The sequence below is a fragment of the Kitasatospora mediocidica KCTC 9733 genome, from assembly GCF_000744225.1.
Lineage (GTDB): Bacteria > Actinomycetota > Actinomycetes > Streptomycetales > Streptomycetaceae > Kitasatospora > Kitasatospora mediocidica.
In genome coordinates this window covers 628,197-1,089,569 of record NZ_JQLN01000007.1, presented here as the reverse complement: position 1 = coordinate 1,089,569, position 461,373 = coordinate 628,197, and the positions used below count along the sequence as shown (strand labels likewise).

399 protein-coding genes, 1 tRNA gene, 8 pseudogenes and 4 riboswitches (2 of these 412 running past the window's edge) are annotated in these 461,373 nt (G+C 72.0%); of the genes and pseudogenes, 239 read left to right on the top strand and 169 right to left on the bottom strand.

Annotated features, from left to right (window positions below; translation table 11 throughout):
- Positions 1–413 carry the 3' portion of a pyridoxal phosphate-dependent decarboxylase family protein gene (locus BS80_RS35085; protein WP_035805622.1) on the top strand. It extends 934 nt beyond the left edge of the window, so 413 of the gene's 1,347 nt are visible here — the last part of the coding sequence; its start codon lies off the left edge, out of view; it ends in the stop codon at positions 411–413.
- Between the two features lie 19 nt (positions 414–432).
- Here the strand turns inward: BS80_RS35085 and BS80_RS35080 are convergent, their stop codons facing one another.
- Positions 433–1,305 carry a GNAT family N-acetyltransferase gene (locus BS80_RS35080; RefSeq protein WP_035805620.1) on the bottom strand — a complete coding sequence of 291 codons (873 nt, stop codon included), beginning with the start codon at positions 1,303–1,305 and terminating at the stop codon, positions 433–435.
- A 238-nt stretch (positions 1,306–1,543) separates the two neighbouring features.
- Between BS80_RS35080 and BS80_RS35075 the strand changes: the two genes are divergently transcribed.
- Positions 1,544–1,897, top strand: a complete 354-nt coding sequence (locus BS80_RS35075; protein ID WP_035805618.1) for a HesB/IscA family protein — start codon at positions 1,544–1,546, stop codon at positions 1,895–1,897.
- Between the two features lie 73 nt (positions 1,898–1,970).
- On the opposite strand, the gene BS80_RS35070 is transcribed toward BS80_RS35075, so the two are convergent.
- Together BS80_RS35070 and BS80_RS35065 are read right to left on the bottom strand one after the other, a co-directional pair.
- Positions 1,971–2,657: a hypothetical protein gene (locus tag BS80_RS35070; protein ID WP_035805616.1), complete on the bottom strand. Its 687-nt coding sequence runs from the start codon at positions 2,655–2,657 to the stop codon at positions 1,971–1,973.
- A 106-nt stretch (positions 2,658–2,763) separates the two neighbouring features.
- On the bottom strand, positions 2,764–2,982 hold the full coding sequence (locus BS80_RS35065; protein WP_035805614.1) for a hypothetical protein: 219 nt from the start codon (positions 2,980–2,982) through the stop codon (positions 2,764–2,766).
- Between the two features lie 223 nt (positions 2,983–3,205).
- On the opposite strand from BS80_RS35065, the gene BS80_RS35060 reads away from it, so the two are divergent.
- A complete protein-coding gene (locus BS80_RS35060) occupies positions 3,206–4,180 on the top strand; it encodes a carbohydrate kinase family protein (RefSeq protein WP_035805611.1) in 975 nt (324 codons plus the stop codon).
- Here the strand turns inward: BS80_RS35060 and BS80_RS35055 are convergent.
- Positions 4,173–5,576 (bottom strand): cysteine desulfurase/sulfurtransferase TusA family protein, encoded by a 1,404-nt coding sequence (locus BS80_RS35055; RefSeq protein WP_035806839.1) that lies wholly within the window; start codon positions 5,574–5,576, stop codon positions 4,173–4,175. The genes BS80_RS35060 and BS80_RS35055 overlap by 8 nt on opposite strands.
- Before the next feature lie 337 nt (positions 5,577–5,913).
- On the opposite strand from BS80_RS35055, the gene ctaC reads away from it, so the two are divergent.
- The 4 genes from ctaC to BS80_RS35035 all read left to right on the top strand — a co-directional run bounded on the left by ctaC (position 5,914) and on the right by BS80_RS35035 (position 10,479).
- The gene (ctaC, locus tag BS80_RS35050; RefSeq protein WP_035805608.1) at positions 5,914–6,762 is read left to right on the top strand and encodes an aa3-type cytochrome oxidase subunit II; all 849 of its coding nucleotides are present in this window, start codon (positions 5,914–5,916) and stop codon (positions 6,760–6,762) included.
- A gap of 56 nt (positions 6,763–6,818) precedes the next feature.
- A complete protein-coding gene (gene ctaD, locus BS80_RS35045) occupies positions 6,819–8,549 on the top strand; it encodes an aa3-type cytochrome oxidase subunit I (protein WP_408607473.1) in 1,731 nt (576 codons plus the stop codon).
- On the top strand, positions 8,549–8,965 hold the full coding sequence (locus tag BS80_RS35040; RefSeq protein ID WP_035805605.1) for a cytochrome c oxidase subunit 4: 417 nt from the start codon (positions 8,549–8,551) through the stop codon (positions 8,963–8,965). The genes ctaD and BS80_RS35040 overlap by 1 nt, the downstream gene beginning before the upstream one ends.
- Positions 8,966–9,183: 218 nt before the next feature.
- Positions 9,184–10,479: a L,D-transpeptidase gene (locus BS80_RS35035; protein WP_232246760.1), complete on the top strand. Its 1,296-nt coding sequence runs from the start codon at positions 9,184–9,186 to the stop codon at positions 10,477–10,479.
- Here the strand turns inward: BS80_RS35035 and BS80_RS35030 are convergent, their stop codons facing one another.
- From BS80_RS35030 to ctaE, 5 genes are all read right to left on the bottom strand, one after another.
- On the bottom strand, positions 10,480–10,908 hold the full coding sequence (locus tag BS80_RS35030; protein ID WP_051967597.1) for a GntR family transcriptional regulator: 429 nt from the start codon (positions 10,906–10,908) through the stop codon (positions 10,480–10,482).
- Positions 10,909–11,000: 92 nt separating this feature from the next.
- Positions 11,001–12,656: a cytochrome bc1 complex cytochrome b subunit gene (gene qcrB / locus BS80_RS35025; RefSeq protein WP_035805604.1), complete on the bottom strand. Its 1,656-nt coding sequence runs from the start codon at positions 12,654–12,656 to the stop codon at positions 11,001–11,003.
- Positions 12,653–13,750 (bottom strand): cytochrome bc1 complex Rieske iron-sulfur subunit, encoded by a 1,098-nt coding sequence (qcrA, locus tag BS80_RS35020; protein WP_035805603.1) that lies wholly within the window; start codon positions 13,748–13,750, stop codon positions 12,653–12,655. Before qcrA ends, qcrB begins: the two co-directional genes overlap by 4 nt.
- Positions 13,747–14,556, bottom strand: a complete 810-nt coding sequence (qcrC, locus tag BS80_RS35015) for a cytochrome bc1 complex diheme cytochrome c subunit (protein WP_035805601.1) — start codon at positions 14,554–14,556, stop codon at positions 13,747–13,749. The genes qcrA and qcrC overlap by 4 nt, the downstream gene beginning before the upstream one ends.
- A 140-nt stretch (positions 14,557–14,696) precedes the next feature.
- The gene (ctaE, locus tag BS80_RS35010) at positions 14,697–15,317 is read right to left on the bottom strand and encodes an aa3-type cytochrome oxidase subunit III (RefSeq protein WP_035805599.1); all 621 of its coding nucleotides are present in this window, start codon (positions 15,315–15,317) and stop codon (positions 14,697–14,699) included.
- A gap of 481 nt (positions 15,318–15,798) precedes the next feature.
- Here ctaE and BS80_RS35005 point away from each other — a divergent pair, with 481 nt between their 5' ends.
- From BS80_RS35005 to BS80_RS34995, 3 genes are all read left to right on the top strand, one after another.
- On the top strand, positions 15,799–16,221 hold the full coding sequence (locus BS80_RS35005; RefSeq protein ID WP_035805596.1) for a hypothetical protein: 423 nt from the start codon (positions 15,799–15,801) through the stop codon (positions 16,219–16,221).
- Between the two features lie 169 nt (positions 16,222–16,390).
- The gene (gene trpD, locus BS80_RS35000) at positions 16,391–17,467 is read left to right on the top strand and encodes an anthranilate phosphoribosyltransferase (protein ID WP_051967596.1); all 1,077 of its coding nucleotides are present in this window, start codon (positions 16,391–16,393) and stop codon (positions 17,465–17,467) included.
- Between the two features lie 119 nt (positions 17,468–17,586).
- Positions 17,587–17,706, top strand: a riboswitch (SAM riboswitch).
- Between the two features lie 47 nt (positions 17,707–17,753).
- A complete protein-coding gene (locus BS80_RS34995) occupies positions 17,754–19,130 on the top strand; it encodes an aminotransferase class V-fold PLP-dependent enzyme (protein WP_035805593.1) in 1,377 nt (458 codons plus the stop codon).
- 19 nt (positions 19,131–19,149) lie between these two features.
- On the opposite strand, the gene BS80_RS34990 is transcribed toward BS80_RS34995, so the two are convergent.
- Positions 19,150–19,428 carry an Lrp/AsnC family transcriptional regulator gene (locus BS80_RS34990; protein ID WP_035805591.1) on the bottom strand — a complete coding sequence of 93 codons (279 nt, stop codon included), beginning with the start codon at positions 19,426–19,428 and terminating at the stop codon, positions 19,150–19,152.
- Complete coding sequence (locus BS80_RS34985) at positions 19,425–20,231, bottom strand: rhomboid family intramembrane serine protease (RefSeq protein WP_083975704.1); 807 nt, start codon at positions 20,229–20,231, stop codon at positions 19,425–19,427. Before BS80_RS34985 ends, BS80_RS34990 begins: the two co-directional genes overlap by 4 nt.
- Before the next feature lie 196 nt (positions 20,232–20,427).
- Here BS80_RS34985 and BS80_RS34980 point away from each other — a divergent pair, with 196 nt between their 5' ends.
- From BS80_RS34980 to BS80_RS34955, 6 genes are all read left to right on the top strand, one after another.
- Complete coding sequence (locus BS80_RS34980; protein ID WP_035805589.1) at positions 20,428–20,667, top strand: hypothetical protein; 240 nt, start codon at positions 20,428–20,430, stop codon at positions 20,665–20,667.
- Between the two features lie 146 nt (positions 20,668–20,813).
- Positions 20,814–22,217: an NYN domain-containing protein gene (locus BS80_RS34975; RefSeq protein WP_083975702.1), complete on the top strand. Its 1,404-nt coding sequence runs from the start codon at positions 20,814–20,816 to the stop codon at positions 22,215–22,217.
- Between the two features lie 174 nt (positions 22,218–22,391).
- Positions 22,392–23,426, top strand: a complete 1,035-nt coding sequence (locus BS80_RS34970) for a C40 family peptidase (RefSeq protein WP_035805588.1) — start codon at positions 22,392–22,394, stop codon at positions 23,424–23,426.
- Positions 23,427–23,827: 401 nt separating this feature from the next.
- A riboswitch (cyclic di-AMP (ydaO/yuaA leader) is annotated at positions 23,828–23,978 on the top strand.
- An 85-nt stretch (positions 23,979–24,063) separates the two neighbouring features.
- Positions 24,064–25,077, top strand: a complete 1,014-nt coding sequence (locus BS80_RS34965) for a C40 family peptidase (RefSeq protein WP_332262222.1) — start codon at positions 24,064–24,066, stop codon at positions 25,075–25,077.
- A 190-nt stretch (positions 25,078–25,267) separates the two neighbouring features.
- Entirely contained in the window at positions 25,268–26,347 is a 1,080-nt protein-coding gene (locus BS80_RS34960; RefSeq protein WP_232246759.1) for a C40 family peptidase, read from the top strand.
- A gap of 122 nt (positions 26,348–26,469) precedes the next feature.
- Complete coding sequence (locus BS80_RS34955) at positions 26,470–27,528, top strand: hypothetical protein (RefSeq protein ID WP_157536763.1); 1,059 nt, start codon at positions 26,470–26,472, stop codon at positions 27,526–27,528.
- Positions 27,529–27,544: 16 nt separating this feature from the next.
- On the opposite strand, the gene BS80_RS34950 is transcribed toward BS80_RS34955, so the two are convergent.
- The gene (locus tag BS80_RS34950) at positions 27,545–28,924 is read right to left on the bottom strand and encodes a glycosyltransferase 87 family protein (protein WP_232246758.1); all 1,380 of its coding nucleotides are present in this window, start codon (positions 28,922–28,924) and stop codon (positions 27,545–27,547) included.
- Positions 28,925–29,121: 197 nt separating this feature from the next.
- On the opposite strand from BS80_RS34950, the gene BS80_RS34945 reads away from it, so the two are divergent.
- Positions 29,122–30,276 (top strand): glycosyltransferase family 4 protein, encoded by a 1,155-nt coding sequence (locus tag BS80_RS34945; RefSeq protein ID WP_035805583.1) that lies wholly within the window; start codon positions 29,122–29,124, stop codon positions 30,274–30,276.
- Positions 30,277–30,294: 18 nt separating this feature from the next.
- Here BS80_RS34945 and BS80_RS34940 read toward each other — a convergent pair whose 3' ends face one another.
- The gene (locus BS80_RS34940) at positions 30,295–32,085 is read right to left on the bottom strand and encodes an AMP-dependent synthetase/ligase (protein ID WP_035805581.1); all 1,791 of its coding nucleotides are present in this window, start codon (positions 32,083–32,085) and stop codon (positions 30,295–30,297) included.
- A 278-nt stretch (positions 32,086–32,363) separates the two neighbouring features.
- Between BS80_RS34940 and BS80_RS34935 the strand changes: the two genes are divergently transcribed.
- From BS80_RS34935 to BS80_RS34915, 5 genes are all read left to right on the top strand, one after another.
- Entirely contained in the window at positions 32,364–32,795 is a 432-nt protein-coding gene (locus tag BS80_RS34935; protein ID WP_035805580.1) for an SRPBCC family protein, read from the top strand.
- Positions 32,796–32,802: 7 nt separating this feature from the next.
- Complete coding sequence (locus BS80_RS34930; RefSeq protein ID WP_332262221.1) at positions 32,803–33,996, top strand: ArsA family ATPase; 1,194 nt, start codon at positions 32,803–32,805, stop codon at positions 33,994–33,996.
- Positions 33,997–34,082: 86 nt separating this feature from the next.
- Positions 34,083–34,337 carry a DUF5304 family protein gene (locus BS80_RS34925; protein ID WP_051967594.1) on the top strand — a complete coding sequence of 85 codons (255 nt, stop codon included), beginning with the start codon at positions 34,083–34,085 and terminating at the stop codon, positions 34,335–34,337.
- A 182-nt stretch (positions 34,338–34,519) separates the two neighbouring features.
- The gene (locus BS80_RS34920) at positions 34,520–35,464 is read left to right on the top strand and encodes an ROK family glucokinase (RefSeq protein ID WP_035805576.1); all 945 of its coding nucleotides are present in this window, start codon (positions 34,520–34,522) and stop codon (positions 35,462–35,464) included.
- 43 nt (positions 35,465–35,507) lie between these two features.
- Positions 35,508–36,254: an endonuclease/exonuclease/phosphatase family protein gene (locus BS80_RS34915; protein ID WP_035805574.1), complete on the top strand. Its 747-nt coding sequence runs from the start codon at positions 35,508–35,510 to the stop codon at positions 36,252–36,254.
- Positions 36,255–36,267: 13 nt separating this feature from the next.
- On the opposite strand, the gene BS80_RS34910 is transcribed toward BS80_RS34915, so the two are convergent.
- Both BS80_RS34910 and BS80_RS34905 read right to left on the bottom strand, forming a co-directional pair.
- Entirely contained in the window at positions 36,268–36,801 is a 534-nt protein-coding gene (locus BS80_RS34910; RefSeq protein ID WP_035805573.1) for a hypothetical protein, read from the bottom strand.
- A 46-nt stretch (positions 36,802–36,847) separates the two neighbouring features.
- Entirely contained in the window at positions 36,848–37,621 is a 774-nt protein-coding gene (locus BS80_RS34905; RefSeq protein ID WP_035805571.1) for an alpha/beta hydrolase, read from the bottom strand.
- Between the two features lie 187 nt (positions 37,622–37,808).
- Between BS80_RS34905 and BS80_RS34900 the strand changes: the two genes are divergently transcribed.
- The 3 genes from BS80_RS34900 to BS80_RS34890 all read left to right on the top strand — a co-directional run bounded on the left by BS80_RS34900 (position 37,809) and on the right by BS80_RS34890 (position 40,538).
- Entirely contained in the window at positions 37,809–38,636 is an 828-nt protein-coding gene (locus tag BS80_RS34900) for a 1-acyl-sn-glycerol-3-phosphate acyltransferase (RefSeq protein WP_198045717.1), read from the top strand.
- A 106-nt stretch (positions 38,637–38,742) separates the two neighbouring features.
- Positions 38,743–39,858 (top strand): MacS family sensor histidine kinase, encoded by a 1,116-nt coding sequence (gene macS / locus BS80_RS34895; RefSeq protein ID WP_035805567.1) that lies wholly within the window; start codon positions 38,743–38,745, stop codon positions 39,856–39,858.
- A 20-nt stretch (positions 39,859–39,878) separates the two neighbouring features.
- Positions 39,879–40,538: a response regulator gene (locus tag BS80_RS34890; protein WP_051967731.1), complete on the top strand. Its 660-nt coding sequence runs from the start codon at positions 39,879–39,881 to the stop codon at positions 40,536–40,538.
- Between the two features lie 32 nt (positions 40,539–40,570).
- On the opposite strand, the gene BS80_RS34885 is transcribed toward BS80_RS34890, so the two are convergent.
- On the bottom strand, positions 40,571–42,526 hold the full coding sequence (locus tag BS80_RS34885; protein WP_035805564.1) for an anthranilate synthase family protein: 1,956 nt from the start codon (positions 42,524–42,526) through the stop codon (positions 40,571–40,573).
- A gap of 303 nt (positions 42,527–42,829) precedes the next feature.
- Between BS80_RS34885 and BS80_RS34880 the strand changes: the two genes are divergently transcribed.
- The gene (locus BS80_RS34880; protein WP_035805563.1) at positions 42,830–44,164 is read left to right on the top strand and encodes a class II 3-deoxy-7-phosphoheptulonate synthase; all 1,335 of its coding nucleotides are present in this window, start codon (positions 42,830–42,832) and stop codon (positions 44,162–44,164) included.
- Between the two features lie 141 nt (positions 44,165–44,305).
- Entirely contained in the window at positions 44,306–44,557 is a 252-nt protein-coding gene (locus BS80_RS34875) for a (2Fe-2S)-binding protein (protein WP_408607462.1), read from the top strand.
- Positions 44,558–44,569: 12 nt separating this feature from the next.
- Here BS80_RS34875 and bfr read toward each other — a convergent pair whose 3' ends face one another.
- Positions 44,570–45,049 carry a bacterioferritin gene (bfr, locus tag BS80_RS34870; protein ID WP_035805559.1) on the bottom strand — a complete coding sequence of 160 codons (480 nt, stop codon included), beginning with the start codon at positions 45,047–45,049 and terminating at the stop codon, positions 44,570–44,572.
- A 202-nt stretch (positions 45,050–45,251) separates the two neighbouring features.
- Between bfr and BS80_RS34865 the strand changes: the two genes are divergently transcribed.
- Positions 45,252–45,878: a sulfite oxidase-like oxidoreductase gene (locus BS80_RS34865; protein ID WP_035805557.1), complete on the top strand. Its 627-nt coding sequence runs from the start codon at positions 45,252–45,254 to the stop codon at positions 45,876–45,878.
- Here BS80_RS34865 and pknB read toward each other — a convergent pair.
- From pknB to thiO, 4 genes are all read right to left on the bottom strand, one after another.
- Positions 45,875–47,872, bottom strand: a complete 1,998-nt coding sequence (gene pknB, locus BS80_RS34860; RefSeq protein WP_035805555.1) for a Stk1 family PASTA domain-containing Ser/Thr kinase — start codon at positions 47,870–47,872, stop codon at positions 45,875–45,877. The genes BS80_RS34865 and pknB overlap by 4 nt on opposite strands.
- A 78-nt stretch (positions 47,873–47,950) precedes the next feature.
- The gene (locus tag BS80_RS34855) at positions 47,951–48,748 is read right to left on the bottom strand and encodes a thiazole synthase (protein WP_035805552.1); all 798 of its coding nucleotides are present in this window, start codon (positions 48,746–48,748) and stop codon (positions 47,951–47,953) included.
- Between the two features lie 5 nt (positions 48,749–48,753).
- A complete protein-coding gene (gene thiS, locus BS80_RS34850; RefSeq protein WP_035805550.1) occupies positions 48,754–48,963 on the bottom strand; it encodes a sulfur carrier protein ThiS in 210 nt (69 codons plus the stop codon).
- A complete protein-coding gene (thiO, locus tag BS80_RS34845; protein WP_035806817.1) occupies positions 48,963–50,096 on the bottom strand; it encodes a glycine oxidase ThiO in 1,134 nt (377 codons plus the stop codon). Before thiO ends, thiS begins: the two co-directional genes overlap by 1 nt.
- Positions 50,097–50,152: 56 nt before the next feature.
- Positions 50,153–50,266, bottom strand: a riboswitch (TPP riboswitch).
- Between the two features lie 75 nt (positions 50,267–50,341).
- Here thiO and BS80_RS34840 point away from each other — a divergent pair.
- Genes BS80_RS34840 through thiE form a run of 3 tightly spaced genes read left to right on the top strand, consistent with a single transcriptional unit; the run spans position 50,342 to position 52,572 of the window.
- On the top strand, positions 50,342–51,535 hold the full coding sequence (locus tag BS80_RS34840; RefSeq protein ID WP_035805548.1) for an NAD(P)/FAD-dependent oxidoreductase: 1,194 nt from the start codon (positions 50,342–50,344) through the stop codon (positions 51,533–51,535).
- A 60-nt stretch (positions 51,536–51,595) separates the two neighbouring features.
- A complete protein-coding gene (locus BS80_RS34835) occupies positions 51,596–51,916 on the top strand; it encodes an Rv2175c family DNA-binding protein (protein WP_051967593.1) in 321 nt (106 codons plus the stop codon).
- Entirely contained in the window at positions 51,916–52,572 is a 657-nt protein-coding gene (thiE, locus tag BS80_RS34830) for a thiamine phosphate synthase (RefSeq protein ID WP_035805544.1), read from the top strand. The genes BS80_RS34835 and thiE overlap by 1 nt, the downstream gene beginning before the upstream one ends.
- Positions 52,573–52,592: 20 nt before the next feature.
- Here the strand turns inward: thiE and BS80_RS34825 are convergent, their stop codons facing one another.
- A complete protein-coding gene (locus BS80_RS34825) occupies positions 52,593–53,699 on the bottom strand; it encodes a polyprenyl synthetase family protein (protein WP_035805541.1) in 1,107 nt (368 codons plus the stop codon).
- Positions 53,700–53,847: 148 nt separating this feature from the next.
- Here BS80_RS34825 and metF point away from each other — a divergent pair, with 148 nt between their 5' ends.
- Together metF and BS80_RS38375 are read left to right on the top strand one after the other, a co-directional pair.
- Positions 53,848–54,762: a methylenetetrahydrofolate reductase [NAD(P)H] gene (gene metF / locus BS80_RS34820; RefSeq protein ID WP_035805539.1), complete on the top strand. Its 915-nt coding sequence runs from the start codon at positions 53,848–53,850 to the stop codon at positions 54,760–54,762.
- Positions 54,763–54,855: 93 nt separating this feature from the next.
- Positions 54,856–55,650 (top strand): hypothetical protein, encoded by a 795-nt coding sequence (locus BS80_RS38375; RefSeq protein WP_051967592.1) that lies wholly within the window; start codon positions 54,856–54,858, stop codon positions 55,648–55,650.
- 15 nt (positions 55,651–55,665) lie between these two features.
- On the opposite strand, the gene BS80_RS34810 is transcribed toward BS80_RS38375, so the two are convergent.
- Both BS80_RS34810 and BS80_RS34805 read right to left on the bottom strand, forming a co-directional pair.
- Positions 55,666–57,048 (bottom strand): phytoene desaturase family protein, encoded by a 1,383-nt coding sequence (locus BS80_RS34810; RefSeq protein WP_035805537.1) that lies wholly within the window; start codon positions 57,046–57,048, stop codon positions 55,666–55,668.
- Between the two features lie 3 nt (positions 57,049–57,051).
- Positions 57,052–57,672 (bottom strand): DUF4126 domain-containing protein, encoded by a 621-nt coding sequence (locus tag BS80_RS34805; protein ID WP_035805535.1) that lies wholly within the window; start codon positions 57,670–57,672, stop codon positions 57,052–57,054.
- A gap of 170 nt (positions 57,673–57,842) precedes the next feature.
- Between BS80_RS34805 and BS80_RS34800 the strand changes: the two genes are divergently transcribed.
- From BS80_RS34800 to BS80_RS34790, 3 genes are all read left to right on the top strand, one after another.
- Complete coding sequence (locus BS80_RS34800) at positions 57,843–58,364, top strand: SAV_6107 family HEPN domain-containing protein (RefSeq protein WP_198045694.1); 522 nt, start codon at positions 57,843–57,845, stop codon at positions 58,362–58,364.
- A gap of 43 nt (positions 58,365–58,407) precedes the next feature.
- Positions 58,408–59,160, top strand: coding sequence for a methyltransferase domain-containing protein (locus BS80_RS34795; RefSeq protein WP_035805532.1), 753 nt, complete (start codon positions 58,408–58,410; stop codon positions 59,158–59,160).
- 233 nt (positions 59,161–59,393) lie between these two features.
- Complete coding sequence (locus BS80_RS34790) at positions 59,394–59,780, top strand: DUF3040 domain-containing protein (protein ID WP_035805528.1); 387 nt, start codon at positions 59,394–59,396, stop codon at positions 59,778–59,780.
- A 96-nt stretch (positions 59,781–59,876) separates the two neighbouring features.
- Here the strand turns inward: BS80_RS34790 and BS80_RS34785 are convergent, their stop codons facing one another.
- The 4 genes from BS80_RS34785 to BS80_RS34770 all read right to left on the bottom strand — a co-directional run bounded on the left by BS80_RS34785 (position 59,877) and on the right by BS80_RS34770 (position 65,523).
- Positions 59,877–62,312 (bottom strand): transglutaminase family protein, encoded by a 2,436-nt coding sequence (locus tag BS80_RS34785; protein WP_063772144.1) that lies wholly within the window; start codon positions 62,310–62,312, stop codon positions 59,877–59,879.
- The gene (locus BS80_RS34780) at positions 62,309–63,655 is read right to left on the bottom strand and encodes a DUF58 domain-containing protein (protein WP_035805526.1); all 1,347 of its coding nucleotides are present in this window, start codon (positions 63,653–63,655) and stop codon (positions 62,309–62,311) included. The genes BS80_RS34785 and BS80_RS34780 overlap by 4 nt, the downstream gene beginning before the upstream one ends.
- Position 63,656: 1 nt before the next feature.
- Complete coding sequence (locus BS80_RS34775) at positions 63,657–64,622, bottom strand: AAA family ATPase (protein ID WP_035806809.1); 966 nt, start codon at positions 64,620–64,622, stop codon at positions 63,657–63,659.
- Between the two features lie 340 nt (positions 64,623–64,962).
- Positions 64,963–65,523 (bottom strand): beta-class carbonic anhydrase, encoded by a 561-nt coding sequence (locus BS80_RS34770; RefSeq protein ID WP_051967590.1) that lies wholly within the window; start codon positions 65,521–65,523, stop codon positions 64,963–64,965.
- A gap of 539 nt (positions 65,524–66,062) precedes the next feature.
- Between BS80_RS34770 and rsmH the strand changes: the two genes are divergently transcribed.
- The 15 genes from rsmH to BS80_RS34695 all read left to right on the top strand — a co-directional run bounded on the left by rsmH (position 66,063) and on the right by BS80_RS34695 (position 83,926).
- The gene (gene rsmH / locus BS80_RS34765) at positions 66,063–67,058 is read left to right on the top strand and encodes a 16S rRNA (cytosine(1402)-N(4))-methyltransferase RsmH (protein WP_035805524.1); all 996 of its coding nucleotides are present in this window, start codon (positions 66,063–66,065) and stop codon (positions 67,056–67,058) included.
- 42 nt (positions 67,059–67,100) lie between these two features.
- Positions 67,101–67,730: a septum formation initiator family protein gene (locus tag BS80_RS34760; protein ID WP_063772143.1), complete on the top strand. Its 630-nt coding sequence runs from the start codon at positions 67,101–67,103 to the stop codon at positions 67,728–67,730.
- Positions 67,727–69,865, top strand: a complete 2,139-nt coding sequence (locus BS80_RS34755) for a peptidoglycan D,D-transpeptidase FtsI family protein (protein ID WP_083975699.1) — start codon at positions 67,727–67,729, stop codon at positions 69,863–69,865. Before BS80_RS34760 ends, BS80_RS34755 begins: the two co-directional genes overlap by 4 nt.
- A 26-nt stretch (positions 69,866–69,891) precedes the next feature.
- A complete protein-coding gene (locus tag BS80_RS34750) occupies positions 69,892–71,577 on the top strand; it encodes a UDP-N-acetylmuramoyl-L-alanyl-D-glutamate--2,6-diaminopimelate ligase (protein ID WP_408607461.1) in 1,686 nt (561 codons plus the stop codon).
- Complete coding sequence (locus tag BS80_RS34745; protein ID WP_035805522.1) at positions 71,574–72,980, top strand: UDP-N-acetylmuramoyl-tripeptide--D-alanyl-D-alanine ligase; 1,407 nt, start codon at positions 71,574–71,576, stop codon at positions 72,978–72,980. The genes BS80_RS34750 and BS80_RS34745 overlap by 4 nt, the downstream gene beginning before the upstream one ends.
- Positions 72,977–74,038: a phospho-N-acetylmuramoyl-pentapeptide-transferase gene (mraY, locus tag BS80_RS34740; protein WP_035805519.1), complete on the top strand. Its 1,062-nt coding sequence runs from the start codon at positions 72,977–72,979 to the stop codon at positions 74,036–74,038. Before BS80_RS34745 ends, mraY begins: the two co-directional genes overlap by 4 nt.
- The gene (murD, locus tag BS80_RS34735) at positions 74,035–75,474 is read left to right on the top strand and encodes a UDP-N-acetylmuramoyl-L-alanine--D-glutamate ligase (RefSeq protein ID WP_035805517.1); all 1,440 of its coding nucleotides are present in this window, start codon (positions 74,035–74,037) and stop codon (positions 75,472–75,474) included. Before mraY ends, murD begins: the two co-directional genes overlap by 4 nt.
- A gap of 26 nt (positions 75,475–75,500) precedes the next feature.
- The gene (gene ftsW / locus BS80_RS34730) at positions 75,501–76,871 is read left to right on the top strand and encodes a putative lipid II flippase FtsW (RefSeq protein ID WP_157536761.1); all 1,371 of its coding nucleotides are present in this window, start codon (positions 75,501–75,503) and stop codon (positions 76,869–76,871) included.
- A gap of 6 nt (positions 76,872–76,877) precedes the next feature.
- Entirely contained in the window at positions 76,878–77,984 is a 1,107-nt protein-coding gene (gene murG / locus BS80_RS34725) for an undecaprenyldiphospho-muramoylpentapeptide beta-N-acetylglucosaminyltransferase (RefSeq protein ID WP_035805515.1), read from the top strand.
- Entirely contained in the window at positions 77,977–78,732 is a 756-nt protein-coding gene (locus BS80_RS34720; RefSeq protein ID WP_051967588.1) for a cell division protein FtsQ/DivIB, read from the top strand. Before murG ends, BS80_RS34720 begins: the two co-directional genes overlap by 8 nt.
- Before the next feature lie 387 nt (positions 78,733–79,119).
- A complete protein-coding gene (ftsZ, locus tag BS80_RS34715; RefSeq protein WP_035805512.1) occupies positions 79,120–80,319 on the top strand; it encodes a cell division protein FtsZ in 1,200 nt (399 codons plus the stop codon).
- 150 nt (positions 80,320–80,469) lie between these two features.
- Positions 80,470–81,222 (top strand): YggS family pyridoxal phosphate-dependent enzyme, encoded by a 753-nt coding sequence (locus BS80_RS34710; RefSeq protein ID WP_035805509.1) that lies wholly within the window; start codon positions 80,470–80,472, stop codon positions 81,220–81,222.
- Between the two features lie 256 nt (positions 81,223–81,478).
- The gene (locus BS80_RS34705) at positions 81,479–82,075 is read left to right on the top strand and encodes a cell division protein SepF (protein ID WP_035805507.1); all 597 of its coding nucleotides are present in this window, start codon (positions 81,479–81,481) and stop codon (positions 82,073–82,075) included.
- Between the two features lie 86 nt (positions 82,076–82,161).
- Positions 82,162–82,452: a YggT family protein gene (locus tag BS80_RS34700; RefSeq protein WP_035805505.1), complete on the top strand. Its 291-nt coding sequence runs from the start codon at positions 82,162–82,164 to the stop codon at positions 82,450–82,452.
- 49 nt (positions 82,453–82,501) lie between these two features.
- On the top strand, positions 82,502–83,926 hold the full coding sequence (locus BS80_RS34695) for a DivIVA domain-containing protein (protein ID WP_035805503.1): 1,425 nt from the start codon (positions 82,502–82,504) through the stop codon (positions 83,924–83,926).
- 128 nt (positions 83,927–84,054) lie between these two features.
- Here the strand turns inward: BS80_RS34695 and ileS are convergent, their stop codons facing one another.
- Positions 84,055–87,183, bottom strand: a complete 3,129-nt coding sequence (gene ileS / locus BS80_RS34690) for an isoleucine--tRNA ligase (RefSeq protein ID WP_035805500.1) — start codon at positions 87,181–87,183, stop codon at positions 84,055–84,057.
- A 610-nt stretch (positions 87,184–87,793) separates the two neighbouring features.
- Here ileS and BS80_RS34685 point away from each other — a divergent pair.
- The 5 genes from BS80_RS34685 to BS80_RS34665 all read left to right on the top strand — a co-directional run bounded on the left by BS80_RS34685 (position 87,794) and on the right by BS80_RS34665 (position 91,086).
- The gene (locus BS80_RS34685) at positions 87,794–88,309 is read left to right on the top strand and encodes a TraR/DksA family transcriptional regulator (RefSeq protein WP_332262219.1); all 516 of its coding nucleotides are present in this window, start codon (positions 87,794–87,796) and stop codon (positions 88,307–88,309) included.
- A 75-nt stretch (positions 88,310–88,384) separates the two neighbouring features.
- Positions 88,385–89,086: a signal peptidase II gene (lspA, locus tag BS80_RS34680; protein WP_083975696.1), complete on the top strand. Its 702-nt coding sequence runs from the start codon at positions 88,385–88,387 to the stop codon at positions 89,084–89,086.
- Positions 89,087–89,109: 23 nt separating this feature from the next.
- Positions 89,110–90,048: an RluA family pseudouridine synthase gene (locus BS80_RS34675; RefSeq protein WP_035805498.1), complete on the top strand. Its 939-nt coding sequence runs from the start codon at positions 89,110–89,112 to the stop codon at positions 90,046–90,048.
- Positions 90,048–90,500, top strand: coding sequence for a GNAT family N-acetyltransferase (locus BS80_RS34670; protein WP_035805496.1), 453 nt, complete (start codon positions 90,048–90,050; stop codon positions 90,498–90,500). Before BS80_RS34675 ends, BS80_RS34670 begins: the two co-directional genes overlap by 1 nt.
- 82 nt (positions 90,501–90,582) lie before the next feature.
- On the top strand, positions 90,583–91,086 hold the full coding sequence (locus BS80_RS34665) for an LURP-one-related/scramblase family protein (protein WP_035805494.1): 504 nt from the start codon (positions 90,583–90,585) through the stop codon (positions 91,084–91,086).
- 6 nt (positions 91,087–91,092) lie between these two features.
- Here the strand turns inward: BS80_RS34665 and BS80_RS34660 are convergent, their stop codons facing one another.
- Positions 91,093–92,112 (bottom strand): mechanosensitive ion channel family protein, encoded by a 1,020-nt coding sequence (locus BS80_RS34660; RefSeq protein WP_051967587.1) that lies wholly within the window; start codon positions 92,110–92,112, stop codon positions 91,093–91,095.
- 99 nt (positions 92,113–92,211) lie between these two features.
- Here BS80_RS34660 and BS80_RS34655 point away from each other — a divergent pair, with 99 nt between their 5' ends.
- The 4 genes and pseudogenes from BS80_RS34655 to BS80_RS34640 all read left to right on the top strand — a co-directional run bounded on the left by BS80_RS34655 (position 92,212) and on the right by BS80_RS34640 (position 96,906).
- Positions 92,212–94,995 carry an alpha/beta fold hydrolase gene (locus tag BS80_RS34655; RefSeq protein WP_035805489.1) on the top strand — a complete coding sequence of 928 codons (2,784 nt, stop codon included), beginning with the start codon at positions 92,212–92,214 and terminating at the stop codon, positions 94,993–94,995.
- On the top strand, positions 94,992–95,852 hold the full coding sequence (locus BS80_RS34650; RefSeq protein WP_035805486.1) for an ABC transporter permease: 861 nt from the start codon (positions 94,992–94,994) through the stop codon (positions 95,850–95,852). The genes BS80_RS34655 and BS80_RS34650 overlap by 4 nt, the downstream gene beginning before the upstream one ends.
- A 58-nt stretch (positions 95,853–95,910) precedes the next feature.
- A pseudogene (locus BS80_RS34645) lies at positions 95,911–96,492 on the top strand (dienelactone hydrolase family protein); the annotation flags it as partial.
- A 138-nt stretch (positions 96,493–96,630) separates the two neighbouring features.
- Positions 96,631–96,906 (top strand): hypothetical protein, encoded by a 276-nt coding sequence (locus BS80_RS34640; protein ID WP_157536760.1) that lies wholly within the window; start codon positions 96,631–96,633, stop codon positions 96,904–96,906.
- Positions 96,907–97,409: 503 nt separating this feature from the next.
- Here the strand turns inward: BS80_RS34640 and dnaE are convergent.
- The 3 genes from dnaE to BS80_RS34625 all read right to left on the bottom strand — a co-directional run bounded on the left by dnaE (position 97,410) and on the right by BS80_RS34625 (position 102,850).
- Positions 97,410–100,973 carry a DNA polymerase III subunit alpha gene (gene dnaE, locus BS80_RS34635; protein WP_035805477.1) on the bottom strand — a complete coding sequence of 1,188 codons (3,564 nt, stop codon included), beginning with the start codon at positions 100,971–100,973 and terminating at the stop codon, positions 97,410–97,412.
- A 149-nt stretch (positions 100,974–101,122) separates the two neighbouring features.
- Positions 101,123–101,851, bottom strand: a complete 729-nt coding sequence (locus BS80_RS34630) for an RDD family protein (protein WP_035805474.1) — start codon at positions 101,849–101,851, stop codon at positions 101,123–101,125.
- A 111-nt stretch (positions 101,852–101,962) separates the two neighbouring features.
- Positions 101,963–102,850, bottom strand: coding sequence for a LysR family transcriptional regulator (locus BS80_RS34625; protein ID WP_035805472.1), 888 nt, complete (start codon positions 102,848–102,850; stop codon positions 101,963–101,965).
- 70 nt (positions 102,851–102,920) lie between these two features.
- Between BS80_RS34625 and BS80_RS34620 the strand changes: the two genes are divergently transcribed.
- From BS80_RS34620 to BS80_RS34595, 6 genes are all read left to right on the top strand, one after another.
- Entirely contained in the window at positions 102,921–103,823 is a 903-nt protein-coding gene (locus BS80_RS34620) for a dihydrodipicolinate synthase family protein (protein ID WP_035805470.1), read from the top strand.
- Between the two features lie 43 nt (positions 103,824–103,866).
- Complete coding sequence (locus BS80_RS34615) at positions 103,867–104,892, top strand: aspartate-semialdehyde dehydrogenase (RefSeq protein WP_035805468.1); 1,026 nt, start codon at positions 103,867–103,869, stop codon at positions 104,890–104,892.
- Between the two features lie 281 nt (positions 104,893–105,173).
- Positions 105,174–106,388, top strand: coding sequence for an NYN domain-containing protein (locus BS80_RS34610; protein WP_035805466.1), 1,215 nt, complete (start codon positions 105,174–105,176; stop codon positions 106,386–106,388).
- A 75-nt stretch (positions 106,389–106,463) separates the two neighbouring features.
- On the top strand, positions 106,464–107,420 hold the full coding sequence (locus BS80_RS34605; protein WP_035805464.1) for an ABC transporter ATP-binding protein: 957 nt from the start codon (positions 106,464–106,466) through the stop codon (positions 107,418–107,420).
- Positions 107,417–108,220: an ABC transporter permease gene (locus BS80_RS34600; protein ID WP_035805462.1), complete on the top strand. Its 804-nt coding sequence runs from the start codon at positions 107,417–107,419 to the stop codon at positions 108,218–108,220. The genes BS80_RS34605 and BS80_RS34600 overlap by 4 nt, the downstream gene beginning before the upstream one ends.
- A gap of 35 nt (positions 108,221–108,255) precedes the next feature.
- On the top strand, positions 108,256–108,990 hold the full coding sequence (locus BS80_RS34595) for a hypothetical protein (RefSeq protein WP_198045693.1): 735 nt from the start codon (positions 108,256–108,258) through the stop codon (positions 108,988–108,990).
- Positions 108,991–109,004: 14 nt separating this feature from the next.
- Here the strand turns inward: BS80_RS34595 and ybaK are convergent, their stop codons facing one another.
- The 3 genes from ybaK to BS80_RS34580 all read right to left on the bottom strand — a co-directional run bounded on the left by ybaK (position 109,005) and on the right by BS80_RS34580 (position 111,871).
- Positions 109,005–109,499, bottom strand: coding sequence for a Cys-tRNA(Pro) deacylase (gene ybaK, locus BS80_RS34590; RefSeq protein WP_035805461.1), 495 nt, complete (start codon positions 109,497–109,499; stop codon positions 109,005–109,007).
- An 8-nt stretch (positions 109,500–109,507) separates the two neighbouring features.
- Positions 109,508–110,236, bottom strand: a complete 729-nt coding sequence (locus BS80_RS34585; RefSeq protein ID WP_035805459.1) for an LON peptidase substrate-binding domain-containing protein — start codon at positions 110,234–110,236, stop codon at positions 109,508–109,510.
- Positions 110,237–110,302: 66 nt separating this feature from the next.
- Entirely contained in the window at positions 110,303–111,871 is a 1,569-nt protein-coding gene (locus BS80_RS34580; protein ID WP_035805456.1) for a hypothetical protein, read from the bottom strand.
- Between the two features lie 143 nt (positions 111,872–112,014).
- Between BS80_RS34580 and hisD the strand changes: the two genes are divergently transcribed.
- The 13 genes from hisD (at position 112,015) to BS80_RS34515 (ending at position 122,026) form a co-directional block, all read left to right on the top strand.
- Positions 112,015–113,322: a histidinol dehydrogenase gene (hisD, locus tag BS80_RS34575; protein ID WP_035805453.1), complete on the top strand. Its 1,308-nt coding sequence runs from the start codon at positions 112,015–112,017 to the stop codon at positions 113,320–113,322.
- Positions 113,319–114,416, top strand: coding sequence for a histidinol-phosphate transaminase (locus BS80_RS34570; protein WP_083975694.1), 1,098 nt, complete (start codon positions 113,319–113,321; stop codon positions 114,414–114,416). The genes hisD and BS80_RS34570 overlap by 4 nt, the downstream gene beginning before the upstream one ends.
- A gap of 7 nt (positions 114,417–114,423) precedes the next feature.
- Positions 114,424–115,017, top strand: coding sequence for an imidazoleglycerol-phosphate dehydratase HisB (gene hisB, locus BS80_RS34565; RefSeq protein WP_035805452.1), 594 nt, complete (start codon positions 114,424–114,426; stop codon positions 115,015–115,017).
- Positions 115,014–115,163: a hypothetical protein gene (locus BS80_RS42170; RefSeq protein WP_035805450.1), complete on the top strand. Its 150-nt coding sequence runs from the start codon at positions 115,014–115,016 to the stop codon at positions 115,161–115,163. Before hisB ends, BS80_RS42170 begins: the two co-directional genes overlap by 4 nt.
- Positions 115,164–115,181: 18 nt before the next feature.
- On the top strand, positions 115,182–115,817 hold the full coding sequence (gene hisH, locus BS80_RS34555; protein ID WP_035805448.1) for an imidazole glycerol phosphate synthase subunit HisH: 636 nt from the start codon (positions 115,182–115,184) through the stop codon (positions 115,815–115,817).
- A gap of 20 nt (positions 115,818–115,837) precedes the next feature.
- The gene (gene priA / locus BS80_RS34550; RefSeq protein ID WP_232246757.1) at positions 115,838–116,569 is read left to right on the top strand and encodes a bifunctional 1-(5-phosphoribosyl)-5-((5-phosphoribosylamino)methylideneamino)imidazole-4-carboxamide isomerase/phosphoribosylanthranilate isomerase PriA; all 732 of its coding nucleotides are present in this window, start codon (positions 115,838–115,840) and stop codon (positions 116,567–116,569) included.
- Positions 116,566–117,009, top strand: coding sequence for a RidA family protein (locus BS80_RS34545; protein ID WP_051967586.1), 444 nt, complete (start codon positions 116,566–116,568; stop codon positions 117,007–117,009). The genes priA and BS80_RS34545 overlap by 4 nt, the downstream gene beginning before the upstream one ends.
- Positions 117,006–117,776 (top strand): imidazole glycerol phosphate synthase subunit HisF, encoded by a 771-nt coding sequence (hisF, locus tag BS80_RS34540; protein ID WP_035805447.1) that lies wholly within the window; start codon positions 117,006–117,008, stop codon positions 117,774–117,776. Before BS80_RS34545 ends, hisF begins: the two co-directional genes overlap by 4 nt.
- Before the next feature lie 135 nt (positions 117,777–117,911).
- The gene (locus tag BS80_RS34535; RefSeq protein WP_083975693.1) at positions 117,912–118,415 is read left to right on the top strand and encodes an RNA polymerase sigma factor; all 504 of its coding nucleotides are present in this window, start codon (positions 117,912–117,914) and stop codon (positions 118,413–118,415) included.
- The gene (locus tag BS80_RS34530) at positions 118,412–119,227 is read left to right on the top strand and encodes a zf-HC2 domain-containing protein (RefSeq protein WP_035805443.1); all 816 of its coding nucleotides are present in this window, start codon (positions 118,412–118,414) and stop codon (positions 119,225–119,227) included. Before BS80_RS34535 ends, BS80_RS34530 begins: the two co-directional genes overlap by 4 nt.
- A gap of 32 nt (positions 119,228–119,259) precedes the next feature.
- The gene (locus BS80_RS34525) at positions 119,260–120,069 is read left to right on the top strand and encodes an ABC transporter ATP-binding protein (RefSeq protein ID WP_157536759.1); all 810 of its coding nucleotides are present in this window, start codon (positions 119,260–119,262) and stop codon (positions 120,067–120,069) included.
- A complete protein-coding gene (locus BS80_RS34520; RefSeq protein WP_035805439.1) occupies positions 120,066–121,457 on the top strand; it encodes a hypothetical protein in 1,392 nt (463 codons plus the stop codon). The genes BS80_RS34525 and BS80_RS34520 overlap by 4 nt, the downstream gene beginning before the upstream one ends.
- On the top strand, positions 121,454–122,026 hold the full coding sequence (locus BS80_RS34515; RefSeq protein WP_035805437.1) for a hypothetical protein: 573 nt from the start codon (positions 121,454–121,456) through the stop codon (positions 122,024–122,026). The genes BS80_RS34520 and BS80_RS34515 overlap by 4 nt, the downstream gene beginning before the upstream one ends.
- A gap of 51 nt (positions 122,027–122,077) precedes the next feature.
- Here BS80_RS34515 and BS80_RS34510 read toward each other — a convergent pair whose 3' ends face one another.
- Together BS80_RS34510 and BS80_RS34505 are read right to left on the bottom strand one after the other, a co-directional pair.
- Positions 122,078–123,103 (bottom strand): serine/threonine-protein kinase, encoded by a 1,026-nt coding sequence (locus tag BS80_RS34510; RefSeq protein ID WP_035805434.1) that lies wholly within the window; start codon positions 123,101–123,103, stop codon positions 122,078–122,080.
- Complete coding sequence (locus BS80_RS34505) at positions 123,100–123,621, bottom strand: SigE family RNA polymerase sigma factor (protein ID WP_035805433.1); 522 nt, start codon at positions 123,619–123,621, stop codon at positions 123,100–123,102. The genes BS80_RS34510 and BS80_RS34505 overlap by 4 nt, the downstream gene beginning before the upstream one ends.
- 152 nt (positions 123,622–123,773) lie before the next feature.
- On the opposite strand from BS80_RS34505, the gene BS80_RS38370 reads away from it, so the two are divergent.
- A complete protein-coding gene (locus BS80_RS38370) occupies positions 123,774–124,238 on the top strand; it encodes a GNAT family N-acetyltransferase (RefSeq protein ID WP_051967585.1) in 465 nt (154 codons plus the stop codon).
- 2 nt (positions 124,239–124,240) lie between these two features.
- Here the strand turns inward: BS80_RS38370 and BS80_RS34495 are convergent, their stop codons facing one another.
- Positions 124,241–125,740, bottom strand: a complete 1,500-nt coding sequence (locus tag BS80_RS34495) for a hypothetical protein (RefSeq protein WP_035805431.1) — start codon at positions 125,738–125,740, stop codon at positions 124,241–124,243.
- 241 nt (positions 125,741–125,981) lie between these two features.
- On the opposite strand from BS80_RS34495, the gene BS80_RS34490 reads away from it, so the two are divergent.
- The 4 genes from BS80_RS34490 (at position 125,982) to BS80_RS34475 (ending at position 129,964) form a co-directional block, all read left to right on the top strand.
- Positions 125,982–127,031, top strand: coding sequence for a substrate-binding domain-containing protein (locus BS80_RS34490; protein ID WP_035805430.1), 1,050 nt, complete (start codon positions 125,982–125,984; stop codon positions 127,029–127,031).
- A 78-nt stretch (positions 127,032–127,109) separates the two neighbouring features.
- Positions 127,110–128,705, top strand: a complete 1,596-nt coding sequence (locus tag BS80_RS43700) for a serine/threonine-protein kinase (RefSeq protein WP_035805427.1) — start codon at positions 127,110–127,112, stop codon at positions 128,703–128,705.
- Positions 128,702–129,475, top strand: a complete 774-nt coding sequence (locus tag BS80_RS34480; protein ID WP_035805425.1) for a hypothetical protein — start codon at positions 128,702–128,704, stop codon at positions 129,473–129,475. Before BS80_RS43700 ends, BS80_RS34480 begins: the two co-directional genes overlap by 4 nt.
- 111 nt (positions 129,476–129,586) lie before the next feature.
- A complete protein-coding gene (locus BS80_RS34475) occupies positions 129,587–129,964 on the top strand; it encodes a hypothetical protein (protein ID WP_035805424.1) in 378 nt (125 codons plus the stop codon).
- 6 nt (positions 129,965–129,970) lie between these two features.
- On the opposite strand, the gene BS80_RS34470 is transcribed toward BS80_RS34475, so the two are convergent.
- Together BS80_RS34470 and BS80_RS34465 are read right to left on the bottom strand one after the other, a co-directional pair.
- A complete protein-coding gene (locus BS80_RS34470; RefSeq protein WP_035805423.1) occupies positions 129,971–130,624 on the bottom strand; it encodes a TIGR03085 family metal-binding protein in 654 nt (217 codons plus the stop codon).
- A gap of 26 nt (positions 130,625–130,650) precedes the next feature.
- Positions 130,651–130,893 (bottom strand): hypothetical protein, encoded by a 243-nt coding sequence (locus BS80_RS34465; protein WP_035805421.1) that lies wholly within the window; start codon positions 130,891–130,893, stop codon positions 130,651–130,653.
- 424 nt (positions 130,894–131,317) lie between these two features.
- Here BS80_RS34465 and hisI point away from each other — a divergent pair, with 424 nt between their 5' ends.
- The 21 genes from hisI (at position 131,318) to BS80_RS34370 (ending at position 152,705) form a co-directional block, all read left to right on the top strand.
- Complete coding sequence (gene hisI, locus BS80_RS34460) at positions 131,318–131,701, top strand: phosphoribosyl-AMP cyclohydrolase (RefSeq protein WP_035805418.1); 384 nt, start codon at positions 131,318–131,320, stop codon at positions 131,699–131,701.
- A 33-nt stretch (positions 131,702–131,734) separates the two neighbouring features.
- The gene (locus BS80_RS34455) at positions 131,735–133,255 is read left to right on the top strand and encodes an anthranilate synthase component I (protein ID WP_035805415.1); all 1,521 of its coding nucleotides are present in this window, start codon (positions 131,735–131,737) and stop codon (positions 133,253–133,255) included.
- A gap of 50 nt (positions 133,256–133,305) precedes the next feature.
- On the top strand, positions 133,306–133,446 hold the full coding sequence (locus tag BS80_RS41385) for a hypothetical protein (RefSeq protein ID WP_157536758.1): 141 nt from the start codon (positions 133,306–133,308) through the stop codon (positions 133,444–133,446).
- A 45-nt stretch (positions 133,447–133,491) separates the two neighbouring features.
- The gene (locus tag BS80_RS34450; RefSeq protein ID WP_035805412.1) at positions 133,492–133,863 is read left to right on the top strand and encodes a Uma2 family endonuclease; all 372 of its coding nucleotides are present in this window, start codon (positions 133,492–133,494) and stop codon (positions 133,861–133,863) included.
- A gap of 43 nt (positions 133,864–133,906) precedes the next feature.
- Positions 133,907–134,527 (top strand): TIGR02234 family membrane protein, encoded by a 621-nt coding sequence (locus BS80_RS34445; RefSeq protein ID WP_035805409.1) that lies wholly within the window; start codon positions 133,907–133,909, stop codon positions 134,525–134,527.
- A 158-nt stretch (positions 134,528–134,685) separates the two neighbouring features.
- Positions 134,686–134,955, top strand: a complete 270-nt coding sequence (locus BS80_RS34440; protein WP_051967584.1) for an HGxxPAAW family protein — start codon at positions 134,686–134,688, stop codon at positions 134,953–134,955.
- A gap of 161 nt (positions 134,956–135,116) precedes the next feature.
- Positions 135,117–135,557: a DUF2752 domain-containing protein gene (locus BS80_RS34435; RefSeq protein ID WP_051967583.1), complete on the top strand. Its 441-nt coding sequence runs from the start codon at positions 135,117–135,119 to the stop codon at positions 135,555–135,557.
- Positions 135,558–135,875: 318 nt separating this feature from the next.
- Positions 135,876–136,688 (top strand): indole-3-glycerol phosphate synthase TrpC, encoded by an 813-nt coding sequence (trpC, locus tag BS80_RS34430; RefSeq protein ID WP_035805405.1) that lies wholly within the window; start codon positions 135,876–135,878, stop codon positions 136,686–136,688.
- A 7-nt stretch (positions 136,689–136,695) separates the two neighbouring features.
- Positions 136,696–136,839: a tryptophan biosynthesis modulator TrpM gene (trpM, locus tag BS80_RS44210; protein ID WP_408607460.1), complete on the top strand. Its 144-nt coding sequence runs from the start codon at positions 136,696–136,698 to the stop codon at positions 136,837–136,839.
- A 55-nt stretch (positions 136,840–136,894) separates the two neighbouring features.
- Positions 136,895–138,124, top strand: a complete 1,230-nt coding sequence (trpB, locus tag BS80_RS34425) for a tryptophan synthase subunit beta (RefSeq protein ID WP_035805403.1) — start codon at positions 136,895–136,897, stop codon at positions 138,122–138,124.
- 2 nt (positions 138,125–138,126) lie between these two features.
- A complete protein-coding gene (trpA, locus tag BS80_RS34420) occupies positions 138,127–138,936 on the top strand; it encodes a tryptophan synthase subunit alpha (protein ID WP_035805400.1) in 810 nt (269 codons plus the stop codon).
- Between the two features lie 207 nt (positions 138,937–139,143).
- The gene (locus BS80_RS34415; RefSeq protein WP_035805399.1) at positions 139,144–139,413 is read left to right on the top strand and encodes a hypothetical protein; all 270 of its coding nucleotides are present in this window, start codon (positions 139,144–139,146) and stop codon (positions 139,411–139,413) included.
- Between the two features lie 125 nt (positions 139,414–139,538).
- Positions 139,539–140,087, top strand: a complete 549-nt coding sequence (locus tag BS80_RS34410) for a MauE/DoxX family redox-associated membrane protein (RefSeq protein WP_083975688.1) — start codon at positions 139,539–139,541, stop codon at positions 140,085–140,087.
- A gap of 107 nt (positions 140,088–140,194) precedes the next feature.
- Positions 140,195–141,067, top strand: coding sequence for a DsbA family protein (locus BS80_RS34405; protein ID WP_035805398.1), 873 nt, complete (start codon positions 140,195–140,197; stop codon positions 141,065–141,067).
- 118 nt (positions 141,068–141,185) lie between these two features.
- Positions 141,186–142,187 (top strand): prolipoprotein diacylglyceryl transferase, encoded by a 1,002-nt coding sequence (gene lgt / locus BS80_RS34400; protein ID WP_035805397.1) that lies wholly within the window; start codon positions 141,186–141,188, stop codon positions 142,185–142,187.
- 248 nt (positions 142,188–142,435) lie between these two features.
- Positions 142,436–143,161: a VIT1/CCC1 transporter family protein gene (locus BS80_RS34395; protein ID WP_035806781.1), complete on the top strand. Its 726-nt coding sequence runs from the start codon at positions 142,436–142,438 to the stop codon at positions 143,159–143,161.
- Positions 143,162–143,634: 473 nt separating this feature from the next.
- Positions 143,635–148,239 (top strand): glutamate synthase large subunit, encoded by a 4,605-nt coding sequence (gene gltB / locus BS80_RS34390; protein ID WP_232246756.1) that lies wholly within the window; start codon positions 143,635–143,637, stop codon positions 148,237–148,239.
- Positions 148,232–149,692 (top strand): glutamate synthase subunit beta, encoded by a 1,461-nt coding sequence (locus BS80_RS34385; protein WP_035805394.1) that lies wholly within the window; start codon positions 148,232–148,234, stop codon positions 149,690–149,692. Before gltB ends, BS80_RS34385 begins: the two co-directional genes overlap by 8 nt.
- A gap of 252 nt (positions 149,693–149,944) precedes the next feature.
- Positions 149,945–150,814: a helix-turn-helix domain-containing protein gene (locus tag BS80_RS34380; RefSeq protein ID WP_035805392.1), complete on the top strand. Its 870-nt coding sequence runs from the start codon at positions 149,945–149,947 to the stop codon at positions 150,812–150,814.
- A 47-nt stretch (positions 150,815–150,861) separates the two neighbouring features.
- Complete coding sequence (locus BS80_RS34375) at positions 150,862–152,319, top strand: aldehyde dehydrogenase family protein (RefSeq protein WP_035805391.1); 1,458 nt, start codon at positions 150,862–150,864, stop codon at positions 152,317–152,319.
- 74 nt (positions 152,320–152,393) lie between these two features.
- Positions 152,394–152,705 carry a hypothetical protein gene (locus tag BS80_RS34370; protein WP_157536757.1) on the top strand — a complete coding sequence of 104 codons (312 nt, stop codon included), beginning with the start codon at positions 152,394–152,396 and terminating at the stop codon, positions 152,703–152,705.
- 46 nt (positions 152,706–152,751) lie between these two features.
- Here BS80_RS34370 and BS80_RS34365 read toward each other — a convergent pair whose 3' ends face one another.
- The 3 genes from BS80_RS34365 to BS80_RS34355 are packed head-to-tail and all read right to left on the bottom strand — an operon-like array spanning position 152,752 to position 156,132.
- Positions 152,752–153,267 (bottom strand): hypothetical protein, encoded by a 516-nt coding sequence (locus BS80_RS34365; RefSeq protein WP_035805389.1) that lies wholly within the window; start codon positions 153,265–153,267, stop codon positions 152,752–152,754.
- Positions 153,254–155,041: a vWA domain-containing protein gene (locus BS80_RS34360; protein WP_232246755.1), complete on the bottom strand. Its 1,788-nt coding sequence runs from the start codon at positions 155,039–155,041 to the stop codon at positions 153,254–153,256. Before BS80_RS34360 ends, BS80_RS34365 begins: the two co-directional genes overlap by 14 nt.
- Complete coding sequence (locus tag BS80_RS34355; protein ID WP_035805386.1) at positions 155,041–156,132, bottom strand: hypothetical protein; 1,092 nt, start codon at positions 156,130–156,132, stop codon at positions 155,041–155,043. Before BS80_RS34355 ends, BS80_RS34360 begins: the two co-directional genes overlap by 1 nt.
- Positions 156,133–156,437: 305 nt before the next feature.
- On the opposite strand from BS80_RS34355, the gene pyk reads away from it, so the two are divergent.
- The 4 genes from pyk to BS80_RS34335 all read left to right on the top strand — a co-directional run bounded on the left by pyk (position 156,438) and on the right by BS80_RS34335 (position 161,724).
- On the top strand, positions 156,438–157,865 hold the full coding sequence (gene pyk / locus BS80_RS34350; protein WP_035805384.1) for a pyruvate kinase: 1,428 nt from the start codon (positions 156,438–156,440) through the stop codon (positions 157,863–157,865).
- A 430-nt stretch (positions 157,866–158,295) separates the two neighbouring features.
- Positions 158,296–159,732, top strand: a complete 1,437-nt coding sequence (locus tag BS80_RS34345; RefSeq protein ID WP_051967581.1) for an APC family permease — start codon at positions 158,296–158,298, stop codon at positions 159,730–159,732.
- A 183-nt stretch (positions 159,733–159,915) separates the two neighbouring features.
- Entirely contained in the window at positions 159,916–160,266 is a 351-nt protein-coding gene (locus BS80_RS34340; RefSeq protein WP_035805381.1) for a cupin domain-containing protein, read from the top strand.
- 63 nt (positions 160,267–160,329) lie between these two features.
- Positions 160,330–161,724 carry an NAD(P)/FAD-dependent oxidoreductase gene (locus tag BS80_RS34335; protein ID WP_035805379.1) on the top strand — a complete coding sequence of 465 codons (1,395 nt, stop codon included), beginning with the start codon at positions 160,330–160,332 and terminating at the stop codon, positions 161,722–161,724.
- 53 nt (positions 161,725–161,777) lie between these two features.
- Here the strand turns inward: BS80_RS34335 and BS80_RS43955 are convergent, their stop codons facing one another.
- Both BS80_RS43955 and BS80_RS34325 read right to left on the bottom strand, forming a co-directional pair.
- Positions 161,778–162,164, bottom strand: a complete 387-nt coding sequence (locus tag BS80_RS43955; protein ID WP_332262218.1) for a hypothetical protein — start codon at positions 162,162–162,164, stop codon at positions 161,778–161,780.
- A gap of 504 nt (positions 162,165–162,668) precedes the next feature.
- Positions 162,669–162,741 (bottom strand) — tRNA-Leu (locus BS80_RS34325).
- 100 nt (positions 162,742–162,841) lie between these two features.
- Here BS80_RS34325 and BS80_RS34320 point away from each other — a divergent pair.
- The gene (locus BS80_RS34320) at positions 162,842–163,495 is read left to right on the top strand and encodes an ANTAR domain-containing response regulator (protein WP_035805374.1); all 654 of its coding nucleotides are present in this window, start codon (positions 162,842–162,844) and stop codon (positions 163,493–163,495) included.
- 60 nt (positions 163,496–163,555) lie between these two features.
- Here the strand turns inward: BS80_RS34320 and BS80_RS34315 are convergent, their stop codons facing one another.
- From BS80_RS34315 to BS80_RS34290, 6 genes are all read right to left on the bottom strand, one after another.
- Entirely contained in the window at positions 163,556–164,275 is a 720-nt protein-coding gene (locus BS80_RS34315; RefSeq protein ID WP_035805372.1) for an ABC transporter ATP-binding protein, read from the bottom strand.
- Positions 164,272–165,201 carry an ABC transporter ATP-binding protein gene (locus BS80_RS34310; protein ID WP_051967580.1) on the bottom strand — a complete coding sequence of 310 codons (930 nt, stop codon included), beginning with the start codon at positions 165,199–165,201 and terminating at the stop codon, positions 164,272–164,274. The genes BS80_RS34315 and BS80_RS34310 overlap by 4 nt, the downstream gene beginning before the upstream one ends.
- A gap of 2 nt (positions 165,202–165,203) precedes the next feature.
- Positions 165,204–166,952, bottom strand: coding sequence for a branched-chain amino acid ABC transporter permease (locus tag BS80_RS34305; protein ID WP_083975683.1), 1,749 nt, complete (start codon positions 166,950–166,952; stop codon positions 165,204–165,206).
- Between the two features lie 19 nt (positions 166,953–166,971).
- Positions 166,972–167,901, bottom strand: a complete 930-nt coding sequence (locus BS80_RS34300; RefSeq protein WP_035805370.1) for a branched-chain amino acid ABC transporter permease — start codon at positions 167,899–167,901, stop codon at positions 166,972–166,974.
- A 132-nt stretch (positions 167,902–168,033) separates the two neighbouring features.
- Complete coding sequence (locus BS80_RS34295) at positions 168,034–169,263, bottom strand: branched-chain amino acid ABC transporter substrate-binding protein (protein WP_051967579.1); 1,230 nt, start codon at positions 169,261–169,263, stop codon at positions 168,034–168,036.
- A 617-nt stretch (positions 169,264–169,880) separates the two neighbouring features.
- Entirely contained in the window at positions 169,881–170,378 is a 498-nt protein-coding gene (locus BS80_RS34290) for a PaaI family thioesterase (RefSeq protein ID WP_083975681.1), read from the bottom strand.
- A 235-nt stretch (positions 170,379–170,613) separates the two neighbouring features.
- On the opposite strand from BS80_RS34290, the gene polA reads away from it, so the two are divergent.
- Positions 170,614–173,289: a DNA polymerase I gene (gene polA / locus BS80_RS34285; RefSeq protein WP_083975679.1), complete on the top strand. Its 2,676-nt coding sequence runs from the start codon at positions 170,614–170,616 to the stop codon at positions 173,287–173,289.
- Positions 173,290–173,347: 58 nt separating this feature from the next.
- The gene (locus BS80_RS41380) at positions 173,348–173,485 is read left to right on the top strand and encodes a hypothetical protein (RefSeq protein WP_157536756.1); all 138 of its coding nucleotides are present in this window, start codon (positions 173,348–173,350) and stop codon (positions 173,483–173,485) included.
- Positions 173,486–173,689: 204 nt separating this feature from the next.
- Here the strand turns inward: BS80_RS41380 and hrpB are convergent, their stop codons facing one another.
- Together hrpB and BS80_RS34275 are read right to left on the bottom strand one after the other, a co-directional pair.
- A complete protein-coding gene (hrpB, locus tag BS80_RS34280) occupies positions 173,690–176,215 on the bottom strand; it encodes an ATP-dependent helicase HrpB (protein ID WP_035806769.1) in 2,526 nt (841 codons plus the stop codon).
- Positions 176,216–176,226: 11 nt separating this feature from the next.
- On the bottom strand, positions 176,227–177,072 hold the full coding sequence (locus tag BS80_RS34275; RefSeq protein WP_035805364.1) for a class I SAM-dependent methyltransferase: 846 nt from the start codon (positions 177,070–177,072) through the stop codon (positions 176,227–176,229).
- Positions 177,073–177,519: 447 nt separating this feature from the next.
- Between BS80_RS34275 and rpsA the strand changes: the two genes are divergently transcribed.
- Together rpsA and BS80_RS34265 are read left to right on the top strand one after the other, a co-directional pair.
- Positions 177,520–179,010, top strand: a complete 1,491-nt coding sequence (gene rpsA, locus BS80_RS34270; RefSeq protein WP_035805361.1) for a 30S ribosomal protein S1 — start codon at positions 177,520–177,522, stop codon at positions 179,008–179,010.
- A 215-nt stretch (positions 179,011–179,225) separates the two neighbouring features.
- A complete protein-coding gene (locus BS80_RS34265; protein ID WP_083975677.1) occupies positions 179,226–181,436 on the top strand; it encodes an MMPL family transporter in 2,211 nt (736 codons plus the stop codon).
- On the opposite strand, the gene BS80_RS41375 is transcribed toward BS80_RS34265, so the two are convergent.
- Positions 181,423–181,572, bottom strand: a complete 150-nt coding sequence (locus BS80_RS41375; RefSeq protein WP_157536755.1) for a hypothetical protein — start codon at positions 181,570–181,572, stop codon at positions 181,423–181,425. The two genes, BS80_RS34265 and BS80_RS41375, sit on opposite strands and share 14 nt — an antisense overlap.
- Before the next feature lie 102 nt (positions 181,573–181,674).
- On the bottom strand, positions 181,675–182,100 hold the full coding sequence (locus BS80_RS34260) for a MarR family winged helix-turn-helix transcriptional regulator (RefSeq protein ID WP_035805358.1): 426 nt from the start codon (positions 182,098–182,100) through the stop codon (positions 181,675–181,677).
- 88 nt (positions 182,101–182,188) lie between these two features.
- Here BS80_RS34260 and BS80_RS34255 point away from each other — a divergent pair, with 88 nt between their 5' ends.
- Together BS80_RS34255 and coaE are read left to right on the top strand one after the other, a co-directional pair.
- Complete coding sequence (locus BS80_RS34255) at positions 182,189–182,836, top strand: MBL fold metallo-hydrolase (protein WP_035805357.1); 648 nt, start codon at positions 182,189–182,191, stop codon at positions 182,834–182,836.
- Positions 182,837–182,845: 9 nt separating this feature from the next.
- A complete protein-coding gene (gene coaE / locus BS80_RS34250) occupies positions 182,846–183,433 on the top strand; it encodes a dephospho-CoA kinase (protein WP_035805355.1) in 588 nt (195 codons plus the stop codon).
- Here coaE and BS80_RS34245 read toward each other — a convergent pair.
- Complete coding sequence (locus BS80_RS34245) at positions 183,402–183,812, bottom strand: VOC family protein (RefSeq protein ID WP_035805354.1); 411 nt, start codon at positions 183,810–183,812, stop codon at positions 183,402–183,404. The two genes, coaE and BS80_RS34245, sit on opposite strands and share 32 nt — an antisense overlap.
- Before the next feature lie 28 nt (positions 183,813–183,840).
- Entirely contained in the window at positions 183,841–184,293 is a 453-nt protein-coding gene (gene soxR, locus BS80_RS34240) for a redox-sensitive transcriptional activator SoxR (RefSeq protein WP_035805352.1), read from the bottom strand.
- 55 nt (positions 184,294–184,348) lie between these two features.
- Between soxR and BS80_RS34235 the strand changes: the two genes are divergently transcribed.
- Together BS80_RS34235 and BS80_RS34230 are read left to right on the top strand one after the other, a co-directional pair.
- A complete protein-coding gene (locus tag BS80_RS34235; protein WP_035805350.1) occupies positions 184,349–185,047 on the top strand; it encodes a thiamine pyrophosphate-dependent enzyme in 699 nt (232 codons plus the stop codon).
- A 23-nt stretch (positions 185,048–185,070) separates the two neighbouring features.
- The gene (locus BS80_RS34230) at positions 185,071–185,964 is read left to right on the top strand and encodes a transketolase family protein (protein WP_035805348.1); all 894 of its coding nucleotides are present in this window, start codon (positions 185,071–185,073) and stop codon (positions 185,962–185,964) included.
- Here BS80_RS34230 and treZ read toward each other — a convergent pair.
- The 3 genes from treZ to glgX form a co-directional block, all read right to left on the bottom strand.
- The gene (treZ, locus tag BS80_RS34225; protein WP_035805345.1) at positions 185,945–187,645 is read right to left on the bottom strand and encodes a malto-oligosyltrehalose trehalohydrolase; all 1,701 of its coding nucleotides are present in this window, start codon (positions 187,643–187,645) and stop codon (positions 185,945–185,947) included. The genes BS80_RS34230 and treZ overlap by 20 nt on opposite strands.
- The gene (gene treY / locus BS80_RS34220; protein WP_051967577.1) at positions 187,642–189,891 is read right to left on the bottom strand and encodes a malto-oligosyltrehalose synthase; all 2,250 of its coding nucleotides are present in this window, start codon (positions 189,889–189,891) and stop codon (positions 187,642–187,644) included. Before treY ends, treZ begins: the two co-directional genes overlap by 4 nt.
- Positions 189,892–189,968: 77 nt before the next feature.
- On the bottom strand, positions 189,969–192,074 hold the full coding sequence (glgX, locus tag BS80_RS34215) for a glycogen debranching protein GlgX (protein WP_035805343.1): 2,106 nt from the start codon (positions 192,072–192,074) through the stop codon (positions 189,969–189,971).
- A 349-nt stretch (positions 192,075–192,423) separates the two neighbouring features.
- On the opposite strand from glgX, the gene BS80_RS34210 reads away from it, so the two are divergent.
- The 3 genes from BS80_RS34210 to efeB all read left to right on the top strand — a co-directional run bounded on the left by BS80_RS34210 (position 192,424) and on the right by efeB (position 197,308).
- A complete protein-coding gene (locus tag BS80_RS34210; RefSeq protein WP_035805341.1) occupies positions 192,424–193,701 on the top strand; it encodes an SAV2148 family HEPN domain-containing protein in 1,278 nt (425 codons plus the stop codon).
- Positions 193,702–193,880: 179 nt separating this feature from the next.
- Positions 193,881–195,962, top strand: a complete 2,082-nt coding sequence (gene efeU, locus BS80_RS34205; protein ID WP_035805339.1) for an iron uptake transporter permease EfeU — start codon at positions 193,881–193,883, stop codon at positions 195,960–195,962.
- Positions 195,962–197,308, top strand: coding sequence for an iron uptake transporter deferrochelatase/peroxidase subunit (gene efeB / locus BS80_RS34200; RefSeq protein WP_035805337.1), 1,347 nt, complete (start codon positions 195,962–195,964; stop codon positions 197,306–197,308). Before efeU ends, efeB begins: the two co-directional genes overlap by 1 nt.
- A 45-nt stretch (positions 197,309–197,353) precedes the next feature.
- Here efeB and BS80_RS34195 read toward each other — a convergent pair whose 3' ends face one another.
- On the bottom strand, positions 197,354–198,151 hold the full coding sequence (locus tag BS80_RS34195) for a hypothetical protein (protein ID WP_035805335.1): 798 nt from the start codon (positions 198,149–198,151) through the stop codon (positions 197,354–197,356).
- Positions 198,152–198,268: 117 nt separating this feature from the next.
- On the opposite strand from BS80_RS34195, the gene BS80_RS34190 reads away from it, so the two are divergent.
- Positions 198,269–198,994: an exonuclease domain-containing protein gene (locus BS80_RS34190; RefSeq protein ID WP_051967576.1), complete on the top strand. Its 726-nt coding sequence runs from the start codon at positions 198,269–198,271 to the stop codon at positions 198,992–198,994.
- A 5-nt stretch (positions 198,995–198,999) separates the two neighbouring features.
- On the opposite strand, the gene BS80_RS34185 is transcribed toward BS80_RS34190, so the two are convergent.
- On the bottom strand, positions 199,000–200,175 hold the full coding sequence (locus tag BS80_RS34185) for an MFS transporter (protein ID WP_051967575.1): 1,176 nt from the start codon (positions 200,173–200,175) through the stop codon (positions 199,000–199,002).
- 322 nt (positions 200,176–200,497) lie between these two features.
- Between BS80_RS34185 and BS80_RS41370 the strand changes: the two genes are divergently transcribed.
- Positions 200,498–200,926, top strand: a complete 429-nt coding sequence (locus tag BS80_RS41370) for a hypothetical protein (RefSeq protein WP_051967574.1) — start codon at positions 200,498–200,500, stop codon at positions 200,924–200,926.
- A 46-nt stretch (positions 200,927–200,972) separates the two neighbouring features.
- Here BS80_RS41370 and BS80_RS34175 read toward each other — a convergent pair whose 3' ends face one another.
- On the bottom strand, positions 200,973–201,191 hold the full coding sequence (locus BS80_RS34175) for a DUF397 domain-containing protein (RefSeq protein ID WP_035805332.1): 219 nt from the start codon (positions 201,189–201,191) through the stop codon (positions 200,973–200,975).
- Complete coding sequence (locus BS80_RS34170) at positions 201,184–202,134, bottom strand: helix-turn-helix domain-containing protein (protein WP_332262217.1); 951 nt, start codon at positions 202,132–202,134, stop codon at positions 201,184–201,186. Before BS80_RS34170 ends, BS80_RS34175 begins: the two co-directional genes overlap by 8 nt.
- A 33-nt stretch (positions 202,135–202,167) precedes the next feature.
- Between BS80_RS34170 and BS80_RS34165 the strand changes: the two genes are divergently transcribed.
- Positions 202,168–202,641 carry an ATP-binding protein gene (locus BS80_RS34165; RefSeq protein ID WP_083975673.1) on the top strand — a complete coding sequence of 158 codons (474 nt, stop codon included), beginning with the start codon at positions 202,168–202,170 and terminating at the stop codon, positions 202,639–202,641.
- Here the strand turns inward: BS80_RS34165 and BS80_RS34160 are convergent.
- The 3 genes from BS80_RS34160 to BS80_RS34150 form a co-directional block, all read right to left on the bottom strand.
- Entirely contained in the window at positions 202,638–203,522 is an 885-nt protein-coding gene (locus tag BS80_RS34160; protein ID WP_083975671.1) for a polysaccharide deacetylase family protein, read from the bottom strand. The two genes, BS80_RS34165 and BS80_RS34160, sit on opposite strands and share 4 nt — an antisense overlap.
- A gap of 143 nt (positions 203,523–203,665) precedes the next feature.
- Positions 203,666–204,556, bottom strand: coding sequence for a phosphotransferase enzyme family protein (locus BS80_RS34155; protein ID WP_035806757.1), 891 nt, complete (start codon positions 204,554–204,556; stop codon positions 203,666–203,668).
- A gap of 70 nt (positions 204,557–204,626) precedes the next feature.
- Entirely contained in the window at positions 204,627–206,849 is a 2,223-nt protein-coding gene (locus BS80_RS34150; RefSeq protein WP_051967573.1) for an MMPL family transporter, read from the bottom strand.
- A 492-nt stretch (positions 206,850–207,341) separates the two neighbouring features.
- Between BS80_RS34150 and BS80_RS34145 the strand changes: the two genes are divergently transcribed.
- From BS80_RS34145 to BS80_RS34115, 8 genes are all read left to right on the top strand, one after another.
- A complete protein-coding gene (locus tag BS80_RS34145) occupies positions 207,342–209,579 on the top strand; it encodes an MMPL family transporter (RefSeq protein WP_035805326.1) in 2,238 nt (745 codons plus the stop codon).
- 352 nt (positions 209,580–209,931) lie between these two features.
- A complete protein-coding gene (locus BS80_RS34140; protein WP_035805324.1) occupies positions 209,932–210,135 on the top strand; it encodes a cold-shock protein in 204 nt (67 codons plus the stop codon).
- Positions 210,136–210,299: 164 nt separating this feature from the next.
- The gene (locus BS80_RS34135) at positions 210,300–212,009 is read left to right on the top strand and encodes a DEAD/DEAH box helicase (RefSeq protein ID WP_083975669.1); all 1,710 of its coding nucleotides are present in this window, start codon (positions 210,300–210,302) and stop codon (positions 212,007–212,009) included.
- 304 nt (positions 212,010–212,313) lie between these two features.
- On the top strand, positions 212,314–220,398 hold the full coding sequence (locus BS80_RS34130; protein ID WP_198045691.1) for a DNRLRE domain-containing protein: 8,085 nt from the start codon (positions 212,314–212,316) through the stop codon (positions 220,396–220,398).
- Positions 220,399–220,535: 137 nt separating this feature from the next.
- Entirely contained in the window at positions 220,536–220,994 is a 459-nt protein-coding gene (locus BS80_RS34125) for a hypothetical protein (RefSeq protein WP_035805320.1), read from the top strand.
- A 21-nt stretch (positions 220,995–221,015) separates the two neighbouring features.
- Positions 221,016–221,168, top strand: a complete 153-nt coding sequence (locus BS80_RS41365; protein ID WP_157536753.1) for a hypothetical protein — start codon at positions 221,016–221,018, stop codon at positions 221,166–221,168.
- Between the two features lie 125 nt (positions 221,169–221,293).
- Positions 221,294–222,214, top strand: coding sequence for a CAP domain-containing protein (locus BS80_RS43280; protein ID WP_232246754.1), 921 nt, complete (start codon positions 221,294–221,296; stop codon positions 222,212–222,214).
- A gap of 224 nt (positions 222,215–222,438) precedes the next feature.
- Positions 222,439–223,962: a sigma-70 family RNA polymerase sigma factor gene (locus BS80_RS34115; RefSeq protein WP_035805317.1), complete on the top strand. Its 1,524-nt coding sequence runs from the start codon at positions 222,439–222,441 to the stop codon at positions 223,960–223,962.
- Positions 223,963–223,974: 12 nt separating this feature from the next.
- Here BS80_RS34115 and BS80_RS34110 read toward each other — a convergent pair whose 3' ends face one another.
- The 11 genes from BS80_RS34110 to BS80_RS43950 all read right to left on the bottom strand — a co-directional run bounded on the left by BS80_RS34110 (position 223,975) and on the right by BS80_RS43950 (position 233,711).
- Positions 223,975–224,709: a sirohydrochlorin chelatase gene (locus tag BS80_RS34110; protein ID WP_035805315.1), complete on the bottom strand. Its 735-nt coding sequence runs from the start codon at positions 224,707–224,709 to the stop codon at positions 223,975–223,977.
- 4 nt (positions 224,710–224,713) lie between these two features.
- Positions 224,714–225,604, bottom strand: coding sequence for an ABC transporter permease (locus tag BS80_RS34105; protein WP_035805314.1), 891 nt, complete (start codon positions 225,602–225,604; stop codon positions 224,714–224,716).
- Positions 225,591–226,394 carry an ABC transporter ATP-binding protein gene (locus tag BS80_RS34100; RefSeq protein WP_035805312.1) on the bottom strand — a complete coding sequence of 268 codons (804 nt, stop codon included), beginning with the start codon at positions 226,392–226,394 and terminating at the stop codon, positions 225,591–225,593. The genes BS80_RS34105 and BS80_RS34100 overlap by 14 nt, the downstream gene beginning before the upstream one ends.
- A gap of 148 nt (positions 226,395–226,542) precedes the next feature.
- On the bottom strand, positions 226,543–227,691 hold the full coding sequence (locus tag BS80_RS34095; protein ID WP_083975667.1) for an aliphatic sulfonate ABC transporter substrate-binding protein: 1,149 nt from the start codon (positions 227,689–227,691) through the stop codon (positions 226,543–226,545).
- 212 nt (positions 227,692–227,903) lie between these two features.
- Positions 227,904–229,229, bottom strand: a complete 1,326-nt coding sequence (locus tag BS80_RS34085) for a sulfate adenylyltransferase subunit 1 (RefSeq protein ID WP_035805306.1) — start codon at positions 229,227–229,229, stop codon at positions 227,904–227,906.
- 2 nt (positions 229,230–229,231) lie between these two features.
- Complete coding sequence (cysD, locus tag BS80_RS34080) at positions 229,232–230,173, bottom strand: sulfate adenylyltransferase subunit CysD (RefSeq protein WP_035804519.1); 942 nt, start codon at positions 230,171–230,173, stop codon at positions 229,232–229,234.
- Entirely contained in the window at positions 230,170–230,751 is a 582-nt protein-coding gene (cysC, locus tag BS80_RS34075; protein WP_051967726.1) for an adenylyl-sulfate kinase, read from the bottom strand. Before cysC ends, cysD begins: the two co-directional genes overlap by 4 nt.
- Positions 230,752–230,837: 86 nt before the next feature.
- Positions 230,838–231,539, bottom strand: coding sequence for a phosphoadenylyl-sulfate reductase (locus BS80_RS34070; protein WP_035805304.1), 702 nt, complete (start codon positions 231,537–231,539; stop codon positions 230,838–230,840).
- Positions 231,520–231,720, bottom strand: coding sequence for a hypothetical protein (locus BS80_RS34065; protein WP_035805303.1), 201 nt, complete (start codon positions 231,718–231,720; stop codon positions 231,520–231,522). The genes BS80_RS34070 and BS80_RS34065 overlap by 20 nt, the downstream gene beginning before the upstream one ends.
- Positions 231,717–233,441, bottom strand: a complete 1,725-nt coding sequence (locus BS80_RS34060) for a nitrite/sulfite reductase (RefSeq protein WP_035805302.1) — start codon at positions 233,439–233,441, stop codon at positions 231,717–231,719. Before BS80_RS34060 ends, BS80_RS34065 begins: the two co-directional genes overlap by 4 nt.
- Positions 233,442–233,627: 186 nt before the next feature.
- Positions 233,628–233,711 (bottom strand): putative leader peptide, encoded by an 84-nt coding sequence (locus tag BS80_RS43950; protein ID WP_310593185.1) that lies wholly within the window; start codon positions 233,709–233,711, stop codon positions 233,628–233,630.
- A gap of 162 nt (positions 233,712–233,873) precedes the next feature.
- On the opposite strand from BS80_RS43950, the gene BS80_RS34055 reads away from it, so the two are divergent.
- Positions 233,874–235,283 carry a YihY/virulence factor BrkB family protein gene (locus tag BS80_RS34055; RefSeq protein WP_408607459.1) on the top strand — a complete coding sequence of 470 codons (1,410 nt, stop codon included), beginning with the start codon at positions 233,874–233,876 and terminating at the stop codon, positions 235,281–235,283.
- Between the two features lie 315 nt (positions 235,284–235,598).
- Positions 235,599–236,693, top strand: coding sequence for a ribosome small subunit-dependent GTPase A (gene rsgA, locus BS80_RS34050; protein ID WP_035805301.1), 1,095 nt, complete (start codon positions 235,599–235,601; stop codon positions 236,691–236,693).
- A gap of 11 nt (positions 236,694–236,704) precedes the next feature.
- On the opposite strand, the gene BS80_RS34045 is transcribed toward rsgA, so the two are convergent.
- The gene (locus tag BS80_RS34045; protein WP_051967572.1) at positions 236,705–237,955 is read right to left on the bottom strand and encodes a serine hydrolase domain-containing protein; all 1,251 of its coding nucleotides are present in this window, start codon (positions 237,953–237,955) and stop codon (positions 236,705–236,707) included.
- 260 nt (positions 237,956–238,215) lie between these two features.
- On the opposite strand from BS80_RS34045, the gene BS80_RS34040 reads away from it, so the two are divergent.
- Positions 238,216–239,745: a DNA-3-methyladenine glycosylase 2 family protein gene (locus tag BS80_RS34040; protein WP_408607472.1), complete on the top strand. Its 1,530-nt coding sequence runs from the start codon at positions 238,216–238,218 to the stop codon at positions 239,743–239,745.
- 17 nt (positions 239,746–239,762) lie between these two features.
- Here BS80_RS34040 and BS80_RS34035 read toward each other — a convergent pair whose 3' ends face one another.
- The 4 genes from BS80_RS34035 to BS80_RS34020 form a co-directional block, all read right to left on the bottom strand.
- Positions 239,763–240,425, bottom strand: coding sequence for a MarR family winged helix-turn-helix transcriptional regulator (locus tag BS80_RS34035; RefSeq protein ID WP_157536752.1), 663 nt, complete (start codon positions 240,423–240,425; stop codon positions 239,763–239,765).
- A gap of 186 nt (positions 240,426–240,611) precedes the next feature.
- Positions 240,612–241,268: a DUF305 domain-containing protein gene (locus BS80_RS34030; RefSeq protein ID WP_035806740.1), complete on the bottom strand. Its 657-nt coding sequence runs from the start codon at positions 241,266–241,268 to the stop codon at positions 240,612–240,614.
- 8 nt (positions 241,269–241,276) lie between these two features.
- Complete coding sequence (locus tag BS80_RS34025) at positions 241,277–241,933, bottom strand: DUF3105 domain-containing protein (protein ID WP_035806738.1); 657 nt, start codon at positions 241,931–241,933, stop codon at positions 241,277–241,279.
- Between the two features lie 234 nt (positions 241,934–242,167).
- Positions 242,168–242,746, bottom strand: a complete 579-nt coding sequence (locus BS80_RS34020; protein WP_157536751.1) for a hypothetical protein — start codon at positions 242,744–242,746, stop codon at positions 242,168–242,170.
- 309 nt (positions 242,747–243,055) lie between these two features.
- Between BS80_RS34020 and BS80_RS34015 the strand changes: the two genes are divergently transcribed.
- The gene (locus BS80_RS34015; RefSeq protein WP_051967571.1) at positions 243,056–244,369 is read left to right on the top strand and encodes a protein phosphatase 2C domain-containing protein; all 1,314 of its coding nucleotides are present in this window, start codon (positions 243,056–243,058) and stop codon (positions 244,367–244,369) included.
- Positions 244,370–244,406: 37 nt separating this feature from the next.
- Here the strand turns inward: BS80_RS34015 and BS80_RS34010 are convergent, their stop codons facing one another.
- Positions 244,407–245,300, bottom strand: a complete 894-nt coding sequence (locus BS80_RS34010; protein WP_035805297.1) for an NADP-dependent oxidoreductase — start codon at positions 245,298–245,300, stop codon at positions 244,407–244,409.
- 70 nt (positions 245,301–245,370) lie between these two features.
- Between BS80_RS34010 and BS80_RS34005 the strand changes: the two genes are divergently transcribed.
- Positions 245,371–245,946, top strand: a complete 576-nt coding sequence (locus tag BS80_RS34005; protein WP_035805295.1) for a TetR/AcrR family transcriptional regulator — start codon at positions 245,371–245,373, stop codon at positions 245,944–245,946.
- A 40-nt stretch (positions 245,947–245,986) separates the two neighbouring features.
- On the opposite strand, the gene BS80_RS34000 is transcribed toward BS80_RS34005, so the two are convergent.
- Complete coding sequence (locus tag BS80_RS34000) at positions 245,987–246,619, bottom strand: TetR/AcrR family transcriptional regulator (protein ID WP_035805293.1); 633 nt, start codon at positions 246,617–246,619, stop codon at positions 245,987–245,989.
- Positions 246,620–246,804: 185 nt separating this feature from the next.
- Here BS80_RS34000 and BS80_RS33995 point away from each other — a divergent pair, with 185 nt between their 5' ends.
- Positions 246,805–247,461, top strand: coding sequence for a histidine phosphatase family protein (locus BS80_RS33995; RefSeq protein WP_035805291.1), 657 nt, complete (start codon positions 246,805–246,807; stop codon positions 247,459–247,461).
- A 27-nt stretch (positions 247,462–247,488) separates the two neighbouring features.
- Here the strand turns inward: BS80_RS33995 and BS80_RS41360 are convergent, their stop codons facing one another.
- Positions 247,489–248,223: a DUF4232 domain-containing protein gene (locus BS80_RS41360; protein ID WP_157536750.1), complete on the bottom strand. Its 735-nt coding sequence runs from the start codon at positions 248,221–248,223 to the stop codon at positions 247,489–247,491.
- Between the two features lie 478 nt (positions 248,224–248,701).
- On the opposite strand from BS80_RS41360, the gene BS80_RS42165 reads away from it, so the two are divergent.
- A complete protein-coding gene (locus tag BS80_RS42165; protein ID WP_232246753.1) occupies positions 248,702–250,789 on the top strand; it encodes a putative Ig domain-containing protein in 2,088 nt (695 codons plus the stop codon).
- 19 nt (positions 250,790–250,808) lie between these two features.
- On the opposite strand, the gene BS80_RS41355 is transcribed toward BS80_RS42165, so the two are convergent.
- The 5 genes from BS80_RS41355 to BS80_RS33965 form a co-directional block, all read right to left on the bottom strand.
- Positions 250,809–250,970, bottom strand: coding sequence for a hypothetical protein (locus BS80_RS41355; RefSeq protein ID WP_157536749.1), 162 nt, complete (start codon positions 250,968–250,970; stop codon positions 250,809–250,811).
- A gap of 191 nt (positions 250,971–251,161) precedes the next feature.
- Positions 251,162–251,704, bottom strand: coding sequence for an RICIN domain-containing protein (locus BS80_RS38365; protein WP_051967569.1), 543 nt, complete (start codon positions 251,702–251,704; stop codon positions 251,162–251,164).
- A gap of 406 nt (positions 251,705–252,110) precedes the next feature.
- Positions 252,111–253,157, bottom strand: coding sequence for an agmatine deiminase family protein (locus BS80_RS33975; protein ID WP_035805286.1), 1,047 nt, complete (start codon positions 253,155–253,157; stop codon positions 252,111–252,113).
- 63 nt (positions 253,158–253,220) lie between these two features.
- Complete coding sequence (locus tag BS80_RS33970) at positions 253,221–254,945, bottom strand: urease subunit alpha (protein ID WP_035805284.1); 1,725 nt, start codon at positions 254,943–254,945, stop codon at positions 253,221–253,223.
- Positions 254,942–255,652, bottom strand: coding sequence for an urease subunit gamma (locus BS80_RS33965; RefSeq protein WP_035805281.1), 711 nt, complete (start codon positions 255,650–255,652; stop codon positions 254,942–254,944). The genes BS80_RS33970 and BS80_RS33965 overlap by 4 nt, the downstream gene beginning before the upstream one ends.
- Before the next feature lie 345 nt (positions 255,653–255,997).
- On the opposite strand from BS80_RS33965, the gene BS80_RS33960 reads away from it, so the two are divergent.
- A complete protein-coding gene (locus tag BS80_RS33960) occupies positions 255,998–256,402 on the top strand; it encodes an ATP-binding protein (protein WP_232246752.1) in 405 nt (134 codons plus the stop codon).
- Between the two features lie 363 nt (positions 256,403–256,765).
- Positions 256,766–258,952 (top strand): ATP-binding SpoIIE family protein phosphatase, encoded by a 2,187-nt coding sequence (locus BS80_RS33955; RefSeq protein WP_198045690.1) that lies wholly within the window; start codon positions 256,766–256,768, stop codon positions 258,950–258,952.
- Positions 258,953–258,970: 18 nt separating this feature from the next.
- On the opposite strand, the gene BS80_RS33950 is transcribed toward BS80_RS33955, so the two are convergent.
- The 5 genes from BS80_RS33950 to BS80_RS33930 all read right to left on the bottom strand — a co-directional run bounded on the left by BS80_RS33950 (position 258,971) and on the right by BS80_RS33930 (position 263,864).
- Positions 258,971–259,972: a DUF2637 domain-containing protein gene (locus tag BS80_RS33950; protein WP_035805275.1), complete on the bottom strand. Its 1,002-nt coding sequence runs from the start codon at positions 259,970–259,972 to the stop codon at positions 258,971–258,973.
- Between the two features lie 156 nt (positions 259,973–260,128).
- Positions 260,129–260,944: a (2Fe-2S)-binding protein gene (locus BS80_RS33945; protein ID WP_035805274.1), complete on the bottom strand. Its 816-nt coding sequence runs from the start codon at positions 260,942–260,944 to the stop codon at positions 260,129–260,131.
- 106 nt (positions 260,945–261,050) lie between these two features.
- Positions 261,051–261,956 (bottom strand): hypothetical protein, encoded by a 906-nt coding sequence (locus BS80_RS33940; RefSeq protein ID WP_408607458.1) that lies wholly within the window; start codon positions 261,954–261,956, stop codon positions 261,051–261,053.
- Positions 261,957–262,182: 226 nt separating this feature from the next.
- Positions 262,183–263,112 carry a hypothetical protein gene (locus BS80_RS33935; protein ID WP_083975658.1) on the bottom strand — a complete coding sequence of 310 codons (930 nt, stop codon included), beginning with the start codon at positions 263,110–263,112 and terminating at the stop codon, positions 262,183–262,185.
- Positions 263,113–263,252: 140 nt separating this feature from the next.
- Positions 263,253–263,864: a nucleotidyltransferase family protein gene (locus BS80_RS33930; RefSeq protein WP_035805272.1), complete on the bottom strand. Its 612-nt coding sequence runs from the start codon at positions 263,862–263,864 to the stop codon at positions 263,253–263,255.
- Positions 263,865–263,995: 131 nt separating this feature from the next.
- Between BS80_RS33930 and moaA the strand changes: the two genes are divergently transcribed.
- Entirely contained in the window at positions 263,996–265,021 is a 1,026-nt protein-coding gene (gene moaA / locus BS80_RS33925) for a GTP 3',8-cyclase MoaA (RefSeq protein WP_035805270.1), read from the top strand.
- A 113-nt stretch (positions 265,022–265,134) separates the two neighbouring features.
- Here moaA and BS80_RS33920 read toward each other — a convergent pair whose 3' ends face one another.
- Entirely contained in the window at positions 265,135–265,320 is a 186-nt protein-coding gene (locus tag BS80_RS33920; RefSeq protein WP_035805268.1) for an antitoxin, read from the bottom strand.
- 76 nt (positions 265,321–265,396) lie between these two features.
- On the bottom strand, positions 265,397–266,515 hold the full coding sequence (locus tag BS80_RS33915) for an alpha/beta hydrolase (RefSeq protein WP_035805266.1): 1,119 nt from the start codon (positions 266,513–266,515) through the stop codon (positions 265,397–265,399).
- Positions 266,516–266,673: 158 nt separating this feature from the next.
- Here BS80_RS33915 and BS80_RS38360 point away from each other — a divergent pair, with 158 nt between their 5' ends.
- Positions 266,674–267,654, top strand: coding sequence for a hypothetical protein (locus tag BS80_RS38360; protein WP_051967567.1), 981 nt, complete (start codon positions 266,674–266,676; stop codon positions 267,652–267,654).
- Between the two features lie 24 nt (positions 267,655–267,678).
- Here BS80_RS38360 and BS80_RS33905 read toward each other — a convergent pair whose 3' ends face one another.
- A complete protein-coding gene (locus tag BS80_RS33905; protein ID WP_035805263.1) occupies positions 267,679–269,727 on the bottom strand; it encodes a CocE/NonD family hydrolase in 2,049 nt (682 codons plus the stop codon).
- Between the two features lie 214 nt (positions 269,728–269,941).
- On the opposite strand from BS80_RS33905, the gene nicT reads away from it, so the two are divergent.
- A complete protein-coding gene (gene nicT, locus BS80_RS33900; protein ID WP_051967566.1) occupies positions 269,942–271,096 on the top strand; it encodes a Nickel transporter NicT in 1,155 nt (384 codons plus the stop codon).
- A gap of 176 nt (positions 271,097–271,272) precedes the next feature.
- Positions 271,273–273,135: an endonuclease/exonuclease/phosphatase family protein gene (locus BS80_RS33895; RefSeq protein ID WP_232246751.1), complete on the top strand. Its 1,863-nt coding sequence runs from the start codon at positions 271,273–271,275 to the stop codon at positions 273,133–273,135.
- 71 nt (positions 273,136–273,206) lie between these two features.
- On the opposite strand, the gene BS80_RS33890 is transcribed toward BS80_RS33895, so the two are convergent.
- Positions 273,207–274,154 carry an SGNH/GDSL hydrolase family protein gene (locus tag BS80_RS33890; RefSeq protein ID WP_035805260.1) on the bottom strand — a complete coding sequence of 316 codons (948 nt, stop codon included), beginning with the start codon at positions 274,152–274,154 and terminating at the stop codon, positions 273,207–273,209.
- Positions 274,155–274,430: 276 nt separating this feature from the next.
- Positions 274,431–276,641 (bottom strand): alpha-galactosidase, encoded by a 2,211-nt coding sequence (locus tag BS80_RS38735; RefSeq protein WP_063772139.1) that lies wholly within the window; start codon positions 276,639–276,641, stop codon positions 274,431–274,433.
- Between the two features lie 248 nt (positions 276,642–276,889).
- Between BS80_RS38735 and BS80_RS33880 the strand changes: the two genes are divergently transcribed.
- The 6 genes from BS80_RS33880 to BS80_RS33855 all read left to right on the top strand — a co-directional run bounded on the left by BS80_RS33880 (position 276,890) and on the right by BS80_RS33855 (position 282,829).
- Complete coding sequence (locus tag BS80_RS33880; RefSeq protein ID WP_035805259.1) at positions 276,890–277,288, top strand: hypothetical protein; 399 nt, start codon at positions 276,890–276,892, stop codon at positions 277,286–277,288.
- Between the two features lie 115 nt (positions 277,289–277,403).
- A complete protein-coding gene (locus BS80_RS33875) occupies positions 277,404–279,062 on the top strand; it encodes a purple acid phosphatase family protein (RefSeq protein WP_083975654.1) in 1,659 nt (552 codons plus the stop codon).
- 105 nt (positions 279,063–279,167) lie between these two features.
- On the top strand, positions 279,168–280,253 hold the full coding sequence (locus BS80_RS33870; protein WP_035805258.1) for an S-(hydroxymethyl)mycothiol dehydrogenase: 1,086 nt from the start codon (positions 279,168–279,170) through the stop codon (positions 280,251–280,253).
- An 8-nt stretch (positions 280,254–280,261) separates the two neighbouring features.
- Entirely contained in the window at positions 280,262–280,897 is a 636-nt protein-coding gene (locus tag BS80_RS33865) for an MBL fold metallo-hydrolase (protein WP_035806714.1), read from the top strand.
- A gap of 463 nt (positions 280,898–281,360) precedes the next feature.
- Positions 281,361–281,774 carry a hypothetical protein gene (locus BS80_RS33860; protein ID WP_035805257.1) on the top strand — a complete coding sequence of 138 codons (414 nt, stop codon included), beginning with the start codon at positions 281,361–281,363 and terminating at the stop codon, positions 281,772–281,774.
- Positions 281,775–281,863: 89 nt separating this feature from the next.
- A complete protein-coding gene (locus BS80_RS33855; protein WP_035805256.1) occupies positions 281,864–282,829 on the top strand; it encodes a hypothetical protein in 966 nt (321 codons plus the stop codon).
- A 44-nt stretch (positions 282,830–282,873) separates the two neighbouring features.
- Here the strand turns inward: BS80_RS33855 and BS80_RS38355 are convergent, their stop codons facing one another.
- Entirely contained in the window at positions 282,874–283,866 is a 993-nt protein-coding gene (locus BS80_RS38355; protein WP_157536748.1) for a hypothetical protein, read from the bottom strand.
- A gap of 185 nt (positions 283,867–284,051) precedes the next feature.
- Between BS80_RS38355 and BS80_RS40025 the strand changes: the two genes are divergently transcribed.
- Entirely contained in the window at positions 284,052–284,438 is a 387-nt protein-coding gene (locus tag BS80_RS40025; RefSeq protein WP_083975652.1) for a transposase, read from the top strand.
- A 68-nt stretch (positions 284,439–284,506) separates the two neighbouring features.
- Here the strand turns inward: BS80_RS40025 and BS80_RS33840 are convergent, their stop codons facing one another.
- The 4 genes from BS80_RS33840 to BS80_RS33825 form a co-directional block, all read right to left on the bottom strand.
- Positions 284,507–284,986 (bottom strand): peroxiredoxin, encoded by a 480-nt coding sequence (locus BS80_RS33840; RefSeq protein ID WP_035805253.1) that lies wholly within the window; start codon positions 284,984–284,986, stop codon positions 284,507–284,509.
- Positions 284,987–285,105: 119 nt separating this feature from the next.
- On the bottom strand, positions 285,106–285,438 hold the full coding sequence (locus BS80_RS33835) for a YnfA family protein (RefSeq protein ID WP_035805250.1): 333 nt from the start codon (positions 285,436–285,438) through the stop codon (positions 285,106–285,108).
- A gap of 61 nt (positions 285,439–285,499) precedes the next feature.
- Entirely contained in the window at positions 285,500–287,824 is a 2,325-nt protein-coding gene (locus tag BS80_RS33830; protein ID WP_035805248.1) for a terpene synthase family protein, read from the bottom strand.
- Between the two features lie 174 nt (positions 287,825–287,998).
- Positions 287,999–289,210 (bottom strand): pyridoxal phosphate-dependent aminotransferase, encoded by a 1,212-nt coding sequence (locus BS80_RS33825; RefSeq protein ID WP_035805245.1) that lies wholly within the window; start codon positions 289,208–289,210, stop codon positions 287,999–288,001.
- 89 nt (positions 289,211–289,299) lie between these two features.
- On the opposite strand from BS80_RS33825, the gene BS80_RS33820 reads away from it, so the two are divergent.
- On the top strand, positions 289,300–289,668 hold the full coding sequence (locus tag BS80_RS33820; protein WP_035806709.1) for a winged helix-turn-helix transcriptional regulator: 369 nt from the start codon (positions 289,300–289,302) through the stop codon (positions 289,666–289,668).
- A 161-nt stretch (positions 289,669–289,829) separates the two neighbouring features.
- On the opposite strand, the gene BS80_RS33815 is transcribed toward BS80_RS33820, so the two are convergent.
- Positions 289,830–290,744, bottom strand: a complete 915-nt coding sequence (locus tag BS80_RS33815; protein ID WP_035805243.1) for a MerR family transcriptional regulator — start codon at positions 290,742–290,744, stop codon at positions 289,830–289,832.
- Positions 290,745–290,825: 81 nt separating this feature from the next.
- Here BS80_RS33815 and BS80_RS33810 point away from each other — a divergent pair, with 81 nt between their 5' ends.
- On the top strand, positions 290,826–291,623 hold the full coding sequence (locus BS80_RS33810) for an SGNH/GDSL hydrolase family protein (protein WP_035805241.1): 798 nt from the start codon (positions 290,826–290,828) through the stop codon (positions 291,621–291,623).
- A gap of 7 nt (positions 291,624–291,630) precedes the next feature.
- Here the strand turns inward: BS80_RS33810 and BS80_RS33805 are convergent, their stop codons facing one another.
- Positions 291,631–292,005 (bottom strand): cupin domain-containing protein, encoded by a 375-nt coding sequence (locus BS80_RS33805; protein WP_035805239.1) that lies wholly within the window; start codon positions 292,003–292,005, stop codon positions 291,631–291,633.
- 91 nt (positions 292,006–292,096) lie between these two features.
- On the opposite strand from BS80_RS33805, the gene BS80_RS33800 reads away from it, so the two are divergent.
- Positions 292,097–292,543: a MarR family winged helix-turn-helix transcriptional regulator gene (locus BS80_RS33800; protein WP_035805237.1), complete on the top strand. Its 447-nt coding sequence runs from the start codon at positions 292,097–292,099 to the stop codon at positions 292,541–292,543.
- A gap of 30 nt (positions 292,544–292,573) precedes the next feature.
- On the opposite strand, the gene BS80_RS33795 is transcribed toward BS80_RS33800, so the two are convergent.
- Positions 292,574–292,957, bottom strand: a complete 384-nt coding sequence (locus tag BS80_RS33795) for a PPOX class F420-dependent oxidoreductase (RefSeq protein WP_035805235.1) — start codon at positions 292,955–292,957, stop codon at positions 292,574–292,576.
- A gap of 167 nt (positions 292,958–293,124) precedes the next feature.
- On the opposite strand from BS80_RS33795, the gene BS80_RS33790 reads away from it, so the two are divergent.
- Complete coding sequence (locus BS80_RS33790; RefSeq protein ID WP_035806707.1) at positions 293,125–295,455, top strand: Tex family protein; 2,331 nt, start codon at positions 293,125–293,127, stop codon at positions 295,453–295,455.
- Between the two features lie 54 nt (positions 295,456–295,509).
- Here the strand turns inward: BS80_RS33790 and BS80_RS33785 are convergent, their stop codons facing one another.
- On the bottom strand, positions 295,510–296,085 hold the full coding sequence (locus BS80_RS33785; protein ID WP_051967562.1) for an NUDIX hydrolase: 576 nt from the start codon (positions 296,083–296,085) through the stop codon (positions 295,510–295,512).
- Positions 296,086–296,184: 99 nt separating this feature from the next.
- Between BS80_RS33785 and BS80_RS33780 the strand changes: the two genes are divergently transcribed.
- Entirely contained in the window at positions 296,185–297,825 is a 1,641-nt protein-coding gene (locus BS80_RS33780) for an acyl-CoA dehydrogenase family protein (protein WP_035805234.1), read from the top strand.
- A gap of 66 nt (positions 297,826–297,891) precedes the next feature.
- On the top strand, positions 297,892–299,919 hold the full coding sequence (ligA, locus tag BS80_RS33775; protein ID WP_035805233.1) for an NAD-dependent DNA ligase LigA: 2,028 nt from the start codon (positions 297,892–297,894) through the stop codon (positions 299,917–299,919).
- Here ligA and BS80_RS33770 read toward each other — a convergent pair.
- The 12 genes from BS80_RS33770 to BS80_RS33715 all read right to left on the bottom strand — a co-directional run bounded on the left by BS80_RS33770 (position 299,916) and on the right by BS80_RS33715 (position 312,608).
- Positions 299,916–300,713, bottom strand: a complete 798-nt coding sequence (locus BS80_RS33770; RefSeq protein WP_198045689.1) for a carbon-nitrogen hydrolase family protein — start codon at positions 300,711–300,713, stop codon at positions 299,916–299,918. The genes ligA and BS80_RS33770 overlap by 4 nt on opposite strands.
- A gap of 42 nt (positions 300,714–300,755) precedes the next feature.
- Positions 300,756–301,637 carry a fumarylacetoacetate hydrolase gene (locus BS80_RS33765; RefSeq protein ID WP_035805230.1) on the bottom strand — a complete coding sequence of 294 codons (882 nt, stop codon included), beginning with the start codon at positions 301,635–301,637 and terminating at the stop codon, positions 300,756–300,758.
- Positions 301,638–301,699: 62 nt separating this feature from the next.
- Positions 301,700–302,872 carry an enolase C-terminal domain-like protein gene (locus tag BS80_RS33760; RefSeq protein ID WP_051967561.1) on the bottom strand — a complete coding sequence of 391 codons (1,173 nt, stop codon included), beginning with the start codon at positions 302,870–302,872 and terminating at the stop codon, positions 301,700–301,702.
- Entirely contained in the window at positions 302,865–303,743 is an 879-nt protein-coding gene (locus BS80_RS33755) for an alpha/beta hydrolase (RefSeq protein WP_035805228.1), read from the bottom strand. The genes BS80_RS33760 and BS80_RS33755 overlap by 8 nt, the downstream gene beginning before the upstream one ends.
- 10 nt (positions 303,744–303,753) lie before the next feature.
- Complete coding sequence (locus BS80_RS33750) at positions 303,754–305,418, bottom strand: GH3 family domain-containing protein (protein ID WP_035805226.1); 1,665 nt, start codon at positions 305,416–305,418, stop codon at positions 303,754–303,756.
- A 105-nt stretch (positions 305,419–305,523) separates the two neighbouring features.
- A complete protein-coding gene (locus BS80_RS33745; RefSeq protein WP_035805224.1) occupies positions 305,524–305,997 on the bottom strand; it encodes a flavin reductase family protein in 474 nt (157 codons plus the stop codon).
- A gap of 91 nt (positions 305,998–306,088) precedes the next feature.
- Positions 306,089–307,195 (bottom strand): LLM class flavin-dependent oxidoreductase, encoded by a 1,107-nt coding sequence (locus BS80_RS33740; protein ID WP_035805223.1) that lies wholly within the window; start codon positions 307,193–307,195, stop codon positions 306,089–306,091.
- Between the two features lie 40 nt (positions 307,196–307,235).
- On the bottom strand, positions 307,236–308,495 hold the full coding sequence (locus BS80_RS33735; protein ID WP_035805221.1) for an ATP-grasp domain-containing protein: 1,260 nt from the start codon (positions 308,493–308,495) through the stop codon (positions 307,236–307,238).
- A 56-nt stretch (positions 308,496–308,551) separates the two neighbouring features.
- Positions 308,552–309,790: an aminotransferase-like domain-containing protein gene (locus BS80_RS33730; RefSeq protein WP_232246750.1), complete on the bottom strand. Its 1,239-nt coding sequence runs from the start codon at positions 309,788–309,790 to the stop codon at positions 308,552–308,554.
- Between the two features lie 91 nt (positions 309,791–309,881).
- The gene (locus BS80_RS33725) at positions 309,882–310,208 is read right to left on the bottom strand and encodes a YciI family protein (protein ID WP_035805219.1); all 327 of its coding nucleotides are present in this window, start codon (positions 310,206–310,208) and stop codon (positions 309,882–309,884) included.
- A 35-nt stretch (positions 310,209–310,243) separates the two neighbouring features.
- Positions 310,244–310,990 carry an SDR family NAD(P)-dependent oxidoreductase gene (locus tag BS80_RS33720; protein WP_035805217.1) on the bottom strand — a complete coding sequence of 249 codons (747 nt, stop codon included), beginning with the start codon at positions 310,988–310,990 and terminating at the stop codon, positions 310,244–310,246.
- Between the two features lie 406 nt (positions 310,991–311,396).
- Positions 311,397–312,608, bottom strand: a complete 1,212-nt coding sequence (locus BS80_RS33715) for an IS4 family transposase (RefSeq protein ID WP_198045688.1) — start codon at positions 312,606–312,608, stop codon at positions 311,397–311,399.
- A 743-nt stretch (positions 312,609–313,351) separates the two neighbouring features.
- Between BS80_RS33715 and BS80_RS33710 the strand changes: the two genes are divergently transcribed.
- Together BS80_RS33710 and BS80_RS33705 are read left to right on the top strand one after the other, a co-directional pair.
- Positions 313,352–314,626 (top strand): MFS transporter, encoded by a 1,275-nt coding sequence (locus tag BS80_RS33710; RefSeq protein ID WP_051967559.1) that lies wholly within the window; start codon positions 313,352–313,354, stop codon positions 314,624–314,626.
- A 104-nt stretch (positions 314,627–314,730) separates the two neighbouring features.
- Positions 314,731–316,011, top strand: coding sequence for an ATP-grasp domain-containing protein (locus tag BS80_RS33705; RefSeq protein WP_051967558.1), 1,281 nt, complete (start codon positions 314,731–314,733; stop codon positions 316,009–316,011).
- A gap of 82 nt (positions 316,012–316,093) precedes the next feature.
- On the opposite strand, the gene BS80_RS41350 is transcribed toward BS80_RS33705, so the two are convergent.
- From BS80_RS41350 to BS80_RS33680, 5 genes are all read right to left on the bottom strand, one after another.
- Positions 316,094–316,999 (bottom strand): chitinase, encoded by a 906-nt coding sequence (locus tag BS80_RS41350; RefSeq protein ID WP_051967557.1) that lies wholly within the window; start codon positions 316,997–316,999, stop codon positions 316,094–316,096.
- Positions 316,996–317,682 (bottom strand): carbohydrate binding domain-containing protein, encoded by a 687-nt coding sequence (locus tag BS80_RS41345; protein WP_051967556.1) that lies wholly within the window; start codon positions 317,680–317,682, stop codon positions 316,996–316,998. Before BS80_RS41345 ends, BS80_RS41350 begins: the two co-directional genes overlap by 4 nt.
- 159 nt (positions 317,683–317,841) lie before the next feature.
- Positions 317,842–318,444, bottom strand: a complete 603-nt coding sequence (locus tag BS80_RS33690) for a GNAT family N-acetyltransferase (protein WP_035805216.1) — start codon at positions 318,442–318,444, stop codon at positions 317,842–317,844.
- 65 nt (positions 318,445–318,509) lie between these two features.
- A complete protein-coding gene (locus tag BS80_RS33685) occupies positions 318,510–319,184 on the bottom strand; it encodes a nitroreductase family protein (protein ID WP_035806691.1) in 675 nt (224 codons plus the stop codon).
- 137 nt (positions 319,185–319,321) lie between these two features.
- Complete coding sequence (locus BS80_RS33680) at positions 319,322–320,959, bottom strand: ABC-F family ATP-binding cassette domain-containing protein (protein ID WP_035805215.1); 1,638 nt, start codon at positions 320,957–320,959, stop codon at positions 319,322–319,324.
- 344 nt (positions 320,960–321,303) lie between these two features.
- Here BS80_RS33680 and BS80_RS33675 point away from each other — a divergent pair, with 344 nt between their 5' ends.
- On the top strand, positions 321,304–322,917 hold the full coding sequence (locus BS80_RS33675) for an ABC-F family ATP-binding cassette domain-containing protein (RefSeq protein WP_035805214.1): 1,614 nt from the start codon (positions 321,304–321,306) through the stop codon (positions 322,915–322,917).
- A 61-nt stretch (positions 322,918–322,978) separates the two neighbouring features.
- Here the strand turns inward: BS80_RS33675 and BS80_RS33670 are convergent, their stop codons facing one another.
- On the bottom strand, positions 322,979–324,316 hold the full coding sequence (locus BS80_RS33670) for a hypothetical protein (protein WP_035805212.1): 1,338 nt from the start codon (positions 324,314–324,316) through the stop codon (positions 322,979–322,981).
- Between the two features lie 57 nt (positions 324,317–324,373).
- The gene (locus BS80_RS33665; protein ID WP_051967555.1) at positions 324,374–324,904 is read right to left on the bottom strand and encodes a SigE family RNA polymerase sigma factor; all 531 of its coding nucleotides are present in this window, start codon (positions 324,902–324,904) and stop codon (positions 324,374–324,376) included.
- 110 nt (positions 324,905–325,014) lie between these two features.
- On the opposite strand from BS80_RS33665, the gene BS80_RS33660 reads away from it, so the two are divergent.
- Together BS80_RS33660 and BS80_RS33655 are read left to right on the top strand one after the other, a co-directional pair.
- The gene (locus BS80_RS33660; RefSeq protein WP_035805211.1) at positions 325,015–325,242 is read left to right on the top strand and encodes a hypothetical protein; all 228 of its coding nucleotides are present in this window, start codon (positions 325,015–325,017) and stop codon (positions 325,240–325,242) included.
- Positions 325,242–325,613: a hypothetical protein gene (locus tag BS80_RS33655; RefSeq protein WP_035805209.1), complete on the top strand. Its 372-nt coding sequence runs from the start codon at positions 325,242–325,244 to the stop codon at positions 325,611–325,613. Before BS80_RS33660 ends, BS80_RS33655 begins: the two co-directional genes overlap by 1 nt.
- Before the next feature lie 15 nt (positions 325,614–325,628).
- On the opposite strand, the gene BS80_RS33650 is transcribed toward BS80_RS33655, so the two are convergent.
- Complete coding sequence (locus BS80_RS33650; RefSeq protein ID WP_035805207.1) at positions 325,629–326,282, bottom strand: Pr6Pr family membrane protein; 654 nt, start codon at positions 326,280–326,282, stop codon at positions 325,629–325,631.
- A gap of 290 nt (positions 326,283–326,572) precedes the next feature.
- On the opposite strand from BS80_RS33650, the gene BS80_RS33645 reads away from it, so the two are divergent.
- From BS80_RS33645 to BS80_RS33630, 4 genes and pseudogenes are all read left to right on the top strand, one after another.
- On the top strand, positions 326,573–327,718 hold the full coding sequence (locus BS80_RS33645) for a CaiB/BaiF CoA transferase family protein (RefSeq protein WP_269676423.1): 1,146 nt from the start codon (positions 326,573–326,575) through the stop codon (positions 327,716–327,718).
- Complete coding sequence (locus BS80_RS33640) at positions 327,715–328,929, top strand: acetyl-CoA C-acetyltransferase (RefSeq protein WP_035805205.1); 1,215 nt, start codon at positions 327,715–327,717, stop codon at positions 328,927–328,929. Before BS80_RS33645 ends, BS80_RS33640 begins: the two co-directional genes overlap by 4 nt.
- A gap of 36 nt (positions 328,930–328,965) precedes the next feature.
- Entirely contained in the window at positions 328,966–331,134 is a 2,169-nt protein-coding gene (locus BS80_RS33635; protein WP_035805197.1) for a 3-hydroxyacyl-CoA dehydrogenase NAD-binding domain-containing protein, read from the top strand.
- 180 nt (positions 331,135–331,314) lie between these two features.
- Positions 331,315–331,603, top strand: a pseudogene (locus BS80_RS33630) (IS630 family transposase); the annotation flags it as partial.
- A gap of 11 nt (positions 331,604–331,614) precedes the next feature.
- On the opposite strand, the gene BS80_RS33625 reads toward BS80_RS33630, so the two are convergent.
- Both BS80_RS33625 and BS80_RS33620 read right to left on the bottom strand, forming a co-directional pair.
- Positions 331,615–332,166, bottom strand: a complete 552-nt coding sequence (locus BS80_RS33625) for a hypothetical protein (RefSeq protein ID WP_035805192.1) — start codon at positions 332,164–332,166, stop codon at positions 331,615–331,617.
- Positions 332,167–332,266: 100 nt separating this feature from the next.
- A pseudogene (locus tag BS80_RS33620) lies at positions 332,267–332,485 on the bottom strand (MBL fold metallo-hydrolase); the annotation flags it as partial.
- A gap of 13 nt (positions 332,486–332,498) precedes the next feature.
- Here BS80_RS33620 and BS80_RS33615 point away from each other — a divergent pair.
- A pseudogene (locus BS80_RS33615) lies at positions 332,499–332,687 on the top strand (hypothetical protein); the annotation flags it as partial.
- Between the two features lie 127 nt (positions 332,688–332,814).
- On the opposite strand, the gene BS80_RS33610 reads toward BS80_RS33615, so the two are convergent.
- Positions 332,815–333,372, bottom strand: coding sequence for a CGNR zinc finger domain-containing protein (locus tag BS80_RS33610; RefSeq protein ID WP_035805189.1), 558 nt, complete (start codon positions 333,370–333,372; stop codon positions 332,815–332,817).
- Positions 333,373–333,511: 139 nt separating this feature from the next.
- On the opposite strand from BS80_RS33610, the gene BS80_RS33605 reads away from it, so the two are divergent.
- From BS80_RS33605 to BS80_RS33570, 9 genes and pseudogenes are all read left to right on the top strand, one after another.
- Positions 333,512–333,982 carry a VOC family protein gene (locus BS80_RS33605; RefSeq protein ID WP_035805187.1) on the top strand — a complete coding sequence of 157 codons (471 nt, stop codon included), beginning with the start codon at positions 333,512–333,514 and terminating at the stop codon, positions 333,980–333,982.
- Positions 333,983–334,006: 24 nt separating this feature from the next.
- The gene (locus tag BS80_RS33600) at positions 334,007–335,041 is read left to right on the top strand and encodes a pyridoxamine 5'-phosphate oxidase family protein (protein ID WP_083975646.1); all 1,035 of its coding nucleotides are present in this window, start codon (positions 334,007–334,009) and stop codon (positions 335,039–335,041) included.
- A gap of 631 nt (positions 335,042–335,672) precedes the next feature.
- Entirely contained in the window at positions 335,673–336,053 is a 381-nt protein-coding gene (locus tag BS80_RS38345; protein ID WP_332262215.1) for a putative T7SS-secreted protein, read from the top strand.
- Entirely contained in the window at positions 336,054–336,725 is a 672-nt protein-coding gene (locus BS80_RS38340) for a hypothetical protein (protein ID WP_051967552.1), read from the top strand.
- 54 nt (positions 336,726–336,779) lie between these two features.
- On the top strand, positions 336,780–336,959 hold the full coding sequence (locus BS80_RS33590; RefSeq protein WP_035805183.1) for a hypothetical protein: 180 nt from the start codon (positions 336,780–336,782) through the stop codon (positions 336,957–336,959).
- Between the two features lie 198 nt (positions 336,960–337,157).
- A pseudogene (locus tag BS80_RS33585) lies at positions 337,158–337,688 on the top strand (aminoglycoside phosphotransferase family protein); the annotation flags it as partial.
- A gap of 211 nt (positions 337,689–337,899) precedes the next feature.
- Complete coding sequence (locus BS80_RS33580) at positions 337,900–338,232, top strand: WXG100 family type VII secretion target (protein ID WP_035805181.1); 333 nt, start codon at positions 337,900–337,902, stop codon at positions 338,230–338,232.
- Between the two features lies 1 nt (position 338,233).
- On the top strand, positions 338,234–339,544 hold the full coding sequence (locus BS80_RS33575; RefSeq protein WP_035805180.1) for an amidase domain-containing protein: 1,311 nt from the start codon (positions 338,234–338,236) through the stop codon (positions 339,542–339,544).
- 21 nt (positions 339,545–339,565) lie between these two features.
- Complete coding sequence (locus BS80_RS33570) at positions 339,566–339,970, top strand: hypothetical protein (protein ID WP_035805175.1); 405 nt, start codon at positions 339,566–339,568, stop codon at positions 339,968–339,970.
- A gap of 27 nt (positions 339,971–339,997) precedes the next feature.
- Here BS80_RS33570 and BS80_RS33565 read toward each other — a convergent pair whose 3' ends face one another.
- A complete protein-coding gene (locus BS80_RS33565; protein ID WP_051967551.1) occupies positions 339,998–340,573 on the bottom strand; it encodes a hypothetical protein in 576 nt (191 codons plus the stop codon).
- Positions 340,574–340,710: 137 nt separating this feature from the next.
- Between BS80_RS33565 and BS80_RS41340 the strand changes: the two genes are divergently transcribed.
- Positions 340,711–340,881, top strand: coding sequence for a hypothetical protein (locus tag BS80_RS41340; protein ID WP_157536746.1), 171 nt, complete (start codon positions 340,711–340,713; stop codon positions 340,879–340,881).
- 8 nt (positions 340,882–340,889) lie between these two features.
- Here the strand turns inward: BS80_RS41340 and BS80_RS33560 are convergent, their stop codons facing one another.
- The 10 genes from BS80_RS33560 to BS80_RS33515 all read right to left on the bottom strand — a co-directional run bounded on the left by BS80_RS33560 (position 340,890) and on the right by BS80_RS33515 (position 355,425).
- Complete coding sequence (locus tag BS80_RS33560) at positions 340,890–342,992, bottom strand: tetratricopeptide repeat protein (protein WP_051967550.1); 2,103 nt, start codon at positions 342,990–342,992, stop codon at positions 340,890–340,892.
- A 1-nt stretch (position 342,993) separates the two neighbouring features.
- The gene (locus tag BS80_RS33555; protein WP_157536745.1) at positions 342,994–344,199 is read right to left on the bottom strand and encodes a hypothetical protein; all 1,206 of its coding nucleotides are present in this window, start codon (positions 344,197–344,199) and stop codon (positions 342,994–342,996) included.
- Between the two features lie 479 nt (positions 344,200–344,678).
- Positions 344,679–345,401, bottom strand: a complete 723-nt coding sequence (locus BS80_RS33550) for a WXG100-like domain-containing protein (RefSeq protein WP_035805173.1) — start codon at positions 345,399–345,401, stop codon at positions 344,679–344,681.
- A gap of 20 nt (positions 345,402–345,421) precedes the next feature.
- The gene (locus BS80_RS33545; RefSeq protein ID WP_051967548.1) at positions 345,422–346,168 is read right to left on the bottom strand and encodes a hypothetical protein; all 747 of its coding nucleotides are present in this window, start codon (positions 346,166–346,168) and stop codon (positions 345,422–345,424) included.
- Positions 346,169–346,215: 47 nt separating this feature from the next.
- The gene (locus tag BS80_RS33540) at positions 346,216–350,175 is read right to left on the bottom strand and encodes an RHS repeat-associated core domain-containing protein (protein ID WP_051967547.1); all 3,960 of its coding nucleotides are present in this window, start codon (positions 350,173–350,175) and stop codon (positions 346,216–346,218) included.
- Positions 350,176–350,339: 164 nt separating this feature from the next.
- Positions 350,340–351,050, bottom strand: a complete 711-nt coding sequence (locus tag BS80_RS33535; RefSeq protein ID WP_035805171.1) for a MerR family transcriptional regulator — start codon at positions 351,048–351,050, stop codon at positions 350,340–350,342.
- Positions 351,051–351,134: 84 nt separating this feature from the next.
- Positions 351,135–352,160, bottom strand: a complete 1,026-nt coding sequence (locus tag BS80_RS33530; RefSeq protein WP_198045687.1) for an isopenicillin N synthase family dioxygenase — start codon at positions 352,158–352,160, stop codon at positions 351,135–351,137.
- 378 nt (positions 352,161–352,538) lie between these two features.
- A complete protein-coding gene (gene trxA, locus BS80_RS33525) occupies positions 352,539–352,901 on the bottom strand; it encodes a thioredoxin (protein ID WP_035805170.1) in 363 nt (120 codons plus the stop codon).
- Between the two features lie 29 nt (positions 352,902–352,930).
- A complete protein-coding gene (locus BS80_RS33520; protein WP_035805168.1) occupies positions 352,931–354,370 on the bottom strand; it encodes a dihydrolipoyl dehydrogenase family protein in 1,440 nt (479 codons plus the stop codon).
- Positions 354,371–354,435: 65 nt separating this feature from the next.
- Entirely contained in the window at positions 354,436–355,425 is a 990-nt protein-coding gene (locus BS80_RS33515) for a lysylphosphatidylglycerol synthase transmembrane domain-containing protein (RefSeq protein ID WP_198045686.1), read from the bottom strand.
- Positions 355,426–355,609: 184 nt separating this feature from the next.
- On the opposite strand from BS80_RS33515, the gene BS80_RS33510 reads away from it, so the two are divergent.
- The 8 genes and pseudogenes from BS80_RS33510 (at position 355,610) to BS80_RS33480 (ending at position 360,277) form a co-directional block, all read left to right on the top strand.
- Complete coding sequence (locus tag BS80_RS33510; RefSeq protein WP_083975641.1) at positions 355,610–356,251, top strand: hypothetical protein; 642 nt, start codon at positions 355,610–355,612, stop codon at positions 356,249–356,251.
- 85 nt (positions 356,252–356,336) lie between these two features.
- The gene (locus BS80_RS33505; protein WP_035805164.1) at positions 356,337–357,170 is read left to right on the top strand and encodes a DsbA family protein; all 834 of its coding nucleotides are present in this window, start codon (positions 356,337–356,339) and stop codon (positions 357,168–357,170) included.
- 2 nt (positions 357,171–357,172) lie between these two features.
- On the top strand, positions 357,173–357,823 hold the full coding sequence (locus tag BS80_RS33500) for a vitamin K epoxide reductase family protein (protein ID WP_035805159.1): 651 nt from the start codon (positions 357,173–357,175) through the stop codon (positions 357,821–357,823).
- 39 nt (positions 357,824–357,862) lie between these two features.
- Positions 357,863–357,982: pseudogene (locus BS80_RS43270) on the top strand (DUF5990 family protein); the annotation flags it as partial.
- A 32-nt stretch (positions 357,983–358,014) separates the two neighbouring features.
- Positions 358,015–358,173 (top strand): annotated as a pseudogene (locus BS80_RS33495) (GNAT family N-acetyltransferase); the annotation flags it as partial.
- A 140-nt stretch (positions 358,174–358,313) separates the two neighbouring features.
- Positions 358,314–358,892 carry a hypothetical protein gene (locus BS80_RS33490; protein WP_051967544.1) on the top strand — a complete coding sequence of 193 codons (579 nt, stop codon included), beginning with the start codon at positions 358,314–358,316 and terminating at the stop codon, positions 358,890–358,892.
- A 99-nt stretch (positions 358,893–358,991) separates the two neighbouring features.
- The gene (locus tag BS80_RS33485; protein ID WP_035805158.1) at positions 358,992–359,549 is read left to right on the top strand and encodes a sigma-70 family RNA polymerase sigma factor; all 558 of its coding nucleotides are present in this window, start codon (positions 358,992–358,994) and stop codon (positions 359,547–359,549) included.
- Positions 359,546–360,277: a zf-HC2 domain-containing protein gene (locus tag BS80_RS33480; protein WP_051967543.1), complete on the top strand. Its 732-nt coding sequence runs from the start codon at positions 359,546–359,548 to the stop codon at positions 360,275–360,277. Before BS80_RS33485 ends, BS80_RS33480 begins: the two co-directional genes overlap by 4 nt.
- A gap of 19 nt (positions 360,278–360,296) precedes the next feature.
- Here the strand turns inward: BS80_RS33480 and BS80_RS33475 are convergent, their stop codons facing one another.
- Positions 360,297–361,436 (bottom strand): nucleotide disphospho-sugar-binding domain-containing protein, encoded by a 1,140-nt coding sequence (locus tag BS80_RS33475; RefSeq protein WP_035805157.1) that lies wholly within the window; start codon positions 361,434–361,436, stop codon positions 360,297–360,299.
- 233 nt (positions 361,437–361,669) lie between these two features.
- Positions 361,670–365,299, bottom strand: a complete 3,630-nt coding sequence (gene cobN / locus BS80_RS33470; protein ID WP_035805155.1) for a cobaltochelatase subunit CobN — start codon at positions 365,297–365,299, stop codon at positions 361,670–361,672.
- Positions 365,300–365,426: 127 nt separating this feature from the next.
- A riboswitch (cobalamin riboswitch) is annotated at positions 365,427–365,500 on the bottom strand.
- A 104-nt stretch (positions 365,501–365,604) separates the two neighbouring features.
- On the opposite strand from cobN, the gene BS80_RS33465 reads away from it, so the two are divergent.
- The 3 genes from BS80_RS33465 to BS80_RS33455 are packed head-to-tail and all read left to right on the top strand — an operon-like array spanning position 365,605 to position 368,962.
- A complete protein-coding gene (locus BS80_RS33465; RefSeq protein WP_035805152.1) occupies positions 365,605–366,822 on the top strand; it encodes a hypothetical protein in 1,218 nt (405 codons plus the stop codon).
- Positions 366,819–367,445: a precorrin-8X methylmutase gene (locus BS80_RS33460; RefSeq protein ID WP_035805151.1), complete on the top strand. Its 627-nt coding sequence runs from the start codon at positions 366,819–366,821 to the stop codon at positions 367,443–367,445. Before BS80_RS33465 ends, BS80_RS33460 begins: the two co-directional genes overlap by 4 nt.
- Positions 367,442–368,962, top strand: coding sequence for a precorrin-2 C(20)-methyltransferase (locus tag BS80_RS33455; protein WP_035805150.1), 1,521 nt, complete (start codon positions 367,442–367,444; stop codon positions 368,960–368,962). The genes BS80_RS33460 and BS80_RS33455 overlap by 4 nt, the downstream gene beginning before the upstream one ends.
- Before the next feature lie 563 nt (positions 368,963–369,525).
- Here BS80_RS33455 and BS80_RS33450 read toward each other — a convergent pair.
- A complete protein-coding gene (locus BS80_RS33450) occupies positions 369,526–370,464 on the bottom strand; it encodes an SDR family oxidoreductase (RefSeq protein ID WP_035805149.1) in 939 nt (312 codons plus the stop codon).
- A gap of 44 nt (positions 370,465–370,508) precedes the next feature.
- A complete protein-coding gene (locus BS80_RS33445) occupies positions 370,509–371,261 on the bottom strand; it encodes a cobalt-precorrin-6A reductase (protein ID WP_035805148.1) in 753 nt (250 codons plus the stop codon).
- 44 nt (positions 371,262–371,305) lie between these two features.
- Between BS80_RS33445 and BS80_RS33440 the strand changes: the two genes are divergently transcribed.
- Positions 371,306–372,439, top strand: coding sequence for a cobalt-precorrin-5B (C(1))-methyltransferase (locus tag BS80_RS33440; RefSeq protein WP_157536743.1), 1,134 nt, complete (start codon positions 371,306–371,308; stop codon positions 372,437–372,439).
- On the opposite strand, the gene cobM is transcribed toward BS80_RS33440, so the two are convergent.
- The 4 genes from cobM to BS80_RS33420 all read right to left on the bottom strand — a co-directional run bounded on the left by cobM (position 372,430) and on the right by BS80_RS33420 (position 375,968).
- Entirely contained in the window at positions 372,430–373,182 is a 753-nt protein-coding gene (gene cobM / locus BS80_RS33435) for a precorrin-4 C(11)-methyltransferase (RefSeq protein ID WP_035805144.1), read from the bottom strand. The genes BS80_RS33440 and cobM overlap by 10 nt on opposite strands.
- On the bottom strand, positions 373,179–374,447 hold the full coding sequence (locus tag BS80_RS33430; protein WP_035805143.1) for a bifunctional cobalt-precorrin-7 (C(5))-methyltransferase/cobalt-precorrin-6B (C(15))-methyltransferase: 1,269 nt from the start codon (positions 374,445–374,447) through the stop codon (positions 373,179–373,181). Before BS80_RS33430 ends, cobM begins: the two co-directional genes overlap by 4 nt.
- Before the next feature lie 80 nt (positions 374,448–374,527).
- On the bottom strand, positions 374,528–375,529 hold the full coding sequence (locus BS80_RS33425; protein WP_035805142.1) for a zinc-binding dehydrogenase: 1,002 nt from the start codon (positions 375,527–375,529) through the stop codon (positions 374,528–374,530).
- A gap of 40 nt (positions 375,530–375,569) precedes the next feature.
- Positions 375,570–375,968, bottom strand: coding sequence for a RidA family protein (locus BS80_RS33420; protein WP_035805141.1), 399 nt, complete (start codon positions 375,966–375,968; stop codon positions 375,570–375,572).
- Between the two features lie 295 nt (positions 375,969–376,263).
- On the opposite strand from BS80_RS33420, the gene BS80_RS33415 reads away from it, so the two are divergent.
- The 13 genes from BS80_RS33415 (at position 376,264) to BS80_RS33350 (ending at position 405,034) form a co-directional block, all read left to right on the top strand.
- Positions 376,264–377,295, top strand: coding sequence for a TauD/TfdA family dioxygenase (locus tag BS80_RS33415; protein WP_035805138.1), 1,032 nt, complete (start codon positions 376,264–376,266; stop codon positions 377,293–377,295).
- Positions 377,292–379,121 (top strand): non-ribosomal peptide synthetase, encoded by a 1,830-nt coding sequence (locus tag BS80_RS33410; RefSeq protein ID WP_035805136.1) that lies wholly within the window; start codon positions 377,292–377,294, stop codon positions 379,119–379,121. The genes BS80_RS33415 and BS80_RS33410 overlap by 4 nt, the downstream gene beginning before the upstream one ends.
- Positions 379,118–379,897 carry a thioesterase II family protein gene (locus BS80_RS33405; RefSeq protein ID WP_232246748.1) on the top strand — a complete coding sequence of 260 codons (780 nt, stop codon included), beginning with the start codon at positions 379,118–379,120 and terminating at the stop codon, positions 379,895–379,897. Before BS80_RS33410 ends, BS80_RS33405 begins: the two co-directional genes overlap by 4 nt.
- Positions 379,894–380,409 (top strand): cobalamin B12-binding domain-containing protein, encoded by a 516-nt coding sequence (locus tag BS80_RS33400; RefSeq protein ID WP_051967542.1) that lies wholly within the window; start codon positions 379,894–379,896, stop codon positions 380,407–380,409. Before BS80_RS33405 ends, BS80_RS33400 begins: the two co-directional genes overlap by 4 nt.
- Complete coding sequence (locus BS80_RS33395) at positions 380,406–381,746, top strand: methylaspartate mutase (protein WP_051967541.1); 1,341 nt, start codon at positions 380,406–380,408, stop codon at positions 381,744–381,746. Before BS80_RS33400 ends, BS80_RS33395 begins: the two co-directional genes overlap by 4 nt.
- 34 nt (positions 381,747–381,780) lie before the next feature.
- Positions 381,781–382,782 (top strand): asparagine synthetase A, encoded by a 1,002-nt coding sequence (locus BS80_RS33390; RefSeq protein WP_035805135.1) that lies wholly within the window; start codon positions 381,781–381,783, stop codon positions 382,780–382,782.
- Positions 382,779–384,065 carry a glutamate synthase-related protein gene (locus BS80_RS33385; protein ID WP_035805134.1) on the top strand — a complete coding sequence of 429 codons (1,287 nt, stop codon included), beginning with the start codon at positions 382,779–382,781 and terminating at the stop codon, positions 384,063–384,065. The genes BS80_RS33390 and BS80_RS33385 overlap by 4 nt, the downstream gene beginning before the upstream one ends.
- Positions 384,066–384,113: 48 nt before the next feature.
- Complete coding sequence (locus BS80_RS33380) at positions 384,114–384,314, top strand: MbtH family protein (RefSeq protein WP_035805130.1); 201 nt, start codon at positions 384,114–384,116, stop codon at positions 384,312–384,314.
- Between the two features lie 179 nt (positions 384,315–384,493).
- Positions 384,494–388,321 carry a non-ribosomal peptide synthetase gene (locus BS80_RS43695; protein ID WP_083975637.1) on the top strand — a complete coding sequence of 1,276 codons (3,828 nt, stop codon included), beginning with the start codon at positions 384,494–384,496 and terminating at the stop codon, positions 388,319–388,321.
- Between the two features lie 8 nt (positions 388,322–388,329).
- Positions 388,330–401,496: a non-ribosomal peptide synthetase gene (locus tag BS80_RS43690; protein ID WP_157536742.1), complete on the top strand. Its 13,167-nt coding sequence runs from the start codon at positions 388,330–388,332 to the stop codon at positions 401,494–401,496.
- A 130-nt stretch (positions 401,497–401,626) separates the two neighbouring features.
- A complete protein-coding gene (locus BS80_RS33360; RefSeq protein WP_035805126.1) occupies positions 401,627–402,952 on the top strand; it encodes a condensation domain-containing protein in 1,326 nt (441 codons plus the stop codon).
- Positions 402,949–404,247, top strand: a complete 1,299-nt coding sequence (locus tag BS80_RS33355; RefSeq protein WP_035805124.1) for an MFS transporter — start codon at positions 402,949–402,951, stop codon at positions 404,245–404,247. Before BS80_RS33360 ends, BS80_RS33355 begins: the two co-directional genes overlap by 4 nt.
- A gap of 181 nt (positions 404,248–404,428) precedes the next feature.
- Positions 404,429–405,034, top strand: coding sequence for a hypothetical protein (locus BS80_RS33350; protein ID WP_035805123.1), 606 nt, complete (start codon positions 404,429–404,431; stop codon positions 405,032–405,034).
- Between the two features lie 53 nt (positions 405,035–405,087).
- On the opposite strand, the gene BS80_RS38330 is transcribed toward BS80_RS33350, so the two are convergent.
- Positions 405,088–405,933, bottom strand: coding sequence for a class I SAM-dependent methyltransferase (locus BS80_RS38330; RefSeq protein ID WP_083975635.1), 846 nt, complete (start codon positions 405,931–405,933; stop codon positions 405,088–405,090).
- Positions 405,934–406,348: 415 nt separating this feature from the next.
- On the opposite strand from BS80_RS38330, the gene BS80_RS33340 reads away from it, so the two are divergent.
- The 5 genes from BS80_RS33340 (at position 406,349) to BS80_RS33320 (ending at position 411,647) form a co-directional block, all read left to right on the top strand.
- Positions 406,349–407,209, top strand: a complete 861-nt coding sequence (locus BS80_RS33340; protein ID WP_051967538.1) for a carbohydrate ABC transporter permease — start codon at positions 406,349–406,351, stop codon at positions 407,207–407,209.
- A 149-nt stretch (positions 407,210–407,358) separates the two neighbouring features.
- Positions 407,359–408,693 carry an extracellular solute-binding protein gene (locus tag BS80_RS33335; RefSeq protein WP_035805118.1) on the top strand — a complete coding sequence of 445 codons (1,335 nt, stop codon included), beginning with the start codon at positions 407,359–407,361 and terminating at the stop codon, positions 408,691–408,693.
- Positions 408,690–409,598 carry a carbohydrate ABC transporter permease gene (locus BS80_RS33330; RefSeq protein ID WP_083975632.1) on the top strand — a complete coding sequence of 303 codons (909 nt, stop codon included), beginning with the start codon at positions 408,690–408,692 and terminating at the stop codon, positions 409,596–409,598. Before BS80_RS33335 ends, BS80_RS33330 begins: the two co-directional genes overlap by 4 nt.
- Positions 409,591–410,373: an HAD family hydrolase gene (locus BS80_RS33325; RefSeq protein ID WP_035805115.1), complete on the top strand. Its 783-nt coding sequence runs from the start codon at positions 409,591–409,593 to the stop codon at positions 410,371–410,373. Before BS80_RS33330 ends, BS80_RS33325 begins: the two co-directional genes overlap by 8 nt.
- Positions 410,374–410,375: 2 nt before the next feature.
- Positions 410,376–411,647, top strand: coding sequence for an MBL fold metallo-hydrolase (locus BS80_RS33320; protein WP_035805112.1), 1,272 nt, complete (start codon positions 410,376–410,378; stop codon positions 411,645–411,647).
- 53 nt (positions 411,648–411,700) lie between these two features.
- Here the strand turns inward: BS80_RS33320 and BS80_RS33315 are convergent, their stop codons facing one another.
- Positions 411,701–412,945 carry a glycosyl hydrolase family 8 gene (locus BS80_RS33315; RefSeq protein WP_051967536.1) on the bottom strand — a complete coding sequence of 415 codons (1,245 nt, stop codon included), beginning with the start codon at positions 412,943–412,945 and terminating at the stop codon, positions 411,701–411,703.
- Positions 412,946–413,092: 147 nt separating this feature from the next.
- Between BS80_RS33315 and BS80_RS33310 the strand changes: the two genes are divergently transcribed.
- Positions 413,093–414,457, top strand: a complete 1,365-nt coding sequence (locus BS80_RS33310) for an FAD-dependent oxidoreductase (RefSeq protein WP_035805109.1) — start codon at positions 413,093–413,095, stop codon at positions 414,455–414,457.
- A 31-nt stretch (positions 414,458–414,488) separates the two neighbouring features.
- On the opposite strand, the gene BS80_RS33305 is transcribed toward BS80_RS33310, so the two are convergent.
- Both BS80_RS33305 and BS80_RS33300 read right to left on the bottom strand, forming a co-directional pair.
- Positions 414,489–415,163: a hypothetical protein gene (locus BS80_RS33305; protein WP_035805106.1), complete on the bottom strand. Its 675-nt coding sequence runs from the start codon at positions 415,161–415,163 to the stop codon at positions 414,489–414,491.
- A 58-nt stretch (positions 415,164–415,221) separates the two neighbouring features.
- Positions 415,222–416,136 (bottom strand): hypothetical protein, encoded by a 915-nt coding sequence (locus BS80_RS33300; protein WP_157536740.1) that lies wholly within the window; start codon positions 416,134–416,136, stop codon positions 415,222–415,224.
- 317 nt (positions 416,137–416,453) lie between these two features.
- Here BS80_RS33300 and BS80_RS33295 point away from each other — a divergent pair, with 317 nt between their 5' ends.
- From BS80_RS33295 to BS80_RS33280, 4 genes are all read left to right on the top strand, one after another.
- The gene (locus tag BS80_RS33295) at positions 416,454–417,323 is read left to right on the top strand and encodes a TetR/AcrR family transcriptional regulator (protein WP_063772138.1); all 870 of its coding nucleotides are present in this window, start codon (positions 416,454–416,456) and stop codon (positions 417,321–417,323) included.
- 138 nt (positions 417,324–417,461) lie between these two features.
- Positions 417,462–418,088 (top strand): DUF6230 family protein, encoded by a 627-nt coding sequence (locus tag BS80_RS33290; RefSeq protein WP_035805105.1) that lies wholly within the window; start codon positions 417,462–417,464, stop codon positions 418,086–418,088.
- Positions 418,089–418,090: 2 nt separating this feature from the next.
- Entirely contained in the window at positions 418,091–418,612 is a 522-nt protein-coding gene (locus BS80_RS33285; protein WP_232246747.1) for a DUF6114 domain-containing protein, read from the top strand.
- A gap of 33 nt (positions 418,613–418,645) precedes the next feature.
- Positions 418,646–419,143, top strand: a complete 498-nt coding sequence (locus BS80_RS33280) for an NUDIX hydrolase (protein ID WP_035805101.1) — start codon at positions 418,646–418,648, stop codon at positions 419,141–419,143.
- A gap of 53 nt (positions 419,144–419,196) precedes the next feature.
- Here BS80_RS33280 and BS80_RS33275 read toward each other — a convergent pair whose 3' ends face one another.
- Entirely contained in the window at positions 419,197–419,952 is a 756-nt protein-coding gene (locus BS80_RS33275) for a GntR family transcriptional regulator (protein ID WP_035805099.1), read from the bottom strand.
- A gap of 246 nt (positions 419,953–420,198) precedes the next feature.
- On the opposite strand from BS80_RS33275, the gene BS80_RS33270 reads away from it, so the two are divergent.
- The 3 genes from BS80_RS33270 to BS80_RS33260 all read left to right on the top strand — a co-directional run bounded on the left by BS80_RS33270 (position 420,199) and on the right by BS80_RS33260 (position 423,337).
- Complete coding sequence (locus BS80_RS33270) at positions 420,199–420,477, top strand: hypothetical protein (protein WP_035805097.1); 279 nt, start codon at positions 420,199–420,201, stop codon at positions 420,475–420,477.
- A 39-nt stretch (positions 420,478–420,516) separates the two neighbouring features.
- Entirely contained in the window at positions 420,517–422,343 is a 1,827-nt protein-coding gene (gene glmS / locus BS80_RS33265) for a glutamine--fructose-6-phosphate transaminase (isomerizing) (protein ID WP_035805096.1), read from the top strand.
- A 151-nt stretch (positions 422,344–422,494) separates the two neighbouring features.
- The gene (locus BS80_RS33260; protein ID WP_035805095.1) at positions 422,495–423,337 is read left to right on the top strand and encodes a PIG-L family deacetylase; all 843 of its coding nucleotides are present in this window, start codon (positions 422,495–422,497) and stop codon (positions 423,335–423,337) included.
- 87 nt (positions 423,338–423,424) lie between these two features.
- Here the strand turns inward: BS80_RS33260 and BS80_RS33255 are convergent, their stop codons facing one another.
- The gene (locus BS80_RS33255; protein ID WP_035805092.1) at positions 423,425–425,203 is read right to left on the bottom strand and encodes a glycoside hydrolase family 15 protein; all 1,779 of its coding nucleotides are present in this window, start codon (positions 425,201–425,203) and stop codon (positions 423,425–423,427) included.
- 121 nt (positions 425,204–425,324) lie between these two features.
- Between BS80_RS33255 and BS80_RS33250 the strand changes: the two genes are divergently transcribed.
- The 8 genes from BS80_RS33250 to BS80_RS33215 all read left to right on the top strand — a co-directional run bounded on the left by BS80_RS33250 (position 425,325) and on the right by BS80_RS33215 (position 435,976).
- Positions 425,325–426,134 (top strand): SAM-dependent methyltransferase, encoded by an 810-nt coding sequence (locus tag BS80_RS33250; RefSeq protein ID WP_035805089.1) that lies wholly within the window; start codon positions 425,325–425,327, stop codon positions 426,132–426,134.
- A complete protein-coding gene (locus BS80_RS33245) occupies positions 426,131–428,296 on the top strand; it encodes a putative bifunctional diguanylate cyclase/phosphodiesterase (protein WP_051967535.1) in 2,166 nt (721 codons plus the stop codon). Before BS80_RS33250 ends, BS80_RS33245 begins: the two co-directional genes overlap by 4 nt.
- Positions 428,297–428,668: 372 nt before the next feature.
- Positions 428,669–429,469, top strand: a complete 801-nt coding sequence (locus tag BS80_RS33240; RefSeq protein WP_035805088.1) for a glycosyltransferase family 2 protein — start codon at positions 428,669–428,671, stop codon at positions 429,467–429,469.
- Positions 429,466–430,803, top strand: coding sequence for a glycosyltransferase family 2 protein (locus BS80_RS33235; protein ID WP_083975630.1), 1,338 nt, complete (start codon positions 429,466–429,468; stop codon positions 430,801–430,803). The genes BS80_RS33240 and BS80_RS33235 overlap by 4 nt, the downstream gene beginning before the upstream one ends.
- Positions 430,804–430,810: 7 nt before the next feature.
- Positions 430,811–432,133, top strand: coding sequence for a polysaccharide biosynthesis protein (locus BS80_RS33230; protein WP_051967534.1), 1,323 nt, complete (start codon positions 430,811–430,813; stop codon positions 432,131–432,133).
- Positions 432,130–434,820 (top strand): glycosyltransferase family 2 protein, encoded by a 2,691-nt coding sequence (locus tag BS80_RS42160; RefSeq protein ID WP_051967533.1) that lies wholly within the window; start codon positions 432,130–432,132, stop codon positions 434,818–434,820. Before BS80_RS33230 ends, BS80_RS42160 begins: the two co-directional genes overlap by 4 nt.
- On the top strand, positions 434,817–435,161 hold the full coding sequence (locus BS80_RS33220) for a hypothetical protein (RefSeq protein ID WP_035805087.1): 345 nt from the start codon (positions 434,817–434,819) through the stop codon (positions 435,159–435,161). Before BS80_RS42160 ends, BS80_RS33220 begins: the two co-directional genes overlap by 4 nt.
- A complete protein-coding gene (locus tag BS80_RS33215; protein ID WP_035805085.1) occupies positions 435,158–435,976 on the top strand; it encodes a polysaccharide deacetylase family protein in 819 nt (272 codons plus the stop codon). Before BS80_RS33220 ends, BS80_RS33215 begins: the two co-directional genes overlap by 4 nt.
- A 13-nt stretch (positions 435,977–435,989) precedes the next feature.
- On the opposite strand, the gene BS80_RS33210 is transcribed toward BS80_RS33215, so the two are convergent.
- Together BS80_RS33210 and BS80_RS33205 are read right to left on the bottom strand one after the other, a co-directional pair.
- Positions 435,990–436,853, bottom strand: a complete 864-nt coding sequence (locus BS80_RS33210) for a glycoside hydrolase family 16 protein (protein ID WP_035805083.1) — start codon at positions 436,851–436,853, stop codon at positions 435,990–435,992.
- A gap of 1 nt (position 436,854) precedes the next feature.
- Positions 436,855–438,078, bottom strand: a complete 1,224-nt coding sequence (locus BS80_RS33205; protein WP_035805081.1) for an NAD(P)-binding domain-containing protein — start codon at positions 438,076–438,078, stop codon at positions 436,855–436,857.
- A 157-nt stretch (positions 438,079–438,235) separates the two neighbouring features.
- Between BS80_RS33205 and BS80_RS33200 the strand changes: the two genes are divergently transcribed.
- Together BS80_RS33200 and BS80_RS33195 are read left to right on the top strand one after the other, a co-directional pair.
- Positions 438,236–439,465, top strand: coding sequence for a carboxylate--amine ligase (locus tag BS80_RS33200; protein WP_051967532.1), 1,230 nt, complete (start codon positions 438,236–438,238; stop codon positions 439,463–439,465).
- A 98-nt stretch (positions 439,466–439,563) separates the two neighbouring features.
- Positions 439,564–440,427, top strand: coding sequence for a S1 family peptidase (locus BS80_RS33195; protein WP_035805077.1), 864 nt, complete (start codon positions 439,564–439,566; stop codon positions 440,425–440,427).
- A 56-nt stretch (positions 440,428–440,483) separates the two neighbouring features.
- Here the strand turns inward: BS80_RS33195 and BS80_RS33190 are convergent, their stop codons facing one another.
- Both BS80_RS33190 and BS80_RS33185 read right to left on the bottom strand, forming a co-directional pair.
- Positions 440,484–441,530 carry an alpha/beta hydrolase gene (locus tag BS80_RS33190; RefSeq protein WP_157536739.1) on the bottom strand — a complete coding sequence of 349 codons (1,047 nt, stop codon included), beginning with the start codon at positions 441,528–441,530 and terminating at the stop codon, positions 440,484–440,486.
- A gap of 269 nt (positions 441,531–441,799) precedes the next feature.
- Complete coding sequence (locus BS80_RS33185; protein ID WP_035805076.1) at positions 441,800–442,405, bottom strand: TetR/AcrR family transcriptional regulator; 606 nt, start codon at positions 442,403–442,405, stop codon at positions 441,800–441,802.
- 143 nt (positions 442,406–442,548) lie between these two features.
- On the opposite strand from BS80_RS33185, the gene BS80_RS33180 reads away from it, so the two are divergent.
- From BS80_RS33180 to BS80_RS33165, 4 genes are all read left to right on the top strand, one after another.
- The gene (locus tag BS80_RS33180) at positions 442,549–443,304 is read left to right on the top strand and encodes an SDR family oxidoreductase (RefSeq protein WP_035805073.1); all 756 of its coding nucleotides are present in this window, start codon (positions 442,549–442,551) and stop codon (positions 443,302–443,304) included.
- The gene (locus tag BS80_RS33175; RefSeq protein ID WP_035805072.1) at positions 443,301–444,083 is read left to right on the top strand and encodes an SDR family oxidoreductase; all 783 of its coding nucleotides are present in this window, start codon (positions 443,301–443,303) and stop codon (positions 444,081–444,083) included. Before BS80_RS33180 ends, BS80_RS33175 begins: the two co-directional genes overlap by 4 nt.
- The gene (locus BS80_RS33170) at positions 444,080–445,036 is read left to right on the top strand and encodes an NADPH:quinone oxidoreductase family protein (protein WP_035805070.1); all 957 of its coding nucleotides are present in this window, start codon (positions 444,080–444,082) and stop codon (positions 445,034–445,036) included. The genes BS80_RS33175 and BS80_RS33170 overlap by 4 nt, the downstream gene beginning before the upstream one ends.
- Positions 445,037–445,182: 146 nt before the next feature.
- Positions 445,183–447,570 (top strand): immune inhibitor A domain-containing protein, encoded by a 2,388-nt coding sequence (locus BS80_RS33165; protein ID WP_035805068.1) that lies wholly within the window; start codon positions 445,183–445,185, stop codon positions 447,568–447,570.
- Positions 447,571–447,643: 73 nt separating this feature from the next.
- On the opposite strand, the gene BS80_RS33160 is transcribed toward BS80_RS33165, so the two are convergent.
- The 5 genes from BS80_RS33160 to BS80_RS33140 all read right to left on the bottom strand — a co-directional run bounded on the left by BS80_RS33160 (position 447,644) and on the right by BS80_RS33140 (position 453,967).
- Positions 447,644–448,738, bottom strand: coding sequence for an acyl-CoA dehydrogenase family protein (locus BS80_RS33160; protein WP_035805067.1), 1,095 nt, complete (start codon positions 448,736–448,738; stop codon positions 447,644–447,646).
- Positions 448,735–449,925: an acyl-CoA dehydrogenase family protein gene (locus BS80_RS33155; RefSeq protein WP_035805064.1), complete on the bottom strand. Its 1,191-nt coding sequence runs from the start codon at positions 449,923–449,925 to the stop codon at positions 448,735–448,737. Before BS80_RS33155 ends, BS80_RS33160 begins: the two co-directional genes overlap by 4 nt.
- A 2-nt stretch (positions 449,926–449,927) precedes the next feature.
- Positions 449,928–451,145, bottom strand: coding sequence for an acyl-CoA dehydrogenase family protein (locus BS80_RS33150; protein WP_035805063.1), 1,218 nt, complete (start codon positions 451,143–451,145; stop codon positions 449,928–449,930).
- Position 451,146: 1 nt separating this feature from the next.
- Positions 451,147–452,145 (bottom strand): phosphotransferase family protein, encoded by a 999-nt coding sequence (locus BS80_RS33145; RefSeq protein WP_035805061.1) that lies wholly within the window; start codon positions 452,143–452,145, stop codon positions 451,147–451,149.
- Positions 452,146–452,299: 154 nt separating this feature from the next.
- Entirely contained in the window at positions 452,300–453,967 is a 1,668-nt protein-coding gene (locus BS80_RS33140) for a purple acid phosphatase family protein (RefSeq protein ID WP_232246746.1), read from the bottom strand.
- A gap of 252 nt (positions 453,968–454,219) precedes the next feature.
- Here BS80_RS33140 and trpS point away from each other — a divergent pair, with 252 nt between their 5' ends.
- Positions 454,220–455,236, top strand: coding sequence for a tryptophan--tRNA ligase (trpS, locus tag BS80_RS33135; RefSeq protein WP_051967530.1), 1,017 nt, complete (start codon positions 454,220–454,222; stop codon positions 455,234–455,236).
- Positions 455,237–455,693: 457 nt separating this feature from the next.
- Positions 455,694–457,109: a nucleobase:cation symporter-2 family protein gene (locus BS80_RS33130; protein ID WP_051967529.1), complete on the top strand. Its 1,416-nt coding sequence runs from the start codon at positions 455,694–455,696 to the stop codon at positions 457,107–457,109.
- On the opposite strand, the gene BS80_RS33125 is transcribed toward BS80_RS33130, so the two are convergent.
- Entirely contained in the window at positions 457,106–457,741 is a 636-nt protein-coding gene (locus BS80_RS33125; protein WP_035805058.1) for an MBL fold metallo-hydrolase, read from the bottom strand. The genes BS80_RS33130 and BS80_RS33125 overlap by 4 nt on opposite strands.
- Positions 457,742–457,811: 70 nt before the next feature.
- Here BS80_RS33125 and BS80_RS33120 point away from each other — a divergent pair, with 70 nt between their 5' ends.
- The 7 genes and pseudogenes from BS80_RS33120 to BS80_RS33095 form a co-directional block, all read left to right on the top strand.
- Positions 457,812–458,507 (top strand): hypothetical protein, encoded by a 696-nt coding sequence (locus BS80_RS33120; protein ID WP_035805056.1) that lies wholly within the window; start codon positions 457,812–457,814, stop codon positions 458,505–458,507.
- A 187-nt stretch (positions 458,508–458,694) separates the two neighbouring features.
- Positions 458,695–458,829 (top strand): annotated as a pseudogene (locus BS80_RS43940) (helix-turn-helix transcriptional regulator); the annotation flags it as partial.
- Between the two features lie 118 nt (positions 458,830–458,947).
- Complete coding sequence (locus tag BS80_RS33115) at positions 458,948–459,478, top strand: DUF5753 domain-containing protein (protein ID WP_332262214.1); 531 nt, start codon at positions 458,948–458,950, stop codon at positions 459,476–459,478.
- Positions 459,475–459,675, top strand: coding sequence for a DUF397 domain-containing protein (locus BS80_RS33110; RefSeq protein ID WP_035805053.1), 201 nt, complete (start codon positions 459,475–459,477; stop codon positions 459,673–459,675). Before BS80_RS33115 ends, BS80_RS33110 begins: the two co-directional genes overlap by 4 nt.
- An 8-nt stretch (positions 459,676–459,683) precedes the next feature.
- The gene (locus BS80_RS41335; protein ID WP_157536738.1) at positions 459,684–459,830 is read left to right on the top strand and encodes an MOSC N-terminal beta barrel domain-containing protein; all 147 of its coding nucleotides are present in this window, start codon (positions 459,684–459,686) and stop codon (positions 459,828–459,830) included.
- A gap of 592 nt (positions 459,831–460,422) precedes the next feature.
- Positions 460,423–460,983: an acyl carrier protein gene (locus BS80_RS33100; protein ID WP_157536737.1), complete on the top strand. Its 561-nt coding sequence runs from the start codon at positions 460,423–460,425 to the stop codon at positions 460,981–460,983.
- 80 nt (positions 460,984–461,063) lie between these two features.
- Positions 461,064–461,373: the 5' end (the start) of a non-ribosomal peptide synthetase gene (locus BS80_RS33095; protein WP_035805047.1), read on the top strand. Its footprint extends 2,696 nt past the window's final position; only the first 310 of its 3,006 coding nucleotides appear in the window; it begins with the start codon at positions 461,064–461,066; its stop codon lies beyond the right edge, outside the window.

Sequence of the window (461,373 nt, the reverse complement as noted above, 5' to 3'; positions counted from 1 at the left end):
ACCTGGACGTCCTGCACCACGAGGGCGACGAGTGGAACCCCACCGACTACGCCTACCACCTCACCCGCCGGGCCCGCGGCCTGCCGCTCTGGTTCTCGCTCGCGGTGCACGGCACCCAGGCCTACACCGACGCGATCGAGGAGGGCCTGGCGCTGGCCCGGGAGACCGCCCAGCTGGTGCGCGAGACCGAGCACCTGGAGCTGCTCCAGGACCCGCAGCTCTCCGCCGTCTGCTTCCGCCGCACCGGCTGGACCGACCAGGACTACTACGCCTGGTCGCAGAAGCTGCTGGCCGACCAGATCGGTTTCGTCACCCCGACCGGCTGGGACGGCGAGACGGTCGCCCGCTTCGCCTTCCTGCACCCGGGCACCACCATGGACATGGTCCGCGAGATCCTCGACACGATGGTCTGAGCCGCTCATCCGAGTCCGCTCAGAGGAAGCCGCCGCTCGGCAGGTACGGGGCTGGCGGCTTCATCCCGCGCAGCGCCAGGTAGCCGCTGCTCTCCAGGGTCAGGCCCAGCTCCAGGCCGACGTCCACCGCCCACTCCTGCTCGGCGGTCAGGTGCTCGACCCTGGTGTCGGTGCCGTCCGGCACCCGGGCCAGCGCCTCGCGCAGCAGCCGGACGGCCAGCCGCTTGGAGGTGGCGGCGACCAGCTTGACGGCACCGCCGACGCGGTAGCAGTAGCCGCTGCCGGCCAGGGTGTCGGCGATCAGCAGCTCGTCGTAGTGGGCCAGCATGAAGTCGTGCTCGGGCCCGTGCGCGGCCCCGCGCAGCCGCCGGTCCACCGAGTCCAGCAGGTGCTTGTGGGTGGCGTTGCCGGGGTGCACGGGGATGTCGCCGGCGTCCAGCAGACCGGCCCGGTCCACCCGCCCGGAGAGCTTCATGGTGGGGTGCAGGGTGAACCCGGCCAGCCGGTAGCGGCGGGCGGCGCCCGGGTCGGGGGAGGCGCAGATCATCCCGCGCAGACAGCCCCGGCCGTGCGCGGCGGCCCGTTCCAGCAGCAGCCGCCCGATGCCCTTGCCCTGGGCCTGCGGCAGGACCGCGAACAGGCTCAGCATCCACAGGCCCTCGCGCCGCATCGACAGCGCGAACCCGACCGTCCGGCCGCCCTCCTCGGCCAGCCAGCAGCCCTCCGGGTCGGTGACCGCCAGATGCCTCGTCCGGGCGAGGTGCGCGGTGATCTCCGCCGGGCTCTGCGGAGGCAGGTCACCGGCCCCGGGAAGGGCCCGGAAGGCGGCATTGGCGATCTCCCGGACGGCTGCGGCGTCGGCGGGGGTGTCACGGACCTGGCGCAGGATCATGGGCCCATCCTGGCGCCCGGCACGGGCCCGTGCGGCCGGTTGCGCGAATCGCGAGGTGATCGGCGGCACTGGTCCGCACGGTCGCCGAACCGTGACCGCGGTCCTGCGGTGTGCGAGCATGGACGGGTGGGGCCGCGTGGACAATCGTCCGCGCACAGAATCACCGCCCGGAATCAATCCGGGCAACCGTTGGTTGGCACCGGCGGCAGAACTGTCGTCACAGACCGGGAGTAACGAGATGACCGTCCAGGACGAGACCACCGTCGAGAGTGGTCTGCTCCTTACCGACTCAGCCGCGGCCAAGGTGAAGGGCCTGCTGGAGCAGGAGGGTCGCGACGACCTCGCGCTGCGCGTGGCCGTGCAGCCCGGCGGTTGCTCGGGCCTGCGCTACCAGCTCTTCTTCGACGAGCGCTCGCTCGACGGCGACGTCCTGAAGGACTTCGGCGGCGTCAAGGTCGTCACCGACCGGATGAGCGCCCCGTACCTCGGCGGCGCCACGGTCGACTTCGTCGACACCATCGAGAAGCAGGGCTTCACGATCGACAACCCGAACGCGACCGGCTCGTGCGCCTGCGGCGACTCGTTCAGCTAGTCGCTCGCAGCACATACGCCGAAGGCGGCCCCCGGAGACTTCCGGGGGCCGCCTTCGGCGTATCGCGGGTGGGTCAGTTCGCGGCGCTGACCGGGCCGCCGTTCGGCACCGACTCCAGCGGGACGTTCGCGCCGGTGTCCAGGTCGACCACGGCCCGGCCCTGGAGCGGGTGGGAGAGGGTGGCCTCGACGCCCTGCTGCTTGACCAGCGCCGGGCAGACCTGGCCGGCCGGGGCCTTCTCGGTGATCACGACGCTGACGCCGACCTGGCCGGCCTTGCTCTCGTCGGTCTTCAGCCCGTACTTGTCGCACACACCGCCGAAGAAGAAGACCGTCAGCTGGTTGCCGGTGGTCAGGTAGTTGTTCGGCTTGAGGTGGCTCGGCAGGTCGGGCGCCGTCCCGGTGCCGGCCGGCGGCGGCGAGCTCGGCTTGGCCGGCCGGGTGGGCGCGGCGGGGGTGGACGACGTGCCCGTCCCGCCGCCGCCCGCGGCGGGCGGGGCTGTGGTCGGCGCCCCGGCCGCGGTGGACGGCGCGGTCGTCGGCGACCCCGCGGGGGTGCTGGGCGCGGCCGGGGCGGACGGCGTGGGGCTACCGGCGGCGGACGTGCTCGTCTTGGCGTTGCAGCCGGTGACAGCCGCCGCGACCGCCAGCAGCAGTGCACCGGCCGCCAGCGCACGCCGTCGGCGTCCGCGCGGTCCGCCCGCCGCGGCACCGGTGACGGCGGGGTGGGCGAGCGGCTCGGCTGCGGTCTTGTCGTCCATGGTGCGACGTCCTCCAGAGTCTGCGGATTCCTGACGGGCAGCTGTGGCTGCGCGGATGTGACGTGTCACGGAGGAATCCGGTTCCCCGGGGTCTGCGGGGAGCGCCTCAGAGGCCGAACTCGGCCATGCCGGCCACCAGGTCCCGGGTGCGGGCGGGCACCGAGATGCCACCGCTGGGCCGGCTGGCGGGCTGCGGCCCGGTGGCCAGCGGCGGCCAGAACGCGCCGAGCCGACGGGAGGAGTCGAGCAGGGCGTCCAGGGTGTCCGGGTCGGCCTCGCCCTTGAGGGCGCTGGGGACCTGGACGGGGGTGTGGCTGGGCAGCATGGCATGGGCTCCGATCGCCGCCGCGGCCTCGTCGCCGCGGGCCTGGGGGCTACGACGAGCCCCTCTGATCGCGACCCTAGGCCGCCTTCCGGGACCGGGCCAGGCCTACCCGCAGGTAGTCGTCAATTCGGACATCTTTCGATCACGGTGCCTTGACAGCGGGGGCGACGGCTACCGTAGGGGGGTTGTCCCCATGGCCTGCCATCCCTACCGAGGAGCCTTCGTGCGCATCGCCGTCGCCGGTTCGATCGCCTCCGACCATCTGATGACCTTCCCCGGCCGCTTCACCGACCAGCTGGTCGCCGAGCAGCTGCACACGGTTTCCCTGTCGTTCCTGGTCGACACGCTGGACATCCGCCGCGGCGGGGTCGCGCCGAACATCACCTTCGGCATGGGCGTGCTGGGCCTGCGCCCGGTCCTGGTGGGCGCGGCCGGCGGCGACTTCGAGGAGTACCGGAGCTGGCTGGAGCGCCACAACGTGGACACCGAGTCGGTCCACATCTCGGAGACCCGGCACACCGCCCGCTTCATGTGCACCACGGACGAGGAGCACAACCAGATCGCGTCGTTCTACACCGGTGCGATGGCCGAGGCCCGCTACATCGAGCTGAAGCCGATCGCCGACCGGCTGGGCGGCCTGGACCTGGTGCTGATCGGCGCCGACGACCCGCAGGCGATGGTCCGGCACACCGAGGAGGCCCGCACCCGCGGCTACGCCTTCGCCGCCGACCCCTCGCAGCAGCTGGCCCGCCTGGACGGTGACGCGATCCGCGAGATCGTCGACGGCGCCGCGTACCTCTTCACCAACGAGTACGAGGCCGCGCTGATCGAGAGCAAGACCGGCTGGGCCGCGGCCGAGATCCTGGAGCGGGTCGGCACCCGGATCACCACCCTGGGCAGCAAGGGCGTGCGGATCTCGCGCAAGGGCGAGGAGGACATCCTGGTGGCCTGCGCCCAGGAGAAGCAGAAGGCCGACCCGACCGGCGTCGGCGACGGCTTCCGGGCCGGGTTCCTGGCGGGCCTGTCCTGGGACCTCGGCCTGGAGCGCGCCGCCCAGATCGGCTGCATGATGGCCACCCTGGTGATCGAGACCGTCGGCACCCAGGAGTACGAGCTGCGCGCCGCGACCTTCGTCGAGCGCTTCGCCGCCGCCTACGGCGAGGACGCTGCCGCCGAGGTCCGCGCCCAGCTCAGCTGAGCCTGCGGACCCGGTAGGCGAAGCCCCGGTCGGCGCCGTAGCCGGCGGCCGGGGCCTCGCCCAGGTACTCCTGCTCGCGCATCGCGCACCAGGCGGGGATGTCCAGCCGGGCCGCCTCGTCGTCGGCGAGGACGACCAGCTCGCCGCCCGGCGCCACCTCGCCGAGCCGCTTGGCCAGCTCGATCACCGGCAGCGGGCAGCGCTTGCCCAGCGCGTCGATCACCAGGACGCCCTCCTGCGCGGCCCCGGCCGCCACACCGGCCCCCGCAGGCGCCGGCAGGTCCAGGCCCAGCGGGGCGCGGACCGCGGCGACCAGGTCGGGCAGCACCGCGAGGAAGCGGTCCACCTCCTCGGCCGGGGTGCCCTGCGGCAGCGAGACCCGGACGTTCCCCTCGGTCAGCACGCCCATCGCGGCCAGCACATGGCTCGGCGTCAGGGTGCTGGACGTGCAGGAGGAGCCCGAGGAGACCGCGAAGCCGGCCCGGTCGAGTTCGGTCAGCAGCACCTCCCCGTCGACGTAGAGGCAGGAGAAGGTGACCAGGTGCGGCAGCCGGCGGACCGGGTCGCCCACCACCTCCACCTCGGGCACCAGCTGCGGCACCCGGGTCCGGATCCGCTCCACCAGCGCGTGCAGCCGGGCGTTCTCCTGCTCGGCCTGCGCCCGCACCGCCCGCAGTGAGGCGGCGGCTGCCACGATCGCGGGCACGTTGACGTAGCCGGGCACCCGGCCGCTCTCCCGCTCGTCGGCGGGCAGCACCGACGAGAAGCGGACGCCCTTGCGGACGGCCAGCACCCCGACCCCGGGCGGCCCGCCCCACTTGTGCGCACTGGCCGTCAGCAGCGACCAGCCGTCCGGCACCGGCAGCCGCCCGACGCTCTGCGCCGCGTCCACCAGCAGCGGCACCGTGCCGCAGCGCTCGGCCGCCTCGGCCACCGGCTGCACCGTGCCGACCTCGTGGTTGGCGGACTGCAGGACGGCCAGCGCGGTGTCCGGCCGGACCGCGAAGCGCTCGACCAGGACCCGGCCCGAGCGGTCCACCGGCACCACGTCCACGGACCCGCCGTCCGCCTCGTGCAGCTCGGCGGTGTGCAGCACGCTCGAGTGCTCGACCGCAGAATGCAGCAGGTGGCGCCCGGTGCGGCGGCGCCCGCGCAGTGCGCCGAGCATCCCCAGCTGGACGGCCTGGGTGCCGCTGGTGGTGAACGACACCTCGTCGGCCCGCGCGCCGAGCACCTCGGCCACCGTCTCGCGGGCCGCGTCCAGCAGCATCCGGGCCTGCCGGCCGGAGCGGTAGAGCCGGGCCGGGTCCGCCCAGCCCTCGTCCAGGGCGGCGTTCAGCGCCTGGCGCGCGACCGGGTGCAGGGGAGCGGTGGAGGCCGCGTCGAAGTAGGGCACGACGACACCGTAGCCGGGTCTCACTGCGCGTCAGCTGAGCACCTGATTTGTCCGCTTCGTCCGCACCCGACGATCCGTCACCCAGACGCCTCGCTGCCGTCCCCTGATCGGGTGAATGGACCCCGAATGCCTGCCGTGACCTGCGAGTCCACGCCTGCCGGGGCTGATCGGGTAGGCGGACGGCGCGTTACCGGGACCTGCTCGTCAGGTCCGCATAAGGCTGGAGTAGGGTTTGGCCCGCATAAGCATTCAAACCGTGCCCGTGGGCGGGTCGCCGGGGAGGCGAAGCACTCCTCGGGACGACGCGATCGCGGGCGAGACTTCGGGAAGGCGCTACGTGAGTCCCAACGGCTCCGACCGCTCGCCGCGGCGCACGATGCGGCGGAAGCTGCCTCAGGCGCTGGCACTGGGCCTCGTCATCGCGACCGCTACCGGCTGCTCGGCCAACGACCTGCCCAGGCTTGGCCTCCCCAGCCCCGTCACCACGGACGGACATCTCGTCCTCCAGATGTGGCAGGGTTCCTGGATCGCGGCGCTGGTGGTCGGCGTACTGATGTGGGGTCTGATCATCTGGAGTGTGATCTTCCACCGGCGCAGCCGCACCGGTATCCAGATCCCTCCGCAGACCCGGTACAACGTGCCCATCGAGGCGCTCTACACCGCGGTCCCCATCGTCATCGTCTCGGTGCTGTTCTACTTCGTCGCTCGCGACGAGTCGCGCCTGACGCATGTGTCGGCCAAGCCGCAGCACTTCGTCAACGTGGTCGGCTTCCAGTGGAGCTGGGCGTTCAACTACGAGAACACCGAGACCCCGGACCCGACCAGCACGACCGCGGCCTACGACGTCGGCACTCCCCAGGACATGCCGACGCTCTGGCTGCCGGTCAACGAGTCGGTCCAGTTCCGGCTGACGTCGCGTGACGTGATCCACGACTTCTGGCCCATCAACTTCATGATGAAGATGGACGTCGTGCCGGGCGTGGTGAACAAGTTCGAGGTCACCCCGACCGTGCTGGGCACCTACGACGGCAAGTGCGCGGAACTCTGCGGCGTGAACCACGACAAGATGCTCTTCAAGGTCAAGGTCGTCACCCACGACGAGTACATGAACCACCTGCAGCAGCTCCGGGCCAGTGGCCAGGCAGGCGCGGTGCCTTCGGGCATCACGACCATGGGAAGTGAATAGTGACCATCCTCAATGAGCCCGCCGCTGCCGGCGGGGCATCCGGGGGCGCCGTCAGGGTGGGCGGGGGCGTTCAGCGCACCCGCAAGCCGGGTTCCACCATCATCAAGTGGCTGACCACCACCGACCACAAGACGATCGGCACGATGTACCTCGGTACGTCGTTCGCGTTCTTCCTGATCGGTGGCATCCTCGCCCTCGTCATGCGCGCCCAGCTGGCCCAGCCCAACGGCCAGATCCTGACGAACGAGCAGTTCAACCAGGCATTCACGATGCACGGCACGATCATGCTGCTGATGTTCGCGACGCCGCTCTTCGCCGGCTTCGCGAACTGGATCATGCCGCTCCAGATCGGCGCTCCCGACGTGGCCTTCCCGCGTCTGAACATGTTCGCCTACTGGCTCTACCTGTTCGGCTCCACCATCGCGGTGGGCGGCTTCCTCACCCCGCAGGGCGCGGCCGACTTCGGCTGGTTCGCCTACTCGCCGCTGTCCGACGCCGTCCGCTCGCCGGGTGTCGGCGCCGACATGTGGATCATGGGTCTGGCCTTCTCCGGCTTCGGCACGATCCTGGGTGCGGTCAACTTCATCACGACCATCATCTGCATGCGCGCTCCCGGCATGACGATGTTCCGGATGTCGATCTTCGTCTGGAACGTCCTGCTGACCGCCGTGCTGGTGCTGCTGGCCTTCCCCGTGCTCGCCGCCGCGCTCTTCGCGCTGGAGGCGGATCGGAAATTCGGGGCACATATCTTCGACCCGGCCAACGGCGGGGCGTTGCTCTGGCAACACCTCTTCTGGTTCTTCGGTCACCCCGAGGTGTACATCATCGCGCTGCCGTTCTTCGGCATCATCTCGGAGATCATCCCGGTCTTCAGCCGCAAGCCGATGTTCGGTTACTCCGGCCTGATCGCCGCCACCATCGCGATCGCCGGCCTCTCCGTGACGGTGTGGGCGCACCACATGTACGTCACCGGACAGGTGCTGCTGCCGTTCTTCTCCTTCATGACCTTCCTGATCGCGGTCCCGACCGGTGTGAAGTTCTTCAACTGGGTCGGCACCATGTGGAAGGGCTCGCTGAGCTTCGAGACCCCGATGCTCTGGACGGTCGGCTTCCTGGTGACCTTCCTCTTCGGTGGTCTGACGGGCGTCCTGCTCGCCTCCCCGCCGATCGACTTCCACGTCTCGGACTCGTACTTCGTCGTCGCCCACTTCCACTACGTGGTCTTCGGCACCGTCGTCTTCGCGATGTTCGCCGGCTTCCACTTCTGGTGGCCGAAGATGACCGGCAAGATGCTCGACGAGCGCCTTGGCAAGATCACCTTCTGGACGCTGTTCATCGGCTTCCACACCACCTTCCTGGTGCAGCACTGGCTCGGCGCCGAGGGCATGCCCCGCCGCTACGCCAGCTACCTGCCCTCGGACGGCTTCACCACCCTGAACACCGTCTCGTCCATCGGCTCCTTCCTGCTCGGCCTGTCGATCCTGCCGTTCCTCTACAACGTCTGGAAGACCGCCAAGTACGGGGAGAAGGTGGAGGTCGACGACCCGTGGGGCTACGGCCGTTCGCTGGAGTGGGCGACCTCCTGCCCGCCGCCGCGGCACAACTTCCTCACGCTGCCCCGGATCCGTTCGGAATCCCCGGCGTTCGACCTGCACCACCCGGACATCGCCGCGCTGGACTACCTGGAGTTCCACGGCCACCCGGCCAAGCACTTCGAGGGCGTCACGCCGGCCGTCTACGACACCCCTGAGCTGACCACCAAGGGCAAGAAGGAGGGCGACGCCTGATGAAGGAACAGGGCAAGATCTTCGCGGGCTTCGCCATCTTCATCCTGGCCTGCGCCATCACCTACGGCGTGTGGACCACCCACAGTTCGCACGGCACGGAGGCCGCCGGTACCACGGCGCTCTTCCTGGCCTTCGGCCTGTGCGCCTTCATCGCGTTCTACCTGGGCTTCACGGCCCGCCGGGTGGACCTCGGTGCCGGTGACAACCCCGAGGCCGAGGTCTCCGACGACGCCGGCGAGCAGGGCTTCTTCGCCCCGCACAGCTGGCAGCCGCTCTCGCTCGCCTGTGGCGGTGCGCTGGCCTTCCTCGGCGTGGTCTTCGGCTGGTGGCTGATGTTCTGGTCGATCCCGGTCATCCTGATCGGCCTGTTCGGCTGGACCTTCGAGTTCTACCGCGGCGAGAACCAGAACCAGTAGGTACGGTTCGCCCGCTTGACGGCAGGACCCCTCTTCGGAGGGGTCCTGCCATTTTTGTTGGGCTCACCGGGTGGGGCGTTCACTCGGCCGGGCGCTGCGGCGTGCGTCCGGCCGGTCGGGATGCGCTGATGTTCCTACGATCGAGAGCCAGTGTCGGGGACCCGACGCGAACTCAGGACCAGCTCTCGGACAGGCCCGAAACCCCCCAGGAGGCTCCGGTGGCCGGCACACGCGCAGCAGGTCGAGAGAACGGGACGGGGCGGCACCGCACGCTGCCGGCCTGGCTGGCGCTGGCGCCACTCGTGTTGAGCCCACTCGCGGGCTGCTCGGACGGCGGGGGGCAGGACGGCAGCGGCAAGCCGCCGCGCGCCGTCAACGCGGCCACCCTGGTGAACACCTCCGACGTCGCGAACGCCGACCCCGCCAAGCCGTTCACGGTCACCGCCAAGCCGGGCGACAAGATCACCGACGTCACCCTGAAGGGTCCCAGCGGCACCGTGGTGGCCGGGGCACTCGACAGCGACGGGCACGGCTGGCACAGCACCGCACCCCTCGCCCCCGCCACCCACTACACCGCCCGGATCGCCGCCGCCGACGACAAGGGCGCCCGAGGCGAGACCACCGCCGACGTCAGCACCAAGCCCGCCGACCGGCTGCTCACCGCGGCACTGGGCCCCGACCTCGGCCGCGACGTCTACGGCGTGGGCGAGCCGCTCACCGTCCAGCTCTCCCAGCCGGTCACCGACCCCGCCGCGCGCCGGCAGGTGGAGCAGGGCCTGACGGTCTTCTCGCAGCCCGCGGTGACGGGTGCCTGGCACTGGGTGGACGACAAGAACCTGCACTTCCGGCCGCAGCAGTACTGGCCGGCCAATGCCTCGGTGCGGCTGACCTTCGACACCCAGGGCCGCCAGATCGGCACGGACGGGACGTACGGCGGCGCGCCGAGCCGGGTCGCCTTCCACACCGGGGACCGGGTGGAGGCGCTGGTCGACGCGTCGACCGACGAGCTGACCTTCAAGCGCAACGGCGAGGTGGTCAACACCATCCCGGTGACCACCGGCAAGCCCGGCTTCGACACCCGCAACGGCATCAAGGTGGTGCTCGGTCAGGAGCGCGAGGTGCAGATGAGCAGCGAGACCATCGGCATCGCCAAGGGCAGCAGCGAGGCGTACGACCTCAAGGTGGAGTGGGCCACCCGGGTGACCTGGAGCGGCGAGTACGTGCACGCGGCGCCCTGGTCGGTGAACTCGCAGGGCGTGGAGAACGTCAGCCACGGCTGTACCGGGATGAGCACCGACAACGCCGAGTGGTTCTTCCAGCAGACCCGGGTGGGCGACATCGTCCAGGTGGTCAACAGCAAGGGCCACACCATGGAGCCGTTCGGCAACGGCTTCGGCGACTGGAACCTCGACTGGGCGGACTGGGTCAAGGGCAGCGCGCTGGGCAAGGAGATCAGCACCACCAGCCCCACGCCCGTCGCCGCGGCCACCGCCACGCTCCGGCCGCAGGTCTGATCAGCCCCGCCCGCTCCGCCCGTAGACGAGGTCCAGCGCGCCGCTCACGGCCGCCAGGGCCTCGTCGCGCGTGACACCCAGCCGCTCGGCCCGTTCGGCGAACTCGGTGGCGGCGGCGGCCGCCAGGCGGTGTGCGCTGTCGCCGGCGGCGGCGATCAGGGTGCCGCGCCGGCCGTGGGTCTCCACCACGCCGTCGGCCTCCAGCTCCCGGTAGGCGCGGGCCACCGTGTTGGCGGCCAGCCCCAGTTGCTCGGCCAGCGCCCGGACGGTGGGCAGCTTCAGTCCGGCCGGCAGCACGCCCGAACGGGCCTGCTCGGCGATCTGCGAGCGGAGCTGCTCGTACGGGGGAGTGGCGGCGGAGTGGTCCATGCTCAGCTGCACGGTGGGGAGCCTCCTCAAGGGGTCGGCGACGAGATCTGATCGGGTCATTCTCGCGCGGTCCGCGCCGGTGAAACGCCAAGGGCCCCCGTCCGGCAGTGCCGGACGGGGGCCCTCAGGTGGCGAGTAGTCAGCTCAGGGGATCAGTGGTGGCCGTGGCCGCTGGTGATCTCCTGGTGCTCCTCGACAGTCGGCTTCGGGATCTGGCCACCCTCGCCGAAGTAGCCCTCGGAGAGCTTGGCGCGGGTCTTGGTGAGCAGGCCGACCTTGCGGGCGACACCGTTCTCGTCGACCTCGGACGGGAGCTCCAGCGGCTGCGGCTGCTCGTGCGAGGTGAGCGAGTGCAGCGTCGCCTGCGGCAGCTGGGCGTGCACCTCGATGAACTCACCGTGCGGCAGGCGCTTGATGACGCCGGTCTCGCGACCGTGCAGCACCTTCTCCTTGTCACGGCGCTGAAGGCCGAGGCACCAGCGCTTGGTGATGTAGAAGACGGCGATCGGGAGCACGAACGAACCCACCCGTACGAAGTACGTGATGTCGTTGAGCGACAGGTGGAAGTGCGTCGCGATCAGGTCGTTGCCGCCGCCGATCAGCAGCACCACGTAGAGCGTGATCCAGGCCGCGCCCAGACCGGTGCGGACCGGGACGTTGCGCGGGCGGTCCAGGATGTGGTGCTCGCGCTTGTCACCGATGATCCAGCCCTCGATGAACGGGTAGGCCGCGATCAGGGCCAGCACCAGCGGGAAGAGCATCAGCGGGATGAACACACCCAGGTTCAGGGTGTGGCCCCAGGCGCGGACCTCCCAGCCCGGCATGACACGGATCAGACCCTCGGCGAAGCCCATGTACCAGTCGGGCTGCGCGTCGGTGGAGACCTGGTCGGGACGGTACGGGCCGTACGCCCAGACCGGGTTGACCGAGGCGATCGCGGACATCGCCGCGATGATGCCGAACACCAGGAAGAAGAAGCCACCGGCCTTGGCCATGTAGACCGGCATGAGCGGCATGCCCACGACGTTCTTCTCGGTCTTGCCCGGGCCGCCCCACTGGGTGTGCTTGTGGTAGAAGACCAGGATCAGGTGGGCCACCAGCAGGCCCAGCATGACGCCGGGGATCAGCAGCACGTGGATCGTGAAGAACCGCGGAATGATGTCCGTGCCGGGGAACTCGCCCCCGAAGAGGAACATCTGGATGTAGGTGCCCACCAGCGGGACCGCGAGGACCGCGCCCTCCATGAACCGGATACCGGTGCCGGAGAGCAGGTCGTCGGGGAGCGAGTAGCCCATGAACCCGTCGAAGAAGCCGAGGCAGAGCAGCAGGAACCCGAAGACCCAGTTGATCTCGCGCGGCTTGCGGAACGCACCGGTGAAGAAGACGCGCATCATGTGCACGAACATCGCGGCGACGAAGACGATCGCCGCCCAGTGGTGGATCTGACGGATCAGCAGGCCACCGCGGACCTCGAAGCTGATGTTGATCGTGGAGGCGTAGGCCTCCGACATCCTGATGCCGTCCAGCGGCGCGTACGAGCCGTTGTAGACGACCTCGCCCATGCTGGGCTTGAAGAACAGGGTGAGGTAGACACCCGTCAGGATGATGATGACGAAGGTGTAGAGGCAGATCTCACCGAGCATGAAGGACCAGTGGTCCGGGAAGATCTTCCGCAGGTTGGCCTTGGCCAGGGAGTAGATCCCCAGCCGGCCGTCCAGGTAGTCGGCCGCGGCCTCGCCCTTGTTGGCGGGCTTGGCACGGGTGCTGGCCGGGGTGGCCGGCGGCGTGGTGCTGGGCGAGGAACTCATGCGCTGCGCTCCCAGAAGCTCGGGCCCACGGGCACGGTGAAGTCCTGCGTGGCCACCAGGTAGCCCTCGGTGTCAGTAGTGATCTTCAGCTGGGGCAGCGGGTGGCCGGCCGGGCCGAAGATGACGCGGGCGCCGTCCGACAGGTCGAAGGTCGACTGGTGGCAGGGGCAGAGCGCGTGGTGGGTCTGCTGCTCGTAGAGGCTGATCGGACAGCCGACGTGCGTGCAGATCTTCGAGTAGGCGAGTACGCCCTCGAAGCCCAGGGCCGACGACTTCTCGTCCTTCAGGTCCTGCGGCTGGATGCGGACCAGCATCAGCGCGTCCTTGGCGATCGCCTGCTGGAAGTCCTCGTCGGAGTCCTGCAGACCGTTCGGACGGCTGGCCGACGGGCCCGGCTTGGCGAACGTCAGCGAACCGATGGCGAGGTCCTCGGCCTTCATCGGCTCGTCGGTGTTCATGTTGACGAGACGGATCGGCGCCGTGGGGGTGGCCTCGATCCAACCGGTGTGGTCGAGCTTCTTCTCCGGCAGCGGGCCGAGGTCGCGCAGCAGCACGACACCGGCGAGCGGCACCATGGCCATCGAGCCGATCATGGTGTTGCGGATCATCTTGCGACGGCCGAAGCCGGACTCCGCGGCACCGGTCTTGAACTGCTGGATGACGTCGGCACGGACCTCGTCGTCAGCCTCGATCGGGTGACGCTCGGCCGGCATCTCGACGTCGGACATCAGGGTGCGGGCCCAGTGGACCGCACCCGCGCCGATGCAGAAGAGCGCCACCGCGAGCGTCATGCCGAGCGCGAAGTTGAGCGCGCTGACGTGACCGAGCGGGAAGATGAAGACGAGCTTGTCGGGCTTGATCGCGACGTAGGACGCGATGAAGCCGACGGTCGCCAGCATGGAGGTGACGAAGAGCAGCGACACCTGACGCTCGGCCCGCTGGGCGGCCCGCTCGTCGATGTCGGTGCGCCGCGGCTCGTGGGCCGGCAGGCCGGGGTCCGCGAACGGGTCGTCGGCTACGGCGGGGAGGCCGTGCCCTTCGGAAGCGGCGTGCGCATCCGGCAGCTTGTCATCTGAGATGTTGTCGTGGCTCATGACTTCTTGGCCTTGGTGGTGTGGGCAGCGACCCAGATCGCGACCGCGATGAGAACGCCGAGACCGAAGATCCACCCGAACAGGCCCTCGGTCACCGGACCGAGACTGCCGAGGGTCAGACCACCGGGGTTGGGGGCCTCGTTCGCCTGGTAGCGGACGAACGCCACGATCTCCTGCTTCTGCTTCTCCGGCATGGTGCCCTCCGGGAAGACCGGCATGCTCTGCGGGCCCGTCTGCATCGCCTCGTAGATGTGCTTGGCGCTCACGCCCTCCAGCGAGGGGGCGTACTTGCCCTGCGTCAGGGCACCACCCGCACCGGCGAAGTTGTGGCACTGCGCGCAGTTGGTACGGAACAGGTCGCCGCCCTTGGAGATGGCGTCCGTCTCCGTGGAGGTGTACTGCTCGGAGGTCGGCGTCACCGGGCCCGGGCCCAGCGAGGCGACGAAGGCGGCCATCTGGTCGATGTCCGACTGCGAGTAGATGTTCCTCTTGGCAGGGATCTGTGCGCCGGGCTGCTGCGCCGGCATCCGGCCGGTGCCGACCTGGAAGTCGACCGCGGCGGAACCAACGCCCACCAGACTCGGACCGTCAGCGCTGCCTTCGCCGTTGAGGCCGTGGCAGGAGGAGCAGCCCACGGCGAAGAGCCGCTTGCCCTCGTCGATCGCGAGCGACTGCGCCGAGCTGTCGGCCTGTGCCTTCTCGGCGGGCGCGAACGCGGCGTACAGCCCCCCGGTGATCGCCAGGGCGAAGAGTAGAACGACCAGCGCCGCCAGTGGGTGGCGCCGTCGTGCGGAGAGCTTTTTCACGGAATAACCCCGGTGTCAGGATCTGGTCGGCTGGTGGTGGGCCCGGCGCGCGGTCGGCGTCGGCAGGGCATCGGCACGGGCAGAAGGACCCGTAGCCGGTGAGGGCAGCGGGTCCGGCCGGCGGCCAGCGACCTGATCGGCTACTTGATCAGGTAGATGGTCGCGAACAGGCCGATCCAGACCACGTCGACGAAGTGCCAGTAGTACGACACGACGATCGCCGCAGTGGCCTGCTCGTGCGTGAACCGCTTGGCTGCATACGTCCGTCCCAGGACCAGCAGGAAGGCGATCAGACCACCCGTCACATGCATCCCGTGGAAGCCGGTGGTCAGGTAGAACACCGAGCCGTACGGGTCGGAGGACAGCGAGAGGCCGTCCTTCTTCACCAGCTCGGTGTACTCGAAGATCTGGCCGCCGATGAAGGTCGCGCCCATGATGAAGGTGATCGTGAACCACGAGCGGAGCTTCTTCACGTCACCGCGCTCGGCGGCGAAGACGCCGAGCTGGCAGGTGAGCGAGGAGAGCACCAGGATCGTGGTGTTCACGGAGGAGAAGGGGACGTTGAGGGCATGTGCCTTCTCGGCCCAGAAGTCTGGTCCCTTCACGGAGCGAGCCGTGAAGTACATCGCGAAGAGGGCCGCGAAGAACATCAGCTCGGAACTCAGCCAGACGATGGTTCCGACGCTGGTCATGTTCGGTCGGTTGACCGATCCATGTGCGTGCCCGGTTTCTGTTGCTGTTGCTGTCGCCACGACCGACATTATGTCGGTCCCTTATTCCGTCTTCACGTCGGGGGGTCTCCCTCGGAGTGTCCGGTGCGTGCGGTATGCCCGGATGGCGGTGTCCGGGTCGCCCGGGACGCGGCGAGCCGTGCGGGGCGGATGAGATTCGTCGTCCGATGCGACTTTTCTGACGGTTCGTCCGGCCGGACCACCCCTTCGCCCTGCGTGTCCTGACGCCTGGGGAGGCTGCGAGCCGGTAGCGCGTGGGCCGTTCGGGTGATCTGTAGGGGTGGGGGTGACGGCGGTTCGCCCGGTTGGGTGACACCCCGCCGCAGCCGGTCCGCAAGAGATCACGCCGGACGCTCACCGGGGCGGGTGATGCGGAGTAGCATCCGGGAGTGGTGGACGTGGTACGGATCACACCCGTGGCGCGTTGTACCGGCGATACCAGGCGACGTACGAGGCACCCTTCGAGGCACCTCTTCGAGGCACCTTTTTCTGAGCACCCGGGAGCAGGGCCATGACGCACACCAGCGACGAGAAGCTGACGGTTCTCGTCTACAGCGACGACCGCAACACCCGTGAGCAGGTCACCATCGCACTCGGCCGGCGGCCCGCCGCCGACCTTCCGGAGCTGGCCTACCTGGAGTGCGCCACCACCCCGGCGGTGCTGCGTGCTCTGGAGAAGGGGGGCGTGGACCTCTGCGTCCTGGACGGCGAGGCCGTTCCGGCCGGCGGACTCGGGCTGGCCCGCCAGGTCAAGGACGAGATCTACGGCTGCCCGCCGGTGCTGGTGCTGATCGGCCGTCCGCAGGACTCCTGGCTCGCGGCCTGGAGCCGGGCGGACGCCGCGATCTCCCACCCGGTGGACCCGGTGGCGCTGGCCGAGGCCGCCGCCACGCTGCTGCGGGCCCGGCTCGGCGCGCGGAGCCTCTCCAGCTGACGTGGGCCGGTCCCGGTGGCCGAGACGTCGCGGCCGCCCCACCCGCGCGAGACGTCTCAACAGGAGAGAAGCGGCCGCCGTCCACCCGACGGCGGCCGTCTCGGCTGCCCCGCTCGATAGGCTGGCGGCATCCCTTTTCGAGCACGTCGGATGCGAGCTGGAGTCAGCCATGGTGAATGTGAACCCTGCGAACGGCGGCCAGGACCCCGTGCAGGTGGTCCACACCTGGCCGGACGTCCTGAGCACGCTGCTGAACGGCGCGAACCTCGCCCGGGTGGACGCCGCCTGGGCGATGGACCGGATCATGAGCGGCGAGGCGAGCCCGGCGCAGGTGGCCGGCTTCGTGGTCGCGCTGCGGGCCAAGGGCGAGACCGTCGACGAGATCGCCGGACTGGTCGACGCGATGTACGCGCACGCCGAGCCGCTGCACATCCCCGGCCCCGCGGTGGACATCGTGGGGACCGGCGGTGACCGGGCGAAGACCGTCAACATCTCGACCATGTCGGCGATCGTCGCGGCGGCCGCCGGTGCCAAGGTGGTCAAGCACGGCAACCGGGCGGCCTCCTCGTCGAGCGGGTCCTCGGACGTCCTGGAGCGGCTCGGCATCCGGCTGGACCTCAGCGCCCGGCGGGTGGCCGAGGTCGCCGAGGAGGTCGGCCTCACCTTCTGTTTCGCGGCGAAGTTCCATCCGGCGATGCGCCACGCCGCCCCGGCCCGCCGCGATCTCGGGGTGCCGACGGCCTTCAACATCCTCGGCCCGCTGACCAACCCGGCCAAGGTGACCGCGCACGCGGTGGGCTGCTTCGACACCCGGCTGGCCGGCCTGATCGCCGGGGTGCTGGCCCGGCGCGGGTCCAGCGCGCTGGTCTTCCGGGGTGACGACGGCCTGGACGAGCTGACCGTCTGCACCACCTCGCGGGTCTGGATCGTGCGCGGCGGCGAGGTGACCGAGACCGTCTTCGACCCGCGCGAGGTGGGCCTGGAGCTGGCCGGCGTGGAGAGCCTGCGCGGCGCGGACCCCGAGTACAACGCGGACGTCGCCCGCCGGGTGCTGGCCGGGCAGCGCGGGCCGGTACGTGACGCCGTGGTGCTGAACTCCGCCGCGGCACTGGTCGCGCTGGACCTGACCGGCGCTCCGCTGGCCGAGCAGCTCAAGGCCGCCATGGTGCGCACCGCGGCCGCCATCGACTCGGGTGCGGCGCAGGCCGTCCTGAAGAGCTGGGCCGAGGCGACCGCGCGGGTCTGAGCGCAGTCCCATCCGGATATTCGTGAGACCCGCAGGGCGCTGACCTGCGGGTCTCACTGCTGTCCGGATGGTGGAACGGTGTTTGACCATCCTCCGGTCGCTGGATAAAGTCTTCGTCAGGTCATGAGTGACAGCGCGACTAGCCCCAGCTTGCTGTCCGGCAACCCTCCGTCCGTGGCGGGGTGCCCTGGGTGAAGACCAGGCCAGGCGGCGACAGGTCCGCGTGGCAAGCGCGGACCACCGGTGTATCCACCTCCCGGGGTCCAGACCCTGGAGGAGTGCACCCATGTCTGCATACTCGTCGCCCGTCACCTCGGCCGTCCGCCCCCCGCTCGCCGTGCTCGGCTCCGCCGTGGAGGTCCCGCTCGTCGGCGGCGAGAAGGTCAGCTACGCCGCGCTCGACTACGCCGCCAGCGCCCCGGCGCTCCAGCGGGTCTGGGACGACGTCGCCGCCTACGCCCCCTACTACGGCAGCGTGCACCGCGGTGCCGGCTACCTCTCGCAGCTCTCCACCGACCTCTACGAGCAGAGCCGGCGCACCGTCGAGGAGTTCCTCGACCTGCGCGAGGGCGACCAGCTGGTCTTCACCCGCGCCACCACCGACTCGCTGAACCTGCTGGCCGCCGTGGTGCCCGCCGGCACCCGGGTCTTTGCCTTCGAGACCGAGCACCACGCCTCGCTGCTGCCCTGGCGCCGGCAGGGTCTGGCGGTCAGCTTCCTGCCCGCGCCGCGCTCGCACGCCGAGGCCGTCGCCGCACTGGACGCCGCGCTGGCCGCCCAGCCCGCCGAGCACCGGCTCTTCTGCGTCACCGGCGCCTCCAACGTCACCGGCGAGTTGTGGCCGGTCGCCGAGCTGACCGAGGTGGCGCACCGGCACGGCGCCCGGGTGGTGCTGGACGCCGCGCAGCTGGCGCCGCACCACCGGGTCTCGGTGCGCGAGCTGGGCGTCGACTGGGTCGCCTTCTCCGGGCACAAGCTGTACGCGCCGTTCGGCGCCGGTGTGCTGGCCGGGCGCGCGGACTGGCTGGAGGCGGCGGAGCCGTACCTGGCCGGCGGTGGCGCGAGCCGGACCGTGGCGCGCCAGGAGGACGGCTCGGTGGCCGTCGAGTGGCACCAGGGACCGGCCCGGCACGAGGCGGGCTCGCCCAACGTGATCGGCGCCTACGCGATCGCCTCCGCCTGCCGGGCGTTGACCGAGGCCGGCTTCGACGCGCTGCAGGAGCGTGAGGAGCAGCTGTTGGAGCGGCTCAAGACCGGGCTGGCCGAGATCCCCGAGGTCACCGTGCTCAACCTGTTCGGCGGCGAGGCCCCGCAGGTGGGCGTGCTCTCGTTCGTGGTGCGGGATTGGAACAGCTCGCACTTCTCGGCCGCGCTGTCGGCCGAGTACGGCATCGGGGTGCGCGACGGGCTGTTCTGCGCGCACCCGCTGGTCCGCACCCTGCTGGCCGGGGACGCTGCGGCGCCGGCCTCCAGCTGTGGCGCGCCGGACGCCTCGCTGCCGGGGGAGCGCAGCCTGAACGCGATCCGGGTCAGCTTCGGCGTCGGCACCCCCGAGGAGCACCTGGAGCGCTTCCTCGGCGCGGTCCGCGAGCTGGTCTCGGACGGCGCGCGCTGGACCTACCGCAACGAGGGCGGCCGCTGCGTGGCGGACACCCGCCGCTGACCGTGGACCTTAGGCCGAGTTACTCCAGGCCGAGCGCGAAGGCGGTTTCCAGGTCGTGCTGCGAGTAGGTGCGGAAGGCGATCTGGGTCTCGGTGTGCTCGACGCCGGGGACCTTGTTGAGCCGCCCGGGGATCACCTCGGCCAGGTCCTCGTGGTGGCGCACCCGCACCATCGCCACCAGGTCGTAGCCGCCGGTCACCGAGTAGACCTCGCTGACGCCCTCGATGGCGGCGATCGCCTCGGCGATCTCGGGGATCCGGTCGACGCTGGTCTTGATGAGCACGATGGCGGTGATCACGAGGGGGCTCCTGGGGGACGAGAGGTGCGGCCAGCGTATCCGGCACGCCGATGGGCCACCCACACGGCGAGGAAGCCCGCGCTGAAGCCGATCACATGCGCGAGGTAGGCGACACCGGGGACGGCGTCGCGGGCCGACCACCACTGGACGCCGAACCACAGCCCGAGCACCAGCCAGGCGGGGAAGCGCAGTGGCAGGAAGAACAGCAGCGGGACGAGCGCGGTGACCCGGGCCCTGGGGTAGAGCCGCAGGTAGCCGCCGAGCACTCCGGCGATCGCGCCCGAGGCGCCGACCAGCGGCCGCAGCGACTCGGCGCCGCCTCCGGTCAGGGCGTAGCCGTACGCCGCCAGGGCCCCGGCGGCCAGGTAGAAGAGGAGGAAGCGCAGCCGGCCCAGGCGCTCCTCCACCCCCGGGCCGAAGACGAAGAGAAAGAGCATGTTGCCCAGCAGGTGCAGCCAGCCGCCGTGCACGAAGAGCGAGCTGAGCAGCGAGAGTGCCGGGCTCTTGCCGGGCGTGGCGGTCGGCGGACAGCCGGGCAGCGGCGGCGTGGTCCCGGCCAGCTGAGCCGCGGTCAGTGGACGGTCGCTCAGCAGCTCGGCGGGGATCGCGCCCCAGCGCTGCTGGTAGTGCTGGGCGGCGCAGGCCCGGTCGGGGGCGGTCGCGCCGTACAGCGGGTTGAGGCCGCTGGGCCCGAGCAGGAAGACCACGCAGTTCAGCGCGATCAGCAGGTAGCTGACGAGCGGGGCCGGGCCGGTCGGCCCGTCCTCGTGGCGGCCGACCTCGTCGCGTACCGGGAGCACCATGCGGGGATGCATTCCGCGCCGGGCCGTCGCCGACACCGCCGTGTGCTGCGACCGGGTTACCGCGAGGTCCGCGCGGGCCGTCCGGGCGCTGGTGGGAACCGGTATCCGGTGCCGGGTGCTTCAGGGCCAGGGCCTAGGCTTGGAGCCTGGGCAGAGCACCGGCCCGGACCATGGACCAGCCGAGAGGACCCCGCCCATGACTGTCCCCGCGCCCACTGCCGAAACCCGCTGGCGCTGCACGCTGTGCGGCAACCTGACCCGCTTCGACGTGACGCGCTCGTCCCGGGTGGTCGAGTACGTCCACCTCGACCTGGCCGGCGAACCGAAGGTCGAGGAGCGCGAGGTGCTGAGCGAGTCGCTGGAGTCGGTCCGCTGCCGTTGGTGCAACGCGGTCGACCAGATCGAGCTGGTCGCCCGCCCGGGTTCCGAAGAGTAGCGGGTCCGATCGGCCGGGGGGCGCGATGTGTGGCGTGGTGTCCGCTGAGGCGCGGTTCACGCGACAATTGCCCACAGTGGTGAGTTCAGGGCGTCGGGCACCCGGCCGGACGGCCCCGCAGACCAGGATCGGAGCCGAGGAACGCGATGGACGCAGCGAGGGAGGCCGCTGAGCCGCAGGAGCAGCTGTCTGCTGCTCCCGGCCCGGAGGCGCAGACCCCTGAGGAGGCGTCCGGCGTTGCCGAGCAGTTGGACCGGCCGCTTCCCGAGGGCGTCCGCCGCCGGGTGGTCGGGCTGGCCGCCGACGCGCTCGGTGGGCTGCCCGCCGCGGAGTTGCCCGCCTCGCTCCGTCCGTACGCGAAGTTCACCCCGGCCCGCCGGGCCAAGTACGCCGGCACGGCCCTGGCGGCCGCGCTGGAGGCCGAACCGGTCTTCCGGCTGCGGATAGCGGACCGGCTGCGGCTGGGCCAGCCCGACCTGGTCAAGGCGCTGGAGGCGGGGAGCGTGCCCGGCGCGGCCGAGCCGCTGGACGTGGCCGCCGCCGCGTACCTGCTGCGGCCGCGCGGCTGGGTGCAGCTGGTGATGGACGTCAGCGAGCTGGTGGAGCGGGCCGGTGCCGACGACGCCGTCGCGGAGTCCGCGCGGATGGTGGAGAAGCTCCAGGAGGAGCTGTCCTCCCTGCGGTCCTCGGCCCGGGCCGACCTGGACCGCCAGCGGGCCGAGTCCGAGGGCACCCGCCGGGAGCTGGAGTCGCTGCGCAAGAAGCAGCGGAGCCTGGAGAGCGACACCCGCCGCGCCCAGGCCGAGGTGAAGAAGCTTCAGGCCGAACTGGCCGCCGCGGCCTCGGCCGCCACCGTCGAGCGCGGCGCGGCGGAGAGCGAGAGCCGGCGGCTCAAGCACCGGATCACCGAGCTGGAGAGCGCGCTGGAGACCGGCCGCCGCTCGGCCCGGGAGGGGCGCAGCGTCGAGGACATGCGGTTGCGGCTGCTGCTGGACACCGTGCTGCAGTCGGCCCAGGGCCTCCAGCGCGAGCTGGCGCTGCCGGTCACCCAGCTGCACCCGGCCGACCTGGTGGACGCGGTGGTGCCGGCCTCGGCCTCGCCGCACGACGTCGCCCGCCGGGCGCTGGCGGAGGACGACCCGGCGCTGCTCGACCAGCTGTTGGCGATTCCTCAGGTCCACCTGGTGGTGGACGGCTACAACGTGACCAAGACCGGCTATCCGACGCTGCCGCTGGAGCAGCAGCGGATGCGCCTGCTGGGCGGCCTGGCCATGCTGGCGCAGCGCACCCAGGCCGAGGTGACCTGCGTCTTCGACGGCCAGGACCTGGACGTTCCGGTCATCATGGCGCCTCCGCGCGGGGTGCGGGTGCGGTTCAGTCGGACCGGGCAGACCGCGGACGAGCTGATCCGTCAGCTGGTGCGGGCCGAGCCCCAGGGGCGGCCGGTCGTGGTGGTCTCCACCGACAAGGAGGTCGCGGACGGCGTGCGCAAGGCGGGCGCCCGTCCGGTCGCCTCGGTGCTGCTGCTGAACCGGCTCTCCCGAGCCTGAGTGACTCGGTGGTTGCCCGGGTGTGGAGGTTCGGTGAGGGCCCTTGGTGGGACGGTAGTTCGTGCCACGAGGAGAGTGGCGCAAAGATGTGATCTTCACTAGGGTCTGCCGTCAAACCTATTTTTCCGGCCACTCGCCCGATCGGGTGAGACCGCAGGAAGAAGGAGCCGTCCAGTGGCGTCCCATCGCCGTCCCAAGCAGCCGAGCCGTGCACGGATCGTCGTGCTCACCGCAGCTGCGGCGACCGCTGTCGCGCTGTCCGCGCAGAGCGGCGCCTGGGCTGATCCCAAGCCCTCGCTGGACGACGTCAAGGCGCAGATCGACGGCCTCAACACGCAGCAGGAAGCGGCCTCCGAGAAGTACGACGGAGCCAAGGAGCGCGGCGACCAGCTGCGCCAGCAGGCCTCCGACCTGCAGGACCAGGTGGCCCGTCAGCAGGCCGAGGTGACGCAGCTGCAGTCCGGCCTCGCCGGGGTGGCCGCGGACCAGTACCGCAGCGGCGGTATCGACCCGTCGGTGCAGCTGATGCTCAACTCCAACCCGACGGCCTATCTGGACCAGGCCTCCAGCATGGCGGAGGCCACCTCCACCGAGACCGAGGCGCTGAAGTCCCTGCAGTCCGACCAGCGCAAGCTGGACCAGGAGAAGCAGGAGGCCGCCGCCACGCTGGCCGAGCTGGACCGCTCCACGCAGGAGCTGAACCAGGCCAAGGCGGACGTCCAGGCCAAGCTCGCCGCGGCGCAGAAGCTGATGAACTCGCTCAGCGCCGCCGACCGGGCCTCCCTGGCCCAGGCCGACCGCGCCTCGCGCGACAGTGCCCGCACCGACCTCAGCAGCCTCAACCTGCCGCCGGCCTCCGGCTATGCGGCGACCGCCGTGCAGGTCGCGCTGAGCGAGCTGGGCAAGGCGTACGTCTGGGGCGCGACCGGTCCGAACAACTTCGACTGCTCGGGCCTGATGGTCTACTCCTACCTCCAGGCCGGCGTCTCGCTGCCGCGCACCTCGCAGGAGCAGGGCGTCTACGGCACCCGGGTGCCGAGCCTGGCCCAGGCCGAGCCGGGCGACCTGGTCATCTACGGCGGCGACATGCACCACGTGGGCATGTACATCGGCAACGGCAAGGTGGTGCACGCTCCGCACACCGGCGACGTGGTCCGGATCGCCGACGCCACCTCGATCGGTCCGATCAACACCATCCGCCGGGTCTGACCTGGCGGCGGTCGCCGACCGCCGCCGGCTTCACCCCGCCTGCTCCACTCCCGCCCGGCTCCCACCGTTCGCCGACGCCGAACGACGCGTCGGCGCGAGCGGGCGCGCCGAGCTCTGACGTTCAGTCGCTCCGACGGTCGTCGAGCGCAACTGACGCCCCGCCACCGGTTTTTGTGAGCTGTGCCACTCGGCGCTCCCGCCATGATCGACGACCCGTGACCCCCATATCACCCACAGTCAAAGTTGGACCTTTTTTCTGACAAGGATTTGAACGGATCACGGTTCTGTTACTAGGGTCCTGCTGTGAGCCGCCGCGATGGAGATCACCCGACCCGGGTGACAGCGGGGGCTACCGCCGAGTCTGGAATGCAGCCGGGCAGTTGACTGCCCGACGGGGATCCCCCGTGAGGGTGCTGCGGACCGGAGCCGGGGAACCACGTTCCTCGGGGTGAATCGGCGCCAGGTCGACCGAGAGGTCGGTGAGGCGTCGTAGGGCATCTCTTCCAGCCCGAACCCGTCAGCTCACCCGGTAGGCGGACGTAGGAAGAAGGAGCCCGCCTTCGTGGCGTCCCATCGTCGTCCCAAGCCCGCCGGTCGAACTCGCGCGTCGATCCTGACCGCAGCCGCCGCAACCGCCATGGCCTTGTCCTCCCAGGCCGGAGCGCACGCAGACCCGGCGCCCACGCTCGACCAGGTCAAGTCTCAGGTCGATGCCCTGAACGCGCAGGCCGAGACCGCCAGTCAGCAGCTGGACGGTGCCCAGGAGAAGCAGGCGGACCTCACCAAGCAGGTCGGCCAGCTCCAGGACCAGGTGGCCCGCCAGCAGGACCAGGTGACCAACCTGCAGGGCGGCCTGGCCGAGGTGGCCGCCAACCAGTACGCCTCGGGCGGTATATCCCCGACCGTGCAGCTGATGCTCAGTGCCAGCCCGGACACGTTCCTCACGCAGGCCGGCTCGGTCAGCCAGATGAACAGCACGCAGTCCGAGACGCTGAAGGACCTCCAGCAGCAGCAGCAGAAGCTCGACCAGGACAAGGCCGACGCGCAGAGCAAGCTCGCCGACCTGGCCGCCACCACGCAGACCCTGCAGGCCGCCAAGACCGACGTGCAGGCCAAGTTGGCGAAGGCCCAGGACCTGCTGAACTCGCTCACCGAGCAGCAGCGCCAGCAGATGGCCGCCGCCGAGGCCAAGGCCGCCGCCGACTCCGCGGCGAAGGCATCGGCCGCCGCCCAGGCCGCCGGTGGTCAGGCCGCCTCGCGCGGTGCGACTCGCACCGACCTGACCTCCACGGCGGGCGCCAACCCGCAGGCCGCCGCCGCGGTCGCGGCCGCCGAGAGCAAGCTCGGTGCGCCCTACGTCTACGGCGCCACCGGCCCGGGCTCGTTCGACTGCTCCGGTCTGACCCAGTGGGCCTACGCGCAGGCCGGCGTCTCGCTGCCGCGCACCTCGCAGGAGCAGGAGGCGTACGGCACCAACCTGGGCACCAACCTGGCCAACGCCCAGATCGGCGACCTGATCATCTTCTACGGCGGTGACCACGTCGGCATCTACGTGGGTGGCGGCAATGTGATCCACGCCCCGCACACCGGCTCGGTGGTCCGTTACGAGGCTGCCTCGAACATGCCGATCACGGCCATCGTGCGCCCCTGATCGCAGGGCCTCGCGGCCGACTGCGGCCCGGTCTCCCTTGGGAGGCCGGGCTGTTGGCGTTTCCGGGATCGGACGAATGTCCGATTGATGGTCAAATATTCGTCTTGGCAAGGGTTTGGAGTCATTCGCCGTACCCGCTAACGTCGGCGCTCGGAGTTCCGCTTTCCACGTCGATTGGAGCCGTCGCCTCATGGTGATGCCGCACCGTCCGACCCACCCCGGCCGCGCTGCCCTCCCGGGCACCGCACGGCGGTTCGCCCGCGCCCTGGCGGTCACGGCCGCCGCGACCACCGCCCTGGCGATAGCCGCCGCAGGCGGCGCCCAGGCCGTCCCCACCGCGCCGACCCCCGACAAGAAGGACGTCAAGGCGCAGGTCGACCAGCTCTACTCGGAGGCCGAGCAGGCCTCGGAGAAGTCCAACGCGGCGGAGGAGGCGCAGAAGCGTCTGCAGAGCGAGTCGGGGGTGCTTCAGGCGCAGGTCGCCGAGGGGCAGGACGCGCTGAACCGGATGCGCGGCCAGCTGTCGACGGTCGCGGCGGCCGAGTACCGGTCGGGCGGCATGGACCCCTCCGTGCAGCTGATGCTCTCCTCGGACCCGGAGCGCTATCTCGACCGGGCCCGTAACCTCGCCCAGGCCGCCGAGCAGCGCGCCGCCTCGCTGCGCGAGGTGGTCGAGCAGCAGCGCCGGCTCGACCAGCGGCGTGCCGAGGCCACCAGCAAGCTCGCCGAACTCGACGGCGTGCGCAAGTCGTTGGTGGACTGCAAGCAGCAGGTCCAGCAGCGGCTGAAGAGCGCCCAGGTGCTGCTGAACACGCTGGACGCCCACGACCGCGCCCAACTCGCGGCCCAGGACGCCCGGGACGCCCACGACCGGGCCGCCCGCGGCACCGACCGGGTCGACCTGGGCACCCAGTCGCCGTCCTCGGACCGGGCGGCTGCCGCGCTCGCGGCGGCGATCGGCAAGATCGGCTCCCCGTACGTCTACGGGTCCACCGGCCCCGGTTCCTTCGACTGCTCGGGTCTGATGTACTGGGCCTGGCGGCAGGCCGGAGTGACCCTGCCGCGCACCTCGCAGGCACAGGCGTTCGGGGGGCAGCGGATCAGCCTGGCCGAGGCGCGACCGGGAGACCTGGTGATCTTCTTCAGGGACATGCACCACGTCGGCATGTACGCCGGCGGTGGTGTCGTCGTACACGCGCCCTACCCCGGCGCCCGGGTGCGTTACGAGAGCGTCTCGGCGATGCCGGTCGCGGCGGTGGTGCGGCCCTGAACAGCGACGAGCGGCTGCGGTCCGCCCCGGCGGCCGCAGCGGCCCTGGGGCCTGCACGGCTGTCCCGGCGGGCCGCGCTGCTGCTCGCGGTCGGCGGGCTCGCCCAGCTGTCGTTGCCCCGGGTGGTGGCCCCCGCCCGGGCGGTGACGAGCGGGCCGACGGCTGCGGCGGTCGAGCGGCTGCTCGCCGCGCACGCCCTGGAGCTGCGCGCGGGCCCGCTGGCCGCGCTGCCGCTGGTCGGCCTCGACTACCGGGTGACCGCGCTGCGGGACTCCGAGGTCTTGGCTGAACTCTCCTACCAGATCAAGGACTTCGACGACTACCCGGCCGTCCTGCAGCGCCGCCTGACGCTCGGCGCGGACGGTCGGCCGAGCGCCGAGACGCCGGCCCCCGACAGTCCGGCCGCGCCGTGGGACCCGGGCCCGCTCGGCGTGGTCACCGGCGATCGCTGCCTGGTGATGGGCGCGGCCGCCCGCGACGAGCTGACCGTGCTGGCCGCCGTCGCCGACGCCGCCGTGCCGGCCGTCGAGGATCTCTGGGGGACCGGCTGGGCGGATCGCCTGGTCCTGCAGCTCCCGGACACCGAAGCCCAGTTCGCGAACCTGTTGGCCGTCCCCGCGGGCAGCTACCAGGACATAGCCGCGGTCACCAGCGCGGCCGCCGGGGCACCCGTGCACACCCCCGCCGACCGGGTGCTGGTCAACCCGGAGGCGTACCGCCAACTCAGCGCACTGGGCCGGCGGGTGGTCATCACGCACGAGTGCACCCATGTGGCGACCCGCGCCGACACCCACCCCTGGACCCCGCTCTGGCTCTCCGAGGGGGCCGCCGACTACACCGGCTACCTCGGCACCGGCCGCACCGCCCGGGAGATCGCACCGGAGCTGGCCGGGGACGTCGCGGCCGGCCGACTCCCGACCGCCCTGCCACTGGACACCGACTTCGCGGCCGGCGCCCCGGCGATCGCGCAGGCCTACGAGCTCGCCTGGCTGGCCTGTGACCTGATCGCCCGGCGGCACGGCCGGCCCGCGTTGGTCGAGCTCTACCGGGCGGTCGGCGCGGCCGGGCCGGGCTCCGGCCGGGAGCAGCAGCTGGACCAGGTCTTCCAGGCCCGGCTCGGCTACGGCCTGGCGAAGTTCACCCAGGACTGGGTGGCCGAGACGGTCAGCCAGCTGAGCTGAGCTGAGGCGCGGCCGCTCAGTCGTCCAGCAGGCTCTGCTCGTAGGCGATGCCGGGCCGGACCGGGTAGTTGGTCTCCGGCTCCGCCACCACCGTGCTGACGGCCTGCGGAGCCGTCCCCTTGGTGGACTTCCAGAGCCGGTAGCAGGAGATCAGGGTCGCGGCCAGCAGCAGCAGGTTGCGGCTGGAGAGCACCACCACACCCCACGGCAGGCTGTTCACGACCTGGCCGAACATCAGCGGGAACTCCGCCGTGGTCAGCGCGGTGGCCAGCAGGATCAGCGCCGCCACCGGCTTCTGGCTGGTCCCGCGCACCGTCAGGCAGACCGCCGCGAGGCCGACCAGCCAGACCATGTACTGCGGGCTGATCACCCGGCTGGTCACGGTGAAGATCAGCAGCGCGGCCAGCGCCGCGTCGAAGGTGGTGGAGGGCTGCCAGCGACGCGCCCGCAGCCGCCAGACCAGCAGCCAGCCGAAGCCCGCCACGGTGGCCAGCACCGCGACCTTGGAGATCACCGGCACCCAGGGCCCGAGCATCTCCACCGAGCCGTAGTTCATCATCACCTGGCCGTGCCAGGCGCCGGCCAGCCGGGCGAAGTGCAGCGGCAGCGCGCCCAGTGACTCCACCTCGATGCCGCGGTCGGCCTGGAAGGTCAGGAACTGGAAGGCGCCGTTCATCCCGGCGGCCAGCAGGAAGGCCAGCGCCGCCAGGGTGGCCGCCGCCGCCGTCCAGGACTGCCGGGTCCGCCGGCCGCGCGGGGTGCCCGCCAGGGCGATCAGCGGCCAGAGCTTGATCAGGCCGCCCAGGCCCAGCAGGAAGCCGCCCAGCACCGGCCGGCGCAGCAGCACCAGCAGCCCGGCGACGGCCAGCGTGGTGACCAGGATGTCGTAGCGGCAGTAGACCGTCGGGCCGAGCAGCGGCACGCCGACCACCCAGACCCAGCTGCCCGCGAAGCTGCGCCCCTTGCGCATGCCGTTGCGCACCAGCATCGTCATGGCCACCGCGTCGAAGACGCCGCACAGCACGAAGAACGAGGTCATGTACGTCCAGGGCAGCATCCCGGGCAGCAGCATCACCAGGGCCGCGCCGGGCGGGTACTGCCAGGTCACGTCGTCCATCGGGAAGGTGCCGGTCTGCAGCACCTCGTACCAGCCGTGGTAGATCACCGACACGTCGGTGGTCACGTCCAGCTGGCTGATCCTGATGATCCCGAAGACCAGCAGCAGGATCAGGACGCGGGTGGCTGTCCAGGACGCGCCGAGCGTCCAGAGGGCCCCTCGCGCCGCGGTCGGGGGAGCCGGGGTGAGCGCGGTGGCGCCCTGTGCCCGGTGCTCGGCCACGGCGAGACCGCCACTGCCGCTGCCAGCCTGGCCGGCTGGGCCGTCCTGCGCCAACACCACTGAGCTCCCTCGTCAACGTCTCCGCATGCCGGCCTCTCCGCATGCCGTTCTGAACCTGTGCCGACTAGGACAGGCTCAGCGGAGAAACGGTTCCGGTCGGGTCATCCGTTCCCAGCATTCGGGCATGGTGTCCTATGGTACGGATCAGTGAGCGGTGAACCGTGCACCCCCCGACCGAGCGAGCCGTGGACAGTATGCGCAAGACCCTCATCGTCACCAACGACTTTCCCCCGCGCCCAGGCGGAATTCAGGCCTTCGTCCACAACATGGCGGTGCGCCAGCCGGCGGGCAGCATTGTGGTGTACGCCTCATCGTGGGGCCCCCGAAGCGACGCCCACCGGCGCGAGACGGAGCGTTTCGACGCCGAGCAGCCCTTCCCGGTGATCCGCGACCGGACCACCATGATGGTCCCGACCCCGCGGGTGACCCGGCGGGCCGCGGAGATCCTTCGGGCCGAGGGCTGCGACGCCGTCTGGTTCGGCGCCGCCGCGCCGCTGGGTCTGATGGCCCCCGCGCTGCGCCGGGCGGGCGCCGCGCGGCTGCTGGGGATGACGCACGGCCACGAGGCCGCCTGGGCTCAGCTGCCCGCCTCGCGGCAGCTGCTGCGCCGGATCGGCGAGGGCACCGACACGCTGACCTACCTCGGCGAGTACACCCGCTCGCGGATCGCCCGGGCCGTCGGTCCCGGCCCGGCCGCGCGGATGGTCCAGCTGCCGCCGGGTGTGGACGAGAAGACCTTCCACCCCGACTCGGGCGGCGCCGAGGTGCGCGCGCGGCTCGGGCTGACCGACCGGCCGGTGGTGGTCTGCGTCTCCCGGCTGGTGCCGCGCAAGGGGCAGGACACCCTGATCACGGCGATGCCGCGGATCCTGGCCGTCGAGCCGGACACCGTGCTGCTGATCGTCGGCGGCGGGCCGTACCTCGCGGACCTGCGCAGGCTGGCGGAGGCGACCGGGGTCGCCGACTCCGTGCGGTTCACCGGGTCGGTGCCGTGGGCGGAGCTGCCGGCGCACTACGGCGCCGGGGACGTCTTCGCGATGCCCTGCCGGACCCGGCGGGGCGGGCTGGACGTCGAGGGCCTGGGGATCGTCTACCTGGAGGCCTCGGCCACCGGGCTGCCGGTGGTCGCGGGCGACTCCGGCGGGGCGCCGGACGCCGTCCTGGAGGGCCGGACCGGGTACGTGGTGCCCGGCGGGGCGCCGGGTGCGGCGGCCGAGCGGATCGTGCGCCTGCTGGGCGACGAGGGGCTGCGCCGCGAGCTGGGCGCGGCGGGCCGGCGCTGGGTCGAGGAGGCCTGGCGCTGGGACCTGCTGGCCGGCCGGCTGGGCGCCCTGCTCGCGGGGGAGTAGGGCGCCCAGCGGGCTGTTCTACTTCTGGTAGAGCGCCTCGACCTCGGCCGCGTAGTCCTTCAGCACGACGCCGCGCTTGAGCTTGAGCGAGGGCGTCAGGTAGCCGTTGGCCTCGGAGAAGACGGTGTCCAGGATCCGGAACTTCTTGACCGCCTCGGCGTGCGAGACCGCCTTGTTGCCCTCGTCCACGGCCTCCTGGACGGCGGCCAGCAGCGCCGGGTCGTCGCGCAGTTCGGACAGCGGCGCGGCCGGGCGGCCGTTCGCCTCCAGCCAGCGGGGCAGGAACTCCTCGTCGACGGTGACCAGGCAGGCGATGAACGGCTTGCGGTCGCCGACCACCATCACCTCGCCGATCAGCGCGTGCGCCCGGATCCGGTCCTCGATCACGGCCGGGGCGACGTTCTTGCCGCCGGCGGTGACGATGATCTCCTTCTTGCGGCCGGTGATCGAGAGGTAGCCCTCGTCGTCCAGGCTGCCCAGGTCGCCGGTGGCGAACCAGCCGTCGCGCAGCGCCTCGGCGGTGGCGGTCGGGTTGTTCCAGTAGCCGGTGAACACCTGCGGGCCCTTGAGCAGCACCTCGCCGTCCTCGGCGATCCGCACCGAGGAGCCCGGCAGCGGCTGGCCGACCGTGCCGATCTTCGGCTTGTCGGCGGGGTTGAACGCGGTGGCCGCGCAGGTCTCGGTCAGGCCGTAGCCCTCCAGGACGGTGAAGCCGATGCCCCGGTAGAAGTGGCCGAGCCGCTCGCCCAGCGGGGCGCCGCCGGAGATCGCGTGGGTGGCCCGGCCGCCCAGCGCGGCGCGCAGCTTGCTGTAGACCAGCTTGTCGAAGACCTTGTGCTTGAGCCGCAGGGCCAGGCTCGCGCCGCCCTGGTCCAGCGCCCGGCTGTAGGCGATGGCGGTGTCGGCGGCCTGGTCGAAGATCTTGCCCTTGCCGTCCGCCTGGGCCTTGGAGCGCGCGGTGTTGTAGACCTTCTCGAAGACCCGCGGCACGCCCAGGATCAGGGTCGGGCGGAACGAGGCCAGCTCGGCGGTCACGTCCTTGATGTCCGAGACGTGGCCCAGCTTGCAGCCGGAGATCGCCGCGGCGATCTCGGCGATCCGGCCCAGCACGTGGGCCAGCGGCAGGAAGAGCAGCACCGAGCTCTCGTCGGGGCGGAACAGCTGCGGCATCCGGGCCGTCACGTTGCCCAGCTCGGACAGGAAGTTGCCGTGCGTGAGCTGACAGCCCTTCGGGCGGCCGGTGGTGCCGGAGGTGTAGACGATGGTGGCGATCGAGTCCTCGGTGGGCACCGAGCGGCGCTCGGCCACCACCGCGTCGGCCACCGCGCTGCCGGCCTCGGCCAGCTCGGCGATGGCGCCCCGCTCGATCTGCCAGCTGTGCTTCAGCTCGGTGAGCCCCGCACGGACCTCGGCCAGCACGGCGGCGTGCGCGTCGGTCTCGGTGATGACCGCGACCGCGCCGGAGTCGCCGAGGATCCACTGCACCTGCTCGGCGGACGAACTCTCGTACACCGGCACGGTGATCGCGCCCGCGCACCAGATGGCGAAGTCCAGCAGCGTCCACTCGTAGCGGGTCCGCGACATCACCCCCACCCGGTCGCCGGGCAGCACGCCGGAGGCGATCAGGCCCTTGGCGGTGCGGTGCACCTCGGTCAGGAACGCGGCTGCGGTGATGTCCTCCCAGCGGCCGTCCACCTTGCGGCTGAGCACCGCGGTGCCGGGGCGCGCGGCGGCGTTCTGGTGGACCAGATCGGAGAGGTTGCCACCACTCGGAACCTGGTAGAGGGCCGGAAGGCTGAACTCGAGCACTGCTGCTCCTGTCTGCGACGCTGCGGGACGGCAGGACGTTACTGCCCGGTAGGGAGATTCGGGTAGGGGGTCGGGCAGGGTGTTCGCAGTGTCACACCGGCGGCCCGCCGGGGTTCGTTCCGATCCGCACCTTACGGCAGGCCGTCGGTGACCCGTGGGTAGGCCCGTCTGCCGGACCCACAGCGGTGGGACCCGTGGGCCGGGCGGTGTCCCCGGTCGCGATAGCCTTCGGGCGCGCACACCTGACGACTCGCACGGGACAACGCGGAGGCCCACTCATGGCGGAACACACCAGGTCGAGCATCGTCATCGCGGCGACCCCGGCCGAGGTGATGGCGGTGATCGCCGACTTCGAGGCCTACCCGCTGTGGACGGGCGAGGTCAAGGAGGTCGAGGTCCTCGGCCGTACCGACGCCGGACGGGCCACCGAGGTGCGCCTGGTGCTCGACGCCGGGGCGATCCGCGACGAGCACGTGCTGGCCTACACCTGGGACGGCGACCGCGAGGTCTCCTGGACCCTGGTGAAGAGCCAGATGCTCCGCGCACTGGACGGCTCGTACGCGCTGGCCCCCGCGCAGGGCGGCACCGAGGTCACCTACCAGCTGGCGGTCGACGTCAAGATCCCGATGCTCGGGATGATCAAGCGCAAGGCCGAGAAGGTCATCATCGACCGGGCGCTGGCCGGTCTCAAGAAGCGCGTCGAGGGCTGATCGCCCGATGCCGGGAGAGGGCGCGGCGGGCGTGATGCGGACCGTCCTGGTCACGGGCGAGAACGGCGGGGTGCCCGAGGTGGCCGCCGCCACCGCCCTGCACGCCGCCGGGCGCGGGCGCCGCACGCTGCTGCTGGCCGCCGACGACCCGCACCGCCGGATCGACGACCTGCTCGGCCACCGCCTCACCACCACCCCCGAAGAGGTCGCCGACGGCCTCTGGGCCGCCCGGATCGACGAGCAGCAGGCCTTCCGGCACGCCGTCGCCGCGCTCGACGGGCGGCTGCGCACCGGCTACGACCTGCTCGGCGTCGACCCGCTGGACGACGACGAGCTCACCGCCCTGCCCGGCACCCGCCAACTCGCCCTGCTCCGCGCGCTGCGGCAGCCGCCCGGCCAGTGGGACGTCCTGGTGGCCGCCGCCCCGCCGCCCGCCGAGCTGACCGCCGCCCTCGCGCTGCCCGAGCAGCTCGACCGCTACCTCGCCCGGTTGCTGCCCGAGCAGCGCCAGGCCGCCCGCTCGCTGCGCCCGATGCTGGCGGCGCTGGTCGGCATGCCGATGCCGGCCGACTGGATCTACCAGGCCCGCGGCTGGGCCGAGAGCCAACTCGCCGCCGCCCGCGAGGTGGTGGAGTCCCCGGCCACCACGGTCCGGCTGGTGGCCGACGCCGGTGGCAGCACCGCCGCCGGGCTGCGCCGGGCCCGGGCCGGCCTCGCGCTGTTCGGGCACCGGGTGGACGCCGTCGTCGCCCACCGCGCGCTGCCCGCCGCCGCACTCACCTCCGCCGACCCCTGGCTCGCCGCGCTGGCCGCCCGCGAGCGCGAGCGGCTGGCGGGGCTGGCCCTCGACGTCCCGCTGCTGGTCGGGGACCAGCTGGCCGAGCAGCCGTCCGAGCTGGCCCGCCAGCTGTACGGCGAGGGCCCCGGGCCGGAGCCCGTCGAGAACTGGCCCTGGACGGCCGAGGACCGGCTCGCCGAGGACGGGGTGCTGCTCTGGCGGCTCACCGTGCCCGGCGCCGACCGCGCCGACCTGGAGCTGATGCGGCGGGGCGACGAGCTGGTGGTGGGGCTCGGCCCGTACCGCCGGATTCTCTCCCTGCCGTCCGCGCTGCGCCGCTGCACGGTGGCGGGCGCGGGCCTGCGGGACGGCGAGCTGACGGTGCGCTTCGCGCCCGATCCGGAGCTCTGGCCCCGCTCCTGAGCGGGCTCCGCCGGGGCTCCGGCGGGCTCCGGTAGCGTCGGTGCAGGGGCCGCGGTCGCGGTCGCCGGCACGAGGAGGCGCCCGTCATGAACAGTTCAGATCCTGTCGACAACCCGCTCGGCTCGCTCGTCGAGGAGACGCGCAAGCTCGCGTGTGCCGTCGGCGAGAAGGCGCAGCAGGCCGCCGACCAGCTCCGTGACCAGTATCCGGACGTCTACGGGCACCTCGCCGCAGCCGGTACCGAGCTGTTGGCCGCCTACCGCGCGGCCGTGGCCGGCCACGAGCGCCGCTGGTCGGCTCCGGAATCCACCGATACCGAACACATCGACGTCGATGGCTGAGTTCGGTTACCCAGGGATCCCGACGCGCTACGGATCGATTTGAATCGTACGACTATTGAAGCCTCTCGGCGGGGTTCGCTAGCTGTTGTCTTCGGATAATGTATGGCACGGTGTGTTAGGGGAGCACGGACCGGGCGAGCACCGGTCCTCCCATCGGGCACGAGCGAATGACTGAGGGACACATGGCTCTGACCATCGGCGTCGACGTCGGCGGGACCAAGATCGCGGCCGGGGTGGTCGACGAGGCCGGCGAGATCCTGGCCCGCACCCGGGTACCCACTCCGGCCGACCCGCAGTGGGCCGTCGACGCCATCGCCCAGGCGGTGCGCGAACTCAAGGAGCAGTACCCCGACGTGGCCTCGGTGGGCGTGGGTGCCCCCGGCTTCGTCGACCGGGACCGCTCGACGGTGATCTTCGCGCCGAACATCGACTGGGAGAACGAGCCGCTGCGCAGCCGGATCGAGGAGCTCACCGGCCTCGACACGGTGGTCGAGAACGACGCCAACTGCGCGGCCTGGGCCGAGTTCCGCTTCGGCGCCGCGGCCGAGCACAGCGACATGGTGCTGATCACCGTCGGCACCGGGATCGGCGGCGGCCTGGTGCTGGACGGCCGGCTGCACCGCGGCCGGTTCGGCGTGGCCGGCGAGATCGGCCACCTCAACATGGTCCCCGACGGCCTGCTCTGCGGCTGCGGCGGCCACGGCTGCTGGGAGCAGTACGCCTCGGGCCGGGCGCTGCGCCGCTACGGCCGGGAGAAGGCGGCCGCCGACCCGATCGCCGGCAAGCGGATGCTGGAGCTCAACGACGGTGTCGCCGACACCATCCGGGGCATCCACATCACGCAGGCGGCCGAGGACGGCGACCCGCTCGCCCTGGAGTGCTACGCCGAGGTGGCCGACTGGCTCGGCCGCGGCATGGCCGACCTGGCCGCGCTCTTCGACCCGGGCGTCTTCGTGCTCGGCGGCGGCGTCTCCGACTCCGGCCGGCTGCTGCTCGACCCGGTCGCCAAGGCCTTCGGCACGTACCTGAACGGTGGCGTGCACCGCCCGCGCGCCGAGGTCGTGCTGGCCTCGATGGGCTCGGCGGCCGGCATCGTCGGCGCAGCCGACCTGGCCCGTACGCGCTGAGGATCCGTCACGCTACCGGTCTCGCAGCGGCGGAACCGGTAGCGTGACGAGGGTGACCCTCGACCTCCCGCCCTCCGGCCCGGAACCCGACGGCGCCGAACGGGTCCGCGTGCTCAGTTACAACGTCCGCTCGCAGCGCGACGACCGGCGTGCCCTGGTCCGGGTCATCCGGGCCTGCGAGCCCGACCTGATCTGCATTCAGGAGTCGCCCCGCTACTGGCGCCCCGAGGCCCAGGCCGCCTGGCTCGCCCGCGAGACCGGCACCGTCGTGCTCTCCGGCGGCGGCCGGGCAGCCGCCGGCCCGCTGCTGCTCGGCACCCCGCGCGCCACCGTGCTGCGCCGCGCCGACCTGCTGCTCCCCAAGGCCCGCGGACTGCACGCGCGCGGCTTCGCCACCGCCGTCGTGCGGCTGGGCCGTGCGGCCCCCTTCGCGCTGACCAGCTGCCACCTGAGCCTGGACCCGGCCGAGCGGCTGAGCCAGTTCCAGCTGCTCCCCGGACAGCTCGCGGGCGCCGAACAGGGCGTCATCGGCGGCGACTTCAACGAACACCCCGAGGACCCCGGCTGGCAGTGGCTGGCCGCCCGCTACCAGGACGCCCACGCCACCGCCCCCTGGGGCGGCGAGTACACCTCCCGCCCCGGCGACCCCTACCAGCGCCTGGACGCCGTCTTCACCACCCCCGCCATCCACCCCCTCGCCTGCGGCGTCCCCCCACTGCCGCACACCGACGTGATGGCCGCCACCGACCACCTCCCGGTGGTCGCGGTCCTACGCGTCCCGCCGGCCTGAGCCGAAGGTCGCCTCAGACGACCGCGCCGCCGTGGGGGTCCGGGGGCTCGTCGTCGTCGCGGTCCTTCATGCGGATGACGAGGGTGGCGAAGCCGCCGAGGAAGGCGGTGAGGCCGACCCAGGCGGGCCAGCCGGCGATCTCGCGCCAGAAGAAGGCGTCGAAGAGGAGCAGGGCCGGGCCGCCGAGGACGGCGATCCAGGCGAACTTGGCGGTGGTGTCGCCCTGGGGGAGGGGCGGGGGCTCCGGTGGGACGTAGTGGCCCTCGTCGGGGTCCTCGGCCGGTGTCCAGCTGCGCGGGGGGTCGGCCGGGGTGGCGGGGGTGCTGGGACGGGGGCGGGGCTGGGGGGAGAACCCGGCCAGGTCGTTCTTGGCGCGCAGGTTCTCGATCTCCGGCCAGTCCGGCCGGTTGAGATCCACCGGGTCGTCGAACTGCGCCACCAGGGCGGCGAAGATCGCGTCCTGTTCGGCCTGGCTGCCGGGGGCCGGGGCAGGAGTGTTCTCGCTCTCCTGGGGACGGTCCTCGTCGGCGCCCGGCGCCCCGCTCATCGGTACTGCCTCATCTGCTCTGCCGGCCCTTCAGCCCTGGTTGGCCCTAGCCCTGACGATCTTCGGCCCTCACGACATTGGTCAAACGCTCGACGAACGCGAGGGATTCCTCGAAGATCAGTCCGGCGTCGTGATCCAGCGTCGCCACATGGAAGCTGCGCTCGCACAGCCGCTCCGTCACATCGACCGAGGATATCCGGGCGAGTACCAGAGCGGAGTTCGCCGGGGACACCACGTGGTCCTGCGGACTGCGCAGCAGCAGGACCGGCTGGGTCACCCGCGGCAGGTCGCGCTGGACCTCGCGCCAGAGCCGGGACAGCGACCAGGCGGCGTGCAGCGGCGTGCGGTGGTAGCCGACCTCCGAGGCGCCGTCGAGGGCGATGTCGCCCGCCACCCCGGGGATGCTGGGGACCAGGTGCCGCAGGGCGGGGAGCAGGACGCCGGCGGGGGTGTCGGAGCGTACCGACGGGTTGACGACCACCACGCCGGAGATCAGTTCGCTGTGCTCGGCGGCCAGCCGCAGGGCCAGCGCGCCGCCCATCGACAGGCCCGCCACGAAGACCTGCTCGCATTCCTCCGAGAGGAGCAGCAGCTCGCGCGCGACCTCGGCGTACCAGTCCTCCCAACGGGTCACCTGGAGGTCCTGCCAGCGGGTGCCGTGGCCGGGGAGCAGCGGGAGCGAGACGGTGAGCCCGGCGGTGACCAGCCGGTCGGCCCAGGGACGCATCGACTGCGGGGAGCCGGTGAAGCCGTGGCAGAGCAGGACCCCGACCGGGCCGCCGCGGTGGCGGTACGGTTCGGCACCGGGCAGCAGCGGCATGCGCAGGCTCCTTCGCGGAGGTGGGGAAGCGCCGGGAGCGAATCGTCCCACGGGCGAGGCGGCCAGTACACCCCGCGGAGCAGCCTCCGAGCGGTGCGCCCGGGCGGTCGGGTGTCAGGACGGGCACTTCGGGGCATTAGGATCGACCGGTCTGCAACACAGGAGGCCCCGGTTGTTCTACCGACTGATGAAGATGATCGTCGCACCGCTGCTACGGATCTTCTTCCGGCCGTGGATGGAGGGTGCGGAGAACATCCCCGACGAGGGAGCCGCGATCATCGCGAGCAACCACCTCTCCTTTTCGGACTCCTTCTTCCTGCCCGCGCTGATGAAGCGTCGCGTGACCTTCATCGCGAAGGCTGAGTACTTCAACACGCCCGGACTCAAGGGCAAGCTGACCGCGGCCTTCTTCAAGGGCGTCGGCCAGCTGCCGGTGGACCGCTCCGGCGTCCGCGGCGCGGGCGAGGCGGCGATCCGCAGCGCGATCTCGGTGATCGACCGCGGCGAGCTCTTCGGCGTCTACCCGGAGGGCACCCGTTCGCCGGACGGCAAGCTCTACCGCGGCAAGGTCGGCGGGCTGGCCCGGGTCGCGCTGGCCACCGGTGCGCCGGTGATCCCGGTCGCGATGATCGACACCGAGAAGGTGCAGCCGCCCGGCCAGGTGCTGCCCACCTTCGGCATCCGGCCCGGCATCCGGATCGGACGGCCGCTGGACTTCTCCCGCTACCAGGGCATGGAGAACGACCGCTTCATCCTGCGCTCGGTCACCGACGAGGTGATGTACGAGATCATGCGGCTCTCCGGCCAGGAGTACGTGGATATCTACGCGACCGCCGCCAAGCGGCAGATCGCGGACGACAAGAAGCGGGCCGACGCCGAGCGCCGGGCCGAGCAGCGCGCCGCGCACGCCGAGCAGAAGGCGGCGCTGAAGGCGCAGCAGGAGGCCGAGAAGGCCCAGCAGGAGGCGGACGCCAAGTCCGAGGCACAGGCGAAGAAGCAGGAGCCGGACGCCTAGAACGCTTGTCCGGCACAGGTCGACGGGGGACGACGTGGCGGGGACGGACGCACTGGCTCGGGCGCAGTTGCGCAGCGGGCCCGGCGGAGCGGTGGCGAACGGCGGGATGTCGGTGGAGCTGCCGCTCTGGCGGGCCATCTCGTGGTTCCGGGTGCTGGCGCTGGGCTATGCGCTGATCCGCTTCGCCCTCGCCTACCAGCACTTCCGGCACCCCGTCGCGGGCTGGATCTACCTGGGCGCGCTGGTGCTGTGGACGCTGGCCAGCCTGCGCGCCTTCACCGGCCCGACCCGTTGCACCTGGCCGGTGCTGGCCTGGGACCTCACCATGACGGTCACCGGGGTGGTGATGAGCGGGGTGATCGACACGCCCGCCCGGGTGGCGGCCGGCGCCGCCACGCTGCCCACCATCTGGGCGGCGGGCACGGTGCTGGGCTGCGCGGGCAAGGGCGGCTGGCGGCCGGCCGCCGTGGCCGGCCTGGTGATCGGGATCGCGAACATCGCCCGGCACGGCGGCTTCACCACGGACAACGTGCACGACATCGTGCTGCTGCTGATAGCCGGCTGCGCGATCGGGTACGTGATCGAGCTGGCCCGGGCCAGTGAGGCGACGCTGACCCAGGCCCTCCAGGTGGAGGCGGCCAACCGGGAGCGCGAGCGGCTGTCCCGCGACATCCACGACGGGGTGCTCCAGGTGCTCGCGTTGGTGGCCCGCCAGGGCGCCGAGCGCGCCGACGGCTTCGCCGAGCTCGGCCGGCTGGCCGCCGAGCAGGAGCGGGCGCTGCGCGCGCTGATGACGGGTGGCCCGCTGCCTGGGCAGGTCCGCGGGGAGCAGCAGGACCTGGGCGCACTGCTCGCACCGTACGCGGGCGAGCGGGTGACGGTGTCCGCGCCGGGGGAGCCGGTGCTGTTGCCGGGACCGGTGGCCGCCGAGCTGCTGGCCGCGGTGGCGGCGGCGATGGACAACGTCCGTCGGCACGCCGGGCCGGACGCCCGGGCCTGGATCCTGCTGGAGGACGAGGTGGACCAGGTGACCCTGACCGTCCGCGACGACGGCGCCGGCTGCGCGCCGGACCGTCCGGCCCAGGCGCGGCGCGACGGACGGCTCGGGGTGGCGCAGTCCATCCAGGGCCGGTTGCTCGACCTCGGCGGCACCGCCGAGTTCAGCTCGGCGCCGGGCGAGGGCGTGGAGATCGAGATGTGCATACCGCGGAAGGGGGCGTGACAGTGGAGCAGTTGCGGGTGATGGTGGTGGACGACCACCCGATGTGGCGGGAGGCGGTCTCCCGCGACCTGACCGACGCGGGGTTCGCGGTGGTGGCCACCGCGGGGGACGGCGCCGAGGCGGTCCGGCGGGCCCGGGCCTGTCTGCCGCAGGTGATCGTGCTGGACCTCAACCTGCCCGCGCTGCCCGGCGTCGAGGTCTGCCGCCAGGTGGTGGCGCACGATCCGGCCGTCCGGGTGCTGGTGCTCTCGGCCAGTGGGGAGCAGGCGGACGTGCTGGAGGCGGTGAAGTCCGGGGCGACCGGTTATCTGGTCAAGTCGGCGGGCCGCGAGGAGCTGTTGGCGGCGGTCCGGCGGACGGCGGCCGGCGATCCGGTCTTCACCCCGGGCCTGGCGGGCCTGGTGCTGGGGGAGTTCCGCCGGCTGGCCGGCCGGCCGGCTGCCCCGCCGAGCGCGGGGCAGCCGGCCGTCCCGCAGTTGACGGCGCGGGAGACCGAGGTGCTGCGGATGGTGGCCAAGGGCCTGTCGTATCGGCAGATCGCCGACCGGCTGGTGCTCTCGCACCGCACGGTGCAGAACCACGTCCAGAACACCCTGGGCAAGCTCCAGTTGCACAACCGGGTCGAGCTGGTCCGCTACGCGATCGAGACCGGCCTGGACACCCCGGAGCCTCGCGCCTGACAGGGCGTCAGACATGAGGCCCGGGCATCCGGTCAGCGCCGGAGGAGCGGCACGCCGGTCGTGACGGGCAGCAGGGCGGCCACGATGTCCACGCCGTCCCTGGTCAGCACCGACTCGGGGTGGAACTGCAGGCTCGCGAAGCCGGGCCCGCGCAACGCGTGTACGTCGCCGGTGAGTTCGTCGCGGGCGACGCGGATCCCGCTCGCGCTGAGCCGCTCGGCCTCCGCGTCCGTGCAGCGCGCGGTGAAGGTGTTGTAGAAGCCCACCGTCCGGCGCTCGCCGAACAGGTCGATGCTCTCCTGCGCGCCCTGGAACGGCACGGCCTTGCGGCCCAGCGACAGGCCCAGTTCGCGGCAGAGCAGCTGGTGGCTGAGGCAGACGGCGAGCACCGGCGCCGTGCGGGTCAGCGACCGGACCCCCTCCAGCGCGTCGGCGGTGATCTGCCGCAGCAGCGCCATCTTGGGGTCGGCGAGGTCGGCCGGGTCGCCGGGGCCGGGGCCGAGCACCAGCGGCCCGGTGTGCGCGGCCACCCTGGCCCGCAGGCCGGGGACGTCGTAGCGGACCACGTCGACCCGGTGGCCGAGCGAGGTCAGCAGGTGGGCCAGCATCGAGGTGAAGGTGTCCTCGCCGTCCACCACCAGGGTCTGCGCCTCCTGGGAGGCCGGGGCGGGCTGCTGCATCCGCAGCCAGAACGGCGCCAGATTGGTGCGGCGGGCGTCCAGCGCGTTCTGCACCCGGTGGTCGTCGGCCAGGCGCGGGCCGGAGCCGCGCGCCGAGGGGCGGGCGGCGGCGGGGCGGGCGCCGATCGCGGTCAGCACCCCGGCCGCCTTGGCGTGCGTCTCGGCCACCTCGGACTCCGGGTCGGAGTGCCGGACGAGGGTGGCGCCCACCCGGACCACCAGCCGGCCGGTGGCCGGCTCGATGTCCGCCGTGCGGATGCAGATCGGCGAGTCCAGCTGCTGGCCGCCGCTGGAGGAGCGGCCGATCAGGGCGAGCGCGCCCGAGTAGTAGCCGCGCCCGCTGCCCTCGTAGCGGCGGATCACCCGGGTCGCGTTCTGCACCGGGCTGCCGGTGACGGTGGCCGCGAACATGGTCTCCTTCAGCACCTCCCGGACGTCCAGCGAGGTACGGCCGCGCAGCTCGTACTCGGTGTGCGCGAGGTGGGCCATCTCCTTGAGGCGCGGGCCGAGCACCTGGCCGCCCAGGTCGCCGACGGTGCACATCATCTTCAGCTCCTCGTCGACCACCATGGTGAGCTCCTCCAGCTCCTTGGGGTCGTGCAGGAAGTCGAGCAGCGAGCCGAGGTCGGGCCCGGCGGCCGGATAGCGGTACGTCCCGGAGATCGGGTTCATCACCACCGTGCCGCCGCTCTGCCGGACGTGGACCTCCGGCGACGCGCCGACCAGCACGCGGTCCCCGGTGTGCACCAGGAACGTCCAGTACGCGCCACGCTCCTGCTCCAGCAGGCGGCGGAAGAGCGTCAGCGCCAGGGCGGGGGAGAAGTCCTCCAGGGTGGCGCTGAAGTCGCGCCGGATGACGAAGTTCGCCCCCTCGCCGTTGCCGATCTCGTCCTGGATGACCTGTCGGACGATCGCGGCGTAGCGCGCGTCGTCGATGTCGAAGCCGCCGCCGGTCAGCGCGACCGGCCGGACGGGCAGCGCGGGCAGCACCTCGGCCAGCGGGAACGCGTACTGCTCGGTCACCGAGAGGGCCTGCAGCGGCGTGCCGTCGTCGTGCGCCTCGAACCCGCGCTCGCGGATCTGCCGGTAGGGGACGAGGGCGAGCAGGTCGTGCCGCGGCGCGCCGTCCGCCGGACGCCCGAACCGCACCGGCAGCTCGGCCAGCGTCTCGTACGAGCCGACCTCGCCCAGCAGGATCTCGACGGTGTCCGGGGCGAGCCGGGGAGCACGACGGTGCAGCAGGGCGAAGGCGGGCGCGCCGGGGGCGCTGAGGCGGTCGAGCAGAGTGGCAGCTGTGGGGCTGGTCACGTTCGGCGTTCCTTCCGGAGGTGTTCTCGGGTGCGGGATGCGGACCGCTGTGCCGGGAAGGCCGTCTGCCGGTGAAACGCCGACGGCCGCCCCGAGGGGCGGCCGTCGTGTCGTCAGGGACGCGCGATCAGTGGGCCACCTCGGGGATGGTCCACCACCAGGAGAAGGTGTGCGGCGCGTTCATGGAAGCGACAGTAGCCGATGGGCCGCCGGGGTGAGACGGATCCGTGAATTGTCCGCGAGCCGTCTCACCCAGCGGGCAGTGGGCACAATTCGGTTGTGGCACCCCGTAGCCTTGGCTGCGTGACCGTGACAAATCATCACTCCTGGCAGTCCCTGCCCGCGGCGCAGCAGCCTGAATGGCCGGATCCTGAGGCGCTGCGCACCGCTCTTGCGGACCTCGCCTCGTATCCGCCCCTCGTCTTCGCCGGCGAGTGTGACCAGCTGCGCGCCCGGCTCGCTGCCGTAGCGCGTGGTGAGGCCTTCCTGCTCCAGGGCGGCGACTGCGCCGAGGCCTTCGACGGCGTCTCGGCGGAGCACATCCGCAACAAGCTGAAGACCCTGCTGCAGATGGCCGCGGTGCTGACCTACGCGGCCTCCGTCCCGGTCGTCAAGATCGGCCGGATCGCCGGGCAGTACTCCAAGCCGCGCTCCAAGTCGACCGAGACCCGGGACGGCGTCACCCTTCCGGTCTACCGCGGCGACTCGGTGAACGGCTTCGAGTTCACCCCCGAGTCCCGCCGCCCCGACCCCGAGCGCCTCAAGCGGATGTACAACGCCTCCGCGGCGACGCTCAACCTGGTGCGCGCCTTCACCACCGGCGGGTACGCCGACCTGCGCCAGGTGCACGCCTGGAACCAGGACTTCGTGCGCAACTCGCCGGCGGGCCAGCGTTACGAGCGCCTCGCCAAGGAGATCGACAACGCGCTGAGCTTCATGCAGGCGTGCGGTGTCGCGCCCGAGGAGTTCAAGACCGTCGAGTTCTACTCCTCGCACGAGGCCCTGGTGCTCGACTACGAGACCGCCCTGACCCGGGTGGACTCGCGCACCGGTGACCTCTACGACGTGTCGGGCCACATGGTCTGGATCGGCGAGCGCACCCGCCAGCTGGACGGGGCGCACATCGAGTTCGCGTCCAAGATCCGCAACCCGATCGGCGTCAAGCTCGGCCCGACCACCTCGGTGGACGAGGCGCTCACCCTGATCGAGCGGCTCGACCCCGACCGCGAGCCCGGTCGGCTCACCTTCATCACCCGGATGGGTGCGGGCAAGGTCCGCGACAACCTGCCCGCCCTGGTGGAGAAGGTCACCGCCTCGGGCGCGCAGCCGGTCTGGATCTGTGACCCGATGCACGGCAACACCTACGAGGCCGAGACCGGCCACAAGACCCGCCGCTTCGACGACGTGCTCGACGAGGTCAAGGGCTTCTTCGAGGTGCACCGTGCGCTCGGCACCCACCCGGGCGGCATCCACGTGGAGCTGACCGGCGACGACGTCACCGAGTGTGTCGGCGGCGGCGACGAGGTGTCGGAGGACGACCTGCACCAGCGCTACGAGACGGCGTGCGACCCGCGGCTCAACCGCAGCCAGTCGCTCGACCTGGCGTTCCTGGTCGCCGAGATGTACCGCGGGCACTGACCGCGCCCGGTGTGACGAAGGCCCCTTCGGTCCTGGAGCGAATCCAGGCCGAGGGGGCTTTTTCGTTCCCCGAACGCCAGGTAAGGTAAGGCTTAGCTCAAAGACGCTGAGACCCCGGGAGATACCGCGATGTACGTGTGCATGTGTCATGCGGTCACCGAGGACCAGGTGAAGCAGGCCATCGACAGTGGTGCCAACTCCCCGCGCCAGATAGCCCAGGGCTGCAAGGCCGGCACCGACTGCGGATCCTGCGTGCGGCGCATCCAGGCGATGCTCGGCGAGCACGGCGCGCGGCCGTGCCCGACCGCGCGGCTGGCCGCCAAGCTGGGGCTGGCCGACCCGGAGGTCAACCTGCCGGCCCTGGCGGAGTCACCCGTACGCCGCGTCGCGTGAGGCTCTAGGGACTCAGGACTCCGGCTGCTCGATCAGCTGCGCCAGGTAGAGCGCCTCGCCGAGCTTCTCCAGCAGTTCGAGCTGGGTGTCCAGGTAGTCGATGTGGTGTTCCTCGTCGGCCAGGATGGATTCGAAGATGTTGGCCGAGGTGACGTCGTTCTTGGCGCGCATCACCACGATGCCCCGGCGCAGCCGGTCGATCGCCTCGACCTCGACCTGCCGGTCCGCCTCGAACATCTCCTTGACCGTCTGGCCGACCCGGACGTGGAAGAGCCGCTGGTAGTTCGGCAGGCCGTCCAGGAAGAGGATCCGGTCGGTGAGCAGCTCGGCGTGCTTCATCTCGTCGAACGACTCGTGCCGGGTGTACTTGGCGAGCTTCGTCCAGCCGAAGTTCTCCTGCATCTTGGCATGCAGGAAGTACTGGTTGATGGCGGTCAGCTCGGCGGTGAGCTGCTCGTTGAGGAACTCGATGACCTCGGGGTCGCCCTTCATGGCGTGCCTTCCTGCCTGCGGGTGGAACAGCGGCTTTCGACCGGAATCCTGACAGCAGCGGCGACGATATTTCCAGTAAGTTCACACTTACCCGCAGATGGGTTGGATTGTCCGATTGGGGGACGTTCTTCCGATTGGGGGGAGTGCGGCTCCGCCGAGGGGCGCGCGGCGAGCATCGCCCGCCGTCTGTCACCATGGACGCATGGGTCAGTCCGAACAAGAAACTCAGCAGTCTGACCCGAGCCTCCCGCCCGGCCAGCGCCTGCAGCGCGGCTGGCCGGTCCTGCACTACGGTCCGGTTCCCCGCTTCAAGCCGCTGACCTGGGATTTCCAGGTCTTCGGGGCGACCGCGTCGGCCGAGAAGCACAGCTGGGACCACGAGGGCTTCCACGGCCTGCCGCGGCACACCGTCCGCGCCGACTTCCACTGCGTGACCCGCTTCTCGATGCTCGGCAGCGAGTGGAGCGGCGTGTCGGGCGCCACCATCCTGGAACTCGCCCCGCCGGACCCCGACGTCACCCATGTGATGGTCTGGGCGGAGTACGGCTACAGCTCCAACCTGCGGCTGGACGACTTCGCCGACCCCCGGACGCTCTTCGCCACCCACCGCAACGGCGAGCCGCTGACCGTCGAGCACGGCTTCCCGGTGCGCCTGGTCGTCCCGCAGCTGTACGCCTGGAAGGGCCCCAAATGGGTCCGCGCCGTGGAGTACATGCGCGCCGACCGCCGGGGCTTCTGGGAGGAGCGCGGCTATCACAACCGCGCCGACCCCTGGTCCGAGCAGCGCTACTCCTACCAGGAGGAGCCCGGCGACGGGCCGCTGCGCTAGAACTTGATGGTCACGGTCGAGCCCCTGGGGGCCGACTGGCCGGCGTTCGGGCTCTGCGAGCTGACGTTGAGCAGCCCCAGGAGGCTCAGCCCGCTCTCCTTCACCTTGAAACCGGCCGCCGTCAGCGCGTTGGTCGCCGCCGACTCGCTCATGCCGGTCACGTTCGGCACCACCACCGGCTGCGGCCCCTTGGAGAGCGTCAGCGTCACGGTCGAGCCCGGTACGGCGGTGCCGGTGACGTCCTGCGCGGTGACCGACCCGGCCGGCACGGTGTCCGAGTAGGCCTGGTCGCCGCCGAGCGCCGCCTTGAAGCCCGCACCCGTCAGCGCGCTCTGCGCCTGGGTCACTGGCTGGCCGACCACGTTCGGGACGCTGACCGGGGCCGGACCCTGGCTGACCACCAGCGAGACCGGGGCGTTCACCGGCAGCGGCTGGCCGGCGGCCGGCGAGGTGCTGATCACCGAGCCCTGCGGCACGGAGGGGCTGTAGTCCTGGCTGGTCGTGCCGGGGGTCAGCCGGGCGGCGGTGAGCTGCTGCTTCGCCTGGTCCAGCGGCTTGCCGGTGAGATCCGGGACGTTGATCCGCTCGGGCCCCCGGGAGAGCGTCACCTTGACCCCGTCGCTCTTGCGGGCCCGCGCGCCGACCCCGGGATCGGTGCTGATCACCTGGCCGGCCGGCACGGTCTCGCTGAACGCCTGGACGAAGCGCCCCTGCAGTCCGGCGCCGTTCAGGGTGGTGACGGCCTGCGCCTGGGTCTGGCCGAGCACGCTGGGCACCGCCGCGTACACCGCGCCGGACAGGAAGTAGCTGACCACCGCGACGACCAGCAGGACGGCGCCGAGCACCGAACCCCAGACCAGCCCGCGCCGCGAGCGCCCGCCGCCGCTACCGTTCCCGCCCGCGTTCCCGCGCCGGCGGGGTGCCCGGGCGGGCGTCGGCTCGTTGTACGGCCGGGGCGGGGTGAGCAGCTGCTGCTCCGGGGGGAAGGCGAAGACGCTGGTGCGCTCGGGCGGCGGCGCGGCGATCACCGAGGTCGCCTCGTTGGTGGCGAACCGCGGGGTGGGCCGGGTGGAGGCGGGCGGCTCGGCGTCCAGCTGCTCCGGCGTCAGGGCGCGGCGCACCCGCTGCAACGCGGCCAGCAGTTCCACCGCGTCCCACGGGCGGTACTGCGGATCGCGGGCGGTGGCCGCCGCGACTATCGCGTCCAGCTCGGGCGGGACGCCGGGGACGGCGAGCGAGGGAGCCGGGACGGACTCGTGCAGGTGACGGTAGATCACCTGCATCGGGTTCTCGGCGGTGTACGGCTTCTGACCGGTCAGCAGCTCGTAGAGCACGATGCCGGCCGCGTAGACGTCCACCCGCTGGTCGGTCGGCTCGGTCTGCATGATCTGCTCGGGCGCCAGGTACGAGACGGTCCCCATGATCATGCCGGGCGTCGTGGCGCTGCCGCTGTCCGCGGGGCCGGCGGCGTCCGCAGGGCCGGCGGCGCTGCCGGAGAGCAGCCGGACCAGGCCGAAGTCGGCGACCTTGACCATGCCGCCGTCGGTGATCAGCACGTTCTCCGGCTTGACGTCCCGGTGCACCAGACCGGCCCGGTGCGCGGCGCCGAGCGCGGCCAGCACCGGCTCCAGCACGTCCAGCGCGGCCCGGATGCTCAGCGCCCCGCGGTCGGTCAGCACGTCGCGCAGGGTCCGCCCGGGGACGTACTCCATGGCGAGGAAGACCGCGGTGCCGTCGGCGCCCTGGTCGAAGACGTTGACCACGTTGGGGTGCGAGAGCCGGGCGACGGCCTTCGCCTCCCGGATGAACCGCTCGGTGAACCCCGCGTCGCCGGCCAGCCCGGGGTGCATCACCTTGAGCGCCAGCACGCGGTCCAGCCGGGTGTCGGTGCCCCGGTAGACCGTGGCCATGCCGCCCACCGCGATGCGCTGCTCGACCCGGTACCGGCCGTCCAGCAGCGCTCCGAGCAGGGGGTCGTTCAGCGTCATGTCCACCGGAGCAGTGTAGGGGCGGGCACAACACGAAGTGGTGACCGCGCTGTCATGGTTCGGCACGGCCGGCGCGACGCGGGGTCAGAACGCCGGGCGCTCGCGGTGGTCGAGCTCGGCCCGGCCGGCCATGGTGGAGGAGGCCTCGGCGTGGAAGCGGCGCGGGATCCGGCCGGCCCGGTGGGCCAGCCGGCCGGCCTCGGCGGCCCTGCGCATCGCGTCGGCCATCAGCACCGGCTCCTGAGCCCGCGTCACGGCCGAGGCCAACATCACCGCCGCGCAGCCCAGTTCCATGGCCAGCGCGACATCCGAGGCGGTGCCCGCACCCGCGTCCAGGATCACCGGGACGTTCGCGCTCTCCACGATCAGCTGGAAGTTGTGCGGGTTGCGGATGCCCAGGCCCGAGCCGATCGGCGAGCCCAGCGGCATGATCGCCGCGCAGCCGACGTCCTCCAGCTTGCGGGCCAGCACCGGGTCGTCGTTGGTGTACGGCAGCACGACGAAGCCGTCGTCCACCAGGGTCTCGGCGGCGTCCAGGGTCTCGATCGGGTCGGGCAGCAGGGTCCGCTCGTCGGCGATGACCTCCAGCTTGACCCAGTTGGTGCCGAGCGCCTCGCGGGCCAGCCGGGCCGTCAGGACGGCCTCGCCGGCGGTGAAACAGCCGGCGGTGTTCGGCAGGATCCGGATGCCGTTGCGGGTCAGCACGTCGAGCACCGAGCCCTGGGTGGTGGTGTTCACCCGGCGCATGGCGACCGTGGTCAGCTCGGTGCCGGAGATCACCAGCGCCTGCTCCAGCACCTCCAGGCTGGGGGCGCCGCCGGTGCCCATGATCAGGCGGGAGGCGAAGGTGGTGTCGGCGATGGTCAGCAGGTCGTCGGCCACGGTGGTCAGCCTCCCTGGACGGCGGTGAGGATCTCGACCCGGTCGCCCGTGCTGAGCACGGTCCGCTCCCAGGCGCCGCGCGGCACGACGGTCTCGTTGAGCGCGGCGGCCACCCCGGTGGGCGCGCTGCTCAGGGTGCCGACCACCTCGGCGAGGGTGACGGACTCCGCGAGCTCGCGGGGTTCGCCGTTGACGGTGAGCGCAATGGGGTTCATCAGGCGGCCTTCACGGTGAAGCGGGTGGGCGAGAACGGGAGGGCCGGCCCGGGGGTGACCCCGGTGGCCAGGTACTCGGCGAGCAGGTCGCCGGTGACGGCGCTGAGCAGCACGCCGTTGCGGTAGTGGCCGGTGGCGGCGACCAGGCCGGGCAGGTCGGTGGGGCCGAGCAGCGGCGCGTTGTCGGGCGAGCCCGGACGCAGGCCGGCGCTGGTCTCCACCAGCGGCAGTTCGGTGATCCCGGGGACCAGGTCGTGCGCGTCGCGCAGCAGTTCGTAGACGCCGCCCGCGGTGACGGTGGTGTCGTACCCCTGCTCCTCGCTGGTCGCGCCGATCACCAACTCACCCTCGGCGCGCGGCACCAGGTAGAGGTGCCGGCCGCGGACCACCGCGCGGACGTTGCGGGAGAGGAAGGGCCCGTGCGCCTGCGGCATCCGCAGGCGCAGGATCTGTCCCTTGACCGGCCGGATCGCGGGCAGCACGCCGTCCGGCAGGCCGGGCAGCAGGTGGCTCTGCGGGCCGGCGGCGAGGACCAGTTGAGGAGCGCTCAACGGTTCGCAGCCGTCCAGCTGGACACCGCTGGCGCGGCCGTCCTCGACCAGCAGCGCGGTCGCCCGGGTGCGCCGCAGTACCACGCCGGCCTGCTCGCAGGCCGCCACGAGGGCGGCACTGAGCCGACGGCCGTCCACCTGGTGGTCGTCGCCGACGAGCAGCCCGCCGCGCACCGTGGGGGAGAGCATCGGTTCGAGCCGACGGCACTCGCGGCCGTTCAGCCAGTGCGAGTCCAGGCCCAGCCGCTGGTGGAACGCGTGCAGCTCGCGCAGCTCCTCGCGGTCGTCGGAGTCCAGCGCGACGGCCAGCGTGCCGGTGGCGCGGTAGCCGGTGGAGAGGCCGGTCAGCTTCTCCAGCTCGGCGGTGAACGCGGCGTAGCGCTCGTTGGAGGCCATCCCCAGCCGCAGCAGCGGCTCCTCGCCGTACTGCAGCTCGGTGACCGGGGCCAGCATCCCGGCCGCCACCTGGACCGCGCCGCCGCCCGGATCCGGGTCGACCACGGTGACCGCGAGCCCGCGCTGGGCGGCCCGCCAGGCGACCGAGAGTCCGATGACGCCGCCGCCGATGACGAGGACGTCGATCGGCCCGTCCGCCCGGTCCGGTCGTGCGTCGCGCGGGTCTGTTCCGGTATCGGTGCAAGCCAAGGCGCTGATGCTCCCTTCGCCGGAATGACCCGGATCAGGTTCGGACGGTCGCAGGCTGCCTCGGCCCGCCTCTCAGCCCGGTGCACCGGGCTCCCGTGATGAGGATGCCCCCACCATAACGCCGGGCGTCGCCCGCGCCGAAGGCCTGTCCGCTCCCCAATACGCCTCGATAGGGTGAGCGGGTGGCTGAACTGGAGAGCGCTGAACAGGTGGTCGTGGTCGGTTCCGGCATGGCGGGGGCGCAGTGCGCGCTCGCGCTGCGCCAGGGCGGCTGGCGAGGGGGGATCAGTCTGCTGGGGGCGGAACCGCACCCGCCGTACGACCGGCCGCCGCTCTCCAAGGACGTGCTGCTCGCGAAGTCCGACAGCACGGTCTTCGACCTGGACTACGCGCAGCTGGGCATCGAGCTGCTGCCCGGCCGCCGCGCCACCGCCGTGCGGCCGGGGGTGCTGCACACCGACGCCGGGGAGCTGCCGTACGGGCGGCTGGTGCTGGCCACCGGCGCCGACCCGCTGCGGCTGCCGGCCTCGGACGGGGCCCGGGTGCTGCGCACCGTCGACGACGCCCTCGCGCTGCGGGCCGCGCTGCGGCCGGGGGCGCGGCTGGTGCTGGTCGGTGCGGGCTGGATCGGCGCCGAGACGGCCACCGCTGCCCGCCAACTGGGCTGCGAGGTCACCGTCCTGGAAGCGGCCGCCGAGCCGCTGGCGGGCGTGCTGCCGCGTGAGCTGACCGCGCCGATGGAGCGCTGGTACGCCGAGGCCGGGGTGGAGCTGCGGCTGGGCGCCAGGGTCGCCGCGGTGGAGCCGGGCGAGGTGGTGCTCGCGGACGGCGACCGGGTGGCCGCCGACGAGGTGGTGATCGGCATCGGCGCGCGGCCGGCCACCGGTTGGCTGGCCGACTCCGGGATCGAGCTGGACGCGGCCGGCGCGATCGTCGCCGACGCCTCGCTGCGCACCAGCCTGCCGCTGGTCTGGGCGGCCGGGGACTGCGTGAGCTACCCGTCGGCCCGGTTCGGCGAGCGGATCAACGTCCAGCACTGGGACCACGCGATGCACTCCGGCCGCGCGGTGGCCGCGGCCCTGCTGGGCTCCGACGAGCCCTACGACCCGGTGCCGTACTTCTGGTCCGAGCAGTTCGGACGGATGGTCCAGTACGCGGGCCGGCACACGGCCGGCGACCGGCTGCTGCTGCGCGGCTCGACCGAGGAGCAGGCCTGGAGCGCGGTCTGGCTGCGCGAGGGCGTGCTGGTGGCGGCCATGGCGGTCGACCGGCCGCGCGACCTGGTGCAGGCCCGCCGACTGATCGCGACGTCCGCGACACTCGATCCCCAGCGGGCGGCCGACCCCTCGGTGGCCCTGAAGGCCGCCGTCGTCTGAGACCCTTGTGCTGTGAGTAGCGATACGGATGCCAAGATCGAAGCCCTCGTGAGCGAGTGGATGTACCTGCCCGACATCTCCGAACAGTGGGGTGTACTGGTCACCGAAGTGCGTCAGATGGTCAAGGACCAGAAGCTGATCGCGTTCCGCCGCGGCGAGAACCGCTCGCTCCAGGTGCCGGCCGCCTTCATCGACGGTCCGGGCCTGACCAAGCACCTGGCGCCGACGCTGACCCTGCTGCGCGACGCCAAGTTCACCGACGAAGAGATCATCGAGTGGCTCTTCACCGAGGACCCGTCGCTGCCGGGCAGCCCGATCCAGGCGCTGCAGGAGAACCGCGGGACCGAGGTCAAGCGCCGCGCCCAGGCGATGCTGATCTGATGGGCGGCGCGGACCACCGGGCGAAGCTCGCCGACGCCCGGCTCTACCTGTGCACCGACGCCCGGCGCGAGCAGGGCGATCTGCCGCAGTTCCTGGACGCGGTGCTGGCCGGCGGCGTGGACATCGTCCAGCTGCGGGACAAGGGCCTGGAGGCCAGGCAGGAGCTGGAGTACCTGGAGGTCTTCGCGGACGCCGCCCGGCGGCACGGGAAGCTCTTCTCGGTCAACGACCGTGCCGACGTCGCGCACGCCGCCCGCCCCCAGGTGCTGCACCTGGGACAGGACGACCTGCCGGTCCCGCACGCCCGGGCGATCCTGGGCGAGGACGTGGTGATCGGGCGCTCCTGCCACGCCGAGTCCGAGGTGGACGGGGCGATCGCCGAGGCCGGCGTGGACTACTTCTGCACCGGGCCGGTCTGGCCCACGCCCACCAAGCCGGGCCGCTTCGCACCGGGCCTCGGCCTGGTGGAGTACGCGGCGCGGCAGTCGACGGACCGTCCGTGGTTCGCGATCGGCGGGATCGACCTGGGCAACCTGGACGAGGTGCTGGCCGCCGGTGCCCGCCGGGTCGTGGTGGTCCGGGCGATCACCGCGGCCGAGGACCCGGGCGCGGCCGCCGCGGAGCTGGCCCGCCGGGTGCGCGCGGTCGCCCTGTAACTCAGAAGCGGCGGAGTAGCTCAGTAGCGGCGGACGGTGGCGGCCCGGGCGAGCGCGAGCAGCGTGGCCCGGGCCGCCTCGTCCGCCAGCGGAGCGGCGTCCAGGGCGGCCAGCGACTGCCCCATCAGCACGTCGATCCGCTCCTCGACCCGCTCGGCCGCGCCGCTGCGGGCCACCAAAGCGCCGAGCTCGGCGATCTCCTCGACGGTCAGGCCCGGCGCGCCGAGGCGCGCGTCCAGCCGGCCCGCCTCGGCGGGCGCCAGCGCGCGCAGGGCGAGGGCGATCAGCAGGGTGCGCTTGCCCTCGCGCAGGTCGTCCCCGGCGGGCTTGCCGGTCACGGCCGGGTCGCCGAAGACCCCGAGCAGGTCGTCGCGGAGCTGGAAGGCCTCGCCCAGCGGCAGCCCGAAGGCCGAGTAGGCCTCGACCAGCGCGTCCGACGCGCCCGCGAGCCGGGCGCCGACCTGCAGCGGCCGCTCGATGGTGTACTTCGCCGACTTGTAGTGCAGGACGGTCTGCGCGCGGTCCAGCGCGAGCGCGTCGGTCGAGTCGCCGGCCACCGGCTCCAGCACGTCCAGGTACTGCCCGGCCATCACCTCGGTGCGCATCAGGTCGAAGACCGGCTTGGCGGCCAGCACCGCGGCGGGCGTCAGGCCGCAGCGGACGAACAGCTCGTCGCACCAGATCAGCAGCAGGTCGCCGAGCAGCACCGCGGCCGCCGCGCCGTACTGCTCGCGGTCGCCGCGCCAGCCGCTGTCCCGGTGCAGCGCCTCGAATCGGCGGTGGATGGAGGGCAGTCCGCGCCGGGTGTCGCTGCGGTCCATCAGGTCGTCGTGCACCAGCGCGCTGGCCTGGAGCAGCTCCAGCGCCGCCGCGGCGTGCGCGATGCCGTCGCTGTCGGCGGCCCCGCCGGCGCCGCGCCAGCCCCAGTAGCAGAACGCCGGGCGCAGCCGCTTGCCGCCGTCCAGCAGGAAGTCCCGCAGCGCCTCGGCGGCCGGCACCAGTCCGGGGGAGATCTTGCCGAGCAGGGCGCCCTGCTCGTCCATGAACGCCGCGAGGGCGGCGTTCACGCGCTCGCGGACCGCCTCCACATCAAGGGGCTGGACGGGCGAGGGGCTGGGCGAGGTCACGACGGTCTCCGCAATCACTGGGGTACCGCCAGACTAGCCCGGGCCGCCGGGCGCGGGCGTCCGCGCCGCTGCCGGGTCGTGTGGACATTGTGTCTCGTACTTTGGACTTCGCCTGTCCGCCACCCCCGTCCGACGATAATCTGCGGACATGGCTCTAGGTATCCCCTCCACCAGAACCGACCGCGCGCTCACGGTCCGCGAACTCCTGGCGGCTGGGAAGCGGTCCTTCTCCTTCGAGTTCATGCCCCCGCGCAGCGAAGCCGCCGAGCACAAGCTCTGGGACGCGATCCGCCGCCTGGAGACGCTCAACCCGAACTTCGTCTGCATGACCTACGGCGCGGGCGGCTCCTCACGCGGGCGCACCGTCAACATGGTCGGCCGGATCGCCACCGAGACCACCCTGACGCCCGTCGCGCACCTGACCGCCGTCGACCACTCGGTGGCGGAGCTGCGCAACATCATCGGCCAGTACGCGGACGAGGGCGTCCGCAACGTCCTCGCGGTCCGCGGCGACCCGCCCGGCGACCCGCTCGGGGACTGGGTGCGCCACCCCGAGGGTGTCACCTACGCCTACGAGCTGGTCGAGCTGATCAAGGGCATCGGCGACTTCTGCGTCGGTGTGGCGGCCTTCCCGCAGATGCACCCGCGCTCGGCCGGCTGGGACGAGGACATCCGGCACTTCGTCGCCAAGGTGCGGGCCGGCGCCGACTACGCGATCACCCAGATGTTCTTCGAGGTCGAGGACTACCTGCGGCTGCGCGACAAGGTCGCCGCGGCCGGCTGCGCGGTGCCGATCATCCCGGAGATCATGCCGGTCACCAACGCCAAGCAGCTGGAGCGCTTCCCGCAGCTGAGCGGCTCGGCCTTCCCCGCCGAGCTGGAGACCCGGCTGCGCGCCGTCGTGGACGACCCGCAGGCGCTGCGCGAGGTCGGCATCGAGCACGCCACCACGATGTCGGAGCGGCTGCTCGCGGAGGGCGTGCCCGGGCTGCACTTCATCACCCTCAACGGCTCGTTGGCCACCCTGCAGATCTACGAGAACCTCGGCCTGCACCGGGGCTGATCCCGGGCACGGGCGGATGTGGGCCCGGGAGGGCGAACCCGGTACAGTCGCCGCACGCGCGCGCCGCGCGCCGGGCTGTGGTGGAGGTCGCAGATGAGCATCGGATTGCTGGTGTTGTACGCGGCCCTCGCGGTGGTCGCCCTGTGGCTGGTCGCCGAGCTGCTGCTGCAGAACCGGGCGCCGCTGCACTGGCGCGGCGTCGCGCTCGGCGGGTTCCTGCTGGTGGTCGCCGGGATGGCGATCCGTTCCGTGCCGGTGATCGGGGCGGGCGCGGTGGCCTTCGCGACCGGCCAGGTCTTCGTGACGCTCGCGGTCAAGCGCGGGACCACCCACAGCTGGTCGCTGCGCTCGACGGACGGCGCGCTGCCCGGCCCGCTCGCGAAGGTGCCGCTGCTCAGCGCGGCCACCGGCGGCGAGGCGGCGGTGGCCGCGGTGGCGGTGCCGGTGGTGGGCGAGGTCGGCCCGATCGAGGAGCCCGAGCACGCGGTCCTGCCGGAGCCGGTCGACGAGGACGACTTCGGCGTCTACGAGCCCGGGACCGGCTACCGCCAGCAGGAGTCCCCCGAGCAGCAGGTGTACCCGCAGTACGGCGAGCAGCAGCAGTGGCAGCAGCAGCCGGCCTCCGGATACGAGCACGAGCAGCAGGGCGGCTACCAGAACGCCGGCTACCAGCAGCAGGGCTGGGACGACCAGGGCTACCCGCAGCAGCAGCCCCAGCAGCCGTACCAGGACCCGTACTGGCAGCAGCAGGAGCACCAGCAGCACCAGCAGCAGGCGTACGACCAGGCCCAGTACCAGCCGGAGTACGGCATCCCGCAGCAGCCGAACCACCAGCAGCAGGGCTACGAGTACTACCAGCAGCCGCAGACCTGGACCCAGCAGCAGTAGGCCGGTCCAGGCGGCTCAGGCCGGGCCGATCAGCCCCGCCGTGATGCAGGCCGACATGCCCGCGCGGGCCAGCCCGCCGCCCGGGTGCGCGGCGCCGCCGATGACGTACCGGCCCGCCGTCGCCTCCTCGTTGGGTGTCCGCAGGAACGCCCCGCCCGCGCCCGCCAGGGCCGGCCGGGGGACGGCGCCGCCCGGGGCCGAGGTCTCCCGCTCGGTGTCCGCCGGGGTGCGCACCACCCGCCACAGCAGCCGCTCGCGCAGGCCGAGCCCGGCCGCGTCCGCGTGCTCCAGCAACCGGTCGGCGAAGCGGTCGGCGACGCCGGGTGCGGTCCAGTCCAGCCGGGCCTGCGAGGGGACGGTGACGGTGAGCACGACGCTCTCGTGGTCGTCGTCCGGGCGCAGCGAGGGGTCGTCGGGGCGCAGCACCTGCACGGTCGGGCGCTCGCAGAGCCGGGCGGTGGGGCCGAACAGCGCGTCCAGCTCGTCGGTCCGGTCGGCCGCGTGCAGGACGGTGCGGTGCGGTGTGCCGGCCGGCCGCGCTCCGCGCAGCGCGAGCAGCACGCTGACCCGGCCGGGCAGCTGCGGGTCGCCGGGCGCCGGGCGCAGCGACACGCCGTCCGGCGGCTCCTCGACCCGGGTGTCGAAGCGGAACTCGACGCCGCGCTGCTCGCAGCGCCGGTAGACCGCCTCGGCCAGCGCCCGCATGCCGCCGCGGACGTACCAGACGCCGAAGCTCTGCTCCATGTACGGGATCACGGTCGCGCCGGCCGGGACGGTCCGCGGGTCGAAGCCGAACCGCACGGCGTACTCCTCCAGCAGCGCGGTCAGCGCCGGGTGGCCGCCGAGTTCGCGTCGCGCGACCTGGGCGAGGGTCGGCGCGCCGCCGAGCAGGCGGCCCAGGCCCCGGCGCGGTGCGGCGGGGTACGGGTCGTTGCCCAGCGGCCCGGGGTCGGCGGGCAGCGGTTCCTCCAGCAGCGGGCGCCGGGTGGCCTCCCAGACCGTGCGGCCGCGGTTGGTCACCTGTCCCCAGCCCGCGCCCGCCCCGGCGCCGAAGGCCGCGTCCAGGGCCTGGGCGACCCCGCCGCGCGAGGCGTTGGGCAGCAGGACGGACGAGCCGTCGGCGAAGACGTGCCGGCTCTCCGGGTCCACCGGGGAGAGCTCGACCAGCTGCTCCAGCGGCTCCCGGCCGGTCTTCAGCGCGAGGTCGCGGTAGACCGCGGGGAGGGTGAGCAGGGTGGGGCCGGTGTCGAAGGCGAAGCCGTCGCGGCGGTACTGCCCGAGCATCCCGCCGTAGGTCGAGCCCGCCTCACAGACCGTCACGCGGTGCCCGACGGTGGTCAGCCGGGCCGCCGCCGCCAGTCCGCTGATCCCCGCTCCGACGATGGTGATCCGTGCCATGGTTCAGGATCCCACGGGGCTGGCCAGCGGTGTCCGGGCCGCCCGGCGTTCGCGGCGCTCGCGGCGGTTGGCCAGGAAGCGCCGGATCCGGGAGAAGGCGAACCAGACCAGCAGCAGGCCCACGGTCAGCAGGGTCGCGGCGATCGAGGCGGCCACCCAGGGGTGGAAGATCGCCAGCGTGACCAGGCCGGCCACCGCGAGGTCCTCCAGCAGGCTGATCACGATGTTGCTGAAGGGCTCGGGAGAGGTGTTGACCGCCATCCGCAGCGAGGCCTTCACCAGATGGCTGGCCAGCGCGGTGCCGCCGCCGATCGCGCCCGCCGCCACCTCGCCGAGCGAACCGGGGTGCTGGCTCGCCAGCAGGGCGGCCACCACGGCGCCGGCGATCGGACGGATCACGGTGTGCACGGCGTCCCAGACCGTGTCCACGTACGGGATCTTGTCGGCCACCGCCTCGCAGACGAAGAGCACGATCGCGGCGATCAGTACGTCGGTGCGCTCCAGGACCGGCGGCACCGAGTCGGCTCCGGCGAAGCGGCCCAGCAGGCCGAGCAGCATGACAACGGCGTACGCGTTGATTCCGCTCGCCCAGCCGCTGGTGAAGATCAGTGGTAGGACCGTCAAGGTTCTCTCCCCCGTGTGGAACAGGTCGGCGGTCACCGTATCGCGAGCCGCCCCGGGCAGGCCCACGACCTGGGCGGTAGACGGGAGACGGGCTCGTTGTCAGTGGCGGGGGACAGCATGGGCAGTGCGGGTCGACCGATCCGTGCCGCTGCTCAGGACCGGGGGAGTACATGAACGTCACCGACCTCCCGAACGAGATCCCCGACCGCACGTCCGCCCGGACGTCCGACCAGATCCCGCTGCGCTCCGTCGACGTCCACCCGGTGCTGCTCAGGGCGGGGGCGCCGCCGGCCGCCCTGGACCTGCTGGCGCAGGCCCACCGCACGCTGGTCCGGGCCGGCGGCGCGCAGGACCCGCTGGAGCGGTACGCCACCGCGCACCTCGCCGCGCTGCGCACCACCGCCGCCGTGCTCGCCGTGCGCGGGCGCCCCGAGACCAACCCGCGCCGGCGCAAGGCGATCCGCAGCGCGTGGGAGGTGCTTCCCGAGATAGCCCCCGAACTGGCCGAGTGGGCGGTCTACTTCGCGGCCGGGGCGGCCAAGCGCGCGGCGGCCGAGGCCGGCCTGCAGGGCGCCGCCAGCGCGCGCGACGCCGACGACCTGGTCCGCAACACCGCGGTCTTCCTACGCCTGGTCGAACGCGTCCTGCGGCTCGGCCCTCCGCCCGGCGTGCCGGGGCAGGCCGCCGACTAAGGTGGAGTCGTCCGGCCCGCCGCCCTCCTGAGGAGACCTCACCTTGTACCCGACGCGTCCCCGCAGCGCCCTGCGTACCGCCGTGGTCTGGGAGGTGGTGCGGACGGCCCTGGAGCGCCGGGCGGCCGAACTGGACCAGCCGGTGCTCGACGTGTTGGACACCGGCGGCGGCACCGGCAACTTCGCCGTGCCGGTGGCCCGGCTCGGCCACCGGGTGACCGTGGTCGACCCGAGCCCGGACGCGCTCTTCGCGCTGGAGCGCCGCGCCGCCGAGGCGGGCGTGACCGACCTGGTCCGCGCCGTCCAGGGGGACACCCAGACGCTGCCCGAGCTGATCGCCCCCTCCTCGGTGGACGCGGTGCTCTGCCACGGCGTCCTGGAGATGGTCGACGACCCCGCCGACGCGCTCGCCAACCTGACCGGGACGCTGCACCGGGGCGGCCTGGTCAGCCTGCTGGCCGCGAACCGCAACGGCGCCGTGCTGGCCCGGGCGCTGGCCGGCCACTTCGAGGAGTCGCGGACGGTCCTCACCGCGCCGGACGGCCGCTGGGGCGCCGGCGACCCGATGCCGCGCCGCTTCACCGCCGACGAACTCGGTGAGCTGGCCGCCGCGGCCGGCCTGCGGGTGGAGTCCGTGCACGGCGTCCGGGTCTTCGCCGACCTGGTCCCCGGGGTCCTCGTCGACACCGAGCCGGGAGCCATGGAGGCACTGCTCAAGCTGGAGGAAGCCGCCTCCCAGCAGCCCGCTTTTCACTCGGTCGCCACCCAGCTGCACGTGCTCGCCGCACTCGGCTGAGTTACCCTGCGCGCCGCGGGCACTCCGGCGCGTTCTGGTGCGTTGGCCACGGTGCGGGGTGCTCGCAGATGTGTCGGACACGACGGATCGTCGCCCGCCCCGAAGGGCACCCGTGGACCGTATGATCTGGGTAAAGCCAGAACGCATGACGGCCAGGCGCATGGGGCATATGGACCACAACGAAGCCAGGTGGCGGACCGGTCGCCCCCGCGACCGACGAGTAGGAGGACTCCGTGCCGCTCTCGGAGCACGAGCAGCGACTGCTCGATCAGATGGAGCGAGCGCTGTACGCCGAAGATCCCAAGTTCGCGACAGCGCTTGAGGGAACCGGGCTGCGGATGTACACCCGTCGGCGGGTGTACCAGGCCGCGGCGGGGTTCGTGGTGGGAGTCGCCCTCCTGATGGGCGGCATGGTCGCTCAGCTCATCTGGGTGAGCGTCGTCGGATTCCTGGTCATGCTGGGTTGTGCGGTCCTCGCGGTCACCGGCTGGCGCCGTCGTACACCGGCCGGGCAGGGGCCCGGTCCGCGTACCGCGCCCGCGCCGCGCCGCAAGGCCGGCGTGATGGACCGGATGGAACAGCGCTGGCAGCGCCGCCGGGACGAACACGACGGCATGTAGTCGTCACCACGACGCCGACGTACGCAGCGGGAAGACCCGCGAGAAGCACGGTGGGCGGGCAGTCCGAAGACTGCCCGCCCACCGTGCTTCTCGGCGTTACGGCTGCCCGCCGTCACCCTCCCCGGCGCGTTCGCGCCGGCGCAGGACCCGCCCCAGCGGAGCGCCCACCCGGGCCGCCGCGGCCCGGGTGCGCAGCCGTGCGGTCAGCAGCCGGTCGGAGGCCTGCCAGGCCAGCCGGGCAGCGGACGGCGGCAGCAGCAGCGCCCGCAGTCGCCGACCCCGTCCGGCCGAGGCCAGCAGGCCCTGGCGGGCGGTGCGGACGTCCGCACCGAGCGGGGTCGGGTGTCCGGCGTCGCGGGCGTACAGCACCCGCTCGGCGGCCAGCGCCACCCGCCCGACGGCGGCCTGTCCGGCCTCGTCCAGCGCGCCCTGTTCGGTGAGCCGCTGCATGGTGTGCCGCGGGCTGCGGGCCTCGTCCGGCGCGATGCCGAGGTCCCACGCCGAGTCGATCAGCTCGGTCCAGGCGGCCAGCACCTGGGCCTCGCTCAGTCCGCCCGGGTCGGCCCCGGTCCGGCGTCGGCCGCCGCCCAGGCGGCGCCGGCGCAGCCGGGCCCGCCAGACCATCGGCGAGAGCAGCAGAAGCAGCACCACGACGCCGCCCGACAGCAGCCCCAGCGCCTGCGGGGAGGCCCCGGAGGAGCCCGTCGCGCCGGTCGTCGAGGTCGACGCGTGCTGCGCGGGGCATTCACCCAGACGGCGCAGCGTGCTCGTGCAGTCGGAGCTGGACGTCGGAGCCGCGCTCGGCTGGACGGTCGGGGTGCTGGTCGGCGCCTGGGCGCTCTGCGACGGCGCGGGAGCGCTCTGCGCGGTGGTGTAGTCCGGCGCGGTGCCGCGGCTGGGGGTCGGCTCGAACCGCAGCCACCCCGCGCCCTGGAAGTACAGCTCCGGCCACGCGTGGTAGTCCTTGCTGCCCACCACGTAGGTGTCGCTGCCCTGAGCGGTGCCGGGCGCGAAGCCGACCGCGACCCGGGCCGGGATGCCCAGGGTGCGCGCCATCGCCGCCATGGTGGCGGAGAAGTGCACGCAGAACCCCTTCTTGTCCTGGAGGAACTTCACGATGGCGTCCGGGCCGGTGCCGGCGTCCACCGAGGAGCTGTAGGTGAAGAGGCCCGAGGTGGCGAACCAGTTCTGCAGCGCCACCGCCTTGTCGTATGCGGTGTCCCGGCCCTGGGTGACCTGCAGCGCGGTCTGCTTGACCACCGGCGGCAGGTTGTCGGGCAGCCCCAGGTCGGCGGTGCGGATCGCCTGCGGGGCGTCGGGGGCCGCGCGCAGCTGGTCGGCGGTGGGCTCGAGGTCCAGCGAGGTGACGGTGTACTTCAGCCCGGTGGCCTTCTGCCCGCGGTCGCCGATCAGCGAGCGGGTCTGCGGCTCGTAGCGCCAGTTGCCCGGCGGGTTCGCCTGGATCATCGGGTACGGCGCCGGCAGCCACTCGGTGCTCAGCTGCGGGGAGACGGTGACCTGGGTCTCGATCGGCTGTTCCGTCACGTCGCCCAGCAGCCCCTCCGGGGTGGGCAGCACGCCGGGCACCGACTGGGCCTGCTGCTGGCTGGGCTTCCACTCGACCCCGGTGAAGTCGTCCAGCGCGGTGATCCGCAGGTAGGCGGTCGCGAGAGCGGGGTCGCCGCCGCGGTAGGTGATCAGGTTCTGGTTGCTCGGACTGCGCAGCCCGTCGGCCAGCGAGACCACCGGGTTCAGCGCGTTGATGTTGCCGCCGTGCCCGTCGGACCCGCCGTCGGCCAGCCCGCTGCCGATCAGGCTGAGGTCCCAGTTGGGGGCCAGGAAGGGCAGCAGCAGGGCGACCGCCAGGGCCACCAGGCCGATCTGGTGGCCGCCGATGGAGAGCGGGTTGCCGCTGCGCTCGGGGCCGTTGCCCGCGCCGCGGAAGACCCGGCCCCAGCGGGAGAGCCGGTCGCGGCCCTCCGCGAAGAGCAGCATGAGGTAGCCGCCGCCCGAGAACAGGAACCAGAGCACCGGTGAGGCGTCGCTGCCCGCGAGCCCGGTGCCGACCGAGTAGAGCGCCAGCAGCGGAAGCCCGGCCAGCGCGGCCCGTCGGTAGGTGACCGCCAGCGCGTCCACCAGGACGGCGATCAGCGCCACCGAAGCGGTCAGCAGCAGGGTCAGCCCGTCGGAGGCCGGGGCGGGGATCGCATACTGCTGGATCTCGTTGCCGGCGGCCGAGAGCAGGGTGCCGACCGCCCGGGCGGCGTCGGGTCCCGGCAGCACGCCCATCGTCATCCGGCCGGGGACGTTGAGCAGCAGCACCAACCAGAGGGCCAGCACCAGCTGGCCGAGCGCCACCATCGGGCGGGCCACCGAGAGCCGGCGCAGGCCCGCCCCGGCCAGCGCGTTCACCAGGATCAGCAGGAGACCGGTGAGCAGCCAGCCGGCCGGATTGATCAGTGGACTCAGGCACAGCGTGGCCATGCCGGTGGCCAGGGCCGCGTAGACCGTCAACCTCGCACGCGTGGTCATGCGCTCGCCCCCTTCCGGGCCTGGCCGCTGTCAGCCGCGGAGGCTGCGGCGTGTGCGGCGTTGCGGTCCGCCTGCCGCCAGATGTCGGGGAGCGACTCGCCCGCCCGGACCGGCAGGACCGTCCAGCCGGCCTCGCGCAGGACGTGCAGCTGGCGTTCGGCCGAGCTGTCGGAGCTCTCGGGGAAGATCGCGCGCAGGCCGGTCCAGGTGCCGGTGTCCAGCACGAGGGCGACGGCCGCGCCGGCCCGGCGGCGCAGCGGGCCCAGGCGCGCCAGCTGGTCGTCGTCGAGTGCGCCGACGATCGCCACGAGCAGGCCCTCGCCGCCCAGCCGCAGCACGTCCTCGGCGTGGCCCAGCCCGCCGCCGTGGGAGTGTTCCAGGACGGCCAGCGTGTCCAGCAGCAGGCCGATCGACTCGGTGACCGAGCCGGAGCCGCCGGTGGTCGAGCTCGGCACCGAGACGCCGGTGTCGGTCAGCAGCCGGGTCCGGTAGCCGCGCTCCATCAGGTGCACGCCGATCGAGGCCGCGCAGCTCACCGCCCACTCGAAGGAGGAGGCCGGGCCGTTGCCCCGGTGCCCGATCTCGCGGGTGTCCAGCAGCACGGTGGCGCGGGCGCGCAGCGGCTGTTCCTCACGGCGGACCATCAGCTCGCCGTACTTGGCGGTGGACTTCCAGTGCACGCGCCGCAGGTCGTCGCCGTGCCGGTACTCGCGCGGCACGGCGTCGTCGTCGCCGGCCAGCGCGACCGCCCGGGACATGCTGTCGCCGTAGCCGGCCCACTCGCCGGCCAGCTTGACCTCGGGCAGCTTCTGCACCTGCGGGACCACGGTGAGCACGTCCGAGGCGGTGAACGCCCGGGTCAGCTCGCACATCCCGAACGGGTCGGTCAGCCGCAGCTGCAACGGGCCCAGCAGGTAGCGCCCGCGCAGGTCGGAGCGGACCCGGTAGGAGACCTCGCGGAAACCGCGCGGTTCGACCCGGTCCAGCACGAACCGCGGGCGCGGCCCGAGCACGTACGGGACCTTGTCCTCCAGCATCAGCAGGCCGGTGGGCACCCGGGAGATGTTGTCCACCCGCAGGTGCACCCGGGCCTCCTGGCCGGCCGGCGCCCGGTGCGGGGTGAGCCGGCGGCCGCTGGCCACCCGGTAGCGGGTGCGCACCAGCAGCACCGCGGCGGCCAGTGGCAGGGCCATCAGCAGCACGCCGACCCGCAGCAGGGCGCTCTGGCCCAGCAGGTACGAGCAGAGCACCGCGGTGCCGCCCGCGGCGAGGAAGGAGCGGCCCCGGGTGGTCAGACCGCGCAGGCCCGCCCGGACGCCGGAGGCGTCGTCCTGTGCCGGCACCTCAGATCCTCCGCGCCGGGCCCTGCGCGTGCGGGATCGGCAGACGCTGCACCAGGTCGCGGACGATCTGCTCGGCGCTGCGGCGGCTCAGCTGGGCCTCCGAGGTCGGCAGCAGGCGGTGCGCGAGGACGGGGACGGCCAGCGCCTGGATGTCGTCGGGCAGCACGTACTCGCGGCCGTCCAGCGCGGCGGCCGCGCGGGCCGCCCGGATCAGGTGCAGGGTCGCGCGCGGGGAGGCGCCGAGCCGCAGCTCGGTGCTGGTGCGGGTGGCGGTGACCAGGTCGACGGTGTAGCGCCGGACGCTGTCCGCGACGTGCACCGTGCGGACCAGCGCGATCAGCTTGAGGATGTCGGACGCGTGCGCGACCGGCGTGAGGTCGTCCAGCGGCGAGGCGCCGGAGTGCGAGTCGAGCATCGCCAGCTCGGCCTCGGGACTGGGGTAGCCGATCGAGACGCGGGCCATGAAGCGGTCGCGCTGGGCCTCGGGGAGGGGGTAGGTGCCCTCCATCTCCACCGGGTTCTGGGTGGCCACCACCATGAACGGCGAGGGCAGCTCGTAGGTGGTGCCGTCGATGGTGACCTGGCGCTCGGCCATCGACTCCAGCAGCGCCGACTGGGTCTTGGGCGAGGCGCGGTTGATCTCGTCGCCCACCACGATCTGGGCGAAGATCGCCCCCGGGCGGAACTCGAAGTCCATCCGCTGCTGGTCGAAGACGTTGGTGCCGGTGACGTCCGAGGGCAGCAGGTCGGGGGTGAACTGGATCCGGCGCACCGTGCAGTCCACCGACCGGGCCAGCGCCTTGGCCAGCATGGTCTTGCCGACGCCGGGGACGTCCTCCAGCAGCAGGTGACCCTCCGCCAGCATCACGGTCAGGGCCAGTCGGACGGCCTCCGGCTTGCCCTCGATGACGCTCTCGATCGAGGCCCGGACCCGGTCGATCACCGCGTTCAGCTCGGGCAGACCCATCGGTCCCACCGGCACCGCCGGCCTGGCCGGGAAGGAACCGGGCTCCGACCGCGGACCGGGCCCGCGCCCGTCGAGACCGGCTTCTTCGTTGTAGGTCGTCACCCGTGAACTCCTCGCCCCACTCATGCCGGTCCTGCTGGTTCGGAACCGGCCCCCACCCGTTACTACGCGGCCGGCCCCGGGTTCGGATCAGCTGGGATCGACCAGGGGTGGCGGCTCGCGGTCAGACCGCCCCAGGTGGTGCGGGGCGCAGGCCTGCAGGCGCATTCTTCCCTGTGAGGTGGGCAGAAGTCACCCTTCCCCCCGCGTGGAACCGCCGGGGGGAAGGGTGGCGTCCGGATCAGTGGATTTCGCGGAGCAGTCCGGTGTGGACGTCGAAGACGAAGCCCCGGACGTCGTCGGTGTGCAGCAGGAACGGCGAGGTGCGCACCCGCTGCATGGACTGGCGGACGTCGCTGTCCAGGTCGACGAAGGACTCCACGGCCCACTGCGGGCGCTGGCCGACCTCCAGCTCCAGCTCGCGCCGGAAGTCCTCGGTGAGGCCGAGCAGGCCGCAGCCGGTGTGGTGGATCAGCGCGATCGAACGGGTGCCCAGGGCGCGCTGGCTGATGGTGAGCGAGCGGATCGTGTCGTCGGTCACCACGCCGCCCGCGTTGCGGATGACGTGGGCGTCGCCGAGCTCCAGGCCCAGCGCGGCGAACAGGTCGAGCCGGGCGTCCATGCACGCCACCACGGTCACCTTCTGCACCGGGCGGGCGTCCATGCCACCGTCCCGGAAGGTGACCGCGTACGCGCGGTTGGCGCTGACGAAGCGGTCGACGATCGTTTCGGCGTCAGGGGTGCCGGAGGTGGCCCGGATAGGGGGACCGTCATGGGCCGGCCGGTCAGGGGTCACTGTCATGGGGACGACGTTAGTAGGATTTTCCTGGTCCTGGTGAGACCTGGCCCAGGTCAGGGGGCCGGTGTGATGGAGCACATAGGGGGCTTGCGGCAGCACGAACAGCCGTGCACCCGCCGTCGCCGAGCGCGCCGGATCGACACGCCCGTCCGCGTGAACCGGCTCTGGCCTGCGATGATTCGTTCGGCCGCGCGGGTGGCACCCGGGCCGGGACGATTGACTGGGAGGGGCTGCGCGGTAGGCTGGCCGCGCAGTGGAGCACAAGCCTCACGCGTCGTCAACTGCGCGCCGGGGGCGCCTCGGGGCACATGCGGCGGCGCACTCCGAGGATCCGTACGCATCCCGCGGCCTCCCCCCGCTCCGTGCCACCTGGCGCACCTTCCCCGGTGCCGGGCGGTCACAGCCTTCCCCGCGAGCGGGTGGGGACCACGGGCGGCGTGCGCTCCGCGCTCGCGCGGTGGTCCAAAATGGTCGGATCACAGCTCCCCGGCGCCGTACGCGACTCTCGGGCGGCTCCGCACCGAGGAAAGGCGCCACCGCGCATGACCATGGGCAGTCCCGATCCCAAGCACGTCCCGGTGATGCTGCAACGCTGCATGGACGCCCTGGCGCCGGCGATCGGCGCTCCCGGCGCGGTCGTGCTGGACGCGACGCTGGGCCTGGGCGGTCACAGCGAGGCGCTGCTCACCCAGTTCCCCGAGGTCCGGTTGATCGCCGTGGACCGGGACCCGGCGGCGCTCAAGCTCTCCGCCGAGCGGCTGGCGCCGTTCGGCGAGCGCGCCACCCTGGTGCACGCCGTCTACGACGAGATCCCCGAGGTCCTCGCGGACCTGGGCATCCCCGCGATCCAGGGCATCCTCTTCGACCTCGGCGTCTCCTCGATGCAGCTGGACGAGGCCGAGCGCGGTTTCGCCTACGCCCAGGACGCGCCGCTGGACATGCGGATGGACCAGACCCGCGGGCTGAGCGCCGCCGAGGTGCTCAACACCTACAGCCACGGCGACCTGGCCCGGATCCTCAAGGTCTACGGTGAGGAGCGGTTCGCGGGCAAGATCGCCTCGGTGATCCTGCGCGAGCGCGTCAAGGAACCGTTCACCAACAGCGCGCGTCTCGTGGAGTTGGTGCGCAACGCCATCCCGGCCGCCACCCGGCGCACCGGCGGCAACCCGGCCAAGCGCACCTTCCAGGCGCTGCGGATCGAGGTCAACGGTGAGCTGGAGGTGCTCGACCGGGCCATCCCGGCCGCGCTGGACGCCCTCGCGGTGGGCGGCCGGATCGCCGTGATGTCCTACCAGTCGCTGGAGGACCGCCTGGTGAAGCAGTACTTCGTCGCGGCCGCCACCAACACCGCCCCGCCCGGGCTGCCGATCATCCCCGAGGAGCACCAGCCCTGGCTGAAGCTGCTCACCCGAGGGGCCGAACTGGCCACCGAGGAGGAGATCGAGGAGAACCGGCGCGCCGCCCCCGTGCGGCTGCGGGTGGCGGAGAGGATCAGGCCCAGCCAGTCGAAAGCGCGGGGCTCGAGCCGCCGGGGCTGATCCGGGCGGGGGGCGACAGTGTCGAACGCGAGGGAGAGCGCAGTGCCGGTGCCGGCCGCCAGCGATGGCATCCAGGAGGGCGGGCGGCTGCCCGGGCAGCCGGGCCGGGCCCGGATCACCGTACGGCCGGGCAGACCGCCGAAGGGCAGCGGCCGGGGGCGGGCGCCGTTCGCGATCCTCATGGTGCTGCTGCTCACGCTCGGGCTGCTCGGGCTGCTGATGCTCAACACCGCCCTCAACGAGGGCTCCTTCGAGCTGACGAAGCTGCAGAAGCAGACCCAGCAGCTGACCGACCAGCAGCAGAACCTCCAGCAGCAGATCGGCCAGAACTCCGCACCGGACGCGCTGGAGCGCAACGCCCGCCAGCTCGGCATGGTCCCCGGCGGGGACCCGGCCTTCCTGCAGGACGACGGCAAGGTGCTCGGCTCGCCCAGCCAGGCGGTGGACAGCCCGCCGGTCAAGCGCACCGGCGCCGACCTGTGGCCCTCGACGGCCCAGCCCGCACCGTCCTCCTCGCAGTCCGCCACGCCGGTCGCGGCGGCTCCGCCCGCCGCCGCACCGCCGGTGCCCGACCCGGTGGCCACCGGTGAGGGCAGCCTGCGGGTGGACCCGGTCAGCCCGTCGCCCGCCGCACCCGCGCCGGCCAACCCGAGCGGAGCAGCCGCGCGATGACCACCCCACGCCGCCCCCGCGAGCCCGGTGACCGTCCGCGTCGTCCGGCCGCCCCCCAGCAGCGTCACGAGGGCGCCCGGACATCCCCGCGGCCCGTCGCCAAGCCGGGCCGGCCCGCCGCCAAGCCGCGCGCGGGCGAACAGCCGCGCCGCCCCGCGCAGGGCGGCGGCGCCCGCCCGGGCACCCGTCGGCCCGCGGGCCCGGCCGGGCAGCGGCCGATGGCCAAGCGCCCGGTGGCCCGCCCGCAGCCGCGCCCGCTGCGGCTGGCCGACCCCCGGCGCCGGCTGCGCACGGTACTGGTCGCACTCGCCGTGGTCTTCTCGGTCTTCGCCGGCCGGTTGGTGCAGATCCAGCTGTTCGACTCCAGCGCGCTGGCCGCCGACGCCGGCGCCTTCCGCTACGTCGACGTCCCGCTGAGGGCGGAGCGCGGCGCGATAACGTCCTCCGACGGCGTGGCGCTGGCGACCACCGTGGACGCCTACGACATCAAGGCCGACCCGACGCTCTTCACCCAGGACGCGCTGCGCGTCGCCGACGGCCCCGAGCAGGCCGCTGCCCTGCTGGCGCCGATCCTGAACCTCCCCAAGGACAAGCTGGCCGCCAAGCTGCGCACGCCCAAGACCCGCAACGTCACGCTGGCCCTGCGGCAGACCCCGCAGACCCGCAACCAGATCATGGACCTGCGCGCCGCGCTCACCAAGAAGACCGACAGCAAGACCTGCCGCGCCGAGCGGAACCTGCTGGCCAAGCCGGCCGACCAGGGCGGCCGGACCACCCTGGACGACGACTGCGTCAACCCGCTGGGCGGCATCGTCCCCTTCGAGACCGCCGCCCGCGTCTACCCGGCCGACGGTGTGGCGTCCAACCTGGTCGGCTTCGTCAACGGCTCGGGTGTCGGCGCCGGAGGCCTGGAGCTGCAGTTCCAGAAGGAGCTCGCCGGCCAGGACGGCCACCGCATCTCCGCGGTCTCCAACGGCCAGCCGATCCCCACCGGCGGCGGCAGCCAGCAGGCCGCGGTGCCGGGCCAGGACATCCGGCTGAGCATCAACCGGGACATCCAGTGGGAGGCCCAGCGCGCCATCACCGACCAGGTGACCACGGCCGGCGCGGAGAAGGGCTATGTGATCGTCCAGGACGTGAAGACCGGCCAGATCCTGGCCATGGCGACCTCGCCCGGCTTCGACCCCAACGACCTGAACAGCGCCAAGCCCGACCAGCTCGGCAACCCGGCCCTCCAGGACGCCTACGAGCCCGGCAGCACGGCCAAGCTGATGACCATGGCGGCCGTCCTGGACACCGGCTCGGCGACCTGGGACAGCCATGTGACCGTCCCCGGCACGCTGACCCGGGCCGGCCAGGTGTTCCACGACGACGTCGAGCACGACACCTGGTACCTCACGCTCAACGGGGTGCTCGCCAAGTCCTCCAACATCGGCACGATCGAGGCCGCCGGCCACCTGGGCACCACCCAGGAGCAGGCGAACCAGGTGCTCGGCGGCTACCTGCAGAAGTTCGGCATCGGGCAGCCCAGCGGCCTCGGCTTCCCCGGCGAGACCCGCGGCATCCTGGCCAACCCGGGGGACTGGAAGGGCACCCAACAGTTCACCATCCCGTTCGGCCAGGGCCTGTCGGTCAACGCGCTGCAGGCCACCTCGGTCTACTCGACGATCGCCAACGGCGGCGTCCGGGTCGCGCCCAGCCTGGTCGAGGGCACCACCGGACCGGACGGCCGCTACACCCCGGCCCCGGCCGGCGCCGAGACCCGGGTGGTCAGCGAGCAGACCGCCAAGACCCTGGGACAGATGCTGGAGTCGGTGGTCACCGACGACCAGGGCACCGGCAACACCGCGCAGATCCCGGGCTACCGGGTGGCCGGCAAGACCGGCACCGCCAACCGGGTGGACCCGGCCACCGGCAAGTACTCCGGCTACACCGCCTCCTTCATCGGCTTCGCCCCGGCCGACAAGCCGGAGCTGACCGTCTCCTGCGTCATCCAGAACCCGGTCAACGGCCACTTCGGCGGCCCGCTCTGCGGCCCGGTGTTCAAGCAGGTCATGGAGTTCGCCCTGAAGACCCTCCAAGTGCCGCCGAGCGGCAGCCAGGCCCCCAACCTGCCCGTCGAGTGGAAGCCCTGAACATGAGCGCGCACCCCGCTGTGCCTGTGAACCCCCTCACACCGAAGGGCGTCTCTCCCCAGCAGCCCCAGGGGGGCGCCGAGGGCTCACTTGGCCCCGACCGCCTCCGGGCCGATAGCCTGCCCGCCGTGCCGAAATCAGACCAAACCAGTGTGAGCCCGCCCCGCCCGGTCGCGGGGGAGCCGACCCCGCTCGCCGAGATCGCCCGGATCCTCGGTGTGGAGCCGGTCGAGGGCGCCCCGGCGGGCGGCATCACCCACGACTCCCGCGCGGTCCGCCCGGGGGACGTCTACGTGGCCTTCGCCGGTGCCAACCACCACGGCGCGGCCTTCGCCGGCGCGGCGGTCGAGCGCGGCGCGGTCGCCGTGCTCACCGACCCGGCGGGCGCGCAGCAGGCGGCGACGCTCGGCGTCCCGCTGCTGGTGGTCGAGCAGCCGCGGGCCTGGATGGGCGCGCTGGCGGCCCGGATCTACGGAAACCCGTCGCAGGCGCTGCTGACCATCGGCATCACCGGCACCAACGGCAAGACCACCTCCTCCTACCTGGTCGAGGGCGGCCTCAAGGGCGCCGGCCGGGTCCCGGGTGTGATCGGCACCGTGGAGATGCGGGTCGGTACCGAGCGGATCAAGAGCGAGCGCACCACCCCCGAGGCCACCGACCTGCACGCGATCCTCGCCGTGATGCGCGAGCGCGGCGCGGACGCGGTGGTGATGGAGGTCTCCAGCCACGCCCTGGTCTACGGGCGGGCGGACGGGGTGCACTACGACGTCGCGGTCTTCAACAACCTGACGCCGGAGCACCTGGACTTCCACCCGGACATGGAGGACTACTACCGCGCCAAGGCACGGCTCTTCGAGCCCGCCCGCAGCCGCGCCGGCGTGGTCAACCTGGACGACCCGTACGGCCGCCGGCTGGCCGGCGAGGCCGTGATCCCGGTGACCACGTTCTCGGCCACGGGCGATCCGGACGCCGACTGGCGCGCGCTGGACGTCCAGCTCGGCCCGACCGGTTCCACCTTCCGGGCGGTGGGTCCGGGCGGGCAGTCGGTCGACGCCGCCGTCCCGCTGCCGGGCCCGTTCAACGTCGCCAACGCGCTGGCCGCGATCACCGCCCTGGTCACCGCCGGGCTGACGCCCGAGGACGCGGCCGCGGGCATCGCCGCCGTGCCGGGCGTACCGGGGCGCCTGGAGCGGGTGGACGCCGGGCAGGACTTCGTCGCGGTGGTCGACTACGCGCACAAGCCGGACGCCCTGCGGGCCGTCCTGGAGTCGCTGCGCGAGGTGACCAAGGGCCGGCTGCACGTGGTGGTCGGCTGTGGTGGCGACCGCGACCCGCACAAGCGCGCTCCGATGGGCGCGATCGCCGCCTCGCTGGCCGACACCGCCGTGCTGACCAGCGACAACCCCCGTTCGGAGGACGGCCTGGCCATCCTGGCCAGCATGCTGACCGGGGCCGCCGACGTCCCCGAGGCCGAGCGCGGCGCCGTCCTGGTGGTGCCCGACCGGGCCGAGGCGATCGCCTCGGCGGTGGCCCGCGCGCACGCCGGGGACACCGTGCTGGTCGCCGGCAAGGGCCACGAACTGGGCCAGTACGTACGGGACGAGATCCGCCCGTTCGACGACCGGGAGGTGCTGCGCGAAGCCATCGGGCACGCCTCTCCCCAGCCTTCGGCTGGGGAGACCCCAAGCGACCGAGGAGTAGAGCAGCAGTGATCGCACTGACCCTCGCCGAGGTGGCCGCCGCGACCGGCGGCCGACTGGCCGATGTGACGGACCCGCAGGCCCCGGTCACCGCACCGGTGGTGATCGACTCCCGTCAGGTGCAGCCCGGCGGCCTCTTCGCCGCCTTCGCCGGCGAGCACGTGGACGGCCACGACTACGCCGAGCGCGCGATCGCCGCGGGCGCCGTCGCGGTGCTGGCGGAGCGGCCGGTCGGGGTGCCCGCGATCGTGGTCGGGGACGCCCAGGTGGCGATGGGCCTGCTGGCCCGCGCGGTGGCCGAACGCGCCAAGGCGGTCCGGACGGTGGCGCTGACCGGCTCGGCCGGCAAGACCAGCACCAAGGACCTGATCGCCCAGGTGCTGCAGAAGCTCGGCCCGACCGTGTGGACCGAGGGTTCGCTCAACAACGAGCTCGGCCTGCCGCAGACCGTCAGCCGGGTCGAGGAGTCCACCCGGCACCTGGTGCTGGAGATGGGCGCCCGCCACCGGGGCGACATCGCCTACCTGACCGGCCTGGTGCGCCCGACGATCGGCCTGGTGCTCAACGTCGGCACGGCGCACCTGGGCGAGTTCGGCTCGAAGGAGGCGATCGCGCAGGCCAAGGGCGAGATGGTCGAGTCGCTGGCCGAGGACGGCGTCGCGGTGCTGAACGCGGACGACCCGCTGGTGCGGGCGATGTGCACGCGCACCAAGGCCCGCGTGGTGCTCTTCGGCGAGAGCCGGGACGCCGACGTCCGGGCCACCGATGTTCGCCTGGACGCCACCGGCAAGCCTTCGTTCACGCTGACCACCCCAGCCGGTTCCGCACCCGTACGGCTGCGCCTGTACGGTGAGCACCACGTCTCGAACGCACTCGCCGCCGCCGCGGTGGCGATGGAGCTCGGGCTGTCCGTCGACGACACCGCCGCCGCCCTGGGCGAGGCGGGTGCGCTGTCCCGCTGGCGCATGGAGGTCGTCGACCGTGCCGACGGTGTGACCGTCGTCAACGACGCCTACAACGCGAACCCGGAGTCCATGCGGGCCGCGCTGCGGGCCCTGGTGACGATGGGCGGCCGCGGCCCGGAGCGCCGCCGTACCTGGGCGGTGCTCGGCGAGATGCGGGAGCTCGGCGAGGAGAGCCTCGACGAGCACGACGCCATCGGGCGGCTCGCCGTTCGACTCGACGTCACCAAGCTGGTGGCGGTGGGCGGGCGCGAGGCGGCCTGTATGGAACTCGGCGCGAGGAACGAAGGTTCGTGGGGTGAGGAGTCGGTGCTGGTGTCCGACGCGGACGCGGCGGTCGAACTGCTGCGCGGTCAACTGCTGCCTGGGGATGTGGTCCTGGTGAAGGCCAGCCGCTCGGTGGGCCTGGAGAGGGTCGCCGAAGCGCTGCTCGCCGATGGGGCCGCCCAGTGAAGCAGATCCTCTACTCCGGCATGATCGGCCTGGTGCTGTCGCTGTTCGGCACCCCGGCGCTGATCCGGCTCCTGGCCAAGAACGGCTACGGGCAGATGATCCGGGACGACGGCCCCAAGGCGCACCACAGCAAGCGCGGTACGCCCACGATGGGTGGCATCGCCTTCATCCTGGCGACGCTGGTGGCCTACGCCGCGACCAAGGTGATAACGGGTGAACAGCCCCGGGCCTCCGGCCTGCTGGTGCTGTTCCTGATGACCGGTCTGGGCCTCGTCGGCTTCCTGGACGACTACATCAAGGTCGTCAAGCAGCGCTCGCTGGGCCTGCGGGCCAAGGCCAAGCTGCTCGGACAGTCCTTCGTCGGCCTCGCCTTCGCGATCCTGTCGCTGCAGTTCCACGACACCCGCGGGCTGACCCCGGCCTCCACCAGCCTGTCGTTCATCCAGGACTTCAGCTGGAAGATCGGCCCCGTGCTGTTCGTCATGTGGGCCTATTTCATGATCGCCGGTATGTCCAACGGTGTGAACCTGACGGACGGTCTGGACGGCCTGGCCACCGGCGCGTCGGTGATGGTCTTCGGTGCCTACGTCTTCATCGGCGTCTGGCAGTACGGCCAGAGCTGCTCGATCGCCGCCCGCGCCACCGCCAACTGCTTCGAGGTCCGCGATCCGCTGGACCTGGCGGTGGTCGCCTCCGCGCTGATGGGCTCCTGCTTCGGCTTCCTGTGGTGGAACACCTCGCCCGCGAAGATCTTCATGGGTGACACCGGCTCGCTGGCCCTGGGCGGCGCGCTGGCCGGTCTGGCGATCTGCTCGCGCACCGAGCTGCTGCTCCCGCTGCTCGGCGGCCTCTTCGTGATCATCACCCTCTCGGTGATCATCCAGGTCGGCTCGTTCCGGATGACCGGCAAGCGGGTCTTCAAGATGGCACCACTGCAACACCACTTCGAACTCAAGGGCTGGAGCGAAGTCCTGATCGTCGTCCGGTTCTGGATCATCCAGGGCCTGTGCGTCGCGGTCGGCCTCGGCCTCTTCTACGCGGGATGGGTGAACGGATGACCTCCCCGGACTGGACCGGTCTGCCGGTCGCGGTGGCCGGCCTCGGCATCTCCGGGATCAGCGCGGCCCGGGTGCTGCGCGACCTGGGCGCCGACGTCACCGTGGTGGACGGCGGCGACAGCCCCGTCCTGCGGGACCGGGCCGCCGCGCTGACCGGCATCCGGGTCAGGCTCGGCGACGGAGCGACGCTGCCCGAGGGCACCCGACTCGTCGTCACCTCGCCCGGCTGGCCGCCGAGCAGCCCGCTCTTCGCGGCCGCCGCCGCGGCGGGCGTCGAGATCTGGGGCGACGTCGAACTCGCCTGGCGGCTGCGCAAGCCGTTGCCCGCCACCGGCGAGCCGGCCCCCTGGCTGGCCGTCACCGGCACCAACGGCAAGACCACGACCGTCCAGATGCTTGCCTCGATCCTCACCGCGGCCGGTCGGCGCACCGCCGCCGTCGGCAACGTGGGCGTCTCGGTCCTGGACGCGGTGCTCGCCGGCTTCGACGATGACGGTGAACCGTACGACGTGCTGGCCGTCGAGCTCTCCAGCTACCAGCTGCACTGGGCGCCCAGCCTGCGCCCGCACTCGGCGGCGGTGCTGAACCTGGCCGCCGACCACCTGGACTGGCACGGCTCGATGGAGGCCTACGCCGCCGACAAGGGCCGGATCTACCAGGGCAACCAGGTGGCCTGTGTCTACAACCTGGCCGACCCGGCCACCGAGGAACTGGTCCGCGAGGCCGACGTCGAGGAGGGCTGCCGGGCGATCGGCTTCGGCCTCGGCGCCCCCGGGCTCTCCCAGCTCGGCGTGGTGGACGGCCTGTTGGTGGACCGCGCCTTCGTGCCGGACCGCCAGAAGAACGCCGCCGAGCTCGGCGCGATCGAGGACGTCAACCCGCCGGCCCCGCACAACATCGCCAACGCGCTGGCGGCGGCCGCGCTGGCCCGCGCCTACGGGGTGGACACCAAGGCCGTCCGGGACGGCCTGCGGGCCTTCCGCCCGGAGGCGCACCGGATCCAGCACGTCGCCGAGGTGGGCGAGGTGGTCTGGATCGACGACTCCAAGGCGACCAACCCGCACGCCGCGGCCGCCTCGCTGGCCGCGTACCGGCCGGTGGTCTGGATCGCCGGCGGCCTCGCCAAGGGGGCCGAGTTCGACGAGCTGGTCAGAGCGGCCGCGGGCCGTCTGCGGGCCGCCGTGCTGATCGGCCGGGACCGCGAGCTGATCCGCGCCGCGCTGGCGCGACACGCCCCGGATGTACCAGTGATCGAAGCGGCCGCGGGCCAGACTGGCGCGGTGGCGATGGCCGAGGTGGTGCGGGTGGCCGCCGGACTGGCCCAGCCGGGCGACACCGTCCTGCTCGCCCCGGCCTGTGCGTCGATGGACATGTTCACCCACTACGGCGAACGGGGCGACCTCTTCGCCGAGGCGGTACGGGAACTGACGAGCTGACGACTGACAGGGGAAGGGGCGGCGCCGTGGCGGGTCAGAGCAAGGCGGAAACCACCGCCCCGCCGGAGCGCGGCCCCTCCCGGCTGCCGTTCATCTCGGCGACCACCACCACCTTCAAGTCCGAGGGTCCGGTCGGCCGGCTGCGCGCGCTGCGTGGCCGGATCCGCTACACCCTGAACCGTCCGCTGACGCCGTACTACCTGATTCTCGGGTCGATGGCGCTGCTGGTGGTGCTCGGGCTGGTGATGGTCTTCTCCTCCTCGAACATCACCGCGATCCGGCAGGGCCTGCCCGGGCTCTTCTACTTCCGCAAGCAGCTGGTCGCGGTGCTGCTGGGCTCGCTGCTGATGGTCGCGGCGGCCCGGGTGCCGGTCGCGGTGCACCGGGTGCTGGCCTACCCCGTGATGCTGGGCGCGATGGCCGCGATGGTGCTGGTCGCCATCCCGGGCATCGGCATGGAGGTCAACGGCAACCAGAACTGGCTGAACTTCGGCTTCTTCCAGGTGCAGCCCTCGGAGTTCGCCAAACTCGCCCTGGTGCTCTGGGGGGCCGACCTGCTGGCCCGCAAGGAGAAGGCCGGGACCCTCAACCAGTGGAAGCACCTGCTGATCCCGCTGGTGCCCGGGGTGCTGCTGCTGCTCCTGCTGATCATGATCGGCGGCGACATGGGCACCTCCATGATCCTCGTCGGCATGGTCTTCGCGCTGCTCTGGATGGTCGGGGCGCCGCTGCGGCTCTTCGTCGCCACGCTAGGCATCGCGGTGGTCGCCTGCACCGCGTTGATCATCACGGTTCCGCACCGGCTGGACCGCCTCGCCTGTATCGGCACCACCAAACCGGTGCCGGGACACGACTGTTTCCAGGCCCTGCACGGCCTCTACGCCTTCGGCCTGGGCGGACCGTTCGGGTCCGGACTGGGCGCCGGCTTCGAGAAGTGGGGCCAGTTGCCGGAGGCGCACACCGACTTCATCTTCGCCGCGACCGGTGAGGAACTGGGTCTGGTGGGGACGCTGTCGGTGATCGGTCTCTTCGCGGCACTAGGGTATGCGGGTATCCGAGTGGCCATCGGCACGAAGGACGCCTTCGTCAGGTATGCCGCGGGAGCCGCCACCACGTGGATCATGGCGCAGGCCATGATCAACCTGGGGTCGGCACTGGGTCTGCTGCCCATCGCGGGCGTACCCCTCCCGCTGTTCTCCTACGGGGGATCCGCCATGCTGTCGGCCATGTGCGCCCTGGGAATGCTGCTCTGCTTCGCACGCAGCATGCCCGGGGCAAAGGCGGCCCTGGCCGCGAGGAGCTCGAAGTCCCGGTTCAGGACAGGTCTGCGCCGGGTGCTGCCACGACGACGAACCACAGCGCGCCCGGCCGGCCGGCCGCCGCGCAGGGAGCGGTGAATTTCGGTGCATGTCGTACTCGCCGGCGGAGGCACCGCCGGACACATCGAGCCTGCAATGGCGCTGGCGGACGCGCTGCGCAGGCACGACCCCAGCATCGGCATCACCGCGCTCGGCACCGAGCGCGGCCTGGAGACCCGGCTGGTGCCCGAACGCGGTTACCACCTGGAGCTCATCCCGGCCGTGCCGCTGCCCCGCAAGCCCACCCCCGAGCTGATCACCGTCCCGGGCCGGCTGCGCGGCACCGTCCGGGCCGCCCAGGAGATCATCGAGCGGGTCAAGGCGGACGCCGTGGTCGGCTTCGGCGGCTACGTCGCGATGCCCGCCTACCTGGCCGCCAAGCGCGCCGGGGTCCCGATCGTGGTGCACGAGGCCAACGCCCGTCCGGGCCTCGCCAACAAGATCGGCGCCCGGTACAGCGACTTCGTCGCGGTCTCCACCCCGGACAGCAAGCTGCGCGACTCGCGCTACATCGGCATCCCGCTGCGCCGCACCATCGCGACGCTGGACCGCAACGCGGTCCGTCCCGAGGCCCGGGCCTACTTCGGCCTCGACCAGCGCCTGCCCACCCTGCTGGTCTCCGGCGGCTCCCAGGGCGCCCGGCGGCTGAACGAGACGATCCAGGCGATCGCCCCCCGGCTCCAGCAGTACGGCGTGCAGATCCTGCACGCGGTCGGCCCCAAGAACGAGCTGCCGCAGATCGACGACATCCCCGGGATGCCGCCGTACCGCGCGCTGCCCTACGTGGACCGGATGGACCTCGCCTACGCCGCGGCCGACCTGATGCTCTGCCGGGCCGGTGCGATGACCGTCGCCGAGCTGGCCGCGGTCGGCCTGCCGGCCGCCTTCGTGCCGCTGCCGATCGGCAACGGCGAGCAGCGGCTGAACGCCCAGCCGATGGTGAAGGCCGGCGGCGGGCTGCTGGTGGACGACGCCGAGCTGACCACCGACTGGGTGCTGCACAACGTGCTGCCGGTGCTGACCGACCCGCAGCGGCTCTGGGACATGAGCCGGGCGGCCGCCGAGTTCGGCCGCCGGGACGCCGACGACCTGCTGGTCGGCATGGTCTACGAGGCGATCGAAGCCGCCAGGGGCGGCCGTCGTCGTGGTTGACGACGCACTGGAGGACGAGGAGGACTACCGGCCCCGGCTGCGTCTGTCGCGGCGCGGGATCCTGGTGCTCAGCGGTCTGGGTGCGGCCGTTCTCGGCCTGCTCGGCTGGGTGGTCTTCTTCTCCTCCGTCCTGGATGTCCGGATTGTGGCCATCCAGGGACTCAACGACGACAAGTTGACGGTCGACCAGGTGCGCGACGCCATAGGGGCCGTCCAGCACGGACCGCTGGCCCAGGTGGATCTGGACGCGGTCCAGCGCCGCGTCCAGGGCATTCCCCGGGTGGCCAAGGTGGAGGTCTGGCGGGGCTGGCCGCACACCCTTCGGGTGAAAGTCATCGAGCGTCAACCGGTCGCCGCGGTCAAGGAGGCGGACGGACGGTTCACCGAGGTGGACGCCGGCGGGGTGAGCTTCGCCACCGATCCGACCCCGCCGTCCGGCGTTCCGGTGGTCCAGCTCCAGCTCAGCCCCTCCGCCCAGGACGCCGCGACGGTCTTCTCGCAGGCCGATCTGGTCAAGGGCGCGGTCCAGGTGGCCGCCGGACTGCCGGCCGAGGTGGCCGGTCGGGCCGGTTCGCTCCAGGTTCGTTCGTATGACGACATCGAACTCCAGCTCACCGGTGGGGGACTGGTGCGCTGGGGGAGCCCGGAACTGACCGCGCGCAAGGCGAAGGTGCTGGTCGCCCTGCTGCACCAGAAGGCCGCCACCTACGACGTGAGCGCCCCTGATGCGCCGGCGATCTCGGGCTGATCCGAAATCAGGTAGGTTTTGCTCCTTGGGGGAACCATTGACTAGCCGTCGGTGATTCCCCGACCCTGGGTGGCTACCCCGGTTCTTGTCGCCGGTTGATGATCACATAGGCTCAAAAGAAAAAAGGGAAGCTCGGGCGTGTTCGTTGAACACGGGCCCGCCGCGACTTAGTGTCCTGTCACCAGGCTGTGTCCGGCAGTGATCTGATGTGTCTTCAGTGATCTTGTATCGATGCAGTGTGAACCCTCAACGTCAAGTTTAGGGTTCGGGTCGGCGGTCTCCATTTCGGACATTCAGTCAGGAACCGGGCTCCCCACCCATCGACATCCGTCGGTTTCCATGACCCCTGGGAGCCGACCCGGAAATTCGAGGCGAGAGGCCTTCGACGTGGCAGCACCGCAGAACTACCTCGCAGTCATCAAGGTCGTCGGTATCGGCGGCGGTGGTGTCAACGCCATCAACCGGATGATCGAGGTCGGTCTCAAGGGCGTCGAGTTCATCGCGATCAACACCGATGCGCAGGCCCTCCTGATGAGCGACGCCGACGTCAAGCTCGACGTGGGCCGTGAACTCACCCGGGGCCTCGGCGCCGGAGCCAACCCCGAGGTCGGCCGCAAGGCCGCCGAGGACCACCGCGAGGAGATCGAGGAGGTCCTCAAGGGGGCCGACATGGTCTTCGTGACGGCCGGCGAGGGCGGCGGCACCGGAACCGGTGGCGCTCCCGTCGTGGCCAACATCGCCCGTTCGCTCGGCGCGCTCACCATCGGCGTGGTCACCCGCCCCTTCACCTTCGAGGGCCGCCGCCGGGCGAACCAGGCCGAGGACGGCATCGCCGGACTGCGCGAGGAGGTGGACACCCTCATCGTCATTCCGAACGACCGGCTGCTGTCCATCTCGGACCGCCAGGTCAGCGTGCTGGACGCGTTCCGCTCCGCCGACCAGGTGCTGCTCTCGGGCGTCCAGGGCATCACCGACCTGATCACCACGCCCGGTCTGATCAACCTCGACTTCGCCGACGTGAAGTCGGTCATGTCGGACGCCGGCTCGGCCCTGATGGGGATCGGCTCGGCCAGGGGCGAGGACCGCGCGAAGGCGGCGGCCATCATGGCCATCTCCTCGCCGCTCCTGGAGGCCTCGATCGACGGCGCACGCGGCGTGCTGCTCTCCATCTCCGGCGGCTCCGACCTCGGTCTCTTCGAGATCAACGAGTCGGCGCAGCTGGTCAGCGAGGCCGCGCACCCCGAGGCCAACATCATCTTCGGCGCGGTCATCGACGACGCGCTCGGCGACGAGGTGCGGGTCACCGTGATCGCCGCCGGCTTCGACGGCGGCCAGCCGCCGGCCATCGTCCGCGACCCGGTGGTCAAGTCGACCCCGGCCGCGGCGGCCACCCCCGAGCGCCCGGAGCGCCCGGCCACCCGGCCGTACGGCGGCATGGGCTCGGTGACGGGCCGTTCGGAGGAGAACAACTCCTCCGCGAAGGCCGAGAGCGCCCCGACCCCGGTCCCGCCGCAGGCGCAGCCGGCCCGGCCGCTCTACGTGGAGAGCGCGGCCGAGGAGCTCGACGTGCCGGACTTCCTCAAGTAGCAGTCCGGCTCGACGGAGCGCGGCTCGCGGTCATAAGAAATACTTTTGCAGGGCCAAGGTGCCCGCCGTTCGACACTGAAGGTGTCGGAGGGCGGGCACCTTGGCGTGATGCGCGCGCCGGTACGAGTAGTGAGTTGGGAACCGAACAAGATGACGAACCACCAGGACCGGGAGTTCCCGGCGGCGGGCCGGCTGGCCGAGCTGCGCTCCGGGCTCGACGCCGTGGAGCGCCGGATCGACGCGGCCTGCGCGGCTGCCGGACGGCCGCGCTCGGAGGTGACCCTGGTCGTGGTCACCAAGACCTACCCGGCCTCCGACACCCGGCTGCTGGCCTCCCTCGGAGTCCGCGAGGTGGCCGAGAACCGCGACCAGGACGCCGCCCCCAAGGCGGCTGACTGTGCTGACCTGCCGCTGACCTGGCACTTCGTCGGCCAGCTGCAGACCAACAAGGTGCGCTCGGTGGTCGGCTACGCGGACCACGTGCACTCGGTGGACCGGCTGCGGCTGGTCGAGGCACTCTCCGGCGCCGTACTCCGGGCCGAACGCCCGGAGCTGGGCTGCCTGGTCCAGGTGGCACTGGACAAGGAGGCGGGCGAGGGCGAGGGCCGGGCCGGGGTCGCCCCCGAGGACGTGCTCGCGCTGGCCGACGCCATCGCCGACACGCCCGGGCTGCGCCTGGACGGTGTGATGACGGTCGCTCCGCTCGCCGGTCCGTTGGCCGGCGATCCCGCGGCCGCGTTTACGCGCCTGGCGGAAATCTCAACCGCCGTACGCGCGACCCATCCTGCTGCCACGATGGTTTCCGCAGGGATGAGTGGTGACCTTGAGCAGGCCGTGGCCGCCGGAGCGACACATGTACGCGTCGGTACGGCGGTGCTCGGAGTGCGGTCACCGCTCGGGTAACGTCACCGGGTAGTAGATCAGACTGCAGGACAAATCAGGACAAAACAATGATTCGTCCTGAGGATGCCAACCAATCGTGGATCGTATGTCCGCGGCCACGCGCACGGATTGACAGATTGTCGGCTGAACGTAGCTGCGGCCTGACAGACCGTGAGCGGACCGCGGTCCCGCAGCTCCCACCGTACTCGAAGGAGTACCGGTACTGCGGGGTCTGGCCGGTGACGGGCTGATCCACCACAGAGCGGAGGACAGGAGCATGGCCGGCGCAATGCGCAAGATGGCGGTCTACCTCGGCCTCGTGGAGGACGAGACGTACGACGGTCAGGGTTACGACCCGGACGACGACTACGACACGGACCCCGAGCCGATCCGGACCGGGCGTACCGAGGACATCCCGCGACCAGCGGCTCCCCCGGCGCAGGTTGCCTCGATCGCGCCCCAGCCGGTGCCGGCGGCGGTGCCGATCCGGCAGGAGCCGAGGATGGCCCCCGTGTCGTCCATCACACCCGAACGCCGTCAGAACCTGGAGAAGAGCGCGCCGGTGATCATGCCCAAGGTCGTGAACGAGCGAGAGTCCTACCGCATCACCACGCTGCACCCTCGGACCTACAACGAGGCCCGTACCATCGGGGAACAGTTCCGCGGCGGGACCCCGGTGATCATGAATCTGACCGAGATGGACGACACCGACGCGAAGCGGCTCGTAGACTTCGCGGCTGGACTCGTCTTCGGTCTGCACGGCAGCATTGAACGAGTGACGCAGAAGGTGTTCCTGCTGTCGCCTGCTAACGTCGATGTCACGGCGGAGGACAAGGCACGGATCGCCGAGGGTGGGTTCTTCAACCAGAGCTGACCCGGCCACGACGTCATGTGTGGAACGTCTGACAGTGAGTGACCAAGCGGCAAGCAGCACCGGATGAACCTGGAGAGGGATACCCGATGGGGATCGTGGGGGCAGTGCTCTACTACGCACTGACCGTCTTCCTGGTGATTCTGCTGTTCCGCCTGGTCATGGACTGGGTCTTCCAGTTTGCCCGTTCGTGGCATCCCGGGAAGGCCGTGGTCGTGGTCCTGGAGGCCACGTACACTGTCACGGATCCACCACTGAAGCTTCTTCGGCGGTTCATTCCGCCGTTGCGTCTCGGGGGCGTGGCGCTCGACCTGTCCTTCTTCGTACTGATGATCATTGTGTATGTCCTGATCTCGCTCGTGCAGCGTCTGCCGTGGTGAGCGATGCGGCAGGATGCCAGTGTGCCGACGATCACGTTGAGGTGAAGAGATGCCGTTGACCCCCGAGGACGTTCGGAACAAGCAGTTCACGACCGTCCGGTTGCGTGAAGGCTATGACGAGGACGAGGTCGATGCCTTCCTCGACGAGGTCGAAGCCGAGCTGACCCGACTGCTCCGCGAGAACGAGGACCTGCGCGCCAAGCTGGCCGCCGCGACTCGTGCCGCAGCGCAGAACCAGGCGAACATGCGCAAGGAGCAGCCCCAGGACCAGCGTCCCGGTGCTCCCGTTCCCGCTGCCATATCCGGCCCGCCGGTCCCCGGCCAGCAGGGCCCGGGACAGCAGATGGGCAACCAGCAGCAGATGGGCGGCCAGCCGCTCGGCCTGCCGTCCGGTGCCCCGCAGCTTCCGCCCGGCCAGGGCAACCCCATGCAGCAGCAGGGCCAGATGCCTGGTCAGGGCGGCCCGATGCAGGGCCAGATGCCCGGCCAGGGCAACCCGATGCAGCAGCAGATGCCCGGCCAGGGCAACCAGATGCAGCAGCACCAGGGCAACCCGATGCAGCAGCAGCACCAGACCATGGGCGGCCAGCAGCAGCTGGTGCAGCCGATGGGCGGCCAGATGCTGCAGCCGATGGGCGGCCCGATGCAGGGCCAGATGCCCGGCCAGGGTGGCCCGATGCAGGGTCAGATGGGCCAGCAGCAGATGGGCACCATGGGCGGCCAGCAGCAGCTCGCCCCGATGGGCGGCCCGATGGGTCAGCAGCTCGGCGGCCCGCTCGGCGGCGGCCCCATGCAGCAGCAGGGTCCCGGTGGCGACAGTGCCGCCCGCGTCCTCGCACTCGCGCAGCAGACCGCCGACCAGGCGATCTCCGAGGCCCGTTCCGAGGCCAACAAGATCGTCGGTGAGGCGCGCAGCCGCGCCGAGGGTCTGGAGCGCGACGCCCGTGCCAAGGCCGACGCCCTGGAGCGGGACGCGCAGGAGAAGCACCGCGTGGCGATGGGCTCCCTGGAGTCCGCCCGCGCCACGCTGGAGCGCAAGGTCGAGGACCTGCGCGCCTTCGAGCGCGAGTACCGCACCCGCCTGAAGTCCTACCTGGAGACCCAGCTGCGCCAGCTGGAGTCGCAGGCGGACGACTCGCTCGCCCCGCCGCGGATCCCCGCCACCGCTTCGCTGCCGCCGGCCGCGTCGTCGATGTCGCAGTCCGGTGCCGGCTCGATGAGCAGCCCGTCGTTCGGTGGTGGCCAGCCCTCCTTCGGTGGCAACCAGTCCTTCGGTGGGAACCAGTCCTTCGGCGGCGGCAACGGTCAGGGCGGCTTCGGCAGCCAGGGCAACGGTGCTCCGCAGATGGCCCCGGCCGGGATGACCCAGCCGATGGCCTCGGTCCGCCCGCAGCCGCCGCAGCCCATGCAGCCGATGCAGCAGGCCCCGGCCCCGATGCGCGGCTTCCTCATCGACGAGGACGGCGACAACTAGTCTCCGCACGCAGCACGAAGTGCGCCCCCACCGCTGAGCGGTGGGGGCGCACTGCTGTTCGCCTCCGGGGAGCACACGGCGAAAGGCCGCCCCTCGCGCGCTGCGAGGGGCGGCCCTAGCCGTACCGGTTACGCCTTGCGAAGCTGGAAGGTCAGGGCCAGGCCCTCGTCCGTGAAGGTCTCGGACTCCCACTCGGCCGGGCCGGTGGCGAAGTCCAGGGCGAGGACCTCGTCGGCGACCAGGGCGGCGTGCTCGGTGACCGCGGCGGCGGTCTCCTCGGTGGCCGACTGCCAGCGCAGCACGATCCGGTCGGAGACGTCCAGGCCGGAGTTCTTCCGGGCCTCCTGGATCTGCCGGATGGCGTCGCGGGCGATGCCCAGGCGCTTGAGCTCGGGGGTGATGTGCAGGTCGAGCGCGACGGTGGCGCCGGACTCGTTGGCCACCGCCCAGCCCTCGCGCGGGGTCTCGGTGATGACGACCTCGTCGGGGGAGAGCGCGATCCGCTCGCCGTCGAACTCCACCGAGGTGGCGCCGGTGGCGCGCAGCTCGGCCGCGAGCACCGCGGCGTCGGCGGCGGCGACGGCCTTCGCCACGTCCTGCACGCCCTTGCCGTAGCGCTTGCCCAGCGCGCGGAAGTTCGCCTTGGCGGTGGTGTCCACCAGCGAGCCGCCCACGGTCGCCAGCGACTCCAGCGCGACGACGTTGAGCTCCTCGGCGATCTGCGCCCGCAGGTCGTCCGGCAGTTCCTCCCAGCCCTGGGCGGCGATCAGCGCCCGGGAGAGCGGCTGGCGGGTCTTGACGCCGGACTCGGCGCGGGTGGCCCGGCCGAGCTCGACCAGCCGGCGCACCAGGGCCATGTGCCGGGAGAGGTCGGTGTCGATCAGCGTCTCGTCCGCCACCGGCCAGGAGGCCAGGTGGACGGAGGCAGGCGCGTCGGCGACCACCGGGACGACCAGGTCCTGCCAGACCCGCTCGGTGATGAACGGGGTCAGCGGGGCCATCAGCCGGGTGACCGTCTCCAGCGCCTCGTGCAGGGTGGCCAGCGCGGCCGCGTCGCCCTGCCAGAAGCGCCGGCGCCCGCGCCGGACGTACCAGTTGGAGAGGTCGTCGACGAAGCCGGAGAGCAGCTTGCCGGCGCGCTGGGTGTCGTAGGCCTCCAGCGCCGCGTCCGTCTCGCGGACCAGGGTGTTCAGCTCGGAGAGCACCCAGCGGTCCAGCTGCGGCCGGTCGGCCGGGCGCGGGTCGGTCGCGGACGGCGCCCAGTTCGCGGTGCGGGCGTACAGGGCCTGGAAGGCGACGGTGTTCCAGTAGGTGAGCAGCGTCTTGCGCACCACCTCCTGGATCGTGCCGTGCCCGACCCGGCGCGCGGACCAGGGCGAGCCGCCGGCCGCCATGAACCAGCGCACCGCGTCGGCGCCGTGCTGGTCCATCAGCGGGATCGGCTGCAGGATGTTGCCCAGGTGCTTGGACATCTTGCGGCCGTCCTCGGCCAGGATGTGGCCCAGGCAGACGACGTTCTCGTAGGAGGACTTGTCGAACACCAGGGTCCCGACCGCCATCAGCGTGTAGAACCAGCCGCGGGTCTGGTCGATCGCCTCGGAGATGAACTGGGCCGGGTAGCGGCTCTCGAACAGCTCCTTGTTCTGGTACGGGTAGCCGTACTGCGCGAACGGCATCGAGCCGGCGTCGTACCAGGCGTCGATCACCTCGGGCACCCGGACGGCGGTCGCCGAGCAGCTGGGGCAGCCGAAGGTGACGTCGTCGATGTACGGGCGGTGCGGGTCCAGACCGCTCTGGTCGGTGCCGGTCAGCTCGCTCAGCTCGGCCAGCGAGCCCACGCAGGTGAGGTGGTTCTCCTCGCAGCGCCAGATCGGCAGCGGGGTGCCCCAGTAGCGGTTACGCGAGAGCGCCCAGTCGATGTTGTTGTTCAGCCAGTCGCCGAACCGGCCGTGCTTGACGTTGTCCGGGAACCAGTTGGTGGCCTCGTTCTCCCGGATCATCGCGTCCTTGACCTGGGTGGTCCGCAGGTACCAGGACGGCTGCGCGTAGTAGAGCAGCGCGGTGTGGCAGCGCCAGCAGTGCGGGTAGCTGTGCTCGTACGGGACGTGCCGGAAGAGCAGGCCGCGGGCCTGCAGGTCGGCCACCAGCTGCTCGTCGGCCTTCTTGAAGAAGACGCCGCCGACCATCGGGACGTCCGGCGAGAAGGTGCCGTCGGCCTCGACCGGGTTGACCACCGGCAGGCCGTACTTGCGGCAGGTGGCGAGGTCGTCGGCGCCGAAGGCGGGCGCCTGGTGGACGATGCCGGTGCCGTCCTCGGTGGTGACGTAGTCGGCGTTCAGGACGAAGTGCGCGTCCTCGATGGCGACCAGGTCGAACGGGCGCCGGTAGGTCCAGCGCTCCATCTCGGCGCCGGTGAACGACTCGCCGGTGGTCTCCCAGCCCTCGCCGAGCGCCTTGCCGACCAGCGGCTCGGCGACGACCAGGCGCTCGGTGCCGTCGGTGGCGACCACGTAGGTGACGTCCGGGTGGACCGCGGCGGCGGTGTTGGACACCAGGGTCCACGGGGTGGTCGTCCAGACCAGGAGTGCCGCGTTGCCCGCCAGCGGTCCGCCGGTCAGCGGGAAGCGGACGAAGACGGACGGGTCGACGACGGTCTCGTAGCCCTGCGCCAGCTCGTGGTCGGAGAGGCCGGTGCCACAGCGCGGGCACCAGGGGGCGACCCGGTGGTCCTGGACCAGCAGGCCCTTCTCGAAGATCTGCTTGAGCGACCACCAGACGGACTCGATGTAGGACGGGTCCATGGTCCGGTAGGCCTGGTCGAGGTCGACCCAGTAGCCCATCCGCTGGGTCAGCTCGGTGAAGGCGTCGGTGTGCCGGGTGACCGACTCGCGGCACTTGGCGTTGAACTCGGCGATGCCGTAGTTCTCGATCTCCGGCTTGCCGGAGAAGCCCAGCTCCTTCTCGACGGCCAGCTCGACCGGCAGGCCGTGGCAGTCCCAGCCGGCCTTGCGGGCGACGTGGTAGCCCTTCATCGTCCGGTAGCGCGGGAAGACGTCCTTGAAGACGCGGGCCTCGATGTGGTGGGCGCCGGGCATCCCGTTGGCGGTCGGCGGGCCCTCGTAGAAGACCCACTCCGGGCGGCCCTGGGACTGCTCCAGGCTGCGCTGGAAGACCTTCTGGTCCTCCCAGAAGCTGAGGATCTGGTACTCCATGGCCGGCAGGTCTACCTGGGCCGGTACGGCGTTGTAGCTGTTCATGCGGGGCGTCAACCTCCGACGGATGCGTGGACTGGCTTCCGACGGAGGGACGAGACGGCTTGCCGTCCCGCGGTACCACCCTCCTTGGCCGTCCAACCTCGGACGGCCCACTCCTTGGGTTTGCTGCCGGGTCTACTGGGCCGGGGGGCCGTTCTTCCGGCGGCTCCGGGTGATCTTCCCGCCGCGCACACCCCCGGGCTCGCACCATCCCCGGGTCGCTGCTGGCTGCGTACGTCGGTACTCGTCCCATCTGCGCCTTGCGGGCTCAGTCTACAGACCGGTGGCAACCCGATTGTGCCGCCGGCGCCCGGCCACGCCGGGGGGTTAGGGAGTGACGATCTGGGCACAACCCTGTCAATGTCGGTTTGTCAATGCCCGGGCACCCGCCACCGTCGGCGGCTGCCCGGGTGTCATCACTGCGAGGCGTCGGTATGTCCCGTTGTGACCGGATTCGATCAGGATTATCGTTCCGGCACCAGAGGCCGACGGGAACCGTTGGCCGGAGTCATTCGTAGATGGGGTCGAAGCCATGGCTGAGAAAGCAACGGGCGCGGGTATCGCCACCAGGCGGCCCCGGAAGGCCGTGGCAGGCGACTCAGGGGAGGGTTCCGTGACCACGACACGGCGGAAGACCAGCACCACTACCGGACGCGGCGCGGGCACCAGCCGGCATCACACCCCCGCGGGCAGCGGCGCGCGGGCGGCGGCGGGCGGCGCGGAGTCGGTGGACCCGGCCGAGCTGCCGGTCCGCCCGGGCGAGGAGTCCTGGACCGCCCCGGAGGTCGCCGAGCTGCACGCCGAGCTCAACAGCGAGCTGGTCCGGCTGCGGGACGAGATCGACGCCTCCGAGGCCGCGCTGACCGGCCTGATGCGCGACTCCAACGACGGCGCCGGCGACGACCAGGTGGACGCCGGGACGAAGAACATCAGCCGGGAGAGCGAGCTCTCGCTCGCCAACAACGCCCGCGACATGCTGAGCCAGACCGAGCGCGCGCTGGTCCGGCTGGAGGGCATCGGCTTCGGTGTCTGCGAGTCCTGCGGGCAGGCGGTCGGCAAGGCCCGGCTGCAGGCGTTCCCGCGGGCCACCCTGTGCATCTCCTGCAAGGCCAAGCAGGAGCGCCGCTGACGGTTCCAACGGGACGGGGCTGGGTGGCCCGGCACACCGCGTGCCGTACGCTCGACCCCGTAACGTCGGCCCCAGATGGCAGCGGAGCGGATCATCAGTACCCCAGGTTCCCCCCAGACCCAGGACGAGCCGGCCCCGGCCGAGGCAGCAGGAGCGACCGCCGCGGACGGCGCGCGGGCCGCGCTGCGCCGACGCCGGGTCGGCGTGCTCTTCGCGGTCGCGTTCTGTGCCTATCTGATCGACCTGGTCAGCAAGCTGACCGTGGTGGCCAAGCTGGAGGGCCGCTCGCCGATCAGGATCGTCAGCGACGTGGTCACCCTGCAGGTGATCCGCAACCCCGGTGCCGCCTTCGGCATGGGCCAGACCATGACGGTGGTCTTCACGCTGATCGCCGCCGCCGTGATCGTGGTCATCTGGCGGATCTCCCGCCGGCTCTACAGCCTGCCCTGGGCGATCGCCCTGGGCCTGCTGCTGGGCGGGGCGCTGGGCAACCTCACCGACCGGCTGTTCCGCGCGCCTGGGGTCTTCCGCGGGCACGTGGTGGACTTCATCTCGGTCCAGCACTTCGCGGTCTTCAACCTCGCGGACTCCGCGATCGTCTGCGGCGGCATCCTGGTGGTGCTGCTCTCGTTCCGCGGCAGCAACCCGGACGGCTCCACGCACCAGCAGTCGGCCGCCCGGTCGACGGCGCAGCCCGCCGAGCCGGCGGAGCCGACCCAGCCGACCCAGCCCACTGAGGCCGCCGAGCTGTCCGAGCCGTCGGCCAAGACCGACTAGCTCGTTGCGGCATACTCGTACGGGTGAGTACCGCAGCGCAGATCCGCACCCTTCCCGTACCGGACGGCCTTGAGGGCGAGCGTCTCGACGCCGCCCTCGCCCGCATGTTCGGCTTCTCCCGCACCAAGGCCGCGGAGCTGGCCGCCGAGGGCAAGGTCCGGATCGACGGCGACCTGGCCGGCAAGTCCGACCGTGTGATGGCCGGCTCCTGGATGGAGGTCGAGCTCCCGGCGCCCGCCGCGCCGGTGCAGATCGTCCCCGAATTCGTCGAGGGCATGCGCATCGTCCACGACGACCAGGACATCGTGCTGGTCGACAAGCCGGTCGGCGTCGCCGCGCACCCCAGCCCCGGCTGGACCGGCCCCACCGTGATCGGCCACCTGGCGGCCGCCGGCTACCGGATCTCCACCTCGGGCGCCGCAGAGCGCCAGGGCATCGTGCACCGCCTGGACGTCGGCACCTCGGGCCTGATGGTCGTCGCCAAGTCGGAGCGCGCCTACACCGACCTCAAGCGCCAGTTCCACGACCGGGTGACCGAGAAGAAGTACCACACCCTGGTCCAGGGCCACCCGGACCCGATGAGCGGCACCGTGGACGCCCCGATCGGCCGCCACCCCAGCTCCGACTGGAAGTGGGCGGTCACCCAGGCCGGAAAGCCGTCGGTCACCCACTACGACCTGATCGAGGCCTACCGGGCCGCCTCGCTGCTGGACGTCAAGCTGGAGACCGGCCGCACCCACCAGATCCGGGTGCACATGTCGGCGCTGCGCCACCCCTGCGTCGGTGACCTCACCTACGGCGCCGACCCGACGCTCGCCAAGCGCCTGGGCCTGACCCGGCAGTGGCTGCACGCGGTCTCGCTGGCCTTCGAGCACCCGGCGGACGGTGAGTGGGTGCAGTTCACCAGCGACTACGCGGCCGACCTGCAGAAGGCCCTCGACGTGATCTCCGCGGAGAGCTGATGCCGATCGCGGTCGTCTCCACCGAGGCGGAGCTCGAGCTGGCCCGCCGGGTGCGGCTGGAGGTCTTCGTCGAGGAGCAGGGCGTGCCGGCCGAGCTCGAGTACGACGATCTCGACGCCACCTCGCTGCACCTGCTGGCGCTCGGCGAGGACGGCGTGCCGCTCGGCACGGCCCGGTTGATCAGCGGCGCCGAGGCGCTGGCGCTCACCGGCGTCGAGGGACGGGTGCTGCTCGGGCGGCTCGCGGTCGTCAAGCGCGCCCGGGGCACCGGGCTGGGCGCGGACCTGGTGCGGGCCGTCGAGCGGGCCGGCCGCGAGCGCGGCGCCCGTCAGTGCGAGCTGCACGCCCAGGTGCAGGCACTGGGCTTCTACGAACGACTCGGCTACGCGGCCGAGGGCCCGGTCTACCAGGACGCGGGCATCCCCCACCGCACCATGGTGAAGAGCTTCTGAGCAGGTCCCCCCGTCCGGTCCGTCGGCCGTCCCCACTACGCTCTGGGGCGGCACGACGCCACTGACCTGGACGGGGGACCCCATGCGCTACCTGGTGCGCGACCGGATGTTCGCGTTTCACGAGGAAGCCTGGATCGAGAGCGAGCACCGCGAGAAGCTCTACCGGGTCAACAAGAAGCTCTTCCGGCTGCGGACCACCTTCGCCTTCGTGGACGGCCGGGGCACGGTGGTGGCCGGCATCGTGAAGAAGGCCTTCACCTTCCACCACACCATCCTGATCAAGCACGACGGTCAGGTGCTGGCCAAGTTCAGCAAGAAGAACTTCAAGCTGTTCGGCGACCGCTTCAAGGTCAAGCTCAGCGACGGGCGCCGGCTGCGGATAGCCGGCAACTTCTGGGACCGCGAGTTCGACATCCAGCACGAGGGCAGCACGCTCGCGCACATATCCCGGCGCTGGTTCAGCCTCCGGGACTGCTACGCGGTCGACGTGATGAGCCAGCAGGACGCCCTGTTGCTGGTGATCCTGGCGGTCTGCGTGGACCACACCCTGCAGGACCGCAAGGGCGAGCGGCTCACCAACTTCTGACCGCGCTCAACGGCCCTCGCCGGTGCGGATCCGGGGGAGCGCGCCCGGATGCTCGTCCCGCAGGAAGGCCAGCAGGTCCTCGCGGACCTGGCAGCGCAGCAGGAAGGTCTCCTGGGGACTGCGGGCGGTCATCGTCGCCCGCACCACGACCGTGCTCGGCGTGCTGTCGACGACCCGCAGCGCCCATTCGTCGCCGTCCCAGTGCGCGCTGCCCGCCAGGGACTCGTGCAGCCGTTCGCGCAGTTCGGGCATCGGCGTGGTGTGGTCCAGGTGCAGCAGGACGACCGCCAGCAGGCCGGGGTCCTTGCGGGTCCAGTTCTCGAACGGCTTGCTGACGAAGTACGAGACCGGCACGATCAGCCGCCGGTAGTCCCAGAGCCGCACCACCAGGTAGGTGAGGGTGATCTCCTCCACCTCGCCCTGCTGCCCCTCGACGACCACGGTGTCGCCGATCCGCACCGTGTCGCCGAAGGCGATCTGCAGCCCGGCGAAGAAGTTGCCCAGCGTGCTCTGCGCGGCGATGCCCGCGACCACGCCGATCAGCCCGGCCGAGGCCAGCAGGCTGGCGCCGACCGTGCGCATCGCCTCGAAGGTGAGCAGCATGACCGCCAGCGTGACCACCACGATCAGCGCACTGGTCATCCGGCGCAGCATGCTGATCCGGGTGTGCACGCGTTGCAGGCGGGCAGGATCGCCGGCCGTCGTCTCGTAGCGGCTGAGCACCGCCTCCAGCAGTGCGGCGGTGATCCTGACGGCCAGCCAGCCGAGCGCGGCGATCAGCACCAGCAGCAGAGCGTGCTGGAAGTCCCGGTCGGGCAGGTCCAGCAGCCGGGACGGCAGCCGGGCGGCCATCAGCAGGGCGACGGCGACCACCAGTTGCAGCGGCACCCGGCAGCGCCGCAGCAGCGCCCAGACGCGCGCGTCGGGGCGCCGGGCCGCGGCCCGCTGCAAGGCCTGATCGACCAGCCAGCCGACGGCCAGCGTGACGGCGACGACGGCGAGCAGGGTGAGCAGCGGCCAGAGCACGGGATCACGATAGGGGGACAGCCGACGGTTTCGGGTGATTGGTGATGCTTCGTCCGGGGCTTGGCGTGTACTCAGGTTCGACGGGTAGGGTCGCTATCCATGAACCTGGGTGGCCCTTGGCGTCGTTGGCGTGAGTGCGGCAGGCCGACGCGCCGGCGGGTGGTGGCGGCGTTGGTCGCGCTACTGGTGGTCGTTGGGCTGGGCACGGCGGTGGCCGTGGCGGGCCAGCCGGCGCCGGTGCGCGAGGAGGACCGGTTCCTGTCGATGCCCGAGACCCCCGGCAGCGCGGCCCAGGTGTCCATCGACACCTCGTTCTTCACCACTGGCAGCACCCCGCGCCCGGCGATCCTGCTCGCGCACGGCTTCGGCGGGAGCAAGGCGGACGAGGCCGGGGAGGCGCGCAGTCTCGCGCGGTCCGGGTACGCGGTGCTGACTTGGTCGGCGCGCGGCTTCGGGCACTCCACCGGGCAGATCGGGCTCAACGCGCCGGACCGCGAGGTTCAGGACGTCAGGCACCTGGTCGACTGGCTGGCCCAGCGCCCGGAGGTCCAGCTGGACGGACCCGGCGACCCCCGGGTCGGCATCACCGGCGCCTCGTACGGCGGGGCCATCTCGCTGCTGGCCGCCGCGGCCGACCCGCGGATCGACGCCGTCGCCACCCGGATCACCTGGTGGAACCTGGCGGACGCGCTCTTCCCGCAGGGCGTCCAGGGCGGCTCGGCCGAGGACGGGGTGTTCAAGAAACTCTGGGCCGGAATCTTCTTCACCACCGGTTCGGCCGGCGACCTGACCGCCTCCACCACCGGCAAGCCGGCGCCAGCGGTGACCACCGGGACCGGCCCGGTGGGCTGCGGGAGCTTCACCGCCGAACTCTGCGCCATGTACAACCGGGTGGCCACCTCCGGACACGCCGACCCGGCGGCGATCGCGCTGCTGGAGCAGTCGAGCCCGTCCTCGGTGGCGGCGAAGCTGAAGGTGCCGACCCTGGTGGTCCAGGGTGAACAGGACTCGCTCTTCCCGCTGGACCAGGGCGACGACATCGCCAAGGCGGTCGCCGCCAACGGCGCGCCGGTCGCCGTCGACTGGTTCGCCGGCGGGCACGACGGCGGGACCGAGACCAGCGACCGGGTGGACGCCCGCGTCGGGGCCTGGTTCGACCACTACCTGAAGAAGCAGGACACCGGCACCGGACCGGCCTTCCGGGTCACCCGGACCGGGGGAGTGGACTCCACCGGCTTCCAGGCCGTGCTGCGCGGCGCCGACGCGAACAGCTACCCCGGACTGAACGGCACCGGGTCGCGCTCGGTCGACCTGACGGGCGGCCGGCAGACCTTCGCCAACCCGCCCGGCGGCGCCCCGCCGGCCATCTCCACGGTGCCCGGCCTCGGCGCGCTCTCGCAGGCCGCCACGCTGGGCGTCGGCCTCTCGCTCGACTTCCCCGGCCAGTACGCCGAGTTCGACTCCGCGCCGCTGGCCACCCCGCTGCAACTGACCGGCAGCCCGCAGATCTCCGTCCAGGTGCACGCCGACCAGCCGGACGCCGTGCTCTTCGGCAAGCTCTACGACCTGGGGCCGGACGGCAAGCGCACCCTGCCGCAGCAACTCGCCGCGCCGCTGCGGGTCACCGGCGCTGACGTGCCGGGCGGCCGGACGGTGCGGATCTCGCTGCCCGCCGTCGACCACTCCTTCGCCGCCGGGCACCGGCTGGGCCTGGTGCTGGCCAGCACCGACCTCGCCTACGCCTCGCCCGTGCAGCCCGCGACCTACCAGGCCGCGGTGGCCGGGCCGCTCACCGTGCCGACGGTGGCCGAGCTGCACACCGAGGCCACCCCGCTGCCCGCGCGGACCTGGGTGCTGCCGCTGGTCGCCCTGGTGGCCGCCGCGCTGCTGCTGCTCCCGCTGCTGCGCCCGCTCGGCCGGCGCCGCCGGGACCTCGCCGCCGACCCGGAGCTGCTCGGCGTGCCCCTGCAGATCACCGGCCTGAGCAAGCGCTACAAGGGCGCCACCGACCGCTACGCCGTCCGGGAGCTGGGCTTCCGGGTGGAGGCGGGCCAGGTGCTCGGACTGCTCGGGCCCAACGGCGCCGGCAAGACCACCACGCTGCGGATGCTGATGGGCCTGATCCGGCCGGACGCCGGGGAGGTGCGGATCTTCGGCCACCCGGTGCGGGCCGGTGCGCCGGTGCTCTCCCGGGTCGGCGCGTTCGTCGAGGGCGCCGGCTTCCTGCCGCACCTGACCGGACGGGCCAACCTCAAGCTCTACTGGCAGGCCACCGGCCGCCCGGCCGAGGACGCCCACCTGGACGAGGCGCTGGTGATCGCCGACCTCGGCGAGGCGCTGGACCGGGCCGTGCGCACCTACTCGCAGGGCATGCGCCAGCGCCTCGCGATCGCCCAGGCGATGCTGGGCCTGCCCGACCTGCTGATCCTGGACGAGCCGACCAACGGGCTCGACCCACCGCAGATCCGCGAGATGCGCGAGGTGCTGATCCGCTACGCGGCGGCCGGCCGGACCGTCATCGTCTCCAGCCACCTGCTCTCCGAGGTCGAGCAGAGCTGCACCCATCTGGTGGTGATGGACCGCGGGCGGCTGGTCAGCGCGGGCGCGGTCGAGGAGATCGTCGGCGCGGGCGAACTGCTGCTGGTCGGCACACCCGCCTCGTACGGCCTGGAGGAGCTGACGGCCGCGGCCGGCAAGGCCGCGACGCTGCCCGGGGTCGGCGCCGCCGAGGTGGCCGGGCACGGGCTGCTGATCCGGCTGGACGGCATGGCGGCCAGCGAGCTGGTGGCCGAACTCGTCCGGCTCGGCATCCCCGTGGAGCGGGCCGGTCCGCACCGCCGCCTGGAGGACGCCTTCCTCTCCCTGATCGGAGGCTCAGCGTGAGCGTTCCCGTTGTCGAGACCGACCGCGCGGCCGGCTACAGCCCGCACCGCACGCTGCCGCTGCGCACCGAGGCGCTGCGCCAGCTGCGGCGGCGCCGGACGCTGATCATCCTGGCGGTGCTGCTCGCCCTGCCGTTCGTGGTGCTGGTGGCGTTCCAGATCGGCGGGACCCCGAGCCGGCCGGGCCAGACCACCTTCATCGACCTGGCGACCGCCTCGGGGCCCAACTTCGCGGCCACCATGCTCTTCATGGGCACCGGGTTCCTGCTGGTCATCCCGGTCGCGCTGTTCTGCGGGGACACCGTGGCGGCGGAGGCCAGCTGGTCCTCGCTGCGCTACCTGCTGGCCGCGCCCGTGCCGCGTACCAGGCTGCTGATCCGCAAGTTCACCGTCGGACTGCTCTTCTCGGCCGCCGCGATCGTGCTGCTGCCGCTGGTCGGCCTGGCGGTGGGCACGGCGGCGTACGGCTGGGGCGACCTGCGGCTGCCCACCGGCGACAGCCTGCCCGCCGCCACCGCGCTGCCGCGCCTGGCGATCGCCGTCGCATTCGTCTTCCTGGGCGAGCTGGTGGTGGGCGCGCTGGCGTTCTACCTCTCGACGGCGACCGACGCGCCGCTCGGCGCGGTGGGCGGGGCGGTCTTCATCTCGATCGTCACCGGGGTGCTGGACGCCATCACGGCGCTGGGCGGCCTGCGCGAGTGGCTGCCGGCGCACTGGCAGTACGCCTGGGCGGACGCGCTGCAGCCGCACCTGGAGTGGGGCGGCATGATCCAGGGCGTGACGCTCTCGCTCTCGTACTCGGTGATCCTTCTGGCGCTGGCGGTCCGGGGCTTCGCCCGCAAGGACGTCGTCTCCTGAGATCAGCCGTCTCCTGAGATCATGAGGGGGTACACGTCGTTGAACACCCCAGGAGCACCCGGTGGCCCAGATCGTCCTCTTCCACTCCGCCTACGGCCTGCGCCCGGCGGTGCACGCCGCAGCCGACCGGCTGCGGGCGGCCGGCCACCAGGTGAAGGTGCCGGATGTCTACTACGGCCGGGTCTACGACGACCTCGACGAGGGCATGGCCTACCACGATGAGGTCGGCACCGACGAGCTGCTGCGCCGGGCCGTCACCGAGGTCGGTCCGCTGCTGGCCGACGGCGGGCGGCTGGTCTACGCGGGCTTCTCGCTCGGAGGCGCGCTGGCGCAGAACCTGGCGCTCGCGGACGAGAACGCCCAGGGCCTGCTGCTCCTGCACGGCACCTCGGACGTGCGGGAGGACGCGACCACCTCGGTGCCGGTCCAGCTGCACGTGGCCGAGCCGGACCTGTACGAGAGCGAGGACTGGCTGAACACCTGGTACCTGCAGCTGCGCAGGGCCGGTGCGGACGTGGAGGTGCACCGCTACCGCGGCGCGGGCCACCTCTTCACCGACCCCGAGCTGCCGGACTACGACGCCGAGGCGGCCGAGCTGACCTGGGCCGCGGCGCTCGACTTCCTGGCGGAGCTGGACTGAGAGCGGTCTAAGGCGCCGGCGGGGCGTCGGTGGGGGCGGCCGGGTAGCCGTAGCCGGGCTGCTGCTGCTGCGGCTGCTGCTGCGGGGGTGCCGAGGGGGCGGCGGCGGGGCGTAGCCGGGCTGCGGCGGCTGGGGCGGTTGCTGCGGGAAGGCAGCGGGCTGCTGTTGCTGCTGCGGGGTGGGGTAGCCGACGGGCGGTTGCGGCTGCTGCTGCTGCTGCGGGGCGGGGTAGCCGACCGGCTGCTGCTGCGGGGTCGCGCCGAACTGCGGCTGCTGCCAGCCCTGGTAGGCGCCCGGCTGGCCGGGGACGAAGGCCGGCCGGGCGGTGCGGGCCGGGCCGCGGGTCGCGGCGACCACGATCACGAAGGCCAGCGCCAGCAGCATCTGGGCGATCACGTCCAGGTTGAGCAGTAGGTTGCTGGTCGGCTTGGTGAAGGACTCCTCGGTGTGGGCGTAGCCGGTGAACTGAGCGCTGATCACCTGGACCATCCCGTAGGCGTTCACCGACAGCAGCAGCGCCCCGGCGGGCCGGATCCAGCCGCGCCCGCCGAACCCCGCGATGATCATGGTGATCAGTGCCACGCAGGCCGCGAAGTCGGAGCCGAAGAAGCCCACCGGCCCGTTCGCGAAGGTCGAGTAGGTGAAGCCGGCCGCCGTGGTCAGGTAGGCCGCGCCCTTCTGGTTCAGGTCGTAGCCGAGGATGGCCAGTTCGAGGACCAGGTCCGCGATCAGCAGCACCGACAGGCCCGGCAGGCCGCCGGGGCGGGTCTTGGCGGGCGGTTCGGCGAAGCCGCCGGCGGGTGGCGGGTAGCTCATGGTGTCCCCCTCTGGACGGCGCGGCCCGCGGCGTCTCCACGGCTCGTCGCGCGCTGAGACTAGCGTGCGACGAGCCGTGGTCAGAACGGGGGAGGAACCAGTTATTCGATCGCCCAGGCGCCCGGGCCCAGCAGGGTCTTGATCTCGCTGGCGAAGGCCCCGTTGTCGGGGTTCACCATGAAGCCCAGCTCGAACAGGACGCTCTTCTGCGAGCCCTTCATCAGCAACCGCACCGGGACGTCCCCCGGGTGGGCGCGCAGCGAGCGCTTGAGCTCGGAGGTGAGCTGCGGGGTGATCCGCTTCTCCTGGATGGTCAGCTTGATCGGGGGCTTGCCGCCGTGCTCGGCCGAGGAGATGTCCAGGGTGGTGATCTCCTGGCCGAAGATGCTCAGCGAACCGTCGCGCTCGTTGAGCCGGCCGCGGGCCGAGATCACGTTGTCCTCGACCATCTGCTCGGCCATCAGGTTGTACGTGGCGGGGAAGAACAGCACCTCCACCGAGCCGTCCCGGTCGGCCAGGGTGATGATCGCCCAGGGGTTGCCGGCCTTGTTGATCCGGCGGTCCACCGAGGTGATCAGCCCGGCGAGTTTGACCTCGCCCTCGGTGCGGCCCGAGCCCATCAGCTCGGCGATCGAGGTGTCGCGGTTGCGCGAGAGGATGTGCTCGGCGCCGTCCAGCGGGTGACTGGAGACGTACAGGCCGAGCATCTCCCGTTCCAGGCTGAGCAGTTGGCGGCGCGGCCACTCGCGGTCGGTGAGTTCGAAGTCCAGCCCGATGGCCGGCACGTCCTCGCCGGTGTCGAGCGCGCCGAACAGGTCGTCCTGGCCGATCGCCTGCTGCTTCTTGACGCCGGTCACGGCGTCGATCGCGTTCTCGTGCACGGAGGTCAGCGACAGCCGGGTGTGCCCGAGGGAGTCGAAGGCGCCGGCCTTGATCAGCGAGTCGATGGTGCGCTTGTTGCAGACCACCAGCTCGACCTTGTCCAGGAAGTCCGCGAAGGAGGAGTACTTGCCCTTGGACTTGCGGGTGGCGACCAGCGAGTCGATGACGTTGACGCCGACGTTGCGCACGGCCTTGAGCCCGAACCGGACGTCGCTGCCGACGGCGGTGAAGTCGACCACGGACTCGTTGACGTCCGGCGAGAGGATCTTGATGCCCATCTGGCGGCACTCCGCCAGGTAGATGGCCATCTTGTCCTTGTCGTCCGCCACCGAGGTCAGCAGGGCGGCCATGTACTCGGCCGGGTAGTTGGCCTTGAGGTAGGCCGTCTGGTACGAGACCAGGCCGTACGCGGCGGAGTGCGATTTGTTGAACGCGTAGCCGGCGAACGGGACCAGGACGTCCCAGACCGCCTGGATCGCCTCGTCCGAGTAGCCGCGCTCCTTGCAGCCCGCGTGGAAGGGGACGAACTCTTTCTCCAGGACCTCCTTCTTCTTCTTGCCCATCGCGCGGCGCAGCAGGTCTGCCTGTCCCAGGCTGTAGCCGGCCAGCACCTGGGCGGCTCGCTGCACCTGCTCCTGGTAGACGATCAGACCGTAGGTCGGGCCGAGGACCTCGGAGAGCGGTGCCTCCAGCTCGGGGTGGATCGGGATGATGTCCTGCTGGCCGTTCTTGCGCAGGGCGTAGTTGGTGTGCGAGTTCATGCCCATCGGGCCCGGCCGGTACAGCGCGGAGACGGCGGAGATGTCGGCGAACTCGGTGGGCTTCATCAGCTTGAGCAGGGCGCGCATGGGCCCGCCGTCGAGCTGGAAGACGCCCAGGGTGTCGCCCCGGGACAGCAGTTGGTAGGTGGTCGGGTCGTCCAGCGCGATCTTCTCGATGTCGACGTCGACACCGCGGTTGGCCTTCACGATCTTGATGCAGTGGTCGATGATGCCCAGGTTCCGCAGACCCAGGAAGTCCATCTTGATCAGGCCCATGGCTTCGCACGACGGGTAGTCGAAGCCGGTGATGATCACGCCGTCCTTGTCCCGCTTGTGCAGCGGGACGAGTTCGAGCAGCGGGGTGGAGGAGAGGATGACGGCGGCGGCGTGCACGCCGGTGCCGCGGATCAGGCCCTCGATGCCGAGACCGGTGTCGATGATCTTCTTGACATCGGGCTCGTTCGCGTACAGCGAGCGGATCTCGGCGCCCTCGTTGTAGCGCGGGTGCTTCTCGTCGAACAGGTCGGCCAGCGGCACGCCCTTGCCCATCACGTCCGGCGGCATCGCCTTGGTGATCCGGTCGCCCATCGCGAAGGGGTAGCCGAGGATCCGGTTGGCGTCCTTGACGGCTGCCTTGGCCTTGATGGTGCCGAAGGTGTTCACCTGGGCGGTGTACGCCTCGCCGTACTTGTCGGTGACATAGCGCACCATCTGGTCGCGCTGGCGGTCGTCGAAGTCGATGTCGACGTCGGGCGGGTTGATGCGCTCGGGGTTCAGGAACCGCTCGAACAGGAGATCGTGCTCCAGTGGGTCCAGCTCGGTGATCCGGGTCAGGTAGGAGACCATCGAGCCGGCCGCCGAACCGCGGCCCGGGCCGACCGGGATGCCGTTGTCGCGGGCGTACTGGCAGATGTCGGCGACCACGAGGAAGTAGGCGTCGAAACCCATCGGGGAGATGACGCCCATCTCCAACTCGATCCGGTCCAGCACCTCCTGGCTCGGGTTGTCGCCGTAGCGGTGCTGGAGGCCGGCGGCGATCTTCTGGCGCAGGTACGAGGCCTGCGTCTCGCCCTCGGGCACGTCGAACTGCGGCATCCGGTCGACGTAGTTGAAGACCTCGTCGTAGGGCTGGATGCGCTCGGCGATCGCGAGGGTGTTGGCGCAGGCCTCCGGGAGCTCGCTGAAGAGCGCCTGCATCTCCTCGGGGGTCTTGATGTAGTAGCCGCTGCCGTTGAACTTGAAGCGGTTCGGGTCGTCCTTGTTCTTGCCCACGCCGACGCAGAGCAGGCTGTCGTGCGCGTCCGCCTGGTCGGCGGTGACGTAGTGCGAGTCGTTGGTGGCCAGCAGCGGGATGTTCAGCTCCTTGGCCACCCGCAGCAGGTCCAGCCGGACGTCCCGCTCGATGGACAGGTCGTGGTCCATCAGCTCCAGGAAGTAGTTCTCCTTGCCGAAGATGTCCTGGTATGCGCTGGCGGCCTTGAGTGCCTCCTCGTACTGGCCCAGGCGCAGGCGGGTCTGCACCTCGCCCGAGGGGCAGCCGGTGGTGGCGATGATCCCGGTGGCGTTCGCGGCGATCAGCTCGCGGTCCATCCGGGGCTTCATGTAGTACCCCTCCATGGACGCCAGGGAGGAGAGCTTGAAGAGGTTCCGCAGCCCGGTGGCGTTCTCGGCCCACATGGTCATGTGGGTGTAGCGGCCGCCGCCGGAGACGTCCTTGCCGCCCTCGCCGCCGTCGGCGCCGCTGGCCCGCTGGCCGCCGGGGGCCCAGAAGGTCTGCTTCTTGTGGAAGCGCGAGCCCGGTGCGACGTACGCCTCGATGCCGATGATCGGCTTCACGGCACCGTCGAGCTTCTTGGCGCTCTGGAAGAACTCGTAGGCACCGAACATGTTGCCGTGGTCGCTCATCGCGATGGCGGGCATCGCCTGGCGGTGGGCCTCCGCGAACAGCTTCCCGTTCTTCGCTGCCCCGTCCAGCATCGAATACTCGGTGTGGACATGCAGATGCACAAAGCTGTCGGCCACGTGGGGAGGGCTCCTCGGACGTCGATCTCCGGATGGGGACCTCCCACCCTAACGCGATCCGGCCCCTGTGAGCTGCGCCACTCCCGTGCGTCGCACGAACGACGGCCGGCCCCCCAGGGGACCGGCCGTCACACTCAACTCCTGGGCTCTCAGCCCTCCTTGACCACCACGGTCTTGGCGGCCTTGTCGTGCAGGCACTGCTGGAACGGCTTGTCCCAGAGCAGCCACAGGCTGTCGAGCAGGGCGAACAGGCTGCCCAGGCAGTAGACCGCCGAGGGCAGGCCGTAGACGGCTGCGCGGACCCACAGCTCGTTGTCCACCGGGCGGCCGCCGTGGGCCAGCGACACCACCCGGATCTTCATGACCTTCTTGCCGACCGTCTGCTGGTTCTGCGTGAGCATCATCGCAGCCTCGTAGCCGAACACCAGCAGGGCGCCGATGATGCCCGAGACGATGGAGCCCAGACCGCTGGCGATCACGAACTCGATCAGGAACAGCGGGACGATCAGCACGCCCAAGTCGATCAGCCGGGCCAGGAAGCGGTCACCGGCGGTGGCCATCGTCCGGGGCGGGCCGCCGTACTGGCCGGGGGTCGCCAGCCAGGGCGGACCGCCGGCGCCGAACAGCGGCTGGCCGTAGGGCGCCTGGCCCGGGCCGGGCTGCGGGTACGCGTAGGGCTGCTGCGCCTGCTGCGGGTCGTAGCCGGGCGGCGGGGTGCCGTACCCGGGTGCGGCCGGGGGCTGCTGCGGGTAGCCGTACGGCTGCTGCGGCGGCTGGTCGTAGGGATTCTGCGGCGGCACGCCCTGCGGGGCCTGCTGGCCGTACGGGTTCTGCGGGTCCGACGGATAGCCGTACCCCGGAGGTTGGTTGTCGCTCATACTCCCGCTCGTCTCAAGATGACCTGCCCTCAGTTGTTGTATACGGGGATGTGCCCGGCCGGGAAGGGTCCGGTGTGAACCGTTACGCGAACAGCACCGTAAGTCGGGGGGTCAGGGTCCCTGCAGGCCGGCCGGGAGGGCGGTGCGGACGGCTGCCACGAAGGCCGCCACGGCCGGGTGGTCGGCGGCGCCCTCGCGGAACGCCACGGCGGTGCGCCGGGACATCGCCAGCCGCCGCAGGGTCACCTCGGCGGGAGGGTCCGTCGCCCCCAACTCCGGTACCAGCGCCACGCCCTGGCCGGCCGCCACGAGGGCGAGCACGGTGGCGAAGTCGTCCACCCGGTGCCGGATCCGCGGGGTGAAGCCGGCCGCCTGGCAGGCCCGCACCGCCATCGCGTGGCAGAGCGTGCCGTGCGTGGCCATGATCCACGGGGCGTCCTGGAGCTCGGCGAGTGCGGCGCGGCCCGGGGGTGGGGTGGCGAGGTACATCGCCTCGGCGAAGAGCGGTGCGCTCTGCACCCCGGGCTCGGGCGGCGAGGGGACGAAGTCGTAGTCGTGGACCAGGGCGACGTCCAGTTCGCCGGCCCGCAGCAGGTCCGCCACGCCGGCCGGGTCCACCTCGGCGACCATCGGCTCCAGGCCGGGGTGGAGCGCGGCCAGGGCGGCCAGTGCCGGGGGGATCACCACCCGGGCGGCGGAGGGGAAGGTGCCGATCCGCAGCGGGCCGGACGGGCCCTGGCGGGCGTCCGCGAGCTCGGCGGAGGCCAGCTCCAGGCGGGCCAGCACGGCTTCGGCGTGCGCGACCAGGTTGTGCGCGGCGGGTGTCAGCGCCACCCGCCGCCCGGTGCGCTCCAGCAGCGGCACCCCGGCCTCCCGTTCCAGGACGGTGAGCTGCTGGGAGACCGCGGACGGGCTGAAGGAGAGCGCCTCGGCGACGGCGGCGATCGTGCCGCGGTGGGCGAGTTCGCGCAGGAGCCGCAGGCGGCGGACGTCAAGCATCGGCCCAGCTTACGGGTTGCACCGGAAAAGCGAACTGGATCCGCAGGGTTCGGTGCGGCAGGCTCGCAGCATGAGCTACCTCCTGAGCGGCATCCACATCCCGCTGATCACGCCCTTCACCGAGGCCGGCGAACTCGCCGCGGACGCCCTCGAAGCGCTGGCGCACTCCGTCCTGGACGAGGGCGCCGCGGGCCTGGTCGCGCTCGGCACCACCGGCGAGCCGGCCACCCTGGACGAGGCGGAGAAGCGGGCGGTGACCGAGATCTGTGCCCGGGTCTGCCGCGAGCGCGGCGCCGCGCTGACCGTCGGCGCCGGCGGCAACGACACCCGGGCCAGCGTCCGGGCGCTGCGCGAGCTGGCGGGCCTGCCCGAGGCGACGGCCGCGCTGGCGCTCGTCCCGTCCTTCACCAGGCCCTCGCCGGCGGGCGTCCTCGCGCACTTCACCGAGCTCGCGGCGCACAGCCCGGTGCCGTTGATCGTCTACCACATCCCCTACCGCACCGGTCAGGAGCTCGACCCGGACACCCTGCGCCGGATCGCCGAGCTGCCCGGGGTCGCCGGCATCAAGTACGCGCCCGGGGTGCTCGACCAGGACGCGATCGCCTTCCTCGGCGACCTGCCGGACGACTTCGCCGTGCTGGTCGGGGAGGACGCGCTGCTCTCGCCGCTACTGGGGCTCGGCGCCGCCGGTGCCGTCCTCGCCTCGGCGCACCTGTGCACCGGGCGCTTCGTCGAGCTGTACGAGGCCTGGCAGGCCGGGGACCTGGCGCACGCCAGGGCGCTGGGGCACCGGCTGGCCGCGCTGTCGGCCGCCGCCTTCGCGGAGCCCAACCCGACCGTGATCAAGGGCGTGCTGCACGCGCTGGGCCGGATCCCGAGCGCCGCCGTCCGGCTGCCGCTGCTGCCCGCGGGCCCGGCCGCCGTGGACAGGGGAGTCCACCAGGTGAAAAGCATCGGGGGCTCGGAGCGGTGACAAGGCAGGATGAAGCCGACAGGACCAGCGGAGGAGGAGTCGGATGAAGATCGGCATCGTAGGGGCCACCGGACAGGTCGGCGCGGTGGTGCGCGCGATCCTGGCGGAGCGGCAGTTCCCGGTGGAGCAGCTCAGGCTCTTCGCCTCGGCCCGCTCGGCCGGCAAGCAGCTGCCCTGGCAGGACGGCACGGTCACCGTGGAGGACGCGGCCACCGCCGACTACCGCGGCCTGGACGTGGTGATCTTCTCGGCCGGCGGCGCGACCTCGCGCGAGCTCGCGCCCAAGGTGGCCGCGGCCGGCGCCGTGGTGATCGACAACTCCTCCGCCTGGCGGCGCGACCCCGAGGTCCCGCTGGTGGTCAGCGAGGTCAACCCGGAGGCGATCGCCGACCTGCCCAAGGGCATCATCGCCAACCCGAACTGCACCACGATGGCGGCCATGCCGGTGCTCCGCCCGCTGCACGAGGAGGCCGGGCTCACCGCGCTCGTCGTCGCCACCTACCAGGCGGTCTCCGGCAGCGGCCTGGCCGGTGTCGCCGAGCTGCACGGCCAGGCGGCCAAGGTGGTCGAGGGCGCGGCGGCACTGACCCACGACGGCTCGGCGGTGGACTTCCCCGAGCCGCAGATCTACGCCCGCCCGATCGCCTTCAACGTGCTGCCGCTGGCCGGCTCGATCGTCGACGACGGCCTGAACGAGACCGACGAGGAGCAGAAGCTGCGCCACGAGAGCCGCAAGATCCTCGGGATCCCGGACCTCAAGGTCTCCGGCACCTGCGTGCGGGTGCCGGTCTTCAGCGGCCACTCGCTCCAGGTCAACGCCCGTTTCGCGCGCCCGATCACCCCCGAGCGGGCCCGCGAGCTGCTGGCCGACGCGCCCGGCGTCGAGCTGAGCGAGATCCCGACCCCGCTCCAGGCGGCCGGCCAGGACCCGACCTTCGTGGGCCGGATCCGGGCGGACGAGACGGTCGAGCACGGCCTGTCGCTCTTCCTCTCCAGCGACAACCTGCGCAAGGGCGCAGCGCTGAACGCCGTCCAGATCGCGGAGCTGGTCGCCGCCCGGCTGGGCTGAGCCGGCGAGGACGGCTGCCCGCACCGGCGGGCAGCCGTCCTGCCGTCTTCCGGCAGGCCCGCCGGGCCCGGCACGCCCGCATGGCCCAGCGCGGTGCGGGGGCAGCCGGGTGATTCACGGCGCCGTCGGAGGGTAAAGAAGACCGCAACGGTCGGGCGGGCCGCTCCTGGGGCCACCGCTCGGGCAGACTGCTCCGTACCGCACGCCACAGAGGTGATCGGACAAGGGTCAAGGGTGGGGGTCCGGCCGCCACCGGGCCGACCGGGAGAAGAGGTGCGGAAGTGGACCGCTGCGTCGTCCTCGTGGACGCGGGATACCTGCTGGGTGCCGCCGCCAGCCTGCTCGCCGGAGAGTCCTCCCGGTCCAGGGTGACGGTGGACCACACCGCTCTGATCGCCTCGCTGCGCGAGCGGGCCGAGGAGGAGACCGGGCTGCCGCTGCTGCGGATCTACTGGTTCGACGCGGCCCCCGAGCGCCGTCCGATGCCCGAGCACCGGCGGCTGCGGGTGCTGCCGCGGGTGACCGTCCGGCTCGGCGCGCTGACTCGGGCCGAGGGCCGCTGGGTGCAGAAGGGCGTGGACGCCGCGATGCACGCCGAGCTCTCCGAACTCGCCCGCAACCGGGCCTGCGCCGACGTGGTGCTGGTCACCGGGGACGGCGATCTGCTGCCGGGCATGATGTCCGCCAAGGAGCACGGCGTCGCCGTCCACCTGTGGGCGCTGCAGGCCGCCGACGGCGACTTCAACCAGTCCGAGGACCTGGTCGGCGAGGCCGACGAGCGCCGGGTGCTGGACCGCGAGTGGATCACCCGCTCGGTACGCCTGCGGGAGCCCGCCATGGCGTTCCCGCCCGCCGGGCCGCCGCCGGAGATCGCCAAGATCCTGGCCGCGCCGCCCTCGCACAGCCTGCGCCCGACCGGCTCGGCGCCCGGCGCGGCCGCCGCCGAGCTGCCGGAGCCGGCCGCCGAGCCCGTCCAGGCGCCCGCCGCGCTCAAGGTCGTCCCCACCCCGAAGGACCTGGCCGGGCGGGTCGCGAGCCCGGCCCACCCGCCGGTGGCCGTGGCCGCCACCAACGGGCCGGTGCTGCGCTGGTCCTCCGACCGCGGCTGGGTGGACCGGCCGTCCGGCGAGATCAGCACCCCCGGCGACACGCTGCCGACCCTCGCCCAGCTGACCACCGCCGAGCAGCGCTGGGCCGACCGCGAGGAGGACATCACCGCGATCGGCGGCGATCCGCACGAGGTCGGCCAGGTCTTCGCGCGCCGCTGGACCGACCGGCTCGGCGACCGCGAGCGGCTGACCACGCTCTGGGGCGACTACCCGCGGATCCCGCACCGGGTCGACGGCGAGTTGCTGCGCTACGCCGCCCGGTTCGGCCTGCTCGCCCACAAGGACGACCAGATCGACGAGCACGACCGCTACGCGATCCGGGCCGGCTTCTGGAAGGAACTCGCCGTGCGGGTGCCGGGCGGCGAACTGGTGGTCGTGGACGACTAGCGCCTGACGCGGCACTAGGTCGCCTCCGGGACCTGTGGTCGGGATCCTCATGGTCAGCGCGTAGAGTCTTCGCTCGTGAGCGAGACCCCCCTGCTGCCCTGTTGCTCCGTCCGGGGCCTCACCAAGAACCACGGTGAGATCCGGGCCACCGACGGGGTCGACCTGGAGATCCGCCAGGGCGAGGTCTTCGGCCTGCTCGGACCCAACGGCGCCGGAAAGTCCACGCTGGTGCGCCAGCTGACCGGACTGCTGCGCCCCGACGCCGGCAGCATCGAGATCCTCGGCCACGACGTGGTCCGCCACCCCGACCGGGCCGCCCGGCTGCTCGGCTACCTCGGCCAGGAGTCCACCGCGCTGGACGAGCTGACCGTCGCGCTGGCCGCCGAGACCACCGGACGGCTGCGCGGCCTCACCCGGGCGCAGGCCCGTGCGCAGAGCGCCGAGGTTCTGACCGAACTCGGCCTGGAGCCCCTCGCCGCCCGCCCGCTGGCCAAGCTGTCCGGCGGCCAGCGCCGGCTGGCCTGCTTCGCCGCCACGCTGGTCGGCGAGCGCCCGCTGCTGGTCCTGGACGAGCCCACCACCGGTATGGACCCGGTGGCCCGCCGCGCGGTCTGGGCCGCGCTGGACCGCCGCCGGGCCGAGCGCGGCACCACCGTGCTGCTGGTCACCCACAACGTGATCGAGGCCGAGACCGTGCTCGACCGGGTCGCCGTCATGGACGAGGGCCGGGTGATCGCCTGCGACACCCCCGGCGGCCTCAAGGCGCTGGTCGACGGGGACGTCCGGCTGGACCTCGTCTGGCGGCACGACGCACCGCTGGAGGTCCCGGCCGTCGCCCTGCTGGCCGACCGGGCCGAACGCACCGGGCGCCGCTGGACCCTGCGCACCACCCCCGAGGAGGCCAGGGAGCTGGTCGCCGCCGTGACCACCGGGCCGGCCTTCGCCGCCCTGGACGACTTCACCCTGGCCACCCCGAGCCTGGAGGACGCCTACCTCCGGCTCGGCGGGCGTCATGGAGGACTGGCGAAGTGACTCTGCTCTCCGCTCCCGTCGCCCTGCCGTCGGCCCAGGCCGCGCCGCTGGCCCCTGCGGCCAGGCTGCTGCCGGCGCTGGCGGCCGTCTACCGGGCCCAGCTGGCCCGGGCCAGGGTGGCCCGGATCCCGCTGATGTTCGTCGCCTCGTTCCAGTCGATCGGCATCCTGGTGATGATGCGCGGGGTGGTCGACCCGGGCGACAACCCCTCCGCGCGGGCGGTGGTGGCCGGCTCCAGTGTGCTGGTGGTGGCCTTCGTGGCGCTCAACCTGCTCGCCCAGTACTTCGGACGGCTGCGCGCCACCGGCGGCCTGGACCACTACGCGACGCTGCCGGTGCCGGCCGCCTCGGTGGTGCTCGGCGCGGCCGGCGCGTTCGCCTCCTTCACGCTGCCCGGCTCGCTGCTGACGGCGGGGATCGGCGCCTGGCTCTTCGGCCTCTCCTGGGCGCACCTGTGGGTGCTGCTGGCGGTGGTGCCGCTGGCCGGGGCGGCGCTGTCCGGTCTCGGCGCGGCCTGCGGGCTGCTGGCGCCCAAGCAGGAGATCGCCACCATGCTCGGCCAGCTGGGCATGTCGGCCGCGCTGCTGCTCGGCGTGCTGCCGGCCGGCCGCCTGCCGGTGGCCGTCCAGTGGCTGCGCGACGCGCTGCCCTCGACGTACGGGGTGGAGGCCTTCGCGCGGACCTTCGCGGCCCGTCCCGACTGGGCGGCGGTCGGCGCCGACCTGGCGGTCTGCGCCGGTGTCGGGGTGCTCTCGCTGACCGTGGCGACCTGGGCCTATCGCCGCGCCACTACCCGTTAACCAGAACTGCCGGGTTGACGTGAAACGATGTCCCGGTGACCGTACCGAACACTCCTTTGGACGCCGGGCCGCTCGATGCCCGGCCGCAGGCCTCCGCCGTCAGCAGGGCTGTCGGTGAACTGAAGATCGGTGCGCCGGTCGCGGCCGCCTGCGCGCTGCTTGGACTGGTCATGGGCCTGCTCTGGGTCTGGCTCGCGCCCGAGGTGCCGCTCGTCGTGCACGGGCAGCAGGTGCTCTACGTGGACCCCGAGGGCGAGCAGCGGGCGGGCGCGGACAGTGTCTTCGCGCTGCTGGGCGCCGGGATCGGCATCCTGACCGCGGCGGCGGCCTTCCTGGCCACCCGTCGGCGTGGCGGCGGCATCGCGGTCGCGGTGGGCCTGGCCGTCGGTGCGCTGGCCGGCTCGGTGGTGGCCTGGAAGCTCGGCGTGGCGCTCGGCCCGACCACCGACGTGGTGGGGCACGCCAAGCAGGTCGGCGACGGTCACGGCTTCAACGAGGCGCTGGCGCTGGGCGCCAAGGGCGCGCTGCTGGTCTGGCCGATGAGCGCCATGGTGGTGCTGCTCGGGCTGTCGGCGGCGTTCGGCCGGCGCGAGGAGGACCCGCCGCCGTACTACGCCGAGCCGCAGTGGTCGCAGCCCGGTGACCCGGACGCGGCCGCCGACGAGCAGATCGAGGCGCCGACGAAGCCGTCCGTCGAGCAGATCGAGGCGCCGACGAAGCCGTCCGTCGAGGAGAACGCCGACGCGGACGGTACCCGGCAGCCGAAGTAGCGGGCGGCCTCGCCTCAGGTCCGGCCGATGGCGGCCGTGACGGCGCCGGTGAGGGCCACCAGGTCGGCCGGCGCCAGCTCGACCTCCAGGCCGCGCCGGCCCGCCGAGACGTAGACCGTCGGGTGCTCCAGCGCGCTGGCGTCCAGCACCGTGCGCAGCGCCCGGCGCTGTCCCAGCGGGGAGATCCCGCCCAGCACGTACCCGCTGCTGCGCTCGGCGGCGGCCGGCTGCGCCATCGCCGCCCGCTTGCCGCCCACCGCGGCGGCCAGCGCCTTGAGGTCCAGCTGCCCGGCCACCGGGACCACGCCGACGGTGAGGGTGCCGTCGACCTCGGCCACCAGCGTCTTGAAGACCCGCTCCGGCGCCACGCCGAGCGCCTGGGCCGCCTCGCCCCCGTAGGAGGCGGCGGCCGGGTCGTGATCGTACGCGTGGACGGTGAAGGGGACCTCGGCGGCCGCCAGGGCGACGGTCGCGGGGGTGCCGCCCTGGCCGGACTGCTTCTTGGGCACGGGGGCTCCTAGTTGGGGCTGAACGCCTGGCGGGTCAGGTCGGCGGCCGGCAGCGACGGCAGCCAGGCCAGCAGCGCGGTCTCGCGGCGCAGCAGTTCCAGTTCGGCGGTGAGCCGGCTCGCGGTGTCCGGGCAGGCCAGCAGCCGCTGGCGGGTCGGGACGTCCAGGACGGAGGCGGCCGCCACCAGGTAGGAGAGCACCTGCGGGTCGTCCGGCAGCTCCTGCTCCCCGCTCAGGCTGGCCTTGCGCGCGCCCGCCAGCCGCTTCTGGTACGCCCGGAAGGCCCGCGCGACGCCGCCGGCCAGGGTGCCCGCGCCGTGGCCGAGCTCCTCCTCGATCGGCTCGGCCACGCCGACCAGGTAGGCGCCGCCGGTCTCCATCGAGCGCAGCCGGAACCGGGTGGTGCCGGTGATCAGCAGCTCGTACCCGCCGTTCGGCTGGGACTCCACCGAGGCGATGTCCGCCACGCAGCCGATGTGGTGCAGCGCCTCCAGCGGGTTGCCGGTGCCGGTGCCCAGGCCGCTCAGCGGGCCGGCCGGCGCCTCGCTCTCGCCGACCGGGGCGACCTCGCGGCCGTCCTTGATGGCCAGCACCCCGAACCGCCGTGGTTTGTCCTCGGGTTGGGCGACCAGATCGGCGATCAGCCGCCGGTAGCGTTCCTCGAAGACGTGCAGGGGCAGCACGAGACCGGGGTAGAGCACCGCGTTGAGCGGGAAGATCGGGAGCCGTTCTGTCACGGCGCACAGCGTAGTTGGCCCGGGGCCTCGCGCGCGCCGTCGTTTTGCGGCGGGAGCGGGCGCCGGTCAGCCGCGCTGGAGCAGCCGGCTGGCGCCCGCGGCGGCCGTGGTGGCCAGCACCCAGCCGGTGAGCACCAGCGCGGCGCTCACCAACTGCCCGGTGCCACCCGGGTTCCAGCCGTCCTGGCCGAGGTCGACGATCGGCAGCACCTTGCTCAGCGTGTACAGCGCGGCGTTCCAGTGCGGGATCTCGTCGGCCTTCAGCGGGGACGGCTTGTGCAGCTGGAAGTAGAGCGTGCCGACCGCCCAGGCGGCGACCAGCCAGAGCGCGGCGCGGCCGGGACGGTAGCCGTAGCCGACCGTGATGTCCTGCAGCCGGCCCCAGACCCGTCCCGGCAGCGACTGGGTCTGCCGGCGGCGGCGCTGTTTGGCGTAGAGCACCTCGCGGGCGTCCTCGTCGGAGCCGTCGCGGCGCAGTGCGGCGGCCAGCTGTTCGTACGGCTCCGGCTGGAATTCGCTCAGCGCGCCGTCCAGCCAGGCTATCCGCTGGTGCACGGTGAACGGCCCGGCCGGGCGCAGGCATTCGTACGTGAAGCCGGTCAGCCCGAGGTCGCCGCTCGGCCAGGCCTCCGGGATGTCGACCAGGTTGCCGACCCGGGCGCGCGAGAGCGAGACGTGCCCGCTGGGCGCGACCGGGCAGGTGACCCGCAGCTCGGGGGTCTGGATCCGGCGCAGCGAGAGCTCGCGGCCGGGCCCGAGGTGGAACTCGGCGCCGACGATCAGGCAGGCGCTCTCGAACCGGCTGTCGTTCAGCCGCACCCCGCCCCAGGCGCGGAACGGGATGCTGGCGCCGCCGGTCGGCGCGGCCTCGCCGTAGCCGGTGCCGTACATCTGGCCGAGCTGGCTGCCGGGCAGCCAGCCGCTCAGGTAGAAGGTGTTGCCCACCGAGAGCCGGGGCGCGTTGAGGCAGTCGCGCTGTCCGCTCCTGGCGCGCAGCTCGGCGCCGCGCAGCGAGAGCCGGCCGCCGACCCGGGCGCTGCGGAGGCTGAACTCGCCGTAGCTGACGACCCGGTCGGCCTCGAAGTCCTGGCTGACCGTGAGGCCGTCGGCCGAGAACGAGCGGTCGTACATGTCGCTGCCGACCAGCAGGTGGTTGACGATCAGGTCGGTGCCGATCTGGGCGTCGGTGAGGCGCAGTCCGGCGGCCACCACGCAGCGGGCGAAGACCAGGTCGCCGGAGGTGGCCAGGCGCGAGGCGTCCACCCGGGGGAACCAGCAGCCGTCGAAGCGGATCGTCCCGGCGCGGGCCTCGGAGAGCAGCATGTTGGTGTCGAAGCGGCAGCCGCGGACGTCGATGAAATCCTCGATCCGGCCGCCCGCCAGGTCGAGCTGCCCGGTGACGAGCGCGCCGGTGAGCTTGAGGGCGCGCACCGAGCCCGGCACGGCGCTGGGCCCCGCCAGCAGCAGCCGGGCCAGCACGGCGGCCCGGATGATCCGCTCGGGCCCCCACGGGGTGGCGTCGGTCGGGTCGTTCTCGGCCGGGTCGGCGGACTGCAGGTCGTAGACCCGGCCCTCCCGGAAGGCCGCCCAGAGGCCCTTCTCCACCGGACTCCAGTCGCGCGGCGCGTGCTCCACCTGTCTCCCCCTGCTGGTGACGACGGTTCCCGGCCCAGGCCGTGTCCACCGGCAGGCCTCCCTGTGGGTCTTCCCGTCTCGGCAGTCGTATCACGGACTGAAATGCGGGACCGGCGGTTCCGGCCACTCCTTACACTTGACCCGTGATCTCTCGAATCGACCTGCGCGGCGCCACCGGCGACCCGCGCGACCTGCTGCCCCGTGCCGAGTTCGACGTGGAAGCCGCCCTGGAGAAGGTGCGGCCGATCTGCGAGGACGTACGCCATCGCGGGGTCACGGCGCTGATCGAGATCACCGAACGCTTCGACGGCGTGACGTTGGCCACCACCCGGGTCCCCGAGGCGGAGATCACCGCTGCCCTGGAGACGCTGGACCCCAAGGTGCGCGCGGCCCTGGAGGAGTCGATCCGCCGGGCCCGCCTGGTGCACAGCGCGCAGCGCCGCAGCGACCACACCACCCAGGTGGTGCCGGGTGGCACGGTGACCGAGCGCTGGGTGCCGGTCGACCGGGTCGGGCTGTACGTGCCGGGCGGCCTGGCCGTGTACCCGTCCTCCGTGGTGATGAACGTGGTCCCGGCCCAGGAGGCCGGCGTCCAGGGCATCGCGGTCACCTCGCCGCCGCAGAAGGACTTCGGCGGCGGCGTCCACCCGGCGATCCTGGCGGCCTGCGCGCTGCTGGGCGTCACCGAGGTGTACTCGGTCGGCGGCGCCCAGGCGGTCGCGATGTTCGCCTACGGCACCGCCGAGTGCGCGCCCGTCAACCTGGTGACCGGCCCCGGCAACATCTACGTGGCCGCCGCCAAGCGCCTGCTCAAGGGCCGGATCGGGATCGACGCCGAGGCCGGGCCGACCGAGATCGCCGTCCTGGCGGACGACAGCGCCTCGCCGCGCGACGTCGCCGCCGACCTGATCAGCCAGGCCGAGCACGACCCGATGGCCGCCTCCGTGCTGGTCACCGACTCGCTCGCGCTGGCCGAGGCGGTGGAGGCCGAGCTGGCCGCGCAGGTGGCGAACACCAAGCACCGCGAGCGGGTCACCGAGGCGCTCGGCGGCCGGCAGTCCGGCATCGTGCTGGTGGACGACGTCGAGCAGGGCCTGGCCGTGGTCAACGCCTACGCCGCCGAGCACCTGGAGATCCAGACCCGGGACGCGCACGCGGTGGCCGCCCGGGTGCGCAACGCCGGCGCCGTCTTCATCGGCCCGTACGCGCCGGTCTCGCTCGGCGACTACGTGGCCGGCTCCAACCACGTGCTGCCCACCGGCGGCTGCGCCTGTCACTCGTCCGGCCTGTCGGTGCAGTCCTTCCTGCGCGGCATCCACGTGATCGACTACAGCCGCGAGGCGCTGGCGGACGTCGCCGCGCACGTGGTCAACCTCGCCAACGCCGAGGACCTGCCCGGTCACGGCGACGCGATCCGCGCCCGCTTCGACTGGACGGTTCCCGGCTCTTGAACATCGACGACCTCCCGGTCCGCGACGAACTGCGCGGACAGTCGCCCTACGGCGCCCCGCAGCTGGATGTCCCGGTCCAGCTCAACACCAACGAGAACCCCTATCCGCTGCCCGAGCCGCTGGTGGCCCGGATCGCCGAGCGGGTCGCCGAGGCCGCCCGCACGCTCAACCGCTACCCCGACCGGGACGCGGTCGAGCTGCGCGAGGGCCTGGCGCGCTACCTCACCACCACCACCGGTTTCGCCCGGACCCGCGAGCAGGTGTGGGCGGCGAACGGCTCCAACGAGGTCATCCAGCAGCTGCTGCAGACCTTCGGCGGCCCCGGCCGCAGCGCGCTCGGCTTCGAGCCCTCCTACCAGATGCACGAGCTGATCTCGCGCGGCACCGGCACCCGCTGGATCGCCGGCCCGCGCCGGGCCGACTTCACCATCGACCTGGACGCGGCGATCGCCGCGCTGGCCGAGCACCGCCCGGACGTGCTCTTCGTCTGCTCGCCGAACAACCCGACCGGCACCGCCGTCGAGGCCGACACCGTGCGCGCGCTCTACGACGCCGCCCAGGCCGTCAAGCCGACGATGGTCATCGTCGACGAGGCGTACGTCGAGTTCTCGCACCGCGACTCGCTGCTGCCGCTGCTGGCGGGCCGCCCGCTGATGGTGGTCACCCGGACGATGTCCAAGGCCTTCGGCGCGGCCGGCCTGCGGCTGGGCTACCTCGCCGCCGACCGGGCCGTGGTGGACGCGGTGCAGCTGGTCCGGCTGCCGTACCACCTGTCCGCCGTCACCCAGGCCACCGCGCTGGCCTGCCTGGAGCACACCGAGACCCTGCTCGGGTACGTCGAGCTGCTCAAGGGCGAGCGTGACCGGGTGGTCGGGGCGCTGCGCGCGCTCGGCCTGGAGGTCACCGCCTCCGACTCGAACTTCATCCAGTTCGGGACCTTCGAGGACCCGCACGCCGTCTGGCAGGCGATCCTCGACCGCGGCGTCCTGATCCGCGACAACGGCGTCCCCGGGCGGCTGCGGGTCACCGCCGGCACGCCCGCGGAGAACGACGCCTTCCTGGACGCCGTCACCACTGTGATCAAGGAGCTGTAACCCCGCTATGTCCCGCATCGGGCGCATCGAGCGCACCACCAAGGAGACCTCGGTCCTGGTCGAGATCGATCTCGACGGCACCGGCAAGACCGACATCTCCACGGGCGTGGGGTTCTACGACCACATGCTCGACCAGCTGGGCCGCCACGGCCTCTTCGACCTCACCGTCAAGACCGAGGGCGACCTGCACATCGACACCCACCACACGATCGAGGACACCGCCCTCGCGCTCGGTGGCGCGTTCAAGCAGGCGCTCGGCGACAAGGTCGGGATCTACCGCTTCGGCAACTGCACGGTGCCGCTGGACGAGTCGCTCGCCCAGGTCACCGTGGACCTCTCCGGCCGCCCGTACCTGGTGCACACCGAGCCGGAGTCGATGGCGCCGATGATCGGCAGCTACGACACCACGATGACCCGGCACATCCTGGAGTCCTTCGTGGCCCAGGCGCAGATAGCGCTGCACGTGCACGTCCCGTACGGCCGCAACGCGCACCACATCGTGGAGTGCCAGTTCAAGGCCCTCGCCCGCGCGCTGCGCTACGCCGCGGAGTTCGACCCGCGCGCGGCCGGCATCCTCCCCTCGACCAAGGGTGCGCTGTGACCGCCTCCACGATCCTGATCGCCGGCGGGCTCTTCCTGGGCGCCGGTGTGTACTCCTTCTGGAAGCAGGGTCTGCCCAAGGGTGTCACCGCCGTGCTGGCGATCGGCTCGGCGCTCTGCCTGGCCGCCGGTCTGATGCGCCTCTAGTCACGGGAGTTGATTGCTGTGGGCAAGAATGTGGTCGTCTTCGACTACGGGTCGGGAAACCTGCGCTCGGCCCAGCGCGCGGTCGAGCGCACCGGCGCGACGGTGACGGTGACCTCCGACTTCCAGCAGGCGCTGGACGCGGACGGGCTGCTGGTCCCCGGCGTCGGCGCCTTCGAGGCGTGCATGCGCGGCCTGCGGGCCGTGCGCGGCGAGCAGATCATCGGGCGGCGGCTGGCCGGCGGCCGTCCGGTGCTCGGCATCTGCGTCGGCATGCAGATCCTCTTCGAGCGCGGCGTCGAGCACGGCGTCGAGACGGCGGGCTGCGACGAGTGGCCCGGCACGGTCGAGCCGCTGGACGCGCCGGTCGTCCCGCACATGGGCTGGAACACCGTCTCCGCGCCCGAGGGCAGCCGGCTCTTCGCCGGGATGGACCCGCAGACGCGTTTCTACTTCGTGCACTCCTACGGCGTGCGCCACTGGGAGCTGGAGTCCAACAACGAGCGGCTGCACGCGCCGCTCGTCACCTGGGCCACCCATGGGCAGCCGTTCGTCGCGGCCGTCGAGAACGGCCCGCTGTGGGCCACCCAGTTCCACCCCGAGAAGTCCGGCGACGCCGGCGCCGCCCTGCTGACCAACTGGGTCAACACCCTCTGATGTCTGGAAAGTTGTCTCCCATGAGCCGCCTGAGCCGTCTTGAACTCCTGCCCGCCGTCGACGTCCGGGACGGCCAGGCCGTGCGTCTGGTCAAGGGCGCCTCCGGCACCGAGACCTCCTTCGGCGAGCCGCTCGCGGCCGCCCTGGCCTGGCAGAACGCCGGCGCCGAGTGGCTGCACCTGGTCGACCTGGACGCCGCGTTCGGCACCGGCAGCAACCGGGACCTGCTGCGCGAGGTCACCGGCCGCCTCGACATCAAGGTCGAGCTCTCCGGCGGCATCCGCGACGACGAGTCGCTGGCCGCCGCGCTGGCCACCGGCTGCACCCGGGTCAACCTCGGCACCGCCGCGCTGGAGAGCCCGGAGTGGGTCGCCAAGGTGATCGCCGAGCACGGCGAGCAGATCGCGGTCGGCCTGGACGTCGTCGGCACCACCCTGCGCGGCCGGGGCTGGACCCGCGACGGCGGCGACCTGTTCGAGGTGCTGGCCCGGCTCGACTCCGAGGGCTGCGCCCGCTACGTGGTCACCGACGTCAACCGCGACGGCACCCTGACCGGCCCGAACCTCCAGCTGCTGCGCGACGTCTGCGCCGCCACCGACCGTCCCGTGGTCGCCTCCGGCGGGGTCTCCTCGCTCGACGACCTGCGCGCCATCGCCACTCTGGTGCCGGAAGGTGTCGAGGGTTCGATTGTGGGCAAGGCCCTCTACGAGCAGAAGTTCACCCTCGAAGAGGCCCTGGAGGCCATGTCGTGACAGACCCTCGGATCGTGCGTGGCCGGGTCGCCGGATTCTCCCCCTGGGAGGACCAGTTCGGATACTCGCGGGCGGTCGCCGCGGGCGACTACGTCCATGTGGCCGGCTCCACGGCGTGGGTCGACGGGAGGATCGAGCACGAGGGCGACCCGTACCGGCAGACGCTGGCCGCCTTCGGCGTCGGCCTCAGCGCCCTGGCCACGTACGGTCTGACCGCGGCGGACGTGATCCGCACGCGGATGTACATCACCCACGTCCGGGACGCCGACGAGGTGGGCCGGGCCCACAAGGTGCTCTTCGACGCCAGCCGTCCGGCCGCGACCATGGTCGTGGTGGAGGGCCTGATCGACTCCCGGATGATGGTCGAGATCGAGCTGGACGCGCACCGCGTCGGACTCGCGAACTCGTTGGCGAATTCCTCGGAAGGTAGCAGTACATGACCCTCGCGGTCCGAGTCATCCCCTGCCTGGACGTCGACGCGGGCCGGGTGGTCAAGGGCGTCAACTTCCAGAACCTGCGCGACGCCGGAGACCCGGTCGAGATGGCCAAGCTCTACGACGCCGAGGGCGCCGACGAGTTGACCTTCCTCGACATCACCGCCTCGTCCGGCTCCCGGGAGACCACCTACGACGTGGTGCGCCGCACCGCCGAGCAGGTCTTCATCCCGCTGACGGTGGGCGGCGGGATCCGCGCCGTCGAGGACGTCAACAGGCTGCTGCGGGCCGGCGCCGACAAGGTCGGCGTCAACACCGCGGCGATCGCCCGCCCCGAGCTGATCCGCGAGATCGCCCAGCGCTTCGGCCGCCAGGTGCTGGTGCTGTCGGTGGACGCCCGCCGCTGCCCGCCCGGCACCGAGACCGCCTCCGGCTACGAGGTCACCACCCACGGCGGACGCCGGGGTACCGGCCTGGACGCCGTCGAATGGGCGGGCCGGGCAGCCGAGTTGGGGGCCGGCGAGATCCTGCTCAACTCGATGGACGCGGACGGCACCAAGGACGGCTACGACCTGGAGATGATCCGCTCGGTGCGGGCGTCGGTCTCCGTCCCGGTCATCGCCTCCGGCGGCGCGGGCCGCCTCGCCGACTTCGCCCCGGCCGTGGAGGCGGGCGCGGACGCGGTGCTCGCGGCGTCGGTCTTCCACTTCGGCGACCTGCGCATCGGCGAGGTCAAGACCGCCCTGCGGGAGGCCGGCCACCCGGTGCGCTAGAAGCCGGGGCCGGCTGACGCTGTGACGCAGCTCACAGTGGACGCAGAACCCGAACGCCGCGGCGGGCGTCTGGCTGGTGTGAGATCACGCAGGAGAGCACCCGACGAGCTGGACGAGGAACACCTCCTCCGGCTGGTGGCCAGAGGTGACCGCGAGGCGTTCGACGAGTTGTACCGGCGCACGTCGCCGTGGCTGGCGGTACGGTTGCGCCGCCGCTGCGCGGACCCGCAGATCGTCGCCGAGGTCATGCAGGAGACGTATCTGGCGGTGTGGCGCGCGGCCGGCGCGTTCGCCGGGAGCGCGGTCGGCGGGACGGCCGTCGGCTGGCTGTGGACGATCGCGGCGCGCCGCCTCGTCGACGCGTTCCGGCGCCGCGCCCACCACGCCGAGCCGCCGGTCGCCGCCGCCGAGCGGGCGGTGGTGCCCGCGGCGGAGGACGAGGCACTCGCCGGGACCGTCGGCGGCGACGTCGGCGACGCCCTGCGGCAACTGGCGCCGGAACTGCGCCAGGTCCTGCAGGCCACGGTCCTTGACGGGCTTTCCGTCCGGGAGACCGCCGTCCTGCTCAGACTCCCCGAGGGCACGGTCAAGACCCGCGCCCGCCGGGCCCGGATCGCGATGCGGGAGGCGCTGGCATGAGCGCGGAACACGCGTCGATGCGACTGATCGACGACTATGCCCGGGGTGACACGCAGTTGCCCGCCGACACGCTCTGGGCGCTGGAGTCCCATCTGGAGACCTGCGCGAGCTGTCGCAGCCGCCTGGCGGACTCCGTGACCAATGAGGCGCCCGGCCTCGCCGCGCTCGTCGACACCGTACGCGCCGGTCTGGAACCGCAGTTGGACGCGGCCGTGCAGATGCCGTCGCGGCTGCGGCGCCCGAGGTGGGTGTCGGCCTGGCTGACCCCGGCGATGACCCCGTGGCTGCTCATGACGGTCGCCGTCACCCTGATCGCGCTGCTGCTGGACGCGGCCGGGCTGTCGGGGAACTTCGGCGGCGCCTCGCCCCTGCTGCTGATCGCACCCGTGCTGCCGCTGTGCGCGGTCGCCGCGTCCTGGTCGCGCGGCCTGGACCCGGCGTACGAACTGATGGCCTCGACCGCCCGGGCCGGCCTGCCGCTGCTCCTGCGGCGCACCACCTCGGTGCTCGCCGTGGTGCTGCCCGTACTCCTGCTGGAGGGCTGGTTGACCGGAGCTATGACGGCCGCACAGTGGTTGCTTCCCTCGCTGGCCTTCACCTCAACGGCCCTGGCACTGGGCAGCGTTGTGGGTGTGACCCGGGCCGCCATCGGGCTGGCGGCTGCCTGGGGCGTCTTCGTGGTGGCCCCCGCGTGGGCCGGCGGGCCGTCTCCCCTGGCCCTGCGGTTGGACCAACTGCCCCTGTGGGGGCTGCTCCTGGCACTTGGAACGGGCGTCGTGATCGCCCGCAGAAAGGCGTACTCAGCGCTGTGAAACCATCGTTGACCCTCGGAAGGGACCACCGCATGACGCCCGCCCTGAGCGCGGCCGACGCCGCGCCGAAGACCTACGCCTGGGAGATCCGGGCCACCGGCCTGAGCGTCCGAGCCGGACGGAAGAAGATCGCCGTCGACGGGCTCGACCTCTCCCTGGGCACCGGCGCCCACGGCCTGCTGGGACCCAACGGCGCGGGAAAGACCACCCTGATCCGGGCGCTGGCCACCGTGCTGCGCCCCGCAGCGGGTGAACTCGACCTGTTCGGCAGCTCCGTGGGCGCGCTGGCCGACCTGCGGGCCGTGCGCCGCCGGATCGGCTACCTGCCCCAGGAGTTCGGCTACTACAAGCGCTTCACCGTGCGCGAGTTCGTCGAGTACATGGCCTGGCTGAAGGAGGTGCCGAAGGCCGACGTCCCCGCGGCCGTCCAACGGGCCGTGGAGCGGGTGGGCCTGGCCGACCAGGCCGACCAGCGGATGAAGACCCTGTCCGGAGGCATGCTGCGGCGGGCAGGCATCGCCCAGGCCATCGTCAACGACCCCGCGGTGCTGCTGCTGGACGAGCCGACGGCGGGCCTGGACCCGGCGCAGCGGCTGCGCTTTCGCGAGCTGTTGCAGGAACTGGGCCGCGAGGCCTGCGTGGTCGTCTCCACCCACCTGGTCGAGGACGTCGCGGCCGCCTGCTCGGACGTGGTGCTCTTCGCGGACGGCAAGCTCGTCTTCCAGGGCACACCGCAGGACCTGGCGGCGGCGGGCAGCCCCGAACATCCGGGCGACAGCCCGCTGGAGCGCGGCTACTCGGCGCTGCTCCACAACTCCGAGCAGCAGAAGGGCGCCTGGTGAACGGACGCGTGCTGGGTATCGAGCTGAGGCGTTCCGTCGCCCCGTGGGCCGGCGTTGTCGTGCTGGGCGGCAGCCTGGCGTTCCTCTACCTGATCAACGGACTCTGGTGGCAGGGCGCCTCGGCATGGACCGCGCAGTGGACGTCGATGGCGCTGACGACCCGCTGCCTGCTGGCCTACCTGTGGCCGCTCGCGGTGGGCCTGGGGGCGGTGCACGGGTTGCGTGACTCCCGCTCGCGGATGGCCGAACTGCTGACGACCACGCCGCGGCCGGCCTGGCGGCGTGCGGCACTGCCGGCCGGGGCGACGGCGATCGCGGTGGCGTCGGGCTTCAGCCTGCTCGTTCTGTGGGGCGCGGTCCAGGTGGCCCTCGGCCCCACCACCTACCTGCCGCTCGGCTGGCCGGTGATCTCGCTGGTGGCGGTGCTGGCCCTGGTCGCGGGGGCCGTGTTCGGCATGGGTGTCGCGCGGGCCTTGCCCTCCCCGCTCACCCCGCCGCTCCTGGTCGTGGTCTTCCTGGCGGCGACCGTGGTGCTGCGGCAGACCACCGACGGGGCCGTGCCCTCCGGCATGGCGCCGAACCGGCTTTCCCAGCTGTCGCCGGCGACCGACATGCCCCGGCAGATGCTGCTGACCCTGTCCGGTTCCGTGGACCTCGGCCAGACGCTCTGGCTGCTCGGCCTGCTCGCCACCGGGTTCGCCCTGCTGGTGGCCGCGACCGTGCGGACGCGGCTGCTCGCGCTGACGCCCGTCCTGGTCGGCGCGGCCCTGGCGCTGCTGATCATCCCGGCCGATCCGCGCGACACCTTCGTCGTCGACCGGGCCGCCGCGGCCATGGTCTGCGACGGCCCGGTGTGCGTGACGCAGGCTCACCGGGAGCGGCTGCCCGCACTCGCGTCGCAGGGCCGGGAGGCGCTGCGCGTGCTGCACGACGCCCTGGGTGACCAGGCGCCGGACTCGGTGCGGGAGGAGACGACGCTGCGCGCGATCGCCGACCCGCGCCAACTCTCCTCCGGCGTGGTGCTGGTGAACTTCGACGACCCGCTGATCGGCCCGGCGTCGGGGCAGCGACTGACCCGTCTCCTGGTCGCCCAGGGCCTGCTGCCGAACTGCCGGCCGCACACACCCTGGGAGGGCGGAGGGCAGCTCGACATCCCCGCGCAGAGCATCGCCGCGAGCTGGGCCCTCGGCGATCAGCACCTCGTGCCTCTGCAGACGCCCGAGACCGACCAGTACGCGAGTGCGGCGTGGGCGCAGGCCGAAGCCGCCTGGACGAAGCTGACGGCGCTGTCGCCGGCCGAGCAGCGCGCGCGGATCGCCGGGGCACGCGCCGCCGCGCTCTCCTGCACGGACCAGCCGAACCCGCTGGCGGGGCAGGTGTCCTCGTGAACTGGCTGGTGCTGTACGCCCGTTCGCGGCAGATGCCGGCCTCGGCGGCGGTCATCGCACTCGCCGCGTTGGTCGTGTGGGCCCTCACCCGGGGCGGCCACGGCTCGCCGGACCCGGCGATCGTGCTCCTCGTGCTCACCACGAATGTCGCGGTGGCCGCCGTCGGGCTCGGCGGGCAGGACACCGCGCTCGACGCGACGGCCGCGATCCGCTGGGCGCCCCGCCGGGCGGCGCACGTGCTGCTGATCGGCGCGGTCGCCTGCGTGGCGGTCCAGGCGGTCCAGGCGGTGGGATCGCAGCCCACCGCCGCCGCGCTCGTCGTCCGGGACAGCGCGGGCCTGGCCGGCCTGGCCGCGCTCGGCGCGACGCTGTGCGGGGCGTCCTACGCCTGGACCCCGCCGACCGCCTGGCTCGCGTTCACCCTCCTCTCCTCGCCCCCGGGCGGCATCGCGGGACAGGTGGCCGGCTGGATGATCCTTCCCCCCGGCACACCGGCGGCCACCTGGACGGCGTTGGTCCTGCTGGCGACCGGCACCGTGTCGTATGCCGTGGTGGGACCGAGGCGGTAGCGGGCGGCCTCGGTCCGAGCCGCTGCTCAGGGGGCGCGCCGCCCGAGCGGTTCAGTCGATGACCTGTGTCGTCCAGGTGTGCTCGTCGGTCCCGAACAGGGTGATGTGCCGGAGCAGGCCCGGCAGTCCGCCCAGGGCGACCAGGGAGGGCGGCGCGGGGGCGTCGGCCTCGAACACACAGACGGTCAGTTCGCCCTGTGTGGAGCACAGTTGGCCGTTGGTCGGAGCGAGGACGACGCTGGCGAAGTTGACGCCGACGCCGATGAACGCTCCGTCGGGTGTGGTGAAGCCCCCGCTGACGTTCCACGGGGCGCGGCCGTTCGCTCCGGGGCGGTTGATGGCGAAGCCGGCGAGGGTGAAGTCCTTGGGGACACCGGTGATCCGCAGGGGCAGCGGGATGGCGGTGTCGCCGAAGCGGACGTCGGTCGCGACATGGGTCAGGGTGCCCCTGGGGTCGGCCTCGCGCAGGTCCGAGCTGGAGACCTCGGCCCAGCGGCCGGTGGGCGTCTGCCAGCGCAGGAGGGTGTCGACCGGTCCGCCGCCCCGGCTGGCGTCCTCGATCAGCCAGGAGGAGGCGCCGCCGTTGATCGGCGGGCCGGCGAACGTCGACTGGGTCACTCCGGCGGCGGGTTTGCCCACGCTCGGTGTGACGCCGGCGGGGTAGATGCGGAGATGGATGTGTTCGGCCGCTTTGGCGTCACCGGCTCCACTAGCGGTCAGCGCCGTCTCCGGCGCGCCCAGGTCGGGGACCGTGCCGTACCCCACCCCCGCATCAGCCCCCGGCGGCAGCCAGCCGAACGCGGCGGGGGCGACCAGCGGGTCGGTCTGCGTGGGCTTCTCGGCCTGACGGCCGGACGCGGGCGGGGTGGCGGCTCTGCCGTGTCCGGGCAGAGCGGCCGTGCCGATGCCGAGCGCCAGGACGAGTGCGCCCGATCCGGCGGCCAGCAGCAGTCGTCGGCCGCGCAGTTGCTTGCGGCCGGCGGTGAGCGCGGCGTCGATGTCGACGGTGCTGCGCGGCGCCGGGACGAGGGACAGCTCGTCGAGGCGCGCGGTCAGCCTCGACAGGTCGTCGGTCATGAGTGAGCTCCGTCCGGGGTTGTCGGCACGGGGTCCGTGGCGAGGAAGCGGCGTAGTGAGTCGATACCGCGCGAGGTCTGGCTCTTGACGTTGCCGGGCGAGCAGGCGAGTGCCTCGGCGGTCTGTTCCACGCTGAAGTCGCAGAAGTAGCGCAGGACCACGGTCGCGCGCTGGCGGGGCGGCAGGGCCGCCAGCGCCTCCCGGAGGTCGAGTGCGGCGTCGAGGTCCGGCAGGTCGGACGGTTGGTCGCCGCCGTCGGGGCCGAGGACGACCCGGCGCCCCCAGGGTGAGCGCTGCTCGGCGAGGTAGGTGTTGACGAGTACCGTGCGCGCGTAGCCGTCGATGTTCTCGACCCGGCCGGCGCGGCTCCAGTTGACGTACAGCTTGGTGATCGTCGTCTGGACGAGGTCGTCGGCCCGGTGCCAGTCGCCGCTGAGCAGGAAGGCGACCCGTCGCAGCCAGGATTCCCGTGCGGTGACGTACGCGGTGAACTCGGCGTCGCGTCTGCGCTCCGCCATGGGTGTGTCCCCCCTCTCGGTTGTCGTGGTGTTTCGCTCCTCTAATGCGCGTGACCGGCGAACGGTTGCACGACCTGCGCGAACCGGTCGGCGGGTGGCTGCCTGCGGTTAATCGCAGCGGGCCGGCGGGTGCGTTGGGTACGGTCAAGCACATGGCAGAGGTGGACAGTTCGGGCTGGATCGTGCGGCGGGCCGGTACGCGGGACCTGCGCGGGCTGGTGCGGCTGTCCAGAGTGGACCCGGCGGCCGAGTCGGTGGCGTCGGTGGCGGCGCGGGTGGCCGGGCTGCTCGCGGACTCGCGGCGTTGCATCGTCGTCGCGGAGGCCGGCGAGGAGCTGGTCGGGGTGGCGGAGGCGCAGTTCTACGGGGTGGCCATCCGGCGGGCCAGTGGCTCCGCGCGGTTGCACGACCTGTTCGTCGAGCCGTCGTGGCGCCGACGCGGCATCGCGGGGGCGCTGTTCGCCGAAGTCAGGGCGTGGGCACGGGCGTTGCCGCAGTGCCGGCACCTGGAGTGGCAGTCCTCGCCCGGCGCGCTGGCGTTCTACGAGCAGATGGGCCTGGTCGGGAACGAGGCCGACGATTCGGGGGAGTACCCGTTCTTCGAGATCCCGGTCTGAGGTCAGTCCTGGTCCCGCCGCAGGACCGTGACGCCGTCGACGACCGCGGCCGGACGGTAGTGGCGGTCCAGGATGCCCTGGAGGCGGCCCGAGGGGTCCAGTGAGCTGGGCGGGGCGTAGCGGACGATCCAGCGGGGTGCGAGCGGGCCGTCGAGCCAGCCGGCCAGCTGGGGTTCGGCCGACGGGATGGCCTGGAACGCCGAGTTCCACAGGTAGGGAAAGCCCGTCGAGCGGTCCGCGAGCAGGTAGAGGTCGGCGGAGGCGGTGAACGCGAAGACGGTGTCGGAGGGCGCGGTGTGGGTCCGCAGCCAGGTCGACATCTGCCCGTTCACCAGCTGGCGTTGGTCGTCGATGACGGCGGCGGCCCGCTGCTGCGGCGGCTTCGTCGCCAGGTCGAGCTGGACGACGAGCGGGCCGGCGACGGCGGCCGTCAGCAGGGCGGCGGAGGTCAGGACGCGGCCGCCGACCGGACGCGGCCGGGTGACCGCCACGGCGGCGAGGACGGCGAGGGGGGCGACGGCCTGGACCCAGTAGTGCGGGTGCGCGAACGGCCCGCCCAGCACGGCCAGCAGGGCCACCGCGAGCCACAGCAGCAGCGGCAGCCGACGGACCGGGCCGCGCGGCAGCGCCGCGCAGCCGAGCAGGCCGACGACGGCCAGGCCCAGCAGGTCCGGGGTGACGTGCAGGAAGGTCCGGTAGTCCGAGGCCAGCCGCGCGCCGGTCCCACCGCTGGTCGCGGCGACCGCCGACTGGAAGCCGACGACCGCGAAGTACCAGGACGACCAGCCGGTGACGGCGCCGTGGACGGCCGCCGCGGCGAGCGGAACCGCCGCGCCGCCGAGAGCGGCGAGTAGGGCTCGGCGCCTGCGGCCGGTGCTGGTCAGCGCGACCGCGAGCAGCACGACCAGGCCGTCCACCGCGGACTGCTTCACCAGCGGCGCGCAGCCGCACAGCACCCCGGCCGGTACGAGCCAGCCGGCCGCCGCCGCGCCGCGCTGCCACCAGAGGGCCGCCGCGATGCCCGCCGTGCCAACCGCGGCGGCGATCAACTCGCCATTGAACTCGTACCCTTCGACGTACGGTCCCGCGCTGACCACCGCGACCAGCAGCCCCGCGACGACGGCCGCGCGCCGGCCCGCCAGCGCCCAGGCCGCGCTCGCGGTGGCCAGCGTCAGCACGGCGGCGGCGGCCATCGCGCCCACCCGCAGCGCCGTGGCGGTGTACGACAGGTCGGTCACCAGGCGGAAGACCAGCATCAGCCCCTGCGGCCGGTCGACCCAGGCGGCGGGTGAGTAGAGGCGCGCGCCGCCTGCCCACTTCGCCGCCAGGTAGGCGTAGCCACCCTCGTCCGGATCCAGCGGCAGGCGCAGCAGCGGGAGGCGGACGGCGACGGCCAGCAGGGCGGCCAGGGCGATCGCGGTGAGCGCCGCGCCGCGTCCGTCACGCGAGATCGGTGCAGGTGGGGGCGGTGTCGGCCGCCCGCGCGCGCCGGTGCTCTTCATCCGTGGATGGTAACCGGCGTGTCCTGTGAGGCCGGTGCGGCCCGGGGGACCGGCCTGTCGGTGGGAGCGGGTCGAGGGTTGACCGCCTGTTGTCAACAGATTCCAACATGACAAAACCCTTGACGCTTGGGCATTGGCAGAGTCTTCTGTTCCCCAGCAACGTTTGAAACTGGCGGATTATGAGCGGTCATGAGGTCTTTCCGTGATTGGCTCGGGCCGTCCCACCCTCTGGAGTCCCGTCATGTCCACCCTCACGCACGGGCGCCGCCGCACGGCCGCCTCCGTCGGCCTGGCGCTCCTCCTCGCGCTGTCGGCCTGCTCCACCGGCCACGCGTCCGACGGGAGCGGGGGAGGCCTTGCCACCGTGCACGGGAAGATCCTGCTCACCTATCTGCAGAAGCAGGGCGACCAGCAGTACTTCGTCGACGAGGCGGCCGGCGCCAAAGCCAGGGCGGCCCAACTCGGTGTCGACCTCACGGTGGTGAACCTCGGCAACGACGCCGGGAAGGCGGTCGCCGAGGCGAAGTCCGCGCTGGCGGCCGGGAGCAACGGACTGGTCGTCGTCGTCCCGGACCCGGCGGTCGGCCCGCAACTCGCCCAGCTCACCGGTGACGCCAAGGTCCCGCTGCTCGCCACGGACGACCAGATCTGCGCCACCAGCCCCTACCCGTCGAACTGCGACGCGAGCCAGCTGGTGCCGCGGATCGGCTTCAGCGGCACCCAGCTGGGCATGGCGGTCGGCAAGCGGGCCGCCGAGGAGTACGGCAAGGCCGGCTGGGACGAGGGCACCACCCGGATCGTCTCCGCCTGGGAGCCGGACGTCACGGTCTGCTCGGACCGGGTGGCCGCGGCCAAGGACGCCTTCCTGGCCGCTGCGGGTGCCAGCATCCAGAAGATCGACCTGCCGACCGACAACTCCGTCGCCGGCGCCCAGAGCAGGACGGCCGCGACGATCGCCGCCAACCCCGGGGTCAGGCACTGGATCGTCTGGGGCTGCAACGACGAGAACGTCCAGGGCGCCGTCACCGCACTGCAGAACGCCGGCTTCGGCGCCGGGGACGTGATCGGGGTCGGCCTGGGCGGCTACCTCGCCTGCAAGGACTGGGGGTCCGGGCAGGCGTCCGGGATGCGGGCCGCGCTGTTCATCAACGGTAAGGACGTCGGAGCCCTGGCCGTCCAGAGCACGGTCGACCGGCTCCGCACCGGCAAGGCGTTCCCGGCCGAGGTGTTCGCCCCGACCACCATGGTCGACGCGAGCGACTGGCGGAACTCGGGCCTCCAGTGCGACTGACGCCGTAGGCGTCCGACGGCCTCCCTGCGAGCTACCATGGCGTCACGGACAGTGAGCAGTGGTGGTGGGAGTGGGGAGATGAGCGGGCGGACCGGCGGCGGTGACGGCGGGTGGCCGGTCCGGGTCCCGGTCGGCTACCGGGTCGGGCGGTATGAGGTGGTGGCGCCGCTCGCGCACGGGAGTTGGGGGAGCGTGTACGCCGGGCGGCGGCTCGACGCCGACCGGGCCGTGGACGTCGCGCTGAAGTTCCTGCCCGCGCAGCGCGGCACGCCCGGCCAGTGGGGCGCGCTGGCGGACGTGGTCGGGCGCGAGTTGGCCGCCGCCGGGCGCTGGGAGCACCCCAACCTGATCCGCACGCACGAGGCGCTGACCGTGCGGGACCCGGCCGAGCCCGCGCTGGACGGCAGCCTGGCCGTCGTGATGGACCTGGCGGCGGGCAGCCTCGCCGACCGGCTGCGCGCCGCCGAGCCCGGACGGCCGCTGGCCGGCGCCGGGCGGATTCTGTCCGACGTGCTCGCCGGGCTGGCTCATCTGCACCGGGCCGGCTGGCTGCACGGCGACCTGAAGCCCGCCAACGTGCTGCTCGCCGCCGACGGGACGGCCCGGCTGGCCGACTTCGGGCTCGCCGCCGAACTGGACGGCACCCACGCCTATCTCCCGCAGTTCGGCAGCACCGACTACCTGCCGCCCGAACGCTGGACCGAGCAGTGCACCGCGGCCGGCAGCCCGGTCCGCACCACCGCGGACCTGTGGGCCTTCGGGATCACCGCCCACCTGGTCCTCACCGGCGGCCGCTACCCCTTCCCCGGCGCCACCCACCAGACCCGGCTGGCCGCCGTGCTGGCCTACGCGCGGGGCGCCGAGTCGCTCCGGCTCGTGGAGCAACTGCCGGACGGCTGGCGGGAGATCGTCGCCGACTGCCTGGCGCCCGAGCACGCCCTGCGGGCCCGGCACCCGGCCGAGGCGCTGCGGGTCCGGGCCGCCGCGCTGCCGGCGGTGGCCGCCGGACCGCGTGCCGCACCCCAGCCGCCGCCGTCCCCGCCGCTTCCGCCGTCCCCGCGACCGCCGGCGCCGTGGCGCGCGCGTGCCGTGCGGGCCGCCCGGGCCGGTGCCGCTCTCGCCCTGGTCGCCGCGCTGGCCGCCGCCTCCGGTCCGCCGTACGGCAGTTGGGTCAGTGGCGGTGAGCTCCGGGCGGACGCCGCCGTCCCCGCCGAGTACCGCCCGGTCATCGAGAACGCCGCACACTCCTTCGACCGCAGGGCCGTCAGCCCGGCCCTGATCGCCGCGATCCTGGCGACCGAGAGCGGCTTCGACCCCAACGCCCGGGGCGTCGGCGTCGACGGCACGCCCGAGTACGGCATCGCCGGCTGGACGCCCCGGGTCTACGCGGGCTACGCGCTCGACGCCCGGGGCGACGGCCACCCCAGCTACCTGGACCCGGTCGATGCCATCTACGCGCTGGCCAATCAACTGAGCTGGGAGGATCAGCAATTGGGGACACTGCCGGGTGACCGCGCCCTGCTGCTCGCGGCCGGTTACCACACCAGCCTCTGGTACGTCCGCAGCACCGGCTGCCGCGGTCCGAAGAACGCCGACTACATCGCCCGAGTCCTCGACCACCTCCAGCAGTTCACCGATCCACGCGACGGCCGACCACCGGGAGCCCCACCATGACGGACCACGCGGCGCACACCGTGCTCGTCCAGCCGCCCGAGCTGCCCGGCCGCCCGCGAGCGGCGCTGCTCGAACTCGGCCCGGGCCAACTCGCCTCCTTCGGGCGGACGGTGGCGGGCGGGCCGACCGGCATCGCGATCGCCGACCCGGCCGTCTCCCGGCTGGCCGGCGAGATCCGGGCGACCGCCGACCACTGGCTGCTCTCCAACCTCAGCCGCGACACCACCTACGTCGTGGAGAACCCCGAGGGCGGCGGCGAGTACCTCAAGGTCGCCCCGCGCCGGCTCGGCGCGCCGGTGCCGTTCGAGTTCGCCCGCCTCCTGGTGCCCGCCTCGGACGGCTTCGTCGCCCTCAACGTCTATGCGCCGCAACACCGTTACGCCGACCAGCAGGACCAGGGCGGTGGCGAGCCGACCTGCCGGCTGTTCGCGCTCGACGAGAGCGCCAAGTACTTCCTGGTGCTGGTCGCGCTCTGCGAGCCCCGGCTGCGGGACCTGCCGAGCCCGGCCGCGGTGCCCACCGCGACGCAGATCGCGGTGCGGCTGCGCCCACTGCCGCAGTGCGCCGATCTCACCCGGTCGGCGGTCAACTTCCACCTGGACTACCTGGCCGGGCCCAAGCTCCGGCTGCGCCCCGGGCACGCCGAGCCGGCCCAGCGGATGGAGTGGAAGCGGGAGGCACTGGCCGCCCTGGCGCTGCGGATCGACCTGGTGCGCGAGGAACACCTCGCGCTGCTCCCGGCCCTGCGGACCGCGGTCCCGCCACCCTGACGCCCGTCAGGTTACCGGCCCGCCCGCCCGGCGGCAGAGTGGAGCTCGTCCCCGCCGGTCCCGACCGGCCGGCGGGGACGGCACCGACCACACACCGAACGGGAGTGAACGATGGGCACGTTGAACAGGCGGCTGGCGGGACTGGGGATCAGCGCGGTGCTGGGGGTGGCCACGCTGCTGCTGCCGGCCGCCGCCGCGCAGGCGTCCGACGGCTGCACCGCACGCGGCGACGGGACGTACAACTGCAATGTCTGGACCTACGCGCCGTCCTTCTACGAGAACAACGTCGCCACGGGCGGCGGCGTGCACGCCGGGACGAACTACTTCTACTGCCAGGCCACCGGATCGGAGGTGAACCTCAACGGCTACCACAACAACTGGTGGGCCAAGACGGACGACGACAACGGGCACAAGAACGTCTGGGTCAACGTCGTCTACCTCTCCGGCGGCGCCAACGACCAGGCCGAGCCGGGGCTGCCTCTGTGCTGAAGCGGTTCAGTCGCCCTGGGAGTCCGCCGGCAGCGGAAGGCGGGCCCCCAGAGCGGTGACCGCCTCGGCCGACCCCTGGACGGTGAGCCGGGCCTGCGCTCCGCGCCCGAACGCGAAGAGCAGCAACTCGCTCGGCTCACCACTCACCTGTACGGTCAGCGGCTCGCGCGGCCGGACCGTCAGGAACCGTCCGTCCGGGCGGCGCAGCAGCAGGCGCACGGGGGTGCGCCGCCCGGCCTCGAAGCGGGCGAGCAGCGGCAGCCGCTTCCACAGCGCCTCCTCGAACTCCGCTGCCAGTGGCCGTGGTTCCCAGTCGCCCGCGCGCCGGACGTCCTCGGCGTGCACGAAGTACTCGACCGTGTTCGCCGCCTCGTCCGCGCCCGGCAGCGCGAAGAACGACAGGCGCGGCGGCCCGGCCCGGAAGTCGCGCACCAGCTGCTCGTACGGCCGCCGCGCGTAGCCGTCCTGGACCCGCTTGGTCCACCCGGCGAACTGCCGCAGCTGGATGCCCGGCCCGGCGTCCGGCCGGCGCTCGCGCAGCAGCAGGTGGGCCGCCAGCTCCCGGGTGCGCCAGCCGGCGCAGAGCGTCGGTGCCTGCGGCCCGGCCGCGGCCAGCAGGTCGGCCAGACGGTGCCGTTCGGTGCGGGCGTGGTTCGACATGGCGTCAGGGTAGCGCCGTACTGCTCCTAAGGAGCCTGGTAGCCCTTGAGGTGTCCGGTGAGTTTGGCGCCGCCCTGCGCGGCGGAGTCGGTCAGCACGCAGGTCGCGTCCCGCAGGCCCTGGTGGTAGAAGGCCAGGTCGGGCCCGATCGGGAAGCTGTACCACCGGCCGCCGCCCTGCCGCGCCGTCCAGTCGTCGACGAACGGCTGACAGGCCTTCAGCAGCGCCTGGCCGATCTGGCTGTCCTTGGCCAGTCCCTCGGGCAGCACCGGATTGGCGATCGCCTCCCCGTCGTGCGACTGCTCGCACGGGCGCGCCTCGGCCTTGGTGATCCCCTTGCTGAGCTGCGGGTGGTCGATGCACGTCCCGGCCGGGAAGTAGGGGTAGGGAAGCTGCTTGACCGGGCTGGCGGAGGGCGTCGGCGAGGCGTGCGGGGACGGCGGCGGGGCGCGGCGGCGGCGGGGTGGTGTGCGGCCGGGCGCAGCAGCACGGCCGCCACACCGCCCGCGGCCACCAGGACGACGACGAGCGCGACCAGGCGGCCGCGGCGCCTGGGGTGGCCGGTCCGGTCGGGCGGCTGGGGCAACTCGGTGGTCATGCCGACCAGAATCGCGCAGCGGCGCTCCCGCCGTGCCGCTTTCCACCAGATCACCGGGTTTCCGCCGGATCACCCGCGGCTGCCACAATGTCGGCATGTCTTCCGCACCGTCGTCCGTGCCCGCCGCCCCCGGCAGCACCGCCCTCGACCCCGCCGTCGCCGCCCGTCTCAAGCGCACCGAGGACGGGCTGCTGCCCGCCGTGGCGCAGCAGTACGACACCGGCGAGGTGCTGATGCTCGGCTGGATGGACGACGAGGCGCTGCATCGCACGCTGACCACCGGCCGCTGCACGTACTGGAGTCGCAGCCGCAACGAGTACTGGGTCAAGGGCGACACCTCCGGCCACCTCCAGCACGTCAAGTCGGTGGCGCTGGACTGCGACGGGGACACCCTGCTGGTGCAGGTGGACCAGGTCGGCGCGGCCTGCCACACCGGCGCCCGGACCTGCTTCGACGAAGACGTTCTGCTGCCCCGCTGACACCTCCATCAACCAGAGATCGGTGCCCCTTCCATGGACCTTGAGGCCTTCCGCAAGCTCGCCGTCGACACGCGGGTCATCCCGGTCACCCGCCGGCTCCTGGCGGACGGCCTCACACCGATCGGGCTCTACCGCAGCCTCGCGGCCGAGCGCCCCGGCACCTTCCTGCTCGAATCGGCCGAGCAGGGCCGCAGTTGGTCGCGCTACTCGTTCGTCGGGGTGCGCTGCGCGGCCACCCTGACGGCCGACCCGGACGGCAACGCCCGCTGGCACGGCACCCCGCCGGTCGGCATCCCGACCACCGGCGACCCGCTGCAGGTGCTGCGCGCCACCGTCGAGGCGCTGCACACGCCGCGCCACGACGACGACGGCCTGCCGCCGCTCACCGGCGGCCTGGTCGGCTACCTCGGCTACGACATCGTCCGCCGGCTGGAGAAGCTGCCGAACCTCACCCCGGACGACCTGAAGCTGCCCGAGCTGACCATGCTGCTCGCCACCGACCTGGCCGTGCTCGACCACGTCGACGGCACCGTGCTGCTGATCGCCAACGCGGTCAACCACAACGACCTCGCCAGCGGCGTGGACGAGGCCCACGCGGACGCCGTCGCCCGGCTGGACGCGATGGAGGCCGAGCTGCGCAAGCCCGTCGACCCGGGCCTGGCCACCTTCACCCCGACCGCCGCCGCCGACGCCCGTTCGCCCTTCGGTGGGGCGCCCTACCAGGCCGCCGTCGAGCTGGTGAAGGAGCGGATCCGGGCCGGCGAGGCGTTCCAGGTGGTCCCCTCGCAGCGCTTCGAGACGCCCTGCCCCGCCTCCGCGCTGGACGTCTACCGGGTGCTGCGCACCACCAACCCCAGCCCGTACATGTACCTCTTCCGGTTCCCCGGCCCGGACGGCACCGCCGAGGGCGGCTTCGACGTGGTCGGCTCCAGCCCCGAGGCGCTGGTGAAGGTGACCGGACGCCAGGCGATGGTGCATCCGATCGCCGGCACCCGGCACCGCGGCGCCACCCCGCAGGAGGACGCCGACCTCGCCGCCGAGCTGCTCGCCGACCCCAAGGAGCGCGCCGAGCACCTGATGCTGGTCGACCTCGGCCGCAACGACCTGGGCCGGGTCTGCACGCCGGGCAGCGTCGAGGTGGTCGACTTCATGTCCGTCGAGCGCTACAGCCACGTGATGCACATCGTCTCGACGGTGACCGGCGAGGTCGCGGCCGACCGCACCGCCTTCGACGTGCTGACCGCCTGCTTCCCGGCCGGCACCCTCTCCGGCGCCCCCAAGCCCCGCGCGATGCGGATCATCGAAGAACTCGAACCCACCCGCCGCGGCCTCTACGGCGGCTGCGTCGGCTACCTGGACTTCGCCGGAGACTCCGACACCGCGATCGCCATCCGCACCGCCGTCCTGCGCGACAACATCGCCTACGTCCAGGCCGGCGCGGGCGTCGTCGCCGACTCCGACCCGGTCAGCGAGGACACCGAGTGCCGCAACAAGGCCGCTGCCGTCCTACGCGCCGTCGCCACCGCCAACACCCTGCGCCCGCCAGTATCCTGAGGGTCACAAGGACGTCGAAGTCGCACGGAGAGGCGCCGAGGATGACCGCGATGAGCACCGAGAGCGCCTGGGACCTGGTGGGGGATCCGCAATTCCCGCGCGGCTACCGGGTGGAGATCACGGACGGGAAGATCATCCTGACCCCTCAGGGGGAGAGGCAGTGGAATGTCATCCTTGAGGCTGCCCCGTAGATCGAGGCACAGCTCGCAGGGCATGGTGACATCCTCTCGAACGTCATGGTCGACTTCCCGTCCAGCCTCTACGGCTACGCCCCCGACCTCGCGATCGTCGCCCCCGGCGCCGAGCACAACAGCCGTGGCCGCTACGAATGGCACGACCTCGAAGCCGTCCTGGAGATCGTCTCCAAGTCCAACCAGGACAACGACTTCGTCAAGAAGCTGAGGCTCTACGCCGAGTGCGGTATCCCGGTCTACGTGGTCATCGACCCGGCCGGGGCGGTCTGCACGGTCCACAGCGCTCCGCAGAGCACCGGCAGCTACCGGAAGACCGGGGCGGTGCCCTTCGGTGAGGACCTGGTGGTCCCGCTCGACGGTCGCGAGATCGTGATCCGCACCGGTCAGTTCCCCCGGGACGACGCCGCGCGATAGGGCCGGTGCGGGGTGGTGAGCGGGGGCGGGGGATAGTGGACGGGTGACCGTGATTCCCCCGCCCCGTGCCTCGTCCGTCCCCGCCGCCGCCGGTTCCTCCCGGCGGAGCCTGGCGCTGATGCTGCTGCTGACCGTCCTGGGGGCCGTGCTGGTGCTCACCGCGGTGAGCAGGACCTGGGCGCAGGGGCGGGTCAGCGGGCAGCTGGCGGTCAGTGCGACCGGGAGCGAGATCTCCGGGCTGCCGGGGGCGCTGGCGCTGGTGGGGCTGGCTTCGGCGGTGGCGGTGTTCGCCGTCCGCGGGGCGGGCCGGATCGCGGTCGGCGCGCTGGTCGCGCTGGCGGGGCTGGGCGCCGCGGTGGCCGCCGCGCTGGGGGCCGGCGACACCTCGACGGTGGACGCCACCGCCGCCACCAAGCTCGGGCTGGTGGGGACCACGGCCGACCACGTGACGCACAGCGCCTGGCCGTGGGTCGCGCTGGCCGGCGCGCTGCTGCTGGCCGGGGCGGGCCTGCTGACCGTCCTGCGCGGGGGCGGCTGGCCGACCATGGGCACCCGCTACGACGCCCCCGCCGCCGCGAAGGCTCGCCCGGCGGCCGGGCCCGCGGACACCCCCGCCGACTTCTGGAAGGCCCTGGACCGCGGCGAGGACCCCACCGCGGGCTGAGACCGACCGTGACCGCTGTCACCCCGACCCCGCTTTGGGGCGGACGTAAGAGTCCGCAACAATGGAGGGTGACAATCCGCCGGGGCCCGGTCGGGGCGAGAGCCCGCGCCCACCTGGCCGGAACCCGGTAGGACCGTAGAGCCAAGGAGCACCCTCACATGTCGGCAGCATCGCACGGACACACCGTCGCCGCCTGGACCGGTTCGGCCATCGCCTTCGTCGGCTTCTGCATCAGCGGCGCGGCCATGATCATGGCCTCGGTGCCGCTCTTCTGGGGCGGCATGGTCGTGGTCGTCGCGGCCGGCGTGGTCGGCAAGGCCATGGCGATGGCGGGCATGGGCAAGCAGCCCAACCCGGCCGTGGAGGCCCTCAAGGCGGAGGCGCGCGAGACGCGTCAGGCCGAGGCCCGTCAGGCCGCGACCGCCTGACCCAGCCGGTGAGCGGGCCCGGTGCGGCCCGTACCAGCTGGTGAGTTCTCCCCGGACCGGGGCGTGAGTCGAGCGACTCGCGCCCCGGTCCGCGTGTGTGCGCCCGGCAGTGTCCGCGCGGCGGGTCCGATCGGGTGACGCGGCGGTGCAGAATCAACCCCGTGACCGCCTCCCGCACCTCGGCCGGTGAGCTTTCCGCGCTGCGCCGCCTCGCCCGTCCGTTCGGCGCACTCGCTGCCGTCGCCCTGCCCACCCTGTACGTCTCGGCCGTCGACCCGAACGCCCCGGGCCACTACCCGACCTGCCCGTTCCTCCAGGCCACCGGCTGGTGGTGTCCCGGCTGCGGCGGGCTGCGCTGCGTCCACGCGCTCAGCCACGGCGACCTGACGGCCGCCTGCCACGACAACCTGCTCGCGGTCGCGCTCTTCGGCGTGCTGGGCGTGCTGTGGGTGCGCTGGGCCTGGGCGGCGCTGACCAACGGCGCGCCGCCGCGGATCGCCTTCGGGCTGCGCGGCACGGTGGCGCTGCTCGCCCTGCTGGTGGCGTTCACGGTCTTCCGCAACCTCCCGGGCGGCGCCGGCCTGGCGCCCCCGCTGGTCTGACGGCGGCCCGCCGCCGGTCTGACCTGCGAGACGACCGTCGGCCCTCACCGCCGCCGTCCGGTCCGCTCCGCGAGACGCGCGCCGGGCGGATGCGCCCCGTGCGCCCCGGTGCCGATACCATCGAGGTGCCAACGGGGGCGCTTCACCATCGGATCCCCGCCGGTCCGAGCGACTCGCGACCGTGGCCTCGACGTGCATGGTGACGTGCGTGTCCTGACGTGATGTGTCCGGACGTACGCGGTCGGAGTCGGCACTGTCGACCCGGGCGTGGCGCCACCGGTCGCATCTTCCGGCTAGCAGATTGATGGGGGCGCCAGCGTGAGCGTGCTCGACGAGATCATTGACGGGGTCCGCGAGGACCTCGCCGAGCGGCAGGCCCGGGTCTCCCTGGACGAACTCAAGGAGCTGGCCGCCAAGGCCCCCGACGCGAAGGACGGCGTGGCCGCCCTGCGCGGCGAGGGCGTCCGGGTGATCTGCGAGGTCAAGCGCTCCAGCCCCTCCAAGGGCGCGCTCGCCGCGATCGCCGACCCGGCCGCGCTGGCGGTCGACTACGCGGCCGGCGGCGCCGCCGCGATCAGCGTGCTGACCGAGCAGCGCCGCTTCGGCGGCTCGCTCGCCGATCTGGACGCGGTCCGGGCGGCGGTGGACACCCCGCTGCTGCGCAAGGACTTCATCGTCACCGCCTACCAGCTCTGGGAGGCCCGCGCCCACGGCGCCGACCTCGCGCTGCTGATCGTGGCCGCGCTGGAGCAGGAAGCCCTGGTCTCGCTGATCGAGCGGGCCGAGTCGATCGGCCTGACCCCGCTGGTCGAGGTGCACGACGAGGAGGAGATCGCCCGCGCGGTCGACGCCGGGGCGCGGATCATCGGCGTGAACGCGCGCAACCTCAAGACCCTCGAGGTGGACCGCAACACCTTCGGCAACGTGGTGGACGCGATCCCGTCGCACATCGTCAAGATCGCCGAGTCGGGCGTGCGCGGCCCGCACGACCTGATCGCCTACGCCAACCTGGGCGCGGACGCCGTCCTGGTCGGCGAGTCGCTGGTGACCGGCAAGGACCCGAAGGCCGCGGTCGCGGACCTGGTGGCGGCCGGCGCCCATCCGGCGCTGCGCAACAACGGACGGGGCTGACCCTCCGATGAGTGCCCGTCTCGCCCCCGGCTGCCGCCCGCGCGGCTGCCGCGCGCCCGCGCGCCGGGTGCTGGGGCGGCGGGTCAGGTACGTGATCGGCTGTGAGCCGGGTCAGGTGCCGGGACGCCGATGGCGCGGGACAGCCGGCTGACGCCGTTCCCGCCCCACGTCATCGCATGCCCGACATCTCAGCCAAGGACTCTGTCATGTCCGAGAACGACTACCTGCCCGGTGCCCAGGTCCCCGACGCCCGGGGCTACTTCGGCGCGTACGGCGGCCGCTTCATCCCGGAGGCGCTGATCGCCGCCGTGGAACAGGTCGCCGACGAGTACGAGAAGGCCAAGAACGACCCGGCCTTCCTCGCCGAACTCGACCTGCTCCTGAAGGACTACACCGGCCGCCCGAGCCCGCTCACCGACGTCGACCGCTTCTCCGCGGAGGCGGGCGGCGCGCGGGTGCTGCTCAAGCGCGAGGACCTGAACCACACCGGTTCGCACAAGATCAACAACGTGCTGGGCCAGGCACTGCTCACCCGGCGGATGGGCAAGACCCGGATCATCGCCGAGACCGGCGCCGGCCAGCACGGCGTGGCCACCGCCACCGCCTGCGCGCTCTTCGGCTTCGAGTGCACCATCTACATGGGCGAGGTCGACACCGAGCGCCAGGCGCTCAACGTGGCCCGGATGCGGATGCTGGGCGCCGAGGTCATCGCGGTGAAGTCCGGCAGCCGCACGCTCAAGGACGCCATCAACGAGGCGTTCCGCGACTGGGTCGCCAACGTGGACTCCACCCACTACCTCTTCGGCACGGTGGCGGGACCGCACCCGTTCCCGGCGATGGTCCGCGACTTCCACCGGGTGATCGGCATCGAGGCCCGCGCCCAGGTCCTGGAGCGCACCGGCCGGCTCCCCGACGCCGTGGTCGCCTGCGTCGGCGGCGGCTCCAACGCGATGGGCATCTTCCACGAGTTCATCCCGGACGCGGGGGTGCGCCTGATCGGCTGCGAGGCGGCCGGCGAGGGCGCCGAGACGCCGCGCCACGCGGCCACCCTGACCAAGGGCGACCCGGGCGTGCTGCACGGCGCCCGCACCTACGTCCTGCAGGACGAGGACGGCCAGACCATCGAGAGCCACTCCATCTCGGCCGGTCTGGACTACCCGGGCGTCGGCCCGGAGCACGCCTGGCTGAAGGACACCGGACGGGCCGAGTACCGCCCGGTGACCGACGACGACGCCATGCAGGCACTGCGCCTGCTGTCCCGCACCGAGGGCATCATCCCGGCGATCGAGAGCGCCCACGCGCTGGCCGGCGCCCTGGTGCTGGGCCGCGAGCTCGGCCCGCAGGCCACCATCCTGGTCAGCCTCTCCGGCCGTGGCGACAAGGACATGCACACCGCCGCGCAGTACTTCGGCCTCTACGACAGCGAGGGCAAGTAACCATGAACTCGAAGTTGAGTGAGGTCCTCGCCGCCGCCAAGGCGGAGAACCGCGCGGCCCTGATCGGCTACCTCCCGGCCGGCTTCCCGAGCGTCGAGGGCGGGATCCGGGCGGTCCGCGCGCTGATCGAGGGCGGCTGCGACATCGTCGAGGTCGGCCTGCCGCACTCCGACCCGGTGCTGGACGGCCCGACCATCCAGACCGCGGACGACATCGCGCTGCGCGGCGGCGTCCGGATCAAGGACGTGCTGCGCACGGTCCAGGAGGTGGCCGGGTCCGCCCCGGAGGCGGCCGTGCTGGTCATGACGTACTGGAACCCGGTGGACCGCTACGGCGTCGCCCGGTTCGCCGCCGACCTGGCCGCGGCCGGGGGAGCGGGCGTCATCCTGCCGGACCTCCCGGTCGAGGAGTCCGAGGAGTGGCGCAAGGCGGCCGGCGAGCACGGGCTCGACACCGTCTTCGTGGTCGCGCCCAGCAGCAAGGACAAGCGGCTCGCCGAGGTGACCTCGGCCGGCAGCGGGTTCGTCTACGCGGCCGCCGTGATGGGCGTGACCGGCAGCCGGGCCCAGGTCGGCACCATGGCGCACGACCTGGTCGACCGCACCCGGGCCACCACCGACCTGCCGGTCTGCGTCGGCCTCGGCGTCTCCACCGCCGCGCAGGCCACCGAGGTGGCCGGCTTCGCCGACGGTGTGATCGTCGGCTCGGCGTTCGTCCAGCGGATCCTGGACGCGGGCGAGGACGAGGAGGCCGCGCTGGCGGCCGTCCGCTCGCTGGCGGCCGAGCTCGCCGAGGGCGTCCGCCGCCGCTGAGCCACCGCCGGATCGCCGGCCCGACGGCCCGTCACCCCCGCCCGGGGGTGACGGGCCGTCGGCGTGTTCCCCGTACGAGTGAACTATCGGGCCGTGACGTGTCATCGGCACCAGCCGGGCGTTGGACGGGCAGCGGCTTGGGGACTCTTCCCTGTCGTCACTGTTCGTACACTTCTCAACAATCCCAGCCGCTCCGAAGGGATCGCCGTGGCCTGTCTCCAGCGTGCTGTACTCCTGCGGGCGGCTGCCGCCGCCCTGGTGCTGGGCGTGGCCTTCGGGGGTGAGCACGTGGTGGGGGCGGCGCTGGCCAGGCGAGGGGCGGAGCAGGCGGCCCGGCAGGCGTACCCGCGGCACGGCGAGGACCAGGCGCAGGCGGCCCTGCGGGCGGCCCGGTCCGGCGCGCGGGGGCAGCGCCCGACGCTCCCCGCGTCGGGTGGCGGCGTGAGTGCGGAGCCGATCGTCAACCAGGGCAGATAGGGCATGCACCCTCATTCGGGTGAATGGGGCAATGTGCGGGAACCGGGTGATATCCCCTACGGTTCGTCAAGTAGCCCCGGCGGCAGGCCTGCCCGGGCAGATGGCGTTCCCGAGGGGGTCTTCCGATGGCCAGTCAGCAGCACAGTCCGCCCAGCCGGGCGGGTGGGGCGCACGGCTCCACGGCCGGTGAGCGGTCACCGCTGCGCCGGGTGACCGACGGGCCGGCCGCCGAGTGGATCAGCACCGCCGCCCGGCTCGGCCTGGCGGTCGTCTGGGCGTGGGCCGGGCTGGCCAAGGTCTCCGACCCGGCGGTGGCCGCGCAGGCCGTCCGGGCCTACCGGCTGCTGCCCGAGGGGCTGGTCAAACCGGTCGGCTACGGGCTGCCGTTCCTGGAGATCGCGCTGGCCGTGCTGCTGGTGATCGGCCTGGGCGTGCGGATCGCCGCGGTGATCTCCGCGGTGCTCCTGCTGACCTTCATCGCGGGGATCAGCTCGGCCTGGGCGCGCGGCATCTCGATCGACTGCGGCTGCTTTGGCGGCGGCGGCGCGGTGGACGCCTCGCAGACCGAGTACCTGCAGGAGATCCTGCGCGACATCGGCTTCCTGCTGCTGGCGCTCTGGCTGGTCTTCCGGCCCCGCACCAAGGTGTCCGTGGACGCCTGGCTGGCCGCCTAGTGACGCGGCACTAGCCCGTCCGTCGGCGCAGCCGCCCAGCCGGCTGTGACCTCCCACCCGTCTGTGACCTCCCACCGAACCCGCCGAGTCTGCTGAGAGCTAAGTCAATGAGTGAGAAGAACCGAGAAGGCAAGCGCACGGCCCGTGAGCGGATGCGGGAGGACCGGGCCGCTCAGGAGGCCAGGGACAGCCGCAAGAAGAAGATGATCGTCCTGGGTTCGGTCATCGCGGTACTGGCGGTCGCGGTCGGCGTCGGCGTCGTCGTGCAGAACCAGCGCTCCAAGCCGGACACCCCTACCGCCTCCCCGGCCGGCGCGATCGGCAACAAGAACCTGGTGATCCCGGACGGCCCGGCCAACGCGCCCTCCACGCTGACCGTCTACGAGGACCCGCGCTGCCCGGCCTGCGGCCAGTTCGAGCGCCAGTTCGCGCCCACCATCGACCAGTTGCAGGACCAGGGCAAGCTCTACGGCAACTACCACATCGTGTCGTTCATCGACCGGCACGACAACGGCAAGGGCTCCAAGAACGGCGCCAACGCGCTCGCCTGCGCTCAGGACGCCGGGTACTTCCGGGCCTACCACGACGTGCTGTACCGCAACCAGCCGGACGAGACGGTCGACAGCTGGAAGGACAAGTCCCAGCTGATCGCGCTCGCCAAGCAGGTGCCGGGCCTGGACACGCCCGCCTTCGAGAGCTGTGTCAACAGCAACAAGTTCGGCAGCTGGGTCTCCGCGGTGGAGCAGGACTTCGACAAGTCCGGCTACACCTCGACGCCGACCATCCTGCTCAACGGCAAGCCGATCTACCCCAAGAACGGCAACGACGAGATCACCCCGGACAACCTGGTGAAGTGGGTCAACGAGGCCAACGCCGGCAAGACGCCGGGCACCACCGGCTCGGCCTCGGCCAGCCCCGCGCCGACCAGCACGGCCGCCGAGACCGACCCCAACCAGCCCGTTCCCCCCGCGGCGGGCTGAGCCCGGGGACCCCGCGTCCACGGCGCCGCTCCGCACGACGCGGAGCGGCGCCGTTTCCGAACCGGTACCCCGGTCGGTACCGGAAGCAAGGTCACGACACGGTAGCGTCGACCCTGCCATGGATATCGCTTACATTCCGAGCCCGTCGCGGGGCGTCCTCTATCTCGGACCCGTCCCGCTTCGCGCGTACGCCTTCTGCATCATCATCGGTGTCGCCGTCGCCGTCTGGCTCGGCAGCAAGCGCTGGGTCGCCCGCGGCGGCGCCAAGCACACGGTCGGTGACATCGCCGTCTGGGCGGTGCCGTTCGGTCTGGTGGGCGGCCGCCTCTACCACGTGATCACCGACAACCAGCTCTACTTCGGCCCGGGGATGGACCCCTGGAACGCCCTGCGGATCTGGGAGGGCGGCCTCGGCATCTGGGGGGCGATCGCGCTGGGCGCGGTGGGCGCCTGGATCGGCTGCCGCCGCCGGGGCGTACCGCTGCCCGCCTACGCGGACGCCATCGCGCCGGGCATCGCGCTCGCGCAGGCCTGCGGACGCTGGGGCAACTGGTTCAACCAGGAGCTGTACGGCAAGGCCACCACGATGCCCTGGGGCCTGGAGATCCACAAGACCAACCCCGACGGCAGCGTGGTCAACGGCGTCTTCCAGCCGACCTTCCTCTACGAGTCGCTCTGGTGCGTCGGGGTCGCGCTGCTGGTGCTCTGGGCCGACCGCCGCTTCACGCTGGGCCACGGCCGGGCGTTCGCGCTCTACGTCGCCGCCTACACCGTGGGGCGCGCCTGGATCGAGTATCTGCGGATCGACGAGGCCCACCACATCCTGGGCCTGCGGCTCAACGACTGGACCTGCCTGGTCGTCTTCGTCGGCGCGGTCGCCTATCTGGTGATCGTCGGCCGCAAGCGGCCCGGGCGGGAGGCCCCGGACTCCATCGACCCGGAGGCCGGCGCCAAGCCGGAGAGTGAGCCGCAGAGCGCCGAGCTGGACGCGGTGGACGCGCTCAAGGCGGTGGACGAGGCCGACGAGAAGCCGGCGCAGGAGTCGGCGGACGTCGCGGACGCTGCGGACGCCGCAGAGGAGAAGGCCGCCGTCACCGCCGACGGCGCGGCCGCTTCCTGACCCGTTGTGACATCGGACCCCGGAGCCCGGCTCCGGGGTCCGACCCATGTCCGGGTAAAACCGCAGGTCAGGGAGGTTAGCCAGGGCTTGCTTGCTGGAAACCGTCAGACGATCGGACTAGTTTCATCGCATGAGAGCCCTTGGGCAGCCCCTTTTCTCACGGCCGTTTCGCCGTGCCCGGCTGCGCTGAAGGGGGGACGCCCGACCGAAGGACCAGCGCCGTGACCGTGACCATCGCAGAATCGACCATCACCGCGGAGGTCACCGAGCCGCTCGCCGCGGAGGCGCACCAGCACAGCCACCGCGACGTCAACGGCGGCTGGCTGCGCCCGGCCGTCTTCGGCGCGATGGACGGCCTGGTCTCCAACTTCGCCCTGATGACCGGCGTGGTCGGCGGCGCCGCGAGCAGCAGCGTCGTGATCATCACCGGTCTGGCCGGGCTCGCCGCCGGCGCCTGCTCGATGGCGGCGGGGGAGTACACCTCGGTCGCCTCGCAGCGCGAACTGGTCCAGGCCGAGCTGGAGATCGAGCGCCGGGAGCTGGCCCGCAACCCGCAGGACGAGCTGGCCGAGCTGACCAACCTCTACATCTCCCGCGGTGTGCAGCCCGAGCTCGCCCGCGAGGTGGCGATCCAGCTCTCCGCCGACCCCGAGCAGGCGCTGGAGATCCATGCGCGGGAGGAACTCGGGATCGACCCGCACGACCTCCCCTCCCCGCTGGTCGCCGCCGTCTCCTCGTTCGGCTGCTTCGCGCTCGGCGCTCTGCTGCCGCTGCTGCCGTACCTGCTGGGCGCGACCTCGCTGTTGCCCGCCCTGGTGCTGGCCGTGCTGGGACTGTTCCTCTGCGGCGCGGTGGTGGCCCGGGTGACCGCGCGCAGCTGGTGGTTCAGCGGTCTGCGCCAGCTGGTGCTGGGCGGCGCGGCGGCCGGTGTGACGTACCTGCTGGGGTCGCTGATCGGCGGCCACCTCGGCTGACGCGGTCGGTGGCGGGGAACGCCCCCGCCACCCGAACGCACTTGTCCGAAACCACAGCGCTCTGCATGTTTATACCTCCCGCCGCGTGACGTTCCGCACATAGGTCGAGGTGGCCGGGTCGCTCTACCATCGCCGAGAGGCGCACCGGACCCGCAGGTCCAGCGCCTGAGGCCGCCCCTGAGGGGTGGAATCACAGGCGCTCTCCGAGGCGCTGCGCCGGTGCTCGTTTCCGCCTTGTTTCGGGCCGCGGGACACCGGGCACACTTGGGGGAGCGTGAGGATGAGAAGTTGTCTCTCCCCGTTGCCATTACCGGCCGGTAACAGCCTCTGACCTGGGGTTGTGTCCGCCATGTGGACGACAGATTCCACTTTCCGGGATGTGCGGCATCATGTAACCTGCACGAAATCGCAGAGGGCCAACGTCGTCCCTGTTGCACATGCACCTCTTGCCAAAGACGACGACGGGAGAGCCGATGCTGTCCGCATCCATGCACTCCGCCAACGAGCCCGAGCAGGCCGGCGCCGCGCGCCGCCCGTATGCGCTCGTTCCGGATGCCCGACCTGCTGCTCAGGGCCTGTACGACCCGCGAAACGAGCACGACGCCTGTGGCGTCGGCTTCGTTGCCACGCTGACCGGCATCGCCGATCACAAGATCGTCGAGCAGGCGCTCACCGTCCTGCGCAACCTGGAGCACCGCGGCGCCACCGGCGCCGAGCCGGACTCCGGTGACGGCGCGGGCATCCTGACGCAGGTCCCGGACGCATTCCTGCGCTCCCAGGTCGCCTTCGAACTCCCCGCCGCCGGCGCCTACGCCGTCGGCATCGCCTTCCTCCCCGACGACGACGCGGCCGACGCGGCCGCCGTGGCGCAGATCGAGGCCATCGCCGCCGAGGAGGACGTCACCGTCCTGGGCTGGCGCGACGTCCCGGTCGCCCCCGACCTGCTCGGCGCCACCGCCCGCTCGGTGATGCCGCGCTTCCGTCAGGTGTTCCTCAGCCACGCGACGCGCACCGGCATCGAGCTGGACCGGATCGGCTTCGTCGTGCGCAAGCGCGCCGAGCGTGAGGCCGGGGTGTACTTCCCCTCGCTCTCCGCCCGGACCATCGTCTACAAGGGCATGCTCACCACCGGGCAGCTGGAGCCGTTCTTCCCTGACCTGTCGGACCGGCTCTACGCCTCCGCGATCGGGCTGATCCACTCCCGCTTCTCCACCAACACCTTCCCGAGCTGGCCGCTCGCCCACCCGTACCGCTTCGTCGCGCACAACGGCGAGATCAACACGGTCAAGGGCAACCGGAACTGGATGACCGCCCGGGAGTCCCAGCTCGCCACCGACCTGATCCCCGGTGACCTCTCCCGGATCTTCCCGGTCTGCACCCCGGACCACTCCGACTCGGCCTCCTTCGACGAGGTCCTGGAGCTGCTGCACCTCGGTGGGCGCTCGCTGCCGCACTCGGTGCTGATGATGATCCCGGAGGCCTGGGAGAACCACGCCACCATGGACCCGGCCCGGCGGGCCTTCTACCAGTACCACTCCAACCTGATGGAGCCCTGGGACGGCCCGGCCTGCGTCACCTTCACCGACGGCACCCAGATCGGCGCGGTCCTGGACCGCAACGGCCTGCGCCCGGCCCGTTACTGGGTCACCGAGGACGGCCTGGTCGTGCTCTCCTCCGAGGTCGGCGTGCTCGACATCGACCAGGAGAAGGTCGTCAAGAAGGGCCGCCTGCAGCCCGGCAAGATGTTCCTCATCGACACCGAGCAGCAGCGGATCGTCGAGGACGAGGAGGTCAAGGCCGCCCTCGCCGCCGAGTACCCGTACGAGGAGTGGGTGGCCGCCGGGCAGATCCAGCTCTCCAAGCTGCCCGAGCGCGAGCACATCGCGCACACCCACGCCTCGGTGACGCGCCGTCAGCAGACCTTCGGTTACACCGAGGAGGAGCTGCGGGTCATCCTGGCGCCGATGGCCAAGACCGGCGGCGAACCGCTCGGCTCGATGGGCACCGACAGCCCGATCGCCGCGCTCTCCGAGAAGCCCCGGCTGCTCTTCGACTACTTCATCCAGCTCTTCGCGCAGGTCACCAACCCGCCGCTGGACGCCATCCGCGAGGAGCTCGTCACCTCGCTGCTGAGCAACCTCGGTCCGGAGGGCAACCTGCTGGCCGCCGAATCGGCCGCCTGCCGCTCGGTCGGCATGCCGTTCCCGGTGATCGACAACGACGAGCTGGCCAAGCTCATCCACATCAACGCCGACGGCGACCAGCCGGGCCTGAAGGCCGTCACGCTCTCCGGCCTCTACCGGGTCTCCGGTGGCGGCGAGGCGCTGGCCGCCCGCCTGAAGGCCATAGCGGACGAGGCGGACGCCGCGATCGCGGACGGCACCCGCATCATCGTCCTGTCCGACCGTCACTCGGACGCCGAGCACGCGCCGATCCCCTCGCTGCTGCTCACCTCCGCCGTGCACCACCACCTGATCCGCACCAAGCAGCGCACCAGGGTCTCGCTGCTGGTCGAGGCCGGCGACGTCCGCGAGGTCCACCACGTGGCCCTGCTGGTCGGCTACGGCGCGGGCGCGATCAACCCCTACCTGGCGATGGAGACGGTCGAGGACCTGGTCGCCCAGGGCACCTTCCTGACCGGCGTCGACCCGCAGAAGGCGATCCGCAACCTGATCAAGGCGCTCGGCAAGGGCGTCCTGAAGGTGATGTCCAAGATGGGCATCTCCACCGTCGCCTCCTACCGCGGCGCGCAGGTCTTCGAGGTCATCGGCCTCTCCCAGGAGACGGTCGACAGCTACTTCTCCGGCACCACCACCAAGCTCGGCGGCATCGGCCTGGAGGAGATCGCCAAGGAGGTCGCCGCCCGGCACGCCAAGGCCTACCCGGCCTCCGGCATCTCCGCGGCGCACCGCGCGCTGGACATCGGCGGCGAGTACCAGTGGCGCCGCGAGGGCGAGCCGCACCTGTTCGACCCGGACACGGTCTTCCGGCTGCAGCACTCCACCCGCACCCGGCGCTACGACATCTTCAAGCAGTACACCGAGCGGGTGAACGAGCAGTCCGAGCGCCTGATGACGCTGCGCGGCCTGTTCAAGCTGGACGCCGGCGCCCGCACCCCGATCTCCGTCGACGAGGTCGAGCCGGTCTCCGAGATCGTCAAGCGCTTCTCCACCGGCGCGATGTCCTACGGCTCCATCTCGATGGAGGCGCACGAGACGCTGGCCATCGCGATGAACCGCCTGGGCGGCAAGTCCAACACCGGTGAGGGCGGCGAGGACCCGGAGCGCCTGTACGACCCCGAGCGCCGCTCGGCGATCAAGCAGGTCGCCTCCGGCCGGTTCGGCGTCACCTCCGAGTACCTGGTCAACGCGGACGACATCCAGATCAAGATGGCCCAGGGCGCCAAGCCCGGCGAGGGCGGCCAGCTGCCCGGCCACAAGGTCTACCCGTGGGTCGCCAAGACCCGGCACTCCACCCCGGGCGTCGGCCTGATCTCCCCGCCGCCGCACCACGACATCTACTCCATCGAGGACCTGGCTCAGCTGATCCACGACCTCAAGAACGCCAACCCGGCGGCCCGCATCCACGTGAAGCTGGTTTCCGAGGTCGGCGTGGGCACGGTCGCGGCCGGCGTCTCCAAGGCGCACGCGGACGTGGTGCTGGTCTCCGGCCACGACGGCGGCACCGGCGCCTCCCCGCTCACCAGCCTCAAGCACGCGGGCGGCCCCTGGGAGCTCGGCCTCGCCGAGACCCAGCAGACCCTGCTGCTGAACGGCCTGCGCGACCGGATCGTGGTGCAGACCGACGGCCAGCTCAAGACCGGCCGCGACGTCGTGATCGCCGCGCTGCTCGGCGCCGAGGAGTTCGGCTTCGCCACCGCGCCGCTGGTGGTCTCCGGCTGCATCATGATGCGGGTCTGCCACCTGGACACCTGCCCGGTCGGAGTCGCCACCCAGAACCCGGTGCTGCGCGAACGCTTCTCCGGCAAGCCCGAGTTCGTGGTGAACTTCTTCGAGTTCATCGCCGAGGAGGTCCGCGAGATCCTCGCCGAGCTGGGCTTCCGCAGCATCGAGGAGGCCGTCGGCCACGCCGAGCACATCGACGCGGCCGCCGCCATCTCGCACTGGAAGGCCGCGGGCCTGGACCTGGCCCCGCTGCTGCACGTCCCCGAGCTGCCCGAGGGCGCGTCCCTGCACAACACCACCGGGCAGGACCACTCGCTGGACAAGGCGCTCGACAACCAGCTGATCGAGCTGGCCGAGGACGCCCTGGAGCGCGGCGACGCGGTCCGCATCCAGCTGCCGATCCGCAACGTCAACCGCACGGTCGGCACCATGCTCGGCCACCAGGTGACCAAGCGCTACCGCGGCGAGGGCCTGCCCGAGGGGACCATCGACGTCACCTTCACCGGCAGCGCCGGCCAGTCCTTCGGCGCCTTCGTGCCGCGCGGCGTCACGCTGCGGCTGGAGGGCGACGCGAACGACTACGTCGGCAAGGGCCTGTCCGGCGGCGTGATCGTGGTCCGCCCGGCCCGCGACGCGGCCGCGATCGGCGCCGACGCCCAGCACCACGTGATCGCCGGCAACACCATCGGCTACGGCGCCACCGGCGGCCGGATCCACCTGCGCGGCAAGGCCGGCGAGCGCTTCGCCGTCCGCAACTCCGGTGCCACCCTGGTCGTCGAGGGCGTGGGCGACCACGCCCTGGAGTACATGACCGGCGGACGGGTCGTCATCCTCGGCGAGACCGGCCGCAACCTGGCCGCGGGGATGTCCGGCGGTATCGCGTACGTGCTGGACCTGCGTCCGGCCAACGTCAACGACGGCATGGTGGGCATCGAGGCCCCCAGCGCCGACGACCGGGCGTGGCTGCGCGAGACCGTCCAGCAGCACTACGAGGAGACCGGCTCCACCGCGGCCGCCGAGCTCCTGGCCGACTGGGGCAGTGGGGTCTCCCGCTTCTCCAAGATCATGCCGACCGACTACAAGGCCGTGCTCGCCGCCAAGGACGCCGCTGAGCGAGACGGACTCTCCGAGTCCGAGACCACCCGCAAGATGATGGAGGCGGCACATGGCTGACCCCAAGGGCTTCCTGACGACCCCGAAGCAGCTGGCCGAGCGCCGCCCGGTCGACGTGCGACTGCGGGACTGGAACGAGGTCTACGTCGAGCGCAGCCTGCTGCCGATCATCACCAAGCAGGCCGGCCGCTGCATGGACTGTGGCATCCCGTTCTGCCACAACGGCTGCCCGCTGGGCAACCTGATCCCCGAGTGGAACGACCTCTCCTACCGGGAGGACTGGACCGGGGCGATCGAGCGGCTGCACGCGACCAACAACTTCCCGGAGTTCACCGGGCGGCTGTGCCCGGCGCCGTGCGAGTCGGCCTGCGTGCTGGGGATCAACCAGGACGCGGTGACCATCAAGAACGTCGAGGTCACCATCATCGACAAGGCCTGGGACAACGGCGGGGTCACCCCGCAGGTCCCGGAGCGGCTCTCGGGCAAGACGGTCGCGGTCGTCGGCTCGGGCCCGGCCGGCCTCGCGGTGGCCCAGCAGCTCACCCGGGCCGGGCACACCGTGGTGGTGTACGAGCGCGCCGACCGGATCGGCGGCCTGCTGCGCTACGGCATCCCCGAGTTCAAGATGGAGAAGCGCCACATCAACCGCCGCATCGAGCAGATGCGCGCGGAGGGCACCCGCTTCCGCACCGGCGTCAGCGTCGGCGAGGACATCACCGGCCAGCAGCTGCGCGAGCGCTTCGACGCCGTCGTGGTCGCCGCCGGTGCCACCACCGCCCGTGACCTGCCCGTCCCCGGACGGGAGTTGAAGGGCATCCACCAGGCGATGGAGTACCTGCCGCTGGCCAACAAGGTGCAGGAGGGCGACTTCGTCGAGCCGCCGATCAGCGCCAAGGGCAAGCACGTCATCGTCATCGGCGGCGGCGACACCGGCGCGGACTGCCTGGGCACCGCCCTGCGCCAGGGCGCGGCCTCGGTCACCCAGCTGGAGATCATGCCCCGCCCCGGCGACGACCGCCCGACCGGCCAGCCCTGGCCGACCATGCCGATGCTCTACAAGGTCACCTCCGCCCACGAGGAGGGCGGTGAGCGCGTGTACAGCGTGAACACCACCCACTTCAGCGGTGACGAGGACGGCAACGTGGCCGAACTCCACCTGGTGGAGGTCGAGTTCAAGGACGGCCGGTTCCAGTCGATCGAGGGCACCGAGCGGTCGATCCCGGCCCAGCTGGTCACCCTGGCGATGGGCTTCACCGGCACCGACACCGGCAACGGCCTGGTGGAGCAGCTGGGCGTCGACCTCGACGCCCGCGGCAACATCAACCGCGACCGCGTTTTCGCGACCAACGTGCCGGGCGTGTACGTTTGTGGTGACGCGGGCCGTGGCCAGTCGCTGATCGTGTGGGCGATCGCGGAGGGCCGCTCGGCCGCTGCGGCCGTTGACACCTACCTGGGCGGCAAGACCGCGCTGCCCGCCCCGATCCGCCCGACCGACCGCCCCCTGGTGGTCTGAGAAGGCTCCCGAAAAAAACCCTCCCGCACACCGCCCGGTTCGCCGGGCAGCACCAACCGCCACCCGTCAGCGCTGCCGGACGCGGTCATACGGCGCCTGTTCCCTCCCCGACCAAGCTGGGGGCAGGCGCCGTTTCGTGTGCCCACCGCCGAGCGCAGGAGCCGGGAGAACTCTCAGGCCGCTCCCGATTCCCGGCGCCATCCGGGCATGGCAGACTGCGGCCTTGAACGGTTCCAGGGGAGGAGACCGGCATTGAGTGGCACGGCGCAGACCGGAGGCGGGGTGACGGTACGTCGGCTGCTCCTGGGGTCCCAGCTGCGACGCCTGCGAGAGGCCAAGGGCGTCAGCCGCGAGGACGCGGGGTACGAGATCAGGGCCTCGGAGTCCAAGATCGGACGGATGGAGCTGGGCCGGGTCAGCTTCAAGGAGCGCGACGTCGCGGACCTGCTGACGCTCTACGGCGTCGGGGACGCGCACCGGCGCGACGAGCTGCTCGGCATGGTCCGCTCGGCCAACGCCGTCCCCTGGTGGCACGAGTACGCCGACGTGGTGCCGTCCTGGTTCCAGACCTACCTGGGCTTCGAGGAGGCGGCCGGCGCCGTCTCCTCCTACGAGGTGCAGCACGTGCCCGGCCTGCTGCAGACCGAGGAGTACGCCCGCGCGGTGATCCGGCTCGGTTCGCACAGCGCCCCCGCCGAGGAGATCGAGCGCCGGGTGGAGGTGCGGATGCGCCGCCAGCGGCTGCTGGCCGATGACGCCGGGCCCCGGCTGCTGACCGTGATCGACGAGGCCGCGCTGCGCCGGCCCCGCGGCGGGCCCGAGGTCATGCGCGGTCAGCTGGCCCGCTTGCTGGAACTGGCCGAAACGCCCCGGATCGAGCTGCAGGTGATGCCGCTGGGCTTCGACGGGCTGTCGGCCGAGAGCGGCGCGTTCTCGGTGCTGAGCTTCCCCGAGCCGGACCTGGGCGACGTCGTCTACCTGGAGCAGTTCACCACCGCGCTCTACCTGGACAGGCCGCGCGAGGTCGCCGAGTACGTGGCCACCCTGGAGCGCCTGCGGGTGGACAGCCTGAGTCCGGAGCGAAGCTGGGAGCTTCTTGAAGGTTTGCTCCAAGAAGCCTGACAGATCAGTAGGATGATTATTGGTCAGGTCTTGCGAAGGGGAGCCCCATGTCCTATTTTTCGGAACTCGCGCTGCAGTACATCGACGGCGAGTGGCGCCCGGGCAACGGCTCCTGGGACGTCGTGGACATCAACCCCTTCAACGGCGAGAAGCTGGCGGCGATCACCGTCGCCACCGTCGCCGAGGTGGACCAGGCCTACCGGGCTGCCGAGCGCGCGCAGAAGTCCTGGGCCCAGCTGAACCCCTACGCCCGCCGGCTCGTCTTCGAGCGCGCGCTGCGGGTGATCGAGGAGCGCGAGCAGGAGATCACCGAGCTCATCATCGCCGAGCTCGGTGGCACACACCTCAAGGCCGCCTTCGAACTCTCGCTCTCCAGGGACATGCTGCGCGAGTGCCTGCAGCTGTCGCTGCGCGCCGAGGGCCGGATCCTGCCCTCGCCGGTGGACGGCAAGGAGAACCGGCTCTACCGCCTGCCGGTCGGCGTGGTCGGGGTGATCAGCCCCTTCAACTTCCCGCTCCTCCTCTCGCTGAAGTCCGTCGCGCCCGCCCTCGCGCTCGGCAACGGCGTTGTCCTCAAGCCGCACCAGGACGCCCCGATCACCGGTGGCACGCTGATCGCGAAGATCTTCGAGGAGGCCGGCCTGCCGCCGGGCCTGCTCAACGTGGTGGTCACCGACATCGCCGAGATCGGCGACGCGCTGATCGAGCACCCCGTCCCCAAGGTGATCGCCTTCACCGGCTCGGACAAGGTCGGCCGGCACGTCGCGACCGTTGCCGCCTCGCACTTCAAGCGCTCGATCCTCGAACTCGGCGGCAACAGCGCGCTGATCGTCCTGGACGACGCCGACCTCGACTACGCGGTGGACGCCGCCGTCTTCAGCCGCTTCGCCCACCAGGGCCAGGTCTGCATGGCCGCCAACCGGGTGCTGGTCGACCGCAGCGTGCTGGCCGACTTCACCGAGCGCTTCGTGCGCAAGGTCGCCTCGCTCACGGTCGGCGACCCGAGCGACCCGCGCACCCAGCTCGGTCCGCTGATCAACATCACCCAGGCCGAGTCGCTCACCGCCCAGGTCGACCAGGCCGTCGCCGACGGCGCCACGGTGCTGCTGCGCGGCACCACGACGGGCACCCTGATGGAGCCGGTGGTGCTCACCGGGATCGCCGCCGGCGCACCGATCCTGCAGCGCGAGCTCTTCGGCCCGGTCGTCCTGCTGGTCCCCTTCGACGGCGAGGAGGAGGCGGTGGCGCTCGCCAACGACACGCCGTTCGGCCTCAGCGGCGCCGTGCACACCGGCGACGTCGAGCGCGGCGTGCGGGTGGCGCAGCGGATCGAGACCGGCATGATCCACGTCAACGACGGGACCATCCACGACGAGCCGGTGGTGCCGTTCGGCGGGGAGAAGAACTCCGGGCTGGGGCGGCTGAACGGCGAGTCCACCGTGGACGCCTTCACCACGCTGAAGTGGATCTCGATCCAGCACGGGCGCAGCCGCTTCCCGTTCTGAGCCGCGGCGACCTGATAGGAAATGCCGGAAAACCGGGCATACCATCGCAGAAGGACGTCGATGGGAGGCCAGGAATGACCAAGCGACCGACGGGAAAGATGACCAGGCTCCGCCGCGGAACCCAGGAGCTGCTGGAGGGCCGCGGTCTGATGACCGCGGCGGGCGGCGGCAAACCAGGGGACTTCGGGCCGCTGCTGCACGGCGGCCCGCACGGCGCCGGGAGCACACCGGCCTACGGCGGCTACGCCGCGCTGAGCGGCGGCGCCACCTTCGGCCACGGCGGCCGCCGGATGCCCGCCACCCCGGCGATGACGGGCGCGCTGCCCGCGCACGCCGAGCTGAAGGGCCACCGGCACCGCGGGGCCGAGCACCACTCCGCGCACTGAGGAGGCACCCGCGCCGAGCGGGTCCGGCCGCTGCCGGACGGGCGGCCTACGGCAGCTTGTCCAGCACCAGCCGGACCCGCTCGGAGAACTCCGCCCCCGGCGGCGTTCCGTCCGGCTCCAGACGCCACCACGAGCCGGCGCGCTCGTAGCGGTCCAACTCGGCCGGCACCACCGCGCCCACCACGCCGCGCAGCCGCTCCGCGGTGTCCGGACCGATCCGCGCGCCCACCCCCTCCACCAGCAGCCGGGCGGTCCGCTCGTCCGGCTCCGGCCAGCCTGACGCCAGCACGCGGGCGTGCTGCTCCGCCAGCTCCCGGCGCAGCTGCGCCGCCAGGCCCACCCCGGCGCCCTGCACGGGCCCGCGGTCGCCGGTGGCCTCGGACCCCGAGAAGGTCAGCCCCAGCACCGCGCCCGCCGCGTACAGCCCGACCACCACCACCGGCGCCCAGACACCGGCGTGGCCCACCAGCGCCGCCACCAGCCCCAGCGCGCCGCCCCCGGCGCCCAGGTAGTGCGGCCGCGAGCCGAACCAGGCCGGCCAGCCGCGTCTACTGGTACCCACGGATCTCCTCGAACACGCTGCTCAGGTCGCCCGAAGCACCGTCGAACAGCTGGCCGCCGGTGGTGTCCGCGATGCCCTGCAACTGCGGCTTCGCAGCGTCGCCGAAGAGGATCGGGAACACCGGCACCGCCTGGCCCGAGGGCGGCAGCGCCTTGTAGAACGTCGCGAAGTCCGAATCCGAGGCCCCCTCGTTGCTCTCGCCGTCCGTCATCAGCACGATCGACGTGAAGCGGTCGTCCTGCGCGGCGGCCTGCTGCTGCGCGACGAGCTTGTAGGCCTCCTCCAGCGTGCTGTAGATCGCCGTGCCACCACCCGCCGACAGGCTCTGCACGTCCGAGCGGATCGCCGCCAGCGCCGCGTCCGGCGCCTGGTCCGGCACGTCGTGGGTGTGCTCCCACTTCACCGCGTCGGCGAAGGAGATCAGCGTGACCTGCTCCCGGTCGCGGAACGGCACCACCGCCCCCGAGGCGCCGGTGCCCGTCAGCCGGGTCAGCGCCGCCTGTAGGTCGGCCAGCCGCGCCCCGGCCATCGAACCCGAGGTGTCCAGCACGTAGACCGTCCGAGACGGGCGCCGCAGCTGGTTCTGGTACGCCGACAGCAGCGCGTCCGCCACCGCCCGGCTGCCCGGGAACGGCAGCTCCGGCCGGACGTCCGTCGCCAGCCCCGCACCCGGCGCGACGCCCGCGGCCACCGGCCGGCGCTCGGTCTCGTCCGAGATCCTGCGCTGCACGTCGTCCCGCAGCAGATAGGCGGTCAATCGCTGGAACGCGTCCTTGGCCGGCTGGCTCGCCGAATTCAGCAGCGTCAGCGGGTAGTTCGCCGAGACCACGCCGTCCGAGGGCCGGATCACGGTCAGCTGGGCGGCGGCCGGCAGCGTCCGGTTCAGCTCCAGCAGCACCGACTCGTAGTTCACCAGCGCCCCCACCTGCACCCCCGAGCCGCCCTGCGCCGTGCGCTGGTAGGCCTGCGCCAGCCAGCCCGAGGAGCCCGAGGTCAGCTGCTGGCCGGCGAAGAACTGCCGCAGCGCGGGCGACGCCTTGGTGACGTCGGCCTGGGTCAGCGCGGACTGCGCCCCGGAGAACGCGGAGGCCAGCCCCACCAGCGCGGAGAGGCCCGAGTTGGAGCGCGAGGGGTCCGTCATGCCGAAGGTCAGCTTCTGCGCCGCCACCGCCTGGCCGATCTGCGACCAGGTCACCTTGGCCGGGTCCCAGCCCAGCGAAGCCAGCTCCGAGCTGCGCACCCCCAGCGCCACCGGCGAGACCATCACGGGTGTCTCCGACAGCAGGTTGGCGCCGCCCGCCGGATCCAGCCGCAGGTAGCGGTTGGACGCGAACCAGAGCGCGTCGTAACTGCCGGTGGCCTTGCCCGAGGTGACGGTGTCCGCGCCGTCCAGGGTGCCGGTGTAGGTGAACTGGACGTTCACCCCCGTCGCCTTGCGCGCATCGTCCAGGATCGGCTGCATGTCCTGCAGCTCGCTGCCCGCCAGCACCCGCAGCGTCACCGCCGAGCCGGAGGCCGGCGGCGCGGCCGAACCGCTGCCCGCGGCCGAGGCGCTCGCCCCGCCCGAGCCGCCCGTGCCGCCGGAGGGGCCCGGGGCCGGCTTCGGCGAGGGCGAGTCGCACCCGGCGACCGCCGCCAGCACCAGCGCCAGCACGCCGACCAGCCCGCGCCGCCACAGGCCGCCCCAGCCCGGTGCTCCCCGCGTGCCCCGCGTTCTCGGTATCGCCGCCGCCGGCATCGCCGCTCCCCGTATCGGTCCCACTGTCGCCGTCATCAGCCCGTCCCCTCGGCGGCAGCCACCAGTTGCCGCATCACCGGCGTCGCGGGGATCGCCACCTGTGCCACCCCGGCCTGCGCCAGGTCCGGCGCGAACCCCTTGGTCTTCACCGTCGCCATCGCCCGCCCGAACGCCGTGGGATCGCCCGACGGACGGAACCCCAGCCTGGCCTCCAGGCTCTGGAGCTTCGGATCGTCCCGCAGCGCGACCGCCAGGGCGCTCGCCGCCGGCGTCAACTCGACCAGCGTGTGGTCACTCAGGAAGGTGGTGTCCGGGTAGAGCAGCACCGTGTCGTCCGGCAGCGTCCCCTTCGATGCCTCGGCCGCCACCTGCGATTCGTACACCCAGACCAGCGGATTGCCCACCCCCGAGATGAAGTTGCGGAACGGGCCGTCAGTGCTGGGGAGTTGGGCGCCCTGGATCTCGGTGAGATGCCGCAACAGCGGGGCGGTGCGCGTCACCCCGGCCTGGTCCGACACCACGTTGCCGCCGTTCGCCAGGTAGGACATCACCGCCAGGTGCAGCGCACCCGAGGACGAGGAGGCCGGATCGGTGGTGGTGATGTACACCAGCCCGCTCAGCGACGGGTCGCTCGCCGCGCCCGGCAGGCTCTGCCAGGTCACGTTGGACTCCAGCGCCTTCAGGTAGGCGCCCATCCTGAACGTCCAGACGTCCGAGGGGGACTTGACGGCCATCTGGTCCGCCAGGAGCAGCTGCGCGGTCGACCGGCGCGCCACGATCACCAGCGGCGAGTAGAACGGCCGTACCGGCACCGGGTTGAGGCCCTTGATGTCGTTGGCCACCACCGAACTGGCCGGGAACGCGAAGTCGTCGCCGTGCAGGCTCTGGCCGTTCATCTCCAACGACCCCGCCGAGGCCGCGTCCACCACCAACCCCTTGGCGCGCAGGGCCTTCTGCACGTCCGCGTCGCGGAAGAAGTCGGCCTTCTCCGAGCCGATCACCCCGTGCAGGGTGGCCGGTGAAACCGGCGGTCCGCCGCCCGGTCCGGCGCAACAGCTGCGCCAGACCACCACAGCCACGCCGGCGACCAGCGCCAGCGCGACGAACACCCCCAGCAGACGCCTCATTGGCACGCTCTTCCCCCTGGTCGAGTCATCCCGGGACCCGGCGCCTGCCGCCCCCACGCCGGCCGGAACCAGAGCCTCCCGCCGCGGCCCGAGCAGCGGCCGACGCCGGCGTGAACCAGGGGTGAACAGGCCTTCACGAAATCGCATCAGCGTCACGTCGGCTGTCCGAACTCCAGCACCAACTCAGGTAAAGCGCAACAGATGTCACCTGTCGTCAGGAAGTTGGGCCAAGCTTCCGGCAACCGTCATCCGGCCGTCCGCGAGCGGGTCGTTGTTACGCGCCGGTAATGCGTACGCTCAGTCCCATGCGCCGAGCAAAAATCGTCTGTACTCTCGGGCCCGCCACCGACTCGTACGACCAGATCAAGGCCCTGGTCGACGCCGGAATGGACATCGCCCGCTTCAATCTGAGCCACGGCTCCCACATCGAGCACGAGGAGCGCTACCGCCGGGTCCGCAAGGCCGCGGACGAGACCGGCCGCAGCGTCGGCATCCTGGTCGATCTCCAAGGCCCGAAGATTCGCCTGGACAAATTCGCCGAGGGGCCGGTACTCCTTGAACGCGGCGACGAGTTCACCATCACGGTGGAGGACGTCCCCGGCGACAAGGAGATCTGCGGCACCACCTACAAGGGACTCGCCGGGGACGTCTCGCGCGGCGAGCGCATCCTCGTCGACGACGGCCGGGTCTGCCTGGAGGTCACCCACGTCGACGGACCCCGGGTGCACTGCATCGTCATCGAAGGGGGCCTGGTCTCCGACCACAAGGGCCTCAACCTCCCCGGAGTCGCCGTCTCGGTGCCCGCGCTCAGCGACAAAGACGTCGCCGACCTGCGCTGGGCCCTGCGGATCGGCGCCGACCTGATCGCCCTCTCCTTCGTCCGCAGCGGCAAGGACATCGAGGACGTGCACACCGTGATGCGCGAGGAGGGACGTTTCCTCCCCGTCATCGCCAAGGTGGAGAAGCCGCAGGCGGTCGACAACCTCGAATCGATCGTCGACGCCTTCGACGCCATCATGGTCGCCCGCGGCGACCTGGGCGTGGAGATGCCGCTGGAGCAGGTGCCGCTGGTCCAGAAGCGCGCCATCAAGCTGGCCAAGCGCAACGCCAAGCCGGTCATCGTCGCCACCCAGATGCTGGACTCGATGATCAACGCCTCGCGGCCGACCCGCGCCGAGGCCTCGGACGTCGCCAACGCGGTGCTGGACGGCACCGACGCGGTGATGCTCTCCGGGGAGACCTCGGTCGGCAAGTACCCGGTCGAGACGGTCAAGACCATGGGCCGGATCATCGAGGCAGCGGAGGAGGAGGTCCTGGCAGCCGGCCTGCCGCCGCTGACCGTCCGCAACAAGCCCCGCACCCAGGGCGGCGCGGTGGCCCGCGCGGCGGCCGAGATCGGCGACTTCCTCAACGCCAAGTACCTGATCGCCTTCACCCAGAGCGGCGACACCGCGCGCCGGCTGACCCGCTACCGCTCGCCGATCCCAGTCCTCGCCTTCACCTACGAGCCGTCGGTGCGCAGTCAGTTGGCCCTCACCTGGGGTGTCGAGACGTTCCTCGGCCCGTTCGTGCCGACCACCGACGAGATGGTCGCCCAGGTGGACGCCCAACTGCTCAGCCTGGGCCGCTGCCAGCGTGGCGACATCGTCATCATCACCGCCGGCTCCCCGCCCGGACTGGCCGGCTCCACCAACCTGGTGCGGGTGCACCACGTGGGTGAGCTCGACAACTGATCCACCCCGCACGGCCCCTGCCGGCGGCGCCCTCCCGACCTGGGAGGACGCCGCCGGCTGCTGTTTGCGCGCCGCCGGCTGCTGTTTGCGCGACGACCGGATCCGTTTGCGCGACGACCGCTTCCGTTTGTGCGACGATCTCCGTCCCGGCGTAGGCATCGTGTCAAAGTCGCAACACGACCCTTGACACTTTGCTTGATTGCCCCCACTGGGGGCAGGGCCGAAACTCTAGGGACACCGGCGGGTCGAGCGCCGGTCGGGCTTCCACCGCTGCCACCACTCACCACGCCGGCCTGCCCCCACGGGCCGCAGCCTCCGCCCGCGACCCCACCCAGGGACCCGCCGGCCGATCTACCAGAGGTGACCATTGACCGCCATATCCGTGGATCAGTCCGTGAAGCGCCTGCCGTCCCCCAGGCGGGTACGCCTCATGCCACTGGTCGCGCTGATCTTCTTCAGCGTCTCCGGAGGCGCTTACGGTATCGAGCAGCTCTTCTCCACCTCCGGGCCCGGAATGGCCATCCTGCTGATCGTCGTCACCCCGCTCGTGTACAGCGTCCCCAACGCGCTGATCTGCGCCGAGCTCGGTACCGCCATCCCCGTCGAGGGCGGCTACTACCACTGGGTGAAGAAGGGCCTCGGCAAGTTCTGGGGATTCCAGCAGGGCATCCTGCAGTGGATCTGCAGCTTCGTGGACATGGCGCTCTACCCCGTCCTGTTCACCAGCTACCTGCAGAGCCTGGTCTCCGCCGTCGCACCCGGCAAGCACGTGCTCTTCAGCGTCGGGCACTTCCAGTTCGACCTGAACTGGTTCATCTGCCTCGCGGTCATCGCCGTCTTCACCGGGGTGAACCTGCTCGGCGCCGGCTGGGTCGGCGAGTCCTCGGTGGTCTTCGCGCTGATCTGCCTGACCCCGATGCTGATCCTCACCGTCGTCGGCGTCGCCCACCTGGCCAGCCACGGCATCAACCCGGTCAGCTCGCTGACGAGTTCGTCCGACCAGTCCACCTTCAACGCCTTCGGCTCCGGCCTGTTCATCGTGATGTGGAACTACTCCGGCTGGGACAGCGTCTCGAACGTCGCCGGCGAGATGGAGAACCCGCGCAAGCACCTGCCCCGGGCGCTCTCCATCGCGATGGTCCTGATCATGGTCGGCTACCTGCTGCCCTCGATCGCCTCCCTCGCCACCGGCTCGGACGGTGACGCCGGCTGGAAGAGCTGGCAGGCCGGCTCGTTCTCCGACGTCGCCAAGCAGCTGGCCGGCCCCTGGCTCCAGGTCACCGTCACCGTCGGCGGGATGTTCGCGGCCGTCGCCATGTTCTCGGCGCTGCTCGCCTCCAACTCCCGCCTCCCGCTGGTCCTCGCCCAGGACGGCTACTTCCCGCGCTGGGTGGCCAAGGAGTCCCGCCGCTACCGGATGCCGATCGTCTCGATCATCGGCTCCTCGGCGATCTACGCACTGTTCTGCCTCAGCAGCTTCACCAACCTGGTCATCTTCGACGTCTTCCTGACCAACATCGGCATCCTGCTGGAGGTCGCCGCGCTGATCGCGCTGCGGATCAAGGAGCCCGACATGGAGCGCCCGTACAAGATCCCGGGCGGCTGGCTCAGCATCGGTGGCATCGTGCTCTGCCTGGGCAGCATCTGCGGCTGGGCGGCCTGGGAGCAGTACTCGCAGAACGGGACCCAGGCGGTCACCTACTGCCTGATCATCGTCGTCGGCTCCTGCCTGCTCTACCTCCCGCTGGAGCGCTGGCGGGCCCGCAAGGCCCGGCACGACCCCTCGCTCGACCTCAGCCCCGGCACCCCCGCGTACGCGCAGTGGCTGACCGAGGCGACGGCCCACGCGCTGGTCGGACGCAACTGACCTGTCACGTCCGCTGCTCCGAGATCCCCCGACCGCCCCCACGCGGCCGGGGGATCTCGGCGTGGCGCCTTCCGCGGCGCGTTCCGGGCTCCGACCTCGGGCTTACGAGCTGTCATTCCGTTCGACCGGAACGACACATCCTGCATCCTGCTCCGGGCCGGTATGAGCGGATAGCGTCCAGTTATGACCAACAGTTTCGCTCTGCACATTCCCGACGCCGTTCTGGAACCCGAGCCGCTGGACCCCTCGCAGATCGTCTCCGGCACCCCCGAGGTCACCGGAAAGGTGCTCTGGGAGTCCGAGGACGGCCGGCAGGCACGCGGAATCTGGCAGATCACCCCGGGCGTGGTCACCGACACGGAGGCCGACGAGCTGTTCGTGGTGATCAGCGGCCGCGCCACCGTCGAGATCGAGGGCGGCCCCACGCTGGAGGTCGGCCCCGGCGACCTCGCCGTCCTGCACGAGGGCGACCGGACGGTCTGGACGGTGCACGAGACGCTCCGCAAGGCGTACGTGATCACGTCGTCGGGCTGACCCCACCGCCTCAGCGCGCCCCCGCACCGAACCCCCACGCCCACGCAAAGAAGGTACGACCCCGTGGATCCCGTCCTCTCCCTCAAGGACGTCCAGCCCACCCCGTTCTGGCTGGACGACCCCGCGCGACCGCAGGCCCACTCCGCCCTGGTGGGGGACGCCCGCTGCGACCTGCTGGTGGTCGGCGGCGGCTACAGCGGTCTGTGGACCGCCCTGATCGCCAAGGAGCGCGACCCCTCGCTCGACGTCGTCCTGATCGAGGGCAAGGAGGTCGGCTGGGCGGCCTCCGGGCGCAACGGCGGCTTCTGCGCGGCCAGCCTCACCCACGGGCTCGGCAACGGCCTGGACCGCTGGCCCGACGAGCTGGAGCGCCTGGAGCACCTCGGCGCCAAGAACCTCCAGGCCATCGAGGACAGCGTCCGGCGCTACGGCATCGACTGCGACTGGGAGCGCACCGGCGAGATCGACGTCGCGACCGAGCCCTACCAGCTCAACGACCTGCACGAACTCGCCGAGCTGGCGAAGAAGTTCGGCGCCGACTGCGAGGTGCTCGACACCGACGCGATGCGCGCCCAGGTCAACTCGCCGACGTACCTGGGCGGGTTCTGGGACAAGGACGGCGTCGCCATGGTCAACCCGGCCAAGCTCGCCTGGGGCCTCAAGCAGGCCTGCCTGGACCAGGGCGTGCGGATCTTCGAGCACACCGTCGCCACCGACATCGCCGAGTCCGGCACCGGGATGGCCGTGCGGACGACGTACGGACGGGTCTTCGCCCGCCGGGTCGCGCTCGGCACGAACGTCTTCCCCTCGCTGGTGCGCCGGGTCCGCCCGTACGTCGTGCCGGTCTACGACTACGCGCTGATGACCGAGCCTTTGAGCGCCGAGCAGCTCGCCTCGATCGGCTGGCAGAACCGGCAGGGGCTGGGCGACAGCGCCAACCAGTTCCACTACTACCGGCTCTCGGCCGACAACCGGATCCTGTGGGGCGGCTACGACGCCATCTACAACTTCGGCGGCAAGGTCCGCGCCGAGTACGACCAGCGCCCGCAGACCAACCGCACGCTGGCCACGCACTTCTTCCAGACCTTCCCCCAGCTGGAGGGCCTGCGCTTCACCCACGCCTGGGGCGGCGCGATCGACACCTGCACCCGGTTCTCGGCGTTCTTCGACACCGCCTACCAGGGCAAGGTCGCCTACGCGGCCGGCTACACCGGCCTCGGCGTCGGCGCCACCCGCTTCGGGGCGGAGGTGATGCTCGACCTGCTCGGCGGCGAGCAGACCGAGCGCACGGCCCTGGAGATGGTCCGCCGCAAGCCGCTCCCGTTCCCCCCGGAGCCGGTGCGCTGGGCGGGCATCGAGCTGACCAAGTGGTCGCTCGACCGCGCCGACCACAACGCGGGGCGCCGCAACCTGTGGCTGAAGACGCTGGACCGGCTGGGGTTGGGCTTCGACAGCTGAGCATGGTCGAGCTGGACTGCTGACTGACCCGGCGTGCCCTGGCGCCGGGTCAGTCAGCTTTTGGGCCCGATGTGCTCGTCCATGAGCGCGACGGAGGCGCGTCGGGCGACGGAGACGTTGACCCCGCCGGCCGTTCGCGGCGTGGCCTTCCACTCCACGCCGACGGCATCGAGCGTGTCGGTGAAGATGCGGATGATGTCGGTGGACGTGTTGGTGAAGAAGTACCGCGGGTACTCGTGGCGCTTGATCTCGTCCTTGACGCTCCGAGTAGCCCAGTTGACGATCCGACACCCGTCTGAGTGGATCAGCCCGCGCAGCAGCTCCCAGGGGTGCGAGTCGACGATCGCCTGCTGCCAGGGCGCCAGGGCTATCAGGCGCTCGTGCTTCTTGCCGGGGCCGTGCTGGGGGAAGAGGCAGGGCCAGTGCTTGCTGGTGCTCACTACTGACGTACAGCCAGGTGCCGGTACCCGGCACACACTGTTGGTCGGCATGACTGCCTTCATTGCTCGCGCGCACTCCTCGATGAGGTCGGGCCACGCGTTCCCGCACGCAATGCGCAGTGCGTAGACGTTCTTGCGACCGGGGCTGAGGCATCCGTCGCCGAGATAGAGGCCGAGAAGGTAGGCATAAGTGTCCTCCGGTCGATCCGGGTGGAGGCATCCCGAGCCGACCGGGCATTCCGCCGTCATTGAGGGACGCCGGGTGATTCTCATCGTCCACTCGCGGACGGAGTACCGCGAGATCCCGGTGGCTCGGCTTACCTCACTGAGGGTCAGGCCGGAGCTGTGGAGTGCAACGGCGCGTCGCCGTGTGTCCATGTCGTACATGGATCGAACGATCCGCAGTGAAGGGCTTTTGCGTGCGGACTTGGTGGGATCCCCACCTGAAATGATGAAGATCGCCAACCAATACGCTGCCCTTATACCTTCGAATCGAAGGAAAGGTACCCCGGGTGGGATTCGAACCCACGCTGGATGGTGTTTGAGACCACTGCCTCTACCGCTGGGCTACCGGGGCATGCTTCGGAATCGAAGGTTTCCCCCGACCCTGAGTGACCTAAACATACAGGGTCTAGGTACCCTCATGCATGCAGTACCCCGCCGGAACGAGGAGCCCCGTGAGCACCGCCGACGAGCAGCCCCAGGCGCTTGAGACCGACTTGACCCAGATCACCCGAATTGTCATCGCCGAGGACGAGGCGCTGATCCGTCTCGACCTGAAGGAGATGCTCGAAGAGGAGGGCTACACCGTCGTCGGTGAGGCCGGAGACGGGGAGACGGCGGTGCGGCTGGTGCAGGAGCTCCGTCCCGACCTGGCGATCCTCGACGTGAAGATGCCGATCCTGGACGGCCTGTCCGCCGCCGAGCAGATCCATGACGCGCACTTGGCGCCCGTCCTGATGCTGACCGCCTTCTCGCAGCGTGAGCTGGTGGACCGGGCGCGCGATGCCGGGGCGATGGCCTACATCGTGAAGCCGTTCTCCAAGAGCGACCTGGTGCCCGCGATCGAGATGGCGGTCTCCCGCTACACCGAGATGCGGACGCTGGAGGAGGAGATCGCCGACCTCACCCAGCGGCTGGAGACGCGCAAGCTGGTGGACCGGGCGAAGAGCGTGCTGCAGACGAAGTTCGGGCTGAACGAGCCCGCCGCGTTCCGCTGGATCCAGAAGACCTCGATGGACCGCCGGATGACCATGGCCGCCGTCGCGGAGGCCGTGATCGAGGAGGGCGTCGCGCAGGACGCCAAGAAGGCCGCCGACGCCGCCGAGTAACGGGAAGAACGACAGGGGGCCGGCCACGGACGCGTGGCCGGCCCCCTCCCGTGTGTGTGGTCAGTCCTCGCCGAGGTAGGACTTGCGCACCGACTCGTCGGTGAGCAGTTCCGCGCCCGTCCCGGTCAGCACGATCTGGCCGGTCTGCATGACGTACCCCTGGTCGGAGAGCGAGAGCGCCGCCTGGGCGTTCTGCTCGACGAGCAGGATGGTGGTGCCGTTGGCCTTGAGTTCCACGATGGTGGCCATGATCTTCTGCATCATGATCGGCGACAGGCCCATGGACGGCTCGTCGAGCATCAGCAGCTTCGGACGCGACATCAGCGCCCGTCCCATCGCGAGCATCTGCTGCTCGCCGCCGGACAGGGTGCCCGCGGCCTGCTTCCTGCGCTCGCCGAGGATCGGGAAGAGCGCGTAGGCGCGCTCGACGTCCTCGGTGATGCCGGGGGCGTCCTTGCGCAGGAAGGCGCCGAGGAGGAGGTTCTCCTCGATGGTCATCCGCGGGAAGATGTGCCGGCCCTCGGGGGAGTGGGCCAGACCCAGCGCGACGATCTTGTGCGCGGGGACGGTGTTCAGTGCCTGGCCGTCGAAGAGGATCGTCCCGGCGGTGGGCTTGAGCAGGCCGGACAGGGTGCGCAGGGTGGTGGTCTTGCCGGCGCCGTTGGTGCCGATCAGGGTGGTGACCTCGCCCTGGTTGACGGTGAAGCTGATGCCCTTGACGGCTTCGATCTTGCCGTAGGCGACGCGGAGGTCGGTGACCTCCAGGAGTGCGGTGCTCATGCGGAGGTCTCCGTGGTCTCGCCGGGCTCGGTCGCGTCGGGCTCGATTGCGTCGGGCTCGGTGGCGTCGGCGGCGTCGGCAGAATCGGTGGCGTCGGCAACGTCGGTGGAGTCGGCGGCGTCGGTGGCGGGTTCGCTTTCCAGCGGAGCGCCGAGGTAAGCGGTGATCACCCGCTCGTCGCCCTGGACCGTCTCCTTGTCGCCCTCGACGATCTTCTGCCCCTGCACCAGCACGGCCGTGCGGTCGCAGAGGTTGAAGATGAACCGCATGTCGTGCTCGATGACCAGGATCGCGATGCCCTTGTCCCGGATCGCGAAGACGAGTTCCTCGGCGGCCCGGGTCTCCTGCGGGTTCATGCCGGCGGTCGGCTCGTCCAGCAGCAGCAGGCCGGGCTCGCTGGCCAGCGCGCGGGCGATCTCCAGCTTGCGCTGCTCGCCGTAGGGGAGGTTGCGGGCCAGGTGGTCGGCCTTGTTGTCCAGGCCGGTGAAGGCGAGCAGCTCCATGGCCTTCTCGCGGCTGTCGGCCTCGGCCCGGCGGTAGCCGGGGCCGCGGACCAGCGCGGAGATCAGGCCTTCCTTGGTGCGGCTGTGCCGGCCGACCAGGACGTTCTCCAGGACGGTCATGTTGGAGAAGAGCCGGATGTTCTGGAAGGTGCGCGCGATACCGGCCTGGGTGACCAGGTGGGGCTTGGGCGGCAGGACCTTGTCGCGGTAGCTGACGGTGCCCTCGGTGGGGACGTACAGGCCGGTCAGGCAGTTGAAGAAGGTGGTCTTGCCGGCGCCGTTGGGGCCGATCAGACCGATGATCTCGCCCTCGCTGACCGTCAGGTCCACGTTGTTGACGGCGGTCAGGCCGCCGAACCGCATGGTGACCCCGCGGGCGTCCAGCAGCGGCGCGGCGGTGGCGGTCTTGGTGATGCTGGTCATGGTCACGCCCCTGCCGTGCTGAGGGTGGTGGTGTCGGCACTGCCGCCCTGGGCGGGGATGTCGGCCTCGTGGAACTCCAGCTGCCGGCGCCGGTTGGCGACGATGCCCTCGGGGCGGAAGCGCATCAGCAGGATCAGCGCGACACCGAAGGCGAGCAGCTGGTAGTCGCGCAGGAAGACCAGCTTCTCGGGGATCAGGTAAAGCAGCGAGGCGCCGAGCAGCGGGCCGCTGACCGTGCCCATGCCGCCGAGGACGACGGCGGCCAGCAGGAAGGCCGAGTTGGGCGGCGCCGAGCCGGCGAAGACGTACGGGTCGGGCACCACGTTGTAGGTGACGTGGGCGCTGACGGTGCCGGCCAGGCCGGCCAGCGAGGCGCCGAGCGCGAAGGCGGTGAGCTTGGTGCGGAAGCCGTTGATGCCCATCGCCTCGGCGGCCGTCTCGTCCTCGCGGATGGCGATCCAGGCGCGGCCGATCCGGGAGTTGCCGGCCCGGCTGAAGACGGCGATCACGATCAGCGTCACGATCAGCATCAGGAAGAAGTAGTTGGCGAACCGCCCGATGGTGAACGAGCCCAGCTGGTGGGCCTGGCCGAGGTTGAGGCCGAAGATGCTGATGTCGGGGATGGCCGGGATGCCGTTCGGGCCGTTGGTGATCTTCGGTCCGGAGGAGCCGTCCAGGTTGCGCACCACGATGTGGAAGATCTCACCGAAGCCGATGGTGACGATGGCGAGGTAGTCGCCGCGCAGCCGCAGGGTGGGCGCGCCGATCAGCACGCCGAACACCAGCGAGACGCCGGCGCCGAGGAGCGCCGCGATCCAGAACGGCACCTGGGTGTGGAACGGAGAGTACGGCGAGCCGGAGACCAGGGCGGCGGTGTAGGCGCCGACGCCGAGGAAGGCGACGTAGCCGAGGTCGAGCAGGCCGGTGAGGCCGACCACGATGTTCAGGCCGAGCGCGACGGTGGCGAAGATCAGGATGTTCACGCCGACGTTGGCGTTGTGGTCGTCGCTCTGGGTCAGCGGGAACAGCGCGGCGGCCGCGAAGGCGGCGGCCATCGCGAACGGCTTCTGCCGGGTGAGCAGCGCGGAGATCCGCTCGAACAGGCCGGAGCGGAAGAAGGCGGTGGCGCTGAACGCGACGGTGATCAGGAAGCCCTCGAACAGCTCGCCGTAGGAGGTGTCGATGCCGTAGGTGAAGACGCCCAGGCCGATCGCGGCGATCGCGGTGACGACCAGCCGTTCCTGCCAGGCGGGCGTGGTCGCGGGCCGGGCGGCCGGGCGTTCGTCGGCGGGCAGGGCGCGGGTGCCGTACAGCGCGGGCAGGACGGCGATGCCGGCCACCCAGCCGCCCGCGGTGAGGTTGGCGAGGCCGCCGAGCTCCTCGGCGATCGCGCCGAGGGTGAACCAGGTGATGGCGAGGGCGCCGACGGCCAGCAGGCGCAGCGCCCGGGTCTGTCCGGCGGGGGCGAGCCAGCGCAGGCCGCGGATGTCGTACGCGGACAGGGCCTGGAGGAGGAGCAGCAGGCCGGCGGTGACGGTGAGCCACTGCAGGCCGCCGGGGTAGCCGCTGACGGTGAGGTCGCCGGGGAAGTCCGGGGTCCAGGTCCAGGAGAGGAAGGCCGAGGCGATGGTGAGGACGGCGCCGCCGGCGGTCAGCGCGCGGGCCACGGGAAGCGGCACGGAGCCTTCCAGGCGGGCCAGTTGGCGGCCGGCGGCGACCTTGACGAGGGGGACGAGCGGTGTGCTGTTCATGGTGTCTTCTCCTCCGTCCTCAGGCCCGGTCCGCTACACGTTCGCCGAGTAGTCCTTGTGGTCGCAGCAGCAGGACGAGGATCAGCAGGACGAACGCCCAGACCGGGGCCCAGGCCTGGCCGCCGAGCTGCTGCATGCCGGGGATGTCGGAGATGTAGGCGGTGGCGAGGGCTTCGGCGAGGCCGAGGACCAGCCCGCCGAGCATCGCGCCGTAGATGTTGCCGATGCCGCCGAGGACGGCCGCGGTGAACGCCTTGAGGCCGGCTTCGAAGCCCATGTCGTAGCTGACCTGGCCGTAGCGCAGGCCGTAGCAGATCGCGGCGACGGCGGCGAAGACGGCGCCGATGGCGAAGGCGGTGGCGATGATGCGGTTGGTGTCGATGCCCATCAGCTGTGCGGTGTCCGGGTCCTGGGCGGTGGCCTGCATGGCGCGGCCGGTGCGGGACTTGCGGACGAACAGGGCCAGCACGACCATGCAGATCGGGGCTGCGATCAGCGTGAAGAGGTCGCCGGACTGGATGTCGATGTTGGCCAGGTGCCAGGGGCCGCTGGGGATCTGCGGGAAGACCCGGGGGCTGGTGGCCTTGGGGTAGAGGTTGTGGACGGCCTGCTGGAGCGCGAGTGAGAGGCCGATGGCGGCGATCAGTGGCGCGAGCCGGGGGGCTGTGCGCAGCGGCCGGTAGGCGAAGCGTTCGGCGCCCAGGGCTATCAGGACCGAGGTCGCGGCGCCGCCGATCAGCATCAGCGGCAGGGCCAGCCAGAGCGAGGTGCCGTGTGGCAGGACCAGGTAGACGGTGAGAGCGCCGAATCCTCCGGTCATGAAGATCTCGCCGTGGGCGAAGTTGATGAGCTGCACGATCCCGTAGACCATCGTGTAGCCGATGGCGATGAGACCGTAGGTCGAGCCTAGGAACAGCCCGTTGGCGAGTTGTTGCGGCAGGGTGTGCACCGCAGCCTCCATGTCGCTGTGGAGAGGTCGCTGTGGAGAGCGTGGCGTCTCGTGGGGTGGGGGGACGGAGCGGCCGCGCGCGCCTTGGTGTGCGCGCGCGGCCTGGTGGTGCGGTGGTGCGCTCTGACTCCGTCAGCCGGTGAAGGCGCCGGTCTTGACGGAGACCCACTTGCCGCCGGTGACCTGGTAGACGGTCAGCTGCTTGTTGGTGGTGTCACCGAACTCGTCGAAGGAGACGTGGCCGGCGATGCCGTCGAAGTCGGCCTTCTGGACGCCGTCGACGATCTTGGCGCGGGCGTCGGACGGGATCTTGCCGCCGTTGGCGGCGGCGACGCTGGCGACGGCCTTGATGATGGCGGTGGCGGCGTCGTAGGAGTAGCCGCCGTAGGTGCCGTAGTCGCCGGGGTACTTGGCGGCCTTGTACTTGGCGATGAAGTCCTGGGCGGTGGCCAGGCCGTCGACCGGCGAGCCGACCGAGGTGGAGAGGTCGCCCTCGGTGCCGGCGCCGCCGACCGAGACGTAGGTGGCGGAGAAGATGCCGTCGCCGCCCATCAGCGGGATGGCGTCGCCGGCGGCCTTGAGCTGCTTGGAGAGCAGCGAGGCCTCGTCGTACTGGCCGCCGTAGTAGAGCATGTCGGCGCCGGAGGACTTGATCTTGGTGACCAGGGTGGAGAAGTCCTTGTCACCGGTGGAGACGTGGTCGGTGCCGGCGATGGTGCCGCCGTCCTTGGTGAAGGAGTCCTTGAAGATGCCGGCCAGGCCGGCGCCGTAGGTCTGCTTGTCGTCGACGACGAAGGCGTTCTTCTTCTTGGCGGTGCCCGTCGCGTACTGGGCGGCGTAGGCGCCCTGGAGGGCGTCGGTGGTGGCGGTGCGGAAGTAGGTCTTGTAGCCGCGGACCTTGGTGCCCGACGCCCAGTTCGGGCCCTGGGTGAGCGCGGGGTTGGTGTTCGAGGGCGAGATCTCGACCAGGTTGGCGGTCTCGAAGACCTGCTGCATCGACTGTGCGACACCGGAGTTGAGCGGGCCGACGACGCCGAGCACGCTGCTGTCGGCGACCAGCGAGGTGGCGTTCTGCTGGCCGGTGGCCGGCTGCGCCTGGTCGTCCAGCGGCTTGACCTTGAAGGTGACGCCGGGGACGGTCTTGTTCTTGTTGGCGTCGTCGACGGCGATCTGGACGCCGTACTGGATACCGAGGCCGGTGGCCGAGTTCTGGCCGGACAGCGGGGCGTCGACGCCGATGGTGACGGTGGTGCCGGACGCGCTGTCGCCACCGGACTTGCTGCCGCCGCGGGAGCCGCAGGCGGTCACGGTGAGGGCTCCGGTGAGGGCGATGCTCAGGACGAGCAGTGAACGATGACGCACGAGGGTCCCCTTCAAGGTCGGGAGGCGCCGGGTCGGGACCGACTCGGCGCCGCGTCGCGCGCTGGGGTATGCCCGAACTGGATGAGCCCGATCCGGTGGCGCGGTGACTGGGCGTGACTCTAGAGCGCTGGAGGCGCCTCTGGCAGGGGTGTGGGAGTGCTGTGATTCTCTTGTTATGAGTGCCGCACCGGATCGTCTCGCATGGTGGACTCGGCGGGATGGCGGATCCCTGGCGGCGCTGGGGTCGTTGCCCTTTCGGGCCGTAAATGCGGGCGAGTGGCGCGGTAGTGGGCAATCCGTCCGATAGTCGGATGAGAGTGTTCGCAAGGGGTTCGCCGGTCACCGGCGTCCGGATTCCGGATTCGAGGCTCGCTCGGGAGGCGCTCGCCCACGTTCGGCGGTCGCTGCGCGGTACTGGGGCAACCACGTCGGCTCATTGCCCACGTGTTACGCAGCGTTACGGGGGTGCGAACGGCTCGTCGGCGCGCATGTGCCCCGGGCATGGAAAGGCCCCCCTGTCGGCCAGGACCTGCCCAGCTTGGGCGGTGGTCAAACAAGGGGGCTCGTAGTATTTCTGACGGATATTCAGCTCGTCGCCGAGGGCGTCGCGCAGCGGCCTACAGGTCGCGCAGTGCGCAGGTCAGACGGCAACTGGTGATCCGCCGGCCGGTGTCGTCGGTGATGGCGATCTCGTACGTCGCGGCGGTGCGTCCCTTGAAGACCGCGGTGGCGACGGCGGTCACCAGACCCGAGGTGGCCGAGCGGTGGTGGGTGACGTTCAGGTCCACGCCGACCGCGTATCGGCCCGGTCCCGCGTGCAGCATCGCCCCGATCGAGCCGAGGGTCTCGGCCAGCGCGGCCGAGGCGCCGCCGTGCAGCAGTCCGTACGGCTGCTGGTTGTCCTCCACCGGCATGGTGCCGACCACCCGGTCCCCGGAGGCCTCGACGATCCGGATGCCCAGCTTCTCGCCGAGCGCGCCACCCGAGAAGGTGGACGGCTCGACGCCCAGCTTCGCGAAGTGCTCCAGGACGTCCTGCGGGAGGTTCAGGACCGTCGCCGCCGCGGTGTCGGCGGGGGTCTCGGCGGGGGTCTCGGTGGGGGTCGCCTCGGTCATGCCTGTCTCCTGCGGGTCGGGGGTCGGCCGCGGTCGGTGGCCTTGCGTGATCGTACGACCGGTGCGCGCCCGGGCGGGGTCGGGGGAGCTGCGTCGCGGCGTCCGTTGTCGGTGCCGGGCTCTAGGATTCAGTGACGGTGCAGTGGAGTCGGCAGGAACGGACGTTGACGTGGCTACGCAGAGTACGGTGCAGGGCGCGAAGAGTGGCGGACGGTCGGGGGCGCGGCCCCGGCTGATGCTGCTCGACGGCCATTCGCTGGCGTACCGGGCGTTCTACGCCCTGCCCGTGGAGAACTTCAACACCTCCACCGGCCAGCCGACCAACGCCGTCTACGGCTTCGCCTCGATGGTCTCCAACACGGTGCGGGACGAGGCGCCCACGCACCTCGCGGTCGCCTTCGACGTCTCCCGCAAGACCTTCCGCTCGGAGGAGTTCCCCGACTACAAGGCCAACCGCGCCAAGACGCCCGACGAGTTCAAGAGCCAGATCGGCCTGATCGGCGAGCTGCTGGACGCGATGAAGGTGCCGCGGATGGCGCTGGAGGGCTTCGAGGCCGACGACATCATCGCCACCCTGGCCACCGCCGCCGAGGCGGCCGGCTTCGACGTGCTGATCGTCACCGGCGACCGGGACGCGCTCCAGCTGGTGACCGAGCACGTCACCGTCCTCTACCCCACCAAGGGCGTCTCCGAGCTGACCCGCTACACCCCGGAGAAGGTGACCGAGAAGTACGGCGTGACGCCCAGCCAGTACCCGGACCTCGCGGCCCTGCGCGGCGACCCGTCCGACAACCTGCCCGGCATCCCCGGCGTCGGCGAGAAGACCGCGGCGAAGTGGGTCAACCAGTTCGGCTCGTTCGACGAGTTGGTCTCGCGCGCCGACGAGGTCAAGGGCAAGATCGGCGAGAAGCTGCGCGAGCACCTCGACTCGGTCAAGCGCAACCGGGTGCTGACCGAGCTGGTGCGTGACGTCGAACTCCCGCTGGGCGTCGACGATCTGGAGCGCGCCGCCTTCGACCGCGAGGCCGTCGCCCAGCTGATGGACGCGCTGGAGTTCCGCAACGCCAACTTCCGCGAGCGGGTCTTCGGCGTCGACGTGGGCGGCGAGGCGCAGGCCGCCGAGGCCGAGGCGTCCCCGGGCGTCGAGGTCGCGGGCGAGGTCCTCACCGAGCCCGGCGCGCTGGCCGCCTGGCTGGCCGCGGCCACCGGCACCGTCGCGGTCGCCGCCGTCTACAGCTGGGCCCTGGGCAGCGGCAGCGTCCAGGAGGTCGCGCTGGCCGGCGCCGAGGACGCCGTCTGGTTCGACCCGTCCCAGCTCGCCGAGGAGGACGACCGGGCGTTCGCCGCCTGGCTGGCCGACCCCGACCGCCCCAAGGCGCTGCACATCGCCAAGCAGGTGATGCGGGCCTTCGCCGAGCAGGGCTGGCAGATCGCGGGCGTCAGCGCGGACACCGCGCTCGCCGCCTACCTGGAGAAGCCCGGCCGGCGCACCTTCACCCTGGAGGTGCTCGCCGAGGAGTACCTGGGCCGCTCGCTCACCCCCGCGCCGGCCGCCGAGAGCGGCCAACTGGCCTTCGGCGCCGAGGAGGAGGACGACGCCGCGGGTGCCCGGGCCCTGATGGTCCAGGCCCGTACCGTCCTCGACCTGGCCGAACTCTTCGCCGTCCGGCTCGTCGAGGTCGGCGCCGCCGAGCTGCTGCACGACATGGAGCTGCCCATCGCGGCCCTGCTGGCCCGGATGGAGCGCACCGGCATCGCCGCCGACCGTGCCCATCTCACCGCCCTGGAGAACCAGTTCGCGGTCGAGATCCAGCGCGTGGTGGAGGAGGCACACGCCGCCGCCGGTCATGCCTTCAACCTCGGTTCGCCCAAGCAGCTCCAGGAGATCCTCTTCGGCGAGCTGGCCCTGCCGAAGACCAAGAAGATCAAGACCGGCTACACCACCGACGCCGACGCGCTGACCTGGCTGGCCACCCAGACCGACAACGAGCTGCCGGTCATCCTGCTGCGCCACCGCGACCAGGCCAAGCTGCGCACCACCGTCGAGGGCCTGCTCAAGACCGTCTCGCCGCAGGGCCGCATCCACACCACCTTCAACCAGATGGTCGCCGCCACCGGCCGGCTCTCCTCGCAGGACCCCAACCTGCAGAACATCCCCGTGCGCACCGAGGAGGGCCGGCTGATCCGCCGCGCCTTCGTGGTCGGCGAGGGGTACGAATCACTGCTGACGGCCGACTACTCGCAGATCGAACTGCGGATCATGGCCCACCTCTCCGAGGACGCCGCGCTGATCGAGGCCTTCGCCAGCGGCGAGGACCTGCACACCACGGTCGCCTCCTCGGTCTTCGGCGTCGCCCGCGACGCGGTGGACGCGGAGATGCGCCGCAAGATCAAGGCGATGTCCTACGGCCTGGCGTACGGGCTCTCCGCCTTCGGCCTCTCCCAGCAGCTGTCCATCAAGCCGGCCGAGGCGCAGGGCCTGATGGACACCTACTTCGAGCGCTTCGGCGGCATCCGCGAGTACCTGCACCGCGTCGTCGAGGAGGCCCGCGCCACCGGCTACACCGAGACCCTGCTCGGCCGCCGCCGCTACCTGCCCGACCTCACCAGCGACAACCGCCAGCGCCGCGAGATGGCCGAGCGGATGGCGCTGAACGCCCCCGTCCAGGGCTCCGCCGCCGACATCGTCAAGATCGCGATGCTGCGCGTGGACGCCGCCCTCACCGAGGCGAAGCTCACCTCCCGGATGCTGCTCCAGGTCCACGACGAAATCGTCCTCGAACTCGCCCCCGGCGAGCGCGAGCAGGTCGAGTCCATCGTCCGCGAGCAGATGGCCGGCGCCTACGCCCTGCGCGCCCCCCTCGACGTCTCCGTCGGCGTCGGCCCCAACTGGGAGTCCGCCGCCCACTGACCGGTGGTTGGTTGGTGGTGCTCACGCTTCGGCCATTACCCCGAGGAATCGCGGGGTGATGGCCGAAGCCATTTCACTAAATGGCGCCGAGCTGCTGGGCGAGTTCGCCGGCGCTCGGCCTGCTGCTGGGATCGGCAGTGAGCGCAGCTTCGAGAACTTCCCGAAGGTCGGGCCTCAGCTTTGGATACAGGCGTAGCGGGAGGCGGCCCGATCCCTCGGCGCCGGGGTCATGGGCGGGCGGTGACTGCGGCTCTGGTGGCGTGGATGACCGGGCGGGGGTGCAGGTTGCTGAACCTCAGTGCGAGTGATGAGGGTGCGGCGCTGTACGAATCGCTCGGGTTTCGAGCGAATCCGCGGGCGATGCGGTTGGTCGGGCGGCCGTATCACCGGGGCTGAATTTCTAGCGGCGCGGGTTGGTGCGCTTGGTGGGGGCGGCGGTGGTGGGGTCTTCGGGCCAGGGGTGGCGGGGGTAGCGGCCGCGGAGGTCGGCGCGGACGGCGCGGTAGCCGTTCTGCCAGAAGGAGGCGAGGTCGCTGGTGACGGCGGCGGGGCGGCCGGCGGGGGAGAGCAGGTGGACGGTGAGGGGGACGCGGCCGCCGGCGAGGGAGGGGGTGTCGGCCCAGCCGAAGAGTTCCTGGAGTTTGACGGCGAGGACGGGCCGCTCGGTGGAGTAGTCGACGCGGATCCGCGAGCCGCTGGGGACGGTGATCCGTTCGGGGGCGAGTTCGTCGAGCCGGCCGGCCTGGCCGCCGGCCCAGGGGAACAGGCGTTGCAGGGCGGAGGCGGTGTCCAGGCGCTCGACGTCGGCGCGGCGGCGGGCGCGGGAGAGTTCGGGTTCCAGCCACTGGTCGGCGGCGTCCAGCAGGGCCTGGTCGCTGACGTCGGGCCAGGGGTCGCCGAGGGCGTGGTGCAGGAAGGCCAGCCGGGCGCGCAGCGAGCTCGCGCTCTCGGACCAGCGCAGCAGGTCGCCGGCGCCCTCGCGGGCCAGGCCCTCCAGCAGGGCGGCCCGGATCAGTGCGCGGTCGGGGGACTTGAGGGCGACGGCGTCGAGTTCGAGGGCGCCGAGGGCCTGGACGCGGCGGGCGGCCACGTCACCGCGGCGGCTGCCGGGCGGGATCGCCCAGTGCACCTCGTCGCGGGTGGTCAGCAGGTGCGCGGCAGCGGTGAGAGCAGTGCTCTCGTCGATGAGCACTGCTCTGCGGATGCGCGCCGACGGCGAGCCCGCCGGACGGTCGGCGACCGCGATCGCGAGCCACTCGGAGCCGGACAGCGCGGAGCCGGTCGGGAGCTCGCCGGCCGTGCCGGAGGCCATCAGGTACGTTCCGGCGGCGCCGCGGGCCCGGGCGATCCGCTCCGGCTGCGCCAGCGCGGCCAGCAGCCCGACGGCCGTCGCGTCCGGCAGCGAGGTGGCCGGGGCGTCGACGTGCGAGCGCAGCCGGCGCGTCTCGTCCCGCCACCGCGCCGCGTAGGCGTCGCCTCCGCCGCGCACCGCCCGCCACACCGCCGCCAGGTCGTCGCCCAGCGCCCGCGGCGGTTCCTCCGAGAGCAGCGCGACGATCTCCGCCGCCCGGCGCGCCCCCACCGCCGTCGCGCCGTCCAGCAGCGCGCGGGCGAGCCGCGGGTGCAGCCCCGTCCGGGCGAACCGCCGCCCGCGCTCGGTGGCCCGCCCGTCGGCGTCCACCGCGCCCAGCGCCCGCAGCGTCTGGCGGGCCGCGCCCATCGCGCCCGCGGGCGGCGCGTCCGGCAGCGCGAGCGAGCGCGCGTCCGGGTCGCCCCAGCAGGAGACCTGGAGCGCGAACGGCGTCAGGTCCGCCAGCGCGATCTCGGGAGCGGGGAAGCTCGGCGCCCTGGTGTCCTCGACCTCGTTCCAGCAGCGGTAGGCCGCGCCCGGCGCCTCGCGCCCGGCCCGCCCGGCGCGTTGGCGTCCGGCGGCCAGCGAGGAACGCACCGTCACCAGCCCGGCGAGCCCCCGCGCGTGGTCGGTGCGCGGCTCGCGCGCGAGCCCGCAGTCCACCACGATCCGCACCCCCGGCACGGTCAGCGAGGATTCGGCGACCGAGGTCGTCAGGATCACCCGGCGCCGCGCCCCGACCGAGAGCGCGGCGTCCTGCACGGCCTGCGGCGCCTGCCCGTGCAGTTGCAGCACGTCCACCCCGTCGAGGCCGCCGAGGAGCCCGGCCACCCGCGCGATCTCTCCGACGCCCGGTAGGAAGCAGAGCAGGTCGCCCGTGCGCTCGGACAGCGCCCGCCGCACCACGCCCGCCACGTGTTCGAGGAGCAGCGGGTCGGTGCGTGTCCCCTGCGGGGGGCGCACGGCGCGCGCCGGGGGCGCCCAGACGATCTCGACGGGGTGCGCGGTGCCGTGTGCTTCGACGACCTCGGCCGGTCCGTCCTCGGCCGAGCCCAGCAGCGCCGCCCAGGCGGCCGTGTCCGAGGTCGCGGAGGCGCAGAGCACCTGGAGCTCGGGGCGCAGCGCCGCCCGGACGTCCAGCAGGAAGGCGAGCGCGGTGTCGGCGTCCAGGTGGCGTTCGTGGCACTCGTCGAGCAGCACGGCGTCCACACCGGGCAACTCCTGGTCGCGCTGCAGCCGTTGCAGCAGCACGCCGGTGGTGACCACCTCGACCACGGTGTCCGGCCCGACCACCCGCTCCCCGCGCACGGTGTGCCCGACCTGGCCGCCCGGCTTCTCGCCGAGCAGCCAGGACATCCGCCGGGACGCCGCCCGCACCGCGAGCCGCCGCGGTTCGGCCACCAGCACCCGCCGCGCGGGACCGCCCTCCACCAGCCCGGCCAGCGCCAGCGGCACCAGCGTGGTCTTGCCGGTGCCGGGCGGCGCCGCGAGCACGGCGACGCCCCGCTCGTCGAGGGCGCGGCGCAGCGCGGGCAGCGCGGAGCGGACCGGGAGGTCGAGCCAGGCAGGGTTCACACAGAGCAGTATCAGCCCCGGCGCGCGACGAAGATCGCCGTCCCCGGCAGGTGCCGCCCGCGCAGCGGGCTCCAGCCGCCCCACTCCTGCTCCAGCCCCTCGGGCCACTCCGGCTCGACCAGGTCGATCAGCTGGAACCCGGCGCCGGCCAGCTCGCGCACCCGGTCGCCGATCGTGCGGTGGTGCTCGACGTAGGTCGCCCGCCCCTGCTCGTCCTGTTCCACGTACGGCGTGCGGTCGAAGTACGAGGCGGTGGCGGTCAGGCCCTCCACGCCGGGTTCGTCGGGGAACGCCCAGCGGATCGGGTGGGTCACCGAGAAGGCCCAGCGCCCGCCGGGCCGCAGCACCCGGTGCACCTCGCGCATCAGTTCGGCGGTGTCCGCGCTGAACGGCACCGCGCCGTACGCCGAGCAGGCCAGGTCGAAGGAGGCGTCGGCGAACGGCAGGACCGCCGCGTCCGCCTGCACGACGGGGACCAGCGGGCCGCCGCGGCCCAGGTCGATCCGCCGCGAGTGCTGGAGCTGGCGGAAGGAGATGTCCAGCGCGACCGGCCGGGCGCCGCGCGCGGCCAGCCAGCGCGAGCACTGCGCGGCGCCGGCGCCGATCTCCAGCACGTCGCGGCCCTTGAGCTCGGCCGGGTCGCCGAGCAGCCGGGCGTCCGCCTCGTCCAGCCCCTCGGGGCACCAGGTGAACCGGTCGTCGCCGAGGAACTCGCCGTGCTCGTCCTGGTAGTCGTCGGCGTTGCGGTCCCACCAGTGCCGGCTGGCCCGGCTGCTCTCCTCGGGCGCCGCGTCCCGGCGCAGCGCCAGATCGTCGTCGTCCTCGTCGAACTGGCCAGGGGGGGTGTCCGCAGTCATAATGCGCCTCGCGTAAGGTAGGGGATGCGGAAAGCGCCGCTGCTTGGACCAGCCCCTCCCCGGGGCGGGATTCAGGCGGTGGCATCCGGGGAGTCTGGCCCCTGCGGCTGCCACTTCTGCACGCGACCGGTCGGTCGGGTGAGGTGCGCAGTTGGAGGATATGGCCTGATCCACACCGGCCTGGACGGTCCCGTCGGCTTCGACGTTGACCGTGCCTGCCTGTCCCCGTATGCTACAAGTTGCGCTGCGGGCCTGCGCGCCTCGGACGGAGCAGGTCGCGCTCGCATCTGTCGAAGACCCTTCGGTCGCAAGACGGACACCGGATCTCGTATTTCACGGGAGCCCCGGTGCGCCGTGCTCTTGGCTGTCCGGCTTTCGGTGGGAGCGATACGGGCCCCCGCGTGGCATTACCTACGACTTCATGTCCGTACCGGAGCCCTTTTCCTAATGACGAGCCCCACCGACACCTCTGTCAGCACCACCCCGCAGGTTGCGGTCAACGACATCGGCGACGCGGAAGCATTCCTCGCGGCGATCGACGAGACCATCAAGTACTTCAACGATGGCGACATCGTTGAGGGCATCATCGTGAAGGTCGACCGTGACGAGGTGCTCCTCGACATCGGTTACAAGACCGAGGGTGTCATCCCCTCCCGCGAGCTCTCGATCAAGCACGACGTTGACCCGCACGAGGTCGTCAAGGTCGGCGACGAGATCGAGGCCCTGGTTCTCCAGAAGGAGGACAAGGAGGGTCGTCTGATCCTGTCCAAGAAGCGCGCACAGTACGAGCGCGCCTGGGGCACGATCGAGAAGATCAAGGAAGAGGACGGGATCGTCACCGGTACCGTCATCGAGGTCGTCAAGGGTGGTCTCATCCTCGACATCGGCCTCCGTGGCTTCCTGCCGGCTTCGCTGGTCGAGATGCGCCGCGTCCGCGACCTCCAGCCCTACGTGGGCAAGGAGCTCGAGGCCAAGATCATCGAGCTGGACAAGAACCGCAACAACGTGGTCCTGTCCCGCCGTGCCTGGCTGGAGCAGACCCAGAGCGAGGTCCGCCAGACCTTCCTCACCACCCTGCAGAAGGGTCAGGTGCGCTCCGGCGTCGTCTCCTCCATCGTCAACTTCGGTGCCTTCGTGGACCTGGGTGGCGTGGACGGCCTCGTGCACGTCTCCGAGCTGTCCTGGAAGCACATCGACCACCCGTCCGAGGTTGTCGAGGTCGGCCAGGAGGTCACCGTCGAGGTTCTCGACGTTGACATGGACCGCGAGCGCGTCTCCCTGTCGCTGAAGGCGACCCAGGAGGACCCGTGGCAGCAGTTCGCCCGGACGCACCAGATCGGCCAGGTCGTTCCCGGTAAGGTCACCAAGCTCGTTCCGTTCGGTGCGTTCGTGCGCGTCGACGAGGGCATCGAGGGCCTGGTCCACATCTCCGAGCTGGCCGAGCGCCACGTGGAGATCCCGGAGCAGGTCGTCCAGGTCGGCGACGAGATCTTCGTCAAGGTCATCGACATCGACCTCGAGCGTCGCCGCATCAGCCTCTCGCTGAAGCAGGCCAACGAGTCGCTCGGTGCCGACCCGGCCACGGTCGAGTTCGACCCGACCCTCTACGGTATGGCTGCCTCGTACGACGACGCGGGCAACTACATCTACCCGGAGGGCTTCGACCCCGAGGCCAACGACTGGCTCGAGGGCTTCGAGAAGCAGCGTGAGGCCTGGGAGGCCCAGTACGCCGAGGCGCAGACCCGCTTCGAGGCGCACCAGGCCCAGGTCATCAAGAGCCGCGAGGCCGACGCCGAGGCCGCTGCCGAGGGTGGCGACGCCGTTGCCGCCGCCGCCGGTGGCTCGTACTCCTCCAGCAGCGACGAGGGCTCCGGCGCTCTCGCTTCGGACGAGGCGCTTGCCGCGCTGCGCGAGAAGCTGGCCGGCGGCCAGAGCTGATCGCAGCAGAGCTGAGCTCGTACTGAGCTGATCTCTCAGTGGGCCCCCACCCGGGGTAACCGGGTGGGGGCCCACTGTCGTACCCGGGTGTTTGGTTCCCGGTTTCATGTGATAAGGCGCTCATCCACTACCTATGGGTCTTTTCGGACAGAACGCCTAGCTTGGGATGAGTTGCCCGAGGCCCCGGCCCCGAAAGCTAGGCAGAGTCCCGCTTCATGCGCCACACCGCCGCTGTGCCCGCCCCGCTCGCCGCCGTCGTTCCCGGACGACTCGCCGCCCTAGGGCGCGCCTGCTTCCGCCATCGACGCTGGGTGCTGGCGCTCTGGGTGGGCGTCCTCGCGGTCGGCGTGCTGATCGGCGGCCGGGTCTTCGACTCCACCGTCGCGAGCACCTCCTCCGGCGGGTACGAGTCGGCGCAGGGCACTTCGGTGGTCGCGGCCGCCGATCCCTCGCTCGGCACGGTCACCGCGGTGGTGGACGGCAAGCCGGTCGACTCCAGCGCCGTACGGGACGCGGTGAGCGCGGCCGCCGGCGACCTGGCGAAGCTGCCCGGTGTGCTCGCGGTCTCCGACGCCTACCAGGGCCCGGCCGCCCACACGATGCGCTCCGCCGACGGCACGGCGAGTCTGGTCAGCGTCAAGCTGGCCGAGAGCGCCACCAGCGGCCAGCAGGCGGCGGTCAGCCAACGGCTGGCCGCCATCGACGCGCCCGGCGCCCATGTCACGGTCGGCGGCGACCTGGTGCTCCAGCAGGAGGTCAAGGACCAGACGCAGTCGGACACCAAGTTCGGCGAGATCGTCACCCTGCCGCTCACCCTGGTCGTGATGGTGCTGGTCTTCGGCGGGCTGGCGGCGGCGAGCCTGCCGGTGATCGGGGCGATCGCCTCGGTCGGCGGCGCCCTGCTGGCGATGTTCGGCTTCAGCCAGATCATGGACATCGACACCAGCGTGCTGCCGATCGCCACCGTGCTGGGCCTCGGACTCTCGATCGACTACGCGCTGCTGATGGTCAACCGCTTCCGCGAGGAACGCGGCCACGGCGCCGGGATCGCCGCCGCCGTCGAACGCACCTCCGCGACGGCCGGCCGGACGGTCGCCTTCTCGGGTCTGACGGTCGCGGTCGCGCTGTCCGGTCTCTTCGTCTTCACCAGCCCGGTGCTGCGCGCGGTCGCGGCGGCCGGTGTGAGCGTGGTGGTGATCGCGGTCGCCGCCGCGCTCACCCTGGTCCCCGCGCTGCTGGGCTTCGCCGGGCAGCGGATCAAACCGCCGAAGAAGGCCGAGCCGGACGAGGGCTTCTTCGCCCGGACGGTACGCCGGGTGCAGCGCCGGGCGGTACCGGTGGCGCTGGTCTGCATCGCGCTGCTGATGGCGGCCGGGGCGCCCTTCCTCGGCGCGGACATGCGCAACTCCGGCGCCTCGGTGCTGCCGACCTCCTCGGCCGGGCGGCAGGTCTCCGACACCATCGACCACCGCTTCCCGCAGGTGGCGCCCGCGCCGGTGACCGTCGTGGTGCAGGGACCGGAGCAGGCGGCGGCGACGTACGCGGACCAGGTGGTGGCCAAGCTGCCGGGCGTGGCCGGGGTGCGCACGGTGCAGCCGGTGGGGGTGAACGTCAGCACCATCGACGTCCTGGTGCAGGGCGATCCGCAGGGTTCGCAGGCCAAGCACGTGGTGGACGAGCTGCGCGCCGACCGGGGTGGTCTGACCACCTACGTCACGGGCGGGGCGGCGAGTGTCGTCGACTTCCAGCACGAGCTGTCCAGCCGCGGGCCCTGGGCGCTGGGGCTGGTGGCGGTCGGCACGCTGATCCTGCTCTTCCTGATGACCGGTTCGGTGGTGATGCCGGTCAAGGCGCTGCTGATGAACCTGCTCTCGCTGGGCTGCTCGCTGGGCGCGCTGACCATGGTCTTCCAGCACGGCTGGTTCAGCGGGCTGCTCGGCTTCACACCGACGGGTGGTCTGGAAACTTTCATTCCGGTCCTGGTCTTCGCCTTCGCGTTCGGACTCTCGATGGACTACGAGGTCTTCCTGCTGGCCCGGATCAAGGAACTGCGCGACCAGGGCTACGGCTGCAAGGAGGCGGTGCAACTCGGGTTGCAGCGCAGCGGTCGGATCATCACCTCGGCAGCGCTGCTGATGGTGATCGTCTTCGCCGGGTTCGCGGCCGGGCAGATGCTGATGGTCAAGCAGATGGGCATCGCGCTGGCGGTCGCCGTCGCCGTGGACGCGACCCTGGTGCGCTGCCTGCTGGTGCCGGCCGCGATGTCGCTCTTCGGCGAGTTCAACTGGTGGGCCCCGGCGCCACTGCGCAAGCTCTACGCCAGGTTCGGGTTGCGCGAGCACGTGGCCCTGCCGCCGCTGGAGGTCCCGGCGACGGCGACGGTCCCCGCCCCGCGCAGCCCCGAACGGGCGCTCACTCGCCGATGACGCAGGCGTTTCCGAAGCCGGAGTTCAGGGCGCCGCCGAGGTTGGCGGAGTCGCAGGCCGCGGCGGCGCCGGCGCCGGCGAGGATCAGGCTGCAGAGCGCGGCGGCGACGAGCAGGGTGTTGCGCACGGAGGTCACGCGGAGGTCCTTTGCTGAGCGGCGCCGGGCGCCGACGGGTTGCTGACCTGAACAACGCGCGAGCCGCCGGAAGGTGACTCCGACTTCTGCTGTCTGTGGGCCTCAGCTGAGCCGGCGCAGCAGCGCCACCCCGCGGCGCAGCGCCTCACGCTCCTCGGCGCTCAGCTCGCGCGCGATCGCGGCGGCGATCCGGCCCTCGCGCCGGCCGCGCTGGGCGTGCAGGGCCCGGGTGCCGGCCTCGGTGGCGCTCAGGACGAGCTTGCGGCCGTCGGTGGGGTGGCGTTCCTGGACGACCAGGCCCGCTTCGGTGAGCAGGGCGATAGTGCGGGCCATCGACTGGTGGCGCACCCGCTGGCGCTCGGCCAGCTCGCTCGTGGTGAAGGCTCCCTCGCGCACCAGCAGGCCCAGCACGCCCGCCTGGTTCTGCGGCAGCTCGTCCTCGGTGCGCAGGTGGCGCACCAGTTCGCCGATGGTGCCGCGCAGCTCGGCGGCGAGTTGGAGGGCGTCCTCGTCCGGTTCGTTCGTCATGGGCCCATCCTAGCGAGAAACTATGCAGCAAAGGTGTACAGTCTTGCTGTAGATATCGCTGTAGACATCCTCGAGAGCGGAGCTGCTGATGCGTCTGACCAAGCTGGGCCACGCCTGCGTGCGGATCGACCAGGGCGACACCACCGTCGTGATCGACCCGGGCCTGTTCACCGAACCGGAGGCGTTCCAGGGCGCCGACGCCGTGCTGATCACCCACGAGCACGCCGACCACTTCGCCGAGGAGCGGTTGCGCGCCGCCGTCGCCGCCGACCCGGGCCTGCGGATCTGGACCAACCGCGCGGTCGCCGCCCAGCTGGAGGGGATCGGCGCCAACGTCCGAGTGGTCGGCGAGGGTGACGCCTTCGAAGTCGGCGGGATAGACGTCTCGGTGCACGGCGAGTGGCACGCGGTGATCCACCCCGACATCCCGCAGGTCGGCAACATCGGCTTCCTGCTGGACGGCCGGCTCTTCCACCCCGGTGACGCGCTCACCCTGCCGCCGCAGCCGGTGGACACCCTGCTGCTGCCGGTGGCCGGGCCGTGGAACAAGCTCGGCGAACTGGTCGACTACGTCCGCGAGGTGAAGCCGCGGCGCGCGCTCGGCATCCATGACGCCGTACTGAGCGAGATCGGCCTGATGGTGCAGACCCGGCTGCTCGGCGAGGGCGGCCCCGGCACGGGGGCGGAGTTCCAGCAGCTGCCCTCCGGTGGACAGGTCGAGCTCGGCGCTCGATAGCCTGGCGGCATGCAGAGGATCGGACTGACCGGCGGTATCGGTGCGGGCAAGAGCGCGGTGTCCAGCCTGCTCGCCTCCTACGGAGCGGTGCTGGTGGACTCGGACCTGATCGCCCGCGAGGTGGTGGCCCCGGGGACGCCGGGGCTGGCGGCGGTGGCCGCCGCGTTCGGCCCCGGCGTGCTGGCCGCGGACGGGTCGCTGGACCGGCCCGCGCTCGGCGCGGTGGTCTTCGCCGACGCCGAGCGGTTGCAGACGCTGAACGCCATCGTCCACCCGCTGGTGCGGGCCCGCTCCGCCGAGCTGGAGGCCGCCGCCGGGCCGGGCGACGTCGTGGTGCACGATGTGCCGCTCCTCGCCGAGAACGGCCTCGCGCCGCTCTACGACCAGGTGATCGTGGTGGACGCCGCCGACGAGGTCCGGATCGACCGCCTGGTCCGCCTGCGCGGCATGGCCGAGGCCGAGGCCCGCTCGCGGATGGCCGCCCAGGCCACCCGCGAGCAGCGCCTTGCGGTCGCCGACCTGGTGATCGACAACAACGGCACGCCGGCCGAACTGGAGGCCCAGGTCAAGAAGGCGTGGGAGCGTCTGACGGGGTGACCTCCAGCAGGTCCCAGCGGTTGCCGTAGAGGTCGGCGAAGACCGCGACCGTCCCGTACGGCTCGTGCCTGGGCTCCTCCAGGAAGCGCACCCCCGCGTCGGCCATCCGCCGGTGGTCGGCCGCGAAGTCGTCGGTGTGCAGGAACCAGCCGACCCGCCCGCCGGTCTGGTTGCCGATCCGCGCCCGCTGCTCGGCCTTGCCGGGCCGGGCCAGCAGCAGGCCGCCCTCGCGCGCACCGCGCGGGGCGACCACCACCCACCGCCCGCCGTCCGCGCGCGGGGAGTCCTCGCGCAGCTCGAAGCCGAGCGCGCCGACGTAGAAGGCGATGGCCTCGTCGTAGTCGCGGACGAGCAGGGTGGTGAGGGCGATCATCGACATGGCACGAGGCTATCCGGCCGGAGCCCCCTCAGCGGGACGGCAGAAGCTTGCGGGCGCCGGGGCCGTCGGCGCCCTGGACGTCGTGCGGGTTGTAGAGCGCGCAGGTGCCCAGCGAGAGGCAGCCGCAGCCGATGCAGCCGGTCAGGTGGTCGCGCAGCCGGCGCAGGTCCTCGATCTGCTCGTCGATCCGGGACTGCCAGGTCCGGGCCACCCGGCTCCACTCGGTCGCCGTGGGCGAGCGGTCCACCGGCAGCCCGGCCAGGGCGGCGCCCGCCTCGTCCAGCGAGAGGCCGACCCGTTGGGCGGCGCGGACGAAGGCCACCCGGCGCAGCGCCTGGCGGGCGAAGCGGCGTTGGCCGCCGGCCGTCCGCTCGGAGTGGATCAGCCCGAGCTCCTCGTAGTAGCGCAGCGCCGAGGTCGCCAGGCCGCTGCGGGCGGAGAGTTCACCGATGGTCAGCCGGTCGTGGCGCGAGGGTCCCATGGGGAGTCAGTCTAGGGCTTGACTTCAAGTCGGCTTGAAGTTGCAGGATTCCCTCATGACCACCACCGAGATCCACTCCCACGGGTTCCAGGACCTGCCGGGCCTGATGGGCCTGATGACCGGGGACGAGAAGCACGGCCCGGCCGCCACCTCCACCCTGGACGCGCTCTGGGTGCTCTACGACCGGGTGCTGCGGGTCACCCCGGCCACCGTGGACGCACCCGACCGGGACCGCTTCCTGCTCTCCAAGGGCCACGGCCCGATGGCCTACTACGCGGTGCTGGCCGCCAAGGGCTTCCTGCCGGTCGAGCTGCTGCCCGGCTTCGGCGGGTACGACTCGCCGCTGGGCCACCACCCGGACCGGTTGCTCGTCCCGGGCGTCGAGATCGGCTCCGGCTCGCTCGGCCACGGCCTGCCGTTGGCGGTCGGCAGCGCGCTCGGCCTGCGGGCCCAGGGGCTCACCGACCCGGCCGTCTGGACGCTGATCGGCGACGCGGAGTTCGACGAGGGCAGCAACCACGAGGCGCTGGCCTTCGCCGGCGCGGCCGGCTTGGACCGGTTGCATGTGGTGGCCATCGACAACTCCTCGGCCACGCACGGCTGGTCGGGCGGCATCGCGGCCCGCTTCGAGGCGGCCGGCTGGTCGGCGCGCACCGTCGACGGCCGCGACCACGAGGCGCTGTTCGAGGCGTTCACCGCACCGCACCCCGGCCGGCCGCATGCGGTGGTCGCCCAGGTCGAGACCAAGAACTGACTGTCCCAGAGGGGGATTTCGCAATGGAAACCATGCGCGAGCGTTTCGCCGTCGTCACCAGCGAGCTGCTGGAGCAGGACCCGAGGACCGCCGTGGTGCTCGCCGACATCGGCACCACCGGCTTCGCCGAGGTGGCGCGCCGGCACCCGGACCGGGTGGTCAACGTCGGCATCCGTGAGCAGTTGCTGATCGGCACGGCCGCCGGGCTGGCACTGACCGGGATGCGGCCGATCGCCCACACCTTCGCCAGCTTCCTGGTCGAGCGGCCCTTCGAGCAGGTCAAGCTGGACCTGGGCCACCAGGGCGTGGGCGCGGTGCTGGTGAGCGCGCTGGGCTCGTACGACTGGCCGGCCGGCGGCCGCACCCACATGGCCCCGGGGGACGTCGCGCTGCTGGACACCCTCCCCGGCTGGACCGTGCATGTGCCCGGCCACACCGACGAGGCCGACGTGCTGCTGCGCCACGCCGTGGCGGACGGCGACGCCAACGTCTACGTCCGGCTGTCCGCACACCAGAACGCCGCCGCTCAGCCGGTCGAGCCGGGCCGCTTCCTGACGGTGCGCCGGGGCACCGGCGCCGTGGTGCTGGCCGTAGGCCCGATGCTGGACGCGGTGCTGGCGGCCACCGAGGGACTGGACGTCACCGTGCTCTACGCCGCCTCGGTGCGTCCCTTCGACTCCGCCGCCCTGCGCGCCGCGCTCGGCTCGCGGGCGGACGTGGTCCTGGTCGAGCCCTACCTCGCGGGCACCTCCAACAACGCGGCGCACGAGGCGCTGGCCGACCTGCCGCACCGGGTGCTGGGCCTGGGCGTGCCGCGCGAGGAGCACCGGCGCTACGGCTCGATGGACGAGCACCTGGCCGCCTACGGGCTGGATGCCGCAGGCCTGCGCGCCAGGATCACCGGCTTCCTGCGGTGACCCGGCTGACGACGCAGGCGCCCGGGCCCACCCGGGTGCCCGTCACCTCGCCGTACCGGGCCAGCTGGGTGCCGGCCGGCGGCTCGTACGGCTTGTCGCCGAGGTTGACAGTGATCCGCAGGTCGCCCCGGTGGACCGTCAGCCAGCGCTCCTCCTCGTCGAACTCCACCCGGACGGCGGCCAGGTCGGGATCGGTGAGGGCCGGCTCGGCCCGCCGCAGACGGATCAACGTGCGGTACCAGGACAGCAGTTGGGTGTGATCCGGTTGCCGCGGCTCGCTCCAGTCCAGGGTGCTGGCGAGGACCGTGCCCGGGGCCTGCGGGTCGGGGATCTCCTGGGCCGACCAGCCGTGCTCGGTGAACTCCCGGCGCCGGCCCTGCCGGACGGCCTCGGCGAGGTCGGGGTCGGTGTGGTCGGTGAAGTACTGCCAGGGCGTGGAGGCCCCCCACTCCTCGCCCATGAAGAGCATCGGGGTGAACGGCGAGGTGAGCACCAGCGCCGCACCGAGGGCGAGTTGGGCGGGGGAGAGCCGGTCGCCGACGGCCCGGTTGCCGATCTGGTCGTGGGTCTGGGTGTAGCCGAGCAGCCGGGCGCCGTAGGCGGCGGGGAACGGCCGCCCGTGGTGGCGCTCCCGGAACGAGGACCAGCTCCCGTCGTGGAACCAGCCCCGGGTCAGCACCTTGGCCACGGCCGCCAGCGGCGCGCGGGCGAAGTCGGCGTAGTAGCCCTGGGACTCGCCGGTCAGCGCGGCGTGCAGGGCGTGGTGCAGGTCGTCGCTCCACTGGGCGGTCAGACCGAGGCCGCCGGCCTGGCGCGGGGAGGTCAGCCGGGGGTCGTTGAGGTCGGACTCGCCGATCAGGAAGAGCGGGCGGCCCACGGCGGCGGCCAGCGTGTCGACGGCGGTGGAGAGTTCCTCCAGGAAGTGCACGGCCCGGTCGTCCGCCAGGGCGTGCACGGCGTCCAGCCGCAGCCCGTCGATCCGGTAGTCGCCCAGCCAGGCCAGCGCGCTGCCCACCAGGTAGTCGCGGACCTCGTCGGAGCCGGGCGCGTCCAGGTTGACCGCCGCGCCCCACGGGGTGTGGTGACGGTCGGTGAAGTACGGGCCGAAGGCGGGCAGGTAGTTGCCGGACGGGCCGAGATGGTTGTGCACCACGTCCAGGATCACGCCGAGCCCCCGGCGGTGGGCGGCGTCGACGAACCGCTTCAGCCCCTCCGGGCCGCCGTACGGCTCGTGCACCGCCCACAGCGAGACCCCGTCGTACCCCCAGCCGTGCCGGCCGGGGAACGGGCAGACCGGCATCAGCTCGACGAAGTCGACGCCCAGCTCCACCAGGTGGTCGAGGCGCTCCTCGGCGCCGGCGAAGGTGCCGGCCGGGGTGAAGGTGCCGACGTGCAGCTCGTAGACCACCGCGCCGGCCAGCGGACGGCCGTGCCAGGGCGCGTCGGACCAGGCGAAGGCGGCGTGGTCGACGTGCGCGCTCAGCCCGTCGGGGCCGTCCGGCTGGCGGGCCGAGCGCGGGTCGGGCAGCGCAGGGCCGCCGTCCAGCCGGAACCCGTACGCCCGGCCGGCCGGCGCCTCGCCCTGCCACCAGCCGCCGGCGTGCGCCTCCAGCGGATGGCGGTCGCCGTCCACCTCGACCTCGACCAGCCGCGCGGCGGGGGCCCAGACTCGGTACTTCACGATGGCTCCCGGGTGAGCAGGGTGACAGTGTCGACGACGCCTTCGTGCTCGCGCCCGGTCAGCAGGTCGGTCCAGTCGCCCGCCAGCTCCAGGGCGGCCGGCCGGCCGCTGCGGGCGAGTGCGTACGGCAGCCGGGTGACGGCGACCGTGAGGTCGTCCCCGCGCTGGAAGGCGACCAGGTGGGGGCCGGTGGCCAGCGGCCGGTAGGGGCCGAGCGGGCGGGGCAGGTGCAGGGCGGTGCTGGTCAGATGGCGCTTCTCGTGGTCCAGCTCGGAGAGCGAGGCCTCGGCGGCGTCGAAGCGGACCGGGGCGCGGTTGTCGGGGTCCACCAGGGTGTAGAGCATTCGCTCGCTGCCCTGGTAGAGGTCCGGCACCCCGGGCGCGGTCAGGTGCAGCAGCGCGGCGGCCAGGCTGTTGCTGCGGGCGTAGGGCGCCAGGAAGCCGACGAAGGCGGTGATCCTGGCGGTCAGCTCGGGGTTCGCCAGGACGGCGCGGGCGTAGTCGCAGAGCTCGGCTTCGTAGCCGGGGTCGGGGGAGGTCCAGCTGGTGGCGAGCTTGGCCTCGCGGACCGACTTGAGCAGCACGGCGACCAGCCGCTCGGGGTCGATCGGCCAGGCGGCGACCAGGGTCTGCCACAGCAGCCACTCGGCGTTGCGGTCGGCCAGCCCGCCGGCCAGCCCCGACCAGGCGGTGCACTCGGCCAGCCAGCGCTGCGGCAGCTCGGCCAGCACGGCGAGGCGGGCGCGGGCGTCGGCGCTGCGCTTGGTGTCGTGGGTGGAGAGCGCGGTCATGGTGAGGGGCCAGTGCTGCTGGATGTGCGCGCACCAGCGGTGGAAGTCGGCCGGGTCGACGCCCGGGTGCGCGGGGTCGCCGCCGACCTCGTTGAGGCTGAGCAGCGGGTGCCAGCGGTAGAAGGCGGTGTCCTCGACGCCCTTGGCGGCCACCGCGGAGGCGGTCTGCGCGAACCGGGTGCGGAACTCGTCCTTGGCCGCGCCGCCGCCCAGCCGCCCGTGGGCCAGCAGCTCGACGAACTGCTCGGTGCTCGCGGGCGCGGTGACGTCGCGGGCGGGGGTCGCCGGGTAGGGCCGGTAGACGGGGTAGCGGGTGAGCAGCTCCTGCAGCGCGGCGCGGACGGCGAGGGGGGCGTGGTCGGCAAGGGCGGGCTCGGCGGCGCCGATCCGCCCGGCCAGCCGGACCAGCCGCTCGACCTCGGCGGCCAGCTCGCCGTCCGGTGCGATCATCTCCGCGCGGCCCTGCTGCGCCTCCTCGGTCACGGCCTGCGGGACGGCCTCGCCGGTGTGCTCCCCGAGGTGCGCGGCGTACAGCTCCGCCAGCCTGCGCGCGCCCGGGCCGTCGGTCAGCACGCCGTCGATCTGCCGCAGCGCGTCGTAGCCGGTGGTCCCGGCGCAGGGCCAGTCGGTGGGCAGCTGCTCGTCGCCGGTGAGGATCTTCTCCACCACCACGTACGCGCCGCGCGCGGCTCCGGCCAGCCGGCGCAGGTAGCCGCGCGGGTCGGCGAGGCCGTCCGGGTGGTCGACCCGGAACCCGTCCAACACGCCCTCGTTGCGCAGCCGAAGCAGCACGCCGTGGGTCGCCTCGAACACCTCCGGGTCCTCGGCGCGGACCGCGATCAGGTCGTTGACGGTGAAGAACCGCCGGTAGTTCAGCTCGGTGCGGGCCAGCCGCCACCAGGCCAGCCGGTACCACTGACGCTCCAGCAGCTCCGGCATGGGCAGCCACTGGGTGCCGGGCCGCAGCGGGAAGGCGTGGTCGTGGTAGCGCAGGGTGTCCTGATCCACGATCAGTTCGTCGAGCACCGCGCCCAGCCGGTCGCCGAGCACCGGCAGCAGCACCCGGCCGTCCTGCGCGGCCCAGTCGATGTCGAACCAGCGCGCGTACGGCGAGTCGGGGCCGTCCCGCAGCACCTGCCAGAGCGGGGCGTTCAGCCGTTCGGGGACGGGCAGGGCCATGTGGTTGGGCACGATGTCGGCGATCAGCCGCAGCCCGTGCGCCCGGGCGGTGGCGGCCAGCTCGCGCAGCGCGCGCTCGCCGCCGAGCTGGTCGCTGACCCGGGTGTGGTCGACCGTGTCGTAGCCGTGGGTGGAACCGGGGACCGCCTCCAGGAGCGGGGAGAGATGCAGGTGGGAGACGCCGAGCGCGGCCAGGTAGGGGACCGCGGCGGTGGCGTCCGCCAGGGTGAAGGACGGCTGCAGCTGCAACCGGTAACTCGCCGTGGGTGCTGACATCACGTTAGCCACGCCTCTATGACTACCCGCTGTATCGGCCCGGTACGACCCGGCGGCATCGGCCGGGTGAACGGGCGTCAGGCCGGCCGCCGCAGCACCAGGAGCGAGCGGTCCGCCAGCCACAGGCCGTCGCCCGCCTTCACCCGCAGGCCGCTGCCGGGGGTCGGCAGCGTGGCCAGCGTGGTGTCCACCACGACCTGCCACTGCTCGCCGTGGCCGGCCGGCACGGTGAACTGCAGGGACTCGTAGTGCGCGTTGAACATCAGCAGGAACGAGTCGTCGGTGATGGTGCCGCCGCGCCGGTCCGGCTCGGAGATGGCGCTGCCGTTCAGGAAGACCGTCAGCGACTTGGCGTAGCTGGCGCCCCAGTCCTGCTCGGTCATCTCCTCGCCGCCGGGGGTGAACCAGGCGATGTCGGTCAGGCCCTCATGGGTGCCGGACACCGGACGGCCGTGGAAGAACCGGCGGCGTCGGAAGACCGGGTGGTTGCGGCGCAGCCAGACCATCCCCTGGGTGAACTCCAGCAGCTGCGACTCCTTGGGCCAGGACACCCAGGAGAGCTCGTTGTCCTGGCAGTAGGCGTTGTTGTTGCCGTGCTGGGTGCGCCCTACCTCGTCGCCGTGCGAGAGCATCGGCACGCCCTGGGAGAGCAGCAGGGTGGCGATGAAGTTGCGCTGCTGGCGGGCCCGCAGCTCCAGCACCGCCGGGTCCTCGCTCTCGCCCTCGGCGCCGCAGTTCCAGGAGCGGTTGAAGCTCTCGCCGTCCCGGCTCTGCTCGCCGTTGGCCTCGTTGTGCTTGTCGTTGTAGGAGACCAGGTCGCGCAGGGTGAAGCCGTCGTGGCAGGTGACGAAGTTGATCGAGGCGATCGGGCGCCGCCCGTCGTCCTGGTAGAGGTCGGAGGAGCCGGTCAGCCGGGAGCCGAACTCGGCCAGCGTGGCGTTCTCGCCGCGCCACAGGTCGCGCACGGTGTCCCGGTACATGCCGTTCCACTCCGTCCAGAGCGGCGGGAAGTTGCCGACCTGGTAGCCGCCCTCGCCGACGTCCCACGGCTCGGCGATCAGCTTCGCCTGCGAGACCACCGGGTCCTGCTGGACCAGGTCGAAGAACGAGGAGAGCCGGTCGACCTCGTGGAACTGTCTGGCCAGGGTGGCCGCGAGGTCGAAGCGGAAGCCGTCCACGTGCATCTCGGTGACCCAGTAGCGCAGCGAGTCCATGATCAGCTGGAGCACGTGCGGGCTGCGCATCAGCAGGCTGTTGCCGGTGCCGGTGGTGTCCATGTAGTAGCGCCGGTCGGCGGCGAGGCGGTAGTACGAGGCGTTGTCCAGGCCGCGCATCGAGAGCGTGGGGCCCAGGTGGTTGCCCTCGGCGGTGTGGTTGTAGACCACGTCGAGGATCACCTCGATGCCGGCCGCGTGCAGTGCCTTGACCATCGACTTGAACTCCTGGACCTGCTGGCCGCGGTCGCCGACCGAGGAGTAGGAGCCGTGCGGGGCGAAGAAGCCGATGGTGTTGTAGCCCCAGTAGTTGGTCAGCCCGAGGTCGCGCAGCCGGTGGTCGCGGACGAACTGGTGCACCGGCATCAGCTCGATCGCGGTGATGCCCAGCTTGGCCAGGTGCTCGATCAGCGCGGGGTGGGCGAGCGCCGCGTAGGTGCCGCGGATCTCCTCGGGGATGCCGGGGTGCAGCATGGTCAGGCCCTTGACGTGGGCCTCGTAGAGCACCGAGCGGTGGTACTCGGTGCGCGGCGGGCGGTCGTTGTCCCAGTCGAAGTACGGATTGATGACGACCGAGTGCATGGTGTGGGTGGCGGAGTCGAGGTCGTTACGGCGCTCGGGGGTGCCGAAGTGGTAGCCGTAGACCGACTCGTCCCAGTCGATGGTGCCGCTCATCGCCTTGGCGTACGGGTCCAGCAGCAGCTTGGCGCTGTTGTGCCGGCGGCCGCGGGCCGGATCGTAGGGACCGTGCACCCGGAACCCGTAGCGCTGGCCCGGCTGCACGCCGGGGAGGTAGGCGTGCCGGACGAAGGCGTCGGTCTCGCGCAGCTCGACGGCCGTCTCGGAGCCGTCCGCCGCCAGCAGGCAGAGCTCGATCCGGTCGGCGCTCTCGGAGAACACCGCGAAGTTGGTGCCCACCCCGTCATAGGTGGCACCGAGGGGGTAGGACTGCCCCGGCCAGACCTGCATGAGCCTCAACCTCCTTGTCAGCCAAGGGAACTGACGCTCCCTTGGGACAGCCGCGCCCGCTGCGTCCGGTATGCCCGGGCGGCCCGCTCGGCATGTGCGCCGACCGTCCGCCGTGACGCACGGCACATGCCGGACTGACGTACTGTCATGGGCATCGTTGCCGCTTCCGCACGGTTTATGACGCTCTTTCGGCCCTAGTTCGCCCGAACGGGTGTCCATCGATTGCCGGGACGCTCCCGGACCCCGGCTGCTGCTGTGCCAACGGGCTGCGGGTGCGACGGACCGCGCAGTACCCTTGATCGTCAGGCCCCTCCGCGCGGGAGGCGGCGGCCGAGAGGTGAGGTAAAGCATGGTGTTCCCCGCCGACGACTGGCCCGACGGGCTCGGCGGCAAGGCACCAGGGGCCCGCACCGAGGCGCCGACGGTCGTGCTGGGCTCCCCGGGCGGCGGGCGGCTGCCCAGCCAGTCGAGGGGCGCGGACCAGCTCACCCCCGACAGTGGCGCGCCGGGCTGGAGCGCCGAGCAGTGGCAGCGCGCGTACCAGCGGGTGCGGCTCACCGGGCGGGCGTACGTCTGGCTCAACCTGGTCGAGCAGCGGTTGCGCTCGCTGCTCGACGACCTGCTGCGCCCGGTCTACGCCCCGGCACACGGCGCGGACTGGGTGACGGCGGCGGCGGGACCGGTCGGCGAGGAGTGGGTGCAGCGCGCCGCGGCCGTCCGTGAGGTCAGCCGGCGCAAGGGCTACCTGCTCGACCCCGCCGACGACGACCCGCTGGTCTTCCTCACCCTGCCGCAGCTGCGCGAGCTGATGGTCCAGCACTGGCCGTGCTTCGAGCCGTACCTGGACGACCGCCGGGAGATCGAGCTGGCGCTCGACGAGCTGGAGGTCGCCCGGCATGTGGTCTCGCGCAACCGCAGCCTCTCGCCGACCGTGCTGGCCCAGGCCGAGCGGGCCGCCGCCCGGGTGCTCGGCCTGCTGGACGGGCGTCCGGCCGGTACCGCCGGCCTGCCCTCGGACATCATCGAGGAGCTGGTGGCCGGGCGGTACGCGGACGTCGCCGCCGTGCACGCCGACCGGATCGGCCTGCAGCGCGACCTGCCGGTGGAGGACCTGTTGGAGGGTGCCCGGCGGCTGGACGCGATCGGCATCGGCCTGGGGATGCTCTGCCAGAACTTCACCGGCAAGCGGCTGGTGCAGCTGGCCGGCGACGGCTGCCGGGTGCGGCTGCTCTTCCTCAACCCGGCCAGCAGCGCGGTCCGTCGGCGCGAGCGCGAGCTCGGCGTGGGACGCGGGGAGCTGTCCCGCTCGATCGAGATGAACATCATGCACGTGCGCCGGGTGCGCGCCCGGCTGCGCGACCAGGGGGCGTTCGAGATCCGGGTCTTCGACGAGATGCCGCGCTTCACCGCCTATCTGGTGGAGGGTCCGCGGGTGCCGGGCTCGCGCCGGCGCAGCGGCGACCTCGGCGTGGTGCAGCCCTATCTGCGGCGCGCACGCGGGATCGAGTCGCCGGCGCTGGTGCTGCGGGCGGGCCCGGTCGGGGCGGAGGGCTCCGAGCCCGGACTGCTGGAGGTGTACCGGGAGGAGTTCGAGGGGGTCTGGGCGGACTCCCGCTCCGTCAGCTGACCGATCGTCCGGGTGAGGCGAGGCTCACCTTCTTCTTTACCTCCCCTGGCGTGGACGGCCACGGAGAGCATGAGTAAGGTACGCCTAAGCTAAGTGAGTGGCGCTTGGCGGGAGCGAACGTTTCTGACGGTCGTTCTCAGGCACGCACCGGGTCGGACCCGGGGAGGAGTCCGCGGTTCATGTGGGACGACGCTTTTCCAAGCTTCCTGATCGGCCTCAGGGAAGGTCTTGAGGCCGGTCTGATCGTCTCGATCCTGGTGGCCACCCTGGTGCGCTCCGGCCAGAAGGCGCGGCTGCCCCAGGTGTGGACCGGCGTGCTGGCAGCCATCGCCCTGGCCCTGAGCTTCGGTGCCGTGCTCACCTTCACCGCCGCCAACCTCTCCGGCACGGCCCAGGAGGCCTTCGGCGGCACGCTGAGCCTGATCGCGGTGGCCTTCGTCACGGCGATGGTCTTCTGGATGCGCAGCTCGGCCCGCACCCTCTCCTCGGACATCAAGGAGAAGGTCGCCGCCGCGCTCACCATGGGCGGTGGCGTGCTGGTGCTCACCAGCTTCCTGGCCGTCGGCCGGGAGGGCCTGGAGACCTCGCTCTTCCTCTGGACCACCGCGCGCTCCGCCGGCGAGTCCACCGGCCCGGCGATCGGCGCCGCGGTCGGCCTGGTGCTCTCCGCGCTGCTCTGCTGGGGCCTGTACCGCCGGGTGCTGAAGATCAACCTCTCCAAGTTCTTCACCTACACCGGCATGGTCCTGATCGTGATCGCGGCCGGCGTGCTGAGCTACGGCCTGCGCGACCTGCAGGAGGGCGGCGCGCTCGGCGGCGCCCACGCGTACGCCTTCGACCTGAGCGGTTCGATCGACGCGAGCTCCTGGTACGCCACGCTGGTGCAGGGTGTCCTCAACATCACGGTCACCATGACCTGGCTCCAGGTCGTCGCTTACGTGGCCTACCTCGCCGTCGTGATGACGCTCTTCGTCCGCGGCCTGCGGGCCGCCGCGCCCAAGCCCGAGCCCGAGCCCGCCAAGGCCGAGGCTGTCGCCGAGACCGAAGCCGCTGCCGAGCCGGTGGGCGCCGCCGAGCCCGCGACCGCGCCGAGCAGCCGCAACCGCCGGCTGCTGCCCGCCGCACTGGTGACCGTCCCGGCCGTGGTCGCCGTCGTGGTGATCGCCGCCAGCGGCGGCAAGCCGGCCACCACCGCCACCGTCGCCGTCTCGGACGCCAAGGCCGACTGCGGCAAGGGCTTCAGCACCCCGCAGCCCGGCCAGCAGACCTTCCAGATGCACAACACCGGCAGCAAGACCTCCGAGGTCTACCTCGTCAACCCCACCACCAGCGCGGTCTACGGTGAGATCGAGGGCCTGGCCCCCGGCACCACCCGCCCGCTGACGGCCACCATCGGCAACGGCGACTATGCCTGGCGCTGCGTGCCCACCGGCGGCGACGCGGTCACCTCGGCCGCCGTCCACGTCAGCGGCGGAGCAGCCGTCAAGGCGGTCTCCCCGGTCTCGGACGACGACCTGAAGGCCCCGCTCGACGGCTACAAGGCCTACGTCCAGAGCGGCCTGGCCACCCTGCTGACGCAGACCCAGAAGCTGCAGGCCGACCTGACCGCCGGTGACCTGGCCACCGCCCGCACCGACTGGCTCACCGCGCACCTGCAGTACTCCTCGCTGGGCGCCGCGTACGGCACGTTCGCCGACTTCGACAAGAAGATCAACGGCCGGGCCGACGGCCTGCCCGACGGCGTCAACGACAAGGACTTCAGCGGCTTCCACCGCCTGGAGTACGGCCTGTGGCACAACCAGACGGCCGCCGAGCTGGCCCCGGTCGCCGACCAGCTCTCCAGCGACGTGGACGGCCTCGGCAAGGCCTTCCCGACCCAGGACTTCGACCCGACCGACCTGCCGCTGCGCACCCACGAGATCCTGGAGAACGCCCTCCAGTTCGAGCTGACGGCCGACACCGACGAGGGCAGCGGCACCAACCTGGCGACCGTCCAGGCCAACGTGGCCGGCACCCAGGAGCTGCTGACCGTCCTCCAGCCGCTGATCGCGCCGCGCGACCCCGAGGGCCTCAGCACCATCAACGCCGACATCAAGCGGGTCTCCGCCCTGCTGGCCGCCGCCCACCACGCCGACGGCAGCTGGACCCCGGTGCAGCAGCTCGACGCCGGTACCCGGGCCCAGCTGAACGGCGCCACCGGCCAGCTGCTCGAAGACCTCGCCCCCGTCCCCGACCTTCTTGAGATCCGGAAGTCCGCCTGATGACCACCACTCAGAACGGGACCACCGGGTCCTGCCCCTTCCCGCACGAGGCGCTGGCCGCCGCCAAGGCCGCCGAGGCCGCTGCCGCCGCCGGCTGCCCGGCGGCCCCGGCCCGCCGCAGCTTCCTCGGCGCGGCGCTCAGCGTCGGCGCGGCGGGTGCCGCGCTGGCCGGCGGTGCCAGCGCGCTGGTGCTCGGCGGCTCGGACAAGGCCGCCGCGGCGGCCGTGAACACCTCCGCCCAGTCCGTCGCCTTCGAGGGCGCGCACCAGGCCGGTGTCATCACCCCGACGCCGACGGTCGCCGCGTTCCTGTCGTTCAACGTCATCGCGGCGGACCGCAAGGCGCTGGAGGACCTCTTCCACACGCTGACCGACCGGATCCGCTTCCTCACCTCCGGCGGCACCCCGCCGGACCTGGGCGTCGGCGCGCCGCCGTCCGACAACGGGATCCTCGGCCCGACCGTGCCCACCGACAACCTCACCGTGACGGTCGGCGTCGGCGCCTCGCTCTTCGACGCCCGCTACGGCCTGAGCAAGGCCAAGCCGGTCAAGCTCGGCCCGATGAAGACCTTCCCCAACGACAACCTGCAGCCCGCCGAGCTGCACGGCGACCTCTCGCTGCAGATCTGCGCCAACAGCCAGGACACCGTGCTGCACGCGCTGCGCGACATAGCGAAGCACACCCGCGGCGCCATGCAGCTGAAGTGGCGGATCGACGGGTTCCAGAACGCCCCGCGCCCGGTCGGCGCGCAGCGCAACCTGCTGGGCTTCAAGGACGGCATCGCCAACCCGGACATCAAGTCCGGCCGGGAGATGGACAAGCTGGTCTGGGTCACCGACGGCATGGGCGAGCCCGCCTGGGCCACCGGCGGCAGCTACCAGGTGATCCGGATCATCCGGATGCTGGTCGAGTTCTGGGACCGGGTCTCCCTCGCCGAGCAGGAGAAGATGTTCGGCCGCCGCAAGGACACCGGCGCCCCGCTGGACGGCGCCAACGAGAGCGACATCCCCGACTACGCCAAGGACCCGCAGGGCAACGCGATCCCGCTGGACGCCCACATCCGGCTGGCCAACCCGCGCACCGACAAGACCGACGACTCGCGCATCCTGCGCCGCGGCTACAACTACGACCGCGGCCTGGACTCGGTCGGCAACCTGGACATGGGCCTGGCCTTCTGCTGCTACCAGCAGGACGTCACGCGCCAGTTCGAGGCGACCCAGACCCGCCTGATCGACGAGCCCCTGGTGGACTACATCTCGCCGACCGGCGGCGGGTACTTCTTCGTGCTGCCGGGCGTGAAGAACGGCTCCGACTGGCTCGGCAGCGGCCTCTTCGCCGCCGCCTGAGCCGGCGCGGCTCCAGCAAGGCGCCGTCGGGCCCGTGGCTACGGGTCAGGCGGCGCCGAGCTTTCTGACGTCGTCGAGGCTGACGACCTGGTCGGCCGACGGCTCCTGGACGACGACGGGGGTGCCGTAGTCGTGGAAGGACAGCGTGTCGGTGCCGTGGGTCAGCTTGAGCGGGTGCGGCTTGCCCTCGGCGGCCACCAGGATCGTGGTCGGGGTGCCGACGTGGTCGAGGGTGAGGGTGAGCGCCTGCTGCCCGTCCACCGTGGTCGGCGCGCCCAGCGTCGCGTGGTCGTCCACGGAGATGTACTGCTGGATCACGCTGTCCAGGGCGAACGCCTTGACCAGGGACTGGAACTCGTTGTCGTCCGACCGCCCGCTCAGGTAGTGGCCGTCGAACTTCTGGGCCGCCAGCGCACCGTCCTTGCCGCCCAGCACCTGCCAGAACGTGGTGTCCGGCTTCACCCATGCCGTCGCGCCGTGGCGGACGAGTCCGAAGGAGCCCTCACCCTCGGGCGTGATCGTGCCCAGGATGTTGCCCGCCCCCATGTCGTAGGCGACGTGGGAGGTCAGCGACTTGCCCGCCGCCCCGGAGTTCAGGTCCACGGTGACGGTGCCGGGGCTGAGCAGGTCCCGGAGGCTCTGGTCGCGAAGCTGGTCGGCGGACAGGGCCGCGTTGCTCGCGCTTGCGCTCGTACTCGGGCTCGCGCTCGGGGCGGCCGAGACGGTGGGCGACGGCACGGGTGCGGGCGCGGCTGCGGGCTTCGCCGACGAGCAGCCGGACGCGCCGATCGCCAGTGCCAGGCACAGCAGAGAGCCGCCGCTGAGACGGCTGCGAGTAGACATGTGAAGATTCCCCTCCTGGTGTGGACGAACGGAAACCTACCGGCAGGGGGACCGGAGTGTCACAGGTGGGGGCCATGATGGGTCCCGTCGAACTGGCTGGACGGAAGGAACCGGGTGATGGGTGAGCTGAGCGGGCGGACGAAGTGGTGGCACGAACCGCTGGTCGGCTTCGACCTGGAGACCACCGGGACCGATCCGGCCGAGTCACGGATCGTCACGGCGGCGCTGGTCGAGGCGGTCGGGGGCGTGCCGGTGCGGACCACGTGCTGGCTGCTCGACCCCGGGATACCGATCCCGGCCGAGGCGCAGGCGATCCACGGGATCAGCGACGATCAGGCGCGGACCAGAGGCAGACCGGCGGCCGAGGCCGTCGAGGAGATAGCCGCGGCGCTCTGCGCCCGGCTGGCCGACGGCACCCCGGTCGTCGCCTTCAACGCGCCGTTCGACCTCTCGCTGCTCGACGCCGAGCTGCGCCGGTACGGACGTCCGGGCCTGGCGGAGCGGTTGACCGGGCGCGCGGTGGTCCCGGTGCTGGACGCGCTGGTGATCGACCGCGCGGTGGACCGCTACCGCAAGGGCTCGCGGACCCTGCAACGGGTCTGCGAGATCTACGACGTGGAGCTGGCCGACGCCCACGACGCGGCCGCCGACGCGCTGGCCGCCGTCCGCGTCGCGGTGGCGCTGGGCGAGCGCTACCCGGGCGAGCTGGGCCGGTCGACGCTCGCGGCGCTGCACGAACGGCAGGTGGACTGGTACCGCGAGTGGGCCGAGGGCCTGCAGGCGTGGCTGCGCAAGGGCCGCGACCCCCTGGCCGTGGTCGACTCCCGCTGGCCGATGCGCTGACAGGGTCACGGCTGGAGCTGCGCCGTCCGCAGCCGACGGATGCCGGCGTTCACGACCGGGCCGACGCCGAGTGACGCGCCGACGAACAGCGCGCCGAGCAGCGCCCAGCCCGGTTCCCCCAGGCCCAGCGGCAGCAGGGTACTCAGGGCGGGGGCCAGCATGGCGGAGACCGAGGCACCGCTGCTGACGAGTCCCTGGTACTGCCCCTGAGCCCCCTCCGGGGCAAGCCCGAAGGCGATGTAGAACTGGGCGGAGGCTGCGCACAGTCCGCCGGTCAGGTTGAGCAGCACCCCTGCCGTCAGCAGGGCCGCGCCCGGCCAGGGCGCGGTGCGTGCCGTCGCGGCGAAGCAGCAGCAGGCCAGCAGGAGGCTGATGCCGCCGATCCCGGCCGTGCGGCGGGCGGAGCGCCAGCTGCGCACCCGCCGTGAGACGGGGACCTGGAGCAGGACGTGCCCGATCGTGTTGACCGCGAAGGCCAGTGAGATGAACTCGCCGGGAATCGAGGTGCGGTGGAGTACCCAGAGCGGCAGGGCGAAGGTGACCGTCGTGTTGTACATCCCCAGGACGCTGAACAGGCCGGTGACCGTGACGTACGGGCGGTCCCGAAGCGCCTGCCAGGGCGACGGCCGCAGCTCGGCCGGCCGCGGGAGTGCGCGCGGCAGCCGCAGGTAGAGCGCGGCGGCCGCCAGGAACGTCGCGGCGTCCAGCGCTATGGCCCACCGGTAGGCGAGTGGGGTTCCCAGGCGCAGCGCCACGGCCGAGAGAGAGGAGCCGAGCGCGAGTCCGAAGAAGACCACGGACCGGGTGTAGGCGCGGGCGGCCACCCGCTCGGACGTGGGCACGCTGTCCGCCACCAGTGCGGCCGCGACACCCGACACGCCGCGGTCGAGGGCGGTGATCAGGGTGGCCAGCACGGTGAACTGCCAGGCCGTGGCGACGAAGACGTAGCCGAAGGTCAGCACGCCCATCGCCGCCAGCAGGGCCACTTGCACCTGACGGGCGCCCTGGCGATCCGCGAGCCGGCCGAGCGGGATCCCGGAGACGACGCCCGTGACAGAGGCGATGCCCAGCCCCAGCGCGACCTGCCCCGCTCTCAACCCGACCACCTGGGTGAAGTAGAGCGCGCTGAGCGGCAGGAACAGCCCGCTGCCGAGGGTGTTGACCAGGATGGCCAGCGCCATCGTCCGGACGACGGGGGAGTGCGGAGGTGTTCGCCGTAATGGAGTCACATCCATGGGCAACCGACTTCTGGCGCCGATTTCATCCTTGGTGAAGGCCCTCAAAAGTCGGTTCGAGCTGGCGATTTGGCTGTGCGCCTCCTACCGGTCCTCTGGGGAGGGTGACTTGACGTCGCTTGGGCCAACTGCCCGGGGCGGGCTGGCTCGGCCATCTGCTGACCGGCGGGCGTACTCGGAGGGACATACCGGACATTCGGTGTTGTCTTCTGGTGTGAGCCGGTTCGCTTTCGCCCGGTTCCGCCCTCCTCGTGACAGGAAAACCCTCGTGAAGCTCCGCTACATCGCCGCCATGTCCCTGGCCACCAGCGCTCTCATGGTCGGCGGCGCCGTGCTGTCCGCCGTACCGGCCAGCGCAGGTGCGCCCACTGCGAGTTCGACGTCCACGCACCGCGACGCGGCCGCCTGTGCGGCTGCGGAGGCGGCGGCTTCTGCTGCCGTCGCCCAGGCGGCTACGGCCGCCGCCGCCCAGGCCGCCGCTGCCACCGCCGCCGTCGCTGCCAAGACGCTCGCCGGGGACCTCGCCGCGACTCCGCCGGCCGCTCCGACCGTCATCGCCACCGACGTAGCCAACGCCGTCGCGGCCCTCGCGGCTGCCACCACGGCCACCGTCGCCGCTGTCGCGGCCGAAGGCACGGCCGCCGCGGCCACCGCCGCCGCCGTCACGGCGTGCGCCCCGGTGCTGCCGAAGGCCTGACAGCGCGAGGCGCAACCCCGGTCTCCCGGGCCGGGGTTGCGCTTTCTCAGCAGTCGGTGGGGAGGTCTCCGTTGCGGATGGCGGTGATGAAGGCCTGCCAGGCGGGGGCGGGGATGAGGAGGGCGGGGCCGTGCGGGTCCTTGGAGTCGCGCACGGGCATGACGCCGGGGTGTCCGTCGGCGACCTCGATGCAGTTGCCGCTGCTCTGTCCGCTGTAGCTGGACTTGCGCCAGTGGGTGGCGGCCAGACTGTGCCTGTCACTCATCACCGAACTCCTTTGCCACCGAGCGGATCAGGTCCAGGGACGCCTCCGGCGGCAGCGCGGCGGCCCGCGCCCGATCGTACAAGGCCTGGCAGCGGATCACCGTCGCTGGATCGTCCAGCAGTTGCCCGCTGAACACACCTTCCGAGTAGGCCACCGGCGGGGCGTCCGCGAAGGTCATCAGGGTGAGGCTGCCCTCCATCATCGAGTGTGCGCGGGACGAGAAGGGAAGCACCTGGATCACGGCCCGTCCGCGCTCCACCCTCTCGACGAGGTGCCGTAGCTGTTCGGCCATCTCGGCGTCGGTGCCGACCGGGCGGCGGAGGACGTTCTCATCCAGGATCGTCCACAACTCCGGGGCTGTTGGACTGTCCAGGAGACGTGCGCGCTGCATCCGGTTCCGCACGTAGCCGTCGATCTCGTCCTGCGGCATGAACGGCTGAGCCGCTCGGAAGATGGCATGGGTGTAGGCCTCGGTCTGCAGCAGCCCAGGGATCAGGAGTGCCCCGAACTCGCTGATCGTCAAGGCGACCTTCTGAAGCTCCGCGACAGCTGCGAAGTAGTCGGCATCGAGTGACCCGTCGATCAGTTCCTTGCACATCCGACCGAAGATGCCGTCCGTCCGCAGCGCCACGTCGAACCGCCGAGCCAGGTCGAGTTGGGGCTTTCGGATGGCCGCCTCGAAGAGGCCGATGTACGAGCCCGAGCAGTAGACCAGGTCACCGAGCTCCTGCTGCGACAGACCGGCGGCCTCGCGGCACCGCTTCAGCTCGGATCCGAAGAAGTCCCACCCGAACCTGGGCTGACTGAAGCCCTTGGAACCGACTTTTTTAGTCACCTGTGAACTCCTCCGCCTGACAGAGCCGTTGTCGCCGGGTTCCCCCTGGTGAGCGTAGCCCGGGATGCCGACGCTAGGAGTACAAAACGTAGGGATTCCCTCGCTCACAGTGAGGGGCGGGGCGGAGAGAGCGGCGGCACGATGAGCGAACAGACAACCGGGCCCACCTGGCTGCTTGACCTTCTGGCGTCAGAACCACCGCTGCTGTCAGGCGAGTTGCGCTCCGAGGTGCATGCCTGGCTGAAGCGCGGCCCGAAGTCGGCGTTGGTGGCGCGGCGGCTGCTGCGCAAGCTGCTGGCGCAGCGCGCGGATGGTGAGCGCTTCCGTGACGGCGGTCAGCTGCTGGTCTCCGAGCTGGTGACCAACGCGGTCGTGCACGCGAGGGTCCCGGCGGGGCGCAGGCTCTGGGTGCGGTTCGCGGTGGACGCGGCGGTGCTGCGCATCGAGGTGCACGACGCGAGCGGTGAGCGGCCGGTGCCGCGGCAGGTGGGCGAACTGGCGGAGTCCGGGCGGGGGTTGCTGCTGGTGCAGGCGCTCTCGCAGCGCTGGGGGAGCTGTCCCAGAGCCGGTGGCGTCGGCAAGGTGACCTGGTGCGAGTACGTCCCGGAGAACTAGCTCGCGGGGAAGTCGAAGGTGTAGCCCTGCTGGACGAGCCACGGGAGCAGCTGGGCGAGTGCGCTGACGGTCTGGCTGCGGTTGCCGCCGCCGTCGTGCATCAGGATCACGCCGCCGGGGCGGAGTTCGCGCTGCGCGGTGTCGACGATCTTGTCGACGCCGGGGCGGGCCCAGTCGCGGGTGTCGACGGTCCAGCCGAGCGGGCGCAGGTCGGCCTGGACGGCGATCGCGCGGTTGTCGGCGCTGAAGTCGCCGCCCGGGGCGCGGAACCAGCTGACCTCGGTGCCGGGGCCGCCGGCCTTGATGATCATGTCCTTGGCGGCGTCGATCTCGTAGGTCTGCTTGTCGTGCGACAGCGTGTGCATCGGCTGCGGGTGGTGCACGGTGTGGTCGCAGAGGCGGTGGCCGGCCGTCCGGATGCGCTGGACGATCGCCGGGTCGGCGGCGGCCTGCGGGCCGATCTCGCAGAAGGTCGCCTTGGCGTGGTACTGCGCGAGCAGGTCGAGGATCTGCGCGGTGGCCGGGCCGGGGCCGTCGTCGAAGGTGAGCGCGACCGTGCGGCCGCCGGTGGCGGTGCCGTAGGCGATGCCGCTGCTGGGGGCTCCCGCGGCGGGCGGCGGGGCGGCGGCGGTGGTGGCGGGAGCGGTGGCCGGTGCGGTGTGCGACGTGGGGTGCGTGCTGGGGGACCCGGAGGCCGTCGCGGAGGTCGAGGCCGAGGTCGAGGCGGAGGTCGAGGCCGAGGGGTGGGCGGCGGCACCGGCTGAACTGCTGCTGCCCGCCTGGTTCGTCCCGCAGGCGCAGACGAGAGCTAGCGAGAGCGCCGCCGCGCAGCCTGCGGCAGCTCGGCGAAGCAGTCGGCGGTGCGTGCCCTTGGTCGGCATGACGGCGGCTCCTGAGGATGGTTCGAGCCGCCCGGGGTGGAAGCGACTTACCTGTACGACGCCACCTTCAGGCCGACAGTTCCGATACGTCCATAGGTTCTTCAGACAAATCTAAGACAACGTTGAGGGTATGTCGGGGAGGGTCAGAAAGCATGCCACCGCACGGTCGTGTCCCCCTCGCGGAGCGAGGTGACCCTCCGTCGGAACTCCGCCAGCGCGGCGGCGTTGCCCGGCACCTGCTGCGCCACCCACGAGGCGCTGGCCGTCTCCCGGGCCCCGCGCAGGACGGCGCAGCCGGCCCACTCCCGGACGTCCCACCCGTAGGCGTCGGTGAAGGCGCGGTAGTCGGCGGCCGGGACCCCGTACCGGTCGTGGCTGAGCGCGAGCACCACCAGGTCGTGTTCGCGCAGATCGTCCGAGACGGTCTCCAGGTCGAGCAGGACCGGCCCGTCCGGGCCCAGGTGGACGTTGCGCGGCAGCGCGTCGCCGTGGATCACGCCGGGCGCCAGGTGGGGCGTCAGCTCGGCGAGGGCGGCGCCGAAGCCGTCGCGGCGTCGGCGCAGGAAGTCGGCGTCGGCCGGGTCGATGTGCCCCTCGGCGGCCCGCAGCCAGCGCTCCACCCCGCTGAGCAGGTCGCGGCGCGGCAGCGGGACGGGCGGTGCGGGCAGCCGGTGCAGCGCGCGCAGCAGCGGGCCGAGGTCGGCGGGCCGCGCGGTCCGCACGGCGGGGTCGAGCCGGTGCCAGAAGGTGACGGGATGTCCGGCGGCGTCCACCGGCAGCTCGGGGAGGTTCCCGGCGGGCCGGACCACCGGGATGCCCTCGCCGGCGAGCCAGCGCGCCACGGTCAGCTCGCGCGCCGCCCGTTCGGTCAGCTCCGGGCCGCGGCCGACCTTGGCGACGACGGCCGGGTCGCCCAGGTCGAAGACGGCGTTCTCGCCCAGCGCGATCAGCCGGGCGCCGGCCGGGTCGGGCAGCGCGGCGGCGGCGCAGGCGAGGGTGAGCAGGGCGCGGGCGCGGGCCTCGTCGAAAAGGATCACGCAGCACAACGTACCGGCCGGGCCCCGCGGGTGCGGGGTCCGGCCGGTGGCGTGCGGTGAGGAGGGGTCAGGCGTTGATGTGGTGGGCCCAGGAGGTGTCGTCCTGCACCGGCGCGGGGACGGGCGCGGGAGCCGGTGCCTCGGTGTGCGAGAGGTCCGGGAGCCAGCCGAGCCAGCGCGGCAGGTACCAGTTGCGCTCGCCCAGCAGACTCATCACCGCGGGCAGCAGTACACCGCGGATCACTGTGGCGTCCACCAGGACGGCGACCGCCAGGCCCACGCCCATCTGCTTCATCGACTGCATGGAGAGGGTGCCGAAGACCGCGAAGACCGCCACCATGATGACCGCCGCGCTGGTGACCACTCCGGCCGTCGAGCGGATGCCGTAGCCGATGGCGGCCTGCGTGGCCAGGCCGCGGTCGTGCGCCTCCTTGATCCGGGAGACCACGAAGACGTGGTAGTCCATGCTCAGCCCGAAGAGGATCACGAAGAGGAAGAGCGGCACCCAGGACTCCACCGCGCCGACCCCGTCCGTGCCGATCAGCGAGGCGCCCACCCCGTGCTGGAAGACCAGCGTGAGCACCCCGTAGGCGGCGCCCACCGAGAGCAGGTTGAGGACGACGGCGGTGACGGCGATGCCCAGCGAGCGGAACGACGCGAGCATCAGCAGGAAGGCGAAGGCGACCACGAAGCCGAAGACCGGGAGCATGCTGCCGGTCATCTGCTGGTTGAAGTCGTGCGAGCCGGCCGTGTCGCCGGTCACCGGGGCTTCGGTGCCGGGCACCTTGAGCAGGGTGTTCGCCACCACGTCGGTGCGCAGGGTCTGCAGGGCGGCGGTGCTGGCGGCGTCGTTGCCGCTGCCGTTGAGCGGGACGTCGATCACGGCGACGTTCTGCGCGGCGTGCACGGTGACGTCGATCGGGCCGTGCATCCTGCCGCTGGCCAGCGCCCGGGTCTGGAAGTCGGCGATCGCCTGCTTCATCGCGGGGGAGGTGATGTCGGTGGCCTTGACGACCACGGTGGCGGGGGAGGGGCTGCCGGGGAAGGCGGCCTCGATCCGCTGGGAGGTCTGGACCAGGGCGTTGCCTTTGGGCAGCTGCTGTTCGAAGGTCAGGTTGGCGGTGTGCATGGTCAGCAGCGGGGCAGCCAGGCCGAGCAGCAGTCCGCCGGCCAGCACGGTGGCCGCGAGCGGGCGGCGCAGCACGGGGGTCAGTACGGCGTTCCAGACCCGTCCGCCGGTGGCGGCGTGGGCGGCCGGGCGGGCCTTGAGCTTGTGCAGGAAGGGCACCCGGCCCTTCTCGACCCGGTCGCCGAGCATCGACAGCAGCGCGGGCAGCACGGTGAGCGAGCCGATCACGGCGGTGATCACCACGACGATGATGGCGTAGGACATCGCCTGGAAGTCGGCGATCCCGGTCAGGAACATGCCCGCCATGGCGACCACCACGGTCACCCCGGAGACCAGCACGGCCCGGCCCGAGGTGGCGGCGGCGATCTGCAGCGCGGTCGCCGCGTCGCGTCCGGCGGCGCGCTCCTCACGTTCGCGGCGCAGGTAGAAGAGGCAGTAGTCGACCCCGACGGCCAGGCCGACCAGCAGCATCACCGAGCTGGCGTCGTCGCTGGTGTGCAGGAAGCTGCTGCTCAGCGCGACCAGCCCGCCGGCCGCGATGAAGGCCGTCAGCGCCAGGCCGACCGGCAGGATGGCTGCGACCAGCGCGCCGAAGGCGATCAGCAGGATGCCCAGGGCCAGTGGCACGGCGGTCCACTCGGCGCTGGCGAAGTCGTTCTTGAACTGGTCCTGGAACCACTTGTTCGAGCTCGCCTCGCCGAACTCCACCACCGTGAGCGAGGGGTTGGCCTTCTGGACGCCCGCCACCGCGCCGAGCACCGTCGGCACGTTCGCGAGGGCGTCGTCCTTGGTACCGGCCATGGCGAACTGCACCAGCGCCGAGTGCCGGTCGGCGGAGATCGCCCGGCTGTCGTACGGGGAGCGGACGTCGGTGGCCTTGCCGGTGGCGTTCACCGCGGCCAGGACCTGGTCGACGGCGGCGCGGAAGGCCGGGGCGTCGGCGGTCTGCGCGCCGCTCTGGACGAGCACGGTCTCGCCGGCCGGGCTCTTGATCCCGGCGGCGTCCAGGATCTGGGCGGCGCGGGCCACCTGGCCGGGCATGGACTCGGAGTCGGTGACCTTGGTGCTGCCGTGGGCTCCGCCCAGGAAGGCGGCGAGTACGACGAAGAGGATCCATCCGAAGACTGCTGTCTTGCGATGGCGGGCGCTCCAGGCGCCCATGGTGGCGGCCAGTCCCAGCTTTGATGACACGGTGGTTTTTCTCCCCCAGGAGATACAGCGGAGTGGGTGCGCCGGGCAGTGCTCCGGGCTCACAACCGACACTAGGGAAAGGCCACTTGAGGGGTAATCCGGCCAGCGGGTGAGACCCCCCTGGGCCTGTCCCCAGGGTTGGGGGTGGGGTTATCCCCAGGTCGCTCTCCGTCCTGGGTACGGGCCGAACTCCACCCTGAGGGGGAGGGATCTCCACCCGGAGCACGAGGTCAGGAGGGGGGTCCGCAGGTCAGGATGGTCCAGGGAACGGCTCGGCCGTCCCTTAGGGGGAGCGGAGACGGGGGTCACTTGCCGGTCGGCAAGTAAGAACCCGTAGGATGCTCCCATCGTCCACTTACCTGCCGACCGGCTAAGGCGCTGCGCCCGAGCCGGTTCACAGTCGTCGCCCAGTGTCCCGTCCCCCAGGGCTGCGATGAGCCATGCCCAGGAGGCAAAACAAGCATGTTCCACCGAATCGGACAATTCGTCGTCAGGCGGGCCTGGTGGGTCATAGCCGCCTGGATCGTGGCGGCCATCGCGATCGTCGCCACCGCGCCGACGCTCACCTCGAACACGGACGAGAGCTCGTTCCTGCCGCGGCACTACGAGTCGATCCAGGCCTCGGACCTGCAGACGAAGGCGTTCCCGGAGAACTTCACGCCCTCCGCGATGCTGCTCTTCGAGCGTACCGACGGCGGCCAGCTGGACGCGGCCGACCACACCACCATGAACAACGTGGTCAAGGGGCTGACCGACAAGGGCATCAAGTATGTCCAGATCATCTCGCCGGTCGGCGAGCGGTCGGTCTCCAAGGACGGCAAGTACGCGATCTCCTCGATCGGCTTCACCAAGGACGCTCCGCAGGGCCCGCCCACCGCGGACACCGCCAAGGCCCTGCGGGACGACGCCAAGCAGATCGCCTCCGGCAGTGACCTGAAGGTCCAGCTCGGCGGCGCGGCCGCGCAGCAGCTCGACCAGCAGGACTCCTCCAAGCTGGCCAACGCGCTGATCGGCGGTGGAACGGTCGTCATCATCCTGCTGACGCTGTTCCTGATCTTCCGCAGCCCGCTCATCGCGCTGCTCCCGATCGTGTCGATCGCCGTCTACTCGATGGTCGCCAACGGTCTGATCGCCGACGCCAGCAAGGCCTTCGGCCTCAACGCGGACAGCTCCTCGTCGGCCATCCTGATCGTCGTGCTGTTCGGCGTCGGGACCGACTACTTCCTCTTCCTGGTGTTCCGCTACCGAGAGCGGCTGCGAGCGGGCGACGACCGCAAGACCGCCGTGGTCAACGCGGTCGGCCGGGTCGGCGAGGCGATCGCCTCGGCGGCCGGTGCGGTCATCGTGGCCTTCAGCGTGCTGATCCTCTCCAGCCTCGGCATGTTCAAGGCGCTCGGCCCGGAGCTGGCCATCGCCGTCTTCGTGACCGCGCTGGCCTCGGTCACCCTGGTGCCGGCGGTGCTCTCGCTGATCCCCGAGCGGGTGCTCTTCTGGGAGCGCAGCCTGACCTACGCCGTGCGCAAGTTCGTCTTCCGCAACAAGAGCCTGCAGCCGTCCGGCCGTTGGCGCCTGGAGCCGAAGAACGCCCGCTTCGCCGCGCTCGGCGGGACCGTCGAGCGGCGGCCCGGCTGGGTGGCCCTGGTCTCCGGCGGTCTGCTGGTCGTCCTGGCGCTCGGCGCGTTCAGCTACAAGGGCACCTTCGACCTGGCCTCCGGCTCGATGCCGAAGACCAAGGAGTCGATGGTCGTCCAGAACACCGTCATGAGCGAGTTCTCGGCCGGCGCCTCGGCCCCCTCGCAGGTCTACCTGACCTCGACCAACGGCACGCCGCTCGACCCGTCCGCGTTCCCGGCCTACGCCGACAAGCTCGGCCAGGTCAAGGGTGTCGCCCAGGTGGCGCCCACGCCGACGCTGAGCAAGGACAAGCTGACCGCGGACTTCACCGTCACGCTGAAGGACGACCCGGCCTCCAACGCGGCGATCGACACCATCGGCAGCCTGCGCACCACGGCGCACAGCTCGGCGCCGGACGGCTCCAAGGCGTACGTCGGCGGCATCACGGCGGTCTACAAGGACATCAACTCCGCGATGGCCCACGACTACTCGCTGGTCTTCCCGATCGCCGCGGTGCTGATCATGGTGATCCTCGGCCTGCTGCTGCGCAGCGTCGTCGCCCCCTGGTACCTGATGGCGGCGGTCGGCCTGGGCTTCGGCGCCACCGTCGGCGCCACCAGCCTGGTCTTCCTCAAGCTGGACAGCCAGCCGGGCATCATGTTCATGCTGCCGATGTTCATCTACCTCTTCGTGGTGGCGATCGGCACGGACTACAACATCCTGATGATCGCCCGACTGCGCGAGGAGGCCCGCGAGGGCCACGGCCCGCGTGAGGCCGCCGGCCTCGCGATCCGGCACGGCGGCCCGACCGTCGCCGCCGCCGGTGGCATCCTGTCGGCGACCTTCGCCACCATGCTGCTGGCCGGGAACAGCCTGTTCAGCGAGATCGGCTTCTCGGTGGCCTTCGGCATCGCGGTATCGGCCTTCGTGATGGCGATGTTCTTCACCCCGGCGCTCACCGCGCTGCTGGGCCGCGCGGCCTGGTGGCCGGGCCACGGCGAGATCGCGGGCCACGGCTCGCCGACCCTCGCCGTGGTCGACGAGTACCGCAGCGAGGAGGACGCGCAGCCCGCCGGGCGGCGCTGACCTCGCGGCGCTGAAGCGAACGCGCGAACCGAACGCGCGAACCGAACGCGCGAACCGTACGGCGGCCGCACCCGGGGTGACCTGGGTGCGGCCGCCGTCGCGTGTGCCGCGCGCCGGTGTGGCGGTCGTCTCAACGGGTGGGCGATGGCGAAAATTATCCGATCAGTCCAGCCGCGGTCGTGCTACAGTCGACGTCAGTTGCAGTTTTGGTTCCCATGAACGTTTGTGTGCGCCTGCTGGTACCAACCAACAGGCGCATTTGTTTTGTCCGGTGTTATCTCCGGATGGGGATCGCGGCTACTTGAGGCCCGCGAGGTGCGGGTCTCGATGCCCCAGAATTTAGGAGACGGTTATGGCTACCGGCACCGTGAAGTGGTTCAACAGCGAAAAGGGCTTCGGCTTCATCGAGCAGGATGGTGGCGGCGCTGACGTGTTCGCCCACTACTCGAACATCCAGGCCAACGGCTTCCGCGAGCTCCTCGAGGGCCAGAAGGTCGAGTTCGACGTCACGCAGGGCCAGAAGGGCCCGCAGGCCGAGAACATTCGCGCCATCTGATTTTCCGGCACTGCTGGAAAAACGCACGACGCAAGCGAAGGCCCGTACCGCACGGTGCGGGCCTTCGCCCATGCCGCCGAACGGCCGGGGCGGCGCACATTCCTTCCTGACGGCCGAACCCCTGTGTCACTCCTTGTGGTGACCGCTCAGGATGGAGTATCCGCATGACCGAACAGGCACGCCGTTCCTCAGCAGGCCGTGGCCGCCCGCGTACCGGCAGCACCGGCGCCGGTGGCTCCGCGCGCACCAGCTCGGGCGGCTTCAGTGACGCCCAGGCCCGCGCCGGACGCAGCTCCGGCGGCCTGCGCAGCCAGAGCCAGGGACAGAGCCGCGGTCGCGGCGGTTCCGGCCAGAGCCGCGCCGCCGAGGCACCCGCAGACTTCGCCGCCGTCACCGGTGGCACCCCGGCCCGCCCGCCGGCCGCGACCTTCGCCGAGCTGGAGATGCCCAAGGCCCTGCTCAGCGCCCTGACCCGGGAGGGCGTCACCGAGCCGTTCCCGATCCAGTCCGCCACGCTGCCGGACGCGATCGCCGGGCGCGACGTGCTCGGCCGCGGCCGTACCGGCTCCGGCAAGACCCTCGCCTTCGGCCTCGCCGTCCTGGCCCGCACCAACGGCCGCCGGGCCGACGCCCGCAAGCCGCTGGCCCTGGTGCTGGTGCCCACCCGCGAGCTGGCCCAGCAGGTCACCGACGCGCTGACCCCGTACGCGACCGCGGTCAACCTGCGGATCGCGACCGTCGTCGGCGGCATGTCGATCACCCGGCAGGCCAACGCGCTGCGCCGGGGCGCCGAGATCCTGGTGGCCACCCCGGGCCGGCTCGACGACCTGATCAACCGGCAGGACGTCCGGCTCGACCAGGTGGCGATCACCGTCCTGGACGAGGCCGACCAGATGGCCGACATGGGCTTCCTGCCCCAGGTCACCAAGCTGCTGGAGCAGGTCGAGGAGAACGGGCAGCGGATGCTCTTCTCCGCCACCCTGGACCGCAACGTCGACCGCCTCGTCAAGCGCTTCCTCTCCGACCCGGTCACCCACTCGGTGGACCCGTCGCAGGGTGCGGTGACCACCATGGAGCACCACGTGCTCCACCTGGAGGCGGCCGACAAGGCCTCCGTCACCGCGCACGTCGCTTCCCGCGAGGGGCGCGTGATCATGTTCGTGCACACCAAGCACGGCGCCGACCGGCTGGCCAAGCAGCTGCTCGCCAGCGGCGTCAAGGCGGCCGCGCTGCACGGCGGCAAGTCCCAGCCGCAGCGCAACCGGACGCTGGACCAGTTCCGCGACGGCAACGTCACCGCGCTGATCGCCACCAACGTGGCGGCCCGCGGCATCCACATCGACGGCCTGGACCTGGTCGTCAACGTGGACCCGCCGATCGACCACAAGGACTACCTGCACCGCGGCGGCCGTACCGCCCGGGCCGGCGAGTCGGGCACCGTGGTGACCCTGGTGCTGCCCGAGCAGCGCCGCGAGATGACCAAGCTGATGTCCACCGCGGGCATCCGGCCGGTCACCACCAAGGTGCGGCCCGGCGACGCCGAGCTGAGCCGGATCACCGGTGCGCGCACGCCGTCCGGCGTCGCCGTGACGCTGGCCGTCGTGGCCGCGCCCGCGCCGGCGGCCAGCACCGCCAACCGGCGCCCGGCCGGCCCGCGTTCGACCCGTCCGACCGATGTGGACGCCAACGGCAACCCGCGTCGCCGTCGCCCCAAGCAGCGGATGGGCGCCGGCGCCGGTGGCGGCAGCGGTGCGGGCGCCTCGCGCCAGGCGGCCGGCTTCTCCGGCAAGGCCAGCAGCGGTGCGGCTCCGGGCACCGGCTCCAAGACCGGTGGCAACTACGGCACCGGCCGTCAGCGTCGCCCCGCGCGCTGACATCCGCGACATCCGCGACATTCCGACGAGCTGATCCGACCGGATCGGATCAGCTCTGACATCTGAGGGCCCGTTCGCTTCGGCGAACGGGCCCTCAGGCGTTTCCGGGTGCGGACCGGGGACGATTCATCCGGCGAGGGAAACCGGATGAATCGTCTCTTTTCGGTCCGCTGTTATGGAATCGATAGCCGTCAGTTGTGATCGTGCGTCAAAAATCGACCTTGCGTGCCGCTGGATAATGAAAGATTTAGTCTTCCTTTACTCATTCATGACCTCTCATTGGGGTCCACAGGGGAGACTCTTGATGTTCAGACGGTCCAGGGCCTCGGCTGCGCGCGCAGCCGTGCCCTTCTCCGCGCGTCGTACCCGCCGCATAGCGGTGCTGCTGGCCCTGGGGCTGATGGTGGAGACCGGGGTGGCGCTGGACGCGCTGACCCCGCGCTCCGCCACGGCCGCGACACCCACTCAGAACCCGGCCCCCTCCGCCACCGAGGCGCCGGACGAGGCGTCAGCCCTGCTGGCGGCCCGGTTGCAGGGGCACCGGATCGAGGTGACCGGCGCCCGCAGCGAGAACGCGACCCTGTGGGCGAACCCGGAGGGGACGCTGACGGCCGAGCGGTCGATCGGGCCGATCCGGATGCGGGTCGGCGAGGCCTGGGTGCCGGTGGACACCACGCTGGTGGAGACCCCGGACGGCAAGGTCGCGCCGAAGGCGCACCCCGAGGGGCTGGTCTTCGAGGGCGGCGACGCCGGGGTGAAGGTCGGGGACGGGCTGCCCGCGCCGACGGCTGCACCGACGGGCGTGCCGACGGCGGCCGCACCGACCGCGGCGGCGCCGTCGCCTGCCGCACCGACCGCGGCGGCGCCGTCGCCTGCCGCGCCGTCGCCTGCCGCGCCGTCATCTGCGGCGCCGTCATCTGCCGCGCCGTCGGAGCGCGCCGCGCGTGACCGGGCCCGCGCTGCGCTGGCCGGGGACGCCCCGGTGCCCGCTGCCCCCGCCGAACGCAACCTGGTCAAGGTCGGCTCGGGCGCGCGGCAGATCGAGCTGGGCTGGCTCGGCCGGCTGCCGAAGCCGAAGCTCGACGGCAGCACCGCCACCTACGTGGACGCCCGCCCCGGCGTGGACCTGCTGCTGCAGGCCACCCGTACCGGCTTCGAGCAGTACCTGGTCGTCAAGGACCGCTCGGCCGTCTCCCAGGCGGGCACGATCACCATCCCGCTCGACACCAACGGCCTCGACGTGGTCCGCAAGGACGACGGCTCGATCGAGCTGACCGAGAAGTCGGCCGGCACCGTGGTGGTCCGGATCCCGGCCCCCGTGATGTGGGACAAGGCCGTGGACGAGGCCTCCGGCGAGCACCTGCACCGCGCGCCGGTCGCCATGGAGTTGCGCGGTCAGGGCGCCGACGCCGAGCTGGTCTTCACCCCGGACGCCGCCTTCATGGCCGATCCGAAGACCCAGTACCCGGTGACCGTCGACCCGGTCGTGGAGCTGGGCGCCAGCTTCGACACCTTCGTGCAGAGCGACACCTCCACCGACCAGTCGGCCTCCACCGAGCTCAAGCTCGGCACCTACAACGCCGGTGCGGTCAAGGCCCGTTCGTTCCTGCACTTCCCCGGCGCGGGCTTCAACGGCAAGCACGTCCTGAGTGCCTCGCTGAACCTGTGGAACTTCCACTCGTCCTACTGCCTGCCCAAGCAGTGGGAGGTGTGGGCCGCCCAGTACGCGGACCGCGGCAACCGCTGGGGCAACCAGCCGGGGCTGATCACCAAATACGCGACCACCGACCAGACCCGCGACATCGACGGCAACGACACCCACCAGTGCGCCAACCCCGACGGCAGCGCCTGGGTGAAGGCCGACATCACCAACCTGGTCCGGGACTGGTCCGGGATGGGCGCCGGCCAGTACGCGCTGGGCATCAAGGCGGTGGACGAGAACGACTCGTACACCTGGAAGAAGTTCAGCTCGGCCGAGGGCGAGGCCCCGCCGTTCCTGTCGGTCACCTACAACACCGTGCCACCGACCCCCGCGACCGTCGACGTGCTGCCCGCGCAGCAGGGCAACCCGCGCTGGACGAACTCGGCCACGCCGACCTTCTCGGTCCTCGCCAGTGACCCCGACGGCGGCACCGTCGGCGCCCACCTCGACCTCTGGCGCGACGGCTCGTTCGTCAAGAGCGTCTACCGCGAGGGCCCGAACGGCACCTACCTGAAAGCCGTCCCCGCCGACTTCGGCGTCGCCAAACTCGACGAGGGTGTCTCGTACTCCGTCTTCGCCCGGCTCTGGGACGGCACCGACTACTCCGGCTGGAGCCCGGCCACCGCCTTCCAGGTGGACACCGTCAAGCCCGGCGCCCCCTTCGTCACCTCGGCCGACTACCCCGCCGACGGGCTCTGGCACGGCGCCTCCGGCCAGGCCGGCTCGTTCACCCTCACCCCCGCGGGCGGCACCAACGACCTGGTCGGCTACGTCTACACGGTGGACGGCGGCGCCCCGGTCACGGTGAACGCCACGGCGGCCACCACGACGACCGTCACGCCCGCCGCCGACGGCCACCGGGTGCTGAAGGTGCAGTCCAAGGACCGGGCGGGCAACCTGTCCGACCCGACGCTCTACGCCTTCCAGGTCGGCCGGGCCGGGCTCAGCTCGCCCGCCGACGGCAGCCAGGCGGCCAAGCGGGTCAAGCTCTCGGTCGACGCGCAGACCGACTTCAAGCGGGTCGTCTACCAGTACCGTCGCGGTCCCGGCGCCACCGAGTACAACGTGCCGACGGCCAACCTGACCAAGGCCGACAACACCCCGGTCACCGACGGCAAGCCGCGCCTGGCGGAGCTGGGCGGCTTCGCCAACTGGACGGTGGTCGACACGCTCGGCCAGACCGGCGGCGTGGTGCAGGTGCGCGCCGTGCTCTTCCCCGAGGACGGCTCCGGCAACGGCTACCCCACCGGCTGGAACACCATGACGGTGGACCGCAACGCGGACGGCGCGGCCGGCACCCCGGTCGGTCCCGGCTCGGTCAACCTGCTGACCGGTGACTACTCCGCCGACGTCACGGACGCGGACGAGTTCGGCCTGTCGGTGGCTCGCAGCTCCTCCTCACGCGGCACCGACCGCGGCTGGCAGCCGCAGGGCGAGCGCCTGACCGCCAACCAGCGCCAGGTCTCCACCGACCTGGCCGGCTTCACGGCGGGCCAGGCGACGCTGTCGCGCTCCACGGCGCGCGGCCACGACAACTCCACCGACTCGCTGTCGGTGCTGCCCGCCTCCAGCGGCTGGGACTCCTACGCCGCGGTCGGCCCCGAGTACGCGATGGCCCAGGGCATGAAGCCCGGCCGCAGCTACCGGCTGACCGGCTGGATCTACGTCCCCGGCGCGTCCGGTCTGGACACCTCCGGGCTGCCCAACCGTGGCCTGCGGCTGCTGGGCGTCTACCGCACCCCGGCCGGCTACGGCGAGGTGGCGTCCGCCAAGGCGGGCTTCGCCGACGCCTGGCAGCAGCTCTCGGTCGACCTGACGGTGCCCAAGGACGCCACCGAGGCGTGGTTCCGGCTCTACAACGGCTTCCAGGCCGGCTCGGGCAAGGGGGTCTTCTTCGACGACCTGTCGCTGAAGGAGATCGTCGCGCCGTTCGGTCCGCAGTGGGCCGGCGGCCCGAACGCGGGCAGCGGTTCGGAGTACCGTTCGCTCTCCTTCCCGCAGTCCGACCTCGCCGAGCTCAAGCTCAACGACGACTCGGTGCTCACCTTCGCCAAGGGCGCGGACGGCTCGTTCTTCCCCGAGCCGGGCGCCGAGAACCTGTCGCTGACGGTGGCCGCGGGCACGTACACGCTGTCCGACCTGGACGGCAGCAAGAACGTCTTCACGGCCCAGCCCGGTTCGGACGTCTTTCAACTGGTCAGCGAGACCGGTCCGGACGCCGATTCCACCACCCGCTACCAGTACGACGCGGCCGACGGCCGGGCGCTGGTGAAGCGCGTGATCGCCGCCGTCGAGCCGGGCGTGGACGACGCCAACCACTGCACGCTGGACCCGCTGCCGCGCGGCTGCGAGGCGATGGACTACGACTACGCCACCGCCACGACCGCGACCGCCGCCGTCCCCGGCGACTTCACCGACCGGGTGCGGGCGGTGAAGTCCTGGTCGTGGAACCCGGTCAGCGGCAAGCAGGAGGCCGTCGAGGTCGCGCACTACGCGTACGACGAGCGCGGCCGCCTGGCGCAGGTCTGGGACCCGCGCCTGGCCCAGCCGTTGAAGACCTCCTACAGCTACGACGACGCCGGCCGGGTCACCCGGGTCGGTGCGGCGGGCGAGCTGCCGTGGGACTTCGACTACGGCAAGGCCGGCTCCGACCAGGACCCGGGCCGGCTGCTGAAGGTCCGCCGGGGCACCCTCGCGCCCGGCAGCAAGGACCAGGTCAACGGCGAGATCGCGACCAGGGTCGTCTACGACGTCCCGCTGACCCGCGGGGCCGGCGGCCCGTACGAGCTGTCCGGGCCCGAGGTCGCCAAGTGGGCGCAGACCGACGCGCCGACCGACGCCACCGCCGTCTTCGGACCCGAGGACGACCCCGGCACCCACACGGCCGGGCCGGCCAAGCCCGGCGCGGACGGCTACCGGGCGGCCACCGTCCACTACCTCAACGCCTCCGGCAACGAGGTGAACACCGCGGCGCCGTCGGTCACCCCCGGCGGTGACATCGACACCACCGAGTACGACCGCTACGGCCACGCCGTGCGGACCCTGCAGGCCACCAACCGCGCCATCGCGCTCGGCACCCACCCGGACACCGACCGGTTCGTCGCCGAACTCGGCCTGCCGGCCGACTCCGCGGCCAGGGCCCGGCTGCTGGACGCCCGCACCGGCTACACCCCCGACGGCCTGGACGTCACCGAGACGCTCGGCCCGGTCTACCGCGCCTCGCTCTCCGAGGCGGTGGCGGCCGGCACCGCACCGGCGCAGGTGACCGCCGAGGGCGAGAACCTGCCCCAACTGGGCTCCACCGCACCGGTCTCCGTCCAGCGCGGCGACACCTCGTGGGTCGGCAACGGCGGCTGGTCGGGCGGCGCCCAGATCATGCTGGTCGCCAAGAAGGCCGGTGACAACGCCACCTTCCGGGTCACCGTCCCGGAGGAGGGTGACTACCTGCTGTCGGCCAAGCTGACCAAGGCCGGCGACTACGGCGTCGTCACCTTCGCCCTGGACGGCAGCACGCTGCCCGGGAGCTTCGACGGCTACAACCCCGGTGTCACCACGGCTCCTTGGGCGGCGGGCAAGGCGGTCCGCTTGGCGCGCGGCGACCACCAGCTCACGCTGACCGTCACCGGCACCAACCCGGCCGCCGCCGCGCCGTTCTTCCAGGCCGGCATCGACGCCGTCACGCTCACCAAGACCACCGTCAACCCCTCGCTCGCGGTCGGTACTTCGGTGCTGGCCCGGGACCACAACACGAACACCTACGACGAGGGCAAGCCCGACGGGCAGGCCTACCACCTGGTCACCACCAGCATCGACGGCGCCCGGATCGACGGCTACGCCGACGACGTCGAGCAGCGCGTCACCCGCACCGGCTACGGCGCCCCGATCGGCGGTGTCCCGGGCTGGACGCTGAAGACGGCCACCTCGGTGACCACCGACGCACTCGGCGCCAACCTGACGTCCACCATCAGGTTCGACGCCGCGGCCCGGGCCCAGGAGTCCCGCAAGCCGGGCTCGAACGGCACGGACGCCGGGACGGTGAAGACCGTCTTCTACACGGCCGGCGCCAACCCGGACGACACCGCCTGCGGCAACCGGCCCGAGTGGGCGGGCAAGCCCTGCTCGACCGGCCCCGGCGGTGCGGTGACCGGCGCCGACACGTCACGGATGACCGCGACCCTGCCGGTCAAGCGGGTCACCCGCTACTCGCCGTTCGGCGAGCCGGAGGAGACCACCGAGACGAACGCGGGCAAGTCCCGCAAGACCGTCACCAGTTACGACGGCGCCGACCGGATCACCTCGACCGAGATCACCTCGGACGAGGGCCTGGCACTGCCGAAGGTCACCACCGAGTACGACCCCGCGACCGGTGACGCGCTGAAGACCACGGCCGGCGGCAGGACACTGTCGCGGACGATGGACGTGCTGGGCCGGCTGATCTCCTACACGGACGCCGACGGCGCCACCACCAGCACCGAGTTCGACACCTTCGGCAAGCCGGTGAAGGTCACCGACCCGACCGGGTCCACCAGTTACACGTACGACCGGGCCAAGGAGCCCCGGGGCCTGGTGACCTCCGTCAACGACAGCGTCGCCGGCGAGTTCACCGCCACGTACGGGCCGGACGGCCAGCTGGTCGAGCAGAGCTACCCCGGCGGCATCGTCCGCAAGGACACCGCCAACGCGGTGGGTGAGGCCACCAGCCGTACCTACACCCGCAGTTCGGACGGCGCCGTGATCTGGGCGCAGAGCACCGACATCTCCACCCAGGGCCAGGTGGCCAAGGACACCAGCTCCACCGCCACCCGCTCCTACCAGTACGACCGGCTGGGCCGGCTGACCAGGGCCGAGCAGAGCTCGACCGCGACCGGCTGCGTCACCCGGCAGTACGCCTTCGACGCGCACTCCAACCGGCTGGCCAAGTCGACCTCCCCGCAGAACGCCGACGGCACGTGCGGCACGGGTGGCGCGGTCGGCACGGTCGGGGAGAACCACACGTACGACAGCGCCGACCGGCTGACCGATGCGGGCTTCGCGTACGACGCCTTCGGCCGCACCGTGCAGACGGCGACCGGCGCCACCACCACCTACTGGGCCAACGACAAGGTCGCCGCGCAGGAGAAGGGGGACACCAAGCAGCAGTGGGCGCTGGACGCCGCCCACCGGCTGACCGGCTTCACCACGTCCAAGAAGCAGGCGGACGGCAGTTGGGCCAACGCCACCTCGAAGCTGAACCACTACGGCGACGACTCCGACGAGGTCCGCTGGGTCGTCGAGGACACCACCCAGGGCACGCTGACCCGCAACGTCTCGGGACCCGACGCCGACCTGTCCGCCGTCACCAGCCGTACCGGTGACGTGCAGCTCCAACTCACCAACCTCCAGGGCTCGGTGGTCGTCACCACCGACACCGCGCTGACCAGGCCGGTGGTGCTGGACTTCGACGAGTTCGGCATCCCGCAGGCCGGGCAGGGCACCGTCCGTTACGGCTGGCTCGGCGGCAAGCAGCGCTCCGCCGAGGCCCAGGACGGCGACATCCTGATGGGCGCCCGGCTCTACAGCCCGGCGCTGGGCCGCTTCCTGCAGATCGACCCGGTCCCCGGCGGCAACGCCGGCGCGTACGACTACTGCACCGGCGACCCGGTCAACTGCACCGACCTCGACGGCAACTGGGGCATGCCCAAGTGGCTGAAGAAGACGGTCGAGGTGGTCGCCAAGGTCGCCGAGGTCGCCTCCTACATCCCCGGCCCGATCGGCGCGGCGGCGGCAGCGGTCTCCGCCGTCTCCTATGCCGCCACCGGCAACTGGGGCAAGGCCGCCGAGATGGCGGTCACCGCGGCGGCCGGCCTCGTCGGGGCCAACACGGCGGTCAAGGCGGCGGTCACGTCGGTCAAGGCCACCAGAGCGGCCGCACGCGTCCAACGTGTCGCCTCCAAGACCGCGACCGTGTTCCGACGATCCGGATGCAACTCGTTCGCTCCCGACACGCCGGTGCTGATGGCGGACGGGACGTATGCGCCGATCGGCGGGATCCGGACCGGAGACCTCGTTCTGGCCACCGATTCCGCGACCGGAGAGAGCGTCGCCAAGCCCGTCCTGGCCGTCATCGTCGGCTACGGCAGCAGGCACATGGTGATGCTCGACACCGACCTCGACGACGGTACCCCCGCCCTCGCGGTGACCGCGGAGCACCCGCTCCTGGTCGACGGCGCCGGCTGGGTCAACGCGGTCGACGTCAAGGTCGGCGACTCGCTCGTCTCGCCGACGGGTCAACGGCTCACGGTGACGCGGGCCACCGACCTCGGCCACCTCGCGGACCAGCTGGTCTTCAACCTCAACGTCGGCGACATCCACACCTACACCGTGGCCATCGGTGCGGGCAGTGCTGTGGTGCACAACAGCAGCTGCAACATCGGCTCCCGCGACTGGTCCGGCCACATCTTCCCGCGCCACATCTCGCGCAACTCCTACCGGGAAAAGTCCAAGTTCATCGGTAACCGCCAGCAGGTGCGCGAACTCATCCACGAGACTGTCAGGACGGGGACGAAGAAGAAGGCGACGCTGGGTCGCCCCGGCCACACCTACGAGAAGAAGTTCGACAACCCGGTCGGGCGGCAGAAGGGACGGAACAAGAAGCGGGTCAGGGTCGTGGTGATCCGCGGCCGGGTCATCACCGCCTACCCGTTCTAGGTACCTCACAGGTACCGGATTCGACTGGTCAAAGGCCGTGCGCGGAGCGGGCTCCCCGCTCCGCGCACGGCCGCACCGCCGGTCAGGCCCGCTCGGTTCGCCGGGTGAGGGCCTGACCAGACATGTGGACGGCAACTGTGGCAGTCACGATCTCCATCACGCTCAGGAGTCACTCCCTGGCGTCCCTCCGCACCCGGCCGGCCGATATCGGGCTGACCGACCTGACCTACCGGTTCCCGCTCGGTGACGTCGTCATCAAGGCAGGGGACGTCGAGTTCCCGATGACCCGGGTGACCGTCTTCGACTTCGCCCGAGCAATGCTGGTCGCCTTCGCGCAGGCCAGGGAATCCGGCACCGCCGAGTACGACTTCACCGAGGGGGAGGGGAGTATCTTCCTGCGCGTCGACGGATCCGCTCTGCGCGTCGACTGTGACTTCGCCGACGGTTTCGTGGAATCGACGGTGGACGAGTTCCAGGAGTCCCTGGTCGGTGCCGGCCTGAGCCTCGTCGGGCAACTGCGACAGTCCTTCCCGGGGATTCTTGAGAACTCTCACGTGAAAGCACTCGCGTCGGCGCTGGAATCCGCCGGGAGGTAGGTGCGGCGGCCGGAGGTCGTGGTGAGCCTGGTCGACGGCTACTACCAGGTGCGCGCCTGGTTCTGTCTGGAGGTCGGCGGGGAGCGGTGGGAGGTGAGCCGCCGGCTGCGCGGGGAACTGGAGCCGTGGGAGCGGCTGGTGCTTGTCGGTCGGGCTCCGGATCGTCGACGGTGAAGGCCGAAGTCGGTCGAACGGGCTCGCGGTTTTCGTTATCGGGATCGGGTGGGGCGGTCTCCTGGGTGTCGGCCCGGAGAGACGTCCGGGCCGGAACGGACCTCGGACCAGCAGTAGGTGGACACGTGAGCAGTGACTTCGACGAACCGGCCGTGCGGACCCGTCCCGCGCGCAGGCACGTGCGGGGCCGGCGGCTGCACCGGGCGGACGCGCGGCGTGGGCGGGCGGTGGCTGTCGCGGGGGCGGCCGTCGTTGTCGTCGCCGTCGGCGGGACGTTCGGGGTGCTGGGGATGTCGGGCGCGGGCGGTGCGCATCGGGCGCAGTCCGCCGCCGATGTGGTGCTGCCGTCGGTGCACGCGGTGCTGCCCGGGTCGCCCGTCGGGACGGCGTCCGCTCCGCCGTCCGGTGCCCGCGCGGGGTCGCCGTCCGCCTCTGCCTCCGCCTCCCCGACTGCGTCCGCGAGCGGGTCCCCGGCCGCGTCCGCCCCGACGGCCACCGCCGCGCCCGTACCGTCCGCCTCCGCCTCGGTCTCGCTCTCCCCGAGCCCGGCGCCCGCCGCGACGAGTCCGGCCGCCCGTCCCAGCGCCTCGACGGCCGCGCCGACGGCCAGGTCCGTCGTCGGCCCGGGTCCGGTGGCCGGGACGCCGGCCTCGGGGACGGCCGCCCGGTTCGTCCAGCAGATCGTCACCATGGTCAACGCCGAGCGGGCCAAGGCGGGTTGCGGCGCGCTCACCGTGAACGCGAAGCTGCAGGCCGTCGCCCAGGAGCACTCCGACGACATGGCCGCTCGCAACTACTACGAGCACGACACCCCGGAAGGCGTCGACCCCGGCACCCGGATGACCAACGGCGGCTACCAGTGGTCCAGCTGGGGCGAGAACATCTACCAGAGCCCGCAGGACCCGACCACCGCCATGACCGGCTGGATGAACAGCCCCGAGCACCGGGACAACATCCTCAACTGCGCCTTCCAGGAGACCGGTGTGGGCGTCAACCTCAGCTCCAACGGGCCCTGGTGGACCGAGGACTTCGGCCAGGCCCAGTAGACCGCGCCGCCGCCGCGCCGCCGCCGACCGTTGCAGGCCGTCGAAGGCGGCCCTCGGGCCCGGTGCGCCGACGGCGTGCCGGTACTGTCGGGGCAGCCGCGACAGGCGGGCCGCGCGCGCCCGACCGCTGGGGTGGTTCCTGAGCGGCGGTTCCTGTTATCGGGGCCGCCGACGAGGGTCTTCCAGAGGTGGGGTGCGACGGTCGGACGAGTGAGGAACAGCGGATGCATGCAGACGAAGCGGGCGCTGCGGCCCTGGTGGCCGCCGCGCAGGCCGGTGACGAGGACGCCCGGGAGCGGCTGATCGCCGCCCATCTGCCGCTGGTCTACAACGTCGTCGGACGGGCGATGGGCGGCGACGCCGACGTCGACGACGTCGTGCAGGAGACCATGGTCCGCGTCATCGGCAGCCTGGCGGGTCTGCGCGATCCCTCGTCGTTCCGTTCCTGGCTCGTGGCGATAGCGATGAACGAGGTGCGCCGCCGCTGGGCCGCGCGGCAGCTCGCGCCGTTGGCGGGCCTGGACACCATGGAACAGCTCTCCGACCCGGCCGGGGACTTCGTCGACGTGACGATCCTGCGGCTGGGTCTGTCGGGACAGCGCAGGGAGGTCGCCGAGGCGACCCGCTGGCTGGACGAGCGCGAGCGCGACCTGCTCTCGCTCTGGTGGCTGGAGACGGCGGGCGAGCTGACCCGGGCCGAGCTGGTCGAGGCGCTGGGGATCCCGGCGCAGCACGCCGCCGTGCGGGTGCAGCGGATGAAGGAGCAGCTGGAGGTCGGCCGGCTGGTGGTGCGCGCGCTCGACACCGCCCCGCCGTGCCCGGGGCTGTCGGCGCTGACCCCCGGCTGGGACGGCCGTCCGGCGGCGCTGTGGCGCAAGCGGATAGCCCGGCACGCGCGGGCGTGTGCGGTCTGCTCGGGGCACCGGCGGGAGCTGCTGCCGGTCGAGGGGCTGCTCGCGGGTCTGGTGCTCGTCCTTCCGCCGCAGCACCTCGCGGCTCACACCTTCTCGTCCGTGTCGGCGTCCGTCCCGGCGTCCGTGTCGGCGTCCGCGTCCGCGCCGCCGTCCGGCCGACGGCTGCTCCGGGGTGGGCGGCGACCGGCCCAACTGGTCGGCGGGGTCGTCGCGGCGGTGGCGGTTCTCGGGGCGGTGAGCGTCCTGCCCAGCGGCCACCCCGCGGCCGGCGCCGGTGGTACCGCGCTCGCGGTCGTCACGCCCGCCGAGCCCTCGACCGAGCCGACGCCGACTCCCACCCCGATGCCCACCCCGAGCCCCACGCCCTCGCCGAGCCTCCCGTCCGCGCCGCCCAGCACGCCCGCGGCCACCGTCGCGCCGGCTCCCTCGCCGACCCCCTCCGTCGCCCCCAAGAGCCTGGAGCGCCAGCTCGTCGACCTGATCAACGCCCAACGGACGAAGGCCGGTTGCGCACAGCTGCGGATCGATCCGCGCCTGCACGCCGCCGCCCAGGGGCACTCCGCGGACATGGTCGCCAACCACTACTTCGACCACGCCGACCCGCAGGGCGGTCAGCCGGACGCCCGCATCACGGCGGCCGGCTACCAGTGGAGCGCGTGGGGCGAGAACCTCGACCAGGACACCAAGTCGCCGGCCAAGGTGCTGAGCGACTGGATGGACGGCGCCATCCACCAGCAGAACCTGCTCGACTGCCGCTACACCGACACCGGGGTCGGCACGGCGCCGGACTCCGGCGGCCTGGTCTGGACCCTCGACCTCGCGGCGCCGCTGTAGGCGCGCGACCGCCTACGCGGCCAGCCGGGCGGTGGTCGCCGAGGCGGCGTCGTAGCGCTGGAGCAGCAGCTGGGCCAGTTCGGGGGCGGCGCCGAGGACGGGGGTCAGCAGGTCGGCGGCGGCTTCGGTGGCGGCGGTCGCGATGCGGTCGGGGAGCAGCCCGGGGGCCAGCAGGTAGCGGGCGACGGCGGTCCGGGCGGCGCCGTGGGCGCGCAGGGCGGCCAGCGCGTCGGGGACCTGCGGGCCGCCGGCGGAGGCGTAGGCGACCTCGACGCCGGCCCAGCCGCGGGTGCGGCGCCACTCGTCGGCCAGCGCGCGGGTGGCGGCGTCGGCGGCCGGGTCGGAGGAGCCGGCCGCCGCCAGCACCACGCCGGTGCGGGCGCGGACGGCGGCGTCGCGCACGTCCAGGCCGGCGTCGGTCAGTCGCCGGTCCAGCGCGTCCAGCAGCAGCGGGGAGGGGCCCAGCACGTCGGCGACGGGCAGCGCGCAGCCCGCCGCCCGCAGCGCGGTGGGGATGTCGTGCTTGGCGTGGAAGGCCCGGTTGAGCAGCAGCGGGACCGCCACCGCCGGACGGCCCGCGAGCCGTCCGGCGACCTGCGCGACGCGCGGGGCGCAGTGGTCGAGGTAGGCCGTCGCGATCTCCAGGTCGGGCCGCAGCGTGCGGACCTGGACGGCCAACTCCTCGACGGTGGCCGCGTGCCGGGGGTCGCGGCTGCCGTGCGCGATCAGTAGCAGGACGGGGTTCACGGGCTCAGCGTCCGGTGGCCAGCAGGCCGCGGCTGCGCAGCACGCGGCGCTCGATCGGGGAGAAGACCAGCAGGTCGATCGCGACGCCGACCAGCAGGATCAGGATGATGCCGAGCAGCACGCCGGGCATGCTCATCCCCTCGCGCTGGTTCTCCAGGTACCGGCCCAGGCCGATTCCGAGGTCGGGGGAGCTGGCGACCAGTTCGGCGGCCATCAGCGAGCGCCAGGAGAAGGCCCAGCCCTGCTTGAGGCCGGCCAGGTAGCCGGGCAGCGCGGCCGGCAGCAGGATGTGCCGTGCGTTGGAGATGCCGCTGGCGCCCAGCGTCCGTCCGGCGCGCAGGAAGAGCGGCGGCACCTGGTCGATGCCGGCGACCAGGCCGTTGGCGATCGAGGGGACGGCGCCGAGCAGGATGACCGCGTACATCATCGAGTCGTTGATGCCGAGCCAGATCACCGCGGCGGGCACCCAGGCGACCGAGGGCAGCGACTGCAGGCCCTGAAGGATCGGGCCGATCGCCGCGCGGACCGGCTTGACCCGGGCGACCAGCAGGCCGATCGGGGTGCCGATGGCGACGGCGGCGAGGAAGCCGAGGATGCCGCGCCAGAGGCTGGTCCAGATGATCGAGAAGAGCGTCCCGGCGGTCCAGAGGTCGGTCAGGCTGCCCCAGACGTCCGCGGGGCTGGGCAGGTTGTAACTGGCGGTCACGTGCAGGCTGTACGTGAGCTGCCAGAGGCCGAGCACCAGCAGCACGCCGATCAGCGGCGGCAGCGCCTTCTGTCGCAGCAGCTGGCCGATCGGGGTGCGCTGGATCTGGACGGAGTCCAGGGCGTCCAGGCCGGCTTCGACCCCGGAGAGGTCGTCGGCGGGCGCCGGGGTGGTCTCAGTGCTGGCCATGGCGGCGGATCTCCCCACGCAGTTCTTCGGTGATCTCGACGGACAGGTCGGCGACGCCGGCCGACTCGATGCGGCGCGGCTGCGGCAGGTCGATCTGCCACTCGCGGGCGACCCGGCCGGGCCGCGAGGAGAGCAGGACGACGCGCTGCGCGAGCCGGACCGCCTCGCGCACGTTGTGCGTGACGAACACGACGGTCAGCTGACGCTCCGCCCAGATCCGGGTGATCTCGTCGTGCAGGACGTCGCGGGTGATGGCGTCCAGCGCCGCGAACGGCTCGTCCATCAGCAGCACCCGGCTGCCCTGGGCGAGCGCGCGGGCCATCGCGACGCGCTGGCGCATGCCGCCGGACAGCTCGTGCACCCGCTTGCCGTAGGAGCCGCCCAGGCGGACCAGCTCCAGCAGCCGTTCGGCCTCGGCGCGGCGCTCGGGGCGGGCCACGCCGTTGAGGCGCAAGGCGAGTTCGATGTTCTTGCCGGCGGTCAGCCAGGGGAAGAGCGCGTGCTCCTGGAACATCAGCGCCGGGCGCCCGGAGGGCACCTCGATCTCGCCGGCGGTGGGCTTGTCCAGGCCGGCGATCAGGTTGAGCAGGGTGGACTTGCCACAGCCGGAGGCGCCCAGCAGGCAGACGAACTCGCCCGGGGCTACGTCGAGGGTGATGTCGTCGAGCACCGGGGTGGCGGTGCCGGGACGGCCGAAGGACTTGTGCACGTGGGAGATCCGGACGGCGGGTGCGCCGGTCGGGCTCTCGTCCACCGGGGCGTTCTTCGAGGTGGTCAGTGCCGTGCTCATTGCGGGCACCTCCTGGCGTGTGTGGTGTGGCGAGAAAGCGAAGGGGGGCCGGGGGCCCGCCCCCGCCCGGTCCTGTGACTGGGCATCGACGAGGACCAGGCGGGGGTGGACCACCGGAGTCGGTGGGTCGCGCCGCGCGGGGTGCGGGTCAGGAAGTGCCGAGCCCGTCGGCGGAGACCGCCGGCCGGCCGGCGGCCTTGAGCACCTTGTTCAGCAGCGTCAGGTCGTAGATGCCGGAGATGTCGGGCTTCTTCAGCAGGCCGGCGGTCACCGCGTGGTCGGCCTCGGTCTGCAGGGTGCCGGCCAGCGGGTCGTCCAGGAACTGGATGCCGGACCAGGCCGGGTCGAGCACCGCCGGGGCCAGCGAGCTGCCGCCCGCCGTCTGGATGGCGGTGTTGGCGTCCTGCTTGGCCTTGTCCGGGTTGGCCTTGATGAAGGCGTTGGTGTTCACCGAGCCGCGCAGCACGGCCTCCACCACGTCCGGGTGCGCCGTCAGGAACTTCTGCGAGACGACGATGTTGGTGATCACGAACTGCTTGTTCGGCCAGATGTCGCTCTCGTCGAGCAGCACCTTCGCACCCTTGGCCACCAGCGCCGAGGCGGTGGGCTCGGGCACCCAGGCGCCGTCGATGGCGCCGGAGGAGTAGGCGTCCGGGGTGACCTTGTTGTCGGTGCGGATCACCGAGACATCGCCCTTGCCGGACTGCGGGTCCTCCTTGAAGCCCTTCCCCGCCAGGTAGTTGAGCAGTGCCACGTCCTGGGTGTTGCCCAGCTGCGGGGTGGCGATCTTCTTGCCCTTGAGGTCGTCCAAGGAGGTGATCTTCGCCGGGTTGACCACCAGCTTGACGCCGCCGGAGGCCGAGCCGCCGATGATCTTCAGGTCCTGGCTCTTGGACTGCACGTAGCCGTTGATCGCCGGGGAGGGGCCGACCCAGCCGATGTCGATGGACCCGGCGTTCAGCGCCTCGATCTCCGCCGGACCGGCGTTGAAGATCTGGGTCTTGACCTGGGTGGCGCCCAACTCCTTCTGGAACAGGCCCTCCTGGAGGCCGACCAGCGGGGTGCCGTGGGTCAGGTTGGCGAAGTAGCCGATCTTGACGGTGTCCGCGGAAAGCTTGGCGCCCGACGCGTTCGCCGACGGGATGCTGTCGGTCTTGGCGGCCTTGGAGCCGTAGCCGCTGCAAGCGCTCAGCAGGGTCGCGGTGGTCAGAGCGGCGACGGCGGCTATCGCGGCACGTCTGGCGCGCCCGGCGCCGGGGCGGGAGGGGCTATGCGGAGATGCCTGGGTGGAAGCCATGGGAGGTGATCCTCTACTGGAACGGGCTGGGAGGGTGGTCGTGGTGCCAACAGGCCGGACGCCGTCTGCTGTGGGAAGACGGCGTCCGGTGACAGGTCGTCAGACGGCCTGTCCGCACGCACATCGGGTCATGCCGCCCTGGCCACTGCCCAGGACGCCGCTGCCGATGCGGCCGCCTTCCTTGTCCATTCCGGAGAACGCCTCGCCGGACATCAGACCCAGTCCTCCTCGTTCGCCTCGTTCGCTTCGGGGTTCGCCGCTACGGCGGTGCCCAGGGTGCCGCCGGCCATGCCGGCGGTGAGGGTGGTGCCGTCGGCCGGGTCGATCAGGAGGAAGGATCCGGTGCGGCGGTTGTCGGTGTAGTCGTCCAGGGCCAGCGGTTCGGCGGTGCGCAGGATGGCGTGGCCGATGTCGTTGACGTTCAACTCCTGGGCGCTGGTGCGTTGTTCGAGGGTGTCGATGTCGATGCGGTAGGAGATTTCCTTGACGATGGCGCGGACGGTGCGGGTGGTGTGCTTGAGCAGTACCTTGTCGCCGGCGCGCAGCGGCCGTTCGTGCAGGTGGCAGACGGTGGCTTCGACGTCCTTGGTGGGGAGGGGAGTTGTTCCGGCGGCGATGAGGTCGCCGCGGGAGATGTCGATGTCGTCGGTGAGGCGGACGGTGATGGACTGGGGGGCGAAGGCGATGCCGGTGTCGGTGCCGAGGACGTCGATGCCGGCGACGGTGGTGGTGCGGCCGGAGGGTTGGACGGTGACGGTGTCGCCGGTGCGCAGCACGCCGGAGGCCAGCTGGCCTGCGTAGCCGCGGTAGTCGCGGTGCTCGCCGGTCTGGGGGCGGATGACGTACTGGACGGGGAAGCGGGCGGGTTCGTCGCCGGAGGCGCCGGCCACCTGCACGGTTTCCAGGTGTTCGAGGAGGGTGGGTCCGCCGTACCAGTCCATGTGGGCGGAGGGTTCGACGACGTTGTCGCCGGCCAGTGCGCTGATGGGGATGGTGGTGATGTCGGCCAGGCCCAGCGAGGTGGCGTAGGCGGTGAACTCGGCGGCGATGGTGGCGAAGACGGGCTCCGCGTAGTCGACGAGGTCCATCTTGTTGACGGCCAGGACGACGTGCGGGACGCGCAGGAGGGCGGCGACGGCGGCGTGGCGGCGGGTCTGTTCGACGACGCCGTTGCGGGCGTCGACGAGGACGACGGCGAGTTCGGCGGTGGAGGCGCCGGTGACCATGTTGCGGGTGTACTGCACGTGGCCGGGGGTGTCGGCGAGGATGAAGCGGCGGTTGGGGGTGGCGAAGTAGCGGTAGGCGACGTCGATGGTGATGCCCTGTTCGCGCTCGGCGCGCAGGCCGTCGGTGAGCAGGGCGAGGTCGGGGACGTCCTGGCCGCGTTTGCGGGAGGCGTGTTCGACGGCTTCCAGCTGGTCGGACAGGACGGATTTGGAGTCGTGCAGGAGGCGTCCGACGAGGGTGGACTTGCCGTCGTCGACGGAGCCGGCGGTGGCGAAGCGCAGCAGCGAGGTGGTCTCGGTGGTGGTGCTCATGGTTAGAAGTACCCCTCGCGCTTGCGGTCTTCCATGGCGGCCTCGGACATCTTGTCGTCGGCGCGGGTGGCGCCGCGTTCGGTGAGGCGGCTGGCGGCGATCTCGGTGATCACGTCGGCGATGGTGGCGGCGTGGGAGTCGACGGCTCCGGTGCAGGACATGTCGCCGACCGTGCGGTAGCGGATGGTGCGGCGTTGGACGGTTTCGGTGTCCTTGGGGCCGCCCCAGTCGCCGGCGGTGAGCCACATGCCGTCGCGGGCGAAGACGTCGCGTTCGTGGGCGTAGTAGATCTGCGGGAGTTCGATGTTCTCGCGTTCGATGTACTGCCAGACGTCGAGTTCGGTCCAGTTGGAGAGCGGGAAGACGCGGACGTGTTCGCCGACGGCGTGCTTGCCGTTGTAGAGGGACCAGAGTTCGGGGCGTTGGCGGCGGGGGTCCCAGGCGCCGAATTCGTCGCGCAGGGAGAAGACGCGTTCCTTGGCGCGGGCCTTCTCCTCGTCGCGGCGGCCGCCGCCGAAGACGGCGTCGAACTTGCCGGTTTCGATGGCGTCCAGCAGCGGGACGGTCTGCAGGGGGTTGCGGGTGCCGTCGGGGCGTTCGCGCAGCCGGCCGTCGTCGATGAAGTCCTGGACGTGGGCGACGTGCAGGCGCAGGGAGTGCCGGGCGACGGTGCGGTCGCGGTAGTCGATGACCTCGGGGAAGTTGTGCCCGGTGTCGACGTGCAGCAGCGAGAACGGCACCGGCGCGGGCCAGAAGGCCTTGAGTGCCAGGTGCAGCATGACGATGGAGTCCTTGCCGCCCGAGAAGAGGATCACCGGACGCTCGAACTCCCCCGCCACCTCGCGGAAGATGTGCACCGACTCCGCCTCCAGCGCGTCCAGATGGGACAGCGTGAAAGCGTTGCCGCTCTCCTCGCGCAGGCTCGGCGTGGTTGCGGTCGTCATGCCAGACCCCTGTTCGTCAGAAGGGCGTGCAGGTCGGCGGCGGACTCGGCGACCGACTGGGTGTGCGTCAGGATCCGCAGGTCGGGGTTCTCGGGAGCCTCGTACGGGTCGTCCACACCGGTCAGGTGGGAGATCTCGCCGGCCGCCTGCTTGGCGTAGAGGCCCTTGACGTCCCGCTCGGAGCAGACGTCCACCGGGGTGGCGACGTGGATCTCCAGGAACTGGGTGCCGTTCTTGTCGTGCTGGGCACGGACGGCGGCCCGGGAGTCGGCGTAGGGGGCGATCACCGGGGCGAGGACCTTCACACCGTGCGCGGCCAGCTTCTCGGCGACGAAGCCGATCCGGGTCACGTTGGTGTGCCGGTCCTCCTTGCTGAAACCCAGTCCCTTGGAGAGGAACTCGCGGATCTCGTCACCGTCCAGGACCTCCACCCGGTGACCCTCCGCCCGCAGCCGGTCGGCCAGGGCGAGGGCGAGGGTGGTCTTGCCGGCGCTGGGCAGCCCGGTCAGCCACACGGTGGCGCCGCGCCCGCAGGCGTCGGCCGTGGGGGCCGCCTCTGCGGCTCTCCCGGCGGCCAGGGTGTCGGCTGTCGTCACTTCGTTCACAACTCCAAGCGTCTTGAAGATCGTTTCCATGGGGGGACCGTTCCCACAGAAGATCGTATTTATAGGTGGATACCGCACTCGGTCTTGCCCGAGCCGGCCCACCGTCCCGCGCGGCCCTCTTCGTCCGGGCCCGGCTTGCGCGTGCAGGAGAGCGGCGCGCAGCCGACCGAGGTGTACCCGTCCCACAGCAGCGGGTTGAGCAGCACACCGTGGGCGTTGACGTAGGCGTCCACGTCGTCCTGGGTCCAGCGGGCGATCGGGGCGATCTTCACCTTGCGGCGCTTGGCGTCCCAGGCGACCACCGGGGTGTTCGCGCGGCTCGGCGACTCGTCGCGGCGCAGCCCGGTGGCCCACGCGTCGTAGGCCCCGAGGCCACGCCGCAGCGGCTCGACCTTGCGCAGCGAGCAGCACAGGTCCGGGTCGCGGTCGTGCAGGTTGGGTCCGTACTCGGCGTCCTGCTCGGCCACCGACTGGAGCGGGGTCAGCGTGATGACGTTGAGCGGCATGCTCGCGGCGACCGCGTCCCGGGTGCCGATGGTCTCCGGGAAGTGGTAGCCGGTGTCCAGGAAGACCACGTCCACGCCGGGCAGCGCCGTCGACGCCAGGTGGGCGACGACCGCGTCCTCCATCGAGGAGGTGACGCAGAACTTCCGGCCGAAGGTCTCCGCGGCCCAGCGCATGACCTCCTGCGCGGAGGCCTCCTCCAGGTCGCGGCCGGCCGCCAGGGCCAGCGCCTCCAGGTCAGTGCTGGTGGTGCTCATCGTGTGTCCCCCCGTTCGCGGTGCTCGGCGAGTTCGGCGCGGACAGCAGGCCGAGGAACTTCAGCTGGAACGCGCGCCGGCAGGACGCGCACTCCCAGGCGCCGTGACCGCCGGTCTCCGAGGGACGCAGGTCCTCGTCGCCGCAGTAGGGGCAGTAGAAGGGGGCGGCTCGCTCGCTCACGACAGCTGCTCCTCACTGGCCCTGGCGGTCCACTGGGCGAACCGCTCGCCGTCCTGGCGGTCGGCCTGGAAGCGGGTCAGCAGCCGCTCGACGTAGTCCGGCAGGCCGGCGCTGGTGACCTTGAGGCCGCGGACCTTGCGGCCGAACCCGGCCTCCAGGCCCAGCGCGCCGCCCAGGTGGACCTGGTAGCCCTCGACCTGCTCGCCGTTCTCGTCCGAGACCAGCTGGCCCTTGAGACCGATGTCCGCGACCTGGATACGGGCGCAGGCGTTCGGGCAGCCGTTGATGTTGATGGTCAGCGGCTCGGCGAACTCGGGCAGCCGCTGCTCCAGTTCGTCGATCAGGGTGCGGCCGCGCTCCTTGGTCTCCACGATGGCGAGCTTGCAGTACTCGATGCCGGTGCAGGCCATCGTGCCGCGCCGGAACGGGGACGGGGTGACCCGCAGGTCCAGCGCCTCCAGGCCCGCGACCAGCGACTCCACCTGGTCCTCGGCGATGTCCAGGACCAGCATCTTCTGCTCGGCGGTGGTGCGCAGCCGGTCGGAGCCGTGCGCGGCGGCCAACTCGGCGACCTGGCCGAGCAGCTTGCCGTGCACCCGGCCGACCCGCGGCGCGAAGCCGACGTAGAAGCGGCCGTCCTTCTGCCGGTGCACGCCGACGTGGTCGCGCCAGACGCCGGTGGGCTGCTCGGGCGCCGGGCCGTCGACCAGCTCGTACTTGAGGTACTCGTCCTGGAGCACCTGGCGGAACTTCTCCACGCCCCAGTCGGCGACCAGGAACTTCAACCGGGCACGGTTGCGCAGCCGGCGGTAGCCGTAGTCGCGGAAGATGCCGATCACGCCGCCGTAGACGTCCGCGACCTCCTCCAGCGGGACCCAGGCACCCAGCCGCACGCCCAGCTTGGGGTTGGTGGAGAGCCCGCCGCCGACCCAGAGGTCGAAGCCCGGGCCGTGCTCGGGGTGGTTCACGCCGACGAACGCGACGTCGTTGATCTCGTGCGCCACGTCCAGCTGCGGCGATCCGGAGACCGCCGACTTGAACTTGCGCGGCAGGTTGGAGAAGTCCGGGTTGCCGATGAAGCGCCGCTGGATCTCCTCGATGGCCGGGGTGCCGTCGATGATCTCGTCCACGGCGATGCCGGCCACCGGCGAGCCGAGGATCACCCGGGGGGTGTCGCCGCACGCCTCGGTGGTGGACAGCCCGACGCCCTCCAGCTTCTGCCAGATCGCGGGCATGTCCTCGATCCGGATCCAGTGGTACTGGATGTTCTGGCGGTCGGTCAGGTCGGCGGTGCCGCGCCCGTACAGCTCGGACACCTCGGCGATGGCCTTCAGCTGCGCGACGGTCAGCCGCCCGCCGTCGATCCGGACCCGGAGCATGAAGAACTCGGCGTCCAGCTCGTGCGGGTCGAGGATCGCGGTCTTGCCGCCGTCGATGCCCTCCTTGCGCTGGGTGTAGAGACCCCACCAGCGCATCCGGCCGCGCAGATCGGACGGATCGATCGAGTCGAAGCCGTTCTGGGCGTAGATCGTCTCAATGCGTGTCCGCACATTGAGACCGTCGTCGTCCTTCTTGAACTGCTCGTTGGCGTTGAGCGGGGTGAAGTGCCCCATGCCCCACTGGCCCTCGCCGCGGTGGCGGGTCACCTTGCGGGCGGCAGCAGTCGCGCGCGCCGTGGCGTCGGCGGGCTGGGGCTCGGCCGGTTCGGAAGTGGTGGGCATGTGTCGTCCTTCGGGCAGGGTGCGGTGCGAGGTGCGGGGCATCCCCCGGGCTCGTCGCTGCTGTGACCTGCGGATCTTCGACAGGATGTGGGAAGCAGTGACCTCGGCCGGTGGGCGCTCACCTGTCGGCGGCGGCGCGACGGGGCTGCGACGTGCGCCAGTGCGGTGGTGGCGGCGGGGTGGGGCTCAGGTCACCGGACAGATGGCGCTGGACACGCGAAGGAGATCGACGTGAAGTCGACCAACTAGGGTGGTTCCGGCGCTCGGCATGGACAAGAGATTCGCACGCCGAACGAGGCGCGGTCCACCAACGTCCATGATGTGGACGCCTTTGTTTCGCATTCTGAGATCTGGTCACGGCGAGCCAGGCCGCGGGCGCACGACGGGACGGGTGCGACCGGGGGAGTCGGCCTGCCCGATACCGTTAGCCCTGTGCAGCCACCAGGTGAGATCAGCAGAGCGGACGCGGAGCGGCCGTCGCGACGGCGCGGCAAGGGCGCGCGGCGGGCGGCCAGGCGGTCCAGCTGGCGCGCCACGCTGTGGACGCTGATCAAGGACACCGCCAACACCTGCGTCGAGTACCGGGTCACCGGGCTCGCGGCGGAGGCGGCGTTCTTCACCCTGCTGTCGATCCCGCCGCTGCTGCTCTGCCTGGCCGGGACGCTCGGCTACCTCGACGACCTGCTCGGCGCCGGCACCATCCAGAAGCTCCAGCAGGACATCATCACGGCGGCCGGCACCGTCCTCTCGACGTCCTCGATCGACCAGATCGTCAAACCGCTGCTGAACAGCGTGTTCGAGAGCGGCCGTCCGGACCTGATCTCGATCGGCTTCGTCTTCTCGTTCTGGTCCGGCTCGCGCGCGCTCTACATCTTCATCGACACCATCACCGTGATGTACGGGCTGGACGGCAAGCGCGGCATCGTCAAGACCCGCGCGATGTCGCTGGGCCTCTACCTGGGCGCGCTGGTGATCGGTTCGCTGGTGCTGCCGCTGCTGGTGGCCGGGCCAGGGCTGGTGATGAACGCGGTGCCGAACAGCACCGGTGTGATCAGCGCACTCTACTGGCCGGTGGCGATACTGCTCCTGGTGGTCTTCCTGACCACCCTCTACCACCTCGCGGTGCCCGCCAACACGCCCTGGCGGGAGGACCTCCCGGGCGCGCTGGTGGCGCTCGGGGTGCTGGTGGTCTGCAGCCTGGTGCTGCGGGTCTACCTGATCCACTCGGTCGAGGGGCCGACCGTCTACGGCAAGCTCGCGGCGCCCATCGCGGTGCTGCTCTGGATCTTCGTGGTGGCGATCGCGGTGCTGATCGGCGCCGCGATGAACGCCGCCATAGACCGCCGCTGGCCCAGCGTCGAGACCGCCGACGCCCGGGCCGAGAACGAGCGCGCCAGCGAGCAGGCCGCCGAGGCGCTGGTCCGCGCGGCAGGCACCCGGCGCGCCGCCGAGCGGGCCCGGATGGCGCGCGAGTTGGGGCTGGCCGAGGGCGTCGAGGACGAGGACGACGACGAGGGCGACGACGTGCCGTCCGAGTACCCGGAACGCTGGGCGGACTTCCTGGCGCCGGGCAACGTCCGCGGCCGGCTCGGCACCCGCGCCGGCCGTCGCCGGGTGCCCCCGCCGCCGCCGGACAGCGACCGGCCGGTGCCCCGGTCGTCCCCCCACCACGCCGCGCGCCCGGGGCACGGGGGGCACGGCGCGGGGCCCGTCACGGGCCCGGTGGAGCACCCGGCCGAGCCGTGGGGCTCGGACGGCCGGTTCCCGGGCGGCCTGGGACCGGTGGACTCCGCGCTGCCCAGCTACCCGCCGCGCCCGCCCTGGGACGCGCCGCACGAGTAGCGAGTTTCGGATGGCGGGGCCGGGGGCAGGGCCGGAAAATGCCGTGCGCGGTCGGCGGCGGCTGTCATAGGCTGCCGACCGCGCGCCGAGCAGTGCTCTGCCCGGGGGATCCACCGCTGGTGGTCCGCGCGCGACAGATCGGTACGTCAGGGCCGTCGAGAACGGTCCGGGAGAAGAAACGGGAGGTGGGCCTGATGGCTGTCACCGTCGCCACGGCTGCCCAGCGCAGCGACCTCGTCCTCCTCGCTCTCCCGGCTGCCGGCTGACGTTCGCTCAGCCCCCGGGAATCGCATTCCTCCCGAAGGGCCCACCGCGTTGTTCAACGCTCCGTCCGACCTCTCCACCCCCTCGTCCGACCTGTCCGGCTACGGCTGGACCTCCGAACTCGACGAACTCTTCGCCCCCCTCGCCGAGGCGGGGCTCACTCCCGGACGGCTCGCCCGGGTCGACCGCGGGCAGGCCGACGTCGTCGTCCTCGATCCCGAGAGCGGCGACCTGCGCACCGTCCGCGCCGACACCCGTCCGGTCGCCGGCGCGCAGACCACGGACAACCCCTGCACCGGGGACTGGGCGGCCGTCGACCTCGCGGCCGCCCCGATGCCGACGGTCTCGGCGCTGCTGCCACGCGGCACCGCGATCATCCGCAAGGGCGCCGGCGCGCGGTCGGACGGCCAGGTGCTGGCGGCCAATGTCGACACCGTCCTGGTCGCCGTCTCGCTGGCGACCGACCCCGACCTCGGCCGGATCGAGCGCTTCCTCGCGCTCGCCTGGGAGAGCGGCGCGCAGCCGATGGTGGCGCTCACCAAGGCCGACCTGGTCCACGACGCGGACTTCATCCGCGAGGACGTCGAGCGCGCCGCGCCCGGCGTCACCGTGCTCGTGGTCAGCGCCGAGACCGGCGAGGGCCTGGATGTCCTGCGCGCCTGCACACCCGGCACCACCGTGCTGATCGGCCAGTCCGGCGCGGGCAAGTCCACCCTCACCAACGCGCTCACGGGCGCCGACCTGATGACGGTCCAGCGCACCCGCGACAGCGACGGCAAGGGCCGGCACACCACCACCACGCGCGAGCTGTTCGCGCTGCCCGGCGGCGGGGTGCTGATCGACACGCCCGGCCTGCGGGAGGTCGGCCTGTACGGCGGCGAGGGCCTCGCACAGGCCTTCTCCGATATCGCGGAGCTGGCCGGGAACTGCCGGTTCCACGACTGCTCGCACCGTTCGGAGCCCGGCTGCGCCGTGCTGGCGGCACTGGCGGACGGCTCGCTCCCGGAGCGCCGGATGGACAGCTACCTCAAGCTCCAGCGCGAGAACGAGTGGATCGCCTCGCGCTCGGACGCCCGGCTGGCCAGTGAGCGGGCCAAGGTGTGGAAGGCGCGCAGCAAGTCCGTCCGGGGCCACGTGCGGCCGTGAGGGGTCGGCCTTCAGTGGGTCGGCGCCGACGGTGCCAGCACCGCCGTCAGCAGCCGGCCCGACAGGGCGGTCGGCGGGCCGAAGTCCAGGCTCAGGTTGGAGACCGAGAAGACCGCCCGCACCGAGAGGTCGCGGGTGGCGAACATGCCGTTGGCGTAGCCGTCGTCGTGGCCGGTCTTGCCCCAGAGCAGTGAGCCGTCGGGCAGCGGGGTGGACATCAGGCCGGCGCCGAAGCAGGCCGTGGACGGCTTGCCGCCCGACGGGTTGCAGGAGCTGCCGACGAACGGGAGGGGCTTGCCCGTGCCGTCCGTCGGCAGCGTGAACATCTCGTTCAGCTGCGAGGCGGGCACGACCCGGCCCTGGAACAGGGCGGTGACGAAACGGTCCAGGTCGGCGGGGGTGGAGATCATGTTGGACGGGTCTCCACCCTGCTCGCTGACGTCCACCGCGACGCCCTGACCGTTCGTCACATAGCCGTGCAGGTAGGGCCGGGGCATCGCGGGGTCGTCCTCGGGCACCGAGGTCTGGTCCAGGTGCAGCGGCTTCAGGATGCGCGCGGTGACCTCGTCCTTGAACGAGTGGCCGGTCCGTTGCTCGATGAGCGCGCCCGCGATCCGGAAGCCGAGCGAGTTGTACTCCTGCTCGGTGCCGGGGGCGAAGTGCGGGCCGGGCCACGGGCGGTCGGCGGGACGCAGGGTCTGCTGGACGATCTGGTCGAAGGTGCGGTAGTCGTAGCGGTCGGCGATCTGCTCGTCGACGCTCTGCGCGGGCTTGCCCTCGTCCACGTCCGGCAGCCCGCTGGTGAAGTTGACCAGCTCGCGGACGGTGATCGGCTGGAAGGTCGCCGGGAGCAGGCCGGGCAGGTAGGACTGGACGGTCCGGTCGAGGTCGATCCGGCCCTCGGCGGCCAGCTGCAGGACGACGGCGGTCTCGAAGGTCTTGGAGATGCTGCCGATGTGGAAGTGCGCGTTCTGCGGGATCGTGCGGCCGGTCTGGCTGTCGACGGTGGAACCCTGCCAGAGCTGCCCGGGCTCGCCGACCCGGGCGATCGCGCCGGAGGACCCGTCGGTGGGCCGGGTCTGGAGGGCGGCCAGCAGTGCGGCCGGGTTGAGCGGCGGGAAGCGCGGCGCGGCGGTGTCCCGGGCCGCCGTGGCCTGGGCGGTGTCGGCGGCGAAGGCCGGGGCGGCGGTGGCGGCGGTGGCGCTGAGCAGGGCGGTTCCGGCGAGGCCGAGGGTCGCGATCCGGCGGACGAGCGGGTTCATCGGGTGCTCCGTACGGTGAGGGCGGCGGTGCGTCGCCGGTGTGATCATCCTGTCCGGCGGGCGGGCCGCCCGGTATCGGGATCGACCCTGAACGGCCCCCGATCCGACCCTGATCAGCCGTCAGGTCCGACCCTGCCCTGGGCCGTGTCTGACAATTCCCGCCGGGCCCGCCGCGAATTGTCAGACACGGCCTGGGGGCGACGGCCGCGTCCGATTCCCGCTAGTTCTGGCGCGTCCCGAGGAGCAGACTGGACCGCGTGATCGACGACGAGACCCGCTACCGGGCCGTGGACAGCCGGGACGCCCGCTTCGACGGGGTCTTCTTCACCGCGGTGACCACCACCGGTATCTACTGCCGCCCCAGCTGCCCGGCCGTGACGCCCAAACGCGTCAACTGCGCCTTCTACCCCACCGCCGCCGCCGCGCAGGGCGCCGGCTTCCGCGCCTGCCGCCGCTGCCGGCCGGACTCGGTGCCCGGCTCGCCCGAGTGGAACCACCGCGCCGACCTGGTCGGCCGGGCCATGCGGCTGATCGGCGACGGCGTCGTGGACCGCGAGGGCGTCGCCGGGCTCGCGGACCGCCTGGGCTACAGCGCGCGCCAGCTGCAACGCCAGCTGACCGCCGAGCTCGGGGCCGGCCCGATCGCCCTGGCACGCGCCCAACGTGCCCAGGCCGCAAGGCTGTTGCTCCAGACGACCGGGCTGCCGGTGACCGAGGTGGCGTTCGCGGCCGGGTTCGCGTCGGTGCGGCAGTTCAACGACACCGTCCGCGCCGTCTACGACCGCACACCGAGCGGCCTGCGCGAGGAGAGCGGCGGCGGCGGTGCGCGGGCGACGGCCCCGGTGGGCACGCTCAGCCTGCGGCTGGCGTACCGCGGGCCGATCGACAGCGAGCACCTGATGGACTTCCTGGCGCTGCGCGCGGTGCCGGGCGTCGAGGAGGTTGTCGGGGCGGGTTCCGGGGATGCGGGCGTGGGTGCGGACGCAGGCGTGGGCTCGGGCGTGCGGACGTACCGGCGGACGCTGGCGCTGCCGCACGGGCACGGCATCGCGGAGGTGGACTCGCTCGGCGCCGGCGTGCCGGCCGACCGCGGGTGGCTGGACTGCCGGCTGCAACTGGCCGACCTGCGCGACCTGACCACGGCCGTGCACCGGCTGCGCGCGCTCTTCGACCTCGACGCCGACCCCGAGACGGTGGCCGACCAGCTGGGCGCCGACCCCGCGCTCGGCCCGGTCGTGGCCCGCCGGCCCGGGCTGCGCTCACCCGGTCACGTCGACCCGCACGAGCTGGCGGTGCGCGCGGTCCTCGGCCAGCAGATCACCGTGGTGGCGGCGCGCACGCTGGCGGCCCGCCTCGCGGTCCGCTACGGCGTCCCGCTGCCCGAGCCGAGCGGCGGGCTCAGCCTGCTCTTCCCGACCGCCGACGCGCTGGCCGACGCTGATCCGGCCGACCTGGCGATGCCGGTCGCCCGCCAGCAGGCGCTGCGCGGGCTGTGCGCGGCGCTCGCGGACGGGAGCGTGCGACTGGACGGCGGCGTGGATCGCGCGGAGGCGGCCGCCGAGCTGCTGGCGCTGCGCGGGATCGGGCCCTGGACGGTCGGGTACCTGCGGATGCGGGCGATGGCCGACCCGGACGTCTTCCTGTCCGGCGACGTCGGCGTGCGGCATGGGCTGGAGCGGTTGGGCCTGGCGGGCGATCCGAAGTCCGCCGAGCGGCTGTCGGCCTCCTGGGCGCCCTGGCGCTCGTACGCGGTGCACCACCTGTGGGTGCTGGCCGGCGCCGGGGGCTGACACTTCGGGGAGTGGCGTCAGGCGATCCGCTGGTCCTGGGCGGCCGGGGCGGCCTGGGCGGCGAGTGAGGCGGGTCCGCCGACGCCGGCCAGTGCCTGGGCGAGGCGGTCCAGGCCGGGGAGGGCGGCCATCACCGCGTCGTGGTCGGCGGGGGAGAGGGTGCCAAGCGCGTTGGCGATGCGGCGCTCGTGGGCCTGCTGCCAGTCCAGCAGCTGCTGGTGGCCCGCCGGGGTGAGCGCGATCCGCGCGGTGCGGCGGTCACCCGGATCGGCCTGACGGTCCACGAAGCCAGCGTCCAACAGCTTCCCGACCAGCCCGCTGACGGTGTTCGGCGCCAGCCGCTGGCGCGCCGCCAGCTCGCCGACCCGCAGCGGCGCGGCGGCGAGTGTCTGCAGCAGCTCGACCTGCGCCATCGGCAGCGACTCCCACGGGTAGTCCGTGCGGATGCTGCTGCGCAGGGCCCGGCGCAGCCGGGTGACCACGTCGGTCAGCCGCTGGGCGCGTTCGATCGCCAGCGCCTCCTCCAGCGCGGAGTCACGCCCGGCCGGGGCGGTGGCGCCGGTCGCGGCGGTGGCGCTGGAGCTGGTCGCGGCGCTGGTTGTTGCGGCGGTGGTCGTCGCGGAGGGGGCCGGACGAGCGGAACGCGGCTCGGTCGGATCGAGGTGGGGCTGCGGCGGCATGGGCGACAGCGTAGCGGTTCCTAGCACATGGCTCTGTCATGGACCAGGTCTGTACGGGAGTACTTCCGGCAACGATTGGATCGGCGGGCGAGAGGGTCGCGGGCAGACATGGAACAGCGGGGGCCTGCCCGGCCGGTCGGTCGGGCAGGCCCCCGCTGAGGGGCACAGCTCACTGGTCGGAAGCGGTCAGGGGAGCGGAGTGGCTCCCCGCTCGGCCAGCATCGTCGTCATCAGCTGGAGCTCCGAGGTCTGCCCGGCCACCATCGACTCCGCGAGGTTCTTCTCCGCGGTGTTCTTCGCAAGGTCGACGTATCCCTGCGCCATCGCGATGCCGCCCTTGTGGTGCTGCATCATCAGCTGGAGGTAGAAGATCTCGGCTGCCTTGCCGCTGAGGCCGCGCAGCTGGTCCAGTTGCGCGTTGGTCGCCATGCCGGGCATCAACGAGCCGTCGTGCGCCTGGTAGGGCGCCATCTGCATCCAGGCCATCGGCGCGGCCGGGGAGCTCTGGGTGAGCCCCCACTGGTCGAGCCAGCCCATCATCATGCCGCGCTGGTTGGCCTGGGTGTTGATGATGTCGAAGGCCAGATTGCGGACCTCGGTGTTGTCGGTCCGGTCCCGGATGATGAACGACATGTCGATCGCCTGCTGGTGGTGCGTCGACATGTCACGGGCGAACCCGGCCTCGGGAGAGCCGGTGGCGGGCGCCGTGACAGTCGTGCCGGAGGCCGTCGAGCTGCCCGCGAGCAGCGCCGGGACACCCAGGCAGAGGGCGACCGCGGCCGCCAGCGCGGCGGGCCACCAGAGCATCCGGCGCCGGATCGGGGCGCGCCCGGGGCCGGTCATCGCGGCGCTCACTGGGCCGTGCTGCAGGACGCGCCGGGCTCCTGGGTCTGCGGACCCTGGACGTACTTGGTGAAGAACTTCTCCACCCGCGGGTCGCTCGCGCTGTCCAGCACGAGCTGGGTGCCCCAGGCCGTCAGCGTGATGGTGCCCTTCTCGGTCGGGTAGGGGCTCATCAGCGAGTACGGGGTCGCCTTGACCTTGGCGGAGAGCGCCTTGATGTCGTCCGCGCTGGCCTTGTCGTTGTAGGTGACCCAGACGGCGCCGTGCTCCAGCGAGTGCACCGCGTTCTCGTTCTGCACCGGCTTGTCGTAGACGGTGCCCATGCAGTTGAGCCAGACCGGGTTGTGGTCGCCGCCGACCGGCGGGGTCTGCGGGTAGGTGACCGGCGTCGTCACGTGGTTGCGGGTCAGGTTGCTGAAGGTCTGCACGCCGTCGATCGGGGCCTTGGCGGCGGCGACCTGGGCGGCCTTCTTGTCGGAGGCGTTCTTGACGACGTAGACGCCGGTGCCGACCGCGCCGAGCAGCACCACGCCCGCCACCGAGAACGCGATGATCTTGTTGCGGCGCTCGCGGCGCGCTTCCTCGGCGCGCAGCTGGGCGATCCGCTCGCGGCGGTCGGCGGTCGCGGCCTTGCCGCCCTTGGTCTTCGCCGAGCGGTTGGTCACCAGCGGCTCGGCCGACTGCTTGTCAGCGGGCGACTTCTTGTTGGACTGCTTGGAGGCGGAACCCACGGGAATCTTCCTTGTCCCCGCCGAGCGCTCGGCGCGCGGCGGAATGAGGTGAGGCAGGGGAGGAGAGACCACCGGTCCGTCCGGGTGCGGCGCGGGGTGCGGTGCTGAGCGGAGGGCTCGGCACCACTGCGCGCGGCAGGCCGGGGAGGACTCGGCGGCGGGTTCCGCCTAGGTCCGGTTGACCTGGAGCAGGTGGAGATCGGGGGCGGGCGCGGGGCCCGGAGTACCGGCCGACGGCCCGGCCGTCGGGGTCGGCCGGAGCGTGACGAGCTGCGGGAGCGCGGCCGGCACGGGGTGCGGGGGAGCGTTCGGCAGCTGCGAGTCCTGGCCGCTGAACGGGTGGCTGGTGCAGCCGTCGCCCGGCGGGGGGCCAGGGCCGTCTGCCGTGCAGAGCACCATCGGGCGGGCCGGCGCGCTCAGCGGTTCGGCGGGCGCGGGGGGCGGGGCGGGCGCGGTGCGGGTGATCTGCGCGGTCGCTACGCCGTGTGAGGCGTGTGTGGGCTGCGCGCGGCGTGCGCTGGGCGCCGGGGTGGTGCGCGCCGGAGCGTCCGAGGTGGGATGGACAGCCGGTGCGGCGGCCTCGATGGCGGCCTGCGGCACGGTCGCCGGGGCGACGGCGTGCGCGGAGCTCGCACAGGGCAGGCCGACCAGGAAGCCGATCAGCAGCAGGACCCAGAGCGCGCCCGCCGGGCGGCCGACGAATGCGGCGCTCCCCGGGGTCGGTCGCAGAGGTCCTGGCGCGGTCATGCGCACATATTAATGGGCTGAACGGGGGAAGCGGTCCCCCTCCTCGGCCCTCTTCTTCGGATTAATGCACGGTTCGGCGTGCCCATTCGTCCGCTGATTCGCCTGTGCGGACCGACCTGGCCCGATTCGCCGCTCTTCGTTCCGAAAGCCCGGACAGCGGCGACCGCCATGGGCAGAATGACGGGAGGAGCTGTCCTTACCGATCTTCCCCACCGTCCCATCCCTTCCCACCCCGACCACTGATCGACCCGAGCACCCATCGACCCAGCCTCCGGCCGGTGACGGCATTCACGGACGAGGAGCCGGCAGATGACCAACCAGGGTGCGCCCGCGCAACGGCGCCCGGACGACGGATCGCCGGACGCCGGTCCGCTGGCAGCGGGTCAGGCGGCAGCGGGTCCGACGGGGGACGGCTGGTGGGGCCGGGTGTACGAGGGCCCGGCCGGCAGCCTGCCGGACACCCCTACGGCCGATGCCGGGGACGCCTCGGTGGACGACTGGTTCGACTCGGTCGCGTCGATCGTCGGGCCGGTCGCCGCATCACCCGAGCCCGAGCCCGAGCCCTCGCCAGAGCCAGCGCCCGAACCCGCGCCTGAGCCCTCACCTGAGCCCGCGCCCGAGCCGGCACCCGAGGTTGTCACGACCGCCCCCGCCCCGGCGCCCGCGCCCGCCGTCCCCACTGTCCCCACCGTCACCGCGCGCCCGGTGCCCGCGCCGCGACCCGCGCCGTACGTCGGGGGCCGGCCGCCGACGTACGCCCCCGAGCCCACCGTCGTCCCCGGCGCTCAGCCCGAGCGGATGGCGGCCGTCGTCCCCGACACCGTCCTGGAAGGCGCCCAGTACCCGGGCTTCACTCTGCGCGCCGCCTCGGTCCGCGGTGACTCCGCCCGCTACCGGGGCGACTCCCGAAGTGACGCCCTGCTGGTGACCCGCTTCGGCGAGGGCCGGGACGGACTCCTGCTCGCCGTCCTCGCCGGTCGCTCGCGCGGTGTCGGCGTCGGAGGTGGTTCCGGCTCCGACGCGGACACGGACACGGACGAGACCCCCACCGACGAGGTCTGCGACACCGTCCGGCAGGCCTGCGCCCAGCTCGCCGAGGCGATCGGCCGCAGCCGCGCCGAGCTGGCCGCCGACCTGCGCGAGGGCGCCCGCGACCGGCTCCGCTACGGTCTGCAGCGCCTCACCGTGCGCGCTGCCGCCGCGCTGCGGGCCATCGCCGCGGACGCCGGTTCGCTGCACTGCGTCCTGGTCTCCCTCGACCCGCAGTCCAGCCACCGCGCCGCCTTCGGCGTCGGCCCCGGCGGCCTCTACCTGCTCCGCGCCGGCCACTGGATCGACGCCTACGCCGCGCGGCTGCTGCACCACCCGGACGGCCCGGCGGCCCTCCCCGAGCCGCGCCCGTTCCGCTTCCGCCTGGTCCCCGCGACGCCCGGCGACATCCTGCTGCTCAGCACGCCCGGGCTGGCGGAGCCGATCGCCGAGGAGCCGGCCGTCGCCCAGTTCCTGGCCACGCACTGGGCGCACCCGCACCCACCTGGCTCGGTCGACTTCCTGCGCCAGGTCCAGGTCCGCGCCAAGGGCTACGCCGACGACCGTACGGCCGTCGCCCTCTGGACCGACTAGACCGTGTCTGACAATTCGCGTCGGACGCGCCCGCGGCTCAGACGACCAGGACCCGGCGCCCCCGGGTGTGGCCGGCGCGGCTGTCCGTGTGCGCCGTCGCTGCCTCGGTGAGCGGGTACGACTTCTCGACCGGGATGTGGAGCCTGCCCCGGGAGATGAGGTCGACGGCCTCGGCGAGCGCGTCCGGCACGCTTCCGGCCACGCCGGAGAACCGGACGCCCAGCTGCGGCGCGCCGAGGTCGGCGATCGAGACGACCTTGCCCGGGTCCCCGGTCAGCTCGACGAGTTCGCGGATCACGCCCGAGCCGGCCAGGTCGAGGGCCGCGTCGACCCGGCCCAGGTGCCGCACCCGTTCGACCCAGCCCTCGTCGTAGGTCGTGGCGAGGGCGCCCAGATCGCGCAGGTAGTCCTGGTTCGCAGCCCCGGCCGTGCCGATCACCGTGATGCCGCGCGCGCGGGCGATCTGCAGCACCGCCGACCCGACGCCGCCGGACGCGCCGCTGACCAGCAGTGTCTGCCCGGGTTGTACGCCGACCTCGTGGATGATGCGCAGCGCGGTCTCCACCACCGACGGGTACCCGGCCGCCTCCTCGAAGGTCAGCCCCTCGGGTATCGGGGCCCAGGCCGACAGCACGGCGAACTCGGCGTAGGTGTCGGCACCTTCGCCGAACACACGGTCGCCGACCTCGACCCCCACGACGCTCTCGCCGACCTCGTCCACCACCCCGGCGGCGTCCAGTCCGACCCCGGCGGGCAGCTCGACCGGGTGGGCTCCCAGGACCTGGCCCTCCCGGATCCTCCAGTCGACGGGGTTGACGCCCGCCGCCCGTACGGCGATGCGTATCCGACCGGGGCCCGCGTGGGGCTCCTCGGCTTCCACCAGTCGCAGGACCTCGGGACCGCCGAACTCGGCAAAGCTGATTTTCCTCATGCGACCGACGGTAACCCTAACGGTTAGAGTTTCGCAACGGTTAGGGATTCGTAGCTGGTAGTGTCAGGGCATGATCGAGCCGCCCGGGCGCCGCGAACGCAAGAAGGCCGCGACCCGTCAGAAGATCGCTGACACCGCGCTGGACCTCTTCCTGGAGCGCGGGTACGACGTCGTGGGCATCCGTGACGTGGCGGCCGAGGCCGACGTGGCCGTCACCACCGTCTTCGCCCACTTCGCCTCGAAGGAGGCGCTGGTGTTCGAGCGAGACCAGGACTTCGAGCAGCGCCTCACGCGGGCGGTCACCGACCGGCCTCCGCAGGAGCCGCTCATCCCGGCGCTGCAGCGCGAGGTGCAGGCCCTGGTGCGGCACTGCACGGCGGAGGGCAGTGCCCCCGTCCGGCGCATGATCGAGGGATCACCCGCCCTGCGGGAGTACGAGGAGTCGATGAGCCTGCGTCTGGCGCAGGCGCTGGCAGGGGTGCTGGCCGCCGATCCCCGGCTGTCCCGGAGTGCGACGGCCTGCCGGGCGACCGCGCGGTTCGTCATCGACGCCTACGCGCTGGCCTGCTGGGCGGACGATCCCGAAGCCACGGTGGACGAGGTCTTCCGGATGATCGACGCGGCCTGGCAAGCCACCGCGCCCTGAGCTGCGGCGCCAGGCCGTGTCTGACGATTCCCGCCGGGCCCTAGGGTTCCTGGTGCTCCGCCACCGGGACGGCCGCCGTGCCCAGCAGGGCGGCCGCCACCGCAGCCACCCGGGCAGCGGACTCGGCCCGCCGGACGCCGGGCAGGCCGACGGCGAGTGGCACCGAGAAGCCGTCCAGGACGGCCCGCAGCTGGACGGCGCGTTCGGCGGCGGGTCCGGGGGTGAACTCGCCGGCCGTCGCGCCGTCCTGGATCAGCGCCTCCAGGTCGGCCTGCCAGGGTGCCTCGATCGCCAGTTGCCCCTGCCGGATCTCCTCGCTCGCGGGGGACCGGCCCCAGACCTCGACCCAGAGGATCCAGCGCGGATCGCCCGGGCCGTCCGCCAGGTAGAGGTCCGCGTATGCCGTGAACCGCTCCCACGCGGTCAGGCCCGGCCGGCCGAGCATCGTGCGGCGCCGCTCGCCGAGCTGCTCCTCGCTCCAGCGCAGCGTCTCCAGCAGCAACTGGTCCTTGCTGCCGAAGTAATAGAGCAGGTGACCCGCGCTCATCTGGAGCTGCTTGCCGAGCCCGGCCATCGTCAGCTTGGCGAGGCCGTGTTCGGCGATCGCCGCCATCGCTGCCGCCAGCACCTCCTCGCGGGGCCGCGCCGGGCGTCGCGGGCGGACCTCCGGCATCTCTGGCTCCTCGTGGCTGGTTCTCGGCGTTCGCTCTCACCCTAAGTGGTCGCCGCCGGAGATCGTTCGGGGGTCGTCGCGCGGGCGAGGCGTGTTGCCGGGTCGGGTACAGGAACCACGGGGGTGAGGGCGGCGTCCCCGTACCAGCGGGACAAGATCACGACGGGCGCAAAGGAACATCGGGGATGACCGGAACGGTGACGCGGTACCTCTATCTCGTCCGACACGGCGAGGCGCTGCGAGACGAGAGCGGGCTGACCGAGAACGGCCGTCGGCAGGCCGTCCTGCTCGGCCGCCGCCTGCGGGAGGTGCCCTTCGCGGCGGTCCACCACGGGCCGCTGCCGCGCGCGGCGCAGACGGCGCGGCTGATCGGGGAGCAGCTGGGCGGGGTCCCGTTGCAGGTCTCCGAGCTCGCCGGGGACTACGTGCCGTACTGGCCGCAGCGAGACGAACTGCCGCCGGACGCAGCGGACTTCCTGCTCACCTTCCTGAACGCGTCCGGTGGTGAGCCCGGTGGCGAGTCGGCCGAGCAGCGCTCCCACGGCCCGGAGCTGGCCCGTCAGGCGGTCGAACGGTTCACCGGCCCGGCGCGGCCTGCGGACGACTCCGAGACGGTGCGCCACGAACTGGTCGTCACGCACAACTTCCTGGTGGCGTGGCTGGTCAGGCATGCCACGGACGCGCCGGCCTGGCGCTGGCTCGGCCTCAACCAGGCCAACGCCGGTCTGACAGTGATCCGTTACGCCCCGGGTCGCCCGTCCTCCGTCCTCTGTTTCAACGACCTCCGGCACCTGCCCGCAGATCTGCGCTGGACCGGAGTCCCGCCCGAGCTGCACGTCTGACGCAGCCGCAGTCTCAGCCGTGCGGGATCAACTCTTGGTCACCGGCGCGATGTTGAGCGGGGTGATGCTCAGCCCGGCGCAGTGCTGGGTCTTCCACGGGACGAACAGGGCCGCGGTCTCGCCGGGCGGGTAGACGCGCAGACCGTCGGCCGCCGTGAGATCGCACTGCGCGGGGCTGTAGCCGCTGATGCCGTTGCTGTCGTGCAGTTGGGCGGTCGCGGTGCCGTGCGGCTTGAGGGTGACGACGGTCAGCGGGTTGCCGGCGCTGCGCGCGGCCGGGTTGCCGGACTGGACGCCGTTGGCCGTCACGTAGGAGACGCCCGGGTAGCCGGTGAGCGTGCAGGTCGTGGCGGAGGTGTTGGTGAAGACCAGGTCGGCGTAGAACTGGCCTGCGCCGACACCGGAGTTGGTCAGCACTGCGGAGAGCTGGGCGCTGCTGCAGGCCGGCGTGGCGCCGCCCTGGGTGACGGGCTGCGCCGGGTGGGTCGTCGTCGTCGTCGGCGCGGGCTTCGAGGCGCCGCCGCCCGCCCCCGAGGCACCGCCCGTGGACGTGCCGCCCGTGGACGAGCCGCCTGTCGACGTGCCGCCCGTGGCGGGCGTCCCCGGGGTTGCCGCGCCCGCCGAGGTCGCGGTCGGCTGGGTGGCCGGGGTGCCGCCCGCCGTACTGGACGCGCTGCCGCTGGACGAGCAGGCCGTCATGGTCAGTGCCGCTGAGGACAGCACGACGGTCGGTAGCATCAGTCGGGCGAATGTTGAACGCATGGCGGTACTCCTCCGTCGAGCCGATCCCCGTGCCGATCCACTGCCGGATCTACTTGCTGGATCCCCGATACGCTCGACGCTACTCGCCCAACCAGCCCTGCCAGGGCGCTCGTTACAGAGATACAGCAGAACCGGGGCAACCCCGGGACGCGTCTGCTGCCGCCGCGCATGTCGTCCCGCTGGTGAGGCGCGGTGAAGGTGGAGATGAGCGCTACCTTAGGGCTCTCTGAGCAAGTCCGTTATGCGACTTTTGCTCTCTTTGGCGTCCCTATGATCGGGCAAGTCGGCCAGTGATCCATTGCGTTGGGACCGCACGTGCCGCTCCCCGTTGCAGAACGGCACCGCCGCGTCGCGGACCAACCGACCACTCGTCGCTCCGTTCACCCGTCAGGAGACTCGCTTGTCACACTCCCAGGTTCGATCGCCCAGGCGCCTCCACCGGCGATCCGCGCTCCAGCGTCGGGTCCGCGTGGCCGCGGTGGGCTCGTCGATAGCCGCGCTGCTCGTCGGCGGCGCCGTCGCGCTCAGCTCGGCCGACGCCGCGGTCACCACCGGACCGTCCGTGCACCACGACGCGGCAACCGCGCAGCACTACCGCGAGGCCTGCCCGCCGGCTTCGCCCGGGCACTACGCGTGCAATGCCCTGGTCCGCACCGACGTCAGGCCGCAGGCGGCCCGCGCGGGCGCCGCTCCCGACGCCACCGTCAGCGGCTACGGCCCCGGCCAGTTGCAGTCCGCCTACAACCTGGCCGCCGCGGCCGCCTCAGGTGGCAAGGGCCAGACGGTGGCCATCGTCGACGCCTACGACGACCCCAACGCCGAGAGCGATCTCGGCGTCTACCGCAGCCAGTTCGCCCTGCCCGCCTGCACCGTCGCCAACGGCTGCTTCAGCAAGCTCAACCAGGACGGCCAGACCCAGGGCCTGCCCGCGCCCGCCCCCGCCAACGACGACTGGACCGGCGAGGAGTCGCTGGACATCGACATGGTCTCGGCGATCTGCCCCAACTGCCACATCCTGCTGGTCGAGGCGAACTCCGAGAGCAACAGCGACCTGGGCACCGCGGTGAACGCGGCCGTCAAGGCCGGCGCCAAGTTCGTGTCCAACAGCTACGGCGGGCCGGAGGGACCGGGCCAGACCAGCGAGGACACCCAGTACTACAACCACCCCGGAGTCGCGATCACCGCCTCCACCGGGGACAGCGGCTACGGCGTCGAGTACCCGGCCGCCTCGCAGTACGTGACCGCTGTCGGCGGCACCGCCCTGACCCAGACGAACAATGCGCGCGGCTGGAGCGAGTCGGTCTGGTCGACCTCGCCCTCCGAGGGTGCGGGCTCCGGCTGTTCCGGCTACGACCCCAAGCCGTCCTGGCAGTCCGACAACGGCTGCGCCAAGCGCACCGTCGGTGACGTCTCCGCCGTCGCCGACCCCGCCACCGGTGTCGCCATCTACGCCACGTTCAACGGCAACGGCGGCTGGAACGTCTTCGGCGGCACCTCCGCCTCCTCCCCGATCATCGCCGCGGTCTACGCCCTGGCCGGCCCCCCGGCCGCAGGCACCGCCCCGGCCGCCTACCCCTACGCCCACACCTCGGCCCTCAACGACGTCACCTCCGGCGCCACCGCCTCCTGTTCGCCGCAGTACCTGTGCACCGCGGGCGCCGGCTACGACGGCCCGACCGGCCTCGGCACCCCCAACGGCACCGCCGCCTTCACGGCCGCCGCAGCCACGGGTGGCGGCGGCACGGGTGGTGGCACCGGCGGCGGAGGTACGGGCGGCGGGGACACCGGCGGGGGCGGGGGCAGCACTGCGCCCGGCAACGGTGTGACCGTCTCCAACCCCGGCAAGCAGATCGCCACCGTCGGCACCGCGGCCTCGCTGCAGATCACCGCGGTGGACTCCACTCCCGGGCAGACCGTCAGCTACCGCGCGAGCGGCCTGCCGGCCGGCCTGGCGATCTCCGCCACCGGCCTGATCTCCGGCACCCCGACCACCGCCGGCACCTCGAACGTCACCGTCACCGCCACCGACCGGGCCGGAACCACCGGCACCGCCGCCTTCACCTGGACCGTCAGCAGCGCCACCAGCCAGTGCACCGCAGGCCAACTCCTCGGCGACCAGGGCTTCGAGAACGGCGCCAACTCCGCACCCTGGAAGAGCACCCCCGGCGTGCTCAACAACCAGATGACCGCGCAGCCCAGCCACTCCGGCAGCTGGGACGCCTGGCTGGACGGCTACGGCCAGGCCGCCACCGACACCCTGCGCCAGACCGTCACCATCCCCACCGGCTGCGCCAAGGCCGCACTCTCCTACTGGATGCACGTCGAGACGGCCAAACACACCGGGCAGGCGGCGGACACCCTCAAGGTCCAGGTGATCGGCAGCAAGGGCACCACCACCGTGGCGACCTACTCCAACCTCAACGCCCACAAGGGCTACCAGCAGTACACCTTCGACCTGAGCGCCTGGATCGGGCAGACCGTCACCGTGCAGTTCACCGGCACCGAGAACAGCTCCCCGCAGCCGACCAGCTTCGCTCTGGACGACACGGCACTGAAGATCTCCTGACGAGCTGACCGGGAGAGCGCTACTCCCGCTCGCGGCGCGCCTCCGCGGCCGCCTCGGCGATGCCGGCCTCGTGCCCGGCAGCGTAGACGCGCCGCACGAAATCCGCTGCCTGTTCCTGTGTCAGGTCCTCGGTGAGGCTCATCAACTCGTCCGTCCACCTGATCAGCCAGTGCTGTGCCATACCCCCATCAGACCCCGTCGAGCTGGCCGCCGCCCGCCGGGTTCGGCCACTCAGGCGGCCCAGCGGGCCTGCCAGGGCGGCGCCCCACGGGCGTGTTCCCCCTGGTGGGCGAGGCGCTGAGGGGCCCGGACACGCCCGTGGGGAGGCTGGTCGAACCGACCGGCCTCCCCACGGGACCTCTCACCCGGCGATCAGTTCGTCGCCATCGGGTACCAGATCTGGTTGTTGCCGGCCCAGCAGTCCCACTGCCGGCCGACGGCGCCGTTGCTGTTGTCCCCGAGGGCGATCTCCAGGCACTTGCCGCTGAAGGCGTTGCGCAGGGTGTAGCCGGTGCCCGGGATGTGCGTCCAGTACCACTTCTGGTTCCAGCCGCCGGTGCAGTCCCACTGCTGGGCGGCGGCGCCGTCCTGGTTGCTCCAGTTGGCGATCTCCAGGCACTTGCCGCTGTTGACGTTGACGATCGAGCCCGCGGCGCCGGCCACCAGGCTCCACTTCTGGTTGGCGCCGCCGGTGCAGTCCCACTGCTGGGCGGGAGCACCGTTGTCGACGCGCCAGCCGGCGGCCTCCAGACAGTGCGGGCTGGCGGCGCTCTCCAGGGCGATGACGTCCGGCAGTGCCGGGTGGAAGGAGTCGCCGGCGGCGGCGCTGGCCGTGGGCACGCCCGCGGTGAGCGCGAGGCTGGCGCCGAGGGCGGTGGCGAAGACGGCGGAGACTATGCGGGCCTTGAAAGCCATGGTGGTGATACCCCGTCATAAAGGTGGCGCGTAGTGGAGTCGGCGCCGCTGCGGATGAAATGACCGAAGGGGCACCGAGGCTGTCAGCCTAGTGGTCGGCCAGTCCATGATCCAAGCAGTTTTTACGCGGAAGAAGAGGAGGTCAGAGCACTCGGGCTTCGCCCACACTCGAGCCGAGCAGTACCGGACGCCGGCAGCGAGCCGAGCGCGTCGAGGAGGCTCGGCAGACGCAGGGCACCGTCGAGTCGGGCGTGACTCACGCGGAGATCGGCCACGCGAACCGCTGGGCCGAGATCAAGGCCGAGGCCCGCCGCTCTGGGCAGGGCTCATGAGCCGGCCGTCCGGCCCCGCCCCTGCGGGCCGGACGGCCGGCTCAGTGCCGGAAACGATTTCTACTGGTCTGCACTCACACCTTCGGCTGCTGCTGGGTGATGCAGTGGATGCCGCCGCCGTTGGCGAAGATCTCGCGGGCGTCGACGAGTTCGACGGTGCGATCGGGGAAGGCCTCGGCGAGGATGGCGGCGGCTTCGTCGTCGCGGGGGTCGTCGAAGGCGCAGAGGATGACGGCGCCGTTGGCGACGTAGTGGTTGATGTAGGAGTAGTCGACCGGTTCGCCGTCCTCGTCGTGCAGGACGGTCGGGGCGGGGACCTCGATGACCTGGAGGCGGCGGCCGGCGGCGTCGGTGGCGGCGCGCAGGATGGCGACCAGTTCCTGGCAGACGGCGTGGTCGGGGTGGGCGGGGTCGGGCTGGACGTGGGCCAGGACGACGCCGGGGCGGACGAAGGAGGCGACGATGTCGATGTGGCCGCGGGTGCCGAACTCGTCGTAGTCGCGGGTCAGTCCGCGCGGCAGCCAGATCGCCTTGGTGGTGCCGAGGTGGGCGTGGAGCTCGGCCTCGACCTGCTCCTTGGTCCAGTCGGAGTTGCGGCCCTCGCCGAGCTGGACGGTCTCGGTGACGAGCACGGTGCCCTCGCCGTCCACGTGGATGCCGCCGCCCTCGTTGATCAGGCGCGAGGCGAAGCGCTGGACGCCGGTGAGGCCGGTGATCGCCTCGGCGATGTGCTGGTCGTTCTCCCAGCTGGCCCAGGACTGTGCGCCCCAGCCGTTGAACACCCAGTCGGCGGCGGCGAGTTGACCGTCGGGGCCGGTGAGGAAGGTGGGGCCGATGTCGCGCATCCAGGCGTCGTCCAGTGGGCGCTCGACCAGCTCGACCTCGGCGGAGACGTAGCCGCGCACCGCGTCGGACTCGCCGATGTTGACGATCATCGTGACCGGCTCGTAGCGGACGATGGTGTTGGCGACCTTCGCCCACGCGAGCCGGGCGGTGTGCAGCTGCTGGGGGCTGTCGAAGGTCTGGTTGTCGGTGGGGAAGGCCATCCAGGTGCGCTCGTGCGGGTGCCATTCGGCGGGCATCGAGTAGCCGAGCGAGGCGGGGGTGGCGGGGGTGGTCATGAGGGCAAGTCCTTGAGTCTGAGGGGAAGTCAGAGAAGTCGGGGGAGGCGGGGAGCCCGGCGGTCAGAGGAAGTACAGGCGGCTGAGCGAAACGCTCTCGGCGGGTTCGGAGCGGATCGGCGAACCGTCCAGGGAGACCAGTCCGGTGGCCGCCTCCACCTTCACCTCGCCGGTGCGGGCGTTGCGCACCATGTCGCGCGGGCCGATGCCGCGGGTGCCGCGCACGCCCACGCGGCGGCGCCGGGTGGGGAGTTGGTCGCCGGCCCGGTCCAGGTAGGAGGCTTCGGCGGCGGCCTGCGAGACGAAGGCGACCGACAGGTCGGCGGCGGTGGCGCCGTGGGCGCCGAACTGCGGTCCCAGGACCAGGGGTTCGCACCGGTCGGTGGAGGCGTTCGGGTCGCCGACGACGCCGTAGGCCGGGAAGCCGGCCTTGAGCACCAACTGCGGCTTGGCGCCGAAGTGGTCGGGGCGCCAGAGCACGATGTCGGCCAGCTTGCCGACCTCGATCGAGCCGACCTCGTGGGCGAGTCCGTGCGCGATGGCCGGGTTGATGGTCAGCTTGGCGATGTAACGCAGCACGCGCTCGTTGTCGTCGCCGCTCTCGGTGGTGCCGTACGAGCCGGTGCCGTCCAGCGGGCCGAGTTCGGCCTTCATCTTGCCGGCCATCGCGAAGGTGCGGCGCACGGTCTCGCCGGCCCGGCCCATGCCCTGGGCGTCGGAGGAGGTGATGCCGATCATGCCGAGGTCGTGCAGGACGCCCTCGGCGCCCATCGTGCCGGCCCGGATCCGGTCGCGGGCCATCGCCGCGTCGCCGGGCAGGTCGAGCTTCAGGTCGTGTGCCGACACGATCATGCCGGAGGCCTCGGCGAGGGCGTCGCGACCGAACGGGAGGGTCGGGTTGGTGGAGGAGCCGATGACGTTGGCGACGCCGGCCATCTTGAGCACGTTGGGGACGTGCCCGCCGCCGCAGCCCTCGATGTGGAAGGCGTGGATGGTGCGCCCCTCCAGCACCGCAAGGGTGTCCTCGACCGACAGGCACTCGTTCAACCCGTCGGTGTGCAGCGCCACTTGGACGTCGTACTCCTCGGCGACCCGCAGTGCGGTGTCCAGCGCGCGGGTGTGCGCACCCATGTCCTCGTGGACCTTGAAGCCGGACGCGCCGCCCTCGGTCAGCGCCTCGACGAGCGGGGCGGCGTCGGAGGACGAACCGCGGCCCAGGAAGCCGATGTTGACCGGCCAGGCGTCGAAGGCGTTGAAGGCGTGCCGCAGCGCCCAGGGCGAGTTGACGCCGACGCCCCAGACCGGGCCGAACTCCTGGCCGATGATCGTGGTGACGCCGGAGGCGAGCGAGGCCTCCATGATCCGCGGCGAGAGCAGGTGGACGTGGGTGTCGATCGAGCCGGCGGTGGCGATCATGCCCTCGCCGGAGACGATCGTGGTGCCGGTGCCGACCACCACGTCGACGCCGTCCAGGGTGTCCGGGTTGCCGGCCCGGCCGATCGAGGCGATCCGGCCGTCGATCAGGCCGATCGAGGTCTTCCGGATGCCCTGCACCGCGTCGATCACCAGCACGTTGCTGATCACCACGTCGCAGGTGTCGCGGACGGCGGCCGCCTTGAGCGCCATGCCGTCGCGCGCGGTCTTGCCGAAGCCGGCCAGGAACTCGTCGCCGGGCGCTTGCGAGTCGGACTCGACGCGGACGATCAGGCCGGAGTCGCCGAGCCGCACCCGGTCGCCGGCCCGCGGGCCGTGGACGGAGATGTAGTCGTGCGGGCCGATGGCGGTCATTCCGCGACCTCCGGGTTGTCGAAGCTGGTCAGGTAGCCGGTCGCGCGGGCCTTCGCGAGCGCCGCCTCGCGGGCGCCGGGCGCGTCCAGCGGGCCGTCCACCAGGCCCGCGAAGCCGATCGCGACGCGGGCGCCGCCGATCGGGACGAGCCCGACCTCGACGACCGCGCCCGGGTCGAAGCGCACGGACGAGCCGGCCGGCACCGCCAGCCGGGTGCCGTAGGCGGCGGCCCGGTCGAAGGCGAGCCGGGGGTTGGACTCGAAGAAGTGGAAGTGCGAGGTGACCGAGATCGGCACCGAGGAGGTGTTGTGGACCGGCAGGACCACGGTCTCCTCGGTCGGGTCGTAGCCCGCGCCGGTGCCGGGCAGGGCGGCACCGGGGCCACCGTCGCCGAGTGAACCGGCGCCCTTGAACGGGTCGTTGATCACGGCGAGTCGGGTGCCGTCGTCGAAGACGGCCTCGACCTGGATGACGGTGACCACGTCGGGCACGCCCGGCAGCACGTCGTCGGCGCTCAGGACGCTGCGGCCGGCCTCGATGGCCTCGGCCAGTCGCCGGCCGTCGCGGGCGGCCTCGCAGACGGTGTCCGCGATCAGCGCGGTGGCCTCGGGGACGTTGAGCCGGACGCCCCGGGCGCGGCGGGCGCGGGCCAGCTCGGCGGCTGTGAAGATCAGCAGCCGGTCCCGTTCGGTGGGGGTGAGTCGCACGGTGCCTCGCTCGCGGTCGCCACGGGTGGGGAGGAAGGTGGGGGAAGGGGTCGAAAGTTTGAATGGCGTTCAAACATCTGCTGGCCATTGAACCTGGATCGGCTCGCGGTGTCCAGCCTTGCCCGGGTCGCGGAGTTCCGCCCGTCGGGGTGGCCGGGGCGGGTGTCACCCGTTTGGAGCGGCCGGGTCCGGCCGGGTCCGGGCGGTCGACTCCGGCGGCACTGTTGCGATGTTCGGCGAGCGAGCCCGACCATAGGAGCAGCGGTCGGTGCGCTGCGGGGGGAGTCCGAGCGGCAGACCGGTCGAGGGCGGGGGTCGTATCTGATGGACAGTCAACCACGGTACGTGTCAGGGTCGTCCAGGATCCATGAGGAGCGCCGGCTGCACGCCGCGCTGGCGTCGAGCGAACTCGGCGCGATCAGCGCACTGCGCCACCGGCTGCGCGCCGCGCTCGCCCGCTGGGGTGTCCCCGGCCTCGCCGACACCGCCGAGCTGCTGCTCTCCGAGCTGGTCACCAACGCGCTGCTGCACACGCCGCACGGCGCCAGGGTCGACGTGCTGCTCGACGTCCGCGGGCGGCTGCGGGTGGAGGTCCGCGACGACAGCGTGCAGCTGCCCCGGCCGCGCCGGGCCGCGGACACCGACACCTCGGGGCGCGGGCTGGTCCTGGTCGAGGCGCTCGCGGACGACTGGGGAGTCCGGCTGCGCGGCGACGCCAAGATCACCTGGTTCGAGCTCGCCCCGCGCTGAGCTGCGCGGACGTCCCCGCGGGGCCCCGCGCGGCCCCCGACCGTCCCGAGCGGGCGAAACGTGCGGGGGACGGGTGGGAAAAGCGTGTCCACCGACGACGCGGTGACTCGGCGGCATTGCCGCTTTGCCGAACATTCGACAGGATAGTGAGAATGTATGTCCGGACCTGGCGCCTCCCACCCGAGGGCTCGTCCGAGGTAGCACACCCACCGAGTGAACGGGACCGGCAGGAGAGCCATGGCGACTGAGCCCGAGCCGCAGGGGCCCACACGTCGACCGCTGACCCAGCAGGTCCACGTCGGCCCACAGGTCCAGCCGGTCGCGTCGGCCACGACCCCATCGGCTGTCCCGCCCGTCCCACCCGTGCCGCCCGCGCAGGGCGGCCGGCGGACCGGACGGCGCGGGCCGGGTCTGCCGATGGGCCGGGTCGCCGCCTCGGCGCCCGTCCCGCCGACCCAGGGCCTGCCCACCCGCACCGGCGAGTCCACGCCGGACTGGCTCGAACCCGCGATGGCCGCCAACGGCATCGGCTCGTTCGACTGGGACATCCGCCGCGACGTGGTCGAGGGCGACCTGCGCGCCTGCACGATCCTCGGCCTCAGCGGCGGCGGTCTGGACGGCAGCGGCTTCGACCGCACCTCGGCCGGCTTCATGGCCCTGCTGCACCCCGAGGACGCCCCGGTGGTGCGCCGCCGGGTCGAGCGCGCGGTGGCCGAGCTGGGCCAGTGCGGCGCGTACTACCGCACGGTGGTGCCCGACGGCGGGCTGCACGCCGTCCGGTTCCGCGGCCGGGTGCTGGCCGACGCCTTCGGGCGGCCCTCCCGGATGGTCGGCTTCGTCTGGGACGCCACCGCCGAGCTGCACAAGCGCGCGGACGCCGGCCGGCAGGCCGCCCTGCGCGAGGAGCGCTCGCGCTTCATCAAGGAGGCCGCCCGCGCGCTCTCCGAGGCCGTCACGGTGCGTGACGTGGCCCGGGTCTTCACCGAGCTGCCGCTGCCGGGCCTGCCGCCGGACGGACTGGTGCTGGCCTCGCTGGAGACCGGCCGGCTGAAGATCCTGGGCGCCAGCGGCTACCACGAGTCGGACATGGCCGGCTTCGACCGCACCCCGATGAACCCGCACCACCCGGCCGCCGAGGCGATCCGCAACCGGGGCCCGGTCTTCCTGGCCAGCCGGGCCGAGTACCAGGAGCGCTACCCGATGGCCTGGCCGTGGGCCGAGCGCACCGGCCGCGGCGCCTGGGTCTTCCTGCCGCTGGTGGCCAGCGGCCGGTCCTCGGGCGTCTGCGTGGTCAGCTTCGACGACGAACGCACGCTGGACGCCGACGAGCGCACCCTGCTCTCCACCCTCGGCGGCCTGGTCGCCCAGTCACTGGCCCGGGCCCGGCTGCACGACGCCGAGCACGAGCTGGCGGCCGGCCTGCAGCGGGTGATGCTGCCGCGCACCGTCCCGGCGGTGCCCGGGGTGACCACCGCCGTCCGCTACCTGCCGGCCGGCTCCGGCCTGCAGATCGGCGGCGACTGGTACGACGTCGTCCCGCTGCCCGGCGGGCACGTCGGGCTGGTGATCGGCGACGTCCAGGGCCATGACGTGCACGCGGCCGGGATCATGGGACAGCTGCGGATCGCGCTGCGGGCGTACGCCGCCGAGGGGCACCCGCCGGCCGCCGTGATGGCCCGCGCCTCGCGCTTCCTGGCCGACCTCGACACCGACCACTTCGCCACCTGCACCTACGCCGAGGTGAACGTCGACTACGGCGTGGTCTACGCGGTCCGCGCCGGGCACCTCGACCCGGTGGTGCGCCGCGGCGACGGCAGCAGCGCCGTGCAGTCGGTGGTCGGCGGCCTGCCGCTGGGCGTCTCGCCGGACCAGGAGTACCAGGTCACCCGCTTCAGCCTCGATCCGGGCGAGACCGTGGTGCTCTGCACGGACGGCCTGGTGGAGTCCCGGACGATGGACCTGGACACCGGCATGGCCCGGCTCTGCGACGCCGTCGCGGGGGATTTCGCGCCGAGCGGGGACGGCAGCCAGGACCCGCTGGAGGACCTGGCGGACAAGATCGCCTCGCAGGCGGCGGACTCCACCGAGCGCGAGGACGACATCGCGCTGCTGCTGCTCCGCTGGGACGGCCCGGAGGGCGGCCTGGCCGCCCAGCAGCTGCGCCGCCGGATCGGCCAGGCCGACCTGGCCCGGGTCTCCGAGCTGCGCGGGGAGCTGCGGGACGCGCTGCGCCGCTGGGGCGTCGCGCAGCTGATCGACACCGCCGAGCTGCTCGCCTCGGAGCTGGTCACCAACGCGATCCGGCACACCGACCGGGACGCCATGTTCACCGCGCGGCTCTACCGCGAGGACGGCCGTGAGCCGCGGCTGCGGATCGAGGTGGAGGACGAGTCGGACCTCTGGCCGCAGCGCCGCACGCCCGGGGAGCAGGCCTCCTCGGGGCGCGGGCTGATGCTGGTCGAGGCGCTGGCCGACGCCTGGGGCGTCGAGCCGCGCGGCTCCGGCAAGCGGATGTGGTTCGAGCTGACGGCGGGCGGCGCGGAGGACTGATCCGCGGCGCCCGGCCGCTCAGCCGAACTGGTTCTCCAGGTCCTTGAGCTTCTGCTCCAGCGAGTCGAGCCGGGGCAGCGTCATGGTCGCGTCGTCGGTGGTCAGGTCGATCGTCCGCGGCGCGGTCCTGGCCGGCAGGCCGGGCGGCGGCGCGGACCCGTCGGCGGCTATCGCGGGCTCCGCGCCGCCCGGCTCCAACTGGCGGGTGGCGGTGGCGCCGCGGGCCCTGCCCCAGCCGCCGCTGTGCCGGCGGTTGATGGCCCGGATCTCGGCCCGCTCCCGCCGGCTGGCCAGCCGCTGGCGCTCCCGGGTGACCACGGCCTCGCGCTTGGTGTCGCGGACCTCCTCGACCGCCTCGTCCAGACTGCGGACGCCTTCGAGCAGCATCAACGACCAGGCCGCGTAGGTCTCGAAGGGCGCGCGCAGCCAGCGGACGATCCGGATCTGCGGCAGCGGCCGGGCCACCAGGCCCTGTTCGCGCAGGGCCGCCCGGCGGGTCTGCTTCAGCGCCCGGTCGAAGAGCACGGCGGCGGACAGCGACATCCCGGCGAAGAACTGCGGGGAGCCCGCGTGCCCGAAGCCCCGGGGCGCGTGCACCCAGTTGAACCAGGCGGAGGCGCCGGCGAAGACCCAGACCAGCAGTCGCGAGCCGAGTGCCGCGTCGCCGTGGCTGGCCTCCCGCACGGCCAGCACCGAGCAGAACATCGCCGCGCCGTCGAGCCCGAACGGGACCAGGTACTCCCAGCCGCCGGAGAGGCTGAGGTTCTGCACCCCGAAGCCGACCAGGCCGTGGAAGGAGAGGGCGGCGGCGACGGCCGCACAGCAGAAGAGCAGCGTGTAGGAGGCCGCGCCGTACAGCGACTCCTTGCGGCGGCGCCGCTCCTCGGTGCGTTCCCAGGTGTCCGCGCCGTGGGCCGTGGCCGCGCCCCGGGTCCGCAGGAAGGTCACCAGGACGGCGGTCAGCACGAGCGCGACGACGCCCGCGACGGCCCAGCCCAGTGGTATGTCCGACAGTCTCATGTCCTGAATCAGCCTCGCTCTCCTGCGGTCGTGATGACGGTGGCCACCATGGGCGTCCATCATGGCCGAAGCGGGGCGTCCGGATGAGCGGTTTGGCGTCAAATGCAGCGAGTAGGGGGGTTTCTGACGCTACGTCACGCTGATGATGCTATGGTCTCACCGCGCTGCGCAGGTGCGCGGGCAGCCGAAGCAGGTCTCGGCGGGCCGCACGGTGTAGTGGAGGCAGCAGCTCACCCTGGTCCGGGCGGTCGGTGTCCGCCGCGGGCGGAAGTCCGCGCCGCCGGTGAACGGCGGGGTGCCGCCCGGTAGCAGCGCGGTCAGCGCCTCGACCGCCCGCCGCTCCTCGCCCAGCAGGCCGCCCGCGTACCAGAGCCCCTCGGTCAACTCGTCGGTGGCCAGGCCCCAGAGGGTGCGCGGGCCGCGGCGCAGGTCGGGGCGGAACGCGGCCAGCACCGGGCCCAGGTGCTCGGCGAGCGCCGTCCGCAGCTCGTGGTCGAGCGCCGCCCGGTCGGCGACCACCCGCGCGCCGGGCCGGCCGGCCAACGGATCGCCGGGCAGGCAGGCGAACCCGTCGGGCCGGGCGGACAGTTCGCCGAGGCCGACCGCGCCGGTGCGGCGCACCGAGACCCGCTCCACCGGCAGCCGCGGCACCCGGTCCTCCAGGAACCAGGGCAGCGTGAACAGCAGGCAGAGCGGCCAGGCGTAGTGGTGCAGCCAGAAGCCGGCCGCGACGTCGGGGCGCAGCGCCTCGCCGTAGCGGTGGCGCCCGCGACGGGCCTCGTCGGCGATCAGCCGGGCGCGGACGGCGGGGTCGGCGATCAGCCGGTCGACCGGGACCCAGCCGTCGCCGTGGCGCGGGTCGGCGAGCTGGATCCGCAGGCCCGGGAAGACCGCGGTGAACCGCGCGTAGGCGGCTGCGCAGGGCGTGGCGGAGCCGACGGGCGGGTGCGGCGCGTCGCTGCGCACGGTCATGGGAGGCCCCGTCGGGTCGACCGGCGCCAGGCCGGCCCGGTGTGGCGGATCCCGTGGGTGGGCGTACGCGCCAGGGCGCGCAGCCCACCCTCAGGTTAGCCTCACCTTATCTGACGGCGCCTCGGTCGTCCCGTTCGACACGGCCGTCCGGGGGAGGCGGCCGACGCGGGCTCGGCACGCCGGGACGGGCGCTCGGTGGCGCGCCGCGCGGCGCACCGGGCGGACCGCCGGTCGGCGCCGTCTCGCCGAGCCGCCCGGCCAGCCAGACCGGCACACCCCCCAGCGCCTGGACCAGACGGCCGGCCTCGGCCCGCAGCTGCGCGGCCTCCTCCGGCTCGGACACCTCGGCCAGCGCGGCCAGCGCCGGCGCCACCCCCACGGTGAACCCCAACTCCTCGCGCAGCCGCAGGGAGTGGCCGAAGCCCTCGCGAGCCCGCACGCGGTCCCCGCCGGCCAGCGCGAGCGCGGCCAGATGCCGCCAGGTGTAGGACGCGAGCAGCGTGTCGCCGCGCGCCAACGCGCCGTCGTGGGAGCGCCGGTAGGCGATCCAGGCGGCCGTCTGGTCGCGCAGCAGGTTCTCCGCGACCAGTCCGCGCCGGAAGTCCAGCAGCGGACGGCCCGCCGCGTTCGGCGGCAGCAGGGCGGAGGTGCGGCCGAGCGCGGCCTGCGCCTCGTCCAGCCGGTCGCGAGGGCCCAGCACGCTGCCCAGGTAGGCCAGGAAGCCCCGGGCGCAGGAGGCCCCGGCGCGTTGCTCGGTGCTGGTCACGCCGGCTTCGGCGAGTCGCAGTGCGGTCTCCGCGTCCTCCCAGTGGTCGGCGGTGAACAGGCACTGTTCGATGAGTAGTTCGGCCCGGCAGAGGGCCGCCACGGGGTTCCGCTCGGCGGCGGGTAACAGCAGTTCGGCCGCCTCCTGCCAGCAGGCGCGCGAGCGCAGCCGCCAGACCGTCCCGCTGGTGATCTCGTCGAACCGGCCGTCGGTACCCGGATGCAGCCCCCCGCCGTGTGGCGGCACGCCCGGCGGGCCGCCGCTGCCGCGGTCGGCGTCCCCCGCCGGCCATGTGTCCCCCCGCTCAGCGGGGCCGTTCCGTGCTCCGACAACGCCACCTCCTTGTGTGCGATGCCCCACGGCCATGGCTGCCGTGGCCGCAATTCAACACGGGGGTGAGCTTGTGCACCAGATCACGAGCGCGACGTATTTCTGCCTTCCGGGTGCTGAAGTGAACTGAGGTGAAGGAGGGTCAGGAGGTCCAGCCGGTTTCCAGCAGGGCCTCTGCGGCGCCGTTGGCCGGCTGCGGCAGTCCGGCCTGGTCCAGGGTGAAGAGGGCCACCAGCAGCTGTTCGCCGCGCACGGTGGCCTGGTGCGAGTAGCCGGCCAGGGTGAACATCGCCGCGGCCATCTCCTCGGCGTGCAGGGTCTGCAACCACAGGCACTCGACGACCCGGACGTCGGCCGGCTCGGACCAGGTGTCCACCTGGGCGACCAGCCGGTCCCCGAGCAGAGTCACCGCCTCGCGCTCCTCGGCCTCGGAGAGCTCCAACTCGTCGAAGCCCAGCCACTCCAGATAGCGGGCGGCGGTGAGCACCGCGTCCTGGGAGGTGTGCAGCGGCTGCGGGCGGAACGGCGGGCGGTTCTGCCAGCGGCCGCCCTGCGGGACGGGCCGGGGCGGCATCGCGTTCGGCGGACCGGGCAGCGGCGGCCCGGCGTGCAGCGGGTCGGGGTGGCTGGGCTCCTGATAGGGCGGGCCGTGGTGCAGGGGTTCGGGGCGCAGCGGGTCGGTGTACAGGCGCCCGCCGAGCGGGCGCGCCCCCTGCGGACCCGCGGCGCCGGCGCGCGGGGAGCGGTCGACGGGCAGCCGCACGGTCGCGCCGCAGTTGCACGTGAACTCCGGCTGCGGCCACTGGTCGGACCGGCCGCAGTGCGGGCAGCGCATGTTCAGCCAGGAGTCCTCCCAGGACCGGAACCGGACCTGGACGGGTACCCCGCCGCGCAGCAGCGGCACCTTGAGCGAGGCGCCGCAGGGGCAGGGGAAGACCGGGGGCTCGTACAGGTGCTCGCGGCGGCAGGCGGGGCAGCGGATCGGCCGGCGCACGCCGGCGGCGTCCGCTCCGGGCTCGGATTCGTACGGCCCACGGCCGGTGAAGTCGTCGGGCAGCGGGTGTCCTGACAAGGCGCGCACCGTCCGTTCGGAAGGAGAGGGCGGGTCACCAGCCATGCTCCCCGATCGGGGGCCGCGATGGCGCCGATTGGCCTAATGATCAGGGGTTTCTCAGGGGTTGGTACGGACCGTTGCCCACCTGGGGCGGACCGTCAACCCGCCGACCAGCGGGCCAGATCGGCCGGTGTGTCGAGGTCGTCGGGCACCGCCACGTCGGCGCACTCGACCATCCGCAGCCCGTCCCGGTGGGCGGCCAGCAGGGCCCGCGCACCGGCGTCGCCGCGGGCGCCGGCGGCCGCCTCGGCGAAGTGCCCGGCGCCGATCAGCACCGGGTGGCCGCGCTTGCCGTCGTAGGCCGCGGCGGCCAGCGTGGCGCCGTCGCGGTGGGCGGCCAGCAAGCGGGCGACGGCGGACGGGGTGACGCCGGGGGTGTCCACCAGCGAGACGAGCACCGCGGGGCAGTCGGGCGGCAGCGCGGCCAGCCCGGCCCGCAGCGAACCGCCCATCCCCTCGGCCCAGTTCGGGTTGACGACGGTCGTGCAGCCGGCCAGGTCGGCGGTGTCGAGCACCTGCTCGCGGGCGGCGCCGAGCACCACGAGCAGCGGGCCGCAGCCCCCCGCGCGCAGCACGTCCACCGCGTGTTCGACCAGCGGACGGCCACGGAACGGCAGCAGCGCCTTGGGCCGGCCGCCCAGGCGGCGTCCGCCCCCGGCGGCCAGGACGAGCCCGGCGACGCGGGGGAGCGGGGGCGAGAGGTCGGCCATGACAGCATTCTGGCCCGCCGGACTGCGGCGACGTGCTTGGACGAATGCACAAGGCTGCCGCGCCGACCTTGGACGGAACCCGGGGGTTCCGCCTCTGGATCTTCCCGGCGGCTCGGCTTCTACTGGCAGTTATGCACAGCGCACCTGCCCCGTTGGTCGACCGCTTCGGCCGGGTCCACACCGATCTGCGGGTCTCCCTGACCGACCGCTGCAACCTGCGGTGCACCTACTGCATGCCCGCCGAGGGCCTGAACTGGCTTCCGCGCGCGGAGGTGCTCACCGACGACGAGATCGTCCGGCTGGCCGGGATCGGCGTCCGGCGGCTCGGCATCGGCTCGCTGCGGCTGACCGGCGGCGAACCGCTGCTGCGCCGCGGACTGCCGGCGCTGGTGGCCCGGCTCACCGCGCTCGGCGTCGAACTCTCGCTGACCACCAACGGCATCGGCCTGGCCCGCACGGCCGCCGCGCTCAAGGAGGCGGGCCTGCACCGGGTCAACGTCAGCCTCGACACGCTGCGCCCCGAGCGGTATCAGGAGATCACCCGGCGTGACCGGATCGAGGACGTCTTCGCGGGCCTGGCCGCCGCCCGGGCCGCCGGACTCGAACCCGTCAAGATCAACGCCGTCCCGGTGCGCGGGGTCAACGACGACGAGATCCTCGACCTGGTCGAGTTCGCCGCCGAGCACGGCTACCGGATGCGCTTCATCGAGTCCATGCCGCTGGACGCCCAGGGCGCCTGGGACCGGACCAAGATGATCACCGCGGACGAGCTCCTGGCCGTCCTCGCCGACCGCTGGGAGCTGCTCCCGGTCGAGCGGCAGCACTCCGGTGGCGACGGGTCGGCGCGACGTGGCACACCGCCGGCCGAGGAGTGGCGGATCGCCGGGACGGACACCCTGATCGGCGTGATCGCCTCGGTCACCCGCCCGTTCTGCGGCGGCTGCGACCGGGTCCGGCTGACCGCCGACGGCCAGCTGCGCAACTGCCTCTTCGCCACCGAGGAGTCCGACCTGCGGGCCCTGCTGCGCGGCGGCGCGGACGACGACGCCATCGAGCGCGCCTGGCGCAACACGATTGCCCGCAAGGGCCCGGGGCACGACATCAACTCCGCCGACTTCCGCCAGCCCGACCGCCCGATGTCCGCGATCGGCGGCTGACGGGCGCGCGGTCGGCGAGTGGTCGGCGGGTGGTCGGCGGGCTGCGCCGGCGGTCTGACGCGCGAGCGCCGAAGGGGCGGGCCGCAGTGGCCCGCCCCTTCGGCTGTCGTCGGCTACTGGCCGTCGGTGGGCGGCTGGTTGCCGAGCTGGTCCTTCATCTTCTGCTGAGCCGAGTCGACCTGGCCCTCGTACTTGCTCCCGGTCTTCGCGTCGAAGGCGTCACCGGCCTTGTCGACTCCCTTGCTGGCCATGTCCTCGTGGCCCTTGAGCATGCCTTTGAGCTTGTCGAGCATGGACATTGGTGGGTCCTCCTAACGGATACCGGACCCCTCCAGCATCACGGAGAACGGCCGACTTCACATCTGGAGCGGCCGGTCAGGCGCTCTGCGGCACCACCAGCTGGCGGTTCAGCCAGGCCAGCGCGGGCGGGATCTCCCGGTTCCAGGTGTGGAAGTTGTGGCCGCCGCTGTTCAGCGTGATGGTGGAGAGCTTGGTCGGCGCCTTGAAGGCGGCCACCATGTTCTGGGTGGCCTGGTAGTTGTCCTCGTTGTAGCTGGTGGCCAGCAGCAGCGAGACCGGCGCCGCGGGCTGCGTGCGCAGCCGCCAGAGCAGGTCGTTCTCCTGCTTCAGCTGCTCGCTGCCGCCGAACAGGTCGCCGGTGGTCGGGTCGTTGGAGACCGCGTAGTCGGCGGAGAGCGCCACCGCCGCGCCGTAGGCGTCCGGCTTGCGCAGCGCGAACTTCAGCGCGCAGTAGCCGCCCGTCGAGTCGCCCATCGCGGCGTGCGCCGAGGCCTGCGGGGCGATCCGGTAGCCGCTGGACATCGCCTTCGGCAGGTCGTCGGTGAAGAAGGTCTCCACCTGCGGGCCGCCGGGGACGTCCATGCACTCGGTGTCCCGGTTGGCGATCGGGGAGGGGCGCATCATCACCAGGATGGTGGGCTGCAACTGCTTGGTGTTGATCGCCTCCAGCGTGGTGGTCGGCCACTGCATCAGCGAGATCAGCTTCTCGGCGGTGCCCGGGTAGCCGGAGAGCACCAGGGCCATCGGGAAGCGGTGCTTGGCGTAGTCGGGCTGGAAGTACTGCGGCGGGAGGTAGACGAACGCGTCGCTGCGCAGCCCGGAGCGCGCTCCGGCCACCTCGACCTGCTGGATCAGCCCGGAGCGGTCCTCGGCCGAGCCCTGCGCGGAGTAGACCTTCTGCGTGCCGGTGACCGAGATGGCGTGGCTCGGGTTGTGGTCGACCACGGTGCCGTTGCCGCCGGCGGTGCCGAGCAGGTCGGTCCAGGTCGAGTAGAAGCCGAAGTAGGAGTTGGCGATCAGCGCCATCGCGACGATCACCATCAGCTGGGTGGCGAAGAACGCGCCGATCCGCCCCAGTACGGCCTTCCAGGACTTGCTGCCGAACCTGGGCCAGAGCCACATGGTGGCCACGAAGGCGGCGACGGCCAGCAGACTGGCCACGATCTGGAGCGGAAAACCGGTCAGCGCGAGCATTGGCCGATCCTAAAGGACTTTCTCATCTCCCCTCCCGGTGGGCCCGACGTCCCTGCGCCCCCCGCGCGCTGGGGCGAGCCCCCGCACGCCCGTTGACCGGGTGGGCGGGCTGCGGGACCCTGGCGCTGCACGCGCCAGCGAGGCCTGGGGGGCTTGTCTTGCACGGTTTTGGCGGTTCGTTCGACTCCACGCGTACCGGCCGAACCGCGCTGCGCTCGGCGGCCGCCCTGGTGGGCGCCGTGCTGCTGGTGTCCGGCTGCGGCTCCGGGCCGCCCGGCTACCACCCGCCCCAGGTGCCCGGGAGCGCGACGGTGCGCAGCGCGCAGCCGGCGCCGTCGCCGAGCCCGACCGAGGTGCCGTACGGGACGACGCTGACGCAGCTGGTCACCCCGGTGAACACCGCGCTGGCCGAGATCGGCGCCGCGGGCAGCCTGGACGCCCTGGCCGGTGCGCTGAGCGACTCGCAGAGCGCGGCGTCCGCCGCCGCCACCGGCCTGCAGCAGGCCGACGCGCCGCTCGCGGTGGCCGACGCGCACCGCCAGCTCTACGTGGGCCTGGACCAGCTGGCCACCGACCTCGGCCAGGTGCAGACCGACATCACCGACGACAAGGTCTGCGCGACCTCCTCCGCCCTCGCCGAGGCGGGCCAGTCGCAGGGGTTCAAGGACGTCCCGGCGGCGCTGGCGGCCCTCTCCACGGCCGGCTACCCGGCCACCCTCACCGTCCCGCAGACCGGAGCGCTCCAGCACCGGGCGCTGGACAACGGCAGCTATGTGCGTGAGGGCGAGCGGGACGGCCTGGGCGTGCTCACGGTGGAGAACGGCGGCGACGCGGACGCCGTGCTCACGCTCACCCACGGCACCGACGCCGCGTACTCCTTCTACGTGGTGAAGGGGCAGACGGCGAAGGTCTCCGGCATCCGGGACGGTCAGTACGACGTCTACTTCGCGGGCGGCTTCGACTGGGACGCGGCGAGCAAGCGGTTCACCCAGAGCTGCGCGTTCACCAAGTTCGACGACGGTCTGAACTTCAACACCACCGACACCACCTACTCGACCTGGAAGCTCACCCTCCAGCCGGTGGCGGGTGGCAACGCGAGCACCACGGACGTCCCGGAGGGCTCCTTCCCCGTGCCGTAGCGGGCAGCGGGCAGCGGGCACGGCTTAGGGCCGAGGGGCCCGGTGCTCCCAGTCGCGTTCGAGCAGCACAGCGCCGCCCTCCCAGGCCGTCAGCCGGCTGACGGCGGTGAAGTGGCCCGCCTCGCAGGCGAGTTCGCTGCTGGTCCGGACGGTGACGTCCCAGCCCTGGTCCGGGCGCTGGAAGCGGACGGTGCGCTCGGCCCGGGCCACGGCGCTGAGCGGGTCGTCCTGCTGGATCCGGTACGTCTCGCGGGCCTGCTCGGTGCGGACCAGGCCGCCGGGGTGGCTGTGCACCGGCTCCGGTTCCGGGTCGATCTCCACGCGCCAGACGCCGGCCGCGACGTCCCGCACGACCAGGTGGCCGGCCCGCGCCGCGCCGTCCGGTCCGCCGTGGTGCACGGGCGGCGGAGGCGGCGGCGCGGCCTGCTCGGGCTCGTCGAAGGTGATCGCGGGCCGGCCGGTGTCGGCGGCCGGCCCGCGCACGGGCAGCGTCAGGACGCTGTTGCCGGGGTCCACGCCGAAGCCGGAGGTCCCCGGCTGCGGCCACGCCCACGGCCAGTACGCGGAGGAGAGCGCCAGCCGGATCCGGTGCCCGGGCGGGAAGGCGTGCGCGATGGCGGCCAGCTCGAACGCGACGTCCTCGACGTCGCCCGGCGTCCACGGCACCGCCCGGTCGCGGCCGTGCCGGGCGGCGAGGTCCAGGATCCCGCGGGTGACCAGGGTGGAGGACCCGTCGGGCGCGACGTCGCAGAGCCGGGCGGCCACCTGGCCGCGCGGCGCGTCGCTGCGCAGCCGCAGCCGGACGCCGACGTGGCCGAGCAGCTCCAGCCGCTCGGGCAGCGGCGCGGCGTCGAAGCAGACCGAACGGCCGTCCTCCTCGCGCTGGTCGGGCGGCAGGTCGGCGGGGTGGCCGAGCGGGCGCGGGCGCCCGGCGTCGATGCCGGTGTGCTGGGGCGAACGCACCTCCACGAAGCGCTCGTCGGACGGCGTGCCGGCGGTGCGCAGGCTGTCCGCCAGGCCGTAGTGGATCTCCCGGACGTCCGGCGAGGGCCAGTCGTCCTCGCCGATCCAGCGGCCCGGCCGGTTGGCGTAGCCGGTGGCGGGCGGCACCGAGCAGTTCATCCAGGAGCGCAGTGCGGGCTCGCGCAGCACACCGGTGTCGATCCCCTTGAGCCAGTGGTCCCACCAGCGCAGCGTCTCCTGGAGGAAGCCGATCGCCGGGCCGGGCGGCAGGCCGGCGTCCGGGTACTGGCGCGCCCACGGGCCGATCAGCCCGCGCACCGGTGCCTTCAGTCCGGCGACCAGGCGCAGCACGGTGTCCCGGGCCGGGTCGGCCCAGCCGCCGACGGCCAGCACGGCAGCCTCGACCGCGTCGTGGTCCGCGCCGACGCCGCCGGGGTGCCGGTGCGGGTGCTGCTGATTCAGCTGGGACAGGGCGTGCGGCAGGACCGGCTCGACCGCCGCCAGCCGCTCCAGCCAGCCGCGCCGCCAGTCGTCGCCGACGTATCCGGGGTCCGGCGGGCTCGCGACGGCCGCGAGCAGGGCGGCCGCGCGGGCGGGCAGGTCGGGTCCGCCCGGGCCGGGGAGGTCGTCGTCCGGGCAGACCACCACCACCGCCTGGACCGCCGCCGGGGCCAGCGCGGCGATCCGCAGGCTGCCGGCGCCGCCCGGGCCGATCCCGAACAGGCCCGCGCGCCCGTTGCACCAGCTCTGCGCGGTCAGCCACCCGAGCACCGCCACGCCGTCCGCCTGCTCCTGGGCGGCGGACGGCGTGCCGGAACGCGTACCCGAGCGTGGGCCGGACCCCGCGGCGGGCAGCCCGCCCGAGTTGCCGTGGCCGCGCGCGTCGACCCGCACGCTCGCGTAGCCGTGCCCGGCGTACCAGGGGTGGCGCTGGGCGTCGCGCTGCGCCGTCGAGTCGCTCAGCCGGTCCGCCAGGTACTCCAGCAGGACCGGGACCGGGACGTCGGTGACGGGCCGCCAGATCCGCGCGGCCAGTTCGGTGCCGTCCGGCAGGGGGATCCGCAGGTCCTCGCGGGCGACCTGGTAGGGGTACGAGCTCGGATGCTGCACGCGGGCCTCCGGAACTGTGACGGGGGTGCACGGGTCCTGAGGTCCGGACAATAGTGGACGTTTCCGTCGATTCCATGGCGAACCGTGGTCCGGGCGGTCTGGATCGGATGAACGCATCGTGCGACTATCTGCACATCATTTGCAGTTGCCTGCCCTGAGGGGCAAGGATGATCCGGTTCCAGATCCCGCCCGTCCCGAGAAGAGGTCGCCGCCGATGAGCAGCGCGCCGTCCGTATCCACCGCCGCACCCACCCGGTGGACCGCCCGGCTCACCCGTGAGGAGTGGGTCCGGCTGGCCGGCATGGGCGCCTTCGTCCTGGCGCTGCACGTGGTCGGCTGGGTCACCCTGCTCGCGGTGATCGCCCCCAAGCACTACGCGATGGGCAGTCAGGTCTTCGGCGCGGGAATGGGCCTGACCGCCTACACGCTGGGCATGCGGCACGCCTTCGACGCCGACCACATCGCGGCCATCGACAACACCACCCGCAAGCTGATGGGCCAGGGCAAGCGGCCGCTCTCGGTGGGCTTCTGGTTCTCGCTCGGCCACTCGTCCATCGTCTTCGGGCTCTGCGCGCTGCTGGCCTTCGGCATCCGCTCGCTGGCCGGCGCGGTCGAGTCGGACGACTCCTCGCTGCACCGCACCACCAGCCTGATCGGCACCTCGGTGTCGGGCGTCTTCCTGCTGCTGATCGGCCTGGTCAACCTGGGCGCCTTCAACGGCATCCTGAAGGTCTTCCGCACCATGCGCACCGGAGAGTTCGACGAGGCCGAGCTGGAGCGCCAGTTGGACAAGCGCGGCTTCCTCAACCGGATCCTGGGCCGGGTCACCCGGGCGGTCACCAAGTCCTGGCACATGTACCCGGTCGGCCTGCTCTTCGGCCTCGGCTTCGACACCGCCACCGAGGTCTCGCTGCTGGTGCTGGCCGGCGGCGCGGCGGCCTTCTCGCTGCCCTGGTACGCGCTGCTGGTGCTGCCGGTGCTCTTCGCGGCCGGGATGAGCCTGCTGGACACCATCGACGGCTCGTTCATGAACTTCGCCTACGAGTGGGCGTTCTCCAAGCCGGTCCGCAAGATCTACTACAACCTCACGGTGACCGGCCTGTCGGTGCTGGTGGCGCTGGTGATCGGGGTGATCGAGCTGGTCGGGCTGCTCGCCGACCAGTACGGCATCACCAGCGGACCGATCGGCTGGATCGGCGCGCTGGACCTCAACCTGGTCGGCTACGCGATCGTGGTGCTCTTCGTGGTGACCTGGCTGGGGGCGCTGGCGTTCTGGAAGTTCGGCAAGGTCGAGCAGAAGTGGTCGGCCGGCCTGCGGGCAGCCGAGTCGCAGCCGGCATCGGCGCTGGTGGAGGCCGACGCGGAGTGACCGGCGGCCGGGCGGCGGCGGCCGGACGGGGCTGACGACGGATCAAGAGTTAACCGACGCACTCTTGTCCCGTCATTTTCTACGCGCGTATCTTGAGCGCGCCGATGCACCCGCGGGCCGCCGATTCCCGCGGGTGCACTTCGGCGTCCGCTGACCCGCGAAGGAGCCCCGTCCCGGTGAACACCCCCGCCGCACCCCGCCGTTCCCGCAAGTCGCTGCTGCGCGTCGCCGTGCCGCTCAGCGCCGTCGTGGCCGCACTCGTCCTCGCTCCGCTGCCGGCCGCGGTCGCCGCGTCGACCCCGCCGCCCACCCAGGCCGGGACGGTCCGGATCCACGACATCCGCGGGACCACCCGGCTCTCGCCGCTCGCCGGCCAGACCATCGCGGGCGTGCCCGGCATCGTCATCGGGACCCGGACCTACGGCTCGTCCAAGGGCTTCTGGATCCAGGACCCGAACCCGGACCACAACCCCGCCACCAGCGAGGGCGTCTTCGTCTACACCGGTTCCACGCCGACCGTGGCGGTGGGCGACTCGGTGCTGGTCACCGGCACGGTCTCGCAGTACTACCCGGACTACGCGGGTGGCTCGCAGTCCATCACCGAACTGACCAAGCCCGGTGTCACGGTGGTCTCCTCCGGCAACGCGCTGCCCGCGCCCGTGGTGATCAGCGGCGCCGACGTCCCCGGCCGCTACGCTCCGCCGAGCGACGGCGGTTCCATCGAGGGCCTCACCCTGCACCCGGACCGGTACGCGCTCGACTTCTACGCCTCGCTGCAGGGCATGCGGGTCGAGGTCAAGGACACCCGGGTGGTCGGCCCCACCGACGCCTACAGCGAGCTCTGGGTGGAGACCGACAAGGGCGACCAGAAGAGCGCGCGCGGTGGTGCGCTCTACGAGTCGTACCGGGAGCCCAACTCGGGCCGTCTGCAGATCCAGTCGCTGATACCCCTCGCCCAGCAGGCCTTCCCGAAGGCCAACGTGGGCGACGTGCTGACCGGCACCACCGTCGGCCCGCTGGACTACAACCAGTTCGGCGGCTACACCCTGGTCGCCACCCAGCTGGGCGCGCTCAAGGACAACGGCCTGCAGCGTGAGATCGCGCCGCCGGCCAAGGACGACCAGGCCAGCATCGCCACCTACAACGTCGAGAACCTGGCGCCCACCGACTCGGCGGCCAAGTTCAGCGGCCTGGCCCAGGGCATCGTCACCAACCTCCGCTCGCCCGACGTGGTGGCGCTGGAGGAGATCCAGGACAACAGCGGCGCGGCCAACGACGGCACGGTGGACGCCAGTGCGACGGTCGCCAAGCTCGTCGCGGCCATCCAGGCGGCCGGCGGCCCGGCCTACCAGTGGCGCTCGATCAACCCGGTGGACGGCCAGGACGGCGGCCAGCCCGGCGGCAACATCCGTCAGGTGTTCCTGTTCAACCCGCAGCGGATCAGCTTCACCGACATCCCCGGCGGCGACTCCACCACCGCCGTCGGCGTCACCGGCACCGGCGACGACACCGCGCTGACCGCCTCGCCCGGCCGGATCGACCCGGCCAACGCGGCCTGGACCGCCAGCCGCAAGCCGCTGGTGGGCCAGTTCAGCTTCCGCGGCAAGAAGCTCTTCGTCATCGCCAACCACCTGGTCGCCAAGCTCGGCGACCAGAGCATCGACAGCCGCTTCCAGCCGCCGGCCCGCAGCTCCGAGGTGCAGCGCATCCAGCAGGCGGACGTCGAGAACTCCTTCGTGTCCCAGCTGCTGGCCGCCGACCCGCAGGCCGAGGTGGTCTCGCTCGGCGACTACAACGACTTCCAGTTCTCGCCCGCGCTGGCCGCGCTCACCAAGGGCGACGTGCTGCGCGACCTGGTGAACGAGCTGCCGGAGACCCAGCAGTACACCTACGACTACGAGGGCAACTCCGAGGTGCTGGACCACATCCTGGTCAGCCCCGCGATCGACTCGGCCAAGTACGACGTGGTGCACATCAACAGCGAGTTCGCGACCCAGGTCAGCGACCACGAGCCGCAGGTGGTGCGGATCAAGCCCTGACGTCGGGTGAAAGACCGGTGGGGCGTGGCCAGTGCCGGCCACGCCCCACCGGAGTTCGGTGTTCCGATCGCCTAGTGGTGCAGCGCGGCCAGGACGGCGTTCGCCATGGCCTGCTCGCCGGTGGCGTTCGGGTGGAACGGGACGGCCGGGGAGCCGGGCAGCGCGCCCTCGATCCAGCGGTCGTCCGAGCAGACGTCGTGCCCCTGGGTCGGGGTGGCGGTGTCCACGTAGGTGGCGCCGTTGGCCGCCGCGGTGGTGGCCAGCATGCCGTTCAACTGCCCCAGGATGCCGTGCAGGTAGGCCACGTCGCCGACGGTGACCGGCTGGCGGCCGGCGCAGCTGGAGGCGTCGGCGGGCAGCACCGAGGGGTAACCGACCAGCATCACCTTGGCGTTGGGCGCCTTGGCGTGGATCTGCTGGAGGGTGGCGGCCAGCGCGGGTGCGGCGCTGTCGATCCGGTCGACCAGGGTGTCCTCGCCGTACTGCCAGCTCCAGGAGAAGCTGCTCCAGGACCAGACCCAGTGCCCGTCGGCGTAGACGTCGTGGCAGGGGGTGCCGAACGGATTCACCACGGCGCCCGCGATGCAGGTCGCGATCACGTCGCCGATGCCCAGCGTCGAGGTGCCCAGGTCGTTGCCGCCGATCCCGAGGGTCACCAGCCGGGTGCCGCTGGAGAGCGCGTCGATCTGCGGGTCGTTCACCTTGAGGATGACGTCGACCTGCGAGCTGGTGATGTCCTTGATCTTGGCGGCCGAGCAGGTGACGTCCGTGTACGAGCTGCTGTTCAGCGCAGCGGCCACCAGGTGGCCGTAGTTGTGGTCCGAACGAAGGCAGAGCCCGTCCGACTGGCCGGGCACGCCGGCGCCGGCCGCGTAGGAGTCCCCGAGCGCCACGTACGCGCCGTTGACGTTCGCGGGGGCGGCGGCGCCGGCGTTCGGAGCGGCCAGTGCGACCAGTGACGCGGTCAGCGCGAGGGTGCCCAAGAGGGCGGGGACGAGCTTCCGGGCAGGGCTGAGCACGGTTCCTCCTGGGGGAGAGAAACGGGAAGGGTGGGGGTGGGGCGTGCCGAGCCGCGGCTACTACTGGCAAGTAAGTTACCGCCAGGTTTCGTAGTCGTCCACAGAATGTGCGTCCCGAATTTGCGGAATGCCCTTTCGTGCCTTCTTTCCATTTCGCTCCGATGCGGAGCGAATTCCCTTTCCACTACGGGGTGGAGCGGAATTCGATTCGCGCGGGAACGTGGCCGGCCCGGCGCGTGGTGTGCGCCGGGCCGGGGGTGTGCGGGTGGGGGACGGTCAGGACGGCGGGACCAGGGACCAGGTCTGGTTGGCGCCGCCGTTGGCGGGATATTGCAGGACGTGGCCGCCCGGGTAGAGGGAGCCGTTGTCGAGGTCGACCAGCTGGCCGTCGTAGACGCTCTTCAGCTGGACCTTGTTGGGTCCGGCGTCGACCAGCGTCCAGCGCGAGTTGCTGTTGCCGTCGTCGTGGTACTGGATCAGCTGGGTGCCCTGGCCGGTCGTCGGGCCGGGGATGTTCAGCAGCTTTCCGCTGTTGACGTCGGTCACCGTGTAGGCGCCGCCGGTCTGCGGGGTGAAGGTCCAGAGCTGGTCGGCGGCGCCGTTGTCGGACCACTCGACGATCGCGGCGGAGTCGGCCGTGGAGTCGTTGTTGACGTCCATCCGGCCGCCGCTCGCGCCGTTGACCAGCTTGTACTGGGCGCCGGGGGTGGGTACCGGGACCAGCTTCCACTGCTGGGTGGCGGAGCCGGCGGCGGTGGACTGCACGGCACTGTTCCCGCCGGCGGCGAGGTCGAGATCCAGGCCGTCCGAGCGGGCGGCCACGGCGTAGCCGCCGGTGCTGTTCGGGGTGAGCTTCCACTGCGAGTTGGCGGCGTTGTCGTCGTGGTACTGGATCAGTGGGAGGCCGCTGGTGGAGCTGCCGCCCGGGATGTTGACCAGCAGGCCGCTGTTGACGTTCTTGATCTTGTAGAAGCCGTCACCGGTCGGGACGAGCTGCCACTGCTGGTCGGCCGCGCCGTTGGCAGGCGCCTGGACGACGGCGGCGGAGTCGGTGGTGGCGGCGCCGCTGACGTCCAGGTACTGGCCGCTGGAGGCGTTGACCAGGTTGTAGTGCAGCGCGGTGGACCGCGCGGCGGCTGCCGGGGTGACCCGTAGCAGGCGGGTGCCGTGCGCGGGGATGGTGGCGCTGAACGTGGCGTTGGAGGTGCCGAGTTCGGTGTGATTCCAGAGGTCGCGGACCGAGGCCGAGCCGCTGAAGCCGACATCCGACCAGCGGGCGGTCACCGGGGCGGTCGAGCCGGTGAGGTTGAAGAGCGCGACGGTGTAGCTGCCGTCGCCGTTGGGCGCGGACCAGACCTGCTGCTGGGTGAGCCGGTCGACCGGACGGGCCGGGTGGCCGGCCTGGTCGACGCCGAGCACCTCGTCGTTGGTGAGCAGGCCGAGGTCGCCGCCGTCCATCTGCGTCAGGTCGGTGCCGAGCAGCAGTGGTGCGCCCTCGATGGCCCACAGGGTCAGCTGGGACTGCCGCTCGTCGGGGGTGAGGCCGTCGTTGGAGCCGTTGCCGAGCTCCAGCGAGTCCAGGTCGTTCCAGCCGCCCGGCCCGGCGTAGTCCGCCCACTGCGGGGCGTCGCCGAAGCGGTAGGCGACGTTGGTCCAGTCGGTCAGCGGGTAGGACGAGGAGCTGCAGTAGCACTCCACGTCGCCGTCGATCCGCCAGCCGTTGGCGCTCTGCTGCCAGGTCGGGGCGTTCTTCACGTCCAGCGAGTTGGACAGCTCCAGGTGGATGGTGCGCCCGCTCTGGTTCAGCGCCTGCGACCAGTGCTGGATGTCGGGGATGTCCCAGTCGCCGACGCCGTCGATCTTCAGGTAGTCGACGCCGTACGAGGCCAGCTGGTCGGCCCAGGAGTTGAGGTAGGCCTGGGCTGCCGCGGGGTTCTTGGCGTAGTCGATGTAGTACATCGACCCGTTGCCGAAGTTGTAGTTGGTCTCGTAGCCGGAGGTGTTGGAGACGATGTCCCGGGCGTGGAACGAGGTGCCCTGGATCGGGGTGTTCTGGTTGTAGGCGGCGACCGGGATGCCGGGCGTCAGGTACATCCCGAACTTCTCGCCGAGGTTGTGGACGTAGGAGCCGACCGAGCCCATGCCGTCCGGGAAGCGGCTCGGGTCGGTGGCCCAGCGGCCGTAGGAGTCCACGGTGGTGGCGGGGTTGAGGTACCAGAAGTCGTCAATGTTGACGTACTGGTAGCCGTGCGAGACCAGGCCGGTGGTGGACATCGCCTTGGCCTGGGCCTCGATGTTGGCTTCTGTTGGATTCTTCCGGAGGAAGCTCCAACTGCTCCACCCCATCGGCGGGGTGAGCGCCGCGCCGTTGGGTTGCGCCTGGGCCGGGGAGGCCGCCAGCAGGGCGGTGGGGGCGGCTGCTGCGACGAGCGCGAGCGCGAGCGTCGGTCTGACGAACTTCCGTGCCAGTGCTGGGAGAGTGCGCACCGTGGCTCCGTTGGGTGGTCGGCGGTGTAGCGCCCGGCGTCACGGGCACCCGGGTGGGGGAGTGAAGCGAGTGGCGAGAATGAACCATCAGGTTCAGACAGAATCAAACGACGCAGCAAACATAAGAACGCAGGAGCCCACAGCTGTCAACGGGTTGCGCACGGGGACCATCCACGGCGGGTGCTTCTTGACCCGGGTGGGGCGTGCGGCAGAATCGTGGTCACCGGGCCACCCAGTGAAGGAAACCGATGAGCCGTCGTACCCGCCGTGAGGCGCCTGCCGCACCCTGCACCGTGACGGTCTGTCGCGGTTGCTGCTGCGGTACCGAGACCAAGCACCCGGGCGTCGACCACCTCGGGCAGTTCGGCCGGCTCAAGGAGGGGGTCGGGGAGGCCGGCCGGGTGCGGGCGGTGCCCTGCCTGGACGTCTGCGCGCACTCCAACGTGGTGGTGGTCAACCCGTCCAGCGAGGGCCGGCGGGCGGGGGGCCGTCCGGTCTGGCTGGGATGGGTCGTCCAGGACGACATGGTCGAGGAGATAGTCGACTGGGTGCGGGCCGGCGGGCCCGGCATCGCCGAGCCGCCCGGCACGCTCGACCTTCAGGAGTTTGCCGTCTCGCGGCGTGTACGGGAGAGCCTGGAGGGGTAGCCGGGGGTGAAAGCAGGGCAAGACGGGCGCTGACGGCGCATCGGAAACCGGCGCTTCTACGCGCGTTCACCGAATCTGCGGGCGATGGCCATCCGTCGCTGAGATAGTCCCCGGCATGGATATCCCACGCATGGGCGTGCCCGAGAAGCTCGCCGACCGTATGAGCATGGCCGAGCAGCACGAGTACCTGCGCAACAGCCTCTCCCGGCGCCGGGTCCTGCGCTCCAGCGCGATCACCGTGGGTGCGCTGGCCGTCGGCGGTGTGCTGAGCAGCGGCAACGCGTTCGCCGCCTCCCCGACCCCGGTGTCCGACGCCGCCTCGGCGGTCGACGGTTCGAAGGTCATCCCGGTCGGGCGCCACCTCCAGTTCGGCGCCGAGCCGGACACCGAGTTCCGGATCTCCTGGCAGGTCCCGGTCCCGGTGAAGAAGCCGTTCCTGCGCTACGGCAAGACCCCGTGGGACCTCAGCCACAAGGTGGAGGCCGAGCTGCGCGCGCTGCACACGCCGGCCCTGGTCCCGGGCCACGCCCCGGTCGACCAGTACTACCTGCACGTGGCGCTGGAGGACCTCACCCCCGACACCACGTACTACTACGGCGTCGGCCACCAGGGCTTCGACCCGGCTGCCCAGCAGGCGATCTCGACGCTCGGCACCTTCCGCACCGCCGCCTCGCGCGACCACCGCTGGGGCAAGGTGTACGAGCCGTTCACCTTCACCGCCTTCGGCGACCAGGGTGTCAGTGCGCACGCGGTCAACAACGACAACGTGATCCTGGCCCAGAAGCCGTCCTTCCACCTGCACGCCGGCGACATCTGCTACGCCGACCCGGACGGCCAGGGCCTGGACGCCGACAAGGCCGACTTCAACGCGACCACCTGGGACGCGTTCCTGGTGCAGACCGAGCCGATCGCCTCGAAGATCCCGTGGATGGTCGCCTACGGCAACCACGACATGGAGGCCTGGTACTCGCACAACGGCTACGGCGGCGAGGACGCCCGCTGGTTCCTGCCGGACAACGGCCCGGACCCGCGCACCGCCCCCGGTGTCTACTCGTTCCGCTACAGCAACGTCGGTGTCATCTCGCTGGACGCCAACGACGTCAGCTACGAGATCCCGGCCAACCTGGGCATCACCGCGGGCCGTCAGACCAAGTGGCTGGACCGCACGCTCAAGGACTTCCGCAACGACGAGACGATCGACTTCGTCGTGGTCTTCTTCCACCACTGCGCCTTCTCCACAACCGTCTCGCACGCCTCCGAGGGCGGGGTCCGCGAGGCCTGGGTGCCGCTGTTCGAGAAGTACCGCGTGGACCTGGTGATCAACGGTCACAACCACGTCTACGAGCGCACCGACGCGATCCTCGGCAACAAGGTCTCCAAGGCGATCCCGAGCGGCGCCACCCTGGACCCCGAGAAGGACGGCGTGGTCTACGTGACCGCGGGTGCCGCCGGCCGCAGCCTGTACTCCTTCGGTGCGCCGCAGACCTACGAGGGCCACGAGAACCGGGTCGACGAGGTCGCCACCTTCTACAACGCCAAGGGCCGGACGAAGGTCAACGAGACCGTCGAGTGGTCCCGGGTCCGCTACCTGGGCTACTCCTTCATCAAGGTCGACGTGACCCCGGCGCACCTGGGCCAGAAGTCCTCGATGAAGGTCACCGCGCTGACCGAGACCGGCCAGCAGATCGACCACTACACCATCGTGCGCAAGGTCGGCGAGGGCTGGGACAGCAACACCGACAACGACGGCGAGGGTGGCGGCTGGGGCTGGTAACAGCCGCGGCGGCGCAGGACTGGCGTCAGTGAACGGCCCCTCGGGAGACAATCGTCCCGAGGGGCCGTTCGGCTCCGCCGTTCTGCAGGGAAAGGTCAGGGCCGTATGTCACAGCAGGTCAAGGGCGTCATCGCCCGGGGCAAGGGCGAACCGGTGCAGGTGGAGACCATCGTCGTCCCCGATCCGGGACCGGGCGAGGCGGTGGTCAAGGTCCAGGCGTGCGGGGTCTGCCACACCGACCTGCACTACCGGGAGGGCGGGATCAACGACGACTTCCCGTTCCTGCTCGGGCACGAGGCCGCCGGCGTGGTGGAGAGCGTCGGCGACGGCGTGACCGAGGTCGCCCCGGGTGACTTCGTGATCCTCAACTGGCGTGCGGTCTGCGGGCAGTGCCGCTCCTGCCGGCGCGGCCGGCCGCAGTACTGCTTCGCCACCCACAACGCCAAGCAGCCGATGACCCTGCTCGACGGCACCCCGCTCTCCCCGGCGCTGGGCATCGGCGCGTTCGCCGAGAAGACCCTCGTCGCCGCCGGACAGTGCACGAAGGTCGACCCGGCCGCCTCGCCGGCCGCCGCCGGTCTGCTCGGCTGCGGGGTGATGGCCGGCCTCGGCGCCGCCGTCAACACCGGCAACGTGGGCCGCGGCGACAGCGTCGCGGTGATCGGTTGCGGCGGGGTCGGCAACGCTGCCGTGATGGGCGCGCGGCTGGCCGGCGCGGCGAAGATCATCGCGGTGGACATCGACGACCGCAAGCTCGCCACCGCGCTGCGGCTCGGCGCCACCCACACCGTCAACTCCCGGACGGCCGACGCCGTCGAGGAGATCCGCGCGCTGACCGGCGGGAACGGCGCCGACGTGGTGATCGAGGCGGTCGGCCGTCCCGAGACCTACCAGCAGGCGTTCTACGCCCGCGACCTGGCCGGCACCGTCGTGCTGGTGGGCGTCCCGACGCCCGAGATGAAGTTGGAGCTCCCCCTGCTGGACGTCTTCGGGCGGGGCGGTGCGCTGAAGTCCTCCTGGTACGGCGACTGCCTGCCCTCGCGGGACTTCCCGATGCTGATCGACCTCTACCTGCAGGGCCGGCTCGACCTCGACGCCTTTGTCAGCGAGACCATCGCGCTGGACCAGGTCGAGGAAGCCTTCACCCGGATGCACGGCGGCGACGTGCTGCGTTCCGTGGTGGTGTTCTGATGCACCAGATGCCTGTCGAGCCCGAGATCGAGCACCTCACCACCTCCGGCACCTTCGAGCTGGACGGCGGCAGTTGGGAGGTGGAGAACAACGTCTGGATCATCGCCAACGACCGCGAGGCCGTGGTCATCGACCCCGCGCACGACGCCGAGGCGATCGCGAACCAGGTCGGCGACCGCCGGGTGATGGCGATCATCTGCACCCACGCCCACAACGACCACGTGAACGGCGCCCCCGCGCTGGCCGCGCTGACCGGCGCGCCGATCCTGCTGCACGCCGACGACCTGCCGCTCTGGAAGCAGGCGCACCCCGGCGACAGCCCGGACGAGGAGCTGCGGGACGGCCAGCGGATCACCGTCGGCGGTATCTACCTGCACGTGCGGCACACGCCGGGTCACAGCCCGGGCAGCGTGAGCCTCTACGTGCCGGCGCTGGACGCGGTCTTCACCGGGGACACGCTCTTCCAGGGCGGCCCGGGCGCCACCGGGCGGTCGTTCTCCGACTTCCCGACCATCATCCGCTCGATCGAGGAGCGGCTGCTGGTGCTGCCGCCCGAGACGGTGGTGTACACCGGCCACGGCCCGACCACGACGATCGGGGACGAGGCACCGCAGCTGGACGAGTGGATCGCCCGCGGCCACTGATCAGGCGGCGCACGGCCCCGGCGGGTTCACCCCGCCGGGGCTCGCGCACGTTCGGATCAAGGAAAGCCGTAACACAATCAGGTGCGCAATTCCGCGGTGCGCGATCCGGGATATGGCATCCGGGCTGGTCGGAACTCGGGAGAATTTCGCCTCTGTCATAACACGATCATTACCCGATGCCAATAACAAAAATGCAACGGATGACGGCCCGTCGGGGCCGAATGTCGTGTTCTGTCGGCTTTTCCTCGCTGACAAACGGGGACATGTCGGCATGCTCCCGCATTCCTCGGACAGTATTGACGCTGACTGGGGCGTGACACAGACTCCTTTCCGTAGCCGGCACCGCCAGCATCGCGTGCTCACGGGAATCGTCGCACTGGCATATGTGGCGCGATTCCCTGGGCTCGCCGCCGGCTGCAGAGCGAGAAATCCTCCATTGAGGGAAAGGGGAATTCCTGTGTCCATGCGCAAGAAGATCACCGCTGTCGCCGCCGGCGTCGCCGCGCTCAGTGCCGTGGCCCTCGGCGTCGGAGCGTCGCCGGCCTCGGCGAGCCCGGGCGGATGTGTGTGGGGCACCGATGCGTGCCTCTTCGACCACTCCAACTTCTCCGGTGGCTTCAACGGGGACGGCGGCAACGACAACTACCTGTCGGCCTGGTATTTCGAGGGCTGTTCCGGCGGCAACTGCGACGGCGACGGCCAGCAGGTGTACGACAACGTCGGCGCCGTCTACAACGAGAGCTACCGGACCGTCACGATCTTCGGCTGGTACAACTGCGACTGGAACGGCCCGCACCTGACCATCTCGCCCACCACCGAGCAGACCCTCTACAACACCTCGGTCTACAACATCGATGCGTCGCAGTGCTTCTCGTAAGGCCCTGACGCTTCGGGTGCCCGGCCGTGCCTCGTCGCGCGGCCGGGCGCCCGACCCACGTGCTGTCACCGCAGAGGGAGTTCCCGCGCATGGCTCGCGCCCGTTCCATTTCGTACCTCCAGGCCGGCGTGCTGCTCGCGGCCGTCGGCGTGCTGGCCACCGGCTGCTCGCACTCCGCCGCGACGTCCGCCGGGCCTGGACCGGCCGGGGCTCCGACCGGCTCCCCGGCGGCCACCTCAACACCGTTACCCCGTCCGGCAGTCGGGGCGATCCCCGTGCTGGACAGCACCGTCGGCAAGTCCATGCCGATCGAGCGGTATCTGTTCTCGGTCGACCAGGCCCAGCAGGTGACCGAAGCCCGTAACCGGCTGGCCGCGCAGTGCATGCAGCGCTACGGCCTGACGTACGCGCCGCCGCCAGTGTCGCAGTCCGGACCGGGTGGGCAGGCGACGCACCGGTACGACGTGGTCGACCCGGCGAACGGCTACCGGTCGCCGACGCCTGCCGACGCCAAGCTCCCCCCGCCGCCACAGCTGCGCCCCGCGGAGCTCACCGTGCTGGCCGGCAGTGGCCCGGCGGGGACCGAGCCGATCACCACCTACGGCGGCCTGCCCATCCCCAAGGGCGGCTGCCTCGGTGAGGCCGAGGCCAAACTCACCGCGAACGGGGGAGCGGTGGTCGACGACCAGCTGGCGATCAACATCAACTTCGACAACTACCGGCGGTCGATGACGGACGACAAGCTGCTGGCCGCCTTCCACCAGTGGTCGGCCTGTATGAAGACCAAGGGTTTCAGCTATCCGGCGCCGACCGACGCCATGGGCGACAAGCGGTGGAAGGGCTCGGCCACGCCGTCCGCCGCGGAGATCGCGACCGCCACCGCGGACGCCTCCTGCCGGCAGCAGGCCAACGTCGTCGGCACCTGGTTCACCGTCGAGTCCGCCTACGAGGAGCAGGCGATCCAGGCCGACCTGGGCCAGCTGGACCGGGTCCAGCAGGGCATCGCGGCTGTCCTGAAGAACACCGCCCTCGCCAACGGAGACGGCGCTCTCTGACGGCGCGTTGGGCCGCCGGGTGGTCAGCGCGCTGCCGGTACCGGCTACGGCGCCGAGACGCCCTTTGCGCCGCGCTCGGGTTGGGTGTCGATCGTTGATCCGTGCACCAGGTCCGTGCCGAGTCGAGTCGCGGCGTGGTGGACCGTCTGACCGTTGCGGACGGTGGCGATGAGGCCGGACTCGCGCAGGACGGAGGCGTGGCGCGAGGCGGCTGCCGCGGATACCCCGAGGGTCGCCGCGAGCCGTCCGGTGGTCAGGGCCGGAGTCCTGACCACGGCGACCAGTGCCGCCGCCCTCGTCGCCCCCAGGAGGGCCACCAAGGCCGGGGCCGGGGAGTGGAGTTCGGGGTCGCGCATGATCGCGCCGGTGCCGGCGGGGTAGGTGACGGTCACCGAGTCGGCCAGCGGGTCGAACGCGATGCGGCTGGCCAGCGCCGTGGGCTGGAAGATCAACGGACGCCCTTCGAGGGACTCCGTCGCCTCGACGCGGGTGTTGAGGCGGAGCCTGCGACCGTCCCAGTGGATCGACGGATGCAGGGAGTTCAGCAGGTCGTCGATGCCGCCGATCGCGGCACGGGCTCCTGCCTCGGCCGATGCGGTGGCGACGGCCGAGGTGATTCCCCGACGGTAGGGGTCCAGAGTCGTGGTGCGGAAGCCGGTGAGTATCTGGTTCAGCGCGCTCGTCGCCCCTGAGTGCCCGTCGGCCAGCGCGCGGGTGAACGGAGTCAGGGCGCCGGATCGGGCCAGGTCTCGCAGATGAGCGGTAGCCGGCGGGGACTCGGGGTCGATTCCCGATGGTGTCGCGTGGGCGATCTGATCGAAGAACGCCGGAAGGTAGAGGTTCGTGTAGAGGTCGAACAGCCTGCTGTGGTGGGGGTTCCAGGCGCGGGTGACCTCCCGTCGCCATACCGCCAGGTGCCGGCCGGAGGTTCGGTCGGCCAGTTGAGCCCCGCTCTGCGCGAGCTCGTACCCGAAGTCAGGCGCGTCGGCGACCCGCAATCGCTCCAGGTCAGTCGGCGACAGACTGATCCTTATCAACGTGGCATCCCCCCGGGTCCATGGGCTGGCGCGGCGGCCTCAGACCTTTTGCATGCTCGCGCAAAAGCCTAGCCGTCGGGGCGGTGGCAGTCGATCGTTGGAGCACGGCTCGATATAGGTGACGTCCCCCCTTCGAGGCCTGTGGACCGCAGCATCCCAAGGAACACATCCCAAGGAACACAGGAATGATCGATTTATCGAGCGGAACACTGGACAGCGGAAAAGGCCATGTCGCCACCGCACCATGGTTGGTCGACGACCGGACCTGGGCCGCGATTGAACCGCTCCTGCCGTCATGGCCCAGGCGGGGGCCCGGCCCCAGGCCGGTGGACGACCGGCGGTGCCTGCAGGGGATCCTGTTCGTCCTGTGCACCGGCATCGCCTGGCAGCATCTGCCGCTGGAACTCGGCTTCGGCTCCGGGCAGACCTGCTGGCGCCGGCTGTACCGGTGGACCGAGGCGGGAGTCCTGCCCCGGATCCACGGCATCCTGCTCAGCCAGCCGCACACCGCGCGGCGGATCAACTGGACGCGCACCGCCGTGGCCGCCCCCGGTCCGCCGCCGGGCGCGTGACCGCCGGGACGGCCTCGCGGTGGCGGCGGATGCCGGCGGAGACGGATGCCGGCAGAGGCGGATTCCGTTCAGAGCGACGCGAGTTGGGCAGTGAGGGTGTCGCTGTGCTGGAAGGTCAGGCCGGCCAGCGCGACATGCTTCCAGCGCACCGAGCCGTCGGCGTCCAGGATGAAGACCGAGCGGCGCAGGCCCAGGCCCGGGACGGCGATTCCGAACGCCTTGGCGACGGTGCGCTCGGTGTCGGCGAGCAGCGGGAAGGCCAGCTTGTGCTTGCGGGCGAACCGCTCGTGGCTGTCCAGGTCCTGCGGGCTGATGCCCCAGACGGTGGCGCCGAGGTCCTTGAACCGGTCGAGGTCCGAGGTGTACGAGCAGAGCTGCTTGGTGCAGACGGCGGTGTCGTCGCCGGGGTAGAAGACCAGCACGAGCGGGTGGCCCTTGGCCTCGGCAAGGCTGTAGTCGCGCCGTTCGGCGTCGGCGGTCCCGTCCAGCAGGACGCCGGGGAGGGTGAAGTCGGGTGCGGGGGTGCCGACTTCGGGGGACTTGGCCATGGGGACCTCGCTGCGTCGGGGAGGGAGAGCTGCTGGCGGGAACGTTCGTTCTTCCCCGGCGATGGTAGTCCTGCGGGAGGGATGGTGCGGTGGTCGGCGCAGGACTGGGAGGCGGGCTCTCAGTGGCGCGGGCCGTACATGATGACGGCGACTCCGGCCAGGCAGATCGCGGCGCCGGCCAGGTCGTAGCGGGTCGGCCGGAAGCCGTCCACGACGATGCCCCAGGCCAGGGAGCCGGCCACGAAGATCCCGCCGTAGGCGGCGAGCACCCGGCCGAAGTGGCTGTCCGGCTGGAAGGCGGCGACGAAGCCGTAGCAGCCCAGCACCAGGACCCCGATCCCGGCCAGCCACCACGGCCGGGACTCGCGCACGCTCTGCCAGATCAGCCAGCAGCCGCCGATCTCGGCGAGGGCGGCGACGGCGAAGAGGGCGACGGAACGCAGCACGGTCATGGCGGCCAGCGTAGGTGAGGAAGTGCGGCCGCCACGACCGGCTGTGCGGGGAAGGGCCAGGTCAGCGCGGGGTCGCGCTGGTCAGGGTGGGGAGCCGGGCGGCCGTGGTGCCCAGGCCGGTCGGGCCGGGGACGACGAGGAGCCGGGCAGTTGAAGGAGAAGGGGCTGGGGCAGCGGCGGGCTGGGACGGTGCGGCCGGGAGCTGGGACGGTGCGGTGGTGGCCAAGCGGTGCTGGTAGGAGGCCGGTTGGTACTCGAGCTCCGACTCCCGGTAGCGGTCGCAGTCCCGGTGCCAGACGAAGATCCCGCTGATCCAGTTCCGCAGGTCCTCCAGGTACTCCTCCACCTCGGCGCGCTGGGCCGGGTCGAGGGCGAAGTCGTCGTAGACGATCGGGATCTCGTGGGCGGTGAGGTGCTCGATCTGCCGCATCCGGGAGGTCATCAGGTCGTTGACGACGGCCGCCGCGTGCGTGCGGTCGGTGTTGAGGAAGTTCTCCACCACCAGGATCGCGTTGTGGATCTCGCCCTCGAACTGGATCTCCTTCTGGTAGGAGAAGAAGTCGTTGATCAGGCAGCCGTAGTCGCTGACCGCCGTCTCCAGAGCCTTCATCGGGCCCGACTCGAAGAACGCGGCCGGCACGGTGCCGCCGTGCGAGAACCGCATCAGGCTCATGGTGAGGTCGGACCCGAAGGTGTGCCGACGCATCTCCAGGTAGTCGATCGGGTCGGGGATCCGGTGCTGGGCGACGTTGGCCGTCTCCCAGACCCAGCTCTCCAGCATGCCGTCGACGGCCTCCCGGAAGGACTGCCGGGCGGGCAGCGGCATGGGACCCGCGGTCCGGGCCCAGAGGTCGGCCAATCCGCGCTCCAGGGCGCTGGTCGGCGGCGGGGTGGTGCCCGGGTCCTGCACCGGCATGAAGCGGGCGAGCTGCCGGACGCAGGCTCGCGCGCCGGTCGGATTGCCCGGGTGGCCGAACGCCAGCGGGAACCAGTCGTCCGCGTAGGTGCCCCAGATCAGCCATTCGGCGGAGAGCGTGAGCGCCTCGGCACTGGCTTCGGGGGCCAGCCCGGCGGAGCAGAGCGCCAGGTCGTAGCTCCTGATCTGCCGCTCGCTCCAGACACCGGAGTCCGCGAGGCCCGGGACTACGTGCAGATAGCCCATCTCGCGGGCCCACCGGCTCGACTCGCGGCGGGCCGACTCCAGCGACGGGTTGAGCCGCGGGGTGTAGGGCAGGTAGAAGTCCGGCACTGGCAGCGGGCCGACCTGCTGGTAGGGCACATGGGTGAAACCGCGCAGCGCGCCGGGCAGATCGACGGTGCGCTTCAGGTCGGCGGCCGAGGTGCCGAGCCCGCGCGGCAGCGCGGAGAACCGGCTGCTCTCGGCGCCGAGGCTGCCGCGGTCGTTCATGTAACGGCTGGAGCGCATGTGCCACTCGTGGCCGCCGGACTGCCAGTCCTGCAGGCCCTTGACGTACGCCGCCACCCGGGCGATCTCGTCCGGGGCGAGGGCGTGTTCGGCGAAGAGCGGGGGCAGCTCGGTCAGCGCGGTGTTCTCGAACTGGTGCAGCCGGGAGGTGAGCATGTCGTTGACCGCGTCGGCGGCCTGCTGCGTGCTGTAGTCGAGGAACTTCTCCAGGACCAGGACGCCGTTGGAGAGTTCGCCCTCGTCCCGGGTCTCCCGCTCGTAGGAGAACAGGTCGTTGCGCAGGTGGACGCCGTCCGAGAAGGTCTCGCGCAGCACCCGCAGCGGGCGGCTCTCGGCGATCGCGGCGGGCACCTCGGCCTGCGCGGCGTACTCGACCAGGCCGGCCGACCAGGGCGCGCCGCCGACCTTGCGGCGCATCTCGATGTACTCCACCGGATTGGGGATCCGCTGGATGTTCATGTTGGCGATTTCCCAGTCGGACTCGTTCAGCAGGTGCTCGGTGTTCTTGCGGAACCGGGCCCGCCAGTCCATCGACATGCCGGGGACGGTGCGCGCCCAGAGGTCCGCGAGCCCCGCCTCGACCGGGTTGGACGGCTCGGGGAAGCCGTCCGCGAGGTCCATCGGCATGAAGGCCGGCAGACGGTCCAGGTAGGCCTTGCCGCCGGACCGGTCCCCGCTGCGCTTGAAGGTCTCCAGGAAGTGGTCGTCGAAGAAGAACACCCAGACGTACCAGTCGGTGACCAGGTTGAGCACCGTGCTGTCGCAGTCCGGATGGGTGTAGGCGCAGAGCAGCGCGTAGTCGTGGTCGTCCAGATCCTGCTGGTCCCAGATGCCGGAGCCCTCCAGCATGCCCATCCCGCGCGCCCAGGCCGTGGTGTGCTCCCGCGCCTGTTCGCGGTGCGGGTTGAGCCGGGCCGGGTACGGCAGATAGAAGTCGGGCAGTTCAAACGGTTGTGTCACGTGTTCCCCCCACCGGGACTGGCCCGTACGGGCCGCGGTCAGCCGTCGATCGTCCCCAGTCTCGGTGATCGATCGACGGCCCGTAAGACGCGTACGGTAGCGCCGGGAGGCGTGCGCGCAGGGCCGCAAGTGATCTTTGGAGTGAAGCTCCGTCAGATCGGTTGCGGCGAGCGGTTATTGACGATATGTGGTCAGGAAGCGCCCGATCCGGCTGATCGCGGTCTCCAGGTCGTCGGCCCGCGGGAGCGTGACGAAGCGGAAGTGGTCCGGCCGCGGCCAGTTGAAGCCGGTGCCCTGGACGATGTGGATCTTCTCGCGGAGCAGCAGGTCCAGCACGAACTGCTCGTCGTCGTGGATCTTGTGGACGGCCGGGTCGAGCTTGGCGAAGGCGTACAGCGCGCCCTTGGGCTTGACGCAGCTGACGCCGGGCAGCTCGTTGAGGGCCCGCCAGGTGACGTCACGCTGCTCGGTGAGCCTGCCGTTCGGCAGCGTGAGGTCGTGGATGGACTGGTGGCCGCCCAGTGCGGCCTGCACCGCGTACTGGGCCGGGACGTTGGGGCACAGCCGCATGCCGGCCAGCATGGTCAGGCCCTCCAGGTAGTCCTTGGCGTGCTCCTTGGGGCCGGAGACCACCAGCCAGCCGCTGCGGAAGCCGGCCACCCGGTAGGCCTTGGAGAGCCCGTTGAAGGTGAGGGTCAGGACGTCGTCGGCGAGCGCGGCCAGGCAGTGGTGCTCGACCCCGTCGTAGAGGATCTTGTCGTAGATCTCGTCGGCCAGCACGATCAGGCCGTGCCGGCGGGCGAGGTCCAGGATCCCTTCCAGGAGCTCCTTCGGATAGACCGCGCCGGTGGGGTTGTTGGGGTTGATCACCACGATGGCCTTGGTGCGGTGGGTGATCTTCGCGGCGATGTCCGCCAGGTCCGGGTACCACTCGGCCTGCTCGTCGCAGAGGTAGTGCACGGCCTTGCCGCCGGCGAGCCGGACCACGGCCGTCCAGAGCGGGAAGTCGGGGGCCGGGACGAGGATCTCGTCGCCGTCGTCGACCAGCGCGGTGATCGCCATCTGGATCAGCTCGGAGGCGCCGTTGCCGAGGTAGACGTCGTTGACGGTGACGCCGTCAACGCCGCGCTGCTGGTAGTACTGCACGACGGCGCGGCGGGCGGGGAGAATGCCGCGCGCGTCGCTGTAGCCGTGCGCGTTGGGGAGGTTGCGGATGATGTCCTGCAGGATCTCCTCGGGCGCCTCGAAGCCGAAGGGGGCCGGGTTGCCCGTGTTGAGGCGCAGCACGCTGTGTCCGGCCTCCTCCAGGGCGTTCGCCTGGTCGACCACCGGGCCGCGGATCTCGTAACACACGCCCGAGAGCTTGCTGGACTGCCGATACTCCACTGGGGGCCTCCCGACCATCACCATGCTGGTTGCTTTGTTCTACCAAGTAACCACTTGGAAAGTCCAACCTTTTGGCTATGCTGATCCCCATGTCACGCCGAAGCTACGACCAGTACTGCGCCGTCGCCCGCGCCCTGGACGCGGTCGGGGAGCGCTGGAGCCTCCTGATCGTCCGTGAACTCCTCGGCGGGCCCCGCCGGTACACGGACCTGCACGCCGACCTGCCCGGCGTCAGCACCGACATCCTGGCCGCCCGGCTCAAGCAGCTGGAGGGTGAGGGCGTGCTGCTGCGCCGCAAGCTGGAGCGCCCGGCCAACGCCACGGTGTACGAGCTGACCGAGCGCGGCGCGGCGCTGAGCGAGGTGGTCGCGGCGCTGGGGGACTGGGGGCTGGACGCGCTCGGCGAGCAGCGCCCGACCGACGCGGTGCGCGGGCACTGGGTGACCGCCGTCGCCTAGTGCCGCGTCAGGCAACTTTTGCCCGTCAAGGAGCGGGGTCCGGTGCGTGCTATCGGCGTGCCGGCCGGAAGTCCTCGTACTGGACGTACTTGGGCTTTCGGCCGGTGCGGCGAGAGTGCGTGCCGGACACCGCGACGGGGCGAAGGTTGCCTGACGCGGCACTAGCGTGTGCCGCGCCGCCAGGTGGCCAGGGCCTCGGTGAGCCAGGCGTCGGCGGTGCCCATGGTCGGCTCCGGGGTGAGTTCGCCGGCCAGGCTCCAGTAGCGGCCCATCGCCGGGTCGGCCGCGGCCAGCAGCGGGCCCAGTGCGAACCGGAAGTCGGCGGAGTCGACGCTGCCCTGCGCGCGGGCGTGCACCGCGACGAAGCAGTCCAGCGCCTGGCCGGGCTGCGGATCGGCGGCCCGGGCCAGCTCGGCGCCGGCCAGCCGGTACGCCTCGTCGAGCCCGCGGTAGAAGGCCGCCGCGTCGGCGCAGTTGAAGTTCCCCTCGCCGCGGACCGCCGCGGCCGACGCCCGGTCGGCGGTGAGCGCGTGCAGCTCTGCGTAGGCCAGCGCCTGACGGGCCGTCGGTGCGGCGGGCAGCTCGGGGAGCGCCGCGTCGATGATCGCCGAGCGGAGCGTGGCGGGGAGCCGCGGCGGCAGCACCCGGCGCCAGAAGTCGGCGAACGCGTCCCGCCCCGGCGCGTGCCGCATCGCCTCGCCCAGCAGCCGCAGCCCGTCCGGATCGCCGGCCGCCAGCCGCAACGCCTCCAGCCCGGCCGAGCGCCACCGCAGCTCGGTCAACTGCCGCTCCACCTCGTCCTGCTGGGACGCCAGCGCGTCCTCCAAGGACAACTCCGCGCGGACCACCGCGCCCGCCAACGGCAGCGGCAGCCCCAGCGCCCGCAGTCGGCGGATCGTCAGCAGCGCCTCCAGTGCCGCGTCGCCGTACCGCCGGTGCCCGCCACCACTGCGCGCGGGCGGCGGCAGCAGGCCGCCGTCGGAGTAGTGGCGCACGGTCTTCACGCTCACCCCGGCGGCCTCGGCGAGCGCTCCGATGGTGAAGCTCCGTTCGATTCCCTCGGTCCCCGTGGTCATGCCGCTCATCGTACGAGCCCCCCGCTGGTACGAACGGCCCTTGCTGCCGCTCCCTGAGGCGGGCTCGGTAGGGTCGGGCCCATGAGCTATTCCGCTGACACGTCGGTGTCGTTTCGCAGCATGGTCGCCGTCGGGGACTCCTTCACCGAGGGCATGTGCGACGAGCTGCTGCCCGACGGCCAGTACCGGGGCTGGGCCGACCGGGTGGCCGCGCGGCTGGCGGCGGAGGGGGCGCCGGGGGAGTTCCGGTACGCGAACCTGGCGGTGCGGGGGAAGCTGATCGGGCAGATCTGCGCGGAGCAGGTGGGGGAGGCCGTCGCGCTGGGCAGCGAGCTGGTGACCCTGGCCGGCGGGCTGAACGACGTGCTGCGGCCCGGCTGTGACATCGACGACGTCGAGGCGAAGCTGGGCGAGGCGGCCGAGCGGCTGCTCGCGGCCGGCGGGACGGTGGTGCTCTTCACCAGTACCGATCCCACCCGCAGGATGGCGGGCAGCGCGCGGCTGCTGCCCGCCATCCTGCGGATGAAGGCGTTCGTGGAGGGGCTGGGGACCCGGCCCCGGGTCGCGGTGGTGGACCTGTTCTCGGCCGGGTGCTTCGACGACCGGCGGCTCTGGGCCGAGGACCGGCTGCACCTGTCGGCGGAGGGGCACCGCCGGGTCGCCGAGGCGGTGTTGCAGGCGCTGGGGCGGCCGGCGGTCTTCGACTGGCGCGAGCCGCTGCCGCCCGCCGCCCCCGTCGGCCGGGTGGCGAAGCTGCGGGCGGACGCCCGCTGGCTGCGGATCCACGTCGGGCCGTGGCTGCTGCGCCGGATCACCGGGAAGTCCTCGGGGGACGGCCGCCCGCCCAAGCGGGCCGAGCTGCTGCCCTACGAGGGCTGAGCGGCCGTCACAGGGTCCACGGCGGGGTGATGAGGGTGCCGTCGGCGAGGCGGGCCTGGAGGCCGACGGTGGTGGTGACCCAGGCGCGGGCGGGACCGTCGCCGGGGTTGTCGACGGCGAAGAGCGAGCCGGCGGGGGCGAGGACGGCGTCGCCGGGGCGGGCGGTGTGCTCGGTGCCGTCGACGTGGACGCGCAGTTCGCCGTCCAGGACCAGGAGGACCTCCTCACGGGTGATGGTGTGCGGCACGCCGGCGGTGCCGGCGGTGATCTCCAGCTGCCAGGCGGCGAGTTCGGTGCTGCCGCTGCTCGGGGCGGCGTAGGACGAGAAGCGGGCGTTGTGCATGTCGTGCACGGTGGCGTCGGCGGGGGTGATGACGGGCACGGCGGGGCTCCTTGAAGGCAAGTAGTCAAGCTGCTTGTCTATATGGTCAAGGAGATTGTCTATTCCGTCAAGGGGCTGGCAGACTTCCGGCATGACTGACGACCTCGCGCTGAGCCTGCCGCCGCTGGTCCTGGGCCTGGCCGCCGACCTGGTCCGGCGGATCGACGACGGCGTGCGGCGGCGCGGCTTCGAGGACCTGCGTCCGGCGCACGGCTACGCCTTCGTGCGGCTCGCGCCCGACGGCGCGTCCGTCGGGGAGCTGGCCGAGCACCTGGACGTGACCAAGCAGGCGGCCAGCCAGCTGGTCGAGGAGCTGGTGGGCAAGGGCTACGTCGAGCGCCACCCGCACCCGGCGGACGCCCGCGCGCGGCTGATCGTGCTGACCGAGCGCGGCTGGGCCTGCACCCGCGCGGCCGACGAGGCGGCGGCGGAGGCCGTCCGCCCCTGGGAGGCGGAACTGGGGCCGCAGCGGTTGCGCGAGCTGCGCGACACGCTGGCGCGGCTCGCGCCGTCCGGGCGGTTGCGGCCGATGTGGTGAGGGGCTTCTCCTGCGGTACTAGGCCACGGCCTAGCTCAGGGTGATCCGGATGCCGACCGTGCCGTCGGTGCCCCGGCGCAGCCGGCTGCCGAACATCGTCAGCCGGCCCAGCAGGCCGTACTTGCGGGCCAGCAGCGCCCGGTAGTTCGCGGTGCCGGCGGTGTCCAGCACCTCGGCGCTGGCCGGCACGGACGGGCCGGTGGGCTTGCCGCGCATGTCGCACGGGCCGACCAGGACGTCCGCCCGGCGGCGGATCCGCTTGACCTTCCAGGAGTCGGCGGCCGTCCACACCCCGAGCGCCTCGCCGTCGCGCAGCACCCAGACCGGGGTCGCCACCCCTGAGCCGTCCTTGCGGAACGAGGTGACGAGCAGGTACTTCTCGCGGCCCAGCCGGTCCAGCAGCGCTTCGTCCATGGCCGGACTCTAGCCGCTCGTGCCCCGTCCCGGGACGGCGACATAACTGCCAGAATGCAGGACGTACGCGGAGAGCAACTCTGGAGAAGGTGACCGGCTTCGTGAGCACGCCAGCCGAACAGGCAGCACAAGCAGCACAGGCAGCCGAACGGGCAGTCGGGCAGAAGATCGCCGAGGAACTCGGCGTCCGGGAAGGTCAGGTGAAGGCAGCCGTCGAGCTGCTGGACGGCGGCGCGACCGTGCCGTTCATCGCCCGCTACCGCAAGGAGGCGACCGGCGAACTCGACGACACCCAGCTGCGCACCCTGGAGGAGCGGCTGCGCTACCTGCGGGAGTTGGAGGAGCGGCGCGGCGCCGTCCTGGAGTCCATCGCGGGCCAGGGCAAGCTGGACGACGCGCTGCGCGCCCAGATCCTGGCCGCCGACTCCAAGGCCCGGCTGGAGGACATCTACCTCCCGTTCAAGCCCAAGCGGCGCACCAAGGCGCAGATCGCCCGCGAAGCCGGCCTGGAGCCGTTCGCCGAGCAGCTGCTGACGGACCCTTCGCAGGATCCGGCGACCCTGGCCGCGACGTTCCTGAACGAGCAGGTGGCCGACGTCGCCGCCGCGTTGGAGGGCGCCCGGTCCGTCCTGGTGGAACGGTTCGCCGAGGACGCCGACCTGATCGGCACGCTGCGCGAGCGGATGTGGACGCGCGGGCGGGTGGTCGCCACCGTACGGGCCGGCAAGGAGCAGGAGGGCGCCAAGTTCGCCGACTACTTCGACTTCGCCGAGCCGTTCACCAAGCTCCCCTCGCACCGCATCCTGGCGATGCTGCGCGGTGAGAAGGAAGAGGTCCTGGACCTCGACCTGTCGCCGTTCGACGGCGCGCAGGAGGCCGACCTGCCCGGCGAGAGCGACTACGAGCAGCGGATCGCCGCGCGCTTCGGCGTCGCCGACCGGGGCCGCCCGGCCGACAAGTGGCTCGGCGACACCGTGCGCTGGGCCTGGCGCACCCGGATCCTGGTCCGGCTCGGCATCGACCTGCGCACCCGGCTGCGCCAGGAGGCCGAGGACGAGGCGGTCAAGGTCTTCGCCGCCAACCTGCGCGACCTGCTGCTCGCCGCCCCGGCGGGCACCCGCGCCACGATGGGCCTGGACCCGGGCTTCCGCACCGGCGTGAAGGTCGCGATCGTGGACGACACCGGCAAGGTGGTCGCGCACGACACCATCTACCCGCACCAGCCCGCCAACAAGTGGGACGCCTCGCTCGCCACGCTGGCGGCGCTGGCGGCCGAGCACCGGGTCGACCTGATCTCGATCGGCAACGGCACCGCCTCGCGCGAGACCGACAAGCTGGCCGAGGACCTGATCAAGCGCCACCCGGAGCTGAAGCTCACCAAGGCGATCGTCTCGGAGGCCGGCGCCTCGGTCTACTCGGCCTCCGCCTTCGCCTCGCAGGAGCTGCCGGAGCTCAACGTCTCGATCCGCGGCGCGGTCTCGATCGCGCGCCGGCTCCAGGACCCGCTGGCCGAGCTGGTGAAGATCGACCCCAAGTCCATCGGCGTCGGCCAGTACCAGCACGACCTCAGCGAGACGAAGCTCTCGCGGTCGCTGGACGCGGTGGTCGAGGACTGTGTGAACGCGGTGGGCGTGGACGTGAACACCGCCTCCGCGCCGCTGCTCACCCGGGTCTCGGGCGTCACCGCCACGCTCGCGGACAACATCGTGGCGCATCGGGACGCCAACGGCCCGTTCCGAACCCGGCGGGCGCTCAAGGACGTGGCGCGGCTGGGCCCGAAGGCGTTCGAGCAGTGTGCGGGCTTCCTGCGGATCCCCGGCGGCGACGACCCGCTGGACGCCTCCAGCGTGCACCCGGAGGCGTACCCCGTGGTGCGCCGGATGCTGGCCGCGACCGGCGGTTCGGTCAAGGAGCTGATCGGCAACGGCGCCGCGCTGCGGGCGCTGCGTCCGGCGGACTTCGCGGACGAGACCTTCGGCATCCCGACCGTCACCGACATCCTCGGCGAGCTGGACAAGCCGGGGCGCGACCCGCGTCCGGCGTTCAAGACCGCGACCTTCAAGGAGGGCGTCGACAAGATCGGCGACCTGGAGGCGGGCATGGTGCTGGAGGGCGTGGTGACCAACGTCGCCGCGTTCGGCGCGTTCGTCGACGTCGGCGTGCACCAGGACGGTCTGGTGCATGTGTCCGCGCTGTCGAAGAACTTCGTCAAGGACCCGCGCGAGGTGGTCAAGTCCGGTGACGTGGTGACGGTCCGGGTCGTCTCGGTGGACGTGGCGCGCAAGCGGATCGGGCTGACGCTGCGGCTGGACGACGAGGTCGAGCGTGCGCCGCGCCCGGAGCGGTCGGACCGCTCCGACCGGGCGGCCGCCCGTCCGCCGCGCCAGGACCGCCGCGGTGGCGGCGGTGGGGGTGGCGGTGGCGGCGCGGCCAAGGCGCCGGCTGCGGGCAACAGCGCGATGGCCGACGCGCTGCGCCGCGCGGGGCTGACGAAGTAACAGCGGCGGTGGCGTGGAAAGTCGGCAGGTCCGACTTTCCACGCCACCGGCGGGTCAGTGCTTGGCCGCCTCGGCCGCCGCCGCGCGCTGCTCGGCGGCGAAGGTCACCAGTTCGGCCCACCACGGCTCGCGTCCCCGGGTGAGCAGCTCGCAGGCCTTGGCGAGCGTGACCGCGCGGACCTCCACCACCTCCTCGCCGTCGTCCGGGTTGGTCGGCGCGGAGTCCACCACGACCTCCGCCCAGCCCCAGAGCCAGGCCTTCTCGGGGTGCGGCTGCCACGGCCGGTACGGCGTCGGACGGTCCGTCACACAGCGGTGCGCGCCGATCCAGCCCGGCTCGGTCAGCAGCCGCGCGCCGGCCTCCTCGCGCAGCTCGCGGGCCAGGCAGGACGCGATGCTCTCGGCCGGCTCGCGGGTCCCGCCCGGCAGGAACCAGTGGTCACGGGCGTCCCGGCAGAGCACCACCAGCTCGTCGGCGAACCCCACCAGGTGGATGTTCGTGATGAGTTCGTCCGGCGGCAGCCGGTCCGAGAACTGGGCGTCCATGCCGCCCCACTCCCACCGCTGCGGCGCGAAGAGGAGCGGGTAACGGCCACTGGCGTGCTGGGTGAGGTCGGTGGTTTCCGTCATCGGATGATCCTAGGCCCTCGGCGGAGTGAGCCCCCTCCCATTCCGCCGACCGATGGGGCAGGCTGGGCGGGCAACTTACCCACGAGTAGGGAGTCCGTCATGGCACGCACCCACGAGGTCACCAACCAGGTCCCGCCGCCCTACGGGCACAACACCGCCGAGGACCCGGCGCTGCTCGCGGCGCTGCGCCGGGCCGGTGCCGACTGGGTCGAGCCCGAGCTGCGCGAGCTCGGCGCACTGGCCGGCAGCGAGCAGGCCGCCGAATGGGGCCGGCTGGCCAACGAGAACGAGCCGGTGCTGCGCACCCACGACCGGTTCGGCAACCGGATCGACGAGGTGGAGTTCCACCCCGCCTGGCACGAGCTGATGGGTGTCGCGGTCGGCCACGGCATGCACGCCGCGCCCTGGCAGGACGCCCGGCCCGGCGCGCACACCGCCCGGGCGGCCAAGTTCTACCTGTGGGGCCAGGTCGAGGCCGGGCACAGCTGCCCGGTCTCGATGACCTACGCCTCCGTCCCGGCGCTCCGCGCGACGCCCGAACTCGCCCAGTGGTTGGAGCCGTTGCTCGCCTCCACGCAGTACGACTTCGGGCTGCGCGAGCCGCACGGCAAGCGCGGGCTGATCGCGGGCATGTCGATGACCGAGAAGCAGGGCGGCTCGGACGTCCGGGCCAACACCACCACCGCCGTCCCGGCCGCCGACGGCACGTACCGGCTGACCGGCCACAAGTGGTTCACCTCGGCGCCGATGTCGGACGTCTTCCTCACCCTGGCCCAGGCGCCCGGCGGGCTGAGCTGCTTCCTGCTGCCCCGGGTGCTGCCGGACGGCTCGCGCAACGCGCTCCTCGTCCAGCGGCTCAAGGACAAGCTGGGCAACCGCTCCAACGCCTCCGCCGAGCTGGAGTACGACGGCGCGGTCGGCTGGCTGGTCGGCGAGGAGGGGCGCGGGGTGCCGACCATCATCGAGATGGTCAACATGACCCGGCTGGACTGCACCCTGGGGGCCGCCTCCGGGATGCGGCTCGGCGCCCTGCGGGCCGTCCAACACGCCACCCACCGGCGGGCGTTCGGCGCGGCGCTGATCGACCAGCCGCTGATGCGCAATGTGCTGGCGGACCTGGTGGTGGAGTCCGAGGCGGCCACCACGGTGGCCCTGCGGCTGGCCGAGGCGACCGACCGGGCGGTGGCGGGTGAGGAGGGCGAGGCGCTGTTCAAGCGGCTCGGGCTCGCGGTCTCCAAGTACTGGGTCTGCAAGCGCGGCCCGGCACACGCGGCCGAGGCGCTGGAGTGCCTGGGCGGCAACGGCTACGTCGAGGAGTCGGGGATGCCCCGGCTCTACCGCGAGGCGCCGTTGGTCTCGATCTGGGAGGGCTCGGGCAACGTCGCGGCGCTGGACGCGCTGCGGGCGATGGCGCGCAGCCCGCAGTCGCTGGACGCCTACTTCGGCGAGGTCGACGCCGCCGCCGGGGCGGACCGCCGGCTGGACGCGGCGGTCGCCGAACTGCGCAAGCAGCTGGGCGATCTGACGGACGTCGAGTACCGCACCCGGCGGCTGGTGGAGTCGATGGCACTGGCCCTGCAGGGCTCCCTGCTGGTGCGTCACGGCGACCCGGCGGTGGCCGACGCGTTCTGCGCCTCGCGGCTGGCCGGTGACCACGGCGGCGCCTTCGGCACCCTGCCGTCCGGCGTGGACACCGAGGCGATCCTCTCCCGCGCCCGGATGGTGCCGGCCGGGGGCTGACGGCCGGCCGACTGTCGATGCGGGTCGACTGTCGGTGCGGGTCGACTGTCAGTGGGGGTCGCGAGAATGTTCGACATGACCCCAGAAGCCACCCTTTCGCTGTCCCCTGCTGCCTACGCCCAGGCCGTCGCCGACACCGCGCATGCGGCGAAGGCGTACTACACCGACGGTGCGACAGCGCTGGACGACGACGAGTACGACGCGCTCGTGCGGGCCATCGCGGCCTTCGAGGCGGCGCACCCGGAGGCCGTGCTGCCGCTCTCGCCCACCGGGCGGGTGGCGGGCGGCGCGGTCACCGGGGACGTGCCGCACAGCGTGCCGATGCTCAGCCTGGACAACGTCTTCTCTCCCGAGGAACTGGCGCTCTGGGCGGCCTCCCTGGAGCGCAGGCTCGGCCGCCCGGTGGCCGGCGGCTGGTCGGTGGAACCGAAGCTGGACGGTCTGGCGGTGGCCGCCCGCTACCGCGGCGGGCGGCTGGTCCAGCTGGTCACCCGGGGCGACGGCCTGGCCGGCGAGGACATCACGCACGCCGCGAGCAGCGTGCTCGGCCTGCCGGACCGGCTGAGCGAGCCGGTCGACATCGAGCTGCGCGGTGAAGTCCTGCTGACCGACGAGCAGTTCGAGCGCGCCAACACCATCCGCGCGGAGCACGGCGCGACCCCGTTCGCCAACCCGCGCAACGGCGCGGCGGGCACCCTGCGCGCCAAGGACCGCCCCTACCGGGTGGAGCTCAGCTTCTTCGGCTACGCGGCGCCCGGCCTGCCCGGCCCGCACCACCAGGTGATCGCCGAGATCGCCGCCCTGGGCGCCGCGACCGCCGCCGTGCGGCACTGCGCGAGCATCGAGGAGGTGCAGCTGCGGATCGCCGAGATCGCCGCCGCCCGCCCCGAACTGCCGTACGGCATCGACGGGATCGTCATCAAGGCGGACGACGCGGGGGACCAGGAGGCGGCCGGGAGCGGCTCCCGCGCGCCGCGCTGGGCGGTCGCGTACAAGCTGCCCGCCGCGCACCGGATCACCCGGCTGCTCGCGGTCGAGTGGAACGTCGGGCGGACCGGGGTGATCGCGCCGCGCGCGGTGCTGGAACCCGTACTGGTGGACGGCGCGACGATCCGCTACGCGACCCTGCACAACCCCGCCGACATCGCCCGGCGCGGCCTGATGCTGGGCGACCAGGTGTCGCTCTACCGCGCCGGCGACGTGATCCCGCGGGTCGAGGCGCCGCTCGTCCACCTGCGGACCGGCGACGAGCGGCCGATCGAGTTCCCGGCCGTCTGCCCGTGCTGCGGGGACGCCGTCGACACCACCCAGCAGCGCTGGCGCTGCGTGCGCGGCCGCGCCTGCCAGGCGGTTGCCTCGGTGCGGTACGCCGTCGGGCGTGATCAGTTGGACATCGCCGGGCTCGGCGGCACCAGGGCGGTCCAGCTCGTCGAAGCCGGGCTGGTGGCGGACTTCGCCGACCTCTTCACGCTCACCCGCGAACAGCTGCTGGGCCTGGACCGGATGGGCGAGGTCAGCGCGGACAACCTGCTGGTGGCCATCGAGCAGGCGCGCCGGCAGCCGCTCGGCAAGGTGTTCTGCGCGCTGGGGGTGCGCGGGACGGGCCGCTCGATGTCGCGGCGGATCGCGCGGCACTTCGCCAGCATGGCGGCCGTCCGGGCGGCGGACGCCGAGCAGTTCGCGCAGGTGCCCGGGATCGGCGCCGAGAAGGCCGCGCTGGTGGTCCAGGAGCTCGCCGAACTCTCCGAGGTGCTGGACAAGTTGGCAGCCGCCGGGGTGACCGGCGCGGTGGCCGGCGAGGAGTCGGCCGCGCTCGTCGAGGGGGCGGTCGAGGGGGACGTGCGCCCGTTGGCGGGCAAGGCCGTGGTGGTCACCGGCACCATGACGGGCGCGCTCGACCGGCTCTCCCGCACGGCGGTGAACGAGCTGGTCGAGCGCGCCGGCGGGACGGCCTCCTCCACGGTCTCCGCGCGGACGGCGTTCCTGGTGGCGGGGGAGAAGGCCGGCTCGAAGCGGGCCAGGGCCGAGCAGTTGGGGGTCCCGGTGCTGACGCCCGAGGAGTTCGCCGAGCTGGTCGGCGCGTTCCTGGACTAGACCAGGTCGACCCGGTTCTCCAGGACCGGGAGCTTGCGGCGCACCGCGGCGACCGTCTCGGTGTCCACGTCGACGAGCAACTGACCCGGCTCAAGGCCGAGTTGCTGCACCACCTCGCCCAGCGGGGTGACCACCACGGTGCGTCCGATGCCGCGCGGGACGGCGCTCGGCGGGCGCTGCCCGGCGTCCTCGGGCAGCGCCTGGTCGCAGGCCAGCACCCAGGAGGTGCTGTCCAGCGCGCGGGCCCGTACCAGGACGTCCCACTGCTCGGCCTTCCCCGGGCCCTCGCCCCAGGAGGCCGGCAGCAGGATCGCGTGCGCGCCCCGGGCCGCCAACTCCTGGAAGAGGTGCGGGAACCGGACGTCGTAGCAGGTCGCCACGCCGAAGGTGAGACCGCCACGGGTGAAGGTCACCAGCTCGCGGCCCGGGAGCACGGAGTCCGACTCCCGGTAGTCGAAGGCGTTGTACAGGTGCACCTTGTCGTAGTGCGTGTCGACGCCGCCCCCGGTGACGAGCAGGGTGTTGGCGACCCGGCCGTCCGGGGCCGGGGTGAACATGCCGGCCACGACCGTGACACCGGCCCGGGCCGCGATGCCGCGCACGGCCTCGGCCCAGGGCCCGTCGAGCGGCTCGGCCACCGCGCCCAGCGGGGTGCCGAAACAGGCCATGGCGGCCTCCGGGAAGACCACCACCTCCGCCCCGCCCCGCACGGCGTCGGCGACCCCGGCCTCGATGGCCTTCAGGTTGTGATGCGGATCGGGACCGGCTGACATCTGGTTCAGTGCGACACGCAACGGAAGTCCTCTCGGATCGGTGGGGGTGCGGCGCCGGGCCGGCTACTTGGCGGTGCCGCCCTGCCAGCGCACCGTATGCGACAGGGTGACGCCGTGCGAGGCGAAGGTGATCTCCACCCGGTCCCCGCTCTCGATCCGGTAGCCGTCGTGGAAGCTGCTGCGGTCCGCCCCGATGTAGACGTAGTGCACCCGGCCGGGGTACAACAGCGGCCGGTGGGAGAGCAGTTCGGCCATGATGGCGTCCACGTCGTAGTGCATCGCATCGGCGCCGGTGGTGAACTTGCCCTCCCAGGCCCGGGCGCCGTCGCGCTCGATGGCGACCTGGCCGGTCACCGACCGGGGCGGCGGGCCGACGAAGAGCCACGGCGCCACCCCGGCGTCGCAGAGCTTGGCGTAGGACAGGTGGCCGTTGTGGTTCCTGAACCGCCCGATGTCGGTGACGTCGTTGCCGAAGCTGTGGCCGGCGTAGTGCGCGGTGCCGTGCTCGTCGGTGACGTAGACGAGCACCACCTCGGCCTCCTCGCAGACGGCGATCGCGCCGGCCGGGACGGTCAGCTCCTCGCCGGAGAGCTTCAGCACGTCGCCGAGTCCCTTGAGGAACCAGTTCGGCTGGGCCTGGGTGTTCTCGTCGACCTTGACGTTGTGGGTCTGCATGAATCCGCTGACCATCGCGTCCCCGAGGGACTCGGGCAGCAGCGGCGGGCGGAGGGCGACGGCGTCCCGCTCGGCCGCGGGCACCACCGTCTGCTGCCGGCCGCGGGTGAGCGCGGCCTCCAGCGCGGCGCCGTCGCCGGCCGCCGCGACGACCGCGGCCCGCAGGTCCGCGTCCAGCAGGGGGTACAGCCGCAGTGGCGCGCCGTCCTCGGGCAGTCCGAAGCCGAAGTACCGCTCGTTCTGGTAGCTGCACTCGAAGAGTACCGTCATGGTGGTTTCCTCATGGGTGGCGCCAGGTCCCCTGGGACCTGGCGCGGTTGGTGGTGGCTCGGTCAGACGGCGGGGACGGCGTGCCAGTCGGCTCGCTCCTGCGAACACGCGAGCACGGCCCAGCGCTCGGCACTGGCGTGCAGCGCCATCGCGAAGCCCGTCCCCTCGGCCGGTGCGATGGTGTTGGCCCGACGGTCGACGGCCGGCGCGGGCGTGACGATCATCTGCGGGAAGAAGCGGTCGGACTGGCCCGCCTCGACGGTGAGCGCACCCGGGTGGGCGAAGGCCAGCGCCCGTCCGGCGTTGATCAGCGGGCCCGTCTCGGCGACCTGGACGCCGACTTGGAAGCCGAGCCCGCTCGCCCGGGCGTGCTCGACGAGCTCGGCCGAGCGCAGCAGCCCGCCGTTCTTGGCGACCCGGACGTTGACGGCGTCGCAGGCCTCGGCGGCGATCGCGGTGCGCAGGTCGTCGATCCCGCACACCGACTCGTCGAGCAGCACGCTGACGCCGGTCTCCCGGCGCAGCGTGCGCAGGCCCTCCCAGGACCGCTTGGCCAACGGCTCCTCGACGTGGTCCATGCCGCAGTCCTGGAGGCGGCGCACGGTGCGCACGGCCGTCTCGGCGGACCAGCTCATATTGGCGTCGACCATGATCGGGACGCCGGCGCCGAGCCGTTCGCGCAGCGCCGTCACGGTGCGCGCGTCCCGTTCGACGTCGTCGGACGCCTTGATCTTCACGAAGTGGAACGGGCCGCGGGTGGCGAGGAACTCCTCGACGTCGATGCTCAGGTCCAGGACCTGGGAGACCGCCAGCGGCGCGGTCCCCCCGGCCTGCTCCTGGGCCGCGCCGGGGATCAACTGCCGTGCGCTCAGGCCCAGCTGGTGCCCGACCAGGTCGAGTACGGCGGACTCCAGCAGACAGAGCAGGTTGTTGCCGCCGTCGATCCCGAAGGTCCGCGCGAAGCCGTCCTCGTGCAGCCGGTCGAGCAGGTCCCGCGCGGACAGCGCGCGCAGCCGCGCGAAGAGGCCGTCCATCGGGACCCGGCGCAGCGCCTCGGTCACGCTGTCGGTGGTCTCCCCGGTGACATACGCGCGGGGCGCGCACTCACCGAGGCCGGTCAGCCCGTCGAGCTCCAGGCGCAGCACGAGGCTGTCGCTGGTGCTGCGCTTGGCGGCCGGGTGGTCGAACCCGATCCGCATCGGCAGGGCCACCCGGTAGAGCCGGGCCTCAGACATGACGGTCCGGATCCTGCAGGATCGCGAAGGCCGAGGCCCAGTCGACCACGCTGCGGCGGGCCTCGGTGTAGAAGAGGTAGTGCTCGGCGGTGGGGAACTTGATGATCGTGCCGCGCCCGGACACCATCTCGGTGAAGACCCGGTGGGTCGCGTCGAGGTTGACGATCGGGTCGGTCAGCCCGGACGCGAAGACGTAGGGGACCACCGGGAGTTCGCGCTGCGGCTCCAGGTAGAGCCGCTCCAGGCCGAGCAGGGTGGCCCGGGAGCGGCGGGTGAGCTCACGGACGGCCAGCACGTCGGTGTCGATGAAGTGCTGGTAACCGGGGTTGTCGGTGAAGTCGGTCGCCTTCAGGCCGGCGTCCCAGAGCTCCTCGCTCTGCTCGGCGGCGAGCGCCGCGCGCTCCTCCTCACCGAGCAGGGCGTGCAGTCGGCCCAGCCAGGTGGAGCAGAAGACGGCCGAGTCGTAGCGGGTGGTGAAGTCCGGGTGGTGCAGCAGGGCGGCCAGGAACGAGCCCCCCAGGCAGTGGCCGAACAGCGAGAGCGGGACGCCGTCGCCGATCGTCCGGCGGGTGTGCTCGATCGCGGTGACGTAGTCGGCGATCACCGTCTCGACGCCCGGTATCTCGCTGCGCGCGCCCGTGCTGATGCCGCTGCCGCGCCGGTCCAGGACGAAGAGGGCGATGCCGTTGTCGGCGAACTGCGGTCCCACCTCCCATAACCAGCCGGCGTGGCTCTGCAGCCCGTGGAAGTAGAAGATCGCGCCCTTGATCTCCTGCGGGCGCCAGATGTGCAGCGCCAGCTCCTCCCCGTCGTGGGGGAGCATGACGATTTCCCGCCGGACGTCCTCCGGCGGCCTCTTGGTGTCGATCATTTCGGGCTCCTCAGTGGCTGACGAGGTCGGTGACGAAGTCGGCATCCTGTTGGAACGGCTTGTACTTGTACTGGGTGGCGTTCGTCGCGTGGCGCCGGGACTCGGTGTAGGCCGCGATCGCGTCGGTGGGCACGGTGAAGACTCTGAGCGGTCGCAGCCGGCCGCTGTCGCGCTTGGACGCGTACTCGATGTTGATCTCCTGCAGCTCCCGGTCGACCGCGTCGGAGAGTGCGCTGTCCAGTTCGGGCCGGGGGTCGTCGGTCTCGCTCACGACCACGTAGTACGGCACCTCGGCCCACTGCGGCCCGGCCAGGTACAGGCCGTTGCCCAGTCCGTGGGCCTCGCGGGTGTTCTCGATGGCCTGGGAGAACTGCGCCTCGGTGATCTTCTCGCCGGTGAAGGAGTGGAAGATCCCGAAGCGGTTGACGAAGTGGATCCACGGGACGCCGTCCACGATGCGGTCGACCCGGTAGATGTCCCCGCTCCACAGCCGGTAGAGGCCGTTGCCCTGGGTCATGATCAGGCTGTAGTCCCGGCCGGCCTCCAGCTCGTCGAAGAGCAGCGTGTCGATCCGGCCCCCCGAGGCGATCAGCTCGTCCACCGGGACGTCGGCCGGGACGAACTCGAAGAACGCCTGGTTGATCGCGAGCGGCTGGCTGTCCGCCGAGTCGTCGACCGGGATGGTGGTGACGCCCTCGGTGCCGCAGCTCATGAACGGCATCCGGCGCACGCCCGGCAGGACGGCGTCCAGCTTGGACTGGTAGAGGCCGGCCGAGGCGGAGAGCCAGCAGCTGTAGAGCTTGAGCGAGGGCCAGACGTCCGTCAGCGTGAAGGCGCCCATCGCCAGGACCTTTTCGAGGTGCTGCGCCGTCTCGTGGTCAGGCTCGCCGAACGGACGGCCCTCCAGCGTGCCCGCGCGCAGGTCGCGGACCAGGGCCGGGCCGTGCTCGGCGACCAGGTCGCGCAGCGCGAGGATGGTGCTCGGGTTGATCGCGGAGATGAACTGCAGCTCCTGGCCCACGAGATGGCGAATCCGGTGGTACATCCGGCCGGAGTGGCTGGACGGCGCCTCGATGCCGAACCACGGGGACTCGGCCCACGGCGGGTTCCAGTCGCGGCTGTTGATCTGCGGGTAGCGGTTGCTGACCGCCTGGTACCGGACGCCGTGCAGGTAGTCGTCGACGACCTCGCGCACGGTCTGGGTGTCCAGCGTCGCGTACGGGCCCGCCAGGATCTCCGGGTGGTACTCGAGGTAGGTGCCCCACATCGCCTGCATCGCGGGGATCCGGTACGTCAGGAGCCAGTGCAGGGTGTAGGGGACGCGCTTGGGGGTGCCGGTCGTGCCGCTCGTCTTGAGCCAGCGCAGGACCGGGCTGCAGGAGAGGACCCCGCCCTTGGTGCGGGCCTCCCGGTCGATCTCGTCGCTGAAGTCGCTGTACCGCATGACGGGCAGGACCGAGCGGAAGCTCTCCGGATCGGTGGCGACCCGGTCGTACCCCCGCTCCTTCCAGTGGAGCGAGTCGGCGCAGATGTCGATGATGTCCGCTAACACCCGTTGCTGCGTCGCCTTCGGGTCCTTGAGGTCGGTCAGCAGGTTCTCACGGCCGTCCCGGCACTCCGTTGTGAACGGGTCCCGACGGGTGTTCCAGTGGTCTTTCCAGTGCAGACTACCCATGGCTTCGGATTCTCCTCGGATTGTTCTTCGATCGAAGACGGCAACGATTCTGAACGCGGGGAAACAGCGGCGTGGTGCCCTGGAGGTGCCTGGGAGAGGAACGGCCTAGGCGATCAACTCCCGGAAGCGGCCGCCGTGGAACACCAGCGGTCCCGCCGCGTCGGCCACCGCGCCGTCGGCCGCGGTGGCGATGACCAGCTCGTGGTCACCCGCCGGGTGGATGGTCGAGATACGGCAGTCCAGCCAGCCGAGCGCGTCCGCCGGAATGGGGTGCCCGTCGCGGCTGGAGGTCCAGTCCCCGCCCGAGAAGCGGTCGGCGCCCCGGGTGCTGAAGACCCGGCAGAGGTCCTCGTGCTGCTCGCCGAGAATGCTGACCGCGAAGCCCCCGGTCTCCCGGATGGACGGCCAGGTGGTCGAGGTCAGCGCGGCGCAGAGCGCGATGAGCGGCGGCTCCAGCGAGACGGAGGTGAAGGAGTTGACGGCCATGCCGACCGGGCCGTTCGGCGTGGTGGTGGTGACCAGGACGACACCGGTGGTGAAGCGTCCGAGAATGGTGCGAAAGGAACTTTGACTCAGCATCTGTTCTTCCACTCGTATCGGCGCGATGTCCTGGGCCGGGCGCGGCACCGGTACGGCGGTGCCGTACCGGTGCCGCGCCCGGCCGGCGCTGTCAGCCGCGGCTGGAGATCGCCCAGTCGACGGCTTCCTGCGGACGGGCGGCCGCGCCGTTGAGCGCCGGGGCCACGTAGCGGGCCAGCAGCTCCAGGCTGCGGTTGGTCTTCTCGTAGGAGGCCCAGTCCGCGACGTAGACGAGCACGCTGCCGAAGCCGCCGGTGGCCTCCTGCATCCGGCGGATGCCGGACACGACGTCCTCGACCGAGCCGACCAGCGCACCGCCGGCCGCCACCCGGGCTTCGAGCATCGTCGCCCGGTCGTCGTCCGGGCCGATCACGTTGCGGCCCGCGGCCTTGGCGAAGTACTCGAACAGCCAGCGGTCGTAGCCCTCGCGGACGTCGTCGTAGGCCTGCTTGGTGGTCTCGCCGACGTGCACGGGCAGCGCGATGCGCCAGTTGTCGCGGCTGACGCTCTGGCCGTACTCGTCGGCCGCCTCCTCGACGTGCTTCCACTGCTGCGCGAGCCCGATGTGGTCGGTGCTGCCCGGGGTCAGCAGGGAGAACGGCAGCGCGAAGGAGGTCATGCTCAGGCCGTACTGGCCCACCAGCCGGGGGCCGGAGACCGAGGTGCCCGAGGTGGCCATGGCGACCTCGATGGGGGCGGGCCCGAAGCGGGGCAGCTGGAGCTTGGCGTCCCGCAGCTCGAACCAGTCGGTCTTCTGGGTGATCCGGGACTCGCCGTTGACGAGCTCCAGAACGGTCGGCAGGGCCTCGTTCAGGCGCTGGCGCTGGACGTTGGGCTCCAGGCCGAACATGCCGGCGTCGAACGGGACACCCGGGCCCACGCCCAGGATGTAGCGGCCGCGGCTCAGCTGGTGCAGGTGGGTGGCGCGGCTGGCGACGTGGAAGGGGTGGTGGCCCGAGAGCGGGACGACTCCGTGCGCGAGCTTGATCTGGTGCGTCCGCTGGGTGGCCGCCGCGATCATCGTCTCCGGCGCACCGACCAGGCCCCAGCCCAGGGTGTGGTGCTCGCCGAACCAGGCCTCGTCGAAGTTCAGCCGGTCGGCGTACTCGACGAGGTCGAGGTTGCGCTGGATCGCCAGGTGCGGATCCTGTCCGGTCTCGTGGACCGGCGAAAGGAAGAGTCCGATACGGCTGTGCACAGTGTTCCTCCGGGAAGATGACGAATGTTCAGGGGAGTGACTAGGCGAGCCGGTAGACCGAGTCCTTCAGCAGGCGGATCTTTTCGTAGTCGGCGTCGACCGCTGCCTCGTCCGAGGAGGTCAGGAACACCTTCATCGAGCTCGTCATCAGGTCGACGGTGGGCCGGATCCGAACGCCGGGCGCCCACTTGACGGTGACCTGGGCGACGCTGCCGAGTCCCTTGATCTCCTCGACGACGCTCTGGTCGACCGAGCCGACCGTCCCGTCGAGCTCGGTCGGCGTGTTGTAGACGACGGCGGACTGGAGCTTGCGGTAGACCCCGCCGCCGTACGTCGCGCGGAACTCCTCGGCGTGGACGTACGCCTGGACGGAGAGCGCGGCCTGGTTGTGGCCCAGGCACTGGTCGTGGAAGGCGGAGTTCAGGTTGCCGTTGAGCCGGGTGGCGATCTCCACCAGGGTCGGGCCGGCCTCCGTCATGATCACCTCGGCGTGCGCCGGGCCCCACCGCACGTCGAGGGCGGCCAGCACCTCGCCGACGTAGGCGATCAGCGCCGGCACCGGGTCCGCGTCCGGGGCGACCAGCACGTCCCGGTTGTAGATGTTCTGGCCGGACGGGAGCAGCGCCTTCTCGTACTGCCACACGCCGCAGGCGTAGTGCCGGCCGTCGCTGCTGACGGTGTCGACGATGTACTCGGTGCCCTTGAGGTAGGACTGCGCCAGGACCTCGGTGTTGGAGCTGCCGAAGATGTCCTGCGAGGCGAGGATCCGCTCGGCGGCGGTGCGCACCTCGTCGGCACCGGCGCAGATGTAGACGCCGTCCGATCCCGCCGAGCTCAGCGGCTTGACCACGACCGGGTAGCTGCCGTGCTCCTCGGCCCAGGCGACCAGGGCCGCCGGGTCCGCGCTCTTGAACTGGTCGGCGCACCGCACCCCGGCCGCCCGCAGCGCCTCGATCATGTCGTACTTGTCGCGGCGCGCGGACGAGAGCGCGGTGCCGTTGGACGCGACGCCCAGCGCCTCGCTGAGCGAGTCCGCCAGCTGGACGGCGGACTCCTGCCCCGGGACGACGCAGACCGGGGCGTACGGACGCAGCAGTGCGACCAGCGCGTCCACACCGGAGGCGACGATGTTCTCCGCGTACTCCGCGAGGTTCGGCGGCGCCATGGTGGGGATGAGCTCCGGCGTGCTCTGCACGTGGATCACGCGGGCGCCGGCGGCCGTGAAGGCCGCCGGGTAGAAGTTCCCGGCGGAATATCCGTCGACCACGACGGCGATCGGCTTGTCACTGGTGCGGCTCATGCTCGACCTTCTGGTGCGAGGGCTTACGGGGGTGTCGGTTCCGAACGGACGGGAGGTCAGTCGCGCGGGGTCGCGGCGATGTAGCGGGCCAGTCGCGTGACGCCCTCACGGATGGCCTCGGGGGCGAGGTTGGTGAAGCCCAGCCGGATCTCCCGGTCGCCGCCGCCGCCGATGTGGAACATGCTCATCGGCGCCCAGCTGACGCCGAAGTCGCGCGCGGAGACCTCCATGCCCGCCAGGTCGGCGACGAATCCCACCTGCAGCGTGACGAAGAAGCCGCCGCGCGGGCTGTTCCAGCTCACGCCGTGCTCGGCGTGCCGCTCGGCCGGGAAGGTCTCGGCGAGCGCGGCCAGCAGCACGTCCAGCCGCTCCAGGTAGACGGCGGCCAACTGCCGTGTGGCGGAACGCAGATCGTAGTCGTTGTCGACGAGGAAGCCGCCGATCACCGCCTGCGAGAGCGAGGAGGAGCCGACGCTGTACATGGCCTTGGCCTTCGACAGGGTCTGGGCCAGCGTGCGGGTCGTGCCGGTGGAGTCGGTGACCGGCTGGTCGGCCACCAGGTAGCCCAGCCGGGCGCCGGGGAACGCCGACTTGGCGAACGAGCCGAGGTAGGCCACCCGCCGCTCGGTGTCCAGCGACTTGAGGGTGGGCATCGTCTCGCCGTCCCGTGCGAACAGGCCGTACGGGTTGTCCTCCAGGATGATGAAGTCCTCCTCGGCCGCCACCTCCAGCAGCCGCCGGCGGGCCTCCAGGGGGAGGACCGTGCCGCCCGGGTTGGAGAAGTCCGGGTTCACGTACAGCGCGACGGCGCGCTTGCCCTCGGCGCGCAGGGCGCGGGCCGCGGCGGCGACCTCCTCCGGGTCCAGGCCGTCGGGGCCCTCGGTGATCCCCTGGATCGGGATGTCGAGCATCCGGGCCGCGCCGCGGATGCCGACGTAGGCCGGCGAGACCGACAGCAGCACGTCGTCGGGGGAGGCGAACAGGCCGCGCAGGGCGACCAGGGCCGCCTCCTGGAAGCCGTGGGTGATCATGATCGCCTCGGCCGGGACGTCGATGTCCTCGTCCTGCTTCAGCATCCGGGCCACTTCGTCCTGGATGAAGCCGTTGACCGGGCCGTACTGGAAGACGGTCCGGGTGATCCGCTGCTCGGGTATTCCGCGGTCGCGCAGGTGCTTGATGTAGCGGTCGAGGTGCAGCGGAAGGTCCGCGAGGTCGTAGTTCCCGTCGTAGGGCGCCCCCGAGGAGAAGGAGAGCGCGTCCGGGAACCGCATCGCGGTCTCACTGAGGATTCGCATGGAATCCATTTCCGGGTCGACGATCCCGGCGTGCAGGGAATCAAGGTCGAACGAGACTCCGGCATGGGTTCCGGTGGTCGTCGATGTCATTTCAGTGGGACCCTTCAGCTTCGGAGTTCTGTGCCGCGCCGGCCAGTGCCTTGATCCAGCTGCCCTTGCCCGGCGTCCATTCCAGAACGCGGGTGCGGGAGACCAGTCCGGCCTTCACGTAGGGCTCGTCGTCCAGCAGTTTCTGGAGTTCATCGCGGTCCGCCACCTCGTAGACCAGCAGCCCGGAGTTCTCGCCCACCAGGGGGCCGGCCAGCAGGACGATGCCCTGGTCGGCGAGGCTGTAGAGGTTCTCGGCGTGCGCCGGGTGAGTCTCCTGGCGTCCGTCCCGATCGACGTTGTACTCGAATTCGACGACAAACTTCGTCACACCAAGCTCCTTCGGAATCGTAAGAGGGCTGCCGGTCACATGTAGAGGCCGCCGTTGATGTCGATCACGGAACCGGTGGAGTAGCCGGCGCTCTCCGAGCAGAGGTGCAGGACGCTGCCCGCGGCCTCGGCCACCGTGCCCATGCGCCCCATCGGCTGCTTGGCGCGGACGGCCTTCTTGGACTCCTCGTCGCGGCGCTCCCAGGCGGCCGCGACCCGGGCCGTCGCGATCTGCCCGTGGGCGACCACGTTGACCACGACGCCGGTGGGGGCGAGCTCGTAGGCCATCTGCTTCGTCATGCCGATGACGGCGGCCTTGGCGCCGACGTAGGCGGCATTGTTGAAGTGGCTGTAGGTACGGCCGCCGGTGGAGGCGAAATTGACGATGCGTCCGTAACCGTTCTCCACCATCTTGGGTGCGCACACCTTGATGGCGATGAACGTGCTGACCACGTTCTCCAGGTAGGACTCGTTGAAGTGCTCGGTGGTCAGATCCCCGTAGCCGATGACCCGGGTGTCCCCGCCGACGCCGTTGACGAGGATGGCCGGCGCGTGCTGCTCGACCACGGCGGTGAGCAGTCGCTCCGCGGCCGGGATATCGGTGATGTCCCCGACGACCACCTCGACCTTGGTCCGCTGCGAGAGCTCGTCCGCGAGGCGGCGTACCGCCTCCTCGTCCCGGTCGAAGAGAACGAGCGTGTGGCCTTCCTCGGCGAGCCCGCGGGCCACCTCCTGAAGAATTCCACCGGCGGCACCGATGAGAAGTGCGCTACGTGCGGTCATCGCTGATATTCACCTGACCTGTCCTGTATTTTGACGGCCTGCGAGAAAAGGCGGTTCCGGTAACACGTGTGCAACGCCCGCACCACGTGCAGCCTCGTTAATGCCCGGCATGCAGTGGCGGGAGATTCAATTGGTTCTATTCAAGTCACCATCGTGATCTCCGGCTGGGGTCCCCACGGCCCTCTCCGTCACACTAAACATGATCAGATGCGGACAGTGATTGTCAAGCATCGTTTTCGCGGGGGAGACATGTCCACTATGGGTCGGATCGCACGTGTTGGAGACGGTTGGCGTCATATCAAATAGCGGCCTTGGTCGGTGTGCGGCGCGTCGCGCACAGAGCGGGGGGGTTGACCTTCGGCGAACCGCGGGCTAACGCGTTTCGAATGCGGCGGGCCCGGCAGTTTCATTCCGCGCGCCGTTCTGCGGATCTCGGAGGGGGGAGCCGCGCGGCGGTATCGGTGGAACGTCGCTCGCTTAGCCGAATAGTTGCGCCGAGCCGCTCCGGAATGGCGCCCGGATCGGCTGCGTCGGCGGTGAGCTCGCGGACGGCCTGGTAGGCGCAGAGCATCGCCCACACTTCCTGGGCGACCATTTCGGGGGTGTTCGACCGCAGGGTGGCGGCTCGGCCGCCGCGCTGCTCGATCCTGATGGTGCGGTGCAGCGCCTCGCCGGTCCAGCGGTGCGAGTACAGCTCCGCCAGCTCGTGGGCCGGCGCCGTCCTCGGGTCGAGCAGGGTGGTGATCAGGCGGAACGACTCGGACCGGGCCTCCCGGCAGTCCTCGCCGGTGCTGTCGACGGTGTACTCCACCACCCGCACGGTGCTGGTGTGCTCGCTCCCGTGCGCCTCGCCCAGCCGGGCGAGCCAACTGCCGTCGGGCAGGGTTCGCACGATCGGCAGGGGTAACGAGGGATCCGTCCTGAACAGCAGGTCGGCGCCGGTGTCCGCGGCTTGTCGCCACAGGTCGTGGGCGGTCAGGCTCTGGTCGGCCAGGATCAGCATGTCCGGTGCCAGGTGGTGCAGCAGTCGGTGGGCCAGGGCCGGTCGGCCGACGGCGGCCGAGTCGAAGACCGCGCCGATCAGGGCCCGGGTGCCGCACTCGACCAGGGCCAGTAATCGGACCTGCGGATACCGGCCCTGACCGGAGTCGGAGTCGGGCCGCGCGTAGGCGCGCGCGTTGGCCGCGCTGTCCGGCACGTCGAGGGTGGTGTCGTCCAGCGAGGCCAGCCGGCGTCCGCGCCAGAAGACGCCGGGGGTGGCGGCGGTGCCGACCGGGCCCGTGACGTGGGAGAACAGCAGTCGCAGCGGGGCGGCGCGGATCCGCGCCCGGGCCTTGGTGATCGAGGCGCTGTTGGCGGTACGCCAGTTCTCGCCCGCGCCGTCGGGCTGGTTGCGCACCATCTCGTGCAGGACCGTGCTGTAGCCGGAGCCGGTGAACAGCCACATCGCCAGGGTGAAGTAGACCACCTGCCGTGAGGGAAGCGAACGGGAGCGCTCCTCGCGGACTCCGGTCTCGTCGACCACGAAGTCGACTAACTCGGAGGGGAAGAGTCGATTCAGTGCCGCCAGGCGAACCCGTTCGGGGTGGCCCGGGATGATGATGTGAGGATGTGTCACAGATTCAGAGCCTACTCGAAGCATCGAGGGGCCGTTAAGGAAGTGACGGTGTTCGAACGGTCCAACTTCCGTGCGGGGCAAGCTGATCAAGAGTTTTTCGGTGCGTTCGACCAGCTGGACGCCGGGACGCCCGGCCGGTGACCTGCCGTCAGGCGTCCGTCAACATCGTCGTCCGGTCCACAAAGATGCTGGCCGGAACCCCGTCCGGGATGGCAGACTCGACCGGCGGCGGCCGCCGGGCCCGCCCGACGGCGTCGCTGCGAGGGCTCGGCAGGGCCGTACCCGGGGTGGCGGAGCGGGGTGGCGACAGGTGTGATCTACGCCACTCGGCTTTGGCCTGCAAGCCGTTGCCCAGGGGATATGGCACCACCTAAGCTCGATGCTCGGCGAATGAAGTTCGCAGCCTCTTGAAAAGCTGTGATGTTTGGCCAAGGCAAATACGGCACGCCAAACGGGATGGTATCGCTCACGTATTGCTTCAAGTCGAGACAGGCGGGAGGGGGCCCGATGTTCGCAGGTGGGGAACGCTGTCCGAGCTGTTGCCCGACTCCGGCTCCGGATCGGCGCCGTCGCGGCCCGTTCTCTGAATGACCGTCAGGCAACCTGCCGTTGAGCGGTGTTGACTGTCGCCCTGCATCATCCGGTACCGCGCGGGGGGGACCCCTCCGGGCTCCGGCCCCGTCCTAACGAAGCCGAGGCCTCATCACGGCGAGGTTTCGGCCCGACCAGTGGATGAACGGATCATGGAACCCACCTCCCCCTGGCGAATTCCCGATTTCCGGACGCTGTTTACCGCGGCGACCCTCAGCCAGTTCGGCACCAACGTCAGTTATGTCACCATTCCGCTGATTGCCGTTTCACAACTCCACGCGACGCCCGGACAGGTCGGAACACTTGCCGCACTGAGCACGGTCGCCTTCCTGCTCATCGGGTTACCCGCCGGCGCCTGGGTCGACCGGATGCGCCACCGTCGGGTGCTGATCGCCGCGGACCTCGCCCGGGCGCTGCTCTTCGCGACCGTTCCGCTGGCCTGGTGGCTGCACTCCCTGACGCTCGAACAGCTTTACGCCGTCGTGCTGTTGAACGGTTGTGCCACCGTTTTCTTCGATGTGGGCTCGCAGAGTGTGCTGCCCCAGCTGGTCGGCCGCGACAGCCTGGTCCAGGCGAACACCGCGGTGATGACGCTCATCGCCGCCAGCAACGTGGTCGGCCGCGGCGCCGGCGGTGGGCTGGTCCTGGTGTTGTCGGCCCCGATGGCCGTGGCCTGCGCGGCCCTGAGCTACCTGGGCTCGGGCCTGCGGCTCACCTCCATCCACCGGACCCCGGCGCCGCCCGCCCCCGCGCTGGCCGTCCGGTTCCGCACCCAGATCGGCGAGGGGCTGCGGCACGTCTTCGGTAACCGGGAGATGCGAGCGCTCGCGGTGACCGCAGCCCTCAGCAACCTCGGCAGCCAGATCGTCAACACCATGCTCCCGGTCGTGTTCGTCCGTGAACTCGGGCTCTCAGGTGGCGCGTTGGGACTGTTCTGGGCCGTCGGCGGAGCGGGCCTGCTGCTCGGCGCCCGCTGCTCGCGCTTTATCGCGGCGCGGCTCGGCTACGGACGCACCCTCGCGCTGGCCGGTATGACCCTCGCGCCGGCGGGCCTGCTGGTGCCGCTGATCGGCCACGGCCCGCTGCTGTTCCTCTCCGGGGCCGGCTGGCTGCTGGCCATGTTCAAGGTCGGCATGGACAACGTGCTCGGCGTCAGCCTGCGGCAGCGGATGACCCCGGACGCCCTCCTCGGCCGGATGAACGCCACCTTCCGGTTCCTGCTCACCGGAGCGCTCGCGGTCGGCGCGGCCCTCTCCGGTGTGATCGGCCAGCTGGCGAGTGTGCACACCGCGCTCTGGGTGGGCGGCGCCTTCCTCGCCACGGCCTTCCTGCCGGTCTTCCTCTCGCCGGTCCGCAGCCGGCGCGAGCTGCCCGAGCAGCTGCGGGAGACCCCCGCCGCCTCCGATCTTCCCAGCGGCGTTCGCTGACGACGTCCCGAGCCGGCGGCTCGGGGCTCACCGGTCACGACCGGGCTCATCTGTCACACCCACCCACATCGGCCCGTGTCGGCCCCATCACCGTAGGAGCACGCATGCCTGACCAGACTGCACCCAGCCTCCTCTTCGTCGGCGGTGCCGCGAACGCGACGCTGGCCGTCGATGTCGTCGCGACGGCCGTGGCGCAGGCCCGCAAGCGCGGTCTGCGGATCCATATGACCAACCAGGAGGAGACGTTCGCCGCGCTCCCCGCGACCACGGCGCTGGCCGACGCCGCCTCGGTGGTCGACTTCGAGAAGCGCGGCGAACACGCCGCCTGGGCCGGCGAACGCCTCGCGGCCGGTGAGAACTTCGACATCGTCTTCGGCGTGCGGGAGATGGCCCAGGAGGCGGTGGCCGAGGCCGCCGAGGCGTTCGGCCGTCCCGGCAACCCGCCGCACGTGGTCAACCGGGTGCGCAACAAGGACGCCGCCCGGGCCGCTCTCAGCGCGGCGGGCTTCCTCCAGCCGGCCTGCCAGGTGTTCGCCGACGCCGCCTCGGCGCTGGAGTTCCTGAAGAACTCCACCGGTCCCTGGGTGGTCAAGCCCCGTGACGCCATGGGCAGCGAGGGTGTCACCAGACTCGACGAGCCCGCCCAGCTGGAAGCGGCGCTGAAGCTGATGCCGCACCAGGGCGCGTTCATCGTGGAGGAGTTCGTCGAGGGGCCCGAGTACAGCGTCGAGGGCGTCTTCATCGGCGGCGCCCCGCACATGCTCGCGGTCACCAGCAAGGAACTGCTGCCGCCGCCGCACTTCTTCGAGGTCGAGTACCTCATCCCGGCCCCGATGCCCGAGGAGACCGAACGGGAGATCGTCGAGCAGGTCACGGCGGCGCTGCACGCCCTGGAGGTGCGCTTCGGGCAGTTCCACGTCGAGCTCTGGGTGACCGAACGCGGCGTCGTGATGGGCGAGGTCCACGTGCGCAACGCGGGCGGCTGGATCCACCGGATGCTGGCGCACGTCATCCCGGGCCTGGAGTGGTTCGGGCTGGTCTTCGACGATGTGCTCGGTCTGCCGATCGACAAGGCGGCGCTGGTCCCGAGCCGCGGCGCGGCCATCCGCTTCCTGACGCCGACGCCCGGGCGGCTGCTGGCGATCGAGGGCTGGGAGGAGGTGCTGGCCCACCCGGCGGTGCTGTACGCCGAGCTCGCGGTGGCCGTCGGCGACGTCATCCACCCGTACGAGTCGGTCGAGCACCGGGTGGCGACCATCGCGGTCGGCGCCGACACGGCGATCGAGGCCCGGGACCTGCTGGACAAGCTGGAGGCGTCCGTCCGATTCGTGACCGAGCCGGTCGAGCCGGCCGCCGTCTCGGCGGGAGTCGCGGAGCACGCCTGACGTCGGCGCAGCCGGACGCGCCGGTCGGCCGGACTCGCGAGGTGGGGTCCGGCCGACCGGCGCGGGCGGTGGCGGTGGTGGCTCAGCCGGTGTACTGCGCGAAGATCTTCGCGTAGTCGAACGGCGCCTGCGTCACGTTGGTGCACTTGTAGATCGCGCCCGTGCAGGCGGCGGCGTCCCGGCCGATCTCCCAGAAGGCCAGCTCGCCGAGGTGGTGCTGCTGGGCGAAGGTGACCACCTGCTGGGCGTCCGCCAGGGTGAAGACCTGCTGGTCGTCGTTCTCGCCGATCATCGGGGTGACCCCGACCGCCGCCCACAGCTGGGCGTCGGTCTTGGCCGGGTAGAGCGCCTTGAGCTGGTCGTGGGTGCTCTGCGCGGCCTGCACGGCGTCGGTGCCGTAGTCGGTGCCCGGGCGGCCGTAGTCCATCGCCATCACGTTGACCAGGTCGAGGTTGACGCCCGCGGTGATCGCCGACTGGACCACGGCCAGACCGTCGGAGGTCAGGCCCTCCGGCAGGACGGGCAGGGTGAGCGAGACCTTCAGGCCCGGGTGGGCCTGCTGGAGCTTGGCCAGGGCGGCCGAGCGGCGGTTGTTGGAGGCGGTGTCGTCGACGGCCGCGCCCTCGATGTCGAAGTCGACGTACTTCAGGTTGTAGGCGGTGACCACCGCGTCGTACTCGGCGAAGAGCGAGTCCACCGTGCCGCAGGCGGCGGCCAGTTCGGTGCCGGAGGCGCCGCCGAAGGAGACCTTGACGTCGCCGCCGGCCGCCCGGATCGCGTCGATCTGGTCCTTCGCCCAGGCGCTGCGCGGGTCGTAGGCGTTGAACCAACTGGCCTTGCAGCCAACGCTGGTGACGAAGGCCAGAGTGAACGACTTGAGGTTGCCGCCGGTGGCGTCGGCCGTCAGCGACGGGGTGGGCCAGGCGCCCATGTCGACGTACGGCGCGACCGGGACGGCCACGTTCGGCGGGGTGACGGGGGGCGTCACGGGCGGGGTGGTCGGCGGGGTGACCGGGGGCGTGGTCGGGGAGTGACGGGCGGCGTGGTCGGGGGAGTGACGGGCGGCGTGACCGGGGGAGTGGTCGGCGGGGTGACGGGCGGCGTGGTGACGGGCGGCGGGGTCGGCGTGCCGCCGGGGCCGGTCAGGGTCACGTCGTCGGCCAGGTAGGAGCCCTGCCCGTACCAGCCGTGCAGGTAGACCGTCACGCTGGTGGTGCCCGGCCCGGTGGTGAAGCTGCCGCTGAGCGCGTTCCAGCCGGTGCCGCCGGGGCTCCAGATCGCCGGGTCGGTCACGCCGTTCCCGGTGGCGCCCAGGTAGACGTAGTTCCCCTGCACCCAGGCGCTGAGCGCGTACGTGGTGTTGGGCTGCACGGCGACGCTCTGGGAGCACTGCGCGGTGCCGGAGGCGGTCACCGCGCCCTGCAGCGCGTAACTCCCGGAGTGCGCACCGCCGCTGACCACCGATCCGCTGACCACCGATCCACTGCCCGCCGAGCAGCTCCACGGCCCGAGGCCGCTCTCGAATCCGGGGTCGGCCAGCAGATTGCCGTCCGCCGCACTGGCGTTGACCGCCAGCGCGGTGAGCGTGCCGGTGGCCAGCAGGGCGGCGCAGCCCAGCGAGAGGAGCTTGGCCCGGCCCGGAGCGGCCTGGCGGTGGAGCGCGCGTGGCATGGGGGTGCCTTTCGGGACGTGACGAGCCGCCGCCCCGCGCTGAGGTGGGGGAGCGCGGGGCGATGGGTGGTCCGGAACTGGTGACGCGGAACTGCGTACGCCAAAAATGGACTAGACCAACTGGGCACGTCAAGAAGTTCGTTGCGCTTTACGCCCGGCTTAAGGTTCTTCGACCGGAATCTCCTTGACCCAGATCAGCTTGCGGCCGGTCTCGGCCGGCGCGCTGATCGGATCCTGGCGCACCCGGTCGAGGCGGTAGCCGAGCTTGCGCGGGACGGTCGCGCTGGCCGCGTTCGCCTGGTCGCAGTGGATCTCGGTGCGGTGGATGCCGGGCAGCTCCAGCGCGGCGGCGGTGAGCGCCGCCGCCGCGTCGGTGGCGATCCCGCGGCCGGTGAACGCCAGGTCCACCCAGTAGCCGATCTCCAGCGCGCCCGGGCCGATCCGGCCGTGCAGGCCGAACGCGCCGAGCACGCTGCCCGGGGCCGCGTCCAGCCCGGCCAGGTAGAGGAAGTCGGTGCCGTCCTCCCAGGCCAGCCGGCCGACCTCGGTCATCTCCCCGGTGCGTTCCAGGGTCGGCGCCGACACCGCCCACGGCATCCACGGCCGCAGGTGCTCCAGGTTGCGGACCACCGCGGCGTTGAACGGGACGATGTCGTCCGCCGTGCGCCGGCGCAGCGAGACGCCGCCCGGCAGGGCGAGCCGCTCCGGGGGGCGTACGCCGGTGGGAAGGGGCGGGGCGGTCTGGTCGATGACGCGGTTCATGACAAGCATCATGGCACCCCGTCCGGCGCCCGGACCGAGCTGCCGACCGTGGGATTCGTCGAGTGTCACAGCCGGACCAGGACGGCGTCCAGCTCCTTGCGGTGCAGGTCGGGCACCCGGGCGTCGTCGGCCGGGTAGCCGACCGGGATGACGTACGAGGCCCGCTCCTCGGCCGGGCGCTCGCAGACCTCGTTGAGGAAGCGCATCGGGCTCGGCGTGTGGGTGAGGGTGGCCAGGCCCGCCTGGTGCAGGCTTGCCAGCAGCAGCCCGACGGCGATGCCCACCGACTCCTTGGTGTAGTACGGCCGCGGCGACTGCGGCCCCTTGTGCACCTCGAAGACCACGATCACCGCCGGCGCGTCCTCCAGGAACGGCTTGCGCCAGTCGGTGCCGATCGGGGCCAGCGCCGCGAGCCACTCCTCGGAGGCACGGTGGGCGTAGAACTCCCGCTCCTCCGCCTCGGCGGCCTCGCGCAGCGCGCGCTTGCGCGCGGGGTCGGTGATCACCACGAAGCGCCAGGGCTGGACGTGTGCCCCGCTCGGCGCGGTGGCGGCGGTCCGGACGGCCCAGTCGATCACCCCGTCCGGGATCGGGCGGGTCGAGTAGTCGCGGACGGTCCGGCGCTGGGCCATGACCTCGTGGAAGGACTTGCTGCGGGCCTCGGCCTCTTGGGCGGGCACCATCATCGGGCGGAGCGGGACGGTCGGGTAGTCCGTCGCGGCCGCTGTGCTGTCAACCATGGTCGACAGCACAGCACATGACCGCGCGGCAGGGGAAGGGGGTGGTTCAGACCACTGGTGCCCGGCCTGCCGGTCCCGGGGCTTCGGCGCGAGCTCCGGGCTCGGGCTTCGGCTCGGGCTCCGGCTCGGGCTTCGGCTCAGGCCTCGGTGACCTGCCCGCCGTCGACCGCGATCCGGCGGTTGACGGTGACCGCCTCCAGCATCCGCCGGTCGTGGGTGACCAGCAGCAGCGTCCCGGTGTAGCTCGTCAGCGCCGACTCCAGCTGCTCGATGGCGGCCAGGTCCAGGTGGTTCGTCGGCTCGTCCAGGACCAGCAGGTTCACCCCGCGCGCCTGGAGCAGCGCGAGCGCCGCCCGGGTCCGCTCGCCGGGCGAGAGGGTGGCGGCGGGCCGCAGCACGTGCGCCGCCTTCAGCCCGAACTTGGCCAGCAGGGTGCGCAGGTCGGCCGCGTTCAGCTCCGGCACGGCCGCGCCGAAGGCCTCCATCAGCGGCTCGCCGCCGAGGAACAGGCCGCGCGCCTGGTCCACCTCGCCGACCACCACGCCGGATCCCAACGAGGCCTGGCCGGAGTCGAGTTCGAGCCGCCCGAGCAGAGCGGCCAGCAGCGTGGACTTGCCCGAGCCGTTGGCGCCGGTGATGGCCACCCGGTCGGCCCAGTCGATCTGCAGGTCCACCGGGCCGAAGGCGAAGTCGCCGAGCCGCACGACGGCCTGCCGCAGCGTGGCGACCACCGAGCCGGAGCGCGGGGCGGCGGCGATCTCCATCCGCAGCTCCCACTCCTTGCGCGGCTCCTCCACCACGTCCAGGCGCTCGATCATGCGCTGGGTCTGCTTGGCCTTGGCGGCCTGCTTCTCGGAGGAGGAGAGGGCCGCGGCCTTGCGGTTCTTGTCGTTGTCCGGGCTCTTCTTGAGCGCGTTGCGCACGCCCTTGTCCGCCCAGCCCTTCTGCATCCGCGAGCGGGCCTCCAGGCCGGCCTTGGTGTCCGCGTACTCCTCGTACTCCTCGCGGGCGTGCATGCGGGCCCGCTCACGCTCGGCGAGGTAGGACTCGTAGCCGCCGCCGTAGAGCCGGACCTGCTGCTGGGCGAGGTCCAGCTCCAGCACCCGGGTCACCGTGCGGGCCAGGAACTCGCGGTCGTGGCTGATCACCACGGTGCCGGCCCGAAGCCCGGTGACGAAGGACTCCAGGCGGTCCAGGCCGTCCAGGTCCAGGTCGTTGGTGGGCTCGTCGAGCAGGAAGACGTCGTAGCGCGAGAGCAGCAGCGAGGCCAGGCCCGCGCGGGCGGCCTGGCCACCGGAGAGCGCGGTCATCGGCAGGTCCAGGCTCACCTTGAGGCCGAGCGAGTCGGCGACCTCCTCGGCCCGCTCCTCCAGGTCCGCGCCGCCGAGGTTGAGCCAGCGGTCCAGGCTGTCGGCGTACGCGTCGTCGGCGCCCGGACGGCCCTCCACCAGGCCCTCGGTCGCCTCGTCCAGGGCGGCCTGGGCGGCCTCCACACCGGTGCGGCGGGCCAGGAAGCCGCGGACCGACTCGCCCGGGCGGCGGTCCGGCTCCTGCGGCAGGTGGCCGATGGTGGCGGACGGCGGGCTGAGCGAGATCGAGCCGCCCTCGGGCAGGTCGAGGCCGGCCAGCAGGCGCAGCAGTGTCGACTTCCCCGCGCCGTTCACCCCGACCAGACCGGTTACCTCGCCGGGGGCGACGACCAGGTCAAGGCCGGTGAAGAGGGTGCGGTCGCCGTGGCCGGCGCTCAGATCCTTGGTTACGAGAGTGGCACTCATGATGCCTCGATCCTAGATGGCCCCCGGGCCGGAAAATACTTTGCGCGGTGTCCTGCGGGCTCCTACGGTGGTTCTTGTCGGTCCACCGGACCGTTGGTCTACCGGACCGTTGGTCCACCAGAACAGGAGAAGGCCGTTGCTCTACTGAGGTCATGAGACACCGCTCCCCGCGCTGAGTCCCCGCGCGGTGGTACTGGAGCGTGCTGTTCGACCTCGGTGTGACGCCTCTCGCCGGCACGGGCTCTCCCGTCGCACTTCCCCGTCGTCGCAGCCGCACGTCCTCCCGCGGTGTTCTCCCGTTGTTGCCCTCTCTCCCTTCCGAGCAACCACGCAGGAGGCCATCCATGGCACCGACCACCACGAGCTCCGTCCTCTGCACCGACCTGGGCTTCGAGTGGCCCGACGGCAAGCCCGTTCTGGACCGCTTCCACCTCGCGATCGGCCCCGGCCGCACCGGCCTGATCGGGCTCAACGGCGCCGGGAAGTCGACGCTGCTGCGCCTGCTCGCGGGCGAGCTGACGCCCGGCTCCGGCACCGTCCGGGTGGCCGGCCAGGTCGGCTACCTGCCGCAGGACATCGCGCTCGACACCACCCTGCGGGTCGACGAGGCGCTCGGGATCCGGGAGCGCCGCCACGCCCTGCACGCCATCGAGTCCGGTGACGCCGACGAACGGCACTTCACCGTCCTCGGCGACGACTGGGACGTCGAGGAACGGGCCCGCGCGACGCTGGACCGGCTCGGCCTCGATGCCCTGGAGCTCGACCGGACGACCGGCCAACTCTCCGGCGGCGAGGTGGTGTTGCTGCGGCTGGCGGCGCTGCTGCTGGAGCGCCCGGACGTCCTGCTGCTGGACGAGCCCACCAACAGCCTGGACCTGTCCGCCCGGGCCCGGCTGTACGAGGCCGTGCGCAGCTGGACCGGGGTGCTGGTGGTGGTCAGCCACGACCGCGAACTCCTCGCCCACGTCGACCAGATCGCCGACCTGCGGGACGGCGGCGTCACCTGGTACGGCGGCAACTACGCCGCCTACGAGCGGGTGTTGGCCGCCGAACAGGAGGCGGCCGAGCGGGCCGTGCGGAGCGCCGAGGCCGACGTCGAGCGCCAGAAGCGCGACCTGGCCGATGCCCGGATCAAGCTGGAGCGCAGCGCGCGCTACGGCAAGAAGAAGTCCGCGCAGCGCAACGACCCGAAGATCATGGCGGGCAAGTTCAAACGGCAGGCCGAGGAGACCGCCGGGCGGGTGCGCGGCATGCACACCGAACGCCTGGAGGACGCTCGTGAGCGGCTGACCGCCGCCGAGGAGGCGATGCGCGACGACGCGGAGATCCGCATCGACCTGCCGCGCACCGAAGTCCCGGCCGGGCGCACGGTGTTGGTGCTGGACCAGGTCCGTCCGGCGTACGGGCCGAGCGTCAAGCTCCAGGTGCGCGGGCCGGAGCGGATCGCGCTGATCGGGCGCAACGGGGCCGGCAAGTCCACCCTGCTGCGCACCATCGCCGGTGAACTCCCGCCACTGGAAGGCGAACTCACCACTCCGGTGGCCCTGCGCCACCTACCGCAGCGCCTCGACCTGCTGGACGACGCGCTGAGCGTGGCGTCGAACGTGAAGGCGTTCGCGCCCGCGCTCGGCGACAACCTGGTGCGGGCGCGGCTGGCCCGCTTCCTGTTCCGCGGCGGCCGGGCCGACCAGCCGGCCGGCACGCTCTCGGGCGGCGAGCGGTTCCGGGCCACCCTGGCGGCCCTGCTGCTGGCCGACCCGGCGCCGCAGCTGCTGCTGCTCGACGAGCCGACCAACAACCTCGACCTCGCGAGCACCCGCCAGCTCACCGAGGCCCTGGAGTCCTACCGGGGCGCGCTGATCGTGGCCAGCCACGACCTGCCGTTCCTGCGCGGCCTCGGCATCACCCGCTGGCTCAGCCTGGACGAGGACGGGCTGCACCCGGTGGATCCGCGGTAGAGCGTAGTAGAGCGTGGTCGCGGGCCTCCCCTCCCCTGTGCGGGAGGCCCGCGACCACGGCTCAGTTCTTGGCGCTCTCCCAGCTCGCGCTGGTGGCCAGCGCCTGGAGTTGGTCGAGCGTCAGGGTGGGCAGTGCCCGGGTCGGCGCGAGGGCCGGGGCCGTCGAGTTGAACGAGTCCGCGATGATCCGCAGGTGGTCCGGGCGCAGGATGTCCACGTGGTTGCGGACCAGGCCCTTCTCATCGCTGTAGTCCTTCTCGGTGGAGCGCATCACCAGGGTGCCGTCCGGCAGCGCGGTGGCGCCTCGGAAGCTGCTGGTGATGTCGGCGCCGCTGCTGACGCCCGGCTTGAAGACGCTCCAGTCCTGGACCGAGACCTCGGTCAGGCTCTTGCCGTGGCCGTCGTCCACCGTGAAGTGGGCGGTGAAGTCGGTGCCGCCGGTGTCCGACTCGGTCAGGCCGGCGGGCAGCAGCGGGCCCGCGGTGGCCAGGATCTTGTCGGTCGAGGGCCAGTTGAAGTTCAGCTTCATCGGGTCGCCGGAGAAGCCGCCCGAGGGCGGCACGTTCGGCGCGGGCAGGGTGGCCAGCACCGGGTCCCAGCGCGGGTCGGTGGCGAGCGCGGCGAGCTGCGCTGCCGTCAGCGGCGGATCCACCCGGGTGAGCTGGGAGTCGCTGATGGTCGCGGTGTTGTCCTCGATGAGGGTCAGCACGGTCCCGTCCGGGCGCAGCAGGACGGCGGACCACTGTTGGAAGCCGCCCTGGCGGTCGGGACGCCGGTAGCGCTGGAGGACGAGCAGCGTGGAGCCGTCCGCGCGCGTCGTGCGGCTGCACACGGTGTACGGCTCGGCGGTCTTGTCCGGGCACTGCATCCATTCCACGCTCATGTCGACGGGGGTGCTGCCGCGCCGGAAGGTGACCTCGACGAAGGCCTTCCCGTGGCCGTCGTCGACCGTGGCGGAGGCGTAGGCGCCGCGATCGGGGTGGGCCGGGTGGGGTTCGGTGCCCTGGCTCGCCGGCTGGCCGAGGGACCAGCTCGGCGGCAGCAGGGAGCTGAAGGTGGTCAGCAGCTGCGCGTCACTGACCGGTCCGGCAGGCGAGGCGGTGGTGGCGCCGGGCGTCGGGCTCGGGCTCGGGCCGGTGGTGACGGTCGCCGTGCTGGTCACGGTCGTCGCCGCGCGCGGCGTGAGCCAGGCGGTCGCGGCGCTGCCGCAGGCGACCAGCACGGCCAGCGTGGTGGCACCGGCGAGGGCGTTGCGCCGTCGCTTGCGGCGCTGTCCGCGCCGGGCGGCGCCCAGGGCCAGGGCCTCGGTGCCGCGCTCGGGGGACACGTCGGCCGCAGTGCGCAGGGCCAGGGCGAAGCTGTTCTCGAAGGAATCGTCCGAAGACTCGTCAATGGGCATGGCAGAGCACCGTTTCCTTGGTGGTTGCGGCTGTGCGGGCGCGCGTCGGGCCGCTGATCAGCGCGCGGTGTGCTCGGCGAGGCTGTCGCCGAGCAGCGCGCGCATCCGGGCCAGCGCGCGATGGCTGCGCGAGCGCACCGCGGTGCTGCTCAGCCGGAGGGCGGCCGCGGTCTCCTCGACGCTGCGGTCCTCCCAGAAGCGCAGCACCAGCACCGCGCGGTCCTGCGGCGAGACATCGGCCAGGGCCTGTAGGAGGGCCAGGCGCAGGGTGGGATCGGCGTCGTTGACGGCGATGTCGGGGAACTCGTAGGTGACCCGCTCGCTGTTGCTGCGCCGTCGCCGCCAGGACAGGAAGGTGTTGACCAGGACGGTCTGCGCGTAGCCGGCCGGGTTCTCCAGCCGGGAGAGCCGGCGCCAGCGGACGTACATCCGGCTCAGCGCCTCCTGCACGAGGTCCTCGGCGAGGTGCGTGTCGCCACCGGTCAGCAGGTACGCGGTCTTGAACAACTGGCCACCGCGCGCGGCGGCGAAGTCCAGGAAGTCCAACGGGCCCGGCGGCGCCGAATCGGTCGTCGAGGTGTGTTCCATGCCCCAGTAACGCCTTGAGCGGTCGGTGATGTTGCAGGTGGATTCGGAGGCTGTTCGAGTGCTGCCCGAGCAGCCTCCCGTAGGCGGTACCTGTCCGGTACCCTGGCGGCATGCCAGCTCTCAACATCGAGTACACGGAGACGGAACTGGCCGCGATCCGCGAGGCGGCGGCGGCCGACGGCAAGAGCGTCAAGGCCTATGTGCACGACCTCAGCGTGCGTGAGCAGCAGCGCCGGACGTTCGTGAACCACGCGGTGGCGTTCTGGAACGCGCACCTGGAGGAGTTCGACGCGGCCTTCCCGGAGGACACGCCCGCCGCGAAGCGCAGTGCGGCCTGATGATCCTGCACGTCGACATCCGCTGGCTCCTCGACGTCCAGGAGCAGGCCTCGCCGGAGGACCTCAGCGTCCGCGACTACTCGGCCCTCCAGGCCGCCGTCGCCCGGCACCGGGTGAACACCGCGCAGCTCGGCCATGACGCCGACCCGGCGTGGTGCGCGGCCGCGCTGATGCACACGATCGTGCTGCTGCGCCCGCTCCCGGTCCGCAACAACCTCTACGCCTGCATGGCGACGGCCGCGTACATGCACGCCGCCAAGGAGGGCATCGACCCGCCGTACGGCGCCCTGGTCGAGCTGGCCCGCGACGTCGCCGACACCAAGGCGGACGTCTTCGCGGCGGCCGACCGGATCCGCTCCTGGCGGATCTAGTGCGGCAGCTGATCCTCAGGCGGCTTCCGCGACCGGCCTCAGCCGCGCCCGGACGGCGGTGCCCAGCCGGTCCAGGCCGACCACGACCGAGGCGAGCACGACGAACTCGACGGTGAGCTGCGCGATCTGCAGCCACACCCAGCCGTAGCCGTGCTGGCTCGGGTCGAGGAAGAAGTACGGGTACTTGTTCGGGAAGTCGGGGAAGAGCGCGGCCCGCAGCTCGGTCACCAGGGCGTAGCCGAGCGGGAAGGAGAGCCAGAGCGGCAGGTCCTTCCAGCGCGAGGCGTTGCGCGGCCGCAGGACGATCCAGTCCAGGACCACCATCACCGGCGAGACGTAGTGCAGGAAGAACGACGACCAGTTCTGCAGCCGGTCCGGCCCCGAGACCAGTCCGGGCAGCGGGTTGGCGCCATGGTTGAGCAGGATGTGCGCGACCAGGCCGGTGATCAGGATGTACAGCGTCGCCGCGCCGCGCAGCCGGGGCGCGGGGGCGTCCACGGTGGCGCGCTTGGTCATCCAGTAGACCGCCGCGGCGAAGTAGCCGAGCACGATGACGTTGCTCTCGACCGTGAAGTACACCAGCGAGCCGGTGCCGGTGATCAGTCCGAGCCCGGAGGAGAGGACGATGGCGAGTCGCCACCAGAGGGCGGGGCGGGTCCAGACTGCCATGTGCTCACCAGTTCGTCGCGCGGGTCGTCCGGCGTACTCTACCCGCGGGTAGCCGGCGGTGGGAGTCGGCCGGGTGGCCTGACTCCCGAGGTGAAAGCGCTGGTCACGGCGTGTGTGTGGGCATGTGCGCCGCGTGCGGCAGGCGGCGGTGCGCCGAGCGCGCAGAGTGCCTCGGCGCTTCCCCGGGCCGGCCCGGACTGCCCGGTGGGCCACCCTTGTTACCGGCGGGTCACCGGCATACCATCCGAGTGTTACAGCTCCACTGTCACGCTCTGGAGGAGACGACTCAGGTGGTACCGCCGACCGGCCCGCTGGCCGGAGTGAGAGTGCTGGAGCTGGCCGGGATCGGGCCCGGACCGTTCGCGGCGATGGTGCTCGGCGATCTGGGCGCGGACGTCGTCCGGGTCGACCGGCCCGGCCCGTCCCCGCTCGCCGGGGACCCGGCGCTCGACCTCACCAACCGCAACAAGCGATCCGTCCTGGTCGACCTCAAGGCGCCGGACGGCCCGGAGCTGGTCCTCGCCCTGGCCGAGCGGGCCGACCTGCTGATCGAGGGATACCGGCCCGGTGTCGCCGAGCGGCTGGGCGTCGGCCCGGATGCCTGCCTGGCCCGCAATCCTGCGCTGGTCTACGGTCGGATGACCGGCTGGGGGCAGTACGGACCGCTGGCCGCCAGCGCCGGACACGACATCGACTACACCGCGCTGAGCGGGCTGCTCGGCATGGTCGGCCCGGCCGACGGGCCGCCGTCGATACCCGTCAACCTGCTGGGCGACTACGCGGGCGGTTCGCTCTACCTCGCCGTCGGCCTGCTCGCCGCACTCCAGCACGCCCGCTCCACCGGCGCCGGCCAGGTGGTGGACGCCGCGATCGTGGACGGCGCAGCCCACCTCGGCACGCTCTTCTGGGGCCTGCTGGCGCAGGGCAGTTGGCAGGACCGTCGGGGCGTCAACCTGCTGGACGGCGGCGCACCCTGCTACGCGGTCTACCAGGCCTCGGACGGCGGCCACCTGGCGGTCGGCGCGCTGGAGCCGCAGTTCTACGCGGAGTTCGTCCGACTGCTGGAGCTCGACGAGGACGCGCCCGGCCAGTACGAGACCGCCCGCTGGCCGGAGTTGCGGGCCCGGATCGCGCTGCGCTTCGCCAGCCGCAGCACGGCCGAGTGGACCGCCGTCTTCGAGGGCACCGACGCCTGCGTGACCCCCGTTCTGACGCTCCGTCAGGCAGCCGCCCACCCCCACCTGGTGGCCCGCGGCACCTATACCGAGGTGGACGGCGTCACCCAGCCCGCGCCCGCCCCGCGCTTCTCGGCCACCCCCGGCGTGCTGCGCCGCCCACCCGCACGCCCCGGCGCCGACACCGCCCAGGTGGCCCGCGACTGGGACCTGCCCGAACTCGACCGCACGACCAACTCCCCGGAGAGGCAGTCATCGTGAGCACCGAAGCGTACGTCTACGAGGCGATCCGCACGCCGCGCGGCCGCGGCAAGAACGGCTCGTTGCACGGCACCAAGCCGGTCGACCTGGTGGTCGGCCTGATCCACGAACTCCGCAGCCGCCTGCCCGAGTTGGACCCGTCCGCGATCGACGACATCGTGCTCGGCGTGGTCAGCCCGCTCGGCGACCAGGGCTCCGACATCGCCCGGATCGCCGCGGTCGCCGCCGGGCTGCCCGACACGGTGGCCGGCGTGCAGGAGAACCGGTTCTGCGCCTCCGGCCTGGAGTCGGTCAACCTGGCCGCCGCCAAGGTCCGTTCGGGCTGGGAGGACCTGGTGCTGGCCGGCGGCGTGGAGTCGATGTCCCGGGTCCCGATGGGCTCGGACGGCGGCGCCTGGGCGATGGACCCGATGACCAACTTCGAGGCAGGTTTCGTCCCGCAGGGCATCGGCGCCGACCTGATCGCCACCATCGAGGGCCTCACCCGCGCCGACGTGGACGCCTTCGCCGCCGAGTCGCAGGCGCGCGCCGCCAAGGCGCAGGCGGACGGCCTCTTCGACCGCTCGGTGGTCCCGGTCCGGGACCGCAACGGCCTGATCGTGCTGGACCGCGACGAGTACCTGCGCCCCGGCACCACGGCGGAGACCCTGGGCGGCCTCAAGCCGGCCTTCGCGGGGATCGGCGAGGCGGGCGGCTTCGACGCCGTCGCGCTGCAGAAGTACCACTGGGTGGAGCGCATCGACCACGTCCACACGGCCGGTAACTCCTCCGGCATCGTGGACGGCGCCGCACTGGTGGCGATCGGCTCGCGCGAGGTCGGCGAGCGGTTCGGCCTGCGTCCGCGCGCCCGGATCGTCTCGGCCGCGGTCTCCGGATCGGAGCCCACCATCATGCTCACCGGCCCGGCCCCCGCGACCCGCAAGGCGCTGGCCAAGGCGGGTCTGACCGCCGCCGACATCGACCTCGTCGAGATCAACGAGGCCTTCGCCTCGGTCGTCCTGCGCTTCATGCGCGAACTGGGCTTCCGGCACGACCAGGTGAACGTCAACGGCGGCGCGATCGCGCTCGGCCACCCGCTGGGCGCCACCGGCGCGATGATCCTGGGCACCCTGATCGACGAGCTGGAGCGCCGCGACCTGCGCTACGGACTGGTCACCCTGTGCGTCGGCGGCGGCATGGGCGTCGCCACCGTCGTCGAGCGCCTCGCCTGATCCGCCTCCCCTTTTTCTTCTCTGGAGAACTCTCTGATGACTGACACCATCATCCGCTGGGAGCAGGGCGAGGACGGCATCGTCACGCTGGTCCTGGACGACCCCACGCAGTCCGTCAACACCATGAACGAGGCCTTCACCGAGGCGTTCGACGCCGTGGTCGCGCGCCTTTCGGAGGCGCAGGGTCTGCGGGGTGTGATCATCACCTCCGGCAAGAAGACCTTCTTCGCCGGTGGCGACCTGCGCCTGCTCTCCTCGGCCGGTCCCGACCAGGCCGAGCAGGTCTTCGAGTCCTCGCTGCGGATCAAGCGCGCGCTGCGCACCCTGGAGACGCTCGGCCTGCCGGTGGTCGCGGCGATCAACGGCAGCGCGCTCGGCGGCGGCCTCGAACTGGCCCTCGCCTGCCACCACCGGATCGCACTGACCGCCCCGGGCAGCAAGATCGGCCTGCCGGAGGTGACGCTGGGCCTGCTGCCGGGCGGCGGTGGCGTCGTTCGTACGGTGCGGATGCTCGGGCTGGCGGACGCGCTGCTCAAGGTGCTGCTGACCGGTCGGCAGTACCGTCCGGCGGCCGCGCTGGAGGTCGGCCTGGTGCACGAACTGGCCTCCACGCAGGAGGAGTTGCTGGCGAAGGCGAAGGCCTGGATCGAGGCCAACGAGACCGCCCAGCAGCCCTGGGACGTCAAGGGCTACAAGATCCCCGGCGGGACCCCGGCCACCCCGGCACTGGCCGCCAACCTGCCCGCGTTCCCCGCCAACCTGCGCAAGCAGCTGGCCGGCGCGCCCTACCCCGCCCCGCGCAACGTGCTGGCGGCGGCGGTCGAGAGCTCCCAGGTCGACGTGGACAGCGCGATGGTGATCGAGGCGCGCTACTTCACCGAGCTGGTCTGCGGGCAGACCGCCAAGAACATGATCCAGGGCCTCTTCTTCGACACCCAGGCCGTCAACGCCGGTGCGGGGCGCCCGTCCGGGGTCGAGAAGCACACGGTGCGCCGGGTCGCGGTGCTCGGCGCCGGGATGATGGGCGCGGGCATCGCGTACTCGTGCGCCAAGGCGGGCATCGAGGTCGTCCTCAAGGACGTCACCCTGGACGCCGCCGAGCGCGGAAAGGCCTACTCGGCCGGGCTGTTGGACAAGGCGGTGGCGCGCGGGCGGAGCACCGCCGAGCAGCGTGCCGAGCTGCTGGCGCGGATCACCCCGACCGCTGATCCCGCGGCGCTGGCCGGCTGCGACGCGGTGATCGAGGCCGTCTTCGAGGACGTCGCGCTCAAGCACAAGGTCTTCCAGGAGGTGGAGGGGGTGCTGGGCGCAGACGCGCTGCTCTGCTCCAACACCTCCACGCTGCCGATCAGCCTGCTGGCGGAGGGAGTTGAGCGGTCCGCCGACTTCATCGGGCTGCACTTCTTCTCGCCCGTCGACAAGATGCCGCTGGTGGAGATCATCAAGGGCGAGCGGACCGGGGACGAGGCGGTGGCGCGCGCCTTCGACCTGGTCCGGCAGATCGGCAAGACCCCGATCGTGGTCAACGACTCGCGCGGCTTCTTCACCTCGCGGGTGATCGGCCAGTTCATCAACGAGGGCATCGCGATGGTCGGCGAGGGCGTCGAGCCGGCCAGCATCGAGCAGGCCGCCGCCCAGGCGGGCTACCCCGCGAAGGTGCTCTCGCTGCTGGACGAACTGACGCTGACCCTCCCGCGCCGGATCCGCGGCGAGGCCCGCCGGGCCGCCGAGGAGGCGGGCGAGACGTGGGTCGAGCACCCGGCCGATGTGGTGATGGACCGGATGGTCGAGGAGTTCGGCCGCCCGGGCCGCAGCGGCGGCGCGGGCTTCTACGACTACGACGCGGACGGGCGCCGCCTGCGGCTGTGGCCGGGCCTGCGCGAGCACTTCGGGCGCGACGGCGGCGTGGACGTCCCGTTCGAGGACCTGAAGGAGCGGATGCTCTTCGCGGAGGCACTCGACTCGGTGCGCTGCCTGGAGGAGGGCGTCCTGACGTCGGTGGCTGACGCCAACGTCGGCTCGATCCTCGGCATCGGCTTCCCGGCGTGGACGGGCGGGGTGCTCCAGTACATCAACGGGTACGAGGGGGGCGTCGCCGGATTCCTCGCGCGGGCCCGGGAGTTGGCCGCCGCCTACGGCGAGCGCTTCAAGCCGCCGGCACTGCTGGAGCGCGTGGCGGCGGAGGGCGGCACGTTCAAGGACTGATCTCGTCCAGCTGAGCGGCTGCCCTGCCCCCTCCGGTCAGGGCAGCCGCTTCCCTGCGACCACGGACTTCCCACGCGTCGGTCGCGGAACGACACCCCAGACGTCACTGAGCGCCTCGACCAGCAGCAACCCCCGCCCGTTGCACGCGCCGGCGTCAGGCGAACCCACCGCAGCAGCAAGAGGATCCTGCGCTGGGCGAAGAACAACAACGTCCACCTTGTGTTTCACCCCGACGAACGCATCCTGGGCGAACCCGATCGAGGCGCACTTCGGACCGCTGAGACAGTTCACCCTGGCCAACCCCAACCATCCGAACCACCCGGTTCAGGCCCGCGCCTTGCACGCCTACCTGCGCTGGCGCAACGCTAACGCCCGCCACCCCGAGGTCCTGGCCGCCCAGCGCAAGGAACGCGCCCGAATCCGCAGCGAGAAGGGCTTGCGCTGGGGCGGACGGCCGCAGCACGTGTGAGCCGCGGACGTTCAGTCCCTTGGGTGAGCGGCATGCCCGCGGGCGTGGATGATGCGATCCGGCGGACGGCGGAACCTCTCCGGGCCCGCGACACCGCCGAGCACCAGCCCGGTCCCGGTGTCCGCGAAAACGTAGTCGTACGTGAGAGCGCCATCCGACCACCACTCGCGCCGCTCCACCGGCCGGACCAGGATCCGCTCGAACCACTCCGCCGCGATCTCGGCCAGGCCCTGTGGGGTGCCCGTCGCTTCGACCACTTCCACTCGTGACTGATCGTCCGGCCGGGGATAGTACGACTGGTTGTGAACTTCGCTGCACCGGATGCTGGTGCCGTCGAAGCACACTCCGACCGTGACCAAGCCGAGGCCCCTGGGCTCCATCTCGACGCTGAGGTCCAGCACGGCCCGCCAACACCGGCAACCGTCCGCAGGCTTCACAAGCTCCGTGTTCTGTGGCCCGCAGGACCAGGTCCTGGCCCTCATGCGCAGAAGCGCCAGGAAGGCACGCTCTGCCTGGCTGAGGTCGTCTTCCTCATCCTCTTCGAACCAGTCGAGCTCGATCACGGATGGCACCCTACCGCCGTGACCACCGATTTCAACTGGCTTACGTAGCCACCACAGAACGAGCCGCCACCACCCCGGCGAACCTTGTTGGTCAGAGCACTAGCGTGTAGCCGCCTCGGCGCGCGGCGGCCAACTCTGCGGCCTGCACCAGGATCGGCGTGCCGCCCAGCAGGGGGTTTCCGCCGCAGTGGTCGAAGTGGAGGTGGCAGTTCGCGACCAGGGAGACGTCCGCGAGGGTGGCTCCCGCAGCCGCGAGGGCCTCTTCGAGCGACCTGCGTTGGGGGCGGTAGTGGCCCTCGGTCTCGGGGTCCACGGCTCCGACGTCGGTTTCGATGCTCGTGATCACCTGGGAAGATCCCTTCTGCGCCGAAGGCAACTCATGCTTCCGCCTCGGTACCGACGCAGTAGGCAACGGCTACATCGCCGTCAACGGCCAGGAGGACCACTGCCTCACCGACTCGGCCGAAGCCCTCCGCGCCCTGATCCTCGCCATCAAGGCGGGCAAGGCGGACCACCTCCTCCAGCAGTCGCAGCCCATTGATCGGACTGCCGGTTGGGGGCGTGATCGCCGGTAGGTGATCGTCCGTCAGCAGGAGCAATGCGCGCTGCTCGCGGCGGACCAGCTTTCGCAGCCGCGCCGATGGTCCGTCAGGCCTGCTTGGCTCGCTCGTAGTGGCGGGAGGCCTTGGCCCGGTTTCCGCAGGTCGCCATCGAGTGCCAGCGGCGGGTGCCGTTCTTCGAGGTGTCGTAGAAGCGCACGACGCAGGCCTCGCTCGCGCAGGAGCGGATCCGGTCCGGCGCTTCGGCCAGCAGGCGCAGGTAGTCCACGGCGGCGCTCCAGGCCGGCAGCCAGGCGGGGCTGTCGGTCTCGATCCGCGCCTGCGGGCCGTCGGCCGCCAGTGTGCGGCGGATTGCGCCGTGCGCGAGCACCTCGTTGAGCGCCGCGCGGGCCTCGGGTGAGGTGTCGTGGTCGTCGATCAGCCGCGCGAGCGCGGCCCGGGTGGCGAGCAGCGCGTCCAGGGTGGCCCGGTCGGCGGGGACCTGGTCGGCGAAGTCGTTCAGAGTCAGCCAGAGCGCGAGCCCGTCGAGTGAGTCCAGCAGGTCGCGCGGGTTGCCGCCGTTGTTCCAGCGGGTGTTGAGCAGGTCCAGCGAGAGCGGCTCGCCCGGGAGCGGGCGGGGGTCGACGGGCTGCGCTTCCGGGGCCATCGGCCCTCCTCTCCTGGACTGGCCTCGATTCTAACCGGCATCCGACTCACGACCGGTTGACGCCCTGGTTATCTAACCCCCATACTCGGTAACAATAGTTAGCCCGGTCGTGGTCCGGGCTCGACGATGGAGGTGCTCCATGACAGAGGTCGCCATTCACCCGTCCGTGCGGACCGGCCACATCGGGCTGAACGTCACCGATCTGGACCGCTCCCGCGCCTTCTACCAGCGCGTTCTCGGCTTCGAGCTGGTCTCCGAGGGCACCGAGGGCGCGCACCGTTTCGCGTTCCTCGGCCGGGACGGGCAGCCCTTGGTCACGCTCTGGCAGCAGAGCGAGGGCGTCTTCGCCACCGGCGCGCCCGGCCTGCACCACCTCTCCTTCCAGGTCGACGGGGTGGCGGAGGTGCGCGAGATCGAGCGGGTGTTGCGGGAGCTCGGCGCCGAGTTCGCGTACGAGGGCGTGGTCCCGCACCGCGAGGGGGCCGACTCCGGCGGCGTCTTCTTCACCGACCCGGACGGGATCCGGCTGGAGGTCTTCACCCCGCGCGGCGTCCACGCGCACGACGCCGCCGCACCCAACGGCTCCGCGCCGACCTGCGGCTTCTTCTAATCGGCCGGCCACCGGGAGCGCGTCATGAGTCCGCACACCACCCCCGTTCCCGCACCCGTATCCGGCGCTGCCCCCGTGGCCGTCCCGGGCGAGCTGGCGGTCCGCCGCCGGGCCGGGTTCGACCGGCCCGGCTACTCGGGCCCGAGCCGCAGTCGGCGGATCCCGCCGGTGGCCGCCCGATTCCTCACCGAGCAGCCGATGCTGGTGGTCGGCGCCGCCGACCGGGGCGGTCGGCTCTGGGCGAGTCTGCTGACCGGACCACCGGGTTTCCTGCGCGCCGAGCCGGGCGCGCCCGGCACCATGAGCGATGGCGAGTCGTCGGACGCGGTGGCGATCGCCGCGCGGCCGGTGGCCGGTGATCCGCTGGCGGCGGCGCTGTCCGGGCCCGTCCGGGTCGGGATGATCGCCCTGCAGCCCGCCCGCCGGCGCCGGATGCGGATGAACGGCCGGGCGCGGCCCACTGCGGGCCCCGGCCTGCGGGTCGAGCTCGACGAGGTCTTCTCCAACTGCCCCAAGTACATCCAGGGCCGGGAGCCCTGGGTCGAGCCGGGCAGCACGCCCGGCGTCCCGCTGCGCGGCTCGGAACTGACGCCGGATCAGCAGGAGCTGATCCGGCGGGCCGGCACCTTCTTCGTCGCCACTGCCGACCGGCACGGCGACGTGGACGCCTCGCACCGCGGCGGCAGCCCGGGCTTCGTGCAGCTGCGCGACGCCCGGCGGCTGCGCTGGCCGGACTACCTGGGCAACGCGATGTTCTGCACGCTCGGCAACCTGGCCGAGAACCCGGCCGCCGGACTGCTCTTCGTCGACTGGGCGAGCGGTGACACGCTCCAGCTCACCGGCACCGCCCGCACCGACTGGGACGAGCGGCACGCCGCCGAAGTGCCGGGCGCCGAACGGCTGGTGGAGTTCACCGTGATGGAGGTGGTGGCGACCCCGCAAGCCAGCCCGCTGCGCTGGACCAGGGCCGAGTACTCGAAGTTCAATCCACCCGCCCCCGGCCCGATATCCGCAGCCGACCCGATCAGCCCGCCCACCTCCGTGCCCGGGTCCCGATAGGCGACGTCCTTGACCGCGACCGCGCCGAGCACGGCGAGCCGCTCGCCGGGGTCGGCCGACCAGCACGCGGCATAGTTGTCGAAAGCTGCTGTGAGTCGCTCATGGCCGGGCTGCTGACACCTCGACGTCCAGAGCGCGATCGGCACCGAGCGCGCGGGACCTGCTGACCAGCTGCCGCCGGTAGCGCGCTGCGGGTAACTCTGATCAGCCATGCCTTGACCCTCAACTGGCGATTCGTGCAGTGCAGAAGGGGTCCGTGAGCCAACTGACGGGCCATCCTGCAGGGCCGAGGTTAGGATGAGCCGGACGGGGAAGTCGGCAGGTAGGGGGAGCCGCCATGGCCGGTGATTATCACGTGGATCTACAAGCGTTGACGGAAGCTGCTTCGGGGGTGAATGCGACGCTTGACCAGACTTGCGTCCAAAAGGTCAGCGCTATACCCCATGACGAGTCGGCCATCGGCCACCGTGCACTCGCGAGCACGCTGTCGGACTTCTTGGGCCGGTGGCAGCGCGGCGTCGACAACCTTGCGAAGGACGGTGAGCAGATCGCGACCCGGCTGACGGCGAATGTCAACGCCGACCGGCCAGCTCAACCAGATCCTCACAGGTAGCAATGACCCGGGGGAGAAGTGACGATGGCGGAACTCGGCCAGACCACTGACCCGAAGGCCCTGGTCCCCGGCGACGCCGCCGTGATCGCGCATACCCAGGCCTCGTTGAAGTCGTACGGCGACCTGCTGCACTTGGCCGGCGAGGGCCTGAAACGCATAGATACCACTGACGGTTGGAGCGGAGACGCCGCCGACGCGTTCCGCAAGGTCTTCCACGGCCAGCCGAGCAAGTGGCTGGACGCCGGTGATGCGTTCCACGACGCAGCGGCTGCACTGGGCGTCTATGCGCCGACGCTCACTTGGGCCCAGGGCCAGGCGACTGAGGCGATCAATCTCTGGGCCTCCGGCGACGCCAACCACCAAGCCGCTCAGGACACGTTAAACAGCGCACTGAGTTAGTTGGACGGTGCCGGAAAGACTGCGGAGGCTGCCGTCGGAAGGGCCCGCGACAAGGCCCCTGCCAAGCCAGGCTTCTGGTCGCAGGTCGGAGACGGCATCGGCGGCTTCTTCTCCGGTGCCGGCCATGTCGCCAAGGAATTCGGCGAGACGGCACTGGGCGACGTGGCCTCCGTCGGAAATGCCATGTTGCACGATCCGGGCTCGGTGGCCGAGATGGCCGGCGGTCTGGCGTTGGCGTCCGTCGGTGCTGGCGGCGAGGTGCTCGGCGTCGCACTGGACGCAACCGGAGTCGGCGCAGTCATCGGGGTCCCTGCCAACGTGGTCTCAGCCGGCGCTATCGCGACCGGCGCCGGCCTCATGAGCATGGGCGCGATGAACATCGGCAAGGACGCGGCGGGTTCGGATCGCGTCAACATGAACTCCGATAGCGGCGGTGGCGGCGGTGGCAATACGACGGCCCGGGATATCCACGGGACTGGCCGGGTCAGCGAGCGCGGAGTCGACGTGGGCCACGTCTGGGACAACGGCGATATGTATATTCAGGGCGACGGACAAATAGTCAAAGTCCTCGACAACGGAAATGGGACCTGCGACGTTGTCATTTGCGATATATCGAATCCGACGGGCAAACCTACTACCGTACTGAAGGACGCGAAAGCAGAGCTATGTTGACGGAAAGGTCGAGAGGGGCGAGTGGGATTGAATAACGGCGTGGTAGGTGGAAGCATGTCCAGCCAGCGGCTTCGCTGCTGCGTCTGCGGGCAGGACACAGAGGATGCGCAGGACTATGTCCTTCTCGAGCTGAGCGCCGAATCGAGCGCAGCCCGTCAGTACCTGGGTGCCCATGCCGGGCACCTGAACTCGGTCCTGGCCAAGGGTTTCAGTGTCGAGGTGCACTTGATGTAGTCCAAGCCGGGCCCTTCTTGAACCAGAAGGGCCCGGCCGGAGCTCCGCAGGCGTTCCCGGCTGCGCGGGATCGCCCCTTTGAGGGGTACTCAGCGAGTGTCGAAACCGGCCCGGAACAGGTTGGCAGCCCGGTCGAGGTCAGCGGCCGCAGTGATCCGAACCTCCAGATCGCCCGTCTGCCCGCTCGAACTCGGGCTGCCCGGCTTCGACTTCTGGCTGTTCGATTCACGGCTGCTGGTGAAGTTCCACTTCGACGCCGCCGCCGACACCCTCGGCGTAGAGCTGACAGAGGAACCCGCCGCGATTGTCCAGGCCTGCCAAGCGCGGGACACTGCTTGGCGCTATGCCGTCCCGCTCGGGGAGTTCACCATGCCCGCACTGTCGACCCGCCAGGTCGCCGAGGCGGCGCTCCGCCTGTGGAATCCGGCGTTCACGCACGGCGACCTGCAGATCGCGCACGTCTTCGTCGACGGCGGCGAGGTCACCGGCATCATCGACTGGTCCGAGGCGGGCCAGGGTGACGCCCTGTACGACCTCGCCACCTTCACGCTCGGACACGAGGAGCACCTCGACGACGTCATCGCCGGCTATGGCACCGACGTCGACCTCGACGTGATCCACGCGTGGTGGTCGTTGCGAAGCCTGCTGGCAGTTCGCTGGCTGATCGAGTACGGCTTCGACCCCTTCGCCCCCGGCTGTGGGGTCGACGTGCTGAGATCCCGAATGTGAGGCTGCGCGGGCCCGACTGCCGAAGTCGATATCCCCGACTTCCCCCTCCTGCTTGACCAGCTCCGGGTCGTCGGCGTTCCCAGGGCCTGGTGCCGGACGTCGTCGGGGCGGCTCGTGCAGGTGTCGGAAGCCGGCGGAACCAGGCGGGTTGATCCCTCGTCCACTACGATGATCGTTTACTTTAGCTGGCCGACTGACTTCAGGGGGAAGCATGTCGATATCCGTCCATCCGCCGACGCTCAGTCAGGCTGCCACGCAGGTCGGTTCGACTGCGGACGGCGTCAACCAGAAGGCGCAGAACGGCATGCAGTCCAGTGCCGCCGCCGCCACCGGCAACCCGGGCTTCGCCACCGGCGGCGCGCTCAACGCCTGCGCGACTGCCTGGCAGACGCACCTCCAGCAGCTCGCCGCCGGCCTGAACGCCACCGCCGACGCGCTCGGCCAGACGGCGGACAACTACGTCCAGACGGAAGCCGCGCTCGCCGGCAACTTCCACCACGACGCGAACCAGCTCCTGCAGGGACAGGGACAGGGGGCGAACTGACATGGCCATCACGCTCGACCAACTCAAGAACGCCCAGCCTGGCCTCTGGTCCACCGCCGCCAACGACTGGGCCGCCATGGCCAAGCACTGCTGGGAGGCCTCCACCGAACTGCGCCACCAGGCCACCCAGAAGATCGCCCCCGTCTGGTCCAGCGATTCCGGCAACCTCGCCCAGGCGAAGATGACGGCCCAGGCGGACGCGCTGGAGGCGGCGTACGACGAGATGCGCGGGGTGGTCGCGGTGCTGGACGGCGCGGCCGAGGCCTTCGAACTCGCCCAGCGCTCGCTCGGCTCGGCGCTGTCCTACGCCGACCAGAACGGCATGGCCGTCGCGGCGGACGGCACGGTCACCAGTACGACGCTGACGATGCCGCACGCCCACAACCTGCTGGACCCCAGCGACCGCCAGCAGATCAACCAGCAGGTCAGCCAGACCTCCTGGCTGGTCCAGCAGGCCCTCGCCGACGCGAACAAGGCGGACACCACGGCGGCCGCGGCCCTGAACCGGCTGGCCGGCCAGGTCAACGTCACAGATCCGAGCACCGCCCTCGACAACGTCCAGAAGGACGCGTCACCGCTCGAAGTGAGCCTGATCGCAGGAGCCGTCCCCCCGGCCGGCACCGATCCCACCCTCGTCGCCGCCTGGTGGAACAGCCTCACCCCGGACCAGCAGCAGCAGCTCCAGCTCGCCGTCCCGGCCTCGCTCGCCCACCTCGACGGCATCCCCACCGGCGTCCAGCAGCAGCTCATCGGCACGGACGGCAAGTTCGACCGCTCGAAGTTCATCCAGTGGGCGATGGACAACTGGGACAACACCGGCCTCGACACCTTCGACAACAACTGCACCAACTTCACCTCCGACGCGCTGCACGCGGCCGGGCTCGCCTACAAGAACGACGGCGACGGCTCGTTCGGCGACAACAACTGGTTCAAGGGCGCCCAACTCGGCAGCTGGGGAGGTCCGGTCACCAACTGGATCGACGCGCACGACAAGAGCCACACCAGGAGCTGGGCGCTCGCGGGGGGCCTGCACGACTTCCTGCTGAACAACGGCAGCACCACCGTGCCGATCTCCCAGGCCCGCCCGGGTGACATCATCTTCCTTCAGCAGGCAGGTCCGGGCCCCAACGCCGCGGTCGGGGACATCCACCACGCGTGCATCATCACGTCGATCACCCCTGACGGCGACATCCACTACACCCAGCACACCAACAGCTACCTCAACGCAAGCCTCAACACGCGCCTGCCGTCGGAGCTCCAGGAGGAGGGCCAGCAGAACGTCGTCGTCGTCCGCGTCCAACCCAACTGGTGAAGTAGAGAAGAAGTAGAGACCATGTCGATTCCCACGTCACGCCACGCCGCGTCGGCCGTCCTCACCTCGGCGGGGCTCAGCCTGGCCGGCCTGGGCATCGGGCTGCTCGCGCATTTCACCTACGAAGCACACCGGCCGGACTACGCACGGAACATCCACTGCACCCCGATCGCGCTCCCGCAAGGCCTCACGACGTACACCTGGCTCGCGACCGCCTGCGTGCTGGCCGGCCTGCTGCCGCTGCTCTGGATCGCCGCGCGCCGCCCGTGGCGCGCCGTACGACCGCGCCGCGGAGCAGTGCCGGCAGCCGTGCTGCTGTGGGTCGTCGCCATGGTCGGCGGCGTCGCGCCCGGCTGGGCGGACGTCAGCTACATGCACCGCATGAACGCGGGTATGTTCGCGGGATCGGACCTGTGCGGCGGCTGATCTCGCCTGTCAGCCGGTCAGCGTGTGTCAGACACGGCCCAGCAGCCTGGGCGCCAGCCAGCGCAGCGCGTTCGCGATCAGCACGCACACGGCCACCGCCAGCAGCAGGCAGCCGAGCGCCGCCACCCAGCTCCAGCGGCCTTCCACCTGCACCGACCGGCCGAACAGCGTCAGCCCCGCGTCGCCGGAGGTCCACCCGCCCGGCAGGGCAACGGCCGCGCCGAGCAGCAGCACGCTCGCCAGGCCGCCCGTCCACCCCAGTGCCACGTGCAGCAGCAGCCACAGCGGCGTCCGCCAGCGTCCGGCAGCGGACGGCAGGGCGGGCGACGGCGCGGCAGGGTCCGGCAGCGGCACCTTCAGCAGTCGACGGGTGCAGGTGATCAGAACCCGCCGCGTGGTGCGGGCCAACCCGACCGCGGCGACCAGTGCCGCCCAGACCAGCAGGGCCAGCACAGCCTGGACCGCGTAGGGAGCCTGTCGCAGAAGCAGCGCCGGCAGCATGGCGAAGGGCAGCAGCGGAAAGCTCACCAGCGCGCCGCAGTAGGCGAACAGTGCACCCGAATACGTGGAGCCGCGCAGCAGCGGCCGGATTCCCCTGATCATGATCGACAGTATGATCGGGCAGCTCAGCGGCGGACTCCCCCGATCGGGGGAGCGTTTCCTCCCGCCTTCCCGCGATGTGCACCCCTGCGCCCGGACCGCAGGATCGTGCTCTGCCACGTCGAGGGAGGGAACGGCTGATGAACAGGCCGAGCAGGGAGGCGCGGACCTCGTTGATCGCGATCGCGGTGTCCGTCCTGGCCGCGGTCCTGGTCCTGCGGTACACCCACAGGAGCCAGGACCGGGACGAGTTCCACCACATCTACCAGTGCTGCAGGACGCTGATGAAGGCCCTGCGCACGGGTGGGTAGGACAACCGCTACGCGCGGCAGCGTTCGCGCTGTTCCTCCAACTCTGCCACGTCGGCGCCCGGGAGGGTGAGGGCGTGGTCGAAGTCGGCGAGGGCCAGGTCGAGTTGTCCGTCGGCCTGGTAGGCGATGCCGCGGTTGAGCAGGACGTCGGGGTCGTCGCCGACCAGGGCCAGGGTGGCGGTGAGGTCCTGGACGGCGGCTTGGTACTGGTCCTGTTCGTAGTGGACGACCGCGCGGTTGAGCAGGGCGGCGGGGTAGCCCGGGTCGAGGGTGAGGGCCGAGGTGAGGGCCTGGTACGCCTCGGTGAGGGCGCCGCGCTGGAGGGCGATGGTGCCGCGCATGCAGAGCAGTCGGGGCTCGTCGGGGCGCAGCGCCAGGCCGGCCGTGACGTCGGCGTCGGCGGCGTCGAACTCCTCGCTGTCGAGCAGCAGTTCGGCACGGGCGAGGCGGGTGTCGGCGTCGTCGGGTTCCATCTCCAGGACGTAGCCGTAGTCCGCCAGCGCGCCCTCGGTGTCGCCGGTCTCCACCCGGGCCGTCCCGCGGTTGTAGTAGAGCTCGGGGAACGGCGGGGCCAGTTCCACCGCGCGGTTGTAGTCGGCGAGCGCGGCCGCGAAGTCGCCCTGCGCGCGGTGGATCCGGGCCCGCTCGGAGAGGTAGTCGGTGTAGTAGGGGTCGAGGTCGATCAGCGTCGAGTAGTCGGCGCGCGCCTCGTCCAGCCGGCCGGTCGCCGTGAGCAGGCGCGCGCGGTTGTAGAGGAGCTGCGAGCGGTGCAACTGCCACTGCTCGTCCGTCAGTTCCGCGTCCAGCCGGGCCATGCAGGACTTGACCAGCTCCAGCGCGCGGGTCAGGTTGCCCCGGTGCATCTCCACCAGCGCCAGGCCGTTGTCGTGGAAGACGCTGAAGGTCAGCCGCTCGGCCGGATCGGGCAGGATGCTCGCGATCGCCACGGCGTTGTTCTGCCAGCGCAGTGCCAGGTCGTGGTCGCGCGGCTGGAGGAAGCGGGTGTGCAGCATCGCGATCGAGTAGCTGGTCATCATGTGGACCTTGGGGTCCGTGAAGCGCTGGATGGCGTCGAGGTAGAGCTCCATCGACTGGCTGTTGCGGTTGACCGGGATGCAGGCGGACGCCGCCTGATGGGTGAACTCCCAGAAGTCGTGCTCGTCGACTTCCGGATCCGTGACGGCCCGACCGCGCAGACCGAGGTCGATCACCGCCGCCGAGAAGCCGACCTCCACGCAGGAGCGCTGGGCCGCCAGCAGGGCGCGCCGGCCGGCGCCCATCGGGTCGCTGCCGTGCTCGCGGTGGTAGGCGAGGGCGCCGACCCGGACGCCCCGGCTGGGGGACGCCTGCTCCAGCTCGTCGGCGCGGCGGTCGTGCAGCTGCGCCCGCAGCGCGGGGTCGGCCTGCTGGTAGGCGCGCAGCTGGGTGGGGTCGCTGCTGGTGCCGTCGCCGAGGACGTACGCCTCGACCAACTCGCCGTCGGTGCGCGGCGGACGGCTCTCGTGCGGGGTGTTCTCGTGCGGACCGCTCCCGCGCGGGGTGCCCTCGGCGTCGGTCCGCTCGGTGTGGCGGGCCAGGACCCGGGTCAGCTCCTCGGGCAGTTCGCCCGGCGCGGCGCAGACCGTCACGCGCAGGTGGGCCGGGTCGGCGCGGCGGACCAGCAGGGCGATGAACTCCTGGGTGGTGGGGTCCGCCTGGTCCACCTCGTCGAAGACCAGGTGGGCCGGCACCTCGCCGCAGGCCCGCACCCGGCGGGCGTGGTCGAGCAGGAAGGAGACGATCCCCTGGCTCATGCAGCGGATCATGCCGGCACCGAAGAACCGGGTCCGTTCGTCGAACGAGGACTCGCTGGCCAGGGTCCGCGGCGCGGGGCCGACCAACTCGGCCAACTCGGGTATCCCGTAGAGGAGTTCCGTCCGGTGGTGCTCGACCAGCGCGGGCCACCGGCGGGCCGCCTCGGGCAGTACCGCCCGCAGCACGGTGTCGACGCCGGTGTAGGGGCCGCGCAGCCGGCGGTGGCAGCGGGCCACCACCGCGAGGTCGTCGTCGGCGCCGGCCGCCGACAGCCGGACAGCCGGGCTCGTGCCCACGATCGTGCGGTGACCGGCCATGTCAGTTCACCCTTTCGTTCAAGGAGGTCGGCGCCGCGCGGCGCTGCTCGCGGCGCTTGCGCCGGGAGAGCACGATCAGCGCTGTGGTCTGGGCGGCGTTCAGGCACAGGGACAGCAGTGAGTCCCAGAAGTGCGAATCGATGCGGCCGGATCCGACGGCATGGGCGGCGAGGCGGAAGTAGCTCACGGTGACCGGGATGCTCGCGAAGACCGTGATCCCGGCCAGGACGCAGAAGCCGAGCAGGACGAAGGGCCCGTAGAAGGTGCCGACCTTGCGGTCCTGTTCGGTCCACTGCCCCTCGTCGACCTGGCGCTCGGGGCGGTGCACCAGGCGCCAGAACCGGTTCCGCAGCAGCGCCTTGCTCGCGTCGTGCAGGTCGTGGCAGCCCAGTGCGGTGGCGAAGACGTAGTAGAGGTCGGTGCGCAGGTACAGCTGGAACTGCCAGACGAACCGCATCACCACGGTGAAGGCCAGTGCCAGGCAGAGCCGGCCGGTCAGCGAGAAGCCGCCGTCGCCGTCGCGGCTGTTCTCGGCGATGAGCCCGAGGGTCCCCAGCACCAGGACGTCGCAGACCATCCCCGCCAGGAAGGGCAGGTAGCGCTTGCGGCGGTCCACGCTCATCAGGCCGTTGGTCTGCGTCTCGGCCACGATGTAGGTGAGCCGGTTGCTCAGTCGCAGTTTGGTCGGCAGGCCCAGCCGCCGCCCGGCCAGGATGTGGAATCCCTCGTGCGCCAGCAGCAGGGGGACCTGGCCGAAGGTGATCACCAGCTGGACCAGCAGCAGCGACTTGACGAAGAAGATCTGGGAGGGTGCGGGGAGCAGGTCGTGGTGCGCCGAGACGGTCACCGACCAGGCCACCAGCACCGCCAGGTAGCAGGCCCAGGCCACCGGGGAGAACGCCGCGCGCCCCAGCCACTGGAACCGGACCGGCGCGGCGGGTGCGACCGGCGCGGCGTCGGCGTCCCGGACGAATCCCAACTCGTGGAGCGTGGCCACGAAGTCCTCGACGTCGACGGGTTCGCTGAAGGTCTCCTCGTACCAGGCTGCGGCCTCGTCCAGGGCCATGCCCTCGGTGAGCCGCTTGAGCAACTCGGCGCCGTCGGGCGGGAAGACGGCGTAGGAGCCGGTGTCCAACCGGCCGACCACGACCTCGTCGCCCTCCGGGACAAAACTCAACTCGTGTACTGCAAGGGTGAATCCGCTCACAGCGCGCTCCCCAGCATCGGTGGGCCGGCTTCGGTTGGTATCCGGCACTGCCCGGGTGCGCCGTCATGCGGCACACCCGGGCAGGGAATCAGCGCGTTGCTATCAGGCGGCGACGCTGTACGGGCACTGGCACATGGCCGAGGTGAGGCGCACGTCGCCGGTGCGGCGAACGGTGATCTTCTTGGTGGCCTTCTTCATCGCGACGGTCGACTTCATGAGGACTCCCAGTTCGTTGGGTGGCAACGCCCGGCCGGCGGCCGAGCGGAGACCCAACTTCCCCTTGTGAACCACGCACGTCAAGACATCGGACATAAGCTCAGATGGAGGCGAAAGATCCAACTTCCCATCTCCGCACATCTGAGCTGGTGCGTTGCGCTTGCGAACTCTCGGTAAATTTCTTCGGTCGAACGGGGTGGTCTGGACCGCGTCGCGGGCATGCCGAAGTTGGCCGGGAATCGACTGGCGGGACCGGTCCGGTGTCAGGCGAAGTCCAGGCCGGCGATGTTGCCGGAGAGGGTCTGCGCATGCCCCTGGACGGTGTCCGCGTGCTGGAGGAACACGGCTGCGTGGGTGCGCAGTTCGTCGGGGTGGATGCGGAAGCCGCTGCCGGGGCCGTTGCCCGCGGCGTCCAGGGTGTCCTCCAGGGCCGCGTAGCTCATGCCGGCCACGGCCTTCTCGATCACGCCCAGCAGAGGGGTCAGGGCGGCCTCCAGGACCTGGGCGATGATGTACTGGACGAGCTGCTGTTCCAGCACCTCGACCAGCTTCTCGGCGCCCTCGATGATCAGCGGGACGGCGGCCTCGGAGAGCCCGAAGGTGAACACGGCGGCGGCCTGGTCGGCGACGAACGCGGCTGCCATCGCCACGAGTTCGCCGATCGTCTCCACCTTCAGGCCGACGATGAAGTCGGCCGCCGCGTCCAGCGCGGTGGCCAGGACGTGGCAGGCGGTCAGCAGGTCGGTCATGTGGCCCTGGGAGAGGTGGGCCCATTTCGAGACGAGCATCTCGTAGGAGTTGGCCTGGTAGGCGTCGCCCATCGCCTTGATGGTGCCGGTGGCCTGCTGGTGGGCGTCGTCGATGTTGGTGGCGAAGTCGCGGACGTGCGAGGCGAACTCGCGCACCTTGTCCTCGTTCACCTGCGGCCAGTTGACCCCGATGGCCATCAGGAAGTCGACCACCGGGCCCGGAAGTTCGATTGCCATGCGCTACCCCCCCAATCTGTTCAGCTGAGCGCGGACTGCGCGAAGTTCAGGAGTCCGTCACGGTCGAATTCACGCCGCCCGCCGCCGGGGACGTCGGTCAGGACGAAGCCGGAGGCCCCCGACCACTCGGCGCGCCACACCTCGCCCCGGTGGTTCTCGAACTCGACGAAGGCGCCCTCGATCCCGTCCAGCAGCGCCAGTTCGCGCAGCAGCACGTCCGCCTTGGCCAACCCGCGGTCCGGGCCGTTGCTTCCGGCCCCGGTGCGCGGGTTGTCGAAGCGCATCTTCAGGAACGGCGAGGGCGCCCGGTCCAGGCTGGTCACCCGCAGGCCCTGCGGGTGCGCGACCTGGGACAGCGCCTCCTCGTCGGTCTCGGTCCCGGAGAACTCGAAGTGCCAGCCGGGGAAGACGGCGTAGGTGAGGGCGTGCAGCGTGGCGTTGTCACGGGCGTGGAAGGTGTGCGCGCGGGGGGCGGCCACCGCGGCGGTGTCGAAGCCGTACCCGGCCGCGGTGAAACCGGACAGCGGGATCAGCGGGCGCGGATCGCCCAGCACCTGGTCGGTGTGCGCGCGGGCGTGGGCCAGCAGCCGGCCGACCAGCTCCGCGTCGTACGGCCCGAGCGTGGTCACCTGGAAGGCGTGCTTGCCGTCCGCCGCCAGCGCCGAGACGAAGTGGAAGCGCGGGTTGGGCGACCAGTGCCAGGCCTCGGGCAGTTCCGGGAAGGCCTCGGCGCCGGGCAGGCCGGACAGGGTTGCGGTCAGGTCCATGGGTGCGGGCTCCAGGTGGTACGGCGGTTCGGGGATTCCACGGCAGGTCAGGTCCGACTGTAGTTCGCGCCGGTGTCCTGCCGGTAACGCTGGGTCATCCGGCCGCCGCCGGCCGAGTTCTGACCCCCGTCCATCACTTCCAGATTAGCGGTGTTGTTGTAGTAGTCGTTGCGCGCCGCACGGTCGGTGTCGTAACCGGTGGTGTTCCAGTGGTTGACCACCGGGTTCACGTGCTCGTACGTCACGTTGTTGTACGGCACGACCTGACCGTTGGCGTCCCGCCAGGTCAGCTGGCTCTCGGGGATCGGGACGCCGTTGGCGTCGACGGGGGCGTGGGTGCCCTGGGCGATGCCCTCGTCCGTCCAGTTCTGGATCATGTGCTGGTGGGTCGGTACCCGGTAGCCGCTCGGGTACTCGGTCCTGCGGTTGTGCGCGTTCGGCACCGCGTTGGGGTTGGCCATGAACTGGCCCTGCGCGTTGCGCAGCATCAGGCCGAGCGGGTCGCAGGCCAGCAGCGGGTTTCCGGCGTACCCGTAGGCGTCCGGCGCGGGGGACAGGCCCAGCGGGTCGACGGTGAGGTAGCGGGCGGCGGCGGGGTCGTAGTAGCGGTGCACGTTGTAGTGCAGGCGGGACTCGGGGTCGTAGTACTGGCCGGGGAAGCGCAGCGGGGTGTCGGTGGCCTGCCGATCCGCGCCGACCGGTACGCCCCAGATGGTGGCGCGCTGCTCCCAGGCCGTCGAACCGTCCGGGGCCAGCAGCTGGGTGGGGGTGCCGACCAGGTCGGTGACGATGGCGAAGAACCGCTCGTCCACCTCCGCCTGGTCGTCGGCTCCGGAGGCCAGCCGCTCGCGCTGGGCGATCGGGTGCAGTCCCTGGTACTCCCAACCCAGCGTGTACGGTCCCGGCAACTGCGGGCTGTGGGCGGTCTGTTCGATCAGCGTCTGGTGGGACCAGCTGAACTCGGTCCACTGCAGGACGGTCGGCTCGCCGTCCACGGTGGCCAGCTGCTGCTTGGCGATCCGGCGCCCGAGCGGGTCGTACCGGTAGTGCCAGTGCGCGCCGTCGGGGGTGACGACGTCGGTCAGCCGGTCCTCGGCGTCCCAGCTGTAACGCCAGGTCCTGCTCTGCCCGGAGAGGGTGCGCTGGCGGCGGCCGGTGACCCGGCCCTCGGCGTCGTAGTGGTAGTCGATCCGGCCCGCCGTACGCAACCGGGCGCCCTGGTAGGCGCGTTCGCCCTGGGACGCGGTGTCCCGCCGACCGGGCCAGGCGGCCTCGGCGAGATGGCCGGCGCTGTCGTAGGCGTAGTTCTCGGTCCAGCCGGCCGCCCGTACGGCGGTCACCCGGCCGGCCCGGTCCAGCTCGAAGCCGGTGTGCTGGTCCGAACCGTCCGCCGCCCGGTCGGTGATGCCGGTCAGGCCGCCGCCGTCACCGTAGCTGTAGGAGCGGTGCAGCAGGGCGGCGCCGCCGGCCGTGGTGGTCCGGCCGGTCAGCCGGCCGACCGGGTCCCAGTCGAACCCCAGGGCCAGCGTGAGGTCCCGGCCGAACCGGCGGCCGGTCTCGCGGCCCAGCACATCGTGGTCGAAGCCGATCAGGTGGCCGTCGGTGGTGAGCGAGCGCGGGTTGCCGACCGCGTCGTAGGTCCAGCTGCTCACGCTGCCGGACGGCGTGCGGCGGCTGGTTCGGCGTCCCAGCTCGTCGTAGCCGGTGGTGACCGTGCGGCCGTCGACGGTTTCGGCCAGCAGGCGGCCCACCGGGTCGTAGCGGCGGGTCAGTTCGCAGTCGGCGGTGCGGGCGGCGGTGAGCCGGCCGGCCGGGTCGTACGTGTAGTCGGTGGTCTGCTCGCCGACGGTCTTGCTCGCCAGCTGCCCGAGCGGGTCGTAGCTGAAGTCGACCTGCTGGCCGGCGCCGTTGCGCCGCTGGACCACCTGGTTGGCCTTGCTGTGGCGGTAGTTGACCGTCCGGCCGTCGAAGTCCTGCTCCGAGGTCAGCCGGCCGCCCTCGTCGTAGGTGTAACGCCAGCTCAGGCCCTGCGGGTTGACGACCTCGGTGAGCTGAAGCAGGCGGTCGTGGCGGAATTGGTAGTGCGCGCCGTCCGGGTCGGTGCGGGCGGTGAGCAGGTGGAAGTGGGTGTACTCCAGGGTGGTGACGGCGCCGTCGGCGTTCGTGTGGGTGAGGGTGTTGCCCTCGCCGTCGTAGGTCCAGTGCTCGGTGCGGCCATCGGTCAGCGTGCGGGAGAGCGGCTCGCCCTCCACCGCCCAGCTGAACCGGGCGGTGTTGCCGAGCGCGTCGGTGGCGGTGGCCGGCCGGCCGAAGGCGTCGCGCTGGAGGGTGGTCCGGGCGCCGAGCGGGTCGACGGTGGCGACCGGCAGCCCGGCGAGGTCGCAGCTGATCCGGGTGACCTGCCCGAGCGCGTCGGTGACCGAGGTCAGCCGGCCCGCCTCGTCGTAGCCGAACCGGGTGGTGACGCCGGCCCGGTCGGTCACCTCGGTGCGGTTGCCGCGCTCGTCGTAGGCCTGCCGCCAGCTCAGCCCCTCGGGCGTCTGGATCTCGACGGGTTGGCGCAGCTCGTTGTAGCCGATCAGCAGGCTGTTGCCGTCCGGACGGTCCACCCGCACCACGTCGCCGCGCTCGTCGCGGGTCAGCCGGGTGCTGTGGCCGAGCTGGTCGGTGTAGCGCAACAGGCGGTTGTAGCGGTCGTGTTGGACCCGGACCTGGTGGCCGAGAGGGTCGGTGATCCGGGCGAGGTGGTGGTGCTCGTCGTAGTGGTACTCGGTGCGGCCGCCGTGGCTGTCGGTGACGGTGTTGACCCGGTTCTCCGGGTCGTAGGCGATGCTGACGGAGAGCGCTCCGGACGGGCCGTGGCCGCGCAGTACCCGGCCCGCCTCGTCGTAGTCGTACGCGTAGCGGTGGCCGGTGCGGTCGGTCCAGGCGGTGATCCGGTCCTGACCGTCGTACTCGTAGACCAGCGGCAGGCCCGAGGAGTTGACGTGGTCGGTGAGCCGGCCGCGGGCGTCGTAGCCGAAGCCGACCACGGTGGTGCCGAGCCCGCCGCCGGTGCCGTCCAGCAGCCGCAGGCCCTCGATCCGCGGACCCGCGGCGGTCCGCAGCAGGTCGACGGCGACCCGTCGGCCGCTGCTGTGCCGCAGCTCGACGGGCAGCTGGTCGTCGTCGCGGACGAAGTCCAGCCGGTGGCCGTTGCGTTCGGTCAGCGCGCTGAGCGGACGGACGCTGCGCCCGGCGCGCCGGGCGGCGGGGGTGTCGTCCGCGGTGCCGGTGGCGGCGAAGTGCTTGGTCCAGCCGGTCTCCGGGTCGTGGATCCGGATGACGTCCTCGGCGTGGTCCCAGGTCAGCGGCCAGCGGGCGCCGTCCTGGGGGAGGACCTCCTGGCCGGGCTGGGCGGGCACCGGGTAGTGCAGCAACTGGCCGTCGTCGCCGGCGAAGTGGATGCCGTCCAGGTCCACCTGGACGCGCTGGGTGAGGGTGCCGGACCAGCCCGGGCCGAACAGGGTGCCGCTGCGGTAGCCGGAGGCGTAGGCGCGGCGCAGCAGGATCGGCAGCAGCCCGGGGATGTCGAGGTCGGTCGCCGAGGTGATCATCTGCCCCGAGACCAGGTCGACCGGGTCGGTGCCGCCGGTCTCGGTGCCCTCGTTGCCGTCCGAGCGCTGCCCGCCGCGCGGGCCGCCGTTGTTGAGGTTGGGCTCGAAGTCGTCCGGGACGGCTCTGGACGGGCCGCCCTCGGAGCCGCCCTTGGGAGCGCCGCCGTCGGCCGGTGGATGCTCGTTCAGCTTCGGGTCCTGGACCGAGCCCTTGCCCGGCTCACCGCGACCGGTCCCGTTGAGGTGGTCGACGACCCCGGCCTCCTTCTCGGCCGTGTGGTCGGCGATGCCGGTGGCCTTGACGTGGGTGTCCTTGAGGATCTTCTGGTAGGAGCCCGCGAAGTCCTCGGCCAAGCCCTTCCCGGCCTTCTGCGCGACGTGTTCCAGAGCGTCGGTGATCTGACGTCCCATCGGTGCACCCCTTGCATCCCCGTGCCGCTCAGCTGCTTTGACGACCTGGCAGGACACGCTAGCAACCAGCCCGCGAACGGCAAGGGGCGGGGCCGTGCCGGCTGGGGGCGTTCGGGCGGCTCGACCGGGCCGGACGGGCGCCGTCGGCCTCGGCCCGGCCGGGGTCAGCCGTTCTCGGCCAGCTGTTCGGCCAGCGAGCGGTGGAAGGCGGTCACCAGGGCCTGGGTGAGCAACGGTTCGATCCGGGTGGTCAGCTCGCGCATCCGCTCGACCTCGGCCTCGGCGGGGGCGCTCTCCCGGAAGGGTTTCCAGACGGTCTCGCGGAAGAGCCGGTTCAACTCCCGGGCGGCCGCGCGGCTGTGCAGGCGGACCACGGCGCGGGCGGTGACGATGGTCTCCAACGGGATCGGCAGGTCCAACACCCGTGCTCCCAGCGGGAGCAGGCCGGGGTCGAGGGTGAACACCGTTTCCTGGTCGGTCCGTTGCAGGGCGCCCATGGCGACCAGTTGCTCCAGGTCGGCGGGTGACAGCTCGCGCCCGGTGCGGCGGGAGAGCTGTTCCACGGTGGCCTGCTCGGCGGTCTCCGGGGCCCAGACCGCGATCAGCGCGCGGTGGATGGCCAGGTCCAGCGAGCTGATGTCGGGCGGGAGTTGGTCGAGATAGCGTTCGATGGCGGCGAGCGTGAGGCCCAGCCGCTGGAGCTCCTCGATCAGTTCGAGCCGGTCCAGGTGCTCGGCGCCGTACAGGCCGACCCGGCGCGGGCCCAGCTCGGGCGGCGGCAGCAGCCCCTTGCCGCTGTAGAAGCGCAGCGTCCGCACGCTGACTCCGGCGCGGGCGGCGAGTTCGTCGACGGTGAGGCGCGGGATCGCGGACACGCTCTCGCCTCCTGGTGGGACAGTCCTGCTGTCACACTAGCAGTGCGACTCTCCCACCAGGGAGGTGATCAGCGCATCGGCGGATCAGCCGACCAGCAGCTCGGCGTGGTGGCGGCGGGCGACCTCGGGGTGGGCGCGCAGGTAGCCCTTCAGTTCGTTGCGGCCGAACTCGGCGAAGAGCGGGTTGTCCGGGTCCTCGGTGGCGCCGGGGGCGTGGTGCGCGTGCGGGAAGTCCAGTGGCTCGATGTGGGCGTCCAGGCGCGGGTTGTAGAAGAACGGGACGGAGTAGCGCTCGCGGGCCCCGGGCGGGCTGACCACCCGGTGGTTGGTCGCCTTCAGGTAGCCGTCGGTGGCGACTTCGAGCAGCTCGCCGAGGTTGACCACGAAGGCGCCGGGCCGGGACGGCACGTCCAGGAAGCTGCCGTCGGCCCGCTCGACCTGCAGGCCCGGGACGCCGTCGGTGAGCAGCAGGGTCAGGAAGCCGTAGTCCTTGTGCGCGCCGACGCCCTGGCCGGTGCCGTCGGGTCCGCTGCCCGGGTAACGGACCAGCTTGAGGCGCAGGTGCGGGTGGCCGGCGAAGGCGTCGTCGTAGAAGTCGGGGCGGGCGCCGATGGCGGCCAGCAGTTCGTGCAGCAGGCGTTCGGCGACCGCGCTGAGCCGCTCGATCCAGTGCAGCGCCGCCGCGCGCAGCTCGGGCTGGCCGGCCGGCCACTGGTTGGGGCCCTCCAGCCACCAGTAGGCGGGCTCGTCGGGCGAGGGACGGCGGGCGGGCCGCTCGGCGCCTATGTCGATCTGGTCGCGCCAGTCGCTGCGGCCCTGGGTGCGCTCGGTGCCGATCCGGGTGTAACCGCGGAAGTGCGGTGAGTTGAGGTTGCTGATCGCCATCCGGTCGGCTTCCGGAAGGGCGAAGAACGCGTGCATCGCGCTGGTCAGCTCCGCCGTCTCGGCGTCGGTGATGCCATGGCCGGTGAGGTGGAAGAAACCGACCTCGGTGGCCGCCTGGAGCAGATCCGCGTGCAGCGCCGCACGCTGCTCGGGGCTGCCGGAGGCGGCGGAAAGGTCGATCACCGGAAGATCGTTGGCCGGCGTGGTGATGTGCTGCTGCGACATGAGGGTGACATCCGCTGGGTGAGGCCCGGTCGGTCCGGCGGTGGCCGGAGCACCGGGGGGAGCGGCGGAAGTGGGCCGCGCCCCCGGGGCCGGGGTCCTGAAGGGTGAGGGTGAGGGGTCAGCGGGAGCGTCGACAGGACATGCTCGTGACGCGGAGCAGGTCCACGTGGCGGCGGCTGACAAGAACAATCACGTCAACCAGGGTAGACGAGCCGTGGTGGCGGTCGGCACAGGGCATGCATGCTCCAGGATTATGCGGGCGGGTTCTGGAGGTCGTCGATAGCCAGACCGGCCAACCTCTGTCGCCACTCTCCGTAGCCGACTTCGCCCTACGTCCCCGGAAGTCGGGTCAGTCGACTTCCGGGGACCGGGGACGGATCAGGACTGCTGGCCCGCCACCGCGTTGCGGACCTCGTCCATGTCGAGCGCCTTCGCCTGCTGGATCAGCTGCTCCAGCGCGGGGGCCGGAAGCGCGCCCGCCTTCGAGAAGACCACCACGCCCTCACGGACGATCATCAGCGTCGGGATCGAGCTGATCTCGAAGGTGGCGGCCAGCTCTTGCTGGGCGTCGGTGTCCACCTTGCCGAAGACCAGATCGGGGTGCTTCTCGGCTGCCTTGTCGTAGATCGGGGCGAACCTCAGGCAGGGAGGGCACCAGGTCGCCCAGAAGTCGACCAGGACGATGGAGTCCCCGGACACGACGTCGTTGAAGTTGTCCTTGGTGAGCTCGACGGTAGTCATGCAGCCGTCAACAGCAGGCGTCCCGCGCTCTATTCCGAGTCCCGGTAGGTCTCCAGCAGACGCAGCCAGATCTCGCTCACCGTCGGGTAGGAGGGCACCGCGTGCCAGAGCCGGGCCAGCGGCACCTGGCCGGTCACCGCGACCGTCGCGGCGTGCAGCAGTTCGCCCGCGCCCGGTCCGACGAAGGTGACGCCCGCGACGGTGCCGCGCTCCTCGTCCACGATCATCCGGGCCCGGCCGCGGTAGTCGTCGGCCTGCAGGGAGGCACCCGCCACCTGCGCGAGGTCGTAGTCGACCACCCGGAAGCGCAGTCCGGCCCGCTCGGCCGCGGCGGCGGTCAGCCCGACCGAGGCGGCCTCCGGCTCGGTGAAGACCACCTGCGGCACGGCCGCCACGTCGGCGGTGGCCACGTGCGCGCCCCAGGGAGCCGTGTCCAGCGCCCGCCCCCGCGCCAGCGCGCCGATCGCGGCGCCCGCGATCCGGGCCTGGTACTTGCCCTGGTGGGTGAGGAGCGCGCGGTGGTTGACGTCGCCGGCCGCGAACAGCCAGTCGCCCTCGACGCCGCGCACCCGGCAGCTGTCGTCGACCTCCAGCCAGCTCCCGTCGCGCAGGCCGACCGTCGCCAGGCCCAGGCCCTCGGTGCGCGGCGCGCGCCCGGTGGCGTACAGCACCTCTTCGGCCTCCAGGCCCTCGCCGCTGTCCAGTCGCAGCGTCACCACGCCGTCCTCGCGTTCCACTGCGGCGACCGAGACGCCGGTGTGGATGATCACCCCGGCCTCGGTCAGGCCGGCCGCGACCAACTCCCCGGCGAACGGCTCCATCCGCGGCAGCAGCCCGGCGCCGCGCACCAGCAGGGTGACCCGCGAGCCCAGCGCCTGCCAGGCCGCGGCCATCTCCACGCCGACCACCCCGCCGCCGACCACCACCAGGCGGCGCGGCACCACGGGGGAGCTGGTCGCCTCGCGGCTGGTCCACGGCGCGGCCTCGGCCAGCCCGGGGACGTCGGACGGCAGCAGCGCGCGGCTTCCGGTGCACACGGCGACGGCGTGCCGGGCGGTCAGCACCCGCTCGCCGCCGTCGGGCGTGCGGACCACCACGCGGCGCGGGCCGTCCAGCCGTCCCTCGCCGCGGACCAGCACCGCGCCGATCGACTCCAGCCAGGAGACCTGGCCGTCGTCCTTCCAGTGCGAGGCGAACGCGTCCCGGCGGGCCAGCACGGCGGCGGCGTCCAGTGCACCGGTCACCGCCTCGCGCGAGCCCGCGACGGCCTGCGCGGCCGCCAGCGCGGCGCCCGGGCGCAGCAGCGCCTTGCTCGGCATGCAGGCCCAGTACGAACACTCGCCGCCGACCAGTTCGCTCTCCACCACGGCGGTGCTCAGCCCGGCGGCGCGGGTCCGGTCGGCCAGGTTCTCGCCGGTCGGGCCGCCGCCCAGCACCACGACGTCGTACGGCTCGGGCTCAGTGTTCACGGGCACTCCTCGGATCGCTGGACGGCTGTTCGCACCATCCTGGTCCACCCGGTGGCCGGCTCAGGCTAGATCGCCCTGTGTCGGCGCAGCGTGCTGAGCGCCAGCCAGCCCGGCAGGACCGGCAGGACGACGGTGACGAGCCGGAAGAGCACCACCGGGTAGAGGGTGTCGGCCGAGTGGTTCAGGCCGGTGGTGGCGGCCAGCACCGCGGCCGTCGCCCCCTCGATGCCGATCAGGCCGGCCGGGGTGGGGACGGCCGAGCCCACCGCGTTGCCGATCAGGAAGGCCACCGCGACAGCCGCGAACCGCGGGTGGCCGCCCTCGGCCCGCACCGCGCAGTAGAGGCTGGTCGCCAGGGTCATCGACACCAGCAGCTGGCCGACGACGCCGACCGCCAGCCGTCCGGGGTGCCGCAGCAGGTCGCGCAGCCGGGTCAGCGAGCCTTCGGTGAGCGGGCGCAGCCGGGCCAGCAGCCGGCGCCGGATGCCGGGCACCGCGAGCACACCGCCCACCAGGACGACGGCCAGCACCCCCACGACGAGCGTCGCCGTCCCGTGCGAGGGCTCCTGCGGCACCTGGTCGACGTTGATCAGGGAGAGGAAGAAGGCCAGTTGCAGCAGGTGCAGCCCCAGCCCCACCAGCTGTCCCGCGCCGACGCTGGAGACCGCGCGGCCCGGCGTGATCCCCGCGCGCCGCAGGAAGCGGGTGTTCAGCGCCATCCCGCCCAGGCCGCCGGGCGCCACCAGCTTCACGAAGGCCCCGGCCAGCTGTGCCAGCACGGCCCGCCCGAAGTCCAGCCGCTCCGGCACGAAGCCGACGAATCCGAGGGCGGCCGCCGGATAACTCGCCGCCGCCGCCAGCACCGCGAGCAGCACCCACCCCGGGTCTGCGGTCCGCACCAGGAGGACCGGATCGGCGTCCGCCCGGGTGCCCTGCGCGTACAGCAGGCAGCCGAAGACCACCACCCCCGCGACAGTGATCAGCAGGCTCGGCTTGATCCGTCGTCTGAGACCTGTCCGGCCGCTCTCCGGTGTTCGCGATATCCCCGTCGTCACGCTGCATGCTCCCACGGCCACCCTGCGCCAGTCCGGTGATATCCGGCGGATCCCGGGGAGACCTCCGGGTCGGCGGGGGCCGTCCTCCGGGGAATCTCAGGGTGCATGAAGGAGAGCTGAAGGTTGCATGAGGTGCCTCACGCACCCTCGTGTTCGGCCGGAGCCGCATGGCATACTCCGAAACGTGACTGGCAGCAGCGTGACACGAGCCCTGCGCGCGACGGTGTTCGCGGCGCTTGCCGTGCCGCTGTCCGCCGTCGGGCATGTGCTGGTCACCGGGCGTCCGTTGCCGCTGAACCTGGTGATCGCCGCCGGGGTTGTGGTCTTCGTGCTGGCGGCCGTGCTGTCCGGCGCCGAGCGCGGGTTCCTGCAGATCGCGGCGATCTTCCTGCCCGTCGAGCTGCTGCTGAACACCACCTTCAACCTCGGCCAGGACGCCTGCCCCCGCCCCACCCGCACGCACGGCCTGGACCTGATGGTCTGCGGCGGCGGCACGGTCGGCGGCGGTGGCAGCGAACTCACCCTCGCCCCGGCCCTCGTCGAGTTGCTGTTGCTGGCCGTCCACGTGGTGGCCACCCTGCTGGCCGCGCTCTGGCTGCGCCTGGCGGAGGCCGCCCTGGCGCGGCTGCCCCGACTGGTCCGCGCACTGGCCCGGTTGACGCCCGGCGCGCTGCTCGCCCTGCTGCGGCTCGCCCCGCTGCCGGCCCGGCCGGCACCTGGCGCACCACTGCCCGATCCCCGCCCCGAGCACGCGCCCACCGAGGACCTGCCGCTCGGCCCGTCCCGCCGCCGGGGTCCGCCGGCCGCCTTCGCGCTCGCCTGCTGAGCCCGTCCCCGCGTCGAGGGGACCGCTCGCGGTGCGCGCCGCCGGCCCCCCATTCATCCTTCGCGGACAGGACCGACGTTTCCCCATGGGCAAGAACCCGAACAACCCGAACAACCGCAGCGCCAAGCCCGGCAACCCCGCCGACCAGCAGGACGCCCGCCGCCGGCGGATGCACGAGGCCCGCCTGCGCGAGCAGAAGGCCGACGCCCTGCGCCGCCGGATCGTGGTCGGCGTCTCCGCCGCCGTCGTGGTGGCGCTGGCGGGCGGTGTGGCGATCGCCGTCAGCAACGCCGGCAGCGGCAAGTCGAGCAGCGCCGCCGCGAGCGGACCGCTGGTGACCCCGGCCAACACCACCGGCGACGGCACGGTGATCACCTACGGCAAGCCCGACGCCGCGCACACCCTCACGGTGTACGAGGACTTCCGCTGCCCGATCTGCCGGGCCTTCGAGGCCACCGACGGCCAGGCCGCGCAGGCGCTCGCCGACAACGGCACGTACAAGATCGACTACCACATCGCCGCCTTCCTGGACGACAACAACGGCGGAACCGGCTCGATCGACGCGCTGGCGGCCGCCGGTGCTGCGCTGAACCAGAGCGTGGACGACTTCAAGAAGTTCCACGACGTGCTGTACGCCAACCAGCCCGACGAGCGGACCGACGGCTTCGGCAACGTCAACACCCTGCTCGACCTGGCCGCCAAGGTGCCCGGCCTGAAGACCGACGCCTTCACGGCGGCGGTCAAGAACGGCACCTACCTGCCGTGGGCCAAGAAGGTCGCCGAGCAGTTCAACACCAGCGGGGTCACCGGCACGCCGACCATCAAGCTGGACGGCAAGACGCTGACCGTCCTCGGCAACTCCGGTCCGATCAGCCCGGACCAGTACGCCGCCCTGGTCAAGTCGCAGATCGGCGGCTGACCATGAGAGCCGATGTCGTCACCGAGGACACCACCGGGGACGTCACCGGGGAGTCGGCCGCCGCCCCGGCGCCGTCCCGCGGCTACGCCCTGTTGCTGTGCGTGGCCGGAGCCCTGGGCCTGGCCGCCGCGTTCGTGCTGACCACGGACAAGATCAAGCTGCTGCAGAACCCGAACTACGTTCCGAGCTGCAACATCAACCCGATCATCAGCTGCGGCTCGGTGATGCGCACCGAGCAGGCCTCGGTGTTCGGGTTCCCCAACTCGCTGCTGGGGCTGATCGGATTCGCGGTGGTGGTGGCGACCGGCGTCGGCGTGCTGGCCGGTGCCCGCTACCGCCGCTGGTACTGGCTCGGCCTGCAGGCCGGGACGGTCTTCGGCCTCGTGCTGATCCACTGGCTGATCGGGCAGACCCTCTACTCGATCGGCGCGGTCTGCCCCTACTGCATGCTGGTCTGGGCGGCGACCATCACGCTCTTCTGGTACACCACCCTGCACAACCTGCGGACCGGGGTGATCCCGGTGTCGCCGAAGCTGCGACCGGTGGTGCGCGAGCTCAACCGCTACCACTGGGTGGTGCCGGTGCTCTGGTACGCGGTGATTCTGCTGCTGGTCCTCAACCGGTTCTGGTCGTACTGGAGCACGCTGATCTGAGCGTGCCCCTGGTTGTGGTGGGCGGGGCAGGATGGCGGCATGCAGATCCGTATCGAGGGGTTCGACCTGCCGGGCCGCAGCTGCGCCGTCGCCCCCGGCTTCCCCGGCTACGCGAACATCCACGTCGCGGTGCAGCGACGGGCGAAGCCGGGGGAGCTGCTCGACCCGCAGCCCGGCGACGCCGCGTCGGTGGCCTGGAGGAGGGCAGTCCGCGGGAGCGCGCGCTGTACGAGCGGCTCGGTTGTGTGGCCTACGACCGGCAGCCCGACGGCTGGGACGAGGAGGCGCCGGGCGGTTCGATCCGCCGCTACGAGACCATGTGCACACTGATGCGCAAGGACTTGGCGTAAGGCGGAAGTTGGCATGGCGAGGGGAACGCCTTCAGGAAGGTGTCCCCGGGGTTGAACGACCGGGTGGCCGGCTGCGTACCCCCCGGTGGAGCGGCGACCGTGCCGCCCGGACCGTTCACCCGACTGCTGGGGGATATGACATGTACATAACCAAGCGTGCCGGACTGCTGACCGCCTCCGCGGCCGCGGTGCTCGCCCTCGCGACGGCCTGCGGGTCCAGTGGGACCTCCTCGTCACCCGCCGCGAGCACCCCGCCGCCGGCCGCGGCCTCGTCGGCGCCGTCCTCCACGCCGAGCCACACGGCGGCCGACCTGCAGGTGACCACCAACGCCAAGCTGGGCCAGATCGTCACGGACGGCGCCGGCCACACGCTGTACCGCTTCGACCACGACACCGCGAACCCGTCGATGTCCAACTGCACCGGCTCCTGCGCCACCCTGTGGCCGCCGGCCCTGGCGCCGAGCGGAGCCGTCACGGCGAACGGCGTCAACGCGAGCCTGGTCGGCACGCTGACCCGCGCCGACGGCACCAAGCAGCTCACCCTGAACGGCTGGCCGCTCTACCGCTACAGCCCCGACACCAAGCCCGGCGACACCAACGGGCAGGGCGTGGGTGGCATCTGGTTCGCGAGCACGCCGACCGGCGGCAAGGCCATGGCGCAGGCCCCGGCCACGCCGAGCACCGCGCCCAGCACCCCGTCCAGCGGTAACGGCTACTGACGGGTCGTCCGAACCCTGCGCGCGGACGACCGTCGTCCGCCGTAGGGTCCGACAGAATCTGTCGAGCCGCCGGGACGGCCGCTCGACCTGGAGGCAGGGGTGCGCCAGGATGGCGTGGTGACCGAGGAATCGCCGGCCGGCCGTGGGGCCGACACCGACGAGGAGCTGATGCGGGCGCTCTACCAGGAGCATGCCGGGCCGCTCTTCGGCTTCGTGCTGCACCTGGTGGGCGGCGACCGGCAGCGGGCCGAGGACGTGGTCCAGGAGACGCTGGTCCGGGCCTGGCGCAACGCCGACCGGCTCGACGTGGCGGCGGGGTCGGTCCGGCCCTGGCTGGTCACGGTGGCCCGGCGGATCGTCATCGACAACCACCGGCGCGGCGCGGCCCGCCCGCCGGAGACCGACGCGGCGCCGCTCGAGCTGCTGCCGGCCGAGGACGAACTCGACCGGGCGCTGCGGCTGATGACGATCACCGACGCGCTCGGGGCGCTCACCCGGGCGCACCGGGAGGTCGTCGTGGAGACCTACCTGAAGGGCAGGACGGTGGGGGAGGCCGCGGTCGAGCTGGGTGTTCCGGCCGGCACGGTGAAGTCTCGGCTCTTCTACGCGCTGCGCTCGCTGAAGCTCGCGCTCGAGGAACGAGGAGTGACGTCGTGAACGGCCAGGACCGCGGTGGCCCGCAGGGGCAGGACCGGCACCTCGACGCCGGCGCGTACGTCCTCGGCGTACTCGACGACGCGGACCGGCAGGCGTTCGAGGCCCACCTCGTGCACTGCCCGCAGTGCGCCGCGGAGGTCGGCGAGCTCGGCGGGCTGGAGCCGTTGCTGGCCGAGGTGAGGCGGGACGGCGATTCGACGGCCGATCCGCTGCCCGAGCCCGGCCCCCGGTTGCTGGACGGCCTGCTCGGCGAGGTCCGCGCGGTCCGCCGCCGCGGCCGGACCAGGCGGCTGGTGCTGGTGGCCGCGGCGGCGGTGCTGGTGCTGGGCGGGCCGGCGGTGACCGCCGCGGTGCTGGACGCCGGCGCGCACCCCACCGTGCAGGCGGGCGTGCTGCACAGCGCCACCGACCCCACCGGGACGATCAGCGCGACCGTCGGGGTGACCGAGAAGGGCTGGGGCAGCGCCGTCACCCTCACCCTGAACGGCGTGAGCGGGCCGCGGGACTGCGACCTGGTCGCGGTCTCCACCGGTGGTCAGCAGCAGACCGTCACCAGCTGGCACATCGCGCCCACCGGCTACAGCCCGCAGCCGCAGCCGCACCCGCAGGCCGGCAGGGAGCTGCAGACCACCGGCGGCGCGGGCTTCCATGCCGCCGACATCAACCACTTCGAGGTCCGGGATCTCGCCACCGGCCAGGTCCTGCTGGTGATCCCGGACACGGCCTAGCTCGGCGCTCGGCGCTTGGCTAGCGGCGGACGGCGACCAGCCGCTCGAAGTTCGCCACCAGGTCGGCCGGGCTGGGCAGCGCGGCGTTCTCGGCCTGAATCCGCTGCGCGGCGGTGCTCAGCGCGGGGTCGGTCAGCAGCTGGCTCAGCAGCTTGCCGTCCACGCCCGCCGAGCTGGAACGCAGCGCGAAGCCGGAGGCCACCGCGGCGTCCGCGTTGGAGAAGTGGTCGGCGCCCTGCGGCAGTATCAGCTGCGGGATGCCCGCGGCCAGCGCCGTCAGCATGGTGCCGGAGCCGCCGTGGTGCACCAGCGCGTCCGAGACGCGCAGCAGCTCGGCGAGCGGGACCCAGGGCAACGGCTTGATGTTGGAGGGGAGTTCGCCCAGCGCGCTGAGGTCGGCGCCGCCCACCGCGAACAGGAAGTCGGCGTCCACCCCGGCGGCCGCCTCGGCCAGCGTGACGATCGAGTTCACGCCGTCCACCTGGGTCAGCACGGTGCCCAGGGTGACCGCGATGCGCGGGCGCTCGGCGCGGTGCAGCAGGTCCGCCGGGACCACGCCGCCGCCGTTGAACGGGACGTAGCGCACCCGCCAGCCGTCGTTGTCGCCGCCGGTGCCGAGCGAGGGGGGCACCACGTCCAGCGCGATCGGGCGGGCCGGGCCGGCCACCCCGTAGGTCTCGTAGGCCTCGGTGAAGTTGCCGGCCAGCCGGGCGACCATGGCGTGGCCCGAGGTGACGCCGAAGTTGTGCACCACCGAGGGGATGCCCAGCTTGGCGGCGACCAGCGGCGCGGCGGCCTGGAAGGAGTCGTACACCAGCACGTCCGCGTCCCAGCCGGTCGCGGCGGCCAGCAGGCCGTCGACGGTGGGCCGGGAGAGCCGCGCGAAGGCGACGGCCGCGCCGTCCAGGATCTCGTCCTGGGTCCGGTCGGGCGAGACGTAGCTGATCGGACGGCCGTCCTCGCCGGCCCGGTCGAAGAGATCGCGGATCGTGGTCCCGTCGCCGATCTCGGTGACCGGGAGGCCGGCGCCCTGGATCTGGTCCATCGGCTGCGAGGCGGCGAACAGCACCTCGTGCCCGGCGGCCCGCAGGGCCTGGGCGGTGGGGACCATCGGGAACAGGTGTCCGGCCGAAGCCGGGCTGGTGAAGAGGACGCGCACGGTGTGACTCCCTTGCCTGGTGCAGGCGATCATCAGATGGGGGCTGCTTTTCAGTCTGGTCACCCGACCTGATGATTGGTCAAATCCATTCCGACCAACCGGCGACAACCGGACGTTTCGTGGACGCCCCTTGCCAAATCCGCGTCGGCCTGCACTCTTTTTCCGCCGGTCGGGAGCGCCGGAGGGGCCCGTCACCAGGACGGGCCCCTCCGGAGTGGTCCAGACCGGCAGGCCTACGCGGCGCCGCCGTCCTCCAGGTCGCCCTCGGCCTCCAGGAAGGCCGCGCGCAGCTCGTCCAGCAGGGCGGGGTCCGGCTCGGCCCACAGCCCGCGCTCCGCCGCCTCCAGCAGACGCTCGCTGATGCCGTGCAGCGCCCAGGGGTTGGCGTCGGTGAGGAACTGCCGGTTCACCGGGTCCAGCACGTACTCCTGGGTCAGCCGCTCGTACATCCAGTCCGCGACGACGCCGGTGGTGGCGTCGTAGCCGAAGAGGTAGTCGACGGTGGCGGCCATCTCGAAGGCGCCCTTGTAGCCGTGCCGGCGCATCGCCTCCATCCAGCGCGGGTTGACCACCCGGGCGCGGAAGACCCGGGCGGCCTCCTCGGTCAGCGTCCGGGTGCGGACCGTCTCGGGGCGGGTGGAGTCGCCGATGTACGCGGCGGGGGAGGAGCCGGTCAGCGCCCGCACGGTGGCCACCATGCCGCCGTGGTACTGGAAGTAGTCGTCCGAGTCGGCGATGTCGTGCTCGCGGGTGTCGGTGTTCTTGGCGGCGACGGTGATCCGCTTGTAGGCGGTCTCCATCTCCTCGCGAGCCGGTCGCCCGTCCAGGCCGCGGCCGTAGGCGTAGCCGCCCCAGGCCGTGTAGACCTCGGCGAGGTCGGCGTCGGTGCGCCAGTCGCGGCTGTCGATCAGCTGCAGCAGGCCGGCCCCGTACGTCCCCGGGCGGGAGCCGAATACCCGGACGGTGGCCCGGCGTTCGTCCCCGTGCTCGGCCAGGTCGGCCTGCACGTGGGCGCGCACGAAGTTCTCCTCGGCCGGCTCCTCCTGGGCCGCCGCCAGCCGCACGGCGTCGTCCAGCAGGGCGACCACGTGCGGGAAGGCGTCGCGGAAGAAGCCGGAGATCCGCAGCGTCACGTCGATGCGCGGGCGGCCGAGTTCGGCGACGGAGATCGGCTCCAGGCCGGTGACCCGGCGCGAGGCGTCGTCCCAGACCGGCCGGATGCCGAGCAGCGCGAACGCCTCGGCGATGTCGTCGCCGGCCGTGCGCATCGCGCTGGTGCCCCAGAGCGAGAGGCCCACCGACGGCGGGACGGCGCCGTCGTTGTCGGCCCGGTAGCGGGCGACCAGCGACTCGGCCAGCGCCTGGCCGGTCTCCCAGGCGAGCCGGCTGGGCACCGCCTTGGGGTCCACCGAGTAGAAGTTGCGGCCGGTCGGCAGCACGTTGACCAGCCCGCGCAGCGGCGAACCGGACGGCCCGGCGGGCACGAAGCCGCCGCGCAGCGCGTGCACCACGGCGTCCAACTCGGCGGTGGTGCCCGCCAGTCGGGGGACCACCTGGTGGACGGCGAAGTCCAGGACCTCGGCCACCGCGGGCGGCAGGCCGGCGGTGACCTTCTCGACGGCGTCCGGCGCCCAGCCCTCGGCCTCCATCGCCTCGACCAGCGCGCGCGCCTGCGCCTCGACGGCGTCGGTGCTGCCGAGCGTGAGCGCGGCCTCGTCCAGCCCGAGCGCCTCGCGCAGGCCGGGCAGCGCGCGCACGCCGCCCCAGATCTGCCGGGCGCGCAGGATCGCCAGCACCAGGTTGACCCGGTCGGTGCCGGACGGCGCCTGGCCCAGCACGTGCAGCCCGTCGCGGATCTGGGCGTCCTTGATCTCGCAGAGCCAGCCGTCGACGTGCAGCAGGAAGTCGTCGAAGCCGTCGTCCTCGGGCCGGTCCTCCAGGCCGAGGTCGTGGTCGAGCCGGGCGGCCTGGATCAGCGTCCAGATCTGCGCCCGGACGGCCGGCAGCTTGGCCGGGTCCATCGCGGCGATGTTGGCGTGCTCGTCCAGCAGCTGTTCCAGCCGGGCGATGTCGCCGTAGCTCTCGGCGCGGGCCATCGGCGGGACCAGGTGGTCCACCAGGGTGGCGTGCGCGCGGCGCTTGGCCTGGGTGCCCTCGCCCGGGTCGTTGACCAGGAACGGGTAGATCAGCGGCAGGTCGCCGAGCGCGGCGTCCGGCCCGCACTCGGCGGAGAGCGCGGCGGTCTTGCCGGGCAGCCACTCCAGGTTGCCGTGCTTGCCCAGGTGCACCACGGCGTCGGCGCCGAAGCCGCCGTCGCTCTGCGCGGCCGCGATCCAGCGGTAGGCGGCCAGGTAGTGGTGCGAGGGCGGCAGGTCGGGGTCGTGGTAGATCGCCACCGGGTTGGCGCCGAAGCCGCGCGGCGGCTGGACCAGCACCAGCAGGTTGCCGGCCCGCAGACCGGCCAGCACGATGTCGCCGTCCGGGTTCTGACTGCGGTCCACGTACAGCTCGCCGGGCGCCGGACCCCAGTGCTCCTCGACCTTGGTCCGCAGGCCCTCGGGCAGGCCCGCGTACCAGCGCCGGTAGTCGGCGGCCGGGATGCGCACGGGGTTGCGGGCCAACTGGTCCTCGGTGAGCCAGTCCTGGTCGTAGCCGCCGGCGTCGATCAGCGCGCGGATCAGCGCGTCGCCCTCGTGCTGCCCCTCGACGTCCGCCAGGCCCGGCAGCGCGTCCGGGCCGTCCAGCGGACCGACGTCCCAGCCCTCGGCGTGCAGCCGGCGCAGCAGCCGGGCCGCGCTGGCGGGGGTGTCCAGGCCGACCGCGTTGCCGACCCGGGCGTGCTTGGTCGGGTACGCGGACAGCACCAGCGCGAGCCGCCGCTCGGGCGCCGGGACGTGGCGCAGCCGGGCGTGCCGCACGGCGATGCCCGCGACCCGCGCGGAGCGCTCGGGGTCGGCGACGTAGACGGTCAGGCCGTCCTCGTCCAGCTCCTTGAAGGAGAACGGCACGGTGATCAGCCGGCCGTCGAACTCCGGCACCGCGATCTGGGTGGCGACGTCCAGCGGGGAGAGACCGTCGTCGCTGGACTCCCAGACGGCGCGCGACCAGGTCAGGCAGAGCGCCTGCAGGATCGGCCGGTCCAGCGCGGCGAGTGCGCCCGCGTCCCAGGCCTCCTCGTCACCGCCGGCCGAGGCGTCGGCGGGCCGGGTGCCGCCGGCGGCCAGCACGGTGGTCACGATGGCGTCGGCGCGGCCGAGTTCGGCCAGCAGCTCGGCGCTCGCGCCGCGCAGCGAGGAGCAGTAGAGCGGCAGCGCCCGACCGCCGGCGTCCTCGATCGAGGCGCACAGGGTGTCGACGAAGGCGGTGTTGCCGCTCATGTGGTGCGCGCGGTAGTACAGCACCGCGACGAGCGGGCCCTCGGTGCGCCGGGGCGCGCGCTCCAGCGGACCCCAGTCGGGCGCCGAGGCGGGGGCGGCGAAGCCGTGGCCGGTGAGCAGCACGGTGTCGGAGAGGAACGCGGCCAGCTCGCCGAGGTTGGCCGGACCGCCGTGCGCGAGGTAGGCGTGCGCCTCGGCGGCCAGGCCGGCCGGGACGGTGGAGAGCTCCATCAGCTGGGCGTCCGGGGCCTGTTCGCCGCTCAGCACGATCACCGGGCGGGGGCCGGCCAGCAGGGCGTCCAGCCCCTCCTGCCAGGCGCGGCGCCCGCCGAGCAGGCGGACCACCACCAGGTCGGTGCCCTCGACCAGCGCGGGCAGGTCCTCGGGGGTCAGCCGGGCCGGGTTGCCCAGCCGGAACGGGACCGGGCCGGTGGCGGCACGGGCGGAGAGCAGGTCGGTGTCGGAGGTCGACAGGAGCAGGATCACGCGGCGGCCCTCCCGCGGTGGTCGGCGGAGACGGGCATGACGGTGCGCATTCGGCGTGCCTTCCTCGGGGTCCGCGCCCCGTGGGGGTGCCCTCGGCCGGCAGCCGGGGGCAGATGGTGGACGGCAGGAGTTCCTGGCTCCCACGGCGGGTGAGCCGTGGTCACAGTGGCGGGACCGCACCGGTTTCGCACCGGCTTCCTCCCCTTGCGCCGTCGCTGGCGTGGGCCGGCCGTGCAGGCCCGCCCGGCAGCATAGTAAGCGTTGTCACGCCCCAGGTGGGGCTTACGGCCGGTCGGATCATCGGTATGCTCGCGGCCATGTCACCCTCACCCTCCCCCGTCGAGCCTGCCCGTATCCGGGCTGCTCGGGGGCGCGACGACGCCTGCCCGGGCGCGCTGCGGCTGCACACGGCGGACGACGGGGCGCTGGCCCGGGTGCGGGTGCCGGGCGGGTTGCTGTCGTCCGGTCAGGCGCTGGTGCTGGCGGACGCCGCGACCGCGCTGGGGGACGGCGCGCTGGAGACCACCTCGCGCGGCAACGTCCAGCTGCGCGGCCTGCCCGCCGACGCCGGTGCGGAGTTGGGCGCCCGGCTGCGCGCGGCCGGGCTGCTGCCCTCGGACACCCACGACCGGGTGCGCAACATCGTCGCCTCGCCGCTGGCGGGGCTGCCCGGCGGCGGGCCGGACCTGCGCGGCTGGGTGCGCGAGCTGGACGCACTGCTCCAGAGCAGCGAGATCGCCCGCGCGCTCTCCGGCCGCTTCCTCTTCGCGCTGGACGACGGGACGGGCGACGTCGCGGCGCTGGACGCCGATGTGACATTGATCGCACAGCCCGTCGGGAGCGCCCTGCTGCGGCTCGGGCGGTCGGCGGACGCGGCGCCGGTGGCCGATCCGGTGCGGGCCGCGCTGGCCGCCGCCGAGGCGTTCGTCGGGCTGCGCAGCGGGACCTGGCGGGTGTGCGAGGCCGATCCGGACGGCGCGCTGCTGGCCGGCCGGCTCGGGCTCGAGCCGCGTCCGCTGCCCGTGCTGCCCGGCACCCGTCCCGCCGTCGGGGCGCGGGAGGGCGCGCTCTGCGTCGGCCTGCGCTTCGGCCGGGCTACCGCGGAGCAGTGGCGGTTGCTGGCGGCGCAGGCCGACGAGCTGCGGGTGACCCCGTGGCGCGGCGTCGTGCTGCCGGGTGCCGACCCCGCCGCGCTGCCCGCCCTCGCCGCCGCCGGTCTGCGCACCGACCCCGGTTCGGCCTGGGAGCGGGCCACCGCCTGTACCGGCGCGCCGGGTTGTGCCAAGGCACTGGCGGACGTCCGGGCCGAGGCCGCGGCCGCGCTGGACGCCACCGCCGGTCCGGCCGGCCGGCCGGTCCACTGGTCGGGCTGCGAACGCCGCTGCGGCCACCCGGTCGGCGACTGGGTGGACGTGCTGGCCACCGGTGACGGCTACCGCATCTCCCACCAGCCAGGAAACGCCACCGAAGTGACGAACCAACAGATGGCGGCAGCGGTCGCTGCGGCCCGGAGGACCACGTGATCGAGTACGAGAAGGACGGCGCGGCGATCTACCGCGAGTCCTTTGCCACCATCCGCGCCGAGGCCGACCTCGCGGCGCTGCCCGCCGACGTCTCCCAGGTCGCGGTGCGGATGATCCACGCGTGCGGGATGACCGACCTGGTCGCCGACCTGCTGTGGACCCCCGGCGTGGTGTCCGCCGCCCGGGCCGCGCTGCGGGCCGGCGCGCCGATCCTGTGCGACGTCTCGATGGTGGCCAGCGGCGTCACCCGCAAGCGGCTGCCCGCCGACAACGAGGTGATCTGCACCCTCTCCGACCCCTCGGTGCCCGCGCTCGCGGCCGAGCTCGGCACCACCCGCAGCGCGGCGGCCATGGAGCTGTGGCGCGACCGGCTGGAGGGCTCGGTGGTCGCCGTCGGCAACGCGCCGACCTCGCTCTTCCGGCTGCTGGAGATGATCGAGGCGGGCGCCCCCCGCCCGGCCGCCGTGATCGGCGTCCCGGTCGGCTTCATCGGCGCGGCCGAGTCCAAGCAGGCGCTGGCCGAGCACCCCTCCGGCCTGGAACACCTGGTGGTGCGCGGGCGGCGCGGCGGCAGCGCCATCGCGGCCGCCGCCCTGAACGCGATTGCGAGTGAGATCGAATGACGGACCGTGGGACAGAGCGCGAGAGCGGCCGGCTCTACGGCGTCGGCCTCGGCCCGGGCGACCCGGACCTGATGACCGTGCGCGCCGCCGCGCTGATCGGCAAGGCCGACGTGGTGGCCTACCACAGCGCCCGGCACGGCCGCTCGATCGCCCGCTCGATCGCGGCCCGCTACCTGCACGACGGCCAGCTCGAGGAGCCGTTGGTCTACCCGGTCACCACCGAGACCACCGACCACCCCGGCGGCTACCGGGGCGCGTTGGACGAGTTCTACGAGGAGGCCGCGGCGCGTCTGGCGGCCCACCTGGACGCCGGCCGCGACGTGGTGGTGCTCGCCGAGGGCGACCCGATGTTCTACGGCTCGTACATGCACATGCACAAGCGGCTCGCGCACCGCTACCCGACCGAGGTGGTCCCCGGGGTGACCTCGGTGAGTGCCGCGGCCGCCCGGCTGGGCCGGCCGCTGGTCGAGGCGGAGGAGGTGCTGACCATCCTGCCGGGCACGCTGCCCGAGGAGGAGCTGACGGCGCGGCTGGCCGCCACCGACTCGGCCGCGATCCTCAAGCTCGGCCGGACCTTCCCGACCGTGCGCCGCGCGTTGGAGCGCTCGGGACGGCTGGCGGACGCGCAGTTCGTCGAGCGGGCCACCATGGCGGGGGAGCGGATGGCGCCGCTCGCCGAGGTGGACCCGGAGTCCGTCCCGTACTTCTCGGTGGCGATCCTGCCGAGCCGGATCGGGCTGCCGACGGACGAAGCTCCCTCTTCGAAGGAGGGCGAGGTCGTCGTGGTGGGCCTCGGCCCGGCCGGACCGCTCTGGCTGACCCCCGAGGCACGCGGTGAACTCGCCGCCGCCGACGAGCTGGTGGGCTACACCACCTACCTCGACCGGGTGCCGGTGCGACCGGGACAGCTGCGGCACGGCTCGGACAACAAGGTCGAGGCCGAGCGCGCGGAGTTCGCCCTGGAGCTGGCCCGGCGCGGGCGCCGGGTCGCGGTGGTCTCCTCCGGCGACCCGGGCGTCTTCGCGATGGCCACCGCCGTCCTGGAGGCCGCCTGCGCCGACCCGTACCGCGAGGTGCCGGTCCGGATCGTCCCCGGCATGACGGCCGCGCACGCCGCCGCCTCCCGCGCGGGCGCCCCGCTCGGCCACGACTACGCGGTGGTCTCGCTCTCCGACCGGCTCAAGCCGTGGTCGGCGGTGGCGACCCGGCTGCGCGCGGCCGCCTCGGCCGACCTGGTGCTGGCGCTCTACAACCCCGGTTCGCAGAGCCGAACCACCCAGGTCGGCCTGGCCCGCGACCTGCTGCTCGAACACCGCGCGCCCGACACCCCCGTGGTGATGGCCCGGGACGTCGGCGGTCCCACCGAGCGGGTCCGCACCGTCCGGCTCGCCGACCTCGACCCGGCCGAGGTCGACATGCGCACCATCCTGCTGATCGGCTCCTCGCAGACCCGGGCGGTCCGCCGCGGCGACGGCACCGAGGTCGTCTGGACCCCGCGCCGCTACCCCGAGGACTGACCGCGGGAGGTCCGCGAACCTCTGCGACGACGTCGGCCCGGCCGCGCACACGCTGCGCGGCCGGGCCGACGTGGGTTTCGCCAATCAGCGCCGCTTGCTGGCGCTCTGATGTGGCGTCAGTTCGTCTTTAGGTCCAACTCGTGTCCTCCCCGGAGCTGTTGCTCGGGAACTGGGCGGGCACGACCTGAGAGACTCCCCCGAAAACCGACATGACTGTCCCCTCTTTCTCGCTACTGCTGATGACGGTCGGACCCTTCGGCACCGCGTGACGGCATGACGACGACACCCGTGTGTGCGGAGGGGTCCTGTGGGTCGATTCGCCGTGTCGCGGCTGCCATCCCCTGTGTGGCAGCCGCCGGTTCCGGCTTGACATCCTTGACGCTACCGGCTGTACCGGCGTCGGCGGTACTGGATTTGTCGCTCCCGGAGCGTCCGCCGACGCACCGGGTGGGGGCTTGTTCCCCCGGCTGATGTCATCAATCTATCGGCCGGGACTGACAACGGCCCGGCGCACGCAGGGGCGCGCCGGGCCGTGTCGGGGGTTGCTCGGTCGATCGGAGGAGTCAGGCGGGGAAGGACACCGCCGTCAGCTGTTCGGAGACCGCCCAGAGCCGGGCCGCCGTCGAGGCGTTGCGGGCCTGGAAGGGGATCCGGGCCGTCGTGGGCAGGCCGGTGAGACCGCCGAGCCCGTCCGGGCCGTAGTAACCGCCGCCCACCGCACGGGCGCTGGTGGCGGCCACCAGGCTGGGCAGCGCGCCGAACGCGGGCTCCTGGAAGACCCCCGGCACGCGGGTGGACCACTCGTTGAGGTTGAACGCGCCGGGGGCCTTGCCGAGGGCGGGGCCGTTGCGCGTCAGGTTGGTCCGGGTGAAGCCCGGGTGCGCCGCGGTGCTGAGGATGCCCCAGCCGTGCCGGGCGCTGCGCCGGTCCAGCTCCAGGGCGAACATCAGGTCGGCCAGCTTGGAGCGGCTGTAGGCGTCCCAAGCACTGTACCGGCGCTCGGCGTTGAGGTTACCGAAGTCGATCCGGCCGGGGTGCGCGGCCAGGCTGCTGACGGTGACCACCCGGGGTGCGTCGGCGGCGCGCAGCAGGGGTGCCAGGCGGGCGGTGAGCGCGAAGTGGCCGAGGTAGTTGGTGCCGAACTGGAGCTCGAAGCCGTCCGCGGTGGAGTGCCGGGTGGGCACCGCCATCACCCCGGCGTTGTTCACCAACAGGTCGACGGGCGCGCCGCGGTCGGCCAGCAGCCCGGCGAAGGCGGCCACCGACTCCAGGCTGGACAGGTCCAGCGCCCCCACCGACACCACCGCGTCCGGGGCGTCCCGGCGGATCAGCTCGGCCGCCGCCTCGCCCTTCGCGCCGTCCCGGACGGCCAGCACCACCTCCGCGCCGGCCAGCGCCAGCCGTCGCGCGGTCTCGAAGCCGATCCCGCTGTTCGCGCCGGTCACCACGGCCAGGCGGCCGCTCTGGTCGGGGACGACGATGTTCTGGGGCCTGCGGGCCACGACGGGCTCCTCTCGACGGAACGGAACGCGCGACGGTAACGGTGTCACCGGACGGTATCCCAGTGTGCGCGCAGCCAGGTCAGCGCCTCGTCCACGTCCGCCACCACCGGCACCCCGGCGGGCGCCGCCGGCCGCCGCACGATCAGCACCGGCAGGCCGAGTTCGCGCGCCACGGCCAGCTTCGGCGCGGTCGCCGCGCCCCCGCTGTCCTTCGTCACCAGGACGTCGATCCGGTGCTCGCGGAACACCGCCCGCTCGGCGGCCAGGTCGAACGGCCCCCGGGCGAGCAGCACCACGAGGTCGGCGGGCAGCGGCGGGTCCGGCGGCTCCACCGAACGGGCCACGATGTGCACCCCCCGGACCCCTGCGAACGCCGCCATGCCCAGCCGTCCGGTGGTCAGCAGCGCCCGCCGCCCCAGGCCCGGCAGGGCGGCGGCGGCCTCCTCCAGCGAGTCCACCGGATGCCAGCGGTCCCTGGACACCGGGACCCAGCTGGGCCGGCGCAGCGCGAGCAGGGGAGTATGGACGGCGGCGGCCGCCTCGGCCGCGTTACGGCTGATGGCCTGGGCGAAGGGATGCGTGGCGTCGATGAGGGTGTGCACGTGCTGCGACCGCAGCCAGTCGGCGAGGCCCTGGGCGCCGCCGAAGCCGCCCACCCGGACCTCCCCGGCCGGCAGCCGCGGTTCGGCGACCCGGCCGGCCAGCGAACTGGTCACCCGTACGGTCGGGTCGGCGGCCAGCTCGGCCGCCAGGCGGCGGCCCTCGGTGGTGCCGCCGAGGATCAGGATGTGCCGCACGGGTGGTCCTTCCCAGGGGTTGCGGTCGGGTCATGGTGTCGGACATGGCTGAGGCGGTGGGCGGCCGCGCGGAGCAGCTGCGCAGCAGCGGCCTGCGGCCCGGCTGGACGACCGGCGCGTGCGCCACCGCCGCCGCCACGGCCGCCTACACCGCGCTGCTCACCGGCGAGTTCCCCGACCCGGTGACGATCACGCTGCCCAAGGGCCAGCAGCCCGCCTTCGCGCTGGCGGGCGAGGAGTTGGAGGAGCGGCGGTCGGCGATGGCGGCCGTCGTGAAGGACGCCGGCGACGACCCGGACGTGACGCACGGCGCGGTGGTCCGCGCGACGGTGCGCCCAGCCGCCGCCGGCAGCGGGGTGCTCTTCCGGGCCGGCAGCGGCGTCGGTACGGTCACCAAGGCCGGGCTGCCGCTGGCGGTCGGCGAGCCCGCGATCAACCCGGTGCCCCGGCAGATGATGCGCGACGCGGTGGCGGCGGTGGCCGCCCGGCACGGCGGAACCGGCGACGTCACGATCGAGATCTCCATCGACGACGGTGCCGAGATCGCGCGCAGCACCTGGAATCCGCGCCTCGGCATCCTCGGCGGCCTCTCGGTGCTGGGGACCACCGGCATCGTGGTCCCGTACTCCTGCTCGGCCTGGATCGACAGCATCCGGCGCGGCGTGGACGTGGCGCGCGCCGCGGGCCGTACGCATGTCGCGGGCTGCACCGGCTCGACCTCTGAGCGGGTCGCGGTGGCCGAGCACGGGCTGCCCGAGGACGCGCTGCTCGACATGGGCGACTTCGCCGGCGCCGTGCTCAAGTACCTGCGCCGCCACCCGGTGGAGCGGCTGACCATCGCCGGCGGGTTCGCCAAGCTCTCCAAGCTGGCCGCCGGGCATCTCGACCTGCACTCCGCACGCTCCCAGGTGGACAAGGGTTTCCTGGCCGCTCTCGCCCGCGAGGGCGGCGCCGGGCCCGAGTTGGCGGCCGCGGTGGCGGCGGCCAACACCGGCCTGGAGGCCGTCCAGCTCTGCGCGGCGGCGGGCGTGCCGCTCGGCGACCTGGTGGCCCGAGGCGCCCGGGCGACGGCGCTCGGCGTGCTGCGCGAGGCGCCGGTCGCGGTCGACGTGATCTGCATCGACCGGGCCGGCACCGTGGTGGGCCGAGCCGAACCGCTGGCCAACGGTCAGAGCTGAACGGACCGGTCGCGCTCGCAGGAGTACAGGTGGCTGTCGGGGAACTGCTCGGCCGCCAGCGTCCGGCCGACCATGATGACGGCGGTGCGCACCACCCCGGCCGCCTTGACCTGCCCGGCGATGTCGGCCAGCGTGCCGCGCAGCACCAGTTCGTCGGGGCGGCTGGCCATCGCGACCACGGCCGCCGGGCAGTCCGGGCCGTAGTTCGGCAGCAGTTCGTCGACCACCCGGTCGACGTAGCGGGCGGCCAGGTGCAGCACCAGCAGGGCGCCGCTGCGGCCGAGCGTGGCCAGGTCCTCGCCCGCGGGCATCGGCGTGGCCTGCTGCGCGATCCGGGTCAGGATCACCGTCTGGCCCACCGTCGGCACGGTCAGCTCGCGCCCCAGCGCCGCCGCGGCGGCGGCGAAGGCCGGCACGCCCGGGACGATCTCGTACGGCACCCCGGCCGCGTCCAGCCGGCGCATCTGCTCGGCGACGGCGCTGAACACCGAGGGGTCGCCGGAGTGCAGCCGCGCGACGTCGTGGCCCGCCTCGTGGGCGCTGACCAGTTCGGCCGTGATCGCGTTCAGGTCCAGCCGCGCGGTGTCCACCAGCCGGGCGCCGGGCGGGCATTCGGCCAGCAGCTCGGCCGGCACCAGGCTGCCCGCGTAGAGGCAGACCTCGCAACGGGCCAGCAGTCGGGCGCCGCGCAGCGTGATCAGGTCGGCGGCGCCGGGGCCCGCGCCGATGAAGTAGACGGTCACGATGCTTCTCCTTCAGGGGACTTGACGAGCGACTCGGCGGCCGGCTTGACGACCGACCACTGGGTGACCGGCATCGACTGCCGCCACCCGGTGAAGCCGCCGACCGGGACGGCGTGGGCGACGGCGAGGCGCAGCAACTCGCCGCCCAGGCGGCGGTACCACGTGGTGAGCAGGGCCTCGGACTCCAGCGTCACGGTGTTGGCGACCAGCCGTCCGCCCGGTGCCAGCGAGGCCCAGCAGGCCTCCAACAGGCCGGGCGCGGTCAGCCCGCCGCCGATGAACACCGCGTCCGGGGTGGGGAGTCCGGCCAGCGACGCGGGGGCGGCGCCGGTCACCACGCGCAGCCTCGGCACGCCCAGCGCGGCGGCGTTGCGGCTGATCCGCCCGGCCCGCACCGGGTCGCGCTCCACGCTGACGGCCTGACAGCTGCGGTGCGCGCGCAGCCACTCGATCGCGATGCTGCCGGAGCCGCCGCCGACGTCCCAGAGCAGTTCGCCGGGCCGTGGCGCGAGCGTGGCCAGCGTCGCCGCCCGGACGTGACGCTTCGTCAGCTGTCCGTCACTCTCGAAGAGTTCGTCCCGCAGCCCGGGGACCAGGGAGGACGCCACGGTGTCCGGCTCGGCCCGGCAGTGCACCGCGACGATGTTCAGCGGATCGCCGGCCGGCCGCGCCCAGTCGCGCGCGAGCCCGTCCAGCACCCGTTCGCCGGGACCACCCAGCTGCTCCAGCACCCGCAGCTCGCTGGCGCCGTAGCCGAGTTCGTCCAGCAGGGCGGCCACCGCGGCGGGGGTGCCCGCGTCGGCGCTGAGCACCAGCAGCCGTCGCCCGTCGTGCAGTGCCCCGGCCAGGGTGGCCAGTGGGCGCCCGACCAGGCTGACCGTCTCGGTCTCCTCCAGCGCCCAGCCCAGGCGCGCGCAGGCGTAACTGACCGAGGACGGGTGCGGCAGCACCCGCAGGCGGTCGGCGCCCAGCAGCTCGGTCAGCGTGCGCCCGATCCCGAAGAACATCGGGTCACCGCTGGCCAGCACCGCCACCCGTCGTCCGGCGTGCTCGGCCAGCAACCCGGGCACGGCGGGCCGCAACGGCGAGGGCCAGACCACCCGGGCGGCCGGCACCCCGGCGGGCAGCAGCGCCAGCTGCCGGCTCCCGCCGATCACCACCTCGGCCCCCTCCAACGCCGCCCGCGAAGCCGGCGCGAGCCCGGCCCAACCGTCCGCGCCGATGCCCACGACCGTCACCGGCGGGGTGGTTGCTGGGCTGGTCAACGGGGTCTCCTCGCAGGTCCGGGCAGGGGCACCGGCAGCCTACCCGGCCCTGCCGCCGGGCCCGGGACCAGCCCGCGGGCTCACGGCCGCAGGACGATCCGGATCGGGTTGCCCTGCTTGGTCGCCAGGCGCCGCACAGCCTCCGGCGCCTCGGCGAGCGGCAGGATCTCGCTGACGGACCGGGAGAGGTCCAGGCGGCCGCGCGCGGTGAGCGCCACCAACTGCTCGATGTGCTCGGGGCGTGAGCCGTAGTGGCCCAGGATCTGCTGGCCGAGGTAGCTGAAGCGGATGCCGTCGGTCACCGTGATCGGCTGGTCGCTGAGCCCGACCAGCACCAGCTTGCCGCGCTCGCCCAGGGCGCGGATCGCCTGCTCGCGCACCTGTGGGACGCCGGCGAAGTCGAACGCGACGCCCAGTCCGGTGCCACCGGTGGCGGCCGTCATGGCCTGGGCGAAGTGCTCGTCGGCGGGGTCCAGCGCGACGTCCGCGCCGAACTCCAGCGCCCGTTCGCGGGCGGCCGGCAGCGGGTCCACGGCGATCACGGGGGACGCCCCGATCAGCCGCAGCAACTGGACCGCGTGCGCGCCGAGGCCGCCGACGCCCCAGACGCCGACCGCCTGGGCCGGCTGGGTCTGCGCGGTGTCGGTGATCGCCGCCCAGGGGGTGGAGACCGCGTCGGGAATGAAGCAGGCCTGCTCGAACGGCAGCCCGTCCGGGATCGGGACCACGGTGTCGGCGCGGGCCACCGCGTACTGCGCCCAGCCACCGTCGTAGTCGACCCCGCGGGTGAAGACCACGCCGTCGCGCGGCTCGCCGGCCCGCAGCAGCACCCGCTGACCGGTCGTCAGGCCGGTCACGCCGTCGCCGACCTCGTCGATCGTGCCCGCGCTCTCGTGCCCGAGGGTCACCGTGTCGCCCGCCAGCAGGACCGGCGTGAGCGTGCCGTCGATGAGGTGCACGTCGGAGAGGCAGACCCCGGCGGCGGCGACCTTGATCCGCACCTCGCCCGGTGCGGCGTGCGGCGTCGGCACCTCCTCCATCGAGAAGACGCGGGTCCTGATGTTGAGTCGCCCTGCGAGCATCGTCGTTGCCTTCCGGTGGGGGGAGAGGTCCGGGATCAACCTACCGAGGTCCGGTCGGGTCGATGGCGGCGATGGCGTCGATGGAGACCAGCCGGCCGCCCGCGAGGCCGACCACGGCCGCCGTGCGTGCGGGCGGGTCGGCCGGGAAGGCCTCGGCGTAGGCGGCGTTGATCGCCGGGAGGTCGGCGAGGTCGGTGTAGAGGACGGTGGTCCGCACGACGTCGCGCAGGTCCGCGCCCGCGACCCGCAGGACGTGCTCCAGGTTGCGCAGCGCCTGGCGGCACTGGGCCGCCGCACCGCCGTCGGGGACCGTCCCGGTGGCGGGGTCCACGCCGGGCTGGGCCGAGACGAAGAGCAGGCCGCCCGCGCGGACGGCCGGTGAGTAGGGGCCGTGCACGGGCAGCCCGGGGCTGCTGACGGTCTCGCGGAACGGGATCACGGTGGACCAACCTCGGTGCTCGTGGGGATCTGACTGCTTTGCGTCATCGGTGCGAGGCAGAACGTATCCGAGGGCGCCGCCGGCCGGCCCGGGTGGGGGTCTGACCACGCCGTTGATCCTCCATAGATATTCCGTAGAGATCGTATAGATCCCCGTCGGTGAGACTTTCGGCGATTCCCCGGGACGCGTCCTTGGCGCCCCCGATCCGACGCTCCGACGACGATTCGGGATTCCCCGGGATATCGGCGCCAGGAGATCGTCCCGTCACATCTCACAAAGGAAAGGGCGCGATATCATGCCTCCCTCCTCAAGTCCACCAGAAACCCTGGAATGGACCCTTGCCGAAGGAAAGCCGGCTACCGCCGTCGTCCCCGGGTTCGAGGACATCGAGGATGCCTGCGGCTGGCTGACCGCACTGCTTCCCGCCCTTCGCACGGCCCTGCGGGAGCACGGCGCGCTCTACCTGCGCGGGCTGCCGGTCTCCACCGTCGAGGACTTCGCACGGGTCCGGGACGTCCTGATCCCCCAGCGGACGCCCTACCGGGAGAAGGCGACGCCGCGCAGCAGCTTCGGCAACGACGTCTACTCGTCCACCGACCTGCCGCCGGCCCAGCCGATCCGGATGCACAACGAGAACAGCTACACGCTGACCTTCCCCGGGCTTCTCATGTTCGCCTGCCTCATCGCCCCCGAGCAGGGCGGCGCGACACCCGTGGCGGACTGTCGAAACGTCCTGCGCGAGCTGCCCGCCGACCTGGTCGAACGGGTACGTCGCAGTGGCTGGGCGTTGAACCGCAGTTACTCCGAGCACATCTCGGTGAGCTGGCAGAAGGCCTTTGCCACCGAGAACCGGGAGCAGGTGGAGGAGTACTGCGCCGAGAACCTGATCTCCTGCCGATGGGACGACGAGGGAAATCTCAAGACCGCTCAGCGGCGGCCGGGAATCATCCGGCATCCGGAGACCGGTGAGGAGGTCTGGTTCAATCACCTCGCCTTCTGGAGTTCCTGGTCGCTGGACGAGGAACTGCGCGAGACCCTCGTCGACGAGTTCGGCGCGGACGGTCTGCCGTTCGAGACCGGCCTGGGCGACGGGCAGCCGCTGACCCGCGAGGACCTCGAAACCCTCAACGCCGCCTACGAGAAGGCCACCGTGCGGCAGACCTGGCAGCCGGGCGACATCATGCTCGTCGACAACGTGCTCACGTCGCACGGCCGTGACCCGTTCCAGGGGGACCGGAAGATCGTCGTCGCGATGGGCAACCCGGTCGACCTCGCGGACTGCCGGCCGACGGTCGACGCCTCCGCGCTGGTCGGGGGCACGGCATGAGCGTTCTCGACGACAGCCCGGTCACGGCCGTCCGGCCGGCGCCGGTCGACCCGCTGACCCGTTTCCGGCAGGCGGTCGAGTCCACCCCGGACCGCACCGCCGTGCACGGGCCCGACCACACCCTGACCTTCGCCGAACTCGACCGCCGGACGGCCGACCTGGCCGCCCTGCTGGCCGGGCGCGGGATCGGGCGCGGTGCGCGGGTGGGCGTGAGCCTGCGGCGCGGCGCGGAGCTGGTCGTGGCGCTGCTCGCGGTGTGGCGCACGGGCGCGGCCTATGTGCCGCTGGACCCGGCCTACCCGGCCGAGCGGCTCGCCCACATGGTGCGCGACGCGGGCCTGCGGACCGTGCTGGCCGGGACCGACAGCACGGTCGCGTGGCCGGCCGGGGTCGAGATCCTGTCCCCGGCGGTACCGGCGGTACCGGCGGTACCGGCGGTGTCCTCGGCTTCGGCGGCAGCGGTGGCCGAGGTAGCCGCGGCCGACCCGGCGTACGTGATCTTCACCTCCGGCTCGACGGGAACGCCGAAGGGCGTCGAGGCCACCAGGGGTGGCGTCGCCGCCCTCGTCGCGGGCCTGGAGGGCGCCGGCTTCTACGACGGGCACCCGCGCGTCGTGGCCTGGAACGCCAGCATCTCCTTCGACGCCTCCGTCCAGCAGTGGGTACGGATCTGCCGTGGCGACACCCTCGTGGTGATCGGCGAGAGCGAGCGCACCGACCCCGCCAGGCTCCGCGCCCTGCTGGACGAACACGCCGTCGACGACCTCGACCTGACCCCCTCGCACTGGGAGGTGCTGCGCGAGGTCCTGCTCGCACCCACCGCCGACGGCCGCAGGCTGCGGCTCTTCATGGGCGGCGAGCCGGTGCCGGTGGAGGTCTGGCGGGAGCTGGACCGGGCCCGCGCCGAGGGGACGCTCGAGGCCATCAACCTGTACGGCCCGACCGAGTGCACGGTGGACGCCACCGCGACCTGGATCACCGGCCCCGCCCCGCACATCGGCCGGCCCCTGCCGGGCGTCACCGCGTACGTCCTGGACGACTCCCTCGCCGCGCTCGGCGCCGGTGAGACCGGCGAACTCCACCTGGCGGGGCCCGCCGTGGCCAACGGCTACCTGGGCCGGCCCGCGCTCACCGCGCAGCGGTTCGTCGCCGACCCGTTCACCCCGGGCGGCCGGATGTACCGCACCGGGGACCAGGTACGGCTGCGCGCGGACGGTGGCATCGACTACCTGGGCCGGACCGACCGGCAGATCAAGATCCGCGGCTACCGGGTGGAACTCGGCGAGATCGAGTCCGCGCTCGCCGCGCACCCGGACGTCCGGACGGCCGCCGTCGTGCTGCAGAGCACCACGACGGCCGGTGACCAGCTCGTCGGCTACTGGGTGCCGGCGGGCGACAGTGCCCCGCGCGCACGGGAGTTGCAGGAGCACCTGGCCGGCGTGCTGCCGTCGTTCATGATCCCCTCGGCCTTCGTCATGCTGGCGGCGCTGCCGCTGAGCGTGAACGGCAAGGTGGACCACCGGGCCCTGCCCGCCGCCGAGGAGGCCCTGTGGGCCGGTTCGGAGGAGAGCGAGCCGGGCGACGAGCCGCAGGGCGAGATCGAGACCCTGATCGCCGGCGTGTGGTCCGAGGTGCTCGGGCGGCCCCGGATCAGTCCCACCGACAACTTCTTCTCGCTGGGCGGGCATTCGCTCATCGCGCTGCGCGTCATCGGCCGACTGAAGAAGCAGTTCGGCATCACCGTGTCCACGAAGGAGGTCTACCGGCATCCCGAACTGCGCGAGCTGGCGGCCTTTGTGGCGACCCGTCAGGCGGAGGCCAAGTGAACACCGCGAACATCGCGCAGGACACCACCGTCATCAGCATCCGACGCCCGGAGAACCCGGCGCTGACCCTCGTCTGCCTGGGCTTCTGCGGGGGTGGCACGGCCTCGTACCACCTGTGGGGCGACGCCATGCCGGCCGACACCGCGCTCTCGGCGATCTGTTATCCAGGCCGGGAGGGCAGATTCCTGGACGACTTCGCCACCGACTGGGAGGAGTTGGCCCTCGACGCCACCGCCGCCGTACTGTCCGCCGTCGACGGACCGTACGTGCTCTTCGGACACAGCATGGGCGGCTGGATGGCGTTCGACGTGGCGGCGCGCATCGAGCGCAGTGGCGGGCCGGTCCCGCAGAGCCTGGTCGTCTCCTCCTGCAACGCGCCCGACCGGGGGCTGACGCCCAGGGACATGTTCCCCTCCCAGCAGGACGACGACGAGGGCCTGCTGCTCTGGATGAAGACCCATGGCCTGATGCCGGCCCATGTCCTGGAGGACCCCGAACTCCAGGAGATGAGCGTCGAGTTGATGCGCGCGGACATCCGCGTGCGGGACACCTTCCGGCACACTCCGGGCGCCACCGTCGGCATGCCGGTGCAGATGCTCTCGGGCGCCGCGGACGACGTCATCGAGGCGGACGCCGGCGAGCAGTGGCGCGCGTTGGCACGCGGCGCGTACCGCCACGACGTGCTGCCCGGCGGGCACTTCTACACCCCCGAGACCTGGCGGACGCTGCCCGGCAGGATCGCCGCGCTCAACTCCGCCGAGAGGGGCGAGGCATGAGTTCCGACCGGATCCTCGACGTGGTGGTCGCCGGCACCGAGTCCGACTCGCACACCTGGAACCTCGTCTTCCTCCAGCTGCTGCTGGAGGACTGGGGGCACCGGGTGGAGAACCTCGGACCGTGCCTGACGGGCGCGGAGTTGGCGCAGGCATGTGCCGACAGCGGCCCCGACCTGATCGTCCTCAGCAGCGTCAACGGGCACGGCGAGAGCGACGGACTGCGTGCCGTCGTGGAGCTGCGCGCCCTCGCCGAGCTGGCTCACACGCCGATCGTCATCGGCGGAAAGCTCGGCACCGGCCGGCAGCTGCAGAGCACTCCGGACGCCACGGGCGGCGGCGACTCGGCGGAGCAGATGTCCCGCCGGCTGTCCGCCGCCGGATTCTCGGCGGTCTTCCACGACCCGTCCGAGTTCCGGGAGTTCGAGCAGTTCGTCCGTTCCGTCGCGGCGTCGGGCGGCGTCGGGTCCGCGGTCCCGGTGCTGGAGAAGCTCCGAACGACCCCGGCCTCATGACCGGTCCGCAGGGCGCCGCGCCGGTGAACGCGTTCGCCGACTTCGTCCGACGCTCGCACGCGCGGGGCAGCCTCGTCGTGCAGCCGAGGATGGGATTCGGCGACCCCCGGGCCATGCGCGAGGGGCTGATCGCCGTCAAGGGGGCCAACGCCACCACCGTCGGCACCATCACCCTGGACAGCTACACCCGGCTCGGCAAGCTCGCCGACGCCCGGCGCGCCGTCGCCGAGGGCGGGGACCTCAACGGGTACCCGATCCGCACCCACGCCACGGCGACCAACCTGGCCGTCCTGGAGGGCGTGCGCGAGCGCGACTTCCCGGTGCAGGTGCGGCACGGCTCGGCCGCACCCCAGGGCATCATCGCCTCGTCCCTGGAGGCCGGACTGGACACCACCGAGGGCGGGCCGGTCTCCTACTGCCTGCCGTACGGCCGACTGCCGCTGCGCCAGGCCGTGCAGAACTGGGCACAGTCCTGCGAGGTGCTGGTCCAGGCCCGCGAGCGCGGGCTCGAGCCGCACGTCGAGACGTTCGGCGGCTGCATGCTCGGCCAACTCTGCCCGCCGAGCCTGCTGGTGGCGATCAGCCTGCTGGAAGGGCTGTTCTTCCGCCAACACGGCCTGCGCAGCGTCTCGCTGAGCTACGCGCAGCAGACCAACGCGGCCCAGGACCGGGAGGCGGTGCTCGCGCTGCGCCGGCTCGCCGACACGCTGATGCCGGACCTCGACTGCCACATCGTCATCTACAACTACATGGGGGTCTACCCCCGCACCCGGGCCGGCGCGTTGCTGCTCCTGGAGCAGGCCGCCGAACTGGCGGTCCGCACCGGAGCGGAGCGGCTCATCGTCAAGACGGCGGCGGAGGCCCACCGGATCCCCACCGTCGGCGAGAACGTCGAAGCACTGGAGATCGCGGCGCTGGCCGCACAGAACGCGGGCGGCTACGCCCCCTCGGGCTTGAGCTCCGGCTCCGGCTCCGGTGTCGCGGCGGCAGCGGCCGGCAGCGAGGTCCTCGACGAGGCGACGGCCCTGGTGCACGCCGTCCTCGACCTGAACGAGGACATCGGCGCGGCGCTGGTCGAGGCCTTCGCCAGGGGACTGCTGGACGTCCCCTACTGCCTGCATCCCGACAACGCCGGGCGCTCCAGGAGCTTCATCGAATCCGACGGGCGCCTGCGCTGGTCGCACACCGGCTCGCTTCCCGTCCGAGCCTCCGGACGCTCCGTCGCCGGCCAACGCATGACCGCCACCGACCTGTTGCAGGCGCTCTCCTACGTGGAGCAGACCTTCGACCGGGCGGCGGCCACCAACCTGGACCGGGCACTCCGGGCCCCTCACTGATCCGACTGCCGAACCCACCGAAAGAAGAGACACCTTGAGCAGCCAGTTCGCACCCTCACGGCCCGGCACGCCGCCGGAGCACCTCAAGAGCCCCGTGACGCAGTCCGTCCTGCGGATCCAGAACCAGATCGTCCAGGCCGCGCGTGAACTCCTGCTGGAGCAGGGCTTCGTGGAGCTGCTGCCGCCGATCATCGGTCCGGTCACCGACCCGGGCGGCCGCGGGGCCAAGCAGGTCGACATCGACTTCTACGGCAACCGCTACAAGCTGATGACCAGCGCGATCCTCTACAAGCAGGCGTCGCTGCTGGCCTTCGACAAGATCTTCTACGTTGCCCCCAACGTCCGCCTCGAACCCCTGGAGACGGCCGACACGGGCCGCCACCTGGCCGAGTTCCACCAGTTCGACGTCGAGATCGCCGGCGCCTCGCAGCAGGACGCGATGCGCGTCGCGCAGGACATCGTGACCGCGGCCGTCGCCCGCGTCGTGCGGACGATGGGCAGCGAGCTGGAGATCCTGGGCCGGGACCCCGACGCCTTCGCTCCGCTGCTCAACAAGACCGGCGCGTTCGAGCAGATCAGCCACACCGACGCGATGGAGGACCTGGTCCGGCTCGGCCACGAGCAGAACCACGACGCCGAGATCGACTGGGAGGGCGAGGGCATCCTCTCGCACAAGTCGGACTCGCCGTTCTTCATCATCGACTACCCCAAGGGATCGCGCGGCTTCTACGACCGCGAGGACCCCGAGCGCCCCGAGGTGCTGCGCAACTTCGACCTCATCGCCCCCGAGGGCTACGGCGAGCTGATCAGCGGCAGCGAGCGCGAGTACGACTACGCCCGGATCATCGCCCGGATGCGCGAGACCGGCGAGAACCCGGCCAAGTACGAGTGGTACCTGAAGATGGTCCGGGACGGCATTCCCAGCAGCTCCGGCTTCGGGATCGGCATCGAGCGGCTCACCCGCTACGTCGCGGGCCTCGACTCGGTCTGGAAGGCGACCGCCTTCCCGAAGATCCCCGGGGTGGTCTCGCCGTGACCGGCGTACTGAGCGCCCCCGGCTTCCCGGAGGCGTCGATCCGCTCCCGGGCCCGGGACGGCGCCCGCGGCGTGTTCCCCCCGATGGACGGCTACGGCCTGACCCTGTTCGGCGCCGGCGGCGTCAGCCGGCCCGGAACAGCCGAGGGCGGCACCGACCCGCTGGACGCGATGCGCCTCGTCCCGCCGGTCTTCATGCCCCAACGGCTGGAGATGCTCACCGAGTTGGCCCGCGAGCCGCTCTACGGCGACGTCGCGCTCGACACCGAGATCGGCGGCTTCCGTTCCCCGCTGCCGTTCTACGTCTCGGCCTTCGGCTCCACCCAGGTCTCCTCCTCCGGACTCGGCCTCGCGGTGAGCCGCCAGGCCGGGCGCCTCGGGATCCCGCTGGTCATCGGCGAGAACGTCGTCCCGACCAACGGCTATGCCGACAGCTCCGAGCAGACCGGCAACGGCATGCTCGCCCGGCTGCGCGCCTACGAGAGCGAACTCCCCGACGGGCTCGGCGGAATGGCCTTCCAGCAGAGCACCGAGGACGCGGACGCCGAGGTCTGGAACCTGCTCTACAGCGACCCCGGCGCCCAGCCGCTGCTGGAGTCCGGCCGCCTCGCCTTCGAACTCAAGGTGGGCCAGGGCGCCAAGCCCGGACTCGGCGGCATGACGGTGCTCCAGCGCGCCACGGCCGACCGGCTGGCCGGGCAGTACAGCACCGACGAGAGCGTGTTCGACGGTGGTGAGCAGGTGCTGCGGTGCAGCAGCCCCGGCACGTTCACGGCGGAGATCCTCCGCCAGCAGATCCGGTTCATGCGCAACAACTACCCGCGCGCCCGGGTCTGGGTGAAGCTCCCCCCGGGGCGCGACATCCACGACGCCGCGCAGGTCGCCTGGGCGAGCGGCGCCGACTCGGTGACCGTCGACGGCGCCGAGGGCGGCAGCGGCTGGGCACCCAGCAGCTTCCTCGACCAGGTGGGCCTCCCCCTCGCCGAGTGCCTGCGGCGGCTCGGGTCGCAGCCCCGCTCCCACTGCCTGCTGGTCTCCGGCCGGATGTGGGAGGGGGCCAGGGCCGTCAAGAGCCTCGCTCTGGGAGCCCGGGCCGTGGGCCTGGGCCGAGCCGCCCTGCTGGCGGCGGACGAGGACCCGGAGGAGGGCCTCGCCCGGCTCGTCGCCTGCCTCGCCCTGGAAACCCGGATGCTGATCAGCTCCCTGGGCAAGTACCGGCCGGCCGCCCTCGACCAGGACGACGTCTGGCTGCCGGGAGCGACCGGTCTCGGACACCTGGCGTAACGCGAACAGCTTTTTCCGACCTTCCGACCCCTGCAAGGGAGACCTGCCATGACGAATCCGTTCGAGGACGCCGACAGCACGTACGTGGTTCTCGTCAACGACCAGAACCAGCACTCGCTCTGGCCGAACCACATCGAGGTGCCGGCCGGCTGGACCACGGCCTTCGGCCAGAACAACCGCCAGGCGTGCCTGGACTACATCGACCAGCACTGGACCGACCTCGCGCCGCAGCGCGTGGCCGTCGGCTGAGTCGGATTCCCGACCCACTTTCTTTACCCACTTCTCCACCCCCGTTTCCGCTTTGAAGCACGCACACCGCGCTCCCCGAGGACCGCGACGACGCCTGTCCCGGCCGGGTCAAGCCCCCGGCCGGGGCGGGCGATCAGCTGCTTCGGAGCACCACCAGGACAGGCACTCAAGGGAGCGTCATGGCTCAGCCGAAGGAATCTACGACCGTGCAGAACGACCGGGCCGGTGAGGTGGTGTCGCTGCCGGAGGTGACTCTGGTGGAGTTGTTCGGTGCGCGGGTGGTGGGTGCGCCGGGTGCGGTGGCGTTGGTGTCGGGTGATCGTCGGGTGTCGTACGGGGAGTTGGATGGTCTGTCGGAGGGGTTGGCGGATCGTTTGGTGGGGTGGGGTGTGGGGCCGGGTGTGTTGGTGGGGGTGCGGCTTGAGCGTGGTGTGGACATGGTGGTGGCGTTGCTGGCGGTGTTGAAGGCCGGCGGTGCTTATACGTTGCTGGATCCGGATTTCCCGGTGGATCGTCTGGCGACGGTGGTGGCTGAGGCGGATGTGGCCTTGGTGCTGACGCGGGTGGGGATGCGGGGGGTGTTGTCGGGTCTGGATGTCGCGGTGTTGTGTGTGGATGAGCCGTGGGAGGCGTCGGCGGGTGTGGTGTCCCGGGCTGTGGTGGGTCCGGATGATGTGGCGTGTGTGATGTTCACGTCGGGTTCGACGGGTCGGCCGAAGGGTGTGGCGGCGCCGCATCGGGCTTTGGTGGGGACGTATCTGGGTCAGGATTACTGTGAGTTCGGTGCGGGTGAGGTGTTCCTGCAGTGTTCTCCGGTGTCGTGGGACGGTTTTGCGTTGGAGTTGTTCGGTGCGTTGGTGCATGGTGCGGTGTGTGTGTTGCAGGCGGGGCAGAATCCTCAGCCGCATCTGATTGAGGCGTTGGTGGTGGAGCATGGGGTGACGATGCTTCAGTTGTCGGCGAGTCTGTTCAATTTCTTGGTGGATGAGTATCCGGGGGCGTTCGCTGGGGTGCGGACGGCGTTTACGGGTGGTGAGAGTGGTTCGGTGGCGCATGTCGCCAAGGTGTTGGGTCTGTATCCGGGTCTGCGGGTGGGTAATGGGTATGGGCCTGCGGAGAGCATGGGTTTCACGACCTGCCACACCGTCACAGACGCCGACCTCACCAGCGCGGCACTGCCGATCGGCCGCGCGGTCACCCACAAGCGGGCGTTCGTGCTGGACGGGTCACTGCGCGCCGCGCCGGTGGGTGTGGTGGGGGAGATCTATGTGGCGGGTGCGGGGTTGGCGCACGGGTATACGGGTCGTCCGGGTCTGACGGCGGAGCGTTTCGTCGCGAACCCGCACGGCGGTCCGGGTGAGCGGATGTATCGCACCGGGGACCTGGGGCGTCTGCGGGCGGACGGGGTGTTGGAGTACGCGGGTCGTATCGACGACCAGGTGAAGATCCGTGGCTTCCGCGTCGAGCCGGGTGAGGTCGCCGCCGTGCTGACCGGGCATGCGACGGTCGGGCAGGGTGTGGTGGTGGTGCGGGAGGACCGGCCGGGGGACAAGCGCCTCGCGGCGTACGTGGTCCCCGCCGACGGACACAGCGTGGACGTTGCGGAGCTGCGTGCGCACGTGGCGGGGCTGCTGCCGGAGTACATGGTCCCGTCCGGGTTCGTGGTGCTGGAGGTGCTGCCGCTGACGCCCAATGGCAAGCTCGACCAGCGCGCCCTGCCGGCCCCCACCACCACCGTCGCAGGGCAGGGCGGTCGCAGTGCGCGCTCTGCGGAGGAGGAGATCCTCTGCGCACTGTTCGCCGAGATCCTGGACGTGCCGTCGGTCGGCGTGGACGACGACTTCTTCGCCCTGGGCGGCCACTCCCTGAAGGCAGCCCAGCTGCTCAGCTGGATCCGGTCGACGCTCGGCGTCCAGCTCGGCATCCGTGACCTGTTCGACTCGCCGACCGTGTCCGGTGTGGTGGGCAGGCTCACGGAGGGCCGTCCGGCGCGTCCGGCGGTCGTGGTGGCTGAGCGTCCGGAGGTGCTGCCGCTGTCGTTCGCGCAGCAGCGTCTCTGGGTGCTGGACCAGATGGAGGGTCCGTCGGGGACGTACAACATTCCGGTCGCGGTCCGGTTGCGTGGTGTGGTGGATGTGGCCGCGTTGCGGGCGGCGGTCGATGACGTGGTCGGGCGGCACGAGGCCCTGCGCACGTGCTACCCCACGGTCGACGGTGAGCCGTACCAGCTGGTCGTGCCGGCCGCCGAGGCCCGGGTCCCCTTCACGGTGGTGGAGTGCGACAACGAGCGCCTGGCGCAGGAGGTGCAACAGACGTCGTTCGCGCCGTTCGACCTGGCGACCGAACTGCCCATCCGCGTCGAGCTGTTCGAGCTGGGCGAGGACGAGTCGATGCTCGTCCTGACGCTGCACCACATCGCCAGTGACGGCTGGTCCAACGGCCCGCTCTGGGACGGTCTCTCCTCGGCCTACCGGGCTCGCGTCGCGGGGCAGGCCCCCGACTGGGAGCCGCTGTCCTTCCAGTACGCCGACTACACGCTCTGGCAGCACGAGTTGCTGGGGGAGGTGCTGGACCAGCAGCTCGCCCACTGGCGGCAGGCGTTGGAGGGCGCGCCGGAGGAGCTGGCGCTGCCGATCGACCGGCCTCGCCCGGCGGTCGCCAGCCATGAGGGCGACATCGTCGAGTTCCACCTGGACGCCGAACTGCACGCCGGCCTCGACAGCATGGCGCGTCAGTACGGCGTGACGCTGTTCATGGTGCTGCACGCCGGGCTTGCGGCGCTGCTCACGCGGATGGGTGCGGGGACGGATGTCCCGATCGGCACGGTGGTGGCGGGTCGTTCGGACCAGGCGCTCGACGATCTGGTCGGGTTCTTCGTCAACACGCTGGTCCTGCGCACTGATACGTCGGGTGCGCCGACCTTCGGTGAGCTGCTCGACCGGGTCCGCGAGACGGACCTTGCGGCGTTCACGCATCAGGATCTGCCGTTCGAGCGGCTGGTGGAGGAGCTGAACCCGACGCGCTCGTTGGGGCGGCATCCGCTGTTCCAGGTGATGCTGGCGCTGCAGAACAACTTCGACGGTTCCCTTCAACTCCCCGATGTCACCGCACAGTCGGAGCCGTTCGCCCTTGCACCGGCGAAGTTCGACCTCGACTTCACCTTTGCGGAGGAGCGCACCGGCGCGGGTGTGCCCGCTGGTGTCCACGCGACTCTCCAGTACGCGATGGATCTCTTCGATCGTGGTACCGCGTGCGCGTTGGCGGAGCGGTTGGTGCGGTTGCTGGTGGCGGTGGTGGGTGATCCCGAGGTGCCGGTCGGCTCGGTGGAGTTGCTGGGTGGGGTGGAGCGTGAGCTGGTCCTGTCGGGGTGGAACGACACGGCCCATGCGGTGGGCGATGGGCGGATGCTGTCGGAGATCTTCGAGGAGCATGTGCGGTCGGCGCCGGGGGCGAGGGCGTTGGTGCATGGGGAAGGTGTGCTGTCGTTCGGTGAACTGAACGCGCGGGCGAACAGGTTGGCGCGGTTGTTGATCGGTCGGGGGGTGGGCCCGGAGGCGCGGGTGGCGGTGTTGTTGCCGCGTGGGGCGGATCTGGTCGTGGCGTTGCTGGCGGTGTTGAAGGCCGGTGGTTGTTATGTGCCGGTGGATCCGGAGTATCCGGCGGATCGGGTCGCGTACATGCTGGAGGATTCGGCGCCGGCGGTGGTGATCACCGATGCTGCGGGCTTGGGGAGTTCGGGTTCGGTGCCGGTGGTGTGTGTCGATGACCCGGGTGTGGTGGGGGAGTTGGCGTCTCTGTCGGTGGTTGATGTGGTCGATGCGGAGCGGGTGGGGGTGCTGGGTTCGGGTCATGCGGCGTATGCGGTGTATACGTCGGGGTCGACGGGCCGGCCCAAGGGTGTGGTGGTGGAGCACGGTTCGTTGGTGAATCTGTTCCATGCGCATGTTGAGGAGGTGTTTGCGGCGGAGTTGGCGGCGCTTGGGGTCGGGCGTTGCGGGCGGCGTTGATCGGTGCGATGACGTTCGACGCGTCGTGGAGTGTGCTGTTCTGGTTGCTGGGTGGGCATGAGCTGCATCTGGTGGACGATGAGACGCGTCGTAGTCCTGAGCTGCTGGTGGAGTATGTCGAGCGGCGGGGTGTGGATTATCTGGAGTTGACGCCGACGTATTTGCGGCAGTTGGTGGAGCTGGGCCTCCTGGACGGTTCGAGGGTGTCGCGTCCGCGGATTCTGGAGATCGGTGGTGAGGCGCTGGACGAGGCGTTGTGGGCTGATCTTCGTGCGGTGGCGGGGTCGACGGCGGCGTTCAACACGTATGGGCCGACCGAGGCGACGGTGTATGTGACGTATGCGCGGGTGGCGGATCACGAGGTGCCGTTGATCGGTCGCCCACTGCGCAATACGCGGGCGTTCGTGCTGGATGAGGGGTTGCGGCCGGTGGCGCCGGGTGTGCTGGGTGAGTTGTATCTGGCCGGTGCGGGGTTGGCGCGTGGGTATGCGGGTCGTCCGGGGTTGACGGCGGAGCGTTTCGTCGCGAATCCGTATGGCGGGCCGGGTGAGCGGATGTACCGGACGGGGGATCTGGCGCGTTGGCGTGCGAACGGGACTGCGGACGGCGTGCTGGAGTATGCGGGTCGGGTGGATGACCAGATCAAGATTCGGGGGTTCCGGATCGAGCCGGGTGAGATCGCGGCGGCGTTGACCGCGCATGCGGCGGTGGCGCAGGCGGTGGTCGTGGTCCGGGAGGACCGGCCCGGTGACCGGCGCCTGGTGGGCTACCTGGTCCCGGTGGAGGGGCATGAGGGTGTGGATGTGGAGGAGGTGCGTCGCCACGTGGCGGGGCGTCTGCCGCGTCACATGCTGCCCGCGGCCCTGGTGGTGCTGCCGGTGCTGCCGCTGACGTCGAACGGCAAGCTCGACCAGCGTGCGCTGCCGGCTCCCGTCGCGGTGACGGGTCGCGGTGGGCGTGGTGCGCGCTCGGCGCGGGAGGAGATCCTGTGCGCGCTGTTCGCCGAGGTCCTGGACGTGCCGTCGGTCGGCATCGACGACGACTTCTTCACCCTGGGCGGCCACTCGCTGCTCGCGGCGCGCCTGATCAGCCGGATCCGTACCGCGCTGGGTGCCGAACTCGGCATCCGTGACCTCTTCGACGCCCCCACCGTCGCCGGCCTCGCCGAACGACTGGACGACGGCCAGTCGGCGCGTCCGGCGCTGGCGGTGGCTGAGCGTCCGGAGGTGCTGCCGCTGTCGTTCGCGCAGCAGCGTCTCTGGGTGCTGGACCAGATGGAGGGTCCGTCGGGGACGTACAACATTCCGGTCGCGGTCCGGTTGCGTGGTGTGGTGGATGTGGCCGCGTTGCGGGCGGCGGTCGATGACGTGGTCGGGCGGCACGAGGCGTTGCGCACGTGCTACCCCACGGTCGACGGTGAGCCGTACCAGCTGGTGGTGCCGGCCGCCGAGGCCCGGGTCCCCTTCACGGTGGTGGAGTATGACGGTGAGCTGCTGGCGCAGGAGATGCAGCAGGCGTCGTTCGCTCCGTTCGACCTTGCCCGTGAACTTCCCCTGCGGGTAGCACTTTTCAAGTTGAGCGACGTGGAGTCGGTCCTCGTTCTGACGGTGCATCACATTGCGAGTGACGGTTGGTCGACTGGTCCGTTGTGGGAGGGGCTGTCGTCGGCTTACGAAGCCCGGTTGGCCGGGCGGGCGCCCGTGTGGGAGGCGCTGCCGGTGCAGTACGCGGACTACACGCTCTGGCAGCACAACCAGCTCGGTGAGGTGCTGGAAGGGCAGTTGGACCACTGGCGGCAGGTTCTGGACGGTGTGCCGCAGGAGTTGGCGTTGCCTGCGGACCGGACCCGGCCTGCGGTCGCTAGTCATGACGGCGCCGTCGTCGAATTCCGCCTGGACGCCGAGCTGCATGCGAGGTTGGAGGGTTTGGCGCGTCGGCATGGTGTGACGTTGTTCATGGTGTTGCATGCGGGGTTGGCGGCGTTGTTGTCGCGGTTGGGTGCGGGGTCGGATGTTCCGATTGGCACGGTGGTGGCGGGGCGTTCGGATCAGGCGCTGGATGAGTTGGTCGGGTTCTTCATCAATACGTTGGTGTTGCGGACGGATGTGTCGGGTGCGCCGAGTTTTGGTGAGTTGTTGGAGCGGGTTCGTGAGACGGACTTGGCGGCGTTCTCGCATCAGGATCTGCCGTTTGAGCGGTTGGTGGAGGAGCTGAATCCGACGCGTTCGTTGGCGGTGCATCCGTTGTTCCAGGTGATGCTGGTTCTGCAGAACAACGTGGAGGGGACTGTTCACCTGCCGGGTCTGGTGGCGCGGGAGGAGCCGGTGGGGGTGTCGCCGGCGAAGTTCGACCTGAACTTCACGTTTGTGGAGGAGCGTGACGGCACGGGTGCTGCGGCTGGGATTCCCGGGGCGTTGCAGTTCGCGACGGATCTTTTCGAGCGGTCCACGGCGGGCATGGTCGTGGAGTCTCTGGTGCGTTTGCTGGAGGCGGTGTCGGGTGATCCGGGGGTGTCGATCGCGGCGTTGGACGTGTTCGAGGTTCCGGGTGTCGGGGCCGGTGAGGTGGTGTCGCTGCCGGAGGTGACTCTGGTGGAGTTGTTCGGTGCGCGGGTGGTGGGTGCGCCGGGTGCGGTGGCGTTGGTGTCGGGTGATCGTCGGGTGTCGTACGGGGAGTTGGATGGTCTGTCGGAGGGGTTGGCGGATCGTTTGGTGGGGTGGGGTGTGGGGCCGGGTGTGTTGGTGGGGGTGCGGCTTGAGCGTGGTGTGGACATGGTGGTGGCGTTGCTGGCGGTGTTGAAGGCCGGTGGTGCTTATACGTTGCTGGATCCGGATTTTCCGGTGGATCGTCTGGCGACGGTGGTGGCTGAGGCGGATGTGGCCTTGGTGCTGACGCGGGTGGGGATGCGGGGGGTGTTGTCGGGGCTGGACGTCGCGGTGTTGTGTGTGGATGAGCCGTGGGAGGCGGTTGACGTCGTCGGGCGGCAGCGTGTGGTGGTGGGTCCGGATGATGTGGCGTGTGTGATGTTCACGTCGGGTTCGACGGGTCGGCCGAAGGGTGTGGCGGCGCCGCATCGGGCTTTGGTGGGGACGTATCTGGGTCAGGATTACTGTGAGTTCGGTGCGGGTGAGGTGTTCCTGCAGTGTTCTCCGGTGTCGTGGGACGGTTTTGCGTTGGAGTTGTTCGGTGCGTTGGTGCATGGTGCGGTGTGTGTGTTGCAGGCGGGGCAGAATCCGCAGCCGCATCTGATTGAGGCGTTGGTGGTGGAGCATGGGGTGACGATGCTTCAGTTGTCGGCGAGTCTGTTCAATTTCTTGGTGGATGAGTATCCGGGGGCGTTCGCTGGGGTGCGGACGGCGTTTACGGGTGGTGAGAGTGGTTCGGTGGCGCATGTCGCCAAGGTGTTGGGTCTGTATCCGGGTCTGCGGGTGGGGAATGGGTATGGGCCGGCGGAGAGTATGGGTTTCACGACCTGCCATGCGGTGACGGATGCGGATCTCGCCGGTGTGGCGTTGCCGATCGGCCGTGCGGTCAGTCACAAGCGGGCGTTCGTGCTGGACGGGTCGCTGCGGGCTGCGCCGGTGGGTGTGGTGGGGGAGATCTATGTGGCGGGTGCGGGGTTGGCGCACGGGTATACGGGTCGTCCGGGTCTGACGGCGGAGCGCTTTGTCGCGAATCCGTATGGCGGTCCGGGTGAGCGGATGTATCGGACCGGGGATCTGGGGCGTCTGCGGGCGGATGGGGTGTTGGAGTACGCGGGTCGTATCGATGACCAGGTGAAGATCCGTGGCTTCCGTGTGGAGCCGGGTGAGGTCGCGGCTGTGCTGACCGGGCATGCGACGGTGGGGCAGGGTGTGGTGGTGGTGCGGGAGGACCGGCCGGGGGACAAGCGCCTCGCGGCGTATGTGGTCCCCGCCGACGGACAGAGCGTGGACGTCGCGGAGTTGCGTGCGCATGTGGCGGGGCTGCTGCCGGAGTACATGGTCCCGTCCGGGTTCGTGGTGCTGGAGGTGCTGCCGCTGACGCCCAACGGCAAGCTCGACCAGCGCGCCCTGCCGGCCCCCGTCCTGGCGGTCGAGTCCAGCGGTCGTGGCCCGCGCTCGGCGGAGGAGGAGATCCTCTGCGCACTGTTCGCCGAGGTCCTCGGTCTGCCGTCGGTGGGTGCCGACGTCGACTTCTTCGCCCTGGGCGGCCACTCCCTCCTGGCGGCTCGCCTGATCAGCCGGATCCGCACGGCCCTCGGCGCCGAACTCGGCATCCGCGACCTCTTCGACGCTCCCACCGTCGCCGGAATCGCCGAACGACTGGGGAACGGACAGCCGGCACGTCCGGCGCTGGCGGAGGTGGCTGAGCGCCCGGAGGTCCTGCCGCTGTCGTTCGCGCAGCAGCGCCTCTGGTTCCTCGACCAGATGGAGGGCCCGTCGGCCACCTACAACATTCCGGTCGCGGTCCGCTTGCACGGCCGTCTCGACCTGGCTGCGTTGCGCGCCGCGGTCGATGACGTGGTCGCGCGGCACGAAACCCTGCGCACCCGCTACCCCGCACTCAACGGCGAGGCCCGTCAGCTGGTCGTGCCGGCCGATGAGGCCCGCGTTCCCTTCACGGTCGCGGAGTGCGACAACGAGCGTCTGGCTCGGGAGGTGGAGCAGGCGTCGCTGGCGCCGTTCGACCTGGCCAACGAACTGCCCATCCGGGTCGCCCTGTTCCAGCTGGGCGAGGACGAGTCGGTACTCGTCCTGACGCTGCATCACATCGCCAGTGACGGCTGGTCCAACGGTCCCCTCTGGGAGGGCCTGTCGACCGCCTACGAAGCCCGGCTCACTGGGCAGGCACCCGCGTGGGAGCCGCTGCCCGTCCAGTACGTCGACTACACCCTCTGGCAGCACAACCAGCTCGGCGATGTCCTCGGCCGCCAGGTGGACCACTGGCGGCAGGCGTTGGAGGGTGTGCCGCAGGAACTGGCGCTGCCCGCGGACCGTCCCCGGCCCGCGGTCGCGAGCCACGAAGGCGACATCGTCGAGTTCCATCTCGAAGCCGAACTGCACGCCAGGCTCGACACGCTGGCGCGTCGGCACGGCGTCACGCTGTTCATGGTGCTGCACGCCGGGCTTGCGGCTCTGCTCACCCGAATGGGTGCGGGCACGGACATCCCGATCGGCACGGTTGTTGCCGGGCGTTCGGACCAGGCGCTCGACGATCTCGTCGGGTTCTTCATCAACACCCTGGTGCTGCGCACCGACACGTCGGGAACGCCGACCTTCGGGCAGCTGCTCGACCGGGTCCGCGAGACCGACCTGGCGGCGCTGAGTCACCAGGATCTGCCCTTCGACCGGCTGGTGGAGGAGCTGAACCCGACGCGTTCGCTGGCCGTGCATCCGCTGTTCCAGGTGATGCTGGTCCTGCAGAACAACTCCGAGGGCACCCTCCAACTCCCCGGCCTCACCACGCAGGACGAACCGCTTGGCCTGTCCCCGGCGAAGTTCGACTTCAACTTCACCTTCGCCGAGGAGCGTGACAGCACGGGTGCCCCCGTCGGCATCCACGCGGAACTGCAGTACGCGACCGACCTCTTCGACCGCGTCACCGCGCGCACGCTGGTCGAGCAGATGGTCCGGTTGCTCGGCGCGGCCGCCGGCGATCCGGAGGCCCGCGTCTCCGCGCTGGACGTGTTCGACACCCCTGAGCAGGAGCGGGAGTTCCTCGCCCGCACGGAACGGTCGCGGCCTGCCGTCGTCACCGCGACGCCCGACGGCGTCCGCACGAACCGAGGTCCACGGTCGGCGCAGGAGGAGATCCTGTGCGCCTTCTTCGCCGAGGTACTCGACGTGCCCTCGGTCGGCCTGGACGACAACTTCTTCGCGCTCGGCGGTCATTCGCTGCTCGCAACCAAGTTGATCAGCCGGATCCGTACCGCACTGGGTGCCGAACTCGGCATCCGTGACCTGTTCCGCAACCCGACCGTCGCCGGGATCACCGAGAAGCTGAAGGACGGCAGTCCGGTGCGTCCGGCGCTGGAGGCGACCGCGCGTCCGGAGGTGCTGCCGCTGTCGTTCGCGCAGCAGCGTCTCTGGTTCCTCGACCAGATGGAGGGCCCCTCGGCCGCCTACAACATTCCGGTCGCGGTCCGGTTGAGTGGTGTGGTGGATGTGGCCGCGTTGCGGGCGGCGGTCGATGACGTCGTCGCGCGGCACGAGACGCTGCGCACGCTCTACCGCGTGCGCAACGGTGAGCCGCACCAGCTGGTCGTGCCGGCCGGCGAGGCGAACGTCGCCTTCGAGGTCGTGGAGGGAGACAGTGACAGCCTCGCCCACGAGGTGCAGGAGGCCGCGTTCAAGCCGTTCGACCTGGCGACCGAACTCCCGATCCGCGCCTTGCTGTTCAGTCTCGGCGAGCGGGAGTCGGTGCTCGTCCTGACGGTGCATCACATTGCGAGTGACGGTTGGTCGAGTGGTCCGTTGTGGGAGGGGCTGTCGTCGGCTTACGAAGCCCGGTTGGCCGGGCGGGCGCCCGTGTGGGAGGCGCTGCCGGTGCAGTACGCGGACTACACGCTCTGGCAGCACAACCAGCTCGGCGATGTCCTGGACCTCCAACTCGCCCACTGGCGGCACGCGCTGGAGGGTGTGCCGCAGGAACTGGCGCTGCCCGCGGACCGGCCTCGGCCGGCCGTCGCGACGCACCGCGGTGATCTGGTGGACTTCGCGCTCGACGCCGAGCTGCATGCGAGGTTGGAGGGTTTGGCGCGTCGGCATGGTGTGACGTTGTTCATGGTGTTGCATGCGGGGTTGGCGGCGTTGTTGTCGCGGTTGGGTGCGGGGTCGGATGTTCCGATCGGCACGGTGGTGGCGGGGCGTTCGGATCAGGCGCTGGATGAGTTGGTCGGGTTCTTCATCAATACGTTGGTGTTGCGGACGGATGTGTCGGGTGCGCCGAGTTTTGGTGAGTTGTTGGAGCGGGTTCGTGAGACGGACTTGGCGGCGTTCTCGCATCAGGATCTGCCGTTCGAGCGGTTGGTGGAGGAGCTGAATCCGACGCGTTCGTTGGCGGTGCATCCGTTGTTCCAGGTGATGCTGGTTCTGCAGAACAACGTGGAGGGGACTGTTCACCTGCCGGGTCTGGTGGCGCGGGAGGAGCCGGTGGGGGTGTCGCCGGCGAAGTTCGACCTGAACTTCACGTTTCTGGAGGAGCGTGACGGCGCGGGTGCTGCGGCCGGGATTCCCGGGGCGTTGCAGTTCGCGACGGATCTTTTCGAGCGGTCCACGGCGGCCATGGTCGTGGAGTCTCTGGTGCGTTTGTTGGAGGCGGTTTCGGGTGATCCGGGGGTGTCGATCGCGGCGTTGGACGTGTTCGAGGTTCCGGGTGTCGGGGCCGGTGAGGTGGTGTCGCTGCCGGAGGTGACTCTGGTGGAGTTGTTCGGTGCGCGGGTGGTGGGTGCGCCGGGTGCGGTGGCGTTGGTGTCGGGTGATCGTCGGGTGTCGTACGGGGAGTTGGATGGTCTGTCGGAGGGGTTGGCGGATCGTTTGGTGGGGTGGGGTGTGGGGCCGGGTGTGTTGGTGGGGGTGCGGCTTGAGCGTGGTGTGGACATGGTGGTGGCGTTGCTGGCGGTGTTGAAGGCCGGTGGTGCTTATACGTTGCTGGATCCGGATTTCCCGGTGGATCGTCTGGCGACGGTGGTGGCTGAGGCGGATGTGGCCTTGGTACTCACACGGGTCGGCATGCGCGAGGTGCTGTCGGGCCTGGACGTCGCGGTGCTCTGCGTAGACGACGAGCCGTGGGAGGCGGTTGACGTCGCCGGGCGGCAGCGTGTGGCGGTGGGTCCGGATGATGTGGCGTGTGTGATGTTCACGTCGGGTTCGACGGGTCGGCCGAAGGGTGTGGCGGCGCCGCATCGGGCTTTGGTGGGGACGTATCTGGGTCAGGATTACTGTGAGTTCGGTGCGGGTGAGGTGTTCCTGCAGTGTTCTCCGGTGTCGTGGGACGGTTTTGCGTTGGAGTTGTTCGGTGCGTTGGTGCATGGTGCGGTGTGTGTGTTGCAGGCGGGGCAGAATCCTCAGCCGCATCTGATTGAGGCGTTGGTGGTGGAGCATGGGGTGACGATGCTTCAGTTGTCGGCGAGTCTGTTCAATTTCTTGGTGGATGAGTATCCGGGGGCGTTCGCTGGGGTGCGGACGGCGTTTACGGGTGGTGAGAGTGGTTCGGTGGCGCATGTCGCCAAGGTGTTGGGTCTGTATCCGGGTCTGCGGGTGGGTAATGGGTATGGGCCGGCGGAGAGCATGGGTTTCACGACCTGCCACACCGTCACGGACGCCGACCTCACCAGCGCGGCACTGCCGATCGGCCGCGCGGTCACCCACAAGCGGGCGTTCGTGCTGGACGGGTCACTGCGCGCCGCACCCGTCGGTGTGGTGGGGGAGATCTATGTGGCGGGTGCGGGGTTGGCGCACGGGTATACGGGTCGTCCGGGTCTGACGGCGGAGCGCTTTGTCGCGAATCCGTATGGCGGTCCGGGTGAGCGGATGTATCGCACCGGGGACTTGGGGCGTCTGCGGGCGGATGGGGTGTTGGAGTACGCGGGTCGTATCGACGACCAGGTGAAGATCCGTGGCTTCCGTGTGGAGCCGGGTGAGGTCGCGGCCGTGCTGACCGGGCATGCGACGGTGGGGCAGGGTGTGGTGGTGGTGCGGGAGGACCGGCCGGGGGACAAGCGCCTCGCGGCGTATGTCGTCCCCGCCGATGGACACAGCGTCGACGTCGCGGAGCTGCGTGCGCATGTGGCGGGGCTGTTGCCGGAGTACATGGTCCCGTCCGGGTTCGTGGTGCTGGAGGTGCTGCCGCTGACGCCCAACGGCAAGCTCGACCAGCGTGCCCTGCCGGCCCCTGTCCTGGCGGTCGAGTCCAGCGGTCGTGGCCCGCGCTCGGCGGAGGAGGAGATCCTCTGCGCACTGTTCGCGGAGGTCCTCGGTCTGCCGTCGGTGGGTGCCGACGTCGACTTCTTCGCCCTGGGCGGCCACTCCCTCCTGGCGGCCCGGTTGATCAGCCGGATCCGCACGGCCCTCGGCGCCGAACTCGGCATCCGCGACCTGTTCCGCAGTCCGACCGTCGCCGGAATCGCCGAGGCCCTCAAGGACGGCCGGCCCGCGCGCCGGGCGGTGGTGCCGGCCGAGCGCCCGGACGTGCTGCCGCTGTCGTTCGCGCAGCAGCGTCTCTGGGTGATGGACCAGATGGAGGGCCCGTCGGCCACCTACAACATCTCGTTCGCGGTGCGCTTGCACGGCGATCTCGACGTGGTCGCGTTGCGGGCGGCGGTCGATGACGTCGTTGCGCGGCACGAAACCCTGCGCACCCGCTACCCCGCACTCAACGGCGAGGCCCGTCAGCTGGTCGTGCCGGCCGACGAGGTCCGGGTTCCCTTCACGGCCATCGCGTGCGACCCCGGAAGCCTCGCGCGGCAGGCACACGAGGCCGCGTTCACCCCGTTCGATCTTGCGACCGAACTGCCCATCCGTGCTGCGCTGTTCCAGCTGGACGAGGACGAGTCGGTACTCGTCTTGACGCTGCATCACATCGCCAGTGACGGCTGGTCGAACGGTCCCCTCTGGGAGGGTCTGTCGACCGCCTACGAGGCCCGGCTTACCGGGCAGGCACCCGCGTGGGAGCCGCTGCCCGTCCAGTACGTCGACTACACGCTCTGGCAGCACGATCTCCTCGGTGACGTGTTGGAGCAGCAGTTGGACCACTGGCGGCAGGCGTTGGAGGGTGTGCCCGAGGAGTTGGCGCTGCCCGTCGACCGGGCTCGGCCGGCGGTCGCGACGCATCGCGGTGATCTGGTGGAGTTCGAGCTCGACGCCGAACTGCACGCCAGGCTCGACGGGATCGCCCGTCAGTACGGCGTGACGCTGTTCATGGTGCTGCACGCCGCCCTCGCGGCGCTGCTCACCCGGATGGGTGCGGGGACGGATGTCCCGATCGGCACGGTCGTTGCCGGGCGTTCGGACCAGGCGCTCGACGATCTCGTCGGGTTCTTCGTCAACACCCTGGTGCTGCGCACCGATACGTCGGGTGCGCCGACCTTCGGGCAGCTGCTCGACCGCGTTCGTGAGACCGACCTGGCGGCGCTGAGTCACCAGGATCTGCCGTTCGAGCGGCTGGTGGAGGAGCTGAACCCGACGCGCTCGCTGGCCCGGCACCCGCTGTTCCAGGTGATGCTGGTCCTGCAGAACAACGCCGAGGGCGCGCTCCAACTCCCGGGCATCACAGCGCAGGAGGAACCGCTCGGGCTGTCCCCGGCGAAGTTCGACCTCGACTTCACCTTCGCTGAGGAACGTGACGGCGCAGGCACCCCGATCGGTATCTCGGCGACGCTGGGATATGCGATGGATCTCTTCGATCGTGGTACCGCGTGCGCGTTGGCGGAGCGGTTGGTGCGGTTGCTGGTGGCGGTGGTGGGTGATCCCGAGGTGCCGGTTGGTTCGGTGGAGTTGTTGGGTGGGGTGGAGCGTGAGCTGGTCCTGTCGGGGTGGAACGACACCGGGCATGCGGTGGGCGATGGGCGGATGCTGTCGGAGATCTTCGAGGAGCATGTGCGGTCGGCGCCGGGGGCGAGGGCGTTGGTGCATGGGGAGGGTGTGCTGTCGTTCGGTGAGCTGAACGCGCGGGCGAACAGGTTGGCGCGGTTGTTGATCGGTCGTGGGGTGGGCCCGGAGGCGCGGGTGGCGGTGTTGTTGCCGCGTGGGGCGGATCTGGTGGTGGCGTTGTTGGCGGTGTTGAAGGCCGGTGGTTGTTATGTGCCGGTGGATCCGGAGTATCCGGCGGATCGGGTCGCGTACATGCTGGAGGATTCGGCGCCGGCGGTGGTGGTCACCGATGCTGCGGGCTTGGGGAGTTCGGGTTCGGTGCCGGTGGTGTGTGTCGATGACCCGGGTGTGGTGGGGGAGTTGGCGTCTCTGTCGGTGGTTGATGTGGTCGATGCGGAGCGGGTGGGGGTGCTGGGTTCGGGGCATGCGGCGTATGCGGTGTATACGTCGGGGTCGACGGGCCGGCCCAAGGGTGTGGTGGTGGAGCACGGTTCGTTGGTGAATCTGTTCCACGCGCATGTCGAGGAGGTGTTTGCGGCGGAGTTGGCGGCGCTTGGGGGTCGGGCGTTGCGGGCGGCGTTGATCGGTGCGATGACGTTCGACGCGTCGTGGAGTGTGCTGTTCTGGTTGCTGGGTGGGCATGAGCTGCATCTGGTGGACGATGAGACGCGTCGCAGTCCTGAGCTGCTGGTGGAGTATGTCGAGCGGCGGGGTGTGGATTATCTGGAGTTGACGCCGACGTATTTGCGGCAGTTGGTGGAGCTGGGCCTCCTGGACGGTTCGAGGGTGTCGCGTCCGCGGATTCTGGAGATCGGTGGTGAGGCGCTGGACGAGGCGTTGTGGGCTGATCTTCGTGCGGTGGCGGGGTCGACGGCGGCGTTCAACACGTATGGGCCGACCGAGGCGACGGTGTATGTGACGTATGCGCGGGTGGCGGATCACGAGGTGCCGTTGATCGGTCGCCCACTGCGCAATACGCGGGCGTTCGTGCTGGATGAGGGGTTGCGGCCGGTGGCGCCGGGTGTGCTGGGTGAGTTGTATCTGGCCGGTGCTGGGTTGGCGCGTGGGTATGCGGGTCGTCCGGGGTTGACGGCGGAGCGTTTCGTCGCGAATCCGTATGGCGGGCCGGGTGAGCGGATGTACCGGACGGGGGATCTGGCGCGTTGGCGTGCGAACGGGACTGCGGACGGCGTGCTGGAGTATGCGGGTCGGGTGGATGACCAGATCAAGATCCGGGGGTTCCGGATCGAGCCGGGTGAGATCGCGGCGGCGTTGACCGCGCATGCGGCGGTGGCGCAGGCGGTGGTCGTGGTCCGGGAGGACCGGCCCGGTGACCGGCGCCTGGTGGGCTACCTGGTCCCGGTGGAGGGGCATGAGGGTGTGGATGTGGAGGAGGTGCGTCGCCACGTGGCGGGGCGTCTGCCGCGTCACATGCTGCCCGCGGCCCTGGTGGTGCTGCCGGTGCTGCCGCTGACGTCGAACGGCAAGCTCGACCAGCGTGCCCTGCCGGCTCCCGTCGCCGTGACGGGTCGCAGTGGGCGCGGTGCGCGCTCGGCGCGGGAGGAGATCCTGTGCGCACTGTTCGCCGAGGTCCTGGACGTGCCGTCGGTCGGCATCGACGACGACTTCTTCACCCTCGGCGGCCACTCGCTGCTCGCGGCACGCCTGATCAGCCGGATCCGTACCGCGCTGGGTGCCGAACTCGGCATCCGTGACCTCTTCGACGCCCCCACCGTCGCCGGCCTCGCCGAACGACTGGACGGCTCGGGACTCGGGGACGGCGCCCTGGCCACCCTGCTGCCGCTGCGCAGGAGCACGGGAACGGCGTTGAGCCCGCTCTTCTGCGTGCACCCTGCGGCCGGCATCAGCTGGGTGTACTCCGGGCTGCTGCGCCACCTGGACCGCGACCGGCCGCTGTACGGCCTGCAGGCCCGCGGTCTGGTCGATCCCGAGGCCGCTCCGGCGAGTGTCGACGCGATGGTCGACGACTACCTGGCGCAGATCCGGTCCGTGCAGCCGCACGGCCCGTACGCCCTGCTCGGCTGGTCCTTCGGCGGGGTCGTGGCGCACGAACTCGCCGTCCGGCTCCAGGAGGAGGGCGAGGAGGTGCAGACCCTGGCCCTGCTGGACAGTTACCCGACCACCGCGTTCGAAGCGGTCGCGGAGCCGCTGCCCGCACCGGCGGGCCAGGAGGCGGCGCAGGAGGCCGGCCCGGAGGCCGGCCCGGAGGTGGTCCGGGCCCTCCTGGAGTCGCTCGGTCACGCGCCGGGCGCCCCGGACGCGCCGGACGCGGGCGAGTCGGCGGACAGCCCGTTCGCACTGCTCGACGGCGCGTCGCTGGAGGCCATGGCCAGGGTCTTCCTCGCGAACGCGGTGCTCCAGGACTCGTTCAGGTCCCGCAAGTTCCTCGGTGACGTCCTGTTCTTCGAGGCGAGCCGCGAGGAGCCCGGCCACGCGTCGCGGCCCGAGGACTGGGCCTCGCACGTCACCGGTCGGATCCAGGTCCACCAGGTGACGGGACGCCACGGTGAGCTGACCCGGCCGGACCAACTCGCCCAGATCGGGCCGGTTCTCGCCGCCTGGCTCGGCACCGACCGCGACTAGCAGCACCGAGCACGACCGACGGTGGGCCCGCGCCCGCGCCCGTACGCAGCGCAGCGTCCGCGCCGCCGCGACGCCGCGCGCGGGCCCACCCACTCACCAGCAACCCCTTGAGCCTTTGGAGTGCCCACCCATGCAGCTGCCCCTGACCGCGGCCCAGGCCGAGATGTGGATCGCGCAGGTCCTCGACCCGCTGAATCCGGTCTACAACGTCGCCGACTACTACGAGATCACCGGACCGGTCGACGCCGAGATCCTGGAGAAGGCGGACCGCCTCGCGGTCGACGAGGCCGGCAGCCTCGGCGCCCGGTTCGTGACGGCCCGGCGCGGCGCCCCGGCGCAGATCCTCGGCCGCGCCGAGTGGACCTTCCGCAACGTCGACATGAGCGCGGCGCCTGACCCCGATGCCGAAGCCCTTGCGTGGATGCGTGCCGACCTGCTGGAACTGGCCGACATCGGCACCGGCCCACTGCTCACCTCCGCGCTGCTGAAGCTGGGCGAGAACCGGTACCTGTGGTACCGGCGCATGCACCACCTCATCGTGGACGGCTACGGCTGTGCCGCGATCGCCCGGCGCACCGCCGACCTCTACACCGCGCTCCTGAACGGCCTGCCGTACGACCCGAACCCGTTCGGGAGCATCGCGGAGGCCGTCGAGGACGACCGGGCGTACCCCGGTAGCGCGGCCCAGGAGGCCGACCGCGAGTTCTGGCACGCGCAGCTGGCCGACTGGCCGGCGACCGCCGCTCCGACCCCCGCCCCAACCGCCACTGCAAGCCCCGCCCCGAGCCCTGCGCCGGCGGCCACGACCATGAACCGGATGAGCCCCAGCCGGCACCTGGACGCGGCCGCCTGCCGTGCCCTGCGCGAGCGCGCGGACAAGCTGGAGACCTCGCCGGCGCGGCTCCTGATCACCATGACGGCGCTCTTCCAGCGCGCGCTGACCGGTTCCGACGAGGTGGCGTTCGGGCTCCCCGTGACGGGACGGCGCACCCGCAGGATGAAGACCGTCGTCGCGCCGATGGTCGGCATCGTGCCGCTGCGGGTGGCCTTCGACCCGGACGCGAGCATCGAGGACGCGTTCCAGCGCGTGGTGGCGGCGTTCCAGCAGGCGATGCGCCACCAGCGCTACCGGTACGAGGACGTCCGGCGCCACCTGATGGACACCCAGGGGCGCTCCGACGTCGGGCCGCTGGTGAACATCCTGAACTTCGACCGCAGTCTGACCTTCGGGTCCTCCAGGGGAGTGGTCCAGACCCTGGCGACCGGGCCGATCGACGACATCGGGTACTTCTTCGACGTGCGTCCGGTGGAGGACCTCACCTCGCTCTGCGTCGAGGCCGCTCCCGCGCGCTACACCCAGCAGGAGGCCGAGGACCGGGCCGAGGCGCTGGCGCGGTTCATCACCGCCGGTGTGACCCTGGACAGTTCGGCGCCGCTGCGCGACATCACCGCATGAGCGGGGACAACGGCACGCGGGGCGGACTGCTGCGCCGGCACCGGGACTTCCGGTTCTTCTGGCTGGGCGAGGTCGCCGCACGGTTCGGCGAGTCGGTGACGGTCCTCGCCATTCCGCTGCTCGCGGCATCCACCCTGCACGTCGGCATCTTCGAGATGGGCCTGCTGAGCGCGGCCCCCTGGCTGCCCTGGCTGCTCATCGGCCTGCCGGTGGGCGTCTGGGTGGACAGGATGCGCCGCCGGCCGGTGATGTTCTGGGCCAACGTCGCCTGCTTCGTGCTGTTCGCCAGCATTCCCGTCGCGTCCTGGACCGGTGTGCTGGGCGTGGGCCAACTGCTCGTCGTCGCTCTCCTGGCGGGCACCGCGACGGTGTTCTTCCAGACCGCGTACAGCGTCTACCTCCCCGGCCTGCTGACACCGGCCGACCAGGCGGAGGGCAACGCCAAGCTGCACGGCAGCGAGTCCGCCGCGCAGATCGTCGGTCTGGGTGTCGGCGGCCTGCTGATCCAGGTCGCCGGCGCGGCCAACGGCATGCTCGCCAACACGACGACCTTCCTCGTCTCGATCCTGTGCCTGTCCCGCATCCGGTACCGGGAACCCGTGCCCGAGCCGGTCGAACGGCCGCGCGGCGCGCTGCTGAAGGAGATCCGCGAGGGGCTGCGGCTGGTCGCCCACGACGCCTTCCTGCGGAGCATGACGCTCTTCGGGGCGGCGTCCAACCTGGCGCTGACCGGATACCAGTCGATCCTGGTGCTCTTCCTGGTCCGCGAGATCGGGCTCTCCTCCGGGATGGTCGGCGCCCTCGCCACGTTCGGCGGCATCGGGGGTGTGCTGGGCGCGCTGCTGGTGCGCCGGGTCTGCGACCGGCTGGGCACCGGCCGTACGCTCCTGCTGTTCCAGCTGGGACTGCCGACGCTGGCGCTGCTCATCCCGCTCACCACCCCCGGCGCGGGCCTGCTGCTGCTGCTCGTCGGCTACCTCGCGGTGTCGGTGGGTGTGGTGGCGGGCAACATCATCAAGTCCAGCTTCGTGCAGGCCTACTGCCCGGACGGGTGGCGCGGCCGGGTCGGCGCGAGCGCCTCGTTCCTCAACTACGGGACGATGCCGCTGGGCGCTCTGCTCGGCGGTGTCCTCGGCTCGTGGCTCGGCTTCCGCCCCGCCCTGTGGATCCTCACCGGCGGCGTGCCGCTGGCCGGGCTCATCCTGTACTTCTCCCCGATCCGCCGCTACCGGGACCTGCCGACCGAGCCCCTCACGAGGAGCGAGCCGGCCGAGGTCGCGGCGGCACCGGCCTGAGGAGCGTGGTGTCCGCCGGGGGTTGTCCGGGTGTCCGGGATCGTCCGGGTTCGTCTCCAACCCTGGTGGGACGCCCCGCGACCCCGTCACTGTGGTCGGGACCGTGACCCGCGACGCTCCCGGACAGCCACCGTGGAGCCGCGGGCCGGGGCGCCAACCGTCCACTCTCGCAGGGGGAAACATGCGCTTCAAGACCATCGCGGCCGTCGCCACCGCAGCGGCCGCACTGACGCTCGGCACCGCGGGCACCTCCAACGCGGCGCAGGCGACCCAGGCCGCCCCGGCGGCCGTCGGGCACGCCGCCGCGACCGGGTCCCACCTCATGTCCGTCGGGCACACCGCCCCGGCGGTCGCCGCGGGCTGCGGCCTGCAGAACATCGGCTCGCCGGGCAACTACCAGACCCCCGACGGCTACGCCGGGCAGGTCGAGCAGGTCTACGACTCGTGCAACGGTGACGTGTACGCGCACTGGCAGTGGAGCAACGACTTCATCCAGCGCTTCGGCAGCCGCAAGCTTCGGGTCGCCGTCGGCTCCCCCAGCTACGAGTACGACCTCCCGTTCTGGACGGACATCGTCACCCCCAGCCAGGGCAAGGACGTGTGGTTCACCAACGAGCCCGGCCAGAACTACGGCCTCTACCACGGGTGGGCGGGCAACGACGACTGGCGGGCCGGGGCGATGCTCGACGAGTCCGGCTGCGTCGCCTGGGGCACCCTGCACAACTACAACGGCTACGACGAGGCGGGCCCGTACGGGGGCTGCAACGACGAGAACGTTCCGAGCTGACGCACCCTTGCGCCCCCCGCACCGCTGAGGTTCCAGCGGTGCGGGGGGCGCCGTCACGCGGCACGGCAGCTCTCGGCGCGGACGGCCCGCACCCGGGTTTCGGCGCGGACCACGCCGAACAGGCCCTGGCGGTCGGCGTGCGGGCAGACCAGGGTGTCGGCGGCGGGGGAGCGGGTCCACGGGGCGAACGCCTGGTGGGTGCTGATGTCGTCGATGAGCATGACTCCGCCGGGTGCCAGCACCTCGGCGACGGCGGCCATCTCGAAGCCGGTGTTCCTGGCGGTGTGCAGGCTGTCGTGGACGAACACGTCCACCTGGCCCAACTGGCGGAGCAGGGTGGGCAGTCGGCGTCGGCTGGAGCCCTCCAGATAGGTCCAGCGGTGCCGCAGGCAGTCCGGGACGGCGGCGCCGGTCTGCGTGTGCAGCTCGCGCTCGAAGGGGTGCGGCAGGTCGACGCTCCAGAGCCGGCCGCGGTCGGCCGCCGCCATCGCGTCCAGGGCGAACCGGGTGATCACGCCGCGTGCCACGCCGGTCTCCACCACCAGCTCGGCCCGCCGGTGCAGCACCGTGCACCGGACGGCGCGGGCGAGGGACTCGTCGGCGTCGCTGTAGTGGCCGTAGGTGTGGCGGCCGAAGGCGAGGCCGCGCTCGCGCAGCTCGGCGGCGACCTCGGCCCAGAGCTCGGCGGCGCGGTCGGCCTGCGGGCAGGGCCAGGGGGCGCCGAGCAGTTCGTGCAGGTGCGCCTCCCAGTCCTCGTCGACGGTGTAGTCGACCGGGTGCTCGCGGCGCTTGGCGGCCTCCTCGGGGAGGTAGAGCAGGGCCTCCACCGGGTCTGCGGCGAACGCGCGGGCGAAGCGTCGCACCCGGTGCTCGCCGCTGCCTCGGCTTCCATGGGCCATGCTGCCAGGATATGTCCGATTCGATCCCGCAGCCGATCCCGCAGTCGATCCCGCAGCCGGTCCCGCAGTCGGTCCCCTTCCGCCCCGGTGTCCGGGCCCGACAGACCGCAGAGTGGCCAGCCTTTCAGGATTTCACAGGGCGCCGGAAAGCTGAACTATCGTCACCAACTGTTTCCTCATTTGTCATGATCCCGCTATCTACGCGCGTTTCACTCAATCACGGCTGCTCGACGGTGAGTTGCCGCCGGACCGTCGCGCTGCCGGTACGGACCAGGTGACCCAGGGGGTCGGTACAGGTGTGGGGTGCAGGACGATGTCGCAGCACGCAGCAGTAGCGGTCGAACCGGCGCGGACGGGGTGCGCCGCGCGGACCGTGGGCCCGTCGAAACGGGTCCGCCGGGTCCGGGAGAGCCCGATGGGCTGGCTCTACACCGCGCCGGCCCTGTTGATCTTCTCGGTCTTCATCATCGGACCGACCGCCTACACGTTCTATGTCAGCCTGTTCCACTGGAACGCGCTGAACACGGCGAAGTCGAAGTACATCGGCCTGGCCAACTACCGCTCGCTCTTCGGCTCCACAGCGCCGAGCTTCCTCTCCAGCGCCTGGCACTCGCTCTACTTCAGCGGCGCCATGGTGATCGGCGGAACGGCCCTCTCACTGGCCTTCGCCCTCCTGCTGCAACGCGGCGGACGCCTGCTGGGAGCCGCCCGGGTCGCGATCTTCGCGCCGCACGCCACCCCGGTGGTGGCCACCTCGCTGGCCTGGGTATGGATCTTCAACCCGCAGTTCGGACTCGCCGACACCCTGCTCAGGGCAGCCCACCTGGGGCAGCCGGGCTGGCTCCAGTCGACCACCTGGGCGATGCCCTCGGTGATCGTGTACAGCCTGTGGCACGAGGTGGGTTTCACCGTGGTGCTCTTCCTCGGCGGCCTCGCGGTGATCTCGCCCGAGCTGAGCGAGGCGGCCCGGGTCGACGGCGCCAACGGGTGGCAGGAGTTCTGGCACGTCACCTGGCCGCAGCTGCGCCCGGTCACGCTCTTCGTGGTGATCATCACGAGCATCTCCTCGCTCCAGGCCTTCACCCAGTTCTACGAGATGAGCCAGGGCGGCCCGGTCTACGCGACGACCACGCTGAGCTACCTCCTGTACCAGGAGGCGTTCGTCTTCTTCGACACCGGCTACGGAGCCGCGCTCGCGATCGTCCTGTTCGCGGTGACGGCGGCCTTCACCCTGCTCCAGCGCCGCACCGGCGACCGGATCAGCCGTTCCAGCTGACGCGCCGGGTGAAGCGCCCGCAGATCCGCCAGCAGATCCGCCAGCAGATCCGCCAGCAGATCCGCCGGCCGCTCCGCAGGCCGATCCGCTCGCGCCCACACACGTTCCACCTGCTCCATGACTCGCCATCACTCCAGAGGGAACCCATCATGACCAGCTCCCGCCTGCCCCACGCCGGATACCGCCGGATCGCCGGTTCCGCCCTGGCCGCCGTCACCGTGCTCGCCGCCGTGGCCGGCTGCTCCTCCTCCGGGAGCAAGAGCACCGACGCCGGCTCCTCCGGCGGCACCACCACCATCTCGTTCATGCAGATCATGATCAACGGATCGCAGAAGAGTACGCTGGTCAAGCTGACCAACGACTTCGAGACGGCCAACCCGAACATCAAGGTCAACCTGGAGTACCAGCCCGACTACGGCACCCTGCACGCCAAGGAGACCGCCGCCATCGCCGCGCACAACGCGCCGACCATCGGCCAGGTCTACGAGCCCTGGGCGGCGCAGTTCGCCAACAGCCAGGTGATCCTCCCGGTCAGCCAGTACGCGGGCAGCGACAAGCCCGACCAGTTCAACACCTTCTACGCGGGCGTCCAGAAGGACCTGGCGCTGCCGGACGGCAAGAACTGGATGTGGCCGTTCAACAAGAGCGTCCAGGTGATCTACTCCAACAGCGACCTGCTGAAGGCCAAGGGCCTGACCGCCCCCACCACCTGGGAGCAGTTCGCGACCGCCGCCAAGGCCGTCTCCGGCAACGGCGTCACCGGCATCGCGATCGACCCGGGCACCACCGCCTCGCCGGCCAGCGGCACCCTGATGTTCCAGGCGCTGGCCGCCTCCAACGGCACGCCGGACTTCGCCCCCGACGGCACCCCGCAGCTCAACAGCCCGGCCGCCGTCCAGGCGCTGAGCTACCTGGTCGACCTCAAGAAGGCGGGCGCCCTCCAGGTCGGCACCAACTACCCCGGCGAGGCCGCGCTCGGCGCTCAGAAGGGCCTGTTCGACCTGAGCAGCGCCGCCGGCTACTACTACGAGAACCAGGCGGTGGGCGGCAAGTTCGCGATGGGCACCGCCGTGCTGCCGACCGGTTCGACCGGGCAGCCGACCAACATCATGTCCGGCACCAACCTGGTGGAGTTCGCCGGGGCGTCCAAGGCGCAGCAGGCGGCGGGCTGGAAGTACATGCAGTTCCTGGCCAGTGCCTCCAGCCAGGCCGAGTGGGCCAGCCAGACCGGCTACCTGCCGGTCACCGCGGCCGCGCTGCCGCTGATGAGCGACTTCATCGCGAAGAACCCGTACCTGCCGACCGCGGTCGGCGCGCTGGCCTACGCGGTGGCCGAGCCGCCGTACAGCTGGGTCGCCAAGGCGGAGGGCGAGGAGGTCGTCGCGCTGCAGGCGGCGCTGGACACCGGCACCGACCCGGCCACGGCGCTGAACACCGCGCAGACCGCCGCGCTCGCCGACCAGAAGGCCGGGGCCGCGCAGTGACGGCGCTCCCGTCCGAGGTCCGGCGCCGGGGGCTTCCCCGGCGCCGGACCGGCGGGGCCGCCCGCCCCGCCGGGCCCGCCGGTCGCGCGCGCCACGGCCGGCTGCCGGTGCGGATCGTCGCCGTGCTGGCGGGCCTGCTGTTCCTGCTGCCGTTCTACTACGTGGTGGTCACCTCGCTGAACAGCGCGAGCGTCTCCGCCTCGGTCTCCGACATCCTGCTGCCGCACTGGCAGTGGGCGAACTACAGCCGGGCGTGGGCGGCCGCTCCCTGGCCCCGGCTCTTCCTGAACACCCTGCTGATCGCCTCGGCGACGGTGCTGCTGGCGCTGGCCACCTCGTTGCTGGCCGGCTTCGCCTTCGGGGTGATGCGCTTTCGCGGGCGCGGGCTGCTCTTCGGCCTGGTGATGTCGGTGCTGATGATCCCCGGGACGGTGCTGATCATCCCGGACTACATCATCGCCAACGACATCAACTGGCTGGACACGTACTGGATCCAGATCGTGCCCTGGGGTGCCAGCGTGTTCGGGATCTTCCTGGTCCGGCAGTTCTTCATGGGCCTGCCGCAGGAGATCTTCGACGCCGCGGAGTTGGACGGCGCGGGACGGCTGCGGATGCTCTGGTCGATCGGGATTCCGCTGGTGCGCCCGGCGATCGTGATCATCTCGCTGAACGTCTTCCTGGCCTCCTGGAACTCCTTCCTGTGGCCGTTCATCATGACCAGCAGCCCCGACGTCCAGCCGGTCGAGGTCGGCCTGGCCGCCTTCGCCGGTGCGAACGGGGTCGACTTCCCCGCGCTGTCCGCCGCGGTGGTCTTCACCACCGCGCCGATCCTGCTCTTCTTCCTCTTCCTGCAACGCCACTTCATCACTGGCGCCATGTCCACCGCCGGAGGCGTCCGTGGCTGATCCGCACCTCGTTCTGGTCACCGACTTCGACGGGACGCTGTATCGCGGCGACGCGCCGATCCGCTACTACGCGGAGCAGGCCGCCGCCGAACTCCCTTCCGCCGCACGGGCCGAGCTGCTCGACGGGGTCGAGCGCTACCTCGCCGACGGCGTGGCGGCGGCCGACCGGGTGGCCGACCCCCGGCAGGCGGCGGCCCTGCGGGCGGCCGTGGACGGCTGGGAGGTGGTGGCCCAGCTGGCCGGGCAGTGCTTCGGCGTCCAACTGCCGCGACTGAACGCGGCCTTCGCCGCCACCCGGGTCCATATGGCCACCGCCGACTGCGCGTTGGAGGTCCCGGCCGACTACGCCGAGCTGCTGATTGAGCTGCGCGAACAGGGCGTCCGGGTGGTGCTGGCCACCAACAGCCCCGCCGCCGGCCTCGCCGAGCTGCTGGACCGGCTCGAACTGCGGCCGCTGGTCGACGAGGTGGTCTCCAGCACCGGCAAGCCGGCCGGCCTGGACCGGCTGCTGCGCCGCGAACTCGGCCTGGACCCGGAGGAGACCGGGCAGGCCCGGCCGGCGTCCGCCGCGCGGATCCTGTCCATCGGCGACCACTGGCGCAACGACGTCGCGCCGGCCGCCCTGCTCGGCGCGCCCTGCGCCTACATCGACCGCTTCGGCCGGGCCGACGGGCCCGCCACCGCCGCCGCCCCGCAGATCGAGGGCCTGTTGCCCGCGCTGCGCACCTGGGCCGCGACGGGCAACCGCACCACCGCACCTGCTGAGAGGAACTGACTGTGGTCTCCATCGAGTTCTGGGGAGGCGTCGGCGTCATCGGATCCAGCAAGATCCTGATCTCCGACCAAGGGCACCGCGTCCTGCTGGACATCGGCCTGGACATCCCCGGGGGCAAGGACCTGTTCCGCCCGCCGGTGCGGATCCGGCCGGACCGCGAGCTGGCCGACCGGCTGCGGATGGGCGCCGCGCCCCGTCTGCCCGGACTCTTCGACCCCGCCGCGCTGGCCGACGGCGACCCGCTCGGCGAGGCCGTCGGGCCGACCGCCGTCTTCGTCAGCCACCCGCACATCGACCACGTGGGCCTGGCGGGCTTCGTCCGCCCGGACATCGCGGTGCACGCGCACACCGACACGGTGGACGTACTGCGCGCACTGAGCAGCACCGGCGCGGGCGTCAGTGGCGGCGACCCGGACTGGCAGCGCCTGATGGACGGTCAGAAGACCACGGTGGGACCGATGCAGGTCGAGTGCGTCACGGTGGACCACGACGTGCCCGGCGCCAGCGGCTACCTGGTGCACACCTCCGACGGCGTCCTCGCCTTCACCGGCGACATCCGCTTCCACGGCCGCAACCCCGAGCGGGCCTGGGACTTCGTGCGCCGCGCCGGCGACTGCGCGGTGCTGGTCACCGAGGGCACCACGCTCGGCTGGGAGCAGCGCGACAACCGGGTGCGCGACGAGGACGACGTCGAACGGGACTTCGCCGCACTGCTGGAGAGCACCCCCGGCCTGGTGCTGCTGTCGATGTACCCGCGCGACGTCGAGCGGGTCCGGGCGTTCCTGGAGATCGCCGCAGCGGCCGGACGCACCGTCCTGTGGCCCGCGCCGATCGCGGCCTTCCTGCGCCTGATGGGCGTCGAGGAGGCACTCGACACCGACGCCGTCGGCCTGCCGGAGGTGCACGCGGCGCCGGCCTCCTACGTCCTGGTGCCGGACCCGGCCGACCTGCCGTCGCTGCTGGACCTGCCGGTCGGCCCGGACAGCGTCTTCGTGCACGCCAACGGCGAGCCGCTGGGCCCCTTCGAGCCGCGCTGGGAGCCGTTCACCGACTGGCTGGCCGCCCTCAAGGTGCCGCTGCGCCAGATCGGTTGCTCCGGCCACGCCAGCCAGGGCGACCTGCACGCGATGGTGGAGCGGATGCGGCCGGGCACGGTCTTCCCGATCCACACCACCTCGCCGACCCGGTTGCACCCGCCACTGGGCATCGCCCGGGTCATCGCCGAGTACGGCAGCACGTACGACTTCGCGGGCGGGGTGCTGGAGAAGCCGTAGCGGCCGAAAGGCCGTCCCGCGCCGGCGGGACGGCCTTCGATCCGACAGACGGATCACGGGGCCCAGTAGTCCCCGGCCATCACCAGGTAGACCAGGGTCTTGATGGTCTCGCCGAAGTAGCCGTCCTGGAACGGGTTGCTGCCCAGCTGCTTCCAGATGGCGTCCGTCCAGGCCTGGTCGCCGGCGGCCATCGCGGCCGGGCCGACCGAGTCGCCGGCCTCCTCCGCCTGGTCGCTGGTGCTGTAGGCGGTGCAGTTCAGCTTGGTGTGCGGGTAGACCTTCTGCGGGTCACCGCCCGACTCCTTCTTCAGGCAGGCGGATTCGAGCTTCGCGGTGGCGTCCGAGACGGCCGCCGCCGAGGTGCCGTAGACCAGCGCGTCGGTGCCCAGGTGCCAGGGCACCCGGATGGAGTTGTAGCCGACGATGTTGTCCGGCTGGTCCTCCTGGTAGTTGGCGGGCGCCGGTTTGGGGCTGGTGGTGTTGGCGTTGACCACGAAGTCCGAGAGCAGGCCGCCGGTGGCGGAGTAGCCCTTGGTGAACTCGCTGATCACCGCCTCGGTGCGGGTGACCACCTTGTTCCAGTCGTGCGAGGTGTCGTACGCGGCGAACGCGCGCAGGTGGTCGAGCATCGCGTCGGAGGGCCGGGTGTCGGTGTTCGGCCCGTCGTCCTCGCACTTCAGGTGGCCGTCGGGCGCCACATCGTGGGCGTAGAAGCTGGCCAGCCAGGCCTTGGCGTCGGCGGTGTAGCCGCCCCACTGCTTGTCCGCCAGGATCAGGCCGTAGCCGATGTCCAGGTCACCGTCGGTGGCGCCGTCGGGCGTGCCGGAGTCGGCGTACTTGCAGCTCTTGCCGTCCAGCTTCCACTGCATCAAGCCGTACTGGTCCTTGTGGTCCTTGACCAGCTGCCACAGGCCGTTGAACTCGGTCTGCGCGTTGGCGTCGTAACCTGCCATCAGGGGAACGATGTTCATGCCGTAGCCCTGGCCCTCGGAGACCGGACCGTTGTTCGGCGCGTCGCTGTCGCCCTTGGTGGAGACGTAGTACTCGTTGGAGGCGCAGCCGTGCACCAGGTAGTTGGACTTCCAGGAGTCGTACTGCTTCTCCACCGCCGCGTCCCGGGAGGACTGCGAGGCTGAGGGCATGACACCGGTCTTGTAGGCGGTGTGGACGGGGAACGCATGGGCCGCGTGGGCGGCGGCCAGGGCCGGGGTCGCGCCGGACAGGCTCAGCCCCAGTCCCAGGGCCGTGGTCGCGAGGGCGGCACCGGCGGCGGTCAGTGTGCGGAGACGATGTGCCATCAAGACTCCTCGTGGGGGAGAAAGTTAGGAAAGTTTCTTAACTATGGGCGTTCATGTCAAGACCCCGTGCGATGTCGCTTCGGCCCGGCGCGATGATGGAGGCCGACGGGGCAAGCCCGGCCCCACGGAACCCAGGAGGTAGGCCGCATGACGGAACATCTGGTGGTCATCGGCGGTGACGCGGCCGGCATGTCCGCCGCCTCGCAGGCACGCCGCCGGCGCGGGCCGGACGAGCTGCGGATCACCGCCTTCGAGCGCGGCTCGTTCACCTCGTACTCGGCCTGCGGCATCCCGTACTGGACCGGCGGCGCGGTCGCCGAACGCGATGCGCTGATCGCCCGGACGCCCGAGCAGCACCGCGAGCGCGGCATCGACCTGCGGCTGCGCACCGAGGTGCGCGAGATCGACCCGGCCGACCGCCGGGTGCTCAGCCGCGACCTGGAGAGCGGCGACGAGCACTGGACGGACTACGACCAGCTGGTCATCGCCACCGGCGCCGAGCCGGTGCGGCCCGCGCTGCCGGGCTTCGACGCCCCCGGGGTGCACGGCGTGCAGACGCTGGAGGAGGGTGGTGCGCTGCTCGACACGCTGGGCCGCGAGGTGCGGACCGCCGTGGTCGTGGGCGGCGGCTACATCGGCGTCGAGATGGCCGAGGCGATGCTGGCGCGCGGCCTGCGGGTCACCCTGGTGCACCGCCCCGCCGAGCCGATGCCCACCCTGGACCCGGAGCTGGGCGCACTGGTACGCCACGGCATGGAGAAGCTCGGCATCGAGATGGTGCCCGGCGCCGAGGCCCGCGAGGTCCTGCTCGGCGCGGACGGCCGCCCGCACGCGGTGCGCAGCACCGCCGGCGAGCACCCGGCGGACCTGGTCGTGCTGGGCCTGGGGGTGCGTCCGCGCACCGGGCTGGCCCGGGCGGCCGGGCTGACGCTCGGCGAGCACGGCGGGCTGCGTACCGACGAGCGGATGCGGGTGCTGGGTGCGGACGGGATCTGGGCCGGCGGCGACTGCGTGGAGGTGCTCAACCTCGTCTCCGGCGGCTACCAGCACGTCCCGCTCGGCACCCACGCCAACAAGCAGGGCCTGGTGATCGGCACCAACCTGGGTGGCGGGCGGGCCGCCTTCCCTGGCGTGGTGGGCACCGCGGTGACGAAGGTCTGCGACCTGGAGATCGCCCGCACCGGGCTGAACGAGCGGGAGGCGGCGGCGGCCGGCCTGAGCTGGACGGCCGTCACGATCGAGTCCACCGCCCGGGCCGGCTACTACCCCGACGCCGCCTGGATGACCGTCAGGATGCTCGCGGAGAACGGCACCGGGCGGCTGCTCGGTGTGCAGATCGTCGGCGGGGCGGGGGCGGCCAAGCGGATCGACGCGGCCGCGGTCGCGTTGGGCGCCGGGCTGACGGTGGAACAGCTGGTCTTCCAGGACCTCGGCTACGCTCCGCCGTTCTCACCGGTCTGGGACCCGCTGCTGGTGGCGGCACGGAAGGCGGTCGACCGGCTGGGCCGGTAGGGCCGCCCTCCGAACTCAATTGTCCCTGCGGTCAGTTCACCCACACCGCCGGGCTGCCGGCCTGGCTGGTGTCGAGCACCTGGCCGTAGGTCGCGGTGAAGTAGCCGGCCGGGAAGCAGGTGCCGGGGCCGCTGCTGCGGGCGAACGACTGGTTGGCGAAGCCGATGGTGTTCCCGGTGTTGTTGGTGCTCCCGGTCAGGCTGGCCGGGTTGGCCTGGTAGGTACAGGTGATGTTGCCGAGCAGGGACCGCAGCACGATGGTGGTCTGGATCGGACCCGCCGTGCCGGGGCTCAGCGTGACCGGGTTGCCGGCCGCGTCGCTGACGTTGTTGACGTAGCCGAGGTTGTTGACGGTGACGCTGAGCACCGCGGTGACGCCCGGGATGCCGACCGGGACGCACGAGCCGAAGGTGTGCGCGGTCAGCGCCTCGACCGCCGTCCCGGGCGCGGACGGGTTCGAGGTGACGGTCGCGCTGAAGCCGGAGCTGGAGCACTTGACGCCGACGCCGCCGGCCGCGGTGGAGTAGAAGGTGGCGACCGAGGAGCCGGCCAGCGAGGCGGTCAGCACGTCGCCGGTGGCGACGGCGCTGCCGCCGGCGGAGCCGTACGTCAGCACGCTGGAGGTCGCGGCGGAGGCGGGCAGGGCGGGCAGCACGGCGAGGGCCGCTGCGGCGAGGGCCGCGCCGAGGTAGAGGCGGTTGCGCATCAGGGATCTCTTCTTTCCGCTGGGTGGGGGTGCGGGAGCTTGGAGGAGCTGAACCGCCTCAGCTGTGCGAGGCGTTGAGCGCGCCGGTGAGGTCGGCGAGACTGCCGTCCAGCGCGAGCGAGGTGTCGGTCTGGTTGAAGGTGACCGAGCCGGTTCCGGCGCCGGCCGGGATGCCCATCACCAGATCGATGATCGGGTCGAGGATGCCGCCCAGGCCGCAGCCCGAGGCGCCCGGGACGCTGAAGGTGTTGTCCACCAGCCGCGCTCCGGCGAAGGAGGCGACCACCGCGTCATGGCCGGTGGGGTCGGCGGCGACCCCGATCGTCCCCGGGTCGCCGGTCATCGGCACGCCCGGTGCGGGCGGCGCCGTGGTGCCGGTGGTCGGGCTCAGCACGATCGGCGAGCTGTTCGAGCCGATGTAGCACTGGGACCCGAAGAAGGCGTTGAACAGGTGGAGTTTGACCGGGAGTTTGAAGACCGGATAGGACTCGCCGGCCGCCAGCGGGGTGAACGCGGTGACCGGTCCGGCCTGCTCGACCTGGGCGAAGACACTCGTCACGCCGGGCAGGAAGTTGATGATGCCGGGGATGGTGATCTCGGCGGGCTTGGCGCTCAGCAGCGACGTGCCGGTCGGGGCGACCGTGGCGTACTGGTTGGCGCTGCTGCCGTCGGGAAAGTTGACCACGGGGGCGGACTTGTCCCAGTAGACGCCGAACTGCAGCGTGATCGCGGAGGTGAGCGGAACGGTGGTGGTGCCGATGGTGAAGCTGCCGCCGTGCGTCACCGAGACCACGCAACCGACCTGGAGGTCGGTCGGGTCCTGGAGTTGGGACGAGGTGAGCGGGCAGCCGCCCATCCCGGTGTACGGACCGCCGGGAGCGGTGGCGGCGGCCGGACCGGCCGTCGCCAGCAGCATCGCGGCGGCCGCAGCGAGTGGCGCAAGTCGCTTGAGGGAGAGCAGGGTTCGGATCATGACGGGTACTCCTCGCGGCACGGGGGTGAACGGGAGTGAGTAGCCAGCGCTGCCGGGGCGGGCCTGGTCCGGGGGTGGGGCGGACCGCGCCTCGCTCGGCGCCACGAGCGGTGCGCGATCGGCGGGTCCGACGGGTCCGGACGGCTGCCAGCGCGCCCGGCCTTCGCCATACTGGAGACTCGGCGTCCCCACCCCCGGGCCCGCGTGGCGGGCTGCGGAGCGGCGCTGTCAACGTGGTCGCAACAGGGCCGAAAAATTGAAAACCTGTGAAGGTTCTAAACCTGATTCAACGTCAGCGTCAATGGGTGGAGCGGAAGTTGAAGATAAATCTTGAGTTCGGCGGACCGTCTGCCGGTGTTCTGCTGCCGGGCACCCGCAACGGCCGGGACCCGTCCCGCTCGATCCGCCGCGGCCCCAGCCAACTGCCTCCGGAGGTGGTGGCCGCCACCCAGCGCGACCGCCTGCTCGACGGCGTGGTGCACACCGTCGCGCGCAGCGGCTACGGCGGTGCGCGGGTCAGCGACATCTGCCGGGCGGCCGGGGTGACCAGGCCGGTCTTCTACGAGCAGTTCAGCGGCAAGGAGGAGGCGTTCCTGGCCGCCCACCGGCACGGGACGGCCGTGGTGATCCGGCGGATGGAGGAGGCCTTCGCGGCCCAGGCCGACTGGTGCGCGGGCGTCCAGGCGGCGCTGCGCGCCCTGCTCGACATCCTCGCCGAGGTGCCGGCCTTCGCCACCATGGCCGTGGTCGAGGTGGACGCGCTGGGAGCGGCCGGACGACAGGTGCGCGAGCGGCTGCTCAGCCGCTTTCGCCGGCTCTTCGCGGACTGCCCGCAGCCTCCGGCCGGGGTCAGCCCCGAACTGCTGACGGACACCGTGGTGGGCGGGATCTACTCCACGATCTACCGCTGCGTCGCCGCCGACCGGCACGAGGAACTCCCAGAGCTGCTACCGACGTTGGCGCTCTTTGCGCTGGCGCCCTTCCTCGGCCCGGCGGAGGCGGTGCGACGCCTGGAGCTGGCCGACGCCGCCGGGGCGCCGTGGTCCAGACCCGTGCTGGCCTGCACCCTGGACGCACCGGCCAGTACGTCCGGCGCACCTGCCCGGCCCGGACCGCGCCGAGCCGTCCCGCCGCAGCGCAGGCCGGCGCCGCGCGGGCCTCTTGACCCTCCGTCTACTGCGAGGTAACTTCCAGTCAGCTGCCACGGATGTGACCCAGATCACCAACTCCTCTGCCAGGGAGGGTGATCGACGGTGTCCGTGGGCGCTGTCCGCGCCAGGGCAACGTGTCGGCGACCACAGGTCCTCGTCAACCCGGGAGCACTCATGGCCACCTCCGAGAACGTCTCCAGTAGTCCAGCCCCGCGCGGCCGGGTCCGGCTGCGCCGCACCGCCCTGATGGCGATACCGGCCTGCGTGGCCGGCGGCGTCCTGATGGCACTGTCCGCCCAGGGGGTGCTCGCCTCCCAGTTCGCCATCTCGGGCATGGCCTTCACCGTCACGGCGGACCAGCTGAACGGCACCGGCTTCGAGCAGTTCGGCGGGCTGGACAACATGATCGACAACAGCCCGAACGCGGGCAGCACCGGCGGCCAGGTGGTCGTGGCGGTCTCCGCGATCAAGAGCGCCACCCTCACCAACCTCTGCCAGAGCGTGAACCTGGGCGGCACCAACCTGGTGATCAGGGCGGGTTCGTCGGGCACCCCGGTGACCGCCACCAATCTGACCACCGACTCCGACGTGCTCTCCGGTGACGCCGCCTTCTCCAACATCCAGATCGGCGGGGACGCCAGCACCTTCACCGAGGCCGGCGTGGCCGGTCCGGCGGGCGTCTTCGGGCAGCAAGCGGACACCGTCGTCATCAACAACCTGCGGCAGGACAACTACGCGACCACGGCCGCGTCGTTCAAGCTGCCCGGGCTGCACCTGAGCTTCAACGACTCGGGCTGCTGAGCATGACGGACGCCGCCGCCTCCGACCCGGACCCCGCTGCCATCGCTGAGCCGCAGGCGGCGGCAACGCCGCCCGACCCGCCCGTCCCCGCTGCCACCCCCCGCGCGGCCTTCGCCGCCTGGCGGGGGCGGCGACCGTTCTGGGGCGGACTGCTGGTCACCCTCGCGGGCGCGGAGATCCTCTTCACCGAGAAGGCCCCGCTGCCGGTCGTGCTGCGGATCGGCATGATGGGCCTGGCGGGATACCTGGTCCCCACGGTCCTGCTGCTCTGCGGCGTGCTGATCCTCTTCAACCCGTCCCAGCGGCTGTTCTACTCGGTCCTCGCGGTGCTGCTCACCCTGGGCACCTGGATCACCTCCAACCTGGGGGGCTTCCTGCTGGGCCTGCTGCTGGGCCTGATCGGCAGCAGCCTCAGCTTCGGCTGGCTCCCGGAGCAGCCCGCCCGCCGCAAACTCCGCGGCCGCAGCCGCAGTCGTCGCGGAAGTTCCGGGGCTCCGCCCCAACTTGTAGACTCCCAGGGATAGTTCGAGCCGACGACAGCCCGATAGCATGAGCGGATGGCCTGGCTGCACCTGCGTCGCGCGGTCCGTGCGGTCGTTCTCGACGAGGACGACCGCATCCTGCTGTGCCGGTTCGTCTTCCGCGAGCCGACCGGCCCGGTCGCCCTGTGGGCGGCGCCCGGCGGAGGGGTGGAGCCCGGTGAGTCCCCGCTTGCCGCCCTGCGCCGGGAGCTGCGTGAGGAGGTGGGGCTCGCGATGGCCGCCGATCCGCCGCACGTCTGGCACCAGCAGATCGTCGAGCCCGGATACGCGGTGGGCTACGACGGTGTGATCAACGACTACTACCTCGTCCGCACGTCGGCGTTCCGCCCCCGCGGTGCGCTGTCCGACGAGGAACTCGCCGCCGAGAACATCAACGGCTTCCGCTGGTGGCCGCTGCCCGACATCGCCGGCTACCGCGGTGCGGACCTGTTCTCACCGCGCGACCTGGCCACCCCACTGGCACCCCTGATCGCCGGCGACCTCCCGGCCGAACCGGTGCGGCTCGGCCTGTGACGACGGCAGAAGTCGACCTGGCCGACTTCTGAGGACGGGTAGCGGGACCGAGCTCAGGCGTCGAAGTCGTACTCCAGGACGTAGGAGGCGGCGTCCAGCGTCATCTCGTTGACCTCCACCGCGCGCCCGTCCTCGCTGAACGCCGTGCGGCAGATGAGGATCACGGGTGTGCCGGTGGTCAGGTGCAGGCGGGTGGCCTCATCTGCGGTGGGCATCCGGGAGCGGATCTCCTCGCGGAAGCGGACGGGCCCGGCGCCGAGTTCGGCGAGGCGGCCGTAGGTGCCGCCCGGGCCGGTGTCCTGCTCGGTGATGCGGGTGCCCGCGACGAGGGCGGCGGGGAGGTACGAGGTAGCGAGCAGGACCGGCTTGCCGTCGAGGACGAAGCGCCGACTGCGGACGCAGGCCGGGTCGCCCGGCTCGATACCCAGGACTCGTGCGATCCCCTCCGGGGCGCCTTCTTCGGAGACTGAGATCTGGTCGACGACCAGGTCGCGGCTCTCGACGTCAGCTGACCAGATAGACCGCCCCGATCCCCAGTGCTCCTGGGCCAGCCGCTGGATGCCCCGGCGCCGCAGTGGGCGGAAGCTGCGGACGAAGACCCCGGCACCCTTGCGGGCTTCGGCGATGCCTTCGCTCTGCAGGACGCCGAGGGCCTGGCGGGCTGTCATGCGGGCGACGCCGTAGGTCTCCATCAGGTCGTTCTCGCCGGGAAGCCTGTCGCCTGCCCGGTACTGGCCGGATTCGACGGCGGCCTTGAGCGCCTCGGCGATCCGCTGGTACTTGGGCTGCTTCTCACCGCTGGCGGGCACGGCTCTCCTTCGTGATCTCTAGACATCCTAGGGGTGAGTGTTGGTGTCAGCGAGCGCCCAGATCGAGCTGACATCCCTAGAGATGTCTGACTGCGGTGAATGCTTGATCGACTGGAGGACTTGATCGCTCGGCGGGCCCGTCGGCGTACCGGGTCAGTGTCTTCGTGAGGCACTAGGAGGGGATCCTGCCCGATATCGGGCAGGATAATTGGAAGATCACGAGAAAGCGGCCTAGGGTTTCGTTCTGTGCCCACCTCATCACCGCCCCCGTACGGGGATCTGCTCGCCCACCTGACCCGGACCAGTGCGCTGGGGCCCGGGGAGGCGGCGCGGGTGGTGGCCGAGGTGCTGGCGTACTTCTCGGAGAGTGCGACCGAGTATGTGCGGCGCCGGCACGGCGAACTCCAGGCGCGCGGCCTGAGCAATGAGCAGATCTTCACGCGGATCGCCGAGGAGCTGCCCGCACGCCGGGTCGCCGCGCCAGAGCTCTCGTTGCGGCAGCTGCGCCGCATCGTCTACGGCTGAGAGGCCGAGACCAACACCCACCCTCAGGAGTACTTCGGTATGTGCGGAATCGTCGCCTACATCGGTCCCAAGGACGCCACCCCGTTCCTGCTGGAGGGACTGCAACGCCTGGAGTACCGCGGCTACGACTCCGCCGGTGTGGCCGTGACCGGTAAGGCCGGCGGCCTCAAGGTCCGCAAGACCAAGGGCCGGGTCGCCGACCTCGCCGCCACCGTGCCCGCGCGCTTCAAGGGCGCCACCGGCATCGGGCACACCCGCTGGGCCACCCACGGCGAGCCCAGCGACGTCAACGCCCACCCGCACCTGGACAACGCCGAGCGTTTCGCGGTGGTGCACAACGGCATCATCGAGAACGCCGACCAGCTGCGCGAGCGGCTCACCGCCGAGGGCGCGGTCTTCCTCTCGGAGACCGACACCGAGGTCCTGGTCCACCTGGTCGCGGCGCACTCCACGGAGGGCACCGACCTGGAGGAGGCCGTGCGTTCCGCCCTCAAGCTGGTGGTCGGCACCTACGGCATCGCCGTCCTGGACTCCGAGCAGCCCGACCGCATCGTGGTGGCCCGCAACGGCAGCCCGATCGTGCTGGGGATCGGCGAGAAGGAGATGTTCGTCGCCTCCGACGTCGCCGCGCTGGTCCGCTACACCCGCCAGGTGGTCCACCTGGAGGACGGCGAACTGGCCACCGTCCGGGCCGACGGCTTCCGCACCTTCACCGAGGACGCCCGTCCGACGACCCGTCAGCCGTCCATCGTGGACTGGGAGATCGACTCCTACGACACCGCCGGCCACTCGCACTTCCTCGGCAAGGAGATCCACGAGCAGCCCGCCGCCGTGGAGCGCACCCTCAGCGGCCGCCTCGACGAACGCTTCGCCACCGCGCACCTGGGCGGCCTCAACCTGGACGCCCGCGAGCTGCGCGACATCCGCCGAGTGAAGATCATCGGGTGCGGATCCGCCTACTACGCGGGCCAGATGGGCGCCCAGCTGATCGAGGAGCTGGCCCGGATCCCCGCCGACAGCGAGCCGGCCTCCGAGTTCCGCTACCGCAACCCGGTGATCGAGGCGGACACCCTCTACATCGCGGTCAGCCAGTCCGGCGAGACCTACGACACGCTGGCCGCCGTCCAGGAGGTCAAGCGCAAGGGCGGCCGGGTGCTGGGCGTGGTCAACACCGTCGGCAGCGCCATCGCGCGCGCCTGCGACGGCGGGATGTACCTGCACGCGGGACCGGAGATCTCGGTTGCCTCCACCAAGGCCTTCACCTCCACCGTGGTCGCCTTCGCCCTGCTCGCCCTGCACTTCGGACGGATCCACGACCTCTCGCCGGCCGACGGCCGCCGCATCGTGGACGGCCTCAAGGCGCTGCCCGGCCAGATCCGCGAGATCCTGGAGCAGGAGAAGCAGATCGCCGAGCTGGCCGCCGAGTACGCCGCCTGCGAGGGCATGATGTTCATCGGCCGGGTGCGCGGCTACCCGGTGGCCCGCGAGGGTGCGCAGAAGCTGAAGGAGATCAGCTACGTGCACGCCGAGGCCTATCCGGCGAGCGAGCTCAAGCACGGCCCGCTGGCCCTGATCAGCCCCGAACTGCCCACCGTGGCCCTGGTTCCGGACGACGAGCTGCTGGACAAGAACCTCACCACCCTCGGTGAGATCCGCGCCCGCGCGGGCCGCGTCCTGGCCGTCGGCCACCGGGTCCACGACCCGAAGCTCGCCAACCACTGCATCGTGGTGCCGAAGAACGAGCCCGAGTTGGACCCGCTGCTCCTCAACATCCCGCTCCAGCTGTTCTCGTACCACGCTGCCGTGGCCCTGGAGCGCGACGTCGACCGCCCCCGCAACCTCGCCAAGAGCGTCACCGTCGAGTAGCCGACGGATCATGGCGGGTCCCCGGTGCCGCGTGCACCGGGGGCCCGCTTCCGCGGTTCTCACGTGCGGGCCGGACGGCGCCTGACGCCCGGTGTCACCGGGGTGCCGCAGAATGAGAGTCGTGTATCCGACCGAGCCGAGGATGGCCCTCATGACCGCCCGCCCGTTGACCCTGATGGCCGTGCACGCCCACCCGGACGACGAGGCGACCGGAACCGGGGGTGTCCTGGCGCGCTACGCGGCGGAGGGCATCCGCACGGTGCTCGTCACCTGTACCGACGGCGGCTGCGGTGACGGCCCGGGCGGCGTCAAGCCCGGCGATCCCGGGCACGATCCGGCCGCCGTCGCCGCGATGCGGCGCATCGAGCTTGAGGCCAGCTGCAAGGTCCTGGGGCTCAGCGACCTCGAACTGCTCGACTACGCCGACTCCGGGATGATGGGCTGGCCGGCCAACGACGCGCCCGGGTCCTTCTGGAGCACGCCGGTGGACGAGGCGGCCGCCCGGCTCGCCGACCTCATGCTGCGCTACCGGCCGGACGTCGTCGTCACGTACGACGAGAACGGTTTCTACGGCCACCCCGACCACATCCAGGCGAACCGGATCACCATGGCGGCGCTGGCGCTGACCGGGCTCGGGTCCAAGGTGTACTGGACGACCGCGCCGCGCTCCATGATGGCGGAGTTCGGCCGGGTCATGCGCGAGCTGGGCGGGGACTGGGAGGAGCCGGATCTGTCCGAGGTGCCGGACGCCGGGCCGCGGATGGAGATAGGGCTCCCCGACGAGGAGATCAGCACCTGGGTGGACGCCAGCGCGTTCGGCGGCCAGAAGTTCGACGCGCTGGCCGCGCACGCCAGCCAGAGCGAGAACATCTTCTTCCTGCGGATGGGCAAGGAGCGCTTCACCGAGCTGATGGGCGTGGAGACCTTCGTCCGGGTCCACGACACCACCGGTGCGGACCTGCCGGAGAACGACCTCTTCGCCGGCCTGCGCTGACCCGGCCTGCGCTGACCCGGCTCGCGCCGACCGGTCACCACCGCGCTCGTCGGCTCGCTCAGCCGTTAACCTGCCCCGCGCCCCCGCTCACTGTGTCGCGGCCAGCGTGAAGGCGGTGTTCACCAGTGCCACGTGGCTGAACGCCTGGGGGGTGTTGCCCAGTTGGCGGTTGGTCAGCGGATCCCACTCCTCCGAGAGGAGTCCGAGGTCGTTGCCGAGATTGACGGCGCGGCCGAAGAGTTCGCGGGCCTCGGCCGTGCGGCCGATCGCGGCCAGGGCGTCGGCGAGCCAGAACGAGCAGGCCACGAAGGCGCCTTCGCCACCCGGGAGGCCGTCCGGGGCGACCGGTGCTCCGTTGAGGGCGTAGCGGCGCACGAAGCCGCCGTGGTCCAGGCCGTCGCGGACCGCCTCGACGGTGCGGACCACCCGCGGGTCGTCCGGCGGCAGGAAGCCGGTCTTCACGACGAAGAGCGTCGCGGCGTCCAACTCCCGTCCCCCGTAGTGCTGGACGAAGACACCGCGCAGTTCGTCGTAGCCGTGCGCGAGGACGTCGGCGTGCACCGCCGCGCGCATCGCGCGCCAGCGGTCGACGGGGGCGGGCAGGCCGGTGGCCTCGGCGAGCTTGACGGCCCGGTCGGCGGCCACCCAGCACATCACCTTGGAGTGCACGAAGTGCCGTCGCCCGCCGCGGACTTCCCACAGGCCCTCGTCCGGGTCGCGCCAGTGCTGCTCCAGGAAGTCCATCAGCGTGCGCAGCAGCGTCCAGACCTGGCGCTCCATCGGGATGCCGGCCTGGTAGGCCAGCTCCAGGGTGTCCACCACCTCGCCGTAGACGTCGAGTTGGAGTTGGCTGACGGCCGCGTTGCCGAGCCGCACCGGCGCCGAGCCGCCGTGCCCGGGCAGCCAGCCGGCCACCGTCTCGGGCAGGCCGCGCTCGCCGGCCACCCCGTACACCGTCTGCAGGTCGCCCGGGTCACCGGCGATCGCCCGCAGCAGCCACTGCCGCCAGGCCGCCGCCTCCTCGCGGAAGCCGCCGCGCAGCAGGGCGGAGAGCGTCATGCTGGAGTCGCGCAGCCAGCAGTAGCGGTAGTCCCAGTTCCGTACGCCGCCCAGCTCCTCGGGCAGTCCGGCGGTCGGCGCGGCGACGATCCCGCCGGTCGGCGCGTAGGCGAGGGCCTTGAGGGTGATCAGCGAGCGCAGCACGGCGCTGTGCCACTCGCCCCGGTAGCGGCAGCCGGCCGCCCAGCGCTGCCAGCCCTCGGTGGTCTCGCGCAGGGCCCGCTGCGGGTCGGTGCGCCGGGTGCCGGAGCGGTGCGAGGGCTGCCAGGTGAGCACGAACGGCACCTGTTCGCCGGCCCGCACGGTGAACTCGGACCGGGTGGACTGGTCCCGCCCGAAGGTGTGCACCCCGGGCGGGACCCGCAGCCAGGCGGCGTCCGGGCCGGCCACCGCCACCCGGTGGTGGTCGGTGCGCCGCACCCACGGCACGCTGCGCCCGTAGTTGAAGCGCAGCCGCAGCTCGCCGCACATCGCCACCGCGCCGCGTAACCCCTCGACGATCCGGATCAGCTGCGGGTCGCGGTCGCGCTGCGGCATGAAGTCGGTGACCCGTACCGCGCCGGCGGGGGTCTCCCAGACGGTTTCCAGCACCAGCGTGCCGTCCCGGTAGCCGCGTGCGGCGGGGGCCGCGGCGCCGACCGGGGCGAGGCGCCAGCGGCCGTGCCGCTCGTCGCCGAGCAGGGCGGCGAAGCAGCTGGGGGAGTCGAAGCGGGGCAGGCAGAGCCAGTCGACCGAGCCGTCGCGGCCCACCAGTGCGGCGGTCTGCAGGTCGCCGATCAGGGCGTAGTCCTCGATCCGTCCTGCCATGCAGCCATTCTGCGCCGGTCGCGGGTGTTGCGGGCTGTTCCGCCGGACGGTTGCGGTCAACAGCTAACCGTAGGATGATCTTTGTGCCTCTTGTCTGTTTCTGTGTCGGAAGGGGTCCCTGATGCAGCAGAGACCACCGTGGGTGCCCGCTGGCATGGATCTCGACCGGCCCAATGCGGCTCGTGTGTACGACTACTACCTCGGCGGATCGCACAACTTCGCCGCCGACCGCGAGATGGCCCGCCAGGCGGTCAAGCTGTGGCCCGACCTCCCGCTGATCATGCGGGCCAACCGCGCCTTCCTACGCCGTTCGGTGCAGTACCTGGCCGAGCAGGGTTTCACCCGCTTCCTGGACATCGGCTCCGGCATCCCGACCTTCGGCGCGGTGCACGAGATCGCCCGCGAGATCCGGCCGGAGAGCCGGGTGGTCTACGTCGACAAGGACCCGGTCGCCGTCGCGCACAGCCGGCTGCTGCTGAAGGACGACGAGCACAGCCAGGTGGTGCACGCCGACCTGACCGACCCGGCCGACCTGCTCTCCAGGCCCGAGGTGGTCGGGCTGCTGGCGCCCGGCGAGCCGGTGGCGGTGCTGCTGGTCGCGGTGCTGCACTTCGTGACCGACGAGCAGGATCCGGAGGCGATCGTCCGCACGTTGCGCGACGCCCTGCCGCCGGGCAGTGCCCTCGCCCTCTGCCACGCCTCCCTGGAGGGCCGCCCGGACCAGGCCGACGCGCACCAGGACCTGTACAACCGCACGCCCACGCCGCTGACCATGCGCTCGATGGAGCGGATCCGGGGACTCTTCGACGGCTTCGAGCTGGTCGAGCCCGGCGTCGTCTACCTGCCGCAGTGGCGCCCGGAGGAGCCGGCGACGGTCGGCCCGCACCCCGAACGGATGGTCGGAGTGGTCGGCGTGGGGCGCCGGCCGTGACCGGCCCGCCACCGGCCGGCGACCGGACCGCCGCCGGCAGACCCACCACCGCCTTCCCCGAGGACTGGGCCCAGCTGCTGCAGAGCGGCCAGGGCGCGGCCATGCACCCGGGGGCGCTGCGCCGGCTGGTGGCCCGGACGACCGCGCTGCTGCACCGCTCCGAGCAGGACGGCGGCTTCGACGCCGGGTCGGCCGAGGAGGCGGGCGCGCTGCTCGTGGACGCGCACTTCACCGACCCCGAGATCCTCGCCCGGGCGGTCGGCCTGCTGCACGGCAGCGACCTCGCGCAGGGCCGGACCGCCGAACTCACCGGGGCCTTCGCGGCGGGCTGGGCGGCGGCGCTGCGCGAGCGGACGCTGGCCGAGCAGGAGGCCATCCACCAGGCCGCGGACGCCGCGCGCAAGGAGGCCGAGCGGGCCCTGCGCGAGTCGGAGACGCGGTTCCGGGCGCTCTTCGAGAGCGCCGCGATCGGCATCGGCATCGGCGACGTCGAGGGCAACATCCTGGCGGCCAACAAGGCCCTGCAGGACATCTTCGGCGCCCGTCCCGAGGACCTGCGCGGGCGCCGGGTCAACGACCTGGTGCACCCGGAGGACACCCCGGGCGTCTGGGAGGCCTACGAGGAGCTGGTCAGCGGCAAGCGCGAGCACTTCCAGTTCGACAAGCCGTACTACCGCCAGGACGGCGAGGTGGTCTGGACGCACCTGACCTGCTCGCTGATCCGCGACGACGAGGGCCTGCCGGTCTACCAGGTGGCGATGCTGGAGGACATCACCGACCGCTACCGCCTACAGGAACGGCTGCGCCACCAGGCCACCCACGACCCGCTGACCGGCCTGCCGAACCGCACCGCGTTCTTCGAGCGGCTGGAGGCGCTCTTCGAGTCCCCGGAGCCGGGCGCCCGGTTCGGCCTGTGCTACGTGGACCTGGACGGCTTCAAGGTGGTCAACGACAGCCTCGGCCACGAGATGGGCGACCAGCTGCTGGCCGCCGTCGCCCTGCGGCTGGAGTCCGCGCTGCGTCCGCTGGGCCACCTGGTGGCGCGCCTGGGCGGCGACGAGTTCGTGGTGCTGCTGGAGAACTGCCGCGGTGAGCAGGAGGCCGTGGCGGCGGCCAAGACGGTCCTGGCGGCGCTGGCCAAGCCGGTCCCGATCGACGGTCACCGGCTGGCCGTCGGCGCCAGCATCGGGGTGCTGGAGCGGCCGGTGGCGGCCACCACGCCGATGGCGGCCGTCCGGGCGGCGGACCTCACGCTCTACCGGGCCAAGGAGGAGGGCCGCGGGCGCTGGACGCTCTTCGACCCGCAGCGCAACGCCCGCGCGGTGAGCCGCTACGCGGTCTCGGTGCGGATGCCCGTCGCGCTCGACCGCGGGGAGTTCTTCATCGACTACCAGCCGCTCTGCGCGCTGGCGGACGGCTCGCTGGCGGCGGTCGAGGCGCTGGTGCGCTGGCGGCACCCGCAGCTGGGCGTGCTGGGCCCGGACGAGTTCATCGGCACGGCGGAGGAGACCGGCCTGATCATGCCGCTGGGCCGCTGGGTGCTGGAGCAGGCGTGCGGCCAGGCGGCGGACTGGGCGAAGCGGTTCGGCGCCCACGCGCCGCAGATCAACGTCAACCTGGCGGTCCGTCAGGTGCGCAACGCCGGCCTGGTGGCGGACATCGACCGGATCCTGCGCACCTCGGGCCTGGACCCGCGGCTGCTCCAGCTGGAGATCACCGAGAGCGCGGTGGTCGGACCGCACGACGAGTCGGTGCGGGCCCTGCACTCGCTGGTCGACCTGGGTGTCTCGCTGGCCGTGGACGACTTCGGCACCGGCTGGTCCAACCTCGCCTACCTGCGCGACCTGCCGGTCTCCAGCCTGAAGATCGCGGGCTCCTTCGTCAGCGACCTCAAGGAGTCCGGCAAGGAGCAGCAGCTCGGCTGGCGGATCATCGGCGGCCTGGTCTCGCTGGCGCACACGCTGGGGCTGACCGTCACGGCCGAGGGCGTGGAGAACGCCGACCACGCCGAGCGGCTGCGCACGATGGGCTGCGACTGGGCCCAGGGCTGGCACTTCGGGCGGCCGGCCAGGCCCGAGGAGATCGCCCGCCGGATCGCCGACTCGCTCGGCCCGAAGGACGGCGGGCCGGGGTTCGGGTCCGGGCGCGAGGGAACCCGCTAGAACCGGACATATAGCAAAGAGCGTGACAAATAACCACTAATCCCCTTGACCTGGTATGAATCCGCAGACCATGATGGGGGCCTGGCACCGTATCGGGAGTTTCTGCGGGAGGCACTGCCCCCCACCCGCCGCGGACAGCACATCGGCCAGTTTCCACACCGACGCTTCGGCGTCAGAGAAGCGGGCGGCACGCCTCACGCCCCCGACGCGCGAGAGCTGCTCACCGCACCCGCGGTGCCGCCGCCCCCTTCTCGGCCCTTTCAACGGGTCCCCGCCTGTGACTGCGGCGGGTTCAGCCCCGTTTCCGCCAGGGCACGCCCCGGCTGTTCTTCGCCCGGGCCCTGCCCCATTGCCTCCGAGAGGCAGACCGCAATGAGTACCACCCTGCCCGAAAGCACCCCGGCCCGCCGAGCCGACGACCGGCTGTTGCGCCGCGCCGGCGACCGGGCCCGTACCCGGCACACCGTCAGCCTGGTCGTCCCGGCCCGCGACGAGGCGCGCAACATCCCCTGGGTCTTCGAACAGATCCCCCGCTGCGTGGACGAGGTCGTCCTGGTCGACGGCGAATCCCGGGACGCCACCCTGCGGATGGCCACCCACTGCCTGCCGGCCGTCCGTACCGTGCGCCAACGCGGCCACGGCAAGGGCAGCGCGTTGCGCACCGGGTTCGAGGCCGCCACCGGCGAGTACATCGTGATGATCGACGCCGACGGCTCGATGTCGCCCGGCGAGATCCCGCACTACCTGCACTTCCTCGACCACGGCTACGACTTCGTCAAGGGCTCGCGCTACCTGGCCGGCGGCGGCTCGCTCGACCTCACGGTCGTGCGCAGCCTCGGCAACCGCGCACTGCTCGCGGTCGTCAACCGACTCTACGGCGCCCGGCTCACCGATCTCTGCTACGGCTACTGCGCCTTCCGGCGCAGCTTCCTGGAGACCCTGGACCTGCGCTCCACCGGCTTCGAGATCGAGGCCGAGATGGTCGCGCACGCGCTGCGCTCGGGCCTTCGCCTCGCCGAGGTCCCGAGCCTCGAACTCCCCCGCCGCAACGGGCAATCCCACCTGCATGCGGTTTCCGACGGCCGACGGGTACTGCGGACCCTCATCGCCGAGCGCCCCCCGCGCAAGGACGGCGCCCGGCCCGCACAGACGAAGGCCGTGGGGGAGCGATGAACGGCTCCGACCGGCGCACCGACGCGGCCTGTCCCCGCCTTGCCGCCCGCGACTCGCTCTACACCCCCGTCCACGTCGTCGAGCTCGAGCTGGACGACCCCGGTGAGCTTCGCTCGCCCGGCGGCCAAGGGCCGACCGACCCGGACGGACGCGTGTTGGCGTTGGTGCGGCTGCACGGACACCCGCTCGGGCTGGTCCGCGCCAGCGGTGCGCCCGGCGATCGCGCCGGACTGCGCCGGGCGCTGGTCGACGCCGCCCATCGCGACCTTGCGTTCACCCCCACGCACACCAGCACCACCAGCTCCCCAGCCACCGCGACGCCCGAGGCGCGCCCCTGTCGGGCGGGCAGCGCCCGGGCGCCGGCGGACGCTCTGCGGGTCAGCGTCATCGTCGCCACCCACAACCGCGCGGGCCAGCTGCGACAGTGTCTCGACTCCCTGCTGCGGAACGGCTATCCGCAGCTGGAGTTGATCGTCGTGGACAACGCCCCGTCGAGCGACGAAGCGAGGACGCTGATCCGTGAGCGCTACGCCGGCCGGGTCCGCTACCTGCGCGAGCCGGTGGCGGGCCTGGCCAGGGCGCACAACACGGGTCTGGCCGCCGCGCACGGCGAGGTCTGCGCCTTCACCGACGACGACACCCTCGCCGACCCCGGCTGGGTGGCCGCGCTGGCCGCCGCCTTCGCCGACGACCAGCGCGCCGGCTGCGTGACCGGGCTGATCCTGCCCGCCGAACTCGACACCCCCGCGCAGGTCGCGCTGGAGCTGCACGGCGGCTTCGCCAAGGGCTTCACGCCACGCAGCTGGTCGCTGCGCGAGCCGCCGGCCGACCCGCTCTTCCCCTTCGCCGCAGGGCAGTTCGGCTCCGGCGCGAACATGGCCTTCCGCACCGCCGCGCTGCGCCGGCTCGGCGGCTTCGACCCGGCGATGGGCACCGGCACCCCGGCCCGCGGCGGCGACGACCTGCTGGCCTTCTTCCGGGTGCTGGCCGCCGGCTACACGCTGGCCTACCAGCCTGAGGCGGTCATCTGGCACCGCCACCGCCGCACCCCCGAGGCGGTTCCGGCCCAGGCCTTCGGCTACGGCGCCGGGTTCGGCGCCTTCCTGGCCGCCGCGCTGGCCCACGAACCCGCGATGCTCCCCGAGTTGCTGCGCCGGCTGCCGCAGGGCGTCGGCCACGCCGCGCGGCGCTCCCACCGCGACACCGGCGCGCCGGTCCACAGCGGCCCGGACCTCGGCCACCTGGAGCTGCGCGGCCTGCTGTACGGGCCGCTCGGCTACCTGCGCAGCCGGGTCCAGGCGCACCGGGTCCGCTCGCACCGGCACGGGGAGTGAACCGGCCATGTCCACCCGCATCGCGCCGGCGCCCTCGCTCGCCACCCACTCCTACGCCGAACTGCTGAGAGCGCGGCTGCGGTCGGCCGTGGCCAGCGAACCGGTGCTGCACAACGGCCATCTGCTGACCCTCAGTTCGCTGCTCACCGCGTCGCTCGGAGCGTTCTTCTGGCTGCTCGCGACCTCCTGGTACAGCGTGCGGGACGTCGGCCTCGGCTACGCGGTGCTGGCCGCGGCCACCCTGCTGGCCGGGATCGGGCAGCTGAACCTCAACGACGTACTGGTCCGCTTCGTCCCCTCCGCCGGACTGCACACCCGCCGCCTGGTGTTGCGCTGCTACGCGGCGGCGATCGCCGCCAGCGCGCTGGCCGCGCTGCTCTTCCTGCTGCTGGTGCCCCGGCTCACCCCCAACCTGGCCTTCCTGCGCAGCCCGCTCTACGCCGCCGGCTTCGTCGCCGCGACGGCCGGCTACGCGGTCTTCGTCCTCCAGGACGGCGGCCTCACCGGCCTGCGCCGGCCCGGCTGGGTGCTCGGCGAGAACGCGCTCTTCGCCGTGGTGAAGACGCTGATGCTGGCGCTCTTCGCCTACGCGGCGCTGGGCTCGGGCATCCTGCTCTCCTGGGCGGGCGCGCTGGCCGTCTCGCTGGCCGTCACCACCACCTACCTGCTGCGCCGGGCGGTGCCCGCGCACCAGCGCCGGGCCCCCGCGGCGGCGCCGCCGCCCGGACTGCTGGGCTACGCGGCGGCCGACTACGCCGGCTTCCTGTTCCGGCTGGCCGCCTACAACCTGGTGCCGCTGCTGGTCCTGGACCGGCTCGGCCCCGACCAGAACGCCTACTTCTCGCTGGCCTGGGTGATCGCCTACACGCTCTTCCTGGCCACCCACAACATGGGCAGCTCGCTGATCGTCGAGTCGGCCGGCAACCCGGCCCGGCTGGCCGAGCACACCCGTACCGTCCTGCGGCACAGCGGCACGCTGATCGCGATCGGCGCCGCCCTGGTGGTGGCCGTCGCCCCCTGGCTGCTGCGGCTCTTCGGCCCCGGCTACGCCGCCGCGGGCACCGCGCCGGTGCGGCTGCTGGCGCTGGCCGCGCTGCCCAACCTGGTGCTGGGCGTGGCCGTCGACGTGGCCCGGGCCCAGCGGCGGCTGCGCCGGGTGGTCGGACTGCAGGCCGCGCTCTGCGCCCTGGTGCTCGGCCTGACCCTGCTGCTGCTGCCCTCGATGGGCCTGACCGGCGTCGGCCTGGCCTGGCTGATCGCCGAGTGCGTGATCGCCGTGCCGCTGCTGATCACCCTCCCGCGCTGGACATCCGACGGAGCGTCCTCATGACCACGATCCCGCGCACCGCGGTGCTGCCCAGCCTCTCCGTGGTGATCTGCGCCTACACCACCGAGCGCTGGGAGGACCTGAGCGCGGCCGTCGCCTCGGTCCGCTCCCAGCGCCATCCGGCCGACGAGATCCTGTTGGTGATCGACCACTGCCCTGAGCTCGCCGCGCGGGCCCGGGCCGAACTGGACGGCCTGCGGGTGATCCCCAACCGGCAGCGCCAGGGCCTCTCCGGCGCCCGCAACACCGGTGTGGAGGAGGCGGGTTGCGAGGTCGTCGCGTTCCTGGACGACGACGCGGCGGCCGACCCGGACTGGACGGCACGGCTGCTGGCCGGCTACCTGGACCCGCGCGTGCTCGGCGTCGGCGGCCTGGTCCGCCCCTGGTGGGAGACCGGCCGACCGGCCTGGTTTCCCAGGGAGTTCGACTGGGTGGTCGGCTGCTCCTACCGAGGACTGCCCGAACAGTCCGCACAGATACGGAACTTCATCGGCGCGAACATGTCCTTCCGGCGGGCCGAGATGGTCGGCGCCGGCGGCTTCCGGACCGACCTCGGCCGGGTCGGCACCCGTCCGCTGGGCTGCGAGGAGACCGAGCTCTGCCTGCGGATGGCCGCGCGCAACCCGGGCTCGGTGCTGCGCTACGAACCGTCCGCCGCCGTCCGCCACCACGTGCCGCCGGCCCGCACCACCTGGTCGTACTTCCGGGCCCGCTGCTATGCCGAGGGCCTGTCCAAGGCGGCGGTGGCGCGGTACGCGGGCAGCGGTCCGGCGCTCGCCAGTGAGCGCGGCTACCTGCGCTCCACCATCCCGAGCGCGCTGGTCAGGGGCCTGCGCCCGGGCGGCGGCGGCACCGTGCCGGCGCTCGTCACCGGTGTGGCCGCCACCGTCCTCGGCTACCTGCGCGGCCGTCTCACCGGCCGCGGATCCCTGCCGGCCCGGCTCGGACTGCCGGTGGCGCTGCTGCTGTGGCTGCTCTCGCTGCGCGGGGTGAACCTGAGCGCGATGGGCGACCTGGGCCTGGTCCGGGTGCTGCCGGTGACCTTCTGGGCCGCGCTGGCCGTGCTGGTGCTCGGCTTCGGTGCCTGCCTGACCGACCGCCGGACCCCGACCCGGCGCTACGCCGGGTACCTGGTGGGCCTGATCACGATGCTGCACGCCACCCCGGCGCTGCTCTACCCCGAACTGCGCTACAGCTGGGCCTGGAAACACGTCGCCGTCACGGACGCGCTGATGCAACACGGCACCCTGCCCAACGGCACCGGACCACTCCAGGTCTACCGCCAGTGGCCAGGCTTCTTCGTCCTCAACGAGCTGATCCTGCGCGCCACCGGCCTGAACTCCGCGCTCTCCTACGCCGCCTGGGCACCGCTGCTGACCAATCTGGCGCTGCTCGCCCCGCTGGTGCTGCTCTACCGCTCGTTCACCCGCAGCCGTCGGCTGGTCTGGGGCGGCGCCTTCCTCTTCTTCGCCTGCTCCTGGGTCGGCCAGGACTACTACTCCCCGCAGGCCTTCGCCTTCGTGTTGTACGTCTGCGTGGTCGCGGTGGTGGTCCGCCGACTGCCACGCGCCCAGGCCTCGGCCGGACGCTCGGTGGTCGGCGCGGGACGGATCAGGGGCGCGGCCGGCGGCCCGCGCACCCGCTGGGTGCTGCTGCTGATGATCCCGGTCGCCGCCATGGTCTGCGCGCACCCGCTCACCCCGCTGATGCTGGTCGGCACCCTCGTCGCGCTGGCGATCCCGCGCCGCAACCGCCGGGTGGTGCTGCCCGTCCTGCTGGGCGCGACCCTGCTCACGGCCGGCTGGGACCTCACGGTGGCCCGGCCCTACCTCAGCCAGAACCTGCACGCGGTGCTGATCGGACTCACCCAGCCGGGCTCCAACGCCACCTCCGGCGTGCTCGGCCTGGCCGGCGCCTCGCCGGGCCAGGTCATGGTGGCCTGGACGGACCGCGGACTGACGGCCCTGGTGTTCGTCTTCGCGGCGGTCGCCCTGCTGCGCCGGCGCTCGCTGCGGCACACCGCGGTGCCGCTGCTGGTGCTGGCCCCGCTGCCCTGGCTGCTGGCCAACAGCTACGGCGGCGAGATGGTCTTCCGGGTCTACCTCTTCGCGCTGCCCGCCGCCGCGTTCGCCGCCGTCACCGTGCTGCTGGTCCCGCGTCGCACCCCCGCCTCGCGGCGGGCCGCGCGCCGGCCCACCGTCCGGGCGCGCCGGGTGCTGGTGCTGCCGGCCGCGCTGCTCGCCCTGCTGGCAGCCTTCTCGCTGGCGTACTACGGCAAGGAGGAGGTCAACTACTTCACCCCGTCCGAGACCACGGCCGCACAGTGGCTCTACAGCCACGCCCCGACCGGCTCGCTGGTGATGGGCGCGAACGACAACTTCCCCTACGCGTACACCGACTACGGCAGCTACGACCGGCTGTGGATGGACCAGCAGGCGCTGCCGGACCGCCAGTTGCTGGCCGCCAACCCGATCGCCGGGCTGGAGACGATGGCCTCGGGGCACGGCGGCGACACCTTCCTGATCCTGACCCGCTCGCAGCAGGCCGAACTGACCGCCACCGGCGCGCTGCCCGGGACGAACCTGTCCCGGCTGGAGAGCACGCTGGCCACCGACCCGCACTTCCCCGTCCTGGAGCGCACCGCGGACGCGGTGGTCTACCAGGTGCTCCCCGAGGGAGGGTCCCGATGACCGCCGTCCGTGTGCTGCTGGCGCTCGTGGGGCCGATCGCCCTGCTGCTGCCGGTCGCCGCCCCGCTGCGGATCCTGCTGGTGCTGGCCGCGCTGCTCACCGTGCCCGGCGTGGAACTCGTGCGGCGCCTGGCGCCCGAGCAGGGCCCCGGCGGGCGCGACCGCAGCGGCGGACGGCTGCGGGCCGTGGTGCTCACCGTCGCGGTGAGCCTGGGCTTCGCCGCCGTCACCGGCACCGCGCTGATGCTCGCCGGAGCGTTCACGCCCGTGCGGGTGCTGCTGACCGCCGCGCTGGCGGCCGTTCTGTTGGCCCTGCTGCCGGGCCGGAGGGCCGCGCCATGACCGCGGTCCCGGTTTTCCTGTACCACTCGGTGAGCGACGACCCGCCGGCCTGGATCGCGCCCTTCACGGTCCCCCCGAAGGTTTTCGCCGAGCAGCTGGAGCGGATCGCCGACGCCGGACTGACCGTGGTGCCGCTGCGCCGCCTGGTCGCGGCGCTGCGCGGTGGCCCCGCGCTGCCCGCCCGCGCGGCCGTGCTCACCTTCGACGACGGCTTCGCCGACTTCTACTGGAAGGTCGCGCCGCTGCTCACCGAACGCAACCTGCCCGCCACCCTCTACGTCACCAACGGCGCGCTGCACGTGCCCGGCGACGAGCCGGACGGGAGCCTGCTGCCGCCGGCGCCGATGCTGAACTGGCGTCAGGTGGTCACCCTGGACGCGCTCGGCTTCGAGATCGGCGGCCACACCCAGACCCACCCGCAGCTGGACACCCTGCCGCGCCGCAAGCTCTGCACCGAGATCAAGCTCAGCAAGCTGCGTCTGGAGGAGGTGCTCGACCACCCGGTGACGTCCTTCGCCTACCCGCACGGCTACTCCAGCCTCACGGTGCGCCGGATGGTCCGCGACGCGGGCTGGACCTCGGCGACGGCGGTGGCCAACGCGTTCAGCTCCGGCTCCGACGACCCGTTCCGGATCGCCCGCCTGATGGTGCGCTCGGACACGCCCGCCGAACTCTTCGACGCCTGGACGCGCGGCGCCGGCGCGCCGGTCGCGCCGTTCCGCGAGCAGCTGCGCACCACCGGGTGGCGCTACTACCGCCGGGCCCGCGCGGCGCTCGGCCGCCCGGTCGGCGGTCCGCCGGTCCTCGACGCGTGACCGGGCGCACTGCTCAGTGCTGCCAGACCTGGACCCGGTCCACCAGCATCTGCGCCGAGTCCACCCCGGCGGGCGGCGCGGCGGGGAAGCCCACCGCGAGCGTCAGCAGTACCTCCATCGGCACGGTGGGGATCTTGGACCGGTCGGTGATCTGGAACCGCTGGACGCCGTCGACGTACCAGGTGACCGAGGCCGGCTCCCAGTCCACCGCGAAGTCGTGGAAGCCGGCGGGGAGGTCGATCGGGCCGTAGCGGGTGGCCTGCGCCATGTCCTGGCCGTTCGGCCCGGGCCAGTGCAGGGTCAGCTGGATGCTCTGCGATCCGGCGATCTCCTCGGCGACGTCGATCTCCGGTGGGGTGGAGCGGGACGCCGGCATCAGCCAGAAGGCGCCGAACATCCCGCTCTGGGCCGGGAAGCGGACGGCGGCCTCGAAGTAGCCGTACGTGAAGGTGTGCCGCGGCGCCGCGTCCCAGGAGTCGCGGCCGGTGGAGACCATGCCGGAGGTCCACGGATAGCTCCGGCCGTCGGTGCCCTGGGTGGTGCGGCGCTCGGCGGTCAGCGTCAGATGGCCGCCGCCGACGGTCACCTGACCGGGCAGGTACCACTGTTGCTCGTTGTTCCCGCTGTTGGTGCAGCCGCCCAGGTTCCAGTCGTAACACGTCGTCCAGCGACCAGAGTTGAGGGAGTCACCGGTGAACTCGTCAGCGAAGACCTGGTGCCAGGGGCCGGGCGCGGCCGGAGTCGCGTCGCTCACCGGCGCGGTCCCCGCGGGCTTCCCCGACGCCGTACCGGCCGGCGTACCGGCCGACGAGCCCGCGCAGGCCGTCAGCGCTGCCAACAGCGCGACGACGGCCGTGCGCGCGGCGCGGCCGGGCATCTCACCGCCCGCCCGAGGCGACGACCGCCGAGCTGATCCGGCGAGCGGCGAAGCCGGTCCCGCAGACGAAGCGCAGCACCGGCCCGAAGGTCGCGGCGGCGGACAGGCCGGCGAAGTACAGCCCCGGCACGGAGGACTCGAACTCCGCGGAGAGCACCGGCGCGGTGCCGGTGCGCGACAACGCCCGGCGCAGCTCCGGGTCGAGCAGCCGCAGCCGGTCGACGTCCACCCGGTAGCCGGTGGCGGAGAGCACGTGGTCGGCCTCCAGCACCTCCGGGCGGCCCTGCCCACCGCGCAGATCCAGTCGCACCGGCCCCTCGCCGTCGGCCAGCACGCGGTGCAGGGTGCGCCCGGTCAGCTGCGGGAACCGCCCGTCCACCCGGTCGCGCAGCCACCAGGCGCCGGACGGGCCCAGCACGGTGCGCACCAGCTCGGCCCGGGTGCTCTCGGGCAGGTAGCGGAAGGCCTGCGGGGCATGCGCGAAGGCCACCAGCGACCAGCCGGGACCCAGCGGCGAGGCGGGCTTGACCAGGCGCACCGGCAGCGGCCGGTCGGTGGGGCTGTCGGTGGGCGGCGGGTCGCCGAAGAGCAGCTTGCGGGTGCGGGCCACCAGGGTCGGCTCGGCGCCCGCCTCGTGCAGCAGGGCGGCGCTCTCCAGCGCCGACTGCCCCGCGCCGATCACCGCGACCCGGCGGCCGGCGAAGACCGCCAGGTCGGCGTGGTCGGCCGGGTGCGAGACGCGGCCCTCGGCCAGCAGCGGCTCCAGCGAGGGCGGCAGGTACGGGTAGGGGCCCAGACCGGTGGCCAGCACCACCCGGCGACTGCCGAAGGTCTCGCCGTTGGCCAGCGTGATGTGGAACGCGGAGCGCCGGTAGCTGATCCGCTCGACCCGTTCGCGCTCCACCTCCGGCACGCAGCGCTCCTGGAACCAGTGGCCGTAACGGATGAACTCGTCGACCGGCACCGGGTGCTGGTCCTCGCCGGACGGGCGGCCCTCCTCGGCGCGGAAGTCCTGAAGCCGGCAGTGCGCGCCCGGGTCGGCGATCGAGGAGGCGCGCGGGGTGGACTTCAGGAACATCCCGTTCGGCATCCTGGCGGACCAGCTGTCCATCGGTTCGCCGAACACCCGCAGCGGGACCTTGCGGGCCCGCAGGTGAGCGGCGGTCGCCAGCCCGTACGGGCCTGCTCCCACGACGGTGACGGGGATGTCCGGCTGCGTGCCCATATGGCGTCCTCCTCGGCTGCGGCGCCCCCGTACCAGAATGCGCCGTCCGGGGCCGCACAGCACGTCACAGCCCCCGGCGGCGGGTCGCGCGGACCTGGCGCGGCCGCCGACAATGGCAGCTGGGCCACGGCCCGGTGCCTGCCGAATCGAGGACACCATGCATATCGACGGGCCTGACCTGGACCGCACGGTCCCCGCTCTGCTGGTCAAGGTGGGCCGCTACCCGCAGCACCACGGCGGCGTCGGCGCGATCCGCACGCTCGGGAGGCGCGGTGTGCCGGTGTACGCGATGGTGGAGGACCGCTTCACGCCGGCCGCGCTCTCCCGTCGGCTGACCGGGCGTTTCGTCTGCCCCACGACCGGCCTGGAGGCGCCCGAGGCGCTGGTGGCCGCGCTGCTGCGGGTCGGCAGGGCGATCGGGCGCCCGGCGGTGGCGGTGCCGACCGACGACGAGGCGGCCGTCCTGCTGGCCGAGCACGCCGAGGAGCTCCGCGGCTGCCTCCTGCTGCCGCCGGTGCCGCCCGGGCTGCCCCGGGTGCTGGCGAGCAAGGCGGGCCTGCACCGGACCTGCCTCGCGTACGGCGTGCCGACCCCGCGCGCCTGGGCCCCGGCGGACCACGCGGAGCTGCTCGCGATCGGCCGGGAGTGGGGTTACCCGCTGATCCTGAAGAACCTGGAGGCCTGGACCCGGCTGCGGGCACCGGTGGTCGGCAACACCACGCTGGTCCGCGACGAGGCGCAGCTGCGGGCGGTGGTGCCGGACGGGCGGGCGCTCTCGCTGCTGGTGCAGGAGTACCTGCCGCCCGAGCAGTCGGAGGACTGGATCACCCACCTCTACTGCCCGGCGGACGGCGCGGCGCCGCTGGTCTTCACCGGTGTCAAGCAGCGCGCCTGGCCGCCGCAGGCCGGTGTCACCACCCGGGCGTGCGCGCTGCCCAACCGCGAGCTGGCCGCGCTGGCCGCCGGCTTCTGCGGCCGGCTGGGTTACCGGGGGAGCGCGGACCTGGACTGGCGGCTCGACCTGCGGGACGGCCGGTACAAGCTGGTCGACTTCAACCCGCGCACCGGGGCGCAGTTCCGGCTCTTCGAGAACGAGCACGGGGTGGACGTGGTGCGGGCCATGCACCTCGACCTGACCGGGCGCCCGGTCCCGGCGTCACCCCAGCGCGACCGGCGCAGCTTCGTGGTCGGGCAGCTGGACCTGCCCTCGGCGCTCTGCTGGGCCTGGCGCGAACGCCGGCTGCCGCCCGGGCTGCTGCCGGGCGCGCTGCGCGGCCGGGAGACCGAGCGGGCCTGGTTCTGTACGGACGACCCGCTGCCCGCCGCCGCCGAGGCGGTCCGCTTCAGTGGGACGGTGGCCGGGCGGATCGCTCGCGCTTTCAGTTAACTGGCGTGATTTCGCAAGGGGTTGAGTGCTGTCGGCACTCTTGACATGTCGTCATGTCCAGGCCAAGTTGGCGGGACAGACGACAAGGAGCCCCCACAGTGAAGACCTCCCTGATCGGCGCACTGGCCGCGACCCTGCTCGCCGGCACCGGTGCACTGGCCTGCGCCGCCCCCGCCCAGGCCGCCCCCACCTCACCCACCACCGCCCGCACCGCCGCCGCTCCCGCGGTGACCGTGAACTTCGCCGGAACCGTCGCGCTGAGCGACTGCTCCGGCTCGGTGGTGCGGATGCCCAACTCGGTGAGCACCGACCCCGCCCTGGTGCTCACCAACGGCCACTGTCTGGAGACCGGCATGCCCGACCCCGGGCAGGTCATCGTCAACCAGCCCTCCAGCCGCAGCTTCACGCTGCTCAGTGCCTCCGGCGGCCGGCTCGGCACGCTGCGCGCCAGCAAGGTCGTGTACTCCACCATGACCGACACCGACGTGACGCTCTACCAGCTGAACACGACCTATGCCGCGATCCAACAGCGCTACGGCATCAGCCCGTTGACCATATCCCCGGACCACCCGGTGGCGGGTGACGCGATCAAGGTGGTCTCCGGCTACTGGAAGACCACCTACTCCTGCTCCATCGACGGTTTTGTCTATCGGCTCGACGAGGGCGACTGGACCTGGAAGGACTCGGTCCGCTACACCTCCACCTGCAACACCATCGGCGGGACCTCCGGCTCCCCGGTGATCGACACCGCCACCGGGCTGCTCGTCGCGGTCAACAACACCGGCAACGAGAACGGCGAGACCTGCACGGTCGACAACCCCTGCGAGGTCGACCAGAACGGCAATGTGACGGTCCACGAGGGCACCAACTACGCCGAGGAGACCTACCTGCTGACCGCCTGCTTCGCCCCCGGCAACAAGCTCCAGCTGACCCTGCCGGGCTGCGTCCTGCCCACCCCCTGACGCGCGCCGGCCCCCGGGACGACGTCCCGGGGGCCGTGCCGGCCGTCGACGGGTCGTCAGCCGTCGCTCTGCGGGCCGGTGAGGTTCTTGGTGAGCCACTCCAGGCTCATCGGGATCAACTTGCCGAAGTCCGAGGTCAGGTGCTTGCCCCCCGGCTCCTCGTAGTACTCGACGGTGGTCGGGGCGGCTGCCTTGGCGGCCCACTTCTTCACCACGTCGACCTCGTACGCGCTGCCGCCGCCGGCGGTGGCGAGCATCCTGACGTCGGCCTTGCTGGTGGCGATCAGCTTGTCGGGGCTGTTGGCGTCGTCCTCGGCCGGGTGGCCCTTCCAGAGCGTGGAGTCCGCCTTGAAATCGCCGTCGATCGGCACGGCCGCCTTGTAGAGGTCGGGGTGCTGCATCGCCAGCTTGGCGCTGCAGTCGGCGCCGCTGGAGGCGCCCATCAGGCCCCAGCTGTCGCGGCCCTTGAGGGTGCGGAAGTTGGCGCGGACGAAGTCCGGGATGTCCTGGGACAGCCAGGTGCCCATCTTGGGCTGGCCGGGTATGTCGGAACAGTCCAGGGACCGGTGCTCGTCGCCGCTGAGGTTCTGCACCGGCATGATCATGATGAAGGGGTGAGCCTTCTGCTGCTGGACGAGCTGGGCGTCGATCTCCTGGATCGGCAGCTGGTTGTCCGTCCAGGTGTTGTAGCCATTGCTCTGGCCGCCCGCGTAGAGGGTGAGTACGGGGAAGCCGAAGGTGGCGAACTTCGGGTCGCTGTACTGCGGCGGCAGCCAGACCCAGACCTGGGCGGAGACGCCGGACTTCTTGCCGGCCAGGGTGGTCATCATGATCGGTCCGGCCTTGGTGTCACGGACCTTCTTCAGGTCGGCGGCGGGACCGGTCGGCATCACGACCTTGCCGTCCTTCGGCGGTGCGCTGCTCGCCGGGCCGGCCGGGGCGGCCGACCCGGGAACCGCCGTGCCGGCGCCGGGCTTGGCGGCGGCGGTCGGCTTGCTGCTGCTGCCGCCACCGCAGGCCGACAGGGCGGCAGACAGTGCGAGCACGGTGATGCCGGCCAGGACGGCACGGGTGCGGGTGGGCGGCGACTGCTGGGGCTGCACGTGAAACTCTCCGTTGGATATCGAGCCCGGCTGGACGGATCCGAGCGGCGGTCCCGGGGTGGGGCCACCGAGGAGGTCGCGAGCAGTGTCCCGGCGTGCCGACGGCGGGCTGCCGCCGGACGCACTCCCCCCGACCTCGGGACAGCGCACCGCTCCGGGGGGAGTGGCACGTCGTCCTCGATCTATGACGTTGTGAAGTTCCTGATAGTTTCCTGGATTCGCCTGCCCGTTCGGACCGCGACCCCCCAGCTCCGCTTCTGCGAGCGGCCTCAGGCGCCGAGCATCCTCAGCACCAGGACGCCGTAGCGCTCGCCGAGCTGCTGCGGGGTCTCGCTGCTGCGCTCGTTGTACCAGCGCGCCACGTCGATGCCGAGCGAGGTGACCGCGCGGGCCGCCGTGCGGGTCTCCGGGGTGTGGAAGACGCCGGCCGCCACCCCGTCCTCGATCACCTGCTTCACGGTGTCCTCGATCCGCCGGCGCAGCTCGGCGACCACCTCGAAGTCCTCGGCCGGCAGCGCGCGCAGCTCGTAGTTGACGATCCGGCCGACCGTGTGGCCACGGGCGTGCCAGGCGGTGAACTCCTCCACCAGCCGCCGCATCCGCAGGCGCGGGTCGTCGCTGTGCGCGGCGGCCTCCTCGACCAGGGCGAGGGTGGCGGCGTGGCCCTGTCGGCTGATCTCGGCGAGCAGCGCGGCCTTGGAGGGGTAGTGGATGTAGAGCGCGGCCGGGCTCATCCCGGCGGCCGTCGCGATGTCGCGGGTGGTGGTGGCGTGGAAACCGCGGGTGGCGAAGGCGTCGACGGCCGCGAGCAGCAGGCGCCGCGCGGCCTCGGGACGCTCCCCGGACCACAGGTCGGCATGCTGCTGGCTGGTCATGGGCGTCATCCTCGCACGGGCCGGGCGGGTGCTTGCAGGTGGTTGACAGTGTGACCCCGGGCCAACATGCTAAGCAAGCGCTTAGTTACTGACGGGTTCACCGAGCTCCCAGAGCTCACGGAGTCACAGAGTCGAGGACGGCCATGACGGATTCGTTGAAGGGGCAGGTGGCCCTGGTCACCGGAGCCAGCCGGGGGATCGGACTGGGCATCGCCCGCGAGCTGGTGGCCCGGGGCGCCAAGGTGTGCGTCACCGCGCGCAACCCCGAGCCACTGGCCGAGGCGGTCCGCGACCTGGGCGGGCCCGAGCACGCGATCGCGGTCGCGGGCAAGGCGGACGACCCGGCCCACCAGCGGGACGCGGTCGACCGGACCGTCGAGGCCTTCGGGCGCCTGGACCTGCTGGTCAACAACACCGGCATCAACCCGGTCTACGGCCCGGTGCTGGACACCGACCCGGCCGCCGCCGCCAAGATCCTGGCCGTCAACGTGCTGGGCCCGCTGGCCTGGACCCGGCTCGCGCACGCGGCCTGGATGGGCGAGCACGGTGGCGCGATCGTCAACGTCTCCTCGATCGCCGGCCTGCGCACCTCGCCCGGCATCGGCATGTACGGGGTCAGCAAGGCGGCGCTGTCCCGGCTGACCATGGAGCTGGCCGGCGAGCTCGGCCCGAACATCCGGGTCAACGCGGTGGCGCCCGCCGTGGTCAAGACCCGCTTCGCCGAGGCGCTGTACCTCGGACGCGAGGAGGAGGCGGCCGCGCCGTACCCGCTGAAGCGGCTCGGCGTCCCCGAGGACGTCGCGGGCGCGGTGGCCTTCCTGCTCTCCGCCGACGCGGCCTGGATCACCGGGCAGACCCTGGTGGTCGACGGCGGCGTCACGCTGGGCGGCGGCCTGTGACCGGGGCCCACGCCGGGCAGCGCGTGGTGGTCACCGGCGCCGGCAACGGCATAGGGGCAGCTCTGGCGGCGGCCTTCGCCGCCGAGGGCGCGCGCGTGGTGGTCAACGACCTCGACGCGGCGGCCGCCCAGCGCACCGCGCAGGCCCTCGGCGCCGTCGCCGTCCCCGGGGACGCCGCGAGCCGCGAGGGCGTCGCGGCGCTGATCGAGGCGGCTCGCGACGCGCTGGGCGGGATCGACGTCTACTGCGCCAACGCGGGCGTCGCCCCGGGCGGCGGGCCCGAGGCGCCCGAGCAACTCTGGTCCTCCGCCTGGGAGGTGAACGTGATGGCGCATGTGCGGGCCGCCGAACTGCTGCTCCCCGAGTGGCTGGAGCGCGGCAGCGGCCGCTTCGTGGCCACCGTCTCGGCCGCCGGACTGCTCACCATGCTCGGCTCGGCCCCCTACTCGGTCTCCAAGCACGCCGCGCTGGCCTTCGCCGAATGGCTCTCGGCCACCTATCGGCACCGCGGCGTCCGGGTGCACGCGCTCTGCCCGCTCGGCGTCCGGACCCAGATCCTTGAGGACGCGGGCGAGTTCGGCCAGGCACTGCTCGCGGCGGACGCCCTGGAGCCGGCCGAGGTGGCCGAAGCCGTGCTGCGCGACCTGGCCCGTGACACCTTCCTGATCCTGCCGCACCCCGAGGTCGCCGGCTTCTACGCCGGGCGGGCCGCCGACCCGGACCGCTGGCTCGGCGCGATGAACCACCTTCAGCAGAAGATCGTCAAGGAGGGCGCGTGAAGGCCTGGCAGGTGGGCGAGTTGGGGATGCCGCGGGACGTCATGCGGCTGGTCGAGGACGTCCCGCAGCCGGTGCCCGGGCCGGGACAGCTGCTGGTGAAGGTCCGGGCGGCGGCGGTGAACTTCCCGGACGCGCTGATGTGCCTGGGGATGTACCAGATCAAGCCGCCGCTGCCGTTCATCCCCGGTGTCGAGCTCTGCGGTGAACTCCCTGATGGGGAACGGGTGATCGGCAATCCGGTGCTGCCCGGCGGCGCCTTCGCCGAGTACGCCCTGCTGGACGCCGGGTCGGTCTTCGCGGCTCCGCCGGCACTGGACGACGCCGAGGCGGCCGCGCTGCACATCGGCTACCAGACCGCCTGGTTCGCCCTGCACCGGCGCGCCGCGCTGCGCCCGGGGGAGACCCTGCTGGTGCACGCGGCGGCCGGCGGCGTCGGCAGCGCCGCCGTCCAGCTGGGCAAGGCGGCCGGTGCGACGGTGATCGGCGTGGTCGGCGGCGCCGAGAAGGCGGCGGTGGCCCGGGAGTTGGGCGCCGACCTGGTGATCGACCGGAAGAGCGAGGACTTCGTCGCGGCGGTCAAGCAGGCCACCGGCGGGCGCGGCGCGGACGTGGTCTTCGACCCGGTGGGCGGCGACGCCTACGCCGGATCGACCCGCTGCGTCGCCTTCGAGGGCCGGATCGTGGTCATCGGCTTCGCCAGCGGCACCATCCCGGCGCCCTCGCTGGGCCACGCATTGGTGAAGAACTACTCGGTTCTGGGCCTGCATTGGGGCCTCTACGCGAGCAAGGACCCGCAGGCGGTGCGCGCCGTCCACGAGGAACTCGGCAAGCTCGCTGACCAGGGCGTGGTGCGCCCGCTGGTGAGCGAGCGGCTGCCGTTCCATCAGGCGGCGGACGGCGTCCAGCGGGTCGCCGAGGGCAGCACGACCGGCCGTGTGGTGATCCTGACCTGAGTCCGGTCCGACGGCGTGACAGCAGGTCGAAGGGGTCACCGTTCTTGGTGGCCCCTTTTCCTTGTCCTTACCTCTTACACATCACCGGTGACATGTGAAATATTACCTGCGCCCACCGACCACCCCGTCCCGAAAGGACCGGTCAGTTGCGCAGATTACGTGCAGCCCTCGCCGCCGCACTCACCACCAGTGCGATAGCGGCCACCCTGTTCGCGGCACCGGCCGTCCAGGCCGCCCCGAACTCGGCGCCCCGGATCAGCCTCAGCCCCGGCGCCGACGCCGGTGACGGCGTGCAGGGGCAGGAAGGTCCCGCGCAGCCGCTCTCCCCACAGGAGCGCCAGCGCCAGGCGCTGCGCTCGCAGGCGCTGGCGCAGCTCAACCAGGGCGCCATCGCCCGGACATCGGACGGCCGCGCGCCCGCCAAGGTCAAGGTCGGCAACGACTACGTGCAACTCGCCCAGCAGCGGACGGACAAGGTCTTCGTCATCCTGGCCCAGTTCGGGGACCAGGTCGACAACACCACGCTCTACAACGGCCAGGTCGAGTACGGCGGCACCCCGGGTCCGCAGCACAACCAGATTCCCCAGCCCGGCAAGGGCGACACCCATACGCTGTGGAACGGCGACTTCAGCCGCGACTACTACCAGAAGATGTTCTTCGACGCGACGCCGGGCGCGGACTCGATCCGTAACTACTACCGCACCCAGTCCTCGGGCCGCTACGACATCCAGGGCACCGTCAGCGACTGGGTCACCGTCCCGTACAACGAGGCGCGTTACGGCAGCAACAAGGGACCGGACGGCCCCGGCGCCTGGACCGAGGCGCAGGAGTTCATCCGCGACGCGGTGAAGGCCTGGTACGACGGTGAGATCGCCAAGGGCCGCACGCCCGCCGACATCAAGGCGCAACTCGCGCAGTACGACGTCTACGATCGCTACGACCACAACAAGGACGGCAACTTCGACCAGCCCGACGGCTACCTCGACAACGTCGTGGTGGTGCACGCGGGCGTGGACGAGACCTGGGGCGGCGGCGCCCAGGGGAGTGACGCCCTCTGGGCGCACCGCAGTTGGGACTTCCCGGACCCGACGGGTACGGTCGGACCGGTCGGCGACAAGATCGGCGGCGCGCCCGTCGGAGATTCCGGCTACTACGTCTACGACTACGTGCAGGGTGGCGAGAACAGCGGCGTCGGCCTCTTCTCGCACGAGTACGGCCACAACCTCGGTCTGCCCGACCTGTACAGCACAAGCCCCAAGGGCGGCGACAACAGTGTGAACTTCTGGTCGCTGATGTCCTCCGCCTCCTATCTGGGCGATGGAAAGAACACCACCGGCGCCTATCCGGGCGACCTGGACGCGTGGAGCAAGCTGCAGTTCGGCTGGCTGAACTACGACGAAGCGCAGGCCGCCACCACCTCCTCCCACACACTGGGGGTGAGCAGTTACAACACCGACCAGGCGCAGGCGGTCCTGGTCCACCTGCCACCGGGCCACACCACCACCGAGCTGACCGACCCCTACGAGGGCGGCGCCCAGTGGTGGAGCGACACCGGTGACAACATGGACAACTCGCTCTCCCGGACCGTCGATCTGACCGGACAGAGCGCACCCGCCGCCCTGGACGCGGCGGCCTGGTACGACGTCGAGAAGGGCTACGACTTCTTCTCGGTCGAAGCCTCCACCGACGGCGGCGCCACCTGGAAGGCGCTCGGCGGTACCGTCAACGGGCAGCCGATCGGCAACTCGACCGCCAACACTCCCGCACTGACCGGCACTTCAGGGGCTTGGACGCAACTGCACATCCCGCTGGACGGGTACGCCGGCCAGAAGTTCCAGCTGCGCTTCCACGTCACCTCGGACAGCAACACGCACGGCAAGGGCGTCACGGTCGATGCCGTGAAGATCACCAGCGGCGGCACCCAGCTGTTCGCCGACGGTGCGGAGCAGGGTAACCAGGGCTGGACGGCGACCGGCTTCTCGATCGTCACCGGCAAGGACGCCGTCAAGGAGCATCCGCGCGCCTACCTGGTGGAGAACCGTCGCTACACCGGTTACGGCGCGTTCCTGAGGACCGGTCCGTACAACTTCGGTTACACCGGCGTGGCCGGCAAGGCCGACGTGGTGGACTTCTACCCCTACCAGCAGGGCGTGTTGATCTGGCTCTGGGACACCGACTACAGCGACAACAACGTGGTCGACCACCCCGGCGGCGGACTGATCCTGCCGATCGACGCACACCCGACGCCGATCCGCTACGCCGACGGCACCCTGGTCAACGCCCGGGCGCAGACCTTCGACGCGCCCTTCTCGCTCAAGCCGACGACGTCCTTCACCCTGCACAAGGCGGGCGTCCCGGTGAAGATCGGCGTTGAGCCGGCCGTGCCGGTCTTCAACGACCACACCGGTGTCTACGCCGACCCGGCCACCCCGCAGTTGACGGTGGCGGTGCCGGACACCAACACCAGGATCCAGGTCGTCCGCGAGGCCCAGGACGGCAGGCTGACCACGATCCGGGTGAGTCCGGCCTCCTGACGGACCGGTACGTGATCGACTGAGCGGAGCCGTCACCCCGTGGGGTGGCGGCTCCGCTCTCTCGGGTGGCGGGTCAGGCCGGGAGGTCCACCAGGCCGGCCAGGACCGCGCGGTGGTGGGCCGGGGTGCCGAGGGCCAGGTGGTCGGCCTTGGCGCGCTTGAGGTAGAGGTGGGCGGGGTGCTCCCAGGTCATCCCGATGCCGCCGTGCAGCTGGACGCACTCCTCGGCGGCCCGCACCGCCACCGTGCCGCAGTGCGAGGCGGCCACCGCCACGGCGACGGCCGCGTCCGCGGCCTCGGTGGCGAGCGCGTCGGCGGCGGCCCGCGCGGCGGCCCGGGCGCCGACCACGTCGAGCCAGAGGTCGGCCAGCCGGTGCTTCAGGGCCTGGAACGAGCCGAGCGGACGGTTGAACTGCCGCCGCTCGCGCAGGTATCCGACCGTGGCGGCCAGGCACCACTCGGCGATGCCGAGCTGCTCGGAGGCGAGCAGGCCGGCGCCGGTCAGCAGGGCCCGCTGCAGGGCGGCGGGGTCGGCGGTGAGCAGCCGGGCCGGGGTGCGGTCGAAGGTGAGGTCGGCCAGTGGGCGGGTCAGGTCCAGGGAGGTGCGCGGGGTGGCGGTGAAGCCGGTCTCGACCAGGTGGAGCGAGCAGTCGGGGCCGGGCACCACCAGCAGGTCGGCGCCGAGCGCGTCGGCCACCGAGGTCACCCGCCCGCTGAGCGTCCCGTCCGGGTGGAGCGTCACCGTCGGGGTGAACGGGCGGCCCGGGGCGCTGGAGAGCGGGACGGCCAGGGTGCCGGTCCGCGAGCCGTCCGCCAGTGCGCCCAGCGCGTTGCCCAGTACGTCGTCCGGCGCGCTGTCCTGCGCGGCGAGCAGGGCCGTGGTGGCCAGCACCGCGCTGCCCAGGAACGGGACCGGCGCCACCGCCCGCCCCAACTCCTCCATCACCACCGCGGTTTCGCGCAGCGAGGCGCCGGCCCCGGCGTACCGCTCCGGCACCTGGAGCCCGGCCGCGCCGAGCTCGGCCGCCAACTGCCGCCAGAGCGCCGGGTCGTAGGCACCCGGGCCCTCGATCCGGGCCAGTACGGCGGACACCGGGCTGTGGTCGGCGAGCAGGTCGCGCACGCTGGCGCGCAACTCCTCCTCGATCTCCGTGTAGAGCAGGTTCATCGGGCGAGGTCCTTCCACGGCACGTCCTTGTCGGTGCGCGGCTCCGGCGGGAGGCCCAGGACGCGTTCGGCGATGATGTTGCGCAGGATCTCCGAGGTGCCGCCCTCGATGGAGTTGCCCTTGGCCCGCAGGTAGCGGTAGCCGGCCTCGCGGCCGTTGAAGTCGACCAGTTCGGGGCGGACCATGGTCCAGTCGTCGTAGCCCAAGCCCTCCTCGGCCAGCAACTCGACCTCGAAGCCGGTCAACTCCTGGGCGAGGCGCGCGAATCCGAGCTTGGTGCCGGCGCCCTCCGGGCCCGGCTGGCCGACCGTCAGCTGCTGGCGCAGCCGTTCGCCGGTGAGCCGCAGCACCTCGGCGTCCACCCAGTGCTTGAGCAGCCGCTGCTGCAGTTCGGGGGTGCGCAGCTCGGGGCGGGCGCGCCAGGTCCCGGCGACGATGCCGACCAGGCCGCCCTCGCGCGGGGTGCGCTGGCCGCCGATGGAGACGCGCTCGTTGTTCAGGGTGGTCTGAGCGACCTGCCAGCCCTCGCCGACGGCGCCGAGGCGGTCGGTGTCGGGGATCCGGACGCCGGTCAGGAAGACCTCGTTGAACTCGGCCTCGCCGGTGATCTGGCGCAGCGGGCGGACCTCCACGCCCGGGTCGGTCATGTCGCAGACGAAGTAGGTGATGCCCTTGTGCTTGGGCAGCGCCGGGTCGGTGCGGGCGATCAGGATGGCCCAGCGGGCGGTGTGGGCGCTGGAGGTCCACACCTTCTGGCCGTCCACCGTCCAGACGCCGTCCGCGCCGAGGGTCGCGCGGGTGGCGAGGGCGGCCAGGTCGGAGCCGGCGCCGGGCTCGCTGAAGAGCTGGCACCAGACCTCCTCGCCGGTCCAGAGCGGCCGCAGCAGGCGGGAGCGCTGCTCGTCGGTGCCGTAGCGCAGGATGGTCGGCGCGGCCATGCCGAGGCCGATGCCGATCCGGCGCGGGTCGTTGTCGGGCGCGCCGGCCGCCGCGAGTTCGGCGTCCACCACGGCTTGCAGCGCGCGCGGGGCGTCGAGGCCGCCGAGCCCGACCGGGAAGTGCACCCAGGCGAGGCCGGCGTCGAAGCGGGCGCGCAGGAAGTCGAGCGGCTCGGTGTCGGCGGGATCGAACTCCGAGAGCAGTGCTCTCGTTCGGGAGCGGAGCTCTTCGACGGAAGCAGTGGTCACGATCAGGCCTCCTGGTACTTCTTCAGTTCGCGGCGTGCCAGCGAACGGCGGTGGACCTCGTCCGGGCCGTCGGCCAGCCGCAGCGTGCGGTTGCCGGCCCACAGGTGGGCGAGCGGGGTGTCCTGGCTGACGCCCGCCGCGCCGTGCGCCTGGACGGCCTTGTCGAGGATCCACTCGACCGTCTGCGGCACGATGATCTTGATCGCCTGGATCTCGGTGTGCGCGCCCCGGTTGCCGACGGTGTCCATCAGCCAGGCGGTCTTCAGCACCAGCAGCCTGGCCTGCTCGATCCGTACCCGGGACTCGGCGATCCAGTCCTGGATCACCCCCTGCGCGGCCAGCGGACGTCCGAAGGCCACCCGCGCGCCGACCCGTCGGCACATCAGTTCCAGCGCCCGCTCGGCGATCCCGATCGCCCGCATGCAGTGGTGGATCCGCCCCGGCCCCAGCCGCGCCTGCGCGATCGCGAAGCCGGACCCGGCCTCGCCGATCAGGTTCCCGGCCGGCACCCGGGCGCCGTCGAAGACCACCTCCGCGTGCCCGCCGTGGTCGCGGTCGTCGTAGCCGAAGACCGTCATGCCGCGCCGCACGGTGACCCCGGGCGTGTCGCGCGGCACCAGGATCATCGACTGCTGGCGGCGCGGGTCGGCGGCCGGGTCGGTCTTGCCCATCACGATGAAGATCCGGCAGTCAGGGTTCATCGCGCCGGTGATGTACCACTTGCGCCCGGTGACCACGTAGTCCTGGCCGTCGCGCTCGATCCGGGTCTCGATGTTGGTGGCGTCGGAGGAGGCCACCTCCGGCTCGGTCATCGCGAAGGCCGAGCGGATCTCGCCGGCCAGCAGCGGCTCCAGCCACTGCTTGCGCTGCGCCTCGTCGCCGAACTGGGCGAGCAGCTCCATGTTCCCGGTGTCGGGGGCGGCGCAGTTGAGGGCGGCCGGGGCGAGTTGGATGCTGCGTCCGGTCAGCTCGGCCAGCGGGGCGTACTGGAGGTTGGTCAGTCCGGCCCCCAACTCTCCGGGCAGGAAGAGGTTCCAGAGCCCGCGCCGCTTCGCCTCCCGCTGGAGGTCGCCGATCACCGGCGGGATCGACCACCGGTCCCGTGCGGGGTCGGCGAGTTGGGCGGTCAGCACCGGCTCGGCCGGGTAGACGTGCTCGTCCAGGAAGGCGGTGAGCCGCGCGAGCAGCTCCTCGGTGCGGGCGTCGTAACCGAAGTCCATGTCAGCGCTCCTTCAGGGCGGTCAGGCCGTGCTCGACGAAGAGCGGTACCAGCGCGCCGACCCGGTCGAACCCGGAGCCGACGGTGCCGCCCTGGCCGTAGCGGTAGTGGATGCCCTCCAGCACCACGGCGAGCTTGAACGAGGCGAAGGCGACGTACCAGGGCGCCGCCGTGACGTCACGTCCGGAGCCCTGGGCGTACCGGGCGGTCAGCTCCGCGCCGTTCGGGAACCCGGGGGCCAGCGCCACGCCGGGCAGCACGCCGGCGAAGCGGTCGGCGAGTTCGGTGTACGTCACCAGCAGGCCGAGGTCGGTGAGCGGGTCGCCGAGGGTGGACATCTCCCAGTCCAGCACGGCGGTGATCCGGTCGTCCGGTCCGACCAGCACGTTGTCGAGCCGGTAGTCGCCGTGCACCAGGGTGGCGGCGGGGGAGGCGGGCAGCGCGCCGGCCAGCAGGCCGCGCAGCTCGTCGACGCCCGGCACCTCGCGGCTGCGGGAGGCGTCCAACTGCTGCCCCCAGCGTCGGACCTGGCGCTCCAGGAAGCCGTCCGGGCGCCCGAAGTCGGCCAGACCGACGTCTGCGGGGTCGATCGCGTGCAGCGCGACCAGGGTGTCGACCAGATGGTCGGCCAGCGCGCGCACCCGGGCCGGGCCGAGCGCGGCCAGCTCCGCGCTGTCGCGGTGCGCGGTGCCCGCCACGAACTCCATCAGGTAGAACGGCGCACCGATCACCCCGGGGTCGGTGGTCAGCCGCACGGCCCGCGGTACCGGTACGGCCGAGCCGTGCAGCGCGCCGATCACCCGGAACTCGCGTGCCATGTCGTGCGCGGTGGCCAGCACGTGTCCCAGCGGCGGCCGGCGCAGCACCCAGCGTTCGGTGCCGTCGGTGAGCCGGTACGTGAGGTTGGAGCGGCCGCCCTCGATCAGCTCGGCCCGCAGCGGTCCGGTGCCCAGGTGGTCCTGGAGCCGCTGGAGGTCGAGCCCGGGGGGATTGTCCGTCATGGAGTCCTCGGCAGGGTGGGAGGTGACTGGCTGAGCGAATGACTGACTAAGCGCTTGCTTAGCTTCCTGTCGACGGCTCCCGATGTCAACGGTGACGGGCACGCGAAAGCCGCGCCCACCCCCGACCGGGGCAGACGCGGCTTTCGAGGGCTGACTAGTGGCCGTCGGAGCGGCGGCGGTGCAGCACGAAGGTCTCCAACGGGCTGATCGCGCCGTCCGGCTGGGCCACCGTGTAGTAGGTGACGTGGATGCTGGTGGTCGCGCCGGGGCCGGTGCCCGGGTCGACGGTGAAGGCCGCGAAGCCGTAGCTGTGGTCCTGGTCGCGCACGCCCACCCACGGCGCGTCCTCGTACACGTACACCGGCGGGCGCTTGCCGGTCGAGGCCACCGGGCCGACCCCGGTGATCACCTTGGCCTTGGCCGGGGCGAAGAACTTCTCGTTGGTCGGCGAGGAGGTACCGCCGCCGCCGAGCACCATGTGCACGGTGCCCTGCGAGGTGTCTATCACGTCGGTCGCGGTGGAGACCGGGTTGGGCGTCAGGGTCTCCGAACCCGAGACGGTGCCGCGAACCGCCAGCGAGCGCTCGTAGTTGTGCTCGTGGCCGCAGACCACCAGGTCCACCTGGTAGCGGTCGAAGAGCGGGCCCCACTGCTCGCGCACTCCGCGGTCGGCGCCGTTGGCGTCCGAGGAGCTGATCACCACCTGGTGCATGCAGACGACGACCCAGTCGATCGACTTGTCCGCCCGTGCCTTGCGCAGGTCCTGCTCGAACCAGGCCTGCTGGGCGCCGCCGCTGTAGCCGTGCACATAGGCGTCGCCGGCGTCCTGGTAGGCGACGTCGTCGTTCTGCAGCACCACCACGTGCACCGAGCCGACGGTGAACGAGTACCACAGGCCCGCGAATTCGGCGTCCCCGCCGTTGCCGGGCAGGTCGAAGCGGGTCTGGAAGGAGGTGAAGCCGATCGGGCCGTTGCCCTTCTCGTTCTCGTGGTTGCCGGCCGCCGGCATCCACGCGCGGTAGCGGGCCGAGCGGGTGTTGTTGGCGAAGAAGCCCTGCCAGGTGCGCAGCCGGTCCGGGCTGATGTTGGCGTAGCAGAGGTCGCCGTTGAGCAGGTGGAACAGCGGGTCGACCTGCTCGATGCCGCCGACGATGTCCGCCGAGGCGGGCGAGGCGATGCCGCTGGGGACGACGGTGTAGCCGCCCTTGCCGTCCGGCTGCCAGGTGGTGGTCGGGACGGCCTGGTCGCCGAAGCTGGTGAAGGTGAACGGGCGCCGGCCGTGCGGGGCGGTGCGGAAGCTGCCGGCGTCGGGGCGGCCGCCGTCGTGCAGCGCCGCGTAGGTGTACGAGGTGTCCGGGCTGAGGTTCTGCATCCGGGCGTGATGGGTGTAGACCGTGCGGCCGCTCGCGCCGTCGGTGTACGTGCGGGTGTCGGCGTTCACGCTGCGTCCGAAGCCGCCGTCCAGCGTGCCGAACTGGACGCGCGGGCGGCGTACCGGGCCGTCGGTGGTCCAGGAGGCGGTCATCGAGCGGGCCGGGTCGGTGCCGAACGTCAGGTGCAGGCCCTCGACGGCCGGTGCGCCGAGCGTCTCGGGCCGGGTGAGCAGCAGCGGGGAGGTCGGGGCGGCCGGCGCGGCGGGGGTGTCGGCCGCGGCAGTGCCGGCGGAGGCGAACAGCGGGGCCGCCGACAGTGCGCCGCCGACGCCCGCGATCCGCAGTGCCGTCCGGCGGCTCACGCCGCCCGGGCCGGCGGCGTCCTGCGTGTCGGACGCCGCAACAGCGGTCACAGCGGGCTCAACTGGGGCATCGAAGTCATTCTGCACGCGGGAACTCCTCAAGTCCGGATCACCGATGGCCGCCTACGGTAGGGGATTTGATCGCCGTGCCGGTGAACTGTGCCCGGCGGCGCCCTGAACGGTTACAGTGGCCTCATGCGTACTCTGCTGCCGATCAGCTGGTGGCCGTCCTAGGACGGCCGCGCATCCCGTATGCCCAGGGCCGTCCGGACGGACGGCCCTTTGTCATCTCCCCTGGCAGGCCCCGTCGGACGGCCCCCACCCAGCCAGGAGACCCTGATGACCACCAGCACCATGCCCGCCCCCGCCCACCCCCGTGTGCTGACCGGCGACCGCCCGACCGGCCCGCTGCACCTGGGCCACTACTTCGGCACCCTGCAGAACCGGGTGCGCCTGCAGCGCGAGGGCGCCGACATGTTCGTCGTGATCCCCGACTACCAGGTCCTCACCGACCGCGACGTGGCCGACAAACTAGCCTTGCACGTCGAGGAGTTGGTGCTCGACTACCTGGCCATCGGGCTGGACCCGGAGCGCACGGTGATCTTCGCGCACAGCGCCGTGCCCGCGCTGAACCAGTTGCTGCTGCCTTTCCTCGGCCTGGTCAGCGTGGCCGAGTTGCAGCGCAACCCCACCGTCAAGGACGAGATCGCGCACTCCCGCCAGTCGGCGGTGAGCGGCCTGATGCTCACCTACCCCGTCCACCAGGCCGCCGACATCCTGTTCTGCAAAGCCCATTTGGTGCCGGTCGGCCAGGACCAGCTGCCGCATCTGGAGGCCGCCCGGACCATCGCCCGCCGCTTCAACGCCCGCTTCGCAAAGCCTGGTTCGCCGATCTTCCCGGAACCGCAGGCACTGCTCTCGCAGGCTCCGCTGCTGCTCGGCACGGACGGCGACAAGATGAGCAAGAGCCGCGGCAACGCCATCGCGCTCGGCGCGAGCGAGGACGAGACCGCCCGGCTGCTGCGCGGCGCCGTCACCGACGCCGACCGCCGGATCGGCTACGACCCGGTCGGCCGCCCGCAGGTGTCCAGCCTGCTGACGCTGGCCGCGCTCAGTCTGGGCAGCGACCCGCGGGCCGTCGCAGAGGGGATCGGCGACGCCGGGGCCAGCCGGCTCAAGGCGGTGGTCACCGAGGCGGTCAACGAGCACCTGCGCCCGATCCGCGCCCGCCGCGCCGAGCTCGCCGGGGACCGCGGATACCTGCGGGAGGTCCTGGCGCGCGGCAACGCCCGCGCCAACGAGGTGGCCCGGGAGACGCTGGCGGAGGTGCTGGAGGCGATGGGGATGCGGTACTGACCTGGAGCGACCGGCAGTGGCAGCGGGGGGCGCGGCCCCCCGCTGCCGGTCGGTCTTGGTGGTCGATCCAGCAGCCATGGGAGGAACCTCCAAATCCGCCCGTCCGGTGATCTTCTGGAGCCGGACCTCTTGACTACTGCGGGGGCCCTTTCTAGATTTCCAGCAACGCGGAAGTGAATTTCCGCGATGCGGATCCCCCTCCTCGCCGGCCAGGCGCGGCGGACCCGTTCACGAGCTCATGGGCCGGACCTGTCGCCGCAGGGGCCGGCAGGTGAGCGGTGCCCACCGCTCACCGGGGTCGTCCCGGCGTCACCCGTGCCCGTCCCGCACTTCGGTCGCGTTCCCGGACCCGAAGCCACCCGTGGTGGGCCGCCCCGCAGCAGCGGGCCGGACCCACCGCCCGCCCGACGCCCCGCAGGGCCGTCCGGGTGTCCGATGCGGAGGGACGGAAGAACGCATGAGTCGTCGTCAGGACGTCGAGCGGCCGAGCGAGACCGAAGTGGTCCACCCCGTGGACGAGATGCTGCCACCGGGCCGGATGGCCGCGGTCGCTCTCCAGCACGTGGCCAGCATGTACGCCGGTGTCGCGGCGCCGCCACTGATCATCGGCGGCGCCGCCGGACTGACGGCGCCCCAGCTCACCACGCTGCTCGCGGCCGCCCTCTTCATCGCCGGCATCGCCACGCTGCTCCAGACCCTGGGAGTGTGGAAGATCGGCTCGCGGCTGCCGTTCGTCAACGGCGTCTCGTTCGCCACCGTGTCGCCGATCCTCGCCGTGGTCGCCGTGCGGCACGGCGCCGCGCTGCCGCTGATCTTCGGCTCGACGATCGTCGCGGGTCTGTGCTGCTTCCTGCTCGCGCCGGTCTTCTGTCGGCTGGTCAGATTCTTCCCGCCGGTGGTCAGCGGCACGGTGATCACGCTGATCGGTGTCTCGCTGCTGCCCGTCGCGGGCAACTGGGCGCAGGGCGGCGACGCGCACGCCCCCGGCTACGGCTCCCTGGCCAACCTGGGCCTGGCCGGCCTGACGCTGCTCTCGGTGCTGCTGTTCAACCGGTTCCTCACCGGGTTCCTGCAGCGGATCTCGATCCTCTTCGGCCTGCTGGTCGGCACCCTCGCGGCTATCCCGCTGGGCCGGGTCGACTTCCACGCGCTGCGCAGCCTGCCGGTCTTTGAGCTGCCGCACCCGTTCGCCTTCGGCGCACCGAGGTTCGAGGCCGCCTCGATCATCGCGATGCTGGTGGTCATGGTCGTCTCGATGACCGAGTCCACCGCCGACATGATCGCGCTGGGCGAGGTCGTCGAGCGCCCGGTGGACGACCGGACGATCGCCGGCGGCCTGCGGGCGGACGGTCTGGCGACGGCCTTCGGGGGTGTCTTCAACGGCTTCATCTGCTCGGCCTTCGCGCAGAACATCGGCCTGGTCGCGCTGACGAAGATCCGCAGCCGCTACGTGGTCGCGCTCAGTGGCTGCTTCCTGATCCTGATGGGCCTGATGCCGGTGGTCGGCGGCCTCGTCTCGCTGGTGCCGCAGCCGGTGCTTGGCGGCGCGGGCGTGGTGCTCTTCGGCACGGTGGCCGTCGCCGGCATCCGCACCCTGGGCAAGGCCGACCTGAGCGCGGGCTCCAACGCCGTCATCGTCGCGGTCAGCCTGGCCTTCGGCATCTTCCCGATCGCCTACCCCGACTTCTACAACGCCCTCCCGCAGCAGCTCGCCACCATCCTCAGCTCCGGCATCTCGGCAGGCTGCCTGCTCGCCGTCACCCTCAACCTGCTCTTCAACCACCTCGGCCGCGGCCGCGAGGTCCCGCCCGCGTACGTCCCGGAGCAGCAGATCGTGGCGCTGGGGAAGGTCGAGCACCTGAGCGATCGCTAACTGTCGAGGACGACCGACTCGCCCGTGGGGATGCGGGCGTAGTCGGTGCCGCCCTTGGTCTCCAACCACCAGTCGAAGGTCTCCAGGCCGATGTCGTTGAAGTGCGCGTCGTGGATCGGGAACGCGCGCGCCGGGGCGACCGCGCGGACGAACTCGATGACCTCACCGAGCTTCACCCACGGCCCGGAGGCCGGGACCAGCAGGGTCTCCACCTGCTCGGCCGGGACGAACAGCGCGTCGCCCGGGTGGTAGAGCCCGTCGACGACGAACCCGATGTTGGGGCAGCCGGGCAGCCCGTCGACGACCTCGGCGTGCTCCCCGCCCACGACGCGCACCGAGAAGCCGGCCACGGTGAACGCGTCGCCCACCGCGACGGCGCTCACCCCGGCGCCGAGCGCGGCGCCCAGCTCCGCGGCGAGGGCGGCGTGCGTGTGGACGGTCAGCGCGGGGTTGGCGGCGCGGGCCGCGCGGAGCTGGTCGACGTCGATGTGGTCGTCGTGCTCGTGGGTGACGAGCACGGCGTCGGCGCCGTCCAGCGCCTCCGGCTCGGACAGCGTGCCCGGGTCGATCACCAGCACCCGGCCGTCGGCTTCGAGGCGGACGCAGGCGTGGCCGTACTTCGTCAGACGCATTCGATCAACCTAGCGCTGTGACCGGGAAAGGTCACCGGGTCGCGGCATGGGCAGCCCGTAGTCTGGCCGGATGCCCGATGACATCCTCGCTCGGTGGCCCCTCGCGCCCGCCTCCGAGACCGACTGGCTCGCCGGGCTCGCCCAGGACGACGGCCTCACCGGCTACGAGGCACCCGGGCTGCCCGACGCCGCCTGGGTGCTCGGCGGCATCTACGAACGACGGGGAACCGCTCGTGATTCGGTCAACGACGGCCAGAGCCGGAACGAGCACCCCGGCCCGGGGTGGGAGCGGCTGCGCTGGGCGGAGCTGGCCGGCAGCATCGGAGATCCGGTCGTGCCTCAGGGCCGGTATCCCTGTTTTCGCTGCTTCCCCTCCGCGAAAGGGTCGGGCATCCGGCCCGGCGCCATCGAATGGCCGGCCGAGGGCAGTCTCGACAGGCCGACATGGGACCAGCTGATCCGGTTCCTCACCGCGCACAGCCCTCAGGGAGCGGGCACCGCCTGCCTGGCGTACTACAACCCGATCATCACGCGAGACTTCGAGCAGGGCTATGTCCGCTCCGGCCGACTCGGTGACGCGCGGTCCCTCTTCGACCACCCGGACATCCTGTGCACCCCGTCCAACCTGTGGGCCGCGGATCGCTCCTGGGTCGTCTGCACCGACTACGACCTTTGGGGCACCAAGGTCTGCGGGCCCCAGCCGCTTGTCGAGGCCCTGCTCGCGGACCTCGAGATCGAAGCTGTTCGCTTGCCCTGGACCAGCTAGTGCCATGGTCAGTTTGGTGGAGGGCACTTGGCGGCGTGGCGGTCGGATATCGCTCGGTGGTGTGGTTTAACCGATCAACTCCCGCGTGGGGGCCGGGCGGCACCTAGCCTCGGGAGCACAACGGCGAGGCCGGGTACGGCAGGGGGAGGGGTGAACGGTGACGAACGAGGAGTCCGGGCAGCCGCCGATGGCTTGGCGGTACTGCGGCAACCAGATCAAGCTGTGGCGCACGCAGGCGGGTTTGACGCGCGAGGAGTTGGCGAAGGAGGCCAGCTACGACTACGAGACCATCAAGTCGATGGAGCAGGGGCGGCGGCGCCCGGCGCTGCGGCTGCTGGAGATCGCGGACGAGATGTGCGGCGCGCGGGGGAAGTTGCTGGCCGCAGAGGACTATCTGCGGCCGGACAAGTTCCGCTCGTACGCACAGGACTTCATCCGCTATGAGGCAGAGGCGACGGGGGCTGAGCTCGTATCAGAACCAGCTCATCCCGGGTCTGCTTCAGACGGAGGCGACGGCGAGGGCACTGTTCCAGGCCCACTGGCCGCCGCCGGACGACGAGACAGTCGAGGAGCGGGTCGCTGCTCGCCTCGAACGCCAGCGACTGCTGGAGACGAAGAGCAAGTTCTTCAACTTCGTGATGGAGGCCTCCGTTCTGAGCCGACGCGTCGGCAGCGCGGAAGACCACAAGGAGCAGCTGTTGCACCTCTTGACGGTGGGGAAGCAGCGAAATGTGGTGGTGCAGATCGTGCCGTCCGATGTCGTCCACCCGGGGTTGAACGGCCCGTTCGTCCTGCTGGAGACCGCAGACCACGACCGTCTCGCCTACGAAGAAGGGCAGGCGATGGGTGCGCTCTATGCGGACCCGCAGAGGGTGAGCGCTCTGACAAACCGCTATGCGATGATCCTCGGGCAAGCCCTCAGCCCTGAGGAGTCGGCACGGTTCATCAGCAAGTTGTTGGAGGAGCTATGAGCACCGGCCTCGTGTGGTTCAAGTCCAGCCACAGCGGGACGGACAGCGGCGACTGCATCGAGGTTGCCTCCTGCCCCCGCCCTTCCCCCACCATCCATGTCCGCGACTCCAAGGACCCGAGCGGTCCCCAACTCGCTTTCGCCCCCGCCTCCTGGGCCGCGTTCGTCGCCTTCGCCGCCGCGCAGGCGCCCGCTTAGTGGTCGGCGTGGGCGATCTGCTGGGCACCGTCACGCTGTTACGGCGCTACCCCGTCAGGTCGATGCTCGGAGAGGAACTCTCCGCCAGCGACGTGACGTGGAGCGGTCTGTCGCAGGACAGGAGACTGGCCCTGGTCCACCGCGAGACCGGATGAGTCGTCAGTGCGAAGAACCCGCGGCAGTGGCGCGACACTCTGACGCTGTCAGCCGCGGCTATGGACACGGCCGCTGACACGGCCGTGCGGATCACCGGGCCGGACGGCAAAGTCATGTGGAGCACCGACGCCGGCATCGACGACATCCTGTCCCAACGACTGGGCCAGCCCGTCGCCTTGACCGACACCCCGCCGTCCGACGCCACCCTTGAGCGCGCCGAACCCGAGGAGGTGTTGCGCAGCGGCGTCGGTGCCCGCGTGCCCTTCGTCGTGAGCCGACTCGCTTCGGGCCGTCAGCCCGAGATCCGAGCGGCGGAGGTCGAGCGCTGCTCTGATCCAGCGAGTCAGCACCGTGAGTGCTGCGAGTTGTGCGCGTCGACCCCGGCGGGCAGGACGGGTATGCCGGGGCTCCGTTGCCGTGCCCGACACTCGGCCGAGTCATCATCAGAACGTGGCGAACTACCCAGCGCCACCAGGGATTCCGTCAGGGGGCACCCTGGGGTTGGGTAGGGGTGGCCGGGGGGCGTAGGGGTTTCTGCTGTTCACCCGTCCTGGCAGACTGGCCGATGGTTTGAATACCGTCTGCTGGGGGGTGGAGCTCGCGATGATGACCCATTCGGAGGGTCTCATTTCGGAGCCGGACGATACGGGCGCTGGGAATTCCGACGTGCTGACGTCCTGGCGGCAGCGACTCGCCGCGGCGGCCGGGCTGTGCCTGCCGGTCACCCTGGTCTTCGACCGCCCCACCGCCACCTCGCCGGCCCGGCACCTGCGCGCGGAGCTGCTGGGCCTGGCCACCGACGACGGCGCGGTGCAGCCGCTCGGCTCCGCCGACGACGAGCCGATCGCCACCGTCGCGATGGCCTGCCGGTTCCCCGGCGAGGAGCACTTGCCCGAGCAGCTCTGTCGAGATCGCCCCGGCCCCGACCGCCGCCGTTCAGCCTCTACCGGCCGAACTCGACCGGCTGGAGGCGGCGTTCAGTGCGACCCCGGTTTCCGATGGCGAGCTGCGCGGCACCCTGGCGGCCCGGTGGAGGCGACGCTGGGCAGGCTCGCTGCCCCGGCCGCCTTCCCCGTCTTGATGACTTCGCGCCCGATCACCTCGCAGGGCGCCCTTTCGCCGAACGGCACACAGAGATTGCGATCACGGTGAGTACCCAACCGAACAGTCAACGCTCCCCCTCCGCGCCGGCGCTGAGCACTTCCCCTGGCCGACAGCGGTACAAGCGAGTCATGACGCCCATGGAGTGGGCCTTCCTGAGCCTGCGGCCGGCGTCGAGTGTCGTCCAGCACGTGGTGGAGGGGGACGGAGTCCTTTCGGCGGACGAACTCGCCGAGGCGATGGCCGTCGCGGCCGCGGCGTCCCCGGGCATGCGGCTGATCCGTGCGGGCCGGCAGTGGGTCGACAGCGGCGTCGCACCCGCGCTGCATGTCCTGGAGGCCGGGAGCTTCGACTTCGAGCGCTTCGACAACCCCGCCCTGCACCGCCCGCTGCACGGTGGCGGCCCGACCTGTGAGGTGGTGCTGATCCCCGGCACGCCGA

Bases quoted from the DNA above. Each gene is read 5' to 3' on its own strand.
- BS80_RS33785 (WP_051967562.1), bottom strand. From the start codon at position 296,085: ATGACGGAAACCACCGACCTCACCCAGCACGCCAGTGGCCGTTACCCG.
- BS80_RS34655 (WP_035805489.1), top strand. From the start codon at position 92,212: ATGAACCTGGGTGGCCCTTGGCGTCGTTGGCGTGAGTGCGGCAGGCCG.
- BS80_RS33550 (WP_035805173.1), bottom strand. From the start codon at position 345,401: ATGGCAATCGAACTTCCGGGCCCGGTGGTCGACTTCCTGATGGCCATC.
- trpD (WP_051967596.1), top strand. From the start codon at position 16,391: ATGGTGAATGTGAACCCTGCGAACGGCGGCCAGGACCCCGTGCAGGTG.
- treY (WP_051967577.1), bottom strand. From the start codon at position 189,891: ATGTCAGCACCCACGGCGAGTTACCGGTTGCAGCTGCAGCCGTCCTTC.
- BS80_RS33220 (WP_035805087.1), top strand. From the start codon at position 434,817: ATGACCGCCGTCCGTGTGCTGCTGGCGCTCGTGGGGCCGATCGCCCTG.
- BS80_RS34160 (WP_083975671.1), bottom strand. From the start codon at position 203,522: ATGCCGACCAAGGGCACGCACCGCCGACTGCTTCGCCGAGCTGCCGCA.
- trpA (WP_035805400.1), top strand. From the start codon at position 138,127: ATGAACTCGAAGTTGAGTGAGGTCCTCGCCGCCGCCAAGGCGGAGAAC.
- BS80_RS34405 (WP_035805398.1), top strand. From the start codon at position 140,195: ATGAGTGAGAAGAACCGAGAAGGCAAGCGCACGGCCCGTGAGCGGATG.
- ctaE (WP_035805599.1), bottom strand. From the start codon at position 15,317: ATGTCGGTCGTGGCGACAGCAACAGCAACAGAAACCGGGCACGCACAT.
- BS80_RS33575 (WP_035805180.1), top strand. From the start codon at position 338,234: ATGGCCATCACGCTCGACCAACTCAAGAACGCCCAGCCTGGCCTCTGG.
- BS80_RS33185 (WP_035805076.1), bottom strand. From the start codon at position 442,405: ATGACCAGCCAGCAGCATGCCGACCTGTGGTCCGGGGAGCGTCCCGAG.
- BS80_RS33590 (WP_035805183.1), top strand. From the start codon at position 336,780: ATGTCCAGCCAGCGGCTTCGCTGCTGCGTCTGCGGGCAGGACACAGAG.
- BS80_RS35065 (WP_035805614.1), bottom strand. From the start codon at position 2,982: ATGCTGCCCAGCCACACCCCCGTCCAGGTCCCCAGCGCCCTCAAGGGC.
- BS80_RS41385 (WP_157536758.1), top strand. From the start codon at position 133,306: ATGAGCACCGAGAGCGCCTGGGACCTGGTGGGGGATCCGCAATTCCCG.
- BS80_RS33815 (WP_035805243.1), bottom strand. From the start codon at position 290,744: ATGACCACGGGGACCGAGGGAATCGAACGGAGCTTCACCATCGGAGCG.
- BS80_RS33200 (WP_051967532.1), top strand. From the start codon at position 438,236: ATGCATATCGACGGGCCTGACCTGGACCGCACGGTCCCCGCTCTGCTG.
- BS80_RS33395 (WP_051967541.1), top strand. From the start codon at position 380,406: ATGACCGGTCCGCAGGGCGCCGCGCCGGTGAACGCGTTCGCCGACTTC.
- BS80_RS34260 (WP_035805358.1), bottom strand. From the start codon at position 182,100: ATGACGAACGAACCGGACGAGGACGCCCTCCAACTCGCCGCCGAGCTG.
- BS80_RS33670 (WP_035805212.1), bottom strand. From the start codon at position 324,316: ATGCCCATTGACGAGTCTTCGGACGATTCCTTCGAGAACAGCTTCGCC.
- priA (WP_232246757.1), top strand. From the start codon at position 115,838: ATGAGCCGCCTGAGCCGTCTTGAACTCCTGCCCGCCGTCGACGTCCGG.
- BS80_RS34995 (WP_035805593.1), top strand. From the start codon at position 17,754: ATGTCTGCATACTCGTCGCCCGTCACCTCGGCCGTCCGCCCCCCGCTC.
- BS80_RS34875 (WP_408607462.1), top strand. From the start codon at position 44,306: ATGTGTCATGCGGTCACCGAGGACCAGGTGAAGCAGGCCATCGACAGT.
- BS80_RS34230 (WP_035805348.1), top strand. From the start codon at position 185,071: ATGGAAACCATGCGCGAGCGTTTCGCCGTCGTCACCAGCGAGCTGCTG.
- BS80_RS34930 (WP_332262221.1), top strand. From the start codon at position 32,803: ATGCCGGGAGAGGGCGCGGCGGGCGTGATGCGGACCGTCCTGGTCACG.
- BS80_RS34000 (WP_035805293.1), bottom strand. From the start codon at position 246,619: ATGCCGGAGGTCCGCCCGCGACGCCCGGCGCGGCCCCGCGAGGAGGTG.
- BS80_RS33285 (WP_232246747.1), top strand. From the start codon at position 418,091: ATGACGGACGCCGCCGCCTCCGACCCGGACCCCGCTGCCATCGCTGAG.
- BS80_RS34910 (WP_035805573.1), bottom strand. From the start codon at position 36,801: ATGAGCGGGGCGCCGGGCGCCGACGAGGACCGTCCCCAGGAGAGCGAG.
- thiE (WP_035805544.1), top strand. From the start codon at position 51,916: ATGGGCGGCGCGGACCACCGGGCGAAGCTCGCCGACGCCCGGCTCTAC.
- trxA (WP_035805170.1), bottom strand. From the start codon at position 352,901: ATGACTACCGTCGAGCTCACCAAGGACAACTTCAACGACGTCGTGTCC.
- BS80_RS34925 (WP_051967594.1), top strand. From the start codon at position 34,083: ATGAACAGTTCAGATCCTGTCGACAACCCGCTCGGCTCGCTCGTCGAG.
- coaE (WP_035805355.1), top strand. From the start codon at position 182,846: ATGCAGAGGATCGGACTGACCGGCGGTATCGGTGCGGGCAAGAGCGCG.
- BS80_RS33335 (WP_035805118.1), top strand. From the start codon at position 407,359: ATGACCAGCTCCCGCCTGCCCCACGCCGGATACCGCCGGATCGCCGGT.
- BS80_RS33945 (WP_035805274.1), bottom strand. From the start codon at position 260,944: ATGACCGTGCGCAGCGACGCGCCGCACCCGCCCGTCGGCTCCGCCACG.
- BS80_RS33660 (WP_035805211.1), top strand. From the start codon at position 325,015: ATGCCAGCTCTCAACATCGAGTACACGGAGACGGAACTGGCCGCGATC.
- BS80_RS35040 (WP_035805605.1), top strand. From the start codon at position 8,549: ATGAAGGAACAGGGCAAGATCTTCGCGGGCTTCGCCATCTTCATCCTG.
- BS80_RS34935 (WP_035805580.1), top strand. From the start codon at position 32,364: ATGGCGGAACACACCAGGTCGAGCATCGTCATCGCGGCGACCCCGGCC.
- BS80_RS34305 (WP_083975683.1), bottom strand. From the start codon at position 166,952: ATGAACAGCACACCGCTCGTCCCCCTCGTCAAGGTCGCCGCCGGCCGC.
- BS80_RS33760 (WP_051967561.1), bottom strand. From the start codon at position 302,872: ATGTCTGAGGCCCGGCTCTACCGGGTGGCCCTGCCGATGCGGATCGGG.
- BS80_RS33310 (WP_035805109.1), top strand. From the start codon at position 413,093: ATGACGGAACATCTGGTGGTCATCGGCGGTGACGCGGCCGGCATGTCC.
- BS80_RS41355 (WP_157536749.1), bottom strand. From the start codon at position 250,970: ATGGCACAGCACTGGCTGATCAGGTGGACGGACGAGTTGATGAGCCTC.
- BS80_RS33975 (WP_035805286.1), bottom strand. From the start codon at position 253,157: ATGACCACCCCCGCCACCCCCGCCTCGCTCGGCTACTCGATGCCCGCC.
- BS80_RS34370 (WP_157536757.1), top strand. From the start codon at position 152,394: ATGACCAAGCGACCGACGGGAAAGATGACCAGGCTCCGCCGCGGAACC.
- BS80_RS33735 (WP_035805221.1), bottom strand. From the start codon at position 308,495: ATGAGCCGCACCAGTGACAAGCCGATCGCCGTCGTGGTCGACGGATAT.
- trpB (WP_035805403.1), top strand. From the start codon at position 136,895: ATGTCCGAGAACGACTACCTGCCCGGTGCCCAGGTCCCCGACGCCCGG.
- BS80_RS34345 (WP_051967581.1), top strand. From the start codon at position 158,296: ATGCCACTGGTCGCGCTGATCTTCTTCAGCGTCTCCGGAGGCGCTTAC.
- BS80_RS34135 (WP_083975669.1), top strand. From the start codon at position 210,300: ATGACCGAACAGGCACGCCGTTCCTCAGCAGGCCGTGGCCGCCCGCGT.
- cysD (WP_035804519.1), bottom strand. From the start codon at position 230,173: ATGACGACCGCAACCACGCCGAGCCTGCGCGAGGAGAGCGGCAACGCT.
- BS80_RS34525 (WP_157536759.1), top strand. From the start codon at position 119,260: ATGACGCCCGCCCTGAGCGCGGCCGACGCCGCGCCGAAGACCTACGCC.
- BS80_RS33580 (WP_035805181.1), top strand. From the start codon at position 337,900: ATGTCGATATCCGTCCATCCGCCGACGCTCAGTCAGGCTGCCACGCAG.
- BS80_RS33855 (WP_035805256.1), top strand. From the start codon at position 281,864: ATGGCTCGCGCCCGTTCCATTTCGTACCTCCAGGCCGGCGTGCTGCTC.
- BS80_RS34800 (WP_198045694.1), top strand. From the start codon at position 57,843: ATGAACGTCACCGACCTCCCGAACGAGATCCCCGACCGCACGTCCGCC.
- BS80_RS35005 (WP_035805596.1), top strand. From the start codon at position 15,799: ATGACGCACACCAGCGACGAGAAGCTGACGGTTCTCGTCTACAGCGAC.
- BS80_RS34770 (WP_051967590.1), bottom strand. From the start codon at position 65,523: ATGACAGTGACCCCTGACCGGCCGGCCCATGACGGTCCCCCTATCCGG.
- macS (WP_035805567.1), top strand. From the start codon at position 38,743: ATGTCGGTGGAGCTGCCGCTCTGGCGGGCCATCTCGTGGTTCCGGGTG.
- BS80_RS33875 (WP_083975654.1), top strand. From the start codon at position 277,404: ATGGATATCCCACGCATGGGCGTGCCCGAGAAGCTCGCCGACCGTATG.
- BS80_RS34905 (WP_035805571.1), bottom strand. From the start codon at position 37,621: ATGCCGCTGCTGCCCGGTGCCGAACCGTACCGCCACCGCGGCGGCCCG.
- BS80_RS33415 (WP_035805138.1), top strand. From the start codon at position 376,264: ATGCCTCCCTCCTCAAGTCCACCAGAAACCCTGGAATGGACCCTTGCC.
- BS80_RS34100 (WP_035805312.1), bottom strand. From the start codon at position 226,394: ATGAGCACGGCACTGACCACCTCGAAGAACGCCCCGGTGGACGAGAGC.
- BS80_RS41345 (WP_051967556.1), bottom strand. From the start codon at position 317,682: ATGCCACGCGCGCTCCACCGCCAGGCCGCTCCGGGCCGGGCCAAGCTC.
- polA (WP_083975679.1), top strand. From the start codon at position 170,614: ATGCTGCTCGACGGCCATTCGCTGGCGTACCGGGCGTTCTACGCCCTG.
- BS80_RS34010 (WP_035805297.1), bottom strand. From the start codon at position 245,300: ATGAGGAAAATCAGCTTTGCCGAGTTCGGCGGTCCCGAGGTCCTGCGA.
- BS80_RS34530 (WP_035805443.1), top strand. From the start codon at position 118,412: ATGAGCGCGGAACACGCGTCGATGCGACTGATCGACGACTATGCCCGG.
- BS80_RS33425 (WP_035805142.1), bottom strand. From the start codon at position 375,529: ATGCTCGCAGGGCGACTCAACATCAGGACCCGCGTCTTCTCGATGGAG.
- BS80_RS33360 (WP_035805126.1), top strand. From the start codon at position 401,627: ATGCAGCTGCCCCTGACCGCGGCCCAGGCCGAGATGTGGATCGCGCAG.
- BS80_RS34315 (WP_035805372.1), bottom strand. From the start codon at position 164,275: ATGAGCACCGCACTCCTGGAGGTCACCGACCTCCGCGTCGCCTACGGC.
- BS80_RS33690 (WP_035805216.1), bottom strand. From the start codon at position 318,444: ATGAACCGCGTCATCGACCAGACCGCCCCGCCCCTTCCCACCGGCGTA.
- BS80_RS33290 (WP_035805105.1), top strand. From the start codon at position 417,462: ATGGCCACCTCCGAGAACGTCTCCAGTAGTCCAGCCCCGCGCGGCCGG.
- BS80_RS43700 (WP_035805427.1), top strand. From the start codon at position 127,110: ATGAGCGGGCGGACCGGCGGCGGTGACGGCGGGTGGCCGGTCCGGGTC.
- BS80_RS34015 (WP_051967571.1), top strand. From the start codon at position 243,056: ATGACCAACCAGGGTGCGCCCGCGCAACGGCGCCCGGACGACGGATCG.
- lgt (WP_035805397.1), top strand. From the start codon at position 141,186: ATGGATATCGCTTACATTCCGAGCCCGTCGCGGGGCGTCCTCTATCTC.
- BS80_RS33680 (WP_035805215.1), bottom strand. From the start codon at position 320,959: ATGAGTGCCACTCTCGTAACCAAGGATCTGAGCGCCGGCCACGGCGAC.
- BS80_RS34865 (WP_035805557.1), top strand. From the start codon at position 45,252: ATGGGTCAGTCCGAACAAGAAACTCAGCAGTCTGACCCGAGCCTCCCG.
- BS80_RS33570 (WP_035805175.1), top strand. From the start codon at position 339,566: ATGTCGATTCCCACGTCACGCCACGCCGCGTCGGCCGTCCTCACCTCG.
- BS80_RS33380 (WP_035805130.1), top strand. From the start codon at position 384,114: ATGACGAATCCGTTCGAGGACGCCGACAGCACGTACGTGGTTCTCGTC.
- BS80_RS33930 (WP_035805272.1), bottom strand. From the start codon at position 263,864: ATGGCCGACCTCTCGCCCCCGCTCCCCCGCGTCGCCGGGCTCGTCCTG.
- BS80_RS33280 (WP_035805101.1), top strand. From the start codon at position 418,646: ATGGCCTGGCTGCACCTGCGTCGCGCGGTCCGTGCGGTCGTTCTCGAC.
- BS80_RS34700 (WP_035805505.1), top strand. From the start codon at position 82,162: ATGGGGATCGTGGGGGCAGTGCTCTACTACGCACTGACCGTCTTCCTG.
- rpsA (WP_035805361.1), top strand. From the start codon at position 177,520: ATGACGAGCCCCACCGACACCTCTGTCAGCACCACCCCGCAGGTTGCG.
- BS80_RS35030 (WP_051967597.1), bottom strand. From the start codon at position 10,908: ATGACCCGATCAGATCTCGTCGCCGACCCCTTGAGGAGGCTCCCCACC.
- BS80_RS34070 (WP_035805304.1), bottom strand. From the start codon at position 231,539: ATGAGCACCACCAGCACTGACCTGGAGGCGCTGGCCCTGGCGGCCGGC.
- BS80_RS34705 (WP_035805507.1), top strand. From the start codon at position 81,479: ATGGCCGGCGCAATGCGCAAGATGGCGGTCTACCTCGGCCTCGTGGAG.
- BS80_RS33730 (WP_232246750.1), bottom strand. From the start codon at position 309,790: ATGCGAATCCTCAGTGAGACCGCGATGCGGTTCCCGGACGCGCTCTCC.
- BS80_RS33795 (WP_035805235.1), bottom strand. From the start codon at position 292,957: ATGGACGAAGCGCTGCTGGACCGGCTGGGCCGCGAGAAGTACCTGCTC.
- BS80_RS34980 (WP_035805589.1), top strand. From the start codon at position 20,428: ATGACTGTCCCCGCGCCCACTGCCGAAACCCGCTGGCGCTGCACGCTG.
- BS80_RS34175 (WP_035805332.1), bottom strand. From the start codon at position 201,191: ATGAGTGACAGGCACAGTCTGGCCGCCACCCACTGGCGCAAGTCCAGC.
- BS80_RS38330 (WP_083975635.1), bottom strand. From the start codon at position 405,933: ATGGCCCATGGAAGCCGAGGCAGCGGCGAGCACCGGGTGCGACGCTTC.
- BS80_RS33860 (WP_035805257.1), top strand. From the start codon at position 281,361: ATGCGCAAGAAGATCACCGCTGTCGCCGCCGGCGTCGCCGCGCTCAGT.
- BS80_RS41360 (WP_157536750.1), bottom strand. From the start codon at position 248,223: ATGCGTTCAACATTCGCCCGACTGATGCTACCGACCGTCGTGCTGTCC.
- BS80_RS33110 (WP_035805053.1), top strand. From the start codon at position 459,475: ATGAGCACCGGCCTCGTGTGGTTCAAGTCCAGCCACAGCGGGACGGAC.
- BS80_RS33650 (WP_035805207.1), bottom strand. From the start codon at position 326,282: ATGGCAGTCTGGACCCGCCCCGCCCTCTGGTGGCGACTCGCCATCGTC.
- BS80_RS33235 (WP_083975630.1), top strand. From the start codon at position 429,466: ATGAACGGCTCCGACCGGCGCACCGACGCGGCCTGTCCCCGCCTTGCC.
- BS80_RS33655 (WP_035805209.1), top strand. From the start codon at position 325,242: ATGATCCTGCACGTCGACATCCGCTGGCTCCTCGACGTCCAGGAGCAG.
- BS80_RS33810 (WP_035805241.1), top strand. From the start codon at position 290,826: ATGAGCTATTCCGCTGACACGTCGGTGTCGTTTCGCAGCATGGTCGCC.
- BS80_RS34030 (WP_035806740.1), bottom strand. From the start codon at position 241,268: ATGACCGGCCCCGGGCGCGCCCCGATCCGGCGCCGGATGCTCTGGTGG.
- BS80_RS34960 (WP_232246759.1), top strand. From the start codon at position 25,268: ATGGTGATGCCGCACCGTCCGACCCACCCCGGCCGCGCTGCCCTCCCG.
- BS80_RS33750 (WP_035805226.1), bottom strand. From the start codon at position 305,418: ATGGGTAGTCTGCACTGGAAAGACCACTGGAACACCCGTCGGGACCCG.
- BS80_RS34375 (WP_035805391.1), top strand. From the start codon at position 150,862: ATGTCCTATTTTTCGGAACTCGCGCTGCAGTACATCGACGGCGAGTGG.
- BS80_RS34360 (WP_232246755.1), bottom strand. From the start codon at position 155,041: ATGACGGCGACAGTGGGACCGATACGGGGAGCGGCGATGCCGGCGGCG.
- BS80_RS34020 (WP_157536751.1), bottom strand. From the start codon at position 242,746: ATGACCGCGCCAGGACCTCTGCGACCGACCCCGGGGAGCGCCGCATTC.
- BS80_RS34475 (WP_035805424.1), top strand. From the start codon at position 129,587: ATGGGCACGTTGAACAGGCGGCTGGCGGGACTGGGGATCAGCGCGGTG.
- BS80_RS34060 (WP_035805302.1), bottom strand. From the start codon at position 233,441: ATGCCCACCACTTCCGAACCGGCCGAGCCCCAGCCCGCCGACGCCACG.
- hisI (WP_035805418.1), top strand. From the start codon at position 131,318: ATGTCTTCCGCACCGTCGTCCGTGCCCGCCGCCCCCGGCAGCACCGCC.
- BS80_RS35075 (WP_035805618.1), top strand. From the start codon at position 1,544: ATGACCGTCCAGGACGAGACCACCGTCGAGAGTGGTCTGCTCCTTACC.
- efeU (WP_035805339.1), top strand. From the start codon at position 193,881: ATGTGGGACGACGCTTTTCCAAGCTTCCTGATCGGCCTCAGGGAAGGT.
- BS80_RS33150 (WP_035805063.1), bottom strand. From the start codon at position 451,145: ATGGACTTCGGTTACGACGCCCGCACCGAGGAGCTGCTCGCGCGGCTC.
- BS80_RS33340 (WP_051967538.1), top strand. From the start codon at position 406,349: ATGGGCTGGCTCTACACCGCGCCGGCCCTGTTGATCTTCTCGGTCTTC.
- gltB (WP_232246756.1), top strand. From the start codon at position 143,635: ATGCTGTCCGCATCCATGCACTCCGCCAACGAGCCCGAGCAGGCCGGC.
- BS80_RS34410 (WP_083975688.1), top strand. From the start codon at position 139,539: ATGGCCAGTCAGCAGCACAGTCCGCCCAGCCGGGCGGGTGGGGCGCAC.
- BS80_RS33560 (WP_051967550.1), bottom strand. From the start codon at position 342,992: ATGGCCGGTCACCGCACGATCGTGGGCACGAGCCCGGCTGTCCGGCTG.
- BS80_RS34355 (WP_035805386.1), bottom strand. From the start codon at position 156,132: ATGAGGCGTCTGCTGGGGGTGTTCGTCGCGCTGGCGCTGGTCGCCGGC.
- BS80_RS34810 (WP_035805537.1), bottom strand. From the start codon at position 57,048: ATGGCACGGATCACCATCGTCGGAGCGGGGATCAGCGGACTGGCGGCG.
- BS80_RS42160 (WP_051967533.1), top strand. From the start codon at position 432,130: ATGACCACGATCCCGCGCACCGCGGTGCTGCCCAGCCTCTCCGTGGTG.
- BS80_RS33350 (WP_035805123.1), top strand. From the start codon at position 404,429: ATGCGCTTCAAGACCATCGCGGCCGTCGCCACCGCAGCGGCCGCACTG.
- lspA (WP_083975696.1), top strand. From the start codon at position 88,385: ATGGCAGCGGAGCGGATCATCAGTACCCCAGGTTCCCCCCAGACCCAG.
- BS80_RS33180 (WP_035805073.1), top strand. From the start codon at position 442,549: ATGACGGATTCGTTGAAGGGGCAGGTGGCCCTGGTCACCGGAGCCAGC.
- BS80_RS33675 (WP_035805214.1), top strand. From the start codon at position 321,304: ATGGCACCGACCACCACGAGCTCCGTCCTCTGCACCGACCTGGGCTTC.
- BS80_RS34045 (WP_051967572.1), bottom strand. From the start codon at position 237,955: ATGAACCCGCTCGTCCGCCGGATCGCGACCCTCGGCCTCGCCGGAACC.
- BS80_RS38370 (WP_051967585.1), top strand. From the start codon at position 123,774: ATGGCAGAGGTGGACAGTTCGGGCTGGATCGTGCGGCGGGCCGGTACG.
- BS80_RS33205 (WP_035805081.1), bottom strand. From the start codon at position 438,078: ATGGGCACGCAGCCGGACATCCCCGTCACCGTCGTGGGAGCAGGCCCG.
- glmS (WP_035805096.1), top strand. From the start codon at position 420,517: ATGTGCGGAATCGTCGCCTACATCGGTCCCAAGGACGCCACCCCGTTC.
- qcrB (WP_035805604.1), bottom strand. From the start codon at position 12,656: ATGAGTTCCTCGCCCAGCACCACGCCGCCGGCCACCCCGGCCAGCACC.
- BS80_RS33465 (WP_035805152.1), top strand. From the start codon at position 365,605: ATGCTCGCGGCCATGTCACCCTCACCCTCCCCCGTCGAGCCTGCCCGT.
- BS80_RS33455 (WP_035805150.1), top strand. From the start codon at position 367,442: ATGACGGACCGTGGGACAGAGCGCGAGAGCGGCCGGCTCTACGGCGTC.
- BS80_RS33210 (WP_035805083.1), bottom strand. From the start codon at position 436,853: ATGCCCGGCCGCGCCGCGCGCACGGCCGTCGTCGCGCTGTTGGCAGCG.
- BS80_RS34130 (WP_198045691.1), top strand. From the start codon at position 212,314: ATGTTCAGACGGTCCAGGGCCTCGGCTGCGCGCGCAGCCGTGCCCTTC.
- BS80_RS34495 (WP_035805431.1), bottom strand. From the start codon at position 125,740: ATGAAGAGCACCGGCGCGCGCGGGCGGCCGACACCGCCCCCACCTGCA.
- BS80_RS33160 (WP_035805067.1), bottom strand. From the start codon at position 448,738: ATGAACCTGCTCTACACGGAGATCGAGGAGGAGTTGCGCGCCAGCGTG.
- BS80_RS33300 (WP_157536740.1), bottom strand. From the start codon at position 416,136: ATGATCCGAACCCTGCTCTCCCTCAAGCGACTTGCGCCACTCGCTGCG.
- BS80_RS33125 (WP_035805058.1), bottom strand. From the start codon at position 457,741: ATGCGTCTGACGAAGTACGGCCACGCCTGCGTCCGCCTCGAAGCCGAC.
- BS80_RS34150 (WP_051967573.1), bottom strand. From the start codon at position 206,849: ATGGGCGCCTGGAGCGCCCGCCATCGCAAGACAGCAGTCTTCGGATGG.
- BS80_RS33995 (WP_035805291.1), top strand. From the start codon at position 246,805: ATGACCGGAACGGTGACGCGGTACCTCTATCTCGTCCGACACGGCGAG.
- BS80_RS38375 (WP_051967592.1), top strand. From the start codon at position 54,856: ATGAGCATCGGATTGCTGGTGTTGTACGCGGCCCTCGCGGTGGTCGCC.
- BS80_RS33800 (WP_035805237.1), top strand. From the start codon at position 292,097: ATGACTGACGACCTCGCGCTGAGCCTGCCGCCGCTGGTCCTGGGCCTG.
- BS80_RS34755 (WP_083975699.1), top strand. From the start codon at position 67,727: ATGACCACCCCACGCCGCCCCCGCGAGCCCGGTGACCGTCCGCGTCGT.
- BS80_RS33545 (WP_051967548.1), bottom strand. From the start codon at position 346,168: ATGGACCTGACCGCAACCCTGTCCGGCCTGCCCGGCGCCGAGGCCTTC.
- BS80_RS34505 (WP_035805433.1), bottom strand. From the start codon at position 123,621: ATGGCGGAGCGCAGACGCGACGCCGAGTTCACCGCGTACGTCACCGCA.
- BS80_RS34340 (WP_035805381.1), top strand. From the start codon at position 159,916: ATGACCAACAGTTTCGCTCTGCACATTCCCGACGCCGTTCTGGAACCC.
- BS80_RS33610 (WP_035805189.1), bottom strand. From the start codon at position 333,372: ATGGCCCCGGAAGCGCAGCCCGTCGACCCCCGCCCGCTCCCGGGCGAG.
- BS80_RS40025 (WP_083975652.1), top strand. From the start codon at position 284,052: ATGATCGATTTATCGAGCGGAACACTGGACAGCGGAAAAGGCCATGTC.
- BS80_RS33565 (WP_051967551.1), bottom strand. From the start codon at position 340,573: ATGATCAGGGGAATCCGGCCGCTGCTGCGCGGCTCCACGTATTCGGGT.
- BS80_RS34035 (WP_157536752.1), bottom strand. From the start codon at position 240,425: ATGCCGCCGCAGCCCCACCTCGATCCGACCGAGCCGCGTTCCGCTCGT.
- ligA (WP_035805233.1), top strand. From the start codon at position 297,892: ATGTTCGACATGACCCCAGAAGCCACCCTTTCGCTGTCCCCTGCTGCC.
- BS80_RS41340 (WP_157536746.1), top strand. From the start codon at position 340,711: ATGAACAGGCCGAGCAGGGAGGCGCGGACCTCGTTGATCGCGATCGCG.
- BS80_RS33835 (WP_035805250.1), bottom strand. From the start codon at position 285,438: ATGACCGTGCTGCGTTCCGTCGCCCTCTTCGCCGTCGCCGCCCTCGCC.
- BS80_RS33120 (WP_035805056.1), top strand. From the start codon at position 457,812: ATGCCCGATGACATCCTCGCTCGGTGGCCCCTCGCGCCCGCCTCCGAG.
- BS80_RS34510 (WP_035805434.1), bottom strand. From the start codon at position 123,103: ATGACCGACGACCTGTCGAGGCTGACCGCGCGCCTCGACGAGCTGTCC.
- BS80_RS34245 (WP_035805354.1), bottom strand. From the start codon at position 183,812: ATGTCGATGATCGCCCTCACCACCCTGCTCGTCCGCGACTACGACGAG.
- BS80_RS34455 (WP_035805415.1), top strand. From the start codon at position 131,735: ATGGACCTTGAGGCCTTCCGCAAGCTCGCCGTCGACACGCGGGTCATC.
- BS80_RS34985 (WP_083975704.1), bottom strand. From the start codon at position 20,231: ATGGTGCTCCCGGTACGCGACGAGGTCGGCCGCCACGAGGACGGGCCG.
- BS80_RS34710 (WP_035805509.1), top strand. From the start codon at position 80,470: ATGACGAACCACCAGGACCGGGAGTTCCCGGCGGCGGGCCGGCTGGCC.
- BS80_RS33745 (WP_035805224.1), bottom strand. From the start codon at position 305,997: ATGCTGAGTCAAAGTTCCTTTCGCACCATTCTCGGACGCTTCACCACC.
- BS80_RS34165 (WP_083975673.1), top strand. From the start codon at position 202,168: ATGAGCGAACAGACAACCGGGCCCACCTGGCTGCTTGACCTTCTGGCG.
- BS80_RS34490 (WP_035805430.1), top strand. From the start codon at position 125,982: ATGTCCACCCTCACGCACGGGCGCCGCCGCACGGCCGCCTCCGTCGGC.
- BS80_RS33840 (WP_035805253.1), bottom strand. From the start codon at position 284,986: ATGGCCAAGTCCCCCGAAGTCGGCACCCCCGCACCCGACTTCACCCTC.
- BS80_RS34105 (WP_035805314.1), bottom strand. From the start codon at position 225,604: ATGGCCAGCACTGAGACCACCCCGGCGCCCGCCGACGACCTCTCCGGG.
- BS80_RS34190 (WP_051967576.1), top strand. From the start codon at position 198,269: ATGGGTGAGCTGAGCGGGCGGACGAAGTGGTGGCACGAACCGCTGGTC.
- BS80_RS33880 (WP_035805259.1), top strand. From the start codon at position 276,890: ATGAGCCGTCGTACCCGCCGTGAGGCGCCTGCCGCACCCTGCACCGTG.
- BS80_RS33720 (WP_035805217.1), bottom strand. From the start codon at position 310,990: ATGACCGCACGTAGCGCACTTCTCATCGGTGCCGCCGGTGGAATTCTT.
- BS80_RS33765 (WP_035805230.1), bottom strand. From the start codon at position 301,637: ATGACGGTACTCTTCGAGTGCAGCTACCAGAACGAGCGGTACTTCGGC.
- BS80_RS33820 (WP_035806709.1), top strand. From the start codon at position 289,300: ATGTCACGCCGAAGCTACGACCAGTACTGCGCCGTCGCCCGCGCCCTG.
- BS80_RS33780 (WP_035805234.1), top strand. From the start codon at position 296,185: ATGGCACGCACCCACGAGGTCACCAACCAGGTCCCGCCGCCCTACGGG.
- BS80_RS33635 (WP_035805197.1), top strand. From the start codon at position 328,966: ATGACTGACACCATCATCCGCTGGGAGCAGGGCGAGGACGGCATCGTC.
- BS80_RS33865 (WP_035806714.1), top strand. From the start codon at position 280,262: ATGCCTGTCGAGCCCGAGATCGAGCACCTCACCACCTCCGGCACCTTC.
- BS80_RS34695 (WP_035805503.1), top strand. From the start codon at position 82,502: ATGCCGTTGACCCCCGAGGACGTTCGGAACAAGCAGTTCACGACCGTC.
- glgX (WP_035805343.1), bottom strand. From the start codon at position 192,074: ATGCAGGTCTGGCCGGGGCAGTCCTACCCCCTCGGTGCCACCTATGAC.
- pyk (WP_035805384.1), top strand. From the start codon at position 156,438: ATGCGCCGAGCAAAAATCGTCTGTACTCTCGGGCCCGCCACCGACTCG.
- BS80_RS33440 (WP_157536743.1), top strand. From the start codon at position 371,306: ATGGCTGAGGCGGTGGGCGGCCGCGCGGAGCAGCTGCGCAGCAGCGGC.
- BS80_RS33710 (WP_051967559.1), top strand. From the start codon at position 313,352: ATGGAACCCACCTCCCCCTGGCGAATTCCCGATTTCCGGACGCTGTTT.
- BS80_RS34145 (WP_035805326.1), top strand. From the start codon at position 207,342: ATGTTCCACCGAATCGGACAATTCGTCGTCAGGCGGGCCTGGTGGGTC.
- BS80_RS34615 (WP_035805468.1), top strand. From the start codon at position 103,867: ATGAAGATCGGCATCGTAGGGGCCACCGGACAGGTCGGCGCGGTGGTG.
- BS80_RS34620 (WP_035805470.1), top strand. From the start codon at position 102,921: ATGAGCTACCTCCTGAGCGGCATCCACATCCCGCTGATCACGCCCTTC.
- BS80_RS34450 (WP_035805412.1), top strand. From the start codon at position 133,492: ATGGTCGACTTCCCGTCCAGCCTCTACGGCTACGCCCCCGACCTCGCG.
- BS80_RS34670 (WP_035805496.1), top strand. From the start codon at position 90,048: ATGCCGATCGCGGTCGTCTCCACCGAGGCGGAGCTCGAGCTGGCCCGC.
- BS80_RS33505 (WP_035805164.1), top strand. From the start codon at position 356,337: ATGGGCAAGAACCCGAACAACCCGAACAACCGCAGCGCCAAGCCCGGC.
- hisF (WP_035805447.1), top strand. From the start codon at position 117,006: ATGACCCTCGCGGTCCGAGTCATCCCCTGCCTGGACGTCGACGCGGGC.
- BS80_RS33970 (WP_035805284.1), bottom strand. From the start codon at position 254,945: ATGACCGCCATCGGCCCGCACGACTACATCTCCGTCCACGGCCCGCGG.
- BS80_RS34775 (WP_035806809.1), bottom strand. From the start codon at position 64,622: ATGGGTCTGCCCGAGCTGAACGCGGTGATCGACCGGGTCCGGGCCTCG.
- BS80_RS33490 (WP_051967544.1), top strand. From the start codon at position 358,314: ATGTACATAACCAAGCGTGCCGGACTGCTGACCGCCTCCGCGGCCGCG.
- BS80_RS34265 (WP_083975677.1), top strand. From the start codon at position 179,226: ATGCGCCACACCGCCGCTGTGCCCGCCCCGCTCGCCGCCGTCGTTCCC.
- BS80_RS34185 (WP_051967575.1), bottom strand. From the start codon at position 200,175: ATGGCGCTGGCCATCCTGGTCAACACCCTCGGCAGCGGGCTGTTCCTG.
- BS80_RS35080 (WP_035805620.1), bottom strand. From the start codon at position 1,305: ATGATCCTGCGCCAGGTCCGTGACACCCCCGCCGACGCCGCAGCCGTC.
- BS80_RS34470 (WP_035805423.1), bottom strand. From the start codon at position 130,624: ATGTCGAACCACGCCCGCACCGAACGGCACCGTCTGGCCGACCTGCTG.
- BS80_RS34290 (WP_083975681.1), bottom strand. From the start codon at position 170,378: ATGACCGAGGCGACCCCCACCGAGACCCCCGCCGAGACCCCCGCCGAC.
- BS80_RS34310 (WP_051967580.1), bottom strand. From the start codon at position 165,201: ATGACCAGCATCACCAAGACCGCCACCGCCGCGCCGCTGCTGGACGCC.
- BS80_RS33250 (WP_035805089.1), top strand. From the start codon at position 425,325: ATGCAGCAGAGACCACCGTGGGTGCCCGCTGGCATGGATCTCGACCGG.
- BS80_RS33605 (WP_035805187.1), top strand. From the start codon at position 333,512: ATGACAGAGGTCGCCATTCACCCGTCCGTGCGGACCGGCCACATCGGG.
- BS80_RS33870 (WP_035805258.1), top strand. From the start codon at position 279,168: ATGTCACAGCAGGTCAAGGGCGTCATCGCCCGGGGCAAGGGCGAACCG.
- BS80_RS33540 (WP_051967547.1), bottom strand. From the start codon at position 350,175: ATGGGACGTCAGATCACCGACGCTCTGGAACACGTCGCGCAGAAGGCC.
- BS80_RS34195 (WP_035805335.1), bottom strand. From the start codon at position 198,151: ATGTCTACTCGCAGCCGTCTCAGCGGCGGCTCTCTGCTGTGCCTGGCA.
- BS80_RS43695 (WP_083975637.1), top strand. From the start codon at position 384,494: ATGGCTCAGCCGAAGGAATCTACGACCGTGCAGAACGACCGGGCCGGT.
- murD (WP_035805517.1), top strand. From the start codon at position 74,035: ATGACCTCCCCGGACTGGACCGGTCTGCCGGTCGCGGTGGCCGGCCTC.
- BS80_RS43690 (WP_157536742.1), top strand. From the start codon at position 388,330: ATGACGTTCGACGCGTCGTGGAGTGTGCTGTTCTGGTTGCTGGGTGGG.
- metF (WP_035805539.1), top strand. From the start codon at position 53,848: ATGGCTCTAGGTATCCCCTCCACCAGAACCGACCGCGCGCTCACGGTC.
- BS80_RS34095 (WP_083975667.1), bottom strand. From the start codon at position 227,691: ATGGCTTCCACCCAGGCATCTCCGCATAGCCCCTCCCGCCCCGGCGCC.
- BS80_RS33240 (WP_035805088.1), top strand. From the start codon at position 428,669: ATGAGTACCACCCTGCCCGAAAGCACCCCGGCCCGCCGAGCCGACGAC.
- BS80_RS41380 (WP_157536756.1), top strand. From the start codon at position 173,348: ATGGCCGAAGCCATTTCACTAAATGGCGCCGAGCTGCTGGGCGAGTTC.
- BS80_RS34890 (WP_051967731.1), top strand. From the start codon at position 39,879: ATGGTGGTGGACGACCACCCGATGTGGCGGGAGGCGGTCTCCCGCGAC.
- moaA (WP_035805270.1), top strand. From the start codon at position 263,996: ATGCACAGCGCACCTGCCCCGTTGGTCGACCGCTTCGGCCGGGTCCAC.
- BS80_RS34835 (WP_051967593.1), top strand. From the start codon at position 51,596: ATGTACCTGCCCGACATCTCCGAACAGTGGGGTGTACTGGTCACCGAA.
- BS80_RS33950 (WP_035805275.1), bottom strand. From the start codon at position 259,972: ATGAGACTGTCGGACATACCACTGGGCTGGGCCGTCGCGGGCGTCGTC.
- BS80_RS34975 (WP_083975702.1), top strand. From the start codon at position 20,814: ATGGACGCAGCGAGGGAGGCCGCTGAGCCGCAGGAGCAGCTGTCTGCT.
- BS80_RS33255 (WP_035805092.1), bottom strand. From the start codon at position 425,203: ATGGCAGGACGGATCGAGGACTACGCCCTGATCGGCGACCTGCAGACC.
- BS80_RS35070 (WP_035805616.1), bottom strand. From the start codon at position 2,657: ATGGACGACAAGACCGCAGCCGAGCCGCTCGCCCACCCCGCCGTCACC.
- BS80_RS34140 (WP_035805324.1), top strand. From the start codon at position 209,932: ATGGCTACCGGCACCGTGAAGTGGTTCAACAGCGAAAAGGGCTTCGGC.
- nicT (WP_051967566.1), top strand. From the start codon at position 269,942: ATGAGCAGCGCGCCGTCCGTATCCACCGCCGCACCCACCCGGTGGACC.
- BS80_RS33600 (WP_083975646.1), top strand. From the start codon at position 334,007: ATGAGTCCGCACACCACCCCCGTTCCCGCACCCGTATCCGGCGCTGCC.
- trpM (WP_408607460.1), top strand. From the start codon at position 136,696: ATGAGTGCCCGTCTCGCCCCCGGCTGCCGCCCGCGCGGCTGCCGCGCG.
- BS80_RS33665 (WP_051967555.1), bottom strand. From the start codon at position 324,904: ATGGAACACACCTCGACGACCGATTCGGCGCCGCCGGGCCCGTTGGAC.
- BS80_RS34210 (WP_035805341.1), top strand. From the start codon at position 192,424: ATGGTGTTCCCCGCCGACGACTGGCCCGACGGGCTCGGCGGCAAGGCA.
- BS80_RS38365 (WP_051967569.1), bottom strand. From the start codon at position 251,704: ATGGCTTTCAAGGCCCGCATAGTCTCCGCCGTCTTCGCCACCGCCCTC.
- BS80_RS33215 (WP_035805085.1), top strand. From the start codon at position 435,158: ATGACCGCGGTCCCGGTTTTCCTGTACCACTCGGTGAGCGACGACCCG.
- BS80_RS43950 (WP_310593185.1), bottom strand. From the start codon at position 233,711: ATGCCGAGCGCCGGAACCACCCTAGTTGGTCGACTTCACGTCGATCTC.
- BS80_RS34965 (WP_332262222.1), top strand. From the start codon at position 24,064: ATGGCCTTGTCCTCCCAGGCCGGAGCGCACGCAGACCCGGCGCCCACG.
- BS80_RS33355 (WP_035805124.1), top strand. From the start codon at position 402,949: ATGAGCGGGGACAACGGCACGCGGGGCGGACTGCTGCGCCGGCACCGG.
- BS80_RS34085 (WP_035805306.1), bottom strand. From the start codon at position 229,229: ATGAGCACCACCACCGAGACCACCTCGCTGCTGCGCTTCGCCACCGCC.
- BS80_RS33530 (WP_198045687.1), bottom strand. From the start codon at position 352,160: ATGTCGCAGCAGCACATCACCACGCCGGCCAACGATCTTCCGGTGATC.
- BS80_RS33755 (WP_035805228.1), bottom strand. From the start codon at position 303,743: ATGATCGACACCAAGAGGCCGCCGGAGGACGTCCGGCGGGAAATCGTC.
- BS80_RS34920 (WP_035805576.1), top strand. From the start codon at position 34,520: ATGGCTCTGACCATCGGCGTCGACGTCGGCGGGACCAAGATCGCGGCC.
- BS80_RS34115 (WP_035805317.1), top strand. From the start codon at position 222,439: ATGCATGCAGACGAAGCGGGCGCTGCGGCCCTGGTGGCCGCCGCGCAG.
- BS80_RS33130 (WP_051967529.1), top strand. From the start codon at position 455,694: ATGAGTCGTCGTCAGGACGTCGAGCGGCCGAGCGAGACCGAAGTGGTC.
- BS80_RS33230 (WP_051967534.1), top strand. From the start codon at position 430,811: ATGTCCACCCGCATCGCGCCGGCGCCCTCGCTCGCCACCCACTCCTAC.
- hisB (WP_035805452.1), top strand. From the start codon at position 114,424: ATGTCCCGCATCGGGCGCATCGAGCGCACCACCAAGGAGACCTCGGTC.
- rsmH (WP_035805524.1), top strand. From the start codon at position 66,063: ATGACCATGGGCAGTCCCGATCCCAAGCACGTCCCGGTGATGCTGCAA.
- BS80_RS33400 (WP_051967542.1), top strand. From the start codon at position 379,894: ATGAGTTCCGACCGGATCCTCGACGTGGTGGTCGCCGGCACCGAGTCC.
- ileS (WP_035805500.1), bottom strand. From the start codon at position 87,183: ATGAACAGCTACAACGCCGTACCGGCCCAGGTAGACCTGCCGGCCATG.
- BS80_RS33260 (WP_035805095.1), top strand. From the start codon at position 422,495: ATGACCGCCCGCCCGTTGACCCTGATGGCCGTGCACGCCCACCCGGAC.
- bfr (WP_035805559.1), bottom strand. From the start codon at position 45,049: ATGAAGGGCGACCCCGAGGTCATCGAGTTCCTCAACGAGCAGCTCACC.
- BS80_RS34665 (WP_035805494.1), top strand. From the start codon at position 90,583: ATGCGCTACCTGGTGCGCGACCGGATGTTCGCGTTTCACGAGGAAGCC.
- BS80_RS33305 (WP_035805106.1), bottom strand. From the start codon at position 415,163: ATGCGCAACCGCCTCTACCTCGGCGCGGCCCTCGCCGCAGCGGCCCTC.
- BS80_RS34625 (WP_035805472.1), bottom strand. From the start codon at position 102,850: ATGCTTGACGTCCGCCGCCTGCGGCTCCTGCGCGAACTCGCCCACCGC.
- BS80_RS33410 (WP_035805136.1), top strand. From the start codon at position 377,292: ATGAGCGTTCTCGACGACAGCCCGGTCACGGCCGTCCGGCCGGCGCCG.
- BS80_RS33915 (WP_035805266.1), bottom strand. From the start codon at position 266,515: ATGCTCGCGCTGACCGGTTTTCCGCTCCAGATCGTGGCCAGTCTGCTG.
- BS80_RS33115 (WP_332262214.1), top strand. From the start codon at position 458,948: ATGAGGCAGAGGCGACGGGGGCTGAGCTCGTATCAGAACCAGCTCATC.
- BS80_RS33145 (WP_035805061.1), bottom strand. From the start codon at position 452,145: ATGACGGACAATCCCCCCGGGCTCGACCTCCAGCGGCTCCAGGACCAC.
- BS80_RS33920 (WP_035805268.1), bottom strand. From the start codon at position 265,320: ATGTCCATGCTCGACAAGCTCAAAGGCATGCTCAAGGGCCACGAGGAC.
- efeB (WP_035805337.1), top strand. From the start codon at position 195,962: ATGACCACCACTCAGAACGGGACCACCGGGTCCTGCCCCTTCCCGCAC.
- BS80_RS33500 (WP_035805159.1), top strand. From the start codon at position 357,173: ATGAGAGCCGATGTCGTCACCGAGGACACCACCGGGGACGTCACCGGG.
- BS80_RS34480 (WP_035805425.1), top strand. From the start codon at position 128,702: ATGACGGACCACGCGGCGCACACCGTGCTCGTCCAGCCGCCCGAGCTG.
- BS80_RS34630 (WP_035805474.1), bottom strand. From the start codon at position 101,851: ATGAGCGACAACCAACCTCCGGGGTACGGCTATCCGTCGGACCCGCAG.
- qcrA (WP_035805603.1), bottom strand. From the start codon at position 13,750: ATGAGCCACGACAACATCTCAGATGACAAGCTGCCGGATGCGCACGCC.
- BS80_RS34385 (WP_035805394.1), top strand. From the start codon at position 148,232: ATGGCTGACCCCAAGGGCTTCCTGACGACCCCGAAGCAGCTGGCCGAG.
- BS80_RS34235 (WP_035805350.1), top strand. From the start codon at position 184,349: ATGACCACCACCGAGATCCACTCCCACGGGTTCCAGGACCTGCCGGGC.
- BS80_RS34945 (WP_035805583.1), top strand. From the start codon at position 29,122: ATGCGCAAGACCCTCATCGTCACCAACGACTTTCCCCCGCGCCCAGGC.
- soxR (WP_035805352.1), bottom strand. From the start codon at position 184,293: ATGGGACCCTCGCGCCACGACCGGCTGACCATCGGTGAACTCTCCGCC.
- BS80_RS34275 (WP_035805364.1), bottom strand. From the start codon at position 177,072: ATGACTGCGGACACCCCCCCTGGCCAGTTCGACGAGGACGACGACGAT.
- thiS (WP_035805550.1), bottom strand. From the start codon at position 48,963: ATGAACCCCATTGCGCTCACCGTCAACGGCGAACCCCGCGAGCTCGCG.
- BS80_RS33685 (WP_035806691.1), bottom strand. From the start codon at position 319,184: ATGGTTGACAGCACAGCGGCCGCGACGGACTACCCGACCGTCCCGCTC.
- BS80_RS34785 (WP_063772144.1), bottom strand. From the start codon at position 62,312: ATGACCACGCGTGCGAGGTTGACGGTCTACGCGGCCCTGGCCACCGGC.
- BS80_RS34900 (WP_198045717.1), top strand. From the start codon at position 37,809: ATGAAGATGATCGTCGCACCGCTGCTACGGATCTTCTTCCGGCCGTGG.
- BS80_RS34440 (WP_051967584.1), top strand. From the start codon at position 134,686: ATGTCGGCAGCATCGCACGGACACACCGTCGCCGCCTGGACCGGTTCG.
- BS80_RS34255 (WP_035805357.1), top strand. From the start codon at position 182,189: ATGCGTCTGACCAAGCTGGGCCACGCCTGCGTGCGGATCGACCAGGGC.
- BS80_RS34005 (WP_035805295.1), top strand. From the start codon at position 245,371: ATGATCGAGCCGCCCGGGCGCCGCGAACGCAAGAAGGCCGCGACCCGT.
- BS80_RS33315 (WP_051967536.1), bottom strand. From the start codon at position 412,945: ATGGCACATCGTCTCCGCACACTGACCGCCGCCGGTGCCGCCCTCGCG.
- BS80_RS33705 (WP_051967558.1), top strand. From the start codon at position 314,731: ATGCCTGACCAGACTGCACCCAGCCTCCTCTTCGTCGGCGGTGCCGCG.
- trpS (WP_051967530.1), top strand. From the start codon at position 454,220: ATGACCACCAGCACCATGCCCGCCCCCGCCCACCCCCGTGTGCTGACC.